We start from the raw sequence: 453099 nt of genomic DNA on the forward strand, positions 1-453099 counted from the left end.
GCGAAGGGTGGTCTTCCTAGCAGGCGTCGAAAACGAATTCCAGTCTTCCGACAGGCTTAATCGACGGCGGTCGAACCATCCGGGGAGCCGTCCGGGCGAGGCGTGATCGTCTCCCCGCCGGTCAGCTGGATAGCGGCGGTCTCGAGGTGATCCAGCAGGCGCTTGAACATCGCCACCTCGCTGGGGGCCAGGCCCGCCAGCAGGGTCGCCTCGTAGGCCAGGGCCAGCGGGGCGATCTCGGCGAACAGCCGGCGGCCGGCGGCCGTCAGCTCCAAGGTGTGCGAGCGGCGGTCCGAGCGGACCGTGGTGCGGGCCACCAGGCGACGCACCACCAGCTCCTGCGCCGCGCGGCTGACCCGGACCTTGTCCATCGCCGTGCGCGTGACGGCGGTGTGCTGGGTCAGGCCGCCCTCGGCCAGCACCGACATCAGCCGCCATTGCGGGATGGTCAGGCCGAAGCGGTCCTCGTAGGCGCGGGCGATCAGACGGCTGACCGCCGCCGAGGCCGTTGCCAGACGATAGGGAACGTAGTCGATCAGGCTGACGCCCGGTTCGGGCGCTTCGGACGCGCCAGGGGTAATCGGAGAGACCGTCGCGGTCATGTCCTTCCTTTCGTCCTCCCATGGCGTGACCGCCTTGAGAGGAGCGGCCTTCGCCAATCCGTTTCGCGTCGATAGACCCTTTGGCGTTCGGGTCACGCTTACTCTTGGTGTGAGCGCCCCCTATCCGAGGCTCAACGCCCCGAGGAGTTCACCCGAACGAAGGCGCAGTTTCGCACGCCGCTTGGGCAGCGAATAGTCGTCTCGCCTTCCTGAATGGCGTTCTCATGCCCCAGGAGCCCCTTGAGGACGTCAATCTCGCTCCGGGAAGCCCGCCGCCCGTCTCTGCGGCGTCCTGATCACCCGAATCACGCGCCCAGGGCTCAGGCGCGGGAAATGATGCGGGAGACGCGTTCGCCCGCGTCATAGCGCGACGGACCGCCGTAGACCGTCACCTCGCAGAGGATGTCGCCGCCCTCTTCGGAGGCCCAGATGTAGCTGCGCTCGACCTCGACATAGCGGCCGGCGGGCGAAACACCCTCGAAGGTGTCGCCCCAGGGCACGATCGCCTTCAGGTCCCGCCAACTCAGGGTCACGGCGCGCGAAAGCTCGTCGCGCGCCATGGCCGCCAGGTCGGGATCGCTCACCGGCTCGCTCGCCATGGGCTTCAGCCCTCGGCGGTGTCGCGGAAATAGGCCTCGACGTCGCCCTGCAGCTTGATCGTCATCGGGTTGCCCTTGCGATCCAGGGTCTTACCGGCCGCGACGCGCACCCACTTCTCGGAGACGCAGTACTCCTCGACATTGGTCTTCTCGACGCCCTTGAAGCGGATGCCGATGCCGCGTTCCAGCAGGTCGGCGTCGTAATACGGGCTGTCGGGATTTACGGAGAGGCGGTCGGGGGGCGTGTCGCTCATGGTCTTCAGGCTTTCGGTCTGGGCCGCGCGGCCCTGATGTCTTGGCCGGCGGTCATAGCCACGAAACGCCGAAAATCCAAATAGGTGATGCTTTTGACGACCAAAGCATCGCCTCCCGAGGCCTCGCGCCTGGGGTCCAGCGCACGGCTTTCAACGCGTTCGTCGAGCACTCCCCACATCGGCGGAGCCACCGTTCAAGGTTAGGTCCCGCTGCTCCCTGGGTCCTCGCCACAAGGGCGAGGAAAGCAAGAAGGGGAAGCCTTCAGGCCTCCCTCCCACCTATTCAGTCCTGCTGGTCTTCCTTGATCGGGTCGGCGGCCGAGACCGTCCCGTCGTTGTTGGTGTCGTGGTGGACGAACATCCGCCAGCCCGAATAATCGAACTCGGCGCGGGTGATGGCGCCGCTCTTGTCGCTGTCCAGGACATCGAAGCGGACGTCGGCCTGACGCATCTGGCGCACGCGCTCCTCTTCCTTCTTCTCGGCCGTCCGGTCGTCGGTGGCGAGCCGCTTTTCCAGGCGGGCCTTGAACTCTCCAACGTACTCGGTCCGCGACAGCGAGCCACTCTTGTCGGCATCGGTCTTGCCGAACTGGATGGCCCGGGTGGCGGCGAACTCGTCCTTGGAGACGACGCCGTCGCCGTTCTGGTCCTGCTCCTTGATGAAGGTGTCGCGGGCGTGCGAGGCGGCGTGGGCCGCGCCGGCGCTCAGCGAGGCGACGGCGAGAACGGCGAGGATGGTGCGGGTCTTCATGGCGGATCCTAACGGAGGGATTCGAAGGTCAGGGCGTAGGTAAAGCTGCGGCCCGGCTGGCCGGCGGCGGTCGGGGCGACGCGATAGCGGGTCTGGATCTGGTAGACGCCGGACTTGTCGACCTTGACGGCGAAGCGGCCCTTGGCGTCGCTGGTCACGGTCCTGGCGGCGGCCTTGGTGTCGGCGTAACGGTCGTCGGCGCCCTGCAGGGTGATCGCCTGGCCCGCCAGCGGCTTGCCGTCGAACAGCACCTCGAACACGGCGTCCTGGCCGGTGACGATCTTGCTGGGATGGGTGACGGCGTGGAACTCCAGCCCCTTGCCGATCGGGGCCAGGGCCGCGTCGCTGGGCGCGCCACGCGTCACATAGACCTCGGCCATGGTCAGGCTCTGCATGTCGATGGCGTCCGCCGGGGCCTTCTCGCCCTCGAAGAACTTCCATTCGCCGTTCACCAACGCCGCCTTGGCCGTGCGGCCGCCGCGCTGACCGGTGGTGATGCGGTAGGTGCCGGGCTTCTCGGTCACGGCCTCGACCAGCGCGACCTCGCGCAGATAGGTCGGGGCCAGCGGGACGCGGACGCCGTCGGGACCGATCACGGCATAGGCGTCGGACTTCATCACCACTTCGGGCGTGAAGAAGCTCTCGGTGAACGAGCCCGTGACGGTGACGATCTTGCGGTCGGAGGCATCGAATACGCTGGGCAGCAGATAAGGCGAATGAGCCCGCGCCGTGGGGACGGCCAGAGCCAGCATGAGCGCGCCGCCCAACAGGCCGGCGCGGAGAGAACGGATCATCGGAAGCACCCCAGGCGCCGCTCGGATCGCGGCGACCTCGGCATATTGCTATTAGTTCTGAGAATCAATTGCAAATAGCTTGACCGGATCGATGGCCCGCTTTAGGCCCTCACGACCAATTGCGAACAAGTCGCAACAATCATCGAGGGGATATCGATGTCTCGCCTGAAGCTGGCCGCGCTGGCCGCCACCTCAATCGCCGCCGTGCTGGCCAGCGGCGCCTACGCCGCCGAGGCCATCCCCGCCGTCGACGCCGTCGAACTCGACAAAGTCACCGTCACCGCCACGCGTTCGGAAAAGACCGTGTCCCAGGCGCCGGTGACCGTCAGTGTCATCTCCTCGGAAGAGATCGAGGACGGGCTGGTCCGCGACATCAAGGACCTGGTCCGCGACGAGCCGGGCGTGTCGGTGCGCAACGCCCCCGCCCGCTTCACCGCCGCCGGCGCCTCGACGGGCCGCGACGGCAATGCCGGATTCAACATCCGAGGCCTGGAAGGCAACCGCGTGCTGATCGTCGTCGACGGCGTGCGCGTGCCCGATGGTTTCGCCTTCGGCGCCCAGTCGACCGGTCGTGGCGACTATGTCGATCTCGACATCCTGAAGTCGGTCGAGATCGTGCGCGGTCCCGCCTCGGCCCTGTACGGCGCCGACGGCCTGGCCGGCTCGGTCACCTTCATCACCAAGGACCCGTCCGACATCCTCAAGGGCGACCAGAAATTCGCCGGCCGCACCCGCGTCGGCTACGCCTCGGCCGACGAAAGCTGGACGGAAAGCCTGGTGCTGGCCGGCAAGTCCGACCGCTGGGAAGCCCTGCTCGCCTATACCCGCCGCGACGGCGAGGGCCAGAAGACGGCCGGGACCAACGACTCGGCCAATACCGACCGCACTACCGCCAATCCCGAGGACAACCAGTCCAACTCGGTGCTGGGCAAGCTGATCTACAGCCCCAATGACAAGAACCGTTTCCGGCTGACCGTCGACCACATGGACCGCGACGTCGACTGGACCGTGCTGTCGGCCATCGCCAAGCCGCCCCTGGCCTCGACCAGCGTCATCGGCCTCACCGCCTTCGACAAGGTCAAGCGCGATCGGGTGAACCTGGACCACCGTTTCGACGGCGGCGAGGGCCTGATCAGCGCCGCCCGCACCTCGCTGTACTGGCAGAAGAGCACGACGCGCCAGTTCTCGGCCGAGGATCGCAACACCGCCGCAGACCGCACCCGCGACGCCACCTTCGACAACCGCGTGTTCGGCGCGGCCGTCGAGCTGCACAGCGTCTTCGACGCCGGAGCCCAGAAGCATGAGATCGTCTGGGGAGGCGACGCCTCGATCACCCGCCAGCGGGGCACGCGCGACGGCACGATCCCGCCGGCCGGCGAGACCTTCCCGGCCAAGGCCTTCCCGACCACGGACTTCACCCTGGCCGGCCTCTATGTGCAGGACGAGATCACGGCCGGTCCGGTGACGATCTATCCGGCCGTGCGCCTGGACTATTACAAGCTGGATCCGAAGGCCGACGCGCTGTTCACCACCGCGACCTCGGGCCAGAGCGACACCCACGTCTCCCCCAAGCTGGGCCTGGTCTGGGACGCCACCGACCTGGTCACGCTGTTCGCCAATGTGGCGGCGGGCTTCAAGGCCCCCTCCCCGTCGCAGGTCAACACCGGCTTCGCCAACCCGGTCTCGAACTACAGGTCGATCTCGAACCCGGACCTGAAGCCCGAAACGAGCAAGACCCTGGAGGCCGGTTTCCGGATGCATCGGGGCGGCTGGCGCGTGGCCGTCACCGGCTTTACCGGCGAGTACGACGACTTCATCGAGCAGGTTCAGGTCAGCGGTAACTTCACCGCCGCCAACCCGGCCGTCTATCAGTACATCAACCTGTCGGGCGTGAAGATCAGCGGGGCCGAGGCCAAGGGCGCGTTCGACCTGGGCGCCGGTTTCACCGCCCGCGCGGCGGTCTCCTACGCCCGCGGCGCGTCGCGCGCCAACAGGGTCAACACGCCCTTGGTCTCGATCGATCCGGTCAAGCTGACCGGCGGCGTGGCCTATCGCGCCCCGTCGGGCAGGTTCGGCGGCGACCTCAGCGTCGTCCATTCGGACCGCAAGTCGGCCGGCCGCGCCGGCGTGTCGTGCACGGGCGCGGTTCCCGGCAGCTCGCCCTCCAACTGCTTCACCCCGCCCTCGTTCACGGTCGGCGACCTGACGGCCTGGTGGGCGGTCACCGAAAACGTCACGGCCCGCGCCGGCGTCTTCAACCTGACCGACGAGAAGTACTGGTGGTGGAGCGACGCGCGCGGCTTGGCCGACAACTCGACCATCAAGGACGGCTACAGCCAGCCTGGCCGCAACTACAGCGTCTCCCTCGCGCTGAAGTTCTAGTCAGGCATGGCGGCGCGCGCGGGCCGGGAAGCCGCGCGCGCCGATCCTTGCGGACAAGCTCGTCCTCCCCTGATAGCTACGGGCTCTCACGTTCCTCGGAGTTCGCATGCTGCGCCGTATGTACGACTGGGTCATGAGCCTGGCCGCTTCCCGTCACGCTCCGCTGAGCCTGTTCGCCGTCTCGTTCGCCGAGAGCTCGTTCTTTCCCATTCCGCCGGACGTGATGCTGGCGCCCATGTGCCTGGCCAAGCCGGAAAAGGCCTGGCGCTACGCCCTGATCTGCACGATCGCCTCGGTGCTGGGTGGTTGCCTGGGCTACGCGATCGGCTACTTCCTACGCGACTTCGGCCTATGGATGATGGCCGCCACCGGCCACGCCGGCGGGCTGGCCGAGTTCCAGTGCTGGTACGCCAAATACGGCGTCTGGGTGATCCTGGCCAAGGGCCTGACCCCCATCCCCTACAAGCTGGTGACCATCGCCTCGGGTCTGGCGGCGTTCGCCTTCCCGATGTTCATCGCCGCCTCGGCCCTGACCCGCGGCGCGCGCTTCTTTCTGGTCGCCTTCATCATCAAGAAGTTCGGCCCGGCCCTGCTGCCGGTCGTCGAGCGCCGCCTCGCTTTGTTCGCCGGAATTTTGATCGCCCTCGTTGTCATCGGCCTCACGGCCAGCCATTTCATCGGTGGGGGCGGACACGGTGGAGCTTGCGCCGCATGACGACGACTGAACGATCGAACGGCTTCATCGGCCAGGTCTACGACCTGGTGACGCGCCACTGGCCGCTGATCGCCTTCCTGTCCAGCGCCCTGATGCTGGCCATCGCCCACGCTTTCGAGACGTTCGGCCACCTCGCCCCCTGCCACCTGTGCCTGAAGGCGCGCGAGGTCTACTGGGTCGCCGGGACCGTCGGCCTGGTGGGCGCCGTTTTGCAACGCACCCCGCTGTGGGCCCGCCTGCGCCAGCCCGTGAACCTGCTGCTGGCGGCGATCTTCCTGTACGGTACAGGCCTGGCGGTGTTCCACGCCGGCGTCGAATGGAAATGGTGGCCGGGTCCGACCACCTGCACGGGCGCCGGGGCGGTCAATGCGGCCGATCTTTCGGCCATGCTGAACGGGACCAAGAAACTCAAGGTCCCGATGTGCGACAAGGCCGCCTGGGTGTTCCTGGGCCTGTCGATGGCCGGCTGGAACGCGCTGGTCTCGCTGAAACTGACCGTCTGGTCGGTGCTGGCGGGCCTGCGCAAGACGGAGACCCTGTGATGAGCAAGCCGGTCCCGCCCCGTCCTGGCCGGGGCGCGCAACGCTCGCGCCTCGCCGAGATCCTGCGCGTCGACCAGGCCGGCGAACTGGCGGCCGTGCACATCTATCGCGGCCAGGCCGCGGTCATGCGCAACGCCCCCGGCCGCGAGCGCATCGCCGACCAGCTGAAGGAGATGGAGGGCCACGAACAGGTCCATCTCTCGCGCTTCAACGACCTGCTGACCGAGCGCAATGTGCGCCCGACCCTGATGTCGCCGGTCTGGCGCGCGGCCGCCTTCGCCCTGGGCGCCGGCACCGCCCTCCTGGGCGACAAGGCCGCCCACGCCTGCACCGAGGCGGTCGAGACAGTGATCGAGAAGCACTATGCCGGCCAGATCGAAGAGCTGAAGGACCGCGACTCAGCCCTGGCCGCTGAACTGACCCAGTTCCGCGACGACGAGCTGGCCCACCGTGACCTGGCCATCGAGGAAGGCGCACACGAGGCGACGGCCTATCCGCTGCTGACCGCCGTGATCCAGGCCGGCTGCCGCGCGGCCATCAAGATCAGCGAGAAGATCTGAGGCGCCCGCCCAGGCGGCGAGCGCTTTCAACGGCGACGCTCTTGGCGTCCGCGTCGCGCGGGCCTACCGATACGCCCCAATACGTCATCGCGTTGGGGAGTCGCCCACTTGTCCTTCCGTAACCTCGCCGCCTGCGCGGCGTCGCTGCTGGTTCTTTCGACCGCCGCCGCCCACGCGGCCGAGCCGCTCAAGACCAGCGCCCAGTCACTTGAGACCGGCGGCCCGATGCCCGCCGAGCAGCAGAAACTGGCCTTCGACCACGCCGACCTGAAGTTCAAGATCCTGCCCGACCAGAAGGCGATCGAGGGCGAGGCGATCCTGACCTTCACGGCCAAGGCCCCGCTCACCAAGCTGGTCGTCGACTTCGACCGCGTCTTCACGATCAGCAAGCTGGCGATCGACGGCAAGGCGCTGAAACCCTCGGCCTGGACCAATCCCGAAGGCCGGATGACCATCACCCTGCCGAAGACGGTGGCCAAGGGTAAGGCGGTCACCCTGGCCCTCACCTATGCCGGCGTCCCGCTGGAGGCCAAGCGCGCGCCCTGGGATGGCGGCTTCGTCTGGAGCAAGACCGAGAGCGGCGAACCGTGGATCGCCACCGCCGTGCAAGGCGACGGCTGCGACATCTTCTGGCCCTGCATCGACTACCCGACCGGCGAGCCCAAGCTGGTCGACCTGCACATCACCGTCCCCGCCCCGCTGGTCGCGCCGGCCAACGGCGTCTTCAAGGGCATGACCGAGAAGGACGGCTGGCGGACCTACAACTGGCAGGCCAAGAATCCGAACACCTACGCCATCGCCCTGGACGTCGGTCCCTACGAGGAGATTTCCGGGACGTACAAGAGCCGGTTCGGCGACACGATCCCGATGAACTACTGGTACCTCAAGGGCAACGCCGAGAAGGCCAAGGGCCTGTTCGCCGAGTTCACGCCGATGCTGGACTTCTACGAACAGATGATCGGCCCCTACCCGTTCCGCGACGAGAAGATGGGCGTGGTCGAGACCCCGCACCTGGGCATGGAGCACCAGACCATCAACGCCTACGGCAACAAGTACCGCAAGGACGCCTACGGCTTCGACTGGCTGCTGCAGCACGAGTTCGCGCACGAGTGGTTCGGCAACCAGCTGACCGACGTCGACAACGACGACATGTGGCTGCACGAGGGCTATGGCAGCTACATGCAGCCGCTGTTCTCGCAATGGCTGCACGGCGACATGGAGTACATGGCGCGCCTGAACCAGATGCGCGTCGACACCAAGAACAAGTATCCGATCGTCTCGGGCCGTCAGCTCAAGGAAGACGACGTCTATAACGGCGACCGCGGGCCGGGGAACGACATCTACTACAAGGCCGCCAACGTCCTTCACACGTTGCGGACGCTGATCGGCGACGAGGCCTTCTTCAAGATCACCCGCATCGCCGTCTACGGCACGCCGGATCCCAAGCCGGGCAACTTCAAGCCGCTGTATCTGGGCACCAAGGACTACATCAAGATCGTCAACCAGGTGACCGGCAAGGACTACGGCTGGTTCTTCGACGTCTATCTGTATGAGGCCGCGCCACCGGAACTGATCGAGACCCGCGAGGGCGGCGACCTGGTGCTGAAGTGGAAGACGCCCAAGGACAAGCCCTTCCCGATGCCGGTCGACGTCAAGGTCGGCGACAAGGTCGTCACCGTGGCGATGGCCGACGGGACGGGCCGGGTGGCGGTGGGCGACACCGTGCCGGTGATCGTCGACCCGGCCTCCAAGGTCCTGCGCCGCCAGCCCTATATCGAGCAGTTCCAGGCTTGGAAGAAGGTCCAGGACGACGCGGCCAAGGCCGCCGAGGAGGCCAAGAAGAAGGCTGAATCCGAGAAGAAATGAGCGGATCCGTTCCGCTCATCCCCGCGCAGGCGGGGATCCAATGACAAGACAGGGTTGGTGACTGCTCGCTAACCCTGTCCGTTCACCGAATGGCGCGATCTTCGCCGCTAGGACCAAGGCGTCCTCCCGGAGATCGCGTCCATGTTCAAGCCCGTCCACCTCGTCGCCGCCGCGCGCGTCACGCTGCTGCTGGGGGCCCTGACCGTGGCGGTGCTGACCTTGGGTCCGTTCCAAGGGGCGGAGCGGATTTTCGGCCTCAGCGACAAGGCCGCCCATGCCATCGCGTTCGGCGGCCTGCTGGCGGTGTCGTTCCTGGCCTTCCCGCGCATGCGCCGCAACGATCTGGCGCTGGCGGCCCTGGTGCTGGGGGGCGCCACCGAGATCGCGCAGATCATCGCTCATCGCGACGGCAACGTCCCCGACTGGCTGGCCGACGCCTTCGGGATCCTGGTGGTCCACGGCGCCAGCCTGATCGAGTCGGTTCGCAAGATGGCCCGTGAACAGGGCGACCTCACCTTCACTCAAATCGCGGCGATGGACCGGCGGCGGATCCGCCGGCGTCCGGTCGTGGCTTTTGAGCCGGGCGCGAGCGATCCTTCAGCGACTCAAGCGGGCGTCGCGCTCAGCTTCGCCAAACGCGCCGCCCGCCGGTTTCCGCAGCGCTAGCCTATCGGGCTAGCCCAACGCTGATCAGGTGATGCGCTTGACGCTGACCGGGTCGCTGCCCGGGAAGCTCTCTTCCAGACCCTCGTCCAGCAGGGCTTCCTGACGGCTCTCGGACGTCTTCACCTTTCCGGCCAGCTGGTCGTGCTTTTCGCCGTCGGCCAGAGGGCGCTTGGCCTCGCGGGCGTGCGGCGCGTCGATGTGTCGGTCTTCCGGACGGACCTTGCCTTCCGAGGCCGCGTCGGCCGTGGACGCGGCGGTCCCGTGGGTGAAGTGGCGCTTGTCGGCGTCTTCGGTGTTATGGCGGTTCATGGGTACCTCCCGTGGCTCTTGCCTCGGATAGGAAAACCCTCCGGTCGAGGTTCGGGTTGCATGGCCCGCCCCGCCGTCGGGACTTGAAACATTTTCGCCGAGCGCGCCGGAACCTTCGCCGTGAGGCCGCATTTAAGGTTCAGCTTGGCGGTCAGATCCCCTTCCGCCTCACAGCCACGGCCCGGGACAGCCATTCCTCAAATCGTTAGCCCGGGCCGTTTTGCTGTCTGGAGCCTCAGGCCTCCAGTTCGATATCCCAGTACAGATAGTCCAGCCAGCTGACGTGCAGCCTGCCCGGCGGGAACCGCCGTCCCCGCTCCTGCAGCTCGTGCATCGACGGCCGCCGGGCGTTGTGGAACGGCTGCATGCCCGCCTCGCGCGGCGTACGGCCGCCCTTGGACAGATTGCAGGGCGCGCAGGCGGTGACGATGTTCTCCCAGGTCGTGCGCCCGCCGCGCGAGCGCGGGATCACATGGTCGAACGTCAGGTCCTCCGGCGAACCGCAGTACTGGCAACTGAAGGCGTCACGCAGGAACAGGTTGAAGCGGGTGAAGGCCGGCGGTCGCTCCTGCGGGACGTACTGCTTCAGCGCCACGACGCTGGGCAGCTTCATCTCGAACGACGGCGAATGGACGACCTGGTCGTAGCTGGCCACGACGTCGACCCTGTCCAGGAACACCGCCTTGATCACCTCCTGCCAGGGCCAGAGGGACAGCGGATAGTAGCTGAGTGGCCGGAAGTCAGCGTTGAGCACCAGGGCCGGCATGCCCGACGGTGGACGCGTGAGGACCTGCATCAGAGCCCCCCTTCGGAGCACGCGTCGAAACGCTCTGGGCTCCGGCTGATGAAGTACGCGACAGGACTGAAGACGGGCCTCCTTCCTACGCAATTCTGGGAATCGCCATTCATCCCCGAACGCATGTGAAGGATGGGCCGAGTCAGCGACAGAACCAAGACATCTCGATGAGAGATCTAGAAAGGCGCGATCTCGCGTCGTTTGACGGCGCCGTAGCAGGCCCACAGCAAGTGGGCGGCGACGCCCCGATAGGGCCGCCACAGCTCGGCGCGCTGATAGGCCTGCTTCTCGGTCGGGCGGACCTGTGCCCGGTCAGCCCAGCGCATGGCCTCCTGCAGGGCCACGTCGCCGCCCGGGAACATGTCGAGGCGGCCCTGGGTGAACATCAGGTAGACCTCGGCAGTCCAGCGGCCGATGCCGGTGATGGCGGTCAGGGCGGCGATGGCCGCCTCGTCGGAGAGCCCCGGCAAGGCGTCGAAGTCGCACGCCCCGGTAACGTGCGCCTCGGCCAGCGCCCGGGCATAGCGGGCCTTGGGACGCGAAAGGCCCAGCGACAGCAGGTAGACGTCCTCGTGGGCCATCACGGCCTCGGGCGTCATTTCGGGAAGGCCCGCCTCGACCCGCGCCCAGATGGCGGCGGCCGAGGCCAGCGAGACCTGCTGCTGCACGACCATCTTCAGGAGTCCCGGAAAACCGCCCAGGCTGACGCGCCATTCGAACGGCGGGGTCACGGCCTCCAGGGCCGCCAGGGCCGGATCGGCGGTGGCCAGATGCTTGCGGGCGTCGAGAAGGGCTTGGGCGGTCGGCGGAACGAACATCGGCCGAAGGGAACCCGCCCCACGCGCGATGACAATCCGCTTCTTGCTGAACTATCCGATCGCGGTGATCTCGACCTCGCCGCCCGGCGCGGGCGAACTGTCGCCGATGGCCTTGCCCAGCAGGGCGCGGGCGATCGGGGCGACGTAGGAGACCGAGCCCTGGGCGGGATCGGCCTCGTCCTCGCCGACGATGCGGAAGGTCTGCACGCGACCGTCCTCGCGCTCGAAGGTCACCCGGTCGCCGAACTGCACGACGGTCTTGTCCGGGTCGCGCTCCAGCAACTGGGCCGTGGCCCGGCGCGCCGACCAATAGCGCAGGTCGCGGGTGGCGCGGGCCATGGCCGTGCGATCGCCATCTGCCGCGCCGCCGGCGCTCTGGGCCGACGAATAGGCCGCCCGCGCCGAAGCCAGCTCGGCCTCGATCTGGGCCAGGCCCTCGGTCGTGACGAGGTTGGGATGGGTGGAGATCGGGCGATCGGGCAGGTCGGCCGCGAAAGCCTCGCTGTCGCCTTCCTTGGTGAAGGCGACGCTCATCGGAAGAAGTCTTGGATCATGGAGAAAGCCTGCGACGCGGAGAAACACGGCGTCCGGAGGCCTAACGCGTCCCGGTCTGGTTAGCTCCGGTTCCGGAGCGGTTCAACCCGACCGAACGCGACGGCGGCGCGCCATTCCCAAAAGGGATCAGAAGCGCGGCCCGCCGGTCACGAGCGATCGAACTTACAGAGCCACGCCGACCAGAGCGGCCGCGACGCCGAGGGCGATCACGAGGAAGTAGCCGCCAGCCAGGCGGTCGAAGGCGGTTTCAAAGGCGTTGAACGTGCGCATGACGTCGGTTCTCACTTCAGTTCTTGTCCCCAACCCCCGATGGGTCACTGGCCGCCCCAGAGAATGAGCCGAACCAATCTGGACGATGCTTAGATAGCACCGATCTGAACGCCGTCAAGATGATCTTTACAGCGTTTGGATGAAATTTTAGAAAGGTGTGGTTAGAGTGAGAGCCGATGAGCACCGCGACCGCCGAATCCCGCCCCTATCACCATGGCGACCTGAGCCGCGCCCTGGTCGACGCCGCGCGCAAGATCCTCGAGACCGACGGCCCCGCCGCCCTCTCGCTGCGGGCCGTGGCGCGCGAGGCCGGGGTCAGTCCCGCCGCGCCCTACCACCATTTCAAGGACAAGGCCGAACTGCTGGAGGCCGTGGCCCATGAGGGCTGGCACGAGCTGGACCTGGCGCTCTCGACGGCCCGCGCCTCGACGCCCGACGCGCGCGCGCGGATGACCAACCTGGGCGTCGCCTATGTCTGCTTCGCCCGCGACAACCCCGCCCTCTACCGCGTGATGTATGACCGCTCACGCGACAAGGACGCCCTGCCCGACCAACTGAAGGACGACGGCGCCTATTGCCAGGTGCGCAACACGATCGACGAGAACGCCGGCGGCCACGTCAGCGACATCGACCTGGAACTGGCCACCATCGCCGCCTGGTGCGCCGGCCACGGCCTGGCCGAGATGATCGGCTTCAAGCAGTTCGCCTCCCTGAAGGCCCAGCTGGGCGGCGAGGAAGCCTTCCTGCGCGCCGTGTTCGAACACCTGGGTATGTTCGCGAAGTTCACCGAGAAGGCCTGAGGCCCAGCGTGACCTTCGTCACCCGGTTCGCCCCGTCACCGACGGGCTATCTGCATCGCGGCCACGCCTTCTCGGCGCTCACCGCGTTCCAAGCGGCGGGGGACGCCGGCGGCCGTTTCCTGCTTCGCGTCGAGGACATCGACGCCACCCGCTGCCGGCCGGAATACGACGCCGCGCTCTTCGAGGACCTGGCCTGGCTGGGGCTGGGCTGGGAAGAGCCGATCCGCCGCCAGTCCGAGCACCTGGCCGACTATCACGCGGCTATCGAGGCCTTGCGCGCGCGCGGCCTGGTCTATCGCTGCTTCAAGACTCGCAAGGAGATCGACATCGGCAGGGCGCCACACGAACCGGCGACGCCTTATGTCGGCGCGCCGCTGCCCGCCGCCGAGGAAGCCGAGCGCCTGGACCGGGGCGAGGCCTTCGCCTGGCGACTGTCGCTGGCGGCGGCGCGCGCGGCCCTGGGCGGGTTCGGGGGGCTGACCTTCGTCGAGACGGGCATGGGTCCCGACGGCGAGACGGGCGTCATCCAGGCCAGGCCCGAGACCGCCGGCGACATCGTCCTGGCCCGCAAGGACGTGGGCGTCGCCTATCACCTGGCGGTCGTCCACGATGACGCCCTGCAAGGCGTCACCCACGTGATCCGCGGCCAGGACCTGTTCGAGGCGGCCCATATCCAGCGCCTGCTGCAGGCCCTGCTGGACCTGCCGACGCCGACCTATCGCCATCACGGCCTGCTGGTCGGCCCGGATGGCAAGCGCTACGCCAAGCGGGACAAGGCCCAGACCCTGCGCGAACTGCGGGAGGCGGGCATGTCTCCGCAGGCGCTCCGGGCGGAACTTGGCTTCTAGGGTCCGCCGCCCGCCTGTTCCACCAGCTGCCCCATCGCCCGCAAATAGCCCGCGAAGGCCGCCCGGCCCGTCTCGGTCAGGCGCACGCGGGTCAGCGGCTTGCGGCCGACGAAGCTCTTGTCGATGGCGACATAGCCGGCCTCCTCCAGCTTGCGCAGGTGGACCGACAGATTGCCCTGGGTGACGTCCAGCAGGTCCTTCAGCTCGGTGAAGTCGGCGACCTCGGCGCTGGCCAGATAGGCGACGATCCCCAGCCGCACCCGGCCATGGATGACGTCGTCCAGCCCGCTGATGTCGAACTTGCCCGCCACGATCGCCTCAGGCGGCCGACCGCATGGCCTGGCGCATCATGTAGAACCCGGGAGCTCCCATCAACGCGAACAGGCCGAACGTCGAGATCAGCAGATAGAGGTCCGGGCGATGGATCAGCATCCCCATGGCCACGCCGGACACCAGCCAGCCGATGGAGACCAGCGCCATCCAGGCCCTCTTGCGCAGGACGAAGATCACGTACCAGACCGCGCCCTGCAGCACGAACACCACCGCCGGATGGAACAGCCAGTAGCGGAAGTCGTGGTTACGCGTCGCGGCGGAGGCGAAGATCAGGACCAGCGCCAGGTTGGCGATGCCGGTCCCCGAGAAGGCGGCGTTGACCGCGCGATTGGTGACCCCGCGTTGGGGGTTCTTGCGATCGACGATGATGACGATGGTCATCAGGATCAGGAAGATCACCGTCGGCGCCCAGGCCATCACCAGATTGGCCAGAGGCGGCAGATGCAGCAGCCCCCTCTCCTGGACGAAGTAGGTCAGGGTCTGGACGCCGTAGAGTACGCCGGCCGAGCCGTAGAGCGCCCCGCCAGCGACGCCCAGGCCGCCTCGCTCGCCGCCGCTTTCGGCCAGGCCGCGCAGAAAGGCCAGGTCATCCTGGACCGTCTTCAGCTTGTCGTTCATGGGCAAGGCCCCCTTCAGCGCGCCATCATGGATGGTCACAGGATTCGTCCCAACAGCGGCATGCGGCGCAGGACCATGGTCGTCAGCCAGCTGAGCGCCGTCGCGCCGGCTAAGACCGTCACCCCCTTGGCCAGCCCGCCCCAGTTCTGCGGCAGCAGCATCCAGGCCAGCCAGGACACGAAGACATAGTGGAGCAGATACATGCCGTAGGCGTTGGCCTGCAGGCTCGCGGAGACGCGGCCGGTCTCGCGGATGAAGCGCAGGAAGAAGGCCAGGGCCGCGAAGGACAGGGTCGCGCAGGCCAGGGCGAAGGCCGCGCCGCCGAACAGGTCCAGCGCCACGCGCGGCGGCGGGTTCGGCGAGAAGGCGATGATCATCGTCGCCACCGCGCCGACGATCGGCAGGACCGGCGCCAGTTGCCAGGCCCACCAGCGCTTGGCCAGCTTGCCCTGGGGATCGGTGAGCCCCTGGCCGACGCCGGCCGCGCCCACGGCGATCCCGGCCAGGAACCAGACGAAGTAGTGGCCGACGCGAGCGGTCTGGACCAGGAACGGCCCGACCATGGTCCAGTGGCCGAACGGCGTGGTCATGGCCAACGGCAGATAGGCCAGCAGGCTGGCGGCCACGAGCCCCCAGAAGAACCGCGCCGGCTTGCGCTCCGCCCCTTGGGCCAGGCGCCCCAGTTCCTCGATCACACCCGGGAACAGCGCGTGGACGGCCGTGACGACCGCGCCGAAGGCCAGCAACACCCATAGGAACCAAGCCGGACCGCTGGGCCAGAACGGCAGATGGGTCCAGGTCTGGGCGAAGGCCGCGAAGGACGGCGCGCCGCCCGACTGCAGCCAGGCCGGATAGTAGGCCAGCGGCGACAGCAGACCCGCGCCGATCGCGAACGGGATCCCCAGCCGCAGCGCCCTGCCCTTCAGGAACCCGCCCGCGCCCTTGGCGCGCAGGCCGTCGGCGACGAACAGTCCCGAGATGAAGAACATCAGCGACATGAAGAAGAGGTCGTTGATCAGGGTGAAGATCCCGAAGCCGCCGAACCGCTGCGGGTCCACGACCGGGAAGGCCGTCCACAGGATGGGCTGGGCGTCGAACGCCTTCGGGACCGGCGTGTACGGGTGGTAGGTCAGCACCGCGTGGTGAGCGATGACCAGCAGGGTGACGAAGGCGCGCAAGGCGCCGATCGGGGCATTGCGCTCGCCGTTCCGGGCGAGCGTCGAACGTTCGGTGGCGCTGAGCGGCGCGTGCATGGGCCAGTCCCTCCCTCAAGTGGCGGCACCATGGATCAACAAGTTTGTTTTGTAAACTAGTCTATAGAAAGTCGATCTTTAGGGACTTCCCTTTCGCACGTCATCCCGGCCGCGGCCACGCGGAGAGCGGCCCCCGGGACAACCGTGCCGCCGCGCGTTCCTGGGTCCCGAGATCGCTCAGGCGCGTCCGGGATGACACTGTTTAGAGATCTGAAATTGTTGAGATTTGGGGGCTCAGCGTGTCCAGTATCGATACCGGTACGCCGCCTCGAACCCCTCGTCGGCATAGAGGGCGATGGCCGGGGCGTTGTCGGCCTCGACCTGCAGCCAGGCGCGTTCGGCGCCCAGGCCTCGCGCCTCGGTCGACAGGGCGCGAAGCACCCGTCTCGCCAGGCCCTTGCGACGGTGATCCGGCGCGGTGCGCATGCCGAAGATCCCCGCGAAGCCGCCGCCGACGGCGCTGGCCCCGATCGCGGCCGGCGCACCGTCGACGTCCAGCCGCGCGAAGCGAGCCGGCGCGGGAATGCGCCCCAGGGCCTCCAGCCGCTCGCGGCCGTCCTCGGGATCGCCGGCCGTGGCGGTGAACACGGCTTCGAAGGTCGCGTCAGGCGCGGTCGAGAGGCGGACGGCCGGATCCCCTCCCCGCCCGCCAAGCCGTCCAGATGGCCGAGCATGACAAGGGTCTCCTTGCAGGGCGCATAGCCCCGCGCGGCCAGGCGCTGGGACAGGTCGGCCGGCGCGACCACGCCGTCGGTCAGCTTGAAGCGCGGCGGCAGGCCTCGGGCGGCGAACCAGGCCTCGACGGCGTCCAGCGCGGCCTCGGGATCACGGTCCGGCGTATCCAGCGGCCAGCAGGCGTTGATCCGCATGGAGTGACCGGACGAGGCGTTCAGTCGCCAGCCGCCCAGGCGTTCTCTTTCCCGGGCGGGCCAGGCGTCGTCGGCCAGCGGCTCCAGGCGCGCCGGGTCGATCACGTCTTTGCCCATCACTTCTCGGCCAGCAGTTTCTCGACGATGCCGCGCGCTTCCGGACCCGACCAGTCGGCCGGGCCGGCCATGCGGGCGCGCTCACGGCCCTGGCGATCGTAGATCACCGTCGTCGGATAACCAGCCGCGCGCGGGTCCATGGCGAACGACAGCTTGTAGCCGGGGTCGCGATAGGTCTTCAGCGGCGGATTGGCGGCCATCTCCTCATTGATCAGGTTCAGGTCGCTGTCGCGATCGACGCTGATCGGCAGCACGGTGAGCGGCTGGGTGGCGTAGGCGGCCTGCAGCTTGGCCAGGGTCGGCATCTCGGCCTTGCACGGCGCGCACCAGGTGGCCCACAGGTTCATGACCACCACACGGCCCTTGAAATCGGCCAGGGTCGCGGGTTTGCCATCCAACGACGTAAAGACCGTGGTCGGCGCGGCGCGCGGCGTGGCGGGCACGTCGAGCTTTTCCAGCGTCCCCTTCTTGAATTCTGTGAGGTCGGCGGGACCTGAGGGTTTGAACGAAGCCGTGGCGATGACGTATAGAACCGCCGCCACGCCGACGAGGATGACGCCGCCCAGCGCTATCCTCACAGGATTGCGCTTCTTGGCCGCCGCCTCCGATTGGACTTCGCTCATATGACCGACAACGCCTCCGATACGCCCAAGCCCAAGGGCCAGGGTCAAGCCATGTGGGGCGGTCGGTTCACGGCCAAGCCGGCGGAACTGATGCAGGCGATCAACGTCTCCATCGGCTTCGACAAGCGCCTCTGGGCGCAAGACCTGGCGGGTTCCCGCGCCCACGCGCGGATGTTGATGAACCAGGGCGTGATTTCAAGCAGCGATGGCGAGGAAATCCTCGGCGGCCTCGCCAAGATCGAGGACGAGATCGCCACCGGGACCTTCCCGTTCCGCGACGAATACGAAGACATCCACATGAATGTGGAGGCGCGGCTGCGCGAGCTGATCGGCGCGACCGCCGGCCGGCTGCATACCGCCCGCTCGCGCAACGACCAGGTGGCCGTCGACTTCCGCCTGTGGGTGCGCGACGCCACCGACCGTTCGGCCGCCCAGCTGGAAGCCCTCCAGAAAGCCCTGCTGGCCCAGGCCGAGGTTCATGCCGACGCCCTGATGCCGGGCTTCACCCACCTGCAGCCGGCCCAGCCGGTGACCTTCGGCCACCATCTGATGGCCTATGTCGAGATGTTCGGCCGCGACGCCAGCCGCTTCCGCGACGCCCGCGCCCGGATGAACGAGTGCCCGCTGGGGGCCGCGGCCCTGGCCGGCTCGCCCTTCCCGATCGACCGCCACCAGACGGCGGCGGCGCTGGGCTTCGACCGCCCGACCGCCAACTCGCTGGACAGCGTCTCGGCCCGCGACTTCGCCCTGGAAGCCCTGTCGGCCGCCTCGATCACCGCCACGCACCTGTCGCGCCTGGCCGAGGAGATCGTCCTGTGGACGACGCCGATGTTCGGCTTCATCAAGCTGACCGACGCCTTCACGACCGGCAGCTCGATCATGCCGCAGAAAAAGAATCCCGACGCGGCCGAGCTGATCCGCGCCAAGGTCGGCCGCATCCTGGGCTCGCTGACCACTCTGACCGTCGTCATGAAGGGCCTGCCGCTGGCCTATTCCAAGGACATGCAGGAGGACAAGGTCCCAACCTTCGAGGCCTTCGACGCGCTCGAACTCAGCCTGCTGGCCATGGCCGGCATGGTCGCCGACCTGACCCCGAACACCGAAACCATGGCCAAGGCCGCCGGCGCGGGCTTCTCGACCGCCACCGATCTGGCCGACTGGCTGGTGCGGACGCTGAACATGCCTTTCCGCGACGCCCACCACGTGACAGGCTCGGCCGTGAAGACCGCCGAGGGTCTTGGCGTCGATCTGGCCGATCTTACCTTGGAACAGTTCCAGGCGATCGAGCCCCGGATCACCCAGGACGTCTACGCCGTTCTGACTCCGGCCGCCTCGGCGGCCAGCCGCATGAGCTATGGCGGGACGGCCCCCGCCCAGGTCCGCGCCCAGATCGCGCGTTGGAAGGAACTGCTGGCATGACCCGCCCCGTCACGACGCGCAAAATCACGATCCTGGCCTTGGCCGCCCTGGCCGTCACGGCCGCCGCCTGCGGCAAGCAAGGCGCGCTGGAGCGTCCCGCCCCGCTGTGGGATCCGGTCAAGAAGGCCGCCTGGGAAGCCGAACGTCGCGCGGCGTCAGCCCAGGCCAACCAGCCGGCCCGCGCCGGCGGCGCCCAGGAGGTTCGCGATCCCGCCTCGACCTCCAGCAACCGCACGATCCGCGCCGCCCCCCTGCCGGGCACCAAGGATCCGTTCGGCGGCCCGTCGGCGGCCGGTTTCCCCGGCGCGACCCCGAATTAAGGCACGACGTTGAATCACTTCGAGTACGGCCCCGAGGGCCTGGCCTGCGAAGGCGCGCCCCTGGCCAAGATCGCGGCCGAGGTCGGCACGCCGGTCTACGTTTATAGCCGCGCCACCCTGGAGCGGCACTTCACCGTGTTCCGCGACGCCCTGGCGGCGGCCGGCGTCGTCGACCCGCTGGTCGCCTACGCGGTGAAGGCCAATTCCAACGTCGCGGTGCTGAAGGTGCTGGGCGACTTGGGCGCCGGGGCCGATACCGTCTCGGAGGGCGAGGTTCGTCGCGCCCTGGCCGCCGGCATCCCGCCCGAGCGCATCGTCTTCTCGGGCGTCGGCAAGGCCCGGCGTGAGATCGAATTCGCCCTAAGGACCGGCGTCGCCGAGATCAATGTCGAGTCCGAGCCGGAGATGAACCTGATCGCGCAGGTCGCGGCCGAGCTGGGCGTGCGCGCCAAGATCGCCTTCCGGGTCAATCCGGACGTCGCGGCCGGCGGCCACGCCAAGATCGCCACCGGCAAGTCCGAGAACAAGTTCGGCGTCTCGTTCGCCGAGGCCGCGCGCCTCTACGCCAACGCCAGCAACAACGCCAATCTCGAGCCGATCGGCGTGGCCTGCCACATCGGCAGCCAGATCACCGACCTAGCCCCTATGCGCGCCGCCTTCGGCAAGATGCGCGGCCTGGTCGAGCAGCTGCTGGGCGAGGGTCTGGCGGTCGAGCGCCTGGACCTGGGCGGCGGCCTGGGCGTGCCCTATTTCAACCACCCTGAGCCGCCCTCGCCAGCCGAGTTCGCCGCCATGGTCGGCGAGGTCACCAAGGGCCTGCCCGTGAAGCTGGCCTTCGAGCCGGGCCGGGTGATCGCCGCCAACGCCGGCGTGCTGGTGTCGGAAGTGATCCACGTCCACGAACGGCCCGAGGGCCGCAAGTTCCTGGTCATCGACGCGGCCATGAACGACCTGGTGCGCCCGGCCATGTACGACGCCTTCCACGACATCCGCCCCGTCATCCAGCGGGGCGGCGAGACCGTCTATGACGTGGTGGGTCCGGTCTGCGAGACGGGCGACACGTTCACCCGCGATCGCGCCTTGCCGCCGCTGGCGGCGGGCGAGCTGGTGGCCTTCATGTCGGCGGGCGCTTACGGCTCGGCCATGGCCAGCGAGTACAATACCCGGCCACTGGTCCCCGAGGTCCTGGTCGACGGCGACCGCTACGCGGTGATCCGCAAGCGTCCGACGTACGAGGAGATGCTGGCGCGGGATCTGGTGCCGGACTGGGTGTAGTTGAGAATTCCCCTCTCCCCTTGCGGGAGAGGGTGGCCCCGGCGAAGCCGGGGTCGGGTGAGGGGTCGCACGGCGAGGCCGAGAAACCCCTCATCCGTCGCCTAAGGCGACACCTTCTCCCGCAAGGGGAGAAGGAAGACAGACATCAATCCAGCGCGCCGATGTACGGCAGGCCGCGGCTCTTGCCCTCGTCGTCTAGGCCATAGCCGACCAGGTAGCGCGCGGGGGCTTCCCAGGCGACGAAGTCGGGCTCCATGCCGCGATCCTTGGGCCAGGGCTTGCGGGCGAAGACTGCGGTGAGCACTTCGCTGGCGCCGGCGTCCTTGACCAGGCGGGCGGCTTCCGACAGCGACAGGCCGGTGTCGAAGACGTCGTCGACGACCAGGGCGCGGCGGCCGATCAGCGGGCGCTGCAGGTCGGCGCGGACCTCGCAGCGGCCCGTGCTCTTGCGCTCGTCATGGTAGGAGGCCAGCCACAGGGCGTCGAACCGCACGTTGCGGCCGGCCTTGTAGAGGGCGCGGGTCAGGTCTGCGGCGAACCACAGGCCGCCGGTCAGCAGGCAGACCACGACGGTGTCGTCGTCGATGCGCGGCGCGATGGCCTCGGCCAGCTTCTGGACCCGTTCGGCGATCTCGGCTTCCGAGATCAGGACTTCGGGGTGGGTCTTGTCATTCATGGTGGCGCGGGTTCGTGAGAGTCCGGAGGGGAGGTTTGGTCCCCGCTCTCATGTCCCGGGGGTTCCTGTCCAGCCGCTTCGTGCTCGACGGGGGTGTCTTGAGCCCCGCGCAGCGACAAGTCCGGCTGGGCGCCGTGCTCGCCGGGCTTCTTCAGGGCTGTCTTCACCACCTTGGCCGCGCCCGGTTCGGTGGCGAAGCCGATCTGCAGATCCTTGGCCGTGCGGGGCGGGTTGAGGAAGGTGATCGAGAAGTGACGCACCTCGCCCGGCGGGATCTTGGCGTTGGCGGCGCCGGCCAGCTGGCCGGCCACGCGCTTCTCGTCCTTGTTGAGCAGTTCGACGCGCAACGGCGGGGCCGTCACCTCATGCTCGGTGATGTTGCGGATCGTGCCGGTCACCGTCACCACGGCGTGGCCATCCTGCATCGAGGGCTGGGCCTTGATGCTGTCGCGGTCGATCACCAGGCCGACGGTGTTCACCGGCAGGCCGACGGCGGCATAGGCGCCCGCCGCGCCCGGCAGGACGCGCACGACATCGATGCGGAAGATCAAGGCGGCCACGACGATCACCGCCATGGTGGCGGCCATGCCCGCCCAGATGACGCCCGTGGTGGTGGCCTCTCGCAGACGGCGCTCGGCGTTGGCGCGAGCCCGGAAGACCTTGGGAAGCTCCTCGCCCGGCAGCGCGCTGACCGGCGGCTCCTCGGCCTCAGCGCCAGCGGCGCCCGCCGCGGCGGCTTCAGCGCCCGGTTCGCCCCCTCGGCCTGGCCTCCCAGGGCCGACGCTTCGGGCGTCTCGAACAGGTCGACGGCTTCTTCGTTACGGGCGGTCCAGCGGTGACCACACGAGGCGCAACGCACGACTCGCCCCGCCGAACCGACCTTGGAGTCGTCGACGAAATAGCGGCTGGCGCACTCCGGACAGGTCAGTATCATGGCCGCGAATCGAACGCTCCCCACTCACCCAAATGGGGTCGCTGATTTTAACCCTGATGTCCAGAAACCCAAGTGACGCGCCTTGCGGATCGACACACAACAGGGCGATGACGCCCTACCGGTGGTCCGCTTCGAAGGCGTCTCGATGCGGTACGGGCGAGCACCCGAAACCCTGAGAGACATAAGCTTTTCCCTCGACCAGGGTTCGTTCCACTTTCTGACCGGCGCCTCGGGCGCGGGCAAGAGTTCGCTGCTCAAGCTGATCTACCTGGCCCATCGTGCGTCACGCGGTCGCGTCGAGTTGTTCGGACGCGATGTGAGCCTGACCCACACCTCGGACCTGCCGTTCCTGCGCCGCCGCATCGGGGTGGTGTTCCAGGAGTTCCGCCTGCTGGAGCACCTGTCGGTCTTCGACAACGCCGCCCTGCCCTTGCGCATCCTCAAGCGCAAGCCCGCGACCTACCGCGAGGACGTCGCCGAACTGCTCAGCTGGGTCGGCCTGGGCGACCGCATGCACGCCCTGCCGGCGACCCTGTCGGGCGGCGAGAAGCAGCGTCTGGCCATCGCCCGCGCCGTCGTCGACCGTCCTGACGTCCTCCTGGCCGACGAGCCGACCGGCAATGTCGATCCGGCGATGTCGCTGCGCCTGCTGCGGCTGTTCGTCGAGCTGAACCGCCTCGGCACCACCATCCTGATCGCCACCCACGACGAGGAGCTGGTCGCCCGCGCCGCCCGCCCGACGCTGCATCTGGAGCAAGGCCGTCTGGTCGACACGCCTGGCGGACTTGCGGGAGGCCGCGCATGAGCGAATTCTTCCAGGTCGCCCGCTGGAAACCCAGCCCCTTGCTGCCGCCGCGCGACAGCCGCGACGGGGCCTTGGTCTTCGTGGTGGCGGTGCTGTGTTTCCTGGCCTGCCTGACCGCCTTGGCCGCCCTGGCGGCCAACCGCGCCGCCCATGGCTGGACCGCCCAGCTGACCGGCTCGGCCACCGTGGTCGTCCGCGCCCGCGCCAACGAGACCCCCGACAGCGCCGCCGCCCGGGCCGCCGAGACCCTGGCCGGCGTCAGGGGCGTGATCGAGGCCCAGGCCCTGACCCGCGAGAAGGCCGAGGCCCTGCTGGAGCCGTGGATCGGCAAGGAGGCGCTGGTCGATGAGCTGCCCACGCCGCGCCTGGTGACCCTGGACCTGGATCCCAAGGCGCCGCCGACCGCCGCGATCCTCGACAAAGCCCTGAAATCCGCCGGCGTCGACGCCACGGTCGACGACCACAGCCGCTGGATCGCCGACATCGAACGCGCCGCCAACCTGGCGCGGCTGGCGGCCCTGGGCGTCTTCGCCCTGATCGCGGCGGCGACGGCGGCGGTGATCGCCTTCGCCACCCGCGCCGGGCTGGCCGCCCGTCGCGACGTCATCGAGGTGCTGCACTTCTCCGGAGCCGAACAGGGCTTCATCGCCGGCCTGTTCCAGAACCGCTTTGCGACCATGGGCGCCCTGGCGGGCTTGCTGGGCGGCGCGAGCGCGGCCATCATCGGCGCTGTCGCGCGCTATTTCGGCGGCGGCGCGGGGTTCGCGCCGTTGCTGCCGCTGGCCTGGATCGATCTGGCGGCCGCCTTGCCCGCGCCGGTGATCGCCGCTTTGATCGCCGGCCTCTCGGCCCGTCTGGCGGCGTCGCGCATCGTGGGGGAGATGCCGTGAAAAGTCTGGCGGCTCTGCTGATCGCGCTGATGATCTGGGGTCTTGGCCTGCTGGCCTTCACCGGCCGCGTGGACCAGTCGACCCCTGCCCCCGAACCGCCGGACGCCGACGGCGTCGTCGTGCTGACCGGCGCCTCGAACGTGCGCCTGGAGGCCGCCACCCGGCTGCTGGAGGAAGGCAAGGGCAAGCGCCTGCTGATCTCCGGCGTCAACCGCGAGGCCACCCGCGCCGACGTCCAGACCGTCACCCGGGCCGTGAAGCCGATCTATGACTGCTGCGTGGACCTGGGCTTCGCCGCCGCCAACACCGTCGGCAACGCCCTCGAGACGGCCGAGTGGGCCAAGTCCAAGGACTATAAGAGCCTGATCGTCGTCACGGCCGACTACCACATGCCGCGCTCGATGCTGGAGCTTTCCGCCGCCATGCCCGGCGTGAAGCTCTATTCGTATCCGGTGAAGACCGATCTGAACGCCCATCGCTGGTGGAAGACCACGCTCAGCGCCCGGCGGATGATCGTGGAATACTGCAAGTACCTGGCGATCCTGGGCCGCGAGGCGTTCCTGGGCCTGGGTCCAAAAGACAAAGACAAGGCCGCCCCGGCGGCGAAGGAAGCTCCTTGATCTATCTGCGCTCGTTCCTGTTCCAGCTGTTCTTCTGGCTGTGGTCGGCGGCCTGGGCGATCGGCATGATCGTCACCTTTCCCCTGCCCCGCCGGGCCAACACCTGGAGTCTGAAGACCTGGTCCTGGGGCCTGATCGTGGCCCTGCGCGTGCTGGTCGGCGTCAAGGTCGAGGTGCGCGGCGAACAATACCGCCCGACGGGCCCTGCGCTGGTCGCCGCCAAGCACCAGTCGATGTTCGACGTCTTCAGCCAGTTCGCCTTGCTGCCGGACGCCTGCTTCGTGATGAAGAAGGAGCTCTTGATGGTGCCGCTGTTCGGCTGGCACGGCCTGAAGGCGGGCATGATCGTCGTCGATCGCGGCGGCCACTCCACGGCGCTGAAGAAGCTGGTCCGCGACGCCGTCGAGCGCATGAAGGAGACCCGCCAGGTGGTGATCTTCCCGGAAGGCACCCGCGGCGACGTCGGCCAGCCCGGCGACTACAAGCCCGGCATCGCCGCGCTCTACCGCGAGCTGGACATGCCGGTGACCCCGCTGGCGCTGAACTGCGGCGTGCACTGGAACAAGGGCTTCCTGCGCAAGCCCGGCACGATCGTCTTCGAATATCTCGAGCCCATCCCCGCCGGCCTGAAGCGCGGCGAGTTCATGCGCGAGCTGCAGACGCGGATCGACACGGCGACCAAGGCGCTGGAGGACGAGGGCCTCTAAGGCGCCTCGATCGCCTCGACCATCTTCAGCAGCTTCTCCATCGCGTGGTCGCGCACCCCGTCCTCGCGCAGGTGCATGACCAGGTCGCGGAGATAGTCGATGTTAGGACCCGACAGGCCCGTCGCGCCGGCGATCAGCGCCGCCTGCTCGTCCAGGGTCAGGGCCCCCGCCCACTGGCTGTGCTTCATGTCGGAGAGGAAGACCAGGGCCGAGGCCCTTTGCCTGCCATCTGGGCCATTCCCGTCGATCTTCACCTCGCGCCAGGTTTCGAAATAGGTCTCGGTCGGTTGCTCGCGTTCGCGCAGATAGGCGTAGACCGCCTCCCACTCCGCCGCCGCCACACGATAGGCCATGCCACGCACCGCCCCGCCGGGGGCCAGGCCCAGCACCAGGCCGGGCCGTTCGTAGGTGCCGCGATGGTGCACCGAATAGATGCAGAAGGCCCGCCGCCGGCCGTGGAGCACGGCCGTTCTTCGGTCTATGAACGGGAACCCGGGCCGCCACATCAGCGATCCGTATCCGAATACCCAGCGATCCTCGCCGCCGCCCTCTAAGCTCATCACCGATCCCGACTGGACGCGCCAATTCATGACCCATAACGACGCCGCCCCGTCCCGCAAAGCCCCCCAGAAAGCCAGGCGCGGCCGTCTGTTCACGCCTTTCATCCTCGCCGCCCTCGTGGCGGGCGGTTGGAGCTATGGCTGGTTCTGGCTGCGCGGTCAGGCCGAGCAGCGGATGGACGAACAGGCGGCGGACCTGAAGTCGCGCGGCTACGACCTGTCCTGGAGCGACCGAACCTTTCACGGCTTCCCCTTCCGGATGAATGTCGACCTGACCGACGCCCGCGTCGCCGAGCCGACCGGCTGGGCCGTCCGCGCGCCGGTGCTGAAGGGCGAGGCCGAGATCTTCGACCTGACCCACTGGGTGCTGGTCGCCGAGCAGGGCGTGGTCCTGACCCGCCCCGAGGCCGGCGACGTGACGATCACCGGCCAGGCGCTGCGCGCCAGCATCTCGCACGTCTCGGAATATCCGCCGCGCGTCTCGGTCGAGGGCGCCAAGCTGACCTTCGTCCCCGCGGCGGGCGCCAAGCCGTTCGAGCTGCTCTCGGCCGAGGACATGCAGCTGCACCTGCGCGCCGGCCCCGACGACCAGGGCGCGATCTTCTTCAAAGCGGGCGGGGCCAAGACCGCCTTCACGGGCCTCTTGGGCCGCATCGCCCAGGACAAGACCGCCGCGATGATCCTGGAAACGCGCCTGTCGCACGTCTCGTATCTACGCGGCCGTAACTGGGAGGCCGCCGTGAAGCGCTGGAGCGAGGCCGGCGGCCAGATCACTCTGCAGCAAAGCCAGATCCTGGCCGGCGACGCGGTGGGCAAGGCCAAGTCGGGGGTGCTGTCCGTCGACGACAAGGGCCGCGTGACCGGATCCCTGAACGTGGTCATCAAGGAGCGTCCCGACCTTTCCAAGCCGATCCGGACACCCGAACAGGCCCCGGCGGCCGCCGCCCAGGCCCTGGGCCAGGACCCGGAGATCGAGGCCGACCTGAATTTCCGCAACGGCCGAACCCTGCTGGGGGCCTTCGACACGGGCCCCGCGCCGACGGTGTACTGAGCAGGCGGCCAAAACGGCCGGTGGTTCGGCGAGCGCCACGCCGCGACCACAGTGAGCGAGCAACGATCGTTCGAAACGCAATTTCCTTCCCCGCGAGGGCCGGCTATTGCGTGTTCGACGGCAAAGACTATGGTCCCGCCTCCAATTTCGGGGAAGAACATGGGCAGCGACGCGACGGCCGCCACGCCGTCTCTCGAAGAGGTTCGATGGCGGCTCGACGCCATCGACACGGAACTCCTGAAGCTGCTGGACGAGCGCGCCAGCCTGGCCGGCGCCGTCGCGGCCGCCAAGCGCGCCTCCGGCGACACGGGCTTTGGCCTGCGCCCCGGCCGTGAAGCCCACATCATCCGCAAGCTGCTGGCGACGCCGCGCAAGGCCGCTTCCGACACCCTGGTGATCCGCATCTGGCGCGAGATCATGGCCGACAACCTGGCGCGCCAGGGCCCCTATCATCTGGGCGTGTTCGGCGGTCGCGACGCCGCGCGGACGGTCGAACTGACCCGCCTGCGCTTCGGCACGGCCCCGCGCCTGTCGGTCGTGCCTTCCGCCCAGGACGCCCTGGCCATCGCCCGCTCGCCGTGGGGCGTGGCCGTGCTGCCGCTGGCCGCCGAGACGCCCTGGTGGGGCCGCCTGCTGGCCGAACCGAAACTGAAGGTCTTCGCCGCCCTGCCCTGTCTGGCCAGCTGGGGCCCTCAAGCCGCTCTGGCCGTGGCCGAGGTCGAGGTCGAGCCCACCGGCGGCGACCAGACCTTCTGGGTCACCGACTCCGCCAAGAGCCCGGCCGCCATCGTCGAGACCCTGAGCCAGACCGACATCGCCGCCGAACTGATCGCCGAAGCCGGCGGTCTGAAGCTGTTCTCTCTGTCGGGCTTCTTCCAGGCCGACGACCCGAGGCTGGCGCGCGCTCCGGGAGACCTTACGGGCGTCATCGGGGCTGCGCCCGAACAGTTCGACGTGTAAGAGACGCCCGTCCCCAACAGGACGTCCAAGAGCCCGAGTAGTTCGATGACCGCCGCCCCCACCGACCGCTTCGCCGCGCCCCGTCCCGTTCCCAAGCCCGGGATCATGGACATCCATGCCTATGTCGGCGGCAAGTCGAAGGTCGAGGGCATCGCCCATCCGGTGAAGCTGTCCAGCAACGAGAACATCCTGGGCAGCAGCGACAAGGCCAAGCAGGCCTATCGCGACGCCGTCGACCGGATGCACATCTATCCGGACGGCAAGGCCGGCATCCTGCGCGCCGCCGTGGCCGAACGCTTCAAGCTGGAGCCCGAGCGCCTGACCTTCGGCGACGGCAGCGACGAGATCTTCGCCCTGCTGTGCCAAGTCTATCTGGAGCCCGGCGACAACATCGTCCAGGGTGAGCACGGCTTCGCCGCCTACGCCATCGGGGCCCGCGCCTGCCAGGGCGAGGTGCGGATGGCCAAGGAGATCAATCACCGCATCGACGTCGACGAGGTGGTCAAGTGCGTCGACGAGCGCACGCGCCTGGTGTTCATCGCCAATCCCGCCAACCCGACCGGCACCTGGCTGACCGGCGAGGAGATCCGCGCCCTGCACGCGGCCTTGCCGCCATCGGTGATCCTGGTGCTGGACGGCGCCTATTCGGAGTTCTGCAGCGACCCGCGCTTCGAGGACGGCCTGGACCTGGCCCGCACCGTCGAGAACGTGATCGTCACCCGTACCTTCTCGAAGCTGCATGGCCTTGCCGCCCTGCGCGTGGGCTGGGGCTACGCCCCGACGCACATCATCGAGCCGCTGGAGCGCATCCGCCCGCCGTTCAACACCTCGATCCCCGGCCAGGAAGCCGCCGTCGCGGCCCTGTTCGACGACGACTTCCAGGCCCGCTCGCTGGCCCTGGTCGAGCAGTGGCGTCCGTGGATGGCCCAGCAGCTGGGCGGCCTGGGGCTGGAGGTGACGCCGTCGGCGGCCAACTTCGTCCTGGCCACCTTCCCGACCACGCCGGGCAAGACCGCCCGCGAAGCCGAGGCGTTCCTGGCCTCGCGCGGCTACCTGGTCCGCGCCGTGGCCAACTATGGCCTGCCCGACGGCATCCGGATCACCATCGGGCTGGAAGAGCAGAACCGCGCGGTCGTGGATCTCCTCGCCGAGTTCATGGGGCGCTAGATGTCGGCGCCTGGCCTCCTCTATCCCAAGATCACCGTCATCGGCTGCGGCCTGATCGGCGGCTCGGTGATCCGCGCGGCCCGTGAACACGGCGTCGTCGGCGAGGTCACCGTGGCTGACGCCAGCGAGGCCAACCGCGCCCGCGTCGTCGCGCTTGGCATCGCCGAGCATGTCACCGGCGACATCGCCGACGCGGTCAAGGACGCCGACCTGGTGGTCATCGCCACGCCGGTGCTATCGATCCCCGACCTGGCCGCGGTCGTGATCCCGGCCATGAAGGCCGGCGCCACCCTGACCGACGTCGGCTCGACCAAGGGCAATGTCGCCGAGGCGTTCCGCGCCCAGGACCTGTCGAAGATCTACGCCATTCCGGGCCACCCGATCGCCGGCACCGAGCAGTCGGGTCCGGACTCCGGCTTCGCCGAGCTGTTCGAGGGGCGCTGGACGATCCTGACGCCGTTCGACAGCGACGACGAGCACTACGCCAAGGCCGTCGCCCGGCTGTCGGCCTTCTGGCGCGCCTTCGGGGCCCAGGTCGAGCTGATGGACGACAAGCACCACGACCTCGTCCTGGCCGTCGTCAGCCACCTGCCCCACCTGATCGCCTACACGATCGTGGGCAGCGCGGCGGACCTGGAGAACGTCACCGAGAACGAGGTGATCAAGTACTCGGCCTCGGGCTTCCGCGACTTCACCCGCATCGCCGCCAGCGACCCGACCATGTGGCGCGACATCTTCGTGGCCAACAAGGACGCGGTGCTGGAGATGCTGGGCCGCTTCACCGAGGACCTGCAGGCCATGAGCCGCGCGATCCGCTGGGGCGACGCCGACACCCTGCACGCCCATTTCACCCGCACCCGCGCCATCCGCCGGGGCATCGTGGCGGCCGGCCAGGAAAGCGCCCTGCCGAACTTCGGGCGCGATCGCGGCAAGCACTGAACCGGACATGCGTTCCTGGCTTCACGCGGCTTGCCGCTGAAGGGATGGGGAGGCGACGGAGCGGCCGGGCGAACCCGGAGTACCGTGAGTGTTTGTTTGCGTTTCGGCTCGGACGTCCGCTCCGCCAGGCTGTTCTTGGCCGTGAGGATGGGGGGCGTGAGCGTTTTGAGCTCGGGACCCCATAGCCCCCGGACGGGCGCGGACCGAACCGAACGGCTTTTCCGTATCGGTCCCGACGATCCACGATAGGCGGCTTTCGCGATCACCGCCCTGTCGACCCGCTCCCGGCTTTTGCCCCGGGGAACCCGGTCACGGCCGTTCCCGTAGGAGACGACGCGCGCCGCATCTGACCCGGGAACCGAAAGCGGCCCCGCTCAACCTATCCCCGCCGCCGCTTTGGGCCGGATCCAAGCGCCCTCCCCCTGCGACGGGGACAGCGATCAGTATGGGGGCGGTTTTGAACGCGGATCATTCAGCGGCGTCTAGAAGTGAGAAGTGGTTGATTTCGCTGGATTCGACCTCGCGAACGCGGATCATTCGGCCCGCTCAATCCCCGTGAAATCCCCCTCCGAAGCGGGAAGGTTCGCGCGAAACGCGGGAGGCCGGGGAATGACACCGACCTTGATCGCACGGCGTCGTTCGGTGAGCATGCAATCCTTTTCAGGCCCGTCATCGCGCCGCCCAGGCAAACCGAGTCACCGATGTCCGATCAGCCCAACCACGCGCGCGCCGCCTCCCGCTACGCGGCGGACTACATTCTGCGCTGGGTCGAGATCGCCAACGAAGTTCATGGCTCGGACCTGCTGTACGCCCTGGTCTTCACCGCCCTGTGGTCCGGCAACTATTCGCACGTCCGCGACGACGCCGCCTCGGACCCCGAAGACCTCTCGCCGGACCACGAGCCCCGTCCGTTGACGGTGCGCCAGGTCGCCGACTCCCTCGCCCTGCCCTACGAGACCGTCCGTCGTCGTTTCATCGAGCTGCTCGAGAAGGGCGCGATCCAGAGGGTCGGCCGCAGGGGTTTCGTCGTCTCGCGATCGGTCCTGTCCAGTCCCGAAATCGCCCACGGCCAGAAGCGGACGCTCGCCAGCCTCGCTCGCTTCCTCAAGGAGCTGAAGTCGATCGGCGTCAAGGCGACCTGATCGTTCACCCCGGCCTTCCCGTCTCGGACGCCGTCCGGCCCCAAGGCCGGGCGGTTTTCGTGTTGGCCGCCTGCCCAACCCTTCCGCGAGCAATGTTGCCGGAACTTGCGACTCCGCAATTTGTCGGACATATAATATCTACGTTGTGAGATTTGATCCCGAAATATGGGACCTTCGCAACAAGGAGAGCTGAACCGGGAAAACCGGGAGCCTCGGGTTGGAAACATCGAGGGCGCGGCGGGGCCGGCCCTGTCAGGAGGGTCGCATGTCGTCGTCCAAGCACGGCTGGAATTCGGGTTGCTCGCTGCTGGCCCTGGCGTTTGTCGGGGCGATGGCCGCCACCGACGCACGGGCGCAAGCCCAGGCCGGGGCCGCGCCGGACAATACGGTCGAGGAAGTGGTCGTCACCGGCTTCCGCGAGAGCCTGAAGAGCGCCTTGAACATCAAGCGCCAGTCCTCGGGCGTGGTCGACGCCATCAAGGCCGAGGACATCGCCGACTTCCCGGACGCCAACCTGGCCGAGTCGATCCAGCGCGTGCCGGGCGTCTCGATCACCCGCGTCGCCGGCGAAGGCCGCACGATCACCGTGCGCGGCCTGCCGCCCGCCTTCACCCGCGTCCGCATCAATGGCATGGAAGCCCAGTCGACCAGCGGCGCCACCACCAGCGACCGCGGCGCCAACCTGGGTCGGGGCTTCGACTTCAACACCTTCGCCTCCGAGCTGTTCAGCGGCATCACGGTGCGCAAGACCGCCCAGGCCGAGGTGATCGAGGGCTCGCTGGGCGCGACCGTCGACCTGGAGACCGCCCGCCCGCTGGACCAGAAGGGCCTGACCTTCGTGCTGGGCGCCTCGGCCGGCTACAACGACCTTTCCAAGCACTCGGACCCCAAGGCCACTGTGGTGCTGGGCAACCGCTGGGACACGCCCTTTGGCGAGTTCGGAGCCCAGGCCTCGCTGGCCTGGAGCAAGCGCAAGTTCCTCGAGGACCAGTGGGGCTCGGGCGGCTGGAACCCGGCCACCGTCGATGGCGGCTTCTGTACGCCGGTCGGCCGTCCGGTGCAGAACCCCGTCGACAACGCCGCCAACGGCACCAACGCCCTGAACTGCGCCACGGGCGTGGCCCGGCCGGCCGCCAACGACACGGTCTTCGACCTGGCCAACCGCTCGACGGTGTTCTTCCCGCGCCTGCCGCGCTACGGCCGCTTCCATCATAATCAGGAGCGCACCGGCGCGACCCTGGCCCTGCAATGGAAGCCGACCTCGCGCACCTCGCTCAGCTTCGACGCCCTCTATTCGAACTACGACGTCAAGCGCGAGGAGAACTGGCTGGAGGGCTTCTCGTTCGCCCGCGCCATCAGCCAGAACGGCAAGCCGCAGACCGCCGTGCGCGAGCTGATCCTGCGCAACGCCGGGACCAGCCATACCGCCGGGACCAACTTCGGCCAGACCGTCTACGACGTCGACTTCGCCCGCTTCGACGGCGTCGACGTGCGCTCCGACACCCAGCACGACGAGTTCCAGAACGTCTTCCAGCAATACACCCTGGCGGGCACGCACGAGCTGACCGACAGGATCACGGTCAAGGGCCTGATCGGCTACTCGAAGTCGGACTACGACCAGCCGATGACGACGACGATCATGTTCCAGCGGCCCAACACCAGCATGACGATCGACTTCCGCAAGAACCGCGACCAGCCGACCATCACCCACGGCTTCGACGTCACCGACGCCAGCCTCTACAGCTTCGCCGCCCCCAACGCCGAGGTGCGGCTGTCGCAGATCTTCACGACCAACATCTACAAGACCGTCGACCTGAACCTGGCCTGGGCCGTCGACGACGCCCTGACCATCAAGGTCGGCGGCCACTATGACGAGTTCTCGTTCGACACCTCGGCCTTCCAGCGGCCGAACAACTTCCTGGTGCCCAGCTTCACCTCGGCGGAGCTCAAGAACCTCACCAAGGTGGTCAGCGGCTTCGGCGGCCATGGCCTGGACGCGGGTGTGTTTCCGACCAGCTGGGCGACGATCGACTACGACAAGTTCGTCGCCAACCAGAACCTGTACAGCCAGACCGGCCTCTACAACCTGGCCCCCAACTACGGCGGCATCCGGCGCGTGGACGAGAAGGTCAGCTCGGCCTACCTGCAGGCCGATCTGCGGACCGAGATCGCCGGCCTGCCCGTGCGCGGCGACGTCGGCTTCCGCTTCGCCAGGACCGAGCTGGAGTCGCGCGGCTATCAGATCGGCCTGACGCCCCAGCAGGTGACGGCCGATCACAGCTATCACGACGTTCTGCCGTCGCTGAACGTGTCGGTGGACGTCATGCCCGACCTGGTTCTGCGCTTCTCGGGCGCCAAGACGGTGTCGCGGCCCGACCTGGGCTTCCTGACCCCCGGCGGCAGCCTGAATCTGACCGGCACCCCGTCTATCACCTCGGGCAACCCGACCCTGGACCCGATCCGGGCCTGGACCGCCGACCTGGGCGCGGAGTGGTACTTCGCCCCCGGCGCGATCCTGGGCGTCGGCCTCTTCTACAAGGACATCGAGACCTACGTTCAGAACCAGTCCCAGCAGCTGACCTTCCGCCAGACCGGCCTGCCGATGGCGCTGCTGGGCTCGTCCGGTGTCGATCCCGACAACACCCCGATCACCGTCACTCGGCCGCTGAACACCCCAGGCGGGCCCCTGAAGGGCTTCGAGATCAACTATCAGCAGAGCTTCAGCTTCCTGCCGGGCTTCCTGCGCCATACCGGCGCGCTGGTGAACTACACCTATGTCGACAGCCAGATCGACTACTTCCTGGCCGCCGGCGGCATGACCACCAACGACCTGATCGGCCTGTCGAAGAACGCCTACAACGCCACCCTCTACTACGAGGACAGCAAGTTCAGCGCCCGCGTATCGGCCTCGTACCGCGACAAGTCGATCGTCGCCCTGCCGGCCAACAACCCGCTGCAGGACCTGGAGGGCTACTCGCCCAACCTGACCTTCGACATGGCCGCCTCGTACCAGATCAACGACCACTTCAAGCTGTCGCTGGAAGGCCTGAACATCTTCGACCGCTTCAACCGGCAGTACATCGACTCCGACCGGGACAGCACCTTCGTCTACACCCACACCGGGCGGCAGTTTAACCTAGGCCTGCAGTACAAGTTCTAGGCTGCACCTGGCGGGCGCGCTTCGGCGCGCCCGTCCTTTCCCGCCCTATTCGCGAAATAAGTCCGCAACATTCGAAGCTCATTCCAACGGCCCAGGGACATCACCCTGGAAGGAAACACCCTCTATGCGCCGCACGCTCATCGTCGCGCTCGCTTCGCTCACCACGGTCGCCGCCGGCGCGGCCTTCGCGCAGGAAGCCCCCCCTCCGGGTCCGCCGCGCCAGATGCCCAACCCGGAAGACATCTTCAAGCGCTGGGACACCAACAGCGACGGCGCCGTCGACAAGGCCGAGTGGGACGCCACGGGCCGCCCGGCCGATCGCTTCGCGATGCTAGACGCCAACAAGGACGGCAAGGTCACCCTCGACGAGATGAAGGCCGCCTTCGAGAAGATGCGCCAGCGCCGCGCCCAGCAAGGCGATGGCCCGCCTCCCGGTCCGCCGCCGGAAGGCCCGCCGCCGCAGAACTGAGCCGCTTCCGCGCGCTTTTTCGAACGCCGCCCGATCGTCTCGGGCGGCGTTTTCGTTTGCCCGAGGAGGGTGGCGACAAAGGCCGTGACAACGCTGTCGGCCGTCCGCTAGCTTCGGCCCGCGAGGCGCGCGTCGATGCCTTCACGGAGGAAACGTAGATGACCCGCCTGGCCGCCCTGTCGTTCATCGCGCTGCTGGCCGTCACCGGCGGCGCGCGCGCCGATGAAGCTCCTAGTCTCATCCGCCTGAACCAGACGGGCCTCGAAGCCGGCGGCCCCAAGCGCGCCATCCTGGCCGATCCCTCCAGGACGCCGCTGGACTGGACCCTGCTGGACGCCTCGGGCGCCCTGGCCGTCCAGGGCAAGACAAAGGTGTTCGGCGACGACTCCGCCTCGGGCGAGCACGTCCACCAGATCGACTTCTCGACCTTCCACAAGGCCGGTGACGGCTATCGCCTGAAGGTCGGCGCGGTCGAGAGCCGCCCGTTCGCCTTGCGCGCCAAGCCGGACGGCAGGCTGACCCGCGCGGCCCTGTCGTTCTTCTACCAGCAGCGCGCCAGCGTCCCGATCCTGGCCCGCTACGTCGAGCGCCCGGACCTGGCCCGCCGCGCCGGCCACGCGCCGGACAAGGCGACCTGCTTCGACCTCGCCGACGAGCGCGGCCAGGTATGGCCGGGCTGCGACTACACTCTGGACGCCAGCGGCGGCTGGTACGACGCCGGCGACCAGGGCAAGTACGTGGTCAACGGCGGCATCTCGGTCTGGACCCTGATCAACGCCTGGGAGCGGGCGGCCGTGCTCAAGCGCCCCCGCGCGCTGAAAGCCCTGGGCGACGGCGGGCTGGCCATTCCCGAAAACGCCAACCGCGTCCCCGACATCCTCGACGAGGCTCGCTTCGAGCTGACCTTCCTGCTGGCCATGCAGGTCCCCGACGGCAAGACCCTGCAGGTCCCGGTCGGCAGGCAGGCGCCGGTCGACGGCCGGTTGGCGCTGACCGCCATCGACGCCTCGGGCATGGCGCACCAGAAGATCGCCGACCGCTACTGGACCGCCGTGCCGACCGCGCCGGCCGACGACAAGCAGACGCGCTATCTCTACTACCCGACCACGGCCGCGACCCTGAACCTGGCCGCCGTGGCCGCCCAGGCGGCGCGGATCTGGAAAAGATCGATCCGGCCTTCTCGGCCCGGTGCCTGGACGCCGCCCGCCGCGCCTTCGCGGCCGCCCAGCGCAATCCCGAGATCTACCAGCTGGGCGCGTTCACCGGCAGCGGCGGCTATGGCGACGGCGACCTGACGGACGAGGCCTACTGGGCCGCGGCCGAGCTCTACGCCACGACCGGCGAGGCCGAGTACGAGAAGGCCCTGCGCGCCTCGCCGCTGTTCCTGGCCGCGCCTTCGGCGGGCCAGCGCCCGACCGGCGACCTCAGCTGGGGCTCGGTCGGCGCCCTGGGCACGATCACCCTGGCCCTCGCGCCCAATGGCCTGAAGTCCGCCGAGATCGCCCAGGCCCGCGCCAACCTGGTCGCCAGCGCCGGCGGCTATCTCTCCGAGGACCTCGGCCAGGGCTACGCCCTGCCCTACGCCACGCCGGGCTATCCCTGGGGTTCGAACAGCGCGGTGCTGAACCGCGCCGTGGTGTTGGGTCTGGCCTATGACTTCACGGGCGAGGTCGCCTATCGCTACGGCGCGGTCGACGCCATGGACTACGTGCTGGGCCGCAACCCGATGGACCGCTCGTACGTTAGCGGCTTCGGTTCGCGGCCGATGCACAATCCGCACCACCGCTTCTGGGCCCATCAGGCCGATCCGGCCTATCCCGCCCCGCCGGCGGGCGTGGTGTCGGGCGGCCCCAACTCGACCAGCATGGGCGATCCGGTCGCCGAGACCATGAAGGGCCAGTGCAAGCCGCAGACCTGCTGGACCGACGACTACCGCGCCTTCACCCAGAACGAGGTGGCGATCAACTGGAACGCCCCGCTGGCCTGGGCCTCGGCGTTCCTGGACGACACGGCGCGCTAGAGCCCGTTGACGCGCTCTAGAGCTGGACGAACGCCCGCGCGACGGTCGCCTGCGCGCAGCCCGGCGACGAGGGCGTGGGCGGCGCGTGCTGCTTGGTCGAGGGAAAGCCGCGTCCGCGAATGATCTGGACCTGGGGCCGGCAGTGTCCGTCGGCCATACGCTGCATGCGCGTCTTGCGGATCTCGAAGCCGTTCGGCTCGGCGCCTCGCACCCAGGCATAGGCGCCGACACCCCCGACCCCGCCGACCGCGATCGCCAGCACCGCGCCGGCCGCCACCCAGGCGGGGCCTTGCAGCCAGCGCAGGGTCGGCGGCAAGCGGCCCGGCGGCTCCTCGAAGATCCAGCGATAGCCCAGCTCCGGCACCGTCTCGATGAAGCGCGGCGCCCGCGCATCGTCACCCAGCGCGCGCCGCAGGTCGGCAACGGCCTGGCTCAGCGTCTCGTCCGCCCCGCGCACACCGGTCCACAACGTCTCGATCAGATAGTCGCGCGAGGCGGTCAGGCCGGGCCGCTCCGTCAAGGTCAGCAGCAGGTCGAAGGTGCGCGGCTCCAGGTGGCTGGCGCCGATCGGGGCCCGCACGCGGCGGCTCTCGACATCGATCGAGACATCGCCGAACGCCAAACGCGACGGGCTAGAGGGTTCCGTCCTAACTTCCACGCGACGATCGACTCCCATCCGTCTCGGCGCGCATGGAGCGGTTATTGTGCGGCGCAATTAGGTCCGAACGTCGCCGTGGGGACCGGTGACCTCACGCGGCCATGAACAGCCGCTTGAGTACGCGCGCGAGGCGGGCTAAACGGGGCGTCCCTTTGGCGGGCGTAGTTCAGAGGTAGAACGCAAGCTTCCCAAGCTTGATGTCGGGGGTTCGATTCCCCCCGCCCGCTCCAAGGTCTTTCCCTTCCATCGACGCCGCTTGATTGACGCTTGTCGCCTTCGAGCGCACGATCGCCTCAAACAGACGTTTGGGGAGAAGCGCCATGGCCGACGGCGAGGATCATCCGCGCGCCAAATTTCATGCGATGACCGACGGCACGCCCGAGGACTGGGGGATCATCGCCGGGGCGTCGGTCGAGTTCGGGCGCGAGCTACCCACCCGCCTGATCGCCCACCTGAACCTCTTGAAAGGCGACTGCGGCGGCTTCGCCATCGATCGGCTAGAGCACAGCCTGCAGACCGCCACCCGCGCCCACCAGGCCGGCGAGGACGAGGAATATGTCGTCTGCGCCCTGCTGCACGACATCGGCGACATCCTGGGGCCGCGCAATCACGCCGACATCGCCGCGGCGATCCTGCAGCCCTTCGTGTCCGAGCGGAACCACTGGATGGTGGCTCACCACGCGATCTTCCAGGGCTATTACTTCTTCCACCACCTGGGCCTGGACCGCGACATGCGCGACCAGTTCCGGGGCCATCCGGACTTCGAACACACGGCCAAGTTCTGCCACGTGTACGACCAGGAGGCCTTCGACCCGAACTTCAAGTCGATGCCCCTGGAGGCGTTCGAACCGATGCTGCAGCGGGTGATGAGCGTTCCCAAGCGCTCTATCTATCTTCGGGCGGCGGCGGAGTAGGCTTACGCCTACTCCACCCGTTCGGCCTTGATCCCCAGCTTGGCCAGCTGGGCCTGGACGCTGTCGGGGCCGACCAGGTGGCCCGAGCCGACGGCGACGAAGCTGACGCCCGAACCGGCCAGCTTGGTCTTCAACTGGCGCGCCCAGTCCTCGTTGCGCTTGACGATCAGGAGGTCGTAGAGCTCGGGATAGTCGCCCTTCATCTCCGAGATAAACTCGGCCTCAAGCTCCCGCACGTCGCCGGCGGCCCAGGCGGCGACCATCTTGTCGATCTTGCCCACGCCCTCGTCGACATCGTCCAGCGTCGCGCGCAGGAAGTCGGCCTCGGTCTTGACCGGCAGGTCGGCGAAGAAGCGGATCTGCTGCTCGGGCGTCTCGAAGGCGTTCTCGGGCTTGCCGGCGGCCTTGACCTCCTTGGCCAGCACCTGCTCGACGCCGCTCTTGGGGTCGTAGCCGGCCTTGATCACCGGCAGCATCGACAGCGACACGGCGGCCAGCCACGGGCGCATCATGTTCAAGGCCTGGGGCGGCACCCCGCCGGCCTGGGCCAGTTCGCTGGCGTGCTTGAACGTCTCGGCCGGGATCTTGCCCGACAGCGGATTGGAGGGATCCAGGCCATACTTCAGCACCAGGGGCTGCATCACCGCCGGATCGTCGGCGCCGACGATCTCCAGGGTCAGGTCGCCGCTGGTGGTCAGCGCCTTGTCGATCTTGGCCGAGCGCCATTGGGTGTCGGGCTTGAGGACGTGGATCGTACCGAACAGATAGATCGTCGAGTCGTGGTCCTTGATGGCCCACAGCGCGGGTTCGGCCAGGGCGGAGCCGGCGAAACCCAGGGCCAGGACCGAAGCCAGACCAGCCGCCGCGCGGCGCAATTGACGAAGCATGTAACCCCCGAAGGACTGTGGATCGAGACTTGGAACGGCCGGCGCGTGGGCGCAAGGCCGGCGTCAGTTCAGGAAGGCGGCGACCGCCTCGGCGAAGGCCTGGGGCTGGTCCAGCATGATGAAGTGGCGCGCGTCGTCGATCCGCTTCAGGGTCACGCCCGGCAGGGCCGCGTAGGCGTCGGCATAGGTCTTGTCGATCGCCGCGACCGGCGCGCCCATGGCCGGATCATAGGGATAGAGAAGCGTCACCGGCGTCTTGATCGCCGCCAGTTCGCCCCGCGCGTCGGTGGTCAGGAGGTCGTACATCGCGCGGCCGACCACCGACTGCGACGAGGCCTTCGACCAGTCGAGGACCCCCTTCTGGCCCTCGGGCGACTTGGAAAAGCGCGGCGCTGTCATGGCCTGCTGGCCGGCGAAGGCCTCGGGGCTCATGGCGATGACGCCGTCGCGCATGGCTGCGGCCTGCGGCTTGACGGTCTCGACCGTGGCGGCCGGCGAGAACATCACCGCGAAGAACGGCAGGCTGTCGACGATCATCAGCCGGCCGACATCCTCGGGATGACGCCGGGCCAGCAGCAGGCCGGTGAACCCGCCCATCGAGTGGCCGATCACGGCCGGCGACTTCAGGTGGTTGGCCTTGATGTAGTCGTCGACCGCCTCGACCAGCGGCTCGACCACCGGTCCCTCGGCATTGCCGGCCACCGGCGCGCCGGCGAAGCCCGCCACCTGGACCACGTGGACGCGGTGGGTGGCCGACAGCTGCTGGACGGTGGCGTCCCAGACCGCGCCGGACGAAGCCAGGCCCGGGATCAGCACCACGTCGGGGCCCTTGCCCGAGACGGTGACGGAGATCCGGTCGTCAGGCCCCATGGGCGCTGCATGGGCGTGATGCCCCCCGAACACGCCGGTCGCGGCCAGGATGGCCATGGCGATGACGAACAGGTGGAAGCGTTTGCGCATGAGATGTCCCCTCGGACGAAGGCGTGCTGAAGGCTTCGACACCGGCGGGCGTCGAGCGACGGATGGTCGGTCGGTGGAAGGCGAGGCTCTACCTACGCCTCGTCCTGGAAGATCGCTTCGATCGGCTGCTCGAACAGCCGGGCGATCTTGAAGGCCAGCGGCAGGCTAGGATCGTACTTGCCCGTCTCCAGAGCGTTGATGGTCTGGCGGGAAACCTGCAGCGCCTCGGCCAGGTCCGCCTGGCTCCAGTCGCGCTCGGCGCGCAGGACCTTGAGGCGGTTCTTCATTGGTAGCGCCTGCGGATGAGAGGCTGACTGACGCCCCAGCACAGGCAGAACAAGGGAAAGACCAGGAAGAGCGGCGGCGCTGGAATGACCCGGGCGTTGCTGAGGAAGCCCCAAACGGTGGTGACGGCAAGCACCGCGCCGAGCCCCCAGAGCATCGCCTCGACGTGAACCGCGCGCGCGAACTCGTCGGGCTCCTCCTTGAGATAGAGCCCCATCGTCACCAGTACCGCCAGGATCGGGATCGCCGGCGCGGCGGCCACGAGCCAAAGCAAAGGACCCGACATCTTGACGTCTTCAAGCAGGGACAGGGAGCCCATCAGAACCAGGAAATAGGCGATCATCGCCACAGCCATACGGCGACGATAACGCTTCATCACCGGTCCCAGCTCGCACGTCTTCAGACGCGAAGAGCCGACAAACACATAGGACATATAGACCAAGGCCCAGATCAGCATGGCGACCGTCAACGCCTGATGCTGCAGCACATGGGAAAAGGCCAGCCAGAACGGGATGATCGACAAGCCAGCCGCACCGGCGAAGAACAGCGCCCACCGGACCCAGGTCGGCTTCACATCATCGGTCATGACAAGCACCCCTATCGAATTGACAAGCAAACTTGTCACACATGGGCAGAACGTGTCAAGCTAGGTTGTCATTTAGTCGCGACCACACGACTAAATGACAGGTCTATTTGATGTTCTCGCAGGCGCGCCTAGGCGGCCTCGCGACCCAGGAATGGATCCGCGGACAGGGCGTCGCGGGTCAGGCCGCGCCAGTGGACGGCCTCCAGGCGCTTGAGGGCGCGGCCCAGCATGCCGGGACGCGGGCGGCTGACCACTTCCCAGCCGTAGCGCGAGAAACGGTCGCCGAAGTCGGACCAGCGGATCACCCGTCCCGCCGCGTCCTGGCGCCAGACGGCCTTGTCACAGCCGGGAATACGCGCGCACCGCTCCCAGGCCTCGACGCGGCCTTGCAGGATCAGGAACGGGTCATGTGCGATGCGGGCCAACAGGGCCTCCATGGACTTTCCGCCGTCCTCGGCGCCGGGCGAGACTGAGTCGCGCCCCACGAGGACAGGGACTAGAATTTGTGTAACAGCACGGACTGTCCACCAGATCTGGTGCGGCGCGTTGCCGCGCGACAGGCGCCGCGACAGGTCACTGGATCCTCCGGACGGCGTAGCCACGGGCCTTCATCAAGGCCGGCAAGCCTTCGTCGCCGGCCATGTGAAGCGCGCCGACGATCACCAGGTCGGTCCCCTTGCCTTGCCGCATCTCGGCGTCCAGGCGATCGGCCCAGGCCAGATTCCGCCGGCGCAGCAGGGCGTCGTAGAGCGCGGGACGGTCTGTGCGCATGCGATCGGCCAGACGGGCGCCCAGCCGCCCCGTGTCGCCCTTCAGCCAGGCCCGCTCCAGGGCGACGCCGTCGCGGGGCGGCGACAACTGCTCGCGAGCGACATCGTCCAGATAGTCCAGTTCGGCCTGCTCCGGCAGGTCGGCGAAGATGCGCAGCTGCTGCTCGAAAGTCTCGAAGGTCTCGATCGGCTTTTCCGCCGTGCGGGCGCGCCGGGTGGTGGCCGCGTCGACGCCGCTGGCGACCTCGCCGCCCTCGCGGGCCATCGGCGCGACCGACAGCATCATCGCCGCCGCCCAGGGCCGCAGGCGCTCGACGCGCTCCAGCGGCACGCCGTCGCGGTCCAGCACCGGGCGCAGAGTGGCCAGGCCGGTCGGGGAAAGCTTCTGGGTCAGGGAACGGTCGGGATCGACGCCATAGCGGTCGACCAACCCCTTCACCTGGTCCGGCGGCAGGTCGGCGCGGGTCTCGAACCACACCCGGCCGGCGGCGGCGTAGGCGCGATCGAAGGCCCGGGTGCGCCAGCGGACGTCGGGGCGCAGCACATGCATCGAGCCGAACAGATAGACGACGGAGTCCTTGTCGCGGACTTCCCACAAGGCCGGGGCGGCGCTGGCCGCGCCGGCGCCCGCCATCCACACGAGACCCGCCGCGATCGCCCCGCGCGACAGGCGCCTCACCACGCCACGAAACATCTCTTCAAGGCCCGACCGAAACGAGGCCTAGAGCTAAGCGCGAGTCCGCCCAATCGTCAGTGAACGACGACCGCGACCTAACGCCTCAGCGCCGCCCTGCTCAACGCCAGGGCTTGAAGTGCTTGGAAAGCTTCAATCCTTGGCGCTGGTAGTGCGACCCGCCCTCGCCATACAGCCGCACCGGCCGCGAGGTCAGGGGCTCGTAGACCAGCCGCGCCACGGTCTGGCCGTCCTCCAGCAGGAACGGCGTCTCGTGGCTGCGTACCTCCAAGACGCCCTTGGAGCCGACCGCCGCCGCTTCCTCGGTGCCGAAGCCTGGGTCGAAGAAGCCGGCATAGTGAACGCGGAACTCGCCGACCGACGGATCGATCGGGGTCATTTCGGCGGCTTCCAGCACCGGAATCTCGATGTCGTCCTTGGAGGCCAGGATGTAGAACTCGCCCGGGTCCAGCAGCAGCTCGCCGTGGCGCGCCTCCAGCGGCTCCCAGTAGTCGCGCGGGTCGTGGCCGTCCTCGTGGTCCAGGTCGACGACGCCGGCGTGGCGGCGACCGCGGAAGCCGACGACGCCGTTGTCGGACAGCAGGTCGACGCCGACGCTGCGGGTGGCCAGCTTGGCCGGCTCGCCGCGCTTGAGGCGCAGCTGGTTCAGGCGCGTGCCGGCGCGGACCAGCACCGAGAAGGTCTGCGGCGCGATCTCGATGTACAGCGGCCCCGTATAGCCGGCGTCGACGTCGTCGAAGGCGCGGCTATGGTCGGTCAGCAGGCGGACGAAGACGTCCACCCGGCCGGTCGAGCTCTTGGGATTGCCGCGCGCCGACACCGTCATCGGCAAGGCCAGGCGCTCCTGGATCTCGGCGATGTAGACGCAACCCTTCTCCAGCACCGCGCCCTTGGTCAGATCCAGCTCGTGCATGGCCACGTCGCGCAGGCGCTCGGGCACCTTGCGATGCAGGCCCGGCAGGAACGAAGCGCGGATGCGCCAGGCGCGCGCGCCCAGCCGCAGGTCCAGGCTGGCGGGCTGCACCTGGTCGACGTCGAACGGCGTGGCCGAGGTGATCGCCTCCTGGACGATCAGGTCTTCGATGTTCTGGCAGGGCAGAATCCCTGCGGCGTGGGCGTCGGTCATCGGCGCGACACTCGCGAAACCGGACCATAAAGGCAAGGCGGCAGGTCAATTCGCTCGCCCGTGACAATGTGATTTTCGCCCGTGACAATTCTCCCCTCACGGATGGGGCGTTCGCGCTTGACCAGGACCCCCTCGCCGCTCCTTATGCCGGCGGTTTTAAGCGTGAGGAAGGATAGGCCCGTGGCCGAGGATCCGAAGGACTGGGACGTCGCGACGAAGCTCATTCGTGGAGGCATCGCGCGCTCGCAGTTTATGGAAACCGCCGAGGCGCTCTATCTGACGCAAGGCTTCACCTACGACAGCGCCGAAGGGGCCGACCGCCGCTTCTCGGGCGAGGATCCCGGCTTCGTCTATTCGCGGTTCAACAACCCGACCGTGAAGATGTTCGAGGACCGCCTCGCCCTGCTCGAGGGCGCCGAGGTCTGCCGCGCCCAGGCCACCGGCATGGCCTCGATCCATGCCGCCCTGATGGGCCTGGTCCGCGCCGGCGACCATGTGGTGGCCGGCCGCGCCCTGTTCGGCTCGTGCCGCTGGATCGTCAGCGAGTGGCTGCCGCGCTTCGGCGTCGAGACCACGTTTGTCGACGCCACCGACATCCGGGAATGGGAAGCGGCCATCCGTCCCAACACCAAGGCGGTGCTGATCGAGACGCCCTCGAACCCGGTGCTGGAGATCACCGACATCCGCGCGGTGTCGGAACTGGCCCACGCGGTCGGGGCCAAGGTCATCGTCGACAACGTCTTCGCCACCCCGATCTTCCAGAAGCCGCTGGAACTGGGCGCGGACGTGGTCGTCTATTCGGCCACCAAGCACATCGACGGCCAGGGCCGCGTGCTGGGCGGGGCCATCCTGACCAGCGAGGCGATTAACGAGGAATTCTATCGCGACAGCCTGCGCCACACCGGCCCGTCGCTGTCGCCGTTCAACGCCTGGGTGATGCTGAAGGGCCTCGAGACCCTGGATCTGCGCGTGCGCCGCCAGACCGACAGCGCCTTCGCCCTGGCCAACACCATGGCCGAGCACAAGAAGGTGCAGAAGGTCCTCTACCCGTTCCGTTCGGACCATCCGGGCCACAACGTCGCCAAGTCGCAGATGAGCGGCGGCGGCACCGTGATCGCCCTGGACCTGGGCACGCGCGAGGCGGCCTTCAAGTTCCTGAACGCGCTGGAGATCGTCGACATCTCCAACAATCTGGGCGACGCCAAGTCGATGGCCACCCACCCGCCGACCACCACCCATCGCTCGGTGCCCGAAGAGCAGCGCCCGCTGCTGGGCGTGACCGAGGGCGGCGTGCGCCTGTCGGTCGGCCTGGAAAGCGTCGAAGACCTCAAGAGGGATGTGATCCGTGCGCTCGATCAGGCGTGAGACCTCGCCCTCGCTGCAACGGATGCGCCGGCGCCGCGGCCAGGACGGCGCGGCATACGAGGCGCGCACCCGCGATATCGTCGTGCGCGTCTTCCCCGCCTATGCGACCGAGGAGTCCTCGCCCGAGCAGGGTCTCTATCTGTGGTCCTACACGGTCGAGATCGAGAACCATGGCGTCGAGACGGTGACCCTGATCTCGCGTCGCTGGACGATCGTCGACGGCCTCAATCGCGTGAACGACGTGGAAGGCAGCGGCGTGGTCGGCGAGCAGCCGGAACTCAAGCCGCGCGAGGCGTTCCGCTATGTCTCCAACTGCCCCCTGCCCACGCCCTCGGGGGTGATGAAGGGCAGCTATTCGATGGTGACCGAAGAGGGGGAAGTCTTCGACGTCGAGATTCCGGAGTTCTCCCTGCACCTGCCGGGCGCGATGCTGAAGCTGAATTGATACCCGCCATGCGTGTTAGTGCTCAAATTTCATCATAGGTTGCAAATCGAGCCAACTTCGCGACTAATGCTCTGGCTTGGGAAGCAGGCGCGCGAAACGGCCGGCATCGGGGCCATCAATCCGCCGTTCGCGTTCGCCGCATGGTCACGGGAGCGAAACCGATGGCGACCTACACGATCCGCATCCGCACCCCGCTTCAGCTTGAGATGAGTTGCGCGGCCGACGGCCACCGCGCGCCCGACCATCTCATCCAGGGCGCGAACGGCGCCTTCGGCGTCACCGAAAGCTGATTTCAACGCCCGCCAGGCGCTGCCAAGGCGGACCGTCGGACCGGGCGCGCTGGCGGTGCTCCGATCGCGCAGACATCCGCGCGCGCCACGTCCGCGCGAGCGCGCCCGGCGATCCAGCCTTGAGGTCAGCCATCGGATGGGCGCTGCCCAGTACGGCCCCGCCCTTTGAGTGGACCGGGTGAATGGAGTCCAGGGGGGAACGGCTGAGCCGCGCCATCAAGGGACGCGGCATCTCCAAGATGATGGCCTTGGCGCTGGATCTCGACGTGCACGAGAGCGCCATCAGCCGCTGGCGCAAGGACGGCCCTATGTCGCTGGAGAACGCCGCGCGCATCTCTCAGGTGCTGGACATCTCGTTGGACTGGCTGGTCCTGGGCAGGGGCGAGATGGACGCCCATTCGGCCGAAAGCCTGGCCTCGGAAGAGTTCGAGCTCGTCCAGATCGCCCGCAAGCTGAGGCGTAACACGCTGCGACGCCTGCTGGCCCTACTGGACGACATGACCCAGCCGCCTTGAGCCCAGCGCAACACGGACCGGGTCGGCTTGAGCGCCCCTCAAGTTGCTTAATCTATAAATACAACCAAGATTAGAACATTATTAACCATCGGAGAGACCACGGGTTTTCAGGCCAACGACCGACGATCAGGCGGTCTCTCTCGATACCCGCGACACCTCACAGGGAGAGAGCAAATGGCTACCTACACCATCCGGATCTACAACCAGTCCCTCGTCGACAAGTCCTACGTCGTCTTCATGCAAGCGCCGATCGTGACCTCGAACGGCGGCACGACTCCGATCTTCACCAACGCCTGGGCCACCTTCGAGAACATCACCAACGGCGGCTGGGATCAGGTGGTCTACAATCAGACCACCTACGCCTACTGGTCGCAGCCGCCGGAGTCCCTGAGCCCCGGCGTGACCATCGACTCCGGCGGCGTCATGCCGGTCAACACTGCCACCAACGACACCGTGACCTTCACCAACACCGGCGTGACCGGCTTCAACAGCCTGACCAGCCCCGGCCAGGCCCAGAACGGCTCGTTCCAGATCGTCGGCGGCAGCGACTTCTCGCCGCTGAACAACTACGTCTTCGGCCTCGCCAGCGACAACGGCGGCGCCATTCCGTCGCCGGTCGCCAGCTTCTCGGCCACGCCGAACGAAACCTACAACGTCACGCCCGTGGTGCAGTTCTACGTCGCCGACGGCGCCTACACGGCCGGTCAGGTGATCGACGTGACCGCGGTTTCGACCCAGAACAAGCTGATCAACTTCACCGGCACCCCCTACACCAACGCCACGGTGGTCCAGGGCGCGAACGGGCTGTTCACGGTCGACTACGACTGATCCGAACGTCGTCGCGGTCACCGCCGCGATCGCGACGCCGGGCGCGGTCGCCCGCCCCACCACGGGCGGCCGCGCCATCCCTTTCCCAAGTTATCGAAAACGGGAGAACGCCATGTCCAGCGTGCTCAGCTTCACCACGCCCGCCGCCACACTCACCCCCGTCCTGGCCAGCGGGAATTTCACCGCCCAGTTCAACGCGACCGCGACCTTCGAGCCCGACACGCCAGGGGGAAGCTGCGCCGACCTCTTCTACCGGCAGTACCTGTTCGGGACCTACACCGTCGATGGCCTGGCCACTACTCACTATCTATGCCGGGCGACGAACGTCGTGATCAGCCCGTCGGTCCCTCGTGAGGATGGTTGCCCGCCGGTCGGGAGCAACTGCACCGGCGCGAGCGCCTACGGCTATCGCCAGTGCAACATGACCAACCAGTACTACAGCAACCCCGACCAGGCGACCGGCGCGAACTTCTGGATGTCCGACACGCCGGGCTTCTACAATGTTCAGCCCGGGCACACCTATGGGCTCAACTTGAACTTCAATGGCCAGATCCAGAATGCCGGGGGCGTCGTCACTCAGGCCAACTGGCAAGTCCTCGGCAGCGCCACGACGCCCGCGACGACGACAGCGCCCCTGACCGCCGGTAGTTGCAGCCACAACGAGACGCCGGTGGGCCTCAGCGTGGCCGATCACCCGGAAGGCGGACGAGTGGCCATCCTGAGCGTCGCTCGCGACGCGGGGGCTCCCGCGATGAACGCGGCCGCCGTCGACCTTCGCCTATGGGACAGGTTCGGGCGCGAGATCCAGACGGGGCCGGCGGTCGCGCATGAGATCGGCAACGCGCGCGCCGCCACCGCGCATCTGGTCTATCCGTTGCCGGCGGACGCCCAGCCCGTCAAAGGCCTGGTGGCGATGGATGGCGTTCCCTGGGGGGAACTGCCGGCGCTCTTCGTCTAGGCGCCGAGGCAGGAACCAGCCTCCCGCGACTGGGAGGCTGGTGTCCGCGCGTCAGGAGTCGGCCACTTCCGGCGCGTCCAGCTTGTAGACCCGCGAGCAGTACTCGCACGTCACGTGGATCTTGCCGTCGGGCTCGACCATGTCGGCCACTTCCTCGGCCGAGAACGAGTCCAGCACCACGCCGATCCGCTCTTCCGAGCAGCGGCAGAAGGCGCGCAGCGGCTTTTCGTCCAGCAAGCGCACGCCGTCCTCGTTGAACAGGCGCCACAGCAGGGTCGCGGTCGGGACCGTCGGGTCGATCAGCTCGTCCTCGCCGGTCGTCTCGAACAGGGCCTGCACATGGGTCCAGGCGTCCTGGGTGTCGCCGCGCGCCTGGTCGCCCGCGATGACCTGGATCAGGATACCGCCGGCCCGCCACTTGGGCCCCTCGCCCGTATCAACCTGACCGACGGCCAGGCGCACGCGGGTCGGGGTCTGTTCCGACTGCTGGAAATACTGCTCGGCGCACAGGGCCAGGGTCTCGCCCTCGATCGGCGTCACGCCCTGGTAGCGGTCCATGTCCGGCCCCTGGTCCAGGGTCATGATGAACACGCCGCCGCCCAGCAGGGTCTTGGCGCCCGGACGCGCGAAGCCTTCCGACACCTTGGCGACCTCTTCCGGATCGAACCGGCAATAGCCGCGCAAGCCGCCCGAGGTGTCGTAGTCGACCACGACGTAGCGCACCGGGCCGTCACCCTGGGCCTGGATAATCAGCCGGCCCTCGAACTTCAGGCTGGAGCCGACCAGAGCGGCCAGCGCGCAGGCCTCGCCCAGCAGGTTGGCGACCGGTTCGGGATAGTCGTGGCGCGTCAGCACCTCGTCGACGGCGGCGCCGAGGCGGACCACGCGGCCACGCACGGGCAGGCCTTCGATCTGAAACGCGGAAACGACGTCGTCGAGGACGCCGGGATTGGAAGCGATGTCGGTCATGGGGAGGCTAGATAGGACGTTCCGCCAAAAATGCGAGCCCTATAGATACTTGCCCCCTCCGGGCCTGAAGGCCCTCCTCCCCCGCAGGGGGAAGAAGGAACCCTCCGCCCCCTCCTGGGGGCGGACGGCCGCGAAACGGCCAGGTGGGGGCAAGTAGCAGCTACCCTATCGCCCCGAACGCCCAGGCCAGCACCGACTTCTGGGCGTGGATGCGGTTCTCGGCCTCGTCCCAGACCAGCGAGCGCGGGCCGTCCAGGACCGCGTCCGTGACTTCCTCGCCGCGGTGCGCGGGCAGGCAGTGCAGGAAGACGCCGTTGGCGGCGGCCAGGTCCATCAGGCGGTCGTCGACCTGATAGGGCTCAAGAGCGGCCAGGCGCTCGTCGTGGTCGGTGTCGCCCATCGAGACCCAGGTGTCAGCCACCACGACGTCGGCGCCGGCGACGGCGGCCTTGGCGTCCGTCGTCATGCTGACCCTGCCTTGCAGGCCCTCGGCGCGGGCCAGGTCGTGCAGATCGGCGTGATAGACGGCCGGACAGGCGATCTTCAGCTCGAAGCCCAGCAGCGGCGCGGCGTGGATGAAGCTGGAGCAGACATTGTTGCCGTCACCGACCCAGGCGATCGTCTTGCCAGCGATGGGGCCGCGATGCTCCTCGATGGTCAGGATGTCGGCCATGATCTGGCACGGATGGCTCTTGTCGGTCAGGCCGTTGATCACCGGCACGCTCGACACCTGGGCGAAGCGCTCGACGTCGGCGTGGCTGTTGGCGCGGATCATCACCGCGTCGACCATGCGCGACAGCACCTTGGCGGTGTCCTCGATGGTCTCGCCGCGCCCCAGTTGCATGTCGGACGAGGTCGAGATGATCGCCGCCCCGCCCAGCTGGCGCATGGCCGCGTCGAACGAGAAGCGGGTGCGGGTCGAGTTCTTCTGGAAGATCATCGACAGCACGCGGTCCTTGGCCGGCGCGTCGGCGTCGACCTTGCCCTGCGGCCAACCCTTGCGGGCGGCCTTGCGGGCGTGGGCGTCGTCCAGCATCAGGCGCAGGGTCGCGCCGTCCAGCTTCCACAGGTCGATGAAGTGGCGGGGTTGAGTCATCGGACTATCCCTAATTCCCGCCTCCCCGGCGAAAGCCGGGGCCCAGATGCATCCGGGAAATCAGCGGGCTTGATCTGGGTCCCGACTTTCGCCGGGAAGACGGTAATTGGAGACTAGGCGGACGCCTTGGCGCGGGCGGTTTCGCAAGCCTTCTCGAGCTTGGCGATCGCTTCGCTGGCTTCCTCGATGGTCAGGTTCAGCGGCGGCAGCAGGCGCACGCAGTTGTCGCCGCCGCCGGCGATCAGCAGGTGCTGGTCGCGGGCCATGACCATGAATTCGCGGTTGTTCGGCACGACCTTGATGCCGATCAGCAGACCCTTGCCGCGGATGTCGACGATGACGTCCGGGAAGCGGTCCTTCAGGCCGTTCAGCTGCTGGGTGAAGAAGCCGGCCACGGTCTTGACGTTGTCCAGCAGGTCTTCGCTGTTGATCGCGTCGAAGGCCGCCTTGCCGACCGCCATGGCCAGCGGGTTGCCGCCGTAGGTCGAGCCGTGCGTGCCCGGGGTCATGCCCTTGGCGCCCTCGTTCGAAGCCAGGCAGGCGCCGACCGGGAAGCCGCCGCCCAGGGCCTTGGCCACGCACATGATGTCCGGCTCGCTGCCCGGGGCCCACTCGTGGGCGAACAGCTTGCCGGTCCGGCCCATGCCGCTCTGCACTTCGTCGTAGATCAGCAGGACGCCAGCGTCGCGGGTGATCTGGCGCAGCTCCAGCAGTTGGGCCTCGGTCAGGGCGCGCGCCCCGCCCTCGCCCTGCACGGGCTCAATGATGACGCCCGCGGTCGTCGGGCCGATGGCGGCCTTCAGGGCCTCGAAGTCGCCGAACGGCAACTGGACGAAGCCCGGCAGGCGCGGGCCGAAGCCGTCCAGATAGCCGGCGTTGCCCGAGGCGTTCACCGCCGCGTACGAGCGGCCGTGGAACGAGCCGTCGAAGCCGATGATGTCGATGCGCTCGGGGTTACCGTTCACCGCGTGATAGCGGCGGGCGGCCTTCAGGGCGCACTCGATCGCCTCGGTGCCCGAGTTGGTGAAGAACACCACGTCGGCGAAGGTGGCGGCGCACAGCTTGTCGGCCAGCACTTCCTGCTCGGGGATCGTGTAGATGTTGGAGACGTGCCAGAGCTTTTCGCCCTGGGTCTTCAGCGCGTCGACCAGCACGGGATGGGCGTGGCCCAGGCCGCAGGTGGCGATGCCCGCCACGCAGTCCAGATACTCGCCGCCGTCCGTCGAGAACAGGCGCGCGCCTCGGCCTCGCTCGAACGCCAGCGGAGCGCGGTTGTAGACGCCCATGATGTGGTGCTGCGAGGAGTTGGACGACGTCGCGGTGCTCAAGACCGGCCTCCCTAAAAGGAAAGAAGCCCCCGCACTGTGAGCGCGGGGACCGGAAGGCCGCAGGTTGTCGCCGTGGAACGCCGTCGTGTCAATCAAGGGATTGTGAAAAAGCCCCTGAAAAACCGGCGAAAATCGCGGTTTCTTTCCTAGGGCCGCGGCGCGGTCACGCCTCGTCCGCGAGCGGCGCGGCGAACATCTTGCCGGCGACTTCGGGCGTGTAGAATGCATGGTACCGCTCGCTCCCCTTGGGCGGCAGGACTTCGACCAGGAAGCGGTTGTCGATCCACAGTTCGACGAGGTCGAAGGCCCCGCCCCGCTCGCAGTGCACCGCGCGCCAGCGCTTCTCGGCGCCGATGGCCACGATGTCATCGACCGAAAGCTTGCTGGTGATGGCGACGTGGAAGCCGCTGGCCGCCTGCGGCGCGCCGTCCTGGCGGATCTGGGTCTCCCACGGCATCACGAACGGACCGTCGGCGGCGCGGCCGTCCGGCTGCCCCTGGCCGGGGTGGTGGGCGCTGGCGTCGGGCACGACCTCCACGCCAAGGCCCGAGCCGTCGCGAGCGATGGCGACCCAGGCGTCCTGGACGACCGGGAACGGCGTGACCTCGCCGTCGATGATGCGACCGAAGACCTCGGCCGTGGCGCGCGGGTCGCGCGCCGGGATGGAGATGTGAGCGATCATGGAAGTCAGCTTTCTGGCTGGAACGTGCTTTGCGTGAACTGGGCGAAGGGATCGGGGGCAATGGACGCCGCGCCCCGGGACTTGAGATCGGCCAGCAGGACCTCGACGGCCCAGCCCAGGGCGTCGGCGGCGGGCTTGCCGGTCAGGGACCACTGCTCGCGCAGGGAAATCCAGCCATAGGCAGAATAGAGCAGTTGCAGCACGGCGGCGGCCTTGGTCTGCTCGCCCTCGGCCAGACCGGGCGCGGCCTGGGCGACCACCGCCTGGAAGGCCTCGCGGCGCTCGGGATCCAGACTGGAACGCGCCGCCCGGCCCTGCTGGGTGGTGATACGGCCGATGATCTGGGCCGGACTGGCGTCGAAGCTGGCCATCAGCGGACCGATCTTGGCCAGCAGGTCGGCGGGACTCTCGGGCATGCCGACGCGCACCCCGTCCTTGCGGTTCAGGTGCTCCCACAGGCCTTTCAGCAACAGCTCCCGGCTGGGGAAGTGGCGATAGACGGTGACCTCGGTGACCTGGGCGCGTTCGGCGACGGCGCGGTTGGTCGGCTCCTGGCCGCCGCCCTCCTCCACAAGCGCGGCCATGGCGGCCAGGATGCGTTCCCGTGTGGCCTCGGCCTGATCGCGCCGTAGCGCGGAGTTATAGGATCGAACAGATGACATGATGTAACCATGTATTACATCAATTATAGTTCCACAACATGAAAAAGCCCCGGGCCTTTCGGACCGGGGCTCTTCAAGCGCTAAGTCACTGTTCGGATTCAGCTCTTTAGGCGGTACCCGGTGACGAACAGGCGCCAGCACCACAGGAACATCGCCACCGTCAGCGCGCCGGTGCTGACCACGCCGATCGCGATCGAGCCGTCGGCATGGCCGATGAAGCCGTAACGGAAGCCGTCGATCAGGTAGAAGAACGGGTTGAAGTGGCTGGCCGAGCGGAACGGCTCCGGCAGCTTGTCGACCAGGTAGAAGGTGCCCGACAGGAAGGTCATCGGCATGATCAGGAAGTTGGTCACGGCGGCCAGCTGGTCGAACTTCTCGGCCCACAGGCCAGCCAGCACGCCGGCCAGACCCAGGATCAGCGAGGCGGCGACCGCGAAATAGACGATCGCCCACGGGTGGGCCAACTGCAGGCCCGCGCCCGGCAGCACGCCGATGACGATGGCGGTGACCGCCCCGACCACGATGCCGCGCGTCGCCGCGCCCAGGGTGAAACCCAGAACCTGCTCCAACGCCGACAGCGGCGGGGTCAGGAAGTCCGGGGTCAGGCCCATCATCTTGGCCTGGATCAGCGACGACGAGGAATTGGCGAAGGCGTTGTTCAGGATCGCCATCATGATCAGGCCGGGGGCCACGAAATGGCCGAAGGTGACACCGCCGACGGCCGGCCGGCTGGCCCCCACAGCGACCACGAAGACCAGCATGTAGAGCAGCGTGGTGACCACCGGCGCGGCCACCGTCTGAGTCCCGACCTTCCAGAACCGGCGGATTTCGCGCTGATACAGGGTGACGAACCCGGACCAGTTCCAGCCGTGATAGTCGCGCGGCTGCGGCGGAATGACGCTTTCGGCCATGTCTCTCATAGGCTCAACCCGTTGTTCTGCTTGGCCATGTGCGCTCTGAGGGCCCATTCCGCAAGCTTGGGGTTGCGTGAATCAACATCTTGTTTCTGTGGACAGAGTCGTTGGCGCCTATTGTGCGCCTTAACACATTCTTTACGATATCTAGTAGGACGACCGCCGGCGGGGCGGTCCGATCACCAGATATGGGGTGAAGGGCGTGGGGACGCCCCTCTCCCTATCGAACGGCGGAGACGGGTTATGAGCTGGACCGACGAACGGGTCTCGACCTTGAAGAAGCTCTGGCTGGACGGCCTGTCCGCCAGTCAGATCGCCAAGCAACTGGGCGGCGTCACGCGCAACGCCGTCATCGGCAAGGTGCACCGCCTGGGCCTCTCGGGCCGCGCGGCGCCCTCGCAACCGGCGCGTCCGGCATTCAAGGCCCCGCGTCCGGCGCGTCCGGCCGCCCAGGCCATGCCGTCGGCCCCGCGCCGCGTGACGCCGGTGGAAGCGCCGTCGTCGTCGGTCCCCGTGGCCGCCGCGCCCGCGCCGCTGCCGGCGTTCCGGCATGAGGAGCCAGGCTCGGCCACCGTGCTGACCCTGGGCGCGCACATGTGCAAGTGGCCGATCGGCGATCCGTCGTCGGAAGGTTTCACCTTCTGCGGCCGCCGCTCGTCGGAAGGCCCCTACTGCGTCGAGCACGCCCGCGTGGCGTACCAGCCGCAGCAGACCAAGAAGAAGGGCGGCGCCACCGAGCTCGCCCGCTCGCTTCGCCGCTACATCTAAGAAGAACAAAAGTCTCTCAGGCGGCGGATCCCGGATGGCCCAAAAGGCCGTCCGGGATTTTCCATTTGTGGAGGACCCCTCTAGATAGGGCCCATGACGGACCTCGCGCCGAACGATTCCAACGCCCCCCCCTATTCGGTCTCCGAGCTGGCCTTCGCCCTGAAGCGCACGCTGGAAGACCGCTACGGTTTCGTGCGGCTGCGCGGTGAGCTGAGTAAGGTCACGCATCACTCCAACGGCCACGTCTATCTGACCATCAAGGACGACAAGGCCGCCATCGACGGCGTCGTCTGGAAGGGCAATGTCCGCGGCCTGGGCGTGCGGCCCGAGCACGGACTCGAGGTCATCGTCACCGGCAAGATCACCACCTATCCGGCCGGTTCGCGTTACCAGATCGTCATCGACAGCATGGAGGCCGCCGGGGTCGGGGCGCTTCTGGCGCAACTCGAACGGCTGAAGGCCAAGCTGGCCGGCGAGGGCCTGTTCGACGCCCAGCGCAAGCGCCCCCTGCCCTCGATGCCCACCGTGGTCGGGGTGATCACCAGCCCGACCGGCGCGGTCATCCGCGACATCCTGCACCGCATCCGCGACCGCTGGCCCTGCCAGGTGCTGGTCTGGCCCGTGGTCGTGCAGGGCGACGCCGCCCCAGCCCAAGTTTGCGCGGCCATCAAGGGCTTCAACGCCCTGCAACCCGGCGGTCCGGTCCCGCGCCCCGACATCCTGATCGTCGCGCGCGGCGGCGGCTCGGTCGAGGACCTGTGGGCCTTCAACGACGAGACCCTGGCCCGGACCGTGGCCGAGGGAACCATCCCGCTGATCTCGGCCGTGGGTCACGAGACCGACACGACGCTGATCGACTTCGTCTCGGACCGCCGCGCCCCGACCCCTACGGCCGCCGCCGAGATGGCCACGCCCGTGCTGGCCGAGCTGCGCGCCCTGATCTCGGATTTCGACCGCCGCCTGAACCGCTGCGGGTCGCGCACGATCGAGGAGCGCCGCACGCGCCTGCTGGGCGCCGCGCGGGGCCTGCCGCGCCCCAACGACCTGCTGGCCCTGGCTCAGCAGCGCTTCGACATCGCCTCCGGTCGCCTGGACGCGGCCCTGCATCGCAACACCGCCGTCCACGCTCAAGACCTCTTGAAGGTCACCGCGCGCCTGACGCCGGACATCCTGACCCGCCAGCGGACCATCAAGGCCGACCGCCTAGCCGACCTGGGTCGCCGCCTGGACGCCTGCGGGACCCGCGCGCCGGACCGCGCCGCTGCCCACGCCCGACTGCCCGCCCTGTGGGATCGCCTTCAGGCCGCCGGCCGGCGCCGCCTGGTCCGCGCCGAAGACCAGTTGGCCAACCTGGACAAGCTACGCCAGTCGCTGAATCCCGAGCGACCGCTGGAGCTGGGCTTCGCCCTGGTCCGCAAGGGCGACGGGACCCTGGCCCGTTCGGCGGCCGACCTCGTCTCGGGCGAGCGCGTGAACCTGAAGTTCAAGAGCGGCGATCGCGACGCGGTGATCGATGGCGAAGGCGGTTTCGTCCCGCCGCCGGCGCCCGCCCCTGCTCCGGCGCCCAAGCCGCGCCCCAAGCCGGCGACGCCCGCGGCCGATCAGGGCGATCTGTTCTGAGACGTCGGGTTGGCGTAGAGTAAGAGCCATGAACGCTTTCGATCGAGATCTCGGCAAGTCCGACGGCCTGGCCGTCCTGCACTATGGCGACGGCGAGTACGCCGTGCTCAGCCCCGGCCGCTTCGTGCTGTGCGCGGTGACCAACAAGCAGATCCCGCTGGAGGCCCTGCGCTACTGGAGCCCCGAGCACCAGGAAGCCTATGCCGGCCCCGCCGAGGCGCTGAAGCGTTGGCAACAGGCCTGAGCCGACGCGTGGTCCTGGCCGCGCTTTCGCCCGCCTTCACCGGCCTTGTCCCTTCGGGCGGCGCGCGGGCCGCGACGCCGGCGCTCTCGCTGTCCGGCGCCTTCGTCCAGGGCGGCTACGCCGTGGGCCGCACCACGCCTCACGCCTTGATCGATGTCGACGCGCAGGTCCTGACCACCGCCTCGGCCAACGGCTGGTTCGTGGTCGGCTTCGACCGCGACGCGCCGTCCGCCAGCACCCTGACCGCGACCACCCTCGACGGCGCGGTCACGCGCGAGGCGACGATCGCGACGGGCGACTTCGACGTCCAGCGCATCGACGGCCTACCGCCCGAACAGGTGACGCCGACCGATCCGGCCCTGCTGGAGCGCATCGCCGCCGAAAACCTGCGCAAGCAGGCCGGCTTCGCAAGCCAGGCCGACGTCGAGGGATTCCGCCAGGGCTTCAGGCTTCCGGTAGTGGGCGCCCGGCGCTCGGCCCGGTTCGGCGGCCAGCGCGTCCTCAACGGCGAACCCAAGCGTCCTCATTTTGGGGTCGACCTCGCGACGCCCGTGGGTACGCCGGTGAGCGCTCCGGCCGACGGGCTGATCGCCTTCGCCGAGACCGGCTTGCACTACGAAGGCGGCCTCGTCCTGGTCGATCACGGCCAAGGTCTGATCACCGCCTATCTGCACCTGTCGAAAATCCTTGTTTCAGCAGGGACTTATGTTCGCCAAGGCCAGTTGATCGCGGAAACAGGTCAGGAAGGTCGGGCCACCGGTCCACATCTGTGCTGGCGAATGAAGTGGCGCGGCCGCAACCTCGACCCATCGTTGCTGGTCGGCGCCGGACCGTTTCAAAGCTGAAATTCCACGAATTCGCCCCTGGCGAGAATTACAATCATTCGCTAGCTATGCCTTCGATGTCGGAATGGGGACGTCGCAGGCGACGCTCGCGGTTCCGTTCTTCCCGCGAGATCCTTGAGGAGGCGGCTCCCGCATGTCGGCGGCGCTTGAAAAGCTGCGCTTTCTGCTGGTGGACGACAACCAGCACATCCGATCGATCGTCGCGACGATCCTGAAGGGTGTGGGCGTCAAGCACATCCGCGAAGCCATGGATGGCGCCGAAGCGCTGCAGGTCCTGCGCGACTGGCAGACCGACATCGCCATCGTCGACTTCAAGATGGCGCCGCTGGACGGGGTGCAGTTCACTCAGCTGGTCCGCAACTCGCCCGACAGCGTCGATCCGTTCCTGCCGATCATCATGCTGACCGGCTTCGCCGAACGTCACCGCGTGTTCGAGGCCCGCGACGCCGGCGTGACCGAGATCGTCGTCAAGCCGGTGACGGCTCGTTCGCTGCTGGATCGCATCAACACCGTCATCTACCACCCACGGCCGTTCATCCGGTCGCCGGACTATTTCGGCCCGTGCCGCCGGCGTCGGGTCGATCCGAACCACCTGGGCCCCTTCCGCCGCGCGGGCGAGAAGGACGAGCCGACCGACATGCTCGAGATCTAAGCTCTCTCGCCCGCCCCCGAGCGCTCGCGTTCGGCCAGCGCCGCGTAGACCTCGTTGGGCCAGCGGCGGTGAACCCAGAACCACTCGGCCGGCCGTTCGCGGATGCGCTCCTCCATGAAGGCGTTGATCATCCGCACGCCCGCCTCAATGTCGGCCGTGCGATCGCCGGTGCTGGGCGGGACGATCGGATCGTGCACCACCGCCCGGAAGCGCGCGCCCTTCAGCCGCTGCACCGACATCGGCTGCAGCACCGTGCCAAAACGGATCGCCAGGCGCGTGGGCCCCGGCGCGGTGCGCGAATCGTGGCCGAAAAACGGAGCCGCCACGCCGCTGTTGAACTTCTGGTCGTTCATCAGGGCGACGGACTTGCCCTCGTTCATGCCGCGCAGCAGCTCGCGCGATCCGTCGCCGCCCTTGGGCGCGAACAGGCGCACGCCATAGCGGAAGCGGCTGTCGCGGATGCGCTTGTCGACATAGGGGTTGTTGGCCGCGCGATAGGTCATCTCGCAGATCACGCCGCTGTCGACGATGGCCGCCGGCATGACCTCCCAGTTCGACAGGTGGCCCGAGACGAAGACCACCGGGATCTTGTTGGCGGCGATCTCGGCCAGGCGCTCGGCGTTGACCACCTCGACCCGTCCGGTCGACGGCAGGATCTTGTCCATCAACGGAAACTCGGCGAACGAGCGGCCCAGGCCCTCCCACTGCTCGTCCAGGATCCGCGCGTGCCAGGCGGCGTCCTTCTCTGGAAAGGCCAGCTTCAGGTTCCGGGCGGCGACCTTGTGCGCGCCGCTCACAGGCCCGAACGTGCGGCCCAGCCAGCCGCCGAAGTCGGAAGCGCGGTCCACGCCCATCAAGCGCACCGCGCCGATGAAGAGGTCGAAGCCTAAGGCTTCCAACCGCCACAGCAGATCCTGAACCCAAGGCTGACGCTTATCCGACATGCCTCTAAGTAGGCTGGCTCGCCCGTTTCGCGCAACGGCACGTGAATTGCGGCCCTGGGTTCAGGCCGCTCCGTTTCGGGACGGCCCGCGTCGCACTAGGGGGCACGGCTTCATGAGTAACAACATCGACGTCCATCTTGGTAAGCGTCTTCGCCGCCGCCGGCGTCTGCTGGGCCTGACCCAACAGCAACTGGCCGGTACGGTGGGCGTCCGGTTCCAGCAGATCCAGAAGTACGAGTGCGGCGCCAACCGCATCTCCGCCGCCCGCCTGTGGCAGCTGTCCGAGGCCCTGGAAGTGCCGGTCGGCTACTTCTATGACGGTCTGGCGGACGCGCGCCACGAGACGACCGAAGGCGGCGAGATGTTCGCCCGCAAGGAGACACTGGATCTGATCCGCGCCTACTACCTGCTGGGCGAGCGTCCGCGTCGCCGCCTGTTGGACCTGGCCAAGTCGCTGAACGGCGGCCCCGAGCACGCCGACGCCTGATCACGGTAGCGCGCCCGAGGCGGGGAGGCTAAACCCCGCCCATGACGCTTTCCGCTGACCGGCTCACGGCGCTCGACGCCTTCATCATCGACCTCAACCGGGCTTCGGCGGAGGTGATCCTGCCGCTCTTCCGGGCCGATCACGGCCTGGAGGACAAGGGGGCGGGCAAGAACCTGCCGCGGGACACCCACGCGGCGTTCGATCCGGTGACCGAGGCCGATCGCGGCGCCGAGGCGGCCATCCGCCGGCTGATCAGCGAGCGCTTCCCCGAACACGGGGTGATCGGCGAGGAATACGGCGAGGACCGCCCGGACGCCGAATTCGTCTGGGTGCTCGATCCCATCGACGGCACCCGCGCCTTCATCTCAGGCCTGCCGCTGTGGACCACCCTGATCGGCCTGCGCCACCAGGGGCGGCCGGTGCTGGGCTCCATCGGCCAGCCCTATGTCGGCGAGGTCTTCGTGGGCCACGCGGGCGGCTCGCGCCTGCTGTCGCGCGGCGGGGAAACGCCGATCCGCGTGCGCGCCTGCGCCAACCTCAACGACGCCGTCATCGCCACCACGGACGCGGACGCCTGCTTCGACGGGGCTGAGCGCGGCGCCTGGCTGCAGGTTCGCGCGGCCTCCAAGCTGGCGCGGATGGGCTGCGACGCCTACGCCTACGCCATGGTCGCCATGGGCAAGATGGACATGGTGATCGAAGCTGGCCTGAAGTCCTGGGACATCGAGGCCGCCATCCCCGTGGTCGAAGGGGCCGGCGGCCTGGTCACCAACTGGCGCGGCGAACCCATCGGCCCGAACGGCGGCCAGATGGTCATCTCTGGCGACCGCCGCCCGCTGGACGAGGCCCTGGTCAGTCTGAGGCGTTCGGCGAAATAAGCGGCTCCTTGGGCGCGACGGGGTCGACCGTCTCGTCGAAGGCCCGCCAGAAGATCGCCCGGCGCGGGTCTGTCTCGATCAGGATCTCGTGGAACGCGCCAGGGACCTCGACATAGCGCCCCTTGGGCATGCGGTCCGCGATCGCCTTCTGGTCGGGGTTGAGCACGCGATTGTCCAGCTCGGCGGCGACAATGGTCACCGGGACCCCGATCCGCTCCACGCCCTTGCTCCGGCGAAGCCAGGCGCAGGCCGAGATGGCGAAGTCGGCCCATCCCCACGTCATCCCGCCCAAGGCGATCTCTGGATCGGCCCGCAGCTGGGCCTGGTAGCGATCATAGCGCGCCTCGTCGTGGGTCAGGGCGTCGCCGACGAAGGTCTGGGCCAGCGGATCGTACTGGCCGCCCTGCACATATTCGCCCGCCATCCCGACGCGAGACACCGTCCAGGCCAGCGGCGTGGCGATCCAGGGCGGGATGCCGCCGCTGTTCAGGCCCAGCATCGGCGCGGACAGCACGGCGGCGGAGAAGCGCGTCTCGCCCTGGGCCAGGGCCAGCATGGTCAGACAGCCGCCCATCGAGTGGCTGAGCGCGATCCACGGCTTGGGCAGGCGCGCCTCGAACGTATCGAGCAGCGCCTTGTAGTCGGACAGGAAGGTCTTGAAGCCGCGGGCGTGGCCCTTCAGGCGATCGGGAAGGCCCCGGGCCGAAAGCCCCTGCCCTCGCCAATCATGCAGCAACACGGCGAAGCCGCGGCCCAGGAGGTCCTCGACGACCTCGAAATACTTCTCGATCGGCTCGCTGCGTCCGGGGCTGACCACCACCGAACCCCGCGCCTTTCCAGAATTGGTCGGGCCTTCCGGGAAAAACGTCGCGGCGCGGAGGGTCGCCCCATCCGCGCCGCGAAACCATTCGGCCTTGCCGTGATCGGGAACCAGCGCCTCGGGAATCGAGACCAGACGCGCCGATTCTCCCGTCATTCGGCTTAGCGCATCTTGGCGAACAGGGCGCCCATCTTGGGCTGCAGGGCCATGGCCGCGCCCATGTCCGACAGCTTCAGCTTGCCGGTCATCACGGCCATGGTCGGATCCAGCGAGCCGGCGCCGATGGCCAGCAGGTCGTCCAGGCTGAGCGTCATGGTCAGGTCGGCCGGCTTGTCTTCGTTCGTCACCGAGCCGCCGTCGATGTGGATGACGCCAGCGTCCTTCAGGTCGAACTTCAGGCTCTTGCCCAGACCGCTGTCTTCGCCGACGGCGGCTTTGATGCGATCGGTGACTTCCTGAATAGTGGCCATGAGCGCGATCTCCCTCTGCGCGATGTGGTGTTGCGGATAGCTAGACCGGGCCGCCCGGTTAAGTAAACAGCGTTCAGACGACCCAGGGTCTTATTTCTTCCCGTCATAGAAGGCCACCTTAGTCGGGCTTCTTGTCAACTTTACCCGTACGGCGCCCTGGTGGTCGGCCGGCCGGAAATAAGGGAATTCCTGGGCCTTCGGCAGCGGCGCGCTACGCCCATTGGCGAAGACGACCACCCCGCTCTCGGCCTTTGGAAAGACGACGCCGGTCATCTTCGGGGCCATGAAGGCCGCCACGCCCGCCGCCTTGCCGATGACGGTGTTGGCCTCGGCCACCGTCGCCGCCAGCTCGCGCGCGTCGTAGTCCTGCGCCGGCTTCAGCTGGGTGCCGAAGGTCATCATCGTGCCCATCTTCCAGCCCTCGGGCACGTCGAACACGATGGCCGGATCGCCCTCCAGCTGGGCCAGGGTCGGTAGGCGCTCGAAATAGCCCTCGCCGTCGACCGGAAGCGGCGTGCGCGCGCCGCCGCGCTCCACCAGCGCGGCCTTCAGGTTCGGCAGCATCTGGCCATCGTGACGGACCGCGTAGGCCAGCTTCAGGCGCGAGCGTTCGGCGGGCGGCACCTTCAGGAACTTGTCCAGGAACGGCAGGACCTTGGTCGCCTGGGCCGACTTCTCGGCGAAGGCCGGACCAGCGGTCGCGGCCAGGACGGCGCCGGCCAGGATCAGCGGAAGCGACCGCCTCATTTCGGCTTCACGAACTTGAGGGTCATGCGGTCGCTCTCTCCGATGGCGTCGTACTTGGCGTGGTCGAAGCCCGGCTCGGCCGGCTCGCCGCGCGGCGCCGACAGGCGCGTGGGCGGCAGGGTCCAGACGCCGAACGGATGGTCCTTGGTGTCCTTGGGATTGGCGTTGATCTCGCTGGTCCCGGCCAGGATGAACCCCGCCTCCTTGGCCATCTGGATCACATAGTCCTGCTGGACGTAGCCGTCGGCCGCCAGCACGTCCTGCACGCCGCCGGGTTCGCCGCGATGCTCCTCGACGCCGAGGACGCCCCCCGGCTTCAGGGCCGCCAGGGCGTCCTTGAACGCCTTCTCAGCGATGCCGCCGGCCATCCAGTTGTGCAGGTTGCGCAGGAAGAGGACCAGGTCCGCCGTCCCCGCCGGCGCGACCGGACCGCTGGTCGGCCCGAAGGCGGTGAAGGTCACCTCGCCATAGACCCTCTTCTTCTCGGTCAGCTTGCGTCGGAAACCCTCGACGATCTCGGCGGCGGCCGGATCGGACGGGTCGTTGGTCTGCAGCACGGCCTCGTAGAGCTTGCCCTTGGTGTCGGCCAGATAGGGCGCGAGGATGTCGGCGTACCAGCCCGCGCCAGGCCAGAACTCGACCACCGTCTGGCCCGGCGCCAGCCCCCAGAACTTCAGGCTCTCGACGGGATGACGCCAGATATCGCGCGCGCGATCGGCCGGCGACCGCCAGTCGCCGGCCACGGCGGCCTCGATCGTCCTGGATCCGGCCTTCTCGGCCGCCTTGGTCTCGGTCTTGGCGGGATCGTTCTTCTTGCCGCAGGCGGTAAGCCCGAGCGCGCCGGCGCCGGCCAGAAGCCCGCGCCGCGACCAATACTGAGCTGGAACCATCATCCCCCCGCTACGCCGACGCCAACTTGGCTTCCGACCTTGACCAAAGTCAGGCCGGCTTCCGGAAGCGCAGGGTCATGCGGTCGCTCTCGCCGATCGCGTCGTACTTGGCGCGGTCGAAATTGGGATCGGCCGGCTGGCCGCCCGGCGCGGTGCGCCTGACCGGCGGCAGGGTCCAGACACCGAACGGATGGTCCTTGGTGTCCTTGGGATTGGCGTTGATCTCGGACTTGGCGTCCAGCTTGAAGCCGGCTTTCTCGGCCAGGGCGATCACCGTGGCGGTGTTCAGATAGCCGTCGGCGCCGGCGTCCTTCTCCGAACGCGGATCGGCGCGATGGTCCTCGACCGCCAGGACGCCGCCGGGCTTCAGCACGGCGAAGAAGTCGGCGAACACCTTGTCGGCCATGCCTGGGACCTGGGTCCAGTTGTGGACGTTGCGGGCGGTCAAGACGAGGTCGGCCGAGCCCGGCGCGCCCAGCGGCCCCGACTGGGCGCCGAAGTTGACGAATTGCGGCTTGCCGTACTTGGCCGGATCTGCGAACCGGGCCTCGAAGTCGGCGCGGCCTTTCTTGGCGCCGTCCGACAGTTTGGGGTTCGACAGATCGGCGACGCCGGCGACGTAGGTCCCGCCGGTGGCCTTGGCGTACGGGGCCAGGATCTCGGTCCAGTAGCCGCCGCCGGGCGAGATCTCGATCACGGTCTGCTTGGGCTTCAGCCCCCAGAAGGTCAGGCTCTCGACGGGATGGCGCGCGCCGTCGCGGGCCACGTCGCCGGCGGGACGCGTCGGCGAGGCGACGGCGGCCTTCAGGGCCGGGTCGGTCGCGGCGAAGGCGGCGGGCGCGGAAAGGGTCAGGGCGGCGGCGAGCAGCAGAACGTGGCGGCGAAGCGGCATGGGGGACGTGTCCTTCGGCGTGACGGAGGCCGCGACCTTAGCCGCGCCGGAGAGAGCGTCAAACGATTCAGATTTTTCGGTTCGGCGGCCCTTGAACGCGAAAATCAGCTCACCAACTAGTTTCACGAAGGCGCTGGAAACCCGGGCCTTCCGGACCACCTGGCGACGCCGATTTCGGGTCGCCGACGGGACGAACATTCAAAGACCTTGCTTGATGAGAAGGATCTGACCCTATGCGTACGATCGACCTTTCGCCCCTGTACCGCTCGCTCGTCGGCTTCGACCGCCTCGCCGACCAGCTGGACGCCGCCGCCCGTAACGAAGCGGCCTCGGGCTATCCCCCCTACAACATCGAACGCACCGGCGAGAACGAATACCGCATCGAGATCGCGGTAGCCGGCTTCAAGCCGGAAGAGCTGAACGTCGAGGTGAAGGAAAACCTGCTGACCGTCACCGGCCGCAAGGCCGCCAATGACGAGGCCAAGCAGTACCTGCATCGCGGCCTGGCCGAACGTAACTTCGAGCGCAAATTCCAGCTGACCGACTACCTCATCGTGGTCGACGCCGATCTGTCGAACGGCCTGCTGTCGATCGCGCTGAAGCGTGAACTGCCGGAGGCCCTGAAGCCCCGGACCGTGGAGATCAAGTCGAGCGCTTCGCCGCTGATCGAAGGCGAAAAGGCCGCCTAAGCCGCGGTTCTGTTCTTAGTCTCCCCTAATCCCCTCTGAACTTGGGCGGCGCAGCGATGCGCCGCCTTTTTCGTGTCAGGGCATCGAGAGATCCAGGCCCTGGACCTGGTTCAGGTCGACCTCGCGGAAGCTGGCCTTGGCCACGCGCGCGCCGGTGAAGTCCGCGCCGCGCAGGTCCGCGCCGTCCAGCATCGCCTCGCTGAGGTCGGCCGTCTGGACCAGGGCGTAGCGCAGCCGCGCCGACTGGAGGCTGGCCCGCGTGCGGCGATCGGGTCCCAGCGGCAGCGGCGACAGGAGGGCCTGGCGGAGATCCGCCTTGGTCAGGTTGGCGCCGGTCAGCTTGGCGCCGCGCAGATCCGCGCCACGCAGATTGGCCGTGCGCAGGTCGGCGTCCTGCAGGTTCGCGCCTTGCAGTTGGGCGCCCGACAGGTCAAGGCCGACCATGCAGGCGCCCTTGGCGCTCATGGCCGTCAGGCGCAGACCCTTCAGCTTGTCGCCCAGCGGCCGCAGGTCTTCGCCGTCCAGGCGGGCGGCCGCCCCTTCCTTGCCGCCGGTCTGGCACCAGCGCTGATTGTCGAGGCAGCGTTGATAGAGGTCCCGCGCCTTGGCCTGAGCCTCGCGCGTCGAGGTCCTCAAAGCGCCGTCCAGGGTGGCCCCGCCAACGCGAGCGGTCGAGGTGTCGACATTGGCCATCACCGCGCCGGAGAGGTTCGCCCCCTCCAGGTTCGCCCCCTTGACGTCGGCCCCGTCGAGGATCGCCCCGACCAGATTGGCTTCCTTGAGATTGGCGCCCGACAGCTTGGCGCCGCGTAGCGAGCAGTCGCTGAAGTCAGCCTTGAAGGCCGAGACGCCCTCGAACTGCGAACCGTCCAGGGTGGCGCCCGAGAAGTTGACCTCGTCGACCTCGCCCTGGCGCGTCTCGTGGCGCAGGGTGTCGAGACCCTTGCGAGGATGCGGAATGGCGACCTGGCCTTCGCGGAAGTCGGCCTGGGTCAGATCCGCCTGGGCCAGGTTGGCGCCGCGCAGGCAGGCGCCGCGCAGGTCGGCGCGGACCAGGGAGGCCTGGCGCATGTCGCTCTTGCGCAGGTCGCTGCCGAACAGGTTGGCGCGATCCAGCTTGGTGCGGACCATGCGGCAGCCTTCCAGGATCGAGGCGGACAGGTCCGCGTCGGTCAGGTTCCGGAACGACAGATCAAGGCCCGACAGCTGCAAGAAGCGTAGAGACGCCCGCTTGCCGCCCTGCTTGCCGGTAACGAATTTCTCGTGCGCCGTTACGATCATGTCGAGCTCGGCTTGGCTCAGGCGACGACGCCCGGCCACGCTTTGCGCGGCGTTCATAACGCTGTTCCCCGTGGTGTTCTTTTATCAGTTGCGGGGATCGTAGCGGGGTAGGACGAGCGAACCGTTAAGCCTGCGTCCGTTTGTCGCGAAATTCTCAGATCACGTCTTCAAGGCCGCGCGCGCCCAGGCGGATCACGCCCGTCAGGTCGATGTCGCGCAGTTGGGCGCCGGTGAAGTTGGCGCGCGAGATGTCCGCCCCGGTCAGGCGGGCCTGGCGCAGGTCGGCGCGGGCCAGATCGGCGTTGGCCAGGATGGCCCCGGTCAGGTCGGCGGGCAGCACCCGGTCGGCGGCGATCAGCAACGGGCCCAGCTGGGCGTCGCGCAGATCCGAGCCCGCCAGCTTGGCGCCTTTCAGCCGCGCCCCGCGCAGGTCGGCGCGGCGCAGGTTGCACGCCCGCAGGTCCGCCCCCTCCAGCTGGGCGCCCTGCATCTGCACGCCTTCCATGTCGAGGCCGTAGAACACCGCTCCCTTAGCCGAGAGGGCCGTCAGGTTATAGCCGCGGATCGAGCGCAGGTTACGCAGGTCGGCCTTGTCGAACACCGACGGCTTGCCTTCGACCCCGCCCGTATCGATCCAGCGTGCGTGGTCGGCGATCATCTGCTCGTAGGGCAGGTCCGAGACGCTCTTGCCCGACGGCTTGTCGGTCAGGGCGCCTTCCATGTTGGTGTCGTTGATGTTCCACGACATGGTCTTGACGCCGACCAGAACGGTGTTGCGCAGATCAGCGCCCGTCAGGTTCGCACCAGACAGGTCGGCGCCGGCCAGGTTGGCGCCGTTGAAATTGGCCTGCTTGAGGTTCGCGCGCACCAGCTTGGCGTCCTTGAGGATCGCGTCGCTGAAGTCGGCCTTGGTGGCGACGATCCCCGACAGGCGCGAGCGCTCGAGATTGGCGCCCGAAAGGTTGGTGCTGGAAGCGTAGGCCTCGCGCTGGGTCAGCTCGATGACCTTGTAGCCTTCCTTGCGGTCGGCGGCGGCGATCGTGCCTTCGCGCAGGTCGGCCTCGAACATGTCGGCGCCGGTCAGGTTGGCGCCCCGCAGGCTGGAGCCGCGCAGGTCGGCGCGGCGCAAGCTGGCGTCCGTCAGGTCCGCCCCCTGCATGTCGGCGCCGTAGCAGTTGGCGTTGTCCAGCTTGGTCTTGCGCAGGTCGCAACCGACCAAGAGCGCGCCGGTGAAATCGGCGTCGCAGAGGTTCCGGCCGGTCAGCGACAGGCCGGAGATATCGCAGAAGGCGAAGACGGCGCGCGCGCCGCCCAACCGGGCCGACCACAGGCGATCGTGCTTGGCGCAGATGACGTCGACGTCCTGCTGCGTCAGACGCTTGTAGTCCTGTGACGTCGGCGCGGCGGCGCTCATGGTTCGCATGGAATCCCAGAGTGAGGGATCACCATGCACAGATCAAAATTAACGCCGTGTTTCCAACAGCTTCCGGTTAAGCTTGGAGGTTAACCGACTTCCGGTAGAGCCTCGGCCCGGCTTGCGTCTAGATAGCGCGCGCTGGTGGGCTTCAGATTGGCGTCCAGCTCGATGACCAGCGGGTTGCCCGTCGGAATCTCGACGCCGACGATCTTGTCGTCCGGCACGTTGAACAAGTGCTTGACGATGGCGCGCAGCGAGTTGCCGTGGGCCGCGATCAGCAGGGTCTCACCGGCCTTCAGATGGGGAGCGATGTCGCTTTCCCAGTACGGCAGCACGCGGACCAGGGTGGTGGCCAGGCTCTCGGTCGACGGCAGGCTCGCGCCCTTGTAGCGACGGTCCTTGCTGAAGTCGTACTCGCCGCCCGGGGCCAGTTCCGGCGGCGGGATGTCGTACGACCGGCGCCAGATGGTGACCTGCTCGACGCCGTGCTTCTCGGCGGTCTCGGCCTTGTTCAGACCCGTCAGGCCGCCGTAGTGGCGCTCGTTCAGGCGCCAGTCCTTGGTCACCGGCACGAAGCTCTGCTTGGCGGCGTCCAGGGCCAGGTTGCCCGTGCGGATGGCGCGGGTCTGGACCGAGGTGAACAGATGGTCGATCTGGATGCCGGCCGCCGCGATCAGCTCGCCGCCCTTCTTGGCCTGGGCTTCGCCCTCGGCGGTCAGGTCGACATCGACCCAGCCCGTGAAGCGATTTTCCAGGTTCCACTGGCTTTGGCCATGGCGGAGCAGGACGAGCGTCGGCATCGGGCTTCCTTCGTAGATCGGGCGAATGTCAGGCGCGGGCTAAGGCCAGGCGGCGGCAGCGTCAAGCACCGATGCCGCGATCGCCTCTCCCCCGCCTCAAAGGCCGTGCTATAGGCGGGCCATGCCTGATCGCATCTTCATGCCGCTGATGGGGCTGATCGCCCTGGCCCTGATCACCTTCTCGCTCGTCTGGCCGCAAGGTCAGGGCGACCGCTCCTGGGGACCGTTCGGCCACACGCCCGAGCAGCAGACCCCCGAGATGAAGGCCAGGATCCAGCGGGAGAAGGACGCGGCCACCCGTCGCGACGAGGCGGCCAAGAAGGCCGCCGACGCCTCGAACCAGCAATCCCAATGAGCGCTTTCGACGCCGTTGCCGTCGGCCGCCGCGTGCTGAGCATCGAGGCCGAGGCCCTGACCAGCCTCTCCGAGTCGCTGGGCAAGGCCTTCGTCCAGGCCGTCGAGACGATGTTCAACGCCAAGGGCCGGATCGTCTGCACCGGCATGGGCAAGTCCGGCCACGTGGCGCGCAAGATCGCCGCTACCCTGGCCTCGACCGGCGCCCAGGCCATGTTCGTCCATCCGGCCGAGGCCTCGCACGGCGACCTCGGCATGATCGGGCCGGACGATGTGATCCTGGCCCTGTCCAAGTCGGGCGAGGCGCGCGAGCTATCCGACGTCATCGCTTACGCCAAGCGGTTCTCGATCCCGCTGGTGGCCATGACCGCCTTCGAGGACAGTCAGCTGGGACGCGGCGGCGACATCGTGCTGCTGCTGCCCGACGCGCCGGAAGCCACGGCGGAAGTCAACGCGCCGACCACCTCGACCACCCTGCAGATCGCCCTGGGCGACGCCATCGCCGTGGCTTTGCTGGAGCGACGCGGCTTCACGGCCAGCGACTTCCGCGTCTTCCACCCTGGCGGCAAGCTGGGCGCGATGCTCCGCACGGTCGCCGATCTGATGCATGGCGAGGACGAGCTGCCGCTGATCGCCGCCGACGCGGCGATGCCCGCCGCCCTGCTCGTGATGAGCGAGAAGCGTTTCGGCGCGGTCGGCGTCGTCGACGCCGAAGGTCGTCTGGCCGGCCTGATCACCGACGGCGACCTGCGCCGGCACATGGACGGCCTGCTGACCCACACCGCCGGCCAGGTCATGACCCGTGGCCCGCTGACCATTGCCCCGAGTGCTTTGGCGGCCGAAGCCCTGAAGGTGATGAACGAGCGGCGCATCACGGTGCTGTTCGTGGTCGAGGCCGAGCGTCCGGTGGGCGTCCTGCATGTCCACGACCTGCTTCGCGCCGGCGTGATCTGAGACCTGGGCTTGATAGGCTCGGAACGGGCGGACGCACGCTTTTGCCTGCCGTGCTCTAAGTCACATTCGAATTTACCGAACTTTGTCATGTGATCGCGCTAGCCGTGCGGGCTTCGCGCGGCTAAAGCGACACCATCTCAACTGAAGCGAGCTTTCGATGTTCTCCGCGCCCCGCGCCGATCTCGTTGCGAATACCGCCGCGTATGAAAACGAACCGCTGGTCAAGTCGACCGGGTTCCGCGAGTACGACGCCCGCTGGCTGTTCGGCCCCGAGATCAACCTGCTGGGCGTCCAGGCCCTGGGCCTGGGTCTCGGGACCTATATCCACGAGCTGGGCCAATCGAAGATCGTCGTCGGCCATGACTTCCGCTCGTATTCCACCTCGATCAAGAACGCCCTGATCCTGGGCCTGATCGGCGCCGGCTGCGAGGTTCACGACATCGGCCTGGCCCTGTCGCCCACCGCCTATTTCGCCCAGTTCGACCTCGACATCCCCTGCGTGGCCATGGTCACCGCCAGCCACAACGAGAATGGCTGGACCGGCGTGAAGATGGGCGCCCAGAAGCCGCTGACCTTCGGTCCCGACGAGATGAGCCGCCTGAAGGCGATCGTCCTGGGCGCGCAGTTCGTCGAGCGCGACGGGGGTAAGCTGATCCGGGTGCAAGGCGAAGCCCAGCGCTACATCGATGACGTGGCCAAGCGCGCCAGCATCACTCGCCCCCTGAAGGTCATCGCCGCCTGCGGCAACGGCACGGCCGGCGCCTTCGTGGTCGAGGCGCTGGAGAAGATGGGCGTGGCCGAGGTCGTGCCGATGGACACCGACCTGGACTTCACCTTCCCCAAGTACAATCCCAACCCCGAAGACGCCGAAATGCTGCACGCCATGGCCCATGCCGTGCGTGAGACCAAGGCCGACTTGGCCTTCGGTTTCGACGGCGACGGCGACCGCTGCGGCGTCGTCGATGACGAGGGCGAGGAGATCTTCGCCGACAAGATCGGCCTGATGCTGGCCCGCGATCTGGCCCCGCTGCATCCCGGCGCGACCTTCGTCGTGGACGTCAAGTCGACCGGCCTTTACGCCACCGACCCGATCCTGCAGCAGCACGGCTGCAAGGTGATCTATTGGAAGACCGGCCACAGCTACATCAAGCGCAAGAGCGCCGAGCTGGGCGCCCTGGCCGGCTTCGAGAAGAGCGGCCACTTCTTCATGAACGGCGAGCTGGGCTACGGCTACGACTGCGGCCTGACCGCCGCGGCCGCCATCCTGGCCATGCTGGACCGCAATCCGGGCGTGAAGCTGTCGGACATGCGCAAGGCCCTGCCGGTGGCCTTCACCTCGCTGACCATGAGCCCGCACTGCGGTGACGAGGTGAAGTACGGCGTCGTCGCCGACGTGGTGAAGGAATACGAGGACCTGTTCGCCGCCGGCGGCGCGATCCTGGGCCGCAAGATCACCGAGGTGATCACCGTCAACGGCGTGCGCGTCCACCTGGAAGACGGCTCGTGGGTCCTGGTCCGCGCCTCGTCCAACAAGCCCGAGGTGGTGGTCGTGGTCGAGAGCACCCAGTCCGAGGACGACATGCGCGCCCTCTTCCGCCAGGAAGTGAAGCCGCGCCTGGGCGACCGCGTGGGCAAGTACAACCAGGAAATCTGAGCGGACGCGATCATCGATCAGCGGAAGGCCGGGGGCTCCCCCGGCCTTTTTCTTTGCGCCCCGATCCTCTACCGACACGGCATGATCAAGCTCCGCCCTTCCCGCCCGGACGACGGCCAGCGCGTCGTCCAGATCTGGGCGGCCGCCGTCGACGCCACCCATGACTTCCTGGCGCCCGAGGATCGCGCCGCGATCGGTCGCGAGGTCGAGGCCTTCCTGCCGAGCGCGCCGCTGATGCTGGCCGTCGACGACCGTGATCGGCCGCTGGGCTTCATGCTGATCAACAACGGCCACATGGAAGCGCTGTTCATCGATCCCGAGCATCGCGGCGCGGGCGTCGGCGCGATCCTGATCGACTATGCCCTGGCCGTTCACCCGGTCCTGACCACCGACGTCAACGCGCAGAACGACCAGGCCGTGGGCTTCTACGAGCACATGGGGTTCGAGCGGACGGGCTGGTCGGCGACCGACGGCCAGGGACGCCCCTACCCGCTAATCCACCTGCGCTTTGGCGTCTGAGGCGGTTTTCGGCTTAGCTGGCGGTGTTCCATCGCGAGTCACCACCATGCGCCGCCTGCTTGCCGCCCTCGCCCTGATCCTGACGCCCGGTCTGGCGGCGGCCGCCTCCCCGATCCTGCTCAAGCCCGACCGTGTGTGGACCGCCGAGAACGCCGGCCCGCCGCGCGAGGGCTGGGCGGTGCTGGTCAAGGACGGTAGGATCGCCGCCGTTGGCCCGGTGTCTCAGATCGATCCGACGGGCGCCGAGGTCGTCGACCTGCCCGGCGCCACCATGATCCCGGGCCTGATGGACCTGCACAGCCATCTCTTCCTGCATCCCTACAACGAGACCCTTTGGGATGATCAGGTGCTGAAGGAGACGCCGACCTACCGCACCCTGCGCGCGGCGGTGCAGGCCAAGGCGACGCTGGAGGCCGGCTTCACCACCCTGCGCGACCTGGGCACCGAGGGCGTCGGCGCGGCGGACGTCCCGCTGAAGAAGGCGATCAACGACGGCCTGATCCCGGGTCCGCGCCTGTTCGTGGCGACCAAGGCGATCGTGGCCACCGGCGCCTATGGCCCCGCCCGCCGGAACTACAATCCCGAGGCCGAGCTGCCGCAAGGCGCGCAGGAGGCCAGCGGCGTGCCCGAGGTGATCAAGGCCGTGCGCGAACAGGCCGGCGCCGGGGCCGACTGGATCAAGGTCTATGCCGACTACCGGGTTGGCCCCGATGGCTCCACGCAGCCCACTTTCTCGATCGAGGAACTGAAGGCGCTGGTCGACACCGCCCATTCCAGCGGCCGGCCGGTCTCGGCCCACGCTTCCAGCGACGAGGGCATGCGCCGGGCGGTGCTGGCCGGGGTCGACACCATCGAGCATGGCTATGGCGGCAGCGACGCGACCTTCAAGCTGATGGCCGACAAGGGCGTCGTGTTCTTCCCCACCCTGACGGCGGTCGAGAGCACGTCGACCTATTTCGGCGGCTATGTCGCCGGCAAGACGCCGCCGACGGCCGCGATGACCAACGCCGAGCGCGCCTTCAAGCTGGCGATGAAGAACAGCGTCACCATCGGCATGGGCAGCGACGTCGGCGTCTTCCGGCACGGCGACAACGCCCGAGAGCTGGTCTGGCTGGTCAAGGACGGCATGAGCCCAGCCCAGGCCCTGCTGGCCGCAACGGCCGTCGACGCCAAGGTGCTGGGCCGGTCGGGCGATCTTGGCCAGCTGAAGCCCGGCTACCTCGCCGACATCGTGGCCGTCAGGGGCGACCCCACCCGGGCGATCGAGGCGACGCGCGACATCATGTTCGTGATGAAGGGCGGTGAGATCGTCCGGCGGCCCTGAAGCCAGGGGACGAAGATCAAACCCCAGGCGAACGACGAAAACCCGCGCGTCCAGCCCGCATCGGCCTTGGGCGAGGACCCCGCCACGGCTAAGCAAGGGCCTCGCGCCAAGGAGTCGCCATGCGCCTGCCCACTTTCGTCCTGGCCCTGCTGTGCCTGATCGTTTCGCCGATCCTCGTTTCGCCGGCGTTGGCCCAGCGTCTGGACGAGACGCCGCGCGTCGCCGTCATCTCGGCCTTCCCGCCCGAAATCGTCGCCCTGAACGCGGCGACCAGCCAGCAGAAGACCTATGACGTCAACGGCGTGACCTTCATGACCGGCCAGCTGGAGGGCAAGCCGGTCGTGGTGTTCCTCAGCGGCGTCTCCATGGTCAACGCGGCCATGACCACCCAGATGGCGCTGGACCGGTTCAACATCACCCGCATCGTCTTTTCCGGCATCGCCGGCGGCGTCGACGAGCGCCTGGACATCGGCGACGTCGTCGTGGCCGACCAATGGGCCCAGAACCTGGAGAGCGCCTTCGCCCGCGAGACCGACAAGGGCTTCGACGTCGCCCCCAGCATCCGGACCACCGCTCTGGCCAACTACGGCATGATCTTCCCGCGTGGGATCCACATGCCAGGCGACCCGCTGGGCGCGCCGGCCCGCGTCTGGTTCCCGGCCGATCCGGCCCTGCTGGACACCGCCCGCAAGGTCGCCGCCGAGGTCGCCTTGCAGCGCTGCGCGGCCGACAAGTGCCTGGTCCATCCGCCCAAGGTGGTGGTCGGCGGCAACGGCGTCTCGGCGCCGGTGTTCCTGGACAACGCCGCCTACCGCAAATACCTGCGCGCCACCTTCGACGCCCGCGTGGTCGACATGGAAAGCGCCGCCGTCGCGCACGTGGCCCTGGTCGGCAAGACGCCCTTCATCGCTTTCCGCAGCCTCTCGGACCTGGCCGGCGGCGGCGCGGGCGCCAACGAGATGCACACCTTCATGGCCCTGGCCTCGGACAATTCCGCGACCGTGGTGAAGGCGTTCGTCAAGGCGCTGCCGAACTAGAGCCTGGCCAGCCGCTGCTCGTCGTCGATCAAGGTCAGACGCGACGGCGAGCCAGAGCCCCAGGCGAAGAGAACCAGGTTCATGTCGTCGACGCCGGCCCCTCGCGCGAAGCTTCGCACCAGCAGGCCCTGATAACCGGCCTCGGCCAGGCGCCGCGCGAAGGCCTGGGTCCTGGCCTCGCCCTTCGCCTTCATCTGATCGCGCCAGTCGGCGTCGCCCAAGGCGTCGCCATCCATGTCGTGCGCGGCCAAGGCGGTCGGGTCGCGGCTGTCGAACACCCGCTCGACCTCGGCGTCATAGGAAACCAGGGTCGTGGGCTGCAACGACCCGACCTGATTGGCTTCGCGCAGGGCCGTCATGACGGTCAGCGACGCATAGAGCGCCGGCGTTCCCTTGGGATTGAATCGGCCGCCATAGAGTTGCGCGCCGCGACCGGACAGCGGCTCGCGGGCATAGACCGGGTTCAGGGCGCGATACAGGAGGCCCCGATACATTCGGATCAGACGTGGACGCCGGCGTCGACGGCGTCGACATAGTCCAGCACCTCGTCGATGCGCCCCTCGCGAACCAACTGCATGGCCGTCTGGCCAGAGAAGCCCGGCAGCGGTTCGGAACGATACCATGCGTAGGCGATCAGTTCGGAGCCGAAGCGCGGCTCGACCTTGTTGATGACCTCGACCATCTCGCGGAGGCGGCGCTGGGTCTTGGCCGAGCGCGACCGCTCCTGGCGCTGGACAGCATCTCGGCCCAGGCCCGCCGTGCGGGCGACCTCCTCGCTGGTCGTGCGAAGAACGTCGGCGATCTTGCGCGGCGCGAAGAACCCGTCGTCGGCATATTTGGCCAAGCCCATGGCGATGCCCTCTCGTTCACTGCCACTCAGATTGACGAATATGGCGTCATTCCACGTGGCAATCAAGATGAGTACAGGATCGCCCTACCGCGTCCCGAACGTCCGGTCGCCCGCGTCGCCCAGGCCCGGCACGATGTAGCCTTGCGCGTTCAATTCCGCGTCGACCGCCGCCGTCCAGATCGGCACGTCTGGATGGGCTTCCCGCAACGCGTCAACGCCAGGCTGGGCGGCCAGCAGGCAGACGAACCGCAGATTGGTGACGCCGTAGTGCTTGAGACGCGAGATGGCGGCGATGGCCGAGTGGCCGGTGGCCAGCATCGGATCGACGACGATGACCAGGCGGCCGGCGATGTCCTCGGGCGCCTTGAAGTAGTATTCGACGGCTTCCAGCGTATCGTGGTCGCGATAGAGGCCGATGTGGGCCACGCGCGCCGACGGGACCAGGTCCAGCATGCCCTCGCACATGCCCAAGCCCGCCCGCAGGATCGGAGCGAACACCAGCTTCTTGCCGGCAATCTCGTAGGCCGTGGTCGGGGCGACGGGCGTCTCGATCTGCACCGCGTCCATCGGCAGGTCGCGGGTGATCTCGTAGCAGATCAGGGTCGCGACCTCGCGCATCAGGGCGCGGAAGGTCTTGGTCGAGGTTCGCTTGTCCCGCATCAGGGTCAGCTTGTGCTGGACAAGCGGATGGCTAACGACGGTGACCTGGGGCATGGGAGAGACCTGCTAAGAGCGTACCGTCACGCTCCTAGCATGCCCCCTCGAAATCAAGCCAGTTGGTCGCCGACCGGCAAGGATCGGATGCGCTTGCCCGTGGCGGCGAAGATGGCGTTGCACAGCGCCGCCGGTGCGGGCGGATAGGCCGGCTCGCCCAGGCCCGTCGGGTTGTTGTCCGACAGCTTGAAGCGGACCTCGACGTCGAAGGCGTCGGCCATGCGCAGCAGGGGGAAGTCGCCGAAGTTGCTCTGTTGCGTCGCCCCGCCCTCGAAGGTGATCTGCTGGTGCAGGGCCGCGCCGATCGCGTCCAGGACCGAACCCTGGACCTGCTGCTCGGCGCCCTTGGGGTTGATGATCTGGCGGCCGCAGTCGACGGCGGCCCAGGCCTTGTCGACCTTGATCGCGCCGTCCTTGACGGTCACCTGCACGACCACAGCCACATAGCCCATGTGGCTGTAGTGGCAAGCCACGCCCAGACCCGAGGCCTTGGGCAGCTCGCGGCCCCAGCCCGACGTCTCGGCGACCAGGTCCAGCACGCCCCGCATACGGCCGGTGTGGAAGCTGTCGCGCTCGGTCGCCGCGCCCAGCAGGCGCGGCTCGCCCAGCAGTTCGCGGCGGAAGGCGATCGGGTCCTTGCCGGCGGCGATGGCCACCTCGTCGGTGAAGCTCTGCAGCACGAAGCCGAAGGCGTTGTTGCCCGGCGCCCGCAACGGCCCGGTCGGCGCGCCCAACGGCATCACCGACACCTGGACGCGATAGTTGTCCAGCGCTCGGCACGGGAACTGGGTAGCGTTGAAGCCAGCGCTGGGGGCAAAGTTGGTCCCCTCGCCGAAGCTGACGAAGTGGTCGTTCCAGGCCGTGACCTTGCCCGAGGCGTCCAGGCCGGCGGTCAGGTTGTGCCAGCCGCCGGGCCGATAGAAGTCGTGCTGGATGTCGTCCTCGCGCGTCCAGATCAGCTGGACCGGCGCGCCCGCCTTGGCGGCGATGGCGGCGGCCTCGACCATGTAGTCGTTGTTCAGGCGTCGGCCGAAGCCGCCGCCGCCGCGGATCAGGTGGATGGTGATCGCCTCTTCCGGCACGTTCAGCGCGGCGGCGACCAGCCGGCGGCCGGGCTCGGGGTTCTGGGTCGGGGCCCAGATCTCGACCTTGCCGTCCTTGACCCACGCCGTGCAGTTCTGCGGCTCCAGAGGCGCGTGGGCGATGAAGGGGTAGCTGTAGGTCGCGCTGACGGTCTTGGCCGCGCTCTTCAGGGCGGCGTCGACGTCGCCATCGGCGCGATCCACGCGCTGCGGTGGGCCCTTGGCCAGTTCGGCGGCCTTGGCCTCGAAGGCGGCGCTGCTCTGGGCCGAGGTCGGATGGTCGGCCCACTTGATGTCCAGCGCCTCGCGGCCCTTGCGCGCCGCCCACCAGTTGGTGGCGACCACCGCCACGCCCGGCAGCAGCCCTTGAAGGTTGCTCCCGCCCTCGATCACGAAAGCGTCCCTGACGCCCTTGACCGCCTTGGCCGGGGCCAGATCGACCGAGGCGACCTTGGCCCCGAAAACCGGGGCCTTGGCGAAGGTGGCGAACAGCATGCCGGGCAGACGCGTGTCGATGCCGTACAGCGGCTGGCCCGTGGTGATGGCGTCGAGGTTCTGGCTCTTGTGGCTCTGGCCGATGATCCGGAAGGCCTTGGGGTCCTTCAGGGTCAGGGTCTTGGGATCGGGCGGCGTCAGCTTGGCCGCGTCCTCGGCCAGTTCGCCGTACGACGCGCGGCGGGCGCCGGAGATCACGACGCCCCGCTCGGTCGAGCAGCTGTCGGCCGGAACGCTCCAGCGCGCGGCGGCGGCCTGGATCAGCAGCGCCCGGACCGTGGCCCCGACGCGGCGCAGGCCGTCGTATTCCAGCGTCGTGGCCATGCTGCCGCCGGCCACCTGGCGACCATAGACCTTGGTGTCGGCGATGGCCTGCTCGACCGTCACGGCCGACCAGTCGACGTCCAGCTCCTCGGCGATCAGCATCGGCAGCGAGGTCTTGATCCCCTGCCCCACCTCCGGGACCTTCGAGGCGATCGTAACCTTGCCGTCCGGCGCGATGCGGACATAGGCGTTGACCTCGGTCGCGCCGGCAGCGGCGCCCTCGGCGGCCATGGTGAAGCTGAGCAGCAGACCGCCGCCGGTGGCCGCGCCGGTCTTCAGCAGGAAGCGGCGGGTCGGGTCGCGCAGGATCTCGCCGTCCATGATCAGACCTCCGCCTGGCCGGACGCGGCCTTGATGGCCTTCCGGATACGGATGTAGGTGGCGCAGCGGCACAGGTTGCCGTTCATCGCCGCGTCGATGTCCGCGTCGGTCGGCTTGGGCTTGGCGGTCAGCAGGGCCGTGGCCGACATGATCTGGCCAGCCTGGCAGTAGCCGCACTGAGGCACGTCGATGGCCTTCCACGCCTCCTGCACCTTGGCGCCGACCGGCGTCTTGCCGACGCCCTCGATAGTGGTGACCGCCTTCTTGCCCACCCGGCTGACCGGCGTGACGCAGGCGCGGACCGGCGCGCCGTCCAGATGCACCGTGCACGCCCCGCACAGGGCCGCGCCGCAGCCGAACTTGGCCCCCACCAGACCCAGCGTGTCGCGCAGGACCCACAGCAGCGGCGTGTCGCCGTCGACGTCCGCTGTCTTGGTCTCGCCGTTGACGGTCAGCGTGAAGGCCATGACGCCACTCCCAATCGCCCGAGCTTGCCCGGAGGTTGCGCCATCCTGCCCTAACGTCGCCGTTCGCGCGAGGCGGTGTCACATAACTTTCACAGATAGGATTTGACGGGCAAATCCTTCCGTGGTTCCGGTGCGCCGCGCGCGATCCGTTTACGGACGAACGCCATTTCGCAGCAAGGAAAGACGCTGATGCTGGGCTTGTTCAAGGCCGTCATGCCGAAGGAAGACAAGTTCTTCGACCTGTTTTCCGCCCATGCCCGCACGCTGGTCGCCGGGGCCGAGGCCCTGCACGACATGACCGCCGGCGGCGACGCCGTCGGGCCGGCTAGCGCCCGGGTCGACCAGCACGAGGACGAGGCCGACGAGGTCACGCGCCAGGTGATGGTCGCCGTACGCCGAAGCTTCATCACCCCGTTCGACCGCAGCGACATTCAGGACCTGACGACCTCGCTGGACGACGCCATCGACCAGATGCGCAAGACCGCCAAGGTCGTCACCCTGTTCGAGGTCAAGACCTTCGAACCGCAGATGCGCGAGATGACCCGCATCATCGTCGAGGCGGCCAAACTGACCCAGGAGGCGGTCGACCTGCTTCCGAAGATGCGCCTGAACGCCCAGAAGCTGTCGGACATCGCCGTGAAGATCACCCAGATCGAAGACCAGTCCGACCACATGTACGACCAGGGCCGCAAGGACCTGTTCCTGGCCAGCCGTAATGGCGATCCCATGGCCTTCATCGTCGGCGTCGACATCTACAGCCACCTGGAAAAGGTCATGGACCGCTTCGAGGACGTGGCCAACCGCATCAGCGGCATCGTCGTCGAGCAGGTCTGAGTCCCGTGGACGCCACGCTCCTGATCCTGGTCTTCCTGGTCGTCGTCGCCCTGGCGTTCGACTTCCTGAACGGCCTGCACGACGCCGCCAACTCGATCGCCACGATTGTCTCCACTCGGGTGCTGTCGGCCCGCTGGGCGGTGATCTGGGCGGCGTTCTTCAACTTCATCGCCTTCCTGTTCTTCGGCCTGCACGTGGCCAAGATGGTCGGCTCGGGCATCGTCGACCCGCACGTGATCAGCGATCGGCTGATCTTCGCGGCGCTGATGGGCGCGATCAGCTGGAATCTGCTGACCTGGTGGGCGGGCATTCCTTCGTCCAGCTCGCACGCCCTGATCGGCGGCCTGGTCGGCGCGGCCATCGCCAAGGTCGGCGGCCTGGGCGCGATCCAGTGGGCGGGCCTGGGCAAGACCGCGGCCGGCATCGTGGTCTCGCCGACCATGGGCTTCCTGCTGGCCCTCGTTCTGGTGCTGGTCGTGTCGTGGACCTTCGTGAAGAGCTCGCCGTTTTTCGCCGACCGGGTGTTCCGCAAGCTGCAGTTCGTCTCGGCGGCCCTCTATAGCCTGGGCCACGGCGGCAACGACGCGCAGAAGACCATGGGCATCATCGCCGCCCTGCTGTTCGCCCACGGCGCCACCGACGCGCCCGGCCACATCCCGTTCTGGGTGGTCCTGGCCTGCCAGACGGCGATGGGCTTAGGGACCCTGTTCGGCGGCTGGCGCATCGTCCACACCATGGGCAGCAAGATCACCCGCCTCACCCCGATGCAAGGCTTCTGCGCCGAGACCGGCGGCGCAATCACGTTGTTTTTGGCGACCCATGTCGGGGTTCCGGTCTCGACGACTCACACGATCACAGGCGCTATTGTGGGTGTCGGCGCCTCGCGCCGGGTCTCGGCCGTGCGCTGGGGCGTGGCCAAGGACATCGTCATCGCCTGGATCGTCACCCTGCCGGCGGCGGCCCTCACGGCGGCGTTGTTCTACTACCTGGGATTCTGGATGAAGTGACCGAGACGGGAGCAAAGCAGGAGGGACGCAAGTCAGGTGGCAAGCGCCGCCAGGTCGCCGCCCTGCCGTGGCGGGGCGAAGGCGAAAACCTGCGCTTCCTGCTGGTCTCCTCGCGCGAAACCCGCCGCTGGGTGATCCCCAAGGGCTGGCCTATGAAGGACAAGACCGACTTCGCCGCCGCCGCCCAGGAAGCCTACGAGGAAGCCGGCCTGGACGGCGTCATCGCCGAGACGCCGGTCGGCGACTACGAATACCTCAAGCGACTGAAGAGCGGCGCGGCCAAGCTGGTCAAGGTCGACGTCTATCCCCTGCGGGTCACGGGCGAGCACGCCACCTGGCCCGAGAAGGGCCAGCGCACCCTGGAGTGGATGGCCCCGGTCGAGGCCGCCTTGGCCGTCCAGGAGCCCGATCTGCGCGACCTGATCGCGCGCTTCGCCGAGATCGAACTGCCCGAGGAAGAACGCCCCTCGCCTCACGTGGCCCCCACGCCCGTGCGCGTGGCCTTCCAGCGCCTGCGCCGGCGGGTGACGGCGCTGTGGGGCCGCTACCGCCCCTGACTCCGAGCACGCCGAGACCTGTGGACAAGTCGTCGCCAGGCGCATAATGTTCCCATTATGTTCTTGCTTGATGGGCGCCCATGCAACTGTCCCTAGGTCTGGCCCGATCCCCGCTGGAAAGCGTGCGCGACGCCCTGCTCTGCGAATTCGGGCCTCAAAGGCCGGTGACGCGGATGGACCCGATCTCACAACTGGTGAAGTCGTCGATCAGGCCGCACCCAGGACGCCGTCTCGTGGGCCGCCTTCCTGCGGCTGCGCGCCGAGTTCAAGAGCTGGGAAGACCTGGCCAACGCCCCGGTCGCGGCGGTGGCGCGGCTCATCGACGAGGTCACCTTTCCCGGTGACAAGGCCCGTCACCTGACCACCGCCCTGAAGATGATCCAGGACAAGGTGGGCTGGCTGTCGCTGAACCACCTGAAGGGGCTGGAGGTCGACCAGGCGCGCTGGGAGTTGCAGGCCCTGCCCGGCGTCGGGGTCAAGGTCGCCGCCTGCGTGCTGAACTTCAGCGACCTGGCCATGCGGGCCCTGGTGGTCGACACCCACGTCTATCGCGTCGCCAAGCGGATCGGCCTGATCGGCGTGGGCGACACGACGCACGCCTATCACACCCTGATGGGTCTGGCGCCGGACACCTGGACGGCTGACGACCTGTTCGAACTGCACTGGCTGATGAAGCGCGGCCTGGGTCAGATGCTGTGCCCGCACGAGGGTCCCCGCTGCGGCGCCTGTCCGATCAAGACGATGTGCGCCAAGGCCGGCGTCGGTCACAGCGCCGACGTGCTGGCCTGGCGACCACGGGACTGAAGCAGCCGACTGAACCTGACACACATTCATGCGCTGATCCGAACATGGACATCCGCATCGGCACGGCCGGCTGGAGCTTCCCGCGCGACCTGGACTTCCCCGCCGAGGGCTCGGGGCTGGAGCGCTACGCGGCGCGGCTGGCTTGCGTCGAGATCAACTCGTCCTTCTACCGGCCGCACCAGCGCAAGACGTACGAACGCTGGGCGGCCAGCACGCCGCCCACCTTCCGGTTCGCGGTGAAGGTTCCGCAGACGATCACCCACGAGCGGCGGCTGGCCGCGATCGACGACCTGTTGGCGCGGTTCCTGGACGAGACAGATGGCCTGGGCGCCAAGCGCGGGCCGCTGCTGGTGCAGCTACCACCCAGTCTTCGGTTCGACGCCGAGCGGGTCGGCGCGTTCCTGGAAACCTGGCGTCGCCAGACGGACGCCCCGACCGTGCTGGAGCCGAGGCACGCCAGTTGGTTGGCGACCGAGCCGGAACGGATGCTGGCGGATTTCCGGATCGCGCGCGTCGCCGCCGATCCAGCGATCGTCCCCGAGGCGGCCGAGCCCGGCGGCTGGAGGGGCCTGACCTATCGCCGCTGGCACGGCTCGCCCGTGATCTACGAAAGCGCCTATCCGCCCGAGACGCTGGAGGCCCTGGCGGCGCGGCTGGCGGCCGAGGGCGAAACCTGGTGCATATTCGACAACACCAAGTTCGGCGCGGCGACGCGGGATGCGCTGATGGTTCTGGATTGTCTGACGGCTCGAATCCGCCCTCGCCCTTCGACAGGCTCAGGGTGAGGACTACTCTTGGCGTGGCGTTCGAGTAGAAACCTCACCCTGAGCCTGTCGAAGGGCGAGGTTTCGACGCACGGAGTTCTCAATGACCGACGCCTTCGATCCCGCCATGATGGACGGCCCCGAGGCCCTCGCCCGTTTCCTGGAGACCGGCGACGAACGCCTGTTGGACGGCGTGTTCTCGGAAGGCGACGTCGTGATCCTCGAGAACTTCCCGCCCCATGTGTTCCAGGGCCAGGATGGCCTGGCGCTGTGGCGCGCGACCATGGCCAAGCACGTGGGCGCCATCGGCGAGCTGCAGCACATCTTCGAGCGACCGCAGGACTTCGGCGTCACCGGCGACACGGTCCACTTCACCCTGCCCACCCGCTGGAGCGGCGTGCGCGACGGCGCGCCGTTCAAGGAGTTGGGCGGCTGGAGCTTCGTGCAGGTACGCGAGGGCGGCCGATGGCGAATCCGCTCATACGGCTGGGCCGTCGTCGCGTTCGCCTGGGAGGCCTAGCCGCCAGCCAGTTCCGTGAAGGTTCGGACGCCGATCGGATAGCGACGCCAGTCCTTGTAGTCGAAGTGCCACCACTCCTCGGGATAGATCTCGAAGCCTTCCGCCACCATCGCCTCGCGCAGGAGGGCGCGCAGGGCTCTCTGCTTGGTCACGCCGCCGATGAAATCGGCATAGGCGCGCAGCGAGAACTCGTCGTAACGACTGGGCATTTCGACGGCCTTGCCGGTCTTGAGGTCGTAGAGGGTCAGGTCGACGGCGCAGCCGCGGTTGTGGCGCGATCCCTTGGCCGGGTCGGCGACGAAGGCGTGATCCTCAGGCGGGGTCGCCTCCCAGAACATCCAGGTGACGAACCAAGGGCGGTACGCGTCGTGGATCAGCAGGCCGTAGCCCTTGTCGGCCAGCGCCTTCTGGGCGCGTCCCAGGGCCTCGGCGGCGGGTCGCTGCAGATACGCGCCGGCGCGCTCGTACAGCGCTATGCCCATGAAGTTGTTCGTCCCGGCGTAGCGGATATCCAGCTTGATACGCGGATCGATCGTCGTCAGGTCGACGAGGTCGGACGGTAGGCGCGGCTCGGTCTCGACCGGCGGCGAGGCGGCCAGGGCGCGTCGGCGCAGGGCGACCGGATCGGCCCGGACAGCCTTGCGGATCGCATCTTGAGTTTCGGCCCCGAAATCGTGAAAGGCCAGGGTCTTGCCATCCAGACGCACCGCGCCGTTCTCCAGCGTCAGCTCGCCCCCGCCCGCGATCGCGTAATGACCGCCGCCCGAAGGCGTCAGGCGGGCCGACCGGAAGCCCTGCCCGTCGATATGCAGCGCCCTCTCTTTCTCGAATACGGTGAGGGGCGCGGCCTTGTCGCCGTACTGGCCGATCGCGGCCCATTCCGTCCTGGTCAGGGCCAGTGCCGGCCGGGCCGCGAAGGCGGCGGCGAGCGCCAGGAACGATCTTCGGACCAGGCCTTTCATCGCGCTACTCCGCGTCGACATGCACCCGGCGGAAACGGCCCTGCAGATAGACCAGCGGCTCGTGGTCCGGATCATAGCGCAGCTTCACCACGCGCCCGACATAGACCCGGTGGTCGCCGGCGTCGAAGACGTGGTGCGTCTCGCACTCGAAATTGGCCATGCAGTTGGGAAGGATCGGCACGCCCGTGCGCCAGGTCTCGGTCTCGACGCCGGCGAAGCGATCGGTGTCCTTCTGCACGAACTGGCGGGCCAGGGCCTGGTGCTCGGCGTGCAGGACATTGACGGCGAAGCGCCCGGCGGCGTCCAGCCACGGCAGGCTGCTGGACTTCAGGTCCACGCAGATCAACGCCAAAGGCGGATCCAGCGACACCGAGGTGAACGAGTTCGCCGTCAGACCGACCTTGCGGCCGTCCGCGCAGACGGTCGTGACCACCGTCACCCCCGTCGTGAAACACCCGAACGCGTCGCGCAGGGCCCGGGCGTCATGCTCGGCGCCCTCCCCCAGTTCGATCGTAACCGCCTTACTCATTGTCTAAGCAGTGGGGTAAAGCCGGACGGTCGGCAAGGGCCAGGCTTGAGGTTGGTCAATCAAAACAACCGACCGGCGGGCGTGGCTCAAGCGAACGTCGCCGCGAGGATCTTTTCCAGCCACAGCTGATCGGTCTCGTCGAACGAGGCCGGCTGGTCGGAATCGACGTCGAACACCGCGATCAGCTGGCCATCGGGCCCGAACACGGGGACCACGATCTCGCTTTGCGAACGGCTGTCGCAGGCGATATGGCCCGGAAAGGCGTGGACATCCGGCACCAGCTGGGTCTGCCCCGTCGCCGCCGCCGTTCCGCAGACCCCGCGCCCATAGGCGATGCGCAGGCAACCCAGGGTGCCCTGATAGGGCCCGACCACCAACTCGCGGTCCTTGGCGGGATCGACGACGTAGAAGCCGGTCCAGAAATAGTGGTCGAAGCTGTTGGCCAGCATCGAAGCCACCGTCGCCATGCGGGCGGTGACGTTGCCCTCGCCCTCCAGCACGGACGCGATCTCGTCGGCGACCTCGGCATAGCGGGTCGCCTTGTCGGTGGAGAGGGTGAGGTCGTTGAACGCTTCGGCCATGGCTGCCGATATAGCGCGCCGCGCCGGGGATGCGAGGGGTTTCGCCCGCGCTGGTCGACAGATCCGTAGTGAACCTTATTGCAAATAATTCTTAATAATAGATAGGAGGGCGCAGTTTTCGAGTCGTCGGGGATTTTGGCATGTTCGATAAGCTTAAGAGTGTTCGTGGATTGGCCTTGGCTTCCAGCGCGTTGGCGCTGAGCCTGAGCGCGCTGGCCTCCTCGGCGCACGCCGCCGACAATGCGGACCAGCGCGACAGCGTCGCCCTCGACGCCGTGGTCGTCACCGCCGACCGCAAGGACAGCTTCGGCGCCGACTTCGTCCAGGCCGGGGCCTTTCGTGACGCGCGGGTTCGCGACACGCCGCTGACGGTCACCATCCTGCCGCGCGACCTCCTCGACGCTCAGCAGGCCCGCTCGGTGTTCGACGCGGTTCGCAACACCGCCGGTGTCAGCCAGGCCCAGATCAACACGGTGATCTACAGCAACCTCGCGATCCGGGGGATCCAGGTCGACAACGCCACCAACTTCCGGCTGAACGGCGTCCTGCCGATCTTCAACTTCGTGGACATGCCGCTGGAGGACAAGGATCGCGTCGAGGTCCTGAAGGGCGCGGGCGGCCTCTACTACGGCTTCGCGACGCCTTCGGGCATCGTCAACCTGGTGACCAAGCGGCCGACCGCCACGCCGCTGACGACGCTGGACCTGTTCGGCAACAGCCGGGGCGGCGTGGGCGGCGCGATCGACCTCAGCCGGCCGCTCGGCGACACGGTTGGCCTGCGGATCAATGCGGGCGGCTCCACGATCGAGACCGGCATCGACCGCACCAGCGGCCATCGCTACTTCGTCTCCACCGCCCTCGACTGGAGGCCGACCGCCAAGCTGACCGTCGAACTGGACGGCCAGTACATCTTCAAGACGGTCACCGAACCGACCGAGTTCGTCCTGCCCGCCGCCGTCGGCGGCGTGATCTCGGTTCCGCCGCTGCAGGCCTCGTCCAAGAACCTCGGCGCGGACTGGATGCAGGCCAAGGGCTGGGAAACCAACGTCCTGGCCAAGGCGCGCTACGACTTCTCCCCGGCCTGGAGCGCCTCGTTCAGCGTCGGCCAGTCGTACATGAAGCGCGACCGGGCCTATTCGTCGTTCAGCGGCTACAACCTGACCACCGGCGCGGGCACGCTGGGCGTGGCGATGACCCACGGCAACGACTATCGCAGCACGATCTACCGCGCCGACCTGGCCGGCGCCGTCCAGACCGGACCGATCGAGCACCAGCTGCTGATCGGCGTCTCCCAGAACATCCGCGACACCAACATTCCGACCGCCGTGCGCTACAGCTTCGCGCAGAACCTCTACGATCCGGTCGTGATCCCCGAGCGGCCGAATCCCGCGCGGATCATCGCCAATCCCTCCCGGGTGAAAGACACCGGCGCCTTCATCTATGATCGCGCCACCTATAACGGCTGGCTGCAGGCGACCATCGGCTACCGCAAGGCCGACTACAGCGATGTCAGCCGCACCAGCGCCTACAAGGCCAAGCCCGGCGCCTGGTCCTACGGCCTGATGATCAAGCCGGCCAAGTGGGCCAGCCTGTACGGCAACTACATCGAGGGCCTGGAATCGGGCGGCACCGCCCAGCAGATCGCGGTCAACGCCGGCCAGACCCTGCCGGCGGCGCTCAGCAAGCAGAAGGAGTTCGGGGTCAAGATCGAGCCGGTCGCCGGCTTCCTGCTGACCGCCGCCCACTTCGACATCGACCGCGCCTCGTCCTACATCAACAGCGCCAACTATTTCGTCCAGGACGGCCGGGCCAACTACAAGGGCTTCGAGTTCAGCGCCAGCGGCGAGGTCACCCGCGACCTGTCGGTCTCGCTGAGCGCGGTCTCCCTGGACGCCAAGCAGATCTCGGGCGCGGCCTCGGTGGTGGGCAAGCGGATCGAGAACACCGCCAAGACCTCGGGTTCGATCTTCGCGGAATACAAGATCCGGGCCGTGAAAGGTCTGAAGGTCTCGGGCGGCCTGTTCCACGTTGGCTCACGCGCGGTCAACGCCCTGAACCAGGCCTTCGTGCCCGGCTACACGACGCTGGACCTGGGGGCGAGCTACCAGGCCGCCATCGCCGGCCGGCCGACGACGTTCCGCGTCTATGGCGAGAACGTCACCGGCAAGCGCTATTGGGCGGCGACCGGCTCCAGCCTCGCGGCCCAGGGCGCTCCCAGCGCGGTGAAGCTCTCGGTCTCGACCGCCTTCTAGAATTCCTGCCACTCGCCCGGGCGCGATCCCGGCTGGACCTTCAGGGCGTTGCCGCCCTGGACATAGCGCTGGCGGAAGCTTTCCCGGGTCGGGGCCGCCGCCGGGCGAGGCGCGGGCGCCGCTGGTCGGCGCTCGGCCCGAGCGGGCATCTCGTGAACCACCGCCCCGACCTCGAAGCGGCCGATCAGCCGCTCCAGTTCGGCGGCCTCGGTGGAGAGGGCGTGGCTGGCGGCGGTCGACTGCTCGACCATGGCGGCGTTCTGCTGGGTGACCTGGTCCATCTGGTTCACCGCCTGGTTCACCTCGGCCAGGCCCACGGCCTGCTCCTTGGACGAGGCGGCGATCTCGGCGACCAGGTCGTTGATCTCGGCCACCTGGGTGAGGATCTGATCGAGGGTCTCGCCGGTCTCGCCGACCAGCCGCACGCCCTTGCCGACCTGCTCGGTCGAGGCGCTGATCAGACCCTTGATCTCCTTGGCGGCGTCGGCCGAACGCTGGGCCAGGGCCCGCACTTCCTGGGCCACCACCGCGAAGCCGCGACCGGCGTCGCCGGCCCGCGCCGCCTCGACCCCCGCATTCAGGGCCAGCAGGTTGGTCTGGAAGGCGATCTCGTCGATGACGCCGATGATCTGGGTGATCGACCGCGAGGACTTCTCGATGCCGCCCATGGCCTGGACGGCCTCCTTGACCACCGCGCCGCTGCGTTCGGCGGCGGCCTTGGCGCTGATCGTCACCTGACGGGCGCGCTCGGCGCCTTCCGAGCTGCGCGTCACCGTGGCGGTGAGCTGGTCGAGCGCGGCCGCGGTCTGCTCCAGGCCGGCGGCCTGGCGCTCCGTGCGTTGCGCGAGGTCATCGGCGGCGTTGCTGATCTCGGCGCAACCGCCGCGTATGCCGCGGGCGGCGGCCAGGATGCCGGCCATGGTCGCCTGCAGGCTCTCGACGGCGGCGTTGAAGTCGCGCGGCATCTTGGCCGCGTCGCCCTGGAAGTCGCCCTCGCGCATGCGCCAGATCAGGTCACCGTCGGCCAGGCGCTCCATGCCCTCGCCAAGGCTGGAGACGGCCTTGGCCTGAGCGGCGGCGAAGGCTCGCGCCTCCTGCTCGTGACGCTGGCGTTCGATCTCGGCGGCGGCGCGTTCGGCCTCCTGTTCGGCCCGGCGGCGCTGGCCGTCGGCCAGATCGTGGCGGAAGCCGTCGAGGGCCCGGGCGATGGCGCCGATCTCGTCGCCGCCCTCCACGCCGGGGACGGCGTCCTCGTAGCGGCCGGCCGAGAGCTTGTCGACGCTGCGGGTCAGCCCCGTCAGCGGCCGCTTCACCAGGGCGGCGCTGGCGAAGAACAGCGCGGCCAGCACGGCGGCGGTGATCACCAGGCCGCCGATGAACAGGATCCTGGCCAGCCGGTCGGCCGGACCGGTGATGGCGGCCACCGGCACGTCCATGACCAGGGCCCAGGTGGTGTTGAGCGCCGGCATCGGCACCGGGCGGATGATCCGGGCCATCGGCACGCCGTCGGCGACCACGCCCTTGACCTCGACGGCCTCGCCGCCGGCCAGCACGCCCTGCACCTGGTCGGCGCCGGCGTCGGCATAGGGCTGCATGCGCTTGGCCGCGTCGGGATGGGCGACCCATTTGCCGGTCGACGACAGCATCATCACCCGGCCGCCGCCCAGCGGCTTCAGAGCGCCCAGCGTTTTGGAAACGCTGTCCAGGGCCAAGTCGAGGCCGGCCACGCCGATGAAGCGCCCGTGCGAGGTCACCGGATAGACCACCGACGTCATCAGCACCGACTTGCCGGCCACGGTATAGGGGTAGGGCTCGACGATCGCCGCCTTGCCGGTCTTCTGCGGGATCGTGAAATAGGCCTCGGCGAAGTCGTCCACGCCGTTCAGCGGCTCGAAGATCACCTTGTCGCCATCGTGAACCCAGTAGGGGGTCAAGGCGCCGATCTTGTTGGATCCGGTCTCGGTCTTGCCAGCGAACTCGGCGTCCTTGCCGTCGAAGTCCTTGCCCATGAACCAGCTGCCCAGGACCATGTCCGAGGACTCGGCGTTGGGCTTGAGCATGCCGACCACCGTCGCCCGGTCGGTCATGCCCGCCTCGTGCGCGGCGCCGATCGAGACGGCCATGGCTCGCGCGGTCGACTGCACCTTGCCGATGTCGGCCTGCACGCTCTGGATTGCGTCATCGGCGACGGCGCCAGCGTAACGGTTGGTCAGACCCGAGACGATCGCGCTGGTGTGCGACGACACCGCCGCCGCCGCCGCGATCAACAGGACGCCGATCGCCAGGCCCGCCACCAGGATCAGTTTCCAGGCGATGGTCAAACGGCGGAACGCTGTCATCTCAAAGGTCTCCGGCCGCGAGGATGGCTGTTAACCATGTCTTCGCGGCCGAATCCTAAAGCGCTCGTTAACTATGCTTCGGGCGCGCCGAACTGCGACAATCCGCGCGCCTTGGGCACCAACCTTACCGCGAGAAACGGGCCTTCACGGGCGCATAGTTGTCCCAGACCTGGCCATCGCTGACCGAGCGCAGCAGCTTGACGTATTCGGCGTGGCTCCAGGCCAGGGGCGTGGCGCTGTCGGTGCCCTCGCCGCGCGCATAGCCGTGCGGACTTTCCGCGCCGACGCCGTCCCAGACCTGCTCGGGGATCAGCAGACCCTCGTTGGCGAACAGCTCCATGGCCCGGACATAGGTGTCGCGGATCTTCCTGACCGCCGCCGCGTCAGGCTTCCCACCGAGGCTGGCCAGGGCCAGTTCGTAGTGGCCGCGCTCGCCGGTGAAGATCGGCCAGACCCGGCCGCGCTGGCCGGGCCGCATCTGGTCGTCCTGGCCGTAGTTGGCGCCCGTCTTCACGTCCTCGCCATAGCCGTCGACGCCATAGCGCCGCCAGCCGGGGAAACGCCCCTCGACGCCCGGGAACGTGAAGTCGTAGCGGACCCTGTAGAGGTCCTCCATCGCCTGGTCGTCCAGCTTGGGCAGGCTGGCGACGATGGCCGGGTCGTCTGCGCGACGCACGCCGTAGCGGACCAGCTCCAGGAAGCCGGCGTCCAGCATCCTGTCCTCGGGGACCGCCGCCTGGCCGTTGCGTTCCTCGACCGGGCTCTTGTTGTCGGGATCCTGGTCGCTGTTGAGGCGCAGGTAGTAGTGGCCGTCGCCGAACGCGCCCTTGGTGGTGACCATGCGTGCCTCGACCTTGGCCGAATAGGCGTCGGCGGTCCTGCGATAGGTCTCGGCCGAGGCCTTGTCGCCGGCGGCCTCGGCGATGTCGCCGGCCACGACAAGGCCCGCGATCACCGCGGCGGTCGTCGAGGGCGAATAGCCCCCCTGCTCTTCCCAGCGCTCCTGCTGGGTGAACGGCGGGGTGATGGTCGCGTGGTTCCAGCCCAGGTCGACCTTGCCGCCCCTGACCAGGAAGTCGGCGGCCGGTTTCAGCATCTTGCCGTAGTAGGTCTTCAGCTCGGGTTCCGAAAGCCAGCCCAGCTTCCACAGCTTCCAGCCCAGCATGATCGGCATGGCGGTCTGGTCCAGCTGGACGCCGACCCATTCGGGCGTGCCGTCGACATGCGACTTCTGCAGGAACCAGCCGCCGTCGCCCTTATTGCCCGGCGTCCTGGGTCCGACCTGCACGGTGGGCAGGTAGTGGAACGCCGCCAGCGGGGTCTCCTTGTCGCCCAGGGCGGCCAGGGCCATGGCGCACTGGTAGAAATCGCGCGGCCAGACGGCCTTGTAGCCGGTCGAGGACTTGGTCGCGTCGACGGTATCGCCCCACGGGTTCGACAGCGAGGCGATCAGGGCACCGGCGTGCGTGCGGTCTTCCTGCACCTTCAGCATCAAAGCGCTGGCCTGCACCAGCTTGCCGCCGTCCTCGGACGCCTCGCGCAGGCGCGGCAACTCGGTCAGCGAGGCCAGGTAATCCTCCCAGCCCACACGCGCGCCCTCGCCGTTGAAGCGGGCCAGCACCTCGGGGTAGCCGGTCTTCAGCGTCGCGGCGGCGGTCGCGTCGGCGGCCTTGGCGTCCGGGCCGAAACCCATGGCGAAGTCGAAGGTCGACTCCTTGGCCACGGCGGGCAGCTGTCCGGTCAGGACGATCGCCCCCTTGGCAGAGGTCGTGGTCGCCTTCAGGCCCAGGACCGCGTCGCCATCCTTCAGCATGCTGGCCGAGGCCTTGGCGAAGGGCTTGGTCCCCTTGAAGCTGAGGAAGGCCTTGCCTTCGTAGGCGGTCAGGGCTGTCGTCGAGGCCGCGCCGGTGTCGCCGCCGCCCGTGTTGGCCATGTGCGGTTCCAGCACCAGGGTCGGGGTCACCGGGCCCTTTAGCGCCTTGACCGTGACGCGCACGAACAGGCTGTCGCGGTCGGGATCGGTGAAGATCCGCTTCTCGATGACGAAGCGCCCCTGCTTGTCGGTCGTGGTGATCTTGTAGGCCGGCGACAGCGGGCGGCCGGCGGCGTCGACGTGCAGATATTCGGTCTTGGAGGTTGTGTCCGCACCCTCGACGGCCAGGCCGGTCGCGGTCTGGACGGCGATCCGCATCTGCTTGATCTGGGCCTCGTGGATCAGGCCGTACATGGTCTCGGTCAGGACGCCGTCGGCGATCGAGAACCAGACCTTGGACACCGCCCCGGTCTTGCCGCCGGCCTTGTAGGCGCCGTCGACATAGGCCTCGTAGGACGCGCCGACGCCGGTCTTGGCGGAATAGGCCCAGGTCGTGGCCGGGGCGGCCTGCGCGGCGCCAGCGGTGAAGACGGCGGCCGAGGCCAGGGCGAGACGTTTCAGAGTGCGCATAGCGAGGGCCTCGTCAGGCTAAAAGGAACGAACGAAGGGTTTCAGGCCGCCTTGACGGCGCTGGAACGGGCTTGGGTGTCGGTGTCGCGGACGACGAAGGTCGCGGCGGCGGCGATGGCGAACGCGGCCGCGCCCAGGACCAGCGCCCAGATCGCCTGACCGCCGAAGAAGGCCTTGAGCAGCAGGCCCAGCACCGTCGCCGCCAGCAGCTGCGGGATGACGATGAAGAAATTGAAGATGCCCATGTAGACGCCCATCTTCCGCGCCGGCAGGGCTCCAGCCAGGATCGAGTACGGCGCCGACAGGATCGAGCTCCAGGCGAAGCCGACGCCGATCATGCCGATCCACAGCAGGCCAGGCTGACGGATCAGCTGGAACGACAGCAAGCCCAGCGCCCCGAGGCCCAGGCAGATCGCGTGGCTGACCCGCCGGTTGGTCGCTCGGACCATCAGCGGAATGACCAGCGCCGCCAGGGCCGCGACGCCATTGTAGACGGCGAACAGCACGCCCACCCAGTCCGCGCCTTCGTTGTAGGTCTTGGACGACGCGTCGACGGCGTGGAAGTGAACCGCCGCCACCGCGGGCGTCGTGTAGATCCACATGGCGAACAGGCCGAACCACGAGAAGAATTGCACCACCGCCAGCTGGCGCATGGTCTTGGGCATGCGGAACGCATCCGACAGCACCTCGGAAAAGCCGTTGTCCGTGCGGCCTAGGCGCTTGAACCGCGCGCCAGCGACCCCCGCGACGCCGAACACCAACAGCAGGCCGGCCAGGACGTAGAGCTCCTTCTCCAGCCGCGCGCCCCAGACGACCAGCGCCAGGGCCAGGCCCGACAGCACGCCGCCGACGCCCAGGGCAACATAGGCGTTGACCGAGGGCTCGGGCTCCTCGTGCGGGCCGAAGCCCAGCGCCTCGTGCTCGGCGATCTCGAAGCGGGCCAGCTGTTCGGGGCTGTATTCCTTGGTCGTGAACACCGTCCACATCACGGCCAGCAGCAGGCCCGCCCCGCCGGCGTAGAAGGCGATCCGCACCGCATCGGGGATCTGGCCGGCCGGCGCGGTGTTGGCGACGTGGAACCAGTTGGTCAGCATCCACGGCAGGGCCGAGGCCAGCACCGCGCCCAGGCCGATGAAGAAGCTCTGCATGGCGTAGCCGGTCGCCCGCTGCTCGTCGGGCAGGTTGTCGCCGACGAAGGCGCGGAACGGCTCCATGGTGATGTTGATCGAGGCGTCCATCAGCCACAGCGCCCCGGCCGCGACCCACAGGGCCGGCGAATTGGGCATGACGAACAAGGCCAGGGTGGTGAGGATCGCGCCCCAGAAGAAGTAAGGCCGTCGGCGCCCCAGCCGCCCCCAGGTCTTGTCGGAAAGGTGGCCGATGATGGGCTGGACCAGCAGGCCCGTGGCCGGCGCGGCGATCCACAGGATCGCCAGGTGGTTCACGTCGACGCCCAGCGTCTGGAAGATGCGGCTGGTGTTGGCGTTCTGCAGGCCGAAACCGATCTGGATTCCGAAGAAGCCAAAGCACATGTTCCAGATTTGCAGGAAACTGAGCCTCTGCCTGGCCATCGGTCCTCCGCCCGCTCCGACCGCCGGTTGCTCCAGCTGGTTCGCAATTTTTTTCATAGATCGTCGCGACCGGCATTTGCGCACGCGTCGCCAGTCCATGCAATGGAAAATCCATGTTTAATTGGGCCACTGGCCACAAGACGCGCGCCGATATCAACGCCATGACGGCGCGATCAAAGCCAGACTCACAAGGATATTTGCAGTAGTTTTCACAACCAGACCTCGACGGAACCGCCCTCGCCCGGCTTGCAAACCCGCCCGAACGGCGCCTTATGGGCGATGAAAATATTTGCAGAAATCTTTGCATCGGGGGCGGCGTTCAGTGACCAAGGGAGCGACTCGACTGGAGGACCTGGCCAAGCTGGCGGGGGTCTCGATCTCGACCGCATCCCGGGCCCTCAATGACAGCCCCGCCGTCAACAAGCGCACCAAGCAGCTGATCTGGAAGCTGGCGCGCGAGATGGACTATCCGTTCCGCCGCTACATGCCGGCCGGTCCGATCGGGGCCGAGGCGACGATCGCCATCGTCACCCCGCGTCCGCAGGGCCGCGACAGCGGCATGTCCGATCCGTTCTTCCTCGAACTGCTGGCCGGCGTCGGCGAGGCGGCGCGCGAACGCGGCTGCGATGTCATCCTCAGCCACATCGCCCCGGCCAATTTCGAGGACCTGTCGGCGGCCATGACCACCAGCCGGGCCGAGGGGGTGATCTTCCTGGGCCAAAGCTCGCTGCACGCGGCCTTCAACCGCCTGGCCGAGACCGAGACCCGCTTCGTCGTCTGGGGCGCGCAATTCCCCGACCAGAACTACTGCTCGGTCGGCTCCGACAACATCCAGGGCGGGCGGCGCGCGACGCTGCATCTGGCCCGCCTGGGCCGCAAGCGCATCGTCTTCCTGGGCGACACAGAGGCGCCGGAAGCCATGCACCGCCACCGGGGCTATCTGGAGGCGCTGGACCAGGCCAAGCTGGGCGTCGATCCCGACCTGATCGTGCCGGCCCACTTCGAGGTCGAGTCGGCCGAGGCCGCCGTCGACAGCCTGATCCACCACGGCATCAAGTTCGACGGCGTTGTCGCGGCCTCGGACCTGATCGCGCTGGGCGCCATCCGCGCGCTCAAGCACGCGGGCCTGACGGTTCCGAGCGATGTCTCGGTGATGGGCTTCGACAACGTCCCCTTCAGCCGCTACGCCAGCCCCGCCCTCTCGACCATCGCCCAGGACACCGCCAAGGCCGGCCGGCTGATGGTCTCCAAGCTGCTGGACAGCGGCGAGCGCGCCAGCCGTTCGGAGCGCGTGCCAACCGACCTGATCATTCGCGAAAGCTGCGGCGGCTGAGCGCATGACGCGCTAGTTTCAGTGTGGGGCCCGGCCAGCCGCAACGTCTAACGCCGGAACGGCCACCACGGAGACGGCGATGCGGAATGGCGATCTGGAAGAGGTGGCCAGCAAGGTTCCAGCCGTCACCCAGGGCTTCTGGATCATCAAGATCCTGGCCACGACCCTGGGCGAGACCGGCGGCGACACGCTGAGCATGACCCTGGACCTGGGCTATCTGGTCAGCTCGGCGATCTTCCTGGCCATCCTACTGGCCCTCGTGGCGGGACAGGTCACGGCGCGGCGGTTCCATCCGTTCCTGTACTGGGCGACGATCGTGGCCTCCACCACCGCCGGCACGACCATGGCCGACTTCGCCACCCGTTCGCTGGGCATCGGCTATGCCGGCGGCTCGCTGTTGTTGCTGGGCTGCGTGCTGGCCTCGCTGGCGGCCTGGCGCGTCGTGCTGGGCCGGATCGACGCCGACGACATCCACTCCCCCAAGGCCGAGCTGTTCTACTGGGTGACGATCACCTTTTCGCAGACCCTAGGCACGGCGCTGGGTGACTGGACGGCCGACACCGCCAGCCTGGGCTATATCGGCGCCGCGCTGATCTTCGCGGGACTGCTGGCCGTCGTCGCGATCCTGCATTTCCGCACTCGGGTCAGCAAGGTCGTGCTGTTCTGGGCCGCGTTCATCCTGACCAGACCGCTGGGCGCGGCGGTCGGCGACTTTCTGGACAAGCCGCTGGATCATGGCGGCCTGGCGCTGAGCCGTCCGCTCGCCTCGGCGGTGCTGGCGGCGGCGATCATCGCCCTAATCGTGGTGCTGCCCCAGCGAAGCGGCCGGCATCCGACCGCCGCCCCTTAAGACTCCCTAGGCCCTTCTAGCCTACCGCTGGAACGCCGTCCGTAGGCGTCGGCGCTTCCGAAGCTTCGGTGTCGCCCGGCTCGAGGGACGGCAGCGGCATCGGCTTCTCGATGCGGGCGCGGATCTCGGGATCCTTCAACAGCGCCACGCGCATCACCTCGCGCGCCCTCGGCGCGGCGGCGCTGGAGCCGAACATGCCGCCGTGCTCGACCAGCACCGACATCGCGTAGCGCGGATTGTCGTAGGGGGCGAAGGCGATGAACAGGTTGTGGTCCTTCAGCCGCCAGGGCACCCCCTGGTTGCTGCGCGATCCCGTCTGGGAATACTGGCGCACCTGGGCCGTGCCGGTCTTGCCCGCCATCAGCACGTCGCCAAGACCCAGCTGGCTCTGCTTGTAGGCCCCGCCGGTCGGATCGTTAGCCACCGCCGCCATGCCGGCCCGAACGATTTCGATATGCTCCTGGGGGAACGGCAGGTCCGCCACCGCGTCGCCGTGGGGCTGGTCGACATCGCCGATCGCCTTGACCAGCCGGGGGTTCAGCGCCCGCTTGCCATTGGCCAGGCGCGCGCACATGACCGCCAGCTGCAGCGCGTTGACGTTGATATAGCCCTGGCCGATCCCGTAGGGCACGGAGTCGCCGGGATGCCAGACCGGATCGCGCTTGAAGGCCTTCTTCTTCCAGTCGCGCGAGCCGACCAGGCCCTTGCGCTGGCCGGGGATGCCCAGGTCGAAGGCCTGGCCAAAGCCCAGGGCGGTGGCCGTGCTGTGGATCGGGTCGGGCCCGATGCGCAGCGCCATCTGATAGAAATAGACGTCGCAGGAGTTCTTGATGGCGTCGTGCATGTTCTGCACGCCGTGGCCGCCCTTCTTGTGGCAATGCCAGGTGCGGCCGCCGAAGTACCAGCCGCCGGTGCAGACCACACGCTCGGTCGGGTCGACACCCGCGCTCAGGGCCGCCAGGGCCACGGTCGGCTTGAAGGTCGAGCCCGGCGGGTAGACGCCGGTCATGGTCTTGTCCAGCAGCGGCTTGCGCTCGTATTCGGCCAGGGCCCGATACTCCGCCCCAGACAGGCCCTTGACCAGCCGGTTGGCGTCGAAGCTGGGGGCCGAGGCCATGCACAGCAAGTCACCGGTCTGGCAGTCGACCATCACGATCGCGCCGCTCTCCTCGCCCATCACCTCCAGGGCGCGGTTCTGGATGTCGGCGTCCAGGGTGAGGCGGATTTCCTTGCCCGCGGTCGCGGCGATGTCGCCGGCCGGGTCCAGCCGTACGACCCGCCCCTGGGCGTCGACCTCGGCCTTGGTGGCGCCGGCCTTGCCGCGAAGGTCCCGGTCGAAAGCCTTCTCGACACCCTGCTTGCCGATCCGGAAGCCCGGATTGTGCAGCAGCGCCTGATCCTGGCCAGGATCGCCCTCGGCCGCCTTCAGGTCGCGGTCGGAGGCCTTGGCGACATAGCCGATGACGTGGGCGAAGGCCCCGCCGAACGGATAGACCCGCACCTCGCCCATGTCGGCCGTGACATTGGGCAGCTCCGGTTCACGGATGTTGATCCGCGAGAACTCCTCCCACGACAAGTCCTCCATCACCACGACGGGAGCCTTGCGCGGGGCGCGGGCCAGGTCCTTGAGGACGCGGGCGCGGCGCGTCCCGTCGATCGGCACCAGCTTGGCTAGGTCGTCCATGACGGCCTCGGCGTCCAGGCCCTTGTCCTTGGTGATCATCAGCCGGAAGTTCGGCCGATTGGACGCCAGCGACACGCCGTTGCGGTCCAGGATCATACCGCGCGGCGGCGGCGCCAGGCGGTAGTTGAACTGGTTGCCGGCCGAGAGCTTCTGATAGCGCTGGGCCTCGACCAGCTGCAGCTGGGCCAGGCGTCCGCCCAGGGCCAGCAGACCCAGACCCGTGAAGCCGCCCAGCAGGAACGTGCGCCGGTGGAAGACCCCCTGGCGCTCGTTGACCTCGGAGAAGAAAATCGAAGGCTCACTCATCCCGACTCAACCATGCCTTGCCGGGACAACATCACGCCGCCGGCCCCCGTCAAGGCCCCTTTTCGCGACGCGTCAAAGGTTTTCGAACCGATCCTTGGAAAGCCGTCCGGAGCCGCGAGCCTAGGCCCGCCGCGCGACCAGCCCCGCGCAGGACGGCATCTGGCCCTCGCCGCCCAGATTGACGCCGTCGATCAGAGCCCAACCCTCGGGCAGCGACCAGTTCGCGGTCTCGTGGCCCAGGTTGAAGGCCAGCAGCAGCGCGCCTTCGCCCTCGCCACGCTGGAAGATCAACAGCGGGCTGTTGGTGTCGACGAAGCTGATCGCGCCGGTGCGCAGGGCGGCGTAGGCCCTCCGCAACCCGATCAGACGGCGAGCGACCTGCAGGGTCGAGGCCGGGTCGGCCTCCTGGGCGTCGACCGCCAGCGGCAGGTGTTCGGGATCGACTGGCAGCCAGGGCTCGACGGCCGAGAAGCCGGCGTTCAGGACGCCCGCTTGCCACGGCATCGGCGTGCGCGCGCCGTCGCGCCCCAGGGTCTGGGGCCAGTTGGCGATGGCTTCGGGATCCTGCAGCCGCTCGAACGGCACGTTGGCCTGGGGCAGGCCCAGCTCCTCGCCCTGATAGACGAAGACATTGCCGCGCAGCCCCATCAGCAGCAGCAGGCACATCTCGGCGAAGGCCTTGCGGTCGCGGCCTTCGGCCCAGCGCGACACCGCCCGCGGGGCGTCGTGGTTCGAGAAAGTCCAGGACGGCCACCCCTCCCCCGCATCGCCGGGCCACATGGCCGCGCCCTTGGGGATCATGTCACCGGTCAGCTTGTCGGCGTAGAGATAGAGGAAGCCATAGGCGCTGTTCAGGCGGTCGCCGCCGGCCGTGAACAGCTTCATCTCGCGGTCGGCGTGATCGCCCCCCACCTCGGCCACCGAGAAGCGCCCGCCATGCGCGTCCGTCAGCGCCCGCAGGCGGCTGAGGAACTTCGGGATGTCGGCGTGGCTCTGGTTGTAGATCTTGTCCTGGAAGTCGAACGGCCGCGTGCGCTTGCCGCCCGGCGGCAGCGGCGGATTGTCCGTGAACTTCGGGTCGTGCATCGAGAAGTTGATGGCGTCGAAGCGGAAGCCGTCCACGCCCTTGTCGATCCAGAACCGGGTGACGGCCAGCAGGGCTTCCTGAACCGCCGGATTGTGCAGGTTCAGCTGCGGCTGCGAGGCCAAGAAATTGTGCATGTAGTACTGACCGCGACGGGCGTCCCAGGTCCAGGCCGGGCCACCGAAGACGGACTGCCAGTTGCTGGGCGGGCTGCCGTCCGGCTTGGCGTCGGCCCAGACGAACCAGTCGGCCTTGGCGTTGGTCCGATCCTGGCGGCTTTCCGCGAACCAGGGGTGCTCGTCCGAGGTGTGCGAAAACACCAGGTCGATGATGATCTTCAGGTCCAGGTCGTGGGCCTTGGCGATCAGGGCGTCGAAGTCGGCGAGCGTGCCGAAGATCGGGTCCACGTCGCGATAGTCCGAGACGTCGTAGCCGAAGTCCTTCATCGGCGAGGTGAAGAACGGCGACAGCCACACGCCGTCGACGCCCAGCGAGGCGATGTGCTCCAGATGCGCGGTGATCCCCGGCAGGTCGCCGACGCCGTCGCCGTTCGAGTCGGCGAAGCTGCGTGGATAGACCTGATAGATGACCGCGCCACGCCACCATTCGGCGTTCATCGACGTCTCCGCACCGGGGCGAGCAAGAACCTGAACTGTCACTATCGTCCCTCGGAAACGCAAATCTTGTAGTCGAGCGGCTTGAGCTCGATCGAATAGCTGCCGGGCGCGACAGGGGTCGCCGCGCATGCGCCGGACAGGCTCCGCCAGGCGACGGAGTCGGCTTCGACCGACACATTGACCTTCAGCGGTTGGTCGCTGGTGTTGAACACCGCCAGCACCTCGGTCTTACCCAGGATACGGGAGAACGCCAGCAGACCGGGCTTGTCGCTGGCGGCGCGGACCACCTGTCGGCCGTCGCGCAAAGCGGGCGTGGCGACGCGCAGCTTCGAGAGCTGGGCGATGCGCTGGTAGAGCACGCTATTGGTTTTGAACGCCGACATTGGCCCCTTGGCGGTCGAGCCGACCAGGCGGTTGTCGTTGTAACTGGCGACCTGGCTCGCGAACATGTCCTCGCGGCTGTCGGCATAGTCGCCGTCGCCGGTGAAGCCCTGCTCGTCGCCGTAATAGATGGTCGGCACGCCCCGCGCGGTCAGCATCAGGGCGTTGGCCAGGGTCACGCGGGCCAGCAGTTCGTCGTCGGCGATCGCGGGCTTGGCCTTGATCATGAACCAGCCGATGCGGCCCATGTCGTGGTTGCCCAGGAAGGTCGGCAACTGGCGCGCGCCGGCCTCGCCGCCCTCGTAGGCCGGGTCGGCGGCGAAGACCCGGGCCAGGCGATCCGTCCCCGTCCGGCCGATGGCGACATCGGTCCCGGCCGACTGGAAGGCGAAGTCCAGCACCGCCGGCAGCTTGTCGACGCGGGTATGGCTGGCCAGGATCGCGACGTCGGGGTCGAAGACCTCGCCGAAGATGTGGAAGTTCGGGATCCCCCGGGCCTTGGCGCGGGCCAGCATGGCCGGGACGAAGGCCTGCCAGAACTCGGGGTTCACGTGGCGGGCCGTATCGATGCGGAAGCCGTCGACGCCGAAGTCGTCGATCCACCGTCCATAGATCTCGATGAAGCCCTGGATGACCCGAGGGTTCTCGGTGAACACATCGTCCAGGGTGGCGAAGTCGCCGGTCAGCGAGCTTTCGCCGGCGAACGTGCTGTCACCCCGATTGTGGTAGTAGATCGGATCGTTCAGCCAGTCGGGCGTCTTGGCGTGTTCCTGCCCCGCCGGGACGTAGGGCGTATAGGCCCAGTCGGTCCGCTTGAGCTTGCCGAAAGCCTTGCCGTCGAAGCCGTCGTTGATCGGCGCGCCGTCGACGCCGCCTTTCCGCGTGTACGGATAGTCGGCGACGCTTCGATAGGCGCAGCGGCCTTCCGGACATTCGCGGTACTGGATGACGTCCGCCGTGTGGTTCACGACGATGTCCATATAGACCTTCATGCCTCGGGCATGGGCCGCATCGACCAGGGCCTTGAAGTCGGCCTTGGTCCCCAGGTGCGGATCGACATCGGTGAAGTCGGTGATCCAGTAGCCGTGATGGGCGGCCGACTCGTGACCGGGCGGGCCCTGCACCGCGCGATTCCTGAAGATCGGCGCCAGCCACACCGCCGTTGCGCCCAGGCCCTGGATGTAGTCCAGCCGCCGGGTCACGCCCTTGAGGTCGCCGCCGTGGTAGAAGCCCGCCCGCGTCGGATCGAAGCCGTCGACCAGCGGGCCGCCCTTCATCCCGCCGTGGTCATTGGCCGGGTCGCCATTCTCGAAGCGATCGGGCAGGACGAAATAGATCACCTCGTCCTGCGGCTTGCGCAGCCGGTACGAGATCTGGGGCGTCGCCGTGGCCGCCGTCGCCAGCGCGCCCAAGTCAAGCGCACACAGGGCCGTCACGGCCAGCAGCGTCTTTCGCCAAGGCGCCAAGGCCGACATCGCTCCCCTCCCGTTATCGGCGATCTCGACTGGATCGCCATTGCAATTCTTTGCAAGAATTTGCAGAGCCAATCACACGCTGTCAATCCGCCTTCTTGAAGGGATTTGCGCCTCACCCACCACGAAGGACCGTACATAAGTGGCGCATAGAAACCACATACGGCGCGATTCCGACGAGAACCGCGAACCTCCAGCCGTGCGCTTGCAATTTTTTGGGTTGATTACAGCCCGTTAATTTGCAGTAGTTTTCAGCAACGGCCCGCGAACCGACCAAACCGCGCAGAGCCGGACCAGGGAGGGTGAGACTCATGACCACTGATTTCGCGCGTCGTCGCGCTTGGCTGATGACCGGTGGCGCCACCGGTCTGGCCCTGGCCTTCGCCCTCGGCGGCGCGGCCCATGCGCAAGACGCCGCCCCCGCAACCCAGGACGACAGCAAGGTCGAAGAGATCGTCGTCACCGGCATCCGCCGCGGCATCGAAGGCGCCATTTCGCTCAAGAAGAGCTCGACCTCGATCGTCGAAGCCGTCTCGGCCGAGGACATCGGCAAGCTGCCGGACGTCTCGATCGCCGAGTCGATCGCGCGTCTTCCCGGGTTGACCGCACAGCGTCTTGACGGTCGCGGCCAGGTCATCTCGATTCGCGGCCTGGCCCCCGACTTCACCACCGCCCTGCTGAACGGCCGCGAGCAGGTCTCGACCGGCGACAACCGCGGCGTCGAGTTCGACCAGTATCCGTCGGAACTGCTGAGCGCCGTCGTGGTCTACAAGACCCCGGACGCCGGCCTCATCGGCCAGGGCCTGGCCGGCACCGCCGACATGCGCACCGTGCGCCCGCTGGCCTATGGCAAGCGCGCCCTGGCGATCGGCGCCCGCTACGAGTGGAACGACATCGGCGCCCTGAACGCCGGCACCAAGGCCCACGGCAATCGCCTGTCGATCTCGTACATCGACCAGTTCATGGACGGTAAGCTGGGCCTGGCCCTGGGCTACGCCCACATGGAGTCGCCCTATCAGGCCGAGCGCTGGAACTCGTGGGGCTATCCCACCGACGCGGCCGGCAACCTGGTGATCGGCGGCGCCAAGCCGTACGTGCAGTCCAGCATGCTCAAGCGCGACGGCGTCATGGGCGTCCTGGAATTCAAGCCGACCGACAATTTCAGCTCGTCGCTGGACGTCTTCTATTCGAAGTTCAAGAACCACCAGATCCAGCGCGGCATCGAACTGCCGCTGGTCTGGGGCGGCGTGCCGCTGACCAACGCCCAGGCCGCGGGCGGCATGGTCACCAGCGGGACCTTCAACGGCGTCAAGGGCGTGGTCCGCAACGACGGCAACGATCGTGACTCCACGATCAAGTCGGTCGGCTGGAACAACAAGCTGGAAGTCGGCGACGGCTGGACCCTGGTCAGCGACCTCTCGTACTCCAAGGTCGAGCGCACCGACCAGATCCTCGAGACCTACGCCGGCACCGGCCGCTCGGGGACTGGCGCCACCGACAACATGACGTTCACGATGAACGGCGACGGCGTGGCGATCTTCAAGTCGACCCTGAATTACGCCGATCCCAACGTGATCAAGCTGACCAGCTCGCAGGGCTGGGGCAGCGACATCATCACCGGCGGCCAGGACGGCTATCTAAACAAGCCGACCATCGAGGACGAGTTGAAGGCGGCCCGCTTCTCGATCAACCGCGCCCTGGACGACGGCCTGTCCAGCGTCGAGCTGGGCTTCAACTACAGCGAACGCTCCAAGGGCCTGGTCAACGACGAGTGGTTCCTGCGCGTGAAGGGTTCGCCCGCCAGCGTCGCGATCCCGTCCTCGGCCCTGGTCGGCACGACCTCGCTGGCCTTCATCGGCATCCCGGGCATGGTCAGCTACGACCCGTTCGCCCTGGTCAGCGGCGGGACCTATGATCTGGTCCGCAACCCGAACTCGGACGTGCTGGTCAAGAGCTGGGACGTCGAGGAGAAGGTCGCGGTCGGCTACCTGAAGGCCAATATCGACGCCGCCATCGGCAGCGTGCCGGTCACCGGCAACTTCGGCTTCCAGATCGTCCACACCGATCAGGGCTCGACCGCCCTGGGCGCCAGCGGCACCGGCGCCGGCGTGACCCGCACCAACCTGTCGGGCGGCAAGAAGTACGTCGACTTCCTGCCCAGCATGAACCTGCAGTTCCAGCTGCCCAACGAGCAGAGCCTGCGCTTCGCCGTCGCCCGCACCCTGGCCCGTCCACGGATGGACCAGATGCGCGCCAGCAAGACCTTCAGCTTCGACCCCGCCAAGGGCGGCAACACCAACATCAACTTCTCGCCGTGGAGCGGTACGGGCGGCAATCCCGAGCTCGAGCCCTGGCGCGCCGACGCCTATGACGTGTCGTACGAGAAGTATTTTGGCCGCCAGGCCTACGTCTCGCTGGCCGCCTTCTACAAGGACCTGAAGACCTACGTGTACGACCAAAGCGTCGTGTTCGACTTCACCGGCTTCCCGACCGGCGGCAACCCGGAACCGGCCACGCGCCTGGGCCTGGTCACCACCCCGCAGAACGGCAAAGGCGGCGCGGTGAAAGGGGTCGAGTTCGCGGCCTCGATGCCGGGCGCGCTGCTGACCCCGATCCTGGACGGCTTCGGCGCGATGTTCAGCGCCTCATACACCGAGAGCACGATCCACCCGAACCCGGCGGACGAAGCGACCCCGATCCCCGGCCTGTCGAAGACCGTGGCCAACCTGACCGTCTACTACGAGAAGAACGGCTTCTCGTTCCGGGTCAGCGACCGCTACCGCTCCAAGTTCCTGGGCGAGGTCACCGGCTTCGGCAACGGCCGCAACTACCGGATGGTCAAGGGCGAGTCCGTGGTCGACAGCCAGATCGGCTACACGTTCAGCGACGGCCCGATGAATGGCCTGTCGCTGCTGGCCCAGGTCAACAACCTGACCAACGAGCCCTTCGTGACCTACCAGAACAACGACCCTCGCCAGGTCATCGACTACCAGAACTACGGCCGCACCTTCCTGGTGGGCCTGAATTACAAGTTCTAGCCGCCTCTCCTTCCCCAAGCCTGCAGCGCCCCTGTCGGATCCGTCCGACAGGGGTTCTTTTTTGGCCGTCAGGGCTTCGGGTCCGACGGCGTCGCCGGCGCGCAGGCGCGGGTGACCTTCAGCGAACCGCCGCCGGGCTGGCTCCTGTCCAGCGTCAGGTCGAACGTCCGCTCGCAGTCTTCGTCCAGGATCTTCATCGCTCGGGCCAGGGCCAACGGATCGGCGGCCAGGCCCGCGCAGCCCGACAGAGCGACGGACAGCCCGAGGGCCGCCACCGGGTGAATGACATGTTTCATCGAATGCGGACTGGGCATGGTGGAGTTCCTTTCGTGTCGGGATCAGGCGGTGGGCGCGCGGCGCTGGCCGCCCAGGTGCAGCAGCATCAGCACCGAGGCGACCGCTATGGCCGCCACGACGACGGCTTCACGCGGCGTCACCCCGCCGTGTCGCCAGACCTCGATCGCCTCGCCGGCCATGACGATCGACAAGGCGAGCACGATCAGCGAAGCGGCGCGGCTGGACGCCCAGGCGCGCGCTTCGGGCTTCAGCATGTTGCCCCGCAGCGCCAAGGCCAGGGCGGCGGCGATCGACGCGCCGCAGGTGAAAAGGTCGAGAACGCTGGTCACGGCGCGTCCCTCGTCATCCGCTCGATCCGGCCAGCGGCGCGATTGCGCAGGGCCTTGAAGATCAACGGCAGCAGCTCCCAGCCGAACGCTCCCACGCCGAAGCCGAAGGAATAGGCGTCCCGCAGGGGCGCGAACGGAATGAACGGCGCGGCGACCTTTACCAGGAAGGTCGCCATGATCACGCCGGCGGCGGTGGCGCAGGCCACGTTGAGGACCAGCGCCCGGTACTCCGCGCGCGTGACCGGATGGCCGCTCAGGGCCAGGGCGCCGAACTGGACGAGACCATAGATGGCCGCCCCGCCGAGCGCCCCGACCGCCGCCCGAAGGCGGTCGGGATCGATGGGCATGACTAAGCTCCTGAAAACAAAACAAAGTCGGCGCGGCGCTCCTTGACGTCATGCCTTTGGGCGGCTTCGCCTCAGTGCGCCGCCTGTGTCCGGGCGATCTGCTTGGCCAAGGCCACGGCGAGATCCAGAGCCTGGATCAAGACGTCGCGATTGCGCGCGAAGACACGGCCGGAGCCCCAGGCCGACAGGCTGGTCCCCTCGCCGGCCACCGCGCGCAGCAGGCGCAGCGCCATCGGCCTGTCGGCCAGCGCCAAGGCCACGGCGCGATCGGCGCGGGCCACGAAGTCCAGCATGCGGGCGCGCCGCAGCCGCGCGGCGACGAAGCGGTCGTTGTCGTGGCCGCCGCCTCCCAGGCGGCCGGGCTCCAGGCTGGCGGACTGCAGATCGCGGCCGCGAGCCTCGAAGCCGGCGCGATACAGCAGGCCGACCGCGTAGTGGGCTTCGGTGAGGTGGCCGCTCTGGCGCAAGCTGTGCAGGCCGTCTCGGCTGGAGACCCGCAAGGGCCCGCCCTTCGCCGCCTCGCGAACCTCAACGGTCTCGCCCCGCGCGCGGGCCAGGGCCACGGTCTCGACCAGGCCGGCGGCGATATCGGCCTGCTCCGTAAGGGCCAGCTGAGCGCCGGAAATCCGCGACATCGCTTCGCGCGCCGCCTGGCGAGCCGCAGGGCTGATGGCCATGGCCGCCGCGCGGTCGGCGCGGGCCAAATCCGCGCGCTCGACCATGGTCAGGCCCTCGGGCCGGATGACTTGGACGGACATGACGTGTCCCCTTCTCCTTCTGGGATGTGCTCAGCGCGCTCGGCGACCTCGTCTCGCGGACCGCTCACCCGCCCTGCGCCTCCAGGACGGCGCGACCGGCGGCGGTCAGGCTGATCCGGCACGGCCGGCCGCCCAGGCGTTCGACCAGGCCCATCAAACGCGCCGCCTGGGCGCGATCGCTGCCGGCCGACAGGCTGACGGCCATCTCGTCGGACAGGTCGGCCAGGGTCAGCGCCCCGTCGGCCAACGCCTCCAGCACGGCCAGCACCTTGGCCGGCGCGGCGGGTTCGTCCGGAATCGCGCCGCTCAGGCGCGCGCGGAGCGCTTCGGACAGCGTGTGGCGATCGGGACGCGGATCGCCCATCAACAGGGCCGTCAGGACGGCGCGCGGCGGCCGGCGATCGGCCTCGGTGCGGCGAGCCACATAGCCCGCACTCGGGGCGTGAACGGGCGCATGACCGGCCGGACCGGTCGCGTGGATCGGAATCATCTGGAGCTTCCTGCGGCTGAGCCGATGGATGGGATTTTGGGGGAGGACCCGCCCGGCTCGCGTCGCCAGGGCGGAATTCTCGGAATATCCAATTTGTACCAAATACAAATTTGCATGGCAAGCAAATTTTGTGTTTAATGCGCGGATATTCCCCCTTCCGCTTCCTCCGGGATTTGCATGACACCCGACCGACAGGCCAAGGCGAAGCGACGTGGCAAGACCTTCATCCGCGCCTGGCGCAAGCATCGCGACATGAACCTGGAACAGGCGGTCGAACGCCTGGAGCTCGAGGTGGGCTATCCGTATTCGGTCGCCCAGCTCTCACGCGTCGAGCGTGGCGAGACCGGCTATTCGCAGGACGTGCTGGAAGCCCTGGCGACCATCTATCGCTGCGAGCCGGCCGACCTGATCATGCGCGATCCACAGGCTTCGGAGGCGATCTGGTCGATCTGGGACCAGCTCCAGCCGGTTCAGCGGATCCAGCTGGTCGAGATCGGGCAAACCCTTAAGAAAACGGGGTAATTTCCGATCAGTCCAGCGCCAGGATCTCGCCCTGGCGCGCGATCAGCCGGGGCCTTCCCCACAGCCCCGACAGAGGCTCGCCGCGTACGCGGTACAGCGCCACGCCTGAGGATCGCCGCGCCAAGACCTTCATTTCGCGCCGCGCATCCTCCTCGAAATAGCACTCCCTGACCTCGGTCGGCATCAGCGTTCCGCCCCGCCTTCCGAAGGCCTGTACGCAGAAACGCGTCACCGCGAACACGACAACCTCCGCCTTCAACACACCCACTCTGCACGCCTCCTGCGCGCGAGTCGACCGGTCGCGGCGGCTCATGCGTCCGAGTCTGACGCACGTTAACTTTTTGCATGCAACGAGAAGCGAGCGCATCGGCTGAGTTTTGCGCGACATGCAAGATGCGATACGCACCATGCCTACCGGCGACGGAGCCGTGACGGAAAGAAAGGGAGTTGGTAGGCCCGGAGGGACTCGAACCCCCAACCAGACCGTTATGAGCGGTCGGCTCTAACCATTGAGCTACAGGCCCGCGCGGATACGTTTGAGCGTACGCGAGAGCGGCGGATTAGCATGAGCCGAACGCGGCTTAAAGCTCCGGTTCAGGTTGAGGCTGTCACCAAGGAACCATAGCGGTTCGGCGACGCTTCCTGCGCCAGACCGCCCTGGAGAAAAACGATGATCAAAACCGCTCGCCGTCCCGCCGCTCCCTTGGCCGCCATCGCCCTGCCGGCGCTGGTCGGCGCCCTGCTGCTGGGCGCGGCCGCGCCGGCCCTGGCCCAGACCGACGCGGCCTTCAAGGCCACGACCTTCAGCCTGTCGGCCTATGGCGAGACTCGCGTGGCCCCGGACATGGCCACCATCAATCTGGGCGTCCAGACCGACGCGCCGACCGCCGCCGAGGCCCTGAAGGCCAATGGGGCGCGCATGAACCAGGTGATGGCCGCGCTGAAGAAGGCCGGGATCGCCGAGCGCGACATCCAGACCTCGAACCTGAACCTGAACGCCCAGTACGCCTACGAGCAGAACCAGCCGCCGAAGCTGACGGGCTACCAGGCCTCGAACCAGGTGACGATCACGGTCCGCGACCTGGCCAAGCTGGGCGCGAGCGTCGACGCCACCGTCAATGCCGGCGCCAACACCGTCAACGGCATCAGCTTCGGCCTGGCCGACCCGCGGGCCGCCGAGGACGCCGCTCGCCTGGAGGCGGTGAAGGCTCTGCAGGCCAAGGCCGCGCTCTACGCCCGCGCCACCGGCTACAAGGACATGCGCCTGGTCAATCTGAACGAAGGTGGCGGCTATACCCCCGCTCCGCCGCCGGTCCCGATGATGGCCTTCGCCGCCAAGCGCGAGATGGCCGACTCGACCAGCGTCGCCGGCGGTGAGCTGAAGGTCCGGATCGACGTCAACGCCACGTACGAAATGACGAAGTAGCCCGAGCCGCGAGACATGAAAAAAGCCGCCGCCGGGACCCCGGCGGCGGCTTCGATGTTTCTGGCCCTAGAAGCCGGCCTTCTTGAAGGCCCGCTCGACCCGATCCTTGATCTCCAGCCCCGGCAAGGCGCGATCGCCCTCCATGACCGCGACATAGGTCAGGCCGCGCGACGGCCTGCCCTCGCCGGTCGGCACCGGACCGATGGTCCAACCCACCGTGGCGCCGGGAGCCGAGCCGCTGGGACAGCTCATGAAGCGCGCCGGCTTGCCGAGATTGGCCTTGAGCAGCGCCTCGGCCGTCGTCTGACCGCCCCCGCAGTCGGGCAGGTTGCGCGAGCAAGTGATGTAGCCGCCACCCCGCCAGATCAGCTTACCCTTGGCGTCGGCTATCACCACGCAGGTCGAGGGCGAGCCGATCGACTTGCCGACCGCCTGGGCCAGGGCGCTTTCGTCGACGCCGTCCGGCAGCTTGGGGGCGCACGCCGCCAGGCCGATGAGGACCGGAGCCGTGACGGCCAGGACCGCGAGCGCGCCCCGGCGCATCAGGCCGCCTTCTTGATGTGGTTGCCCTCTTCCAGCAGCACGACGGTGGGGGCGTAGTTGCGCGCCTCCTCGGCCGGCAGCTGGCAGTAGGTGACGACGATGACGAGGTCGTTCTTCTGCACCAGGCGGGCAGCGGCGCCGTTGACGCCGATCACCTTCGAGCCGCGCGGGGCCTCGATGGCGTAGGTGGTGAAGCGCGCGCCGTTGGTGATGTTCAGCACGTCGACCTGCTCGTTCGGCAGGATGCCCGAGGCGTCTAGCAGGTCGCGGTCGATGGCGATCGAGCCTTCATAGTCGAGATCGGCCTGGGTCACCGTGGCGCGGTGCAGCTTGGCCTTCAGCATGGTTAGCAGCATGGCTGGGACAACTATCCCTTTGAATGTGTTGGAGACTTCCGGGCCGCCACACACAAGGCCCGTCGATCAGGTCACGCCATATAACACGAACCCGGCCCCGTTCAATCGCACCGCAGCATAGGCCCACGCGAGCCCAGGCGGCTTCAGAGCTTGAAGACACCGTCCTCGATCTTGGCGTGCAGGCCCTTGGTGATCTTCACGTAGCCCTTGGCCGGATCACGGAAGTACAGCGGATCCTTGGTCTTGGTCGGATCGAAACCGTCGTTGACCAGGTCGATCTTGCGATACTTGAAGGTGCCGGTGGTCTCGATCGCCTGCTGCAGGCGCACGAAGATCGGACGGGCGTAGCTGGGCATGTGCTCGTCGACGTACTTGCTGAGGGCGGTGATGTCGAAGCCCTCGTCGGTGACCAGCGAGACCATGCCGGCCTTGCCGTCCAGGTCGCCGATCTTGACCCCGTAGACATTGACCTCCTGCACGCCCTCGAAGCCGGCGATGCGTTCGGCCACCTCGCTGGTGGCGACGTTCTCGCCCTTCCAGCGGAAGGTGTCGCCGATGCGGTCGACGAAATAGATGTAGCCGTCGCTATCGACCTTCATCAGGTCGCCAGTGCGGAACCAGGCGTCGCCCTTCTCGAAGACGTCGTGCAGCACCTTTTTCTCGGTCGCGGCCTTGTCGGCGTAGCCGGTGTAGTTCGAGCGGGCGTCGCTGCCGATATGGCCAATGCACTCGCCGACCTCGCCGGGCGCGGCCTCGATGCAGCAGCCGTTCACGCCCCGCACGGGCATCTCGGCCTCGACGTCGAACTTGACGATCCGGATGTTGAACTTCTTCTTCAGGTAGCCCGGAACCCGGCCGATCGCGCCGCGCTTGCCGTCGAAGTTGAACAGCGAAACGTTGCCCTCGGTCGCGCCGTAGAACTCCAGCACCTCGCCGACCTTGAAGCGGTCCAGCATGTCGTCCCAGACGTCCGGGCGCAGGCCGTTGCCGAAGATCATGCGGATCTTGTGGGCGCGCTCCAGCTCGTGTTCCGGCTGGTTGGCCAGATAGCGGCACAGCTCGCCGATATAGACGAACATCGTGCAGTTCTCGTTCACGACATCGGGCCAGAAATGGGTCGCCGAGAACTTCTTGCGCAGCACGATGGAGCCGCCGTTCAGCAGGGCCGCGCCCAAGGCGCAGAGGCCGCCGGTGGCGTGGTACAGCGGCAAGGTCACGTAGATGCGATCGTTCTGGTTGGCGCCGGTCGAGCCGGCGAAGCCGCGCATGTACAGCTGGGCGCGCATGTGGGTGATGCGCGCGGCCTTGGGCAGGCCCGTGGTGCCGCTGGTGAAGATGAACAGCGCCGTGTCGCGAGCGGTGATGCCGTTGCGGGCCGTCTGACGGTCCGGACGCAGCTGACTGCAGCTCTTCAGCGCCTTGACCAGGTCGCGCTGCTCGCCGTGGACGGGGCCCAGCACCCACTGGTGCATGTGGCGATCCAGCTGCCCCTTCACGTCCTCGAAGCAGGGCGAGGTCTCGGGATCGACGATGCAGTGCATCGCCTGGGAGATGTTCAGGCAGTGCGCCAGGGCCGCGCCGGTCAGCTGGTTGTTGATCAGGGCCGTGGCCACGCCGACCTTGGTCAAGCCGTACCAGATGGCCATGTATTCGAGGCGGTTGGGCATGAACAGCGCCACCGTCTGGCCGCGCGTCAGCCCTTGGCCCTTGGCCCAGTGGGCGTAGCGGTTGGCGATCGCGTCCAGCTCGGCATAGCTGATCGTCTTGCCTTCGAAGGTCATGGCCGGACGATCGCGCCACTTGTCGACCGCAGCCTCAAGGTCGTCGCAGATGAGGTTGGCGCTGTCGGGAGCGATGGACTTCACGCGCTTGAGCGTCCGGGACAGTCCCTTGAGGAACTTGATCTCTCGCCGGATTTTTTGACGCAAACGCATGTATGGCTCTCCCTTCAAACAACCATTGGAGAGCGCCGCGCGACCGGTCAAGCCGATGCGTGCTGCATCGCAAACCTTTCAACGTTATCGCGAAATAGGCGGCTCACCCGGGAACGCGGAAGCGCACCTCACCACGCTTGGAGTCGATCGCCACCGATTGGAATTTCCTGAGGATATCAATACCGACGACGATGGCGGGTTCGCTACCGAAGCCCCAGAAGTCGAAGGTGTGCACCTGGCCGATCAGCAGCGGAACATTCCGTAACGTCAGTTTTCCCAACATCAGGCGCGACACCACGGTCGCCCGCGCCGGCAGGACCTGACCGGTCACGCTGCGCAGTTGCGTGTCGGCAAGTTCGCCGACGATCGCCTTGGCTTCGCGCGCCGCCTCCAGCAGGGCCAGATTGCCAACAGAGGTGGTCGACCCAGTGTCGATGAAGGCGATCAGCCGCTCGCCAGGAATGAACGCGTCGATCAGCATCAGGCCGCTGCGGGCCAGCCGCGACTTCACGGCCACGGTCAGGTCGTCGGCCAGCGGCAGTCCCTCGCCCACCGTCATCTTTTGCCGCAGGAAATCGAGCAGCAGGCTGGCGCGACCCAGCCACTCCAAACCCAGCACGCCGTCCACGCGCAGCAGCGCGCGCGGCAGCACCGACACGGTCATGCCCGTGCGAGACCGCTTGCCGACCGCGAGACTGTCCACCCGGGCGGTCGAGACCGACTGGGCGCCAGCGATACTGTGCAGCTTGTTGGATCCGGTCAGAACCAGGCCGAGTTGGTCGGCCAGCTCGGTGGCGATCACCGAGCTGCTGGCGCCGGTGTCGACCAGGAAGTCGAATGGCCCCTGCCCGTTCACATGGGCCTTCACCGTCAGGCGCTGAGCGGTGTCGAGATATTTCAGCGGGTTGGCCGCGTCGACAGCCTGCCCTCGCGCTCCCACCGGCGTCAGCGCCCCGGCGGCGATCAGCCCCATCAGTGCGCGACGCTCTATGTCGTCCATACGCGTCCTCCCCACGGGAGGACGCTATAGGGCCGTGCGAGACGGCGCCAGAGAGCGCCGTCCACGGATCGACCAAACTAGCCGGCGGCGAGACGGCGCTGGTCGTCGCGGGCCGCCTTCAGCTTCTCGGCCACCAGGAACGCCAGTTCCAGCGCCTGCTCGCCGTTCAGGCGCGGGTCGCAGTGCGTGTGATAGCGATCGGCGAGGTCCGTCTCCGAGACCGCGCGCGCGCCGCCCAGGCATTCGGTGACGTTCTGGCCGGTCATCTCCAGGTGAACGCCGCCCGGATGGACGCCTTCGGCCTGGGCGATCTCCACGAAGCTCTTCACTTCGCTGAGGATGCGGTCGAACGGCCGGGTCTTGTAGCCCGTCGAGGCCTTCAGCGTGTTGCCGTGCATCGGGTCGGTGGCCCAGACCACCGAGCGGCCGGCGGACTTGGTCGCCTTCATCAGGCGCGGCAGGCGGTCGGCGATCTTGTCCGAGCCGAAGCGCCCGTACAGCGTCAGGCGGCCCGGCTCGTTGTTCGGGTTCAGGACGTCGATCAGGCGCAGCAGGTCGTCGCCTTCCATCGTCGGACCGCACTTCAGGCCGATCGGGTTCTTCACGCCCTTCATGAACTCGATGTGCGCGCCGTCCAGCTGACGGGTGCGCTCGCCGATCCACAGCAGGTGGGCGCTGGTGTCGTACCAGTCGCCCGAGGTGCTATCGACGCGGGTCATGGCTTCCTCAAAGCCCAGCAGCAGGGCTTCGTGGCTGGTGAAGAATTCCACACGCTTCAGGTCGGGCTGGGTGTCGGGCGTGACGCCGACGGCCGACATGAAGGTCAGGGCCTCGCTGATCTTCTCCGACAGCTCGCGATAGCGCGCGCCCTGCGGGCTGTCGCCCACGAAGCCCAGCGTCCAGCGGTGAATGTTGTAGAGGTCGGCGTAGCCGCCGCTGGCGAAGGCGCGCAGCAGGTTCAGGGTCGCGGCCGATTGGCCATAGGCCTTCAGCAGACGATCCGGGTCGGGCAGACGCTCGGCCTCGTTGAAGTCCATGCCGTTGATGATGTCGCCGCGATACGAAGGCAGCGTCACGCCGTCGACGGTTTCGATCGGCTCCGAGCGCGGCTTGGCGAACTGGCCGGCGATGCGGCCCACCTTCACCACCGGCTTACCGCCGGCGAAGGTCAACACCACCGCCATCTGCAGGATCAGGCGGAAGGTGTCGCGGATGTTGTCCGCGTGGAATTCCTTGAAGCTCTCGGCGCAGTCGCCGCCCTGCAGCAGGAACGCCCGCCCCTCGGCCACGTCGCCCAGCAGGCTCTTCAGGCGGCGCGCCTCGCCGGCGAAGACCAGCGGCGGCATCTGGCGAAGCGTCTGCTCGACCCGGTCCACAGCGCCCATGTCCGGATAGTCGGTGGGCATGTGCTTGGCGGGTTTGGCTCTCCAGGTCGCGGGGGTCCAGCGGGTGGTCATGACAGGCTCGATAACTGAAAGGGCGGCGTAGATACCGCGAATGGAACAAAAAGGCAAAATCGTGCGGCTGAACACCGCCAATCCGCCAAGACGGGAAAAGTCGTTGTCGCGCTAGCGGGCCGGCGCGCTCGATTTTTGCGCGATGCCGCAAGCAATGACGGCGATCGCGCCCAGGGCGAGCCACCACTCCTGCCAGACGCCGAAGCTCAGCGCGCCGATCACGACATAGGCGACCAGACTGCCGGTCGCCATGGCGCCGTCGCGGCGGTCGATCTCGGTCCAGCCCAGGATCCGGTACAGGATCCATGCGAAGAAGGCCGCCGCCATGGCCGCGCCCAGCGCGCCCAGCTCCAGCCACAGCTGCAGGGCGGCATTGTGGGTGTGCAGCGGAATGGCGTTACCGAACACGCGGGACGCATCGATCCCCCAGCCGCGCAGGGCGTGCTCGACGATCTGGTTGGCCGCGAACGCCCAGATGTCCAGCCGATGATCCCAGGAGGGCGGCAGCATGGCGTGCAGCCAGGCGAAGAGGCCCGATCGGACACCCCACAACACCACCATCGGCGCGAAGATGAACAGCGCCGAGATCAACGCGATCAGGACGCGGACGACCGGCTTGCCGAGGGTCCGGACGCCCAGCCACGCCAGCCCGCCCAGCAGCAGGGCCGCGACCGGGGCGTCGGCGCCGGTCAGATGCGCGGTGATCAGCGTCATCAGGGCCAGGGCCGTTATCGCCAGATAGCGGCTCCGCGCCCCCCAGCTGCCCATCAGGCGCGCGCAGGGCCAGAACAGCAGCGCCAGCGCATAGGTCCCCGCAGCGACCTTCACGATCGCCTGGTCGGGTCGGATGGTTTCGCCCGTGGCCCTGTGAAGAACCATGTAGATCGAGGCCTTCAGCATCGAGTCCAGACAGATGACGAAGGCCAGCAGCAACATGCCCGCGACCATCACCCGGCCAGCCAGCCGCGCCGAGCGTCGCGACATCTCGCCCAGGGCCACGACCGCCGAGCCGTACAGCCCCAGCTGCATCAGCAGCTTCAGGGCGGTGAACTTGTCGATGTTCTTCTTGAGATCGGCCAGATGCGGCGCCGCCGGGCTCCAGACCAGGCTGACCAGCGCCCACAGCACCAGGATCAGCAGGGCGAACATCGGCAGCAGCGGCGGCCGCGAACGGGCCAGAAGCGGCGCGGCCAGCAGGCCGACCAGGCTGACCAGCCCCGCGAACCACAGCGGGATCACGTAGCCGAACAGCGGGGTCAGCACCATCATGAAGACGGCGAGCCCGCCCAGCCAGCGCGTGCGCCGCTCCGAGGCCACCGGCGAGACGCCCACTCGCGTCATCCCACCCCGCCGACTTCGACCGGCACGTACTTTTCGCGCATCGTGACCAGTTCCTCGGCCAGGGTCGGGTGGACGGCGCAGGTCGAATCCCACTGCGGCTTGGTCACGCCCATCTTCACGGCGATGGCGGCCATCTGGATGATCTCGGGAGAGTCCGGTCCGACGACGTGAACGCCGACCACCTTCTGGTCGTCGGCCTTGACCACCAGCTTGATCAGGCACCGCTCCTGGCCGCCATAGAAGGTGATCTTCATCGGACGGAAGACGGAGCGGTAGACGTCGACCGTCCCGAACGCGTGACGCGCCTCGGCCTCGGTCATGCCCACCGCGCCGACCGGCGGCTGCGAGAACACCGCCGACGCGACCATGTCGTGATCGAAGGTGGTGGGGTTGTTGTAGAATTCGGTCTGCGAGAAGGCCGCGCCCTCGCGGATCGCCACCGGCGTCAGGTTGATGCGATCGGTGACGTCGCCGACGGCCCAGATGCTGGGGACGTTTGTCTTGGAGTATTCGTCGACCGCGATCGCGCCGCGCTCGTTCAGCTTGACGCCGACCTTTTCCAGGCCCAGCCCCTGCACGTAGGGCTCGCGTCCCGTGGCGAACATCACCGCCTCGGTCTCGAAGGTCAGGTCGCTGGTCAGGGTGCTGAGCAGTGTCCCGTCCTCCAGCTTCTCGATGCTGGTGTGCGAGCAGCCCAGCACGACCTTGATCCCCCGCTTGCCCAGTTCGTCGGCCAGGTGCGAACGGACGTCGTCGTCGAAACCGCGCAGGATGTTGGCGCCGCGATAGAGCAGCGTCGTCTGCACGCCCAGGCCCGCGAAAATGCCAGCGAACTCGACGGCGATGTAGCCGCCGCCGACGATCATGATGCTCTTGGGCAGCTTGGGCAGGTGGAACGCCTCGTCCGAGGTGATGCCCTGTTCCGCCCCGGGGAAGTCGGGACGCACCGGACGGCCGCCCGTGGCGATCAGGATCTTTTTCGCCGTGTAGGTCCCGGCATCCTGGCTGCCCTGCTTGGGCAGGACCTCGACGGTGTGGGCGTCGATGACTTGGGCGCGGCCATGCAGCAGGTTCGCGCCGGCCTTCTGCAGGTTGGTGACGTAGATCCCCGACAGCCGAGCGATCTCGACGTCCTTGTCGTGGATGAAGCCCTTCCAGTCGAACTTGGCCTCGCCGATCGTCCAGCCGTAGCCCTGGGCCGTCTTCAGCTGGCTGGTGACCTCGCTGGCATAGACCATGAACTTCTTGGGCACGCAGCCGCGGATCACGCAGGTGCCGCCGACCCGATATTCCTCGGCCACGCCGACCTTGGCGCCGCTCATCGCCGCCAGCCGCGCCGCCCGCACGCCGCCCGAGCCGGCGCCGATGACGAAGAGATCGAAGTCGTAGTCAGCCACGATGGCCTCCGGAACCTAAGCTTTGTGCGGCTCTATGTAGGACGTCAGGGAACCAGGCGCACCACACCCTGATCCGTGCCGATCAGGGCTTCGTCGGCCAGGTCCAGGAACAGGCCGTGGTCGACCACGCCGGTGATGCTCTTCAGCGCCGCGGCCAGGGCCGGTGGTTCGGCGATCGTCCCGGAGGCCATGTCGTAGATCAGGTTGCCGCCATCGGTGACCACCATGCCCCGATCGGCCTGGCGCAGGCGCGGCGGCGGCAGGTCGAACTCGGCGGCGATGTCGGCCAGGCGCCAGCTGGTGTGGACGTGACCGAAGCGGACAACCTCGATCGGCAGCGGGAACTTGCCCAGGACGTCGACCTTCTTGGCGGCGTCGGCGATGACGACGCAGCGACTGGAGGCCTCCCAGACCAGCTTCTCGCGCAGCAAGGCCGCGCCGCCGCCCTTGATCAGGGAGAGCCCAGGGCCAATCTCGTCGGCGCCGTCCACGGTCAGGTCGATGGTCTTGACGTCGTCCAGCGCCGCCAGCGGGATGCCCAGTTCACGCGCCAGGTTGGCCGTGGCCTCGGAGGTCGGCACGCCGCGGATGTCCTTCAGGCCGCGCGCCGCCAGCGCCTTGACGAACCAGGCGGCCGTCGAGCCGGTGCCCAGGCCGACCACCATGCCGGTCTCGACGAGCTCGGCGGCGGCTTCGCCCGAGATGCGCTTCTGGTCGTCGGCGCTCATGCCTTCTTGTCCTTCTTGGCTTGTTTCATGGCGCGGAACTTGGTCGCCCACCCGGCCTTGATCTTCTGTTCCGGACGCGACAGGGCCAGGGCTCCATCCTCGACGTCCTGGGTGATCACCGAGCCCGAGCCGGTCATGGCCCCGTCGCCCACCCGCACGGGCGCGACCAGGGCGCTGTTGGAGCCGATGAAGGCGCCCTTGCCGACATGGGTCTCGAACTTCTCGAAGCCGTCGTAATTGCAGAAGATCGTACCGGCCCCGATATTGGCCTTCTCGCCCACCGAGCCGTCGCCCAGATAGCTCAGGTGGTTGGCCTTGGCGCCCGCGCCGATCTTGACCTTCTTCACCTCCACGAAGTTGCCGATGTGGGCTTCGGGCCCGATCTCGGCGCCCGGCCTCAGGCGGGCATACGGGCCGATCAACGCCCCCTCGCCCACGACCGCGCCTTCCAGGTGGCTGAAGGCCTTGATCACCGCGCCGGACGCGACGCTGACCCCGGGACCGAACACGACGAACGGCTCGACGACCGCGCCACCGGCGACCTGGGTGTCCCACGACAGGTGAACGGTGTCGGGGGCGGTCATGGTGACGCCCTCGACCATCAGGGCGTTGCGGCGCGCCTTCTGCCAGACGGCCTCGGCGGCCGCGAGCTCGCCTTGCGAATTGACGCCCTGAACCGAGGGCTCCGGCGCGAAGGCCGCGCGGGTCGACAGCTTGCGGTCATGGGCCAGGCCGACGATGTCGGTCAGATAGTATTCGCCCTTGCTGTTGTCGTTGCGGACATCGGCCAGCAGGCTGAACAGCGTGGCGCGGTCGGCGGCCAGCACGCCGGAATTGCAGTGCTTGACCTGCTTGGTCGCCAGGTCCGCGTCCTTCTCCTCGACGATACGCAGCAGCACATGGCCCGGCGCCAGGATCAGGCGGCCGTAGCCGGTCGGATTGGCGGCCTCGAAGCCCAGCACCGCGACGTCGGCGCCATGGGCCCTCTGATCGAACAGCGGCGCGATCACCGACGCGGTGGTCAGCGGACAGTCGGCGTAGGTGACGACCACGTCGCCGTCGAAATCGGCCAGGGCGTCCTTGGCCGCCAGCACGGCGTGGCCGGTGCCCAGCGGCGGATCCTGGACGACCATCGCGTTCGGACCCAGGCGCTTGCGAGCGCTCTCGCCCACCTGAGGGCTGTGCGCCCCGACCACGACGATGATCCGCTCGCAGCCCAGCCCCTCGGCGGCGTCGATCGCGTGATCCAGCAGCGTGCGGCCGGCCAGCCTGTGCAGCACCTTGGGCGTCGGCGACTTCATCCGCGTGCCTTGACCGGCGGCCAGGATCACGGCGGCGCGGGGGCGGGTGAGGTTGGAGACGGAATCAGTCATGGCCGGGCGCGACTCCCTGAAGAGCGTTCAGCGTTGCATTAGCCGCCCAATTGGCGGAAAGGCCAGACCCATGAGCCAGCTTCATGACCTGAAAGAGGCCCTGTTTGGGGCGACGATCGCCTTCGACCTCGACGGCACCCTGGTCGACACCGCCCCCGACCTGGTGGGCGCGCTGAACACCATCCTGGCCCAGGAATCCCTGCCGCCCCTGCCGTTCGACGAGGTGCGGCTGATGGTCGGTCGCGGCGCCCGCGCCTTGTTGGAGCGCGGCTTCGCCGCCGCCGGTTCGCCGCTGGACGCCGAGAGCGCGCCTCCACTGGTCGAGCGCTTCATCGCCCACTACTTGACCCGCATCGCGCAGGAGAGCGCCCCTTTCCCTGGCGTGGTCCAGGTCCTGGCCGACCTAAAGGCGGCCGGCGCGCGGCTGGTGGTCTGCACCAACAAGCTGACCAATCTGTCGGACGCCCTGCTGGAGGCGGTCGGCCTGCTGCCGTTCTTCGACGCGGTGATCGGGGCCGACAGCGCCCCCGCCGCCAAGCCCGACGGCCGCCATGTCGCCGCCGCCATCGCGGCCGTGGGCGGCGACATCGGCCGCGCCGTGATGATCGGCGACAGCGTCAACGACGCTCTCGGCGCCCGCAACGCTGGCGTCCCCAGTGTGCTGGTCTCATTCGGCTACACCGAGGATCCGGTCGAAACGCTGGGGGCCGATCTGGTCATCCACAGCTTTTTGGACGTGCCCGAGGCCTGCATCTCGCTTTTGACCTCTTGCCCCGCGCCGAACACCGGGCTATAGGCCCCCTCCTCTCGCGGATCGGTCCCTCGCGGACCTCTCCACACCGGCGGATGCGTAGCTCAGCGGGAGAGCACCTCGTTCACACCGAGGGGGTCACAGGTTCAATCCCTGTCGCATCCACCATTCACTTCCTGAACGCTTTCAATTAGTTACGGGAAGCAAGGCAAGTCTGAAACCAGGTCTGTTGCAGTTCACTTGCCAGAAACTCCCCGGAAAAGCGGCCATTCGCGCCCCATAGCGCCCTCTTGCGCGGTTGAATTTTCGAGACCTCACCGGGAGGTGTCCGCGCACAGCAAGAGCTGCGAACCGTGCACCGGAACTCATCTGCGGTCCGCTGCCCCGACACCGCCTTGTTGAACGTCTCCGACGGCGCTGTGCTATGCGCGGCGGTTTTCAGAAAAACTTGGATGGCTGGCAAACCTGCTCAACCAACCAATGGTCAGCGGTCCACGCCAGCTCACCAACCTAACACCCGCGCCTCAAAGCGGAGCGGGCGCACGTCCGGGCCCATCACCACCTCCCCGAAACTTCTCTGGGCCGAATAGGACGCCCCGAGGACTTCGCGAGCGCCGCCGTCACAAGGACACCGGCTAAAGCCTTCGCCGCATGACGAGGGATGTTTCGATACCGCCCCGAGACGGACAGGCCGACATCCGCGAACTCACATGTCGTTATCGCAGCCCCGGTGAGAAGAACGATCACAGGAGTTGATCAAAGTCGCCGGGTTAGAATGATTTACGGACTTACGTAATAATTCATTTATTGTACGAGTATGCGTAAATTGAGACTCGACACCACCCCCGCCTACAGTTACGTATATGCGTAATTCCGAGGAGGATTTACGGAGTTCCGTATGCGTGACCCCATTCTCCCCCGACTGGGCGCGGCAATCCGCCGAGAACGCGATCGACGCGGCATGAACCAGACACAGCTGGCCGCACGGGTCGGCCGTCCCACGCCGCGGATTTCCGAGCTCGAGACCGATCTGTTGCGCGATAGGTCTGGCCACGGCCGGCTGGCCTTGCTGGCCGAGGTCTGCGACGCGCTCGATCTGGCGCTGGTGGCTGTGCCGCGCGAGATGCTCGAACGTGTCGAGACGCTGCTGCGAGCCACACCGTCTCGTCGCGGCCATCCCAATCAGGCCTCGCTGTTCGACGAGCTCTTCGTCGACCTGTCCGACGCTGGTCAAGCGCGAGCGGCTGAGCTCGATGAGGAGCCGCGATAATGGCCAAGGCCGCAGCCGTCCTGGGCGTCCATCTTTTCGATGGCGTTGGCGAGCCGGTGCGGGCCGGCGTTCTGACGCGCGACGCCAAGGGCGCGACTGCGTTCACGCCCGACGAGGCCTACCTGCGCGACGAGGCGCGCCCGATCCTCAGTCTGCGCTGGGTGCAGCCAGGCGACGTCGAGCGCACGCGCCAGCGCCTGGCCGCGCGCGACGACAAGATCGCGCTCTATGGCGGCCTGCCGCCCTGGTTCGAGGGCCTGCTGCCCGAGGGCGCGCTGCGCGATCTGGTCGCCACCGAGATGGGACCGGGCGATCATGGGCCGTTCGACCTGATCACCCGACTGGGCGGCGACCTGGCGGGCGCGGTGCTTGTTCTTCCGGAGAGCGCCGAAGCCTACGAGACCGCCGGGCCACTCGACCTTGGCCGTGTCGCCGGCTTCAAGGCGCCCGTGCCCAAGGGGTTCGTGAAGTTCTCGCTGGCCGGCGTGCAGCTGAAGTTCACCGCCACCTTGCGCAAGGACAAGTTCGCCGCCCCTGCTCGAGCGGGCGATGGCCGCTACATCGTCAAGCTCGATAACGAAAAGTATCCGTGCCTGCCGCAGGCCGAGTTCACCGGCATGTCCCTGGCCCGTCTGGCCGGCGTGCGCACCGCCCCCTTCGAGCTGATCTCCACCCAGGCCATCGCCGGCGTTCCAGATGACTTGATTGTGGGCGACCACGCCCTGGCGGTCGAACGCTTCGACCGGCCCGGCGAGGGGCGGCGCCGGCATATCGAGGACATGGCGCAAATCCTTGGAGCGGTCGGCGACCAGAAGTACGTCAAGGGCAACAGCGAGACGATCCTCAACATCATCGCCCGGTTCAGCACCGATTGGCGCGACGACGTGCTCGAAGCCCTGCGACGGCTCGTCGTCGACGTGCTGCTGGGCAATGGCGACAACCACCTAAAGAACTGGTCGTTCATCTTCCCCGAGCCCGGCGAGATCCGGCTGTCGCCGGCCTATGACATCGTCCCGACCGTGCTCTATGGCGACCGCACCCTAGCCCTGGAATTTTCGGGGATCCAAAAGTTCGAGAGCATCTCGCTTCACCAGTTCGACCGCGTCGCGAGTTTCCTACGGCTCGACCCAGCCTGGATCCGGCGGGAGGCGAAGGCCACGGTCGAGCGCGCGCTCGATACCTGGCCGGCGGCTTTGGCCGACCTGCCGCTCACCGATCAGCAGCGCTGGTTCCTCATCGGACGATGGGAAGACCTGACGCTGGTGGGGGAGACGCGCGGCTGAAACTCGCCAGCTTAGTAGGATCTCGACGGGCTCGTGGCCTGGCGCGCCGGGACCTTGGTGTTTCTGGCCAGCCATCCTGGAGGTCGTCGAATGGACCTTGTTCTACATATCTTCAAGGGCCAGTGGACCAACCACGCCGCCTGGATTGTCAACGGCGCCTACTTCTCGTTCCACCCGAGCAAGTCGCTGGTCGCGGACCTGGGCAGCCGGGAGCTGCCGCTTCCCGCTGGCGTGGCGCAGGGCCAGGTGCGAGCGTTCGAGCCGGAGTTCCGCTCGCCCGACGCCGACGAAGCGCTTTTTGGCGCGGCTGCGGAGACGATCGCGCTCGAAGGGTTGAAGGTGGCCCGCGCTGGCCAGATGGCAGACGATTTCTTCCAACTGAAGATGCCCTACATCCTCTGGGATCCTGGCCAGGTCGGCGTGATCAACTGCGTCACGTCCTCGATCCTGATCCTGAACGCGGCCCTGCCGTGCGATCTCCCAGTGGCCTGGAACGCCAAGTGGGGGGACATCTTCCGTCGCCTTCGCGTCAGCGCGGTCCAGGGCGGCAATTGGGCTCACGACGCGATCGTGCGGCCCGAACCCAATCTGATGCATGTACATCATCTGGCCGAACTGGCGCGCGACTGGGCCGATGAGGTGGCCCAAACAGAGGTCGATTGGGTCCGCGGCGCATTGCCCTCGCCAGGGCCCCTGGCCACGTCGCCGATCAACGACGATCCCGAAATCTGAAACAAGGGAGGCGGCCTCGCCAGCCTCGGCGGCGACACCAGGAGCTTGGCGTCGTGGGCGGCGAAGGCGCAGTGGCCAACCAGCGTCCGCACGCTGGGCGGATCGTCGGGATCGCCGAGGCGGAACACGCCGTGGGAAGCGGCCGGTCCCGTTCAAGGGAGCGACCGCTTCACCGGCCCTGGGTGATCCGAAGGTCTTGGTGTCGGCCGCGCGCCAGTTGCTGGCGGCGGCGACGTCCTTATCGCCGACGAAAGGGCCCTACCGGTGAATGAACGTGTGTGGGCGCGCCGTCTTGCGGCCGATCTGAAGGCAGGAAGATCTCGTTCAGGATCGACAGATCAAGGCCTCAGCATCGAGAAGCCGCCAAACACCTCGCGGCCTTGGAACAGGGTGAGCAGCACCTTGGCCTTGGAGATTTCGGTAGCGGGGATCGCGAAGATGTCGCGATCAAGCACGATCAGGTCGGCGCTCTTGCCGGCCAGGATCGAACCGGTCTGCTTGTCGAGATGGTTCACGTAGGCGACGTTGAGCGTATAGGCCTGCACCGCTTGGGCCAAGGTCACGCCTTCATCGGCCAGCAGCGGTTTAGCGTTGGCGTCGCCCGGCGCGATGCGCGTCAGGGCCACTTCGATACCTTCCAACGGGTTCGCCGAGGCCACCGACCAATCGGCGCCGTAGGCGAGCTTGCCGCCTGCCTTCAGGATGCTGTTGGCGGGATAGATGTAACCGGCGCGCTTGGGGCCGATGCGTTCGACAGTGAGGCGCATATAGGGCTCGTCGCAGGCCCAGAGCGGCTGGAAGATCGCCGTGACCCCAAGCTGGCCAAACCGGGGTTGATCGGCTGGATCCACGACATTGAGGTGAGAGATCATCGGCCGCGTGTCGGTCATGCCGTCGCGAGCGCGCGCACGCTGAACCGCGTCCAGCGCCTCGCGTACGCCCCCATCGCCGATCGCGTGAAAGTGCGCCTGTAAGCCCTTTGCGTCGAGCTGCGTCACGGCCTCGGCGAGCGTTTCCAACGGGATCTGCGACGCGCCCTTCTCCGTGGTCCCCTCATAGGGGGCGAGCATGGCGGCGGTCTGTTGGGGGATCACGCCGTCGATGAAGAATTTCACCCCTGTGGCGCGAAGGCCCATCGTATGGGCGCGGTCGGTGAGCTTGAGGATGTCCGGCAGCTGGTCGAGGCCTCGGCCATTGTTCCATTGAAGGTCAAGCGCGGTGTGGACGCTCAGTTCGCCGCGATCCTTCACGGCCTTGTAGGCGTCGAGCACGGCGCTAGCGCCGCTCGCGTCCCACTCGACCATGGCGTCATGCCAGGACGTGATGCCCAGGCTGTTGAACAGCTTTACCGTATAGCCAATGGCGGCTTCGCGGTCCTTGGCCGTGGGGGGCGGCGTCAACTTCTCCATCAACCCCATGGCGGCCTCTTCGAGCCCGCCGACAGGCTCGCCTGTCGCGGGATCGCGATCAATCTTGCCATTGGGTGGATCGGGCGTCTCACGGGTGATGTTCGCCAGCTCCAGCGCCTTGGAGTTGACCCAAAGGGTGTGACCATCCGACTCGAAGATAAGAGGGCGTGCGGTCGTCACCGCGTCGAGGATCTCCTTGCGCGGGACGCCATTGGGTGGAAACAGCGCCTGGTTCCACCCGGACCCGAACATCGTCCCCTGCCCGGGAGACTTGGCGACGCAGTCGGCGATGATCCGCTGATAGTCCTCCAGCGACTTGCCCTCGTGGAGCGAGCATCTCGAATAGCTCAGCCCGCCAAAGACGGGATGGGCGTGGGCGTCACCGAAGGCGGGCATGAGCAGTCGACCGCCCAGATCGACAACCTTGGTGTTGGACCTTTTCAGGCGCGCAATTTCGGCGACCGAGCCCACCTCGAGGATCTTGCCGTCCTTGATCGCTACGGCCTGGGCCCACGGCTTGGCAGCCTCCACCGTGTAAACTCGGCCGTTGGTGAGGATCAGGTCGGGACCTGCCGCCGGCGCCGCCTTGATCTCGCCGCCGAGACCGGCGAGCGCGATGCCGATCGCCAAGCCAAGGCCCAGCGACCGTCCTTTTCCAAGCCTTGATGAAACGGGGGCGAAAACTTTCGTGCGCGACATGAACGTTCCTGGATACGACTGAAATGGACGGCCCTGGCCGCCCGCCAACGAGCGATCAGAAGCGGCGGCGAAGCGTGGCTTGGATCGTACGATCCTTTCCAACCACGCAGATGCCGTCCGGCGGCGATGAGCTGGTGCAACTGGCGTAGTAGCGCGTGTTGAAGATGTTGCTTGCGCTGAGCGACAGGCTCCAGTCCTTGCGTTCGGCTTCGATCAGGGCGTCGACCAGCGTCGCCGATGGCGTGACGAACCGTTGGTAGGAGTCGATCTTGCTGCCGACATAGCGGACGCCGCCGCCAGCGCGCATCGTCACTTCGTCGGCGACCCGGAACGTCTTGGTCGCCCAGGCCGAGGCCAGATGCTTGGGCACGCCCTCGATCCGAGCGCCCACGCGGGTGGGATCGGTGTCAGTGAGCACCTTGGCCTTGGTGTAGCTATAAGACCCCATCAGCTCGATATCGCCCGGAATACGCAGCGTCCCTTCGACCTCGAACCCTTGCGAGCCAACCTGGCCAGTCTGAATGAAATTCTGAATGTTGTTGGGATCCTGCGTCACATAGTTCGACTCCTTGATGTCGAAATACGAAACCGTGACCAGCGCCTGGCTGCTTGGCGCCCATTTCACGCCGCCTTCGTACTGGCGGCCAGTGCGAGGCTTGAACGGATTGCCGTAGAAGTCGCCGCCAGCGACCGGAAGGAAGGATTCCGAGTAGCTGACATAGGGCGAAAACCCATAGCCCACTTCGGCGATGATCCCGGCGCGATAGCTCCAGTTGACGACGGGGTCTTCCTTGACGCCGTTCCGCTTCGAGGTCGCGCGGTCTCGACGCGCGCCCAGCACGATCGAGACGCGGTCGGCGAAGCGGATCTGGTCCTGCACATAGAGACCCGTTTGGCTGCTCCTATAGTCCAGGAAGTTCGTATAGCCCCAGGCGAAGGATGCCCCGTACTGCGGATCGTAGATGTTCAGAGACGGCGGGCTTGGCCCGTTGAAGCAGCCGAACTGACCCGCGAACCCGTCACAGGAAAAGCCCTCGTCCTTGTCCTGCTTGAATTTGAAATAGTCCACGCCCGCCAGCACGGTGTGTTGGAACGGCCCCGTATCGAACCGCGCCGCCAGACTGTTGTCGGTGTTGAAGCCCTTGGACTTCTCACGGTTCACGTAGAACTCGCGCTGCAGCAAGGTTTCGCCGACGTCGTCAAACGGGCTGACGTAGAAGGCTCCAAAGCCGTCCCCGTAGTCGCCATAGACCTCGCGATAGTCGGTGTTCATGCCGTAGACGCGGCTTCGGCTGCTGAACGACAAGACGCTGTTGAAGCGATGATTGACCAGAAGGGTGGCCGCCCAAAACTCCGTGTCGGCCCGATTGAAGTCCGGTTCGCCGGCGAAGAAATTGTAAGGCAGTCGCTCGGCGCCGTTCGCGGCGATGCTCTTTGAGATTGGCAGATAGGTCTGCGTACCCTGATTGTCCTTTTGATAGAGGCCAATCAAGGTGACGTCGGTGTGGTCCGTGGGCAACCATTTAAGGGACGGGTTGACCAGGACGCGGTCATCCGGCTGCCCCTTCCACTGCAACTCGCCATCACGGACCAGGCCCACGAAACGGCCCGAGACCGTGTCGCTTAGCGGGCCGGTGATGTCCAACTGCAACTGCTTGCGCTTGTCGGTGCCCAGCTGCGCGCCGATCTCGCCGCCGAATGCGGTTCTGGGCGTCTTGCTGACCGCATTGAGAAGGCCGCCCGCGCCGCCAGCGCCATAGAGCACCGCGGAGGGGCCACGCAGCACCTCGGCGCGCTCCAGGGAGAAGACCTCAAGACGCGCGCCATAGATGAAGTCGGGCATGCGTTTGAGGCCATCGAGATACTGCTCGGTCGGGAAGCCTCGCGCCGAAAAGAAATCACCCCGGGAATCGGCCCCGTTGAGCTCGGTGGCGACGCCGGCGCTATAGCGGAAGACGTCCTGGAAATTCACGACCGTGCGGTCGGCAATCTCGGCGGCCGTCACCACGCTGATCGACTGCGGGATTTCGACCAGCTTGGTGTCGGTCTTGGTGCCGGCCACCGCCCGGCTCGCCCGAACAACCACTTCGCTGAGCGGGTCACTGGCCTCTTGCGCAATGGCCACGCCCGACGCTGCGCCCGCGCAGCAGGCCGACAGCAACGCCAGCTTCAGCATCGGTCGCACCAAACCGCGCCTCCCGATCTGCTCCTTCATAAGTAACCCCCTTGCTAAGATGTCGCCGAGACCCCGCCCAGGTGTTGAGACACCCCGTGCTTGGCGCCGCCCGTCAGCATTCAACAGCAGCCCTCGCCAGGGGCCTTGTGATTTTCAGGGTAAGGAGGGAGTGACAACGGGTAAGCGCCTCGGTCCTCGCCCGCTGTTCGGCGCTAGAACGTGGACGGGCCTTCGACAGGGATCAGCAATCCGCGTTCACGCGATACGCGCACGGCGTCACGGCGAGTAGTCACGTCGATCTTTCGGAAGATAGACTTGAGGCGGTATTTGACCGTGTCTGGCGACATGCCGATCAATCGCGCGATTTCCTTATTGGAAATGCCCTGGCCCAGATGGCGAAGAATGGTGGCCTCAGCCTCGTTGAGGCCGTCCGGTTCGCCGGGCGCGGACCGAGTAGCGAGCGCCTTGGACAAGGCCTTGAGGAATCGCCCGCGGAACCGGTCGCCCGAAGCGGCCGCCTCACCGCCGCCGCTCAAGAACGGCTCGACGAAACCGCGCGCGTCAATGAAGGGACGCAGGAGGCCTTGGAACATGGCGATGCCCACGGCTTCGTCAAAGCAGGCTTGGCTCGCGGCGGTTTCGGATGAACAGCGCAAGCCGTAGGCCAGCAGAATGTTGACGTCGATCAAGAGCCGCCCGGCCCCATGCCGGCTGGCCCAACGCCGGAGCGCGCGCAGTTCGGCGATAGCCCCAGCGTGATCGCCGTCCAACAGCGACAACTTCACCCGGCAAAGAGCCGCCGCGCAGGCGACGGGCCGGTAAACCGGCGACTCCTGCGCCATATCGTCGGCCAGCGCCTCCAGACCAATCTCGGCGGCGTAGACGCGGTCGGCATTCGCCTCGGGGCCGTACTCGATGAGCAGGTCAAGCTGACAGAGATCAGCCAGCAGCGCCAATTGGCGCAAGCTGCGGTGATCGGCGACGCGTCGGGCCCGAGCCAGGGTCGCATAGGCCTCGTCCATCGCACCGTCAGCCGCCGCGGCGCGCGCAGCGGTGAAATAGGCCGCGGCATAGACGTCCACCCACCCGTCCGACTGCTCCATGTGCGGCAGCGCCCAATCGAGCAGGCTGCGGGCCTCGGCGCGGCGGTCCTGTTCGTAAAGCAACTCAGCCTCGAAAGCCGCGCAGTTGGCCGCCAGATCTGATCGCTCGCCAAAGCTACTCGTGATCTGCATCCGCGCGGCCGCCAGGATGGCGACGGCGTCCTCGTGCCGGCCCTGGGCGCGCCTGATGCGCGCCTCCAGAAAACGCGTGAACAGATCGCTGTAGAGCGATCCCAACGCCTGATAGTGGTCCCGGGCGGCGAGGGTTGGCTCCAGGGCGCGTTCGAGCCAGCCGCCCTCGAGATACTTCGCCCCCAGGGTCTCGGTGAAATTGGCCAACACGAGATGATCGTCGGCCGGCAGGGCGCGAAGCAGCGCCTCGCGGTCGAGCAGATCGTCCAGCGAGACAGGGACATTTTCATAGTCGGCCAGGGTGTCGCCGACGACGCGGATCTCAGTCCATAGATCCGCCGATAGGTCAACGCCGGCGGCCGCGACCAGGAAACGATCATAATCCGTCCGGGCCTTGGCCACCTCGCCCTGCTTGATGGCCAGATAGACCCGAGCCAGCAACAGACGCGGCCGCCCCACGATGATCGCCTCGCGCAGCTTTCTAAGTCCTCGCTCGAGGATCGGCTGCAGCCCTTGCGGGATCAGCCGCCAGCCGCCCGCCTCCTCGATGATATCCGTGAGGATCCCGTCGTCGTTGGCGAGAATGGCGTGATCAATCGCTTCGGCCACTTCCCCGCGTCCTGCAAACCACCGCGCCGCCCGTCGCTGGAGCGAACGGAACTGACCGATGTCGCCGCGCGCCAGGTGCTCGCGCAGATATTCGGCGAACAGCTGGTGGTAGCGATAGACTTTGCGATCCGACGACAGGGGCGTGAGAAACAGGCCTTGCTGCTCCAGCCGTTCCAGGATCAGCCATCCGTCATCGCGATCGCACAGAAGGTTCACCACCTCGCCATTCACCCGGTCAACCAAGGCGGTTCGGATCACGATCTCCCGCATCTCATCGGGGAGCGTCGCCAGCACCTGTTCGGACAGATAGCGGGCAAGCTCTGAGTTGGGACCGCTGAACCGCGACACCAGCTGCCTTTGGTCGGCCCCGCGCTTGAGCGACAGGGAGGCGAGCTGAAGGGCGATCGGCCAACCTTCCGTGCGCTCGACGATGCTTTGGACATCGTCGCCGCCGAACGTCCCGCCGGCCCGCGACAACATCGCCTCGGCCTCAGGGGCTGAAAACTTCAGGTCGTCAGCGACCAGCTCGAGCATCTGCTCGGCCGCCGCCAGGATCGATTGGCCAAGCCAGGGATAGTCTCGCGAGGCGACAACGAAATGGCAGTTGGCGGGCGCCAGACGGATCAGCGCGGTGAGAAATTCAGTCACCGCCGCGCCTTCAGCGCGATGGAGATCGTCCAGGATCAGCACCACAGGACGCGGCTCGCGAGCGAGCCGGTTGACGATGGCCGAAAGGGCCGCGCGAGACGGCAGATCCGAAGACATCCGCTCGCCGCCTTCGGCCAAGCCCTCCTGCGGGCTATGGACATGCTCAGCGCCGTCGATCGCGAGCGCGATATATTGAGCCAAGCGCGCGAGATCGGCGTCATCGCGCTCCAGGGTGAGCCAAGCCACCAGGACGGCTTGGCTTTCGAGGCGACTACGCCATTGGGCGAGCAGACTGGTTTTGCCATAGCCTGCGGGCGCATGAATGATGGTCAGTCGCCGGCTCAGGGCCTCGTCAAGACGGGCGAGCAATAGATCACGTCGGATCTGAGCGCCCACCCACGTTGGCGGCGCAACCCTAGTATGGATCAAATCATGCACCGACAAATCCCGCCGTTCACCGGATGCGCTTCGAACCAAGCCCCGCGGCTGGCCCGTCGAGCCTAGGAGATCACCACGAACCGCTCAAGCGCGTCCGACCGTTTACCCATCGTGCCGCGAGGCTTACCCGTTCGGCGCCTCCGGTCACCCGTTTGATGCGTTGCGCACCGCGACCAGCCCCCTACCCTGCCAGCCTTCTTAAGGACGGTGGCGGGGCGAGCTGGTGCGGATTGGTGTCGATGTCGGCGGTACGAACACCGACGCCGTGCTCATGCGCGACCGCGAGGTCGTCGCCTGGACCAAGCAACCAACCACCGCGGAGGTGAGTCTCGGCGTCGCCGCGGCGATCGGCGCGGTCCTGGCCCAGGCAGGCGTGAAGGCCGATGCGATCTCTTCGGTGATGATCGGCACGACCCACTTCGCCAACGCCCTGGTCGAACGCGACAGGCTGGACAAGGTGGGCGTCCTGCGATTGGCCAGTCCTTCCGGCGAGGCGCTGCCGCCGATGACCGGTTGGCCTGACGACCTCACCGCCTGCGTCGAGCGGCACGTCTATCTGCTGCGGGGCGGGTACGAGCTCGACGGTCGGGAGATATCGACGCTGGACGCGGACGCCGTACGCCAAGCCGCGCGCGATCTGCGGGGCCTGGGCGTCGACGCCGTCGCCATCTGCAGTGCGTTCGCGCCGATCAACGCCGAGATGGAGGAACGCGCGGCCGCGATCGTGCGGCAGGAGCATCCCCGAGCCTCCGTCAGCCTTTCCCACACCCTCGGCCGGCTCGGCTTCATCGAGCGTGAGAATGCGACGATCCTCAACGCCGCCCTGACCAGCCTGGCCGCCGCGGTGATCGTTTCCTTCGAGCATGCGCTACGCCAGATCGGCGTCGACGCACCGCTGTATATTTCCCAGAACGACGGCACCTTGATTTCGGCGACCCAGGCGGCCGCCGCGCCCGTGCTGACCATCGGGTCAGGCCCCACGAACAGTATGCGCGGCGCGGCCTTCCTGACCGGGGTGAAGGACGCCATCGTCATGGACGTGGGCGGCACCACGACCGACATTGGGGTGTTGAGCAACGGCTTTCCGCGAGAATCCTCCATCGCGGTGGACATCGGCGGCGTCCGGACCAACTTCCGGATGCCCGACATCCTCGCCATCGGCCTGGGCGGCGGCACACGCGTTCACCTCGCCCCCGAACTGTATAACGCCGAGACCCTTGCCGCGGACAGCTTCCGGGTCGGTCCCGACTCAGTCGGCTTCCGCATCACCCAGGAAGGCATGCTGTTCGGCGGCGCGACCTTGACGGCGAGCGACGTGGCGGCGGCGCAGGGCCGTGCACGGTTCGGTGACCCATCACGGCTTCCCAATCTCAGCCCGCAGGTGCGGACGGCGGTCTGGTCTCGCTTCCAGACCATCCTGGAGGATGGCGTGGACCGGATGAAGACAGCCCGCGGCGATGCGACGATCCTGGCGGTTGGTGGGGGCGCCTTCCTGATCCCCGACACGCTGAGGGGAGCCGCCCAGGTCATTCGCCCGCCGCATGCCGGCGTGGCCAACGCGGTCGGCGCGGCCATCGCACAGGTCGGCGCGCAGGTGGACCAGATCGTCGACTACGCCAAGGTCGCGCGCGCCGACGCCCTGCAGGCGATGCGAGACGAAGCGTGCGGCCGTGTCGTCGCCGCGGGCGGCGACGCCGCCAGCGCTCAAGTGGTGGAGGTGGATGAGGTGTATTTGAGTTATCTGCCCGGCCGAGCGGCGCAGGTCAGGATCAGGGCTGTCGGTGATTTGGTCGGCGGTCGGCCATCGAGTGCGACCGCCTCGGACGCCGGGAGCCGGACGCGCCATGCTTATTGATCGCACAGCCCTGGCCGACCTGGCGCTCGGCGCCGCCTTCCTTGGCTCGGGCGGCGGCGGCGACCCCTATTATGGGCAGCTGTTGGGTGAGGCCGAACTGGCGCGACGCGGCGCCGTCGAGTTGATCGCCCTGGACACCCTGGCGGATGACGCGCTGGTCGTTCCCTGCGGCTGGATCGGCGCGCCGACGGTTTCGGTCGAGAAGTTGCCCAGCGGACGCGAAGCCGTCGCTGGCTTGCGCAGGCTGGAGCAGATCTTCGGACGGCCAATCGATGCGGTGATGCCCATAGAGATCGGTGGCGGCAACGGTCTGGCTCCCTTGTTCGCCGCCGCGCAACTGGACGTGCCCGTGGTGGATTGCGACGGCATGGGACGGGCCTTCCCTGAGTCCCAGATGGCGATCTTCAACATCCGGGGACTGTCGTCCTGCCCCTCGGTCCTGACCGCCGCCTGCGGCGCGCTGACGGTGATCGAGACCGACGACAACTTGACCCACGAGCGGGTAGCGCGAGCGCTCTCGGTGGCCTTAGGCGGCATCGCCCACATGGTCGAATATCCGCTCACCGGTCGTCAGGCGAAGGACCACGCCATCGGCGGCAGCCTTTCGGCCGCCATCGCCATCGGGGCGGCCATCCGGGAGGCCCGCGAGCGTGGCGACGACCCGTTCGCTGCCCTGTGCTCGGCGCTGCGCCGGTCAGGCCTCTATCCCCATGCCGGCTTGCTCTTCGACGGCAAGATCGTCGATCTGGAGCGCGAGACACGCGGCGGCTTTTCGATCGGCCGGGTGGCGATCGAGAGCTTCAACGGCCAAAGCCGCATGGATCTAGAGTTCCAGAACGAAAATCTGATCGCGCGGCGCGACGGCGCGGTGGTGGCCCTGGTGCCCGATCTCATCACGGTCATGGACCGCGAGACCGCCGACAGCATCACCACCGAGCGGCTGAAATATGGGCAGCGGGTGAAGGTGGTGGGCTCGGCCGCCCCGCCCATGCTACGCGAGGCTCGCGCCCTGGCCTTCGTGGGTCCCGCGGCCTTCGGGTTCACCGAAACCTACCGCCCGATCGAGCAACTCAATGCGTGGGATGACCTGTGACGCCCCAGGTCAGCGACGACGCCCCGAACGCACCGGTTGCGGCCCACCTGACGATACCGGGGTGGCGCGTCGCCCTGATCGTGGCCAGCTTCTCCATCGGCCTGCCCGACTTTCTGAACGGCGCGAACATGAGCCTCGCGCTAGGGCTCGACAAGGCGGTGGCCGCGGCGTTCCTGGCCGGCCTGATCCTGTGCTTGGGCGGCTGCATGACCGCCTTGGTCAGCGTCCAAACGCGGCTTTCGACCTATGTTCTGGTCCAGCGGTCGTTCGGCCGGGGCGGCGCGGCGGTGATCAACACGGTCATCGCCCTGATCCATTTCTGCTGGTTCGGGGTGAACGCCGCCTTCTTCGGCGAGGCGATGATGATGGCCGCCCAGGCAAACGGTCTGGCGGGAAACTTCCCGCTGTTCGTTATCCTCGGCGGCCTGCTGATGACCGGCTCGACGATCATCGGCTTTCGCGCGCTCGACCGGCTGGCGCTGGTCTGCGTGCCGGTGCTCGCCGCGATCCTGATCGCGGTGGCGGTCCTGGCCGTGCGCCAGCACGGCTTGGTCGTGCGCCCCTCCGCCCATCCGCCCGAGCCGATGGAGTTCGGCGTCGCCGTGTCCGCCCTGATCGGGGCCTATATGCTGGCTGTGGCCACCATGCCAGACTTGGCGCGGTTCATCCGCACCCGAGCTGGCGCGGTGGCCGGCATGATCTTTTCCTACCCGATCGCCACGCCGCTGATGATGGTCGCCGCCGCCCTGCCGGCGCTGGCGACCCACCAGACCAGTTTCATGAAGCTGGTCGTAGCGCTGGGCCTGGGAACGCCGGTTCTGTTCCTGCTGGTTCTACCGACCTGGACCGTGAATTCGCTCAACCTCTATTCGGCCAGCCTGTCGCTGAGCACGACCTTTCCCGCCGTCCGCCAATGGGTGCTTATCCTCGCCGGCGGCGTGATCGGGACCGCGTTCGCGCTGATGGGCATCCTGGATCTCTTCGTTCCCTTCGTGCTGTTCCTCGGCCTAATCATTCCGCCGATCGCCGCCATCTACGTGATCGACGCCTTCACGACATATCGCGGCGCGGACACGACGGAGTCGATCCGCGTGCTGGCTCCGGTGCGCTGGGCCGCCCTGGGGACCTGGGCGGGATCGATCCTGGTGGCGGTGCTGGCCGTCTATAAGGGTTGGACCCTGACGACCGTGCCGGCGCTGGATGCGACCCTCGTCGCCAGCCTGGCCTATGGACTGATCCTGTGGCTGCGGGCCAGGCGCGGTCTTGCGATCACATGACGAGCCCCGTCGAGGCGCTCGACGACGAGGACGTCCGCGCACTGATCGCCGAATATCCCCTCGCCTGGGTCGTCGCGCGCGGGACCGACGACGGCGACCGCAGCCTGTTGCCGCTGGTAGGCGTCCACGACGCGGCCGGGTCGATATCGAAAACGCGCAGCTTGCGGATCCCGCAGAGGGCGTGGAACCCGAAGGCTTGGAATTCCGATTGCGCCCCCAGGCCGATCAAGGCCATGACCTCGGAGTCAGGGCGCGCCAGCCGTCGCGCCACGAGCGCGGAGGTCGCCTCGGTAGCGACTTGGCCAAGATACACCCAGAGGGCAAGGCATGGCTGCCTACGAGTTGGCCACCGAGATGTTTAGCGAAATCATCCACCTTTCCGAGAAGACGGGCGTGTAGGGTCCGTCTGGATCGAGCTTGCGTGAACCGCCGCGCTGAGCGAATGCCGACCACGCCGAAATCTCCGACGCTTCGATCCCGACCACCTCGGTCAGGATATAGCCGGCGCGCACCTTGGCGATCTTGCTTTCGATTTCGTCCACGGCCTCGACGATGGCGTTGAGATGGTCCCTGGCATGACGACGCCACACGGTCATGACGCTTGCCATGCCGCCGCAGAAATGCGGCTCGACCAGCATGGTGGCGAACGTGGCCCCAACGGTCGATACTCGAACCTGGTCGATCTCGACGACGGTAACGGGTCGAGAGACCTCGTGAACGGCTATTGTTCGTCGACGAAGCCGATCGCCGAAGACGATCCTCGGATATGCAGGGCCCGCGTCGCGTTCGCCGAGTGCGGCGTTCCCTGTTTGGCGTTCCCCCCACGCCTTTCGCGTCAGGGTCGACAGATGCAGTGGGACGTCCGGTCCTCTTCGCAGATCGTGAAGACGCATGGCGGATGCATGCGAGACGTAGCAAAACGGATCGACGAGCGTTGCGACTTGTTCAGCGGTTTCTCCGCCCTCTCTGTCGAGGAGGCGATAGACGCCGCGACCAAAGTCACGATCCCGCGTCAGCATCCCTTCTCTTATGAATCGGGAGAGAAGCGCCGAGGCCCGAGGTCCGTCCCAGGCCTTCGGCAGACGGCTGATCGGCTCGCCTCGCCAGCGCCCGCTCGCAAAAAGCTCCTGGGTGAGGCGATAGAAATCCGGTTCAGTGACGACTCCGCTGCCGCGCTCATAGAGCGCATCCTCGACAGCGCCGGAAAACGACATGACCTGCTCACTGCCCCGCTTTATGTCCTAAGGACATAAAGCGGGGCAGTGAGGCGCGTCAATGAAATCCTCTCGGAGGGATTTCGACTTGCCGTCTGCTGGGCTTGGCCTTATGTCCTCAGGACATAAGGCCAAGCCCAGCGAGCGAAACGCTCCACCACCTGCGGCTCAGACACGCCAAAGCCCGATTATAAGATCGGCAAAAAGATCGGCAAAAAGATCGGCAAACATGCCCTCCTCTGAGGAGTTTCCTTTTAAGGGTTATAGCCTTAATAGGAATGTTCGAACTCTAAAAGATCGGCAAAATGAACGCGATTATCGAAACGCCGGGTCGGCTCGAACCTATGCGTTTGGAAGACGCCTCCACCGGCGACATAAATGAGGTTCTGGCGGAGCTCGCTTTCAAAGCCGGTCGTCTGGACAATGCGCTACGCCCCCGCCTGCAAGCCGAGGCCGCCAACCTCGTGCGCATCATGAACTGCTACTATTCCAATCTGATCGAAGGTCACACGACACGCCCGCGCGACATCGCCGCCGCAGTCGAGGGCGATCTTTCCGAGGATCCGGCCAAGCGCGACCTCCAACTCGAAGCCCGAGCCCACGTGATCGTCCAAGGCGCGATCGATCGAGAATTTCACGAAGGCGCCCTCGCCGACCCGGCGGCGGCCAATTTCATCCGCCGGCTTCATCGTGACTTCTACGCTCAAGTCCCCGACGTGTTTCGAGAGATCAAAGGCAAAAACTTCAGCTTCATGATGGAGCCGGGCGTTTTCCGCCACGAGCCCGAACACGACGTCGAAGTCGGCCGTCACATCCCTCCATCCAGCGATCGCGTCGCGGACTTCATGGCTCGCTTTCACGCGGTTTATGGAGAACGTTCAGGTCGCTTGCGAGCAAGGCTGATCGACATACCCGCTGCTCATCACCGGTTCGCCTACATCCACCCCTTTCCGGATGGAAACGGACGCGTGGGCCGGCTTATGACCCACGCGATGTTCCTGAAGGCCGGAATGGGCGCCGGCGGCCTCTGGTCTATTTCGCGGGGCTTGGCGCGCGGCCTTCAAGACCGCGAAGAATACATGTCGATGCTGGCGATGGCCGACAGCCCCCGACAAGGCGATTTGGACGGCCGCGGCAACCTCTCGCTCAAGGCGCTTCAGTCGTTCACGCTGTGGTTTTTGCGCGTTGCGCTCGACCAAGTTGAATTCATGACCAGCCTGTTCGACCTCGACAATCTATCCACTCGCCTTCGACGCCTGGTCGAGACCGACGTCGAGCTCGATCCGCGCGGCGCGGCGCTTTTACAAGCCGCTCTGGCGCGGGACGAAATTCCGCGAGGAGAGGCCTCGGCGATTACCGGCATGAGCGACAGAAGCGCCAGATCGATTCTGGCGCAGCTTACTCAAAAGGGTTTGCTCGTCAGCGACACGCCCAAGACGCCTGTCCGCCTCGGCCTTCCAACCGACTACATCGACCAGCTCTTCCCAAGGCTGTTCTACGAGGTTTGACCGATCGGGTTTGGCGCCTATCCCGCAAGCGGCGGACATAGAGGCTGCACTAAACGCCCAAGACGCGCCTTTCGCGCTTACCCGAACCGATAGATCCTATGGACGTTCGCGCCGTCAGTCGCTAGCAGACCCGCGTCTCAACGGACTTCACGATGGCTACAAACCGGTCCGAGGCGCTCACCGGCGCCCGCAAACTCTGCCGCACGATGGCGAGCGCGCCGTTACCACAGGCCCGCGCGCGCGAACTCTTCCAAGTGCTCATACGGGCCAGGGGTTGGAGTTCCGCCGAAGAGGCAGCCATCGCCGAGCTGGGCGCCTGGCTAGACACCCGCCCGGCGCCAAGCGCGCTGAAGGATCGCTGCGAGAAACTGCTCGGCCGCCTCTAATCGGCGCCAAGCCTATGGATCGAGCATGACGTCGTGACTTCGATCGGCGATCTGTTCGCCCGCTCTTGGAGCGAGCTTACCGTGATAGGCAGGCGTCGCGATGAAGCCAGAACGCTCAGATGACAGTGAAGTCCGGCGTCGATGCGCCGCGCGCCGCGGCGGGCTGAAAGCGGGGCGAGGTCTCGCGCTCGCGCCCCTGCCGGAACTCGCGGGGCGACTGACCGTACTGCTCGCGGAAGGCGCGGCTGAAGTGGGCCGAGCCGTTGAAGCCCCAGCGGAAGCAGATCTCCGAGATCGACAGCCGCGCGTGCTGCGGGCTGGCCAGGTCGATACGGCAGCGCTCCAGCCGGCGCAGGCGCAGATAGTGGCTGAAGGTCTCGTTGGCCGAGGCGAAGAGCTTCTGGACGTAGCGCGGCGAGACCCCCTCCTCGTTGGCGACGCGGCGCAAGGAGAGTTCAGGGTCCGGTAGCAGGGTCTCGATCGTCTGGCACAGCCGCTGCAGGTGCGAGGTCGGCGTCGCCGCGTCCAGGGCGTCAGCATTGGCTGCGCCCTGCTCGATCAGGCACTGGGCCAGGAATTCGGTCAGGGCCAGGTCCACCGGCCGCAGTTGGTCGACGGAGAGGTTCTCCAGCTCCTCGGCCGTGCCGCGCAGCAGGTCCGACAGGATGCGCGGCACCCCCTTGGAACCCTCCAGCCAGCCGACCCGCAGGTTGAAGGGCTTGATCAGGCGATGGTCCAGGGCGACGCGCGGGGCGCGGACAAAGAGCAGGCGCGAGCGGGTGTCCAGCCGCAGGGCCGCCGCCTGGCCCGTTGGACCGAAGGCGATGTCGCCGGTCGAGACACCGACCGCCAGATCGTCGGTCACCAGGGTCGCCTCGCCGTGCAGCAGCACCGCCAGCCATACCGCCGCCGGCTGCCCCGACAGGCGGCCCGAGATGGTCTGGGCCCCGGCCTCGACCAGGGCGAACTCGATGCCGAGCGGCGAGGTCAGGCAGATGACCGAGGCCGCCGCCGGTTCGCCGTCCGACAGGCCCTCGATCGGCAGGCCCAGACGCCCCATCGCCTCGCGCCAGGCCTCGGCGCGTTCGGCGCGGGGGTGGCTTTCGGTGCTGAACGACCAGGCCTTCATCGTTCTATGCCTTGAGCTTGGGGAAGATGTCGCGCGGGATGCGGACGTGGCAGCCCTGGGTGCCATCGACCACCTGCGTGACGCCGAAGTCGGCCGCGACACTCATCAGCGAATAGGCGTCGTTCTTCGACAGCCCGACCTGATCGCTGAGCAGGCTCAGCATCTTGGTCGAGGCGTCGCGCATCGCCAGGTTCAGGTCCTCGTTGAAGCCGTGGACGATCCACCACTTGGGCGTCTCCAGCAGCGGCCCCGGGGTCTGGATGTCCTTGCGCAGCACGATCTGCATCAGAACGTTCAGCGAGCTCTCGATGGCCGTGCCCGACAACTCTCCATCGCCCTGGCTGACGTGCGGATCGCCGATCGAGAACAGGCCTCCGTCGACCTGCACGGTGTAGTACATCGTCGCCCCCGCCCCGATGCGCCAGTTGTCGATGTTGCCGCCGTGCTCGCCGGGCGGGATGGTGCTGACGCGCCCGTCGACGGCCGGGGCCACGCCGGCGGTGCCCAGGTGCGGACGCGCCGGAATCCGCACGCCCTTCAGGGCCGGCTGGCGGTCGCATTCGGGGCAGTGGGTGACCGTGCCCGGGATCAGGTACTTGCCCTCGAAGTCATAGGCGTAGAGGGCGCTGGCGGTGTTGGTGTTCGGGTCCAGCTCGTAGATGGTCACCCGCTCCTTCTCGCCGAACTCCTTGTAGAGATAGCCCCAGTTGGCCGCGAGGTTGGAGCCGTAGTTGTTGCGCGGGACCATGCGCAGGTAGCGCACCTCCAGCACGTCGCCCGGCTTGGCGCCTTCGACGTAGATGGGCCCCGTCATGATGTGGACGCCGGGGTTGCGGTCCTCCTCGGGGATCTCCTTGAAGATCCGGGTGACGCCCTCGTCCATCATCAGCTCGGGCGCGTCGCCGGCATGGTGGGTGATCGCCTCGGCCTGGATCAGGTCGCCGCTCTTGACCCTCAGGGCCGGCCGGGTCGACGGATCGAAATAGCCCCAGTGCACGGTTTGGGGCGTGGCCCTCAGGGTGTGCAGGGCGCCGGGAACGACGTCGGGGCGGGTCTGGCCGGGTTCGCAGATGAAGGGCATCGGGGTCCTCAGGCGCTGGCCGGATGGGGTGTGGAGAGCGTGACCGAGGTCATGCTCAGCGAGCCATGCTCGATGTGGTCGGGAGCGAAGGTCGGGACGTCGCCGGGCAGGCGCGCGCCCAGGACGTAGAGCAGCGGCCAATAGTGGTCGGGCGTCGGCACGGAACGCTGAGCGTCCTGGCCCTGGCTCTCGAAGCCCACCACCCGCTCGGGCGCATCCTCGACGATGGCGGTCTTGATGTAGTCGTTGAAGCGCTGTGACCAGTCATAGGGCGCGCAGTGGCGGTCGCCCCAGTCCATGGCCGGCAGGTTATGGACGATGTTGCCGGTGCCGACGATCAGCACGCCCTCGTCACGCAGGGGCGCCAGGCGCTGGCCGATCTCGTAGTGCCAGGCTGGCGGCTTGGCGGCGTCCATGCTGAGCTGGACCACCGGCACGTCGGCGTCCGGGAACGCCTTGCCCAGCACCGACCAGGTTCCGTGGTCCAGGCCCCAGCCGCCCTCGTCCAGCGCCACCGGCGTGGGGCTGAGGATCTCGCGCACCCGCGCGGCCAGCTCGGGCGAACCCGGCGCCGGGTACTGCTGGTCGAACAGCGCCTTGGGGAACGAGGCCCCGAAGTCGTGGATGGTGCGCGGCCGGGTCATGGCTGTCACCGCGACGCCGCGCGTCAGCCAGTGGGCCGAGACGCAGAGGATCGCCTTGGGCTTGCCGACGGCGTCGCCCATGGCCTTCCAGGTCCGGGTGGTGTCGTTGGTCTCCAGCGCGATCATCGGGCTGCCGTGACCGAAGAAGATGACGGGCAGGCGGCTCATGCGGCGGCCTCCGAATTGGCCGGCGCCGGCGCGTCGCCCGCTTTCAACGTCGCCCAGGCCTTCTGGTAGCGCGGCGCAAGCCAGCGGTTGAACTGCACCTGCGCCCCCTCCTGCCAGGAGTAGCGCCCCCGGATGGCGAAGCGCGAACGCAGGCCCTGCTGGACCAGTTCGTCGACGTGCATGTCCTGGGCGATGATCTTGCCGGCCGAGGTCATGATCATCTCGAGGCGCTCCTCGAAGCCCGGGCTCTCGGTCGCGCCGGGCGCCACCAAGATGCCGGTGTCCTGCTCCATGGTCTCTGGACCGGTGGGGCGCAGGATCAGGTAGATGACCATGTCGCTGGTCATCACCAGCGACAGCGTCGGCGGGATGTTGGCGAAGGTCGCGCGGTTGCGATCCTCCTCCGTCAGCTTCGGGAAGATCGGCAGCACCGCCTTCTGGGTCGGGTTGAAGCTGGCGTCGGCGTGCAGGGTGCCGTTGTAGCGCAGGAAACCGGCGTCGCCCGCCTCTGCCTCGGGGAAGCTGCACAGCTCGCTGGGAATGAAGTCGTGGAGCGGCCCGCGGTGCAGCTTGCTGGCGTGGTAGCCGTCATTGTTGTTCTCGAACATCACCTTCCAGTTCCAGGCGAACTGACCGGTCATCGGCGGGCTGAGGCCGTCGGCGCTTTCGAGGTCGTAGTTGGCCACGGCCGCCTCGACGGCGGTGAGGCGCGGCGCCAGGGGCGCGGCCTCGGCGTCGAAATTGATGAAGATGAAGCCCAGCCAGATCTCGACCTTGAAGGTCGGCAGCTTCACGGCCTTCTTGTCGAAGTCGCAGGTGCGCTCCATCGCCGGGGCGTTCACCAGGTCGCCGTTCAGCGAATAGACCCAGTGATGGTAGGGGCAAACGAACCCGCGCGTATTGCCCCTGCCCTCGGCCACCAGCATGGCGCGGTGCTGGCACACGGCCGACATCGCCTTGATCTGGTTGTCGCGGTTGCGGGTGACGATGATCGGCTCGCCGATGATCCGCGTCGTGAAGAAGTCGCCGGGCTCCTTCACCCAGTCCACGCGGCCGACGCACAGCCATTCGTGATTGAACAGCGCCTCCTTCTCGAACGCGTAGAAGTCGGGGTCGACATAGCAGGCGGGCGGCAGGGTCTCGGCGGCTCCCACGTCCTGCATGGAGCTGGAGAGGCCTTCGAAGAAGGCGTCGCTGAAGAAGCCGTTCGGCGGGCGCAGGCTCATCGTGAAGCGCTCTAAAGAAGTCGGAAGTCGACCATCACGCTAGGACCGCAGCGTGGGCCGGTCTTGCTCCAGCGCGCACGAAGAGTTGGTCATCGCGCGCCCCTGACGGCGCGACGCCACATTCGCGGGCGATCGGCGCCCGGATGCCGCCGCCGGCGCCCAAGAGCGGGTCAATCCTCGGGTGGACGAGAAAGCCGTCGTGCGCGCTGATGCAAGACCGCCATGACGCGGAGGCCTAGTTTCAACGACATCGCACCACGGAGGACGCCATGACGCTGACCGCCGACCTCGCCATCCAGGACCTGAAGCCGGGCTTCGGGGCCGAGATTTCCGGCATCGACCTGGCCTCCGCCTCGGACGCGGCCATCGACCAGGTGGTCGACACCTTCCACCGCCATGGCGCCATCGCCCTGCGCGACCAGAAGATGACGCCCGACGACCTGATGCGCTTCATCGGCCGGTTCGGCGATCCCGAGGACCACACCCAGACCCGCTTCACCCTGCCGGGCTATCCGAAGATCTTCATCCTCAGCAACCGGGTCGTGGATGGCCAGCCAATCGGCGCTCACAACGACGGGGTGGGCTGGCACACCGACTACAGCTACAAGCCCGAGCCGGTCATGCTGACCATGCTTTACGCGGTCGAGGTTCCGGACGAGGGCTCCGACACCCTGCTGGCCGACGGCTGCGCGGCCTGGAACGCCCTGCCCGCCGACAAGCAGGCGATGCTGGAAGGGCTGCGGCTGCACCACAGCTACAAGCACTTCATGGCCACCCGTCAGTTCGGCCAGCAGCAGAACCTCTCGCCCGAGCTGGAGGCGGCCAATCCCGACGTCGAGCACCCGCTGATCCGCACCCACCCGGCCGACGGCCGAAAAGCGCTGTGGCCTTCGACCGGCACGGTCACCGAGGTGATTGGCATGCCCGGCCCGGCGGGCCTGGCGCTGCTGGACGAGCTCGTCGAGTTCATGACCCAAGACCAGTTCGTCTATCGCCACCAGTGGCGGTTCGGCGACCTGCTGATGTGGGACAACCGCTGCACCCTGCACACCGGCACGCTGTACGACGACACCAAGTACATCCGGACCATGCACCGCTTGTGGGTCAAGGGCGACAAGCCCTACTGAGCCTCGCTCACGAGGAACTCCACATGACCAAGACCTGGATGATCACGGGCGTCTCCGGCGGCCTGGGGCGCGAGATCGCCCGGGCGGCCCTGGCGCGCGGCGACGTCGTCGTCGGCACGGTGCGCAAGCCCGAGGCCGCCGCCGCCTTCGAGGCTTTCGCGCCCGGCCGCGCCCACGGCGTGGTCATGGACGTGACCGACACGGCGGCCGCGACCGCCGCCGTCGCCAGGGCCGAGAGCGTGACCGGGACCATCGACGTCCTGGTCAACAACGCCGGCTACGGCCTGGTCGGCGCGGTCGAGGAAGCTTCTCTCGAGGAAGTTCGAGCCCAGTTCGAGACCAACGTCTTCGGCCCGCTGGCGGTGCTGAAGGCCGCCCTGCCCGCCATGCGCGCCCGCCGCGCCGGCCGGATCATCAACATCACCTCGGTCTCGGGGCTGGCCGTCTGGGCCGGCACCGGCGTCTACTGCGCCAGCAAGTGGGCGCTGGAAGGCCTGACCCAGACCCTGGCCCAGGAGGTCGCCGAGCTGGGGATCAAGGTCGTCAACGTCGCTCCCGGCGGGCTGCGCACCGACTTCGCCCAGGGCTCCAAGACCATCGTGGCCGAGAAGTTCGCCGACTATGACGGCCTGGCGCGCGACGCCGAGCGGATCATGGCCGACCACGCCGGCCAGGAGCCCGGCGATCCGACCAAGGCCGCCCTGGCCATCCTGACCATCGCCGACGCCGAGGACCCGCCGCTGCACCTGCTGCTGGGCGAGGACGCCCTGAAGTACGCCGGCTACGCCGCCCAGGGCCTGGCCGCCGACATCGACGCCTGGAAGGCCCTGACCCTGTCCATCGGCTTCAACGACTGACCCTAGACGCGAGCGAGCCTCAAGTGACCAACACCCTGATCTTCGTCGACCTGGCCTCCGAGGACCCGTCCAAGGCCGGCGACTTCTACGCCAAGGTCTTCGGCTGGCAGAACGACGCCCGCCCCGAGGGCGTCTATCACCGCATGGTGCCGGGCGGCTTCTTCAAGAAGTCCGACGGGACCGACAGCGAGATCGGCAACCTGCACCTGGGAATCTTCAAGGCCGCCAACGCCCGCCCCCATCCGGAGCCCGAGGGGGTCGAGCCCCGCGTCCTGAGCGCCGACGGCCGCAAGCCGCGCGTCTGGGTGCTGATCAGCGACGACGACAGCGCCGACCGCATCCTCGGTACCGCCGAGGACCTGGGCGCGACGATCCTCTGGCGGAACCACTATTGGAAGGAATTCAACGGCTACAACCACGCCTTCCGCGACCCTTGGGGCAACGAGATCGTCCTGTGGGGCAAGGCCGGTCAGGATCCGCAAATCCCGGCCGACTTCACGCGCGAATAGGCTAACCCACGCGCGAAGGGTCGCCGACGAAGTCCTTGGCGCAGTACCAGCCGCCCTGGAACGGGGCGGCGGCCGGATCCTCGGGCGGGCTGGAGGCCATGACCTCCCCCGCCCAGGCCTCGGCGTTGTCGCGCGGTTCGTAGCCCAGGAACGCCACGGCCGAATTGTCCCAGAAGTTCCGAGTGTTGGCCGAGACGCCGTAGACCGTGGCGTAGCCGAAGTCCGGCGCCTCGATCCCGCAGCGGACCAACTCGACCATGTCGCGCGGGCTGACCCAGACGGCCAGTTGGCGCGGGTCAGACGGCCGCTCGCGATAGGCGCCAATGCGAAGGCTTAAGACCTGCAGGCCGAACTTGTCGGCGTACATCCGACCCATCGCCTCGCCGAACACCTTGCTGACGCCGTAGTAGCTGTCGGGACGTGGGACCAGGGTCTCGACCGTCGCTGTTTCGCGCCGGTGGAAGCCGGCGGCGTGGTGCGACGAGGCGAACAGCACCCGCTTCACGCCGGCGATCCGCGCGGCCTCGAAGAGATTGTGCACGCCGACGATATTAGCCGGCAGCACCTGCTCCCAGGCGTTGGTCTCGGGCTCGACCGGCACGCCGGCCATGTGGACCACGCAGTCGATCCCGGCCATCGCCGCGACCAGGCCGTCGAGGTCGAGCAGGTCGACCTTCACGGTCTCCTCCCCCGGCCCCGCCGCGTCCAGCGGCGCGATGTCGGCCAGGCGCATCAGGGCATAGCGGCTGGCGAGGCCGGACCGGATCGCCGACCCGATGCCGCCGGCCGCGCCGAGCATGAGAACGTTCAAGCTCAGAACGGCTTATCGCCGGCCACCGTCACCCGGTAGCCCGTGCGAGTGTCGGGGAAATAGTCCCAGATCGCCTGGTGCCAGGTACAGCGGTTGTCCCAGAAGGCCACCGAGTTCTCCTTCCAGCGGAAGCGCACCTGGAAGTCTGGGTTGCTGGCGTGCTGGTAGAGGAACTCCAAGATCGCGCGGCTCTCGGCCTTGGACACTCCCGCGATATGGGTGGTGTAGGACGGATTGACGAACAGGCTCTTCCTGCCGCTGACCGGATGGGTCCGCACGATCGGATGGGTCGAGCAATTGTACTGGCGGTCGATGTCCGGGAAGATCGCCTTGTAGACCGGGTTGGCGTCATGGACGGCGTGCAGGCCCTCCAGATAGGTCTTCATCCGGTCCGACAGGGTGTCATAGGCCCAGTACATGCTGGCGAAGCAGGTGTCGCCGCCGTCGTCGGGCAGGACCTTCATGTAGAGGATGCTGCCCAGCGGCGGCTCGGGATCGCAAGTCAGGTCCGAGTGCCAGTTCTCGCCGGCCACGAACTTGGAATTGGCGTCGGCGTGAATGGCCACGATCTCCGGATGGTCCGGCAGGCCGGGCACGCCCGAGTGGATCGCCAGGTCGCCGAACTTGCGCCCGAAGTCCTTGTGGGCCTCGTGCGACATGTCCTGGTCGCGGAAGAAGATCACCTGGTGCTGGGTCAGGGCCTGGTGGATCTCCTCGAACTGTCGGTTCGAGAGGGGCTTGCCCAGGTCGACGCCGAAGATCTCCGCCCCGATGCGGCGGGTCATGGGCTTCACGTCGAGCACGTCGTAGCTCATCTGCCTTTGTCCCTAAGCGTTCAGGAAGCCGCCGCGCACATAGACGAGCGGCGTCTTGGTTTCGTCGGTCACGACGCGCAGCACGCGTCCGACCAGGATCTCGTGATCGCCGCCGTCATGGGCGGCGCGCACTTCGCACTCGACCGAGGTGACCGAGCCGGCCAGCAGCGGCGCGCCGCAGACCCCGGCCTCGACGGCGGTCAGGGCGAAGCGGTCGTCGGCCCCACTCTTGGCGAAGCGATAGGCCAGGTCGCCCTGGTCCTGGGCCAGGATGTTGACGCAGAAGGTCCGAGCCTGGCTCAGCGCCGCCAGGGTGCGGCTGTCGCGCTTGAGGCAGACCATGACCAGCGGCGGGTCCATCGACACCGAGCTGAAGGCGCTGACCGTCGTGCCGACCAGGCGTCCATCATGGCAGGCGGTGACCACGGTCACCCCGGCGGGGAAGCTGCCCATGGCCTTGCGGAAGTCCGCCGGCTCGGGCGCTGAGGGTTGGATCGCCGCGCTCATCACGCGTCCCCGAACGGGTTGTCGGGATAGACCGCCGAGGCGGGGCGCTTGGCGCTCTCGTCGGAGCTGGCTCGGCCGCAGACCGCCAGGGCGGTCAGGGCGTAGATCAGGGCGCTGTCGACCAGATCCTTGGGCGTCGGCCGCCAGCGGCGGAAGCCGGTCGTGATGGCCGGAATCCGCTGCATGTTGAAGACGTTGTGGTCGCGCCACATGCTGGAATAGACCGGATTGGCCAGGGCGACCGGATGGCCCAGGCCCAGCTGGGTGGCCACATCCACGGCGCCGACCAGCGGCGCGACCTCGGCGGCGTCGGCCTCGAAGCCATGGCGCACCACGACCGGCTCGATGTCGATGCGGCCTAGGCCTGCCTCGCGGACCATGGCCTCCAGCGAATGCTGGACGTCGGCCACGCGCTGCTTGGGCGTCAGGCCGACCTCCAGATAGAGGTTCACCAGTTCGGTCCCCGCCCCGAACGCGAACGGGATGCCGCCGCGCACCGAGCCGATCTGCGACTTGGGCTGGGCCACGCCGCCGGGGCTGTCATAGCGATTGTTCTTCTCATACGCGCCGCTCCAGGCGTGGATCGCCTCGGTCAGCTTGCCCAACTTGTAGATCGGGTTGGGATGCTGGGCCGCCGTCGCCGGATGCTCCAGCAACGGGGTGAAGACCCCCTCCCCCCACACCTGGAAGCGAAACACCGCATAGCCACAGCCCACCCAGGTCAGGCCGAAGTCGCAGCCCTCGGCGGCGATGGCGTAGTCGGGCGCGACGCCGCCGTGGTGGAACAGATAGTGGGCCCCGATGTCCTTACCCATATAGGCCACGCCCCGGTGCTCCTCGATCGGCTCGGGGCCGATCTCGCCGGGACAGGCGGTCAGGTACATCTTGCCGGCCAGCTCGTAGCCGGCCTTCTTCAGCGCCTTGGCCGCGATCAGGAAGCAGCTCATCGGCCCGCGGTCGTTGGCGATCGGATAGCCGTAGAGCTTGCCGTCCTCCAGCCAGCACTTCTCCCATTCGGGATTGGCCAGGGTCTCGGGGCTGTACTTGTAGGCGTCCAGATCCGGGTTCCAGGTCGGCGCCTCGGTGTCGAGGTGGGCAGTGAACAGCAGGTTCTTCCCGACCCCCTTGCCGCCGTGCGTGCCGATGACGTTCGGCCGCTCGGGCGTGGCCCCGACCTTGCGCGGCGAGAAGCCTTCACGCGCCATCCAGTCGTAGACGTAGTTGGCGACCTCCAACTCCTTGCCGGAGGGCGCGGGAATGTTGCCCAGGGTCAGGGCCAGCTCGACGATCTCGGCCTCGTCGATGGCGGCGGCGATCGCCGCGCGATCGGCCTCGGTGACCTTGTAGGGGGCGCTGGCGCCCAGGTTGGGAAATCCATCGGCCATGGTCAAACGCTCCAGGCGGCGGCGATCGCGGCCGTATCGGTCAGGATCGCGCTGTTCAGTTCCATCACCTTCAGCGAGGCCGCGTGGAGGTCGGCCTCGTAGGCGGCGCACGCATCGGCGGCGACGAACACATGGTAGTCCAGGCTGAAGGCGTCACGCACGGTGCTGTCGACGCAGCACTCGGTGGTCAGGCCCGCCACGACCAGGGTGTCGACGCCCAGGGCCTTCAGCCGCGCGTCGAGGTCCGTGCCGACGAAGCCGCTGTAGCGGGCCTTCTTCACCACCGCCTCGCCCGGCAAGGGTCGAGGGCCGTAGAAGGCCGAGCCCACATCGCCGTCCCGGCAGAGGGCGCTCTCGTCGTCGGGATTTCCGCCCCGGCGGCGCATGCGCTCCTTCCAGCTGGGCGAGTCGGTCTCCGGCGCGGTGAAGAGACCCACGAAGACCACGGGCGCTCCGGCGGCGCGCGCCGCGCCGACCAGCCGTTCGGCGGCGGCCACGGCGGGCTGGACCGCGGCCATGTCGACGTACTGGCTCAGCGCGCCCTTGGGCGAGGCGAAGTCCACCTGGATATCGATCACCACCACGGCCGTGCGTGACGGCGCGATCCAGGCGGCCAGACCCTCCCCAATCGAAGCTACCGAGGTCATCGTATTCACGAGAACACCGCCCGCAGACCGGGCAGAATCTCGGACCCGAACATGGTCAGCCCCTCGACATAGTCAGGAAAGATCATCATCAGGCCGTCCAGCTCGCAATAGCGCAGGTACTCCTCGATCTGCGCGCCGCAGGTCTTGGGCGAACCGACCACGGTGTGGGTCATGAACGCGCCCTGGGCCTTTGCCACCGTCGACAGCTTCTCGGCCGGCACGCCCCAGCTCTCTAGCATGGCGAGGATGGCGCCCATGTCGGCGCCGCCCTTGTAGTACTCGACCTTGGCCTCGGCGTCGGCGTCGGTGTCGCCATGGATCACCGTGCACATGGCGAAGGTCTTGATCGTCTTGCCCATCTCGCCGGCGACCTTCTTGGCCCGCAGCGACGCGTCACGGCGCTCGTCGGGCGTGCGACCGCCGATGAAGCAGATGTCGGCCTCGCGCACCGAGAACTGGAAGCCCCGGTCGCTCATGCCGGCGCAGACCAGGTCCGGACGTGGTTTGGACAACGGCTTGGGCTTGGACTGGCAGTCCTTCATCGTGAAGTACTTGCCGGCGAAGTCGACGCTGTCCTCGGACCAAAGGCGCTTGACGATCGTGGTCCACTCCTCGGTCAGGGCGTACCGGTCATCGTGAGACAGGTTGTCGTCCCACGCGCCCATCTGGTCGAACTCGCCCTTGTAGGCGCCGGCGACGATGTTCAGCCCCGCGCGGCCGCCGCTGATGTGGTCCAGGGTGGCGATCATCTTGGCCGCTACGGCCGGGTTCTGCAGCAGCGGGTGGATGGTCGCCCAGATCTTCACGGTCTTGGTGGCTTCGGCGATGCCGGCCATCATGGTGACGGACTCCAGGGCCGTGCCCCAGTGGTCGGTCTCGCCGCCGAAGCCGCGGAACTTGCCCATCGACATCACGAAGTCCATGCCGACCTCGTCGGCCTTCACGGCCGCCGCGCGGTTCGTCTCATAGAGACCGTCGAGAACCGGCGCGGTCTTGGAGATGATCCAGCCGCCGTTGGCGACCGGCAGGAACACCCCAAAATCCTTGTGCTGGGAAGGACGGTGGAACATGGCGTTACTCTCCTTGTTCTTTGATCTTGGTCCTCACGCGGCGTCGCGCAGCAGGACGGGGGTGGGCGCCGGGACCGGCGCGAGCGTGCTTTCCTCGACCGTCTTGCGCGGCGGACGCATGAACAGAGCGGCCACGAAGATGACCCCGATCACGGCGGCGAAGACCTGGAAGGTCGGCGCGAAGCCGCCCAGGCGATCGCGCATGACGCCGCCGATCACCGGCCCCAGGGCCGAGACGGCGCCGGCCAGACAGACCATCGAGAAGAGCTCGAGATTGTTCTTCCGGCCGTAGTAGTTGAGCAGCAGGATGCTGACGGCCAGGACGGTCATGCCGAAGCCGACGCCCACGCCGAGAGCGAAGATCACCATCATCGGCCAGGTCGTGGCGTGGGCCAGGACCAGCAAGCCGGCGGCCATCATGCCCTGGGCTCCGGCGAGCAGCCAGCGCGGATCGACGCGGTCGCCGAGCAGGCCGCCGCTCATCCGGGCGATGACCTGCATCAGCGATTCCAGGCTCAGCGCCGCGACGGCGACGGTCGAGATTACCCCCATCTCGCTAAAGTGGCTTGGGGCCAGGCTGACGGCGGTGACCCCGCCCAGCAGGTGGGCGAAATAGGCCGCGACGATGACGTAGAACTGCGGGGTGCGGAGGGCTTCCTTGACCGTCCAGTCGACCTGGGTGCGATAGACGCGGGCGTTGGCCGACTGGGCGGCGGCCTCCTCGGCCACGGCCTTGTCGGTCTCGATCGCCGCGCTCTCCAGCCAGGCCTTGCCGCCGACCAGGGCCGCAGCCAGGGCGCCGACCACCGCCGAGGCGATGGCCTGCCAGGCCCAGTACGGCCGCCAGGCGCCGCCGGCGACCTCCATGCCGACCAGGGCCATCCAGGGGCCCGCGACGCCGCCCAGCGAGCCGATCGTGAAATAGATTCCGAACGGCAGGGCGCGCTTCTTGAACAGCATCGACAGCAGGTGCGTGCCGGGGATCAGCGCCATCATCTGGTAGCCGACGCCCAGCAGGGCCGTGCCGAACAGATAGATCGGCAAGCCGCGCGCCATCGCCAGGCAGACGAAGCCGGCGATCATCACGGCCGAACCGACGATGATCGTCGCCCGCACGCCGATCTTGCGGATCAGCACGGCCGGCAACCACGACGAGCCGCCACAGAAGGCGCCCAGCAGGGTGAAGCCCAGGAAGGCCGAAGCGAAGCTCCACTGCTGGTCCTTGATCATGGCCGGCAGCACCACGCCCAGCGACGAGAACGTCGAGGCGGTGATCAGGAACAGCAAAAGGGAAAGAGCGCCCAGGAGGGTCCAGGAACGCCATTGGATCGTCGACATCGCCATCGAGCCTCCATGCAAGCTCGCGGCGCGTACCTCGGGGGGGCGCGCCGCGCGGGGAACTAGAACTTACGGGCCAGGGTCACGCGCCACTCGCGCCCCTTGCTGGGCAACGCGCCGAGGTTGGCGTAGCTGTCCGCGTCGGGGGTGAAGTAGAGCTTGTCGAACAGGTTATCGACATTGAGCGAGGCCGTGTACGGACCGTATTCGTAATAGACGCTGCCGCTGGCCACCCAATAGGCGGGATAGGTCACGGCGTTCTGGACGGTGCCCGAGGTCTTGGTCACGTGCGTCACGCCGAACGTGCCGCCGACCTTGCCCCAGTCGTGATCGTCGCTGGTGTAGGCGCCATAGAGGCTGACCACCGACTTCGGGATCAGGGTGTAGTCATAGTCGCCCGCGCGGCCCGGCAGGCTGTTGAACGCCCAGACCACATAGGTGCCGCCATAGGCCTGCGCGCCCGGCACGCCGGCGGTGTAGGCCGGAATGTACTGGAACGAGGTGTCCGGCCCCTTCACGGTCGTGTGCTGGGTGTTGCCCGAGAAGGTAAAGCTGAGGTTCTCGCTGGCCAGCCAGCGCACTTCCACCTCCACGCCCTTGGCGCGGGTGCCGGTCGGCGTGCCGGTAATGCCGGTCAGTTGGGTGCGGTTCTGGCGATAGCCCGCCAGCGAGCCGACCAGCGTGCCGCGCAACCACTGAAACTTGAAGCCGGCCTCGGCCAGGTCGCTGTTGGACAGCCACGCGTCGCTGGCGTCGGCCACCAAGCCCGGCGCGATGTCGCCTGCCTGGCTCATCTCCAGGGCCGAGGCCTTGGCGTAGGTGATGTAGGGCATGACGCCGGCCGGAGCCTTGTAGGTGGCGCTGGCGCTGTAGGTGAACTTGCCCTTGCTGGCCTTCTGCTTGCCGGCGATCTGATAGCTGAGGAAGCCGGTGTCCTGCGAGGTGACGTCGTAGTCGTCGTAGCGGCCGCCCAGCATCAGGTTGAGGCGCTCGCCCACCTTGATGTCGGTCATCGCGAAGACGCCGCCTTGCGTCCAGTCGCTCTTGTTGTCGTTCTCCCACTGCAGACCCTGCACGCCGGCGCCGGTCTCGGTCGAGAACGGGCTGTCGATGATGTCGGTCGGCGTCGGGCCGAAGCTGATGTCGCGACGATCCAGCGCGATCATGCCGCTGTTGTAGCTCTCGCGGCGACGGCCCTCGAAGCTGCGGTAGGACGCGCCGATGAACGACTTGGAGCTGATGATCCCCGTATCGTAGGCGAAGTTGTAGGTGAGGCGCGCCTCCCACACCGAGCTGTCGAACCAGGCCGGATAGCCGTACGAGACGAAGCGCTTGTTCTCCTGGTCGTCGTAGAACAGCTGCAGCTTGAGGGTGCTGTCGGGCGTCAGTTCCTTGGCCAGGTCGTAGTAGAGGGTGTTGGTGCGGGTCTTCGAGAAGTCGGCGCCGCTGATGTAGACCGTGCGCGGATCCAGCTTGGTCGTGCCGACCCCAACATCCAGGGTGTGGAGCGCGTTGCTGTCCGGATAGCCGTAGTAGGCCAGATAGGTGGCGCTGCCGTACGGATAGAACCCGACCTCGTTCGGCGTCAGGCGACCATTGCCGTCGGCGTCCTTCAGCGTGGTGTCGCGGCCGGTGATGTAGGTCCGGTTGTCGATCAGGGCCTGGGTCAGACGGTTCCAGCCGGGCGTCTGAACGTCGCCGTCCGAGTGGTAGTACATGCCGCCGAACGCGGTGGTCCAACCGTTGCCCAGGTCGAAGTCCGACGAGGCTTCCAGCGTTTGGCGACGTGGATAGATGCCCTTGTAGTAGCTGTGGCTGTCCTCGACCTCGCCATACAGATAGATGCCGCCGGTGACCGAACCGAAGTTGGCGGGCAGGCCGACCTGGGCCGTGGCGTTCTTCTTGTTGTACGAGCCGTAGGTCACGGTGACCTCGCCGGTCGGCTCGGTCAGGTAGCCGCCCTCGTTCTTTCCCGATTTCGGGATGAAGTTGAGCATGCCGCCCACCTTGCCCGAGCCATAGATCGGGGTGGGCGGACCGCGCACGATCTGGATCTGGTCGGCCGCGCCGATCGGGGTCGAATAGGTCCCCCGGTTCTCGATGCGCTTGAAGCCGCGGAAGTAGTTCTCGGCCAGGGTGCCGCGGATGTTCAGCGCGCCGGGCACGCCGTAGAAACTGGCCGTATAGGTGCCGGGCGAGACGGCGGTCAGACCGTCGATTGTCTCGATGCCATAGCGCTGCAACGTCACGTCGCTGACGAAGCTGGCCGAGCGCGGCGTCTCCAGCAGCGGCTTGTCGATGCCGAAGACGGTGTTGTTGGGCTGCTTCTCCAGCAGGCCGGCCTTGTCACGCGCCTTGACCACGACCTCGTCGACGGTGTCGGACGGCGCGGTGGTTTCGTCAGCGAATGCGGCCTGCGTGTGCGCCAGCAGGACTAGGGCGGAACAGCCCGCCATCAATAGCCGGTAATTCGACATGCGGTCCTCATGCGAGGCCGTCGCGCCCACCGCCTGCGGCGGTTATCCCCAAGGTCGACGCCTCGCACCAATCATCGGTCGGTCCGGCCCGGCGGCGAGGCGCCACACCTGACATTTCACTCAAAATGTCCCTGCCGCATGCATGTTGAGCCAATGGCGACCGCGAAAGCGGCGCGCTGATCACGAAACTTGCTTCAACGCGAACCAGAGACGGCCCAAACGCGTCCACGACCAAAGGCTGCGCGCGTCGGATTTGCCCCGCCAGGATGCGTCCACAGTCTTGTGCGAAACCCGCACACCCAAGGTTTGACCCGCGTCGCCGACCGCCCCAATGTCCGGCGGCATGCCCCAGCACGGCGAACAGATCGGACCGATACCGGACTGGCTTCCGCACGAGCGCCCGCTCCTGCCGGGATCGCCGTCGACACCGTATTTTCCGACCCGCTTCCGCGTCGTCCACGGCCTGATCAGCCTGCTGATCGGCATCACCAGTTCGCTGGGCGCGGCCCTGGTCCAGGTCAACCTGCCGGCCATCCAGGGATCGCTGGGCCTGACGCCCACCCAGGGCGCGTGGCTGACCACCATCTATGTGATGACCAACATCTCGATGAACCTGCTGCTGGTGAAGTATCGCCAGCAGTTCGGCATCCGCCGGTTCGCCCTGGTGTTCCTGTCGCTCTACACCGTGGCCGCCTTCGCCCACCTGGCGCTGGACAACTTCCCCATGGCCCTGGCCTTGCGGGCGATCAGCGGGGTCGGCGCGGCGGCGCTGACCGCCCTGGCCATGTTCTACATGCTGCAGGCTTTTCCAGCCTCGTTCCGGATGGGCGCCCTGGTGCTGGGCGTCGGCGTCTCGCAGCTGGGCGCGCCCCTGGCCCGGGTCATCTCGACCGGCTTGCTCGACGCAGCCTACTGGCATGGGCTCTACGCGCTGGAAGCCTGCCTGGCCGCCGTCAGCCTAGCGGCCGTCGCTCTGTTTCGCCTTCCTCAGGGCGTGCGCATCCACGTCTTCGAGGGCACGGACGCCGTGACCTTCGCCCTGCTGGGCGGCGGGCTTGGCCTGTTGGTCGCGGTGCTGGGCCTGGGCCGCATCGTCTGGTGGTTCGAGGCGCCCTGGTTGGGCTGGTGCCTGGCCGCCGCCGTCATTCTTCTGGCGGCCGGAGCGCTGGTGGAGCACCGTCGCGCCCATCCGCTGATCGACACGCGCTGGGTGGCCACGGGCGCCTTCCTGCGCTTCTGCCTGAATGTCGCGCTGGTGCGGATCATCCTGTCAGAACAGAGCGTCGGCGCCGCCGGCCTGATGTCGGCCCTGGGCCTGGCGCAGGAGCAGCAGCGGTTGCTCTACGCCATCGTGCTGGCCGCCACCGCCGCGGGCATCGTGATCAGCGCCATGACCCTGAACCAGAAGACCTTGGCCCCGCAGTTCCTGTTATCGGTTCTGCTGATCGCCGTCGGCTCGTTCCTCGACGCTCGCGCCACGCCCCAGATCGGCCCGGCCAATCTGTTCATCAGCCAAGCGCTGCTGGCCTTCGCCGCGGCGATGTTCCTGGGGCCGTCCTTCATGTTCGGCATCGGCCAGTTGCTGACCCGAGGCCTGGGTTCGATCATCACCTTCTCGGTGATGTTCGGCGTCGCCCAAAACCTGGGCGGCCTGTTTGGCGCGGCCATGCTGGGCACGTTCCAGACGGTGCGAGCCCAATCCCACGCCGTGGGTCTGGCCGAGCATCTGACCGGCGCCGATCCCACCGTCGCGGCCACGCTGCAGGGCTATGCCGGGGTCTACGCCTCGACCCAGGCCGACCCGGCCTTCCGCGCCGCCGACGCCAGCGCCCTTCTGACCCAGCAGCTGACCCAGCAGGCCAATGTGCTGGCCTTCAACGACGTCTTCCTGGTCGTGGGGGTCGTCGCCCTGTTGCAGTTCTTCTACGCCGGCTTCCTGTTCTTCCTCCTGGCCCGACGCATGAAGGCGGCCGCCGCGCCGCGCGCGACGACGCCGCCCCCTTCCCGCTCGAGAGACCGCATGACCGACGCGCCCTCGCCGCCGCCCTCGTCCCAACCCGCGTCCCAGCCGGAAGACCGCGCCGCCGCAGCCGCGCCGCCGCCCGCCCGGCCCGAGCCGCCGTCCGCGCGCGCCATCATCCTGACGATCGGGGGCGCGCTCGTCCTGGTGCTGCTGATCCTCTACTTCTGGAAGCTGCCGCCCTTCGCCGGCTCGGTGCAGCGGACGGACAACGCCTACGTCCGGGGCCAGGTGACGGTGATCGCGCCCCAGCTGAGCGGCTATGTCGTCAAGGTCATGGCCAGGGACTTCCAGACGGTCCGCGCCGGCCAGCCGCTGTTCGAGATCGACCAGCGGATCTACGCCCAGCGGCTGGACCAGGCCCGCGCCACCCTGGCCGCACGCGAGGCGGATCTGGCCAACTCCACTCAGGCCCGCGCCTCGCGAGAGGCCGCCCTGCTCAGCCGCCAGGCCGACATCGGCTCGGCCCAGGCCCAGGTCGAGCGGGCCCGCGCCGACATGGCCCGCGTCGCTGACCTGGCCACCGACGGCTCGGTGTCGCTACGCGAACGCGACCAGGCCCGCGCCGCCCTGCGCGCGGCCGAGGCGACCCTGACCTCGGCCCGGGCCGGCCAGGAGATCGCCCGCCAGGACGTCCGCTCGGTCGGTGTCTCGCGCCAAGGCCTGGAAGCCGCCGTCGCAGCGGCCAAGGCCGCCCTGCGCCTGGCCGAGATCGACATGACCAACACCCTCGTCGCCGCGCCGACCGACGGGCAGTTGGGCCAGGTGGGCGTGCGCCTGGGCCAATACGTCACCGCCGGCAGCCAGTTGGTCACCGTGGTACCGCCCCAGCGCTGGGTGATCGCCAATTTCAAGGAACGCCAGTCCGGTCGCATGCGGCCGGGACAGCGGGCGGTGATCACGGTCGACGCCCTGGGCGACCAGAAGTTCAACGGCCGGGTCGAGCAGGTCTCGCCGGCGACGGGTTCGGAGTTCAGCATTCTTCCGCCGCAGAACGCGACCGGCAACTTCACCAAGATCGCCCAGCGCCTGCCGGTGCGCATCGTGCTCGACGCCGACCAGCCCGACCTCGCCCGCCTGCGTCCAGGCATGTCGGTCGAGGCCGAGGTCGACGCGAAGGGCCGCCGCTGATGCGCCGCGCCCTGCTCGCCGTGGCGGGTCTCGGCGTCCTGGCTGGCTGCACGACGCCGGGCCCCAGGACCACGCCGCCCCCCGAGGCCATCGTGACGCCGCCCGCCGCCTGGCGCGCGCCAGCCGAGCCAAAGGACGTCGCCCTGGCCGCCGACTGGTGGAAGGCGTTCGGCGACCCGCGCCTCTCCGACCTGGTCGCCACCGCCCTGATCCGCAACGCCGACCTCGGCGTGGCCGAGGCGCGGGTGCGCGAGGCCGAGGCCCAGAGCCGCCAAGCCCGCGCCGCGCTGCTGCCGTCGCTGAACCTGACGGCTGGCGCGCAGAAGACCCGCGACCTCAACGCCTTCGGCGTTCCCACCATCACCACCGCCGCCGAGCCCGAGCTGCAGTTCGCCTACGAGGTCGATCTGTGGGGGCGCATCCGGCAAGCCGACGCCGCGGCCCGCGCCAGCCTGCAGGCGAGCGGCTACGCCCGCGACGCCGCGCGCCTGTCGGTGGCCGCCGCCGTCGCGCGATCCTATGTCGCCCTGGCCTCGTTGGACGCCCAATTGGCCACCGCCCACGCCACCCTGGGCTCGCGCCAGGAAGCCGTCGTCCGCGCGCGCCGTCGCGCCCGCGAGGGCGTGACCTCCGACCTGGAGCTGCGCCAGGCCGAGGGCGAACAGGAGGCCGCCGCCCAGCGCGTTCCGGCCCTGGAGCTGGCCATCCGCCGCCAGGAAAACGCCCTGACCCTGCTGGTCGGCGACGCCCCCGGCGCGGTGACGCGCGGCCCGCTGGACGCCCTGGCCATCCCGCAGCCGGCCGCCCCCTTGCCCTCGTCCCTGCTGGCGCGCCGCCCTGACATCGCCCAAGCCGAAGCCACCCTGGCCGCCGCCGACGCCAGTCTGGCGTCCGCCCGCGCCGCCTTCCTGCCCCAGGTGCGCCTGTCGGCCGCCGGTGGCGGACTGTTCGTCGAGCATCTGGATCCAGTCACGGTCTGGAGCCTTGGGACCAGCGTCCTGGCTCCGATCTTCGACGGCGGTCGCCTGCGCGCCCAGTCGGACGCGGCCGCCGCCCGCCGCGACCAGGCCGCCTTTGGCTATCGCAGGACCGCGCTGACCGCTTTCGGAGAGGTCGAGAACGCCTTGGAGGGGACCGGCCGCCTGGCCGAGCAGGAAGAGGCCGCCGTCCGCCAGCGCGCCGCCGCCGCCTCGGCCCTCGACCACGCCCGCAAGCGCTATCAGGCTGGCTACGTGGCCTATCTGGAGGAGCTGGACGCCCAGCGCGGCCTGCTGGCCACCGAGCTGGCGCTGTCTCAGGTCCGCGAAGCCCGACTACAGAACGCCATCGCGCTCTACCAGGCGCTGGGCGGCGGCTGGGCCACGGCTACGCCATAAAAAGCGGCCGGACGCGCTTGCTGCGTCCGGCCGAGCAAACCAGGCGCGCGATGGTCGCGCGCCTGGCCCGGGGGTCTTGGATCTACTCGGCCGCGACCGGGGTCGTGGCCTTCTTCGGGGCCGGGCGGCGAACGCCCAGCACCAGCTTGGCGGCGAACACCGCCAGGGTCAGCGCGCCGCCGGCGAAGACGACGTCGCCGGGCACCCGCATCCAGACCAGGGTCTGGACCAGCGGCGAGTGGATCACCGCCGGCGAGCGGGCGAACCACAGGCCGTGCTCGATGCTGGCGATCGCCTGGATGACGCCGACAGGCAGCAGCGACAGGAAGATCATCATCGCCAGGCCGCCGTTCAGCAGCCAGAACGTCGCGGCCAGCAGGCGGTCGTCCCAGGCCTCCCGACGCGCCAGGCCGCGGAAGCAGAACAGCAGCAGGCCGATCCCCAGCATGCCGTAGACCCCGAAGAGCGCGGCGTGGCCGTGGGTGGCCGTCGTGTTCAGGCCCTGGATGAAGTACAGGCTGACCGGCGGGTTGATCATGAAGCCGAAGACCCCCGCGCCCAGCAGGTTCCAGAACGAAACCGCGACGAAGAACAGGATCGGCCAGCGATAGGTCGCGACCCAGGGCACGGCCTTGGTGTGGCTGAAGGTCTCGAAGGCCTCGGCGCCGATCAGGGCCAACGGCACGACCTCGAGGGCCGAGAACACCGAACCGATGGCGATGACCGAAACCGGCGTGCCGGCGAAATACCAGTGGTGGGCCGTGCCCAGCACGCCGCCGAACAGGAACACGATGGTCCCGAACAGCACCGCGCCGTTGGCCGACTTGGCGCGGACCAGGCCCAGCTTGACCATCAGCAGGCTGATGACGGCCGTGGCGAACACCTCGAAGAAGCCTTCGACCCACAGGTGGACCACCCACCAGCGCCAGTACTCGACCATGCTGATGTGGGTGTGCTTACCCCACATGAAGCCCGCGCCGTAGAACAGGCCGATGGCGATCGTCGACAGGAACAGGATCCACAGAACCGGCTTGCTTTCCGACGGGGCCTTCAGGGCGGGCCACAGGGCGCGGCCAACCAGGACCAGCCACTTCATCAGGCCGACGAACAGCAGGATCTGCCAGAAGCGGCCCAGGTCGACATATTCCCAGCCCTGGTGGCCGAACCACCAGTTGGTGTTCAGGTCGAAGACCTGTTGGACGCCCAGCCACTCGCCGGCCATCGAACCCAGCACGACGACGACCAGGGCGACCCACAGCAGGTCCACGCCCAGCTTCTGCCCCTTGGGCTCGTGACCCGAGATCATCGGCGCGACATAGAGACCGGTGGCCAGCCAGGCCGTGGCGATCCAGAAGACGGCCAGCTGGGTGTGCCAGGTGCGCGTCACCGCGTACGGCAGGATGTCCGAGATAGGAACGCCGAAGAAGGCGTGACCCTCGACCGAATAGTGGGCGGTGACGGCGCCCAGGCCGACCTGCAGCAGGAAAAGGCCGATCACGGTCAGGAAGTACTTGCCCGTGGCCTTCATCGACGGCGTGGGCTTCAGGGCCGCCAGCGGATCCTGGGCCGGCGCGACCAGATGGTCCTCGCTCTTGGTCCGGGCGTGCCAGAAGGCCAGAGCGCCGACGGCGGCGATCAGCAGAATGACGCTGGCCACCGACCAGACGATCGTGGCGGTGGTCGGCCGGTTGCCGATCAGTTCCTCGTGCGGCCAGTTGGCGGTGTAGGTGATGTCCGAGCCGGGACGGTCGGTGCTGGCCGCCCAGCCGGTCCACCAGTAGAAGGCGGCGATGGCCGTGCGGCGGGCCGGATCCTTCACCGCGCCATTGGCGATGGCGTACTGCTCGCGCAGCTTCTCCAACGCCGGGTCCGAACCCAGCAGGGTCTCGTAGTGCGTCCGCACCTGGCGCATGGCCTGGGCGCGGTCGGCGCTGACCGTGATCGCGCCGCTCTTGGGATCGTAGGTGTTGGTCCGCACCTCGCGCTTTAGGCGTTCACGCAGGGCGGCCTGACGCTCGGGCGCCAGGGTGTCGTAAGGCGCCTTGAAGTCGCGCTGGGCCCACAGGTCCAGCAGCGCCACCGACTCGCGGTGGACCTGGTCGGCCGACCAGTCGGGCGCGACATAGCCGCCATGCCCCCAGATCGAACCGACCTGCTGGCCGCCCATCGATTGCCAGGCCAGTTGCCCGGTCTCGATATCGGCCTTGGTGATCAGGACCTGCCCGCTCGCATCGACCACGCGGGTCGGGATGGGCGGCGCCTGCCGGTGGATTTCACGTCCCATCAGCCCCAGGACGGTGAACGACACCGCCATGACCAGGGCGAGGACGAACCATAGTCTTCGCGTGTTCATCTCGCTTCCCCTCGCCGGTCGGGACTCTCCCATTCGGCGGTTTCGGGGATCACGATGCGCGCCGGCGCGCCCGGCGACGTTGTCGGGGCGCAACCTTCGCCGGTCAGACGGCCTTGGCGTGGCGCGTCGCGGCCTGCGGCAGGCGCGCGTCGAAGGCGGCCGCGACCACGCGCATCAGGCGGCGCGCGGGCTCGGGGATCGACACCACCGCGCCGTTCCGCTCGCACAGGCCGGCCAGTTGCAAGGCGTCTGTCGCCGCGAGGCTTTCCGCCAAATGGTTCTCGGCGAAGCCGTGGTCGCGGCAGATCGCCGCGACATCGACGCGCATGTCGCACATCAGGCGTTCGATCACGGCGGCGCGGACGCGGTCCTCGTCGTCGACGGCCAGGGCGCGGTTCAGCGGCAGCTCGCCACGGGCGACGGCGGCCGACCACTGGTCGGTCGGGACGTGGTTGCCCACGAAGCCCTCGCGGAACTGGCCGATCGACGAGGGTCCGATCGGGACCAGCACCGGGGCCGGATCGTCGGTATAGCCCTGGAAGTTCCGGCGCAGGCGTCCCTCGGCCAGCGCGCGGCTGATGGCGTCCTCCGGCAGGGCGTAGTGGTCGAGGCCGATACGAACATAGCCCGCCTCGACGAGAGCCGCGTCGGCCGCCTCGGCCTGAGCCCAGCGCCCGTCCAGATCGGCCAGGTCGGCCTCGCGGATCATCGTCTGGTGCTTCTTCATCCACGGCACATGGGCGTAGCCGAACACAGCCACCCGGTCGGGACGCAGTTGCACCGCCAGGCGCGCGGATTCGTAGACGTTCTCGGGGTTCTGGCCCGGCAGACCGTACATCAGGTCGAAGTTCAGCCCGGCCACGCCGACCTTGCGCAGGCGCTCGGTCGCGCGGGCCACATGGTCGTAGGGCTGGATACGATTGACCAGGGCCTGGACCGTCGGGTCGAAGGTCTGGACGCCCAGGCTGACCCGGTTGACGCCGACGTCGCCGGCCGCGTCGACGAAGGCCTCCGACAGCATGCCGGGATCCAGCTCGGCGGCGATCTCCGCGCCCGGACGCGGGCGGAAGGCCGCCTTCAGCTGAGTGACCAGGGCGGCGAAGTCCTCGGGGCTCAGCGCATTGGGGCTGCCGCCGCCGAAGTGCAGGTGCGCCAGGCCGTCGTGCTCGCCCAGCCGCGCGGCGACCAGGTCGACCTCGCGCGTCAGGGTCTCGAAGAAGGTCCCGACCCGCTCGTAGGTATGGGCGATCGAGGTGTGGCAACCGCAATACCAGCACAGCCGCCGGCAGAACGGCACGTGCACATAGACCGACAGCTTGTCCGCGGGGTTCGTGCCGGCGATCCAGGCGTGGGCCTCCGACGCCTGCTGGGCGTCGAAGGCCAGGGCCGTCGGATAGCTGGTGTAGCGCGGCAGATTACGTTCGGCATGGACACGTTGGGCGGGGGTCAGGGCCGAGGAAGTCATGCGCAAAGTCCTAGAAGCTGGTCCTGCCGGCGCAGGCGCACGCGACGCGAGGTGCGGGCGTCGATCAGGCCTTGGTCCTGAAGCTGGGACAGGGTCCGGGAAACGGTGTGGATGGTCAGGCCCAGATAGTCGGCGATGTCCTGGCGAGTCATCGGCAGGTCCAGCTCGTCGTCGGCGTCGAAGCGGCGAGCGAAGTCGACCAGGAAGGCCGCGACACGCTCGACCGCGCCCAGGCGGGCCAGCATCGAGGCATGGTTCTGGCTGCGCTGCATCCCGCCCGTGGCGATCGACAGCAACCGTTGCCCCAGGAGCGGATCTTCGGTCGTCAGGCGGCGCAGGGCCTTCAGCGGAATGGCGTGCAGGATGACGTCGGTCATGCCCTCGGCCGAGCAGCAGTATTCGTCGACCGCCTCCAGGCCCAGCAGGTCGCCGGGGGCGTGGAAGTCGCAGACGTGGCGGCGGCCGTCGCCCAGCAGGCGGTAGGTCCGCACGGTGCCCGACATCACTTGATAGACGGTGTCGACCGGCTCGCCCTCGGCGAAGATCTCTTCGCCCGGCGCCCGGCGGATGGTCACGCCGATGGGAACCAGCGTCGGCCCCAGCAACGTGGGCGGCGCAACAGGACAAGGCAGAGTGGCGAAAGCGAGGTTCATGATCGGCGCGGGCTCCCCGGGCTGGCGTCGACCATGGCTTAGCAACAGGTTCGGGCGCTCCGACATTCGGGAGTTCGCCCTAGGTAGAATACCGGGATTCAGCTGGACCGCCCACGCGCCTAGTCCTGATGGCCTGATTCCATCGAAGGCTCGCCCATGGCCACGACCGCCACGATAGACCCTCAAATTCTCCGCGGCGGGGACATGTTCCGCAGCCTCGACGCCCAAGCGCTCTCGGCCATTCTGGCCGCCGGAACCGTGCGCGGCCTGCCCGCGGGGCGGGTGATCTTCGCCCAGGGCGACGACGGTCTGACCTGTCATTCCCTGCTGGAAGGCCGGGTGAAAATCGTCCAGGCCCGTCCCGACGGCAACCAGTCGGTGATCCGTTTCATCGGCCCCGGCGAGATGTACGGCACGGTCGCCGCGCTGATGGGCAAGCCCTTCCCCGCCGACGCCGTCGCGGTGGTCGACAGTGTCGAGGTCTACTGGACCGTGGCGACCATGCGCCAACTGATGGCGCGCTATCCCGAGGTGGCGATGGGTTCGGCGGCCTCGGCCGGCGCCCGCCTGTTCGAGATGCAGGATCGGGTCGGCGAAATGGCCGGCGAGAAGGTCGAGCAGCGGATCGCGCGCACCCTGATGCGCCTGGTCCAGCAAGCCGGCCGCAAGACCCCGGACGGCATCGAGATCGACTTCCCGATCACCCGCCAGGAACTGGCGGAGATGGCGGGCTCGACCCTGCACACGGTCAGCCGCACCCTGGCGGCCTGGGACGACCGCGGGATCACCGGCAGCGCGCGCCGCCGGATCATCGTTCGCAAGCTGGATGCTCTGGTCGATCTGGCCGAACCCGCCTGACATCAAACTGAACTTCAAAAAGCCAAAAGCGCCGTCGTCCTCAGGACGACGGCGCTGGCGTTTCTGGACCTTCCGACTACTTCAGGGTGGCGAAGTCGGCCGTCAGGCGCTTCTTGGCGAGCGGCGGCGCCTTGGCGATGGCCGCCTCGGCGTCGGCGGCGTTCGGCTTGCCGTCGCCGACCTTGGCCACAAAGGTCATGCCCATGGTCCAGTGGGGCATGCACTTGAAGCCGTAGACGCCGGTCTTGGCGAACTTGACCACGACTTCCTTGCCCATCACGCCCTTCACCTCGGCGACGCCGGCCGGCCACATATCCTTGATGGTCTCGACGTTGTGGCCCGGATCGGTCGGGATGAAACGGACCGTGTCACCGGCCTTCAGCTTCGCCGTCGCCGGCTCGAAGACCATCATGCCCTGCGAGCCAGAATTCAGCATCTTGACCTGCAGTTCCGCCGCGCCAGCCGCGCCGGCGACGGCCAGCGCGCCCACGACGACACCGGCCAGTAGAACGGATTTAAACATCTTGGATCACCTTCATTTGCGGACGGAAGAACCCGCTCGCTTGCCCGTATCGATAGGCCGGCCAGGGTTGGCCGACGTTGCGCCAGCGCAAGCGGTCGCGAGATTCACGAGGGCCAGGCGGTCTTGGATCCTTGTCCTTCGACAATCTCGACCGCGGTCGAATCCGTCAGCCTCTCCTGCCCTTTGGTGACGGAGCAGGATCATGGCCTTCGACATTCCCCTCGCAGCGGAGATATGGGCCGCGAAATACCAGTTCACCCCAGGCGACGGCGGCGGCGACGCCGGTGTCGAGGACAGCTGGCGACGGGTCTCGGAGGCCATTGCCCTGGCCGAACCGGAAGAAACCCGCGAGCGCTGGCGCGAACGCTTCCTGGAGGCGTTGACCGACTTCCAGTTCCTGCCCGCCGGCCGAATCTTCGCCGGCGCCGGCACCGCCCGAGCCGTGACGCTGTTCAACTGCTTCGTCATGGGCGCGTTGCCCGACGACCTGCCGGGCATCTTCGAACACCTGCGCGAGGCGGCCATCACCCTGCAGCAGGGCGGCGGCGTGGGCATGGACTTCTCGACCATCCGTCCGTCCGGCGCGCCCGTGCGCGGCGTCGGCGCCGACGCCTCGGGCCCGCTCAGCTTCATGGACGTCTGGGACTCGATGTGCCGCACCATCCTGTCGGCCGGCCAGCGGCGCGGGGCGATGATGGGGTGCCTGCGCATCGACCACCCCGACATCGAGGCCTTCATCGACGCCAAGCGCGATCCGGTCCGCCTGCGGAACTTCAACCTGTCGGTGCTGGTCACCGACGCCTTCTTCGAAGCCCTGGCCGCCGACGCCGAATGGCCGCTGGTGTTCGGCGGCGAGGTGTTCCGGACCGTCCGCGCGGCCGATCTGTGGAACCGGCTGATGACGGCGACCTACGCCTATGCCGAACCGGGCGTGATCTTCGTCGACCGGGTCAACGCCCGCAACAACTTGGCCGCCTGCGAGACCATCAGCGCCTCCAACCCCTGTGGCGAGCAGATGCTGCCGCCCTATGGCGCGTGCCTGCTGGGCTCGATCAACCTGGCTCGCCTGGTGGCCACGCCCTTCGCGCCGGACGCGACCCTGGACGAGGAGCGGCTGGCCGAACTGACCCGTATCGCCATCCGCTTCCTCGACAACGTCATCGACGTCTCGCGCTTCCCGCTGGAGGCCCAGGCGAACGAGGCGCGCGCCAAGCGGCGGCTGGGCCTGGGCGTCACCGGCCTAGCCGACGCCCTGATCTTCTGCGGCCAACGCTATGGCTCCGAAAAGGCGGCCGAGACCACCAAGCGCTGGCTGGGAATCATCAAGCGCGAGGCCTATCGCGCCTCGGCGCTGCTGGCCGCCGAGAAGGGCCCCTACCCGGCCTATGACCCGGACGTGCTGGACCGCCCGAACCTGCTGGACCTCGACGAGGCGACCCGCGCCCTGATCGCCGAACACGGCCTGCGCAATGGCTGCCTGACCTCGATCGCCCCGACCGGCACCACGTCGCTGGTCGCCGGCAACGTCTCGTCGGGCATCGAGCCGGTCTTCGCCTACGCCTATAACCGCAAGGTCCGTCAGCCCGACGGCTCGACGCGCCAGGAGGCGGTCGAGGACTACGCCCTGACCGTCTGGAAGCGCCTGCACGGCGACGCCGAACCGCCCGAGGACGTCTTCGTCTCGGCACAGACCCTGTCGCCGGGCGAGCACCTGATCATGCAGGCCGCCGCCCAGTCGATGATCGACAGCTCGATCTCCAAGACCGTCAATTGCCCGGCCGACATTCCCTTCGACGCCTTCTGCGACGTCTATCTCGAAGGCTGGCGCACGGGCTGCAAGGGGCTGACGACCTATCGCCCCAACGCGGTGACGGGTTCGGTCCTATCGGTCGACGCGCCGCCGTCGCCCGCCGATGAGCCTGCCCCCGACCTGCCGCTGGCCGCGCGCGACGAGGCCCTGGCGGGCGTCACCTACAAGATCAAGTGGCCCCACAGCGCCCACGCGGTCTACGTGACCGTCAACGACGCCGAGATCGACGGCCAGCGCCGACCGTTCGAGATCTTCGTCAACTCCAAGAACATGGAGCATTACGCCTGGACCCTGGCCCTGACCCGGATGATCTCGGCGGTATTCCGGCGCGGCGGCGACGTCGGCTTCGTGGCCGATGAGCTGAAGGCGGTGTTCGATCCGCAGGGCGGCGCCTGGCTGTCCGGACGCTACGTGCCATCCCTGCCGGCGGCGATCGGCGGCGTGGTCGAGCGGCACTTGCGTCACGAGTTCGTCGCCGCGACACCTCGGGTCGCCGAGGCGGTCGAACCGGACAATCATCCTCATCACGCCGACGTCCCTCGCCCGGCCGTCTGCCCGCGCTGCGCCAGCACCGGCCTGATCCGCAAGGAAGGCTGCGACACCTGCACCGACTGCGGCTATTCCAAGTGCGGCTAATCCACCGCGTTACGGGATGACCGCACGAAAAAGGGCCCGCCTAGGTGGGCCCTTCCCTTTCGCGCCTCTCGGCTGGATCAGAGCTTGAAGTCGAGGCTGGCCCAGGCCCGCGTGGCGTCGGGATAGGTCTTGGACTGGGTCTCGAACCGAGCCACGCCCAACTCAAAGGTCCAGCCCTTGGCCAGCGGCGTCGACACCGTAGCGTCGATCTCGCGGCCCAGGTTCTGGCCGCCGACCGTGGTGTTAAAGTCGTGGGCTTCGCCGCCCAGCTTCAGCGGCTGCTTGGTCCCCACCGTCGTCGCGCCGCGCAGGAAGACGTCCCGCACGCCCTTGGCCGGCGTCGCGCCGATCACGTCCGAAAGGCCCTGGAAGGGATGCAGAGTGGCCAGCGGGGTCTGGAAGGCATGCACGCCGTCGCCTTCCAGTCGCTCCAGGTTCAGCGAAACGGCGGACTTTGCCGTCTTCAGCCCGGTCGAGACCAGGTCGTAGTCCACCGAATAGCGCTGTGGATTGTTGCCCCAATCCTTCTGGTTGGCATGCTCCAGCTCCCAGGTTCCGCTCAGGCCCGGGCGTAGCCCCCTCGCCCCGGCCAGGCGAACGCCGAAGGTCTTGGATGATTGGGTCGCGGCGTTGTCGAAGTCCAACAGGAAGGCGTAGGCGCTGGCCTTGCCGATCGCCCCCAGGTCGCTTTCGGCCTGGATCAGGTGCGCGTCGCCGCGCCAGACGCCCTGCGGCGACTTGTGGCCCAGCGACCGCCGGACCCGATCGACATAGGCGTAGGTCACCGTCACGGCCTTGGTCGGCTTGGCGGTCAGCTTGATCGCGTCGAAGGTCTGTTCGTTCTGGCGCCAGCCGCCGTTGCCGACGAAGCGGGCGTTGCCGAGGATGATCCGCTGGCGGCCCACGTCGAGGCCCAGCTTGGGGTTCGGGCGCCACTCGATCACCGCGCGGTTCAGCTCGACGCCTTCGGGATCCTGGATCACCGCCTTGCCCGGGCGGGCATGGACGCCGTCGGCATAGGCGTCCTCGAGCGCGCCGACGGCCTCCATCTCGATGAGGCCGGCCAGGGTCTTGGCGATCGGCTGTCGCCAGCCCAGGCGGATCCGGGTGGTGATCGCCTCGGCGTCCGCCCCGTCGGGATCGTAGAGTTCGTAGCGCGTTCGCGCCTCGAGCAGGAGCTGACCAGAATTGGTGGGGGCGTCGGCGGCGATCGCGGGCGCGCCGAAGGCGAGCGCGCTCGCGCCCGCGAGCGCCAGCAGGACATGCTGTCTCATGGGATAAACCTGACTAACTGTCGGAAAGAAAAGGGGCGGCGATCGCTCGCCGCCCCGGTAGGCGTGTCCGCTTAGTGACCGCCACCCTTGTGCGGGTTCGGCGGCGCGGTGAACACGTCGGGGTTGGCCGGGCCTTCGACAGTCAGGATGCCGGCGCCGCCGCGTTCCAGGCGGCTCAGCGCGTGGTCGACCATGATGTAGTTGCCCGGGACCTCGAGCTTGAAGTCGACGATGGTGGCGCCGCCAGGCGCGACCGTGACGGTCTGCACGTCCTTGATGGTCGGGCTGGTGACCGAACCGTAGGGATAGACGTGGTCGAAGATCTCGCCGATCACGTGGAAGCTCGAGGTCTTGTTGGGACCGCCGACCCCGAAGAAGATCCGCACGGTCTCGCCGACCTTGGCGTGCAGGGCCTTCTCGCCCGTCAGCGCTTTGAAGCCGCCGTTGAAGACGTAGTACTCGGGCTGTTCGTTGAGCAGCTTCTCGATGCTCTCGTTCAGCAGGCCCTTCGAGCCGATGGCCTCGTCGGTGTAGATCTCGCCCTGCACCACATAGAACTCGTGATCGACCTTGGGCAGGCCTTCCTCGGGCTCGACCAGGATGGCGCCGTACATGCCGTTGGCGATGTGCTGGGCGACCATCGGGGTGGCGCAGTGGTAGATGTAGAGGCCGGGTTGCAGGGCCTTGAAGGTGAAGGTCTTCGTCTCGCCGGGGTCGGCCATGGTGGCGACCGCGCCGCCGCCGGGACCGGTCACGGCGTGGAAATCGACATTGTGCATGTGTTCGCTGTCGGCGGCGTTCTTTAGCGTGACCTCGACCGTGTCACCGACCCGGACGCGGACCATCGGGCCGGGCACCTTGCCGTTGAAGGTCCAGAACTTGTAGCTCGCCCCGTCGGCCAGCTTGCCGACGATTTCCTGGGTGACGAGGTCGACCTTGACGGTCGCGGGCGCGCGGCGGGCGATCGGGCCCGGCAGGTCGGTGGCGGGCCGGACGATGTCGGCGACGGCGGGGGCCGGAGCGTCGGGCGTCGCGGCGACGGCGCCAGCAACCCCGGTCAGGGCGAGGGTCGCGGCGGTGGCGAAGAGAGCGAGGGCTTTCATTTTCCTATCCTCGGGCGCCCGAGCGGCGCCGATGGCCTGATGGGTAGACCTCCACTCGTCGCGTTCTTTGTGCATGCGCAAACTGCTCAGGACAGCTTGTCGCGGTCGCCTGTCATGAGGCGATCCTCGATTTCCACGCGACGGCGTACGTTGCGGTCCAAGGCTCGCCAAACCCCAGCCAGCACGGCTCCGGCGGCGCCCAGAGCGCCCAGAGAAGCCGGCGCGCCCAGCCAGTGGGCCATATGGTCGAGCTTTTCCTTAAGTAACCGGTGATCGTCGATCAGGCGGGCGATCAGGGCCGGATCGGGGTTCGAACCGGCCGTACGTTCGACGGCGTCGTGACGCGCGAAGGAGTCGGCCAGATCCTGCATGGCGCTGGCCAAGCCGTTGGGACAGCCAGGTCGGTGGGCGAAGCGCGCCTCCAGCCCTCGGGCCAACCTTACCCCCTCAGCGAAGAGCAGCCCTTGGGCCTCGGCCCACGCGTCGGGATCGCTCTCCTCGCCCTCGCCAGACAGCGCCCAGGCGTGGGTGTCCAGGCGCGTCAGCAAGGCCTCCAACGGGATGCGCCGGGCGCGCGCGGCCTCCGCCAGGCTCGGCTGGTCGCCGGCCTGGAAGTTGATGCCCGCCGCCCGCAGGATCGCCGAAGCGCCCGGCAGCGCGATGGCCAGTGTCACGACATCGATACGATCATCCATGCCGTCATCGAAAACGATGACCGCGCCGGACGTCATTGCGCACCGTCAAAACGTCGGCGGACTTGATCTGGCGCATGGCGCGACCCATCCGCGCACGCTGGAATGACGGCGAAAGGCGTCTTCGGCGTCACTTTCGGCGTCACTACGGAGATCTCGCCTTGCGCCTGACCGAACGCGCGCTTCTGGGATTGCGGATCGTCGCGCTGCTGGATGCGACGGAACATCCCCTGACGGTCGGCGCGATCGCCGAGAGAACGCGGTCGCCGCGTGATCACGTCAGCAAGGTCGTCCACACCCTGGCTTGCGAAGGGCTGATCGCCACGATCCGCGGTCGTCGCGGCGGCGTCCGCGCCCGCGATGGCCTTCCGGTCAAACCCTCCAGCGTGGTCGTGGTCCTGGAGGCCTGCCTGCCGCGCCTCGACTGCGCGCCCTGCCCGCTGGAGCCCGATTGCGCTTTGCCTGCCCTGCTGGGCCCGGCGACGGAAGCCTTTCTGGCGACGCTGGACGCCGGCGGCCTGAACCCCTTCCGCGAGGCCCCGCCGACGATGCTCAAAGCCTGCCGATGATCTCGGTCATCACCTCGGCGCCGATCTTGCGCACAACCGCTCTCGGATTCTCGAACGCGGCGCTGTTGGCGCCGTGCTCGTGGCAGGTCACCGACTCCACCCAGCAACGTCCCTGGGTGGCGGCCTCGATGATCAGCTGGGCGTGATCGAACACGAAGGCGGCCAAGCCCTCGCAGCTGACGCTGGGCGTCAGCCGCACCTGGGCCAGACCGAGGTCGGCCAGACGCTGAAACTCGATCAGCGCCGGATCGTCCTGCGCCACCAGCAGGGTGTGGTCGAACATCTCGTGCAGCCAGGTCCGGATCTTGCCGAAGCCGCCGGCGCCGAAATCGACCACCCAGCCCCGTGCGTCCAGCTGCTCGGCGGCGAAGGTGAAGGTGAAGCCCAGCGAATAGCCGTGTAGCAGCGCGCAATGGCTGGACGCGGCCCACTGCCGATAGGCGCAGGTCAGGCCGCGTTCGGGCCCGTAGGTCTTGATCGAGCGGTAGGCCATCAGAAGCGGTCCAACTCCGCCTGACCATAGCTCCGGCGTTCGCGATCCGCCCGCCCCGTGACCTGTTCGTCGCCCTCGGCGTGATCGTCGATCAAGGCGTCGGGCTTGGCCAGGCGGGCCAGCGCGGCGGGACGATTGATCGTCACATTGGCCCCGTCGACCTGGACGCCATGGCTGCCCAGGGTGGCGAAGGCGCGCGACAGGTTCTCCGGCGTCATGCCCAGCAGCGAGGCCAGGACCCGCTTCTGGCAAGGCAGGCGCAGGGTCGGTCCGCCGCCCTGCCGGCGCTGCTGCACCAAGAGATAGTTGGCCAGGCGCTCCAGCGCCCCGCGCAGCTTGTAGTTCTTGAGAACCCTGACGACGCCGCTGTAGCAACCCGACAGCTCCTCCGCGACGGCGAAGGACAGCGCCGCGTCCTCGCGCACCGCCTGTCGGAAGGTCTCGCCGGGGATCATCAGCACCTGGCTGCGCGCGATCGTGCGCGCGGTCATCAGGGCGGGCACGTCCAAAATCACCGAGGCCAGGACGAAGGTCGACAACGGCCGCAACAGGGCCAGCGTCGAATCTCGATCATTCCACGTGCCTTCCAGCTCGACCGCGCCTTCCATCAGCACGTAGAGGAAGTCGTTGACCTCGCCCTCGGCCGTCAGTTGGGCGTCGCGCGGAAAGCGCTGCAGGAACGCGCTGCGCGTGAGCCTCGTGAAGGTCTCGGCGGAAGCGCTCCGCAGCAACGGCAACTGCTGGATACGCAGGAGATCGGCGGGTTTGAGAGTCATGCGAAGGGCTTTCAACAAGGGCGCCGGTCCATCGCTATAGGCCCTTAGGGGCCCCTCGAACCTTGACCGTCGTCAATGTTCGAGCCGATTTCGGTCAAGACGCCAGTCGCGCTGGCGCGTAGCGACGAGGGTCGACACCGTGGGCGGTCAGCTCTGCCGGCGTTTCCTCGCCGAGGATCAGGCTCGCCGCCAGTTGGCTGACCGCGGGCGAGGTCTGGACGCCGAAGCCGCCCAGCCCCGCCAGCCAGAAGAAGCTCGGGGCGTCAGGCGCCCAGCCGATCACCGGCGCCCGATCGCGGGCGAAGGTCCGCAGGCCCGCCCAACTGCGCTCGACCCGCGCCACTCGGTGATCGCACATGGTCTCGAACCGCAGGATCGCTCGCGCGATGTCGACCTTCTCGGGCGCGGCGTCGCAAGGTCGCGAAGGCTGGGCGTCGGCCGGGGTGATCAGCAGGGCGCCGTGGTAGGGCCGGAAATAGAACCGTTCGCGCACGTCCTTGACGATCGGCCAGGCCGAGAACCCTTCGCGTGCGACCGGCGGAGCCAGGACGACGGTGCGGCGCAGCGGCGTCAGGCCGAGGGCGGCGACACCGGCCGCCTCGGCCAGGGCGTCGGCCCACGGGCCGGCCGCGTTGACCAGGATCCTCGCCTCCAGCGTCCCGTGCGCGCCTGCCAGCCGCCAGCCATCGCCGCGCCGCTCGATCCCGGGCTCGCCCGTGTCGACCATGAGATGAGCGCCGGCCTCGAGCGCCATGCGGCGAAACAGGTCCAGCAGGGCCGCGACGTCGATGTCACCGGCCTCGGCTTCCAGCCAGGCGCCGTCGATCACGTCCTCCCGCAGGATCGGGAACAGGTTCACGGCCTGGCGCGGTGACAGCGCCTCCAGGGGGACATCCGCGGCCTGGGTCAGGCCGAACGGCGCCAGGTGCGGCAGGCGGCCGACATGCAGCGCCTGGCGCGGCTGGAAGATCACGCCGATCGGGTCGAGCGCCGCCGTCAGGAACGCGCGGCTGGCGCGAGTCAGAGGGCCGACGTCGGGCCCGCCGTACGAGGGCAGGAACATCGCCGCCGACCGCGCGGTGGTCATGCTGCCCAGGGCGGGTTCGCGCTCGACTAGGGCCACCTTCAGATGAGGCGTCAGACGGGCGGCCAGGGCGACACCGGCGATCCCGCCGCCCACGATGGCGACATCGACCCGCACGTTACAGGACCTCCATCGACAGCATACCGGCCTCGCCGTGCAGATAGCCGTTGATCAGCGGTCCCGGCGGCCGCGTCGCCGCCACCGCCGCTCGCAGTCCGGCGCCGTCCAGCTCTCCGCGCACGAAGGCGCCGAACGCCGCCAGCACGGCCCGGACGTCGCCCGTGTGCGGGGAGATCCGCAGCGCCTTCACGCCCGCCGCCGCCAAGCGACCGACCTCGGCGTCGGCCAGGTGGACGCCGTGCGACATCGTCTGGATGCCGTTGACCGCCAGGAAGGGTTCGCCGTCGACAGTGCGCACGGTCATGCCGTCGGGATCGGTCTCGCAGACGAAGAGGCAGCCATCCTTATGCGTCTTGTGGGCCCGCGCGTGGTAGCAGCGCCCCGACAGCGCCAAGGGCAGCCGGCCATAGGCGAAGAGCTCGATCTCGACCTGCGGGCAAGCCTTGGCGATCGCGGCGACGGCGTCCAGCGACAGCTCGACATTGGCGCAGATCCGCTGACAGCCCCGCGCCACCAGGGCCGCCACCGCGCTTTCGTTGTAGAGGTTCAGCATCGGCCCGGCGACGAAGGCCGCGCCCTTCGGCAGACAGGCCAGGGCCGCGACGTCGTTGACCTCGAGCAGCGCGCTGGCCTCGGCCAGCTCGCGCACCGCCCGCGCCTCGCGCGGCGTTGCGGGTAGCGCCTGGCTGGCCCAGACCACCGACTTGCCCGCGCGGGTCAGAACCTCCTCGGCCAGCAGCAGCGATTCCACGGTCAACGGCGAGCGCTTGCCACAGACCACTTCGCCCAGATAGACGCGCGACACCTCCGGGGCGGCGGCGACCTGGGCGTAGTAGTCGGCGATACGTTCCGGCGACCACAGGAACATCAGCGGACCGACGGTCAGCTCCAGGTCGCTCATCGCCATTTCCTCTTGTAGGCGCCCTCGGTCTCGCGTCCGCCCTCGGCCAGGTCGGTCAGCATGCGGGCGAAAGGCTCGCAGTCGCGGCCGGCGTCCAAAGCGTCGATCGCGCCCCGGAAGGCCTCGGTCACCCGCCGGACATAGGTCTTGCCCCGTTGGCGGCCCTCGACCTTGATCGCCTTGACCCCGGCGGCGCGCAGATCGCGCAGCACCGTCATGGCGTTCAGGCTGACCGGATCCTCGAACAGGTATGAGGTGTCGCCCATAGCCTCGAAGCGTCCCTTGCACAGGGTCGGATAGCCGGCGGCCTCGTCCGCCGCGAAGCGGTCGATCGCCACCCCGGCCAGACGTGGCGTCAAACCGTTCGCGTCGGTCTCGAAACTGACCGCCTCGGGCGGCGAGCAGACGCCGGACAGGTTGGGCGAGCGGCCCGTGGCGTAGGACGACAGGGCGCAGCGCCCCTCGGCCATCACGCACAGGCCGCCAAACACGAAGGCCTCCAACTCGACGCTGGTCGCCTTGGCCAGGGTCGCGATCTCGGGCGCCGTCATCACGCGCGGCAGCACTACCCTGCGAACCCCGAAGGATTCGGCGTAGAAAGCGATCGCCTCGGCGGAGTTGGCGGCGGCCTGCACCGACAGGTGCAGGCGCAGGTCCGGATAGGCCTGGCGGGCGTAGGAGAGCACGCCAATGTCGGCGACGATCACCGCGTGCGCCCCAGCGGCGACCGCCGTATCGACCGATCGTCGCCAGGTCTCGTCGGCCCCGGCGCGGGCGAAGGTGTTGATGGCCACCAGCACCCTGGCGCCGTGGTCCCGGGCGAAGGTGACGGCCTCGTTCATCTCGGCGGGCGAGAAGTTCAGGCCCGGGAAGTTGCGGGCGTTCGTCTCGTCGCGCAGGCCGCAATAGACGCTGTCGGCGCCGGCTTCGACGGCGGCGCGCAGCATCGGCGGCGAGCCGGCGGGGCAGACCAGTTCGATCGACCCCACGCTCAAGCGCTCCGCCAGCGCTGGGTCGTCCAGCTCAGGCCGCGATTGACGAGATCGCGGGTCGGTCGCGGCGCGCCGATCAGGTCGGCCAAGGTCAGGTCGGCCGCCTCCAACGCATTGTGCAGGGCGACCAGCGCACTGGTGTCGCCCTCCACCTGAATCCGCCGCGAGAAGAAGGCGGCGTCGGCGTCCATCGTGCCGTCGAACAGCTGCAGGAGATCCAGCAAGGCGCCGCGAATCCGGACCGCCGCCTCCGGCGCGTCGCCGGCCGCAACCAACCGAATCGCCCCCTCGGTCCCGGCGGGGCGAAGACAGAAGGCCAATGGCAGGTCGGTCGGCGCGATCAGATAGATCCGTTGGGCATGCTCGCCCAGCCGGACGAAAGCCTCGGGATGGGCCCGCGCCAGACGACGCAGGCTGAGCGTCAGGAAAGCGCTGGGCGGCAGCAGCAACGGGCGCGCCAGCAGCGCCTCCCAGCGGCGCTTGGCGCCCTGTCGTCGAGATCCGGCCATGTCGCCTCCAAAGTTGGGGCCGCGACCCTAGGCTCGGTCGACGCGCGGGCAATGACGCCGTTCAAGGCCCGGCTTGACGCCCGTCAAGACCGCCGAAAGGCGCGTTTGAGCGTGCGCAACGTTCCGCGCCCGGGGAGACGCTAACCGTCCTCGGGCATGGAGGATGGATCATGAGTGATTGGGCCAAGGACGCGGTGGTGGCGCGCGCCAGGACGCGCGGCGTCTTCTACGTCAGCCAGATTCCGGGAACCTCGGGACTGCGCGCGCTGTGCGCCGAGCTGGTCCGCGAGGGCCTGCTGGCCCCGGCCGGCCGACGGGGCGCCATACAGGCCTACTATCCGACCGAAGGCGCGAACTTGGCGGCGCGCAACGTCCAGGATCGTCCGGCGCCGTAGTCGGAAGGCAGAGGAGATCAGCATGGACATCACCGCCGCCCTGCCCCTTCATCATCTGGCCGTTCGCGACATCGCGATCCGTCGGCCCGGAGCGACGGCCGTCTTCCGCCGCTTCAAGATCGACTATTGCTGCGGCGGCGGAGCGTCGCTGGCGGCGGCTGCGGAGAAACGCGGGGTCGAGGTCGACAAGCTGATCGCCGCGCTCGAGGCGGCGACGCCGACGGACGAACCCGCGCCCACCGAGACCACCGCGCTGATCGACCATCTGCTGGAGCGTTACCACGAGGTTCACCGCCGCCAGTTTCCGGAGGCGATCCGTCTGGCCGCCCGGGTGGAGGCCGTGCATCGCGACAACCCCGACTGCCCGGCCGGGCTCTCGCAGCACCTGGCCTTCATGTTCGACGACCTCGAGATGCATCACCAGAAGGAGGAGATGGGTCTCTTCCCGATGATGCGCCGGGGCGACGCCGACGCGGCCGGCCCGATCGCCTGCATGGAGGCCGAGCACGAGGACGTCATCGAGCAGCTGAAGGGCCTGGCTCGGCTGACGAACGACTTCGCGCCGCCGCCCGGGGCGTGCAACACCTGGCAGGCGCTGTACGCGCTGTGCCGCGAGATCGACGCCGACCTGCGCGATCACATGCACCTGGAGAACAACGTCCTGTTCCGCCGCTTTGGCGGCTAAAGCCCTTGGAGCGCGCCTGGGGCGGGCAACCGCTTTCGCTTAACTTGGCGCGCTCTAGCCCGGCTCGCGCACCGACAGCGCCATGCGCACGAGTTCGGAAAGGCTGCGCGCCTGCATCTTGGTCATCAGGTTGGCCCGGTAGATTTCCACCGTGCGCGGGCTGATGCCCAGGTCGTAGGCGATGACCTTGTTGGCCTTGCCTTCGACCAGGCCGCCCAGCACCTCGCCCTCGCGCGGGGACAGGGCGGCGATGCGCTTGCGGGTCTCCGACAGCGCGGCGTCCTGCTCGCTCTGGGCCTTGCCCTGCTGCAGCGCGGTCTGGATGGCGGAGAGCAGCAGCTCTTCGTCGAAGGGCTTCTCGATGAAGTCGACCACCCCGGCCTTCATCGCCTCGATGGCCAGCGGCACGTCGGCGTGGCCGGTCATGACGATCACCGGCGCGCGATAGCCCCGCTCCTTGAGCTGACGGACCATCTCGATGCCGTTCATCTCGGGCATGCGCACGTCGGTGAGAACGCAACCGCCGTCCTCGGGCAGGTCCTGCAGGAACGCCACGGCCGACTCGAACAGGCGATACGGGATGCGATTGACCTGCAGCAGGAAGCCCAGCGAGTCACGCATGGCCGCATCGTCGTCGATGATGTGAACGACACCCTCACTCAAGATCCAGGTCTCCTTCCACGGTCTTCAGGGTGAACTTGAAGGTCGCGCCGCCGCCCTCGGTGGGTTCGACCCATAGTCGGCCGCCGTGCGCCTCGATGATCGTCCGCGAGATCGACAACCCGACACCCATTCCGTTTCGCTTGGTGGTCATGAACGGCGAGAACAGATTGTCGGCGATTTCTGGGGCGATTCCAGGCCCCGTGTCGCTGACCGTGACGAGGGCTTCGTCGGCCAGGCGTCCGACGCTGATGTTCAGCTCGCGTCGCTCGCTGTCTTCCATGGCGTCGACGGCGTTGCGAACCAGGTTGACGATCACCTGCTGGACCTGAACCCGGTCGGCCAGCACCTGGTCGACCTGGTTGTCGTAGCCGAAGCGCACGCCGACGCCCAGTTCGCGCACACCGACCAGGGCCAGGGCCGCGGCCTCCTCGACCATGCGCTTGAGGCTTTCGATGTGCTTCTCGGTCTCGCCGCGCGCCACGAAGTCGCGCAGGCGACGGATGATGGCCCCCGCGCGCAAGGCCTGCTCGCCGGCCTTGTCCAGCGCGCCGCCCAACAGGACGCGGTCGATCTCGGGTTCTTCCAGCAGCCGACGCCCGCCCTTCAGATAGTTGGCCATGGCCGACAGCGGCTGATTGATCTCGTGCGCCAGGGCCGAGGCCATCTCGCCCATAGAGGTCAGGCGCGCGATGTGCACCAGCTCGCCCTGCAGCTCCTGCAACCGGGCCTGGGTGCGCTGGGTCTCGGTCAGGTCGCGTACGAAACCGGTGAAGAAGCGGCCTCGCCCGGTGCGGATCTCACCCACCGCCAGTTCCATGGGAAAGGTCGAGCCGTCCTTGCGCTCGCCGATGACCACGCGTCCCAGGCCGATGATCCGTCGCTCGCCCGTGGCGTAGTAGCGCTGCAGGTAGCCGTCGTGCGCCGAGCGGTAGGGCTCGGGCATCAGCCGGCTGACGTTCTGGCCGAACATCTCGGCGGCCGTCCAGCCAAACAGGCGCTCGGCGGTCGAGCTGAACGATCGCACCAGGCCCGCCTCGTCGATCAGCACCATGGCGTCGGGCACGGTGTCGAGGATCGAAGCCAGGTGAGCCTCGCGCAGCAGGAGGTCCTCGGTCACCCCATCCGCGCGCCGGCGCGCGATGCGGAAACGCTCGCCGCCAAAGCTGATGGCGCCGCTGACGGCCACGTATAGCCCCGCGCCGATCCAATCGCCCAGATCGAGGCCGTCGGTTCGGCTGCCCAGGGCCAACAGGGCCACAAGTCCCAGGAGGCTGGCCAGCAATCCGCCGGCCAACCCGCGATAGGCCGCCGCGGCGACCACCGCCGGAAAGAAGAAGAGATAAAGCCCGCGATCGCCCAGCAATGGCTCGAACAGCAGGCGCGTGGCCGCGCCCAGTACGACGAGCCCCACCGCGATGCCCGCGGCCATCGCCCATTCCCGCACCGGGTCCGGTCGCGATTTGAGGAATTCGTCGATGGTCATGCCTCCGCGCTAGGACCGGTCGAGGGGCCTGGCCACCCAGGGATTCCCCTTAGGGTCAGACCAGAATTTTTCGACCAGCCGCGCGGTCGTATCAAGCTTCCCATCGGGCGGCCAAGGGGCCGTCACTTGTAAAAGGGCAGCGGCCATGACTGGTCCCCAAATTAATCTGGACGTCCACCATCAGCCCAAGGGCGTTTCGGACGTCGTCGCCTTCGGTTTCGTCAAGGCCCTGCGCTTCTGCGCCGACACCTTCTTCGCCAAGCGCTACGGCCACCGCGCCGTGGTCCTGGAAACCGTCGCGGCGGTGCCAGGCATGGTCGGCGCCACGCTGAACCACCTGAAGTGCCTGCGCCGGATGGAAGGCGACAAGGGTTGGATCAAGACCCTGATGGACGAGGCCGAGAACGAGCGCATGCACCTGATGACCTTCATCGAGGTGGCCAAGCCGACCCTGTTCGAGCGCTTCGTGGTCGTCGCCGCCCAGTGGGTCTTCTACCTGTTCTTCTTCGGCCTCTACCTGGTCAGCTCGAAGACCGCCCACCGCGTGGTCGGCTATTTCGAGGAAGAGGCGGTGATCAGCTACACCCACTATCTGGCCGAGATCGACGAGGGCCGCAGCCCCAACGTCGCCGCGCCGCAGATCGCCCTCGACTACTGGAACCTGCCCGCCGGCAGCACCCTGCGTGACGTGGTCGAGGTCGTCCGCGCCGACGAGGCCCACCACCGTGACGTCAACCACGGCTTCGCCAACGAGCTGTGCGGCCTGCCCACGGGCGACGTGGCCCCCTGCCCGCCGCACGTGGTTCTGGAGCCGAACTGGAAGGCGGCCGCCTGATCTCCCTCCTGCTCCCCTAGGGCGGCAGCGTCGAAAGGCGCCGCCGCCCACGCCCGGAACCCGTCCCGTGTCCATCGCCCTCTCTCCCAACGCGCCCCGCATCCTGATCCTCGACCAGGACGCGGCGGTCCGTCAGGCGCTTTGCTTTTCGCTGGCCCTGGACGGTTACGCCGTCGAGCCCTTCGGCGATCCGCGCAGTTTCACCCAGCGCCTGGACACCGAGGTCGTCGACGCGGTCATCATCGGCCACGCGCCCCCCACGATCCGGGGGCCGCAACTGGTCGAGCAGGTCCGCGCGCGCAACGCCAGCACCGCCGTCTTGATGACCGCGACCAATCCGACCACCGAACTCAGCCGCGCCGCCCAGCGGGACCGGGTGTCGCTGATCGAGAAGCCTCTCCTGGGCGACGCCCTGCTTCAGGCTCTGGACGCCGCCCTCTCCCGCTAGAGCGGGTTTGTCGCCGCACAACGACGGCGCCCGTCCACCGCCGCAGAGTCGTTCCATGTCCACAGCACAGCAACGCCGCGCCTATGCCGGCCCCGCCCTGTTCAGCTACGGCTTCAGGCCCTTCTTCTTCTCGGGCGCGATCTGGGCGGCGCTGTCGGTGCCGCTGTGGATCTGGTCGCTGATGGGCGGACCGGCGATCGCCGGACACCGCGACTGGCACATCCACGAGATGCTCTTCGGCGTCCTGCCCGCGATCGTCGCTGGCTTCCTGACCACGGCCGTGCCCAACTGGACGGGTCGGATGCCCGTGATCGGCGGCAAGCTGGCGGCCCTGTGGTCCCTTTGGCTGGCCGGTCGCCTCGCGATGCTGACCGAAGTCTTCATCGGCCCCGTCGCCGTCTGGATCGACGCGGCCTTCACCATAGTCTTCGCCCTGGTGATCTGGCGCGAGGTGCTGTCGGGCAAGAACTGGCGCAACCTGCCGATCTGCCTGCTGACCAGCCTTCTGGCCGGCGCCAATATCGCCTTCCATCTGGACACGGCGCTTGGACTGCAAGGTCTGGGATGGCGCATGGCGTTGGCGGCGGCGACCGGCATGCTGGCCCTGATCGGCGGCCGCATCACGCCCAGCTTCACCACCAACTGGCTGCGCCAACGGAGCGTCACGCCCCTGCCCACGCCCTTCAACACTCTGGACAAGGTCGCGGTGGTCGGCGCGGCCGTGGCCGCCCTGGCCTGGACGGCGTTCCCCGACCAGCCCGTCGTCGGCCTCCTTCTGCTGGCGGCTGGCGTCGTCAACCTGGCCCGCATGAGCCGCTGGCGGGGCCAGAAGACCACGGCCGAACCGCTGCTGACGATCCTGCACATCAGCTATGCGTGGCTGGCCATAGGCCTGATCCTGCTGGGCGCCAGTGTCCTGACGCCCTTGGTTCCCCTGGCGGCGGGCGTGCACGCCCTATCGGCCGGCGCCATCGGCGTCACCTGCCTGGCGGTGATGTGCCGGGCCACGCGCGGCCACACGGGCCGTCCCCTGACCGCCGACAAGGCGACCATCGGGATCTTCGTGGCGATCAATCTGGCCGCCCTGCTCCGGGTCGCCGCGCCGTTCGCCGCGGAGTTCCAGCCCGGCCTTCTGGTCCTGGCCGCCCTTTGCTGGAGCCTGGCCTACGGCGGCTTCGCGATCGCCTACGGTCCGATGCTCACCCGCCCCCGCAAGTGATCCAGATCAAGGCGGGAGCGGTTCGAACCGCGCCTATTGGGCAAGATCGCAACGGAGCCGCCGCATGAAGATCGCCTTGATCCTGGCCCATCCCTCGTCCGCCAGCTATGGCGCGGCCCTGGCCAAGGTCTGCGTCCAGGCCCTCAGCGAGGCCGGCGCCGATGTCGTCGTTCGCAACCTCTACGCCATGGACTTCGATCCGCGCCTGACCGCCACCGAGCTGGCCGGCGGCGGTCAGCGCCCGGCCCCCGACGTCGTGGCCGAGCGTAGCCTGCTCGGCGCCGTCGATGGCCTGCTGCTGGTCTATCCGCTGTGGTTCAACGGCCCACCCGCGATCCTCAAGGGCTATGTAGACCGCGTCCTGAGCGCCGGCTTCGGCTACCAGCCCACCGCGCATGGCGCCGACCCATTGCTGGTGGGCAAGACGCTGATGAGCGTCACGACGTCGGGCGCGCCCGACGTCTGGGTCGAGAAGACCGGCGCCCTCAACACCCTGAACCGGCATTTCGACCTGCACCTCTCGGCCATGACCGGCCTGCGCGTGGTGGGCCACGAGCACCTGGGCGGCATCGGTCCCGACATGGGCCCGGACTTCGCGGAGCGCGGCTTCGACCAGGTGCGCGCTTCTGTCACGGCCGCGATCCTTGGAACCGAGCTCGGCTAAGTAGAACTCCCAATGGAGGCGCCCCCCTCGCCCCCCCTAGGCTCCACGCAGCTCTGGGGGACTCCATGCCGGTTCAATACTTCCAAGATCCTGGCGGCCCGGCCGCGACCCGACGCGCCGAAGCGGCCTTCGAGGCCCTCGCCCACGTCCAGCGCTTCGAGCCCGGCGAGGAGATCTACGGCCAGGAAGCGCCCACCGAGGCTTTCTACAAGGTGGTGAGCGGCGTCGTGCGCGGCGCCTGCCTGATCTCGGATGGCCGGCGGCAGGTCGCCGCGTTCTATTTTCCCGACGACATGTTCGGCCTCGAGATCGGCGTTAGCCATCGCCAGGCCGCCGAGGCCCTGACCCGCTGCGAGGTCCAGATCGTCAAGCGTCGCGCCCTGGCGGTGGTCGACGCCGGCGCCCAGATCGAGCGGATGATCTGGCGGGTGACCAGCCAGCAACTGGAACGCGCCCAGGAGCGCTCGATGCTGCTGGCCCGCCGCAACGCTTACGAGAAGGTCGCCTGCTTCCTGATCGAGATCGCGGAACGGGGCCCGGGTCCCTGGGCCAGCCTGCCCATGTGCCGCCAGGACATCGCCGACTATCTGGGCCTGACCATCGAGACGGTGTCGCGCATGCTGACCCAGCTGCAGCATGACGGCCTGATCTGCCTGGACGGCTCGCGCCGCTTCCAGATCGTCCGCCTCCGCCAGCTGGCCTCCAGCCTGGCCGCCTGACGCACCGTTCCCCACAAGAGAAAGCCCCCGTCGACTGGGCCAGTCGACGGGGGCTTACGGAAGAACGTCCGTGCATGGAGGAGGTCGGGGACGCTCTCGCCGATCTCTTAGAACTGGCGCGAGATGCCGATCGAGCTGACCAGCGGATCCAGGTTCACCTTGGCCTTCAGCGCACCGCCATTGATCTTGGCGTCGGTGTCGAAATAGACCTTCTTGATGTCGGCGTTGATCAGCCAGCTGTTCTTCAGCTTTATGTTGACGCCCGCCTGGATGGCGTAGCCGACGCCGTCGTCGACCTTCACGGTGAAGCCGTTCTTGTTCTTGTCGCTGTAGAACAGCATGTAGTTCAGGCCCGCGCCGACATAGGGGCTGACGCGCGCGTTGGGCAGCGGGTGGTACTGCAGGGTGACCACCGGCGGCAGAACCCAGGTCTTGTGAACCAGGACGTCGGTGCCCGGACCTTGCGCCCGGATGTCATGCTGGGTGGTGCCCAGAATGGCCTCGACGGCGACCTTGTCGGTCAGGAAGTAGGTGAAGCCCAGGGTCGGCTTCACGTCGTTCCCGACGTGGGCCTTCAGGCCGCTGGCCGCGCCGGCGGCGGTGACGATCGCGGCGTCCTTGTCCGGCGCCACTTGGGTCGCGCGAACGTGGACGATCAGGTCGCCCTTGGCGTTCGGCTTGAAATCTTGGGCATGAGCCGCGCCGGCGAACAGCAACGTGGTCGCGGCGGCCGAAATCAGGAGGCTCTTCATTCTCTATCCCCGTACATTTGGCGACATCAATTACGTCGCAGTACTGTTCTAGAGATTGCTCGAACTCGAAACCTTGATCTCAATCAGCTTTATATGCGCCCGTTCCTCAGGATGATTACGTAAGACCTGAGCGACTTTATCGATCGCTGTCCGGCCCTTCATCCAGATGATCATAGAGGATGCGTTCGGCGTCGCCCTTGGGATCCTCGTATTGACCGGAGCGCATGGTCCAGAAGAAGGCCAGCAGACCCAGCGCGCCCAAGCCCACCGAGGCCGGCGCCAGGAAAAGGATGATGTTCATCGGCGACTCCTCAGGGCAAGGCGCGGACGGGCGGCGTTCAGCAGCACCACCATCGACGAACCCGACATGGCCAGGGCCGCGATGAATGGGTTGACGAAGCCCAGCATGGCCGCCGGCGCGGCGACCAGATTATACAGCGCCGAGAAGCCGAAGTTCTCAAGGGCCCGGCGACGGGCTTCGCGGGCGGTCTCGATCGCCTCGATCACGACGCCCAAGCCTTCGCCCGTGAAGACGAGATCGGCGGCGTTCTGGGCGGCGTCGACCGCCGCGCCCGGCGCCATCGAGGCGTGCGCCTTGGCCAGGGCGGCGGCGTCATTCAGGCCGTCACCGACCATCAGCACCTTGCGGCCGTCGGCCTTCAGCGCGTCGACGATCGAGGCCTTCTCGAACGGCGTCAGGCCGGCGCGCCAGTCGGTGATGCCGGCCTCGCGACAGATATCCCGAACAGGACCGGCCAGATCGCCCGAGAGCACCTCGACGGACAAGCCGAGGCGGCGCAAGCGGGCGACCGTCTCGGCCGCGTCGGCGCGCAGCTGATCCTCGAACACGAAGCGGATTTTGACGTCGCCCTCGAACCCGAACCACAGCTCGGTCTCGCGGACGTCGCCGCCCTCGACCCCGACGAAGGCCGCGCGACCCAGGCGCGCGCGGCGGCCGTCGATCAGACCTTCCACGCCCTGCCCGGCCGTCTCGACGCAATCGCTCGCCACCAGACCGACGCCGGCCTCCAGCGCCAGGGCCTTGGCTAGCGGGTGACGCGAGGCTCGCGCCAGCGGCGCGGCCAGGGCGACCAGATGCGCGGGCGCGTCGATCAGACGAGGCCGGCCTTCGGTCAGCACGCCGGTCTTGTCGAACACGACATGATCCACTTCGGCCAAACGCTCGAGCGCCGCGCCGGACTTGACCAGCACGCCCTTGCGGAACAGTCGGCTGCTGGCGGCGATCTGCACGGCCGGCACGGCCAGACCCAGGGCGCAGGGACAGGTGACGATCAGCACTGCGGCGGCGCGCAGCAGCGCCTCGCGCGGACCCAGGCCCAGCGCCCAGCCGCCAACGAAGGTCAGGGCCGCGATCGTGTGGACCACCGGGACGTAGAGCGCGGCGGCCTTGTCGGCCAGGCGGACATAGGCCGAACGGGTCTGGGCGCCGGCCTCCATCAGCCGGGCGATCGCCGACAGCGTCGAGTCCTCGCTCCTGGCCGTGGCGGTCATGACCAGGCGGCCCGACAGGTTCAGCGCGCCGGCGTGCAGGCGCGCGCCGGCGCCGACCGGGGCCAGCGCCGTCTCGCCGGTGATCAGGGCGTTGTCCAGATCCGAGCGCCCGCTCTCGACCAGACCGTCGACCGGAACGCGCTCGCCCGGCGCGACGACCAGGCGATCACCGACCGCCACCTCGGCGACCGGCACGCCCTGCTCGACCTCGCCGTTGAGGCGCATGGCCACAGGTGTCTGCAGGGCCAGAAGATCGCGCGCGGCCGAGCGGGCGTTGGCGCGCAGGCGATGATCCAGATAGCGGCCGATCAGCAGCAGGAACAGCAGCGTCACCGCCGCATCGAAATAGGCGTGCTTGCCGTGGAGGATCGTCTCGGAGAAGCTGACGATCAGGGTCAGGATGACGCCGATCGAGATCGGCACGTCCATATTGGCCTTGCCGCGCTTCAGCGACGCCCAGGCCGAGCGGAAGAACGGCCGGCCAGCGAACAGGGCGCACGGCGTCGCGACGATCGCCGCCATCCAGTACATCAGGGTCAGGGTCGAGGCGTTCAGCTCCTGGCCGAACAGGCCCGCCCAGGCCGGCACCGTGAACATCATGACATTGCCGGCCCCGAAGCCGGCGACACCCAGGGCCAGGGCCAGTTCGCGGCCCTCGCGATCCTGGGCGGCCTTGGCCTCGGTCGGGTCGAACAGGCAGGCGCGATAGCCCAGGCCCTCGACCGTCTCGACCACGGCCTGCGGATCGGCCCTGCCTGGCTCCAGCTCGACCGCCAGCTTGCCGGTGGTGAGGTTCAGGCGCGCGGCGTCGACGCCGGGCATGCCGCGAACGGCCTTCTCGATCTTGCTGATGCAGCCGGCGCAACGCGCGCCGCTGACCAGCAACTCGACCCGCCCTCGCCCCGCCTCGTCGCGCTGGACGAAGGCCTCGAGGTCACGGTGTTGCGCGAGCCCCTGTGTCGCCGAGGCCTGGGTCATGGCGCCACCAACCGGGTTTCGATTTCGATCATGTCGCGGGAATTGCGGGCGACGCCCCGCAGGTCCCAGGCGCCGTCCAGGCGGGCCGACGCCGCGTAGCGACCCTGGCCCAGCGGCTTGAAGTTCAGAGTCTGACGACCGGTCTCGGTCGCCGGGCGCTCCAACACGCCGGTCACCGACAGGCCATCCAGCGGCTTGCCGGTGCGGTCCTCGATAAGGACGACGACCGACTTGCCATCCGGCGTCCGCACGCCGACCTCCCAGCCTAAGGCCGCCTCGCGACGTCGCTGGGCCAGGGTCTTGTTGAAGGCCAGGCCCGCCTCATACGGGTTGGACGCGACCTCGCCCGAGAAGCTGCGATAGGCCTTGACCATGAACAGCGTGTCGACGGCGATCACGATGCCGAAGAACAACACCATGGCGGTCAGCACGTGCCAGCCGGTGATGCGCCCCTTTTCGGAGACGGGCTTTTGGGGAACGGGCTTGTGGAGGGGATGGGCGGCGACGGTCATTGCGGGTTCGCGGCTCCAGAGAGGAAGACGGTCTTGGTCTCGGCCCGGATGTCGCCGGAGCGGATGACGAAGCGGCCGGGAACGCTGGCGGGCCTTTCGCCCTCCAGGTCCGGCGGCGCGGTGACGAAGACGCGCAGCGGCGAGACCTGGTCGGCGGGCACGACGATGCTGACCGTGCGGCCGGTCTGGCCGGGCTGGCTCAGATGCGCGCCGGGCACGCCCTCGAAGGTGATGTCGAAGGTGCGTGGCTCGAAGGTGCGGTTGCCGATCTTCAGCGTGTAGCCGTCACGCACAGCTCCGTCGTGCATGCGCACGAAGATCGGGTTGCGATCACGAATGACGCTGAGATCCGCCTTGGGGCGGGTGACCAGCGACCACAGCGTCAGGCCGCCGACGACGGTCATGGCCAGGGTGTAATAGATCGTCCGTGAACGGATCGGCTTGTAGACGGACTTCTCCCCCTTGGAGCGGGCCGCGACGGCATAGTCGGAGTCGTAGGCGATCAGGCCGGTCGGCCGACCAACCTTGACCATCATATCATCGCAGGCGTCGACGCAGAGGCCGCAGTTGATGCATTCCAGCTGCGCGCCGTCACGGATGTCGATGCCCATCGGACAGACCACGACGCACTGGTGGCAGTCGATGCAGTCGCCGCGGCCTTCCCAGCTCTGGCCCTTCTTGTGCGGGCCACGAGTCTCGCCGCGATAGGCCAGATAGGTGACCTGCAGCGAGTGGTCGTCGAGCATGGCGCCCTGGATGCGGGGCCACGGGCACATGTAGGTGCAGACCTGCTCGCGCATCCAGCCGGCGAAGATGTAGGTGGTGCAGGTCAGCAGGAAGCAGGAGGCGTAGGCCGTGATCGGCGCGTCGCCGGTCCAGAACGTGCGGATCAGGGTCGGCGCGTCATGGAAGTAGAAGATCCAGGCGCCGCCGGTGCCGAAGGCGATGCCCAGCCAGACCAGATGCTTGCCGGTCTTGCGCCAGATCTTGTTGAACGACAGCGGCGCGGCGTCCAGGCGCATGCGGGCGTTGCGGTCGCCCTCGAACAGGCGCTCGACCACGATGTAAAGGTCGGTCCAGACGGTCTGGGGACAGGCATAGCCGCACCACAGGCGGCCGAACAGCGCGGTGACCAGGAACAGCGCCAGGGCCGCCATGACCAGCAGCCCGGTGAAGATGTAGACCTCTTGGGGCCACAGCTGAATGTCGAAGAAGTAGAAGCGCCGCCCCGTGAAGTCGACCAGCGCCGCCTGTTGCGGGAAGCCCTCCGGCCGATGCCAGCGGATCCACGGCGTGACGTAGTAGACGGCCAGGGTGAAGATCAGCAGCGCCCACTTCACCGCCCGCCACTTGCCGTGCACGAGCTTGGGATAGATGGGCTGGCGCGGCTTGTAGAGCTGCCCCTCGGGCCCGCCTTTGCCCTTCGCCCGGGCGGCGGCCGAGACCGCCGACCGGGCGTCGGATTTTGGACGCGTATTGTCGATTAAGGTGGGCATAGCCCTTACTGACCGCCAGCGTTGGAGTGAATATAGACCGCCAGGGCCTTGATGGTCTCGGGGCTCAGACGACCCTGCCAGGTCGGCATGACCCCGCCGTTGCCGGCGAAGATCTGGCCACGGATAGCCGTGCGATCGGCGCCATACAGCCAGTCGGCGTCGGTCAGGTTCGGCGCGCCGAGCTCGACCATGCCCTTGCCCTCAGGCCCGTGACAGGCCGAGCACTGGGCTTCGAACAGCGGCTGGGCGCGAGCCACCGCGGCGGCGTCGGCCGGACGGCCCGACAGCTTGACCACGTATTCGGTCAGGTCGTCGATCTGGGCCGGCTGCAGCATCTCGTCGCGACCGAAGGCCGGCATTTGCGACATGCGCGCGCCTTCGGCGCCGGTCCGCACGCCGTGGGTGATGGTGTACTGGATGTCCTCCAGCTTGCCGCCCCACAGCCAGACGTCGTCGCGCAGGTTGGCGTAGCCCTTGCCGCCCGTGCCGCCGATGCCGTGGCAGGTGGCGCAGTTGTCGCCGAAGACCGACTGGCCGACTTGCTGGGCGTAGGCGTTGAGTTTCGGATCCTTTTCGATCTGCTCCAGGCTGGCGGTGCGCAGCTGCGCCGCGCCCTCCCCGCGCTTGACGTCCAGGGCGGTCAATTGCTTGCTGACCTCGACACGGTCGGACTGGTGCAGCAGGCCCTTGGTGTAGCCATGGATGCCAGGCCAGGCCGGCATCAGGATCCAGTAGCCGATCGACCAGGCGATCGATGCGTACCAGACCCACAGCCACCAGCGGGGCAACGGGTTATCCAGTTCCTTGATGCCGTCCCACTCGTGACCGGTGGTGTCGACGCCGGTGACCTCGTCGGTATCTCGTTCGTGAGCCATCAGACCAGCTCCTCGTCATCCAGCGGCATACGCGCGGCGTGTTGGAATTCAGCCTTCTTGGAAGGCCGCAAGGCGTAGACGACGCCCGCGAGGAAGATCAGGCCGAAATAGATCAGCCCGCCTTGCTGCGCGATGCGCGCCACGGTCTCGTAGGTCAGGCCGCTCATCGCTGGTTCTCCGGCGACTGGGCCTTGTAGGACTTGAAGTCCACCATGGTGCCCAGCATCTGCAGGTAGGCCACCAGGGCGTCCATCTCGGTGATCTTGTTCGGATCGCCGTCGAAGTCGCGATTGACGATCTTCTCGCCATAGCGGGCGCGCAGGCCCACCGCATCGGTCGAGAACGGATCGGCCTGGGCCTCGAGATCCTTCTTGGCGTTGGTGATCATGTCCGCGGTGTAGGGCACGCCGACGGTGTGCTGGGCCTTCATCCGGTCGACGATGTCGCTGTAGTCCAGCTCCTTCTCGGCCAGGAACTTGTAGGGCGGCATCACCGACTCGGGCACGACCGAGCGCGGATCGATCAGGTGGTCGCGGTGCCAGCTGTCGGAGTACTTGCCGCCCACGCGGGCCAGGTCCGGACCGGTGCGCTTGGACCCCCATTGGAACGGGTGGTCGTACATGCTCTCGGCGGCCAGGCTGTAGTGACCGTAGCGCTCGACCTCGTCACGCAGCGGGCGGACCATCTGCGAGTGGCAGAGGTAGCAGCCTTCACGGACATAGATGTCGCGGCCGGTCAGCTCGAGCGGGGTGTAGGGACGAACACCCTCCACCTTCTCGATCGTGCTCTGCAGCCAGAACAGCGGGGCGATTTCAACGAGGCCACCGATCGACACGACGACGACGATCCCGATGATGAGCAGCAGCGAGTGCCGCTCGAACTTGGCATGGTGTTTCCAGAGAGACATCGGAACCTCAGGCGATCGCGGTGGCGGCGGCGGTCGACGTATCGTCGGCCAGCTCGGCGTCAGCCGTTTCGGGATTGGGGGTCGCGATCGTCAGCCACATGTTGACGATCATGATCACGGCGCCGGCCAGGAACATCAGACCGCCGATGGTGCGGATGACGTTCTCGATATGCTTGGCGGAGACCGTTTCGATGAAGCTGTAGGCCAGGAAGCCTTGGGGCGTGTATTCGCGCCACATCAGGCCTTCCATGATGCCCGACACCCACATCGCGGCGATGTAGAGCAGGATGCCGGTGGTCGCGATCCAGAAGTGCCACTCGATCAGCTTGGTCGAGTACATTTCCTTCTTCTTCCACAGCCACGGCACCATGCAGTAGATCGCGCCGAAGGTGATGAAGCCGACCCAGCCCAAGGCGCCCGCGTGGACGTGGCCGATGGTCCAGTCGGTGTAGTGGCTCAGCGCGTTGACGGCGCGGATCGACATGACCGGACCTTCGAAGGTGGCCATGCCGTAGAAGGCCATGGCGACCACCATCATGCGGACGACGGGGTCGGTGCGCAGCTTGTCCCACGCGCCCGACAGGGTCATCAGGCCGTTGATCATGCCGCCCCACGACGGCATCCACAGCATGATCGAGAAGGTCATGCCCAGGGTCTGGGCCCACTGCGGCAGCGCCGTGTAGTGCAGGTGGTGCGGGCCGGCCCAGATGTAGATGAAGATCAGGGCCCAGAAGTGCACGATCGACAGGCGATAGCTGAAGACCGGGCGCTCAACGCGCTTGGGCACGAAGTAGTACATCATGGCCAGGAAGCCGGCGGTCAGGAAGAAGCCGACGGCGTTGTGGCCATACCACCACTGGGTCAGGGCGTCCTGGACGCCGGCCATCACGCCGTACGACAGGTGGTTCAGCGGGCCGACCGGAACGGCGGCGTTGTTGACCAGGTGCAGCAGGGCGATGGTGACGATGAAGGCCAGATAGAACCAGTTGGCCACATAGATGTGGGGTTCCTTGCGCTTCCAGATCGTGCCCAGGAAGACCATCAGGTAGGCGACCCACACGACCGTCAGCCAAATGTCGGTGTACCAGACCGGCTCGGCGTACTCCTTGCCCTGGGTCGCGCCCATCAGGTAGCCGGTGCCGGCCAGCACGATGAACAGCTGGTAGCCCCAGAACACGAACCACGGCGTGATGCCGCCGGCCAGGCGCGCCTTGCAGGTGCGCTGGACGACCCAGAACGACGTCGCGATCAGGGCGTTGCCCCCGAAGGCGAAGATCACCGCCGAGGTGTGCAGCGGCCGCAGGCGGCCGAAGTTCAGCCAGCCGGCTTCCGGGAAGTAGAAGATCCTCGGCCAGGACAGTTGGGCGGCGATGATCACGCCCACCAGCAGGCCGGCGGCGGCCCAGAACATCGTGGCGATGACGCCGGCCTTGATGACGTTGTCGGAATACTTGCCGGGATGGTCGAGCAGCTTGCCGCCCGACAGACCCGAAGCGAGCGCGAACGAGGCGAGCACCGCGCCGATGGCGGCGGTGCCGGCCTGCAGCCGGAAGATCGGATCGTGGGTCAAGCCCGCGCCGAGAATCGCCAGAAACGCTCCGACGACACTGATGATGAGTAGCGCGCCTGAGCCCGCGGGCGGGCTTGCGCTGCCTGGGCCCGCGGACGGGCTGGCGGCATTGAGAGTGGACGGGGCGGACATGCGGACTCCGTGCGGCGAACCTTGACCCCTCAGGTCTCACGCTCCCGCAAGTCGGGCTTTGATCCTTGTCAAAGCCGACCACGTCGGATCCGCCCATGGTGAAAGCGCACTGGGAGACCGCCATGCCAGCCACGTCCGAATACATCCGCCGTCGCGTTCCGCCGATCATCGGCGTGGCCGCCCTGTTCGGCTGGCTGATCGCCTATGCCGAGGCTATGCCGCGGCTGGCCGCCGGACCGCTGTGCAGTTCGCGCGACGATCTCTTCACCCTGGCCGGGCACTGCCCCGCCTGCGGTGTCGCGGCCTTTCTGAGCCTGGCGTTCGTCGCCAGCGCGGCCTTGATGCGTCGTCCGTCGCCGGCCGCCGCGCCCGTGCGCGCCATCGGCTGACGCGCCTTCGCGGCCGAGAGCTTCTCGCCCGACAACGACGACATTCCGGCCGTCTCCGGCGACGGCGCGATCGACTCCGCCGGGCTGGCGCGGCGCATAGCCGCATGCGCCGACGACGTCCCGGAGGGCGCGCCTGCGTCTGCTTCCGGGCGATCTAGTGGACTAGCGGGTTCTAGGCGACCAGCGCCGTATGGCCTGGCCGGGCGTCGGCCTCGATGCGGAATCGGCCGATGCGGCCGGCCAGGGCCTCCGCGTCCGAGGCCAGGGCATGGGCCGCGGCGGTGGTCTCCTCGACCATGGCCGCGTTCTGCTGGACCACGCGATCCATCTCGCTGACCGAGCCGTTGACCTCGCCGAGGTTCTGGGCCTGATCCTGAGCCGAACGCGCGATGGCGTCGACTTGGACGTCGATCTCGGCGACACGGGCGACGATACGCTGCAGGGCCTCGCGCGTACGGTCGACCCGCTCGACACCGGCCTGCACCTGGGCGCCCGACGCGGCCACCAGGGTCTTGATCTCGCTGGCGGCGTCCGCCGAGCGCTGGGCCAGGGCCCGAACCTCCTGAGCGACGACCGCGAAGCCCTTGCCCGCGTCACCCGCGCGGGCGGCCTCGACGCCGGCGTTCAGGGCCAACAGGTTGGTCTGGAAGGCGATCTCGTCGATGACGCCGATGATCTTGCCGATCTGGCCCGACGAGGTCTCGATCTGGGTCATGGCCTCGACCGCCTCGGTCACGACCGGGTCGGAGTGCTCGGCCTCGCGGCGGGCGGCGGCGGCGGCGGCGTTGGCCTGGCGCGCGTTCTTGGCCGTCTCGTTGACGGCGGCGGTGACCTGGCCCAAGGCCGTGGCGGTCTCGACCAGGCTGGCGGCCTGTTGCTCGGTGCGGCGAGACAGCTCGTCGGTGGCGCTGCTCATGTCGCCAACGCCGGCGCTCATGCTGCGGGCGTTGACCGTGATCTCGCCCATGGTCGCCTGCAGACGCTCGAATGCGCCGTTGAAGGTCTGGCGCAGGGCCTCGTAGCGCGGCGCGAACGTCCGGCGCAGGCGCCAGGTCAGGTCGCCGCCCGCCAGGCTCTCGATCGCCTTCTCCAGTTCGGCGACGACCAGGGACTGTTCGGCTTCCATCGCGGCCTTCTCGGCCGCCTTTTCGGCGTTCGAGGCGTCGCGCGCGGCGCGTTCGGCCGAGGCCGTGGCGTTGGCCGCCTCGGCGTCGTGGACAGCGGCCTCGGCGCGCTCCGTGCGCGCCGACACGGTGACGAACAGGCGTGAGACGCCGGCGGTCAGCCAGATCAGCGACCAGGCGGTGGCCAGGGTGACGCCGATCCCGAAGGCGATCGACCAAATGCTCGTGGTGGCAGACAGCTTGTGGGGCGCCAGGACCGGGGCCAGGACGTCGATGCCGATGATCGCGGCGGCGGCCGCCGCGACGATCCGCCATTCGCCGAACGCCACCAGCAGCGCCAGGCCAGCCAGATAGGCCATGCGGGCCTCGGCTTGCAGCGGGTGTCCCTGGAAGGCCAGGACGAAGAGCGTGATCTGCGCCACCAGCATCATCGCCGCGCCCAACCGCTGGCCGAAACGGTCGGTCCACAGCCGATAGGCCACCAGCGCCACGGCGGCCAGGCCGGCCGTCGCCAGGGTCGAAACCAGGTCGAAGCGGCCGCAGAAGGCCTGGGCGGCGGGGATAAGGCCGGCCATCGCCACTTGGCAGGCGACGATGAGCTTTCCGCCCGTACGGCGTTGAGCCTCGATACTGTCGAACTCGATCACGGAAATTTCTCCCAAGTCGGCCTAAATCTCGACGCGAGCCGTTAATTCGAGATGACCACAGGACGATATTGGGAAAAACAGGTCGCATACGTATCAGTACTTAAAAGATGCCCGCGACGAACATCATTCTTCGAGATAACGCCAATACTGGAACCGTGCCGGCTTTCGCCTCAGACCTGCCGCTGCTCTTTGAGCAGTCGCTCGACAAGGTCGCCCAACGCGGCCTCGATGAGTGGCTTGCGCAGCACACGGGCGTATCCGGCGGATCGGGCGGCGTCTTCCAGATCCCGCGTCGTCTCGGCGGTGAGCAGGATGGCCGCGCCCCGCCAGGCCTTGGCGCGCAGCGCGGTCAGCAGGCCAAGACCGTCGCCGTCGGGAAGCCTGTATTCCGAGACCAGCACCGCCGCCTCCCCGGCCGCGCCGTCGGCGAGCGCCGGCCGACAGGCGCCGAAGGCCCGCACGTCGAGGTGGCGCGCGCGCAGATGAAGCTGCAGAGACCGCCGGATGGCGGGATCGTCCTCGACCAGCAGGATCGATGTCCGGCTTTCGGAGGCGCTGGGCGACGAGGTCATCAGACACTAGGGCGGCGGGTCGAAACTGACGGCCTAAACCCTTGCCCGACCTGAAAGTCGCTGTCGTTACGTAGACCCCCTAGGTGATCGAGGCGTCCAGCCCCGCCGCGAACGCCAGCCGCAGGGCCTCCGAGAGGTTGCGCACGCCCAGCTTGGTCATCAGATTGGCGCGGTGCACCTCGACGGTCCGGGGCGATATGCCCAGGTCGAAGGCGATCGACTTGTTGGGCAGCCCCCGCACCATGCCCTTGAACACATCCAGTTCGCGGGGACTAAGGCCCGCCAGGATCGTGGCCGCCTCGTTGGCGCGCAGGACCTTGGTCTCGGCGACTTGTAGTCGCTCCAGGCCGCGCTCGATCGCGTCGATCAGGTCGGCCTGCTCGAACGGCTTTTCCAGGAAGTCGACGGCCCCCGCCTTCATGGCGCGCACCGCGACCGAGACATCCCCGTGGCCCGTGAGCACGACGACGGGCAAAGCCAATCCTCGGGCGATCATCTCGGCCTGCACCGCCAGTCCGTCCATGTCGGGCATGCGCACGTCCAGCAGCACGCAGCCGGGCTCCAGCCCCTTGGCCTCCTTCAGGAAGGCGACGCCGGAAGCGTGGGTGGTGACAGCGTAGCCGGCGGTGCGCAGCAGGAAGCTGGCCGAACGCCGGACGGCGTCCTCGTCGTCAACGATGTGGACTACGCTTTTGTCAGCCATCGACCTGCTCCGGCTCCGCCCGGACGAGCGTGAAATGGAATTGCGAACCGCCGCCCGGACGCGGTTCGAACCAGATCCGGCCGCCGTGCGCCTCGACGATCGTGCGGCAGATCGAAAGGCCCAGGCCCATGCCCTCGGACTTGGTGCTGACGAAGGCGCTGAACAGGCCTTCGATGACATCGTCAGGGATCCCTGGACCGGAATCCGCGACGGTCAGGCGTACCAGCCCATCCGCCTGGGCCTGGCTGCTGAACCAGAGACGGCGCTCGGGGGAGTCGGCCATCGCCTCGACCGCGTTGCGGGCCAGGTTCACCAGCACCTGCTGGATCTGGACCTTGTCGACCAGCACGCGGCCGGCGACCGGATCCAGACTCACCTCGGCTTCGACGCCGTGCACCCGCGCCCCGACCAAGCCCAGCGCCACCGACTCGCGAACCAGGGCCGAGAGATCCTGAACCGTCCGGTCGACCTCGCCGCGCGCCACGAATTCGCGCAGGCGGCGGACGATATGGCCGGCGCGCAGGGCTTCGCTGACGGCGTCGTCCAGCGCTTCCAGGATCATCGGCAGGTCGTCAGGCTCGGGCCGCGTCAGCAGGCCACGGACACCTTGCACGTAGTTGGCCACCGCCGTGATCGGCTGGTTCAGCTCGTGCGCCAGGGTCGAGGCCATGGCGCCCATGGCGCTGACTCGCGAGACATGGATCAATTCGGCCTGCAGGGTCTCAAGCTTGGCCTCGGTGCGATAGCGCTCGGTCAGGTCGCGAATGAAGCCGGTGAAGACCCGCTGCCCCTCTCCCTTGGCCTCGCCGACCGCCAGCTCCATCGGAAAGGTCGAGCCGTCACGCCTCTGGCCGGTGACCACGCGGCCAAGGCCGATGATCCGCCGCTCGCCGGTGTCGACATAACGTTGCAGGTAGCCGTCGTGCCGCTCGCGGTCCGGCGAGGGCATCAGCATGCGGACATTGCGCCCGACGACATCCGCCTCCGCGTAACCGAACAGCCGCTCGGCCGCCGCGCTGAAGGACAGGATCAGGCCGTGGTCGTCGATGACGATCATGGCGTCGGGCACCGTCGACAGGATCGATTGCAGGTGGTTGGCGCTGGCGCGCAGGGCTCGCTCGCTGGCGCGCTGGTCGGTGGCGTCGCGCACGACCACGCCATAGCCCTCGAGCTTACCGCCACCGTCGCGCAAGGTCGTGACCGAGACGTGAGCCAGGAACTCCGAGCCGTCCTTGCGGACCCGCCAGTCCTCTTCCTCGAACCGGCCCTGCTCGCGAGCGCGGGCCAGGTCGACCTCGGGCTTGTCGCGTTCCTTGGCGTCCTCGGGATAGAAGACGGCGGTGTTCTGACCCAGGATCTCGGCCTCGGCCCAACCCTTCAGACGCTCGGCGCCGGCGTTCCAGATCAGCACGTCGCCCTTGGGATCGAGCATGTAGATGGCGTACTCGGCCGCTCCGTCGATCAGCAGGTTCAGCTGGTGCGCGGCCGCGCCGGCCGGCGCGTCGTCGCGTCGTCGCCTCGCCCTCACGCCCAGGGCGATCGCCGCTGTCACGAAGCCCGCCAGGGCCAAGCCGTAGGCGATCAAGTGCTGAACGTCGGCCAGTCGCGACGCCTTGCCGATATCCATGCGGTCCGCCGAAAGTCCTTGTCATCCCGATGATGGCCTGCGTCGGATGACAGGATCAAGCGTCGGATGCCCGACCGAAGCTCCGTCCTCGCGCGGCGATCCGGGAAACTACGTCGGGGGTACTACCGAATGGCGCGGGCGCCGCCGTTCGCGCGAAAAGGGGGCGAAGGAGCCAGACCCAATGCCCCAGACCCTCATCAAGACCCTACCGTGCGATCTGACGGTCACCGCGCGCACCCAAGGCGGCCTGAACATCCGCATGCGTCCGGCGACGCCGGACGACCACGGCGCCCTCGCCGCCTTTTTCGCGGGCCTCAGCCCCGAGGACCTTCGCCACCGCTTCCTGGCCAGCCTCAAGGCGGTCGATGAGCGACAGCTGGCCCTGATGACCCGCAACCAGGTCGGAGGCGACGTCACCTTCGTGTCGTGCGACGCCGCCAACAGCGCGATCCTCGCCGTCGCGACCCTGGCGACTGGTCCTGGCGACGAGCGCGCCGAGGTTGCGGTGTCGGTCCGCTCCGACCTGAAGGGCCAGGGCCTGTCCTGGTCGTTGCTGGAACACACCCTGGCCTACGCCCGCGCCGTCGGCGTCAAGGTCGTGGAGTCGATCGAGACCGCCGACAACCATCCCGCCCTGGATCTGGAGCGCGAGATGGGCTTCACGGTCCGCCCGGTGTCCGACGACCACGGCCTGCGCCTGGCCGAACTCGCCGTCGCGGTGTAGCCGCGCCGCCCGTCATGGGCGGCGCCTTTCGGCTGAATTCCGAGTGCGGCTCGCCCATGTTGGCTTCGTATCGGCGGCGAGACACGCTGATACAAAGGCAATACGAAGCCGCCCGACTGCCCTCACAATCGGATCGTCTACTCCGTCGCCGCCTTCAAAGGGGGCGCTTCAGAGACACGAGACGTGAAAAGCGCCCGTCCAGACCCGCATCGTCGACCCGCGGCGGCTGCGTCCATGACCGCCGCGTGGACGGATCGCGCGCCATCGCCGCCAAGTCCGCCGACGGAACGGGCGCGACGTTCGGTCCCGCGTCGGACCGGAAACGATGTGCCCCCGTGCTCACGCTCGTGGTTTACTGTCGCGGCCATGAGTCCGAAGACCGAAACGTCTGCCGTCGCCGAAATATTGCTGGTCGAGGACGACCTCGAGCTGAGGCGCGAAATGACCGCTTACCTCAGCGAGAACGGCCACCTCGTGCATGAGGCGGGCGACGTGCCGACCGCGCGGAAGATCCTGGCGGAGCGCGCCATCCAGGTGGCCGTGCTGGACGTGAACCTGCCCGGCGAGGACGGCCTGTCCTTGTGCCGGACCCTGGCCGGCGGCGATGGCCCCGCCATCCTGATGCTGACGGCCCAGGGCGATCCCATCGACCGGATCCTGGGTCTGGAGCTGGGCGCCGACGACTACGTGGTCAAGCCGATCATGCCCCGTGAGCTGCTGGCCCGCGTGAAGGCGCTGCTGCGCCGCCGTCCCGCCGGCATGGCGGTTCGCAAGACCAGCATCTATCGGTTCGCCGACTTCCGCCTGGACCTCGCGGCCCGCCAACTGCGGGCGCCCAACGGGGCCATCCTGCTGCTGACCCGCAGCGAGCTGGCGATCCTGGGCGCCTTGCTGGATCGCGCCCGCCAGGTGGTGCCACGCGAGGACCTGATCGCCCTGCTGCGCTCCGACGAGGCCGATGAGATGGGCCGCGCGGTCGACCTGCACATCAGCCGCCTGCGCCGCAAGATCCAGGACCAGACGGACCGCGAACTGATCCGCACCTATCGCGGCGTCGGCTACATGCTGGACGCGGGAGTGATCGGCGAATGACCTGGCGCAGACGTCTCAGCCCGCCCCTGTGGGCCCGCATCCTGGCCATCGTCGTCGGCGCCCTGGCCGCCGCCCAGGTGGTGACCCTGGTCCTGACGGTGTTCTTTCCGCCGGCTCCGCCACAGCAATACAGCCTGGCCGACATCGGCGCGGCCCTGCGCGGCGGCGACACGCCGGAAGATCGCGACCGACCGCTGGTCCTGACCTTCGAGGACACCGCGCCCAGCCTGCAAAGCCCCGGCTGGGTGGTCTCGCCACCCGCCACGCGCGACCTCGCCAAGCTGATCGGCGCGGCCGAGACCGACGTGCGTCTGTTGTTCTACGCCCCGCCGCCGCTGGTGGGCGCGCCGCTGCCCCCGCCGCCGCCCAGGGCCGAGACGGCGCCATCGCGCTTCATGTCCGGGATCGTCCAGGTCGGCCAGGCCGGTCCCGCCGGCGGGCCCGGCGGTCCAGGAGGCCCTGGCGGACCTGGCGGTTCCCCGCCGATGGCGATGCCGCCGGGTGGCGCGCCCGGCATGCGCCCTGGCGTTTTTGGCCAGCCCAATGGCGTGTTCCCGCCCCAGCGCTTCCAGCGCCCCGCCACGCAGGCGTCGCGACCCAACCGCCCGTCGAGCGGCTCGCCCTTCCCGGGCGGCGGCGCAACCCCGTCCGGCGCGTCTTCGATACGCGGTCCGGGCGGCGCCCCGCAGGGCATGGCGGCGGCGATCGGTCAGGCCATGGCCGGACGCGCGTCCAGCATGCCCGACGCCCCGAATGGACCGCCGCGCGGCCCGATCATTCGCTCGCCCCTGGATGCCGCGGTCTTCGCGCGCCCCACGGCGCGTTTGGTGCTCACCAGCACCGCCACCAGCGAGACGCCCGCCCGCGCGCCGACCACCACCGCCTTGCCGGCGCCCGCCCCGGTCGTCGTGGCGCCGGCCGCCGCGCCGCCCGTCACCGCGCTCGAGCGGATCGAGCCGGCCCGGCCCGCCACCGAGCCCGCGATCGCGCGCATCCCGCCGACCCGGGTGGCGCAGCCGGCCGTGCCCGCCGTCGTGGCTGAACGCACCCTGCCGCCGCCCAGCGCCACCAGCGGCTTCCGCCTGGGCCGCGCGCCCTATGTCGAGGGCGAGTTCGTCGCGGCCATGCGCGTCGCCGACGGTCGCTGGGCCACCGTTCGTCCCCAGCCCGAGGGCTTTCCCAACAGTTGGCAGCGTCGCGTACTGCTGTGGTTCGGCCTCTCGGTGGCGCTGATCGCACCGGTGGCCTTCTATGTCGCCTGGCGACTGGCCGCGCCGCTGAAGGTGTTCGCCGAGTCGGCCGATCGCCTGGGCCGCGAACCATCCGCCGACCTGCCGCCGCTATCGGGCCCGGCCGAGATCGGCAAGGCCGCCGACGCCTTCAACCTGATGCAGCAGCGGCTGCGGCGCTATGTCGACGACCGCACCGGCATGATCCGCGCCATCTCGCACGACCTGCGCACGCCCCTGACCCGCATGCGCTTCAAGCTGGAGCGCGCCTCGCCCGCCCTGCGGTCAGCCATCGGTCGCGACATGGACCAGATGGAGGAGATGATCGCCTCGGTGTTGGCCTTCATGCGTGACGAGACCCATGTGGCGGCGCGTCAGATCGTCGACCTGCGCTCGCTGCTGGAAGTAGTGGTCGACGACGCCCAGGGGCCCGCCAAGCTGGAGCCCGGCCCGGCCGTCCTGGCCGAGATCGACGTGGTCGGCGTGCAGCGGGTCGTCGAGAACCTGATCGACAACGCGCTCAAGTACGGCGACCAGGCGACCGTCCGCCTGGACGTCCGCGACGGCGAGGCCTTCATCGAGGTCGCCGACAAGGGTCCCGGCCTGTCGCCCGACGACCTGGAGCGCGTCTTCCAGCCGTTCTATCGCAGCGAGGCGGCCCGCGCCTCGGGCAAGTCGGGCGTGGGCCTGGGCCTCTCGGTCTCGCGATCGACCATCCGGGCCCACGGCGGCGACCTGCGCCTGCGTTCGGGCGACGCCGGCCTGGTCGCCGAACTGCGCCTGCCGCAAGCCCGCGCTTCCGCCCAGAGGGCGGTGGCCGCCTAGGATGCGGGGACGCGCTCCACGGGGACGGTGAACAGGTAGCCCGCGTGGCGGACGGTCCGGATCAGCCGGGCCCCGCCCTCGGCGCGGGCCAGCTTGCGCCGCAAGCGGCTCATCGCGACGTTGATCTGGAAGTCGCGCGCCCGCGCCTCCTCGCCCGTCTCGGCCGGCGCCAGGTCACGGCGGGCCACCACCTCCTGAGCCTTGGACACCAGGACCTGCAGCAGCTTGAACTCGGTCGGCGAAAGATCGACGGACCGGTCGCGAGGATCGAACAACTGGTGGGTCGCGGTGTTCAGCCGCCAGCCGTCGAAGCGATAGCTTTCGGAACGGTCGTACGCGCTGGTCAGGTGAACCGTCTCCTGCCGACGGCGCAGCACCGCCCGCAAGCGCGCCAGCAGCTCCCGCGCGCGATAGGGCTTGGTCACGTAGTCGTCGGCGCCGATCTCGAGGCCGACCACGATGTCGGCTTCCTCGGCCGCGGCGCTGAGCACGATGACGCCCGGCGCCAGGGCCCGCCCGCGCAGGCGACTGCAGATCGCCAGGCCCGGCTCCCCTGGCCGCATCAGGTCCAGCACCACCGCGTCGACCTCGGCCTTGGCCAGGATGTCGTCCATCTCGCGCGACGACGACGCCTCGAGCACCTCATAGCCGTGCGAGGTCAGGAAGCCGCCAAGGGTCGACAGCGCGTCGCGGTCGGAGTCGAGAAGAAGGATCCTGTGCCGCACGATCGAAAACGCCCGCTACTTTTCGGATCGTTTCGACTTAGCCAGCGTCGAGGGCGAAAAGAGTGACCGTTTGTATTGCCAGGGCGCCGATTGCGGCGCGATTGCGGCGACCTAGAGGGCTGCGGCGGCTTCCAGGCAAAGCGAGAGCAACCAGCCATTCGGAGAGTCCGCTCCGTCGGTGGCGCGCAACACCGCCCCGAACGGCGTCGGCGACGGCGCGTTGGGCGGCTCGACCATCGCCACCTTGCCGCGCTCGGCGGCCATCTGGGCCAGGCGGCGGGGCAGAATGCAGACCATGTCCGAGCGGCTGATCATGTTCAGGGCGCTGAACGAGTCCTGCACCGAAATCGGCTGATAGGCGTTACCCGCGAGGTCGTAGCGCTCTCCCCACGAGGTGACGCGGCGCAGGCCCAAATGCCCGGCCGAGGTGCGATCCGGATCGTCGTTGCCGCCGGAGACGCCCAGTCGCGGCAGACGGGCCAGGGTCTCGTAGTCGATGCCAGCGATCACCGCCGGATGGTCACGTCGCAACACCCAGACGCCGCTCTCCTCGAAGAGCTGGGTATGGGTGAAGCGCCCCGGGATCGCCTCGAAGCAGCCGATCACCATGTCGAGGCTGCCGGTGTCGAGATCCTCGGTCATGCCGGCATAAAGGCTGCGGAAATGGATCTGGACGTTCGGCGCGCACCGCAGCACCCGCTCGGCGATCAGCGGCCCCAGGACGTACGAGATGTAGGTCCCGGCCGCGATGTTGAAGACATGCTGGTCCGTGCTCGGGTCGAACTTCTGGGCCGAGACGGCGGTCTCCAGCAGCTTCAGGGCGGTGCGGGCGGTGTCGGCGATTTCCAGGGCGCGCGGCGTCGGGCGCAGGCCCGTCTGGCCGCGAATGAACAGGTCGTCGCCGACCATCTCGCGCAGGCGACGCAGGGCGTGACTGACCGCCGACTGGGACAGGCCCAAGCGCTCGCCGGCGCGCGTGGCGTTCTTTTCTTCCAGCAGGGTGACGAACACCCGGAAGAGGTTGAGGTCGGCGGTTCTGAAATTCACGGCATTCATGGCTGTCGTGAAGAGATATCATTTCTCTCATGACAGGCGGAGTCCTATTTCGCCAGCCAGGGTTCGCGGACCGAACGAACCTCGAGGATTCCCCAAAACCTATCGAGACGTGGAGCAGCGCGTGAGCGACGCTGAAGGTTACGACGCCATCGCCGAGGCCGAGATGAACGCGGCTGGCGGGCGGCGGCAGAAGACCCTGGGCCAGCGGCTGCGCTGGCCGCTGATGGTCGGCGTCCCGCTGGTCATCCTGGCGGGGGTCGGCGTCGTGCTGCTGACCGGCGGCAAGTCCGAGACCACTGACAACGCCTACGTCCAGACCAGCCGCACGGCGATCAGCACCAGCATCGACGGCCGCGTCGTCGAGATCGACGTCAAGGAAAACCAGGGCGTAAAGAAGGGGCAGGTGCTGTTCCGCCTGGATCCGGCCGACTATCAGGTCGCGGTGTCCGAGGCCGAGGCCGCCCTCGCCCAGGCCCGGTTCGACGTCCAGGGCAAGCGCGCGATCTACGCCCAGCGCCTGGCCGACCTGGCCGCCATCCAGGAAACCGCCGCCTACGCCCAGCGCGAGGCCGTCCGTCAGCGCGACCTGGCCGCCGCCGGTGTCGCCACCAAGGCCCAGGCCGACGAGGCTCGCCACGCCGCCGACCAGGCCCAGCGCCAGATCGCGGTGGTCAAGCAGCAGGTCGCCACCGCCCTGGCCGACCTAGGCGGGACCGCCGACACGCCGACCGAGCGCCAGCCGGCCGTGCTGCAGGCCGTCGCCAAGCTGGAGCGCGCCAAGCTGGACCGCTCCTATTCCGCCGTGATCGCCCCCGCCGATGGCGTGGTGGCCAAGGTCGAGCAACTTCAGGTCGGCGCGCGCGTCACCGCCTCGCAGCCGGTGTTCTGGCTGATCTCGGGCAAGCCGTGGATCGAGGCCAACTTCAAGGAAGACCAGCTGGCCCACATGCGGGTCGGCCAGCCGGCGACGGTCAAGGTCGACGCCTATGACAAGCCGCTCAAGGCGCATGTCGAGAGCTTCAGCCCTGGGGCCGGATCGGCTTTCGCTTTGCTGCCGGCCGAGAACGCCACCGGCAACTGGGTCAAGGTCGTCCAGCGCCTGCCCGTGCGCCTGACGCTGGACCAGGCCGCACCGGCCAACCTGTCCGCCGGCCTCAGCGCCAAGGCGACGGTGGACGTGCGGTCGGGCCGTCACGGATGACCCCGAAGGCGCTCCTGGAGGGCCACGCGCGCGACGTCGCCAACCGGATTCCGATCACGGTCTCGGTGATGCTGGCGACGATCATGATCTCGCTGGACACCACGATCGCCAACGTCGCCCTGCCCCACATCCAGGGCAGCGTCTCGGCGTCGACGGACCAGATCACCTGGGTGCTGACCTCCTACATCGTGGCCTCGACGATCATGACGCCGCTGACCGGCTTCCTGACCGAGCGCATGGGCCGCAAGATGGTTCTGATCGTCTCGATCATCGGCTTCACGGCCGCCTCGATGCTGTGCGGCGTGGCCCAGAACCTGGTCGAGATCGTGCTCTTCCGCCTGCTGCAAGGTCTCTTTGGGGCGGCCCTGATCCCGCTGTCCCAGGCCGTGCTGCTGGACATCAACCCGCCCGAGCGCCACGGCCAGGCTATGGCCGTCTGGGGCGCCGGCGCGGTGCTGGGTCCCCTGCTCGGCCCCGGCCTAGGCGGCTGGCTGACCGACAATCTCGACTGGCGGTGGGTGTTCTTTATCAACCTGCCGATCGGCATCCTGGCCTTCTGCGGCGTGTTCTTCTTCCTGTCCGAGAAGAAGAGTAGCGAGAAGCGCAAGTTCGACACCCTCGGCTTCCTGGCCCTGGCGATCGCCATCGGCGCCTTCCAGCTGATGCTGGACCGCGGCCCCAGCCAGGACTGGTTCGGCTCGCGCGAGATCTGGATCGAGCTGATCGTGGCGATCATCGCCATCTGGGTGTTCGGCGTGCAGCTAGCCACGGCCGAAAAGCCGTTCGTGGCCCGCGAGCTGCTGGCCGACGGCAACTTCATCACCTGCTGCCTGTTCGGCTTCTTCATCGGCATCCTGCTCTACAGCACCCTCGCCTTGCTGCCGCCGCTGATGCAGACCCTGCTGGGCTATCCAGTCGCCTTCACCGGCCTGGTCTCGATGCCGCGCGGCCTGGGCTCGTTCATCGCCATGTTCGCGGTGGGCCAACTGATGGGGCGGATGAACATCAAGCTGCTGCTCAGCATCGGCCTGGCCATCAGCGCCCTCTCGCTCTGGCAGATGAGCCACTACAATCTTCAGATGGACACCACCCTGCTGGTGACCTCGGGTTTCCTGTCGGGAGTCGGCACGGGCCTGATCTTCGTGCCGCTCAGCACCATCGCCTTCGCCAAGGTGCTGCCCCAGCACCGGGCCGAGGGCGCGGGCCTGTTCACCCTGATCCGCAACATCGGCTCGGCCGCCGGCATCTCGATCATGCAGGCGCTGTTCGTCAGCGGCATCGAGGAGCATCACGCGGTGCTGGTCGAACACGCCCGCCCGGACAACACCCTGTACCAGGCCTACATGCCGAACCTGTTCTCCAGCGAGACCGCCTTGGCCACGTTCAACGGCATGGTCAGCCGGCAAGCGGCGATGCTGTCCTATCTCGACGACTTCCGGCTGATGCTGGTGATCACCATCGCCTGCGCGCCGCTCATCCTTCTCATGCGTACCCCCAAACCCGGGGCGAAGGCCGCCAATGTCTCCGACCACTAAGCTGATCACTGCCCTTCTGGCCGCCTCGTCGCTGAGCGCCTGCGCCACAGTGGGTCCGGACTTCAAGGCTCCGGACGCGCCGGCGACGGCTTCAGCCCTGGGCGCGGGCGAGACGGCCCCGACCGCCGCGCGACTGGATGCGTCCGCCGCCCATTCCGGCCCCTGGTGGACGGCCCTGAACTCGCCGGAGCTGGACGCCACCATCCGCCAGGCGCTGAAGGACAGCCCGACCCTGGCCGAGGCCGACGCCACCCTGGCCCAGGCCTCATCTGCCCTGGCCCAGGCGCGCGGCGTCGCGGGACCGCAGGTGACCGGCAACGCCGGGATCAATCGGGAGCGCGCCAACCTGCAGGCCTTCGGCTTCACGGGCTTCGGCGACATCAAGCTCAGCAACCCCACCTTCAGCCTCTATTCGGTCGGCGGCGCGATCAGCTACGACCTCGACCTGTGGGGCGGGAACAAGCGGCGCATCGAAAGCGCGGCGGCGCGCGCCGAGGCGCAGGGCCGCCGAGCCGAGGCGGCCTATCTGAGCCTGACCGCCAATGTCGCGATGCAGGCGGCCACCATCGCCACGCTGCGGTCGCAGATCGCCAGCGTCGAACGGATGATCGCCGACGATCAGGCCAATATCGATCTGGTCCACAAGGCCAACGCCCTGGGCGGCTCGACCAGCCTGGCCAAGGTCTCGGCCGCCAGCCAGCTGGAACAGGACCGCGCTCTGTTGCCGGCCCTGCAGGGTGAACTGGCCGCCGCCCGCCATGCCCTGGCCGTGCTGGTCGGCAAGGCCCCGGCCGATTGGGCCGCCCCGGCCTTCGACCTTTCGACCATGGCCTTGAACGCGCCGGTCCCGGTGGCCCTGCCCTCGCAGCTGGTCCGTCAGCGTCCGGACATCCTGGCCGCCGAGGCCGAGTTGCACGCCGCCACCGCCGACATCGGCGTGGCGACGGCCGACCTCTATCCGAACATCAAGCTCTCCGCGTCCCTGACCCAGGGATCGCTGAAGCCCGGCGATCTCTTCTCGTACGACGCCAGCGGCTGGGATGTCGGCGCGGGGCTCACCGCCCCGCTGTTCGACGGCGGCGCCCTGAAGGCGCGTCGGCAGCAGGCGCGCGAGGCTGCCCACGCGGCCTCGGCGCGCTATCAGCAGACCGTGCTGACCGCCTTCGGCCAGGTGGCGGACGCCCTCTCGGCCCTGGCGGCCGACGAGACGACCCTGGCCGCCTATGGTCGCACCGAGCAGCAGTCGACCGAACGGCTGCGCCTGGCCAAGGTGGCCTTCGACAAGGGCGGCGGCACGCTGCTGGAGGTAATCGACGCTCAGCGCACGCTGAACAGCGCCCGCTCGGCCCGCGCCCGGGCCGAGGGTCAGCGCCTGGTCGACGCCATCCGCCTGTTCGCGGCGACGGGCGCCGACTGGCGGACGGGCTGACTACTCTCCGGAGATTCCGGCGCGCAGGCGGGCGGCGACGTCGCCCAGGGTGATGGCGTTGAGGGAGTCGTTGACCTCCAGCACGCCCTGGCCGTGCTGCTGCGACAGGTTGCCGGTGAAGTCCGTCAGGGCCGTGATGTGCTGAGCCAGCAGGTCGACCGTGTGCAGTTCCTGCATAACCGACAGGCGATGCTCGTCCGGCACCACCTCGAGGATCTTGCCCAGCGCCACGTCCAGATGTCCGCACGCGACGGCCGCGAACGACATCTCCGCGGAGATCGCCTTCAGCACCGTCTCAACGCTCGCGGGCGGCAACTTGTCAGACATCACTTCCCCCTGATTCCTCGGAGGGAGGTCAACACGCGTCGCGCCGAAACCGCAAGGCCTTGATTTGTGCGGCGAATTATCGCGCCCGACCGAAAACCCCGGAAACAACGTCAGATGGCTGTACGGCGCAGCAATTCGTCGCGCCTTTCGGCCATCTCCTGGCGGGTCCGCTCCAGGGCGTCGCGCTCGGCCGTCGCCAGCAGGGCCTCGACCGTGCGGTTCAGGTGATCATGGATCACTCGCCGCGCCTCCTTGGGATCACGGTCGCGCAGGGTGGCGACGATCCGATGATGGTCCTCGGCGAAAGCCTCCGGCGCAGCCAGCCGCACCCGGCGTAGCTGGTGGCCGCATTCGGGAAATTGCCGGCGCAGCGTCCAGATCTCCTCGACCGCCGCGACGATGGCGGCGTTGCGCGTGGCGTGGGCCACGGCCAGATGGAAGTCATGCTCCAGCCGCTCGCCCTCGTCGGCGCCCGCCAGGCTGGCCAGTTCGCGGGCGATGCGCTCCAGGGCCATGACCTGCTCGTCGCTGACGGCGGCGGCGGCCAGGGCGCAGGCCTCGCCCTCGAACAGGCGACGGGCTTCGGTAAGCTCCAGGGCGCTGACCTCGGCCTCGGTCGCATCGGCCTCGGGCTTGCCTCGCGCGGTGACATAGACGCCCGAGCCCTGACGAGCCTCGACCAGCCCCTGGAACTCCAGGGCGATCATCGCGTCGCGGATGGTCGGCCGACTGACGCCGAACGAATCGGCCAGACCCCGCTCGGACGGCAGGCGGTCGCCGGGGCCATAGCGGCCCTCGGCGATCGAGGTCGCGATCGAACGGGCGACCTGCTGATAGAGCTTCTGGGGGTCGGGCGCGCCGCGCATCGAGCCTCGCTGTGGATTCTGACCCGCTATTCTACCGCTTGGCCTGACCTTGGGAAGACGAGGTCATTCGACCAAGGTTTCGCACCTCGCTGGCGGCCAGCAGGAAGGCGCCGACGCCGTACAGCTGGGTGTCGTGACGTCCGACCTGGTCCGGCGCCGCGCCGATGCGCTGCACCCAGCCCAGCCGACCATCCGGCTCGACGGCCGCGTCGAGAGCCTTCCAGCCCTTGTCGATCGCCGGACCGTACTTGGCGCGGGGCAACAGGCCGTGGTTCACGCCCCAGGCCAGGCCGTAGACGAAGAAGCCCGTGCCGCTGGTCTCGGGCGTCTTCTGCGGCTCCAGCAGCGAAACGGGCCAGTAGCCTTCCTCGCCCTGCAGCGTCACGATCCTGGCGGCCATCTGCTTGAAGACCTGCTCGTAGCGCGCGCGGCTGGGGTGATTGGCGGGCAGGTCCTGCAGGATGCGGGCGATGCCGGCGAAGGCCCAGCCGTTGCCGCGGCCCCAGAAGATCTTGTGCCCGTTTTCGCCGCGGCGGGTGATGAAGCGGCTGTCGCGGAAATAGAGGTGGTCGGCCTTGTCGAACAGATAGTCATGGGTGGCCCAGAACTCGCTGTCGGCATGGGCCAGATAGCGCTTGTCGCCCGTGGCCTTGCTCAGCGCCGTCCAGACCGGCGGGGCCATGAAGATCGCGTCGCTCCAGCACCAGCGGGCCTGGCAGTAGGGGTCGCCCTTCGCCGGCTTGGGCTCGAAGTCGAGGGACACCGTCGATGGATTGGCCAGCACGGCGTCGAAGCGTTCGCGCGTGGGGATCAGCTTGCTGGCGTCCTTGGTGCGCTGAGCGGCCCAGACCCAGACCGCGCCGGTCGCGTCGGCGTCGGCGTGACGGGGACGATGATCGTAACCCCACTGCTCGGCCTGGCCGTGCTGGAGAATGGCGTTCGTCAGATAGGGATCCTGCGTCGCGTCGGCGAAGGTGTAGAGGCCGACATAGAACGCCGCCTGCACCCAGTCGCGCGGCGCTTCGGTGTCCTTGCGGAACGACGTGACCGGCACATAGTCGAAGTTGTCCATATGGGCCAGCTGCCAGGCCGCGACCTTGCGGCCAGCGGCGTCGACGGTCGAGGCGGGAACGCTGACGACAGCGGACTTCTGGGCGGCGAAGGCGGGCGCAGCCGCGCCGGCCAGGATGGCGACGGCGACCGCGGCCTTCAGCAAGGTCTTGAAGGTCATCTGAGCGTTTCTCCCCGTTCTTTTTCTTGTCTTTGCTATACGCCCGGGCCCAGGTCGGAGACGGCCAGGACGTCCATGTCGTCGAACTCGAGGTTCTCTCCGCCCATGGACCAGATGAAACTGTAGCTGGCGGTGCCGACGCCGCTGTGGATCGACCAGCTGGGCGAGAACACCGCCTCCCCTTCGTCCATGAACACCGCGCGCGGCTCGGACGGCTCGCCCATCAGGTGCATGACCCGCCCGGCCCCGGCGTCGAAGTACATGTAGATCTCGCTGCGCCGGCGGTGGGTGTGCGGCGGCATGGTGTTCCAGACGTTGCCGGACTCCAGCTCGGTGAAGCCCATCACCAGCTGGCAGGTCTCGACCAGACCGGGGCGGATGCTCTGGCGGATCACGCGACGGTTCGCCGTCGACGCGTCGCCCGCCTGGATCGTGCGCGCCTCATCGCGCCGCACGCGCTTGCTGGGATGGGCGACGTGAGCCGGATAGCTGACGAAGTAGTACTTGGCCGGATCGGCCGCGTCGTCGCTCTCGAAGCTGACCGCCTCGACGCCCCGGCCGATATAGAGGCTGTCGCGGCGCGACATCTCGAAACGCTGGCCGTCCAGGGTGATCGCGCCCGGGCCGCCGATGTTGATCACGCCCACCTCCCGACGCTCACAGAAGAAGCGCGAAGCCAGCTCCCGGTGGGTCGGCAAGACCAGGGGCGTTTCAGTCGGCATGGCCGAGCCGACCACCGCCCGCTCGATCTCCAGGTAGCTCAGGCCCAGTTCGCCGCTACGGAACAGGCTGTCGATGACGAAGGTGTCGCGCAGTTCGCGCACCGTCATGCGGCTCATGCCCGCGCGGTCGGTGCTCTCGCGATAGTCCATCTGGACGCTCATCGGCCGTCGCCACGAGGCGATCGATCGCCGCCCGCCAAGCCCGTCGGCGGTCGCTTACCAGTGCGCATCCAGTCCCCATTCACGTGTGGTTGCTAAACCGACATTACCAATCCAGTCACGGCGTCGTAAAGGCCGAACCATGCCTATGCGAGGTGTCTAACGTTGTCACCGACGACCGCGGCCGGCCACGTCCGCCTGATAGGCCAATAAATTCAATTACCCAGGCCATTTTAGGGACAGATAACAGCGCTACTTGACAACTGGCCAGACCAAGAGTCATCAGTTGGATATACCAATTAACGCCAGCAACGAACTGGCGGACATAGCGCGGGAAACAAAAGGGATGACCAACATTCGATTCTGGCTGCTCGCCTCTTCGGCGGCGGCCGTGCTCGCGGCCGCGCCCGGCGCGGCCCTTGCCCAGAGCGGACCCAGCGCCTCCGCCCAGCTGGAGGAGATCATCGTCACCTCCACCAAGCGCGCCGAGCGCCTTCAGGACGTACCCGTGTCGGTGACCGCTGTCACCGCCGACGTATTGGAGCGCAACAACGTCCGCGAGCTGGGCGACCTGGTGAAGCTGTCGCCGGGCCTGGTGATCAACTACGGCAGTCAGCCGGGCAATTTCAGCATCAACATGCGTGGCATCGGCACCTTCTCGAACGGCATCGCCGTCGAGTCGGACGTCGCGGTGGTGATCGACGACGTGCCGGTCGGCTTCCAGGCGGCCGCCTTCAAGGACCTGATCGACGTCGAGCGCGTCGAGGTGCTTCGCGGCCCGCAGAGCACCCTGTTCGGCAAGAGCGCCATCGCCGGCGTGCTGAACATCGCCACCGCCGCCCCGACCAAGGACTTCTCGGGCAAGGCCATGATCCTGGTCACCGACGACGCCGAGAAGCGCATCGGCTTCACAGTCTCGGGCCCGATCAGGGATAGCCTGCTGATGCGACTGACGGTCGCCAAGAGCGACTATGACGGCAACGTCAAGAACCTGACGACCGGCAAGAACGTCAACGGCAGCTCGGGCTTCACCGCCACCGCCAAGCTGGTGTGGACGCCGACCGAGCACCTGACGCTCAGCGTCGCGCCGCGCTACAACCACAATGTCTCGACCTGCTGCGCCAGCCCGATCACCGAGCTGACGCCGGGCCTCAACTACCAGGGCGCGCCGGCCTTCCCCGCCACCCTGACCCTGCGCGGGATCACGATCGACAAGAACAACCACTTCGTCCGCGCCGACGATCGGATCGGCGGCGGCAATTCGGACGTCTTCGGCGCGACCGCGCGCATCGACTACGACTTCGGCGACGCTTCGATCCTGAAGGGCCACACCCTGTCGTCGATCACGGCGCACGACCGCTGGAAGATGGTCGACTTCCAGGACATCGACGGCACCGACCAGCCGTTCCTGCTGGGCTTCCCGGTCGCCAGCCCCTCGGGCGTCAACAGCGGCGCGCACATCGACGGCTATTTCCACGCCGACAGTTGGACCCAGGAATTCCGCCTCACCTCGCCCGGCGACACGCGACTGCGCTACGTGGCCGGCCTGTGGTACGCCAAGAACGATCTCGACCGCTATCTAAACCGCGGCCCGGTGCTGCAGCTGGCCCGCTACCTGGCCGAAAGCACCAACGAGAACTACTCGGCCTACGCCAACGCCACCTGGGACATCACCGACAAGCTCAGTCTGACCGGCGGCGGCCGCCTGAACCGGCAGAAGATCAGCTACCACTTCGACAAGACGATCTTCGCCAGCACCGCCCCGGGCGCGGCGACCACGCATCAGCTGTTCGGCAAGTCGGATCAGGACGACGCCTTCACCGGCAAGATCGGCGCCCAGTACAAGGTCACGCCGGACATCATGACGTTCGCGACCTTTTCGACGGGCTACAAGGGCCAGGCCTACGACCTTGTCAGCACGTTCGACGCCCGGATCGCGGCCCAGATGCCCGTGCCGCCCGAGACGGCCAAGAACTACGAACTGGGCTTCAAGAGCAGCCTGCTGAACCGCCGCGTCTATTTCAACGCCACCGTGTTCCGCGCCGACTACAAGGGCTTCCAGACCTCGGTCACCTCGTTCCTGCCCGACGGCACCTTCCTGACCTTCCTGAACAGCGTCGGCCAGCTGCGCACCCAGGGCGTCGAGCTGGACGCCGTGGCGCGGATCACCAGCAATCTCCGCCTGAACGGCGCCTTCGCCTATACCGACGCCAAGGTCGTCGACTTCCCGAACGGTCCTTGCAACAACAGCCAGCCCGCCACCGCCGACCTGCCGCTGCAGCCCGCCGGCTATGTCGGCAAGCCCGGCGAATGCTACCGCACCCCGACCACCAACGGCCGCGTGCAGAACCTGGCTGGCCGGCGTTTGAACAACACGCCGAAGTTCAAGTTCAACATCGGCGGCCAGTACGACATCGAGCTACCGGGCATGCCCTTCAAGGGCTTCGTCGGGGCGACCTATCGCTGGCAGGACGACGTCAACTTCTCGCTCAGCCAGGACCCGCGCACGGTCCAGAAAGCTTACGGCATCGTGGACCTGAAGGTCGGGATCAACGACCGCGAGGGCCGCTACACGGTCTCGGCCTTCGCCAACAACCTGCTGGACAAGCGCTACGCCCAGGGCCTGGGCAACGGAACGTCCGGTTACAGCAACCCGGCCATCCCGACCGCCCTTGGCCGCACCTGGCTGCCGGGCCGCGACGCCTTCCGCTACTTCGGGGCGCGCCTCGACGTGAACTTCTAGGGACCCTCTCCCTTCTACGAGCCCCTCCTGCACGGCCGGATCCTTCACGGGTCCGGCCTCTTTTTCGGGAAGAGCGTGAAGCGCCCTACTTCGCCGCGCTGGCCGCCCGAAGGGCGATTTCCTCGCGTTTGGCCGCCAGGCTTTCGCGGGTGCGCTCGATCGCCTCCAGTTCGGCGGTCAGCAGCAGGTTCTCGATCAGTCCGCCCAGGTGAGCCTGCATGGCGGCGCGCGCGGCCTTGGGATCGCGGGTGCGCAAGGCCTCGACGATTTCCTGGTGCTCGTCCTTCAGCGGGCGCTTGCGCACGTGCCGGGCCTTTTCCAGCATCTGCATGCACAGGCGCGAGCGGTAGCGCAGGTCCCAGGTGTTCTCGACGATCCGCGCCACGGCGACGTTGCGCGTGGCGGCCGCGATGGAGATGTGGAACTGGCGGTCAGCCAGCTCGGACTGCTCCTTGGTCGATTCCTCGCTGTTCATCTCGGTGACCAGGGTCTCGAGATAGGCCAGCTCCTCATCGGTGATCAGGGTGGCGGCCAGTGCGGCGGCCTCGCCCTCGAAAAGGCGGCGCGCTTCGGCCTGCTCGAAGGCGCCGATATCGAGATCCTTCACCGGCGGCGGGGGCTGGTCCAGGCGGACATAGACGCCCGAGCCCTGGCGGGCTTCCAGGAGGCCGCGCATCTCCAGGGCGATGACGGCGCGACGCACGGTGGGGCGACTGACGCCGAAGTCGTCGGCTAGGTCGCGCTCGGACGGCAGGCGCTGGCCAGGCTGGAAGGTTCCGCCGGCGATCGACGCGCTGATCGAGGCGGCTACCTGCTGGTAGAGCCTCGTGGAGTCCGTGGACGGGGTGCCCGAAGGGGTCGTCATCATGAGCGCCGTAGACGCGCGCCAACGCCGGCGCGTCCCACAGGACTAACGCCGGTTCGGTCGCCTCACAAGCGTCCGCGAGCAAGTGGCCTTACCATGTACGCCCCGGGAACGGCGAGCGGCCGGAGGGTAAGGACTCCGGCCGCCATCGTCGTCCGCTCCGGGAGGAGGTTGGCGCAAGATACGCAGCGCCTGGTCGACGAGCGCCCGACCCCACGGCGTTTGAGCGCCGCACGGCCGGACGTTCGCACCTTAGCGAAACCGGCCGAGCGCGCAATGAAAAATGGCCTGACCAATTATTTCAATTTGTACGACCAGTTTGGAAGCGCTCTCAACCTAGGCCGCCTGGCGCAGGCCCCACGGATGGGCCGGATAGAACTGCGCCATCATCCGGCTGACATAGTCGACCAGACGCGGATAGCGCTCGGCCTCGCGCCGCAGCGGCGAGTCGAAAAAGGGCGTCATGATCGCCGCCAGCGTGGCGAAGGCCGTGGCGTCGACACCGACGGGATGGCTGTCGCGCATCAGGTAGGCCTTGTCCTCCAGAAGCTCGTCCAGCGCCCGCAGCGACAAGGCTCCTAGCCAGACCACCTCCTCGCGCAGGTGCCGACCGACACCGACCGCGCGCATATTGGCGGCCACGGCCTCCTGCAGCCCCCGGCGCAGATCCTCGCGAACGGCCTCGGGCGCCTGATCGAACCAGCGCCCCGGTCCCTTGGCGAAGTTGGCCGGCTCCAGGAACCGGAAATAGCTGGACACCCAGCCCAGCTGGTTCTCGATCATGCGCTCGATCGCCCAGGCCTGGGCGCGCTCCTTGCCGGTCAGACCGATGTCGAGGTCGATATCGTACTTCTGCTCGATATGGGCGCGAATGAAGGTGGAGTCGCCGATCGCCTGGGCGGCGTCCTCGATCCAGGGCAACTGGCCCTTGGGCGCGGTCTCGCGGCTGCCCTTGGTCTTCTTGTAGTCAAGGCCGGCCATCATCAACTGGACCTCGGTCTTGGTCACATAGGGGCTGATCTCGGGCAGCCCGAACCCGGCTCCGGTGGCGAACAGCGTGATCATCGTCCCTCTCCGATCTCGAATGTCGTGGTGACCACTTGCTACCGCCACGCTACTGCCAGCATGCTGTCAGTAGCGATCGCCGATATGTGAAGCCATGAGACGCGCCGAACGCCTTTTCCAGATCATCCAGATCCTGCGCCGCAGCCGCGCGCCGGTGACCGCCGACGCCATCGCCGCCGAGTTGGAGACGTCCAAGCGCAGCGTCTATCGCGACATCGCCGCCCTGGTCGGCCAGCGCGCGCCGATCCGCGGCGAGGCCGGCGTCGGCTATGTGCTGGAGGCGGGCTTCGACATGCCGCCCCTGATGCTGACGCCCGACGAGATCGAGGCGGCGGTGCTGGGCGCGCAGTGGGTGGCCGGGCGCGGCGATCCCGTGCTGGCCAAGGCGGCCAGCGACCTGATCAGCAAGATCGCCGCCGCCGTCCCCGACCGCCTTCGGCCCTATGTGCTGGAACCGGCCATCGGCGCCTCGCCGGCCTGGAAGCCCGAGACCGACCGCATCGACGTCGCCCAGGTTCGCGCCTGGATCCACGCCGGCCGCAAGATCCGCCTGGACTACAGCGACGGTGCCGGGGCGGTCAGCGCCCGGGTGATCTGGCCGGTCACGGTCGGCTATCGCGAGACCATCCGCATGATCATCGCCTGGTGCGAGCTGCGCGAGGCCTTCCGCACCTTCCGCACCGACCGCGTGGTCGGCGCCGAGTTCCTGGAAGAGCGCCACGGCAAGCGCCCGGCCGTCCTACGTGGCGAATGGGTCAAGTTCCGCGACGCCGAGATCGCCGCCTGGAAGCTGCGGGAGAAGGCCGACTGTTGAGAGGCCTTACAGACCGTGGCGCTTGGCGAAGGCCACGAATAGGCCGGGCCAGGCCGACACCGGCTTGTCCGACGTGAAACGCAGGCCAAAGCCATGGCCGCCTTCCTCGAAGACATGCATCTCGGTCGGGACGGCCTTGGCCTTCAGCGCCGTGAACATGGCGATCGTGTTCTCGACCGGCACGGTCTTGTCATCGACCGCATGCAGCAGGAAAACCGGCGACAGTCCTTCCCTCACCTGCTTTTCGGGCGAAAGCTCCAGGGCCCGCTCGGGCGAGGCGTCCTTGACCAGCAGTTGCTTGCGCGAACCGGCATGGGCGATGGCCTGGTCGGTGCTGATCACAGGATACACCAGGGCCGACAGGTTCGGCTTGGCCGGCAGTTGGTCGGCGGCGTCGATCGGCGCATAGGTCGGCGCGTCGAAGCGAACGGTCAGGTTGGCGGCCAGGTGACCGCCGGCCGAAAAGCCCATGATCGCCACGCGGTCGGGCGAAAAGCCCATCGCCTTGGCCTTGGACCGGATCAGGCGGACGCCGCGCTGGGCGTCCTGCAGCGGCGCGTCACCGCCCGCCGCCCAGCCATCGCCCGGCATGCGATAGAACAGGACGAAGCAGGTGTAGCCGCTCTCGTTCAGCCGACGGGCGGTCTCGTAGCCTTCCTTGTCCAGCACCACGCGCTCGTAACCGCCGCCCGGGATCAGCATCACGGCCGCCCCGTTGGGCGTCTTGGGGCGGAAGACGACCAAGGTCGGCTTGCGGGTGTGAACCTGGGCTCGGTCGCGCGGGCCACCCGGCGCGGTGCGATCGACGATCGCCTCCTCGGCCGTGACGCCCTCGCCGCCCGGCGCGCCGTTCGGCCACAGGACGATGACTTCGGTAGGATCGGCCGGAGGGGTCTTTGACTGTTCCATGGTCGCCGCCCCAGCCTTGCTCCCCGCCAGGGACCCCAGGACGCCGGTGACGAAGGCCGCAAGGGCGCCGCGACGGTTCAGCATGGGATCAAGGCCTTCTGACGGGTTGTTGTCGGGCGCGACCCTAAAGCGACTTCGGGCGATTTGGAAACCGGTTTCCTAGCCGTGTGCGAAGCGCAGGTGATGGAGGACGATCCCGCTGGTGGTGGCGACGTTCAACGAGTCGAAACCGTTGGCCATCGGGATGCCGATGGTCCGCGCTCGCGCCATCACCTCCGGCGTCAAGCCCGGCCCTTCCGCGCCCAGCAGCACGGCGGTGCGCGGCGCCGGCTTCAGGTGGGCCAGGATCTCAGGCGCCGAAGGGCTGAGCGCCAGACCTTCGAAGCCGGTCGCCGCCAGCAGGTCGGCGATGTCCGCGCCGCGCTCAAGCCGCGCCGTCGGGACGGACAGCACCGCTCCGACCGACACGCGGATCGCCTTGCGATACAACGGATCGCAGCAGTCGGCGTCCAGGACCACCGCGTCGGCGCCGAAAGCGGCGGCGTTGCGATAGATGCCGCCGATGTTGTCGTGATTGGCGATGCCGCACAGCACCAGCACCACGGCGCGCGCCGGAAGGTCGGCCAGCAGGTCCCGCGCCCCGACCGGCTCGGGCTTGCGGCCCACCGCCAGCACCCCGCGATGCAGGTGGAAGCCGGCGATGGCGTCCAGCACGGCCTGGTCGGCGAGATAAACCGGCGTCTCGTCCGGCAGGCCGGCGAACACCTCGGAGAGCTTGTCCCGGCGCTTCGGATCGATCAGCAGCGACACCACCCGCTGCGGCGCGTCGCGAACGAAGGCCCGCAGCACCGTCTCGCCCTCGGCGATGAACAGTCCCTCGCGCCCGACCAGATCGCGCTCCTTGATCGCTCGGAATGGGGCGACGGCGGGATCGTCGGGATCGGTGACGACGCGAAACTGCGGCAAGGGAAGCTCCGAGGGGCCTTAACGCACCCCTCGTATCGGCAGGATCGCCAGACCGCCAGCCAGGGCCAGCCCGGCGGCCATCAGGAAGAAGACATGGAAGTTCTCGTGGCTGGGCCCCAGGCTCCACACCGCCAAGGCCGGCGCCAAGGCTTGCGGCAGGGTGTTGGCCAGGTTGATCACCCCCAGATCCTTACCCGCGTCGCGTTGCGAGGGCAGCACCTGGGTCACCAGGGCGATATCGACGGCGCAAAAGCACCCCGCCCCGCAGCCGAACACCACGTAAGCCGCCACGAGGACCGGCCAGCTAGGCGACAGCGAGAACACCACCATCGACGACGCCAGGACCACGGCCGCCCCGAAGGCGAACAGCTTTCGCCGTCGCAGCCGGTCCGACAGCATCCCGCCCAGCATCGCCAGCGTGACGTTGGAGAGGGTCGAGACGGTCGTCAGAAACGCCAGCCCCTCCTCGGCGCGGCGGCCGGGGAACAGCTTCGGGTAGTCCATCACGTCCTGCAGGAAGTAGAGCATGTAGCACTGCACCAGACTCAGAGCGACCAGCACCATGAACCGCCCCAGCCACGCCAGGGCGAAGTCGGGGTGCTTGCGCGGGCTGACCCACAGGCCCGAGACGAAGGCCTTCAGATTGAACGGCGGCAAGTCCGCCTTGGCCAGCGGCGGGTCACGCAGCCGCAGGACGAATGGCGCCAGGCCCAAGAGCAGGGCCGCCGAGATCATGGCGTAGCGCTGCCACTCCACGACCAGCAGGCCGCCGATCACCACCGCGCCCACGGCCGTGCCGATCGGATTGCCCAGGCTGAGGAAGGCCGCGACCATGCCCTTCTGAGTGTCGGGAACCCGATCGGGCATCACCGCCACCAGGGCCGAGAAGCACAGGTTGAAAGTCAGCTGGAACAGGATCACGCCGCCGATCAAGGCCAGCGGCGTCTTGGCGTTCATGATCGCCAGATAGGCCAGCGAGGCGCCGATCGCGCCCACCACCATCCAGGGCCGCCGACGGCCAAAGCGCGAGGTTGTCCGGTCGCTGATGGCGCCGGCCAGCAGGTTGGCGACGCTGGCGACGATGGCGCCCCAGAAGGCCACTTGGCTCAACACCACCGCCTTCGACCCAGGGTCGATCGACGCGGCCTTCAGAGGCAGCAGAACCTGCAGCAGGGGCTGGAAGGAGACGAAGGCCCCGATCTGGGCGAGCGTGTAGGCGGCGATGAAATTCGCGCGAACCGGCTCCTTGGGCCGCGTCCCCTCGTCAAACGCCATCTCACCTCCCGAAAGCACGGCCTCGCCGTGCTCCGACCTTTTTGACCAGAACCTGTTCGTCCGTTGCCGACGGGACATCGAAACACAAAGGCTCTGAGCGGTCTTGCGCCGCGTCGCGAGCACACTGACTGTCCATCCCTTGCCGCACAAGGGGTCCCGTACGGTAAAGCAGGGTGTTTCCCTCCGGGGCCGAGAGGCCCTAGTCTGAGGATATGGGGATGAGTCTCAAGGAAGTCGGGGCGGACTGATGGCTTCGGTGACGATCTATGACGTCGCCGCGAAAGCGGGCGTCTCCATCAAGACCGTGTCGCGGGTGATGAACAAGGAGCCGAACGTTCGGCCCGCCATGCGCGACCGCGTTCTGGAGGCGGCCGGCGAGCTCGGCTACAGCCCCAATCTGTCCGCGCGCAGCCTGGCCGGATCGCGCTCGTTCGTGGTCGCCGTCTTCGTCGACGCGGCCCTGACCATCGACCACTGGCAGAGCGAGCGCGGCGCGGACTATCTGAGCCGCATCCAGCTCGGCGCGACCCTGGTCTGCCGAGAGGCCGGCTATCACCTGCTAATCGAACTGATCGACAACGATGGTCCGAAGGTCCGCCAGGACGTGGCCGCCTTCCTGGCCGCCCTGAAGCCGGACGGCGTGATCCTGACCCCGCCCTCCTCCGACAATCCCGGCGTGCTGGAGACGCTGGACAAGGCCGGCACGCCCTATGTTCGCGTCGGCCCCGAGCGCGCCGAGGGCCTGGGCCCGCGCGTGCACATGGACGACGTCGCCGCCGCGCGAGAGATGACCCAGCACCTTGCCGATCTCGGCCACAAGCGCATTGGCTTCATCGTCGGCGAACCGCGCTACGGCGCCAGCCAGGCGCGGCGCGAGGGTTATCTGGAGGCCATGAAGGCGCGCGGTCTGGCCGTGGCCGACGGCTGGGTGCGCCAGGGCGACTTCACCTTCCAGTCAGGGCTGGAGCAGGCCAAGGCCTTGCTGGCCCTGCCCGATCGGCCGACGGCGATCTTCGCCTCCAACGACGACATGGCCCTGGGCTGCATCGCCGCGATCGCCGAGGCGGGTCTGATGACGCCGGGCGACGTGTCGGTGGCGGGGTTCGATGACAGCCCCAGCGCGCGCTTCAGCCGGCCGCAGTTGACCACCGTGCGCCAGCCGGTGGCGGAAATGTCCTCGGCGGCGGCCAAGCTATTGATCGCCCAGTCCAGGAGCAGCGACCCGCCCGAACGGCCGGTCGACATGCTCCTGCCCTTCGAATTGATCCACCGCGCCTCGACGGCGCCGCCGCCGAAGTAGGGCGTCTAGCGGCCCGGACGGGCGAAGGCGGCGACCCGCGCGCGGGCGGCGTGCACCGGGTTCTCGACTGGACGCTCTTGATAGGTCGACTGATACGTCGAGACGACCTGCGGTCGCCCACCCAGGCGGAACGCGCCGACGCGGTTCGACAGGTCCGCGGCCTCGATACGCAGGGCGTGGGTGGCCTCGGTCGATTGCGAGACCATGGCGGCGTTGCGCTGGGTCACCTGGTCCAGCTGGTTCACGGCAGAATTGACCTGGTTCAGGGCCGTGGCCTGCTCGCTGGCCGAGGCGGCGATGGCGTTGACCAGCTCGTCAATGCCGCCGACCTTGGTCACGATGCCGCGCAGGGCCTCGCCGGTCTGGCCGACCAACTCGACGCCCTCGCCGACCTGGCGGCTGGATTCGGTGATCAGCGACTTGATCTCCTTGGCCGCATCGGCCGAGCGCTGAGCCAGGGCCCGCACCTCCTGGGCGACGACCGCGAAGCCCTTGCCCGCGTCGCCCGCCCGCGCGGCCTCGACACCGGCGTTCAGGGCCAGAAGGTTGGTCTGGAAGGCGATCTCGTCGATCATGCCCAGGATCTGGTTCACCTGCTGCGACTGGGCCTCGATCTTGGTCATGGCCTCGGCGGCGCGGGTGACGATCTGGCCCGAACGCTCGGCTTCGGCGCTGGCTTCGCCGACCCGCGAGGACACCTCGCGGGCGCTCTTGGCGGTCCGGCCGACGGCGCTGGTCAGTTCCTCGACGGCGGCGGCCGTCTCTTCCAGCGTGGCGGCCTGCTGCTCGGTGCGTTCCGACAGGTCCACGGCGCTGCGCGCGATCTCGTCGGCGCTGGTGCGGATGTCGCCGGCCGAATGCTCGACGGCGCGCATGGCGTCGGCCAGAGCCCCGGCGGCCTGCTCGAAGTCGGCTCTCAGGCCGTTGAATTCAGGCGCCAGGTCGCCTTCGACACGCGCCGAAAGGTCACCGGCGGCCAGACGCGACAGGGCCGAGCCAATGGCCTTCACCGCCTCGGCCTGGCGACGCTCGGCCGCTTCGCGTTCGGCCTCCAGCGCCTCGCGCTCTTCTTCCAGCAGGTTGAGATAGGTCGAAATGGCCAGTTCCATGTCCAGGAACACAGCCTTGGTCAGGGCCGAGAGGCCGTCGGCCAGCTCGGCGTCGGACTTGGCGCCGTTGAACAGGCCCTTGGCGCGCTTGGCGATCACCGCCCGGATCAGCTCCTCGGCCACCAGCGCGTAGCCGCCGATGTACCATTGCGGGGCCAAGTCGGCCTCGACGTGGGCGCGCCCGATCCGTTCGACGTCCCGGACATAGGTCTCCCCGTAGTCGGCCTGGGCGATCCGACGCCAATGCGCGGCCTGGGCGCGCTCGGCCCCGGCCATGTGGGCCTCGTCGCGGAACTTGCCGCGGGTCTCGGGGAAGACGCGCACCTGGCTGTAGAAGCGCCCCAGCGCGGTCGAAATCTCGGCGTCGATCACCGGCCGGATCGCGCGCAGGGCCGAACGCGAACGCTCGTCGAAACGCATGAAGGCCATGCGCTGATCCAACTTGGCGTGCGCGGTCATGCGTTGGGTACTCCGACTCGGACGGCAAGGGTGAGCTGGCGATGTTCGTGACCGGAATCTGTTAACCAAGATTGAAGTCCGGCGCGATGCGCTCCGTGGACGCACCGATTGCGCGATCAGGCGGAACACCCCTTCATTCGCGGGCGTTCGGCCACGCTCTCGCCTAGAATAGAACCAAGCTGCGCCTTGGCGCGTTTTGGGCTTGTCAGGTCCATAGCGGGGCTTGGATATAACCAGGAAAAGACCCTCAAGGACTTCATGGCGCTTCCGGCGGACTTCACCTTGACCGAACAGGACGGCCGGCTCGCGGTGGTCCTGTCGGGGGATTGGACCGCCCGAGGGCTGTTCGACGCCGGCCTGCGGCTGAGCGACGCGTTGTCCGCGCCGCGCGAGCTTGAGCTGGACCTGACGGGGGTCAATCGCTGCGACACCGCCGGCGCCTACGCGATCCTGCGCTCGGCTGGCGACCGGCTGAAGCCGGAGAACGTCAAGGCCCGCCGCGAGGTCGTGCGGCTGCTGGAGCTGGTCGCCGCCGCGATTCAGGTCGAACCCGAACCCACCGTTCGGCCCGGCGGCTTCCATGCCCTGCTGGAGCGGATCGGTCGTGGGGTCTTCGGCCTGCTCTCCGACGGCTACAACACGATGGTGTTCCTGGGACACCTGCTGGTCGCCCTGGGTCGTTGCATCGCCGACCCACGCCGCATCCGCTGGGCGCCCGTGGTGGCGCTGTGCGAGCGCGCCGGCCTGGACGCCATGCCGATCGTGGCCACGACGACCTTCTTCATCGGCGCCGTGGTGGCCCTGCTGGGCGCCAACATGCTCACCGACTTCGGCGCCCAGGTCTATTCGGTCGAGCTGATCGGCATCTCGGTCATGCGCGAGTTCAACATCCTGATCACCGCCATCCTGCTGGCCGGCCGATCGGCCTCCAGCTTCGCGGCCGAGATCGGTTCGATGAAGATGAACCAGGAGATCGACGCCATGCAGGTGATGGGCGTCGACCCGTACGAAGCATTGGTGCTGCCACGCTTCGCCGCCCTGCTGCTGACCATCCCGCTTCTGACCTTCGTGGCCACGGTCGCCGGCCTGGCGGGCGGCATGCTGGTCGTCTGGGTCGTGCTGGACCTGTCGCCAACCTTCTTCCTGCAGCGGATCGTCGACTATGTCGGCGCCACCCACTTCTGGATCGGCCTGTCGAAGGCGCCGGTGATGGCGGCGGTGGTCGCCGCGATCGGCTGCCGGCAGGGCATGGAGGTCGGCAACGATGTCGAATCCCTGGGTCGGCGCGTGACGGCGGCGGTGGTCCACGCCATCTTCGCCATCATCCTGATCGATGCGGCCTTCGCCCTGGTCTACATGGAGCTGGACATATGACCGGCCCCGCCGCCATCGCCCAGACTCCCGAGCAGGACCGCGACTCGGAGACCTATCCGATCCAGGTGCAGGGCCTGGTTTCGTGCTTCGGCGACAACGTCGTGCACGACGGGTTGGACCTCAAGGTCGAGCGCGGCGAGGTGCTGGGCGTGGTCGGTGGCTCGGGCACCGGCAAGTCGGTGCTGCTGAACACCATTATCGGCCTGAAGGCTCCGGACGGCGGCGCGGTGCGCCTGTTCGGCGGCGATATGCGAACGGCCTCGCGCCGGCGCTGGTCGTCGGTCGAGCGACGCTGGGGCGTGCTGTTCCAGCAAGGGGCTCTGTTCTCGAACTTGACCGTGCGCGAGAACGTCGCCGCGCCGCTGTACGAGCACACCCGCCTGCCCAAGCGCGAGATCGAGGAGATCGCCGATCTCAAGATCGCCATGGTCGGCCTTCCCGCCCGCGCCGCCCTGCTCAAGCCCGCCGAACTGTCGGGCGGCATGCGCAAGCGCGCCGGCCTGGCCCGGGCCCTGGCCATGGACCCCGAGCTGCTGTTCCTGGACGAACCGACCGCCGGTCTCGACCCGATCGCGGCCGAGGCCTTCGACGAACTGATCAAGGACCTGTCCGACAGCCTGGATCTGACCGTCTTCATGATCACCCACGATCTGGACAGCCTCTACGCCATCACCGACCGCGTCGCCGTCCTGGCCGACAAGAAGGTCGTGGCCGTGGCGCCCGTGCGCGAGCTCGAGCGTTCGGATCATCCCTGGATCAAACAGTACTTCCTGGGCCCACGAGGACGCGCCGCCGCGACCTCCGAGGATCCGCCTTAGCTATTTTTCCTTTGAAAGGAAAATAGCTAAATCAAATAGTTAGAGCATGACTTATGCCGAAACCGGTTTCCACTTTCGGCGTCATGCTCTCGGCGAGGAACGACGACTGATGGAAAGAAACGCCAACTACGCCCTGGTCGGCGCGATCACCCTGGCCCTGTTCATGGGGTTGATCATCTTCGCCGTCTGGCTGGCCAAGATCAGCTTCACCCGCGACTACGACCTCTACGACATCCTGTTCATCGGTCCCGTGCGGGGCCTGTCGCAGGGTGGCGAGGTGCACTTCAACGGCATCAAGGTCGGCGAGGTCAGCCGCATCGAGCTGGACAAGAGCGACCCCAACCGTGTCATCGCCCGGGTGCGCGTCACCTCGGACGTGCCGATCAAGGTCGACAGCTACGCCACGCTGGAGCCGCAGGGCATCACCGGCGTCAACTACGTCCAGATCACCGCCGGTTCGCCGAACAAGGAGCTGCTCAAGGACACCGTCAAGAACGGCAAGGTGCCGGTCCTGCGCAGCCAGCGCAGCGCCCTCTCCGACCTGCTGGAAGGCGGCGGCACCGTGCTGACCCGCACGATCGAGGCCCTGGACCGGGTCAACCGCGTGCTGTCCGACAAGAACATCAAGACCTTCAGCGCCTCGCTCACCGACGTCCAGGCGGTCACCGCCGAGTTGCGCGAGCGCAAGGAGATCATCGCCGACGCCCAGAAGGCGCTGCAGAGCATCGACCAGACCGCCCAGTCGATCACCCAGCTCTCCAACAGCGCCAATGGCCTGGTCGACGGCGACGCCAAGCGCACGCTGAAGGAACTGGGCGACGCCGCCGCCGAGCTGAAATCCGCCGCCAAGGACGCGCGCGGCATGGTCTCCAAGCTGGAAGGCCCGACCACGGACTTCGCCAGCACCGGCCTGCCGCAACTGTCGTCGGCCATCGTCACCCTGCAGTCGGCCGCCGAGTCCCTGGACCGCCTGGTCGCCGACGTCGAACAGAACCCTCGAGGCTTGGTCGGCAAGGCGCCCGCCAAGGAAGTGGAGGTCAAGCCGTGAGCCCGATGATCCGAAACACCGCCAAGGTCTTGGCCGTCGCGGCCCTGGCCGCCAGCCTCTCGGCCTGCATCAGCGTCTTTCCGAAGACCAAGGCCGCCAGCCTCTACCGCTTCGGCGAGGCCGAGGTCAGCGTGCCCAAGGGGCCGCCCGGCGCCATGTTCGGCGTGTTGAAGACGCCGTCGGCCTTCACCCGCGCCGCCGCTGGCGACCGCATCCTGACCAGCACAAACGGCGAGGTGGCTTACATCGCCGGGGCGCGCTGGGTCTCGCCGGCTTTCGTGCTGTTCGAGGAAGCCACCGCCCGCGCCTTCGAGAACGATCCGGGCCGCGCGCGCCTGATCGGTCGCGGCGAGGTGGCCAAGGCCGACATGATGCTGCGCCTGGAGGTGCGGACCTTCGAGGCCGACTATGTCGACGGCCCCAAGGCCGCCCCCGAGATCGTCGTGCGGGTCCGGGCGGTGCTGAACCGCAGCCAGGACCGCGCCCTGGTCGGCGATCAGGTCTTCGAGGCCAAGGTCAAGGCGGCCGACAATCGCGTCGGCGCGATCGTGCCCGCCTTCGACCAGGCCACCGCCAAGGTGCTGGGCGACATCGTCGCCTGGACCAACGCCGCCGGTCCGGGCCTGAAGAACTAGAGCGCGTCCAGGGGCTCGGTCACCGGGCCGTAGCCCGCGTTCTCCTGGATCCGCAGCACGAGGCCGTCGACCCAAGGCTCGACGGTCACCAGTTCGCGCGCCGCCGCGCGGGCCACGGCGTCGACGGGATCGGCGCTCTCGGCCAGCAGTTGCAGGTTCATGCGCGTGGGGAAGATCACCTTGCGCTCGCCCGAAGCCGCCAGGTCCAGCGCCCTGCCCGGCGCGATCCATTCGGCGTCGACCGCCTCGTGACCGTCGCAAATGGCCTGCTGGGCCAGCGGCGCGTGGGCGACGTAGAACCAGGTGTCGAACCGCTTGGGCATCAGCCGGGGCGTGATCCAGCGGGCGAAGACGGTCAGGGCGGAAAGGTCCAACTTCAGCCCCAGGTCCTCGACCACCTCGATGAAGGCGACCTTGTCCTCGGCCACCGCCGCCCGGACGTCCTTGGCCGCCTCGCCAGCGTAGAAGGCGCCGTCGCGGTCGCGGGCCAGCAGCACCCCGGCCTCCTCATAGGCCTCGCGGATGGCCGCGATGCGCAGGGCCATGTCGTCCTGGCCGGTCTCGCCGAAGCCCAACGCCAACTCCCGCCAGCGCGGATCGCTGTCGCCTTGGTGGCTCTTGCCGCCCGGGAACACCAGGGCGCCAGCCGCGAAGTCGATCTGGTGATGCCGCTTGACCATCAACACCTCGAACGAGGGCGCGTCCCGAAGCAGCAGTATGGTGGCGGCGAGGCGGGCCCCACCCGGCGTTGAGTCAGACATGCCGCAAGTCTGGCGCCGCTCCGCGCGCTTGCACAGACATCTTTCGAACGAGCGTTTTGTCCCGGCGTCTAGGCCGCGCCCTGCCCCTTGCGATCGCCACGGCGCTTGTTGGCGCTGCGGTCCATGCGCTCCAGCAGATACTCGTTGTCTTCGCGAGAGACGGCGTGCGACGAGGTCAGGAAGCGCTGGATCATGCGCTCCTGGAAGCGTTCGCGATCGTGGACGCCACCGTCGAACTCCAACCCGTGGAAGGCGTCCACGCCCGCGCGGAAGGCCGAGTGCAGGCGCGGCGGCAGACCGGCGCGCTCGCAGATCGCCTTCAGGCCCAGGGGGCCGGCGTCGTGGATCATCAGCCAGGTGCGATGGTGCGGCACGCCCGCCAGTTCGGCCACGGCCCACTCGAAGAAGCTCATATGGCCATGGGCCAGGGCCCGCAGGACCAGCGAGGGCGACAGCCGGCCTGCCTGGCGCAGATGCGCGACGAAGGCCCGGGGATCGGCGGCGCGGCCGGCCTGGTCCACCAGGTCGATCGTGGCCCGCTCCTTGGCGCCGACGATCAGTTCCAGGGTGGTTTCAGCCGACAGGTTGTGATGGGCCAGGATGTGGTCGCGCAGCTGGTCGCCGACCATCTCGATCAGGCGCTCGCTGACGGCCATCGGCAGCACCGCGCGATAGGCGACGGCCTGCAGCACCCGCTCCGACTTGGAGAAGCGGTCCAAGGCCTTCTGCAGCGACACTTCCGAAAAGCGGGCGTTGTCGTTGGCGCAGGCCGTGGCGACCACGTCCTCGCCGCCCTGCTCGACCAGCATCGAGGTGACGCGGGTCGACAGCTTCGGACGTTTGGCCACCGCCATCTGGCGCACCCGACCGCCGACGCGGACGATCTCGATCAGGTCGTTGTCGCTGAACACCGGCGAAAAGCTGATGACCGGCAGGCTGACGCTCTCGACGTCGCGCGCCAGGCGGTTGGCGACGTCGGCCGGCAGGGCCATCGAGTTCTTCAGCGTCACCGCCAGGGCGCGGCGCACCAGCTCGGCGGCGTCGGCGGCCATCACCCGCAGGATGTCGTGAGCGACCTGACGCTCTTCCTCGCTGAGGGCGGCGCGATCGATGTTCCGGCAAAGCTTGTGGGCGGCCAGCGCGCGCTCGTCGGGCGTCGCGCCCTTCACGAGCATGCGGATGTCGGATTCGGTCAGTGCAGCGCGTGTGGTGGCCATGGTTCGCCCGCCCGAAGCTATGCGTGGAGTCGCATGGTCGGCCGTTAGGCTTAATGATTGTTTGCGCCAGGAAGCTGTGGATTAACGATAGGCCGTAACCGGGTTCCAACCACGCTCCCGTAAGGTGCGCGCTCAATCGAAAGGAGCGCGACCTTGCTCGCCGAGCGCCGCCTGAAAGCAAGCCCAACGGACGGCCCTCAACTCGCCAAGGCGCTGGACGCCCAAACAGCGCTTTTGCCTTATGCGCTGGGGGTTTTCGCGGTCAGCCTGCCGCTTTTCGTGTGGGTCGGATCGTTCGCGACGAACCGCCTTTGGATGAGCGCCAGCTTCGCGATCTTCGCCATCAACTGGGGCGCCTTCTACGCCGTGGTGAACTGGCTGCGCGACGAAGCGTCGCAAGAGCTTAACCGTCGGGCCCGGATCCAGGTGCTGGGCGGCCTGATGTGGGCGATGAGCGTCGTCCAGATCTCGATCCTGGCCCAGGGCGCCGGACCCGCGCGCGAGACCCTGCTGATGCTGGCCACGGCGGGCGCGGTGGTCTGCGCCTTTTTCGCCGCGCCCTACCTGCCGGCCCTGCTGACCATCGCCCCTTTGGCGGCGGCTGGCCCGGTGATCGCCCAGTTCTCGCATCCGCAAGGCCGTCAGGCCGGCGTGATGACCTGGGGCGCCTCGGCCCTGGCCCTGACCCTGGGCATGATCCTCAACCGCATGTTCCGCCGTCAGCATGGCCTGGCCGTCGCCCACGAGCGCCTGGTCGAGGAACGCCTGGGCGTGTTGGAGGCGGCTGAGCGCACCGCGCGCTCGAAGTCCGATATCGTCGCCACCCTGAGCCATGAGATCCGCAACGGCCTGACCGGCGTCACCCACGTGCTGGCGGCCGCCGCCGGCCGGGGCGGCCGCGCCGCGCCCTCGCGCGAACAGCTTAACGCCGCGCTCGACGCCGCCCAGGACCTGATGTCTGTGCTGAACGCCACGCTCGACTCCGAGACCGCCGAATCCGGTCGGCTGCGGGTCGAAGCCCGGCCGTTCGACTCCGTCCGCCTGGTCCAGGATCTGGTTCTGCTGGACAAGCCGCATGCGGGGACCAAGGGGCTGGAGCTGGCGATCCATGTCGATCCCCTGCTGCGGCGACGCGATAAGGGCGCAACGGTCGCCGACGCCCTGCGCACGCGCCAGATCATCACCAACTTGTTGGGCAACGCGATCAAGTACACCGTGCGCGGCCGTGTCGAGGTGCGCCTGGAACTACGCGACGATCAGGTCGCCATCGAGGTCGCCGACACCGGCCCCGGCCTCTCGGCCGAGGAGATGGAGCAGGCCTTCGAGCCCTTCCGCCGCGTCGAGCGCACCGGCGCGGGCGTCAACGGGGCGGGCCTAGGCCTGTCGCTGTCGCGTCAGCTGGCCCGCCTGATGGGCGGCGCGCTGGACGCCCGCAGCGCCGTGGGCGTCGGCAGCTGTTTCACCCTATCCCTGCCCTTCGACGCCGACGCCGAGTGCGACCTCACCGAAGAGCTGGATAACGGGACCGTCGACATGTCGGGCGCGCCGCGCGCCCTGCGCATCCTGATCGCCGAGGACGACGCCCTGAACGCGGCCATGCTGCGCGCCATCCTGGAACAGCTGGGCCATCAGGTCGTCCACGCCCAGAATGGTCGTCGCGCCGCCGACCTGGCCAAGATCGCCGAGTTCGACCTCCTGATGCTGGACCACCGCATGCCGGTGCTGGACGGCCCCGGCGCCACCGCCTCGTTGCGCGAGGCCGAGGGCCCCAACCGCGCCGCGCCCATCGTGGCCATCATCGACGGCGATGGCGAGGAAGCCTCCGAATTCCTGAGCGCCGGCGCCGACATCGTCCTGCGCAAACCGGTCAGCGTGGCCGCCGTCGCCCGCGCCCTGGCCGACGCCGCCGCCCTGGATCGCGGCGAGACCAAGTCCGAAGCGGCCTGAACCGCGCCCTCCGGTTTGACAACAAGAGCCGGGGGTGGAGAATGGCGCATGTTCTCGCGCCCGACCTTCCGGCGTTTTCGCCATCACGGCGGTAGCCTGCTCGCAGGCTCCTAGCCCCGAACCTCCGCGCCTGCGTCGCGGCCGTTCGGGGCGAACATCAACCTGCCGCCAATCGACGGTCCGCCGAGCGCGCCGTCGCGCCTGAACACATCAAATCTGGAGCTTCTCATGCTCGCGCAAGCGGACGTCGTCGTGCGTCCCCGTATCATCATGGCTGAGACCGAGGTCGAAGCCCTAACCACCCTGGCCCTGCAGATGGAGCCAGCCGCGCCACTGGCCGCCGACATGCTGCTGGCCGAGATCGACCGCGCCGAGGTCCGCCCGGACGCCGACATGCCCGATCACGTCGTCCGCATGCGCTCGACCGTCCGCTTCGAGGACGACGCCAACGGCATGGCCCGCTCGGTCCTGCTGGTCTACCCCAAGGAGGCCGACATCGCGGCTGGCAAGATTTCGGTCCTTTCCCTCGTGGGCGCCGGCCTGATCGGACTCTCCGTCGGCCAGACGATCCGGTGGCCCGATCGGGACGGTCACGAGCGGCTGCTGCGTATTCTCAAGGTCGAGCCGCCCGCCCCGCCCCTCTTTTGAACGGAGGGCTTGCCGCTGGGTAAGCCTTTCCATTCCCCGTCCTGATCCGCACACTCGCCGCAACGAGAAAAGACGGGAGGATGCGATGCTGGAGGGACTGCGCGTCATCGAGCTGGCGACCTATATCGCCGCTCCCGGCGCGGCCGGGATCATGGCGGACTGGGGCGCCGACGTGATCAAGGTCGAGTCGCCCGAGGGCGACCCCATGCGGCGCTTCTTCGACACCATCGGCTCGGACCAGGACGCCAACCCGATCTTCGAGCTGGACAACCGGGGCAAGCGGGCGGTCGTCCTCGACATCCGCAGCGACCTGGGCCGCGAGGCGCTGAAGGCTCTGGCGGCGACCGCCGACATCTTCCTAACCAATGTCCGCCCCGCCGCCCTGGCCCGCGCCGGCCTCGACTTCGAGACGCTGAAGGCGGTCAATCCGCGCCTGATCTATTGCAGCCTGACGGGCTATGGCCTGACCGGTCCCGACCGCGACAAGCCCGGCATGGACGTGGCGGCCTTCTGGTCACGGGCCGGCGTCGGATCGATCACCGCGCCGAAGGGCGCCGAACCCTTCCCGATCCGCACGGGCATGGGCGACCACGTCACGTCGCTCGCAACGGTGTCCGCGATCCTCGCGGCGGTCCACGAGCGCACGCGGACGGGCCAAGGTCGGCTGGTCGAGACCTCGCTGCTGCGCACCGGCGTCTACGCCATCGGTTCGGACATGGCGATCCAGTTGCGCTTCGGGAAGCTGGCCTCGACGCGCGGCCGGCGTGAGTCGGTGCAGCCCCTGGCCAATTTCTACAGGACCGCTGACGGCCGCTGGATCTGCCTGCTGCCGCGCCAGGGCAGCGTCGACTGGCCACGCATCGCCGCGGCCGCCGGCCGTCCCGAGCTGGTCGACGATCCACGCTTCGCCTCGGCCAAGGCCCGCCGGGAGCACGGCCAGACCCTGGTCGACATCCTGGACGAGGCCTTCGGGGCTATGACCTATGAAGACGCCGCCGCCGCGCTGGACGCCGGCGACATCACCTGGGCGCCCTACCAGACCCCGCGCGAGTTGGCGGCCGATGAACAGGCGGAGGCCGCCGGCTGCTTCGTCGACACGCCGGACGGTCAGGGTGGGACCTTCAAGGCGCCCGCGGCTCCCGCCCGTTTTCCGGGTTCGGAGGACGGCCCGCGCGGCCCCGCCCCGAAGCTGGGCGCGGACACGGCGGCGGTGTTCAGGGAGCTGGGTTGGGACGAGGCGCGCGTGGCGGCCCTGAAGGCCGTCAGCGATTGATCTTGTCGTTGGCGTCGGCCAGCACGCGCAGCATCTCGGCCGAGAACATCGAGCTGGCCAGACGCTGACCCCCGCCCATGCTGGCGGTGTCGGACCCGCCGAACGGATTGCCGGCGTCCTGCGAGCCGCGCAGGATCAGGTCGACCATCGCCTCCTGCTGGCGGATGTGCTCCAGGCGCCGGCCGCTGGCGTACTGCAGGAAGCCCTGGTCAGGCTCGACAACCGGCGCCGACGGGCCCGGATCGACGCGGGTGGCGCCACCGGTCTTGGTCAGGTTGGCGTAGACCTCGCCGACCGTGGCGGCGCGGCCGTCCTTGTAGAAGATCGAGCGGTTGGCCTGGGCGGCGTCAGGGAACATGGCCGCGGCGTTGGCGCCGGGCGAGGCGGTCGCCGCCTCGATCAGACGGGCCGAACCCGACGGGCCCAGGAAGTGGGCGGCGTAGAGCTCGCCGGCCGTGGGCGAGCGCCCCACCCGGCCCCGCAGGTAGGACGCGTGGTCCGAGGCGAGCTCGCCAGCCATCAAGGCGGCGGCGTGCGGGTCGGTCTTCAGGCTCAGCACGGCCTTGCGAGCCTCGTCGCCGTCGACCCGATAGCGCCCGTCAGACCCTTGCGAGATCAGGTCGGCGTAGCGGGCGTAGCCGTACTTGGAGCCATGCTTCTTCAGCGTCGAGAGCCAGGTCTGGTCGACGAACTGAAACAAGCCCGAGGCCGACGACGTCCTGGCCTTGGCGATCGGGTTGAAGCCGCTCTCGCGCTTGGCGGTCCCCATCAGGAACGTGAAGTCGACTCCGGTCGCGCTGGAAGCGCGCTGGATCGCCGACTCGACGACGCTGCGGATGGAACTGACGGCGGGCATGGGCCTCAGGAGTCGGCGATCATGGTTAATAGCGAATTAACCACGTTCACACCGCGCCGCGCGGAGACGAGATGCCGCACCCTATCTTACAGGCGTAAGAAAAATCAGCGATAAGATTACGATTGTCAATTTACACCACCGAGCATCCATGCTGACCTGATTTCACAGATGTAGTTTCATCTAGGAGGTCGACATGGCCCTGGCTCTCAACCCCAACGGCTCCGGCATTCCCGGCCTGGACGCTCCGCCGCGCAAGCCTTCGAAGGCGCTGCTGATCGGCCTGGGCGTCTCGGGTGCGCTGCATATCGGTCTGATCGGCTATCTGGCCTATCAGAAGTACGTCGCGCCGCTGCCGCCGATGGTCGAGGACACCACCCTGGTGCTCCAGCCGATCTACACGCCGCCCAAGCCGCCGCCCCCTCCCCCGCCGACCGATCAGCCGCCGCCTCAGGCCGCCGCGCCCAAGCTCCACGCGCCGCTGCAGACGCCGTTCGAGCCGCCGCCGCCGCTGGTCGCCGATCCGACGATCAGGACGGAAGGCCCGCCGGCGACGGGTCCCATCACGACCCTGACGCCGACGCCACCCGCGCCCCCGGCCCCTCCGGCGCCGCAGCCCAAGGTCATCACCCGGGCCAACTGGCTGAAGCTGCCCTCGGCGGATGAGATCGCCCGCTACTATCCGGACAGCGCCGTGCGGCGTGGCGTTTCAGGCGCGGCGACCTTGAACTGCGTGGTGGCGGTGAACGGCGCGGTGCACGACTGCACAGTGCTGTCGGAAACCCCGGCGGACGAAGGCTTTGGCGCCGCCGCCCTGAAGGTCTCGCGCTTCTTCAAGATGAAGCCGCAGACGGAGAATGGCGAGGCCGTCGACGGCGCGACCGTGCGCATCCCGATCCGGTTCAACGCGGGCGCTTAAGCCCTCCTCCGACGTTGAAACGGCGGCCGGGTCGCGCCTTCCGCGACCCGGCCTTTCCCCTTGGATTAGTAGCTCTTGGGCAGGCCCAGCACGCGTTCGGCGATGAAGTTCAGGATCATCTCGCGACTGACCGGGGCGATCCGGGCGATCATCGCCTCGCGGAAGTAGCGTTCGACGTCGTACTCCTTGGCGTAGCCCATGCCGCCATGCGCCAGCACCGAATTCTCGCAGGCGTGGAAGCCGGCCTCGGCGCCCAGGTACTTCGCGGCATTGGCCTCGGCCCCGCAGTCCTTGCCCTGGTCGTAGAGGGCGGCGGCCTTGAAGGCCAGCAGGTTGGCCGCTTCGAGCTCGGCCCACGACTTGGCCAGCGGATGGGCCACGCCCTGGTTCTTGCCGATCGGTCGGCCGAACACGATGCGTTCGTTAGCGTAGGTGGTCGCCTTGGCCAGCGCCGCGCGGCCCAGGCCGATGGCCTCGACGGCGAACAGTACGCGCTCGGGATTGAGGCCATGCAGCAGGTATTGGAAGCCCTTGCCCTCCTCGCCGACCAGATCCTGGGCCGGCACGAACAGGTCCTCGATGAAGAGCATGTTACACTCGACGGCCTTGCGGCCCATCTTCGGGATCGGCTTGGCCTCGATCTTCTCGCGGTCGGTGTAGAAAAGGCTCAGCCCTTGCGTCGGCTTGGCGCATTGATCCTTGGGCGTGGTGCGAGCGATGATCAGGATCTTGTTGGCGCGCTGGGCGCCGGTGGTCCAGATCTTGCGGCCGTTCAGGCGATAGCCGCCGTCGACCTTCTCGGCTCGCGTCTCCAGACTGGAGGTGTCGAGGCCCGAGTTCGGCTCGGTGACGGCGAAGCACATCTTGTCCTCGCCCGAGATGATCCGAGGCAGCAGGCGCTCGCGCTGCTCGTCCGATCCGAACTTCACCAGCGGCATCGGGCCGAAGATGTTCAGGTGGATCGCGCTGGCGCCCGAGAAGCCCGCGCCCGACTGGGCCACGGTCTGCATCATCACGGCCGCTTCCGTCAGCCCTAGGCCCGCCCCGCCGACGCTCTCGGGCATGGCCACGCCCAGCCATCCCCCTTCGGCGATGGCGGCGACAAATTCCTCGGGGAAGTTTCCGGTCTCGTCGGTGCGCCGCCAGTACTCGTCGTCGAAGGCCGCGCACACCTTGGCCACGCCCTCGCGAATGGCTTCCTGCTCTTCGGTCAACCACAATCCGGACATCCGGCCCTACTCCCCTGCGCGCCTTGGTTCTCTTAGGTCTCGGGCTCCTCGAAGCGACGCGCGTCCATGGCGTCGGCGTCGGGGCCCGGGTTATCACCATTCAGATACGCCGCGACCATGTCTGCCACAAGCGGCGCGAGTAGCCAGCCGTTGCGCCGCGCGCCCACGGCCAGCAGCACGCCGGGCGCCGCGCTCCAACCCACCAGAGGCAGGCCGTCGGGCGTGGTGACGCGCACGCCCACCTCGACCTCGGCCTGGCCCAGATCCAGGTCCGGGCGCAAGGCCCAGGCCGCCGCCCGCAGGGCCTGGGTCGCCGAGGCGTCGGGCGAGAGATCGTCGCGACCGACCTCCATGGTGGCGCCGACCGCCAGCGTCTCGCCGGGCGCCAGATAAACGCCCTCGCCGCGCACCACCGCCGGATCGTCCGTCGCCGCGTCCGTTCGCAGGATCTGGCCCTTGATCGGGGCCAGGGCGGCGGTCTCGGGCGCCAGGCGTCCGGCGCGGACGCCGGGACCGGTGGCCAGCACCAGCACGTCAAAGGCCTCCACGCCGCCACCGCTCAGGCGCAGGACGCCCGGCGCGAACGACTCGACCAAGCGCGCCTCGAAGCGGGCGCCGGCGGCCTCGGCGGCGGCGCGCAACGTTCGCAGCGCCGGCCGCGCTTCGATGCGCCAGTCCTCGGCAATGGTCGCCGCCGAGGGCAGGCCCAGGTCGCGCAGGCGTCGATCGACCTGACCCCGCCAGGATTCGGAGCCCTCGATTCGAACCCCCGCTCGGACGATCTCGAGTCCCAGGTCCTCGGCGAAGGCCGGCCACAGGTCGCGGGCGCGGCGCATCAGGTCCAGGTGATCGCGCGAGACCGGATCGAACAGGGCCTCGCTGACCGGCGCCAGCATGCCGGCCGCCACGCCCGAGGCGTTTTCGCCCGAGGGGGCCGAGTCGAAGACGGTGACGGAAAAGCCCGCCCGCGCCAGGCGCAGCGCCACGGCTGATCCCAAAGCCCCGGCCCCAGCCACGGCGATACGCGCCCCAGTTTGAACGTTCATGGCGCGCAAACACCTTCCGGGAAGACGGACGTCAAGTCCGGAACGACCACGTCAGGCGCGGCTTAATCATCGTTAACGGTAGTGAATCGAGCGCGACACTTTGGCGCGAAGACCCGTTCCGTGCACGCCCGGACGTGACGACGCGGCCAAGCTCGGTCTATATCCGTTAATATTGGCACGAGGCCGCCATGCGGCGTTGGAGGGAATTGAGGCGGATGAACGATCGACCCGCAGCCGAACCGGCCCACCCCGTTGATCTGTATGTGGGCGCTCGGCTGAGAATTCGCCGTAAGATGATGGGCCTGAGCCAGACCCAGGTCGCCGACGCCCTCGGCATCACCTTCCAGCAGATCCAGAAGTACGAGCGCGGCGCCAATCGCATCAGCGCCAGCAAGCTGTACGACGCGGCCAAGCTACTACAGGCCCCGGTGTCCTACTTCTTCGAAGGCCTCGATGAGACCGACGGCGGCATCGACGACGGCTTCGCCCAGCGCATGACCGAGTTCGTCTCCACGCCCGAGGGTCTGGAGCTGGCCAGCCTGTTCCCGCGCCTGGCCGATCGCCGCCTGCGCCGCCGGGTCGTCGACCTGGTCCGCGCCATGGTGGACGACGAGGCGCCGTAGTCGCCAAATTCGCCCGCGCAAGCCGGCCTGAAAGAGCCCGCGCACTCTGCCGGTGACGCGGGTTTTCTTTTGGCCGAAACGACCCCGCGACTCAGTTCGACGGTCCGCACACGAAGTAAATTCTTACTTGGTGGTCGCTGCCGGTCGCGTCGCCCGCCTAGCGAACGACCGTTCATCGGCGAACGCCGTCCAATTCGCAGGCAAGGCGTCCGCGGACGCCCCTCGACGCGCCGGCTCCTGTCTGTGTCGATGTGAAAAATCACCATGATGTTTTCCAGCGGTTTCGTGACCGCAACGAGGGGATTCACATGGTTTCGATGAAGCGATTGGCGGCGGGGGCCGCCCTTGGCGCTATGGCGCTGGCGATGGGGAGCGCAGTCTATGCTCAGGAGACCACCGCCGCCCTGCACGGGCAGGTAAACAACAACGGGGTGGCCGTCGCGAACGCCAGCGTCACCGTGCTGCACACGCCTTCGGGCACGCGCAGCGCGACCATGACCGGAGCCAGCGGCGCGTTCGACGCGCGCGGCCTGCGGGTGGGCGGTCCCTATACGGTGACGGTCACCACGCCCGACGGCGGGGCCAAGACCTATACCGACCTCTTCCTCAGCCTGGGCAAGACCACCGACCTGGCCGTCGAGCTGGGCGACAACGCGGAGGTCGAGGCCGTGGTCGTCTCGGCCGCCAGCCGGGGCAACAATGATCAGGGCCCCAAGACGGTCCTGAACCGCGACGATCTGAACTCGGTCGTGACCGTGACCCGCGACCCGCGTGACTTCGCCCGTCGCGACATCCTGGTGGCCCAGGACCTGTCGGGCGCCCGTGGCGGCACCAATGGCGGCGGCATCTCGATCGCCGGCTCGAACCCGCGCTTCAATCGCCTGACCGTCGACGGCGTCTCGGCCCAGGACAACTTCGGCCTGGCCCAGGGTGGCATGAGTACGGCGCGTGGCCCGGTCACCCTAGACGCGGTCGAGCAGTTCGCGATCGCGGCCGTGCCGACCGACGTCGAGAATGGCGACTTCGTCGGCGGCGCTCTGAACCTAGTGCTGCGTTCGGGCGGCAACAGCTTCCACGGTGTCGGCTTCGTGAACTACCTGAACGAGGGCATGGTCGGCCGTCACTACAGCGACACCCGCGTGCCGCAGACCATCAGCCAGAAGAACTACGGCGGGTTCCTGTCGGGCCCGATCATCAAGGACAAGCTGTTCTTCGCGGTCAGCTACGAGACCTACAAGACCCTGGACACCACCCAGTTCGGCGCGCCAGGCTCGGGCGCGGTCAACACCTTCTCGAATGGCCTGACCCAGGCGACGTTCGACTCGATCGTCAGCACCTACAACAACAATTACGCCAGCGACTACAGCCTGGGCGGCATCCCACTGACCGCGCCGGTCACCGACAAGAAGTACTCGGCCAAGATCGACTGGAACATCAGCGACAAGCACCGCGCCAGCCTGACCTACCGCTACGCCGAGAGCAGCTCGTTCCAGCGCACCGACCTGGCCGCCGGCGTCGCCTCCCTGTTCTCTCACTGGTACCAGCAGGCCAACAGCGACGAGGCCACGACGCTGGAGATCCACTCCAACTGGACCGACAACCTGTCGACCACGCTGAAAGCGACCTATCGCGACTACCGCAACGGCCAGAACCCGCCCGGCGGCCAGAACTTCTCGGACGTGCGCATCTGCGCCGCCCCGACCTCGGACGCCACCCTGACCAGCTGCGCGGCCGGCTTCTCGCAGGTCTTTTTCGGCCCCGACCAGTTCCGCCACGCCAACGCCCTGGACGAGCAGGAGACCCGCTATCAGGCGACGGCCGAGTACAGCTGGCGCGAGAACCGCTTCAAGTTCGGCGCCCAGGCCCGCAAGGCCGACGTGTTCGACGTCTTCGTGCCTAATGCGCGCGGCCAGTACTATTTCGACTCCATCGCCGACTATCAGGCCGGCCGCGCCAGCCAGCTGATCTACGCCAACTCCGTGACGGGCAATCCGAACGCCGCGGCCTTCGACAGCACCTACTGGACCTATTCGGGCTTCGCCCAGGACACCCTGGACATCACCGACAACCTGCAGGTCTCGGCGGGCGTCCGCTTCGACTGGTACGACGAGCCGGACCGTCCGATCCTGAACCCGAACTTCACCAGCCGGAACGGCTTTTCCAACCAGAAGACCATCGACGGCCTGCACGTCTTCATGCCGCGCGTCTCGGCCGACTGGAAGGCGACCGACAACCTGCGCTTCACCGGGGGCTTCGGCCTGTTCGCGGGCGGCTCGCCCGACGTGCTGACCGGCATCTCGTTCTACAATACCGGCTATGCGACCAGCCAGGTCACCATCCAGCGCAACAGCAACGGCACCTTCACCGAGACCGGCGGCACGCCCGGCTTCACCCAGGCCATTGGCTCGACGGCGCTAGACGGGCTGAACACCGACAGCAAGTTCGGCCTGGCCGTCCCGTCGGTCGTCCAGCAACTGCAGCAAGGCACCCTGAGCGGATCGCCGACCATCCCACCGCTCAGCGAGGTGATCGCCCTGTCGCCCAGCTTCGAGATGCCGGGTCAGTGGAAGCTCTATCTGTCCGGCGAGTGGCGCGGGTCGGGCAAGTGGACCGAGGGCTGGACCGCCACGGTCAACTACATCGCCACCCAGGCCCAAAACGAGATCACCTATTACGACAGCCGCGCCCAGCCGCTGGTGATCGACGGCGTGCAGAAGTTCCTGCCGGACGGCCGCATCCGTTATGACGGCCTGGCCGCCACGACGCCCGGCAAATGGTCGACCAACCTCGGCTCGAACCGCGACGTCATCGTCACCAACGCCGACAAGGGCGAGAGCTGGACCGCCTCGGCCCAGATCTCCAAGCGCTTCGACTGGGGCGGCGACGTCTCGCTGGGCTATGCACGCCAGAACATGAACGACATCAACGCCGGCCTGTTCTTCGGCACCACGGCCGGCTCGCTGTACGGCGGCGTCGCCGCCGGCATGGACCCCAACCGCGATTACCTGGGCCGCTCGGTCTACGAGATCAAGAACCGCTATAAGGCCGAGTTCAGCTATCGCAAGAAGTTCTTCGGCGACAACGAGACCCGCGTGACGCTCTTCGCCGAGCGCCAGGACGGCCGGCCGTTCGGCTTCTACATGCAGGACCGCCAGTCGGGCCGCAGCCAGGTGTTCGGCGTCAACCGCACCGCCCAGATGCTGTATGTGCCGGACCTCAGCGGCAACGGCGGCGCCAGCGGCCTGGACTTCGGCATCGTCCGGTTCGCCACGGCGAACGACCTGGCGCTGTTCAGGAAGTACGTCACCCAGTTCAACCTGCCGACCGGCTTGGTGGAGAAGAACTCCAACACCAACGCGCCGGTCAACCGCCTGGACGCCCAGTTCAGCCAGGAACTGCCGACCCTGATCAACGGCCACAAGCTGAAGGTCCAGGTCGATGTGCGCAACCTGCTGAACCTGATCAACCGCGACTGGGGTCTGGTGTCGGAATACAATGACATCAACACCCTGGCCCGCGTCGACTGCGCCGACGCGAACGGCGCCGCCGTCGGGACCAACAGCGCCACCTGCGATCGCTACCGCTATTCCAGCGTCCCGACCACGGTAACCAAGACCCGCAATACGGGCCTGTCGCTGTGGTACATGCAGGTCTCGCTACGCTACGAGTTCTAGTCCTAGCCCAGCGGCGAAATCCCAGGCTCGCGGCGTTCGCGTCGCGAGCCTTTTTCGTGGCCGGAACCACGCCCTCCCCGCCCCGTTGATCCGGCGACGGAGCGGTGACGAAGGGCTGGCCAAATGCCGCGCGACACGATCGATTTCCCGCCGGTCTCGACCGGCCTTCTCTACGTCAATGACGACGATCCCGGCCTGCGCCGGGTCAAGGCCGGCGACGGCTTCGACTATCGCGATCCCGAAGGTGACCGCGTGAGCGACGCCGCCACGCTGGAGCGCATCCGGCTGCTGGCCATTCCGCCGGCCTGGACCGACGTCTGGATCTGTCCCTCGCCGCGCGGCCACATCCAGGCGACCGGCCGCGACCAGAAGGGCCGCAAGCAGTACCGCTATCACGACGCCTGGCGGCGCGACCGCGACGGGCTGAAGTTCGGGCGGATGATCGCCTTCGGCCGCGCTCTGCCCAGGCTGCGGGCCCGCGTCGAGAAGGACCTCGCCCGGCGAGGCCTGCCGCGCGACAAGGTCATCGCCGCCGTCGTCCGCCTGATGGAGCTGACCCTGATCCGGGTCGGCAATGAGGAATACGCCCAGGCCAACAAGAGCTTCGGCCTGACGACGCTACGCGACCGCCACGCCAAATTGTCCAGTGTCGGGGGTACGTTCCAGTTCAAGGGCAAGAGCGGCAAGGTCCACGTGACCGGCTTCCGCGACCGCCGCCTGGCCCGCATCGTCAAGGCCTGTCAGGACGTGCCCGGCCAGCGGCTGTTTCAGTACCTGGACGACGACGTCCAACGCCGCTCGGTCGAGAGCGCCGACGTCAACGCCTATATCCGCGCCACGATCGGCGAGGATTTCTCGGCCAAGGACTTCCGCACCTGGGCCGGCACCTTGGCCGCCGCCCGCGCCCTATGCCTGGTCCCCAAGGCCGGCAGCGCCACCGAGGCCAAGCGCAACGTCAACACCTGCGTGAAAGCGGTGGCAGGCCTCCTGGGCAACACGGCCGCCGTCTGCCGGGGCTCGTACATCCACCCGCTGGTGCTGGAGGCCTACCAGCAGGGCGTGCTGCCGCTGAAGGCGGGGCGCTCCGAGCGCGCCTTCGAACTGGCCGTGATCCGCTTCCTCGAGGCCGCCCAGGCCTCGTACGCCGAAGCCTGACCGAGGAGAAACGCCCATGGCCGCCGGCCGTCCCACCTGGCAGGGCCACCTGCGTCTGTCGCTCGTGACCTGTCCCGTCGCGATGTACACCGCCACCGACACGGGCGGCGACGTGCGCTTCAACATGCTGCACAAGAAGACGCACAACCGGATCCGGATGATCCCGACCGACCCGGACCTGGGCCCCATCGAGCGCTCGGACATCGTCAAGGGCTACGAGTACGAGAAGGGTGAGTACATCGTCGTCACCCAGGACGAGATCGACAGCGTTCGCCTGGAGAGCACGCGCACGATCGACATCGAGCGCTTCGTGCCCGCCGCCGAGATCGACCGCCTGTACTGGGACAACCCGTACTTCCTGGTCCCCGACGGCAAGCTGGCGGCCGAGGCCTATGGCGTGATCCAAGAGGCCATGACCAAGGAAGGCCAGGTCGCCCTGGGCCGCGTGGTCATGCACCAGCGCGAGCGGCTGTTGGCCATCGAGCCGCGTGACAACGGCATGGTCGCCTGGAGCCTGCGCAGCCACGACGAGGTTCGCGACGCGGCCGCCTTCTTCGACGCCATTCCAGACCAAAAGCCCGACGCGGCGATGATCCAGATCGCCCAGAAGATCATCGAGCAGAAGGAAGGCCCGTTCGATCCGGAGCAGTTCAACGACCGCTACGAGGACGCCCTGCGCGCCCTGATCAAGGAAAAGCGCAAGGGCAAGGGCCGCAAGGTGGTGGTCGAGGAGCCGGCGGACACCAATGTCGTCGACCTGATGGAAGCGTTGCGCGCCAGCCTGGGCAAGGCCCCGGCCAAGGCCAAGCCAACGGCGAAGAAGGCCGCGACCAAGGCGCCGGCGCACAAGGCCGCGCCGAGGAAGAAGGCGAGCTGATCCCTCCAATCCGCTTCCCCGGCGAAAGCCGGGGCCCAGATCGAACCCAGGGCGTCGGAGGTCTTGGCGCGGTTGTCGGCGCGACCAACCGGTGCGCTCAGGATGAATCTGAGTCCCGGCTTTCGCCGGGAATACGGGTATTTGGGCGATCCCTACCGCGAGCCCTTCGTCCCCAGCTTCTTGATCGCCGCCGCCAAGTCGCGCTCGCTGTCGGCATAGGCGTCCCAGGCGTCGAGATCCTTCAGCAGCCCCGGCGCGGTGCGAATGTTGAACCGCGACGGTTCCAGCCCCTTCCTCACCTGGGTCCAGGCCACCGGCCACGAGACCGGCGCCCCGGGCCGACCGCGTGGCGACAGCGGCGCGACCGCGGTGCTCATGCGGTCGTTGCGCAGATAGTCCAGGAAGATCCGCCCGCCCCGCTCCTTCTTGGCCATGGTGATCAGGTACTGCTCGGGACTGTCGGCGGCCATGCGGGCGCAGACCTCGCGGGCGAAGGCCTTGGCGGCGTCCCAGTCCACCTTGCTCCCCTTCAGGGGCGTCACCACGTGCAGCCCTTTGCCGCCGGTGGTCTTGCAGAACGGGACCAGCCCCAGCGCCTCCAGCCGGTCGCGGATCTCCCGCGCCCCCTCGACCACGGCGTCGAACGGCACGTCCGGCGCGGGATCCAGGTCGAAGACCAGCCGTCCCGGAACCTCGGGCTCGCCGGGTTGGCAATTCCAGGGATGCAGCTCGGTCGCCCCCCACTGCGCCGCCGCGACCAGGCTCTCGACCGTGTTGAACATCAGGTAAGGCTTGCGGTCGCCGCTGACCGTGACCTCGTCGATCAGGGCCGAGACACCCTTGCCCGAATGGCGCTGGAAGAACGTTTCGCCCTTGATGCCGTCGGGCATGCGGATCACCGAGCAGGGCCGGCCCTTGACGTGCTCCAGCATCCAGGGCCCGACCGCCTCGAAATACGCCGCCAGGTCCAGCTTGGTCCCCGGCGTCCCGTCGGAGGCGTCGGGCCACAGCGGCTTGTCGGGATTGGAGATCGCCACGCCCAGCACCTGGGCCTTGCCGCCAGCGCGTCTTGGCGTGGCCGTCGTCACCTTAGGCTGGGCCAGCTCGACGTCCTCGACCGGCGCTGGCGTCTCGGCCTCGACCGCCTTGGCGGGCTTGTCCTCGCGGAGTCCCTTGAACGACGCCTGGCGCACCGAGCCGTCTCCCGTGAAGCCGGCGAACTCTATCTCGGCGACCAGCTCCGGATCCACCCAGTGGATGTTGGCCCCGCCGCGTGGCGCCCCCCCCTTGGACGCCCCTTGGCCGCCGAACGGCGAAGTCTTGCGCGCCAGTTTCTTGAGCGCCGGCAGCAGCTTGGCGACCTTGTCGCGGCTAAAGCCCGTGCCGACCCGGCCGACATGGGCCAGCTGGCCCTCGTCATTGTAGATGCCGACGATCAGCGAGCGGAAGGCCTCGCCCGTGGTGGTCCAGCCGCCGATCACCACCTCGTGGCCGGCGCGACACTTGGCCTTGGTCCAGGTCCCCGGCTTGCCCGAGCGGTACGGCGCGTCCAGCTTCTTGGAGACCACGCCCTCGAGCGACATCTTGCAGGCCGACTGCAACACCGCCTCGCCGCCGCTCTGGAAGTGCTCGACATAGCGGATGCGCTCGCCCCCTTTTTGCCCGGAGGCCGGCAGCAGGGCCTTCAGACGCGCCTTGCGCTCCGAAAGCGGGCGGTCCGTAAGATCCTCGCCGCGCTCGTGCAGCAGGTCGAAGGCGAAGAAGATCAGCTCTTCGGTCTTCTCCTCCGACAGCGCCGCCTGCAGGCCCGAGAAGGTCGGCGAGCCGGACTCGTCGAGCGCGACGACTTCGCCGTCGATCAGGCTGTCGGGCAAATCCTCAGCCTCGGAGACCAGGTCGGGGAACCGCTTGCTCCAGTCCAGGCCGGTGCGGGTGCGCAGCGTCACCTTGCCGCCCTCGATGCGCAACTGCATGCGATAGCCGTCGAACTTGATCTCGTGGACCCAGTCCCCGCCGCCCGGTGGGCGGTCCACCAGCTTGCACAGCTGCGGCGGCACGAAGTCCGGCATGGGGGCCTTCTTCGTCGCCTTTGGAGCCGCCCTAGAAGACGCTTTAGCGGCGGGCGCCGGCGACTTGGCCTCGCGGCCCCTGGGCGCGCCGGTCTCTTCCGCCGCCCGCTCGGCGCTGGCCTCGGGCGAACGATTGCTGTTCCACACTGCGTCCGACGCGGCGGCCTTGGCGGTCATGAACGGCGTCGGGGCCTTGCCCTTGCCCGCCGCGATCTGTTCCATCGTCCGACCAGAGGCGATCGAGAAGGACGTGTCGTTCAGAAAGTCGAGGTCACCCTCGATGGCGAACTCATCGCGGTGCTTGATCAGCAGCCAGTTCTCGCGCTTGCCGCTCGATCCGCCCTTGGCGAACTTGTCGTTGTTGATGCGAACGAGGACATAGCCGCCCTTCATCCGCTCGCCGGCGAAGACCAGCTTGATCTCGCCCTTCTTCAGGCCCTTCTCCAGGTCGAAGCCCGGCTCGGGCGCCCACCAGCCGCGATCCCACAGCATCACCGTGCCGCCGCCGTACTGGCCCGCGGGGATCGTGCCCTCGAAGTCGCCATAGGCCAGGGGGTGGTCCTCGACATGGACGGCCAGGCGCTTGTCGTGCGGATCGCGCGACGGGCCCTTGGTTACCGCCCACGACAGGAAGACGCCCTCGTGCTCCAGCCGCAGGTCATAGTGCAGCCGGGTGGCGTCGTGTTTCTGGATGACGAAGCGCGCCCGCTCGGACGCGGCGACCTCGACCTCGCCCGAGGGTTCGGCCGTGAGCTTGAAGTCGCGCTTGGCCTGGTAGGCCGCGAGCTTGCGCGCCGCCATCGTGCGCCCCCTATTCGCCGTCGAAGACCTCGGGCCGCTCGTCGTCGGGATCGCCGGCTTCGTCTTCCTCCAGCGCGATGATCTCGTCGTCGTCCAGCTCCTCGCCGATCAGGGCGTCATCGTCGTCCTCGTCGCCCTCGGCCTGGGTGACATCCAGCACGTCGGGCAGTTCCTCGAAGGTGCGGAATTCGCCGTCCTTGCCGATGACGTCGTCATCCATCGCCTCGGCGCCGTCCTGCTCGTCCCATCCGTTGTCGACATCGGTCATGAAAGGTCTCCTCGCGGGGTTCGAAAGGAGGAATGACTGGGCGCGGGCGGCGTTCCGGTCTTGTCGAATTGATCGCGACACAGGGCCGCCGCTCCGAGTATCCCCCTCGGACCTGTCCCCGCTCGATCGCGCCCCGCCGCCACGATGGTCGCTGGCCACGCGCCCTTTTCTCGCGACGAAGTGAAGACAGCATACGGCAGCTTTTCAGGGGGACGCAGAGCAGTGAATGCTCGTCGAACGCTCCTTCTCCCCTTGCGGGAGAAGGACGAATGCGCGTGCTTCGAAGGGCGTTAAGCCACTCCGCGAACGCGATTCCCGCTCAGAATCACCCATGCCGCGAGTCGCCCGATGGTCCACCTTTGAGACCATCATTAACGCTTTTGCCCCGAACTTGGCCGTTCCAGAGACGACGATTCCGAAAAAATCCCCGCCCCACGGGCGTTTTGCCCCCATGAATCGGCGTTTTAACCTTCCCTAACGGGTGACAAACGCGAAACGCCTCGGCAGGCTCGCATTTCCCTGATTCACAGGACATGAGCTTAGAGATGACGAACGTTTCCGACCTGGTCGACGCCGCTGTCGCCGCTGACGACAAGCTGACCAAGACCCAAGCCAAGGCCATCATCGACGGCGTCTTCAAGTCGATCTCCGACGCCGCCGTGAAGGGCGAAGAAGTCTCGATCCCGGGCTTCGGCAAGTTCAAGGTCCAGGCCAAGCCGGCCCGCACCGGCCGCAACCCGGCCACGGGCGCGACCATCGAGATCGCCGCCAGCAAGAAGGTCGCCTTCACGCCGGCCAAGCAACTGAAGGACGCCGTCAACGGCTAAGCCTTTTCGGCGAGAAGCGGGCGCTACAAGTGTTCGCTTCTCGACGTTGCTATTCACGCGCGACATTGTGCTCCGCGCCCTTGTCGCGCGTGAAGACTTTCCAGAACAAATCAAGAACGATAACGTGCCGCGCATGGCCGTTCTCGATCTCAGGCGCAAGCTCGCCATCCTCTCCGACGCCGCCAAGTACGATGCGTCCTGCGCGTCCTCCGGGGCAGAGAAACGAACGTCCGTCGGCGGTCAGGGCATGGGCTCCACCGAGGGCATGGGCATCTGCCACGCCTACGCCCCCGACGGCCGCTGCATCAGCCTGCTGAAGATCCTGCTGACCAACTTCTGCATCTACGACTGCGCCTACTGCATCAACCGCGTGTCCTCGAACACGCCCCGGGCGCGGTTCAGCGTGAAGGAGGTCGTCGACCTCACCCTGAACTTCTACAAGCGCAACTATATCGAGGGCCTGTTCCTGTCCTCCGGCGTGATCCGCACGGGCGACTACACGATGGAGGAGATGGTCCGGGTGGCGAAGTCGCTGCGGCTGGACCATGACTTTCGCGGCTACATCCACTTGAAGCTGATCCCCGAGGCTTCGCCCGAGTTGGCGGCGGAGGCCGGGCTCTACGCCGACCGGGTGTCGATCAATATCGAGCTGCCGCGCGACGACAGCCTGGCCGCTCTGGCGCCCGAGAAAAGCCCGACCGACATCAAGCGCGCCATGGGCCGCATGCGCCTGGCCATCGACGACCACGCCGAGCCCGCGCGCAGGGCCGGCAGGCGGTCGTTCGCCCGCAGCCAGTCGACCCAGCTGATCGTCGGGGCCGACGCGGCCAAGGACGGCGACATCCTGGCCCGCAGCGCCAACCTCTACGGGGCTTATCGCCTGGGGCGGGTCTACTACTCCGCCTTCAGCCCGATCCCGGACGCCAGCCACCGCCTGCCTCTGGCGCGGCCGCCGCTGCTGCGCGAGCACCGCCTGTACCAGGCCGACTGGCTGATGCGGTTCTACGGCTTCACGCGGCCCGAGATCGTGGCCGAGGGCGAGGACCTGGACCTGTCGGTCGACCCCAAGACCGGCTGGGCGCTGAAGAACCGCGCCAGCTTCCCGGTCGACGTCCAGACCGCCGACAAGGAAACCCTGCTGCGCGTGCCGGGCCTGGGCGCAAAGGCCGTGGAACGCATCCTGGCGGCCCGAAAGGTCACGCGCCTGACCCTGGACGACCTCAAGCGGGTCGGGGCCGTCCTGAAGCGCGCCAGGGCCTTCGTGGTCACCGCCGACTGGACCCCGGGCGCCCTGGCCGACCGGGACAGCCTCAGGGCCGCGCTGGTCCAGCCCCAACAGCTGAGCCTGTTCTGATGCGGGTCGCGCGTCTGGCCTCGGAGATCGACTTCACCAGCTGGCGCGCGGCCGCCCGGACGCTGCGGGCGGAAGGCGTGGCGCCCCAGGCGGTGGTGTGGACGGTGGAGCGGGAGCTGTTCGATCTGGCGCCGCCCTCCCCCACGCCGGCGCCCGCGTCGGCCCATTTCACGGTCCCGGCCGCCTTCGTCGAGTTGGCCGAGCAGGTCATCCTTCACCGCGCCCCCGATCGCCTCGCCTTGCTCTACCGCATCCTGTGGCGGCTGGAGCGCGAGCCCCGGCTGATCGACAATCCGGCCGATCCCGATATGGCCAGGGCGCGCGACATGGCCAAGGCCGTCAGCCGCGCGTCGCACAAGATGAAGGCCTTCGTCCGCTTTCGCCTGATCGAAGGCGCGGTGGGAAGCCGCTCCGCGGAAACCTACGCCGCCTGGTTCGAGCCCGCCCATCGGGTCACCGAAGCCACGGCCCCGTTCTTCGTGCGCCGTTTCACCAACCTGGACTGGACGATCCTGACACCGGACGCGTGCGTGGCCTGGGACCGCGAGCGTTTGACGGTGTCCGAAGGCGCCGATCCGGCCGACGCGCCGTCCGAGGACGCCCAGGAAGAGCTCTGGCGCACCTACTACGCCTCAATCTTCAATCCCGCGCGCCTGAACCCTAGGCAGATGCGCCAGGAGATGCCCAAGCGCTACTGGCGGAACCTGCCGGAGGCGGCGCTCATTCCGGATCTGATCGAAACCGCCCAGGAGCGCGCCGCCGCCATGGTCGCCGCCCGTCCGTCCAAGCCGCCCGAACGCAAGCTGAAGGCGGCCCTGCGCCATGCCCGAGACGCTTCTTATGACGGGTCGCTGCCGACCTCGCTGGACGACGTGGCGGCCGGGGTCGAAGTCTGCCGTCGCTGCGACCTCTGGCGCGACGCCACACAAGGCGTGCCGGGCGAAGGCGCGCCGAAGGCGGCGCTGATGTTCGTCGGCGAGCAGCCGGGCGACCAGGAGGACTTGGCCGGGCGTCCCTTCGTCGGCCCGGCGGGTCAGATGTTCGACAGAGCCTTGGCCGAGGCGGGCGTGCCGCGCGACCGGACATTCGTCACCAACGCCGTGAAGCACTTCAAGCACGAGCCACGCGGCAAGCGACGCCTTCACAGGACCCCGGACCGGGGCGAGGTCACCGCCTGCCGCTGGTGGCTGGACGCCGAGCGACGACTGGTGAAGCCCCGCGTGATCGTGATGCTGGGCGCAACGGCGGCGCTGGGCGTGATGGGCAAGCCGACCCCGATCGGGGCCAATCGCGGCAAGGCGCTGCAGCTGTCCGGCCAGGCGCGGGGCGTGGTGACCTATCACCCCGCGTTCCTGCTGCGCGTCCCGGACGAGGAGGCCAGGGCGCGAGCCTACGCCGAGTTCGTGCAGGACCTGAGGCTGGCGGGGGAACTGGCGGGGGTGTGAGGTTGGAAATCCGCTCCCCGTTTGGGGGAGCTGTCTCGGAGTGACTGAGCAACCATGTTGTTCAGGGTGCGACAGACCTCCAGGGGAGTTGCCTCGCGAGCACGAGGTTTGCGGCTTCGATGAGCTTTCGCATGACGGCGACGATGGCGACCTTGGGAGGTTTTCCGGCGTCGCGCAGGCGCTGGGCGAAGGCTTTGAAGCCAGGGTCGAAGCGCTTGGCGGCGATGGCGGCCAGGTAGAGCATGTGGCGCGGGCGAGCCCGTCCGCCGCCGATGAAGGCCTGGCCCTTCCATTGTCCCGACTGTCGATCGAAGGGCGCTACGCCGAGCAAGGCGGCGGCCTGCCCGCGCCGGAGGTTTCCCAGTTCGGGCATGCGGATCAGCAGGCTGGCGGCCACGATCGGTCCCACGCCGGGCAGCGACATCAAGAGGCGGTGACGCGTCAGAAGGTCTGGACAGGCCTTGATCTGCTCCAGGATCTGATCGGCCAGCCTGGCCTTCAGGTCCGACAGGCTCTGGATCTGCTCGTCCAGGGTCTGGATCAGGTCGGGCAGGTCGACGTGCTCCATGAAGGTCTTCATGGCCGCCGCCTGATCCGTGATCTGTTCGTAGGCCGTCAGGCGCTGGGCCAGTTCAACCAGGCGCGGGTCCTGGGCGGCGCGGACCGTGTCGACCTGGGCCGTCGCCGCCGCGATCAAAGCCGCATCCAGCGCATCGGTCTTGGCCTTCCAGCGCTTGAGCCGGGCGAACAGCCGAACCTCCAGCGGCTGATGGACCACGACCTCAAGGCCCACCGCTTCAAGCCGGGTCCGGATCTGGCGCTCGTAGCCCGCCGTCGCCTCCAGCCCCGCCCGAACGACGCCTTGCTCGGTCAACCAGCCGATCAGCGCCTCATGGCCCGTCTCGTCGTTGCCGAACCGGCGCGTCTCGCCCTGACCATGGACGGCGACGTCCAGCCAGCGCTTGCCTACGTCGATCCCGGCGATTTTCGTGTTACGCTCCACCCGTTCCATCGACCCATCCTTGTGGCTTCGGACCCATCCGTCCCTGCAACCATCCGGGTCATGAAACGTCGGCGGCGGCCCTGCTCAGTCCCAGCACTCAAACGCTCGGGGGCAAACGGCCCCTCCGCCGACAGCTCGCTTGGCGTTCCTCCGCCAAGCGAGCGTCCCGGAAGACCCCGTCACAATGCCACCAAATCAACAGACAAGGGGGCGTCGCCGGCCTATGCCGAGCTGCCTGCCCCCTCCGGCCCTCCGGGCCACCTCCCCCGCATCGCGGGGGAGGTGAAGCCAGACGGCTAGTTCGCCTTCTTGCCGCCCAGCTGGGCCATCAGTTCTTCCTTGCGGGCCTTCATGCGCTCGCCCATGGCTTCCAGGTCCTCGTCGCCCTTCTTGGCCTGGGCGAAGAAGCCGCCGGGCTGTTCCTCTTCCTTGACGTGATGCTTGATGTACTCGCCCAGCACCTTGACCTTGGCATCGTAGAACTCTTGGCCCGGCTTCATCGCCTCGATCTCGGCGATCAGCTTCTTGGCGCCGTCGTGCTCGACATAGGCCTCGTCGATCAGGTCGTCCTCGACCTCGCCACGGCTCTCCGGATAGAGGACCTCCTCCTCGATCTGGGTGTGGACCTTCAGGGCCAGGGCGATCTTGTTGAACAGGGCCAGCTTCTCGGCGTCGCTCTCGAGTTGCTCGTACTCGTCGAACATCGCGTCGACCTCGCGGTGATCCTGCTTCAGCAGGCGGATGGCCAGCGGGTCACGACGGCCCGTGCGACGGGTGGTCTTGCGCGGCTTGGCGGACTTGGTGGCGGTCTTGGTAGCGGCAGCCATGGAAATCTCCCTCAATGTCCCCGACCGCCAACCAACACCCTCGCCGCGCAAGGCGTTCCAAACTCCGTAAACACCCAGGATCAAAAGAGATTTTGAGAGACGTTCGCAGTGTCGAGCAAACGAACTTTCCCGAGGCGGGCCTAGCGCTAGCCGGCCCGCGCCGGACCCGAGAGGGCCGTGTCCAGCTCGGCGGCCAGGGCCTCGATGCGGTAGGGCTTGATCAGAACCCGCCGGCCCTCGTTGGTCGCCGCCGCCGCCGCCGCGCTGTAGCCGGTGGTCAGGATCACCGGCAGGGTCGGCCGCAGGCGCGAGATGTCCCTGGCCAGGTCCAGGCCGCCGAGGTCGCCGGGCATCACCATGTCGCTGAACACCAGGTCGAACGCGCCGTCGCGCCGCAAGACGTCCAGGGCGGCCAAGGCGTCGGCCGTCCGCGCCACGTCGTAGCCCAGTTCGCGCAGCATCTCCTCGACCAGCTGAGCAACGCTGTCGTCGTCCTCGACCAGCAGGACACGGTGGCGGCCGGCTGGCTCCAGCTTGCGGGGTGCGATCACGATCGGCTCGGCGACCAGGGCCTTGGTCGAGCGCGGAATACGCAGCCAGACCGTGGTGCCCTCGCCCAGCTTGCTGTCGACACCTGCCTCGCCGCCCGAAGCCCGGGCGAAGCCATAGACCTGCGATAGGCCCAAGCCCGTGCCCTTGCCCACAGCCTTGGTGGTGAAGAACGGTTCGAACAATCGGGTCAGCATTTCGGGCGCGACGCCGACGCCGGTGTCGCGGATCGCCAGGCGCACGATGTCACCCTGCCCGTCCGGACGGCCCGACGGCTCGTTGCGAGCTTCGATGGTGATCGTCCCGCCGTCAGGCATGGCGTCGCGGGCGTTGATGGCGATGTTCAGCACCGCCACCTCCAGCTGCGAGGCGTCGACCTCGACCCGCCACAGGTCGGGCGGCAGCGCGATCTCGACCTTGACGTCCTCGCGCAGCGAGCGGTCCAGCAGGGCGTGCATGCCGGCCAGCCGCGCGGCGATGTCGACGACCTCGGGCTTCAACGGCGTGCGGCGCGAGAAGGCCAGCAGCTGCTGGGTCAGGCTGGCGCCGCGGTCGATGGCCTGGCGCACGCCCTGGCGCAGACGCTCGCGTCGCGCGGGATCGGTGGTGCGGTCCAGCAGGTCGATGCCGCTGGACGCGACCATCAGCAGGTTATTGAAATCGTGCGCCACGCCGCCGGTCAGCTGGCCCATGGCCTCCATCTTCTGCGACTGGCGAAGGGCTTCTTCCGCCTTCTCGCGCTCGCGGATCTCCGCCCGCAGCTTGCGATAGGCCTCGGCCTCGCGCGCGTTGGCCGCGCCCAGCACGGCCACCAGCAAAGCCGCCATCACGATCAGCAACGCGAAGCCGGCGTAGCGCATGGCCCGCCGCGCCGGCGATTCCAGCACGGTGCGCAAATAGACCGAGCCCAGCACCGTGTCGCCTTCGGTCACCCGCGAGGTGAGCACCAGCCGGGGCCCTTCCACGCGCGGCGGCCCCGGGACGTTGCGGACCGGTGGCGGCGGCGCGCCCGCGCGGACGTAGCTAGCCGCTAGCCCGCCCCCCATGTCGTAGGCGGCGACCGCCTCGACGTCCGGATTGGAGCTCTGGGCCCCGACATATTCCCGCGCGGCGGAGCGATCGTCGAAGGCCAGCGGCGCGGCCATGCTGCCGGCCAGGATGCGCAACTGCACCTCGGCCTGGCGGAAACGCTCCTGCTGGCTCAGGTGCTCGTTATAGGCGGCCATGGCGAAAGCGGCCGCGACGATGGCGACGGCCACGCCGATCGCCATCGACACCGTGAAGGCGGGTCGCCAGCGGGATCGCGACGCCGGTGGGATCATCTGCCGCCATCCCGCGGTTGGGCCGACAGCGCCAGCAACTTGGAACTCAAGGTCAGGCCGGCCGACTGAGCCATCTCCGCGCGGATCGTGAAGCGCAGCCGGCTCTCCAGCGTGACGAACTGGACCACGGCGCCGGGCGCATCCAGCGTCTCATCGGCGACGGTCAGGACGGGCCGCCCGGCGACGGCGGCCAGCATCTGCTGAGGCGTCTGCCGGCGCGAGGCGCTCAGGAACAGCAGGTGGCAATCCGCGCCCTTGGCGACGGGCGACAGGCGGATCACCACCACCGGGTGGTCGCCGACGCGCAGCCCCCCGGCCACCCGGTCGATGGCCACGCCGAACGGATCATGGCCGCCGATACACAGGTGGAACGGACTGGTGGGGCCTTCGAAGGCCGCATCGGGCCAGTCGACGAACGGGGTGAACTTGGCCAGGTAGCCGGCTTTCAGGGCGTAGCCTGGTTCTTGCTCGCCGGCCTGGGCCGCGCCGGTCAGCGCGCACGCCGTCAGGACCGTCGCGACAGACCGCGACAGCCACTTACGCCAACTGGGCCTAGACCCCAGGGCGCTCGGCGGGAAACCCAAAACCATACGCCTGTCCCCATCGGAGTTCTCAACGCGAAGCAGAGCTGTTCGATCCCACACCAATGACATTTTGGAGGCAAGGGTCGAGAAGACGACGGAAAAGCAAAAAGCCCGGGGCAGGCCCCGGGCTTTTCAAAGTCTTGCGATGGTACCAGCTCTCGGGCTCGAACCGAGGACCTCTAGATCCACAATCTAGCGCTCTAACCAACTGAGCTAAGCCGGCTCATCGCGAGGCGTCGTCTTTAGTCGGATCGGCCCCTGGGATCAAGCGCCGATCCGGCCGATTTTAACAGGAAAACGCCCCCCGGTCAGAAAACGCTTCCGGAACAGAAAAACGCCCCGGAGCCGAAACTCCGGGGCGCTTCTGGTATTCGCCTTGATCCAGGCCCTATTGCGGGACTTGGAACACCAGCGGGACGGTCACCTGACCACCGTCGACGGGCGCGCCGTCGAGGGTCTTAGGCTTCATCCGGAACAGGCGCGACAGACGCAGGGCAGCGTCGCCGAAGCCCATGTCCGCAGGGTTCTCGGAAACCACGGAGCAGCTTTCCAGAGTCCCCTTGGCCGTCACGGTGCACGAGATCGTCGCGCGCCCCGAGACTTCCATCCGCTGAGCACGGTCCGGATAGTACCGGGCCATGTCGTCGCCGGAGGGCTTACGGGCCCAGTCCGGACGGGTGATCACCGACGCCCGGGCCGGCGGGTTCGTGGGAACCGGCGGCACGGAGGAGATCACCGGCGGAGCCGTCGTCTCGACCCGCTTTTCAACGGGCGGGATCGGCAGCGGCGGCGGCGGCGTCACATCCGGGGGCGGAGCCACCGGAGGACGGGGCTGCACCACGGCCGGAGGCGGCGGCGGCTCGTTGGTCGGCGGCGGCGGCGGCGGCGGAGGCGGAGGCGGCGGAGGAGGCGGAGGCAGCTCCACATCCACGGCGTCGTCCGAGTACTGCTGCATCACCGCTTCGAATTTCTGCTTCGCCAGATAGGCGAAGAGCAATCCGTGCAGACCCAGAACCACCGCCAGGGCGATGGTGAAGGGTCCAGCGCCTTTTTTGCGCCGGGGACCATCCGAAGTGAGCGGATCGTAGTGGCGATGCTCGGGCGTTTGTTGTTCAGCCATGCAGCACCCCTACTTAGCTATCATCCCGTCCAACGAGAGCCACGCTGTAGAAGCCGTTATCCTGGAGAGTGTTCATCACCTCCATGAAAGCCCCGTAGCGAACCTTTTCGTCGGCCCGGATGAAAATGCGCTCTTTGGTCGGGTCGCGACGGCCCATGTTCTTCACAAGGTCCTGTCCCAACTCGTCCACGGAGGTCTCGTTATCACCGATATAGACCTGTCCCGACTGTTTGATCGAGATGTAGACCGGCTTCGGCGGGTTGGGAGTTGCTTTCGCCACCGCCGCGGGCAGGTTCACTTCGACCGACACGGAGGCGAGCGGAGCCGCCACCATGAAGATGATCAGGAGGACCAGCATGACGTCCACGAAGGGCGTGACGTTGATCTCACTGTTCTGTTCGACGTTGAACCTGTCGCCCCCACCGCCTGAGAGTTTGGCGGCCATGGGTGTTACGCCCCCTTGTCGAGCTGACGCGAGATGGCGTTCATCAGTTCAGCGACGAAACCTTCCGAGCGAGTGCCGTAACCCGAGATGCGGGTCTGGAAGTAGTTGTAGAAGATAACGGCCGGGATAGCGGCGAAGAGGCCGATACCGGTAGCCAGCAGGGCTTCGGCGATACCCGGCGCGACGACGGCCAGGTTGGTCGTGTTGGTGTTCGCGATGCCGATGAACGACGTCATGATGCCGTACACCGTACCGAACAGACCGATGAACGGACCGGCCGAACCGACCGAGGCCAGGAACACCATGCCGCCCGACAGGCGCTTGGCCAGCGAGGCTTGCACCGCGTTGATGGCGTAGGTGGCGCGAGCCAGCGTCGAGTCACGGTGCTCGCCGGCGACTTGCAGGCCAGCTTGACGCGACAGTTCGACTTCCTGCGAGGCGGCGGCGGCCATGTCGGCCATCGGGTTGCCTTCGAATTCTTCCGACGAGCTGATGCGCGCGATGTCGGCGATCGAGCGAGCGCCGCGGAAGGCTTCCAGGAACTTGTCCGATTGCTTGTTCAGGCCAGCGAACTCGAAAATCTTGGTGAGCAGCAGCACCCACGAGAAGACCGAAGCCAGCAGCAGGCCGATCATGACGACCTTAACGACGGCGCCGGCGGCGAGGAACATGCCGACCGGGGTCAGCGAGTGGCCGCCCTTCTTTTCGCCTTCAGCTTCGGCGGCGTCGGCCGGCGGAGCTTCCGGAGCCGGGGTCGCGGCCGGAGCGGCGGCGTCGGCGGGAGCGGCTTGCGTGGAGGAGGCGGCGGCCGGGGCCGAGGCGTCCTGGGCAAAAGCCGGAGCGCTCGCCATCAGCGCCATGGCGCCGACGAGAGCGATGAGGGGGGTCTTCCGTTTAATGTCGAGCATCTGTCGCCAGTTCCTGATTGGTCTAGCACGTTTGGACCGAGGGTCGTCGCGCGAGAGCGTCTCCACCCTAACTCTGAATAGCCCACCTGGAGGTCGATTGCTCTTCCAAACCTGGCGGACCCGCTTCGCTGCGCTCGACCCGTTACGCCCCTCACGAGGACTGGCCTCCAGAAGGATCGTTTCGAAGCGCGTGCGACCGAGGCCCTGTGAGGGGCTCCGGTCTTACCGCAATGTTAGAATTGCGGCTGTGGTCCTTTGGCAACCCCTTTTCGCACCGTCAAGGGGATCATTTGGGCACAAAATCGTCGTAGATGGCCCGGCGCACCGGGCCTTACCGCGCTGCACAAAAGGGTTTTCGGGAAAAAGGGGCGGTTTTGCCCCGAATAACGGGATCAGCGATGCTGCACTGCAGCAAGGCAACAAAACATCGGTCGATGAAAAAGGCGCCCGTCCGCTCGGCAGATGGGCGCCCGAGCCTGGCGGATCAACAGCCTGGATGACGGAAAAGCGACAGCCCGGACGACACCGTCTTCGGGGCGCCCGTCGGAGAGTGTCGGAACTTTGCGCCGGAGAGGGAGAAGATGGTGCCTGGGGCCGGAATCGAACCAGCGACACGCGGATTTTCAATCCGCTGCTCTACCAACTGAGCTACCCAGGCATCTTCGGCTTTGGCGGTGGAAACCGCCTCGGCGACCCGCCGTGAAGCGAGGAGCCGGGTCTATAAGTGAGGCCGAACGGGAAGTCCAGCGCCCTTTTTCATTCTCTGTGGATGTCTTCCGAGAGGGGATTTTCGTCGTCGTCATCGCCCCCTTCGACGACATAGCGACCGCTCAGCCAGCGCTGCAGGTCGACGTCCGCGCAGCGCTTCGAGCAGAAGGGACGGAAAGCCGTTTCGACCGGCTTGCCGCAGATGGGGCAACCCGTGCTCATGTGGCGGACACCTCGATATGATCGACCGGCAGGTCCGATCGGGATTCGACGACGAAGCGGCGGCCCAGGCGCTCGGCGACGCCGGCGTCCAGCTCGGCCGCGAAGGCCTCGGCGACAGCGGGCGCGCAGCGGACCGTCAGGCGGCCGCCGGGGTCAGCCCGCCCTTCCCGCTCCAAGGCCCGGGCCAGCCGCCGCGCGACGTGGCGGGGATTCGGCGCCCCGCGTTCGCTCAACAGCCGGTCCAGAACCGGCGGCGCGCGGCGCGGCACGATCATCTCCAGCGTGCCGAACTTGCTGATCGCCCCGATTCCCACACCGGGGTTATCCGGCGCGAAGGCGTTGCGGGCGGCCGTGGTCAGGGCCTGGCCGTCGTGGCCGCGACCAACCAGGTCGAAGACGATGATTCCGCCCAGACCCTTCAGGCGCAGGACCCGCGCGGCGACGCTCAGGGCCGCCATGTTGGCCTGGCGCGCGGCGCGCTTCGAATCGCTGGATCTCGCGCGCGCCCAGGTCGACGTCGACGGCGGTCAGGGCTCGGGTGGTCTCCACGGCGATGTCGCCACCGCCCGGCAGGGCGAAGAGGGTGGCCAGGGCGTCGGCCTCGGCCTCCTCGACGGCCGCCAGCGCCTTGTCGCCGGTCGTGGGCGATCCGGCCTTCACATGATGGCGTAGCCGCTCCTCGATCGTCGGGGCCAAGGTCAGCACGCGCGGCTCGCCCTGCCCTTCCCCGACGAAACGGGCCACGGCGGCCTTGCCGGCCCGCGAGGCGGTCTTGATCTCGATCTCGACCAGCCCCCCCTCGATCAGCGCGGGCATGTCGGGCTTCAGCGGCAGGATCACGTCCTGGCCGCCAGGCAGCTGGACGAAGGCCGAGGCGAAGGCCTTCTCGATCTTCCTGACGCGGGCGACGCCGCGCACGCCCTCGGCGTCCAGCGGATCGTCCGAGGGCCACTCGACGAACAGCCGCTCGGGCCGGCCGTCCAGGGTCACGACGCCGACGGTCTCGCCGACGCCCTTGTAGAGGTATGCGCGGCGCTCGCTCATGGCTGTTCGCTCTTGCCGCGGTAGCCTAGTCCCGTGAGCAGGTTCAGGGTCTCGTACAACGGCAGGCCCACGACGCTGGGATACGAGCCCTGCAGGTCGGTGATGAAGCCACCCGCCAAGCCCTGGACGCCATAGCCGCCGGCCTTACCCCGCCACTGGCCGCTGGCGACATAGCCGTCGCGCTCGGCGTCCGAGAGGCGCTTGAAGCCGACCTTGGTCTCGACCAGGCGCGAAGCTTCGCGGCCGTCCGGGGCGACCAGGGCGACACCTGTCAGCACCTTGTGGTTCCGACCCGACAGCAGCTTCAGGCAGTAGAGGACATCGGCCTCAGTCTCGGCCTTGGGCAGGATGCGCCGGCCGACGGCGACCACCGTGTCGGCGGCCAGCACGAAGTCGCCCGGCGCGCGGGCCGCGACCACGCGCGCCTTCTCCAGCGCCAGGCGCAGGGCATGGCGGCGCGGAGTCTCGTCGCGCAAGGGAGATCTCGTCGATGTCGGCGGGGTCGACCCGGTCGGGCGTAACGCCGACCTGGGCCAGCAGGTCGAGGCGCCGGGGGCTCGCGCTGGCCAGCACCAGCGCCGGCCCGGCGGCCGCTTGGGCGGCCGTCTCGGGAGCCATCGGCGTCCTACTTGAAGCGGTAGGTGATACGGCCCTTGGTCAGGTCGTAGGGGGTCATCTCGACCAGGACCTTGTCGCCGGCCAGCACGCGGATGCGGTTCTTGCGCATCTTGCCGGCGGTGTGGGCGATGATCTCGTGATCGTTTTCCAGCTTCACGCGAAACGTGGCGTTCGGCAGCAATTCGCTGACCGTACCGGGAAACTCGAGCAGTTCTTCCTTAGCCATCAGGCCTCTCAAAGGGACGAATCGGACAGCCGCGAGCCCCCGCCTGACATCGAGTCAGAACGAGGCCTTTCGCGGCGAGGCGCCTCTATAGCGCATTCACCCCCCAAACGTCGATGGCGCCCCGAAACGTTGCTTGATCTGTGCGGCCAGGGCGTCGCGCACCTCGCGATAGGCTTCCAGCCGCGCCTCGCGCGAGCCGTCGACCAGGGTCGGATCGTGGGTCGGCCAGTACTCGATGGCGACGGAGCGATCCCGCGACAGCTCCACCGCGCGGTGCTGGGCCTCTGGGGTCAGGGATACGACGACGTCGAAGCTGTCGTCCTCCAGCTCGGCGAAGGTCTTGGGCTTGTGGTCGGAGACGTCCAGGCCCAGCTCATCCATCACCACCACGACGAAGGGGTCGATCCCCTCCCCCGCCGGATCCGGCTTCAGGCCACACGAGTCGACGAACGCCTGCTTGCCGTAGAAGCGCTTGAACAGCCCTTCGGCCATGGGCGAGCGCACACGGTTGTAGTTACAGCTGAACAGTACGGCGTCCGGCAGCTCCCCCACGAGCTCAGCCTCGCCAGTGCAGCGCGCAGATCAGGGTGAACAGGCGGCGGGCGGTGTCGAGATCGGTCTTGACCTTGCCGTCCAGCCGCTCGCGCAGCAGGTTCGAACCCTCGTTGTGCAGGCCGCGCCGGCCCATGTCCAAGGCCTCGATCTGTTGAGGGGTCGAGTTCCGGATCGCCGAGTAGTAGCTGTCGCAGATCATGAAATAGTCCCTGATCACGCTCCGGAACGGTGACAGCGACAACAGATGACGGCGCTCCCACCCTTCGTTCTCAGGGCCCTGCCCGCGGATGTCGAAGGCCAGTCGATTCTCGATCAGCGACAGGCGGATGTCATAGGGACCGCCCGGCGCGTCGGCCGGCTCGAAGTAATTGCCTTCCAGCAGGTCGAAGATCGCGACCTGGCGCTCCTGCTCCTGGTCGCGCGAGGCGGCCGCGAGGCTGTCTTCGTCGATCTCGATCGACTTGATCTTGTGGCTGGCGCGGTCGTCGGTGCTCATCTGACGCGGGAGGTTCGCGCGTCAGTCGCCAGAAGGCAACCGCACGGATGCGGAGAGGGCGTGGGCGGGCAGCCCTTCGGCCTTGGCCAGGGCCACCGTGTGCGGTCCTAGGATCCCGAACGACGCCGTGTCGCACTTCACGATCGAGGTGCGCTTGATGAAGTCGTAGATCGACAGGCCCGACTGGAAGCGCGCAGCGCGGCTGGTCGGCAGCACGTGGTTCGAGCCGGCCACGTAGTCGCCGATCGCCTCGGGCGTCACCCGGCCCAGGAAGATCGCGCCGGCGTGGCGGACGCGGTCCGACAGCCGCTCGGGATCGTCCATCGCGAACTCGACGTGCTCGGGGGCGATGGCGTCGACCAGGGCCGGGCTCTCGTCCAGCGGGGCGATGATCACCGCGCCGTGGTCGCGCCACGAGGCGGCGGCGTCCTCGCCGGTGGCTAGGGTCTTGAGGCGCTCGGTCACGGCCTGCTCGACGGCGGCGGCGAAGGCCGGATCGTCGGTGATCAGGATCGACTGGGCGGCCGGGTCGTGTTCGGCCTGGCTCAGGAGGTCGGCGGCGATCCAGTCGGGATTGTTCTTGTTGTCAGCGACCACGACGATCTCGGAGGGACCGGCCAGGGCGTCAATGCCGACGACACCATAGAGGCGGCGCTTGGCGGCGGTGACATAGGCGTTGCCGGGGCCGACGATCTTGTCGACCGGCTGAATGGGTCCGGCTCCATAGGCCAGGGCGGCGACGGCCTGGGCCCCGCCCACGCGCCAGATCTCGGTGACGCCGGCTTCCTTGGCGGCGGCCAGCACGGCGGGTTGCAGCTTGCCGGGCGGGGTGACCATGGCGATGCGGTCGACGCCGGCGACCTGGGCGGGCACGGCGTTCATCAGCACGGTGGAGGGATAGGCCGCCCGGCCGCCGGGGACATAGACGCCCACCGCTTCCAGTGGCGTCCAGCGCCAGCCCAGTGCGACGCCGGCCTCGTCGGTCCAGGCCTGGTCGACCGGCCGCTGGCGGCTGTGATAGGCGCGGATGCGAGCGGCGGCGAAGGCGATGGCCTCGCGCACGTCGGCGGGCGTGTCGGCCCAGCCCTGCTCGATCTCCTCCGGCGTGACGCGGATCGTCTGAGCGGTCAGCTCGACCTTGTCGAACTTGCGGCTGTAGTCGAGCACCGCCTCGAGGCCATGGGTCTTCACCGCGTCCAGCACCGTCGCGGCGGCGGCATCGACATCGGCCGGCGAGCCGCGACGCTCGTCGAGGAAGGCCTTGAAGGTGGCATGGAAGTCGGGGTCGGTGAAGGAGAAGCGGCGCATTGGGTCTAAATGCGGTAATTTTACCGGCAAGCAAGTGAGAAAGCCTGGAAACGGGCAATCCCTTTCGTGTCATCCCGGCTGCAGCGAAGCGGAGAGTCGGGACCCAGGGGCGATCGCGGTGCGGCGGCCCCTGGGTCCCGGATAGCCTCTGCGAGGCTTCCGGGATGACACGCATTGGATTGGCGGAAAGCCTATGCCTTGGAGCTCCGCATCATCACCCCGTACACCGTCGCCGCGATCGCCAGGCCCACGAACCAGGCGTAGGTGTAGAGCCCCATCCAGAACGCCCCCACGCCGCCGAACAGGTGCGGCGCGGCGGCCGCCAGGAAGCCCGGCAGGTTGGGCAGCACGCCCAGAACCAGGGCCGTGACCGCCGCCGGATTCCAGCCGCCCCGGTACGCATAGTCGCCATCCTTGGCGTAGAGGTCGTCCACCGCCAGCCGGGCCTTCCGCACGATCCAGTAGTCGACGATCAGGATCCCGGCGATCGGCCCCAGCAGCGCGCCATAGCCGACCAGCCACGTGAAGATGTAGCCCTGGGTGGTCTCCAGGAGCTTCCAGGGCATGATCAGCACGCCGATCCCGGCCGTGATCCAGCCGCCGGTGCGATAGCTGATCTTGCTGGGCCACAGGGCCGAGAAGTCGTAGGCCGGCCCGACCAGGTTGGCGGCGATGTTGCAGCACACCGTGTCGAGACTGATGATCAGCAGGCCCACGACCACCGCGATCCCGCCGATGTCGCCGGCCAGTTGCACCGGGTCCCAGATCGCCTTGCCGAACACGATCGTCGTGGCCGAGGTCGTCACCACGCTGACCAGGGCCAGCAGGCCCATCGGCGCCGGCAGCCCCACGGCCTGGCCGATGATCTGATCGGACTGCTGGCGCGCGAACCGCGTGAAGTCGGGGATGTTCAGGGCCAGGGTCGCCCAGAAGCCGACCATGGCCGTCAAGGCCGGGGCGAAGGCGCTCCAGAACTGGCCGGCCTTGGGCCCGCCTTCGACGAAGGCCGAAGGCTGGTGCAAGATCGGCCCCAGGCCGCCGGCCTTGCTGACCGCCCACCAGACCATCAGGCCGCAGATCAAGATTTTGATCGGCGCGGTCCAGGTCTCCAGCTTGCGCACCGCCGTCAGCCCCTTGGTGACGAACAGGAGCTGGACGCCCCAGAAGGCGAAGAAGGACAGCAGTTGGCCCAGGCCAATGCCCAGTAGCGATAGCGGCGCGCCCTCCAGCTTGCGGCCGACGATGACGCCCAGCAGGGTGAGCAGAGCCCCGCCGCCGATCCAGGTCTGGATGCCGTACCAGCCGCAGGCGACGATCGCTCTTGCAACAGCCGGGACCCGAGCGCCCTTCCAGCCGAACGAGGCCCGGGCCAGAACCGCATAGGGCACGCCCCAGCGCGCGCCGGCGTGGCCGATCAGCAGCATCGGGACCAGCACGACCAGATTGCCCAGCAGCACGGTCGCCACCGCCTGCCCCGCCGACATCCCCTGCTCGATCAGCCCCGAGGCCAGCATGTAGGCCGGCACGCAGATGACCATGCCCAGCCACAGCGCCGCGAAGTGCCGCCAGCGCCAGGTGCGCTGCTCCTGGCTGGTCGGGGCCAGATCCTCGTTCCACAGATCGCTGTCGGGGGCGCGCATGCGGCGAAGCTTAGGAGGGGTTCGCCCTTCCTGGCAATCGACGGAACGCCGTTCGGTGGCTTCAGCCCAGCGCCGCGGAGGTGATCGCCACCACCCCGGCCCAGAACATCAGGCACAGCGCCACCGCCGTGACCCGCGCCCAGTCGAAGCGGAGCCCGCCCCGCGACACCGGCATGTCCGGCCTGGCGATGTCGCATGAAGCGAAAACGGTCGAGTAGGCTGACCTTCTGGCCATCGAGGCGTCCCTAACGAGCGCGCTTCTGTCGGGCGCGTGACGTTAACTTAACAGCACTCGCGCCGCAGGCGAATTGGCCGGCCGATCACTAGAGCGTGGGACAAAACCGCGGCATTCGCTCTGCCTACGGAAAGATCAGAAGAAAGACGCCGCTCAACCTCTGAGCAGGCGCCCAATTCTTAGTCCGCGTGTCCCGGCGTCCGAGGCGTGGCCCAAGGGTCGGAGACGTCGGCCAGGGCCACGTCCAGGCACTCGACCGACACCCGCATGTCGCCGCCGCCCGCGAAGGTCAGGGTGACGACGCCCGCCGGCGCCTCCTCGGCCGGCTCGAAGCCGATCGACAGCAACTCGACGATCGCGCCCTTGGCGTCGCGGCGCAGGTTGCGCGCCTGGACGCCCGAGACGTCGCCGAACTGCAGGGCCGAACGCACGCGCTCGCCCGTCCGCCCCTCGCCTTCCCAGCGGAAGCGGTTGCAGGCGATCGTCAGGGTGCGGCTCTGCGCGTCCCAGCGGATGTCGCCGATCTTGGCGACGGCGTCCTGCAGGGCGGCCGACAGCACGGAGAGGTCGTCGGCGTCCTGGGCCAGCAGGCGCAGTGGCTTGCTCGGTTTCGCCATGGCCTAGAGCTCCGGCTCGCCGTCGCCGACGATGCGGCGGACCTGGGCCCCGCAGGCGCCCAGCTTCTCTTCCAGGCGCTCGAAGCCGCGATCCAGGTGATAGATGCGGCTGACCGTGGTCTCGCCGCGGGCGACCAGGCCGGCGATCACAAGGCTGACCGAGGCGCGCAGGTCGGTGGCCATGACCTCGGCGCCTTCCAGCTGGGCGACGCCGCGCACGCGGGCCTCGCCGCCCGAGACCGAGATGTCCGCGCCCAGGCGCATCAGCTCGGGGGCGTGCATGAAGCGGTTCTCGAAGATGGTCTCGCGGATGCGGCTCTCGCCGTTCGCGGTCGTCATCAGCGCCATGAACTGCGCCTGCAGGTCGGTGGCGAAGCCCGGGAACGGCGCGGTCTCGATGTCGACGGCATTCAGGCGCTCGCCGTTGCGGCGGATGATGCAGCCATCGGCGGTCTCCTCGACGCCAGCGCCGGCTTCCTTCAGCTTTTCCAGCAGGGCGTCGATCAGGCCCGGACGGGCGTTGGTCAGGCGGACCTCGCCGCCGGCCATGGCGGCCGCGACGGCGTAGGTGCCCATCTCGATCCGGTCGGGGATCACCGCGTGGCTGGCCCCCTTCAGGCGGGGCACGCCGGTGATGGTCACGGTCGGCGTGCCGGCGCCCTGGACCTTGGCGCCCATGGCGTTCAGGCATTCCTGCAGGTCGACCAGCTCGGGCTCGCAGGCGGCGTTGTGGATGACGGTCGTTCCGTCAGCCAGGACGGCGGCCAGCATGGCGTGCTCGGTCGCGCCCACCGACACGAACGGGAAGGTGATTTCCGCGCCCTTCAGGCCGCGCGGGGCCTGGGCGTAGACGTAGCCCTCATGCAGGTCGATCTTGGCCCCCAGCGCCTCCAGCGCCTGCAGGTGCAGGTCCACGGGGCGCGCGCCGATGGTGCAGCCGCCGGGCAGCGAGACCTTGGCCTGGCCCGAACGGGCGACCAGCGGGCCCAGCACGTTGAACGAGGCGCGCATCTGGCGCACCAGGTCGTAGGGCGCGAAGCCGCTGGTGATCTCCGGCGCGTGCAGGATGGTCTGCTGGCCGTCGGGACCGTCGCTCTCGGTGACACTGACGCCCAGGCGCGTCAGCAGCTTGCCCAGGAACCGGGTGTCGGCCAGGCGCGGCATGTTCGTCAGGCGCAGCGGCTCGTCGGTGAGCAAGCTGGCCGCCATCAACTTGATGGCCGAGTTCTTGGCGCCGCTGATCGGGATCGATCCGTTCAGCCGCGCGCCGCCGGTGATGGCGATGCGATCCATTAAGGTCCCTCGAACGCGCGGGGGTGGGGGCGCCGCGCGGCTCACATGTGAGGGGGGCGTTCTATCCGTTGCAAGAGGGGTTGCAAGGGCTCGCCCCATATTTGGCCCCACTAAATCGGCCCCTCAGAGGGGCGCGGACAGATCGTAGGAGCGCTCGTCGCCGGGCCAGCGCAGATCGTGGGTCGTGCTGGCCAGGTCCAGGGCCACCTGCGCCAGGTCGAGCGCCTTGCGCGTCGCCGCCAGGCCGTCGCGGCCGAAGGCGGCCTTGCCATGCTCGGTGTCGAACTGGCCGCCGTCGCCGGTCAGCCGCACGGCGACCGCCCAGTCCACGCCGTCCGGATTCGGGAAAGGCGCGGAAAGCTCGAGCACCAGCGCGACCCGGCTTCCGTCGCGGTGACTTATCCCCAGCAAGTTTCGAACGGCGCTATACGGCGTCGGCGCCGCGCGCGCCGCCGCGCTGGCCGGGTCGGATTCGCCAGAAGTTCCGCGCGCCGCGGCTTTTCGCTTGCGCAGGTTGGTTCTGAGGGCCTCGGCCAGCTTGGCCTCGCGCGTAGATTTGTCGTCGCTGATCGGCATGCGCCGGGGGTGCGGCGACAAAGTTGTCCGGTCAAGGCGATTTTGGGCTTGGCGTTCGCGATTCTCCTCGCTATACGCCCCCTCCTCGTCGCCGCCGTAGCTCAGTGGTAGAGCGCATCCTTGGTAAGGCTGAGGTCGGCAGTTCAATCCTGCCCGGCGGCACCATGGGGGTCCAAGCACAGCTTGGACCCCCGCCAATACGACGAGAACCCCGCTTCCTGAAAATACGCGCATGCGAAAACGGACGCCCGTCTGGACGTCCGTTCGCGACTTCGCGGCGCTACAGATCACGGCGCGCGCGAAAGGAGGACGTCGTTTCCGACGCCCTCCTCCCACGCGATGGGCGGAAATCCGCCTGGCTCGTCCCTACTGGCGGACGAACGTCTCCTGGTAGGCCTTGGAGCGGCCCTCGGGCGACTTGCCCACGCCGCGACGCACCAGCGTCTTGCCGTCGGGCCGGAAGGTCCAGAATTCGCCGACGATCACGTCGCCGTCCTTCATCTTCAGGATCTGGAACTCGTCCGGCCCCAGTTGCTTGACCGACACCTGGTTGAAGCGCGCCTGGTCGTTGAAGATGGCGGGCGTACCGTCCAGGCTGGTCAGATAGTCGGTCTTGAACTCGCGGCCGCCGGTGGTGTTGACCGAGTGGTACTCCAGCTTGTTGTCGCCGAACTTCAGATTGATGGTCAGCTTGAAGCCCTTGGGCAGGTTACCGTCGCTCCAGTAGGACTTCTCCTCGACCGAGACCCAGGCCCCGTCGTGCGGGTTGGCGGCCAGAGCCTGGCCGGCGGTCATCAGCAGGGTCGCGCCCAGGACGGCGGGCAGCAGGGATCGTTTCAGCATCTTGGCGTCTCCGAAGGTCTAGAAGGGTGTGCGGGCTTCAAGGTTCTTTTCGACCTCGGCCCGGGTGGTCCACAGGGTGCGCAGGGTGTTTTCCGAGAGGTGCTTGAGCTGATCGGCGCGGTGCTTGGAGCCAGGCTGGCTGGCGTTGCCGTAGCTCATCAGGCCGACGGCCTTGATGGGGGTGGAGAACTCGACCATCGACACCCAGGTCTCGCCGTGCTGCGGCAGGCGCCGGCCGTCCTTAAGCGGTCCCCAGGTGATGGTGCGGAACAGGCCCGTGTTGCCGAAGCCGCCGTTGCCCGGCAGGTCGACATCGTCGATGGCGAAGCGCGAGACCTCGCCGAACGGGCGGTCGATGGCCCCGTACTTGGCCTTGGCCTCGGCGATGGCCGCCTTCAGGAACTCGACTGCCTTGGCTGGATCGGCGACGCCGTTGGGCGTCGAGATCGGATCGGCCGGCGACCATTTGACCTTGTAGTTGGCCTGGACCAGGAAGTTGTTGGGCGAGAACTTGGCCGCCCAGGTCTCAAACAGCAGGGCCGCGCGGCTGTCGCCGGTGGTCTGGCGGTCCCAGCCCTTCAGCAGCGCCACGGCGGCCTGCACCTCCGGATCCGGATCGCCCTGCGCCGCCGCGATCAGGTCGGGCAGCACGCGGTCAGCCATCAGGGTGTGGTGCGAGTGCTTGCGGGCGACGAAGTCCTCGAACGACAGCTTGGCCTTGTCGGCCAGCAGGTGCGTGGACTGCTGGGCCCGTAGCGACATGGGCCCGTTCGGCGCCACATAGGGCGGGAAATCCTCGTAGCGGATCGCCTGCGGCCAGGTCGACACCCAGGGCGGGTCGTTGGCGTTCTGGACGAAGCCACTGGCCGGGTCGGTGACCTTGGGCAGGTCGTCATAGGACAGGATGTCGGTCCACAGCGTGGCCGAGGTGTCGCCCGGCACGAAGCCGTTCCAATAGGCCAGATCGCCCTTGTCGTGCTTGGGCAGGATGCCGTTGTCCAGGAACTGGATGTGGCCTTCCTTGTCGGCGTAGACGATGTTGAACTTGGCTACCTGCAGTTTGCGCAGCGCCTTCTCGAATTGGGCGAAGCTCTTGGAGAGGCCCATCTCCCAGTATTGGGAAAGGCCGCCGGGACGATCCAGGCCGGCGACCCGCAGGGCCACCGTCTTGCCGTCGGGGCGCTCGAACACCGGCCCATGGACCGACGAGCGGATGGTCAGGGTCTCGGTCCGCAGGGCCCCGTCGGCGCCCTTGATCTTGAAGCTGGCTTGGCGGGTCTGGAACGGCAGCACCTTGCCGTCGAACACGTAGCCGCCGTCGGCCAGCTTCAGCTCGTAGTTGGTCGAGCCCAGCAGGGTGTTGACCGTGTTGGTGAAGCCCATCCGCTGGTTGAAGGCGAAGCGCAGCACCGGCAGGCCAACTTGGGTGGCGCCGTAGATCTGGTAGCCCGGCCCGTTCAGGTCGGCCTCGAAATAGGTGAAGTAGCTGGTCGGCCAGGGCAGGTGCGGATTGGCCAGCAGCATGGCATTGCCGCTGGTCGACTTCGACGGGGCCACGGCCCAGGCGTTGGAGCCGGCGTTGGCGGCGGGATTGGACCCGCCCAGCGTCTTCTCGCGGGGGGCGATGTAGATGTACTGCATCAGCCGGTGAGCGTGGGCCATGACGTCCTCGCCGGTGACCGGCAGCACGACCTTCACCGCCGGATCGATCTTGTCCGGATGGGCCTTGGCGTAGGCGTTGATCCCTTCGGCGAAGGCGTCGAGATTGGCCCGGAACGCCGCGCTCTCGGCCCGGTACCAGGACGCCGCCCGGCGGGGAACGTCGTTGGCCAGCATCCAGCGATCGGAGTCCGCGAAGCTCTCGCCCCAGTACTCGGCCGCCCTGCCCCGCGCCTCGCCGTACAGGTGGATGACCACGTCACCGTGGTTCTGGGCCTGGGCCCAGCCGAAGCCGTAGAACACGGCCGCGTCGTCCTTGCCGTAGATGTGCGGGACGCCATAGCGGTCCCACAGGATCTCGCCCCGGCCCGCGAAGCTTTTCGGGGCGGCTTGCGAAAGGCCCGCCGTCAGGCTGCCGACGCCCAGCCCCAGCGACAGGCCCAGAAAGGTGCGCTTGCGCATGCTCAGAAGTCCCACTGCAGACGGGCGTAGTACGATCCGCCGGTGAAGCCGAACGGCGAGGTGCCGGGATACTGGCCCGACCCGATCGTGGCGTTGAACACGCCGTTGGCCGACGGGTAGATGTTGAACAGGTTGTTGGCCCCGACCGTCGCCGTCACGGTCTTGGTGACCTGGTAGCTGGCTTCCAGATCGGTGATCCACTTGGCGCCGTAGCTACGGTCGTTGGCGACCGTGTTCTGTTCGATCCTGTAGCCGCCGAACCGCGTCTCGCGCAGGTTCACGTTCAGCCTGTTCCACGACCAGTTGGCCCCCAGCGAGACCTTGTCCTTCGGGAAGGCCTTGGTCAGGTAGCTCTGGCTGAGACGGTCGAACAGCACGTAGTTCGCGCCCAACGCCGCCAGCTCCGGCGGATTGTCGATGATGTGGGTGATCTTCGTCTCATTGTGATTGTAGCCGAGGTTCACCCGCAGCGCGCCGAACGAACCCAGGTCCTGGCGCCAGCTGGCCACCACGTCGACGCCCTTGGTGCGGGTGTCGATGGCGTTGGTGTAGTACTGGGCGCTCAGCGAGCCCGGCAGGCCGTTGGCGATCAGGATGTTGCTGACCGCCGCCCCCGTCAGGGTGCTGGTGATGGCAATGCGGTCGTCGACGTCGATCTGGTAGGCGTCGATGGTCACGCTGAGACGCGGCAGCGGCTCCAGCGTCACGCCCAGGCTGTAGTTCTTGGATGTCTCGGGCGTCAGAGGCTTGGCGCCCAGGGCGACAGCCTCCTTGGAGCCGACCGGCAGGGTCTTGATCTGCAGAAGGTCCAGGACGCCGTTCACCAGGCGGAACTGGCTGGAGCTGGCGGCATAGTTCTCCTGGGCCAGGCCCGGAGCGCGGAACCCGGTGCTGGCCGCGCCGCGCACGGCCAGCCAGTCGGTCAGCTCGTAGCGGCCATTGACCTTGCCCACCACGGTGTCGCCCGAGGCGTCGTCATAGTTCTCGTAGCGGACGGCCGCGCCCAGGAAGAGCTTGCCCTGGGTGTAGCCGACCTCGCCATAGGCCGCGTAGTTGTTGCGCTTGGACTTGCTGGCGTCGCTGGGCTGGAAGCCCGGCGCGGCCTGGGCCCCGGTCGCCGGGCGTTGGCCGGCGAATGGCTGGCCGGCCGGGATCACGTAGGTCCCCGCGGCGTAGCTGAGCGGCTCGCCCGCGCCGACCTGATAGGTCTCGTGACGATACTGGCCGCCGAACGAGACCTGGACATCACCGCCGTTGGCCAGGCCGAATCCGCGCGTCACGTCGATCGAATTGACCCACTCCGACGACACCAGCTTGCCGACATAGAAGCTGGTCGGGCTGCTCGGGCCGAGGCTGGCGTTGAGGCTCTCGGAGACCCGCTCCTTGGCCAGGTCCTTGCCGAAGGTCGACGAGACGTCCCACGACCAGCCGTGGAAGGTTCCGCGCGCGCCGACGGCGAGGTCGAAGTCCTGCTCCCGGATCACCAGGTTCGGGCGGAAACCCTCCGGATAGAGCTGCGGCAGGGCATTGACGCTGTTGGGGGCGCGGAAGGTGAACGGCAGGTCCGAGACCCGCTTGCTGAGCGTGCCGAACGAATAGACCTCGACCTCGCCCACCTCGTAGTGGCCGTTGTAACCCAGGTTCACGCCCCACTGCGGCAGGACGCCGTAGTTGCGGGTGACCAGGCGGTCGACCGTCGCCTCGCGCGGGTCGGCGGCCGTGCCGATCTTCGGATAGATCTGAATCGTCGAGGCGACCGGGATGGCGCGGTTGGACAGGGCCTGATCCTTGGTCGCCACCGACAGGTTCAGGAAGCCCTTGTCACCCAGGTTGAAGCCGTAGTTGCCGACCACTTGGGTAAACTTGCCGTCGTTGCGATCGAAGTTCTCGCCGTGGGTGACGCTGACCGAGCCGCCGGGCGTCTCCTTCAGGATGATGTTGATGACGCCGGCGATGGCGTCCGAGCCGTACTGGGCGGCGGCGCCGTCGCGCAGCACCTCGATGCGGCCGATCGACGAGGTCGGCACCAGGTCCAGGTCGGCCGGCACCGAGCCGTTGTACAACGACGAGACCGAGTTGATCAGCGCGGTCTTGTGGCGGCGTTTGCCGTTGACCAGCACCAGGGTCTGGTCGGGGTTGAGGCCGCGCAGGCCGCCCGTCGAGATCACCGTCGAGGTGCCGCCGCCGGCGCGGGCCGGCAGATTGAACGACGGCACCAGCGTCTGCATGGCCTGGAAGACGCCGGCGCGGCCGGTGCGCTCCAATTCGGCCGAGCCGATCACGTCGATCGGCGTGGCGCTCTTGATCACCGTACGGGCCGCACCCCGGGCGCCGGTGACCACCAGTTCCTCGACCTCCTGCGGAGCCTCGGCGGCGGCGGGCGCGACCGGATCGGCCTGGATCGCCTCGGCCACCGAGACCGCGCCGGGCGCGCTGGTGCGGATCAAGCCCGGCGCCGGGGTCGCGGTCAGGGCGATCAGGCCGTCCTGCATGATCGCCACCCGCAGCGACGAGCGCTCGATGATCTTCTGCAGCGCCTCGCGCGTCGACATCCGGCCGGTCACCGCCGGCGAGCGCAGGCCCGCGACCTGGTCGTACGGATACAGCAACCGCACGCCCGACTGCTGCGAGAGGGCGTTCAGCGCGTTCTGCATCGGCTGGGCGGCGATGTGGAAGTCGGTAGCCTTCTCGGCGGCCGCGGCCGGCAGCGCGACCATGGCCACGGTGGCGATCAGCCCGCCGCGATACCAGAAACTGGACTTAGACATAAACGACGCCCCCAAGCGCGGTTGAACCGTGTCAACCAGTCGAACGGGCGGCCGGGGCGAGAACCGCCATCCGGGAAATGAAAATTTTTAGGAGCGCATCACCAGCAGGATGCTTCCGTCGTTGGCGGTGATCGCCTGGACCGGGAAACTGCCCTCGACGGCGGTCAGGAACTTGGCGGCCTCGTCGACCTCGAAGCGGCCGCCGACGCGCAGGTTGGCCAGGCGCGGGTCGCCGACGATGATCGGCCGGTCACGGTAGCGGTTGAACTCGTCCACGGCCTGGGACAGCGTCTCGCCGTCCAGTTCTATAACCCCGTCCTGCCAGGCCACGCGCTGGCGCAGCAGGTTCGGGTTCAGCACGGTGGGCGCCACCGCGCCGCCGCGGATCACCGCCCCGTCGCCGGCCGCCACGTGACGGGCGTCGACACTTCGGACCGCCGCGACGTTCTCGGCCACGGCCACCACGCCCTCGGTCACGGTCAACTCGACCACCGCCTCGCGGATGCGGACGTTGAAGGCAGTGCCGACCGCGCGCAGCTTGGCGGCCCCCGCGTCCACCAGGAACGGCCGGCTGGGGTCATGGGCCACCTCGAACAGGGCCTCGCCCTTGACCAGGCGCACGCGTCGGCTGTCCTCGCGCAGCGAGACCTCGACCGTCGAGGCGGTGTTCAGGTGGATGCGCGAGCCGTCGGCCAGGCGCACCTCGCGTCGCTCACCCAGGCGGGTGCGATAGAGCTCGACGTCCTGGGCGTAGCGCCAGATCGCCATGCCGACCGTCGCCACCAGGGTGGCGGCCGCCGAACCGACCAAGATGTTTCGTCGGGACAGAAAGGGACGCGGCGCTTCGGCCGCCTCGGATTCGGGCGCGCTCTCGACCGACGGCGGGCAGGCCCGCAGGCGCTCGCCCGCTTCCCAGGCCGCCTCCATGCGCGCGAAGGCCACGGCGTGATGGGGATCGGCCTCGATCCAGTCGTGGATGGCGCGCCGCTCGCGCGCGCCGACGTCGCCTTGCAGCCTAACGACGAACTCCGACGCCTGCGCCTCGATCGCCTGCCGTCTTTCCGGACCTGCGGGTGATGCGGTCAAAACTGCCTTCCTCGCGCTCGGACATCGCCTTGGCCACGAGCATCACAGCTCTAGCAAGATGCTTCTCGACTGTCGAAACGGATAGCGACATGCGATCCGCTATCTCCTGGAAAGAAACTTCGTGCACCCGCCGCAGAATGAACACTTGGCGACACTGCGGCGGCAGGGTCTCGATGATCGCCTGCAATTTGCGCAGCTCGTCGCGCGCGGTCAGCGAGGCTTCGAACGTGTCGTCGACTCGCAGCGTGTCGAGGTCGGCCATAAAGTCCAGCGACACCACCGTGTCTTTGCGGATCGCGTCGATCAGCAGGTTTCGGGCGATGGTGTGCAGATAGCCACGCCCGGCCGCGCCGATGCGGCCGATGTCCTTGGCCGCGTAGGCGCGGGCCAGGCTCTCGGCGACAAGATTGTCGACGTCGAAGCCCGGCGGGCACAGCCGGCGCAGGCGCGCGCGCAGTCCCGCCTCGTGCGGCAGGATCACGCTCTTGAACCAGTCCAGGCGCTCGGTCAGACCGTCCATGCGGGGGCCCCTTCGGCTCGAGGGCGCGCGGCGGCGCCCCGTTCAGAAAAACTCCGTTCACCGACCGTGTCGACGACGAAAAGATTTTTGGAGGCGGCCGGCGCGCCAATGACCGGCGCGCGGCGCTTTGGCCGATCCAGCGCGAGCTTTCTGGGCGCCGGGCCGCCCCCGCGCGGTCGAATTTTCGAAGACATGGCGGAAATCCGCGCGCGATCCGTTTGACCCGGATAAGGGCCGGAGCGCGACAGGCTCCCGCCGAGGGCGGCGGACGCCGGGAGGAAACCATCTTGAGTGAAGCTTCGGATCGTCGTCGACGGATCAAGTCGATCATCGGCGGCTCGGCCGGCAATCTGGTCGAGTGGTACGACTGGTACGTCTACTCGGCCTTCACCCTCTATTTCGCGCCCAGCTTCTTCCCGTCCGATGACCCGACCGCCCAGCTGCTGAGCGCGGCGGCGATCTTCGCGGTCGGCTTCGTCATGCGCCCGGTCGGCGCGTGGATCATGGGCATCTACGCCGACCGCAAGGGCCGCAAGGCGGGGCTGACCTTCTCGGTGACCCTGATGTGCGCCGGCTCGCTGCTGATCGCGGTGACGCCCGGCTATGACCGCATCGGCATCGCCGCCCCGATCATCCTGCTGGTCGCTCGCCTGCTGCAGGGGCTGTCGGTCGGCGGCGAGTATGGGGCCTCGGCCACCTATCTGTCCGAAATGGCCGGCAAGGAGAACCGCGGCTTCTTCTCCAGCTTCCAGTACGTGACCCTGATCTCGGGCCAGTTGATCGCGCTGTGCGTGCTGCTGGGCCTGCAGGCCGTCCTGACGCCGAAGGATTTGGAGGCCTGGGGCTGGCGCATCCCGTTCGCGGCCGGCGGCGTCCTGGCCGTGGCCGTCTACTACATCCGCCGGGGCCTGGCCGAGACCGAGAGCTTCGCCAAGGCTCAAAGCGCCGCCAAACGCGGCGCCATGGCTGTCTCCAGCGGCTGGGCCCTGTTCCGTCACCACCCGCGCCAGGCGCTGACCGTGGTCCTGCTGACCGCCGGCGGCACCTTGGCCTTCTACGCCTACTCGACCTACATGCAGAAGTTCCTGGTCAACACCTCGGGCTTCAGCCGCGAGGCGGCCACCGAGATCACCGCCGCGGCGCTCTTCATCTACATGCTGCTGCAACCGCTGGCCGGGGCGCTGTCCGACCGCGTCGGGCGCAAGCCGCTGATGGTCGGCTTCGGCGTGGCCGGGGTGGCGTTCACCTGGCTGATCTTCCGCACGCTGGAGACCACGACCAGCTCGTTCGTCGCCTTTTTGCTGGTGCTGGCCGCCCTGGTGATCGTCACCGGCTACACGGCCATCAACGCGGTAGTGAAGGCCGAGCTGTTCCCCGCCCACATCCGCGCCCTGGGCGTGGCCCTGCCCTACGCCCTGGCCAATACCGTGTTCGGCGGCACGGCCGAATACGTGGCGCTGTGGTTCAAGAGCCAGCACCTGGAGCGCGGCTTCTATATCTACGTCACCGCGATGATCGCCGTGTCGCTGGTGGTCTATCTGCGCATGCCCGACACCAAGCATAGCAGCCTCATCGAGGAGGACTGACGCGACGGCGAGGGAGAACGGTCGCTTCCGGAGGCGCATCGAAGGTCACGGGCTGGCGGCCGCCGAGCCCCTCCCGGCGACACCGTGACCATGGACCCGATACGCCTCAGGCCTAAATCAGATCGATTTAGTAGGCTTTAAGTTCCACTGATGCCTCGGGCCCGTCCGGGCCGGCCTCACGCCTTGCCATCCCCGGCGCGGCCCTGCTGGCAGATGGCGTGGAAGCCGGCGGCCATGAACGTCGCCATGTGCCGGCGGATCGACTCGAAGTCGTTGGACGAGCAAAGGCCGTGCGACAGCTCGTCCAGCCGCCCGGTGCGCGCCATGTTGTGGGTCATGGCCCCCGAGACGAAGTGATAGCCCCAGAAGATCGTCGCCTCGTCGCAGTCGGGCATCGCCTTCTTCAACAGGTCGATCAGGGCCAGGACCACCGGGTTGAAGTACTTGGTCATCTTCTCGGCGCCCCAGCCGGCGGCGCTGTTGGCCTGGGCGCTGATCTTGCCGAAGGCCAGCCACTGGTCGGTGTCGTGCAGCTGGACGTTCAGGTCGGTGTCGATCCAAGCGTGCAGCGCGCCCTCGACCGTGACCTTGTCACCCACCGCCTCGGCATAGCGGCGCATCGCCTCCAGGCGGTTGCGCGCCGAGATCGGCGCCTTGCGGGCCCAGACGGCCTCGTAGAGGCTTTCCTTTCCGGCGAAGTGGTAGTGGATCAGCGTCGAGCTGACCCCGACGCGCGCGGCGACATCCTTCAGCGTGACGCCGTGATAGCCGAACTCGGCGAACAGTTGCTCGGCGGCGTCCAGGATCCGCTCGATCGTCTGCTCGCGCACGCGCGCCTTGTGGTTGCCCGCGCGGGGCGCCTTGGGGGCTTGGGTCTGATCGATGCTCATCGCGCCTCTGGTTGCCGCTTCGCGTCGGGGGCGTCAACGGACGGCACCGGAAAGGCCGAGAAGCCGATGTCGAGCCGCCAGGCGCGGCCGTGCGCCCGCCGCTCGGCGACCAGGGCGTCGGCCCAGCCGAAGGCGGCGGGATGCAGGTCGCGCGCGGCGACTGGCCGGACGTCGATGTCGAGGTAGCTGCGCTCCCGGGCCGTGAAGCGCGGCCACGCCGTCTCGCCCGACGCCGTCGGAACGCCGGTGCGAACGAACGAGACCCAGTAGGCCATCATGGCGTCCGACAGCGCCGTCTCCTCGGCGGTCAGCGGCGGGCGTGGCCAGTTCGGTCCCAGCTTCGCGCCCTCCCCGACCTGGCCGAAGACGTAGGGCAGCTCGCTGGCATGAAAGGCCTTCAGGTCGCGCGCCGCCTGGGCGGGCGTGCCGTGGCGGAAATAGTAGAGATAGGCCGGCTGCCCCACCGCCGCCTGCTGGCGCGCCAGGTTCTGGGCCGCGAAGCCATAGAGGCCGTCGCGGATCGAGGCCATGACGTCGGCCTTCGGATCCACGCCAGGATAGACGGCGAGATAGGCCTTGGCCCTGTCGCCGAACCGCTTCTCGACGTCGGCGACATAGGCGGCCGAGGTAGCCGGCGCCGGCGGCATCAGGAACGGCAGCGAGCGGATCTCGCCCTCGTTGAAACCGGCCAGGACCGGGACCTTGGCCTGCTCGCCGCGCGCGAAGGCCTCGACCAGCTGGCGCGGCAGCACGACACCGTCGATCACCGGCTCGGGCTGCCAGCCCGTGGCCAGTCCCGCCTTGAACAGGGTGACGAGGTCGGCGGCTCGCAATTGCTCGGCGGTGCTGGCGCCGGCCATCTTGCCCAGCGCCGCGCCGCCGGCCTCGGCCGAGGGCAAGCCCAGGGCTTCGTCATGCAGAGCGTGATAGGTCGGCATGTAGCCGCTCTGGACGATGGCCTTCTGGAACAGGCCCTTCGCTTGAGGACTGGCCATCAGGGCGATGACGCTGAGCCCCCCGGCGGACTCGCCCGCGATCGTCACCTGCCCCGGATCGCCGCCGAACGCGGCGATGTTGTCGCGCACCCAGCGCAGCGCAGCGATCTGGTCCAGCAGGCCGTAGTTGCCCGACAGATGCTGGGGCGACTCCGCGCTGAGCGCCGGGTGGGCCAGGTAGCCCAACAGGCCCAGCCGGTAGTTGATCGACACCAGGACGATCCCCTGCTTGGCCAGCTTGGCGCCGTCATAGAGCGGCTCGGAACTGCTGCCCCCCACCAGCGCGCCGCCGTGGATCCAGACCATCACCGGCGCCTTCTTCGCACCGATGGGCGTCCAGACATTCAGGCTCAGGCAGTCCTCGCTCATCGGGGCCATGCCGCCCGAATAGAGGCCGGTCGGCGACTGCGGGGGCTGCAGGCAGGCGCTGCCGAACGCCGAGGCGTCGCGCACGTCTGACCAGCCGGCCGCCGGCGCAGGCGGCCGCCAGCGCAGCGGGCCAACCGGCGGCTGGGCGTAGGGCACGCCCTTATAGGCCGTCATGCCTTGCGTCTGGACGCCTTGCAGGACGCCCTGGCGGATCGACACCCGGGGCCGCGCCTCGTCCGCCCGGACCGGCGCGGCGGCCAGCAGCGCGGCGATCAGGCCCAGGCAGGCCCAGATCCGGCTCACAGGTTGTAGCCCAGGCGGATGCCGAAGGTGCGTGGCCGCAGGATGGCGTAGCGGCTGGAGACGAAGGCCTCTGGGTGGATGTAGACCGTCGCCCCGCTGTTGCCGAGGTTCTCGCCATAGAGGGTGGCGGTGATCCGGCCCGAACCGCGCTCCGGTCTGCAGGTTCAGATAGGTATAGCGGTCGGTGTGGCCGTAGAGCGGGCTGACCACCCCGGCCTTGCCCGGCGTGTTCGGGAAGCCGTTCGGGAACGCGCCGACATGCTGGATCTGGAAGCTGGTGAAGCCCTGGGTCTGGCCGTTCAGCGCGTAGGTGAATGTCCCGAAGAACGAGCCCTGCACGTGCGGCGAGGCCAGTCGCGCGCCGTCCACCGCGCCGGAGATGGTCGCCTCCTGGGTAGTCAGTTCGGTGACCTTGGCCTGGTTAAGCGAGCCGTTGACGCCCAGCAGAACGCCCTTGGTCGGGGCGAAGGTGACCTCGGCCTCCAGCCCCTTGCTGGCCGCGCGACCGACATTGGTCGCGAACTGGATCGAGTCCGACTGACGGTTGGCCTGCACCTGGATGTTCTTCCAGTCGATGTAGTAGGCCGCCAGGGCCGCGCTCATCCGGCCGTCAAGGAAGCGGCCCTTCAGGCCGACCTCGTAGTTGGTCAGGTTGTCCGAACCCGCGCCCGCCGGGATGACCAGATCGCTGGGGTTGACTGTGCTGACACTGCCGGCGCGGGCGTTGTAGACAGGCGTACGGTAGCCGGTGGAGACGGTGGCGTAGGTCGTCAGGTCTCGCGAAGGCTTGTAGGTCAGGCTGGCCTTCCACGACGCCTTCTTGGCCGAGGGGTACTTGGTCGTCGCCGCCGCGTTCGGAACCAGGGCCAGCGGCCCGGACAGGCCCACCAGCGCGTAGGTGAAATAGGCCGAGTTGAAGCCCGCGTGGGTGTCGACCGTGCCGCCGTACTTGCCGTAGCGCAGCCCGCCGGTGGCCGAGAGCTTGTCATTCAGGTGGTAGGTCAGCTCGCCGAAGCCAGCCAACTCATAGGTGCGGGTCTCGCTGCCGAACTTGGCGAAGACCGCGCCCGGCAGGCCGGTGATGCCGCGCGCGGCCAGGAAGGCCGGGGCCGTGCGGTCCTCGCCTTCAAGGTCCAGTTCGCGATGCAGGTAGAAGCCGCCGGCCACCCAATCTAAGCGGCCGCCCGGATCCGAGACCAGGCGCGCCTCTTGGACGAAGGTCTTCGTGGTCGCGGTGTCGAACAGGTAGAACGGCACCGCCAGGTTGAAGGTCCCGCCCAGATCGACGTTGAACAGCCCGTCGGCGTTCGAGAAGGTCGACGAGCTGGTCAGCCGCGCGCCGTCGAACTGGTAGTCCAGCGTGCCGTTCAGGATGCTGGTCTTCGTCGTATATTGGTCGGGAACGGTGCTGTAGCGCTTGCGCTCGCCCAGCGACGGCGTGGTCAGCGACGAGTCCTTGGGATCGCTGTCCTCGTAGGAGGCCAGCAGGCGGAGGCTGAGGCGCTCGTTCGGCTGCATCAGCAGTATGGCCCGGCCGCCCCAGTCCTTCAGCTTGTTGGCGTTCTTGACGCCGGTGCCCAGGTTGTCGACGTAGCCGTCCTCGTCCCGATAGAAGCCGACCAGGCGCAGGGCCATGGCGTCCTTGACGATGGGCAGGTTGACCATGGCGTTGTAGCGCTGGCGCACGCCCTCGCCGTCCGGCGTGTAGCCCAGGTCGGCCAGGGCCGAGGAGTCATAGGACGAAAGGTTCGGGCTCTTGGTCAGGATCCGCAAGGCGCCCGACAGCGAGCCGGAGCCGAACAGCGTGCCCTGCGGCCCGCGCAGGAACTCGACGCGCTCGACGTCGTAGAGGTTGGGATCCAGCGTCACGGTGTTGCCGATCGTGGTCAGCGGCAGCTCGTCGACATAGATGGTCGTGGTGGTCTGCAGGCCCGCGCCCCAGCCGTTGGTCGAGATCCCCCGCACCGTGAAGCGGACGTTGTTGTCGCTGGCCTTGTTCAGCACGACGCCGGGCGTCTCGCGGGCGATGCCGTCGTAGTTGACGATGCCCTTCTTGGTCAGCTCGGTCTGCGAGAAGGCGGTGACGCTGAGCGGCACGTCCTGCAGGCGCTCGCTGCGGCGGGTGGCGGTGACGACCACCTCCTCGACCTGCTCGACAGGCTTGGCGTCCGCCGGAGCCGGCCTGGAAGTGGCCCGGGCAGAAGTGGTCTGGGCAGAAGTGGTCTGGGCGATGGCGGGCGCGGCGATCGTCAGCGCCAGCGCAGACGCGTATAGGCGATGCGTTTCATGGTTCCCTCCCTGTCGCCGGCCACGCCTTTCTCGGCGTTGTTCCGCGAACGACGTTCACCTTGGCGCCACGCTGACGCATGTGTCAATATTGACTTACTCGTCAGTCAGTATTGACACACGGATGGCGACGAACGTCCTGGCCGGGCGGGCGACGCGGATCGAGAGCCGGTCATGATCGCCGGCTGGACGAGACAGAGACTCCAGACGGCCCACAGCCGCGCCAATCGGCGCACCAGAAGGCTCTAGAGACTTGAATTTCTTGATTATCTTGGAGGCAAACGCGGGTCCGCCCAGGCGCGTCAGACCGCGCAGAACTCCAGCCAGACCTGGTGCAGATCGCTGCCGTTATCACTGGCCAGCGCGGCGCGGCCATTGACGACCACGTACGGCTGGAATTCGCCGGTGGCGCCCACCTGGACCTCGCCGCAGACGGCGACGCGACCTTGGCGGTGTTCGATATGTTCGTTGCGGAAGCTGATGTTGTCCCACACTTCCAAGTGGCGCTTCACGGTCCATTGCGCGCCGCCAAGCTCCATCTGGCGGATCCGCGGCAAGGCCAGCGGGGTCTCGATCTGGGCGGACTTGGCGCTGGGATGATAGCCGACGGCCATCATGCCCACGATCGCGAGCAGGATCAGATAAGGCGTGCTCGAGCGATGGGCGGGCGACGATGTCGCCGGTCCTCGCGCCACATTTCCGACCATGGAAATCTCCGCCTCTCGCCAGGCCCTAGTCAAGCCGAGGGCAACTCACGTTGAATGTACTTAACACAGCTTTACCAAGATAACCACCTCGGCCCTCCCCAAATCTAGGAAAGTCCGGGCGATCGCACACTTATGAAGCATTAACCAAAATCACTCTCGCGGCTAAGGCGAGCACTCAATCAAACTGTATTTTCCAGACCACCGTTCTCCGTATGGTCAAGATCCGTGTATCAACACGCTTCCCACCCTCGGAGCGCGAAGTCAGGGCTTGCGCGCCGATGCGGGCCGCTCGCGTCGTTCCTGGGCCGCGATCTGGGTCAGGATCAGCAACGACGATGAATAGTAGTCCTCGTTGTCGATCGACGCCGTCGCCGCGCGGCCCGTCAGCACCAAGTCGGCGACGCTGGCCATGCCGACCGAGGCCGCGAACGGGGCCACCTCGCCCGTGCGCACGTCGATCCAGGCCGGCGCCGGCTTGCCCGTCGGACGGAAGGACGACCACCAGCGCTTGACGGGGTCCAGCGCGGCGTCGCCGCCGCGGCCCGACCAGTAGAGATAGAGTGGCACCCGGACCGCGTCGAAGCCGAAGCGCGGCGGACGGTCGGGGTCGGTCCACATGCCGCCCGCGCTGTCCACCCGCACCCAGTCGACGGGCAGGTCCACCGTCCCGAAACGCGCGTCGCGCAGGGCCCGCAGCGTCTGGTCGCGAACGCCCAGCCACGGCGAGCGGGGCTCGCGCGCGGCGAAGGCGTCAAGGGCCGGCATGACGGCGTAGGACGGATTGAAGATCATGCCGTCGGGACGGACGAAGCCGTCGATTCCTGGCGCTAACAGGGTGCGGTCGCCCTGGCGGACCAGCAGCTTGGCCAGGATCGCCTTGCGGATCTCGGCGCTGGCCTGGACGTATTCGGGTCGCCCCCAACGCTCGCCGCCGCGCAGCAGGGCCCAGGCGATCAGCATGTCGCCGTCCAGCGCGTTGTTGGGGTCGGGAATGTGCAGGTCGCCGGTCGGAACATAGCGCCAGCGGAACAGCCGCGTGTCCGGGCGCGACAGGGTCTTGTCGGTCCAGGACCAGAGCTTTTTGAAGGTGTCGGGGTCGTCGTAGGCGGTCGCCATGATCATGGCGAACCCCTGGCCCTCGGAATGGCTGACATTGCCGTTGCCGGTGTCCACGACCCGCCCCTCGGGCAGGACGAAGCGCGACTTGTACGCCGTCCAGTTCTTGGGCGACGAGGGGGCGGCGCACGCGCTCATGGTCACCGCCTGAAAACCCAGGGCGGCGATCAGCAGCAGGGCTGACCGCCTAGAGGCCATAGGAGAAGTCCAGCGCATCGTCGCCACCGGTGTCGCGGTAGGTGGCCTTCATGTCCGCGCGCCCGCCCTGGCCTTGCAGCCAGATCGTGTAGACGCCTTCCAGCAGAGCGGCGAAGGCCCGGCGCCAGTGGCCGCTCGGGTCTTCCACGCGCTGACCCGGATAGGCGCGGTGACGGATCGAGATCGCGCTGTGGTCCAGCGACAGGGACACGAAGCCCCAGTCCAGCACGGCCAGCGCCGAGTTCAGCGACCCTTCCAGCTCCTCAAGCGTCTTGACCGTCGGCAAGGCGACCTCGCCGGAGACGCGCAGGCCGATCTGGCGGTAGAAGCCCCAGGCCTCTTCCGCGCTGAAGTTCTCGAACAGTTCGTCGGCCATGGTCATCAGAACGGTCCGCCATTGCGGGCTGAACTGACGGTCGGCCAGATAGCGCAGCTCCGCCGTGTCGGTCTTCGGCGCCTCGGGCGGCGCTCCCCGGGACGAGAGGCTCTTCAACATCGGATATTCCTATTGGCTTGCCAGGATCCGCCGCAGATAGAAGCGGAACTTGTATTCGTTGTAGATCCCGAAGGTGTCCGCCGAGATCTCGCCGCCGGCGGCGGTGCCGGCCGACAGCTTGTATTCACCCGAGAACAGGCCGGTCAGACCGATGCCCGTCTTGCTGGCCGAGTCGTAGCGGGCCAGGATCGTGGAGTCCCCGGACGCGTAGGATTCCAGCGCCTGCTGAGCCGCCGGATTGTTCGGGAACACCGGAGCGCTGTCCTCGCTGTAGGCCTGGACGCCGATGCTGAAGCCGGCCTTCACCTGCCAGCGCTCGCGTTCCATCGAGTACGTCACCGGCAGGGCGACGCTGACGAACTGCTGCGGGCTGAAGTAGCCCCCATGGCCGAAGCTGAAGAAGCGCAGGTTCTTGTCGTAGGCCTGCATGTTGGCGTTGAGGCCGATCTGCAGCTGGTTGCCGTCGCTGTCGATCGGGCGGAAATAGGCGCCGGCATTGACCTCGAAGCCCGTATTGCTGGCGACGTTGCGACCGTTCAGGCGCCGATAGGCGACATCCGCATAGGCGCCGCCCGAGCCGAAGTTGGCCGAGCCGCCCAGGCTGACGTTGCGACGGACCACGCCGCCCCACTCCACGCCGGTCAGAGGATCGCGATCGCCCGAATAGGCCAGGACGCTGTCGGTGATCGGGCGCTGCTCGGCCGTCACACGGATCTGCCCCTCGCCCAGGCTCAGCCGCGCGGTGGCGCCGCCGGTGAAGGTGGGCCGCATGAAGCCTAGCGGCGTGACCCCCGCGTCCAGCGAGATCGGACCCGAGTCATAGAACATCGACACGCCGGCGCCGCTTTGGCTGCGGCTGTCCAGGCTGGGCAGGACGATGACGTTGCCCGCGGCCGTCGCCTCGGCGACGACCAGCGGGTTGGTCCCGAGCTTTTCGGCGGTGACGTCCTTCGGCGCGCCGGCGCTGATGACCACCGGATTGATCGCCACGCCCAGGCGGCCGACGCCGAACGGCGAGACCGAGGCGGCGATGCGGGTGCTGGCCTCGAACAGGCGGCTGGCGCCCTCCTCGCCGCTGCGCGCGCGCAGGGTGGCCGCGCCCTCGAACTGCGGCGCGGTCGACTGACGGAGCGCGGCGATGTCGCGGTTGACCTTCGTCGGCAGCGGCAGGGCGCTGTCGGGAACCGACGGCGCGGGTACAGGGCTTCTCATCACCTGTGCGCCCGAGGACGCATAGGCGCGCGGCGGCGCGTAGGCCGGGCTGGGCGTCGGCAGCGGCGCCAGCGTAGCCGGGGCGTAGGCCTGCGCCGGAGCATAGGTGGGCGCTGGCGTGTAGGCCGGCGGCGCATAGGTCGGCGCCGCGTTGGCGCTGCCGTAGATAGCGGCGGGCGGCGCCAGAGAGTTCGAGTTGGCGGGCAGGCTGGCGCCACCGCCGTAGTCGCCCGACGCGCCTTGCGGAGAATTGATCAGACCGCCGCCGTAGTTGGCGCTCGGCGCGGGCGCGGGCGTGTAGGCGGCATAGGCCGAAGGCTGGCTTGCGGCGGGGGACGGCAGCTGCGGCAGGGCCGGAGCCGCGCCATAGGCCGCGGGCGAGACCGCCGCCGGCGCGCCGTAGGTCGGGGCGTCGACCGCCTGGGCGATCGCGCGGGCGGCGAACGGATTGGGTCCCAGCGCGCCGCCCATGCCGGCCGGCGAGCCGGGCTGTCCGCCCTGCCCTCGCGCCAGCATGGCCTGGGCGCGCTCGAACATCTTGAGGGCCGCGCGCTCGCGGCCGCGCGCCTGCTCCATTTGACCCATCTGGTAGTACAGTTCGGGGTCGTTCGGCTTCAGCGCGATCGCGCGTCGCAGCAGGCTTTCGGCGCGGCCGTAGTCCTCGGCCCGCACGGCCACGCGCGCCGAACCGGCCAGGGCGTCCTGGTCGTTCGGATTGATCGTCAGCAGGACGTCGTAGGTCTGGGCGGCCTGCTGGGCGAGGTCGCCCGAGTCATAGAGACGCGCCAGGGCCGCCAGCAGCGTCGGATCGCGCGGCGCGACCATGAAGCCCTGCGAGAGGGTGTCGAACGCGCCGGCGTAGTCGCCCGCCAGCCTTTGCCGGTCGGCGCGACGGCCGCTGTAGAGGGCGGCCAGTGTGCGGTACTCGCTCTGCGGCGCCTGCTGGGCGGCGGCGTTGAGCAGGCTGATGGCGGCCGCGTCCTGCCCCGTCTGGGCCAGGACCGCCAGGTAGCCAGAGGCCTCGGACGGCTTGAAGCTGGCCGGCGGCTGGCGCGAGGCTTCCAGGGCCAGCGCCGTGGCCTGGTAGGCGTCGCCGAGATCCAGCAGGGTCTCGGCGATGCGGCCGCGAACGGCGAAGCTGGGTGACGTACGCGACATGTAGCCGCGAAGCAGGGTGACCCCGTCGACGTTGCGCCCTTGGGCGCCCCAGCGCTTGGCCTGCTCGATGGCGCTCAGGGCCTCGACACGCGCGACCAGGTCACGAACGGCGCGATTGCGGCTGGCTTCCGGAACGCGACGCAGAAGGCCCACGGCCTCCTCGTTGCGGCCCTGCGATTCCGAGAACAGCGCCGCGGCCTGCAAGGCCTCGGGATCGCTGGACTGGTACAGCGGCGTCATCAGCGACTGCGCCTCGGCGCCCTGCCCCTGCTCGGCCAGGAAACGGGAGTAGTCGTAGCGCGACCACGGGTTCGACGGGTTGGCCGTCAGCGCTGCCGACAGGGCCGCGCCAGCGCCGAAGATGTCGCCGCGCTTTTCCAGTTCGGTGGCGCGCGCGCGCTCGATCGCCGCGCGGGTCTGGCCAGCCGTCGGGCCGGTGAGGCTGGCGGCGACCTGGCTGGCTTCGTCGTAACGCGCCTGGTCGGCCAAGGCCTGGGCGAGGCCGGCGATGGCCTCGGGGCGTTGCGGCGAGACGCTCAGCACCGCGCGGAAAGCCGTCTCGGCCTCGGCGGATCGGCCTTGCGCGGCCACGCTCTGGCCCAGCAGCACCTGGGCTTCCACCCGGTCCTGGTTCTGGCCGGCGGCCAGGGGCCTCAGCATCTGTTCGGCCTGGGCGTAGCGGCCACCCTCATAAGCCGAGCGCGCCCGCGACAGCGTACCGAAGAACTGGGCCGATCGCAGGGCTTCGCCCCACCGCTGCTCGCCGCCTGCCGCTCGGCTGGCGCGCTGCAGAAGCTCCTCGGCGTCGGCGAAGCGCCCTTGCTGCAGGCGGATGATCCCCAGGCCGCCGGCGGCGTCCAGATCGTTCGACCGCTCGCGCAGCGCCTGATTGAAGAGCCGCTCGGCCCCGGCGAGGTCCTTGCGCTCCAGCGCCTCGAAACCGGCGGCGCGCGAGACGCCGCTGGGGTCGATCGGCGGAGCCGGCTTGGCGGGGGTTTCCTGCTTGCCCTGTCGGACGTCGGCGAACGGCGGAACCGCCGGCTCGGCCGGCGCGGCGGCCGTGGCGCGGGACTTCAGGTCCTTGGTGAGGGCGACGACGCGCGCGTCGCTGTCGCCGACCACCGCGCGCAACTGGCGCGTCCAACGCTCGCCGCCGGTGAAATCGCCATCCTCGAGCGCATAGGCCGCCAGGCGCTGCAGCACCTGCGGATTGTTAGGGCTTTCCCGCAGGGCGCGCTGCAGGGCCTGGGCCCCGAGATCCTTGCGGCCACGCTTACGCTGGGCGGCCGCCTGGTTCAGCAGCGCCTGGACCGCCCCGCCTTGAACGGCGGGGGCCTTCTCGACCTGCGGCGTCGGCGCCTTGGTCGTCGGGACGAGCGGTCGGGCGGCCGGCTTTTCGGTCGGCAGACGGGGCTGGACCTGCGCCATGGCCGTGGAGGCCATCAGCGTCGAGACCAGGGAGATGCAGACGGAGGTCTTCACCGCTGGCCCCCCTCGCTGTCGAACATACGCTTGCGTTCATGAGCGGCCAGGACCACCCAGAAGCCCAGACCGATCACCATCGACGCGCCGATCACGGCCAGGCCGAGGATCAGCGGGTTACGGCTGCACCACCACATGATGGCCACCCACCAGGGCAGATGACCAGACCAGAAGCCGGGCGACACCTGGAAGCTATTGAAGCTCTTGTTGGTGGAAATGGCCAGATCGCCCTGCATGGCGGCATTGGCCTCCGGCTTGGCCATCGCGTTGACGATCTCGGGCAGACGTGACGGCGAACCGGCCAGCACGGCGACCACGACGCGACTCCTGTCGAACGGCGAGCGCCAGCTGGAGACGCCGGCGAAGTCGCTGATCGTCACCAGGGCCGCGTCGGCGGCGGCGGGGTTGCGCTGGTCGACGTTCGAGCCGAACCGCGAGAACAGCCGGTCGATCGGCGAGTTCGAGGCCACGCGAAGCTGGCTGCCATCGACCCGCACGGGGGCGTTCTGGAACAGCTCGGACGCCTGAGCCGCCAGCGACAGCGGACCCACGACCAGGATGTCGCGGCCACGCAGGCTCGGGGCGTCGCCCGGACGCGCGATCGTGACGGCCACGGCCGGCGCGCCGGTCGAGTCGCCGATACGGCCGATCATCGTGAACAACGCTTCCAGCGTTTCCGGCTGGGGCTGCTGCGGGATCAGGACCACGGTCTCCGACAGGTCGGCGACGCGACTGAACGGGAAACCGGAGCTGGCGAAGAAGGCCAGGTCGGGCATGCGCGAGAAGTGGTGGGCCCCCGACAGGTCCAGCGTCGAGTCGGCGTCGATGCCGACCCGGATGCCGGTGGGCAGCTCGCCCTGGCAGGCGCCCTTACGGTTGCTGTGCAGGTCGTAATAGAACTGCAGCTGGTTCTGGCCGAAGATGTTGTAGCCGGGAATGTCGACCGACGCCCTCTGCTGGATGGCCGAGGCGCCGATGAAGTCGCGCACCTTGTCGGCCGCCTTTTCGGGGCGCAGCTGGATCGAGCGGATGTACTTGTCGTTGGCCAGCACATCCAGGCGCGAGATCGAATAGTCCAGCCAGGACCCGGCCGGATAGCGATAGCCAAAGGTCAGCTTGGCGCCGGCGCGAGGCCAGAAGAACAGGTCGGGCGCGGTGCGGAACTCGGCCGTCAGCAGGCCAGGCCGCATGCCCGCGCCTTCCAGGTACGACTGGCCGACGAGGTCGCCCAGGCGGACCGGACGCCGCGTGTCGACCCAGCGCGGCGCGTCGTACGGCTGGCGGCGCGTGATGCCTTGCGGCGTGATCTGGGCGGTCTGGCCCGAGAGGCTCTTGGGCGAGGTGGCCAGCACCCGCGCGGCGGCCAGGACGTCCTGGTCGGAGCCGCCGGTGATGACTAGCAAGGTGGCGTAGGGGTTGCGCGGATTGCGGATCAGGCTGATGGCGGGACCGCTGGCTTCGGGGACGACCCAGCCGCCGATCTGGCTGCCGGCGCGCGCCAGGACGACGGCGTCGCCGTTGGGCAGGTCGTTGTAGAGCACCGGGAAGGAGAAGCCCCGGAAGCTGGCGTTCATGCCGAAATACGACGACGCCGCCGCGCCGGCGGTGATCAGGTCGTTGGACGGCGAACCGGCGAACACGAACGGCAGCCGCAGCGATCGGCCTTCCGTAGCGTCGAAGAACGGCGCGGGCAGTCGCGACAGGGTGTCGCCAGTCGACAGCTGCTGCAGCGTCAGCACCAGGCGGCTGCGGGTGTTGCTGATGTTCGCCCACAGGGTCGAGTGCAGCGGGTCTTCGCAGTTGCGGGTGTAGTGGCTGATGAAGCGGAACCCGAGGCGGTTCTCGCTGGTGAACAGGCCCGGATCGATCGGCAGGGTGACGATCACGCCGCCGGCGCCGTCGGGCGTCAGGGGCACCGTGCCGACGACCTCGTCGTTGAGCAGCACCGTCAGGTGGCTGAGATCCGAAAGCAGCTGCGGCGAATAGGCGAAGTTGAGCGTCAGCTGGGCCTGGGTGACCACCTCGTCCTGGCGGAGATTGACCGGAATGCCGGCCTCGCCCGACGAGCCAATGAGCCGCAGCGGGCGGCTGACATTGAGGTCCTCGAGCGACATCGCCACCGTACGGACGCCGCCGGTGCTGGCGGCGGTGGCCTTGGCCGGCTCGGCGGTCGCCGTCGCCGCGGCGGCGGCGCGAGCGCGCGCGGGTTGGGCATGGCCCTGGTCGGCGCCGAGGAGGCCGAAGCCCAGCGCCAGGGCGAGGATCGCCGCGCCCGACGACGCGCCGGCCCGCCTGAAGGCCACCGAGGCGCGCGGCGTGTCGCGATAACGCCACCAGAGAAGGATCGAGATACTCGCGCGCATCAGGTCCATGAACGACTGCCAGGCCGACCAGGACACCTGATCATCGACCAACGGCCAGGCGTCGGCGCGCCCCATGACAACGCGCACCAGCTGGCGTCGCGACTCCAGCGTCATGTCCGTGAACATAAACCTCAGCCCGCCCTTCCCGCTCCCCATCATCTTGACCGGGAATCCAAATGCCTTTTCCGCCGCGAAGATTTCCACATGGGTCACCTCGCGCCCCTCGATGACCTCGTCTTCCGGCATCGGAACCGCCATGCCGCCCATGGAGACGTTCATGGTCGTGGTCGACATCACGTGGCCGTCGTCGAAATACAGCCGCGTCGGCAGCTCCACCAGCAGGTGCTCGTGCTTGCGGACTTGGCGCGTCTCGCGTCCGACCGCGATCGCCGTGATCAGGATCAGCAGGCTGAAGCTGGACCAGCCGACATTCAGCATGACGGTCGAGAGCTGGGCGTCGAAATACTGCGGCAGCAGAAGCTTGACGATCCCGGAGCCGATGCCCCCGAACAGCACGCCGGTGGTGACCAGCAGCGGAAGCAGGACCTTGAAATCGAAATAGCCTTCCTCGAGAAGGCCGCCCTTGTCGGTGACGTTGAACTTGCCGCGCTTGGGATCGAGGAGCGGCAGGACGGCGGGGCCCACCAAGTGGAACGAGATCAGCGTCTCGTAGACCTCGCCCCAGAAGGCCCGGCGATAGCGCCCCTGGATCCGCTCATTGACCAGAACGGCCAGCAGCAGGTGCGGCAGCGCATAGGTGACGATCGTGAAGGCGGCCGCGGCGATGATGTTCTGGCCGAAGATCAGATAGGCGATCGGCGAGGTCAGGAACACGATGCGCGGCAGCGGGAACTGGAAGTGCAGCATCGCATTCAGGTAGCAGAGCCGCTGACCGATGCTCAGGCCGCGCCCGAACAGCGGATTGTCGATGCGGAAGATCTGCGTCATGCCGCGCGCCCAGCGGGCCCGCTGGCCGATGTGCAGCGCCAGGCGCTCGGTGGCCAGGCCGGCCGACAGACGGGTGTTCAGATAAGCTGTGTTCCAGCCCATGCGCTGCAGCTTGAGCGCGGTGTGCGCGTCCTCGGTGACCGTTTCGCCGGCGAAGCCGTTGGTGCTTTCCAGCGCTTCACGCCGGATGACCGCGCACGACCCGCAGAAGAAGGTCGCGTTCCAGAAGTCGTTACCCTTTTGGACGACGCCATAGAACAGGTCGCCCTCGCCCGGGATGTCCTTGACGGCCCGGATGTTCCGCTGAACCGGATCGGGCGAATAGAAGTAGTGCGGCGTCTGCAGCAGGGCCAGTCGGGGATCGGCCTGGAACCAGCCGACCGTCAGCTGCAGGAACGCCCGCGTCGCCACGTGGTCGGCGTCGAAGATGCACAGCAGCTCGCCCGTCGTCTGCGGGATCGCGTTGTTCAGATTGCCGGCCTTGGCGTGCTTGTTGTTGTCGCGGGTGATGTATCCGCAGCCCGCCGCGCGCGCGAAAGCCTCGAACTCGGGCCGGCGGCCGTCGTCGAGGATGTAGACCTTGAAGCGATCGGACGGATAATCCTGATCCATCGCCGCGAACACCGTGTCCTGCACGATCTCGAGGCTCTCGTTGTAGGTCGGTATGTAGATGTCCACCGTGGGCCAGGTTTCCGGCGGACCGCTGATCTCCCGGACCTTGCGGTCCAGCGGCCAGACGCACTGCATGTAGCCCAGAACCAGAACCAGCCAGGCATAGAGCTCGGCCATGTAGAGGCCCGTCCCCAGGAACCCGGCCAGGGGGTTGTCGAAATGCAGGGTCTGGGTCGTGCGCCACCACATGTAGCGCGTCGACAGCGCCGTGGAGATCACCACCAGGCCGATGGTCATCCGCCGCCCTTGGCTGAGTTGGCCGATGGCGGCGGAGGCGGCGAAGACGCCCAGGCCGAAGATCAACTGCCCGCTGGTGTCCAGGGGCACCGTCACCGCCAGGAAGACCACGGCCGCCGCCAGGGCGAAGATCACGTAACGCGCGGGCGCGGACGCCACGACGCGGCCGAAGAGGCCGTCGTCTAGTCCCGGTATTCCGGTGAAGTTCATGATGCGACGGGCTCTCGCGACGTGAGGCGGTCCAGACGACCGGCGATGGCCTCGATGTCCCCGGCCGAAAGACCTTGGGGCGCGGCCTCGACGATGGACTCGCCGCGCGCGGCCGCTTCGGCCAGCGCCTCGTCATAGTGGACGATTCCGATGAACCGGTCGGCCGCGTGGGTGGCGATGAACTCCGAGATGTCGCGGCTGAGCCTGCGGCGCGGGTCCACCTGATTGAGCACGCCGAACGTGGTCGGATTTTCGGTGATGGGTCTCAGCAGGAGGCCATCGCGATAGGCCGGCGCCAGGGCCATGGAGCCCGCGTCGGCCAGCAGAACGATCAGCTTCAGATCAGCCAGGGATTCCAGGCGCTGCTGGATGCGCCCCTCGCCCGGCGTGGTGTCGGCGATGATGATCTCGTCGTCGGACCGCATCAGGCTGGACAACGCTTCCGACAGCGCGTCCTCCTCCAGCAGGTCCTTCATGCGCAGGCGCTCGGGCGTCGTGGCCTCGCCGTACGGCGCCACGCGGACACCGCCCCGGCCGGCGACGACCGCCGAGGTCCACGGCAGGCCGCGCGCCGTGCAGCGCGCGATGCCGAAGTCGTCTTCGTGTTCCGGCGCGAGCAGGAAACGCAGGGCGTTCTGGGAATCGAAATCGACGGCGGTGACTTGGCGTCCGCGTCGACGCAGGGCCACGGCTAGGTTGGCGACAAGAGTCGTCTTCCCCACCCCGCCCTTCGGCGACGACACAACGACCAGGACCATTTAGCGGGCCTTTCGTCCGATCCGCTCGAAGATCGCCGACAGGGCCTGCGGCGCATCGTCAACAGTCTTGGCGGTGGCGTACCGCGAGAAGCGGGCGCTGGTGTGCGCTTCGACTTCCCCAGTCTCGATCCGCGGACGCCCTTCGGCGTGCAGGCGGTCAAAGAGCGAGCTTTCGGCGATCCGGGGCGCAGCGGCCTCAGGCGGCGCGACGACCGGAGCGACGATCGGGGCCAGGGCGACCGGGGTCGCCTTCTCGCCCGAGGCGATGGCGCTTTTCGCGCGGGCCATCTTCTCGATCACGGGCCACGTGTGGGCGTCCGCCGGACGCGGCGCGTCGAACTGCTTGTAGCTGATGGTGGATTTCAACTTATCCATGAGGGCGCTCACGTCACTCACCGGTCTGTTTCCTTACATTCCACACGGCGCGAACAATTGCTAGTCAGCAGTGAATTCGCAGCCACAAATTTAGACCATCGAAGACGTAAAGAAATATTCGCTATTTTGTCGCAGCCCACCCGATTTTTCGGATAAAACGCCGCACTCAAAACAGTTTTCGCCTAACGCCACTAGTTATTTCAGCTTACCGCAACCAAAATTATACTTTCATTCGGCAACTTCGACAAAAGTCGCCCGAACTTCATTTGCGGTTTTTTTGCCAGACCACAAGGTAGACCGATCTACACTAACGAACCCCGTTCAGGTCAAGGCTTCACGACCTGATAGATCTCTAAAAAAACCCAAAACGGGGAACGCTCAAGAGGGTGGCAATCATTGTCTCTACCCTATTCATGCTCGCTCAAACGACGGCCGTGATCTGCCTCAAGTTCTTTACTTCGGCTCGCCGCATTCCAACGTTCGGTGAGCTTGGATAGCTCCGCTTCACTAATACGGAATCGTCCTCGCCGAACCTCCAAAACAGCGGGCGCGTACTTATGTCGCACACGATACAGTCCCGCGCGGCCATAACTCGGCGACCGCTCGAGCAGCCCGCCTAGATGATGCCCGTCAAGGGATCGAACGCCGAAACATCACGCAGCACGACCGCCAAACCGACCTCGTGCGTGGCCAGGCTGTCGACGAATACATAGAAGTCGTCGCCGACCTGGACGCCGACATAGATGAGCGCCGCCTTGGCGGTGAAGGCGGCGTTGGCCGCGGCCAGGGCGCCGTCGTACGTCGCCGCGTTCGTCAGGTGCTGATAGTTCAGGGAGGTGGCCGGGCCCAGGCCCGTGAAGTCCAGCGAGTCCTCGCCGTCGAAGTCGAGGATCTGGTCGGGCGCCGACGGCAGCGAATCCGAGGCGCCGAACACGAACACGTCGGCGCCGGTTCCGCCGGTCAGGGTGTCGGTTCCCGTGCCGCCGTTCAGCGTGTCGTCGCCGGAGCCGCCGACCAGGATGTCGGCGCCCGCGCCGCCCTGCAGGATGTCGGCGCCGTCGCCGCCGTTCAGGGTGTCGTTGCCGCGACCACCGATCAGCGTATCCGCGCCGGCTCCGCCGTTCAGGATGTCGTTGCCCGAACCGCCGTCCAGAATGTCATTGCCGGCGCCGCCGTTCAGGATGTCATGACCGGAGCCGCCCAGCAGAGTGTCGTTGCCGGCGCCGCCGTTCAGCGTGTCGTCACCATCGCCGCCGCTCAGGGAGTCGTCGCCGTTGCCGCCGTCGAGGAGGTCGTTTCCGCCGCCGCCGTCGAGCGTGTCCTTGCCGTCACCGCCGACCAGCCGGTCGTTCGCGTCGCCGCCGAACAGCGTGTCGTCGCCCGCGCCGCCGAAAGCCGCGATCACGTGGGAGGCCGCCGTGGCGGACGGTTCGTAGAAGTCGTCACCGGCTCCGCCGATGACCAGGTGCGAGCCGTCCGAGAAGAGAATCCGGTCGGCCGTCGCCGCGGCGGGAAGGCCGAAATTCACGCCAGCCTGCGGGAAGATCACCGTCCGCGTCCCCAGCGTCAGCTGATACGAGCCATAGCCGTTGGTCTGCGGGAAGAACGCGATCTCGACATCGGCCGCCGAGCCCGTGGTGAACACCAGGGTGTCGTAGCTCAGTATGTTGAAGCGCTTTGCCTCAGCGGCGGTGATCTTGGAAAAAGAATACGTCGCCATGCCCACACCGCCGAGTTCGAAAACTTGAATAAAGAAAGAGGCTCATGCCCCTAGAGCGCAAAGTGTCGTTATTACCCTAGGTCATCCTCGTCGAGCCTTGATGCTTAACAACCCTTTACAAGGCCAACCCCTTCGCCGGACGCCGCCCGAAAATCGCCCCAAATTGGGTTTCCACGCCGGCGCGGCGCCGATGCATAAAGGGATTACCACGCTCTAGGTTCCATCCTCTGTGGCAAAGCGTCGCCGTTCGTCGAACGCGGTTCGCGCCACCTCCCCTGATCGACGGGGGTTGTCATGACAGCGCTGCCTTCTAGGGTGACGTCAAGCCCGACATAGGGCGCGGGAGGACGCATGTTCAAGACCCTGGCCTTCACCCTGACCCTGACGCTCGCCGCGCCCGCCGTCGCGCAGCCCCGTCTGGCGCTGACGGATGTCCCCAAAGCCGCCGGCCCGTCTGTGTCGCTGTTCAATGGCCAGGACCTGAAGGATTGGGACGCCTGGCTGGGGTATGCCGACCCCGCCGTGACCTACAAGCGCCCGCCGATCGCCCCGATCGGCGCGACGGCCCGGAGCGCCGAGATCTTCAAGGTGGTGGCCGAGGACGGTCGCCCCGCCCTCTACGTCAACGGCAGGATCTGGGGCAGCTTGGTCCACAAGGGCGACTTCAAGAACTATCACCTGCGCCTGCAGTACAAGTGGGGCAAGGGCCGGTGGGCGCCGCGCGAGACCCAGGCGCCCAACAACGGCCTGCTCTACCACTCGCACGGCGCGCCCGGCGTGGTCTGGGGCACCTGGAGCCAAGCGGTCGAGTTCGAGATCATGACCGGCTCGATCGGTATGGTCGTGCCGGTCGGCGAAGCCATCTCGGCGACCGCCAACGCCGTCGACGATCCCGGCATCATCAAGCCGAACCTGCGCTACTCGCCCACCGGCCGCGTCGTCACCGCCAAGGGCGGCGCGGCCGACTGGAACATCGAGGCCTATAGCGACGCCGAGAAGCCGGCCGGCCAATGGAACACCCTGGATCTCTACGTCCTCGGCGATCGCGCGGTCCATGTGGTCAACGGCGTTCCGGTGATGGAGGTCCGCGACCTGAGAACCGACGGCCAGCCGCTGACCCACGGCGCCATCCAACTGCAGTCGGAGGGCGCCGAGACCTTCTTCCGCGATATCGTCCTAGAGCCGATTACCGCCCTGCCCAGGGTGGTGGCGAAGTAGTCAGCTGATCCGCCGCTTCTCCAGCTTTCGCGCCAGGGTGCGGCGGTGCATGCCCAGGCGCCGGGCCGTCTCGGAGATGTTGAAGTCGCTCTCGACCAGGGTCTGGTGGATGCGCTCCCATTCCAGGTCCTTGATCGAGGTGGCGCGTTCGACGATCGCCGCGTCGACATCGCCCTCGCCCTTGTGGAAGGCCGCCTCGATGTCGTCGGTGTTGGAGGGCTTGGCCAGGTAGTGGCGGGCACCCAGCTTGATGGCCTCGACCGCCGTGGCGATGCTGGCGAAGCCGGTCAGCACCACGATCAGCATCGCCGGGTCGCGCTCGCTGAGCGCCCGCACGCAAGCCAGGCCCGACTCGCCGGCCAGTTTCAGGTCAACCACGGCATAGGTCGGCGCGAAGGTTTCCAGCGCCGCCATCGCCTCGTCCAGGCCGTGGGCATGGACCACCTGATAGTCGCGCCGCTCGAATGAGCGCTTGAGGGTGGCGGCGAACTTCTCGTCGTCCTCAACGATGATCAGCTTGCGTTCAGCCACGGGGCGCTCCGATCTCCAGCGAGGACAGCGGCAGGTCCAGCACCACGCGCGCGCCGCCCTCGGCCAGGTTCTCGGCGCTGGCCCGGCCGCCCAGCTTGCGCAGCACGTTGACCACCAGGAAGAGGCCGAGACCCCCGCCGGCCCGGCCCTTGGTCGAGTTGTACGGCTTGCCGAAGTTCTCCAGCGTCTCGTCGGTGAAGCCGGGACCGTCGTCCTCGACCTCGATCAACAGCCGATTCTCGCGCACGCCGGCCCACAGCCGCGCGCCGCCCGAACCCGCTTGGCGCGACGCGTCCAGGGCGTTGTCGAGGACGTTGTGGATCACCTGCTTCAGGGTCGATTCCGCGACGATCGGCGTCGGCGCGATCAGATCGGTCTCGTACGTCAGAGCCTCGCCGCCGCGGGTCGCGCGCCAGTCGGCCACGACCTCGTCCAGGAAGGCGCGCAGGGTGCTGGCCCGCACCTCGCCGCCGCGCGCCTCGCCAGCCGATTGCAGGACTCCGGTGACGATCGTCTTGCAGCGCTGGACCTCGCCGCGCATGTCCTCCAGCTCCTGGAGCAGGTCAGGTTGGTCGGCGAAGATCGGCATGCGCCGCCAGTCGCCCAGGATCACGTCCAGCGTCGCCAGCGGCGTGCCCAGCTCGTGCGCGGCGCCCGAGGCCAGCAGGCCCATTCGGACGATGTGTGTCTCCTCGGCCGCCCGCTGGCGCAGTTCGGCCAGGCGGGCGTCGTGGCGGCGCAGATTGGCGTTGATGCGGTCGACGAAGGTCACCAGCAGCACCGCGTCCAGCACGATGCCAACCAGCATGCCCATCAGGAACATGTCGAAGAAGGCCTGGTCGCTCAGCCCGGTGGCGACGATCGGCCGGTTGAAGGCCACCAACAGGATGAAACAGAAGCTGGTCAGGGCCACGATCGCCCAGGTCGCCCAGGCCTCCAGTAGCACCGCCCCCAGGATCACGTGCAGCAGGTATAGGGTCGTGAACGGATTGGTCGCCCCGCCGCTGAGATAGAGCTGGGCGGTGAGGGCCAGAGTGTCCAGCGCCAGGGCCAGACACAGGTCGTAGCGGCCCAGCGGCGTGGCGCGCTTCAGGCGCAACAGGCTGCACAGGTTCAGCACCACCAGCCCGATCAGCACCAGCATCATCGGCGCCAGCGGCAGCTTGAAGCCCAGGCTGAAATGCACCGCCAGGATGGTGAGCACCTGGCCCAACACCGCGATCCAGCGCAGGTGGATCAGCTGCAGCATGTTCTGGCGCGCGATGGCGTCGGCCGGTCCGCTGGCGTTGTCCGCCGCCCGCGCGCCTGACAGCCAGCCCGCCACGCCGGAGAACACGATGCTGGCGGTCGGCGTCATGAACCCTCTTGGCTGTGGTTCCGCCGCGCGTCGCGCGCGACGTACAGGCCAGCGCCGCTCGTCAGCAGGGCCAGGCCGAACCAGGTCAGGGCATAGATTAGATGACTGTTGGGGAAACGCACGACCGTAAGCCCCCCTAGCGGCCAGCCGCCTGGATTGGGCGACGCGTCGGCGTCCACGAAGTACGGCGCGACCGTGGACAGATGATGAGCGGCGGCGATGGCCTGGACGTCGCGGGAGTACCACCGCCCCTGCCCCGGCTGGTTCTGGCGGAGAAAGCCGCCGTGGGGTTCGGTGACGCGCAGCAGGCCGACCACCGTGACCGGCCCGGCGACATCGCCGGCGCTTCGCGTGGCTGCCGCTTTGCGCTCGGTCGGCACGAAGCCGCGATTGACCAGCACGGTGAAGCCGCGATCGGTCTTCAGCGGCGTCAGGACCCAGAAACCAGGACCCTTGTCGGTCACCGCCTGGACCAGGGTTTCGGCGTCATGGTCGAAGACGCCGGTGAGGCGAACGCGGCGATAGGCGTCGTCGCGGGAGATGGCGGGCCAGGCGTCCGGGCCAGGCGTGGGCGTTGGCGCGGCGTGGAGGCGCTGCTCGACCCGAACAATCAAGTCGAGCTTCCACGCCCGGCGCTGGACCTGCCAGGCGCCCAGCAGGACGAAGACCACGGTGAAGGCGGCGCACAGTCCGATCAGGACGATGGAGCGCGCCCGCCTTCCCCGCGCCGTCGTCACGGCATCTGCTTCATGTCGTGCGCGTCGAGCGGCATCATATGGGTGTTCAGGTTGTGCATCACCCACAGCGAGCCGCTCAGCGTGATCACCACCAGGATCAGGGTGAACATCAGGGCCAGCAGGGTCCATCCGCCTTCCGAACGCGAGTTCATGTGCAGGAAGTAGACCATGTGCACCAGGACCTGGATCACCGCCAGCCCCATCACCGCCACGGCGGTCATCTGGGGCGTGGGCAGGACGTGGCCCATGACCAGCCAGAACGGGATGGCGGTCAGGATCACCGCCAGCACGAAGCCGATCACATAGTCCTTCAGCGAGCCGTGCCCGGCGTCGTGGCCGTGGCCCTCGTGGGCGCCGGGGGCGTGGTGCGTGTCGTGCGCGGTCATCACAGCACTCCCAGCAGATAGACGAACGAGAAGACGCCGATCCAGACGACGTCCAGGAAGTGCCAGAACATCGACAGGCACATCAGGCGGCGCTTCATCGCGTCATCAAGGCCGCGCCGGGCGACCTGCGTCATCAGCGTGATCAGCCAGATGATGCCGAAGGTCACGTGCAGGCCGTGGGTGCCGACCAGGGTGAAGAACGACGACAGGAAGGCGCTGCGCTGCGGGCCCGCGCCCTCGTGGATCAGGTGGGCGAACTCGTAGAGCTCCAGCGACAGGAAGCCGGCGCCGAAGAGGCCGGTGATCGCCAGCCAGACGAGGGTCGGCGACTTGCGGCCGGCCTGGGCCGACAGCATGGCGAAGCCGTAGGTGATCGACGAGAACAGCAGGAGGCCCGTGTTCACCGCCACCAGCGGCAGGTCGAACAGGTCCGCCCCCGACGGGCCGGCCGCATAGTTGCGACCCAGCACGGCATAGGTCGCGAACAGCACCGCGAAGATCAGGCAGTCGCTCATCAGGTAGATCCAGAACCCCAGCAGGGTCCCGTTCTCCGGATGGTGCTCCTCGGTCATGTGGAAGCGGTTGGCGTCCGCTTCCGTCAAGGCATGGGCTTTAGAGGCCATGGTCAGGTCAGGCTCCGCAGGGCTTCGGTGCGCGCGTCCTCGACGCGGACGACCTCCTCGGCCGGGATGTAGTAGTCACGCTTGAAGTTGAAGGTGTGGGCGATCGCCGTGGCCACCAGGGCGACGAACGAGACGATCGCCAGCCACCAGATGTGCCAGATGAGCGCAAAGCCCAGCACGGTGCTGATCCCGGCCAGGATCACCCCGGCGCCGGTGTTGGCCGGCATGTGGATCGGGATGAAGCCGGTGGTCGGGCGCTCGTAGCCGCGCGCCTTCATGTCCCACCAGGCGTCCAGCTGGTGGATCACCGGGGTGAAGGCGAAGTTGTAGGCCGGCGGCGGCGACGAGGTCGACCACTCCAGCGTCCGGCCGCCCCAAGGATCGCCGGTCTCGTCGCGCAAGGCCTCGCGGTTGCGGATGCTGACGACGATCTGGACGATGAAGGCCAGGATGCCGCACAGGATGATCACCGCGCCGATCGCCGCGATCACGAACCAGATCTGCAAGGACGGGTCCTCGAAGTGGTTCATGCGGCGGGTCACACCCATCAGGCCCAGCACGTACAGCGGGGTGAAGGCGACCCAGAAGCCGACCAGCCAGCACCAGAACGAGACCTTGCCCCAGAACGGATCCAGCTTGAAGCCGAAGGCCTTGGGGAACCAGTAGGTGATGCCGGCGAACATGCCGAACACCACGCCGCCGATGATCACGTTGTGGAAGTGGGCGATCAGGAACAGGCTGTTGTGCAGCACGAAGTCGGCGGGCGGGACGGCCAGCAGCACGCCGGTCATGCCGCCGATCACGAAGGTGACCATGAAGCCTACGGTCCACAGCATCGGCACCTCGAAGCGGATGCGGCCGCGGTACATCGTGAACAGCCAGTTGAAGATCTTGGCCCCGGTTGGGATCGAGATGATCATCGTCGTGATCCCGAAGAACGAGTTCACGCTGGCGCCCGAGCCCATGGTGAAGAAGTGGTGCAGCCAGACGATGTACGACAGGATCGTGATGACGACGGTGGCGTAGACCATCGAGCTGTAGCCGAACAGGCGCTTGCCGCAGAAGGTCGAGACCACTTCCGAGAACACGCCGAAGGCCGGCAGGATCAGGATGTAGACCTCGGGGTGGCCCCAGATCCAGATCAGGTTCACGTACATCATCGGGTTGCCCCCGAAGTCGTTCGTGAAGAAGTTCGTATAGAGGTATCGGTCGGCGGTCAGTAGGGCCAGGGTGGCGGTCAGGATCGGGAAGGTCGCCACGATCAGGACGTTGGTGCACAGCGAGGTCCAGGTGAAGACCGGCATCTTCATCAGGCTCATGCCCGGGGCGCGCATCTTGATGATAGTCACGACCAGGTTGATGCCCGAGAGCGTGGTCCCCACCCCGGCGATCTGCAGCGCCCAGATGTAGTAATCGACCCCGACATCCGGACTGTAGGCCAGGTTCGACAGCGGCGGATAGGCCAGCCAGCCGGTGCGGGCGAACTCGCCGACGAACAGCGACAGCATCACCGTCACCGCGCCGCCGACCGTCATCCAGAAGCTGAAGTTGTTCAGGAAGGGGAACGCCACGTCGCGCGCGCCGATCTGCAACGGCACGGCCAGGTTCATCAGGCCGGTGACCAGCGGCATCGCCACGAAGAAGATCATGATCACGCCGTGGGCGGTGAAGATCTGGTCGTAGTGGTGGGCGGGCAGATAGCCGGCTTGGTCGCCGAAAGCGATGGCCTGCTGAGCGCGCATCATCAGGGCGTCGGCGAAGCCGCGCAGCAGCATGATGATGGCCAGGATGATGTACATCACCCCGATCTTCTTGTGGTCGACGCTGGTCAGCCACTCACGCCACAGGTAGCCCCATAGCTTGTAGCGGGTCAGCAGGGCCAGGGTGGCGAGGCCGCCCAAGGCGACCATGGCGAAGGTCACGAGCAGGATCGGCTCGTGCAGCGGAATGGCGTCCCAGGTGAGACGGCCGAAGATGAGTTTTGCGAGGTCCGCGGACATGTTGGGTCTCTATCCTGGGATCAGCGCTGGGCGGTCTTTGGGGCGCAAAGCGCGGCGACAAACGCGTGCAGACCGCCTTCCTGACCGCGCCGGACGCGCTTGTCGTATTCGAGGGTGGTGACGTTGTAGACGCCGGCCATGCCGAGGCCGCCTTGAGCGTCGATGCGCATCATGTCGTGCTGGCACATCTTGCCCGGCTCGACGCAGCGGTTGACCGCCTTGTCGAACAGGCCCGCGTCGACCGTGGCGAAGCGCTGGACCGGGGCCTTCTCGCTGGGCTTCTCCAGCACCAGGTAGCGCGGGCCGTCCAGGCGGTCGCTCCCCTTGCGGACCTCGGCGGTCCAGCGGTCGAAGTCCGCCCGGCTCATGCCGTGGAACTTGAAGCGCATGTGCGAGAAGCCCGCGCCGCTGTAGTTGGCCGAGAAGCCGTCGAAGGTTCCGGGCTTGTTGATCACCGCGTGCAGCTGGGTGGTCATGCCGGGCATGGCGTAGATCTGGCCGGCCAGGGCGGGCACGTAGAACGAGTTCATCACCGACGAGCTGGTCAGCTGAAAGTCGATCGGGGTGTCGATCGGTGCGGCCAGCTCATTGACCGTGGCGACGCCCAGTTCGGGATAGATGAACAGCCACTTCCAATCGAGGGCCACGACCTGGACCTTCAGCGGCTTGACGTGCTGGGCGCTGCGGCCTGGCGCTAGGCGATCCAGCGGCCGGTAGGGATCCAGCAGGTGGGTGCTGGTCCAGGTCACCGCGCCCAGGATGGTGATGATCACCAGCGGCGCGGCCCAGATGACGATCTCCAGACGCGTGGAATGGTGCCAGTCGGGGTCGTACCTGGCCGCCTCGTTCGAGCGCCGGTACTTCCAGGCGAAGAACAAGGTCAGGGCGATCACCGGCACGATGATCAACAGCATCAGCACGGTCGCGACGATGATCAGGTCGCGTTGCTGCACGGCGATATCGCCGGACGGATTCATCACCACCCAGTCGCAGCCGCCGAGGGCGAGCAGCAGGGGCAGCAGGGCCAGCTTGCCCAGCAAGCCTGGCGAAGGACGGGGTGTGAGCCTGGAGGTCGGACGCATGTGGCGCCCGATAGGCCGTTCTGCTGCGGTGCGACATTGGACCGTTTGTCCTAGGTCAAGCCGCCGCTTGCCAACGGTCAAGCTCTCGTGAACGGAGCCGAAGCGCCACGAAGGCGTTTGCCAGATCGTGTTCGTTGGCCCCATGCTCCCCTCCAGACCGCCGCGAAGGCGGCGCGAAATGCGGAACTAGGGACGGTAACGAGGAATAGGCGCGTCAGTTCATGGCTCAAGAGTTCACAATCCCCACATCGTCAGGTCTGGAACGCGACGCGCGCAGGATGCACGCCGACGCGCACGGCGTCCGACCGGGCGAGATCGCGCTGGGCGTGGTCATCGGCCGCACCTCGGAATTCTTCGACTTCTTCGTCTACGCCATCGCCTCGGTGCTGGTGTTCCCGCAGCTGTTCTTCCCGTTCGTCGATCGCCTGACGGGCGTGATGTTGTCGTTCGCGGTCTTTGCCCTGGCCTTTGTCGCCCGCCCGTTCGGCTCGGCGATCTTCGGCGCGATCGACCGCCGCTTCGGCCGCGGGGCCAAGCTGACGGTGGCGCTGTTCCTGCTGGGCGGCTCGACCGCCTTCATCAGCTTCCTACCTGGCTACGCGACCGTCGGCCCGCTGGCCATCTGGGCGCTGGCGGCCTGCCGCATCGGTCAGGGCCTGGCCCTGGCCGGGGCCTGGGACGGCCTGGCCTCGCTGCTGGCGCTGAACGCGCCCGAGAAGAAGCGCGGCTGGTACGCGATGATCCCGCAACTGGGCGCGCCGTTCGGCTTCATGCTGGCCAGCGGCCTCTTCGCCTATTTCGTCAGCAGCCTGGGCGGGGCTGACTTCCTGGACTGGGGTTGGCGCTATCCGTTCTTCGCCGCCTTCGCGATCAACGTCGTGGCCCTGTTCGCTCGCCTGCGCATCGTCGCCACCGAGGACTACGGCGCCCTGTTCGAGAAGCGCGAGCTGCGCCCCACTCCCGTCGCCTCGCTGCTGCGGGCCGAGGGCGGCAACGTGCTGATCGGAGCCTTCGCCCCGCTGGCCACCTTCGCCATGTTCCATCTGGTCACTGTCTTCCCGCTGTCGTGGGTGATCCTGCATGACCCCGACCAGGCCCTGACCTTCCTGCGCATCGAACTCTTCGGCGCCTTGGTTGGCGTCGGCGGCATCCTGGCCTCGGGCTGGATCGCCGACCGCATCAACCGCCAGAACCAGCTGGCCCTGTCGGCCCTGCTGATCGGCGGCTTCAGCCTGCTGGCTCCGCGCCTGCTGGACGGCGGCTCCCTGGGCCAGACCCTGTACGTCGTGCTGGGCTTCGCGATCCTGGGCCTGTCGTTCGGCCAGGCGGCCGGCACGGTCAGCTCGCGCTTCTCCAAGCGCTATCGCTACACCGGCGCGGCGGTAACCTCGGACCTCTCGTGGCTGATCGGCGCGGGCTTCGCCCCGCTGGCCGCCCTGGGCCTGGCCACCCTGTGGGGCCTGCCCGCCATCGGCCTCTATCTGGCCTCCGGCGCGATCGCGACGCTGGTCGCCCTGACCATCGACCGCAATCGCCGGCTGGCGCTGAAGTAGCGCTGGCCACGTCTCGGCGCTCCCAGGCGGAGCGCCGGGCGCGTCTTCCCACTCCCGTCCTCGACGCCGCAGACGCCCGGCGCGACGGCCCGCGCCGTTACGCGAGAATATTTGCGAGATTTTCTTATAGGTTGTATTCTCGGCGCGAACGAGGGGAAGCGCCATGGCGTTGACGCGACGGGCTTTTTCCGCGAGCGCGGTCGCGGTCGGCGGCGCTTCCGGTCTCCTCGCCACGCCGCCGCAAGACCCCTTCATCCTGCGCTACATGCAGCTGTGCCGCGTCTCGCAGGGGCCGCTGGACCGCATCGCGCCCGAGCTCGTCGATCCGCGCTTCGTGGGCGTGGGCGAGGGCGGCGTCTGGCGCGTCGAGTGGGGGCCAGCCTGGGACAAGCTGCAGGCCAACCTGGCGCTCGTGGCCGGCTATCGTCTGCCTGGCCAGAGCGCACCCGAGAAGCTGGTCCTGGTCGTGCGCGGCACCGACGTCACGCACGACGCCTGGGGTGACATCAAGGAGGCTTTCGAGGATCTGCTGGTCCTCAAGCAGAAGCCCCTGCCCTGGGATCCCGGCTCGCCGGCGCGCGTGGCCGGCGGCGCGCTGCTCGGCTTGCGCGTTCTCGACGACCTGAGCAGCGGCGGCGTGGGCCTGCGGGCCTTCCTGCGCCAACGTCTGGCCGATCCGGCCGCCCGCCCCAAGGAGCTGGTGATCACCGGCCACAGCCTGGGCGGATGCCTGGCCACGGTGGTGGCCGTATGGCTGGCCGACGACTTCGCGCGCACCGGCGTCGACACGCCCATCCGACTGGTCACCTTCGCCGCGCCGACCGCGGGCAACGCCGCCTTCGCGAACCGGGTGGCCCAGCGCTTCCCCGACAGCCAGCAGTACTACAACACCCTGGACGTCGTGCCGAACGGCTGGTCGAACCTCGTGGCGGTCAAGACCCTCTACCGGCCCCACGGCCAGCAGACGCCCACCGGGGCCAGCCTGATCATCGACCTGTTCGCCGGTGCCCTGGGCGCGGCGGGCATGGCCTATGCGCAGCCCCCGGCCAACCGGCTGGCCTTGGCGGGTACGCACCAGGCCGGTCTCGGCTGGTACCAGCAGGTGGGCGCCCAGCATCACGCCCAGGCCTATCTGCGCCTACTGGGAGACACCTCGGCGGTCATTCCACCGCTGCGGATCCGAGGGCGTCACGAAGACGCGACGGCCTAGGAGCCTGATCGTGAAGAAGCAGCCGCGCGAGATCGGCGTTCATCGCCTCGAAGCCGAGACGGGTCACCGCCAGCCGCAGGCGCCGGTGCAACGGCGTGATCAGACCCGAGAACTCCTCGCGGTGGATCAGTCGCGTTCCCGCCGGCGTCGCATCCAGCTCGAAGATGTGCTCGCCGGCGAAGATCGCCGCCGTCCCGATCACCGCGCGCCACGCGAACGTCTTCTCCGGCGCCAGCCGGGTGACGACGGGATGGAAGGTCCGCGGCGGACCGCCGGGCGGCGCGACGGTGACGGTCAGGCGCCCGCCCAGTTCGGCCGTTCCCTCGATGCGCCGCACGTAGCCGTTCCACGCGCCATAGGCCGGGAAGTCCATCAGGGCCCGCCACACCGTCGACGGCGGCGCGGCCAACTCCTGTTCGGTGAGAAGCTCGATCATCGCCGCCCCCTCGCGTCCGCCCATCCCAGCTCGTTCGATTGACGCCCATGAAACATACCCAGGAAGCGCGTCTGCGTCGCCGGTCGTTCGCCAGCTGGTCCAAGGTCCTGCCGGGCGACAGCCTGTGCGTCCCCGATGGCCAGGGATGGCTGGAAGGCTGCGCGCGGGGGCTGTCCCTGGCGCCCCGTGGGGCGGGCCGCAGCTTCGGCGACGCGGCCTTCGGCGTGCCCGAGGGCCTGACCTGCCAAGCTCCCCGAGGCGCCGCGTTCGACCTCGACATCCTCGGCCACCTGCTCTGGCTAGACGCCGGCGACAGTGTCGGCGCGGCGCACCGTTGGCTGGAAGGCACGGCGTTCGAGTTTCCGATCTACGGCGGCACCCAATGGGCCAGCGTGGGCGGCGCGACGGCCGGCGATATCCACGGCAAGAACCATCCCGGCGAGGGCTCGTTCGGCCGTCACGTCGCGGCGCTCGACATCGTGTTGGCCTCGGGCGAGACGCTGCGCTGCTCGCGGACCGCGCACGAGGATCTCTTCCACGCCACCCTCGGCGGCATGGGCCTGACCGGTCTGATCACCCGCGTCGCCCTGAGGGTCCGCCCGCGCGCCAGCCCGACCCTGAGGGTGCGCCGCCGCCAGGTCGCGGGCCTCGATGCGCTGTGGCCCCTGCTTTGGCCCGACACCCCGCCCGACTACGCCTTCGCGACCGTCTTCGACTTGGCCCAGCACCGGCCGCGCGGGCTGGTGTTCCAGGCCGATCGCACCTCGGCCGCCACGCCGCCGCCGCGTATCGCCCGACGGATCGACCTGCCCCGCCTGCCGGTGATCACGCCCGGCGCGGTGCGGGCCGTCGGTCAGCTCGTCCTGAACGCGACCCGAGACCCGGCCGAGACGCTCGTCCATCGCCGCGACTTCAACTATTCGGGCCTGCACGAGCATCTTTATGGCTGGAACCAGCTGTACGGCCTGCGGGGTATGATCGAATACCAGTTCGCCGCCTCGCAGGGGGCGTTCCCGGCGCTGGTCGAGCGCTTCGTGAACCTGGCCCGCGCTCATGACGCGCCCATGCTGGCGGCGGTGATCAAGCCGATGGGGCCGCTGGCGTCAGGCGGTCTGCTGTCGTTCCCCATGGCGGGCGCGACCATCAATTTCCAGGTCCCCTGGTCGCCCCGCGCCCTGGCCTGGCTGGACCTAGGCAGCGAGGCGGTGATCGCCGCCGGCGGCCGGGTCAACCTGACCAAGGACTGTTGCCTGCGCCCCGACCAGATGGCCCGGATGTATCCCGATCTCGACCGCTGGCGGGAGACGGTCAGGACCTACGACCCGCGAGGCCGCGTGCTCTCGGCCCTCGCGCGCCGGCTCGACCTGAAGCCCTGGGCGACCGCGCCCGCTTCGTAGGATCGTCGACCCGCTCCAGCCAGTCGACCGCGCGCAGGACGCGCTGGATCAACGACGCCCAGATCAGCGCCGCCAGCAGGGCCAGCGCCCAGTCCAGCAGGTCCAGCCCCGCCACCGACCAGTTGGGAAACAGGCCATAGGCGAAGGCCGAGACCAGCAGGACCGTGCAGCGCTCGGTGCGCTCCATCAGGTCTGGCCAGGCCTCGTTGCCGATCGGCGCCTCCATCTCGGCCCGCGCCTTGGCGTAGCTGAACAGGCCCGCCCCCAGCGCGACCACGAAATAGAGCTTCCAATGGCCGGTCGCCGCCGCCAGCGCCAGGCACAGCGCGCCGTCGGACACCCGGTCGCACAAGGCGTCCAGATAGGCGCCGGTCTTGCTGACCTTGCCGCTCAGTCGCGCCACCGGCCCATCCAGGGCGTCCAGCAGCAGCGACAGCGCCAGCAGCGGGACCAGCACCAGGATGGCCTTGGTCCAAGCCAGCAGGCCGCAGAGCGCCAGAGAGATCACCATCGCGCCCAGGGTCACGGCGTTGGGCGTCAGGCCCAGCCGGATGAGGCCGCGCGCTGGAGCGGCCACCACGGGGGCGAAGACGGACTTGATCCGGGTCAGCATGGCGCGGTCTCCGTGACGACGGGGTGGGCGCGCCACGCATAGCGCTCCATCGCCCGGATGATCCGATCCAGCCGACGCCCCGTCAGCTGCGGATAGCTGGGCAGGCGAACCAGATGGTCGCTGGCCAGCCGGGCGCGCGGACAGGTCGCGGCGAACGCGGCGAATTGCGGCAGGCTGGCGCAGTCATAGAACTCATGCGGCTCGACCTCGACGCCCGCCTCGAGCATGGCGCGCGTGAAGCCTTCGGAATCGTCGACCAGGACCCCGAAATACGAGCCGTTGGCGCGGCCGAACCGGTCCTCGTCGAGGAACTCGTAGGAGCCCAGATGCGCGGTGGCGGCCTTGATCCGCGCCACCACCGCTCGCCGCGCCGCGATATTGTCGTCCAGCCGTCCCAGCTGGCGTTCGCAGAGGAAGGGCATGAACGGCGCGAAGGGCGGCCGCGAGGCCGGGTCGAAGCGATAGCCCGCCAGATCCTTGGATGGCGAGGCCAGGTCGCGCAGCCAGGGCAGACCGCGCGCGGCCAGGAAGCGCCCCAGGGTGATCAGCGGCCTCAGCGTCCAGCGGTAGACGCTCGGGACCATGCAGGCCGACAGCAGCGCCTTGGCCGGCGTCGAGGCGGCCACGGCCCAGGAGACCTTGGGCGGCGGCGGCGGGGTCCAGCCCTCGGCCAGGGACTCGTCCAGCGCCAGCATCCCGCCGCCGAAGCAGTTGACCAGCTTCTGGGGCCCGAAGCTGAACAGCGCGCCGTCGCCGCGCGCCCCAAGTTGGCCGTGGCGATCGCGGCTGCCGGCCGCGTGGGCGCAGTCCTCGAACACCTTGATCCCTAGGGGTCGGCAGATCGCCAGGATGGCGTCGATGTCGGCCGGTGCGCCAAACATGTGCGTGACCAGCACCAGCCGCGTGCTGGTGTTCACGGCCTTGGCCACCTCGGCCGCGTCCAGGCTCAGCGTCGCCAAGTCGATGTCGACGAAGACCGGCCGCAGCCCCCACTGAACCAGAAGGCGGACGATCACATAGTAGTTGTAGCCGGCGACGATCACCTCACCCTCGTGCGGGATCTTGGCGGCGTCCAGGAACGCCCACAGCGCGTGACGCCCGGCGGGCATGCCGAACACCCGCTTGCCCGGCAGTCGGTCGCGCCAAAGCGCCTGCAGGTGCGCGTCGGGATCGCGGGCGCGCCGCGCCGCCTGAGCGAAGTCCAGCGGCCCCAGGGCCGGCGAGTGCTTGGGCAACAGGGTCAGGGGCGGCGGGGTCAGGGACATGCGACGCGTCTCAACGGTCATAGGCGTAGCCCGCCAGATGTGGATGGCGGCCTGCGCGCTGCTCGACGTCGCGAACCAGGGCGCCGGACCAGGATCGGCTGGCGCGCGACTGGCTGGCGGCCGGATAGACCAGGCCGGCACAGGCTTCGAGATACGGCTCATCGACCGTCAGTCCCAGGAATTCGCCCAGGCGGCGGATCTGGGCGCGCGGCGCCGCGACGAGCTCCTCGTGGCGGATGTCCAGCACCTGCTCCGGATAGCGGGCCTTCACCCGCTCGACGCCAGCGCACAGCTGGAAATAGGTCTCCATGGCCGACTCCAGCGCGCTCTGGGTCCGGTTGGCCAGGGTGGCGATGTTGTCGAACGGGTTGCGCACCACGTGGATGAAGGCCAGGCGGGGCGCGTGGCGGAACCGGGCGCGGGCCAGCAGCTCGGGGTCGCGGCTCAGGCGCAGCGTCGCCCACTTGGCCTCTTGGTCGCCGATCACGGTCGGCCGACCGCCGCGCCCCTGGTGCTGGCCGGGGACGGGATAGGCGTAGGCGGTCAGCTTGCGACCGTCGCGCGCGAACCGCTCGGCGTTGCGGGCGATCATGTGGAACACCGCCTCCGGCGCGACACCAGCCTTCAGATGACCCAGGGCGTCCAGCCGATGCGAGAACACCGCCGCCTGGTGCGCGTCGAGGATCGAGCTGACCACGCTGTGGCCGCTGCGCGGATAGCCGATGAAGTTGCAGAACACCTTCACCTCGGCGAAGCGGTCCGGGTCGCGGGCCAGCGCGCCCCGCGCCTGGCGCGCGTCCCACCAGGCCTGGGCGCCCACGCGCCCCCAGAGCCAGACGTTGTTGTCGACGAAACCGAGGCGCTCGCGCAGGTCCATGTCAGCTCGCCATCGCCGGGGCCCGGGCGGGCGCGGGTTGATAGGGCTCCAGCCAGGACGCCGGCGCGCCGGCGGCGTCGGTGACCAGGATGGGATCGAAGTACAGCGCGCGGTCTTCCGGCGTGATGTCCGGCGGGCCGTGGTCGTAATGGCCGTCCAGCGGCTGCTCGCCGGCCATGTAGTTGAGCGTCAGCCCGCCCTTGCGCCCCTTGGCCAGGTTGAACAGCCGGAAGTGAGCCCGGAAGTGGACCACGTGGGCCAGCGGCGAGGCGCGGCGCAGGGTCCAGGCGCGACGCAGGAAATCCAGCAGGTGCCGGGGCCGATTGACCAGGGTGTCGGGCCGACGGAACAGCTGAGTCAGGAAGGCCGTCAGACGCTCGTCCGGGTCCTGACAGTCGCGATAGACCACGGTCTGTCCGTCGATGTCGCGCAGGCGCAGGTTCGGCCGCAGCTGGCCCGCGCTGGCCGCCTGCCAGAACAGCTTGGTGCCCACCAGCGGGGAGACGATGGCGATGAAGCTGGGAAACAGCAGCGCCCGATGGGACAGGATGGTGTCCAGTTGGGCGCGCATGGCCTGGACCGAGGTGATCCTGGGATCGAACAGATAGCCGTAGATCACCACGATCCCCCGGCTCTGGGCGTAGGCGATGTCGTCGACGAAGTTGGTGGTCTTGGAGAGGTTCTGCACCTTGTCGTGGCGGTGCAGGAAGTCGAGATCCAGCGACTCCAGGCCGGTGAACAGCACCGCGCAGCCGCTTTGCGCCATCAGGTCGATGATCTTGCGGTTCTTCAGGATGTCCTGGGTGACCAGCGCGCCCCAGCCCTTGAGTCGTCGGTCCTTGGCCAGTTCGGCGCACAGCTCGCGCAGATAGCGCAGGTCGTTGCCGAAGTTGTTGTCGATGAACCAGACCGTCGGAAGCCAGCGACGCAGGGACCAGAAGGGACTGGCGGCGACGGCGTCGTCGATCGCCTGGGTCACGCGCTGGACCCCATACTTGGTGTGACGCGCGCCCTCGGCTGGGATGACGCAGAAGTCGCACTTGAAATTGCAGCCGCGCGAGGCTTCGACCAGATGCGAGGCCGGATGCAGGTCGTTGTCGACCAGCATGTCGTAGCGGATCCGGTAGTCGCTCAGCACGGTCTGGGGCGAGCGGTAGATCGGCTTCAGCGCCCCGGCTTCGAGATCGGCCATTACGTCGCGCACGGAGTCGACACCGCCGGCGCAGATCGCGTCGAAGAACCGGGCGGCGAACTCGGGAAACATCGTGCAGAAGTAGCCGCCGGCGATCACCTTGGCGCCGCGCCGGCGGTAGACGTACGACAGCTGGCGCTGGCGATCGAAGTCCTTGGCCAGGCCGCTCAGGAAGACGATGTCGGCCGGCGGCAGACGATCTGGCGTCAGCGAGCCGTGCCACATCTCCTGATAGATCTGGATCTCGTAGCGCTCAGGATCGATCAGCGAACCGATCTGCAGGCCGGCCTGCGGCTGCAGCAACGAGAGGTCGCGCTTGAAGCTGCGGTCGCCATGGAAGTGGGCGCAGATGATCAGCACGCGAGGACGGACGGTCATGCGACGGCTCTCCGCTTCAGGTCCGCCGGCGAGCGCTCGGCCAGGGTCCAGCGACCGAGGGCTTCCTCGGTGAAGCCGCGTCCATCCCAGTAGCGGGCGGCGATCTCGACACGCGCGCCCTCCAGCCTGAGCAGGTTGTAGCCATTGGGCCGATCGCGCAGATGCGGCGAGACCGCCGTCGGCGCCTGGACGATCAGCAGCGGTCGATCCAGCCCCAGCGCGCCGGCGACGTCGACGGCATAGGCGCGGTGGATATGGCCGCCCAGCACCATGTCGACCCCGGCGGCCGAAAGCTGTCGCAGCCCCGCCTCCCAACCATCGACCAACCGATAGCGCGGATCGTCCGGCGGCGGCTGGAAGGGATGGTGAGCGATCACGATGCGGCGCGCCCCTTGCGGCGCGCCCCGCGCCAGAGCGTCGACCTCATCCAGCAGATCCGGCTGGATCGCGCCGTCCTTCCAGGTCTTGCCGTGGGCGGTGCAGAGGCCGGCCACCCAGGCCTCGCCCGCCTGGCGCACCGGGACGCGGCTGGGATCGATGTGTTGGGCGAAGCGCGCGGTCGGACGGCCCAGGCGCTCGAACAGCGGCAGGAGCGGCACGTCATGATTGCCCGGCGTGGCGATCCACGGCGCCGGCAAGCGGCCCAGGAAACGGCGCGCCCGGCGGAACTGCCAGTGGAAAGCCCGCTCGGTCAGGTCGCCGCTGACGATGATCAGGTCGGGGCGAAGCACGCGGAGGTCGGCCAGCAGGCCCTCGACCACGACGGCGCGCTCACGTCCGAAATGCAGGTCCGAGAGGTGCGCCACCAGGGTCATCGCGCCGGCTCACACGGTCTCGGCCTGGCGCTGGGCCTGGCGGATGAATTCGGCGGTCAGGCTTCGGGCCGTCTCGTCGTTCATCTGCTGCGGCGGATGCTTCATGTAGTAGGCGCACGGCGCCTCGATCGGGCCGCCCAGGCCCTGATCGCGGGCGACGCGGGCCAGGCGGATAAGGTCGATCACCACGCCAGCGCTGTTGGGCGAGTCCTGGACCGACAGCTTCAGATCCATCTCCAGCGGCACGTCGCCAAACCCGCGTCCCTCGATGCGGATGAAGCAGATCTTGTTGTCCTTCTGCCAGGGCACGTAGTCCGACGGCCCGATGTGGACGTTGTCGGCGGCGATGTCCTGGGCGATTTGCGAGGTCACCGCGCGGGTCTTGGAGATCTTCTTGGACCTCAGACGCTCGCGGGCCAGCATGTTGAGGAAGTCGGTGTTGCCGCCGGTGTTCAGCTGGTAGGTCCGGTCGATCACCACGCCGCGCTCACCGAACAGGCGCGAGAGCATGCGGTGGACGATGGTCGCGCCCAACTGGCTCTTGATGTCGTCGCCCAGGATCGGCAGTCCCGCCGCCTTGAACCGCGCCGCCCAGGCCGGATCGGAGGCAATGAACACGGGCGCGCAGTTGATGAAGGCCACGCCCGCGTCGAGGCAGGCCTGGGCGTAGTGGCGCGCGGCGGCCTCGGACCCGACGGGCAGATAGCTGAGCAGCACCTGGGCTCCAGAGGCCTTCAGCACCGCGGCCACGTCGACCGGCGGCTCGGCCGAGGGTCGGAAGGCCTGGTGGTCGGGATAATCGGCCATGTGCTCGGCCACCCCGTCCAGCAGCGGCGCCATGCTGACCTTGACCGAGGCGCGCGGCAGGTCGGGACAAAACACCAGGGCGCAGTTGGGCGGCGCGAACACCGCCTCGCGCAGCGGTCGGCCGACCTTGCGAACGTCGATGTCGAACGCGGCCACGATGTCGATGTCGCTGGGCCGCCAGCCGCCGATGTCGGCGTGCATCAAGCCGGCGCAATCGGGCGCGGCGTCACCGCCGTAGTAGTGCAAGCCCTGGATCAGCGCGCTGGCGCAATTGCCCACCCCCGCGATGGCGATCTTGATCATCAGCCCCTCCCCGCGTCTGGCGTCGCGGCGTTTCGCCACGCTTCGTCAGGGTAGAGAAGATCAGCTTAATACAACCGTCAATTGGATTCTTGAAAAACTCTCTAATAGTTTGTATCGCGGATCGATCCGGCGCGTGCGCACGCCGGACCGATCCCGCGCGCCACTATTCGGCGCCTTCCCGCCCCCGCGCGCCACCGCGCCGGGCCAGCCAGACGAAGAAGGTCGGCAGCACCAGCAGGGTCAGCACGGTCGAGGTCAGCAGGCCGCCGACCACCACCGTGGCCAGCGGCTTCTGGACCTCGGCCCCAGCTCCGATCGCCAGGGCCATCGGGATGAAGCCCAGGATCGCCACCAGCGCCGTCGTCAGCACCGCCCGCAACCGGCCCACGGTCCCGTCGATCACGGCGGCGGCCACATCGGCTTCGCCGACGATCCGCTGCTTGATGCTCTGCATCAGCACGAGGCCGTTCAGCGTGGCGACGCCCGACACAGCGATGAAGCCGACCGCCGCCGAGATCGAGAATGGCATCCCCCTCAGCAACAGCGCCAGCGCCCCGCCGACCAGGGCCAGGGGAACGCAGGCGAAGACCAGCGCCGCCTCCGTCACCGAACCCAGGGCCATGAACAGCAGAACGACGATGACCAGGAACACTACCGGCACGATCAGCGCCAGGCGGGCGCTGGCCCGCTCCAGGTTCTTGAACTGGCCGCCCCACTCCAGCCACGACCCCGGCGCCGGCTGAACCTCGCGCGCCACGGCGGCCTGAGCGTCCGTGACGAAGCCGCCGAGGTCGCGACCTCGGACATTGGCTTGGACCACGATCCGCCGCTTGCCGTTCTCACGGCTGACCTGGTTGGGCCCCTCGGCGGTGTCGAAGCGGGCGATGCTAGACAGCGGGATGGCCGTCGACGCGCCACCGTCCGCGCTCTCCGAGACGACCGGCAGCTGGCCCATGGCCGCCGGATCGGCGCGCGAGGCGTCGTCCAGGCGCACGACCACGTCGAAACGGCGGTCGCCTTCCAGGATATGGCCGGCCTCGCGCCCGCCCAGCCCGATCTCCAGGGCGTCGGCCGCGTCGCTGGCGTGGACGCCCAAGGCGGCGGCGGCCGTGCGGTCGACGCTGGCGGTGATCGTCGGCTGGCCCGAGATCTGCTCGACCTTGACGTCGGCGGCGCCCGGCACCTTGCGCAGCGTGGCGGCGATCTGATCGGCGGTCTTGCTCATCACCGCGAAGTCGTCGCCATAGACCTTGACCGCCACGTCCGAGCGTACGCCCGCGATCAGCTCGTTGAAGCGCATCTGGATCGGCTGGGTGAACTCGTAGGCGTTGCCGATCAGCTTCCCAAGGTCGCCTTCCATCCGTTCGACCAGCCTGTCCTTGGACAGGCCGGGATCGGGCCAGTCCTTGCGCGGCTTCAGGATGACAAAGGTGTCCGAGGCGCTGGGCGGCATCGGGTCCGAGGCGATCTCGGCCGTGCCGGTGCGGGTGAAGACCAGGGCCACCTCGGGCTGGGCCGAGAGCACCTTCTCGACCTCGAACTGCATGGCCTGGCTCTCTTCCAGCGAGATCGAGGGCACGCGGCTGGCCTGGACCAGCAGGTCGCCTTCGTCCAGCGTCGGGGCGAACTCGCGGCCCAGGGCGAAGAAGGCGACGACGCCCAGCACCAAGGCTAGGCCCGCGCCGAGGGCCACCGCCTTGGGCCGCGCGACGGCGGCCCGCAGCAGCGGCTCGAACCGGGTGCGGACGGCGGCCATGGCCCGGGTCTCGCCATGCCCTTTCGGCTCGCGCACCACCAGGGCGGTAAAGGCCGGGACCAGGGTCAGAGACAGGACGAACGCCCCGGCCAGGGCGAACATCACCGTGGCGGCCATCGGCGTGAACATCTTGCCCTCGACGCCCTCGAAGGCCAGCAGCGGGGCATAGACCAGCAGGATGATCGCCTGGCCGAAGGCGGCCGGACGAGCCATTTCCTTGGCGGCCTCGGCAGCAATCGACAGACGTTCGCCAGCCGTCAGGTCGCGGCCCTCCTTCTGGCGACGAAGCGCCAGGCGGCCCAAGGTGTTCTCGATCACCACCACGGCGCCGTCGACGATCAGGCCGAAGTCCAGCGCGCCCAAGCTCATCAGATTGCCGCTGATCCCGAACCGTCGCATGGCGATGGCGGCGATCAGGAACGACAGCGGGATAACCAGCGCCGTGATCAGGGCGGCGCGGAAGTTCCCCAGGGCGAAGAACAGCACCACGATGACCAGCAGGGCGCCGACCGCCAGGTTATGCTCGACCGTGCGGATCGTCGCGTCGACCAGGCGGGTGCGGTCCAGCACCGGCTTGACGATCACATCCGGCGGCAGGCTGGCGGCGATGGTTTTCAGGCGCGCATCGACGCGGGCGGCGACGGTGCGGCTGTTCTCGCCGACCAGCATCAGGGCCGTGCCGATCACCACCTCGCGGCCGTTCTCGCTGGCCGAGCCCAGGCGGGGGGCATGGCCGATCGCGACCGTGGCCACGTCCGAGACCTTGACGACCGCCCCGCCCCGGCGACCGATTGGGGTGTCGGCCAGCTCGGAGAGGCTCTTCACCCGCGCGTCGGTGCGGACGATATAGGCCTCGCCGCCGCGCTGGACGTAGCCCGCCCCGGCGATGCGGTTGGAATGCTCCAGGGCCTCGACCAGCTGCGGCAGGCTGATGCCGCGCGCGGCCAGCTTGGCCGGGTCCGGATGGACGGCGTATTCCTTGACGTAGCCGCCCAGCACGTCGACGCCGGCGACGCCATCGACCGTCTTCAGCTGGGGCGCGACGATCCAGTCCTGGACCGTGCGCAGATAGGTGGCCTTCTCGATGTCGGTCCGCAGGGTCTCGCCTTCCGGCGTGACATAGACCGCGCCGGGACGGGCGGCCGCGCCCTTGAACTCGACGGTCCAGATATAGACCTCGCCCAGGCCGGTGACCGGCGGCCCCATGCTGGGCTCCAGTCCGTCCGGCAGCTTGGCGCGCGCGGCCTGCAACCGTTCGTTGATCAGGGCCCGGGCGAAGTAGAGATCGGTCTTGTCGGTGAACACGGCGGTGATCTGCGAGAAGCCGTGCCGCGACAGCGAGCGCGTCTCCACCAGGCCCGGTGCGCCGGCCAGGGCCGTCTCCAGCGGGAAGGTGACCTGCCGCTCGACCTCCTCGGGGCCAAGGGCCGGGGCGATGGTGTTGATCTGCACCTGGCGGTTGGTGATGTCGGGCGTGACGTCGATCGGCAGGCGCGACAGTTGCAGCAGGCCGAACGCGAAAAGCGCCACGGCCAGCAGGACGACGATCCAGCGGAAGCGGACCGAAAGGTCGATGAGACGGTTCAGCATGGATCAGTCCTCGTGCCCCGCTTCGCCCTTGCCGAGCTCGGCTTTCAGGCGGAAGGCGCCCTTGCCGGCGATGGTCTCGCCGCCGGACAGGCCCTTGAGGATCTCGACGGATCCGGCGGCGGTGCGGCCGGTCACCACCGGCCTGGCGCGGAAGCCCTTGGGCTCGGCGACAAACACCACCGAGCGCCCCTCGAGGCTCTGGACGGCCTCTGACGGAACGGTCGGACCGCCCTGCCCCCTGGCCAAGACCACGCGGGCCGAGACGATCGCGCCGATCTGCGGCGCGGGCGCGATGGGCTTGGCGCGGACGACAGCCGCGCCGGCGCCGAGGGCGCTGGGCGCGACGGCGACGATCCGCGCGCCGGCCTGGCCGCCATCGGGCCGCTGGACCGCGATCGTGTCGCCGAGATGGATGGCGTCGGCCGAGGCTGGCGGCGCGTCGAAGACGTACTCGACCCGGCCCTGGTCGGCGATCTCGGCGACGAGACCGCCCTGGGTCAGGAAGCCGCCGACCCGCGCGTCGATGCGGGTGACGACCCCGCCGATCGGCGCGCGCAGCACCGCCACGCCGCCGGCGCTGGGCGCGCCCTGGGCGGCGGCCTGGGCGCGGGCGGCGCGCAGCTCGGCCTGGGCCTTTTCGGCGGCGGCCTGGCTGGCTTCCCAGTCCTGACGGGCGACGACGCCGGCGTCGAACAGGCGGCGGTCGCGGGCGGCGGCGGCCTGGGCGGCGCGCGCGCCGGCCTCGGCGGCGTCGACACCCGCCCGCGCTTCGGCGCCCTCGGCACTGCGCAGGGTGGCGATCGGGCCGCCAGCAGCCACGCGGTCGCCGGCGGCGACATGCACCCGCTCGACCGTTCCTGACACCGGCGCGCCGAGGGCGGCGGCGGCGTTGGCGGCAAGGGCGACGCGGCCGGGCAGAACGAGTTCCGAGCCACCGCCGCGTCCGACCGGGACGGTCAGCACACCGGCCTTGGCCGCGTCGGCGGCCGAGAGCGCGATGAAGCCGTTTTCGTGCGGCGCTTCCTCACCGTCCTCGTGGGCGGGCGCTTCGGCCGGCGCCTTGTCGGTCAAGCGGCCGGCGCCATAGCCCAGGCCCAGGGCCGCCGCGATCGCGGTCGCCGCGCCGGCCATCATCCATCTGCGGCCATTTCCTGTAGGGGCGATCATCGGGCGTCTCCGAAAGCGATCTGTCCATTAGCCTGGGCGAGGTCCGCCGAGGCCTTGGCGCGCGCCAGGCGCGCCTCGATGTGACGTTGCCGTGCGGCGACCAGGTCGCAGCGCGCGGAGAGGAGTTCGATCAGCGGCAGCTTGCCGGCCTCGTAGCCCAGGCGGGCCAGGCGATAGGCCTCACGCGCGGCGCCCTCGCCCTCGTGAGCGGCGGCGGCGGAGCGGTCGGCGGCGCGCGCCTCGCCCTCGGCGCTGCGACGGTCGGCGGTCGCGTCGGCCTGGGCCATCAGCAGGCGGGCCCGGGCGGCGTCGGCCTCGGCCCGCGCCGATGCGACCGCGCCCCGATTGCGATCGAACAGCGGCAAGGGCAGCGAGACCCCCGCCACGGCGGCTGTGGCGTCATCGCCGGCCAACCGGCGCAGGCCGAAGCTGACCGTGACGTCGGGCGTGGCCCGGCGGCGCTCCAGGTCCAGCTTGCGGGCGGCGACCTGCTGCTCGGCCTGAGCGACGGCGACCGTCGGGGCCTCAGCCGTTGCCACCGACGCGCTCCACGCGCGGTCCAGCACGCCCGGCGTCACGGCGGTGAAGGTGCGCTCGCCGCCGGTCAGGGCCGCCAGCCGGGCCAGGGCCGCGCCCTGCTCGGCCTCGGCGCGCGACACCTCGGCCTGGGCCGCCGACGCCGCCGCCTTGGCCTGCAAGGCGCGCAGCTCGGCTTCCTTGCCGTTGTCGACCAGCAGCCGCGCCGCGCGGGCGTCGGTTTCGGCCAGGTCGACGCCGTCCTTGGCGATGTTCAGCCGCTCGCCGGCCGCCTCGGCGGTCGCATAGGCCACGACCAGGTCGCGGGCGAAGGCGACCCGCCCCAGGCCGGCGCGGGATCTGGCGGTGTCGACCTCGGCCCGCGCCGTGGCGATCCGCGCGCCGCGCTTGCCGCCCAGCTCCAGGGTCTGGCCGACCGACAGGGTGGTCTCGGCGCTTTGGAAGTCACGATAGGGCCCCTCGCCCCCGACGTTCTCGACCTGCAGATCGAGGGTCGGGTTGGGCCGGGCGCGGGCCTGGAGAGCGCGGCCCTCGGCGGCGCGCGTCTCGGCCTCGCCGACCATCAGGCGCGGGGCGGAGGCCTCGCGGAGCAGGGTTTCCAGCGGCGGCGCGGTCTGGGCCGCGGCCGCGCCGTAGAGCGCGCCGCAGGCGGCGGACGCCAAGGCCGCGCGCAGCGGCCATCGGTTCGATGACATGAAGATTCCTCGCGATGATGAGACGACGGCGCGCCAAGGGCGCGCGAGCCGTCAGGCGCGAGGCGGTCGGTCGAGGGCGGGAGGCGCGCGCGAGGCCAGGACGCAGGTCGGCGCGATGACGTGCTTGGCGACGATGGGCGCCGGGGCGGTGATCGTCAGGACCGGAGCATCGAGCAGCGAGCCGGTATGGTGGCAGTGACCGCCCAGGCAGCAGGCCGCCTTGCACGGCGCGCCGTCTTCGTGGCGCTCAGGCTGGATCGTCTGGACGGCGCTGATCTGGCTGACAGCGGCGTCCTCGGCGCACAGGCAGGCGGCCAGGCTGGTCGTGGGCGCGACGACGAGCAGCGTCAGGACGCAGGCGGCCAGAAGGCCTCCCAGGTTCCGCCACCATGTCGTCATCCGTTGCATGACGCCCTCATAGCCGCGCGGCGGCCAGTTGAGAACGCGTTACATAATCACAGCAGGGCTTAGCGGACGCTGAACACCATCACGCGCGCGGCCTCGGTCGGGTTGAAGTTATCGTCGGAGAACAGCACCAGCGTCCGGCGTCCGGCCAGGTCGCGCCCCCAGGCCATGGCCTCGAGATTGGCCCCAGCGCCAGGCAGGCGATCGAAATTGACCAGCAGTCGCTTGGCCATCACGCGAGGCGCGGCCCCCTCGCTCAGGCTGGCGCGGGTGACGACGTCCTCGCCGCTCCGCGCGTCGACCAGATAGAGCCGGCAGTGGTAGGTGAAGCGCCCCTGCCTGTCCTCGACGCCCGAACGCTCCAGCACCAGGAGCTGGCGATCGTCGACCGCGAGGATCTCGCTGACGCCGTTGTCGCCTCGCCGCGTCGGCGCGGCCTGGATCGGGTCCAGACGATAGGCGTATTGCGCGCTGATCCGCCCTTCGCGATCCAGCCGTGTCATCCGCGTCAGCCCACCTTGGGCGACGGTGCTGACCGGCCCGTCTCGAACCAGCGGCGCCTCCATGGCCAGCCACAGCCAGCGGCCGTCTGGCGAGAAGCTCAGCCCCTCGAAGGTCAGGTTCGGCCGCGCGCCCGTCGGCGTGAAGCGGAAGGCCGGCGGCGTCGGGATCGTCCCCCTGGCCGTTCCGTCGCGGCCCATGCGGCGCACGGCCGGATCGAAGCCACGCGGGGCGTCGCCCTCGGTCGCCCAGACCAGATCGCCGGTCCGAGGGTCGATGCGCAGAGCCTCCGCATCGGGGCGCTCCCCTTGCGCCGCGGAGAAGGTCGCGTCGTCCGCGCGGCGCAGGGGGACCTGCCGCGTCAGCCGCAGCCTCTTCACGCCGCCGGCGTCATAGTCCAGCCGTCCGACGAAGAACCGGGCCGGCGCCTTTTCGGAGCGGTCGTCGGAGATCATCAGCCAGTCGCCGGTGCGGCTGTCGTAGTCGGCGCCCGAGATCCCGCCGAACGGCGCGCCGTCGACGTTCAGGTCGCGGGGCAGATCCAGCGTCCCGACCAGCTTCAGGGCCAGCGCGAGGCCGAGAGCCGCGCCGAGATTCACTTGAGGACGCGCACGGACTCGCGCTCGACCAGTTCGACGTTGAACACCACCCGGCGGCGCGGCTCGGCGCGTGCGCCCATGCGGCGGATCAGGGTCTCGACGGCGGCGGCGGCCATGTCCTCGACCGGCATGTCGATGGTGGTCAGGGCGGGCGTGTGCAGCTGGGCCCAGGGGATGTCGTCGAAGCCGACCACCGAGACGTCGCCGGGCACCGACAGGCCCATCGACCGGATGTGGCGCATGGCGCCGATGGCGATAAGGTCGGCGCCGGCGATTACCGCCGTGGCGCTCCGGCGCTCGAGGGCCTCGGCGACGGCCGGCTCGAGATCGAGCGAGAAGGCGTTGTGGACGTGCCAGGTCAGGTTGGCGCGCTCGCGGATCGCGGCGATCGCCCCCTCGGCGCGCTGGCGGGCGCTGGACGCCGCGTGCGGGCCGGAGATCACCCCGATGTTGACGTGGCCCGCCGCGATCAGGTGCTCGGCCGCCAGACGCCCGCCCTCGGCGTAGTCGGCCTGGATGACGTCATAGCCCGGAAGGTTGCGGTCCAGCACCACGGTCGGCACGCCCTCGATCAGCTTGCCCACCGGACCGTCGTCGGCGATCGGGAACCAGATCACCCCGTCAACGCCATGGTCGACCAGCAGGCTGACCGCCCGCTGTTCGGCCTCGGCCGAGCCTTCGGTGTCGGTCAGGAAGACGCTGTAGCCGTGGGCCCGCGCGGCCTGGATCACCACCTGGGCCAAACTGGGAAAGAAGGGGTTGGTCAGGTCCGGCAGGATCAGGCCGATGGCGCCCGTCTTGCCGGTCTTCATCGCCTTGGCGCTCTGGTTGGGCCGGTAGCCCAGTTCGGCGGCGACCTTGAGGATATGCTCGCGCGTGGCCTCGCCCACCGAGCCGGCGCCATTGATCGCGTAGGAGGCGCTGGCCAACGACACGCCGGCGGCCTTGGCGACCTCCTTGAGCGTGGCCCTGCGGGGGGGATCGATCGACGGCGGGTCGGACTTGGCCATGCGGGATTTCCGTTGCTCGTCCTGGAGGTGAAAGCTTTCAGGGCCAGCGTCAAGAAAGGATCGGGGCGGATCCGAAGACCCGCCCCTCGAAGGACGCCGAACAAGGGGTGACGGCGCCCCGCGTCCGGATCAGAAGCGTGCGCGCACCGAGACCGTGTAGGTGCGCGGCATGCCCACGAAGTAGCGGTCCAAGGTGCGGTTGTTCGGCGATGCGGCGGTGTAGCCGAACTCCGGCTGGGTGGCGGTCGAGCCGCTGACCGCGCCGATGTATTCTTCGTCGAACAGGTTATCGACGTTGAACTGGAACCGCAGGTCTGGGACGCCGGCGCGCTTCAGGTCATAGGTCGCGGTCAGCCCGACCAGCGTGTAGCCGTCGATCATCTCGACGCCGATCTCCTGGAAGGTGGTCGGGGCCACGATGTGGCCGCCGACCCGGTCGCCGACATAGCGGACGTTGGCGTCGAGCTTCAGCCCCGCCAGCGGCTTCCAGCCGACCTGGGCGAAGACGCTGTTCTTGGGAATGTCGCGCACGCCCGCCCCGCCGATCACGGCGACGGAGGCCAGGGCCTTGCGCGCATCGCCGCCGACCGCCGGGTTGTCGTGCTTGGCGTCCTGGCGCGAGTACGAGCCGTAGAGGTCGATCGAGCCGAAATCGTAGTAGCCGGTCAGCTCCACGCCCTTGGTCTTGATGCCGGCGATGTTGACCGCCTTGGTCGCGACGTTGCCGCGGACAATCTCCTCTGGGTCCAGGACGGCCGTCGGGTCACGGGTGACGATGCCGACGTTGTTCTTCAGGTCGACGTCATAGGCCTGGATCGAGAAGGCCATGTTCGGCTTCACGTAGCGCAGGCCCAGGTCCAGGTTCTCGGTCTCGACCGGATCCAGATCCTTGGGGTTGATCACCGCCGTCGAGCCCAGGAAGGCGTCTTCGGGGATGCCGGCGAAGTTCTTGGCGTAGCCGCCGAACAGCTCCCAGGCGTCGGTCAGCTGATACGTCGCGCCGATCTTCGGATTGATGTCCGAGTGCTGCGAGAACTTGACGTTGGCCTTGTATTCCAGCGGCGACTTGGCGTCATACTTCACGTCGTACCAGGTCAGGCCCAGATCGACCTTCAGCTTGTCGTTCAGGGCCCGGAACTCGTCCTGAGCGTACAGCATGGTGGTCTCGACCGAGGCCGAGCGCTCGTACTCGACATAGTTCAGCTTGGAACGGTCGTAGGCGATGCTCTGGGCCGAGTTGAGGATCGGGTAGAAGTTGCGCTTCTCCGTGGAGTCGCCGCCCTCCCACCAGCCGCCGAAGCGCAGGGCATGGCCGCCGAAGCGGGCCTTGAACTCGCCGGTCACGCCGTAACGATCGCGGTCACGCGGCGTGACGCGCATGTCAGCGGGACCGCCGACCACGTTGCTGTTGCGCAGGGTGGTCAGGGTCGGACGCACGGCGCCGCCATTGGCGTTATAGCTGGTCACCGCGCGCGGATTTCCGCCGGTCAGGATGCGCTGGCGATCCTGGTAGCGGAACGACTCGCCTTCCAGGTTCTGGTAGTATGGATTGACGTCGAAGCTGAGCGTGTCGCTGAGCACGAAATGACTGTTGGCGTAGGCCAGCCAGTCCTTGCGCCAGCCGCCCAGGGCCCCGCCGAAGTCGATGTCCTTGGCCGGGATCCCGGTGATGGCGTCCAGGGCCCGGTCGCTGCGCGGCGACGCCTCGAACTCGCCCTTGGTGACGATGTTGAAGTCGTTGTCGGTCTGGTCATTGTACGAGACTCGCGCCTTGACGAACGAGCCGTTGTCGAAGGCCTTCACGACCTTCAGCTCATAGTGGTCGCGCTCGCTGCCCCGGCTCTTGCGGCCCGCCCAGATGTCGTTCTCCTGGTGCGAATAGGTCAGATAGCCCGACAGACCCGGCGCGATCTCGCCGCTGTCGATCCGGCCGTAGATCCGGCGGAAGTCGAACGAGCCGACGCCCGCCTCGACCGTGGCGCCGAAGTCCTTTCGCGGGGCGTCGGTGACGAAGTCGATGAAGCCGCCCAGGGCGAAGCGCGACGGCGCGCCGATGTCGCCCGCGCTCTGCGAGACGGTGATCTTGCCGATATTGCTGCTCTCGATGAACCGCTGCGGCGGCGAGCCGCCGTTGAAGCGGCTGTCGCCGGTCGGGATGCCGTCCAGGGTCAGGCCGATCTGCTCGTCGCCCAGGCCGCGCATATAGATCTCGAACGAGAAGCTGCCGCCCCGCGCGTCGCCGGTCGAGACCTGGACGCCGGGCACCTTGACCAGGGCCTGGGTGATCTCCGCGCCCAGCGGACGCTCCTGGATGTCCTCGGCGCCGATCGTGAAGGTCGCGCGGGCCAGGCCCGAGCCGAAGCGCTCGGCGGTGACCACCACCTCGTCGATGGTGTCCGCGGCCGGAGCGGCCGGCGCCGCGGCCTGTTGCGCCATGGCGGGCGCGGCCATGACCAGGCACAACGCGCTCGAAGCCAGCCAGATGGACGTCTTCATGTTCAAAGCCCCCTCAGGTCCGCCTCGGCGGATGTCGGTACTATTTAGTGAAACGTTTCATATTCGAATTCAATGACAATTTCATCACAGGCGGTCACGCCGGCCACGGCGCCCCATCGTGCGTCACCCTTTGCTATTTCGCGGGTTTTCCGGGCATTTTCCTCAATGCACGCCATCAGAGGCCTCGATCCACCGATGACGTTCGCCTTCGGATTGCACGCTATTTCCTTGAAACGTTTCACTCTATAGACTCGTCGAACGCTTGGTCGGAGGGGACATGCCGGACAACGAAACCGCGCGGGCGCTGCTGGGCGTCGTCGTGTTCCTGGCCCTGGGCTGGCTGCTGTCGGAGAACCGGCGCGCCCTGCCCTGGCGGCCTGTGCTGATCGGTCTGGCCTGCCAGGTCGCCCTGGCCCTGCTGCTGACCAAGGTCCCGGCGATCACCGCCGCCTTCGCCGCCGCCACCCACGCGGTCGACGCCCTTCAGGCCGCGTCGAGAGCCGGCTCCAGCTTCATGTTCGGCTATCTGGGCGGCGGCCGCGCGCCGTTCAGCGTCGAGGATCCCGGCGCGGCCTTCATCTTCGCCTTCCAGGCCCTGCCGGCCATCCTGCTGGTCGGGGCGCTGTCGGCCCTGCTGTGGCATTGGAAGGTGCTGATCTGGATCGTCCGGGCGGCGGCCTGGGCGTTCGGCAAGCTATTCGGGGTCAGCGGCCCCGTCGGGGTCTCGACCTCGGCCTGCGTGTTCCTGGGGATGGTCGAGGCGCCGCTGCTGATCAAGCCGTTCCTGCCGCGCCTGACCCGGGCCGAGATCTTCATCATCATGGTCGACGGCCTGTCGGTGATCGGCGGCTCGATGATGATCGTGCTGGGCTCGCTGATCTCGGCCAAGGTGCCCAATGCGTTCAGTCACCTGCTGATCGCCTCGCTGATCAGCACGCCCATGGCGATCGGCATGGCTCGGCTGATCATCCCTGGCGAAAGCAGCGCCGCCCACGAGCCGATCGTGCTGGCCAGCCCCTATCGCAGCAGCCTCGAGGCCCTGACCTTCGGCACGCTGGACGCGGTGAAGATGGTGCTGAACATCGCCGGCCTGCTGATCGTCTTCGTCGGCCTGATCGCCCTGATCAACATGGGTTTGGGCGCCATTCCTCACGCTGGAGCGCCGCTGACGCTCGGCGCGATCCTGGGCTGGCTGCTGACGCCGATCGTCTGGCTGACCGGCGCGCCGCTGTCGGACCTGCAGACCGTCGGCGCCATTCTAGGCACCAAGGTCGCCGCCAACGAAGTGGTGGCCTACAGCGACATGATGGCCCTGCCGCCAGGCGCCCTCACACCCAAGAGCCTGTTGATCCTCACCTACGCCCTGGGCAGCTTCGGCAATGTCGGCAGCGTGGCGATCCTGATCGGCAGCCTGTCGTCGATGGCTCCCGACAAGGTCGGCGAGGTCGTCGAGCTCGGCTTCAAGGCCCTGGCGGCGGCGTTCCTGACCATCTGCATGACGGCGACGATCATGGGACTGATTGGGGGCTGATCGGGGTCGAGGTCGGCCGCATACTGCTCCGCCCAATAGGACGCGGGCGCGTGGTCGATGCTGAACGTCCGCGCCATGCGCCATTGGCCGTCATCGCCAAGCTTCCACAGGATCGAGAACCGCGCCAACTAGCCGGCGTCGTATCGGACGCGGGCGCCTTTGATGTTCTCCTGGTTGTTGTTCGCCCACGTCACCAGCGCCATGACGGGCGCGAGAAGCGTCCGCCCTACATCCGTCAGCTCGTAGTCGACGCGCGGCGGAATAGTGGGAAACAAGGTGCGCTTCACCAGCCCGTCGCGTTCCAGTCCGCGCAGGTTAATCGTCAGCATCCGTTGTGAAATGCCGTCGATCCGACGCCGCAGTTCATTGAACCGCACGGGCCCGTCCTTGAGCGTCGCGATGATGTACAGGGTCCACTTGTCGCCGATGAGATCAAGGATTTCCCGAACCACCCGGCAGTCGTCACCTTCGCCGGGGGTAGGAAAATCAATGTCACTAAGGGTCATCGGAGTGCCTTCTTGCGAGCGACTGGGCAGTCACTTTAATAGCGCTGGTAACAAGAATTTACCGCCCTGTTCCCATCGGAGCAATCATGACCAGCATCCTCCTCGTGACGTCCAGCCCGCGTGGCGCAGAAAGCCTGTCCACCCGTTTCGCGACCGAGATCGCCGAAGGCCTCAAGGCTCGCTTGGACGCCGCCCTTGTGACCCGCGATCTCGCGGCCAACCCGCCGCCGCATATCGCGCAGGCCTACATTCACGGCCGCGTCACGCCCCCCGAGGCGCGCACGCCCGAGCAGGTCAAGGCGGTCGCCCTCGCCCAGGAGCTCGTCGATGAGGTGAAGGCCGCCGACGTGATCGTCTTGGGTTCGGGCATGATCAATTTCGGCCTGTCCTCGCAGCTCAAGGCCTGGTTCGATCATATCACCTGGCCGGGAGTGACCTTCGGTTATGGCGAAGCCGGCGGGCCGCAGGGGTCGCTGACCGGCAAGAAGGTCTATCTCGTCACCGCTGCGGGCGGGGTCTTTTCGGAGGGCGACTGGGCGCCCTTTGATTTCCAGACCGGCAATCTACGCCACCTCTTGGGCTTCATCGGCCTGACGGACGTCGAAATCATCCGCGTGGAAGGCACCGTCTTCGGGCCCGAGGCAGCCAAGGCCGCTATCGCCGCCACCGAAGCCCAGGTTCGCTCGGTCCTGGAAAAGGCCGCCTAACGGCGGGCGAAGCAGAGCAATCAGATCATGCTGCGGATCGATCTTTACACCGAGATCACCTGTCCCTGGTGCATCATTGGGCATCACCGTCTCGACAGGGTCCTGGCGGAACGCTTCCCTGATCTGGACGTGGATATCCGCCAACATCCAGTGCTTCTGCTCCCCGATGCGCCAGCGGAAGGCCTCTACATTCCCGACCTTCTCCGCGCGCGCTACGGCGTGACGGATCCGAAGGCGTCGTTCGCCCGGCCCGAGGCGGAAGCAAGGGCGTCCGGCCTTGACCTCGACCTTAGCCGCCAGCCCTGGACCTACAGGACGCAGGCGGCGCACGGGCTCATCCTCGCGGCGCGAGCACGCGGTACGCAGCACCGGCTGGCGGTCGCGATCACCGACGCCCATTTTCTGGAAGCCAGGAACATCTCGGACGCCGATGTGCTCGCGGACATCGCCATGGCCCATGGGTTCGAACGCGAAGAAGCCCGCGCCATAGCGCTCGATCCCGAACAATACCGACGCGTCGAGCAGGAGGCCGTCCGATCGACGGCGGCCGGGGTCAGGTCCGTTCCTCACTTCGTCTTCGGCGGACGCATCGCCATCAACGGGGGACGCAGCGAAGACGAAATCGCGTCGGCGATCCGCGAGGCCGCCGGCGCCGCCGCGTCCGCCTGACAGCGATCTGGCCAGGCCCGGCAGGCGGCGAGCAGGCGCATGCAACGTCCGTGAGCCGCCGGTCGGTCATCGCCTCCCCGCCAGCAGCGCGCCCGCCGCCGCGATGCCGGCCTGCGCCGCCGCGCGGGACGAGCCGCCACCGACCAGCACCGCCAGAGCCGCGCCCGCGAAGGTGTCGCCCGCGCCGGTGGCGTCGTCGACGGTAAGGGTGGCGACCGGCAGCGCGAACGCCTCTCCCGCCGCCTCGACCCGCACGCCCTCCGCGCCGCGTGTCTCGAACAGCAACTGACCGGCCGAGGCGGGGTCCTCGCGTCCGGCCTCCAGCCAAGCGCGTTCGCCGGCGTTGCAGAACACCACGTCCGCTCGCCGCGCCAGCCGCGCCACGAGGTCCGGCGGAAAACAGGCCGGGTCATCCTTGGCGATCCAGGCCAGGCGAGTGGCGGGCGAGACCGTGTCCAACAGGCGGCTCAGGATCCCAGGCGGACCGGCGGCGATCGCAAGCCAGGACGCCTTCGCCGCCAAGCGCTTCTGGCCTTCGGTCAGCGCGACGGGTCCGGGCCGCAGCAGGCAGCCATAGGTTCCGTCCGCGTTGTAGATCAGCAGGCAGCGGGTCGAGGGCGCATCGGGCATGGTCGCCACGCCTTCCAGCGAGACCCCCACCTGGCGGCAGGCGTCGCGATAGGCTTCGCCGTCCCCGTCGTCGCCGATCCAGGTCAGGGGCGCGGCGCCGACGCCAGCGCCCGCCAGGGCCGCGCCGGCGAACAGCGCCGCGCCGCCGGCCCGGGGCCAAGCGTCCGCCGCGCCCTGGCGCATCAAGAGCGTGCCGCGCCCCGTGAAGTCACCCTCGACCCGCGCCACGTAGTCGAGCGTCGCGAAGCCCGCGACTACCACCGCCACCATGCGAAGACCTCCTTGCCTACCTCACTTGACTGAAACGTTTCACTTGCTAGTTTGCAAGGAGATTTCTTTATCGGATCGCGCCATGCAGCCCCCCTGTTTCATCGCCTTCACCGGCGTCGATCGTCTCGACCTGCTGCCCGGCATGCAAAGGCTTTCGGACCGTTATCCGATCGAGTGGGGCGTGCTGGTCGACCCGGCGCAGGAGGACAAGGCGTTGTTCCCGGATGCCCCGACCCGCGCCGCCCTGCTAGCCTCGCGCGAGCTGCGCTGGGCCGCCCATGTCTGCGGCGCGGCGGCCCGGACGATCGTCGCCGACCCGATGACCGCGCCCCTTGCCCCCGCCGGCGTCCAGCGCGTGCAGGTCAATCACGGCTTCCAGGGCAGCGACGCCGCCCAGGTGGCCGCCACGCGCGCCTATGGCCGCCGCCTGGGCGTGCGCACGGTGCTGCAAAGCCAGGGCGACTTCCCGGCCGAGGCCGGCGTAGACTGGCTGTTCGACGTCTCGTTCGGAACCGGCGTCCGCCCGGATCGCTGGCCCGCGCCGCCCGCCGCCGACGGCCCGTTCGGCGGCTACTCCGGCGGCATCGCCCCCGACACGGTCGGCGACATCCTGGCCCGTATCGCCGCGCCAGCGGGCGCGCTCTACTGGATCGACATGGAGTCGGGCGTACGCACCGATGGCGTCTTCGACCTGGCCAAGTGCGAAGCCGTCTGCCGCGCGGTCTACGGATGAGCGTTGCGCCCCGGCTGGTGATCCTGGACACCGATCCCGGCGTCGACGACGCCCTGGCCCTGCTCTATCTGCGCGCCCGCCTCGACCTGAAGCTGCTGGCGATCACCACGGTGTTTGGCAACGCCGACGTCGAGACCACCACCCGCAACGCCCTGTGGCTGCGCGCGCGGCTGGGGCTGTCGGCGCCCGTCCACCCGGGCGCGGCGGCGCCGCTGAGCCGCCCCCGGGGTCGCGCGCCGGTGCATGTGCACGGCGAGAACGGCCTGGGCGACATCGACCTTTCCGGCCGCGACCTACCGCCGCCAGACGCGGGCGCGGCCCACGACCGGATCGTCGAGCTGGTCCGCGCCTATCCCGGCGCCGTGACCCTGGTGGCGATCGGCCCGCTGAGCAACCTGGCCCTGGCCCTGCGCGCAGCCCCGGACATCGCCGGCCTGGTCGCCGGGGTGACGATCATGGGCGGCGCCTTCGGGCGCGGGAACGTCACGCCCTACGCAGAGGCCAACATCCACAACGATCCCGAGGCCGCCGCCGAGGTGCTGGCCGCGTCCTGGCCGGTCACCCTGGTTCCGCTGGACGCCACCATGGCCTGCGTGCTGACCGACACGGCGGCCCACGACCTAGCCCGGGACGGCGGCGACGCGGGACGCTTCGCCCTGGAGGTCACGCGCGGCTACGCGGCCGCCTATGCGCGTCACGAGGGCCTGGACGGCTGCGTGCTGCACGACGTCGCCGCTCTGGTCAGCCTGACCGCGCCCGAGCTGTTCTCGCCCCGCTTCGCCCCGGTAGCGGTGACTACGGAAGGCGAACGGGCGGGCCAGACCGCCTGGGCCGCCGGAGACTCGCCGACGCGGGTCCTGCTAGGCGTCGACGGCCCGCGCCTAGCCGAGCATTTCGGCCAGGCGATCGCCTCCGCCGACTAGACCCGCAGACTGAAGGTCGAGCCGAGGCCGCACGCGCCGTCGCAGCACGAGGCGCGGGCGTCGGCCAGGAAGTCGGGCTCGTGCCACCAGTATTCGGCCGAGGCCTCGCAGACGAAGCGCCGTTGACTCCCCACGGTCGCGTGCTGGGCGTGATCCGCGAAGGGCCCGATCAGGTCGTCGACGCTGTAGACCTCGCCATGCTTGACGACCGTCACGACCTTGGCGGCGTCCTCGACGCGGGCCAGAGGATCGCCGTCGACCCACACCAAGTCGGCGTAGTTGCCCGTCGCGATCGAACCCAACGGCTCGTCCAAGTACTCGGCCGAGGCGCTAGTGGCGGTGACCAGGGCCTCGTAAGGCGTCATGCCATATCGGGTCATGGCCCGCAGGTTCATGTGCAGGCTGACGGCGTTGAAGTCGATGGGCGAGTCCGTGCCCGTGGTGATGCGGCCGCCCGCCCGGACGGTGCGCGCCACCTCGGCGACGTTGCGCGACAGCGAGGCCAGGATCGTGGTGCGGTCCATGCCGGCCATCTGCTTGGCCCGCTCCAGCAGGCGCGCATATTCCCACGGCGGATACAGCGCCTTGATCCGGACGTCGTCGACCAGCGAACGGTCGTCGCCCAGCAGGGCCGTGGAGGTAAACAGGGTCGGCGTCCGCGCGGCCTTGCTGGTCACGAAGGCGGCGTTGACGTCCTGGTAGATGTTCCCCAGGGCGCTGACCGTGCGCGAATAGCCCGTGCGACTGGTCGCCCCCAGGTGCTCCATGCCGTCCATGCCCAGGCCCAGGGCCGGATAGTGATAGTGCGAGGTCAGCGGCAGCCCCTTGGCGTGGGCCCAGGCGATGACTTCTTTCTGGCGCTCGCCCGACAGCCGGACGTAGGTCTTGATCAGGTCGTAGGACAGCGCCTCGGCCCGCCGCAGCTCCAGCGCCATCTGGCCCGGTTCGGTGACCGGCCGCATGAAGTTATAGAAGATCCGCGAGCCGTCGATCGCCTCGCCGGTAGCGTAGTAGCGCGGGCCAACCCGCTTGCCGGACTCGATCGCCTCCTGGTCCTCGACCGTATGATAGGCCGGGCCGCCGGGCGAGCGGGTGGTGGTCACACCCAGCGACAGCCAGAGCCGCCCTTCCCGGTCGCCGTAGCCGTAACCCTGCATCTGGCGGTGGGTGTGCATGTCGATCAGGCCGGGCATCACCGTGCCGGTCGGCGCGTCGATCACCTTGACGTCGGCCGCCACCGCGCCGCGCGGGGCGACGCCGGCGATGCGGCCGTCGGAGATCATCACGTCGACGTTCTTGCGGAGTTCCGGCGACTTGCCGTCCCAGAGACTGGCCGCGCGAACCACCATCCGCCCCTTGGGCCGGACATTGGCCCAGGTCAGGCCGTGCGGCACGGTCCTGGGCGCCCCGCCGGACGCGGCGATCAGCTTCAGCTGACCGGCCGAAACATAGATCAGGCTCTTGCCGTCGCCGCTCCAACTGACGGCGTCGGTGACCTCGTCGTTCAGCGCGTTGGGCGGGCCCAGGAGCTTGCCGGTCTCGTCCACCGGCGACAGGTGCAGGCGGCTGGCGAAAACATAGGCCAGGCTCTTGCCGTCCGGCGACCAGGCCGGTCCGTCGTCGCCACGCGTGCCCAGCGAACGATCGGGCAGGATCGGGGCGTAGGTCCCCTTCCCGCTCGCGAGGTCGACGGTCAGGATCTCGCTGAGCCCCTCACGGAAGCGGGCCGAGTAGGGTTTGAAGGCGGCGTAGGCGATGGTCTTGTCGCCCGGCCCCCAGGTCGGCTTGCCCGGTTCCCAAAGGTCGCCATAGACGCGGCGGGTCTCGCCGGTCGCGGCGTCGGCCACGAACAGCCCGCCGTTCTGGCTGAGGAAGGCGATCGACTTGCCGTCGCGCGACCAGGCGCTGGACACCGCCGCGCCGTCGAAATGCGTGAGCTGGCGGCCGACGCCGGTGGCCATGTCGCGCAGCCAGATGTCCAGCGCGCCGCCCTTGTCGGTCGAATAGGCCAGGGTCTTGCCGTCCGGCGACCAGGCCGGGTCGACCTTGCTGAAGCCGTCCTTGATCAGCGGTTTGGCGGGACCACCGCCGATGTCGAGCAGATAGAGGTCGTTCAGCGCCCGGAACACCACTTGGCGACCGTCCGGCGACAGGGCCGGGCTGCCGATGCCGACCACCGGTCGGGTCTTGGCCGACAGGAAGTCGCGGCTCTTCTTGACGTACCGCGGCGACAGCACTGGAACGGTCGCGGTGAAGGCCACCACCTTGGCCTCGCCGCCCGGCCCACGCAGCTTGATCTTGCCGTCGGCCGTATAGGCGAACGCGCCCGAGGCCAGCCACGAGACGCGGAACGGGAAGACGTCCTCGCCCCCGACCGCCACGCCGGCGGCGTTGCGCAGCTCGGCCTTGCCGTTCTCGATGGCGGTGAAGATCACGTCGCGGCCGTCCGGCGTGAAGGCCGGGCTGGCCAGCGAGGCGGCGTTGAAGCGGTCGGCCGAGGCCTTGACCTGGGCCACGGTCCGGCGCGCGCCATCCAGGCCCTGGATCTCGATCCGGACCTTGTCGACGGTGAAGACGATGCTCTTGCCGTCGGGCGCCCACGACGGCTCGAACTCGTCGCCGGGGCCTGCGCTGAAGGCGGTGATCCCGCCGCTGGCGACGTCCAGCAGATGCACCGCGTAGCGACCGCCGCGATCGGACGAAAAGGCGATCGTGTTGCCATCCGGCGACCAGCGCGGCTCGCGGCAGTCGAACGGACCCTTCGTCAGTTGCTTCAGCCCTTTGCCGTCCGCGCCGATCGTCCAGACGTGGAAGTTGCCGTCGCGGTAGGACTGGAAGGCGATGGTCTTGCCGTCCGGCGACCAGTCGGGCTGGGCGATCTCGAAGATCTCGTCCGTCAGCCGCCGCGCCGGCCCGCCCTCGATTGGGACCAGCCACAGCATGGCGTAGACGTCGAACGCCACGGTCTTCCCATCGGGAGAAACCGTGGCGCAGATGTTGGTGCCTTCGCTGGCCGTGACGTTGCGGGCGTCATTGGCCAACGGCTGGTCGGCCTTGGCCCCGGGCGGCGTCAGGGCCGCGACGCCCGAGGCGGCGATCGCCCCGCCGCCGATCGAGAACAGACGGCGACGGCTGACGCCGCGCTTGGAGCTCTTGGTCATCGTCAACTCGCAAAAAGGGCCGGTCCGGGGGCTGCCGGACCGGCCAGGGCCATCCTAGAACTTCGCCGCGACGCGGGCGTAGTAGAAGCCGCCGCTGATCCCGTACGGCGCGTACTGATTGTAGTAGGCGAAGGCGGGCGTGCCGCGGTTGGCGGCGCGAACGCTGTCGGGATAGGCGTCCAGCAGATTGTTGGCCCCGACGCTGACCGTGAGGTTGTCGGTCGCCGCGTAGCTGAGGTCGAGATCGACGATCAGCTTCGGCGAGACGGTCTCGTCGTTGGCCGCCAGCGCGGTGCGCTGGATGACCTCGCCATAGCGGGTCAGGCGCAGGTTGGTGTCGAACTTCCCGAGCGTCCAGTCGGCCCCCAGGATGTACTTCTCCTTCGGCGTGCCGACGGTCAGGTCGCCGATCTTCACGCGGTCGATATAGACGATGCCCGCCGCCGCCAGGGCCGCCGGCGGCTGCACGACGCGGGTGAACTTGTTCTTGGTGTGGTTGGCCGAGAACGTCCACCGCACCGAGCCGAAGTCGCCGAAGTCGGTCCGATAGTCGGCCACGAAGTCGATGCCCTGGGTCTTCGTGTCGGCGAAGTTGCCGTAGTAGAAGGCCGCCTGCTGCGGGTTCAGGCCCTGGCTGGCCAGGGCGGTGCTGACCGCCGTGTTGGGGCCCAGCGTGCCGCTCTGCAGGATGCGGTTGTCGATCTTGATCTGATAGACGTCCAGGGTGACGTGCAGGCGCGGCAGCGGCTCGGCAACGACGCCGACCGAATAGTTGACCGACTTCTCCGGACGCAGCGGCTTGGCGCCCAGAGCGATGGCGGCCGGATTGTCCGGCGGCAGCAGTTGCACCGGATAGAGCTGGGTCGTGGTGGCCGGCGGCACGATCACGCCGATGGTGCTGGACGAGGCGTAATGCTGCTGCTGCAGCGACGGCGCGCGGAAGCCGGTGCTGGCCGTGCCGCGGATCGCCAGCTTGGGCGTGATCGCGTAGCGGCTGGACAGCTTGAAGGTCTTGGCGTCGCCGAAGTCCGAATAGTGCTCGAAGCGACCGGCGGCGGCGACTTCCCAGGCCTGCGTCAGCTTCTGCTCGACGTTCACATAGGCCGAGATGTTGTCGCGCGAGAACGACCCGGCCGAGAACGGCGGAAAGCCGGTCACGCCCTGCGAGCCGCCAGCGAAGACGACGCCGGCCTGCGGGCTGCCGGCCGGGGCGACATAGCCGCCGTTGATGTACGATGCCGGCTCGCCCGCCACGATCTCGAACTTGTCGTCGCGGTACTCAGCGCCCAGCGCCACGAACAGCGGATCGGCGAAGACGCCGGTCGCGACCTCGCGCGTCAGGTCCAGGTTCGACGTCCATTCCTGGAACTTCAGCGTGCCCAGGTAGAAGTAGCTGGGGCTGGACGGGCCCATCGAGGCGTTCAGCGAGTTCTCGTAGTAGTCGACGTCGTCGCGGCTGAAGCTGCTCGACAGGTCCCAGTCGAAGCCCAGCAGTTCCGTCCCCTTGGCGCCGAACGAGACCTGGAAGTCGCGGTCCTTGAGGAACAGGCGCGGGGTATAGCCATCAGGATAGACCGCCGTGATGTTGTTGCTGGCGTTCGGGTTGCGGAAGGTCAGCCAGGCGGCGGTGTTGCGGCTGGAGAAGGTGCCGAACGAATAGAGGTCGATGGTGTCGCCCAGCGGCGAGCCGGCGCTGTAGCCCAGCGAGAACAGCTGCACCTGCGGCGAGCCCGGGTGGCTGGTGTGGCGGTTGGCGGTGGCCTCGCGCGGGTCCAGGGTCGCGCCCGCCGTGCCCACCCGGACCGGCTGACCAGCGGCGTTCAGCGGGAAGTACATCTGGGTGGTGTTCAGCGTCTTGTCGCCCCGATCGGTCGGATCGGTGATCCGCACGTCGGCGGTCAGGTTCAGATAGCCGGCCTCGCCCAGCTTCATGCCCAGATTACCCGCGAACTGGCCGGTCTCGCCGTCGCCCTCGGCGGTCTTGCCGTAGAGCGCGGTCATCGAGCCGCCTTCCGGGCTCTTCTTCAGGATGACGTTGATCACGCCGGCCAGGGCGTCCGAACCGTACTGGGCCGAGGCGCCGTCGCGCAGCACCTCGATGCGCTCGATGGCGCTGGACGGAATCAGGTCCAGGTCGGGCGGCGACTGGCCGTTCTGGGTCGTACCGTTGACGAACAGGATGGCGGTGTTGTGCCGGCGCTTGCCGTTGACCAGCACCAGGGTCTGGTCGGCCGACAGCCCGCGCAGCGACACCGTCTTGATCGCGAAGCTGGCGCCCGCGCCGCTGTTGGAGGTGTTGGCCGACGGCACCAGGGTCGAGATCAGGTCGCGCGTCGATTGCTTGCCGCTCTTGGTCAGTTCGGCCGCCGAGATGACGTCGATCGGCGCCATGCTCTCGGTCACCGTGCGTGAGGTCGAGCGCGTGCCGGTGACGATCACTTCCTCGATGATGCTGGTCTCGGGCTCGGGCGGCGGGGCCGGCTCCGGAGCCGGGGCAGAGACCGCGCTGGCCGCGCCGGACCAGCCGGTGCGGATCAGGCCGGTGCGCGGCGGGGCCAGGATGATCGTCTTGCCGTCGTTGGAGACCACCGTCAGGCCGGTGCCGCTCAGCAACTGCTGCAGGGCGCGGTCGACCGGCAGGGCGCCGCGCACGGGCGCGGTGCGCTTACCTTCGGCCGCCTCGGACTGCACCAGAATCTGCACCCCCGCCTGGCGCGCGAACTGGCGAATGCCCGCCGCCGCCGGCTGGGCCTCGATCTTGAACGTCGCCTGGGCCAGGGCCGCGCCGGCGCCCAGCGCCCATGCGGCCGAGGCGGCCAGCAGCATCCCCCGCCTTGCGAAACGGTTCGTCCCCTCACGCATCGACAATCCCCCATCGTTCCGAGGCCAGCCAAACGTGGCCTCCTGACAGCACGAAGGGTGGGCGCTGATTTTCCGGGGGCTGGGGGCGTCCTTGATCCGATCACGGCTCAACACGCCCGCTTTTGCGCCAGCTTCGACATCGGGCGCCCGTTTCGCATGCGCGCACGCCCTATCGGACGTCTCGACAAAAGATGTCGCCGCTCAAAGCCGCCGCTCTAGAAAATTCAAAAACGGCGACAGATCAAAAATCGGAGGAACTGACTGAGCTGGGAACGTCATAGCCCGGTCGATAGGCAGGTCCGGAGCCGCACATTTACTCACGATCCCGCGCTGAGCAGGATTCATTCAATGAAGTTTCAGCCTACTCTCGGCGCAAATGCTCAAGAGGCATGAGCGCGAGCAATCCGAATGGTGCGCGCGTCACCATCGATGGCGGCGCCCAGGGTCGCCGCCACGGCGGCTGCGAAACTTTCAGGCTCGTTCGTCTGGAACAGGCCAACGAACCGCTCCCGCGCGAGGGCTTCATCCTCGATCACGATCTGGCGGCTGTTGTAGCGATTGAACAGCTTGGCGGCCTGTTCCAGGCTTTCGCCGTCCAGGGCGATCTCGCCATTGCGCCAAGCCAGGCTGCGCTCGATCTCGGACGGCGACTCCGCCACCGTGGGCGCGGCCGTGCTGGCCAGGATCACCCGCTCGCCGGCCGCCAGTCGACGCCGCGAGGTCGGATCGCCCTCGATCCAGGTCTCGACCACGCCCTCGGTGACCATCACGTCGACACCGGTCCCTACCTCGTCGCCCCGGCGGACCGAGAAGGCGGTGCCCACGGCGCGCACCCGCACCGGACCAGCGGCCACCGTGAACGGCCGTCGTGGATCCTTGGCGACCTGGAACCAAGCCTCGCCCTCCTGCAGGACGATGCGCCGCGACTTGGGCTTCATCGTCACGTCCAGGGCGGTCTTGGTGTTGATCGCCACCAGCGAGCCGTCGGCCAGCGGCACCCGGCGGATCTCGCCCAGGCGGGTGTCGAGACGCTGGGGCCGCAGGCTCCAGGCGCCGAACCCGCCGATCAGCGCGGCCGCCACCGCGCCGCCCGTCCCCGCGATCAGAGCGCGGCGGCTGGGACGCTTGGCGGCGGCGACGTCGACGGGCGGGGCGGCGCTGGCCAGGGCGCGGCCCCGATCCAGGAAGCTGATCGCGGCCTGGGCCCGCAGGAAGGCCCCCGCCCGACGCGCGTCGCCGCTCAGCCAGGCCTGCAGATCGGGATCGTGCTCGACATCCAGCCCGTGCGCGTCGACGCGGGCGGCCCAGTCGGCCGCCTCCTCGTCAATCTCGCTTGCGGACGGAATGGAGCTCATGGGCCTCGCCGACTGCCGGATGATCTTGCGTCGTCGCTTCCGATAAGGCCCGCAGGATTAAACGCAAGCCCCGGGCCGACTGCATCTCCACCACATTCTCGGTGACCCCCAGCCGCGCGGCGGTCTCCTTCTGCGACAGGCCGTGGATCCGGCGCAGGGTGAAGATCTGTCGGCACCGCTCGGGAAGTCCCTCGATCAGCTGCTGCACCCTCCCCAACTCGCGGCGGCCGGCGACCACGCGTTCGGGAGAGGGTCCCTCATCTACGACGTTCAGGGCGTCGATTTCCGTGACGCAATCGATACGAACGACGCGGGCGCGACGAATTTTCTCGATCGCGATGTTGCGGGCCGTCCGGAAGAAGTAGGCCCGCCCGTTGGCGATGTGGGCGATGCTCTCCAGCGCGGCCAGCCGGCAATAGGTCTCCTGGACCACGTCGTCGATGTCGGCGGGCGGACTGCCGGAGCGGCGCAGCCAGGCGCGGACGTCGGCTTCGTGCGGAAGGATCTGGCCGCCGACGAAGGCGACGATCTCGGCGCGGTTCTGCTTCAACGGGCCCTCGCGGATGGCGAATTCTGGCGAGCGGAACGTTCGGGCCGGTTCGCGCGGCCACGCAACATGTCGGGGCGTTTCCCGCCCCAGGAGCCGCTCGGCGCCGCCACACGGGGCAGTTCATGCCTCTTGGCGCCCTACACGTATCGCCCAACATGGCTCAGCCATGGCTCCGTCTATCGGAGCGATAGGAACAATCAATTTTACCAACACCCCGTCGGGCGCGCTCATGGGCGCCGTCGGGGGTCGGCGCTGGGTGGAAAGCCAAAGCGGAGGAAGACGACGATGGATGCGAAAGTCGAAGACGGCGTTCAGGGCCAATGCCCGATGGGGCGCGGTCGCGGCGGCAGAAGCAACCGGGACTGGTGGCCGGAGAATCTGCGCCTCGAAGGGCTCAATCAGCACTCGCCGCGTTCCAATCCCATGGGCGAGGCGTTCGACTATGCCGAGGAATTCAAGACCCTCGACCTGAATGCGGTGGTCGCCGACCTGCACGCCCTGATGACGGACTCGCAGGACTGGTGGCCGGCCGACTTCGGCCACTACGGCGGCCTGTTCATCCGCCTGGCCTGGCACAGCGCCGGCACCTATCGCACCAGCGATGGTCGCGGCGGCGCGGGCGGCGGGCAGCAACGCTTCGCCCCGCTCAACAGCTGGCCGGACAACGCCAACCTGGACAAGGCCCGCCGGCTGCTGTGGCCGATCAAGCAGAAGTACGGGCGCAAGATCTCCTGGGCCGACCTCTATGTGCTGGTCGGCAACGTCGCCCTGGAGTCGATGGGCTTCAAGACCTTCGGCTTCGGCGGCGGCCGCGCCGACCAGTGGGAACCTGAAGAGCTGTACTGGGGCCCCGAGGGCTCGTGGCTGGGCGACGAGCGCTACAGCGGCGAGCGGCAACTGCATCCCGCCCTGGGCGCGGTGCAGATGGGCCTGATCTACGTCAATCCGGAGGGCCCGAACGGCAATCCCGATCCCAAGGCGGCGGCGCACGACATCCGCAGCACCTTCGCCCGGATGGCGATGAACGACGAGGAAACCGTCGCCCTGATCGCCGGCGGCCACACCTTCGGCAAGACCCACGGCGCGGGTGACCCCTCGTTCGTCGGCCCCGAGCCCGAGGGCGGCCAGATCGAGGCCGGCGGCCTGGGCTGGGCCAGCAAGCACGGCACGGGCCTGGGCGCCGACGCCATCACGTCGGGGCTGGAGGTCACCTGGACCCAGACGCCGACCCGTTGGAGCAACCACTTCTTCGACAACCTCTTCAAGTTCGAGTGGGAGCTGACCAAGAGCCCCGGCGGCGCCCATCAGTGGGAGGCCAAGAACGCCGAGGCCGACGTCCCGAACGCCTTTGATCCGTCGAAGAAGCAGCGCCCGCGCATGCTGACCACGGACCTGGCCCTGCGGTTCGACCCCGACTACGAGAAGATCTCGCGGCGCTTCCTCGAGAACCCGGACCAGTTCGCCGACGCCTTCGCCCACGCCTGGTTCAAGCTGACCCACCGCGACATGGGCGACAAGCGCCGCTACCTGGGTCCGCTGGTCCCGCAAGAGACGCTGATCTGGCAGGACCCGGTCCCGGCCGTGGACCACCCGCTAGTCGACGCTACCGACGTCAAGGCGCTGAAGGACAAGATCCTGGCGTCGGGCCTGTCGGTCTCGGAACTGGTGTCGACGGCCTGGGCCTCGGCCTCGACCTGGCGCAAGTCGGACAAGCGCGGCGGCGCCAATGGCGCGCGCGTCCGCCTGGCCCCACAGAAGGACTGGGCGGTCAATGACCCGCCGGTCCTGGCCAAGGTGCTGTCGACGCTGGAAGGGATCCAGAAGGACTTCAACGGCGCGGCCTCGGGCGGCAAGAAGGTCTCTCTGGCCGACCTGATCGTGCTGGCGGGCTCGGCCGCGGTCGAGAAGGCCGCCAAGGACGCCGGTACGCCTGTCGAGGTCCCATTCTCGCCGGGCCGCACGGACGCCTCGGCCGAGCAGACCGACGCGGACTCGTTCGCGCCGCTGGAGCCGTTGTCCGACGGTTTCCGCAACTATCGCCGCGAGGGGACCCAGTTCATGGCCCCCGAGGAAGCCCTGATCGACCGAGCCCAGCTGCTGGGCCTGTCGGCGCCGGAACTGACGGTGCTGGTCGGCGGCCTGCGGGTGCTGGGCGCCAACACCGGCGGCTCCAAGGCCGGCGTGCTCACCGACCGTCCGGGCGTGCTGACCACAGACTTCTTCGTAAATCTGCTCAGCATGGGCACGACCTGGAGCCCAACGGCGGTCAACGCCTTCGCGGGCCATGACCGCAAGAGCAGCCAGCCGCGCTGGACGGCCTCGCGCGTCGACCTGATCTTCGGCTCGCACGCCGAACTTCGGGCCTTCGCCGAGGTCTATGGCTGCGCGGACTCGCAAGGCAAGTTCGTGAAGGACTTCGTGGCGGCCTGGACCAAAGTCATGAACGCCGATCGGGTGGACCTGCACTGATCCCCAAGGGGCGATCGCCTCGGCGGTCGCCCCACAGGGCCTACATCCGTTCCAGCTCGACCAGCACGATGTCGTTGGCCCGCATGGGCAAATCGACAACGGCCTCGCCGCTCACCTTGATGATCTTCTCGATTTCCGGCCGGTCGAGGGTCAGGCCTTGCAAGCTGGCCAATTGAGCCGGCGTCAGCGTCTTGGGCAGGCCCATGTCGATATAGGCGCTGTAGGCGTCGTTGGCCCGATAGCCAGTGCGGCGCGCCCGCAGCCGGTACGACCCAGGCTTCAGGCCCGCCACCTTCAGCTTCAGCGGCTCGACATCGAAGGTCGGATGTGGGCTCTGATAGTAGGGCCGGTTGCTGACCTTCTGGCCCGGCTGGCGCCAGGCATAGGCCAGCACCGCCACCCGATCGCCGTCGCGCGCGGCGAAGACCTGGCCGTCGCTCGTCGCCAGCGCATGCCCCTTGAGGGCGTTCAGGTACTTGTAGGCGAACCAGGCGGGCTTCCTGATCCCTTGCGGGTTCATCAGGCCGAAGCCCCCCTCGAACGGCTTGGTCGGCGGGCCGGGCTCTTCGAAGAGGTCGGTATACGTCCAGTAGCTCATGCCCTGGACCAGGCCCTGGGTGCGCCTCAGCTTCTCGACGATGTAGGCGGCGCTGACATAGCTGTCGTGCACGCTGTCGCGCGGCGTGTAGCTAGTGCTCCACTCGGTGAAGTACAGCGGCAGGCCGGGGAAGGCCGAGGCCTGGATCTGCTCGCGCACCCGCCGCACGTCGCCGACGATGGCGTCGGGAGACGCCGACAGCTTGGTGTCCTGCTGGCCCTTCTCGTCCAGGAAGCCGCCCTCGACGCCATAGGTGTGGGTGGTGACGAAGTCGACAGGCGCACCGCTCTGTTTCACATGGGCCAGGAACTCCGGGACCCAAGCCGCGCCCGCCGTGGAAGGGCCGCCGACGCGCAAGGTCGGGTCGATCGCCTTGATGGCCCGGGCGGTGACGTCATAGAGCTCGAAATAGGCGGCTTGGTCGGCCTTCTCCCAGAAGCCGTCGAGGTTGGGTTCATTCCAGACCTCGAAGAACCAGGTCCGCACCTCCTGCTCGCCATAGCGCTGGCGGACGTGGCGGACGAAGGCGTCGATCAGGTCGCGCCAGGGCCCCAGCTTCGGATGGCTGGTGTTGCCCTTCCAGTAGAAGATCGTCAGATCCGAAGTCTTCATCGCCTCGGGCGTGAAGCCCAACTCGACGAACGGCCTGATCCCCTTGGCCAGCAAGGCGTCATACAGTTGATCCAGCTTGGTCCAGTCGTAGACGATCTTGCCGTCCTGGACCTTCACCGTGCCCAGCACGTCGTGGAACACCGCGTGGAAGCGGATGTAGCGGAAGCCCAGCTCGTCCACGGTCGTCTTCAGCTGGGCCTGGCTGTCGTCGCGGATCAGGGTGCCGGGATAGTCAGAGCCGACCGACAGATCGAAGAAGCGGTCGACGGGGCCGGTGGTCTTTCGCGCGTCGAGGGCGATCACGCGCTGTGCCGACGCGGCGTGAGCGAACGCGGGCAGGCTCGAAATGCCAGCCAGCAAGGCGCGACGCGACAGACGCATGATGGTCCCCTTCCCTCTTCGTTGAGAGCAGGGCTACACGGCCATGATAGCGCTATCAATGCCGTTTATCAGACAATTCGTCAGCGGCGCAGGGCGAACCCGACATAGACCGTGCGCGGCGCGGAATAGCTCGTGACCCCGTCGGCGGTCTGGCCGACCGCGAGGTTAGCGTCGAAGGCGTTGTCGGCGGCCAGATAGACCTCGGACGTCGGCGACAGCGCCCAGCCGGCGCGCAGGTCGACACCCGTTCCCGCCTTCAGTACCCGCACGTTCAAATCGTCCTCGTAACGCTTGCTCTCGTAGCGTAGGTCGGCGTCGAGACTCAGGCGATCGATCGGCTTCCAACGGACGCCGGCCGTCGCGGTCAGGGCCGGCGCCTGGGCGGGACGCTTGCCGGTCAGTTGGGCCGCCTCTCCGCCACCGTCGACGCGCGCATGGGTCGCCGAAAAGGCCGCGCGCGCGGTCAAGGCCGGCGACAGATCGGCGGCGACGTCACCCTCCAGGCCGTAGGCGTTGATCTCGCCCACGTTCTGGCGCTGACGCAGCACCCCGCCAGCCGGAATGAAGCCGGCGATCGGGAAGGTCCCGGGGCCAATGCCGATCGTGACGTTGGTGATCGGGTCGCGGACCTGGTTGTAAAAGGCGCCGAGGTTCCAGCGCACGACTCCCTCCCCCGCCAGACCCGTCTCGACGCCGTACAGGGTCTCGGGCTTGAGGGCGGCATTGGCCTCGGTCACGTCGTTGCCGACCCGGAACGGCCGGTGCAGCTCGTTCAGCGTCGGAGGCCGAAAGCCGGCATAGACCGCCGCCCTTACCCAGGTCTCGCCGGTCAAGCGCTGGCGGACGCCGATCCGCCCCGTCGGGGTCGCGCCCGAGGCGTTGGTCGGCGGGGCGTCCAGGGTCGGGACGCCGGTCGACGCCTCTCGTTCGCGCCGAACGCCGTCGTACGAGCGCCAGCCGTCCAACCGCGCGCCGGCGACCAGGATGAAGTCGGGCCGGCTCCAGGCCGTCTCGGCATAGACGCCGCCCACCAAGGTTCGGCCGCCCGCCGTGCGCTGGCGGGTGAAGGCGCCGTTCATGTAGCGGAAGCGCTCGTGGGTCCGCCCTTCGGTCGCCCGCACGTCGCCGCCCAGTTCCCAGGTCCAGTCGGCCAGCGCGCCCTGCCAGGCGGCGTTGAGACCGTAGCCGCTGGACGGGGTCGAGTACTGGTCGTTGGCCGGAGTCGTGCCGACACGGCCGGCTGCCACGGCGACGGAGGTGTTCTCCAGGTCGCTGCTACGCGCCCAAGCCTGCAGTCGCCAAGTCTCGGTCGCCAGCGTGACGGCCAGCGAACTGCCCGTGGCGTTGGACTTGGCTCCGAACAGGCCCGCGCCGCGCTTTTCCTGGAAGGTCGCCACGCGCGCCGCCCAGCGAACCGAGCCGACCTCGCCCTGGACGCGGGCCGCGATCGAGCCGTCCTCCAGTGTGGTCGGCACGTCGGCCGCGCCCGCCGCCGAACCGCGCACCGGGCGATAGCCGTCGGTGCGCGAGCCGCTGGCGGTCAGCAGCAGATGATCGGTCCCGAAGGTCCCGGCCGCGCGCCAGCCATCCCGCGCCCTCGCCTCGGCCGTGAAGCTGGTCAGGCCGCCGCCGGTATTCCGTTCCCACAGGGCCACGACGCCAGTCAGGGCGCCGGCGCCATAGGGGCCCGCCCCTGCGCCGCGCACGACGGTCGCGCCGGACAGACCTTCGCCAGGCAATCCGGTCCAGATGACCCAGCCGCCGAACGGATCGTTCTGCGGGACGCCATCCAGAGTGACCAAGGCCCGGCCCGCGCCGGATGGCGCGACAGCCCGCAGGGAAAGCCCCTGGATCGTCGGATTGGCCGCGTCGCTGCCAGTGCGGCGGAACAGGGAGACGCCCGGCGTGGTCTTCAGCACGTCGTCCAGCCGCGCCTGGGCGGACACCTGGGCGGCGTCGTAGGTCGCGATGGAGAAGACATCCTGCCCGGCCAGGGGAAGCAGACGGGGCGCCTCGACGACGACGGTGGAGACCGGGGGCGGAGGGGCTTCAAGGGGCACGGACGACCTCTACGCGGCGGACGGCCACCGTGTAGCTGAGCGCGGACGGTGTCGCTATCGTTCCCAGCCGCCGCCCAGGGCCAGGAACAGGTTGACCTGGTCAGCCGCGACCTGGCTGTCCGAGGCCGCCAGCGCCGCCTCGGCCCCGGCCAGGGTGCGTTGGGCGTCGAGACCAGCCAGGTAAGGGCTGCGACCCGCGCGGTAGAGCCGCTGGGCCTGGTCCTCGGCCAACGCGGCCTGGTCGCGGGCGGCCTTCAGCGCCGCCTGGCGCTGCAGGTCGTGGGCATAAGCGTCCAGGCTGGTCTCGGTCTCGCGCAGGGCGGTCAGCACCACGCCGTCGAACCGGGCCAGGGCCCCGTCAGCGCCAGCCTCGGCCTGGCGAATGCGGGCTCGCTCGCCCTCGCCCGGCAGGGTCCAGGTGATCAGCGAGCTCAGGCCCCACCGGTTGGCCGGCGCCTGGCCGATGTCGGCCAGCAGGCCCGTCGAGCCCGCGCCGAAGCCCAGGGTGATGTTCGGATAGAGAGCGGCGGTGGCGACGCCGATCCGCGCGGTCGCGCCGGCCAAGGTCCGCTCGGCCTGGCGGACATCCGGGCGACGCTTCAGCAGGGCCGCGCCGTCGCCGACGGGGATCGCCTGGGTCAGAGTCGGCGGATGGACACAGGCCTCCACCGCCTTGGGGAACTCGGCGGGAGGCTTGCCGGTAAGCGTGGCCAGCTTGTAGAGCGCCGCGCGGCGGCGGCTCTGGAAGGTCGGCAGGCTGGCCCGCGACAGATCCAGCTGAGCCTGGGCGCGGGTGACGTCGACCGCCGTGCCGCGCCCCGCGTTCACCAGCCTGCGCGTGACGTCCAGGCCGCGGCTCTGGAGGTCGACGGTATGCTGGGCGACGGCCAGCTCGTGACCATTGGCGCAGGCCTCGACATAGGCGCGCGCGACGTCGGCGGCGACGCTGACACGGGCCAGGTCCAGGGCCGCCTGACTGGCCTCGGCGTCGGCGTGAGCGGCTTCGGCCGCGCGCCGGATCCGACCCACCAGGTCGACCTGGTACGAGACCTTCAACCCGACATCGGCCAGGTTCTCGACCGGCAGCGGTTCGGCCAGCAGGAACTGCTCACCGGACTCGCGGGAATGCATGGCGGCGGCCGAGGCGTCGACCTTGAAGCCGCCGGCGTCGTCGGCCTCACCGGCGATGGCTCGCGCCCGGGCCAGATTGGCGGCGGCGACGCGCAGGTCGGTATTGGCCTTCAGCGCCTCCTCGACCAGACCGTTCAGCACCGGGTCGTCATAGAGCTTCCACCAACCTGCCGGGACCGGGTCCTGGCTGACGGCCTTCGAGGCCGCGCCCATGAACGGTCCTTGCGCCGTCGCGGCGTTGATCTTGGCCTCTTCCGGCAGCTTGTAGTTCGGGCCGACGGCCGCGCAGGCGGTCAGGGCCAGCAGCGAGCCGGCGACCGCCAGCGCTCTGAGCGGGCTCATCGGCCGGCTCCGACCACCGCGACCGTGGCGGTGCGGCCGGCGATCAGGCGCAGGTCGCGCGGCGTCTGGTCCAGGGCCACGCGAACCGGCACCCTCTGGGCCAGGCGCACCCAGCTGAAGGTCGGGTTGACGTTCGGCAGCAGGTTGCCGCTGGCGGCGCGGTCGCGGTCCTCGATGCCAGCGGCTATCGACTGGATGTGGCCCTTCAAGGGTTTGTCCTCGCCCATCACCTTGACGCTGACCGGCTGACCGATGCGCAAGCCCGACAGCTTGGTCTCCTCGAAATAGCCCTCGACCCGGTACGAGCGGCTGTCGATCAGCGCCAGCACCGGCTTGCCGGCCGTGACGTAGTCGCCGGTGCGCAGGGTCAGGTCAGACAGGAAGCCGTCGGTCGGCGCGACGACGACCGTCCGCTCGAGGTTCAGGGCGGCGACGTCGCGGGCGGCCAGGGCCTGGGACAGCGCCGCTTGGCTGAGTTCGACCTTGGACTGGCTCTGCTCGGTGATCTCGCCGGCGACCAGGTCGCCCAGGGCGCGGTTGCGCGACAACTCGCGGCGAGCCTGGGCCAGGGCGGCGCGCTGGGCCTCGACGGCCGCGTCGGCCTGACGCAAGGCCAGGGCGTAGCGTTCGCGGTCGACATGGAACAGCGGCTGGCCGGCCTTGACCGTCTGGTCGTTGGCGGCGTCAACGCGAGTGACCAGACCCGACACGTCGGGGGCCACCTGCACGATGTCGGCGCGGACACGGCCGTCTCGGGTCCAGGGATCGACCTGATAGTGGGTCCAGAGCGCCTTGCCGCCAACCAGGGCGGCGATCACCACGGCGCCAGTGACGGCGACGCGGGCGGTGGTCATCAGAACGGATTTCAGCGGGGGCATGGCTAGAACTTCAGCGGGCTAGGGACCGCCACGACGGCGGCCCAGAGGATGACGAACAGGGCGGTGTCGAACAGGGCCGGGTGCCAGACGAAACGGTAGGCGCCGACCTTCGACAGCGCGCGGCGCAGCAGGAACGAGGCGGCCAAGGCGATCAGGGCCGAGACCAAGACGGACGACAGGAAGACGCCATCGATGTCGAGTTCACCGGTCATTGGGCGACCTCCGGAACGAAGGCCGGGGCCTCCGGGAACAGGTTGCGGCGCAGGCCCACCAGGCCCGAGACGCCTTGCACGGCGGAGGCGGCCGAAGCGACGGACAGACCGCGCAGGGCCGTGTCGATGCGGGCCAGCAGGTCCTCGCCAGGCTTGCGCTTCTCGCCAGCGGCCAGGGCGGCAAAGTGGTCCCCGACGCCATGGAGCGCCGCGTCCAGCTGGGCCTTGCCCTCTGGGGACAGGTCCGGCCGGGCGGTCTGGACGGCGACCAGGTTCATGCCGACCCGCAGGTCGCGCAGGGCGTCGACACCGACGAAGTCGTGACCCCGGCCGGCCTGAGCCAGCTTGGGCGTCAGCATGCCCAGGCGGTCGACCAGGGTGGCGGCGAAGGCGGCGGGTTCGGGCGCCTGGCGGGCGCGGGACAGGCGCGCCAGGCCCTTCCAGGTGCGAACCAGCAGGCGCCGGGCGCTGGCGTCCACGCCCATCGACCGCAAACCGGCCGTGACCATGATCGCGAACAGCAGCCCGACGAACTGGCCCAGATTGCCGTTCAGGAATCCGGCGAAGTCGGCGCTGAACGTCTCCTGCAGAGCCATGGCGTTGCAGAAGCCCATCAGCACGGCCAAGGCCGAGCCCATGGTCGCGGGGTTGGGGATGTAGAGACCCAGCAGCAGCAGCGGCGGGGCCATGGCCAGGACCAGCATCGGAAAGCCGTCGATCGCCGGCAGAATGGCGAACATGTAGACCGCCGCCAGCGGCAGCGAGAGCAGCGAGTAGAGGCCGAAGTTCTTGATGGCCGGGACGGGATCGTCCATCGCCGCGAAGAAGCAGCAGAAGACGGCGGCCATCACCGGAGCGACCGCGCCGTCGCCCCAGCCGGCCAGGATCCACGTGGCGCAGGACAGCAGGATGGCGATCGCCGCCGCCCCACCCGACAGCAGGGCTAGCGGCAGGTCGGCGTGCATCGGACGCTGGCTCCCGGCGCGGGCGGCGGCGTCCAGTTCCGGTGACAGCGGCGCGTCGGGGTCGGCGAGACGGCTCATCAGGGCGTGAGCCTCGCCCAACGCCCGGACGGCTTCCGATAGGCGAACCAGCAAGCTCTCGATCAAAAGGCTGGACCAGGACGCACCGCGCCGATGAGCGGCCAGAGCCTCCAACCGGCCGATCAAGTCCAAGGCCTCGTCACGCGGCGCGCCGGCCTCGATCCAGGCGGCCACGGCGTTGAGGGCGGCGCGAACGCGGTTGTCGCGAACCTCGCGCAAGGCCTCCATACGGTCGGCCAGGCCCGACAGCAGCGGGACCAGCAGCAGCATGCGCTCGTGCAGGGCGCTGACCACGCCGGTGGTCTCGCGCAGGCGAGAGGTATCGAACGGCAGGTGGGTCGCCAGCATCTGGATCTCGCTGGCGGCCGCCGCCAGGTGGCGTCGGTCGCGGGCGATCGCCGCGGCGTCCTCGCCGCGCAGCACGTCCAGCGCCCAGTGGTCGGCTTCGCCCAACCAGCTCTTCAGGCGATGGCGCAGCACCGCGCCGACGGGGCGGGGGAAGACCAGGCTGTGGACCAGGGTGGCGCACAGAATGCCCAGACCGATCTCGATCACGCGCGAGACGGCGACGTCGAAGATCGCGCCGGGCTGGCCGACGCTGGGAAAGCCGATGATCGCGGCCGTGTAGCCAGCCAGCATCAGCACATAGCTGCGCGGCGTGCGGTCCAGCAGCGAGATCGTCAGACAGCCCCCGACCCACAGCGACAGGGCCGCCGACAGCAGCCACGGCGCATTGACCAGGTTCGGGACCAGGGCGACGGCGGCCATGGCCCCCAGGATCGTGCCCAACACGCGATAGACGGCCTTGGAGCGTACCGCCCCCGCCAGCGGCTGGCTGACGATGTAGGCGGTGGTCATCGCCCAGTAGGGGCGCGGCAGGCCCAGGGCGAAACCGATATAGAGGGCGAGCATCGCCGCCGCGAAGCTGTTCGCCGAGAACAGCAGCGTGTGCCGATCGAACTTGGGAAACATGGGGCTTAGCGCTCAGCCCCCTGCCCGGCCGCCGCGTCCAGGGCCGCCTCGAAGGCGGCAAAGGTGCGAACGGCGGCCGCCAGGTCGGCGTCGCCGACGTCGGCCAGCAGTTGGGCTCGAACGATCTGGACCGCGTCCTCCACCACGGCGGCCAGGGCCTGGCCCTCGACCGTCAGGTGCAGGGTCTTGGCCCGCTTGTCGGAAGGATCGTCTCGGCGCTCGACCAGGTTGGCCTGGCACAACTGGTCGAGGATGCGGACCAGCGACGGCCCCTCCACTCCGATCTCCTCGGCCAACATCCCCTGGCGCATGCCGCCGCCGGCGCGGGCGATGTGCAGCACCGGCAGGGCCTTGGCGTCCGAGATGCCGTGAGCGGCCAAGGCGCGATTGACTTCCTTCCGGTACACCCGCGCCAGGCGCAGCAGACCTTGGGCGAAAGCGCGTTCATCAAGAGTGCGGACAGAGGTCATGGAACGACGATCTTTTTAATAGGTAGCTTCCTATCTAATTTAGATAGCATCCTACCTATTGAAGCGCAAGGGCGAGGAAGGGTGGAAGCCGACACCCCAAAATCCCTCTCTCCGTGAGAGAGGGATTCAGGTGGGAGTCTGCAAAGGGTCGAAAGCCCTGTCGCCCCCTACCCCAGCGCCTTCTTGTACAGCGCCAGCAGGTTGCTCCAGGCCCGCTCGGCCCCTGTTTCGTTGTAGACTTGGCTGCCCTTGACGGTCCAACCGTGGTTGCAGCCGGCGAAGACTTCGACCTGGGCCAGGCGCTTGGCCTCGGCGAAGGCGGCCTTCAGCTTGTCCTTGGTGTCCGGTTCCTTCTGATCGTCGTTGTCGGCGATCTCGATCAGGTAGTCCGCGTGGGTCTTGGGGATCAGCAGATGCGGACTGTCGGCGTCGGCCGTGACCAGGCCGCCGCCGTGGAAGGTGGCCACCGCGCCGATTCGGCCCGGAACCGCGCCGGCTGTGTAGAAGGCCAGCGGGCCGCCCATGCAGTAGCCTTGGGTCCCGACCTTCTTGCTCTTGTCGGTCTTTGGCTGGGCGTCCAGGAAGGCGATATAGGCCTGCGCGTCCTTGACCGTACCAGCCGGCGTCACCGACGGCCGCAGCGTCATCAGCTTGGCGCGATCATCGGGATTGGCGAAGTTGAACGTTCCCTCGATCACCGGCGCCTTCCTGACCCGGTAGTAGAGGTTGGGGACCAGCACGACATAGCCCGCCGCCGCCAGGCGCCGACCCATGTCGCGGAACACCGGCCGCAGGCTCATGATGTCCGGCCAGACCAGCACCGCCGGATACTTGCCCTTGGCCTTCGGATAGAAGAGCGCGGCGTCGGCGACGCCGTCGGGCGTCTTCACCTCGACGTCCTTCTCCTCGACGGTGTCATCGGCATGGGCGACGGTGACGACGCCGGTCAGGGCCGCCGCCATCAGTCCGAACGTCCGACGCGAGACGCTGGGGTCGTGCACGAGGCCTTGGTGGATGTCGTCATCGCACATGGCGGTCTCCTCCTGAGATCTTTGAACGGCACGCTATAACCGCGTTATCCGTCCGCCCATCCCTTTTAAGCCGTGACCTGATAAGTCGCCTTGCCGGGCAGCAGCAGGTCCTGCTTCTTCCCATCGCACAGGGCGTAGCTGAAGCCGCTCTGGATCGCCCAGGCCCCGACCTCGCCGGCCTTGTTGATCGCCAGGAAGCCGACCTGGATGTCCTTGGCCTGGGGCTTCTTCTTCAGGATCCGCTCGACGGCCTCGCGGCAGGCCGCCTCTGGCGAGCGGCCCTGGCGCATCAGCTCGACGACCAGGAAGCTGCCGACATTGCGGATCACCTCCTCGCCGACGCCGGTCGAGGTGGCGCCGCCAACCTCGTTGTCGACATAGAGGCCCGCGCCGATGATCGGACTGTCACCGACCCGGCCGCGCATCTTCCAGGCCATGCCGCTGGTGGTGCAGGCGCCGGCGATGTTCCCCTTGGCGTCGATGGCCAGCATGCCGATGGTGTCGTGGTTGTTGGCCCCGCCCGGCGTGCCCAGCTGGCCGGTGGTCTTGCCGTAGTCGCCGACCTCGCTGTTAGCCTTGGGCTGATACTTGGCGTCCTTCTTCCAAGCTTCCCAGGCGGCCTTCGACTCCGGCGTCAGCAGTTCCTCGTATTTGAAGCCCTGCTCCAACGCGAACTGCAGGGCGCCGGCCCCGACCAGCATCACGTGCGGGGTCTTCTCCATGACCTTGCGGGCCACCGAGATCGGATGGTCGATGTGCTCCAGGGCGGCCACCGCGCCGCAGTTACCCAGCTCGTCCATGATGCAGGCGTCCAGCGAGACGTGGCCGTCGCGGTCGGGATAGCCGGCCCGGCCGACGCTGTGGTTCTTCAGGTCCTGCTCGGGCACGCGGGCCCCGGCCTCGACCGCGTCGAGGGCGCGGCCGCCCTGGGACAGCACCGCCCAGGCGGCCTGGTTGGCGGCGACGCCGAAGTCCCAGGTGGAGATCACGCACGGGCCTTGCAGCTTGGTGATGGTCTCGGCAGCTGACGCTCTGCCGCTCAACAGCGCCGATCCAGCCAGGGACGCGCCGATCAGGCCTCTACGATTCAACATCCGTGTGCTCCAAGAAGACCGCGCCGATTCCCTAGCATGACCTGGAACACACGATGGCCGCCGACCGCATTCTCCTGGAAGTCTGTGTCGATACGCCCGCCGGATTGGCGGCGGCGATCGCCGGCGGTGCGGATCGGATCGAACTTTGCGCGGCCCTGGGCCTGCAGGGCCTGACCCCCGCCCCCGGCCTGATGGCCCTGGCGGCCAGCGCGCCGATCCCGGTCTATCCGATGATCCGGCCGCGCACCGGCGACTTCTGCTTCGACGCCCGTGACCTGGACGCCATGCGCCGCGACATCGACGCCGTGCGCGGCTACGGCCTGGCCGGGGTGACGATCGGCGCCAACCGGCCCGACGGCGAGCTGGATCTGGACGTGCTGGATAAACTGGTCGAGCACAGCGCGGGTCTGGGCATGACCCTGCACCGGTCCTTCGACTTCGTCGCGGATCAGCCGGCGGCGCTGGAGGCGGCCATTCAACTGGGGTTCGAGCGGGTGCTGACCTCGGGCGGCGCCCTGACGGCCTTGGCCGGCGCCGAGCGGATCGCCGCCCTGGTCGCCCAGGCCGACGGCCGCATCAGCATCCTGGCCGGGGCGGGCGTACGCGCCTCCAACGTCGTCGAACTGGTCGCGCGGACCGGCGTGCGCGAGGTGCACGGCTCGTTTGGCGACCCGATCCCCGGGCCAGATCCGGTCTCGAGGCTGGTGACGATGGGTTTCGTGCCCGCCGAGATGCGCGACACCGACCAGCACGCGGTGGCCGAGGTCGCGCGGATCCTGCGCGACCTCTAGCAGATCCCTATGTCTCCGGGTGGCGCTTGGCCCAGCCGGTTTCGTAGAGCCTGATGATCTTGGACGGCTGGGAGCCGTACCAGGAATAGCCGTCTCGGCGTTCCCGCGACAGCTCGTTGGCGTTGTCGCGCAGGGTCTTGTCGCGCTCGCCGAAAACCGGCCGCCCGTCGACGCTGTAGTAGCGCGACCATATCGGCCCCGCGCCGGGCTTCTCGATCAGATGGCGGCCGTCGGGATCGCCCTTGCCCGTCCATTCCCAGCCCATGATCGCCGCGCGCTTCATCCAGGCGACGCCGGCGTGGACGGCGGCGACTTCGGCCGGCGTCGGATCAGGCAGTTGCATCAGGTAGAACAGCAGGTCCGCGCTCTCGCCCGTCGACAGGGCCGCCGGCTCGAAATTGCGGCCGGCGACCGGGGCCAGGGTGAAGGGGTCGGCCTGCTGGCCCCAGATGGTCGGCTTGCCGTTCACGCGGATCTGCGACGCGACGATGACCTCGCGCCCCTTCCTCGCCGCCGCGCCGGCCTTGGCCCGCACATCAGCCGGCACGAAGGCGAAGTCGGGCTTGGCCTCCGACACTTCGGTGAGCAGGTAGGCGGCCTCGGAGACGGCGTTGTCGTTATAGGTGATGGCGTCGTGATAGCCCCCTTGCAGCGGCCAGACCTGGGGCCAGCCGCCGTTGGGGAACTGCGCGTCAAGCAGGTAGCGCACGCCCTTCAGGAAGCTCTGGCGATAGACATCGCCGTCCTGGCCGGGCGTTTGGCGCGAGACCTTCGCCAGGAAGCGCATCTCGGTGATGGTGGCGTTGTTGTCCAGGGTGCCGACATAGCCCCACTTGGGGTCGCGGGCGGCGTCGAAGTCGGCTTCGCTGAGATGCTTGGAATTGTTGTCGGAGGCCCAGGGCTGACCCGGCAAGCGCGGAGCCCCGGTGCGATCCTGGTTCTTGCTCCAGCCGCCGGCGGGCGTCTGGAAGCTGACGATGACGTCGGCGACGTGGCGCGCCTCGGGCGAGCCGTACCAGGCCGCGTCCTTATCCAGCGGCATGCCGCCGTCACCATGGCCGGTCGGGGGCGGTGGCGGGGCGACCTCGCCCGGCTTCAGTTCGGCGGCCAGGGCGGCGCGATCGGCCTTCCCCTGGGCGATCGAGCGCTCCAGATAGGCCTTCCACGCCGGTTGCTGGGCGGCTGGCAGTTGGGCGATCCGCTCGGCGGTGATCGGCTGGGCCGGAACGTTGGTTCCGATCACGCCGGCGAAGGCCGGCGCGGCCAGCAGGCTGGCGGCCAGGGCCAGGCCGATGGCGGTGGTGCGGCAGGTCATCCGGACGTCTCTCCCCAAGGCGCCATTGTTGTTGGCCGCCTTTGTGTCATGGGAATGATACCGGTTTCCTACTGGGTTGAAACAGAGCCCCTTTTCCGCTTTCGCCTGGAAGTTGGGCTGGGGCTACCCCTCGATGATGTGGGGCACGAACCGCGAGCGGTCGCGGGTGACGCGGCCCCGGTCCTCGCGCACGCCGATCCCGGCCGGCTGGTCGCCGATGACCCAAGACCCCACCACGGGATAGTTGACGCCGAACTTGGGCGGCGGCTTCAGCTCCTGGCGGATCCAGCCTTCCTCGCCATAGCCTTGGTCCAGCACCTTGCCCCTCCGGCCATCCTTCCAGAGTTCGACATTGGCGCCCTCGCGGCTGAACAGCGGCTTGCGGGCGTAGCTCGAACCCAACCGATCGATCTTGGGATCGTCGTCGAAATAGGTCTCCAGCAGGTTCGGATGGCCCGGATGGCGCTCCCACAAGAGTGGCAGCAGCGCCTTGTTCGACAGCACCGCCTTCCACGGCGGCTCCAGGAACAGGGTCTTGGACGCGGCGATATTGGCCGCATAGGGCTCGCGCAGCATCTCTTCCCAGGGATGCAGCTTGAAGATCGCGCCGATGATGTAGTTGTCCTGGTCGACGAAGCGGCCGTCGGCGTCGAGGCCGATCCGCTGGATCGGCACGAACTTGGGCTCCAGCCCCGCCAGGGTCGCCATGTCCTCCAGGAACCGCACGGTCTGGCGATCCTCGACGAAGTCGGGATCGCTGGCGAAGTGGACGAAGCCGCCGTTCGGGAAGATCGCTTTGAACCGCTCGGCCAGCTGGTCGTGCAGACTGTTGAACTGGTCGGTGCTCTCCGGCAGTCGCCCCTGCTGGATCAGGTCCTCCAGCCACAGCCACTGGAACACGCCCGCCTCGTAGATGCTTGTCGGGGTGTCGGCGTTGTATTCGTACAGCTTGGGCGGACCTTCACCGTCGTAGAAGAAGTCGAAGCGGCCGTAGAGCGAGGGATCGCGCGCCTTCCATGAGGCGGCGACCACGTCGCGCGAGGCTTCGGGGATCTGCAGCCGCGCCATCAGGGCGTCGCTATTCACCGCGTCCTCGACGAGGTCGAGACACAGCTTGTGCAGCACCTCGGTCGCGGGCTCGATGTGGCCCTCGATCTGCTCGAGCGTGAAGGCGTACGCCGCCCGCTCGTCCCAGTAGCGGCGGCCGTCGGCATGATGCCAGGTGAAGCCGACCGCCTCGGCCTTGGACTTCCAGTCCGGCCGAGGCGTCAGGGTGAGACGGCGCATCAGGCGTCCGAGCCGTCCTTGGAAACCTTGACCTTGTCCTCGATGGCCAGCATCGGGGCGGGCAGAGCCTCGTCCTTCGGAGCCATCAGGCGGGCCAATACGTCCTCGGCGCCGCCACCGCCCGGCAGGATGCCGGCGGCCGCCAGCTTCGCGTCGAGATCGGCGCCGGTCTTGCGGTCCTCGGCCTCGCTGTGCAGGCGGAACTGCTCCTCACGAACCGACTGGCGCTCCTTGATGCGCTTCAAGCTATCAGCGGCCGAGCCGACCACGCCGCTGGCCGAGCCCGAGCGCGAGATCACGGCGGCCTGGGCCTTCTGGACGCTCTCGTTGACCTTCACGATCTCGATTTCGCGGCGCAGCGCTTCGACCTTGGTGTCGGTCTGGGCGATGATCGTGCGCAGCTTTTCCTCGGCCGCGCGCAGCTCGGTCATCTGGGTCGACTTCTGACCCGCGTCCTTCTCGAGGTCGGCGATGCGCTGGGCCACTTCCAGGGCCAGGGTCTGGTCGCCCTTGTTCATCGCCGCGCGAGCCGAGGACTCGTACTTGCGCGACTGGTCGGTCAGCTGAACGACCTCGGTCTCCAGGGCGCGGCGCCGGGCGACCAGCTTTGCCAGCTCGTCGCGAGCCTTGCCCTGGGCGTTGTCGGCGTCGCGGATTTCCTGGTCCAGGATCCGCAGGGCGTTGGCGTCCACCACCGTCTGCGCCCCGTCATGGACACCGCCGCGGAAGAGAGCGGAGAGCTTGCTCCAGATCGACATGTCAGTTTTCCCGGTCTCTTAAGCGGCCGCCACGCGGCTCTTCTCGAAGGAATCGCGCAGGTCGCTGGCGGCGGCGATGGCGTTGTCGGCCAGGGTCCGCAGCTCGATGACCAGCGTCTGCAAAGTGGTCTTGGATGAGATCTCGCCCATCAGCTCGTAATAGTCACGGCCGTCGACGGAGGTGATGCCGAAATTCGACAGCGGCACGATCTTCTGGGCCTTGAGCAGGAACTCGTTGAAGGCCGCGCGGTCGTTCTGTTCGTCGCAGGCCCAGAGAAGGGTCGAGACGACCAGCTGCAGCGCGCCGCCGCTGACATAGACCGGCAGGTCGCCGAACTCGTGCATCGTGACCAGCAGCACCGGCTCGACGCCCTCGATCACGGTGGCGGTCATCTCGTCCTCGCGGACCAGGGCGCTTTCCACCAGCGCGTCACGCAGCGTGTGGACCGTCCAGGCGGTGTCGATAACGGAGTCCATATGGTTGAAGCCCTTGGGGGGATGGGGGTTGGTCTTCAAGGTCGGGCCGCGCACCGACTCCACGACGATCGACTGGACGGCCGAAAGGATGTCGGGCTTGCACGCCGCGGGCGCCCAGACCTCGATCTTCACGAAGCCCGCGTTCCGACGGGCCTCGCGCCATGCGCGGGTCCTTTCAGCGGCTTGAGCGCTTCTCGTCGGTTTGACGGCCATACGTTACATGTACGCATAACATGTACGCTTGACAAGACACGGTTCGACGTCATCCTGCGACCGTCTTAACCCGAGGGCAAGCGTGCGCTCGGGGCTTATTGCGTCCGACTACAGATAGGCGACGCAAACAGGTTTTTTGAGGGCTCGCGGACCGCGATGTTCGGAAAGCTTTTCGGCAGGAAGGACGCCTCGCGCCCCGCCCTGCCCGTCATCCGCAACGTGACGATCGGCCGGACGGTGGTGCTGGACCCGCTGACGTGGCGACGCTTCGGCGCAGAGACCAAGTTCGCGCTCGACCGCGACACGCTGGAGATCACCGCCCAGGGCCTGATCCAGCTGAACGACGGCGCGTTCGTGCACCGGTTCTATACGGACGACGAGATCCTGTTCCAGGTCGTTTCGGACGACCGCGAGGGTCAGCGCGCCAACGACTTCACCGTCTTCGTCCCGTGGGCCAGCGACTATCCGGCCGATCGCGCCGATCGCGACCTGTGGAGCCAGCGCCTGAGCGCCCGCACCTTCCGGGCCGAGGGCTTGCCCGAATATCGCCGCCTGTGGTTCGGCGAGGAGGCCGCGCAGCAGGATCCGGTGACGCTGTGGGAAGACGTCTTCTACGACCGCGAGGCCGACAGACCCGACCGGCGCCTTTTCCAGACGACCATGCTGTTTTATCGCGACCTCGCCGGCGGCGATGGGCGCGAGCTGCTGCTGGCCCTGACGCTGGAGCCGGAGGATAGCAAGGACGTCTCCCACGAGACGATGATCGGCCTGCCGCTGTCGGTGGGTGAATTCAGGGCTTGATAAGGGGCGAGAGCGAGATGTTCGACTTCACCGCATTCCAGGACGGCGCGACGGCCTTCATGCTGGCCTTCGTCGTGGCCGGCCTGTTCACCATCGCCTTCAAGTACATCTACCAGTGGGTGACGCCCTACAATGAGAAGGCGCTGATCCGGGCGGGCAACGTCTCGGCGGCCGTCGCTCTGGCGGGCGCCCTGATCGGCTACGCACTGCCTCTAGCCTCGGCGCTCAGCCACACGGTCAGCCTCCCGGAATTCGCCGCCTGGGCCACCGTGGCCGGCGTCGTCCAGATCGCCGTCTTTTGCGGCGTGCGCTTCCTGGCGCTGCGGGATATCAAGGCGCGGGTCGAGGCCAACGAGATCTCCATCGGCGTCTATCTGGCCGGCATCTCGATCGCGGTCGGCCTGCTGAACGCCGCCTGCATGACCTCGTGAGGACCAGAGCCATGCGCAAGCGCTCGAGTTCACTGAAGCTCACCACCATGCTGGCCGGCGCCACGGCGTTGACTCTGTCCGGCTGCGACGATCCCGGTCCCCAGGCCAGCTGGGACCCCAATCGCGGCGAGCAGGTCCAGGCCTTCAGCTACAAGTCGCTGGAAGAGTGCAAGGCGGCCAACGAGGTCTCCGACGCTCAATGCGACACCTCCTACGCGGCCGCCCAGAAGGACGACCAGAAGAATGCTCCGCGCTATGAGGCCCGCGCCTCGTGCGAGGACGTCTATGGCGCCGGCAACTGCGTGCCGCGCAGCGAGGCCAACGGTGGCGGCAGCTTCTTCACGCCCCTGCTGGCCGGCTTCGTGATCGGCCAGATGCTGGACGGCGGCGGTTATCGCGGCACCGGGCTCTATCGCCGCAACGACGAGTACGGCGGCGGCTACTACTCGACCTACGGCGGGCGCCTGGGCCGCGACTACGGCACCGGGCGCACGACGATCAGCAAGTCGAGCATCGATCCGCCCGACGCCATCCGTCAGGCCCCGCCCAAGATCCAGACCCGCACCTCGGTGGTCTCGCGTGGCGGCTTCGGCGGCGGTCGCAGCTATGCCAGCAGCGGTAGCTATCGGGGCGGCTTCGGCGGCTAAACCGCGCCGATATTTTTGCGATTGACTCGCAAGTTTCCTTCGCGTTTAGTTGCGAAGTGTTCGCAAGAACGCGTCGGGCCGCTCACCGAAGTCGGTTCGCCACGGCGGGTGTCGGCCCCCTGCTTGGCGAGGAGATTTCCGGCGTGCGGCCCGACCATTTCCCCGACCCCTTCGCCGACGCTCAACTCGACCATTGCGGCCCCGTCGGCCTGGCCGAGGGCGAGCGGATCCTTCTCTGGATGCTGCGACAATGGGTGACGGCCAGGGTGCTGGGCGAAGAGCCTGGCGCGCGGCTGTCGAATAAGGCTGGCAGCCTGGTCTCCCCCCGCGTCGCCGCCGCCTTCATCCTGATGATGACGTCCATCGAGCGGCAGGTCCGGCGCCCGCTTTGCGTCTCCGCGCCCTACTGCACGGGCTATGCCGACGATGAGCAGCGCCTGATCACCGCCTGCGGCGTCTGCCCCGCCTCGCCCGAGATCGCCGGTCGCCTGATCGAGGGCCTGGTGGTCACGCCCGAGACCGTGACGGTCATGGCGCGCTTCCTAAACACCGCGCTCGCCCATGACGGCAAGGCCCTGCCGATGCGCTTCGACGAGCCGGAGCCACCGGTCCAGTCGGCGCGGCGACCAACCTTCCACTAGCCTCGCTAGCCCCGCCGGCCTTCCTTGGCCAGCCGGCCGGCCAGCGCTTGCGCGCCCATCACGACGTCGCGCCAGGCCGCGTCGAAATCACTGGCGTCGCCATAGTAGGGATCGGGCACCGCCCGCCCCTCCTGACCAGGAACCAGGTCCAGCAGCAACCCCAGCTCCGCCGTCGCATCGCGGGGCGCCATGGCCTGCAGGCCCGTGAGGTTGGCGTGATCCAGAGCGTAGATGTGGGTGAAGGTGCGGAAGTCGTCCTTCGTCACCTTGCGGGCGCGCTGGCGAGTGATGTCGACGCCGTTGCGCGCCGCCACGGCGATGGAGCGGGGATCGGGCCGCTCCCCCACGTGCCAGCCTCCCGTACCGGCGGAATCGACCACGACGTCCAGGCGCATCATCTTGGCCTCGGCCCGGAACGCGCCCTCGGCCAGCGGCGAGCGACAGATGTTGCCCATGCAGACGAATAGAACCGAAGCCGTGGGCATCAAGCCTTCCCCCAACCGCCGCCGCCCGGCGTCTCGATAACTATGGCGTCGCCCGCGCCGACCTCGACGAGATCGGTGGCGGCCATCGGCGAAACGCTACCATCGGCGCGCTCGATATGCGCTGCGCCCAATGCGCCCGGTCGCCCGCCCTCCAGTCCGAAGGGGGGAACGCGCCGGCGATTGGACAGCAAGGTCGCGGTCATCGGCTCGCGAAAGCCGATCTTGCGCACGACGCCGTCGCCGCCGGGATGCGCGCCCGCCCCGCCGGAGCCGCGCCGGATCGAGAAGGCCTCGACCAGCACCGGATAACGGACCTCCAGCACCTCGGGATCGGTTAGGCGGCTGTTGGTCATGTGGGTCTGGACCGCGTCGGTCCCGGCGAAGTCCGGCCCAGCGCCCGAGCCGCCGCAGATGGTCTCGTAGTACTGGCGCCGGTCGTCGCCGAAGGTGAAGTTGTTCATCGTCCCCTGGGCCGCGGCCATCACGCCAAGGGCGCCATAGAGCGCGTCGACCACAACCTGGCTGGTCTCGACATTGCCGGCCACCACCGCCGCCGGATAGCGCGGCCGCAGCATCGAGCCCTCGGGGATCACCAGTTCGACCGGCCGCAGGCAGCCGTCGTTCATCGGGATCTCGTCGTCGACGAGCGTGCGGAAGACATACAGCGCCGCCGCGCGACAGATCGAGGCCGGAGCGTTGAAGTTGGTTGGGACCTGATCGCTCGTGCCGGTGAAGTCGACGCGAGCGGTCCGGGCCTTCTGATCGACCTTGATGGACACGCGAACCACCGCCCCGTCGTCCAGTTCGTAGGCGAACGATCCGCTCCTCATTGTCGCCAGCACGCGACGGACGGCTTCCTCGGCGTTGTCCTGGACGTGGGCCATATAGGCCTCGACGACCGCCTGGCCGAATTCGGCGACCATGCCGGTCAGCGCCTCGGCTCCGCGCGCGCAGGCGGCGATCTGGGCCTTGAGGTCGCCGATGTTCTGGTCGGGATTGCGCGCCGGCCACTTGCCCGAGGCCAGCAGGGCGCGGGTCTCGGCTTCCCGGAACCGGCCGCCCTCGACCAGCAGGAAGTTCTCGATCAGGACGCCCTCCTCCTCCACAGTCCGACTGGTCGGCGGCATCGAACCCGGCGTGATGCCGCCGATGTCGCCTTGGTGCCCGCGCGCGGCGACGTAGAACAGCAAGGCTCCAGCAACGTCAAAGACCGGCATGACCACCGTCACGTCCGGCAGGTGGGTGCCGCCGTTGTAGGGCGCGTTCAGCATGTAGACGTCGCCGGGCTTCATGCCGCGGCCATCGCCTCCACGGGCGTCGCGGATGGCCCGCACGCTGTCGCCCATCGAGCCCAGGTGCACCGGCATGTGCGGGGCATTGGCGATCAGATTGCCCTCGCGATCGAACAGCGCGCAGGAGAAATCGAGCCGCTCCTTGATGTTGACCGAATAGGCGGTGTTCTGCAGCGCGAAGCCCATCTCCTCGGCCACGGCCATGAAGAGGTTGTTGAACACCTCCAGCATGACCGGATCGGCCTGCGTTCCGATCGCCTTGCGGGCCGGCAGGGCGACGACGCGGTCGAGGATCAGGTTCAGGTGCGGATCGACGGCGGCCCGCCAGCCGGGCTCGACGATGGTCGTGCCGGTGGTCTCGCGGATGATGGCCGGGCCGAGGATCTCGGCGCCGACGGCCAGGGCTTCGCGGTCGAAGACGGGGGTCGCGTGGATGGCGCCAGCCATGCGGGTTTCGACGGTGGCCAGCGGCTCCGCGCCACTAGACAGGCCGGACTCAAAATCCGGTTCAGAACCGGCGTCCGAATGTCCGATAGCTTCGACCGACAGCGTCTCGACGACCAACGGCGTCGTCGGCGAGGTGAAGCCGAAGCGGCGCTGATGCAGGTCCTCGAACGCTTCCCGGATACGATCATCGAACGGCACGACCAGCGGCGTGTCCGTGCCGGCGTACTTCACCCGCAGGCTGGCGACCGTCTCGACCGAGGCCATCGGGACGTCCTGCGCGCGCAGGGCCGCTTCCGCCTCGGCGGCCAACACCTTCGCGCGGTCTGCCAGGCCGCCCGCCGCATCCAGCGGCCGTTCGACCGTCTCCTCGCGGATCAGGCGCAGGTCGGCCAAGCCCATGCCATAGGCGCTGAGCACCCCGGCGAACGGATGGATCATGACCTTGGTCATGCCCAGGGCATCGGCCACCAGGCAAGCGTGCTGCCCACCCGCGCCGCCGAAGCACGCCAGCACATAACGCGTGACGTCGTAGCCGCGCTGGATCGAGATCTGCCGAACGGCCTTGGCCATGTTCTCGACGGCGATGGTGACGAAGCCCTCGGCGACCTCATGCGGGGTCATGGCCTTGCCGGTCGCGGCGGCGATCTCACTGGCCACGGCCTCGAAGCCACGCGTCACGGCCTCGGCGTCTAGCGGCTGGTCGGCGTTGGCGCCGAACACCTTGGGGAAGAACTCCGGCCGCAGCTTGCCCAGCATGACGTTGCAGTCGGTGACCGTCAGCGGCCCGCCCCGGCGATAGGCCGCCGGTCCAGGAACCGCGCCGGCCGAGGCTGGCCCCACCCGCAGTCGCGCCCCGTCGAAGCTGCAGATCGAGCCGCCGCCCGCCGCCACGGTGTGAATGTTCATCATCGGCGCGCGCATCCGCACGCCCGCCACCACCGTCTCGAACGCCCGCTCGTACTGACCGGCATAGTGGCAGACGTCGGTCGAGGTGCCGCCCATGTCGAAGCCGATGACGCGCTCGAAGCCCGCCTCCCCCGCCGTCCGCGCCATGCCGACCACGCCGCCGGCCGGGCCGGACAGAATGGCGTCCTTGCCCCGGAAGGCCCGCGCATCGGTCAGGCCGCCGTTCGATTGCATGAAGAGGAGCCGGGTGTCGTGGCCCAGCGCGCCGGCCACCTGATCGACGTAGCGGCGCAGGATCGGCGACAGGTAGGCGTCGACCACCGTCGTGTCGCCCCGCCCGACCAGCTTCATCAGCGGGCTGACCTCGTGGCTGGCCGAGACCTGGGTAAAGCCGATCTCGCGAGCGATGTGGGCGACCCGCGCCTCGTGGTCGGTGAAGCGGAAGCCATGCAGCAGCACGATGGCGATGGCCCGAAAGCCGGCGTCATAGACGGCTTGCAGACCAGCTCGCGCGGCGGTCTCGTCCAGCGGCCGCAGCACGCCTCCCTCGACGCTCATCCGCTCGTCGATCTCGACGACGCGGTCGTAAAGAGCCTCGGGCTTGACGACGTGGCGCTCGAACAGCTTGGGCCGCGCCTGGTAGCCGATCCGCAGGGCGTCGGCGTGTCCTTGGGTGATGGCCAGGACCGTGGGCTCGCCCTTGCGCTCGAGCAGCGCGTTGGTGGCCACCGTGGTGCCCATCTTCACCGCGTCGATGGTTGCGCCCTCGGGCAGCAGGGTCCGGACGCCCGCGACGGCGGCGTCGGCATAGTGCTCGGGATTTTCCGACAGCAGCTTGTGGGTGACCAGCGAACCGTCAGGCCGCCGCGCGACGATATCGGTGAACGTGCCGCCCCGGTCGATCCAGAACTCCCAGCCGCGCGGGCGGACGGTATCGGTGATGGTTGCGGTCGTTTCCGAGTCCATTCTCCGTCCATACCCTCTCCCACCTTCCCGGCGAAAGCCGGGACCCAGATTCATCCTGAGCGATCGGGGTATCCGCGCCATCGGCATCGGCATGGCCCATGATACTCGGGGTTCGACCTGGGCCCCGGCTTTCACCGGGGAGATCGGAATATGGACGGCTACTTCAGAATTCCCACCAGTTCCGCCACCTGCCACAGGCCCAACAGCAGGAAGATCACCGCCGCGCCGATCCGCACGTACTTCAGCGGCACGACCTTGGTGGCGGCCTCGCCCAGATACACGGCAGGGACGTTGGCCAGCATCATGCCCAGGGTGGTGCCGGCGGCGACCCAGCCGATCGAATGGAACTTGGCGCCCAGGGCGACGGTGGCGATCTGGGTCTTGTCGCCCATCTCGACCAGGAAGAAGGCAATGGCCGTGGTCATGAACACGCCGTAGCGCCGCGCGCTGGGCGCGTCCTCGTCATCGGCCTTGTCGGGAATCAGAGCCCAGGCGGCCATGGCGATGAACGAGATGGCGATCGCCCATTTGAACCAGGCGCCGCTCAGAAGGTCCGACACCCAATAGCCGGCCGTGGCGGCCAGGGCGTGGTTAGCGAGGGTGGCGACCAGTATGCCCAGGATGATCGGCACGGGCTTCTTGAAGCGCGTGGCCAGGATGATGGCCAGGAGCTGGGTCTTGTCGCCGATCTCGGCGATGGCCACGACCAGGGTCGAGACGAGCAGGCTTTCCACTGAGATAGTCCTCCGGGCCGGGCGCATGCCAATAGCGTCGACGTCCACCCGGCCCGGATGGAAATCGGCGCCATTGGTCTCGCCAAGGAAGCTCCAGTCGCTTCCCTTCCCCGCGCCATGCTCCCTTTCTCGAAAGAAAGAGAAGCAAGTGTGTTGACGGCGGGGCCCGCTGATCGGCGCGGGCGGCTACTCCCCAAAGGTGAGGCGGCGTTTAGACGCTCGAGCCGCCCGCGTCAACGCGTCAAGCTACCGCGGCAGGGGCGTCGAAACGCAGCAGGTGGATCGCCACCCGCACCTTGCCGGCCGTGAAGTTGGCCCCGACGGCGGTCAGCAGCACCGGCGTGTCGGCGTAGTAGGCGGTCGGACCGATGACCCCGATGTTGCTGGAATTCTTGGCCACGCCCAGCGAACCGCCGAACTTGCTGGCGTCACCGGAGACGCCGCAGTTGTACGCGGTCGCCCCCGTCACGGCGACGGTGGTGCGGGTCGAGACGGCCAGCACGATGGCGCGGTTCGGGATGGCGATGCCAGTCGCGGTCGAGGCCCCCGACAACGTCACCTCCTGTTCCAGGATCTCCAGCCGGGTGTTGGCGAGGTTGGGCGTCTGCGCCGCCGTCAGGCTGCGGAAGGTCGCCGACAGCGGGACCCAGGCCGCGCCGTCGAACGCGACCATCTGGTTCTCGTCCTTGAGCCAGGCCAGCACGCCCTCGGCCGGAACCAGCGGCTCCCAGGCGCCCGCCTCGAAGCGCATCAGGGTTCCAGCCGCCTGCCCCGTCCAGGCCGCGCCCGTCGCGCCGCCCGGAAGGATCCACACGCCGCCGGCGACGGGGCTGACCGGCTGGGCCGAGACCACACGGCTCTCGACGGCCAGTTGCACCAGGCCATCCAGCCTGGCGAGACTTTCGTTGATCGGAATGTGCTTCTGGGCCTGGGCGGCGACCACATAGGGCAGGCCAAGGCGGGGCGTGACGTCGTCGAAGAAAGGATCGGGCATCAGGCGGCTCCGGGAGCGGTTGAAGTCGCTCCCAGCATCCAGCCGCTCCGACGACCGGGGACAGACACGCGCCTGTCCCCGTGCTCCACCCGTTTATTCGGCGGCGAAAGCCAAATGATTTCCGGACGTAAGCGCCGTCTTGGCCGCAAGTTCAGCCTTGGCTTGCTCGTACTCGTCGGCGAACTTGGCGATGAGTTCGGCGGCCGGCAGCACTTCCTTGATGGCGCCGATACCTTGGCCCGAGCCCCAGATGTCGCGCCAGGCCTTGGCTTCCTGGTTGCCGCCCGAGCCGAAGCTCATCTTGGACGGATCGCTGACCGGCAGGTTGTCCGGGTCCAGGCCGGCATTGACGATCGACGAGCGCAGGTAGTTGCCGTGCACGCCGGTGAACAGGTTCGAATAGACGATGCCGTCGGCCTGGCCTTCGACGATCGCCCGCTTGTAGCCTTCGATGGCGTTGGCTTCCTCGGTCGCGATGAAGGCCGAGCCGATATAGGCCAGATCCGCGCCCATGGCCTGGGCGGCCAGAATCGAGCGGCCCGAGGCGATCGAGCCCGACAGCGCCACCGGCCCGTCGAACCACTGGCGGATCTCCTGGATCAAGGCGAATGGCGACAGGGTCCCGGCATGGCCGCCCGCGCCGGCCGCGACCGGGATCAGGCCGTCGGCGCCCTTCTCGATGGCCTTGCGGGCGAAGCGGTCGGTGATGACGTCGTGCAGGGTGATACCGCCGTACGAGTGGATCGCCTGGTTCAGGTCCTCGCGCGCGCCCAACGAGGTGATGACCACCGGCACCTTGTATTTGACGCACATCGCGATGTCGTCTTCGAGGCGGTTGTTGGTCTTGTGGACGATCTGGTTGACCGCGAACGGCGCGCTCGGCGCTTCCGGATGAGCCCTGTCGTAGGCCGCCAGCTCCTCGGTGATTCGGGCCAGCCACTCGTCCAGCTGCGACAGGGGACGGGCGTTCAACGACGGGAACGAACCGACAATCCCGGCCTTGCACTGGGCGATCACCAGGTCGGGATTGCTGATGATGAACAGCGGCGAGGCGATGACCGGCAGGCGCAGACGGTCACGCAGGATGGGCGGCAAGGCCATGGAAAGGCTCCCCTTTGGAGGTCGGCTTGAGACGCCGAATATGTGATCACCGATCAGATTAAACGCCTGTTTGGTTCCCGCGCAAGGCTTGACGGCCCTAACGGCAGGGGCGCATCTCGTTCGAAAAGCAAAAAATGCTGCACCGCAGGAGAGAGACGCTTTGATCGTGGCGACGACGCCCCTGGCCGAGGATTTTGGCGCCCAAGGCGACGACGCGACGCGCGCGCGCTGGATGACGCTGGTCGAGAAGACCCTGAAAGGCCAAAGCTTCGACGAGGCCCTCACCGTCAAGACGCCCGACGGCCTGACGATCCAGCCCCTGTACACCGCCAAAGATGGCGTGGCCGTCGCTCGTGACCTGCGCCTCCGTGATCCCGAGCGCCCCTGGGACCTGCGTGTCCGCGCCGCCCACCCCGATCCGCTCCATGCGGCCAAGGACATCCTGAGCGACCTGGAGAACGGCGCGGCCTCGGTGCTGTTGCAATTGGATCCGACCGGCGCGAACGGCGTCGCGATCGGCTCGACCGAAGACCTGGCCAAGGCGCTTTCGGGGGTGCTGCTGGACCTGGCTCCCGTCGCCGTGGACGCCGGCTTCATGGGCGCCAAGGCCGCCGACTGGCTGGGCGCCCTGACCAAGGCCGCGCCAAACGCGCCGCTGGCCTTCCACCTGGACCCCCTGACCGCCTTCGCCCAGGCCGGCGCCAGTCCCGGCCCGATCGAAAGTCACGTTTTCAACGCCGCCACGGTCGCCTCGCGCCTCTCCGCCACCTACGCCAAGGCCAGACTGTTCCTGGCCACCGGCCGCGCCGCCCACGAGGCCGGCGGCTCGAACACCGAGGAACTGGCGATGATGACCGCCAGCGCACTGGCCTACGCCAAGGCCCTGGTGCGCTCGGGCCTTTCGATGGACGAGGCCTTCGGCCGCATCGTTCTGGGCGTCAGCCTGGATGGCGAATACTTCACCGGCGTCGCCAAGGTCCGCGCGGCCAAGGCGATGTGGGCTCGGCTCACCGAAGCCTGCGGGGTCGCCGTCGCGCCGAGGATCGAAGCCCGCTCCTCGCGCCGGATGCTGGCCAAGGCTGACGCCTGGACGAACCTCCTGCGCCTGACCTCGGCCGGTTTCGCCGGCGCGGTCGGCGGGGCGGACGCCATCGTGCTGGACGCCTTCACCGACGCCATCGGCCTGCCCACCGCCTTCGCCCGCCGCCAGGCCCGCAACACCCAGCTCGTCTTGATGGAAGAGAGCAACCTGGGCCGCGTCGCCGATCCTGCGGGCGGGGCCTGGTACCTGGACAGCTTGACCGACCAGTTGGCCCGCGCGGCCTGGAGCGGCTTCCAGGCCATCGAAGCCGCCGGCGGGATCGTCAAGGCTCTGGAGAGCGGCCTGGTCGCCGACGCCATCGCCAAGACCCGCGCGGCGCAGGAAGCCGCCTTCGCCGACAAGAGCCGCAAGATCCTGGGGGTCACCGTCTTCCCCAACGCCGACGACAAGACACCGGAAGTGGAAACGCCGAACGCGGCCGACTTCGCCGTCGCGGGCCCGGACATTCGCCTCCCCGGCCCCGACAGCCATTGCCCGGCCCTGGCGCCGGTCCGCTTCGCCGCCGCCTTCGAGGGAGCCTGAGCCCATGAGCAAGTTCCCCGACTTCAGCCAGATCGACTTCGCGGAAGTCGTCTCCGCGCCGGCGGCCGACGGCGAGGCCTGGAACACGCCCGAGGGCGTCGCCGTCGCCCCGGCCTATGACGCCGACGACGCGGCAGGTCTGGACTTCACCGGCGGCTTCCCGGGCGTCGCGCCGTTCGTGCGCGGCCCCTATCCGACCATGTACGTGACCAACCCGTGGACGGTGCGCCAATACGCGGGCTTCTCGACCGCCGAGGACAGCAACGCCTTCTACCGCCGCAACCTGGCGGCCGGTCAGATGGGCCTGTCGGTGGCCTTCGACCTGGCCACCCACCGCGGCTATGACAGCGACCACGAGCGGGTGAAGGGCGACGTCGGCATGGCGGGCGTGGCCATCGACTCGATCCTGGACATGCGCACGCTGTTCTCGGGCATCCCGCTCGACAAGATGAGCGTGTCGATGACCATGAACGGCGCGGTGCTGCCAATCCTGGCGCTCTACATCGTGGCGGCCGAAGAACAGGGCGTCAGCCCCGACAAGCTGTCGGGGACGATCCAGAACGACATCCTCAAAGAGTTCATGGTGCGGAACACCTACATCTATCCGCCCGCGCCCTCGATGCGGATCATCTCGGACATCTTCGCCTTCACCTCGGCGAACATGCCCAAGTTCAACTCGATCTCGATCAGCGGCTACCACATGCAGGAGGCCGGGGCGACGGCCGACCTGGAGCTGGCCTACACTCTGGCCGACGGCGTTGAATACGCCCGGGCCGGCGTCGCCGCGGGCATGAGCATCGACACCTTCGCGCCGCGTCTGAGCTTCTTCTGGGCGATCGGCATGAACTACTTCATGGAAGTGGCCAAGATGCGGGCCGCGCGCCTGCTGTGGGCCCGCCTGATGAAGCGCGAGTTCGAGCCCAAGGACGACCGTTCGCTTTCGCTCCGTACGCACAGCCAGACCTCCGGCTGGTCACTTGCGGCGCAGGACGTGTTCAACAACGTCTCGCGAACCTGCGTCGAGGCCATGGCGGCCGTGAATGGCCAGACCCAGAGCCTGCACACCAACGCCCTCGACGAGGCCCTGGCGCTGCCGACCGACTTCTCGGCCCGTATCGCCCGCAACACCCAGCTGTTCCTGCAGATGGAGAGCGGCACCACCCGCGTCGCCGACCCGTGGGGCGGCAGCTACTACGTCGAGCGCCTGACCTACGAGTTGGCCCAGAAGGCCCTGGCGCATATCGAGGAGGTCGAGGCCGCCGGCGGCATGGCCAAGGCCATCGAACAGGGCATTCCCAAGCTACGCATCGAGGAAGCGGCCGCCAAGACCCAGGCCCGCATCGACGCCAATCGCCAGAGCGTGGTCGGCGTCAACCGCTACAAGCCCGCTGTCGCCGACGACATCCCGATGCTGAAGGTCGACAACGGCGCCGTCCGCGCCCAGCAGCTGGACAAGCTGGCCCGCCTGAAGGCCGAGCGCGATCCGGCCGCCACTGAAGCCGCCCTGAAGGCGCTGGAGGACGGCGCGCGCGGGACCGGCAACCTGCTGGCCCTGGCCGTCGACGCCGGCCGCGCCAAGGCCACGGTCGGCGAGATCAGCATGGCCATGGAAAAGGTCTTCGGCCGCCACCGCGCCGAGATCAAATCCATCCAGGGGGTCTATATGAAGGAGGCCGGCAGCGATCCGACCACCGCCCGCGCCAAGGCCATGGTCGAGGCGTTCGAGCAGGCCGACGGCCGCCGGCCGCGCATCCTGATCGCCAAGATGGGCCAGGACGGCCACGATCGGGGCCAGAAGGTCATCGCCACGGCCTTCGCCGACCTGGGCTTCGACGTCGATATCGGCCCGCTGTTCCAGACCCCGGCCGAGGCCGCCCGCCAGGCCGTGGAGAACGACGTCCACGTGGTGGGCGCCAGCTCGCTGGCCGCCGGCCACCTGACCCTGGCGCCGGAGCTGAAGGCGGAGCTGGCCAAGCAGGGTCGCGACGACATCCTGATGGTCGTCGGCGGCGTGATCCCGCCGCAGGACTTCCAAGCCTTGCGCGACGCTGGCGCCGTGGCGATCTTCCCGCCCGGCACGGTCATCGCCGAGGCGGCGATCGAACTGCTGGACCAACTGAACCGCCAGCTGGGCTACACGCAGGAAGCAGCCTAATCGCGCTTTCGGCGGAACAGACCGCGCTTTTTCCGGGCTCGCTCCTGCGCCACCTCTTCGGGCAGGCCGTGGCGGGCCTCGATGTCCTTCTGGAGAGCCTTGGCCGCCATCAGGTGGCCTGGGAACACCGTGTCGATGGCCCAGCCCAGAACGGGCACCGTGTCGGACAGGTTGTCGGCGGCGAGATAGGCCGCCATCCGGCCGACCGTGGCGGGCGCGGCCCTGGCGTGAATGGCATGGAACAGCAGCAATCCGCCGGCGCCGAGGCCGTAGGCGAGACCGACTCCGGGAACCCACGCCAGGACGCCGTCCAGGCCGATGCCCACCGGACCCACGCCGATCAGGCGGTCGGACAGTCGCTTGATGGTCTCGGCGGCGCGCCAGGCCCGATGCGCCTTGAACCGCGCGTCATCCACGGGGCCCGCATTGGGGCCGGCATAGGCGGAGGCCATGGAGAAGTCGTCGGTCATGATCCCAGAACGTTCCGCGTGGTCTCTCGTTGCGTCGCTCTGAGATCGTGGCCGACGCCCAGAGCCGCAAGGTCATTCGCTCTGCCCATTGATCGTTTTCGTTCCCCGGTCGCCAGCCGTCCATTAAGCGAGATCCCGTGAGCCCCGCCCTCGACATCGACTCGCTGGAGCAGCGCCTGGTCGCCGGCGACCGCGCCGCCCTGGCGCGCGCCATCACCCTGGTCGAGAGCCGCCGAGTCGACCACCAGGCGGCGGCGCGGACCTTGCTGTCGCGCCTGATGCCGCGGACCGGACGCGCCCAGCGCATCGGGATCACCGGCGTGCCCGGCGCGGGCAAGTCGACGACGATCGAGCGCTTCGGTTGCGACCTGACCGAGGCGGGTCACCGCGTGGCGGTGCTGGCCGTGGATCCTTCGTCCGGCCGGCACGGCGGTTCGATCCTGGGCGACAAGACCCGGATGGAGCGGCTCAGCGTCCAGCCCAACGCCTATATCCGCCCCTCGCCATCGGGCGGCGCCCTGGGCGGAGTGGCGCGCAAGACCCGCGAGGCCATGCTGCTGTGCGAGGCGGCCGGCTTCGACGTGGTCATCGTCGAGACCGTCGGCGTCGGCCAGTCCGAGACGGTGGTGGCCGACATGGTCGACATCTTCCTGGCCCTGCTGATCCCCGGCGGCGGGGACGAACTTCAAGGCATCAAGAAAGGCCTGATCGAGCTGGCCGACCTGCTGGTCATCAACAAGGCCGACGCCGATCCCCAGAAGGCGGAGCGCTCCGCGCGCGATTACCGCAACGCCTTGCACATCCTCACACCCGCCAGCCCGGACTGGACGCCGCCCGTGCTGACCGCCTCCGGCCTCACGGGCCAGGGCCTAGACGTGCTGTGGACCCAGATCCGGCGTCACCGCGAGGTGATGACCGCCAACGGCGCCCGCGCCGGCCGCCGCGCCGACCAGGACGCCCGCTGGATGTGGGCCATGGTCCGCGACCGGCTGGAGGACGCCTTCAAGACCGCGCCGGCCGTGGCGGCCCTGGTCCCCGAGCTGGAGACGGCGGTGCGAGGGGGCGAACTCCCGGCTTCGGCCGCGGCGGACCAGTTGCTTCAGGCGTTCGGGCTCTAGTCCCGGTAACCCAGCAACGCCCGCAGGCCTGGCGCGTGGAAATCCACCACCCGCCTGTGGGTGTCCGACAGCACCTTGGGCACATCCACCGTGACCTGCAGGTTTTCGCGGGCGGTGCGGCTTTCGCGGGGGTCGGCGCCGGCCTCGACGCGCTCGCGCCAGTCGGCGGGCAGATCCAGGCCGCAATCGGCAAGCAGCTGGCGGAAGAAGGCCTCGGCGCGCTTGGAGCCCAGGTCCTTGAGGTTGGCGACGATGTCCTCGTAGCGGACGATCACGGCCCGCGAGCCTAGCCAGGCCACCGCGTTCATGGCGAAGACGTCCTTCAGGTCGGGCACGCGGCTGTGCGCGCCCAGGATCATCATCATGATGACGTCCTCGACCGAGGCGCCGCCGTCCTTGATGTGGTTCAGGTTTCCCTGGAACTCGTCGGACAGATAGAAGCGGGCGCGCGCCAGCACCCAGTCATAGGGGTCGCGCACCAGCACGATGTGGCGCACGTCGCGCAGGGCCACCGCCGACTCGTCCGAGAACAGCATGTGGCCCCAGCTGATCATCGGCGCCTTGGGATCGAAGGCGTCGCGGCTGCGCGACAGCAGGGCGTGCTGGATGTACTCGCGCCGCCAGTGCTGCTCGGGCGCGACGAACATCCGCATGATGTTGCGGATCAGATGGGTGCCGGCCTTGGGCACGCTGTTTAGGAACACCGACTGGGTCAGCCGCGCGCGCTCGAAGCGTTCGCCGATGGCGTCGAGATTGTCGGGCTTGCCCCGGATGATGGCGTTCACGCTGTGGAGCCTCGGACAGAAAAACGGCGGCGGATCGCTCCGCCGCCGCCATCTTAGGGGAGATCAAGCCGCGCTTAGAAGTGCGCCTTGATGTTCAGGAAGGCGCGACGGCCCAGATAGTCGTATTGCGACGACAGCACCGAGCCGCCGACCGTGCTGTATTGGCCCTGCAGATAGCTGACCGCGGGGGGATGCTCGTCGAACAGGTTCGAAACGCCGCCGGTGATCGACCAGCCCTCGAACTGCCGCCGCAGCGAGACATTGTGATAGGCGGTGAATTCGGTGTGGATCTTGTAGAACAGGGTCCCCGCCGCGTTGGTGTCGGCTTCCGTCTCGGCGTCGGAAGCCTTGCCGACCATGTCGATACCCCAGAAGCCGGTCCAATCGCCCTTCTGGAAGCTCAGGTTCAGCTGGCCGGTCCAGTCGGGATCGCCAACCAAGCCGTTGAGGTCCTTTACGGTGTCGGCGAACTTGGCCTCGGTGTCCTTCAGCTGCCAGGTGGACTGCAGCTCGGTCGTCATGCGGATGTCCCACGGCAGCTGGACCCCGTAGCGAACGGTGAGGTCGATGCCGCGGTTAATCTGCTCGGCGATGTTGATGTAGTTGTCGGTGATGTCGGTGACCAAGTGCGATCCCGGATCCCGCTTGAACAGGCTGCAGAGCTTGTCGGTCGGGAAGTTCAGCGACTTGTAGCACTCCTTGACGATGACGTCGGAGCCCAGCTGCGTGACCTCGTTCTTCACGTTGATGTCGAAGTAGTCGACGGCGACCTGCAGGTCGGCGAACTTCGGCGTCCAGATGACGCCGTAGGTCTTGGCCAGCGAGGTTTCGGCCTCGAGGTTCCCCTTGCCGCCGGACGAGGTGGTGGTCGCCTGGGCGCCCTGGCCGGTATAGGCGTCCGGGATGCCGTCGGCGCGGCAGTTGTCGGCCACGCGCTGGGTGATGTTGCCCTGCGCCAGGTTCTGGCCCCAGCGGATGCAGGGGTCGACCAGCCGTTGGCTGACGAAGTCGGTCTGGGCGTTCTTGTACAACTCGAACAGCGCCGGGGCGCGGAACGAGGTGCCGCGGGTCGCTCGCAAGCGCAGGGACGGGATGATCTGCCAGTTCAGGCCGATCTTGTAGGTGTCGTCCTCGCCGTACGAATTGACCTTAGTGTGACGGCCCGACAGCGACAGGTCCAGGCGCTCGGCCAGGAACATGTCCTTCAGCAGCGGAACGCTCAGCTCGCCATAGACTTCGCGCGCCAGGTCGTCGCCCTTAGTGACGCCAGCGGCCGAGAGGCCCCAGGAGTTGCCGGCCAGGGTGATCGCGCCCGGCGTGTCGTTGATGGAGTCCTTGCGGTAGTGGAAGCCCAGGGCGACGCCGACATCGCCGGCTGGGAGCTTGAACAGATTGCCCGAGACCGAACCTTCGAACACCAGCTGCTTGTAGATCGTCTTGCCGGTCTCGGTGTCGAACAGGAACGCCTCTTCCGCTGGCGTGTACTTGCCGGCCAGGAAGTCCGGCGAAACCCAGGAGACGTCGACGCACTGCCGCTTGCTGATCGGCGTGACATAGCCGGCGCAAGAGGCGGTCGGGCGGATGATGGAATTGCCGCGCGCGCCCAGGCCTCTCGCCCAGGTGCTGGGATCGGCGGGATTCCCGTCACGACGACCGTCGGCGCTGTCGACCGCGTCCTGCAGGATCACGTCCTGCGAATACAGGCCCTTGCTGTGGCTGTACTGGGTGAAGATGTCCCAGTCCCAGCCTTTCAGGAAATCGATACCGCCGAAGTCGCCGCGCAGGCCGCCGACATAGCGCTGGTAGTCGACGCGCTGGCCGGCCCGGGACCGGTTGGTGACCGGCGTCGGCGACAGAATGTAGTCACCGGTGAAACCGGCCGAGAACGGATCGTAGTCGCCGGTGTACTGATAGCTCCAGAACTGGCGGTAGCCGTTGGTCTTGGTGGCGCGCCTGTTGAGCAGGATTTCGCCATAGGCCTCGACGCTGCTGGTGATGTCGAAGGCCCCTTGGGCGAAGATCGTGTTGCGCTCGGTGCGCGGCGTCAGCGACGCGGCCAGATTGAACGGGCTGTTGTAGTCCAGCACGCCGATGTCGGCGGCTTGCGGATCATCGCTGTAGCCAACGACGTAGAAGCCCGCCGGCGCGCCGGGATAGCCGCCGCCCGCCGGAACCCGCGGGATCAAGCCGCCGATCTTGCCGGTGTAGTCATACTGCAGCTTCCCAGCCAGGCCCGAGAAGTTGAAGTCGTAAAGCCAGATCTGATCGTACAGTCGGTCGCGGCATTGGACCTGGCCGGTTCGCGGGTCGATCGTGTCCTTCCGCTTGCCGCTCGAGTCGGTGATGTACGAGCGGCCGCAGTCTGTATAGCTGCGCTGCCCGTTCGATTGCTCCGCCTTCTTGAAGTACTCATACGAGAGGCTGAAGAAGCCACGATCGAAGGTCTTGGCGAAGCTGGCGCTGGCCGAGTACTGCTCGCCGCCGTGCTTCTGCGGCTGGCTGTAGAACATCTCGGCGTCGATGCCGTCGGTGTCGCGCTTGGTGATGATGTTCACCACGCCCGCCACGGCGTCCGAGCCGTAGATCGACGAGGCGCCATCCTTCAGGATGTCGACGTGGTCGATGACCGCCAGCGGCAGCACGTTCAGGTCGAAGGCCGAAACGCCGCCACGGGTGCCCGCCGGGCCGGCGCGCCGGCCGTTCAGCAGCACCAGGGTGCGGTTGGGGCCCAAGCCTCGCAGCGAGACCGTCTCCGAGCCGGGGCCCCCGTCGGTCACCAGGGCGCTGGAGATGGCCGAAGTCACCTGCGGCGAGCCCGAGGCGATCGTCGACGACTGCAGCAGGCCGGTGGCGGTGGCGATGCCGCGCAGCTGGCCTTGTTCGGCGGAAATGACCTGGATCGGATCGGGACTGTTGAAGGCCGAGCGCTTGATGCGCGAGCCGGTGACCACGACGGCCTCGACCTCGGCGTTGTCCGAGGCCTTGGCGGCGTCTTGGGTGGTCTGCAGTGGCGCGGCGGTCTGAGCCATGGCCGGCAGAGCCGCGCCGACCGCCAGCCCCGCGATGATCGTCGAGGCTAGAAGATGTCTACGGTGGATGAGCATTGGAGGATTTTCGCCTTGGATTGCGGATGCGCGGCACGCCTCCCCACCAAGCCCCCTTGGCACGCGACGAATGACCGCTAACGCCAACCAAGCTGCTTCGCTGCGCCGCCGCAATCTTGGCGTCGTTTATTTGTCGCATTTCGAACGAAGTGTGGCCTTGGGCACGCACTTGTAGCGTTCTCGCGCGTATTCCGAAGCTTTTGAAAGCATTACGTACGGGGAAGCACATCCGCGAGGGCCACGAGCGCGCACGAAAAAGGCCGCCGGGACGAGCGGCGGCCTCTCATTGTTTGCGAGAATTTAGGCTTCGGCGGGTGTAGCAACCAGCCGCTTGGCCTGAGCGATCCAGGCGTCGCGCTCGGCGCGCCCCTTCAGGCTCAGCAATTGGTCGAACGAGGCCAGCTCATCCGGCGTCCAGGCGGCGATCTGGCTGAAGGTGGTCACGCCCAGCTCGGCCAGGGAGGCGGCCAGCTTGGGACCAACCCCGACCAGACGGGTCAGATCGTCGCCGACGGCCTGGGCGGTCTCGGCGGCGGCCTCGATCACCGGAGCCGCGGCCTCCGCCACTTCGACCGGCGCGTCGGCGACAGCTTCGAAAGCCTGCGTGACGACGGGCTCGGCCTCGACGGCGGGAGCGACGACCGCCTCGACGATATCCTCGTTAGCGGCGATCACCGTCTCGACCAGTGGTTCGGCGGCGGCCTCCACGACGTCCTGGGTCGCGTCCAGCACCGCCTCGGTGGTCTCGGCGACCAGGGCGACGGCTTCGATGACCGGCTCGGCCTCGACGACCGGCTCGGGCGCGGCTTCAAGGACAGCGACGCTTTCGACCGGCGGCGCCACCGGCTCGGGCGCCAGGGCCATCAGCGACTCAAGGTTCACCGCCTCGCGCCAGCGGTTGGCCCACCACCAGTAGGTGGCGCCAGCGGCGGCCGCGCCGCCGAACATCAGCCACAGCGGCGAGGCCGCGCCGATCGCCACGCGGGGCGCGATCTCGGGCTCGACCTTGTCGGCCTGGAACTCGGGAAGAAAGGTGAAGATCGAAACCATGGGGAATTGCTCCCGGAGCCAGAGGGGCGTCAGCGATCTATTGCGGTGCAACATAACACGGAAAACGCGTTCGCAACCGCAAAAATGCTTCCTCGGGTCAACTCAATCCCATCGCCTTCAGCAGAACGCTCGCGCCCACCAACACGGCGATCGTCGCCAGCATCGGCAGGCGCGTGGCGAAGGTCAGCATCAGCGCCAGCACGGTCAGGCCCAGGGCCGCGTAGTCCAGGCTGGCCAGGTCCGGCAGCATCACCCGAAGAACGCCGGCGACCTCCATGGTCTGGCCGCTACGGAACAGGAGATGGATGGCGAACCACAGGGCCAGTTGGCCGATCACCCCGACCGAAGCGGCCGAGATCAGGGCCAGCGCGCGCGACGGGCGTGGGCGTCGTCCCCAGCGCTCGAACAACGGCCCGCCGGCGAAGATCCAGAGAAACGACGGGGCGAAGGTCACCCACGCCGCCATCAGCCCTCCCAGCAGGCCCAGGACCCAGGCCCATTCCGGCGCGGCGGTCTGGAAGGCGCCGACGAAGCCCACGAAGACGAAGACCAGGATCAGCGGCCCCGGCGTGGTCTCGGCCAGGCCCAAACCATCCAGCATCTGGGTCGCCGACAGCCAGCCGAACGCCGAGGCCGCCTGGCCGATATAGGCCAGGGCCGCATAGGCGCCGCCGAAGCTGATCGCGGCCAGGCCGCCGAACGACAGCCCCATCCAGGCCAGGGTCGAGCCCGGCGCGACGATCCAGGCCAGGGCGACCGGCGCCAGCCACAAGGCCAGGCAGGCCAGGGCGATCTTCTTCTCCCCTTTCGGCGGCGCGGCGGGCGAGACCGGTTCGCCGCCGCCCTTCGCCGTGATCCAGCCCAGCCCTCCAGCGGCGAGGATCACGAGCGGGAACGGCGCGGTGGTGAAGGCCAGCAGGGCGAAAGCCACGCCGCACACGAAGGCGGCCAGCCGGTCCTTGATCGCTCGTCGGCCGATCTTCAGCAGGGCCTGCAGCACCAGGGCCACCACCGCGGCCTTCAGCCCCAGCAGCACCAGCCCCGCCCAGTCGGATCGACCGTGGGCGACATAGAGAGCGGAGAGGCCCAACATCACCGCCAAGCCCGGCAGCACGAACAGCAGGCCGGCCGCGACGCCGCCCCGGATCCCGTGCAGCCGCCAGCCTAGCCACGTCGCCAGTTGCTGGGCCTCGGGCCCGGGCAGCAGCATGCAGAAGCTCAAGGCGCGGGCGAATTCGTCGTCGTCGATCCAGTCGCGTCGCTCGACCACCTCGCGGTGCAACAGGGCGATCTGTCCGGCCGGACCGCCGAAGCCCAGCACGCCGATCTTCAGCCAGACCGGCAGGGCCTGCGCGAGGCTGGGGGCGGCCTTGAGCTTCAAGTCACGTCCGCCAGACGCGAGAGCGGCCGCCGGCCTCGCCCAGGCGCGCGGCGATCCAGTCGCCGGCCTCCGCGGCCGCGCCGTCGACGGCGGCCGGCGCTCCGATCATCACCATCGCGCAGCCGTTCATCTTCATGGGATCCGTCAGGGGACGGAGACGAAGCTCGGCGACTAGCAGGTCGTTGGTGACAGTTTCCATCGTCCGCAGGAAGGCGTCGAAGGTCTCTAGATCCTTGATCGGCAGCCAGACAGCCAGGGCGGCGGTCTTGGCGCGCGCCAGGACCGCCTTCGTCGTTTCCGCGATTCGTTGGTAGTCGTCAGGCCGCTCGAACGGCGGATCGATGACCACGAAGGCGCGAGCGCCCCTGCCCGCCTGCTGGACGGCGGTCGCGAAGCCATCGGCCTGCAGCGCCTGGGCGTTGGCGTAGGGCGCCAGGGTCTTGCGTAGCAGTTGGGCGTCGTCGGGCCGCAGCTCGCAACCGGCATAACGGTCGGTCTTGCGCAAGGCCCGCGCCATCAGCAGCGGCGAACCGGGATAGAGATCCCCCGCTTTTCCGCCGTTCATGTCGGCCACCGCCTTCAGCAGCGGCGCGAACACCGGCGGCGCGTCGGCCGCCGACTTTAGCCGGAAGATCCCCGCCTGGGCTTCGCCCGAGCGGCGGGCCATGTCGCCGGAAAGATCGTAGCCGCCCGCCCCCGCGTGGGTGTCGATCACCGATACGGCCTCGCTCTGGCCCTGCAGGGCCGACAGCATGGCCAGCAGGATCGCGTGCTTATGCAGGTCGGCGAAGTTGCCGGCGTGAAAGGCGTGACGGTAGTTCATGCGTTCGCTCTACCACGCTCCATGGGCGCGGCCAGCCTCGCGCAGTTCCTGGACCATCATGTCCTTCAGAACCTGGGGCGCGACGATCTCGATATCACCGCCCCAGGTGAAGAGGTGCCAGGACAGCTCGCGCATGCCGCCGGCGCGGAAGGTGACCGTCACCGAACCGTCCGCTTCCTGGGCCACCTTCTGCGTTGCGTGGAAACGCCAGCGCAGGGCGTCCTCGGCGCGACTGGGCTTGATCCGGAGGACCACGTCCTGGATCTCGTCGTGATAGATGCCGAAGCTCTCGTCGGCGAAGGCCTGCAGCGAGAAATCCTCGGGAGGCGGCGCTGGCTTTTCGAGCACCTTCAGATCGCTCATTCGGTCCAGGCGCCACGACCGCGGCTTGCCGCCCCTGCCCTCCAGCGCCACGAGGTAGTTGCTACGGCCGAAGAGGACGCCCAGCGGCGTGACCTCGCGCGTTCGGCCCGGCGTGCTGCCGCCCTCGTACCGGAACGACAAGGCCGACAGCCCCTTGATGGCCGTGCGGATGGCGGTCAACAGCGCCTGATCCTCGAACGGACGCGGGCCGGCGTGGACGGCGATAGTCTCGGCCTGGACCAGGGCCTCGACGTCGGGGGCCACGCGCCGGCGGGCCGCGCCTCGCAAGGCCGACAGCAATTTGCCCTCCAGAGCGTAGAGCGAGGCGGCGCGCGCCTCGGCGCCTGACGCCCGATAGGAATCCGCCGCCGTGCGCAGCGCCGCCAGTTCCTCGGCGGTCGGTGTCTGGAAGACTCCGTCCAGCCCCGACGGGATGCGGAAGCGCTTGGTCGGCGGATCGTCGATCGCCTCCATCTGCGGGAAGGCCGCCCACACGGCGTCGCGCATCCGCTCGGCGGTGCGGCGGCCGACGTCCAGATTGCGGGCCATCTCGTCCAGGGTCAGCCCCTCGGCGGATCCGGCCAGCATGCGGGCGAGATCCAGCAGGCGCGTAGCTTTCTCGTGTCTCATGCGTTTCCCAGGTGGAAGGACAGCTTACGACCGTTTCTGTCGCAATGCTCGCACATTCTGCGGATGTCGAGACTGGAGAGCCCCCAAAGGAGTCCTGGATGTCGCACTTCACCTGCTCCCCCTGGGCCGTCGCCCCCGTCAACCAGGCCCTGATCTCGGCCGTGCTGGACTTCGCCGACATCCACCGGGACCTGGGCGGCGGGCGCACGTTGCGCCGCATCAGCCATGAGCGCGCGGCCAAGGCCGACATGTTCCTGTTGCTGGGCCGCGACGTGGAGCGGGTGACCGACATCGGTCTGGTCTGGAACGATCGCGAGGATCAGATCGTCCGTGTCACCGATGACGCCGAATTGCGCGATTCCCGCCTGGAGATCTGGGAAGAGGCGTTCGACCTGTTCGAAACCGAAGACACCGACGAAATGGCCCCGCCGATGCGCCTCTGCGCGTGAAACTTGGCCCCGCACGCGCCCCTCGCGTGCGCTAGCGCCCTACGCAACTGCCTAAAATCCGAGATCGTCCGCCGCGCAAAACGGCGCCCATCGGGCGCTGGCGCGGTTGTGGCGTTTTCCCGACAGCCTTCCATTGCCGAACGCAGAAACCTGCCCTCCCCATGAATTCGTCGGGAGAGTATCCGATAGCTTTTAGTACCCGCGTCAAAAAATATAATCGTGGGGAGAAGAACGTCGCGGAGAAGGGAATCGTCATGCGTCAATAAATACAATGAGGGGGTTACTAATGAATCGACGTTTTAAACCTGCCCTACTGGCGGGTATTTCCGTGCTATCCATTACTTTTGGTTACTCTGCACAAGCCTTCGCCGCAGCGCCCGATGCGCCGGCCGATCAAACCGAGGTTGACGTCGTCATCGTCACCGGCACGCGCCAGACGGGCCTGCGTGTCATCGACAGCCCCGCCCCCGTCCAAGTGGTCGACACCAGCACGCTGGAACGCACCGGCGCGGTCGATCTGCGCCTGGGTCTCGCCAACCTGGTGCCGTCGTTCAACGCCCAGGCCTTCGGCGGCGACACCGCCAACCTGACCCTGTCGGCGCGCCTGCGCGGCCTGTCGCCCAACCAGGCCCTGGTGCTGGTCAACGGCAAGCGCCGCCACACCACCGGCAACCTGGCCGTTCTGTCGGGCGTCTATCAAGGCGCCGCCGCAGCCGACCTCGGCTTCATCCCGATGGCCGGCATCGGCCGCATCGAGGTGCTGACCGACGGCGCCGCGGCCCAGTACGGCACCGACGCCATCGCCGGCGTCGTCAACATCATCCTGAAGAAGAACCCTTCGGGCGGCTCGATCTCGGCCACGGGCGGCGAATATTTCGACGGCGGCGGCAAGACGGCCGGCGGCTCGGTCAACATCGGCATGGCGCCGACCGAGACCAGCTATCTGAACATCACCGTCGAGAGCAAATACCACGGCTTCAGCAACCGCGGCCTGCCCGACCAGCGGGTCTTCAACCCCGCCAGCCCCAGCTATTCGGCGGCCAACAACGCCGTCGAGAGCCTGATCCCAGGCTATCCGAACCTGAACCTGATCTCGGGCGACGCCGAGTACCGCCTGAACAACCTGGCCTTCAACGCCGGCGTCGAGCTGCCGGCCGACTTCGAGGTCTATTCGTTCGGCACCCTGGGCCACAAGGACGCCTCGGCCTACGAGAACTACCGCCGCTACAACCGCATCCAGGGCAAGATGGGCGCGGCTGACCGGCCCTTCCCGCTGGGCTTCTCGCCCCGCGAGCGCATCATCGAGGACGACTACGCCCTGACCCTCGGCGTCTCGGGCAAGATCGCCGGCTGGGACATGGACCTGTCGTCGACCTACGGCAAGGACGACATCGAGGTCCGCGTCGAGGACTCGGCCAACGCCAGCCTCTACACCGACACCTCGACCACCACGACCAAGGGCTTCACCCCGACCTCGTTCCACGCCGGCAGCTGGCGCACGACCCAGTGGACCAACAACCTGGATCTGCGTCGCGGCTTCGATGTCGGCTTCTCGGCCCCGCTGGATGTCGCCGTCGGCTACGAGCAGCGCCGCGACACCTACCGCATCGGCCAAGGCGACGCGGCCTCGACCTACAAGGAAGGCTCGCAGTCGTATCCGGGCTTCCAGAAGACCGACGCCGGCGGCCACTCGCGCACCAGCTGGGCCCTGTACGGCGACGTCGCCGCCACCCCGGTCGAGGCCTGGAAGATCGACGCGGCCGTCCGCTACGAGAAGTTCAGCGACTTCGGCGACACCACCGTCGCCAAGCTGACCAGCCGCTATGACTTCAGCGAGATGTTCGCTATTCGCGGCACGGTCTCGACGGGCTTCCGCGCTCCGACCCTGGCGGAGTCGTTCTACTCGGCCACCAACGTCTCGCCGACCAGCGCCTTCGTGCAACTGGCGCCGAACTCGCCGGCGGCCCGCCTTCTGGGCATCGACGCGCTGAAGCCCGAGAAGTCGAAGAACTACAGCCTGGGCATCGTGGCCCACCCGATCGAGAAGATGACGGCGACGATCGACGTCTACCAGATCAACCTGAAGGACCGGATCTTCGGTTCCAGCTCGGTCTACGGCCTGCGCAACGGCGTCGTCGTCAACAGCAACGTCAACGCCGCGATCGCCGCCAACGGCAACGTGCTGGACAGCACCGTGGCCAGCACCGGCATCAACATCTTCTCGAACGGCCTGGACACTCGCACGCGGGGCCTGGACTTCGTGGTCTCGTACCCGACGGACCTGGGCGACTACGGCCGCATCGACTGGACGTTGAGCGGCAACGTCAACAAGACCAAGATCACCAAGGTGAAGGCGGCCCCGACGGCCCTGGCCACGACCAGCACGGCCTTCCCGAGCGGTCAGGTCCTGTTCGCCGGCAACGCCGCCTCGCTGCTGGAGAAGGCCGCGCCGAAGTACAAGGTCGGCCTCAACGGCCTCTACACCTTCGGCAAGCTGTCGCTGAGCCTGACCGAGACCTTCTACGGCAAGGCCTCGGCCCTGTCGGATCCCGGCACCGGCCCGCTGCTGAACACCGTGGCCAGCGCCGCGGCGATCACCGACGTCGAGCTCTCGTACAAGTTCCCGAAGGGCGTCACCGCCGCGATCGGGGCCAACAATGCGTTCAACAAGTATCCGGACAAGTTCACGTCCGCCTTCCAGACCGCCTGTATCGCTTCCGGCGGCGGCTGCGTGACCCAGTACCCCTCGTTCTCGCCCTACGGCATCAACGGCGGCTACTACTACGGCCGACTGAGCTACGCCTTCTAAGGCCAGGGCTCAGGGTAGACAGCGAAGGGGCGGGCCGCCGGGTCCGCCCCTTTTTGCATCTCGGGAACACTTCGCCCGCTGCCGCTCTCTACCCAAGCGTTAGCGCGCGAACAGCGACCGAAAGGCGATCGCCCATGCCGAAGGCCAAGAAGAAGCTTCTCCCCAAGGATTTCGACGCGCTTCTGAGAACCGGTGACCTCGGCACCCTCAAGGCGGTGTTCGACGCCTGCGAACTCGATGCGCGCGGCGGCTACGGCAAGCAGTCGGCGCTGGCGTTTCGCGACTGTCCCGACGAGTTGGCCCGCTGGCTTGTGGCTCAGGGTGCAGATCTCGAGGCCCGCGACACCTACGGCCGCACGCCACTGCATGCCCACGCCGGCAACTGGCAGGGCCGAATCGACACCCTGCTCGACCTTGGCGCCGACATCCAAGCGACCGACAAGGACGCCGACACCCCGCTGCACAAGGCGGCCAAGTCCGCCAATCCCGAGGCGGTGAAGGCCCTGCTAGCTCGCGGCGCCAAGGTCGGCGCGCTCAACACCGCGGGCCTGACACCCCTCGCGGCGGGTCTGCAGTACTGCAGCAACGCCCAGATCGAAACCATGGCGGAAGTATCGGAGCTGCTTCTGGCGGCGGATCCCCCGCGCAAGTCGGGCCTCGGCGACCTGGTCAAGCGCGCCTTCGCCGGCGGGCGGCCCGCCCCCGGACCGGTCACGCCGCAGATGCGGGCGTTCGTGCAGCGTATAGGCGAGAACTTCGAGTTCCATCGCGCAGGGTTCAACCCCGACTCTGTAGAGGCGACCAGCGCCGGGCTGGACCGCCTCTACGTCCTGTTCGACGCTCCACCGGTCCCGCGCCGCGTGATGCACGACGGCCGCGCCCCGATCGTCGCCAAGGCGGCGCGCTGGCAGGACCAACAGCAGGAGCTGTGGGCCATGCTCGTGCCCTCTCGAGGCCCCGCCGCCACCGTGCAGGGTGAGGTCATCCGCATCGCCGGCCGTGTCGCCGACGAGGTCGACCGCAACGGCGCGGCCAATTGGGACGCGGACTACGGCAAGATGACCCGCGCCTTCCTGGCCCATCTCGGCTCGGGCGCGCCCCTGCCTGACAGTGAGCGCGAGAGGGCGGCGCGTGTCGTCGCCGAGGTGCGCGAGCGCGACGGCGCGGGCGGCGAGCTCTGCGAACTGGCCGTGAGCTGGGTCAAGCTGAACCCCACCCCGATGCCTCTAGGCCCGCCGGGGTATGAACGATGATCGTGGGGTCCGCCTAGACGGTCAGCGCCTTGCCCATCCGGATCAGCGGGACGCGATAGCCGGTCGAGGTCACCGCCTCGAACGGCTCGATGTCGTGATAGCCACAGGCCCGGTACAGCGGAACGCCGCCCAGGGTCGCGGCCATCTCGACGCGGCTGAAGCCCTCGGCGCGCGCGGCGGCCTCGCAGGCGTCGAGGACGATCCTGCCGACGCCTTTGCGGGTGTGATCGGGGTGGGTGTACATGGCCCGCACCCGCGCGGCGTCCGTCCTGGGATCCAGCAGCGCCGCGTCGCGTCCGGCCGAGTGGTCGCCGCCGAATAGCGTGGCGCGCCGGCTCCAACCACCGCAGCCGGCGATCGCGCTCCCTCCAGAAGACAAATCCTCGACCACGAAATAGGTGCCGTCGTCGATCAGCTGGGTGTCCAGGCCCATGATCTCGAACGAGGCCTTCACCCCCTCGGGCGGCAGGAACGCCTGAAGCAACTCGCCAATCGCGCGGTCCATCAGGGCAGACAGCACGGGCATGTCATCTGGACGGGCGAGACGCAGGCGAAGGACGGGGACGGACGAGTTCATCGGACTTCCATGACGATGTCGCTGAAGGGCAGAAAAACAGAGATTCGGCGAGTCCGCGGCGATCTTTCGACCTCGCCCATCGATCGCTCAAAGACCGCGCCAGGCGCCCAATGGTCAGGCGTCGGACGGGTCGCTGGCGATCTTGACCGAAAGTGGATTGCGCGGCGAAGGTCGCGATTTCGAGATGTCCACGTTCCGGCGCGGCGTCGCCGCCCGGGGCGGAGCCGGACGTCCGATCGACACCGGCCAACAACAACGGGCGGGGATGTTATGAGTGGATTGGACGCTGTAACGGCGGGTGGCGTACTCACACGTCGACGGTTCTTCGAAAGTCTGGCCGCCGTCGGCGGCATGTCGCTGGTGCTGTCGGGCATGGAGGCCCTGGGCTTCTCCCAGGCCTCGGCCACCGAGCTGCCCCCCACGCTGACCGGCGGGGCCAAAAACACCAAGGTCGTCATCCTGGGCGCGGGCCTGGCGGGCATGACCGCCGCCTATGAGCTCAGCAAGGCCGGCTATCAGGTGCAGGTCCTGGAGGCCCGCTCGTTCGCCGGCGGCCGCTGCCAGACGGCGCGCAAGGGCTTCAAGCACACCGACCTGATCGGCAACACCCAGACCTGCGAGTTCGACGAGGGCCACTACATCAACCACGGCCCGTGGCGGATCCCGTACCACCACCGCTCGACCCTGCACTACACCAAGCTGTTCGGCGTGCCGCTGGAGAGCTTCGTCAACGACAACGACGCCTCCTACGTCTATTTCGAGAAGGGCGCGGGGGCGCTGGCCGGCAAGCCGGTCCGCAAGGGCGAGATCGCCGCCGACATTCGCGGCTACACCGCCGAACTGGTCGCCAAGGCCGCCAGCCAGGGCCAGCTCGACGCCCCGTTGTCGGGTCTCGACCGCGAGAAGTTCATCGCCTACGTCGTCAATGAAGGCCGCCTGACCAAGGACCTGGCCTACAAGGGCACCGAGGGTCGCGGCTTCTCGATCCATCCGGGCGCGGGCGTCGATCCCGGCCCCGGCAAGGAGCTGCCGCCGTTCGCCTTCAAGGACGTGCTGGACAGCAATGCCTGGCGGGTTCTCAGCTCGGTCACCGGCTACGAGCAGCAGCGCACCATGCTGCAGCCGATCGGCGGCATGGACCAGATCGCCAAGGGCTTCGAGAAGCACGTCGGACCGATGATCCGCTACTCGACGGTCGTCGAGAAGATCAAGCAGTCGCCCACCGGCGTCACGGTCTCGTTCAAGGGCGCCGACGGCAAGAAGGGCGAGGTCACCGCGGACTACTGCGTCTGCACCATCCCGCTCAGCGTACTGAAGCAGATCGACCTCGACGCCTCGGCCCCGTTCAAGGCGGCGATGGAGGGCGTCTCGTACGCGCCGGTCAACAAGATCGGCCTGCAGATGAAGACGCGCTTCTGGGAAGAGAAGCACCACATCTACGGCGGCCACGTCTATACCGACATACCGGGGATCAACTCGATCACCCTGCCCTCCTACGGCTGGCAGGGGCAGAAGGGCGTCCTGCTGGGCTACTACATGTTCGGTGGCGAGGCCGCCCGGATCAGCGCCAAGAGCCCGGCCGACCGCGCGGCCTACGCCGTCGCCGCCGGCCAGAAGGTCTTCCCGGAATACGCCGAGAACTACGAGAACGCCTTCTCGTTCTGCTGGCACCTGGCCGAGCACAATCTGGGCGGCTGGGCCGAGTGGGGCGAAGCGGGTCGCAAGGAGGCCTATCCGGTCCTCTGCCAACCCGATGGCCGCCTCTATCTGGCCGGCGAACACCTCAGCTACCTTGGCGGCTGGCAGGCCGGCGCCATCGAGTCGGCCTGGCAGCAGATCGCCAGGATCCACGCCCGCGTGCAGCAGGCCTAGAAGACATCAGGACTCCGAGGAAACGAATGACCTTCGCCTATCGTCTCGCCGCCCTGGCCTTGGCCGCCGGCGTCGCCGCCCCGGCCATCGCCCTGGCCGACGGCAAGTCTCAGTTCAACGACAACTGCTCGGCCTGCCACCAGGTCACCGGCAAGGGCGTCAAGGGCGCCTTTCCGGCCCTGGCCGGCTCGCCGCTGGTCCAGGGCGATCCGCAGCTGCTGACCACCACGGTGCTGAACGGCCGCGCTGGCATGCCGGCCTTCAAGGACGACCTTTCCGACACCGACCTCTCGGCCATCCTGACCTATGTCCGCTCGTCCTGGGGCAACAAGGCGCCGCCGGTGAAACCCGCCGACGTCGCCAAGGCCCGCGTCGCGGCCAAGGCCGGCGCCAAGGCGCGCGGCCTCCAGGCCCACTAACCTTTCCAATGCTCACAGGGAGAAGATCATGAAACGCCTTATCGCCCTCGCCGCCGGCGTCGCCGCCCTCGCCGGCGCCGCCTCGGCCGCCCAAGCCCAGGAGATCGTCCGCGGTGGCGATCCCAAGTCGCCGATCGCCAGCGTCGTCACCGTGCCGGCCGGCTACGACACCATCTATGTCTCGGGCATGACCCCGCCGGTGATCGACGAGAAGGCCACGGGCGTGGCCAAGTTCGGCGACACCAAGACCCAGACCCTGGGCGTGCTGGGCCGCATCGAGGCGGCCCTGAAGAGCCAGGGCGCGACCATGGCCGACGTCGTCATGATGCGCGTCCTGCTGGTCGGCGACCCGGCCAAGGAGGGCAAGATGGACTTCATGGGCATGATGGAAGGCTACAAGACCTACTTCGGCACCGCCGCTCAGCCCAACAAGCCGGCGCGCATCACCAGCCAGATCACCTCGCTCGTCCAGGACGGCATGCTGGTCGAGATCGAGGTCCAGGCCGCGAAGAAGAAGTAAGGCCTTAAGGCGCAACGAATTTCATCGTTCCGCGAAATTATTTTCGTGACAACGTTGTCAGATCGAATTCAAACGGCTATATGGAATTCAGCCCTTTCGGGCGTTTCCTCCCAATGACTCGGCCGCCTTCTTCTCCTGGAAGGCGGCCGTTCTTTTGTCTGGCGCGCGGTGCTACGCGTTGGCCATGACCCTTTCGCCCAGCTTCTGGTCCGCCGTGCGCCTGGTCGCCCTGCTGAACCTCGCCTACTTCGCTGTCGAGATGACGGTGGCGCTGCGCATCGGCTCGGTGTCGCTGTTGGCCGACAGCGCCGACTTCTTCGAGGACGCGGCGGTCAACTTCCTGATCCTGGCGGCTCTGGGCTGGAGTGCGACACGCCGCGCGAAGGTCGGCCATGCGCTGGCCGCGATCCTGCTGGCGCCGGCGGTCGCCTTCCTCTGGACGCTGTGGCGCAAGATCGGCGATCCGACCCCGCCGGAGGCGCTGTCACTGAGCGTCACCGGGCTAGGCGCCATGGCGATCAATCTGTTCTGCGCCTTCACCCTGGTTCGCCATCGCGGCGCGGCAGGCAGCCTGTCCAAGGCCGCTTTCCTGTCGGCCCGCAACGACGTCCTGGCCAATATCGGGATCGTCGGGGCGGGACTGCTGACCGCCGCCACCCGGTCCGTCTGGCCCGACATCGTCGTCGGCCTGGCCATCGCGGTCATGAACCTCGACGCCGCCCGCGAAGTCTGGGACGCCGCGCGCGAGGAGGCCAAGGACGCGCACAGCTAGGCGGTGAACACTCGCCCCTCGCGCGCCACGACCGGCCAGGGCGCCAGCCGCGCGCCAACGCAGGGTCCGCCCACGCAAGCGCCCTCCTCCACCGTGAACACCGCGCCATGCCACGAGCAGGCGATCAGATCGCCGTCCGGGGTCAGGTACTGGTCCAGGACCTGCGCGAGCGGAAAGCCCTGGTGCGGGCAACGGTCGACATAGCCGAACACCGCCTCGCCCCGGCGCACCACGAAGCCGTGAAAGCGCTTGTCGCCGATCTGCAGGACATAGCCTCGCGCGCCGCCGTCGGCGATCAGGTCCAGCGGGCCCAGGTTGATCCCGGCGCGCGTTTCCCAGATCCGGCCGACAACGGCGGCGTCTTCCGGTCTCTCTGAACTCAAACCCGCTCGACCGTCTGCTCAATGGCGCCGAAGATCGAGTGGCCCTTGGCGTCCTTCATCTCGATGCGGACGGTGTCGTCGCCCAGCAGGAACGGCGTCTTGGGCGCGCCGGTCAGGAGGGTCTCGACGGTGCGTAGCTCGGCCAGGCACGAATAGCCCAGACCGCCCTCGCTGATCGGCTTGCCGGGCCCGCCGTCGGCGCCCCGGTTTGACACCGTGCCCGAGCCGACGATGGTGCCGGCGCACAGCGCGCGGGTCTTGGCGGCATGGGCGACCAGGGTCCCGAAATCGAAGGTCATGTCGACGCCGGCGTCGGCCTTGCCGAAGTCCTTGCCGTCCAGCTCGACCAGCAGGGCGCCGTGCAGCTTGCCATCCTTCCAGGCGTCACCCAGCGCGTCGGTCGACACCGCCACCGGCGAGAAGGCGCTGGCCGGCTTGGACTGAACGAAGCCAAAGCCCTTGGCCAGTTCGGTCGGGATCAGGTTGCGCAAGCTGACGTCGTTGCAGAGCATGACCAGGCGGATGGCGGCCAGGGCCTCCTCGCGGCTGGCGCCCAGCGGCACGTCGTCGACGATCACCGCGACCTCGCCCTCCAGGTCGCAGCCCCAGCTGGCGTCGGCCAGCGGGATCGGATCGCGCGGGGCCAGGAAGCCGTCCGACGCGCCCTGATACATCAGGGGATCGGTCCAGAAGCTCTCGGGCATCTCGGCGCCGCGCGCCTGGCGCACCAGCTGCACGTGATTGACATAGGCCGAACCGTCCAACCACTGGAAGGCGCGCGGCAACGGGCTCAGGGCGTCATGCTCGTGGAAGCGCTCCCGCGGCACCGCGCCGTGCTCGAGGCTTTCGGCCAGCCCCGCCAGCATCAGCCCACAGCGCGACCAGTCGTCCAGCGCGGCCTGCAGGGTCGGCGCGATCGTCCCGGCGTCGGTGAACCAGGCCAGGTCGTTGGAGACCACCACCAGCCGGCCGTCACGACCGCCCTTGAGAGACGCGAGCTTCATAGGCGCTTCCTCTTGTTTCTTATGCTTACGGCAGACGCGCCTTGGGGAAGCCCGTCCAGCAGGCGTCATAGTCACCCTGAAGCGCGGAAGTCTCCAGCGCGAACTTGGTCGGACGGATCACCCAGCGGCTCTCGAACATGAAGGCGATGGTCCCGTCGATCTTGTGCGGGGCGAGCTCGGCCTCGGTGGCCTTGCGATGGCTGGCGACATCGGGGCCGTGGTCGCTCATGCAGTTGTGCAGGGACGCCCCGCCAGGCGTGAAGCCGCCCTCCTTGGCGTCGTAGGCGCCATGGATCAGGCCCATGAACTCGCTCATCACGTTGCGGTGGAACCAGGGCGGGCGGAACGTGTGCTCGGCCACCATCCAGCGCGGCGGAAAGATCACGAAGTCGCAGTTGGCCGTCCCTGGCGTGTCGCTGGGCGAGGTCAGGACCGTGAAGATCGACGGATCGGGATGGTCGAAGCTGACCGTGTTTATCGTGTTGAACCGCGAGAGATCGTAGCGGTACGGCGCCAGGTTGCCGTGCCAGGCCACGACGTCCAGCGGGCTGTGGTCCCACTCGGAGGCCCACAGCGATCCCTGGAACTTCTGGATCACGAGCGTGGGCTCATCCACGTCCTCGAACGCCGCGACAGGGGTCTCGAAGTCCCTGATATTGGCCAGGCCGTTGGAGCCGATCGGCCCCAGTTCCGGCAGGCGGAAGGCCGCGCCGTAGTTCTCGCAGACATAGCCGCGCGAGGGGCCGGCGACCTCGACCCGGAAGCGCACGCCGCGCGGGATAACCGCGATGTGGCCAGGCCCGGCCTTCAGCACGCCCAGCTCGGTGACCAGGGTCAGCACGCCTTGCTGCGGCACGATCAGCAGTTCGCCGTCGGCGTCGTAGAATACTCGGTTCTTCATCGAGGCGTTGGCGAGGTAGACGTGGACGCCGATGCCGCTGAGCGTCGCGGCGTCTGCGTTGCCGGCCAAGGTGACCATGCCGTCGACGAAGTCGGTCGGCTCAGACGGGATCTCCAGCGGGTCCCAGCGCAGGCGGTTGGGCGTCACCGGGCCAGGGAAAGACGAGACCAGCCTGTCCTGGGCGTAGAGCTGGTACGGCCCATGCCCGGCGCTTGGCCGAAGGCGGTAGAGCCAGCTTCGCTTGTTCTCGTGGCGCGGGGCGGTGAAGGCCGAACCCGACAGTTGCTCGGCATAGAGGCCGAACGGAACCCGCTGCGGCGAGTTCTGCCCCACCGGCAGCGCGCCGGCCACGGCCTCGGTGGCGAAGTGGGCGCCGAAGCCGGTTTGGTATTTGAGCGCGTCGGTCATGCTGTCGGACTCTTTTCGCTTCTCCCCACGCCGCTTTCCCGGCGAAAGCCGGGGCCCAGATTCATCCTGAGCGGCTCGTGGGCTTCACCTGGGTCCCCGCTTTCGCCGGGAAGATGGAGGAAGGTAAGCACCCTCCCTCACCGATCAAAAGGCCCTACCCCTCGACCGTGATCACCCCACGGCGGATCTGGTCCAGCTCGATGCTCTCGAACAGCGCCTGGAAGTTGCCGTTGCCGAAGCCCTGGTTGCCCTTGCGCTGGATGATCTCGAAGAAGATCGGCCCGAACAGGTTCTCGGTGAAGATCTGCAGCAGCAGGCCTTCCTCGCCGACATTGCCGTCCAGCAGGATGCGGTTCTTCTTCAGGCGTTCCAGGTCCTCGCCATGGCCGGGCACGCGCTTGTCGACCAGTTCGTAATAGGTCTCGATGGTGTCCTGCAACTTGACGCCCCGGGCGCGCAGCTTCTCGACGGTCTCGTAGATGTCGTCGGTGGTCAGAGCCAGGTGCTGGATGCCCTCGCCATTGTACTGGCGGATGAACTCCTCGATCTGGCTCTTGTCGTCCTGGCTCTCGTTCAGCGGGATGCGGATGGCCTTGTCGGGCGCGATCATCGCCTGGCTGAACAGGCCCGTCGCCTGGCCCTTGATGTCGAAATACTTCTGCTCCTCGAAGCCGAAGACCTGGTTGTAGAAGGTCGACCAGGTGCGCATCTGGCCGCGTTTGACGTTGTGGGTCAGGTGGTCCAGCAGGTCGAGGCCGACATTGTTCTTGGCCTCGGCCAGAGCCGCACCGGGGATCTGCTCCCAGCCGTCATAGATGGTGCCGGCGTCGCCATAGCGGTCGACCAGATAGAGCAGAGAACCGCCGATGCCTTCCAGCACCTTGGCCCCCTCGCCCAGCAGCGAGCGCGAGGCGTCGGCGGCCTTGGCGCCACGCGCCAGGGCGTCGGCATAGGCCTGTTCGACGTTCTCGACGCGGAAGGCCATGCCATTGGCCGACGGGCCGTGCTCGGCGCGGAAGTCGGCGACCTGGCCGGTCGTCTCCTCGTTGACGATCAGGTTGATGCGGCCCTGCTTGTAGCGGATCGCGGCCTTGGTCGGATGCTTGCTGGCCGGCACGAAGCCCAGTTGCTCGATCAGAACCTTCATGGCCGCCGGATCGGGGCTGGTGAACTCGACGAACTCGAAGCCGTCGAGGCCCAGCGGGTTCTGTTCGGTGACGAGCGTGGTCATGCGGGTTCTCCCTGCAGGCAGGCCTCGAAGGCCCGCGCGAACGTGTCGATGTTGGTAACGGTCAGACCGGCCAGATTGATGCGGCCCGAGCCCGCCATGTAGATTCCGTGATCCTCGCGCAGCGTGGCGACCTGGGCCGGCGACAGCGGCAGGAGCGCGAAGAGGCCGTGCTGCCCGGCCAGCGGCGCCAGGGCCGGGACCGCCTTGGCCAGACGCTGGCGCAGGTCGGCGACGCGGACGCGCATGGCCTCCAGCTCGGCGCGCCATTGGGTCGTCAGCGTTTCGGACTCAAGGATGACACGGACGACGGCCGCGCCGTGGTCGGGCGGCATCGACCAGTTGGTGCGGGCCAGGGCCCGGATGTTGCTGGCGGCGAGGTCCAGAGTGTCGGCGTCGCGCGACAGAGCGTAGAGCGCCCCGACCCGCTCGCGATAGAGGCCGAAGTTCTTGTCGCAGGAATAGGCCAAGAGGCCGTCCTCGGCGGCCGCCAGGACCAGGCGCATGCCGGCCGCGTCTTCCTCGAGGCCCAGGCCCAGGCCCTGATAGGCCAGGTCGATCAGGGGGATGAGGCCCTTGCGCGCCACAAGCGCGGCGATCGCCGCCCATTGCTCCAGGCTGTAGTCGGCGCCCGAGGGGTTGTGGCAGCAGCCGTGCAACAGGACCGCGTCCCCGGCCCGCGCCGTCTCCAGCGCCGCCATCATCTCGTCGAAGCCCAGGCGCTGGGCGCGCTGGTCGTAGTGGCGGAACGCGACCGTCTCGATACCCAGCTGATCCAGGATCTGGGTGTGGTTGGGCCAGGTCGGCGCGCCGACGATCATGCGGATGTCGGGCCTGGCGGCCTTCAGGAGCTCACAGGCCAGGCGGATCGCGCCGGTGCCGCCCGGCGTTTGCACGCCGAACACCTCGTGACTGACCGCATCGCCGAAGATGATCGGCTTCAGAAGATCCAGATAGCCGATGTCGCCTTCCGGGCCGAGATAGGCCTTGGTCGGCTGGCCGTTCAGCAGGATCTGCTCGGCGGCCTTCACGCACGCCATCACCGGCGTCGCGCCATCGTCATCGCGGAACACGCCGACGCCCAGGTCGATCTTCCCGGGGCGGGAATCGCGACGATAGGCGCCGATCAGCGACAGCAGGGAGTCCGGCGCCTGGGGCGACAGGCCGGCGAACACGGAGGATGACGTCATGGCGCTTTCCGGTAACGGGACGGAAGGCAGCCTATCGCGGAGCGGAAGTCAGAACGTGGCGATGATGACCGATCAGAACGGCATAATGGTCACATCATGCCAATGATCCGGATCAATTCCGGCGAGATGTGATCAGTCCAGATAGTCCAGCGGCAGGGCCGTGGAATCCTTGACCGTCTCCAGTACGAACGACGAGCGCACGTCCTTGACCGCAGGCATCTTCAGCAGGCGCTTCATGGTGAAATCGGCATAGGCGTCCAGGCTCGGGACCACTACCCGCAGCAGATAGTCGTAGCCGCCCGTCATGACGTAGCAGCCGACCACTTCGGGCTCGCGGATCACGGCTTGCTTGAACGCCTCGGCCGCCGCCTCGGTGTGACGGTCGACCTGAACCTCGACATAGGCCAGCACATCCAGCCTGGCCTTGCGTCGATCCAGCAGGGCGACATAGCCGCTGATCAGGCCGGCGGCTTCCAGCTGCTTGACCCGCCGCAGGCACGGGCTGGGCGACAGGCCCACGCGCTCGGCCAGGTCGACGTTCGAGATCTTGCCGTCCTCCTGCAGGATCTGGAGGATCTTCCGATCGGCGCGGGTGAGCTTCATCGTGACCGGTCTCATCGACATCCTGGCAGGAAATGCCAAGCTAGCCTGTATTCCGGTTCACGACGACGGCTACTTCGCCGTTTCGGTGTCGGCTCCGAGCCAGGCCTTGCGGAAGACCAACTGGGCGTCGGTCGGCTTCAGGTCGGCCTTCTCGAAGCGAACGACCTCCAGGGTCGGGTCGGCGGCGATCTTCAGCGGAACCTCGCGGACCTGGCCGCGCTGGACGAACTTCACGCTCGTCGCCTCGTCAGGCTTGAGGCGGTCCAGGGCGTCGGTCCAGTCTGCCTCATTGGCGAACTCGAAGCGGCCGATCGAAACGATGCGATCCCCGGTCTCGACGCCCGCCGCATAGAGCGGGCTGCCGGGCGCGGGCGGCTGGTCCAAGATTACCTCCGCGCCGTTGATCCGGACCCGCGCCGCGCCCAGCCAGGCCTTCTTCGGCGACTTCTGGCGCAGCTTCAGACCGGCCCGCTCCAGCAGCGGGCCGAAGTCCGGCAGGGCCGAGCCCTCGATGCTGGCCTTGAAGAAACCGTCGGCGAACGCCGCGTCGCCGGTCGTCCGGGCCAGGGCCGCGCGCGCGTCCGTCGGCGTGTAGGGCTTCTCCGGCGCTCCGTGCGTGCGCCACATCTGGCGCATGAAATCGTCCAGGGTCAGCGGCTTCTCACGCCCGCGCAGCTGCAAGTCCAGCGCCAGGCCGATGATCGCGCCGTACGGATAGTACGAGGTGAAGATGTTCGGATTGGTCGGATCCAGGGCCGCGGCCGCGTCGACGAATGGCGCGCGCAGGCTCATCTCCTGAGGGGAGCCATACTGGCGACCCGGGCCGTTGACGACGCCGTTCAGCGTGCTCGACAGGCCGGTCAGGAACTCGTCCACCGTCGACTGCCCGGCGCGACGGATCAGCAGCGGACCGTAGTATTGGGTGAAGCCCTCGGCCAGCCACAGGGACGGAGTCGGATTGGCCTTGGTGAAGTCGAACGGCTCCAGCTCGGCCGGGCGGATCCGCTCGACGTTCCAGGCGTGGAAGAACTCGTGGCTGGCGGTGTTTAGCTGGCTGAAGTTGCCGCGGAACAGCGAGCGCGGCTGGCTGATGAAGGTCGAGTTGCGATGCTCCATGCCGTCGCCGGTGATCTGGGGCATGTAGTCGGCGATGAAGGTGTACTCGCCGTGATCGAATTTCGGCAGCTCGCCGAACACCTTGATGTGCTCGGGCACGATGGCCTTCAGCTTCGCCGCAAACTTGTCGGCGTCCTCGTCCGTGCCGGGGTTATGCAGGGCCAGGCGGAAGGTGTAGGCGCGACCGTTGTCGGTGACCTGCCATTCACGCACGGTGAAGGCGCTGATCTCGGTCGGGCTGTCCATGAAGTACTGCAGGTTCGGGGCCCAGTAGGTGTCGGCCTCCCCGCTCGCGGCCGGCAGCTGGGTGGCGATCTTCCAGCTGGGATCGGCGCGCTTGAATGTCACCCGGATCGGCCTGTCGTCATAGCCAACGGCCCACAGGAAGGTCGCGGGCATGTTCAGGTGGGCGTGGGTCGCGTCGACCTGCGAATAGGTGCCGTCGCCGCGGTCGGCGTAGAGGGTGTAGGTCACCTTCACCGTCCCGTCGTGGCCGGCGACGGTCCAGCCGTAGGGATCGGTCCGCTCGACCTTCAGCGGCCGGCCCGCGCCGTCGACGGCGCTGACCCGGTAGACGTTCTTGGCGAACTCGTGGATCGCGTAGCGGCCGGGCGACGAGCGCGACGTGTTCAGCCGCAGCGGCCCCTTGGGCGCATCACGATAGGTCGCGACGATCTGGGCCTCGTGGTGGCCAGCGTTCTCGAACGACACCTCGTACTGGACCGGCGCGTTCCTGCCCGGATCACCGGTAGGCCGAGGCGCTGCCAGGGCGGTGGTCGCGAACAAAGCCAGGCCTACCAGGCCGTACAAAGACGTCCGCATCAACATTCCCCCAGGTCACGCCAGCCCGCGCGCACCGTCGCGATCGAGGGCGGCACTCTGACCAAGCGGGATGGGAGTCGCCAAACGAAAAACGCCTCGGAGTTTCCTCCGGGGCGCTTCTGATCACTTGGATCCCCTACCTGGAACCTTTGGGCGGCCCCTTGCCGGGGTCGCCCTTTCAGTTGGCCAGGCGGCGCAGGAAGGACGGGATTTCGAGGTCTTCGCCGTCGTCGGTCTGCGGCGTCTCGATCGGCTGCAGTTGCGGACGCGCGCTGTGGGTCGAACGGGCTTGCGGCTGCGGAGCCGAAGACTGCTGCTCGTAGCGCTGGCGACCGCCGCCGAACATCGAGAAGAAGCCACCGCCCTGCTTCTGGGGACGACGCTCTTCGTAATAGTTGTTCTCGGGGAACAGCGGCTCTTCGGCGGCCGCGCCGTCATCGACCAGCGGGTCGACGATGCGGGTCACCTGCCGGGCGGCCGGCTGGGTGATGCGCGGCTCTTCAGCGACGGTAGGCTCGTCGTAGTAGAGTTCGGCTTCCGGCTCCGGTTGGGGAGCCGACATGACGATCTCGGGTTCCGGCGCCGGCTCGGGAGCCGGGGCGAAGGCCCCCATGCGCTCGGACGAGGGACGCTCGGCCGGACGCGCGGCTTCGTAGCGCGCGGTCGGACGGGCCGGTTCCGGCTGCGGGGCCGGAGCGCGCGTGGTGTCGGCGATCAGCGGCTGGGTAGTGGTGTTGCGGGTGACCGGCTTGGGCTCGATCTGGGCGATCGAGGCGCCGTCCATGCCGGTGGCGACCACCGACACGCGGATCACGCCTTCCAGCGACGGATCGAAGGCCGCGCCGAAGATGATGTTGGCTTCCGGATCGACCTGGTCCGAGATCGCGTTGGCGGCCTCGTCGACTTCCAGCAGGGTCATGTCCATGCCGCCGGTCACGTTGACCAGCACGGCCTTGGCGCCCTTCAGCGAGACTTCGTCCAGCAGCGGGTTGGCGATAGCGTTCTGGGCGGCCATCAGCGCGCGGTCTTCGCCCGCGCCTTCGCCGGTGCCCATCATCGCCTTGCCCATCTCGGTCATGACCGTGCGGACGTCGGCGAAGTCGAGGTTGATCAGGCCCGGCAGAACCATCAGGTCGGTGATCGAGCGAACGCCCGAGTGGAGGACCTGGTCGGCCATGCCGAACGCCTCGGCGAAGGTCGTGCGTTCGTTGGCGACGCGGAACAGGTTCTGGTTCGGAATGACGATCAGGGTGTCGACGTAGCGCTGCAGCTCACCGATGCCGGCGTCGGCCAGACGCATGCGGTGGCGGCCTTCGAAGTGGAAAGGCTTGGTGACCACGCCGACCGTCAGAATGCCGCGCTCACGCGCGCACTTGGCGATGATCGGGGCCGCGCCGGTGCCGGTGCCGCCGCCCATGCCGGCGGTGATGAAGACCATGTGCGCGCCGTCGAGGTGCTCGCCGATCTCCGGGAAGGACTCTTCGGCCGCGCTCATGCCCACTTCCGGGTGCGCGCCGGCGCCCAGGCCCTGAGTAACCTGCACGCCCAGCTGGATGCGTCGGTCCGTCTTGGCGAACTGCAGCTGTTGCGCGTCGGTGTTGGCCACCACGAACTCAACACCCTCGAGGCCCGCCTCGATCATGTTGTTCACGGCGTTGCCGCCAGCGCCGCCGACACCGAACACCACGATACGCGGCTTCAGCTCGGTCGTACGCGGCGCGGAAAGAGAAATAGCCATGGGACCCTCGCGTCCTTACGCCGAAATCGTCAAACTAGACCTCGGCGACACCCAATCGCCGGGGATGCCTCGACGATCGTGTTAACAGAACAACCACCATCGTTAATCGGCAGTTAACTGCATAATCTGAGTCGTGGTCTGGTCGAGCGCGGCCGTGGGATAAATTGTGGTCTATCAACAGAAACTCCAGACGAACCAAGGGCTCCGGAGCTGTCCACAGGCGCGTGCGACCGAACGACGCTGACATCGAATTCTGACGAATATCGGCTGTTTCGAGCAGCAAAAAGGCCCGGCGAGAAGCTCGGCCGGGCCTTCAAGGTTAAACAGTAGAGTTAATCACGCTTAAATATTGAAGCGCGGGAACAGCTACGCTTAGAGGTTGTCCCTCAACCATGCGGCAGCCTTGGCCATCGGGCTGGCGTTGGGATCGAGCGGACGTTTGCGGACCGGACCACCGGCCAGGGCCTTCGACGAGACGGCCTCGCGCGGGCCGAAGGCCGTGCGGTGCAGGGTGCCGGCGGCGGCGCAGAAGGCCGGGCCCGAGGCGGCGTCGGCCAGATGCGGCACCCGGCGTGGGCGCCCCAGGCGGACCGGGCGGTCGAAGACGCGAACGGCGACTTCACGCACGCCCGCCAGCTGGCTGGCGCCGCCGGTCAGGACGATGCCCGCGCCCGGCTCGACCGGCGCGCCCGAGGCCTTCAGGCGCTCGCGCAGCAGTTCCAGGGTCTCCTCGACGCGCGGCTGGATGATGCCCTTCAGCAGGCTGCGGGGCGCGATGACCGGACCGGCGCCCGGATCGTCGCCGCGCGGCGGCGCCTCGATCATCTCACGGTCCTCGTTGGCCGAGGCGATGGCGCTGCCATGCAGGGTCTTGATGCGCTCGGCGCCGACCACCGAGGTCTGCAAGCCGCGCGCGATGTCCTGGGTGACGTGACCGCCGCCGACGGCCAGGCTGTCGACGTGGCAAAGGGCGCCGTTGTTGAACACGGCCACCGAGGTCGAGCCGCCGCCCATGTCGATGCAGACCGCGCCCAGGTCCATCTCGTCCTCTTCCAGGGCGGCGAGGGCCGAGGCGAACGGGGCGGCGACGATGCCTTCGAACGACAGGTGGGCGCGCTCGACGCAGTGGGCCAGCGTATGGAAGATGTTCTCGTTGACCGAGACCACCAGTAGCTCCAGGCCCAGCGAGCGGCCGAACATGGCGCGCGGGTCGCGGATGCCACGCTGGCCGTCGACCGACCAGGCGATCGGCAGCAGGTGGATCGGCTTGCGGCCCGGGATGCGGACCTGGGCCAGGGCCGAGGCTATGGCGCGCGACAGGTCGCCGTCGCCGATCGGACGGGCGCCGAGCGAGACCTGGGTGTGGACGCGGTTGCTGGCCAGCTGGCCGCCGGCCGTGCAGACACTGACGCCCTGGACGTTGACGCCGGCCACGGTCTCGGCCCGCTCGACGGCCTGGGCGATGGCCTGGGCCGCCTCGTCCAGATTGACGATGGCGCCGCCGCGCACGCCGCGCGACTGGACATAGCCCACGCCCGCCGTCGTCAGGGTGCGGTTGTCACGGTGCACGCCGTCGGCCTTCATGATGAAGCACGTCACCTTGGACGCGCCCAGGTCGACGGCCGCGATGGCGGGCTGGCGCACGAGCGTGGCCTTCAGGCCCTCGCGAGCTTGCTTCCGTTCCTCCATTCGCGACATCGCTATCGTCACCTCATCATGTCCACTACGCCCCGCCCGCGGCCGGCTGCCCAGGCAGCGCCGCGTCGCGAGGTCTGACAGCCACCATTTCGGGGTCGCGCAGATCGATCCGCGCAAAACCCATGTCCAGGATTCGCTGTCGTTGGTCGAGCTGATCCAATTGAATCAGCGCGGATTCTTCGTCAATGGCCGGAAGCTGGATCAGCGACCCATCTTTCAGCCGCAGGTCCCAGCGGCGGTCGTCCACCCGCACCAGCGCTTCCAGACGGTCGCGCAGACGAGGACGCGAGGCGACGGCCGGCAGGATCAGGCCCGCGGCCTGGTCCGCCCCCTGCCCCACCACCAGCGGAAGCTGGGGGAAACGCGCCGGATCGGCCTCGCTGATCACCCGGCCTTCGCTGTCGATCACCTTCATGCGGCCCTGGTTCTGCCAGACCGCCAGCGCCGGCCGCTCTTCCACCGCGATCAGCACGGTGTCGGGCAGCATGCGCACGACCTTGGCGTCCTTGACCCAGCCCACGCCCTGCACCCGGGCGCGGACGCCGTTCAGGTCCATGCCCAGGGTCGGCTGGTCCAGGTACAGGCCCGAGGCCTTCAGGATGTCGGCCTGGGCGGTCGAGGACGCGCCCCGGATATGCACCGTCTTCAGCTTGAAGCCGGCCGAGGCGAAACTGTTGTCGACGCCATGAACCATGGACATGCCGATACGCTCGGCGCGATGGCCGGTCGCCAGCATCACCACGAGACCGAGCCCCAAGGCCGCGCCCGCCACGGTCAGGGCGACGGCGGGCGACAGGCCCACGCCCTTGGCGGCGTGCAGCTTCGCGGCCGGCCGCGCGCCTCGCGGCGCCGGCCTGCCCTTGCTCGGACTTGCGGGCGCTTCGGCCCGGGGTCGCCTAGGCTTAGGCGGTCCCCCCCGCGTTGCGGCGGGCATGAACGTCCTCCACGATCCACAAAACTAACTGGTCAAACGGGATCCCGACGTGGGCCGCCTGCTCGGGTGCGAGCGAGGTCGGCGTCATGCCGGGCTGCGTGTTGACCTCTAGAAGGACCAGAATGTCGTTAATGTCGTCATAACGGAGATCGGATCGGGTCACACCTTGGCAACCAAGAGCCGAGTGCGCCAATTCGGCCATCCGCATCGCTCTATCCCTTACACCATCAGGGATTGGGGCCGGCAGGACGTGGATCGAACCGCCTTCGGAGTACTTGGCCTCGTAGTCATAAAAACCTGTGGATGCACGAATATCGGTTACCGCCAGGGCCCTGGGACCATTTGGCTCACCCATGACCGCGACCGCCAGCTCCAGCCCTCGGATGTAAGGCTCGACCATCACCTCTTCGCCATAGGTCCAGGCGGGAGAGGCCAGCTCCTCGGGCGGGCGGTTGGCGCCCTCGAACACCAGGAACACGCCGACCGAGGATCCCTCGGCGTTGGGCTTCACGACATAGGGGGGCGGCAGCACATGGTCGCGCGCGACATCGTGCCGGTTGTAGAGGCCGCCGCCCGGGACGATCACGCCGGCCGCCGCCAGCACGGCCTTAGCCTTGGCCTTGTCCATGGCCAGCGCCGAAGGCAGGACACCCGAGTGGGTGTAGGGCAGCTTCAGGGTTTCCAGGACGCCCTGGACACAGCCGTCCTCGCCCCATTCGCCGTGCAGGGCGTTGAACACCAGGTCCGGCTTGGTCGCCGTCAGCACCTGGGCGACGTCCTTGCCCGGATCGATCCGCGAGACCTTGGCGCCCAGCCGCTCCAGAGCGTCGGCGCAGGCCGAACCCGAGACCAGGCTGACCTTGCGTTCCGACGAAGGGCCGCCGAGCAGGACGGCGATATGGCGGCCGGCCAAGGGGGCGTTCTGGGGCTTGTCGGTCATTTGGCGCTCTGGTGAGCCTCCCCCTCGATGGGGAGGGTTGGGTGGGGGTGCCGCGCCGCATCGGACGCGTGAAACCCTTCCTAGAGACGCGGAAAGGCCGTGCCAACACCCCCATCCCTACCCTTCCCCCATCAAGGGGGAAGGGAGAGCCAAAGTCGTGGGTTTAGTGCGAGGTCGCCGCCGGCGCCGCCGCCTTCAGCGCGCGGAAGTCGATGTCGCTGTCGGCCACCAGGTAGATGAAGCTGGCCCAGGCGGCGACGTTCTGCGCCAGTTCGTCCGGACGCACCTTGTTCAGGGTGTCGTCGGCGGTGTGGTGGTAGTCGAAGTAGCGCGAAGCGTCCTGCTCCAGCTCGATCGACGGCACCCCGGCCTCCTCCAGACCCTCGATGTCGGCGCCGCCGTGGCCCGTGGGGGCGCGGTTCACATAGATCTTCAGCGGGGCCAGCACGTTGGCAGCGGTCGTCGCCAGCGGATTGGCCGTCCCGCCGACCGGGAGGCGCAGCGAGAAGATGCGGTCCGCGCCGGTGTCGCTCTCGCCCGCCAGGACGATCTTGGGAACCTCGTCCTTGTGGGCGGCGATATAGGCTTCCGACGAACCGCCGCTCTCTTCCGAGCCCCACATCACCACGCGGATGGTGCGCTTGGGATGCTTGGGCAGGTCGCCGATCAGCTTGGCTGCCGCGGTGGTGATGGCGACGCCCGTGGCGTCGTCGAGGGCGCCGGTGCCGACGTCCCAGCTGTCAAGGTGGCCGCCGATGACGATCACCTCGTCCGGCTTCTCCGAGCCCTTGATCTCGCCCGAGATGTTCCAGGCGACATCGTTGGGATCGACGGTCGAGGCCAGCTTCAGCTTGATGCGCAGCGGGCCCTTCTTGGCCAGGCGCTCCAGTTGCTCGGCCTCGGGCACGCCCATGGCGGCGGCGGGGATGGTGACCACGTCAGGACCAAAGCCGGTCACGCCCGTGTGCGGCACGGTCGAGTCCGAGGTCGAGACCGAGCGGATCAGCAGCGCCACGGCGCCGCGCTTGGCGGCCTCGACCGGGCCCGAGCGGCGCGAAATGCCCGCGACACCGTAGCCCGAGCCGTCCTGGGCCTTGACCATCGGCTGGGTGATGACGGCGATCTTGCCCTTCAGCGCGCCTTCGGGGGCGGCGATCATCTCGGCATAGGTGCGAAACAGGGCGACGTCGGCCTCGATGCCGCCCGCCGGCGTCGGGATGGTGCGGCCCAAGCCGACGATGCCGAGCTTCATCGGATAGGGACCGACCAGTTCGGCGCTCTCCTCGCCGCGCGTCCACGACGGCTTGGCGAACTGCTCGACCTTGATGTTGGTGAAGCCCAGCGCCTTGAACTTGGCCGCGCCCCAGTCCTTGGCGCGCTCCATGGCGGGCGAACCGACCAGGCGCGGACCGATGGTGGTGGTCAGGTCCTCGGTGATGTCCCAGGCGGTGCGATCCAGCAGCGCCTTGTCGCGCAGGGCTTCGGCGGTGCGGACGTCCTGAGCATGGGCGACGCCCGAAATCAGCGCGAGGGCGGCCGAGGCGGCCAACAGACGACGGTACATGAGCAAGGATTCTCCCCAATGGCGCGGGAGTCATAGCACCGGTCCGCGCCAGGGGGAGTCAGCAATGGCGTGAAGCGTGGCGGGCGCCTCTAAGCGGGGCGCCCGATCCGCTTGATCTCCCAGTCCAGCTGCACACCGGTCTTGTCCTTGACGTCGGCGCGGACCGCCTCGCCCAGGCCTTCCAGATCGGCGGCCGTCGCGTCGCCGGTGTTGATCAGGAAGTTGCTGTGCAGCGGTGAGAACATCGCCCCGCCGCTCTTTCCATCCACGCTAAAGGGCTTGCCGCGCCAGCCGGCCTCATCGACCAACTTCCAGGACGAGTGACCCGGCGGGTTCTTGAACGTCGAGCCGCCGGTCTTCTCACGGATCGGCTGGGTGGTCTCCCGGCGGCTGGTGATCTCGGCCATGCGGGCCTTGATCGCCTCGGGCGCGTCGGCGGTCCCTTCGAACACGGCGTCCAGCACGAAGACCGTGTCCCCGTCCTGCAAGGCGCTGTGACGATAGGTGTAGTGCAGGTCCTCGACGGACAGCTCCCGCACTTGGCCGGCGCGGTCCATCACCCGGACGGACTTCACGACATTGACGGTCTCGGAGCCGTAGCAGCCGGCGTTCATGATCACCGCGCCGCCGATGGTGCCGGGAATGCCGGCGTAAAACTCCAGGCCGGCGATGCAGGCTTCGGCCGCCTTGCGGGCCAGGATGGCGTCCGGCACGGCGCTGCCGGCCTTGATGCGGTTGTCGCCCAGAGCCTCGACGGTGTTGAAGCCCTTGCCCAGCCGGATGACCACGCCCTCGACGCCGCCGTCGCGGACCAGCAGGTTCGAGCCGACGCCGATGGCCAGCACAGGCACGCTCGGATCCAGGGCCTTCAGGAAGTCCGAAAGGTCCTGTTCGTCGGCCGGCAGGAACACCACGTCGGCCGGACCGCCGACCCGAAACCAGGTGAACGGCGCCAGGGCCTCGTCGATCAGCAGCTTGCCCCTGACGGCGGGGAGCGAGGTCTTCCAGCTCATTTAGCCAGCGCTTCCAGCTGGCCCGGCAGGGCGTAGGACCACTGGGTGATGTCGCCGGCGCCCAGCAGGACGACCAGGTCGCCCGCCTTGGCCTCCTCGGCGATCAGGGCCGGCAAGGCCGCCGGGCTTTCCAGCGGCAAGGCGCGGCGGTGGCCGAACTTCTTGAGGCCCTCGACCAGATGGTCGCGGTCGACGCCCTCGATCGGCTGCTCGCCGGCCGTGTAGACGTCGGCGACGATCACCGTGTCGGCGTCGTTGAAGCAGCTACTGAACTCGGTCATCAGATCGCGCAGGCGGGTGTAGCGGTGTGGCTGGACCACGGCGATGACCTTGCCCGTCGACACCGCGCGGGCGGCCTTCAGCACGGCGGCGATCTCGACCGGATGGTGGCCATAGTCGTCGATGACGCGGACGCCGTTGGCGACACCCGTGGTGGTGAAGCGACGCTTGACCCCGCCGAAGCCGGCCAGGCCCTTGCGGATCGATTCCGCGTCGACGCTCAGCTCGCGCGCCACGGCCACGGCGGCGGTGGCGTTCAGCACGTTGTGGTGACCGGCCATCGGCATCTTCAGGCCGTCGTAGCGGACGACCTCGCCGTCGCGCGGCGACACCACGATGTCGAACTTGGCGCCGTCCGGCCCCATCTCGATGTTCGAGACGCGGACTTCGGCCTGAGGGTTGGTCCCATAGGTCACCAGGCGGCGGTTCTGGATCCGCGAGGTCAGGGCCTGGACTTCCGGGTGATCGGTGCAGACCGCCGCGAAGCCGTAGAACGGGATGTTCTCGATGAAGTCCTGGAAGCCCTTCTTCACCGCGTCGAAGTCGCCCCAGTGATCCAGGTGCTCGGCGTCGATATTGGTGACGATGGCCACGGTCGACTTCAGCTTCAGGAACGAGCCGTCGCTCTCGTCGGCTTCGACGACGATCCAATCGCCCTCGCCGACCTTGGCGTTGGTGCCGTAGGCGTTGATGATGCCGCCGTTGACCACGGTCGGGTCCAGGGCGCCGGCGTCCAGCAGGGCCGCGACCATCGAGGTCGTGGTCGTCTTGCCGTGCGTGCCGCCCACGGCCACGGAGAACTGCAAGCGCATCAGCTCGGCCAGCATCTCGGCGCGACGGACCAGCGGCAGGCGCTTGTCACGGCCGGCGACCATTTCCGGATTGTCGGCCTTCACGGCCGTCGAATAGACGATGGCCGAGGCGCCCTCGACGTGGGCGGCGTCATGGCCGATGAAGATCCGCGCGCCCAGCTTCTCCAGCCGCTCGGTGTTGGCGCTGACCTTGGCGTCGCTGCCTTGGACGGTGTAGCCGATACGCAGCATGATCTCGGCGATACCGGACATGCCAATGCCGCCGATGCCGATGAAGTGCACGGGGCCGAGTTCGAAGGGGACGGGGCGTCTACGCTGGATCATGAAAAGCCGATTAGACCAATTCCGCGCGCCGCGAAACGCCCTCCTGGCCCTGGCCGTGAGCGCATCCCCAGCTTGGGCGCAGACGCCCGCTCTGGCTACCTCGCCGGCTCCGCTTGAATTGCGCCTAGCGGATGTGGGGCGGTTCGCCAGCTTCGTGGATCTGACGAGCCGCGCGCACGAGGGCTCGACCGTGCGGGTTCGCGTGCTCCAGGTGGCCGAGGCCGACTTCGAAGTCGCCGGCGAAGCCTATTGGGGCGGCTGGCGCCACGAGGTCGTCGACTGCAAGGCCCATACCCTGGCCCATGTCGGCTTTTCCAGCCTGCGCGCCACTGGCCGCGAAGGCCCGGTGATGGGCGACCGCCGCCCGGCCGTCGTCCCCGCTGCGGGCGGTACGGACGAGGCGGTGCTTAAGGTCGTGTGCGACGGCTGGAAGCCGTTCGCGAAGGTTCCGGTGGCGGCGAGCGTCGAGGACGCAGTGAGGCTCGGCCGGCCGCTGATCGAGACGGGGGCGGAGCCCTAGCCGCAACCTGGGCCCGGCGTGGCTTCAGCTTCGACGGCAGGGCCACCTGATTGAGAAGTTCGTGCGGGCAGATACCGCAGCTTCCTGCGGCAACTGGGGGTGGAGGGACGTTGATCGAGACAGGAGGCGAGCCCTGGACGACGCTCAGCGATCGCGCCTCGCGCTGGACGCCTCAATCAGGAAGCGGATCATCTGACTCACGCCAAACACCACTGCGGGGAATGCGTAGCAGAGGACCGGCGGCAAGCCATTCGAGACTCCGTTGGCCCGGCTGGTGAGCAGAAAGAATGTCCCCGGAGAGAAAGCCGAGAATCGTGGTCACCAGAAGCCATAGACCGACGAAAAAAAACGGAAAGAACGCCAGAAAGTTCGCGCCGGTCTGACCCATGAGCCCACCCGTAAACCACGCGGTCAAGCTAACGCTTGCGTGCTTGGACTTCCATCCGCTACCGCGCCGTCTTCTCCACTAGGTCCGCCAGCGCTTCGGCCGCGTCAGGCGTCGCCACCGACCGCGCGCCCGCCGCCATCCGGCCCAGACGCTCAGGATCCTTCAGCAGCGCGTTCAGCGCCCCGGCCATGGCGTCCACGGTCAGCTCGTCCTCAAGGCACACGGCCGCGCCGCCCGCCTCTTCCAGGAGCCTGGCGTTGAAGCGCTGGTGATCGTCGGCGGCGATCTTTAGCGGCACCAGGATCGAAGGCCGGCCGGCAACGGCCAGTTCGGTGCAGGTCGAGGCGCCCGAGCGGCCGATCACCAGATGCGACTGGCGCAGATAGCCGGCCATGTCGCGGAAGAACGGCGCGACCTCGCAGTCGACCATGGCGTTGCGATAGGTCTTGCGGGCCTGCTCCATGCTCTCGGCGCGGGCCTGCTGGAACACCTTCAAGCGGCTGCGGAGGTCCTCGGGCAGCTTGGCCACGGCCTCGGGGATCAACTCGGACAGCAGGCGCGCGCCCTGGCTGCCGCCGGTGACCAGCACCCGCAGCTGCACCTCGGGCGGCAGATAGGGCGTGTCGTAGAGCGCGCGCACCGGCGGGCGCACGGGATTGCCGACGATATGCGCGCGGGCCTTCACCTTGGGCGTGGCCATCTGCAGGGTCGGGAACGCGCAGGCGACCGCGTCGACACCCGGCGCCAGGAAGCGGTTCACGCGGCCCAGAACCGCGTTCTGCTCGTGGATCACCGTCGGGCGGTTCTGGCTGAGCGCGCCCAGCAGCGCCGGCAGCGCGGGATAGCCGCCGAAGCCGACGACCACGGCGGGGTCCAGGCGCTTAAAGGCCGCGCGGGCCTCCAGCACGCCCTGCATCACCACGAAGCCGGCCTTGATCATGCCGAGCGGATCGTTGGCCTTGGCGGTGGCGGCCGACAGCGCCAGGCGCTCCTGCGCGGGGAACTTGTCGGCGTACAGCGCGCCGCGGTCGTCCGTGGCCAGCACGACGCGCCAGCCGCGCGCGGCCAGGACCTCGGCGAGGGCCTGGGCGGGGAACATGTGACCGCCGGTGCCCCCGGCGGCGACGATAGCCAGCTTGCTCATCTTACGCGAAAGCGCCGCCGAGGCTGAACTCGCCCGTCGCCCCGTAGGCGCCGGGGCGCTTGCGCACCAAGGCCAGGGCCATGCCCAAAGTCAAACCCATCGCGAGCATCGAAGAGCCCCCGTAACTGATGAACGGTAGCGTCATGCCCTTGGTCGGGATCATGTTCAAGTTTACCGCGATGTTGATGATAGCTTGTTGCCCCACCAGGACGAACAGGCCCGCCGCCGCGACCTGCTCGAATGGCTCGTTCAGCTTCATGGCCTTGTACAGCCCGCGCACCACGACGAAGGCGAACAGCGCGATCAGGGCCCACGAGAAGATCAGGCCGTATTCCTCGGCCGCCACCGAATAGATGAAGTCGGTGTGCAGGTCGGGCACATGGCGCTTCATGACGCCCTCGCCCGGGCCGCGCCCGAACAGGCCACCGGCGCGAATGGCCTCGGCGGCGCGGGTGACCTGGTGGGTGTCGGCCTGGTCGGGGCTGAGGAACTTCTGCACACGGGCGTGCACGTGGTCGAACAGGAAGTAGGTCGAGCCCAGGCCGGCCAGGGCGACCGCGCCCAGGCCCATGATCCACGAGATCGGCACGCCGGCCATCCAGAAAGCCGCCCCGAAGGCGATGGTGATCAGCACGGTCTGACCGACGTCCGGCTGGATCAGCAGCAGGGCCACGGCGATGAAATAGAGCAGGAAGGCGATCGAGACACCGGGCACGCCCTCGCCCTTCTGGCCCTCGGCGAACATCCACGAGACCAGCACGATCAGGGCCGGCTTCATGAACTCGGACGGCTGCAGGGTGAAGCCCCCGAACTGCAGCCAGCGCGTGGCCCCCTTGGCGTTGTGGCCGATGAACGGCAGGGCGATCATCACCGCGATCGCCGCGATGTAGATGAAGAAGGCGGCCCGCCGGATCCCCTTCGGCGACAGCATCGACACGGCCAGCATCAGCACCGACGAGGCGCTGGCGAAGAAGCACATGCGGATGGCGAAGTGGAACTGGTCGTCGATGCCGATCCTCTGGGCCGCCGCCGGGCTGGAGGCGAACGACAGCAGCATGCCCAGGGTCACCAGCAGCGCCGTCGCGCCCAGCAGCCAGCGATCCGTCGTCCACCACCACAGGCCGATCGCGGTGCGGTCGGTGCGAGCGAAGGCGTGGGTGGGGTTGGAGGCCATGGCCGCAGATTCGGACCGCAGGGTTAATCAAATCTTGCTGTGCCGTTCTACGCCGGTGGACAGGCGTCGAAAAGCGCGGATCGACGCGTTCAGCCCAGCGCGCGGCGCGTCCAGTCGACGATCTGGCTCGCGCTCATGGCCCCGGCCTGGCGCGCGACCGGCTGGCCGTCGCGAAACAGGATCAGGGTCGGGATGCTGCTGACGTTCAGCGCGCCGGCGGCGGCCTGCTCGGCGTCGGAGTCCAGCTTCAGGAGACGCGCGGCCGGCTCCAGCTGGCGGGCGGCGGCCTCGAAGTTCGGCGCCATGGTCCGGCACGGTCCGCACCACGGCGCCCAGACGTCCAGCAGCAGGGCCACGCCCTTGGTGAGTCGGCGATGGCGGTCCAGGTCGGCGCCGGTCACCGCCGTCGGCGCGCCGGTGAACAGGTCCGCCTTGCAGCGGCCGCACTTGGCCGTCAGTGGATCGCGATCCTGCGGCAGCCTGTTGCCGGCGCCGCACTTGACGCAAACGACCTGGGACACGGATCGGCCTCCTTCACCGCGAAATTCCGAAGGGCGAACACGCGCCACCATCGCGCCGTTCCCCGAAACACGAATGGCACAGCTTGAATTCGCGAACCAAGCAGTCAAGCAGTGAACATGAACCCAGGGTGGCAGGGGCGTATGGTGGCCGACGAGGACTCTGACAAGACGGTTCTGGAAGGCGCCGGGGTCTATTTCCTCAGCGTGGTCGAGGCCAGCCAGGACTGCATCCGGGTGATCAGCCCCGACGGCGCGGTCGAATACATGAACGCCCAGGGCAAGTCGCTGTTCGAGATCGACGACTTCGATGGCCGCAACCGCCGCCGCTACTGGCCCGACATGTGGCCGTCGGAGAGCCGCGACGCGGTCGAGCAGGCGCTGTGCTCGGCCCGGGCCGGCCACGCCGTCGCCTTCCGCGCCTACTGCCCGACCGCCAGGGGCGCGCCGCGTTGGTGGGACACCACCGTCTCGCCGATTCTGGAGAACGGCCAGGTCACCCGCGTCCTGGCCACTTCGCGCGACGTGACGGGCGAACGCATGGCCGAGACCCATCGCCAGATGCTGGTCAACGAGCTGAACCACCGGGTGAAGAACACGCTGGCCACGGTGCAGTCGATCGCCAAGCAGTCCCTGCGCAACGCCGGAGTCGAACCCTCGGTGCGCGACGCCCTGGAAGGCCGCCTGATGGCCATCGCCGCCACGCACAACGTCCTGACCGACCACAACTGGTCGGCGGCCAGCCTGCGCGAGATCGTCGACGGCTCAGTGACACCCTACAGCGCCAATCGAGGCCAGCTGACCATCAGCGGCGAGGATCTGCGGATCTCGCCCAAGCCCGCCGTGGTCATGGCCCTGGCCTTCCACGAGCTGGCGATCAACGCCCTGAAGTTCGGCGCCCTCTCCGCGCCCGACGGCCACGTGGACATCCGCTGGTCCGTCGAGCCCGGCGACCAGCTCTATATCGAATGGGCCGAGCGCGGCGGCCCGGCCGTGCGCCCGCCCGAGAAGCGCGGCTTCGGCTCGCGGATCGTCGAGACCGCCCTGCCCAGCGAACTGGGCGGCGCGGTGGCGCTGGACTATCGCGAGGAAGGCCTGCGGTGCTCGATCCGCTCGCCGCTGGCGGCGCTGGACAAGGTCGACGCCTTCATGCCGCTGGGCTAGCCGACCTCGCCGGTCAGCTCCCGACGCGCCTTTTCCAGCTCCTCGGCATAGCGGCGGGTGACGTGCGCTTCGGTGATTAGGCCGATCACCTCCCCGCCCCCATCGACCACGGCCAGCTCGTCGGCGCCGGTCTCGTCGAAGGCGGTCATGATCGCCTTGATCGACATCTCGGGCGCCAGGGCGACCTTGGCGTGGACGGCCAGCGCCGAGAGCGGCGCGTCACGCTCGGGCGGCTCGGCATAGACGGCGGCGGTCGGGGCGATGCCGGCATAGCGGCCGGTCTCGTCGGTCAGCACCGCGCGCTTGGTCGAGCCCAGCGGAAAACGGCGGCGAAACTCCGCCAGGCTGGTGGCGGCCGGCACGGTCTTGACGTCGCGCCGCATCATCTTACCAGCCGTGAGGTTGCGCATCCACGACACGTCGTGGGCGCTGCGGATCGTCTCACCCCGCAGGTGCAGCCGCCAGGTCGAGAACGAATAGCCGAAGGTCTCGCGCACCACGGCGCTGGCGATCAACGACGCGGCCAGGGTGGCGGCGGTGATGGTAAAGTCGCCCGTGGCCTCCAGCACCAGGAACGACATGGTGAAGGGCCCGCCGACGATGGCCACGCCCAGCGCGCCCATGCCCACCAGCGAGGCGGCGATCGGATCCAGACGCCCGGCCCCCGCCACCAGGTTCACGACGTCCGAGAACGACTGCCCCATCAGCGCCCCCAGGAACAGGGCCGCGAAGAACAGGCCGCCCCGGAAGCCGAAGCTCAGCGAAATGATTGAGGCCGCCGACTTCATCAGGATCAGCATCAGCAGCAGCTTGAGCGGCAGGTCGCCGTTGAGGTCCAGGTGCAGCGCCCCATGGCCGCCCGACAGGGTCTGGGGCGTGATCATGGCCAGCACCGCCAGCGCCAGGCCGCCGATGGCCGGACGCGACCAGCGCGGCAGCGGCGCCTTGGCGGTCCAGCGGTCGGCGACCGCCACCGCCCGCATCAGCGCCACGCCGAACAGGGCCGACACCAGGCCCAGCAGGCCATAGAGCAGGTAGTCGCTCCAGGACGAGATGGCGACGACCGAGGTCTTGATCAGGTACGGGGTCGAGCCCAGCCCCTTGGCCACCAGCACCGCGGCCAGGGCGGCCGCCGCCACCGGCGCGATGTTGGCCACCGTATAGGCGCCAATGACGATCTCGAACGCGTAGAAGGCCCCCGTCAGCGGCGCGCCGAAGGCCGCGGCGATCGCCGCCCCCGCCCCGGCCCCGACCAGGATCCGCAGGTCCCCGCGACGCAGGTTCAACCTCTGCCCCACCCAGGAAGCCGCGGCCCCGCCGGCCTGGGCGTAGGCCGCCTCCAGCCCGACCGAGGCGCCGCAACCGTTCGAGATCAGGGTCTGGCCGCAGATGAAGGCGCTGTCGCGCACCGACAGCCGCCCGCCGTGCAGGGCGTTGGCCTCCACCGGATCGACGGCATGGTTGGGGCGCAGGCGCAGGACCACCGCGGTGAACAGACCCAGCAACAATCCGCCCAGGGGGATCGCCAGCAGACGCCACGGCGCGACCACGGCCTGGGCCGACAGGCGCTCATCCGGATCGAAGCCGAACAGCCGCACCTGGGTCCCGTGGGCGATCTTGGCCTGCAGCACCGCCAGGGCGCCGGCGGCCAGGCCGACCACCGTGGCCACGGCGATCACCGCCAGTTCGGAAGAGCGTGTCCGACGTCGCAGCCAGGCCAGCCATGGCAGGGCCGAGCGACCGGCTTCGCGGAAAGCGGCGCGTTCGGTCAGAGCGGTGCGCAGCACATGACGCCAGGGACGGGACGCGGCGGGATCCGTCTGGGGCTCCATCTGGGGCTCCGGCCGGTCCATCGGGCGGCTAGGCCACCGCCGCCTTGCCGCCGCCGACCAGGCCACCGACCGCAGCGCGGAACGCCTCGCCCCGAGCCTCGAAGTCGCTGAACTGGTCGAACGAGGCGCAGGCGGGCGACAGCAGGACGATGGCGTCCTCGCCGCTGGCGGCGGCGTCGGCATAGGCCTGCTGGACGGCCTTTTCCAGCGTGCCGCTCAGCACGACGTCGGCCTTGCCGGCCAGGGTCCAGGAGAACGGCTGGGCCGCCTCGCCGATCAGATAGGCCTTGGCGATGCGCGGGAAGAGGTCCTTCAGGTCCTCGATGCCCCCGGCCTTGGCCACGCCGCCGGCGATCCAGTAAAATTTGGGATAGCTCGACATGGCCTGGCGGGCGGCGTCGGCGTTGGTGGCCTTGCTGTCGTTGACGAAGCGGACCTTGCCGATCCGGCCGACCGTCTCCATCCGATGGGCCAGGCCCGGAAAGCTCATCAGGCCATCGACAGCGTCGTGCATCGGGATGCCGATGGCGCGCGCGGCGGCGTAGGCGGCGGCGGCGTTCTGCCAGTTGTGGCGGCCGGGCAGGCTGCGGGCGCGCAGCAGGTCGGCGACCTCCACCACCCGTTCGCCGGTGGCGTCATAGAGCACGCCCTGCAGGGCGTAGACGCCTCTGCCCATGGCCTTGCCGGCGCTGATCGGCCAGATGGTCCGTCGGTTGGCGGCGGTGATCTCGGTGCAGATCTGCTGGCACCAGGGATCGTCAACGCCGATGATCGCCGTGTCGCCCTTGCCCTGGTTCAGGAAGATCCGGCGCTTGGCGGCGATGTAGCCGTCCATGCCGCCGTGGCGGTCCAGGTGGTCGGGCGAGATGTTCAGCAGCACCACCGCGTCGGGGTGCAGGCTGGAGGTCAGGTCCAGCTGGTAGGACGACAGCTCCAGCACGTAGACCGCACCGCCGTGCATGTCCTCGAGACCCAGAACGCCCAGGCCGATATTGCCGCCGATGCGGGTGTCGCGGCCGGCCGAGGCGCACAGGTGGCCGATCAGGGCGGTCGTGGTCGACTTGCCGTTGGTGCCGGTGATCGCGATGATCTTCGGACGCTTGTGGGCCGGGGCGGCGTTGACCGTGCGGGCGAACAGCTCGACGTCGCCCAGGATCTCGACGCCGGCGGCCTTGGCCTTCTCGACGGTCCAGTGCGGCTTCGGATGCGTCAGCGGCACGCCGGGCGACAGCATCAGCGCAGCGAACTGGCTCCAGTCGGCGGCTTCCAGGTCAACGACCGGGAAGCCCTCGGCGGCGGCCGCCTCGCGGCTGGCCGGCTTTTCGTCCCACAGGGCGACCTTCGCCCCTCCCGCGATCAAGGCGCGCGCCGCCGTAAGCCCGGTGCGGCCCAGGCCGAACACCGCGACGGTCTTGTCCTCGAAACCGCGGACCGGGATCATGCTACTCGCCTCTCCTAGCGCAGCTTCAGGGTGGCGAGGCCGACGAAGGACAGCATCATCGCCACGATCCAGAACCGGATCACGACGGTGGATTCAGCCCAGCCCAGCTTCTCGAAATGGTGGTGGATCGGCGCCATCAGGAAGACCCGCTTGCCGGTCTTCTTGAAGTAGGCGACCTGGATCATGACGCTCAGCGCCTCGGCCACGAACAGGCCGCCGACGATGCCCAGGACCAGCTCGTGCTTGGCGCAGACGGCGATCGCGCCCAGCGCGCCGCCCAGGGCCAGCGACCCGGTGTCGCCCATGAAGATCTTGGCCGGCGGGGCGTTGTACCAGAGGAAGCCCATGCCCCCGCCGATGATCGCGCCGCACAGCACCGCCAGCTCGCCGACGCCGGGCGCGAAGTGCAGGTTGAGGTAGTCGGCGAACTTGTAGTTGCCGACCAGGTAGGCGATCAGGCCGAAGGTCGAGGCGGCGAACATCACCGGCACGATGGCCAGGCCGTCCAGCCCGTCGGTCAGGTTCACGGCGTTCGAGAAGCCGGCGATCGTGACCGCCGCGAACACCACGTAGAACCAGCCCAGATTGATCACCAGCGCCTTGAAGATCGGGAAGACCACGCTGGTCTCCATCCCCGGCGTCATCGGCGACTTGGGCGCGAACAGGATCAGGATGACCGTGGCGATGATCGCCACCGCGAACTGGGCGACCAGCTTCTGGACGCTGGAGAGGCCGGCCGTGGTCTGCTTGGTGACCTTGGCGTAGTCGTCCATGAAGCCCAGCACGCCATAGCTGCCGGTGATCAGCAGCACGACCCAGACGTGGATGTTGCGCAGGTCGGCCCACAGCAGGGCGCCGACGAACAGGCCGGCCAGGATCATGAAGCCGCCCATGGTGGGCGTGCCGGCCTTCTCGGTGACGTGACGGGCGATGCCGTCGGTGCGGATCGGCTGGCCCTTACCCTGCTTGGCCTTCATCCAGCGGATGAAGCGCGAGCCCATGGCCACCGCGACGATATAGGCGGTCAGCATGGCCATGCCCGACCGGAAGGTCAGGTATTTCAAGAGGTTCAGCGCCGGGACGTGCTCTTGCGTGCGCGCCAGCCATTCGTACAGGAAGTACAGCATCAGCCCTGTTCCCCAAGGTCGAGCGCGGCCAGGGCTCCGGCGAGAACGCCAGCCCTGGAGCCATTCGACCCCTTCACCATCACCACGTCGCCGGGTCGGATCGCCTCCGCCAGCTGCGTCGTTAACTTTTCAGTAACTTCCGCGTAACCGCCCCGCCGAGTCGGCGGAAGCGCCTCCCACAGCGATTTCATGTGGACGCCCGCGAGAAAAACCACGTCAACGTTTGCACGCGCGATCGGGCCTGCAAGCTCGGCGTGAAACGCGTCGCTGCTCTCGCCCAGTTCGAGCATGTCGGTCAGCGCCACGACGCGCCGTCCGGCGACCTCGCGCGCGCCCAGGGTCTTCAGCGCGGCCTGCATCGAGACCGGGTTGGCGTTGTAGCTCTCGTCGACCAGGGTGAAGGCGCCGCCGTCGATGCGGATGGTCTTCTCGGCCCCGCGCCCCTCGATCGGGGCGAACGCCGCCAGCGCCGCCAAGGCCGTCTCGCGCGGCACGTCCAGGGCTTCCAGCATCAGCAGAACGCACAGGCTGTTGGGACCCCAGTGGACGCCGGTCTGACGGATCGGGAAGCGCAGCGCCTCGCCGCGCAGTTCGACCGACACGGTCGCCCCCTCGCCTTCCACCGAAAAGCCGGTCAGACGCGCGGTCGCGCCCTCGGCTTCACCGAAGCTCCAGACCAGCGCGCCGACCTTGGCGGCCTCGGCGCTCAGCAGCTCGAACCACGGATTGTCGGCGTTCAGCACGGCGATCCCGCCGGGCTCCAGACCCGCGAAGATCTCGGCCTTGGCGCGGGCGACACCCTCTTCGTTCTCGAAGTTCTCCAGGTGGACCGGGCCGACCGTGGTGATGGCCACCGCGTGCGGACGGACGAACTGGCTGAGCGGCGTGATCTCGTCGGCGTGGTTCATGCCGACCTCGAACACGGCGCGCTCGGTGTCGCGCGGCATCCGGGCCAGGGTCAGGGGCACGCCGATATGGTTGTTGTAGCTCTTCACCGAGGCGTGGGCCTTGCCGGCCAGGCGCAGGCCGGCCTCGACGGCGCGGGTGACGCTGGTCTTGCCGACCGAGCCGGTCACCGCCCCGCGCTTGCATTGCGGCGCGCGCTCGCGGGCGGCCACGCCCAGGGCCTCCAGGGCCTTGAAGGTGTCCTCGACCATGACCGCCGGGACGCCGACAGGCTTGGCGGCCAGGACGCCGGTCGCGCCACTGGCCACCGCCTGCCAGACGAAATCATGACCATCGCGTGCGCCGACCAACGGCACGAATAGATCGCCCGGCTCGACCGTGCGGGTGTCGATCGAGATCCCCGTGACGCTGAAGTCGCCGGCGACCTGGCCGCCGGTGGCGTCAGCGATTTCCTGGGCGGTCCAGAGGGCTTCAGGCATGCACGCCCTCCAGCGCTTCCAGGGTCTCGGCCACGTCGTCGAACGGATGGACGACGCCGGCGACGATCTGGCCCTGCTCGTGGCCCTTGCCGGCGATGACCAGCACGTCGCCCTCGCCCATCAGCTGGACGGCGGCGCGGATCGCGGCGCGGCGATCACCGATCTCCCGAGCCCCGGGGGCGGCCTCCAGGATGGCGGCGCGGATCGAAGAAGGTTCCTCGGAACGAGGATTGTCGTCGGTGACGATGGCGATGTCCGCCAGGCGCGCGGCGATCGCTCCCATCAGCGGACGCTTGCCCCGATCGCGGTCGCCGCCGGCGCCGAACACGGCGATCAACTTGCCGCGCGTGTGCGGGCGCAGGGCCTCCAGCACTGTCTGCAGGCCATCCGGCGTGTGGGCGTAGTCGACATAGGCCTCACCACCGCGCGGACCACGGCCGACGCGCTGCAGGCGACCGGCGGCGCCCTCCAGCGTCTCCAGCGCCTTCAGCACCTTGGCGGCGTCCTCGCCCGCGGCGATGCACAGACCGGCGGCGACCAGCACGTTCGAGGCCTGGAAGGCGCCGGCCAGCGGCAGCTGGATGTGATGCACGGCGCCGTCGATCTCGACGACCATGTCCTGGCCCGCCGGAGTCGGGACGCGCGAGACCAGGCGCAGGCCCTGTCCGTCCTCGCCGACCGAGAACACGCTCTGGCCCGAGGTGACGGCGGCGGCGGCGAAGTTCGGGAAGGCCTCGCTGTCGGCGTTCAGCACCGCCATCGCCCCGTTCGGCGTCAGGGTGTCGAACAGGCGCAGCTTGGCCGCCCGGTACTCTTCCATCGAGCCGTGATAGTCGAGGTGGTCCTGGGTGAAGTTGGTAAAGCCGGCGGCGCGCAGCTTGACGCCATCGACGCGGCGCTGGTCGACGCCGTGCGAGCTGGCTTCCAGGGCCAGGTGGGTGACGCCCATGTCGGCCAGGCGCGCGACCATCTCGGCGACGTCGCCGGCGTCCGGCGTGGTCAGGCCCGGCGGGGTCAGCTGCTGATCCGGCTTGCCGGCTTCGCTCACCACGACGCCCAGGGTGCCCATGCTGGCGGCCTTGTGGCCCAGCTTGGCGAAGATCTGGCGAGCGAAGCCGGCGACCGAGGTCTTGCCGTTGGTGCCGGTGACGGCCACGCACATGGCCGGCTGCTTGCCCCAGAAGGCGGCCGAGGCCAGGGCGTAGGCGCGGCGGGCGTCTTCCGAACGGACAACCGGCACGCCCAGACCTTCCAGCCCACCCTCGGGGGCCAGAACGGCGGCGGCGCCCTTGGCCACCGCGCCCGGCGCGAAGTCGCGACCGTCGACCTTGGTCCCCGGCAGGGCGGCGAACAGCCAGCCGGCGGTGACCTTGCGGCTGTCGGCGGTGACGCCGGCGATCACCGGGTCGTTGGCGAAGGGACGTTTGAACAGGTCCGACAGATGTCTGGTCATAGTCCCGCCTCCGGTACGGCGTTCTGCGGCTGGCCGGCGATGATCACCGGCTCGATCTTGCGTTGCACGCCCAGGAACGGGGCGATGCGTTCGATCACCTTGCCCGCCGGCGGCGCGCCGACCCAGCCGCCGGTCGAGAAACCAGCCGACTTGGCCGTGCCGTGCGGCTCGTCCATCAGGATCAGGACGAAATAGCGATCGGCCTCCAGCGGGGCCTCGGTCGGGAACACCGCCGCGAACGACGACACCTGGCGCTGGTGATTATAGCCCCGGATCGACGGATCGTACTTCTCGCCGGTGCCGGTCTTGCCGCCGACCGACAGGCCAGGCACGTCGGCCTTGCCGCCGCTGCCGCCCTGGCCGGGGATCACGTTGGCGCGCATGATCTTCAGCATCTCGGCCGAGGTGTTCTCGGACACCACCCGCACGCCCTCAGGTCGCACGCCATCCGGCATCTTCCTGATGGTCAGCGGCAGCATCTCGCCGCCGTTCAGCAAAGCGCCCATCGCCTGAGCCAGGGCCAGCGGGCTGACATTGATGCCGTGACCGAACGAGGTGGAGGCCACAGCGTCCATGTCCCACTTGCGCGGCGTCAGCGGGCGCGCCGACTCCATCAGCTCGACCTTGGCCGGCTTGGTCAGGCCCAGGGCCGCGAAGTACTTCGACAGGCGCTCGCCGCCGATCCGCTCGGCCAGCATGGCCGTGCCGATGTTCGACGAGTGCTGGAACACCTGGATCAGGTTCAGGATGGCCTTGGCGGCGTGATAGTCGTGGATCGTGCGGTAGCCCAGCTTGTAGGGCTCGCGGGCGTCGAAGGTCGAGGCCGGGGTGGCCACGCCCGTGTCCAGACCGATCGCCACGGTGAAGGTCTTGAAGGTCGAGCCCATCTCGTAGACCGAGGCGGCGGCGCGGTTCAGGCGCTGATCGTCGGTGGCCTCGCCCGCCTTGTTGGCGTCGTAGTCGGGCAGGCTGGCCAGGCCCAGGATCTCGCCGGTGTGGACGTTGGTGACCAGACCGACCGCGCCCTTGGGCGTGAAGTCGGCGGCGGCCTTGCGCAGCTCGTCCTCGAGGGCGGCCTGGATGCGAACGTCGATCGACAGCTGGGTCGGGCCGCCCTCGCCGCCTGCGGCCTTGCGGATCGGATCGTCCAAGGCGCGCTCGGCTCCGGCCAGGCCCTTGCCGCCGCTGTCGACGAAACCGACCAGGTGCGCGGCTGTCGGGCCCAGCGGATACATCCGCCGCTCCTGCTCCTCGAACGAGATGCCGGGCAGACCGAGGTTGAAGATGCCGTCCTTCTCGTCGGGCGTCAGGCCGCCCAGCACGAAGGCGCGGTGATCGCCGAACACGGCCTTATCCAGGCGCTTGGCCGGAACCTGAGGCAAAGCCTTGCCGAGCGCGCGACGCACTTCCTTGGCGTCCCAGACCTCGCGCGGGTCGACGTACAGCGCGTAGTGGGCCAGGTCGACGGCCAGCAGCTTGCCGTTGCGGTCGACGATGTCGCCGCGCGCGCCCTCCGCGCCCTGAGCGTAGCCGTTGCCGCGCCCGGCGTTCGAGAACAGCGCCGCCCAGCCCGCGCCCAGGCCCACGCCCACGAAGCACAGGCTGAAGAAGGCCATGACCAGGAAGATGCGGATGCGGGTGTCGTCTTCGGGCCTGGCCGCCGCGCGCGAACGCTCGAAGGCGTGTTCCAGACGCCAGACGCGCTCGATCAGCCACCGCCAGGCGGCGGGCTGGAAACCGTTTGGGCCCAGATTCGAAAGGCTCATCGCTGGGCCTCCGGAGGCGGCGGAGCCGAGGCGTCGTCCGGCAGCGCCTCGGGGCCATCGGCGGCCAGGGCCTCGGGCGAGATCGGGGCGGCGACGACCGGCGCGCGCGGCAGTTCGCGGCGGCGCGCCACGTCGATCAGAGCGTCCTCGGTGATCTCATGGTCCGGCGCGATCGGCTGCAGCTGCATCATCTGCGCCAGTTGCTCGATGCGGCGCGGCTGCTCCAGGTGGGCGACCTCGGCCTCCAGCAGGCGCTTGCGCATGCCTTCGTCCTGGATCTCCTGCTGCATGCGGGCGATCTGCTGGCGCTCGCTGCCGGCGAAGGTCTTGGCCAGATAGACGCTGGTGACCAGGGTCAGCAGGATGCCCAGGCCGACCACCTCGACGACACGGAAGCCGCGGACGCGGCGATTGAAGACGCCGGCGACGCTCATGCCGCGCCCTCCCAGACCGGCGCGGAAGTGCGGACGGCGGCGCGCAGCTTCGACGACCGCGCGCGGGGATTGACGGCCAGTTCGGCTTCGCCGGGAGCGATGGCCTTGTTCGAGATCAACTGGAAGCTGGGCGCCGCGCCGGCCGCGACCGGGGAGCGTGGCGCGAACCGCCAGGCGTCCGACCCGCGCGCTCGGTCAGGAACGCCTTGACGATGCGGTCTTCCAGCGAGTGGAAGGTGACGACCACCAGCCGACCGCCCGGCTTCAGCACGCGCTCGGCGGCGTCAAGACCGGCTTCCAGCTCGCCCAACTCGTCATTGACCGCGATGCGCAGACCCTGGAACGAGCGGGTGGCGGGATGGACCTTGGCGCCCTTGCGGCCGCCAACGGCGCGCTCGATCACCTCGGCCAGGTCCAAGGTGCGCTCGAACGGGCGCTCCTCGCGGCGGCGGACGATGAAGCTGGCGATGCGGCGCGAGGCGTGCTCCTCGCCATAGACATAAAGGATGCGGGCCAGCTCGACCTGGTCCAGCGTGTTGACGAGGTCGGCGGCGGTCGGGCCGCTGTCGCCCATCCGCATGTCCAGCGGACCGTCGCGCATGAAGGAAAAGCCGCGCTCGGCCTGATCCAGCTGCATCGACGAGACGCCCAGGTCCAGCATCACACCGTCGACGCTCGACGGGCTCAGTTCGTCGAGCATCTCTGAGAAGCGGGCCTGGACTAGGCGGAAGCGGTCGGCCGGAAGCCCCTCGGCGAACGCCTGGACGGTCGGGTCGCGATCGAAGGCCACGATGCTGGCGCCGGTCGGCAGCACCGCGCGAGTGTAGCCGCCCGCGCCGAAGGTGCCGTCGACCACGATATCGCCCGGCTTGGCGTCCAGCGCCTCGACCACTTCGTCCAGCAGGACCGAGATGTGCGGGGCGTCGCTCACGAGGCGCTCCCCAGCTTGGCCTGGCGCTGCTGGGCGCGCAGGGCCGCCAGCCCTTCCCGGGCCAGATCGCGCTGGGCCGCGCGATGAGCCTGGAAGGCCTCGCGGGACCAGATCTGAAAACGCTCACCCATACCGACGACGGCCACCCAATCCGTGAGACCGCACATTTCGCACAGGTGGTCGGGAAGCGTAATGCGACCAGCTGTATCAAACGACAGCTTGGCCATGCCACCCAGGACGCTGGTCTCGAGGGCCGAGCGGATCGGATCGCCGAACGGCAGTTCCTCGATCACGCCGGTATAGCGGTCGAACAGGGCCTTACCGCCCGCTTCCAGGCAATCGGCCTCGATGGAGGGGAAGCAGAAGATTCCGTCGAACATGCCGGAAACGGCCGCGCGGAATTCCTGCGGCACGACGATGCGCCGCTTGCTGTCGAGCTGTTTCTCGAATGTCGAGAGAAACACGAAAGCTGAACCCCACCAAACCCACATCGGTCGGCGACCCAACGCATCGCCCCGACGCGAATTGGGTTAACATGGGATGAATTGGGAAACAATGACACCAAACCCCTTTCATCGAGATTTCAAAGGCGTCTCACCTGTTGTTCACGAGGTGAGATCGTTAATCCACAGAACATACACAGAACTCACCAAGTAGACGTGGTGCCCGGTGTCATCCGGACCCAACGAAGGTCAGTTTTCAGGACGGAAACGCGCGGCCGCGCCCCATCCCGCCGAACGAGGGATGGGGACCAGATGATCTATAAGCCGGGTTCTGTTCCGCCTCCCCCGATCCGAAGATGGGCGAGGCGGCGACGATCATTCCTCTAGGCCGGCCATTGCTGGACGGCTCTCGCGACCTACCCGGACCCTCTCAGCCAGTGACGGCCTATCCGACGCGAGGCCGGCGCGGGGTCCCTATTCGGTCTTGCTCCAGGCGGGGCTTGCCATGCCGTCCCTGTCGCCAGGTCCGCGGTGGGCTCTTACCCCACCCTTTCACCCTTCCCGCCCCGTAAGGAGGAGGTTTGCTTTCTGTGGCGCTATCCCTGGGATCGCTCCCGGTGGGCGTTACCCACCGCCTTGTCACCGTGGAGCCCGGACTTTCCTCGGCGTCCGAAGACGACGCGACCGCCCGACCATCTGGTCCGGGACGGTGTTTGACGGCGCGACATGGAAACGTCAACAAACATCCGATTCCCCCGGCGAAAGCCGGGGAAATCGGGATTAGAGGATATTGCGCATAAGCTGCGCGATCGGATGGTCCTTGAGACCCGCCGCCGCGCCCAGGCGATCGGCTTCAACCCGGTTCTGCGACAGCTTGAACGTCCCCTCCAGCCGCTCGACGAACAGCCGACCGCCCTGGATGCCGCGCAGCAGGCTCTCGAACTTGCCGGCCTTCATCTTGTCGCGGGTCCAGGGCTTTTTCGGAAGAAGCCGCGCCTCCTCCTGGGCCGAGAGGTCGTCCAGCAGGGCGATCAACTCGGCCTCGTCCAGCGGCGCGACCGAGCCCTCGGCCTCGACGGACTGGTAGTTCCAGGTCGGCACCTGATCGGCGCTCGCGTACCAGTCGGGGCTGACATAGGCGTCGAGGCCGGTCGCCAGGGCCACCGCGCGGAAGCCCTGCGTCAGGTGCGGGGTCAGCCCGTTGCCGCGCGACAGATGGAAATCCAGCGCGACCTCGCCGTCCAGGTCGCGGACCACGACCGGCGTCTGGGCCACGAACGGCCGCCCGCCGACCGAAGCGGCGATGGTCACGAACGGATGGGCCCGCAGGAAGTCGAGCAGGATCACACGATCCTCGACGCGGAAGGCCGGCGCCGGATGCATCAGTCGGCCGCCGCGCGCAGCAGGCCGACCAGACGCGCCCGCGTCTCGCCGTCCGCGATTCCGTCGAAGCGGCTCTGCAGCCAGTGACGCTGGAAGGCCGAGACCACCGTCGTGGTCCACTCGTCGTACTTGCCGGTGGGGGCGCAGTCGAAGCCCAGGCGGGTAAGGCCGGCTTGCAGCGCGAAGACGCCGGTCCCCTCCTCGCCCTGGCCCAGCGGCGCGCCGGGCGATGGCGCCGGCTCGATCCACAAACCATGGCCGCTATCGGCCAGACGCTTCCAGGGGAAGAGCTCGCCAGGGTCGACCTTGCGAGCGGGCGCGATGTCGGAGTGGCCCAGGATTCGGCTGTCGGGGATCATCCAACGCGAGCGCACGTCGGCCAGCAGGTTGATCACCGCGGCGATCTGGGCCTCGGGAAACGGGCGATAGCCGAACTCGTGGCCGGGATTGACGATCTCGATGCCGATCGAGGCCGAGTTGATGTCCTTGACGCCCTTCCAGAAGGCCGCGCCCGCATGCCAGGCGCGGCGCTCCTCGGGGACCAGGCGGAAGACGCGGCCGTCTTCCTCGACGCAGTAGTGGGCCGAGACCTTGGCCTCGGGATCGCGCAGGCGCGCGATCGCCGCCTCGCCCGTTTCCATGCCGGTGTAGTGCAGCACGATCGTGTCGGGCACGGCCTTGCGGGCGTCGAAGTTCGGCGACGGGGCCTCGATGACGTTAAGGCTCATGGGGAAGGCTCATTGGGCGCGGTTTCGGAGCGACATCAGCAAGGGCATGACCTGATTCCGCCGAAGCGCGATGATCAGAACACCCAGCAGCGCCAAGGCCGCGCCGATCCCCATCCGCAGGTCGAAGTGGTCGTAGGTGACCACGACGCCCATGCCGATGGTGAACAGCGGCGTCATCAGGGTGAGCGGAGCGATCAGGTTGGCCTCGTAGCGCTGGATCAGCCCGTAATAGGCCGTATGGGCCACGACCGAAACCACCAGGGCCGAGAACGCCACCGCCCCGACGAATGGCCACCCGGCGTGGAAGCCCGCCGCGACCTGGCCAGGCTCCATGACCGCGCTCATCGCCGCCAGCGGCCAGAAGGACGAAAAGCCCACCCAGGCCTGGAACTGCAGTGGCTTCACCCCCTCGACCTGCTTCATCATCACCGCGCCCAGCGAACCAGTGAACGCGGCCGCGACGATCAGCCAGAGGCCCGCAGACAGCTCCAGGCCATGCGGGCTCCACATGACGACCACCGCGCCCGCCAACGTCAGGGCGATGCCCACGCCGCGCCGCCAGCGGATCTTCTCGCCCAGGATCAGCACCGACAGCAGGGTGGTGAACGGCACCCCGACCTGGATCACCACCGAGGCCGCCGATGGCGAGGCCGTCTTGAAGCCCATGAACAGCAGGGCGAAATTGCCGCCGCCCATCAGGAGGCCCACCAGCACCATCCGCCAGGTCGGCCGAGGCGCGGGCAGCAGCCACGGCAGGGTCAGCAGCGCCACCACCGCGAAGCGCACGGCCGCGTAGTACAGCGGCGGCACGCCCCAGTGGGCGACCACCAGCTTGGAGATGATGTTGCTGCTGGCCCAGACCAGGCAGACGAGGACCAGGACGCCGAAGTCGCGAAGGGACATGAAGTGATCCGATAAGCCCCGGTTGACGTTCGGTCAAAACGGTCGTTTGTTGGTGAACACTGTTTACATAGGTTCACGGCGGGTCAACCACCGGACTTGAGGCAGGGGCGGAAACGGATGGCCATGGAACATGTCGACGTACTGATCGTGGGCGCGGGCTTGTCGGGGATCGGCGCGGCCTATCACCTGAAGAAGCACTGCCCCGGCAAGACGTACGCGATCCTGGAAGGCCGCGAGGCGATCGGCGGCACTTGGGACCTGTTCCGCTATCCCGGCATCCGCTCCGACAGCGACATGTACACCCTGGGCTACAGCTTCAAGCCGTGGAAAGCCGCCAAGGCGATCGCCGACGGCCCCTCTATCCTGAGCTATGTGCGCGAGACCGCGCGCGAACACGACGTCGACCGCCACATCCGTTTCCGCCACCTGGTCAAGCGCGCCAGCTGGTCCAGCGAGACCGCCACCTGGACGGTGGAGGCCGAGCACGACGGCCTGACCGTCAAGTTCACCTGCGGCTTCCTCTACATGTGCTCGGGCTACTATCGCTATTCGGCCGGCTATACGCCCGACTTCCCGGGCGCCGAGCGCTTCCAGGGCCGCATCGTCCATCCGCAGCACTGGCCCGAGGATCTGGACTACGCGGGCAAGAAGGTCGTGGTGATCGGCAGCGGCGCCACCGCCGTGACCCTGGTGCCCGAGATGGCCAAGACCGCCGCTCACGTCGTCATGCTGCAGCGCTCGCCGACCTACGTGGTCTCGCGCCCGGCCGAGGATGGGGTGGCCAACTGGCTGCGGACCAAGCTGCCGGCCATGACCGCCTATGGCGTCACCCGCTGGAAGAACGTCCTCTTCCAGATGCTGTTCTTCAACATGGCCCGCAAGAAGCCCGAGAAGGTCAAGGAACGCCTGCTGGGCATGGTGCGCGAGCATCTGGGGCCGGACTACGATGTCGCCACCCACTTCACGCCCCGCTACAATCCGTGGGACCAGCGCCTGTGCCTGGTGCCGGACGCTGACCTGTTCGACTCGATCAAGGCCGGGACCAGTTCGGTGGTCACCGACCACATCGAGACCTTCACCGAGACGGGCATCCAGCTGAAATCCGGCAAGGTCCTGGACGCCGACGTCATCGTCACCGCCACCGGCCTGCAGATGCAGCTGCTCAGCGGCATGGAGGTCGTGGTCGACGGCAAGGTCGCCAACCTGGCCCAATCGATGAGCTACAAGGGCATGATGTTCAGCGACGTGCCCAACCTGGCCTCGGCGTTCGGCTACACCAACGCCAGTTGGACCCTGAAGGCGGATCTGACCAGCGAGTATGTCTGCCGCCTGATCAACCAGATGGACCGCACCGGCGCCGACTACTGCGTGGCGCGCCAGGACGGCGACATCGAGGTCGCGCCGTGGCTGGACTTCACCTCGGGCTACGTCACTCGCGCCATGAACCAGTTCCCCAAGCAGGGCCTGCGCAAGCCGTGGAAGGTGCATCAGAACTATGCCCTGGACCTGGTCGCCCTGCGCTTCGGCAAGGTCGACGACGGGGTGATGACCTTCGGGCGGAAAACGGGGGCGAAGGCGACGCCGGTGACCGCCAAGGCCGCCTAGCTTCCCTATCGGATTTGATAGGTTGTCGCTGACGGCGCGGGCTCCGACCTTTCCAGGAAAGGAAATCCGCATGGCCGAACCGTCATCGTACCTGGGCTGGAAGATCGACTACGCCAACCCGCCCGGCGAGCCCGCCTATCTGGATCCGGGCTCGGTGCATTGGCGGGTCTACAAGAACCCGATCGCCCTGGCGGTCGGCGGCGTCGCGGCCGTGCTGCTGGAGTTCGCCGACGCGCGGATCCGCTCGGGCGTCTGGGACCACTCGACCTACAAGGCCGACCCGATCGGACGCTCCAAGCGCACGGGGATCGCGGCCATGGTCGGGGTCTATGGACCTCAGGCCGCCGCGCGGCGCGTGATCCAGGGCGTCACCAACATGCATACGCGCGTCACGGGCGAGACGCCAAAGGGCGAGGCCTACAAGGCGCTGGATCCCGAGCTGCTGGACTGGGTCAGCGCCACGGCCGGCTACGGCTTCCTCAACGCCTATGACCGCTTCGTCGCGCCGCTGAGCGACGCCGAGAAGACCCGCTTCTACGGCGAGGCCGGCCCAATCGCGCGACTGTACGGCGTGAAGCACTCGCCGGCCAACCAGGCCGAGTTCATGGCGATGATGGACAGGCTGGCCTCGCGCTTTGAGCCACATCCAATCGTCCATGAGTTCCTGGACATCATCCAGTCGGGCAAGGCCGCGCCGAACGCGCCGAAGTTCCTGCACAAGGCCCTGGCCCGCGCGGCGGTGTCGCTGCTGCCGCCGATCGTGCGCCAGAGGCTGGCCCTGGGCCGCGAATGGGACCTGACCGCCTTCCATCGTCTGGCGCTGCAAGCCGCCGGCAAGCTGGCCGACAGGATTCCGGTGAAGAGCTCTCCGCCCTGCCAAGCCAGCGTGCGGCTGGGACTGCCGGCGGATTTTCTCTATCGGAGCCGAGCTGAGCAGAAGCGGCTGCTGGAGACGCGAACGAGCGGTGCACCTCAGACCGCTGCGACCTAAATTCCCGTGTCATCCCGGCCGCAGCGAAGCGGAGAGCCGGGACCCAGGGGTCGGCGCAACGCGCTTGGCCCCTGGGTCCCGGATAGCCTCTGCGAGGCTTCCGGGATGACACAAATTGGCGAGACTCAATCCTCGTCGTCGAACGGCGCATCGTCCGTTTCCGGCGCCGGCTTGGCGACCGCCTTCGGCGCCTTGCGCTTCACGAACCGCAGCGCCGTGTGGCTGGACGAGAACGCACACACCTTCGTGTCCACGAAGCCCAGCCCGCGCACGGCCTCCAGGATCTCGGCGTCCTTCAGCGGCGCGCCCTTGCCCTTCTGGGCCACGATCCACACCGCGCCCTTGGGAGCCAGCGCGCCTTGCCAGTCCTCCAGCCGATCGAAGTCGGCCAGGTCCTCGGCGGCCAGGAACAGCAGGTCGATCCCCTCCTCGGCCTCGCCAAGCTCGACGCGGGTCTCCAGCTCGGCGATGAACGCCTCGTCCTCGACGCCGTCGACCACCACGGTCATGCCGGGCTTCACGCCCAGCTTGTCCAGGCGCGAGGGCGGGTTCTGGATGGCGTGCAGCCACTTGTCGGCTTGGCCGGCCTCCAAGGTGAAGCGCGTGCCGTCGCTGAGAACGAGATCATCGCCCTCGACACGCAGGTTGCGCAGGGCGTGCCCTTGATAGATGCCGCGCACCGCGCCGCGGAAGATCAGCTTGGGCGGCTCCCACAGCAGCTTGCCCTCGCTCTCACCATCCGACAGCTGGCCCCAGACGCCGCTCGCTTCCTTGCCCATGATCTCAGGCGCCCTTGAACGTCGGCTGACGCTTCTCGAGGATCGCGTCGACGCCTTCCATGTGGTCCTCGGTGTGGTGGGCGATGGCCTGGGCGGCCGCGCTCATCTCCATCAGGGTGTCGTAGCTGGCGGTCTGGCCGTGCTTGAGCAGGCTCTTGGCCATGCGCAGAGCGTGCGGCGGCTGGGCCGCGATCCGGGTCGCCAGGGCCATGGCCTCGTCCATCAGCATCTCGGCCGGCACGGCCTTGCTGATCAAGCCCCATTCGGCCGCCTTGGCCGCGTCGATGACGTCGCCGGTGAACAGCAGCTCGGCCGCGCGGCTCATGCCGATGGTGCGCGGCATCAGCCAGGCGCCGCCGTCGCCGGGGATCAGGCCAAGCTTCAGGAAGGTGACGCCGAACCTGGCGGTGTCGGCGGCGATACGGATGTCGGTCATGCAGGCCACGTCGCAGCCCAGGCCGATCGCCGCCCCGTTGACCGCCGCGATCGATGGAACCTCCAGGCCGTAGATGGCCCGGACGATGCGGTGGATGTTCTTGCGATAGCCGTCGCGCACGGCCACGCCATTGCCGCCGAACGCGCCCTCGCGGGCCTTCATCGCCTTGACGTCGCCGCCGGCCGAGAAGGCCTTTCCCGCGCCGGTCAGGATCACGCAGCGGATGTCCTGGTCGTCGTTGATCGCCTCGCAGGCGGCCGCCACCTGGTCGCCATCGCCCGGCGCGCCCAGGGCGTTCATCGCCTCCGGCCGGTTCAGGGTGAGGATGGCGACATGGCCGCGCTTCTCGGTGAGGATCAGGGACTGGGACATAGGACTGGGGACGCTCCTGCCGTTTCCTTGGTTTTGTCCCTGCATAGCCTGCTTTCCCGCATCGTGCAGCCGAGCCGGTCGATACAACCGGTGCGGTCGCACCGATCACGAAAACGCGACTGGCGCGCGAGCGCGGCGCGCCGTTGAAATAAGTCCTGGGACGACACAGAAAGCTACGGCGAATGACCGAGCACGCGAAGGCCCGACACGTGTTGATTATCGAGGATGAAATCCTCGTCGCGTTCGAGGTCGAGGCCCTTCTGGCGGAGATGGGCTTCACCAGTTTCGATATCGCCGACAGCGCGGCCGACGCGCTGACCCTGGCCATCGCCAATCCCCCCGACCTGATAACCGCCGACTACCGCATCGTGGGCGGCACCGGCGTCGAGGCCGTCGAGGCGATCCAGCGCCGCCTGGGCCGGATCCCCGTCGTCTACGTCACCGGCAACGCCGACCAACTTCAGGGTCGCTTCACCCCGATCGTCGACAAGCCGATCTCGGCCCGCATCCTGGCCGAGGCCTGCGCCCGCGCGGCGACGCCCTGACGTTGTTCTCCGCCCGGCCCGCCGCTACAAGCCACGGACGGGAGGACGCGATGCACGAGATCACCACCCTCGAGACCCTGGAGGCGCTGTACCAGCCCCAGCCCGTCGCCGCCTCGACCGTCAAGGTCACCGACCACATCACCCCGCACTACGCCGCGCTGATCCAGGCCTCGCCGTTCGTGGCGCTGGCCACCGTGGGTCCGGAGGGCTTGGACTGCAGCCCGCGCGGCGACCTGCCCGGCTTCGTCCGCATCGCCGATCCCCGCACGCTGATGCTGCCCGACCGGCGCGGCAACAACCGCATCGATTCCCTGCGCAACATCGTCCGCGATCCACGCGTGGCCCTGCTGTTCCTGATCCCCGGCTCCGGCACCACGTTCCGGGTCAACGGCCGCGCGGTGCTGAGCGCCGATCCCGCGCTGCTGGCCAGCTTCGCCGTCGACGACAAGCCGCCGCGCACGGTGACGGTCGTGACCGTCGAGGAAGCCTATTTCCAGTGCGCCCGCGCCATCGTCCGCTCGGGGCTCTGGAAACCCGAGAGCCACGTCGATCCCAAGGCCCTGCCGACGCCCGGCGCCATGCTGGCGGCGGTCACGGCCGGCGCGGTCGGTGGCGAGGCCTACGACACGGCATGGCCCGAGCGCGCGGCGAAAACGATGTGGTGAGCGCGGTCAGCTCTCCTCGATCTGCCGCTCGTCCTCGCGGCTGATCGAGACCTCCTCGAAGTCCAGCTCCTCCTGCAGGATCAGGAAGGCGTCGGCGCCCACGCCGCCCGAGACGCGTAACTCTTCCAGCCTCAGGCGTTGGCGGCGAATAGCCTTGAGGCCGATGGCCCGCCGCGCTTCCAGGGGTCCGGTCGCGGGCGGGACGCCGGTCGGAACCGCGGCGAAGCGATAGCGCCAGTGGTCGACGGCCTCGCCCGCCTTGCCGTCCAGCGCCGCCAGGGCCGCGCCCGCCAGGTCGGCCCGCAGACGCACCAGTTCGTCGCCCAGTGCGTCCTCACGATCCAGGCCCAGAAGGCGGACCAACGGCGCCAGGGTCAGCCCCTGCACCACCAGGGTCGCCAGCACGACCGCGAAGGCGGTCAACACCACCAGGTCGCGCTGCGGGAAGTTCCCCGGCAGGGCGAAGGCGGTGGCCAGGGTGACCAGGCCTCGCATGCCGCACCAGCCGACCAGCACTCCGTTGCGCAGGCTGATCGCCGGATAGCCGCCGCGCAGGCTGGCGAACCGCCGGGCCAAGATCAGATAGAGCTGCACCCAAACCATGCGCACGATGATCAGGCAGACCACCACGACAGCGGCGAAGCCCATAGCCTGCATCAGTCGTTCGCGGTCCATGCCGGCGACGATGGTCCGCGCCTGCAGCCCCATCAGCAGGAAGGCCACGACGTTCAGAAGGAACACCGCCGAGGTCCAGACCGCGAAGCTGTGGATCCGCACCCGCGGCGGGGTACGCAGGGCCGCCGTGCGGGCGAAGGTCATGGCGAAGGCCACCAAGCACAGCACCGGCGACACGCCCAGCCGCTCGGCGATCATCCACGAGCCGAAGGCGGTGACGAACTCGAACACGTTGCCGCCCAGCGTGCCGCTGACCATCGGGCTGATGGCGCGCAGCACATAGGCGATGACGATCCCCAGAATGATCCCGCCCGGCGCCGCCAGGCCCAGCTTGATCGCCAGTCCTTGGTCGATCTGGCCCTGGGCCTGGAAGGCCAGGGCGGCCGAGAACAACAGCAGGGCAGAGGCGTCGTTCAGCAGGCTCTCGCCCTTCAGCACCGCGATCGAGCCACGCGGCATGCGCACGCTGCTGAGCACGGCCGTGGCGGCGGCGGCGTCCGGTGGGGCGACGATGGCCCCCAGCGCCAGGGCCGCGGCGATCGGCAGGCCGGCCATGGCCACGCCCAGCCAGGCGACCGCGCCGGCGCTCAGCAGCACCGCCACGACCACCAGGGCGAACAGCGGCCGCCACAGCCGACGAACATCGCTGACCGGAAAGTCGAAGGCCGCGTCGACCAGGGCCGGGGCCAGGAACAGGGCCAGGGCGGTGTGGGGTTCGATCGAGATCGCGGGCGCGCCGGGGACCAGCGCCAGACAGACGCCGGCCGCCGCCAGCATCGTCGGGTACGGCGCCTTGATGCGGCGCGACACCTGCAGCAGCAGCACCGCGGCCGCCACCAGGACGAGAAGGCTCTCGAAGAAGCTCACAGGTCCTCCCTGGCGATGCGCGACCTTAGGATGCAACGCCTTAGATGACAGAGTTCTCCGACGTCGGAAACAAAAGCGGCCCCGGGGTCGCCCCCGAGGCCGCTCGAAAACACATCAGTCCCCCTGCGGAGCTTCGCTTAGTCGTCGCGGTGGACGCGTTCGCGGCGCTCGTGCCGTTCCTGGGCCTCGACACTCATGGTCGCCGTAGGGCGAGCATCCAGTCGAGCCAGGCCGATCGGCTCGCCCGTCTCCTCGCAATAGCCGTAGGAGCCGTCCTCGACTCGGCGCAGGGCCTGGTCGATCTTGGAAATCAGCTTTCGTTGGCGGTCACGAGTGCGGAGCTCAAGAGCCCGGTCGGTCTCCGAGGACGCGCGATCGGCGAGATCGGCGTGGTTCTCGGTTTCTTTCTGGAGATGGGAAACCGTCTCGCGAGATTCGCGAAGGATCTCTTCTTTCCAGGCCAGCAGCTTTTGCTTGAAGTACTCAAGCTGCCGTTCGTTCATAAAAGGCTCGTCCTCGGAAGGACGATAATCGGATTTCTCTACTAGAACAGTGGCCGTTTGCATCAACGCCTCACGCCCCAATGAACTCAGCCCTTAAGGGCCGGGTGCTTATACCAAAAGGTGAGCCGCGTTCAATGAACCTCGCGTGAGGGGCGCGTTCATGTCGCGCTCCCGGTCCGCGAGGGCCACTTCCACGGCGTGGACAGGTGTAAAACGCACGAGTGGGCCAAGCGTGGCAGGACGAAACGATGTTCTTGTCGCCAGTCCCTTGGTCGCCCGCCCAGGCCATGTCAGCCGCCCCGCGCCTGCAGCTTGGCCAGCTCGACGGCGGCCCGTGTCTCGATCTCGTTGAGAACCCCTTCCAGCTTGGGGTCGTCGGTGTTCTCGCGCTGCTCGCGAATGGCGCGCGTCAGGCGGTCCAGCGTGGCGTGCGAGATGTCGCCGTCGATCAGCGCGATCCGAACTTCGCCCAGGATGTCCAGGATGTGGTCCGCGCGACGGACGGCGCGCTTGCGGCGCTCCAGGGGGCTGCCGACGGCGCCTGTCTCCTGCAACGCCAGCAAGGCGTCGACCGAGCCGACGCCGGTCAGGCCGCCAACCGAAGCCGTGCTCGCCGCGCCGCTGGCGGTGTTCACCGACGGCAGGCTGAAGCTCGACGAACCGCCGGTCGGCCTGGCCCGCGACGCGCCAGTCGCCCCCACGCCCCCCGTGCTGGAAACCTTCATCCGACAGCTCCAAAAAGCTTAAGCGTGCGAGTCACTTATCCCACGACCTGATCATAATCGGAACGCGCGCTTGAAGTATGGTTAATGCCGGGCAGATTCTGCCGCGAGGCGCCGGACGGACCACCGCCGAAATCAGAATCCCTTGAGTCACAAGGCCCTAGGCTGGGCCGGAAAACTGGCCCGCTTCTGGCATGGGGCGGACCGGGGACGTCTCCCCGCCACGGGACTGCCATGCCGCGTTCATTCTTTCGCACCGTTCTGACCGCCCTCGCCGCTGCTTCGGCCCTCATCGCCGCGCCGGCGTTCGCCAAGTCGCGGATCAAGGACATCGTCGCCTTCGAGGGCGTTCGCGAGAACCAGCTGATCGGCTACGGCGTCGTCGTCGGCCTGAACGGCACGGGCGACAGCCTGCGCAACGCCCCGATGACCAAGCAGAGCCTGGAGGCGATGCTGGAACGCCAGGGCGTCAATGTGCGCGACGCCAACCTCAACACCAAGAACACCGCCACGGTCATGGTCACGGCCAACCTGCCGCCGTTCTCGGCCGCCGGCTCGAAGCTGGACGTGACCGTCTCGGCGCTGGGCGACGCCAAGAGTCTGCTGGGCGGTACCCTGCTGGTCACCAGCCTGCAAGGCGCGGACGGCCAGACCTACGCCGTCGCCCAGGGCACCGTGCAGACCGGTTCGGTCTCGGCCGGCGGCGCCTCGGGCAGCTCGGTGACCAAGGGCGTGCCGACCGCCGGCCGCATCTCGTCGGGCGGCATCATCGAGCGCGAGACCGGCTTCCAGATGGTCAGCATGGACATCCTGCGCATGACCCTGCGCAATCCGGACTTCACGACCTCGCGCCGCATCGCCGACGCCATCAACGCCAAATTCCCCAACTGCGCCCAGGCCCAGAACCCGACCATCGTCGCCGTGCGCGCGCCAGCCGGCATGGACATGATCAGCTTCGTCACCAACATCGAGAACCTGGAAGTCGAGCCCGACAGCCCGGCCAAGGTGGTGATCGACGAGGTGGCCGGCGTCATCGTCATGGGCGACGACGTCCGCATCAGCCAGGTGGCGATCGCCCAGGGCAACCTGACCATCACTGTCCAGGAAACCCCCGCCGTCAGCCAGCCCGGCCCCTTCAGCCAGGGCCAAACCGCCGTCGTTCCGCAGTCGACCGTCAATATCGACGAGGAGAAGGGCAAGAAGCTGATCACCCTGGGCGGCTCGCCCTCGCTGAAGAGCCTGGTCGGCGGCCTGAACGCCCTGGGCGTCACGCCTCGCGACATGATCTCGATCCTGCAGGCCGTGAAGGCCTCGGGCGCCCTGCAAGCCGACATCGAGGTGATGTGATGAGCGCCCTGTCCACGATCTCCACCTTCGTTCCGCAGGTCGGCGCCGCCACGGCCGCGATCAAGACGGCGGCCAAGGCGGTGAAGAGCGCCGCGGCTTCGGTCGAAGACACCGCCCACGACGCGGTCCAAGACGCGACGAAGCGCGCCAAGATCGCCGAAACGGCCAAGACGTTCGAGAGCTCGTTCCTGTCGGTGATGATGCAGCAGATGTTCGAGGGCGTGAAAACCTCCGAACCGTTCGGCGGCGGCAACGGCGAGGAGATGTTCAAGTCGATGCTGACGGACGCGATGTCCAAGCAGGTGACCAAGGCCGGCGGCATCGGCCTGGCGCCGACCATCCAGCGCGAAATGCTGAAGATGCAAGGTCTGAAGGAGTAACACGCCATGGCCATCGCCGCCGTCGACGCCGACGATCGCGTCCACCAGCTGACCCTGCTGACCGAGCGCCTGACCGACCTGATCGCCAAGGAAGCCCTGGCCTTCGAGACCCACCGCCCGCACGAGGCGGCGCAGTACGTCGAGGAGACGGCCAAGCTGGCCAATGTCTACCGGCACGAGTCCATGCGGGTGCGCGCCAATGTCGCCCTGGTCGAAGCGGCCCGGCCGGAACTACGCCAGCGCCTGCTGCGCGCCACCGAGGCCTTCGACGCCGTCCTGGCCCGTCAGGCGCGCGCCGTCAGCGCCGCCAAGACCGTGACCGAGGGCCTGGTCCACGCGGTCGCCCAGGAGATCGCCAGCCAGCGCGCCGCCCCGGCCACGACCTATGGCGCCGGCGGCATGGTCAACGACCGCCCCTCGATGGGCGCGGCGATCACCCTGAACCGCAAGGCCTAGCCTTCCAGTTCGAAAACCGCCGCCGCCCGGGTTGCGCCGTTCGGATCGCCGAAGTCGGCGACCGGATACTCGGCCACGACCCGCAGCCGATCCGCCGGCAGCGGCGCGCGCCAGGGGTCGCCGATCAGCACCGCGATTCCGGCGGCCAGACAGCGGCGCAGGAAGAGCTCGACCCGCGCGGCAAGGGCTGGGTCGTAAAAGAGATCGCCGACCAGCATCAGCTCGGCGTCCGGCGGATCACCATCGAGCAGGTCGGTCTGCGCCACCTCCATTGTCACGCCGTTGGCGGCGGCGTTCAGGCGCGCGGCGGCGACCGCGTAAGAGTCGACGTCGACCGCCCTCACCTCACCCGCCCCGGCCAGGGCGGCGGCGATGGCCACCAGGCCCGAGCCCGCGCCGAGATCCAGCACGCGCTTGCCGGCGACGACGTCCGGACGGTCCAGGACATACCGCGCCAGGGCCAGACCCCCACCCCAGGGCCGCGCCCAATAGGGCGAGCCGAAGTCCGGATCCGCCTCGGCCAGCCGCATCAGTCCGCTGCGCGGTCCCGCGCGATGCAGGCGGACTTCGGGAACGCCCGGGACGGGTTCCAGCGTCAGGCGCGCCTGGATGAAGGCTTCAAGGGTCACCGGCGGACTTAAGCGCCTAGTGCGCCTCGTCGATCAACCGCTTCTTGCGCCGATGCAGGCTGGCGGCAACGGCGATCAGAACCAGCGGCACCAGGCCCGACATCAGATGCTCGGCCACGCCGTGCAGCCAGGGCTTGAGCAGATAACCCAGCAGGCCCAGCACGTAGTAACCCACCGCGAAGATCGATAGCCCCTCGACCAGTCCCTGCAGCTTGGTCTGCAGTTGCAGGCTGGCGTCCATGCCGCGAAGGGTCTCCTGGTTCTGGCGGTCCTGGGCCAGGCCCAGCGTGGTGCGCAGCAGGTCGCCGCTGCGGGCGATGCGCAGGGAAAGGTCGTCAAGGCGGCGGTCGGAGGCCTGGCGGGTGCGCATGGCCGGCAGGAGGCGCCGGGCGATGAACTCGCTCATCGTTGAATGGCCGGGGATCCGCCGCTCGCGCAGGGCTTCCAGCCGATCCAGGGTCAGGCGGTGATAGGACTCGGTCGCCCCGCGGCGGAAGCGGCTGCTGGCCGCGCGCAACTCGACCTCGGCCGACAAAGCTAGCAGGCGATCCAGCACCGCCTGGCTGTCCTCGCCGGCAGCCAGACCGCTGGTGATCGCCGCCAGCCGCGCCTCGGCTCCGTCCAGCCAGGCCAGCATTTCGCGCGCCGGTGGGAAGCCGATCAGCGCCAGCTTCCGATAGTTGCCGATCTCCAGCAGCGTCTGAACCAGGCGTGAAACCTCGTCATTGGCCAGGGAGAGGTTGTGGACGTGAATGCGCCCCGCGCCGCCCTCGCGCAGGCGGAAGTCGGTCCAGATCCGCGCCGCGCCGTCGAAGGCCTCGCACGAGACGCAGCGCTGCAGGTCGATATGCCGACCCAGGTCCGCGTCGGTCGGGGCCGCGGCGCCCGGCGCCGAGACCGAGATCTCGACGCCCCGGAACACCTGGCCCGGCGCGCCGTCCAGCCAGAAGAAGCTTGCCTCCGGCTGGGGCTGGAAGCCGAGCTCGCGTCCCAGCGGTCCGTAGGCGAACCAGGTCCAGGTCGAGAACTCCTGGTGACGCTCCCACAGCCAGCCACCGTCCTCGTCCGCGACGACGACGCGGCCCAACGCGGGATCCTGCCCCGGCGCGAACAGAGCGACGAAGGCAGCCTCCGACGTCCGCGCGTCCGGCTCGACCAGGAACACCCACTGGCGCAGGCGGAGCGGGACCCGGTCCAGCGGCAGCGCCCGCAGGTGCATCAGTTCGCTCAACGTCACTCGAAGCGGGTGGTCCCGGCCGCCGTCCATCTCGTCTTGCCTGCGTTCCTGAGCCCTGCGATGCCGGGTCATCGGGTCGCGCCCAAATGTTACCGGTCACATAGACTTATCCGAGGGCGATCTTCCGTTCAATGCCGATGGCCTCGAGAAAATCGGCGTCGTGGCTGACCACCAGCAATGCGCCATCATAGCCGGACAGCGCCGCCTCGACGGCCTCGATCGAGGCGATGTCCAAATGGTTGGTCGGCTCGTCCAGGATCAGCAGCTGCGGCGGCGCGGCCGCGCTCAGCACGCAGGCCAGGGCCGCCCGCAGGCGCTCGCCGCCGCTCAGCGTCCCGGCCAACTGGTGGGCGGCGGTGTTGCGGAACAGGAAGCGCGCCAAGGCCGCATGGGCGTCGTTCTGGCTGGCGGCCGGGTTCAGCCTGCGGAAGTTCTCCAGGATGGTCTCGCCATCGTTCAACAGCCCCGCCCGCTGGTCCAGCAGAGCGACGGGAACCGACAGCTTGACCACACCCGCCAAGGGCGCGAGGTCACCGGTCGCCAGCCGGATCAGCGTCGTCTTGCCCGTCCCATTCGGACCCGAGACCGCCACGCGCTCGGGCCCCGCGATGCGGAACGACAAGCCTTTGATCACCGGCGCCTCATCTGGCCAGGCGAAGGCGACATCGTCGAAGCTCAACACCGTCCGCCCCTCGGGCAGGCCGGACGACGGCAGATCAAACCCCAGGGTCCGGACCCGCTCGACGCGGGCGTCGGCGCTGACCTTGGCCTGGGCCGCCTCGGCCACCAGCTTGTCGGCCAGCCGCCCCTCGCGCGCACCGCTGTTCTCGGCCCGCTCGGCCATCATGCCCAGGACGATCTTGGGCGTTCCGCCCCTGTCGGCGAACTTGCGGCCGGCCGCGTCGCGGCGATCCTTGCGCTCGCGAGCGACCTGGGCCTCGCGGGCGACGCGGCGGACCGCCTGCTCGGCGTGGTCCAGGCCGCGCTGCGCGGCCTCAGCTTCCTCGGCCCGGCGCGCGGCATAGAGGTCCCAGCCGCCACCGTACGACCGCGCGCCCAGCGATGAGAGCTCGACGATACGGTCCATGCCGCGCAGCAGGCTTCGATCGTGGCTGACCACCACCGCCCCGCCGCGCCAACGAGCCAGCACCCTGGCCACGATCCCTCGCGCCTCGGCGTCCAGGTTGTTGGTCGGCTCGTCCAGCAGCAGCACGTCGGGCCGAGCGACCAGCAGACGCGCCAGCCCCGCCCGCGTCGCCTGGCCGCCCGACAGCGCCGCCGCCGGCCGCTCGGGTTCGAGACCCGGCAAGCCGACATCGGCCAGGGCCTGGTCCAGCCGCGCCGGCAGGTCCCAGTCGGCGTCGGAGAGGTCGGTCTCATCGCCCTCCCCGCGCTCGATGCGCGACAGGCGATCCCAACCCCCGCCGACACCCAGCAGGTCGACTAGCCGCGCGCCCTCCGAAACGTCGGGCGTCTGATCCAGGGTCGCGACCGTCCCGGTCCGGGTGATGGTCCCGGCTAAAGGGGCACGCGCGCCGGCGATCAGCGCCAGCAAGGTGCTCTTGCCCGCGCCGTTGCGCCCGACGAGACCGATGCGTTCGGCCCCGATGACGAGGTTCAGGTTTTCGAAGAGAGGCCGGCCGTCAGGGGTGGCGGCGGAAACGGAATCCAGGGTGACGAAGGACATGCGAACCCACGGTCAGGGAAACGGGAAGGACGAAACGGTCTTCCGTCTTGCTGATCATGAGTGCCTCCATCGGATGGGAAGGCGGGTTTTAAGCGCGCGCGTCGAACGCGGCAAGCTTGGCCGGCGCTAGGTCGGCGACATCGCGTGCAGCACCCAGACCAACGACCCGACTCCACCGCAGAACACCAGGGTGTCGATCACGATCGAGCGCGGCTTGGGCGCCTTCAAGGCGTCGAACGCCTGCTGCTTGGCGCCCTGCTTGGCGCTTTCGGGGTCCTTCTTGGCCACGACCGTTCTTTCCCGGTGTCAAGGTCGAGCTTCTGCCCGATCGTGGCGCTTAGATCATGCGTGGACTGAAGAACCCGCTTCCAAACAGGGTTTAGGAAGTCCGAATAATGAAGCCGGAACAATACGCCGCCCGGTCAGAAGCAGCCGCGCTCGCGCAGGGTCGGCGGCGGCTTGCCTGTCGAAGCCAGGTTTCGCTCGCTGAAGCCGGGCGTGCGGCCGCGCCGGTAGTCGCGACAATGCTGGCCGCGCGCCGCGTCCTTGTCGTAGGTCGACGCCGTCTTCGGGGCAGGCGGGTGCTCCTGCCACTTCGTCTCGTCGATCGGCCCCACGAAGCCGGGCGAAGGGCGCTTGTCTCGAGTCCCACCGCCCCAGGCCCCATAGCACCGCTCCTTCTCGTCCGGCGTCATGTGCTCGCTACTCAGGCCCTTGCACGCCCGATAGTACCGCCCCCATCCCCATTCAGGCACGCCTTCGGTGATGCGCCAGCTGTCGATCGTCTTTCGGTCGATGCGCCAGGCGGGATCGATCGCGGGCGAGGTCGGCTCGCCGGGCGCGGGCTGGACCGCTCCGGCTTCCCCGGACGCTGTCGAGGCCGGTTCGGGCGAAGCCGTGGGAGACGGCCGCGAGGCGGCGGCTTTCGGAGCGGCCTGGCGGCGCTCGGGCGTTCGCGAACGTTCCGGTGGCGTCAGATCCAGCAGCAGCACTGGCGTTTCTTCGACCGACGGCGGCTGTTCCTCGATCAGCACCAGCGCGCCAAGGATCAGGCCATTGGCCAGCACCCCACCCGACACGGCGAGCCATCGCCTGGTCCACGCGCCCAGCCTCATCCACGCCACCTCTGGTTAAGCTGAAAAGGGAGGACGCGCGCGAATGGCGCCGCTTTCGAGGCCGTCGAATGACCAAGCGGCGCCCTATCCAAGGCGCCGCTGCTGACACTGGCTGTCAGCAGAACCGCGCCCCACACGCGCGACATTTGTTCGCATCTTGTTCTTGTGTTAATTCGCCGCTTGAGCCCTACATATAGCCGCTGCGCTGCCACCATTCTGGCGGCCCAACGTTCCGGAAAACATGGCTGAGCAACTGAACTTCATCCGCGTTCGCGGCGCCCGTGAGCACAATCTCAAGGACGTCAGCGTCGACATCCCGCGTGGCGAGCTGGTCGTGCTGACCGGCCTGTCGGGCTCGGGCAAGTCGTCGCTGGCCTTCGACACGATCTACGCCGAGGGCCAGCGCCGTTACGTGGAAAGCCTGTCGGCCTATGCCCGTCAGTTCCTGGAGCTGATGAGCAAGCCCGACGTCGACCTGATCGAGGGGCTGTCGCCCGCGATCTCGATCGAGCAGAAGACGACGTCGCGCAACCCGCGCTCGACCGTCGGCACGGTGACCGAGATCCACGACTACATGCGCCTGCTGTGGGCGCGGGTCGGGGTTCCCTACTCGCCCGCCACCGGCCTGCCGATCGAGAGCCAGACCATCAGCCAGATGGTCGACAAGATCACCGCCCTCCCGGAAGGCACGCGTCTCTATCTGCTGGCCCCCGTCGTTCGCGATCGCAAGGGCGAGTACAAGAAGGAGATCGCCGAGTGGCAGAAGGCCGGCTTCCAGCGGCTGAAGATCGACGGCGAATACTACCCGATCGAGGATGCTCCGGCGCTCGACAAGAAGTTCAAGCACGACATCGACGTGGTCGTGGACCGCGTGGTGACCAAGCCCGAGATGGAGCAGCGCCTGGCTGACTCCATCGAGCAGGCCCTGCGCCTGGCCGACGGCCTGGCCGTGGCCGAGTTCGCCAATATCGAAGAGGGCGAGAAGGAGCCGAAGCGCATCCTGTTCTCGGAACGCTTCGCCTGCCCGGTCAGCGGCTTCACCATCGCCGAGATCGAGCCGCGCCTGTTCTCGTTCAACAATCCGGCGGGCGCCTGCCCGGTCTGCGACGGCCTGGGCGCCAAGCTGGCCTTCGACGCCGACCTGGTCATCCCCGACAAGGACAAGAGCCTGCACAAGGGTGCGGTCGCGCCTTGGGCGAAAGGACCTTCTCCGCTCTATACCCAGACCCTGCAGGCCCTGGCGCGCCACTACGGCTTCTCGATGGACGAGCCCTGGTACAAGCTGTCGCCGGACGCCCGCGAGGTGGTGCTGCAAGGCTCCAAGGGAACCAAGATCAAGTTCACCTACGACGACAACGCGCGGAAGTACGAGGTCGAGAAGCCCTTCGAGGGCGTGCTGCCGAACCTGGAGCGCCGCTGGCGTGAGACGGACTCATCGTGGGTCCGTGAGGAGCTCGGCCGCTACCAGTCCGACACCCCGTGCGAGACCTGCCACGGCAAGCGCCTGAAGCCAGAAGCCCTGGCCGTCAAGATCGACGCCATGGACATCGCCGAGGTCTCGATGCTGGCCATCCGTCCGGCGCGCGACTGGTTCGCCGGCCTGGAAGGCAAGCTGACCGACAAGCAGATGGAGATCGCCCGGCGGATCCTGAAGGAGATCAACGATCGCCTTCGGTTCCTGGTCGATGTCGGCCTGGACTATCTGAACCTGTCGCGCGGCTCGGGCACCCTGTCGGGCGGCGAGAGCCAGCGGATCCGCCTGGCCAGCCAGATCGGCTCGGGCCTGACGGGCGTGCTCTACGTGCTGGACGAGCCGTCGATCGGCCTGCACCAGCGCGACAACACCCGCCTGCTGACCTCGCTGCAGGGCCTGCGGGACCTGGGCAATTCGGTGCTGGTCGTCGAGCACGACGAGGAGGCCATCCTCACCGCCGACTATGTGATCGACATGGGTCCGGCCGCCGGCGTGCATGGCGGCCAGATCATCGCCGAGGGCAAGCCCCAGGAGATCATGGACAACCCCGCAAGCATCACCGGCCAGTACCTGACCGGCGCGCGCGAGATCGAAGTGCCCGAACAGCGCCGGCCGATCAGCAAGAAGAAGGTGCTGCGCGTCGTCGGTGCCACCGGCAACAACCTGAAGAACGTCACGGCCGAAATCCCGGTCGGGACCTTCACCTGCATCACCGGCGTGTCGGGCGGCGGCAAGTCGACCTTCACGATCGAGACCCTGTACAAGGCCGCCGCGCGCCGCCTGAACAACGCCAGCGACGCCCCCGCCCCGCACGAGCGGATCGAGGGGCTGGAGCAGTTCGACAAGGTCATCGACATCGACCAGTCGCCGATCGGCCGCACCCCGCGCTCGAACCCGGCGACCTACACCGGCGCCTTCGGTCCGATCCGCGACTGGTTCGCCGGCCTGCCGGAGAGCAAGGCGCGCGGCTACGGTCCGGGTCGCTTCAGCTTCAACGTCAAGGGCGGCCGCTGCGAGGCCTGCCAGGGCGACGGCGTCATCAAGATCGAGATGCACTTCCTGCCCGACGTCTACGTCACCTGCGATATCTGCAAGGGCAAGCGCTACAACCGCGAGACCCTGGACGTGCTGTTCAAGGGCAAGACGATCGCCGACGTCCTGGACATGACCGTCGAGGAGGCCGCCGACTTCTTCAAGGCCGTGCCGCCGATCCGCGACAAGATGGAGACCCTCAAGCGCGTGGGCCTCAGCTACATCAAGGTCGGCCAGCAGGCCACGACCCTGTCGGGCGGCGAGGCCCAGCGGGTGAAGCTCTCTAAGGAGCTGTCGCGCCGGGCCACCGGCCGGACGCTGTACATCCTGGACGAGCCGACCACCGGCCTGCACTTCGAGGACACCAAGAAGCTGCTCGAGGTGCTGCACGAGCTGGCCGACCAGGGCAACACCGTGGTGGTCATCGAGCATAACCTGGACGTGGTGAAGACCGCCGACTGGCTGATCGACTTCGGTCCCGAAGGTGGCGACGGCGGCGGCCAGCTCGTCGCCACCGGCTCGCCGCAGGACGTGGCCAAGGTCGAGGCCAGCTGGACCGGCCGCTACCTGAAAGAGCTGCTGGACCGCCACGAGGAACGCCGCAAGGCGCGGGTGGCGGAACTGAAGAAAGCCAAGCGCGCCTGACTGTCTGGCGCCTTGCTGAAATGAAAAACGCCCCGGAGATTGCTCTCCGGGGCGTTCGTCTTTCCAGTCGGCTCGCCCTACCAGCCGCCGTTGCCCTCGGCGCTGGCCTCGCTCTCGCGCAGGGTTTTGTAGATGGTCGGCGCGGGGGCGAAGATGATCAGCGTCGTCAGCACCGACATCAGGCCCGAGAACATTGTCTGGGCGATGCCCATCGGCGTGAAGAACGCCTTCAGCGAGCTGCTGTCGGCCTGCATCAGCTTCCCCGCGGCGCCGATGTCGCCGGAAATGAGGGTGGCGACCGCCGAGATGATCGTGAACAGCAGCAGGAAGACGATCACGCACATGACGACGGCCAGGAAATAGGCGCCTAGCAGCCGCCAGAACTGGCCCTTGGTCAGCGGCATCGAGCGGAAGAACACCACCTTGCCGGCGTCGAAGGTCGCCGCCGAGGACAGGGACAACCGGATCGCCAGATAGACGACACCGCCCAGCGTGCCGACGAAGGCCAGCAGCGCCAGCAGCGCGCCGACCGCGTCCTTCATGATGGCGAAGAATTCGGTCAGCACGCTGCCGATCAGGAAAGCGCCGAACAGGGTCGCATTGAACAGCAGCCACACCGCGGCCTGGCGCAGCTCGTCGCCGCCGAGACGCAGTCGCAGCAGCCCACCCTCGTGGGGGCGGAGGATCAGGCGGTTCACGCCGGCGAAGGTCACCGCGTTCACCAGCGCCAGATATGGCACGGAGAGCATGGTGACCGGCACGATCTTGGCGAACGCGGCCGCCATTTCATTGGGGTCCGGCTCGCTTCCGGCCGACTGCATGTAGGTCGACAACCCGTTCAGCTCGTCGCCGAAGAAGTGGATCATCACCACGCTGTAGGCGATGGACACCACCGTCATGATCAGCGCCCAGAGGGCTACCGTCTTCAGGTTCTCCCGCACGAGGCGGAAGCCGGAGAAGGCCGCGTCGGAGGGCGAGAACTTGGACATGGCGGGCTCGGGAAAAGGCGATCGGGCGGATGCCGAACAAGCCGTAGCCCTAACAAGGTTCGCGCCGCTTCGACAGTGTCGAAGGCGGCTTTTTCGTCCGGGGTTGCGGCAAGCGCGATGGCGCCTCTAACATCCGTTTGAAAGGCGGCCGCCAGCGTCGCCGCGACCGGGAGGATGCGATGAAGCTCTATGGCGAGGCCATGCCCGCGCCCAATCCGCGCCGCGTGCGGATCTTCCTGGCCGAGAAGGGCCTGGAGGTTCCCGAAATCCCGATCGGTCTGCGCCAGGGCGGCCACCGGTCGCCCGAGCACCTGGCGCGCAACAGCCTGGGCCAAGTGCCGGTTCTGGAACTGGACGACGGGACGAGCATCAGCGAGACGGTCGCCATCTGTCGCTATTTCGAGGCCCTGCACCCCGATCCACCGCTGTTCGGCGTCTCGGCGCTGGAACAGGCCCAGGTCGAGATGTGGACGCGCCGGATCGAGTTCCGGGTGATGGTCCCGGTCGGCATGTTCTGGCGTCACGCTCATCCGCTGACCGCGCGGCTTCTGAAACAGAACGTCGAATTCGGCGAGTCGAACCGCGAGGTGGTCGACAAGGCCCAGGCCTGGCTGGACCGCGAACTGGCGGATGGTCGCCCCTATCTGACGGGCGAGGTCTATACGGTCGCCGACATCGTCGCCCAGACCACGCTGGACTTCGCCGACTTCGTGGGCCTGGCGACGCCGGTCGAGGCCAGGAACGTCCTCGCCTGGCGCGAACGGATGGCGGCGAGGCCCAGCGCGGCGGCCTGAGCCGCGCTAGTCGTGCAGGCCCGCGTCGATCTCGTCCTGGTTCAACTGGGCGAAGGCCTTGGCCGGGGCGGCGACCAGGATCACGGTCTGCAGGGTCAGGAAGATCGGCGCCAGCAGCAGGTTGGCCAGCAACACCAGGATCAGGCGCGGGTGGCTGGCGACCACGTCGCCGCCACTCGTCGGGTCGACGCCGCCGCCGACCACGTTGCCGATGACGCTGGAGATCGTCGTCCCGATCAGCGAGACCAGAGCCGCCAGGATGATGGACAGCACGTACATCCCCAGCAGGCGGAAAAACTGGCCGTGGGTCTGGATCCAGGCCTCGCGCAGGTCGATATGATGATGCGAGAAGGCGTGCGGCCCCAGCAGCGACAGGCGCACGGCCACCCATAGCGACAGGCCGATCACCGCCAGGGCGCCCAGGGTGGCGAACCAGCCGGCCGCGGCCCCCGACAGCAGCGATGCGCCCAGCACCACCGCGCCGGACGGGATCACCGTCACGCCCAGAGCCGCGGCCCAGGTGATCAGCGACACGATCAGCAGCTGCAGTTCTTCCTTGCCCAGACGCAGATAGGCGAAGCGGTCGTTCTTGGGCTCGATGACCGAACGGATGATCGCCGCCTGCAGCACCGAAGCTAGAAACAGGGCTACAGCGATCAGCAGCACCATCACCCCGCCCAGGTGGGTGATTAGGTCGAGGATCTCGCGCGGATCGGCCGAACCCATGCGCCCGGCCAGGGCCGCCCGGCCCTCATCGCCCAGAACGATCTTGGCGAACAGGCCCAGGATCGGCAGCATGACCAGCGAGAAGGTCGCCCAGGCCAGCACCGGCAGCGGCTTGCGCCGCATGATCCGCAGGCCTTGGAGAGCGGCGTCGACGGGGCGAACAGACATCTAGGCGTCCTGCGAGACCGCGCTGTGGCGGTAAAGGTGAACCAGCGCTCCGGCCCAGGCCGGCGCCAGCAACAGATAGGCGAAGATGGCGCTGGCCGCCGTCACGCCGGGTCCGCGCGCAGGGGTCAGGCCCAGCAGCCCCGCCAGCAGCAGGGGCGCGGCCAGCACTAGCGAGATGGCCAGCAGCTTCGGAACCTTGCCCCTGGTCAGCGGGAAGGCGCTCAGCACCCGTACGCCGGACTGCTCGACCGTGGCCGGGGCCGTGAACGACAGGCGTAGGCCCAGCCAGACCAGGATCGCCAGACCCGCCAGCGGCGCCAGTCCCGCGACGAAACCGCCCGGACCGGCGTTGGCCAGGGCGGTCTTCCAGGCCTCGGCTGAGCCGACATCCAGGTTAGGCGCACTGGCGCGGGCGACGCCCAGGGCGATGGCGCCGATCACCACCAGCAGGATCGAACCGATCAGCAGGAACAGGCCCAGCACCAGCAGATGCCCGCCGAGCAGCCGCCATTCGTCGCGGCCCCAGCGCAGACCCTTCAGCCCCGGGGCGCGTCCGAACGCGCGGCGGAACAGCGCCCCCTGGGCGATGACTCCGGCGGTCAGCACGGCCAGCAGGCGCACGCCGGGCGGCAGATAGCCAGCGACCACGGTCAGGACGACGGCGGCCAGCAGCGCCGCCCAGCAGGCGTTGATCGACGCGCCCAGGTCGGACACGCCCGCGCGCAACGCGCCGCCGACGCTGGCCGATCCGTCCGTCATCCGATCAATCCCCTTACAGAAGGTCCGCCGACGAGTCGTCGTCGGCCGCGCAATCTATGGCCTCGCCACGGTTCTGACGATGGCGTCGCGCGGATGCAATCGGATTTCGAATGGCCGTAGCGCCGCCGCTACGCTCGCGCCGGATCTTCGTTCAGCAACGCTCGGTAGGACGCGGCCCACGGCGCGCAGAACACGGTGGTGATGACGGTGGAGAACACGACCAGCAGCACGCCGGCGACGCTGATGGCCGGGCCCAGCTTGCGGACGATCTCCATGGGCGGCTCGCGCAGCAGCGCCTGCACGGCGCCAGGCTCGAACAGCCAGCTCATCGCGCCGCCCAAGGCGAAGACGCCAACCAGCATCAGGGCGCCGAACAAGATCTCGATGCCGATCAGGATGATCACCAGCAGCACGGTCACGCCCAGCAGCTTGCCCAGCCGTCCCTTGGTGAAGGTCCAAGATTCGAAGAGCCGGAATTGCCGGTCGACGAAGGTCATCGGCGCGGCCATCGACAGCTTCAGCGCCAGCCACAGGAACAGGGCTAGCGCGGCCAGGCCGATCGCCACCGCCGTCGCGACCGCCGCCACCTTGGACTGCTCGCCGGCGCCCATCGCGACGACCGCCACGACCACGACGCCGAACAGGGCCAGGATGAAGCAGGCGATATAGGCCAGCACGTACTCGACCAGGAACAGCAGGGTCAGCCACCCCTCGCGCGCGCCCAGCCGCAGATAGGCGAAGCGCGACTCCTGCGGCTCCAGCACGGCCCGGAACACGGCCGAGCAGATCACCGCCTTCACGCCGGTGGCCCACAGCCAGAACACCAGCTGGAACAGCATCATGCCGGACTGCATACGCAGCAGCCGCTCGACCATCTCGGGATCGTTGGCGGGTCCCGGCTGCTGCCCTATTTGCATCAGCATCGCGAAGTCGGGCCGCATCGTCCACAGCAGCAGATACATCGGCGCCGCCGTCGCGACCAGGATCACCAGCCCCCAGGCCAGGACGGCCAAGGGCTTGCGCCCGATCACGCCAAAGCCGGCGGTCGCCGCCTCGGCCACGGAAAACCTCGCCATGTCCCCTCCCATGCTCGCCAGGCGCGCAGGACCCGGTCCTTGCGTGAGCCTACACGCAGGTTTCGCCGAGCGACAGCCGGGGGTATAGGGCGCGCCATGACCACGAATTCGACCTATCCGCCCGTTCACGTCATCGGCGGGGGCCTGGCCGGCTCCGAAGCCGCCTGGCAGATCGCCCAGAGCGGCGTGCCCGTCATCCTGCACGAGATGCGTCGGGAGGGCGTGACCACCGACGCCCACCACACCGACGGCCTGGCCGAGATGGTCTGCTCCAACTCGTTCCGCTCGGACGACTGGCAGTTCAACGCCGTGGGCCTGCTGCACGCCGAGATGCGCAAGCTGGACAGCCTGATCATGGCCTGCGCCGACCAGCACCAGGTGCCGGCCGGCGGCGCCCTGGCCGTCGACCGCGACGGCTTTTCAGGCGAGGTCACCCGTCGCCTGGAAGCCCACCCGCTGGTCACCATCATCCGCGAGGAGATCGCCGGCCTGCCGCCGCAGGACTGGGACAACGTCATCGTCGCCACCGGCCCCCTCACCTCGCCCGCGCTCGCCCAGGCGATCCTGGACATGACCGGCGAGGGCCAGCTGTCGTTCTTCGACGCCATCGCCCCGATCATCCACTTCGACTCCATCGACATGGACAAGGCCTGGCGCCAGTCGCGCTACGACAAGGAAGGCCCCGGCGGCGACGCGGCCGCCTACATCAACTGCCCCATGAACAAGGAGCAGTACGAAGCCTTCATCGACGCCCTGCTCGACGGTCCGAAGTCGGAATTCAAGGAGTGGGAGAACGTCCCCTATTTCGACGGCTGCCTGCCGATCGAGGTGATGGCCGAACGCGGCCGCGAGACCCTGCGCCATGGCCCGATGAAGCCGGTCGGCCTGACCAACCCGCGCGATCCGACCGTGAAGTCCTACGCCATCGTCCAGCTGCGCCAGGACAACGCCCTGGGCACTCTGTGGAACATGGTCGGCTTCCAGACCAAGCTGAAGCATGGCGTCCAGGCCGAGACCTTCCGGATGATCCCGGGCCTGGAGAACGCCCAGTTCGCCCGCCTGGGCGGCCTGCATCGCAACACCTTCATCAATTCGCCCAAGCTGCTGGACCGATCGCTGCGCATGAAGGTCCAGCCGCGCCTGCGCTTCGCCGGCCAGGTCACGGGCGTCGAGGGCTATGTCGAGAGCGCGGCCATGGGCCTCTTGACCGGCCGCTTCGCCGCCGCCGACCGCAAGGGCGCGCCGATCGACGCCCCGCCGCCGACCACCGCCCTGGGCGCTCTGGTCGAGCACATCACCGGCGGGCACCTTGAGGCTGGCAATGGCCCGGGCAGCTTCCAGCCGATGAACATCAACTATGGCCTGCTGCCGCCGCTGGAGGCCCCCAAGGTCGACGAGGACGGCAAGAAGATTCCGCTGAAGGAGCGCGGCCGGGCCAAGAAACGGCTGATGAGCCTGCGGGCGCTTAAGGATCTGGAGACGTGGGCGGGGCTGTAGCCCCCACCGAGTAGGGCGTGGCCGCGTCACCGGCGCGCCTCCTTCCTTTTGGCCGGAGCCTTACGACCCGCGAGGCGTTCGGGCGGTCATGGAAAACCTGCAGACGTGGTTCGCCGACACCGCCCGCCTTCTGGGCTGGGCGCCGCCATGGCTGGTCAGCACCGTGCTGATCGCCCTGGCCGTCGTGGTCGCCCTGGCGGTCCATGCCGTGGTCGTCCAGGTCGTGCGGCGCGCGGTCTCCCGCCATAGCGCCTTCTGGCAGCCGCTGATCGCCCGGACCCGCCGGCCCACGCGCATGGCCTTCATCGTCGCGGCCCTGGGCCCGGCGGTCTCGGCCGCCCCGCTGACGGCCGGCCAGGCCGCGGGCGCCAAGCACGTGCTGATCGTGCTGTTCATCCTGCTGCTGGGCTGGATGGCCATGACGGCGCTGGATATCGGCGCGGCCCTCTACCTGCGCGGCTTCAAGGTCGACGTCGAGGACAACCTGCTGGCCCGCAAGCACGTGACCCAGGTGCGGATCCTGCGGCGGGCCGTGGCCATCCTCGCCGGTATCGTCACCCTGGCCCTGGCGCTGATGACCATTCCCGGCGTGCGCCAATGGGGGGTCAGTCTGCTGGCGGCCGGCGGCGCGGCGTCGCTGATCGTCGGCCTGGCGCTGCAGCCCCTGCTGACCAACCTGATCGCCGGCATCCAGATCGCCGTCACCCAGCCGATCCGCATCGACGACGCGGTGATCGTCGAGAAGGAATGGGGAAACATCGAGGAGATCAACGCGACCTATGTCGTCGTCCGCCTGTGGGACTGGCGGCGCATGGTGCTGCCGCTCAGCTACTTCATCCAGACGCCCTTTCAGAACTGGACCCGCGAGAGCGCCGCCCTGATCGGCACGGCCATGCTGTATGTCGATCCCGCCGCGCCCGTCGACCGCCTGCGCGCCAAGCTGGAGGAGATCGCCAAGGCCTCGCCGCTCTGGGACGGCAAGGTCGTCAACCTGGCCGTCACTGACCTGACCGCCGAGGTCATGGAGGTGCGCTGCCTAGTCAGCGCCCGCAACGCGCCCAGAACCTTCGACCTGCGCTGCGAGGTCCGCGAGAAGATGATGGCCTTCCTGCGCGAGGAGCTGCCCGAAGCCTTCCCAAGGCGGCGACTGGCCCTGGCGGCGGGCGAGGCTTGAGGCTCGCCCCTTCCGTAAGTAAGCAAATTATGACTTAACAGGAGGCGCCGCCGCCGCGAGATGGCGCGTGGGTGGGCGCCGGGACGTGAACCCGCGCCTGAAACCCTTGTCGGGGAAGAGCGGCGGGCGCAGCCTGCTAGGGTCGGGGAATGGAAGCGGACGTGACCGAGGGTTTCGACATCGCCGCCCAACCTTGGGGCGCCAGAGCCAAGGCGCGCTGCGACCTGCTGGGCCTTCCGCCCTATAGCGAAGTCGAAGGGCAGCTGACCCGTCGTTTCCTGACGCCCGCCCATGCCGCCGCCCTGGACGCCCTGACACGCTGGATGGCCGAGGCCGGCATGAGCGTGCGCCGCGACGCCGCCGCCAATCTGATCGGCCGCTACGAAGGCGAGACACCGGACGCCAAGGCGCTGATCATCGGCTCGCACATCGACAGCGTCCGCAATGGCGGGCGCTATGACGGCCCCCTAGGGATCATGCTGGGAATCGACGTCGTCGAGGCGCTGCATCGCGCCGGCCGGCGCCTGCCGTTCGCGATCGAGGTCGTGGCGTTCGGCGACGAGGAGGGCTCGCGCTTTCCGGCCTCAATGAGCTGCAGCCGCGCCATCGCCGGGACGCTGGACGCCATGGCCCTGGAGATGAAGGACGCCGAGGGCGTTTCCGTCGCCGAGGCCTTGACCGCATTCGGCGGCGATCCGGACGACATCGCCAGCGCGGCGCGCGATCCGCGGGACGTCCTGGCCTTCCTGGAGGCGCATATCGAGCAGGGCCCGGTGCTGGAGGCCGAGGGCCTGGCCCTGGGCGTCGTCACCGCCATCGCCGCCCAGAAGCGGCTGATGGTCAAGATCATCGGGACCGCTGGCCACGCCGGCACCACGCCGATGAACCTGCGCAAGGACCCTGGTCCGGCCGCCGCCGAGTGCATATTGGCCCTTGAGCGAATCTGCCGGGCGGGGACCGACGGCCTGGTCGGCACGGTCGGCCGCATGACCGCCCTGCCCGGCGCATTCAACGTGATCCCCGGCGCGATCGAGTTCTCGATGGACATCCGGGCGGAGACCTCGGCGGCGCGCGACGAGGCCGTCATCACCATCAGCGCCGAGATCCACGCCATCGCCGCCAAGCGCGGCCTGCGGGCCGAGGTCCACCTGATGCAGGCCCTGGCCGAAAGCCCCTGCGATCCGTCGCTGATGGGGCTGCTGGAAGAGGCGCTCGCCGACCTGTCCCACCCTGCTCGCCGCCTGCCCTCCGGCGCGGGTCACGACGCCATGGTGATGGCCGACCTCTGCCCCGTCGCCATGCTGTTCATCCGCTGCGAGGGCGGCGTCAGCCACAACCCGGCCGAGGCCGTCACCGAGGCCGACTGCGCCCTGGCGGCCCAAGCCATGCTCCATTTCATCGACAAGCTAGAACGACGCGAACGCGCATGACCCAAGACGCCATTGGCACTTTCAAAGAACTCGACCACCCCGCCCGCCTGCTGATGGGTCCAGGCCCCATCAACGTGCACCCGCGCGTGCTGCGGGCCATGTCGGTGCAGTTGCTGGGCCAGTTCGATCCGGAATTCACCGGCTACATGAACGAGGTCATGGCGCTGTATCGCGGCGTGTTCCAGACGCAGAACCGCTGGACCTTCCTGGTCGACGGCACCTCGCGCGCGGGCATCGAGGCGGCGCTGGTCTCGACGCTGTCGCCGGGCGACGACGTGGTGGTGGTCAACGCCGGGCGCTTTGGCCTTCTGCTGGCCGAGATCGCCGAGCGCTGCGACGCCAAGGTCACCTTCGTCGAGGGCGAATGGGGCAAGGTCGTCGACCCGCAGGCGGTCGAGGACGCGGTCGCCCGCGTCAAGCCGCGCCTGGTGGCCTGCGTCCACGGCGACACCTCGACGACCATGGCCCAACCGATCGAGGCCATCGGCGAGATCTGCCAGCGCCACGACGCCCTGCTCTATGTCGACGCCACCGCCACCCTGGGCGGTATGAGCGTGCCTGTGGATAACTGGCGAGCCGACATCGTCACCGCGGGTCTGCAGAAGTGCATGGGTGGCCCCTCGGGCTCGGCCCCGATCACGATCAGCGACCGCGCCGCCGACCGCATCTTCGGCCGCCGCCATGTCGAGAAGGGCCTGGCCGGTCCCGGCGCCACCGGCGCTGGCCGGCGGATCGCCTCCAACTACTTCGACCTGGCCATGATCATGGACTACTGGTCCGACAAGCGCCTGAACCACCACACCGAGGCGGCCAGCATGCTGTTCGCGTCGCGTGAATGCGCCAGGATCGTGCTGGAGGAAGGCCTCGAGGCCCGCTTCGCGCGCCATGCTCAGGCCGGCGCGGCCATGGTCGCGGGGATCGAGGCGCTGGGCCTGACGGTCTATGGCGACCAGGCCCACAAGATGACCAACGTCACCGGCGTGATCGCCCCCGCCGGCGTCGACTACGACCGGGTGAAGGCGAGCATGCGCACCGAATTCGAGATCGAGATCGGTTCGGCCTTCGGGCCTCTGGCCGGCAAGATCTGGCGCATCGGGACGATGGGCGTGAACGCCCGCAAGCACGCGGTCCTCCAGACCCTGGCGGCGCTGGAGGCGGTGCTGCGCTGGGAGGGCTTCAAGGCTCCGGCCGGCGCTGGCGTCGACGCGGCGGCCAAGGTGTTCGGATGAGTTATCCGAGAGACCTGATCGGCTACGGCGAGCACCCGCCGCAAGCCCAGTGGCCGGGCGGCGCCCGCGTCGCCGTACAGTTCGTGCTGAACTACGAGGAAGGCGCCGAGCGGTCGATCCTGCACGGCGACCCGGTCAGCGAGTTCTTCCTGTCGGAGATGGTCGGCGCCCAGCCCATCCAGGGCATGCGGCACATGTCGATGGAAAGCCTGTACGAATACGGCTCGCGCGCCGGCTTCTGGCGTATCCGGCGGCTCTTCGACGAATTCCAGCTGCCGCTGACCGTGTTCGGCGTCGCCCAGGCCATGGAGCGCCACCCCGACGCCGTCGAGGCGATGATGAAATCGGGCTGGGAGATCGCCAGCCACGGCTATCGCTGGATCGACTATCAGCACTTCACGCCCGACCAGGAACTGGAACATATCCAGCAGGCCATCGAGATCCAGAAACGCCTGACCGGCGAGCGTCCGCTGGGCTGGTACCAGGGCCGCACCAGCCCCAACACCGCCCGCCTGGTCGCGCGAGAAGGCGGCTTCGTCTACGACGCCGACAGCTATGCCGACGACCTTCCGTACTGGGACGACCAGCACGGCCGCGCCCAGCTGATCGTGCCCTACACCCTGGAAGCCAACGACATGCGCTTCACGGCGGCCCAGGGCTTCAACACCGGCGAACAGTTCTTCACCTATCTGCGCGACGCCTTCGACGCCCTCTATCTGGAGGGCGAGACCGCGCCGAAGATGATGAGCGTCGGCCTGCATTGCCGCGTGGTCGGCAAGCCCGGCCGCATCGGCGCCCTGCGGCGGTTCCTCGACTACATCACCCATCACGAACGCGTCTGGGTGGCCAAGCGGATCGACATCGCCCGCCGTTGGATCGCGACCCATCCCTACGAGGTGACGGCATGAGCGGCGCCCCGCCCCTGACCCTGGCTCGCCTCAACAGCATGAACCAGACGGGCTTCGCCACCGCCCTGGGCTTCGCCTTCGAGCTGTCGCCCTGGGTCGTCGAGCGCGCCTGGACCGAGCGGCCATTCGCCAGCGTCGAGGCGATGCACGCGGCGATGATGGCCGTGCTGGACGCGGCCTCGACCGCTGACAAGCTGGCCCTGATTCGCGCTCACCCCGAGCTGGCCGGCAAGGCGGCGATCGCCAAGGCCCTGACCGCCGAGAGCAACGCCGAACAGGCCAGCGCCGGGCTCGACAAGCTGACTCCGGAAGAGTTCGCGCGCTTCCATCAGCTGAACGCCGCCTACACCGCGCGCTTCGGCTTTCCCTTCATCATCGCCGTGCGCCTGAACGACAAGGCCTCGATCCTGCGGGCCATGGCGGCGCGCGCGGCCAACGACGAGGAGGCCGAGATCGCCGAGGCGATCCAGCAGATCGGCCTGATCTCCAAGCTTCGACTGCTCGACGCGGTGACCGCCTGATGGACTATGACTTCGCCGCCTGGGCCGGCATGGCGCTGCGCTGGCTGCACGTGATCGCGGGCGTGGCCTGGATTGGGGCGTCCTTCTACTTCGTCTGGCTGGACAACAATCTGCGCGATCCAGATCCGCCGAAGGAGGGGGTGAAGGGCGAGCTGTGGGCCGTGCACGGCGGCGGTTTCTACCACTCGCAGAAGTACATGGTGGCGCCGGCGCACATGCCCGACCACCTGCACTGGTTCAAATGGGAGGCCTACACCACCTGGTTGTCGGGCTTCGCCCTGCTGACGGTGCTCTACTATGTGGGCGCGCCGCTCTACCTGATCGACCCGGCCAAGCACGCCTTCACCCAGCCCCAGGCCATCGGCGTGGGCCTGGCCTTCATCTTCGGCGGCCTCTTGGTCTACGAGGCCCTGTGCCGCTCGCCGCTGGGCAAGAACGGCAAGTTGTTTGGCGTGGTGTGGTTCGCGACCCTGACGGCGGCGACCTGGGCGCTGACCCACCTCTTCTCCGATCGCGGCGCCTTCATCCACGTCGGCGCGATCATCGGCACCTGCATGGTCGGCAACGTCTTCCTGATCATCATTCCCAACCAACGCCGGATCGTCGCCGACATGCTGGCCGGCCGCCCCGTCGATCCGCGCCTGGGCCTGATGGGCAAGCAGCGCTCGGTGCACAACACCCACATGACCCTGCCGGTCATCTTCATCATGATCAGCAACCACTATCCGGCGATCTCGGGACACCCGAAGGCCTGGCTGCTGCTGGCCCTGATCAGCGCCGGCGCGATCTCGATCCGCTACTTCTTCATCCAGCGCCATTTCGGCCGCATCCGGCACGAGTTCCTGTTCTACGGCGCCATGCTGATCTTCGGCGCCACGGCGATCGCCTCGATGAAGCCCAAGGACAGGGTCGAGGTCTCCAGCCCGGTGCCCTTCACCACCGCCCAGGCGATCATCCAGAAGCACTGCGTGATGTGCCACAGCGCAGCCCCGACTCACCCGGGCTTCGCGGCGCCGCCCTTGGGCGCGACCTTCGACACCCCTGCGCACATCCAGACCTACGCGCCGAAAATCAACGAGCGCGCGGTCGCTTCGACCAGCATGCCCCTTGGCAACGAGACCGGCATGACCCAAGAGGAGCGAGCCCAGCTGGGCGCCTGGATCAAACAGGGAGCCAAGATCCCGTGACCGACGCCGTCCTGGACGCGACCGCCAAGAGCGAAGCCGAAAATACGCCGCGCAAGCGCAACGCCGAACGGACGCGTAAGGCGATCCTCGCCGCGGCCCTGAAGGAGTTCGCTCAGGCGGGTTTCGCGGGGGCCCGGATCGAGAAGATCGTCAAGGCCGCCAAGTGCAACATCCGGATGCTGTATCACTACTTCGGGGACAAGAAGGGCCTGTACATGGCCGTCCTCGAAAGCGCCTACATGGACCTGCGGGCCCGTGAGGCCGAGTTGAAGATCGACTTCGACAAGCCGCTGGACGGCTTCCTCGAACTGCAGCGCTTCACCTTCGACTATTTCGAGAAGAACCCCCGCTTCGAGGGTCTGCTCCGCAACGAGAACCTGCAGCACGGCAAGTTCGCCGCCCAGTCGCGGGTGGTGACCGAGACGGCCTTCCCGCTGCGGCGGACGATCGAGCGGCTGATCGAGAGCGGTCAGGCCAAGGGCGTCTTCGGGCCGGACCTGGATCCGGTGCAGATATATGTGACCATCGCGGCCATGAGCCGCTTCCACCTGGCCAACGGCTATTCGCTGTCGGCGACGCTGGACACCGATATGAGCGCCCCCGAGTGGCGCAAGGCGCGGCTGGACCACGCCCTGGCCTTGCTCGAGGGCTATCTGACGCGCGGCGCGCGCTAGGGCTTGGCGGCCGGCGCGGCCGGCGCCGTCGCCAGCGGCGGACCGCTGAACTCGGCCTCGATCGCCACCTGGACCTCGTCGCTGACGCCCATGGTCGAGCCGGGGGCGGGCACGCCGTAGGCGATCCCGAAGTCCGACCGCTTGAATGTCCCCTTGGCCGAGAAGCCGATACGGGCGTGCGGGTCCATAGGATGGCCGACGTAGCCGCCGTTGTAGGTGACGTCCAGCGTCACCGGCCTGGTGACGCCATGCAGGGTCAGGTCGCCGGTCACCTTGCCGGTGTTGGGACCCGTCGTCTCGATCTTGGTCGACTTGAAGGTGATCGACGGATAGCTCGCCGTGTTCAGCCACTGGGGCCCGGTCAGCTCGGCCAGGAAGCCCTCCGGCGGGGCCGGGAGGGTCAGCGACATCGGGTTGATCGTCGCCTCCAGCGCGCTGGCGCCGGCGTTGTTCTGGTCGAAGCGAAGCTTGGCGTCGAAGTCGGCGAAAGCGGCCGTGTAGTTCGAGAAGCCCAGGTGGCTGACCCGGAACACTAGGGTCGCGTGCGACTTGTCCAGGGTGTAGTCGCCGGCCGGGATGTCGGCCTTGGGCGGCTTGGGCGCGGTCGTCGTCGGGGCCGCGGCGGCGGGCGCCTCGGCCTTCTTGTCGGGCGGCTGGGGCGAACAGGCGGCCAGCGCCAACAGCGCGACGACGGGCAGGATCGATCTCATACGCTTCCCTCCGATGGCTCCGGACTTGCCTTCAAAAGGGCGCCGGACGTCGTGCGGGAGCAGTGCGCCCCTACGCCGACCTTGGGTCAACGTAGGGATGCAGCGGAGGTTGCGAAAGGACCGGCGGCGCGCTGTCTCGCGACATCGCGCCGCCGTGTCCCTGGCGCCTCAGAGACCCAGGATCGAGCCGGCGTCGATGCCCATCACGTGGGAGCCCGCCAGAATGATCAGCTGATCATAGCTGGTCCCCTCGTCTCCGAGGTCGGCGTACAGGTAGACGCTGTTTCCCATCTGGACCGCGACGTAGCGCACGCCCTCGCCGGCGAAGAGCGCATCCGCCGCCATCGGGTCTGGCCCCTCCAGTTCGACATAGTTGCTCGCCGAACCGGCGGGGCCGTCGAGGAACTGGATGCGGTCCTCGCCGCCGAAGAACCGGATGCTGTCGGCCGCGGCGACGTCGCTGTCGCCCGACTGGAAGATAAAGGTGTCGGCGCCGGCTTCTCCGTCCAGCAGATCCTGGCCCGCACCGCCCTGGATCGTGTCGGCCCCGTTCCCGCCCCGGATGAAATTGCTGTTGGCGTCGCCGATGATCACGTCGGCGCCGTTCGAGCCTATGACGTTCTCGATGCCTGACAGGGCGTCTTCATAGGTGGCGGCGCCATCGGTGACGAACGTCGCCGCGCCGGTCGCCAGATTGACCGTGACCGTCTCGATCAAGCCGTAGGCGGAGGTAGCGTAGGTAACCGTGTCGACCCCTGCCCCACCGTCGATGACGTTGTTTCCGAATCCGCCTTCCAGGATGTCGTTTCCGTCGCCGCCTTGCAGCGTGTCGTCGCCGTTCCCGCCTCGCAGCAGATTGGCGTTCGCGTCACCGATCAAGGTGTCGTTCCCAGCCGAGCCGTAGACGTTCTCGACACCCGAGACCGTCACGACGACGCCCGTCGCCACGGTCTGGGCGGTCGTCTGGCTCAGGTCGAAGACGACGCCGCCCGCGAAGGCGATACCGCCGGCGCCGAATCCCAGGGCGTCGGTCCCGGTCCCACCATCGACGATACGCATCGTCGCGTAGTCCTGGACCTCGAGATAGTCGTCCCCGGCGCCGCCCAGCATCGTGTCGTTCGAATTGCCGCTCTGGATCGAGTCATTGCCGTCACCGCCGAGCATCAGCGACCCCGGCGCGGCCGCGCCGAAGATGCCGCCCGTCACGATCAGGTCGTTGCCGTCTCCGCCATCCAGGACATCGGCGCCGCCCTTGCCCTCGATGGTGTCGTTACCCGCCCCGCCGTAGAGTTTGTTGTCGCCATTGGAGCCGACCAGCCAGTCCGAGCCCGACGAACCGATCGCATTCTCGATCGAGGTCAGCGTGTCCGACTCGAAGCCCGTCGGCCCCATGATCGTCGTGACTTGGGCGCTGAGGTTGATCAGCAGCATGCCAGCGCCGACCACGTCGGCGTAGCTGACCGTGTCGCTGCCCGCCCCGCCGTCCAGCTTGTCGTTGCCCGCCCCGCCGATCAGCAGGTCGTCGCCATTTCCGCCACTCAGCAGGTTGATGCCCGCGTCGCCGATCAGGGTGTCGCCGGCGTTCGAGCCGGTCAGGTTCTCGATACCGGTGATCGTCACCGCCACGCCCGAAGCGACGGTCTGGC

The 453099-nt window shown here is 68.2% G+C and carries 410 protein-coding genes, 6 tRNA genes, 1 other RNA gene and 10 pseudogenes (1 of these 427 running past the window's edge); 153 read left to right on the forward strand and 274 right to left on the reverse strand.

What is annotated here, in order from left to right; all coding sequences use genetic code 11:
• Window positions 1-56 precede the first annotated feature (56 nt).
• The 5 genes from MZV50_RS17090 to MZV50_RS17110 all read right to left on the reverse strand — a co-directional run bounded on the left by MZV50_RS17090 (window position 57) and on the right by MZV50_RS17110 (window position 3000).
• A complete protein-coding gene (locus tag MZV50_RS17090) occupies window positions 57-602 on the reverse strand; it encodes a MarR family winged helix-turn-helix transcriptional regulator (protein ID WP_252630499.1) in 546 nt (181 codons plus the stop codon).
• Between the two features lie 320 nt (window positions 603-922).
• Window positions 923-1162, reverse strand: a complete 240-nt coding sequence (locus tag MZV50_RS17095; RefSeq protein WP_252635266.1) for a hypothetical protein — start codon at window positions 1160-1162, stop codon at window positions 923-925.
• Window positions 1163-1206: 44 nt separating this feature from the next.
• Window positions 1207-1455, reverse strand: a complete 249-nt coding sequence (locus MZV50_RS17100; protein WP_252630500.1) for a DUF3297 family protein — start codon at window positions 1453-1455, stop codon at window positions 1207-1209.
• Window positions 1456-1738: 283 nt separating this feature from the next.
• Window positions 1739-2206, reverse strand: coding sequence for an EF-hand domain-containing protein (locus MZV50_RS17105; RefSeq protein WP_252630501.1), 468 nt, complete (start codon window positions 2204-2206; stop codon window positions 1739-1741).
• A gap of 8 nt (window positions 2207-2214) precedes the next feature.
• Window positions 2215-3000: a DUF4198 domain-containing protein gene (locus MZV50_RS17110; protein WP_252630502.1), complete on the reverse strand. Its 786-nt coding sequence runs from the start codon at window positions 2998-3000 to the stop codon at window positions 2215-2217.
• Between the two features lie 156 nt (window positions 3001-3156).
• On the opposite strand from MZV50_RS17110, the gene MZV50_RS17115 reads away from it, so the two are divergent.
• The 6 genes from MZV50_RS17115 (at window position 3157) to MZV50_RS17140 (ending at window position 9731) form a co-directional block, all read left to right on the forward strand.
• Entirely contained in the window at window positions 3157-5382 is a 2226-nt protein-coding gene (locus MZV50_RS17115) for a TonB-dependent hemoglobin/transferrin/lactoferrin family receptor (RefSeq protein ID WP_252630504.1), read from the forward strand.
• Between the two features lie 106 nt (window positions 5383-5488).
• The gene (locus tag MZV50_RS17120; RefSeq protein ID WP_252630505.1) at window positions 5489-6097 is read left to right on the forward strand and encodes a YqaA family protein; all 609 of its coding nucleotides are present in this window, start codon (window positions 5489-5491) and stop codon (window positions 6095-6097) included.
• Window positions 6094-6639 (forward strand): disulfide bond formation protein B, encoded by a 546-nt coding sequence (locus MZV50_RS17125; RefSeq protein WP_354668903.1) that lies wholly within the window; start codon window positions 6094-6096, stop codon window positions 6637-6639. The genes MZV50_RS17120 and MZV50_RS17125 overlap by 4 nt, the downstream gene beginning before the upstream one ends.
• Window positions 6639-7199 (forward strand): demethoxyubiquinone hydroxylase family protein, encoded by a 561-nt coding sequence (locus MZV50_RS17130; protein ID WP_252630507.1) that lies wholly within the window; start codon window positions 6639-6641, stop codon window positions 7197-7199. The genes MZV50_RS17125 and MZV50_RS17130 overlap by 1 nt, the downstream gene beginning before the upstream one ends.
• A 108-nt stretch (window positions 7200-7307) precedes the next feature.
• Complete coding sequence (locus MZV50_RS17135) at window positions 7308-9065, forward strand: M1 family metallopeptidase (protein ID WP_252630509.1); 1758 nt, start codon at window positions 7308-7310, stop codon at window positions 9063-9065.
• Between the two features lie 141 nt (window positions 9066-9206).
• The gene (locus MZV50_RS17140) at window positions 9207-9731 is read left to right on the forward strand and encodes a VanZ family protein (RefSeq protein WP_252630510.1); all 525 of its coding nucleotides are present in this window, start codon (window positions 9207-9209) and stop codon (window positions 9729-9731) included.
• Window positions 9732-9755: 24 nt separating this feature from the next.
• Here the strand turns inward: MZV50_RS17140 and MZV50_RS17145 are convergent, their stop codons facing one another.
• The 5 genes from MZV50_RS17145 to MZV50_RS17165 form a co-directional block, all read right to left on the reverse strand.
• Window positions 9756-10040: a hypothetical protein gene (locus MZV50_RS17145; protein WP_252630511.1), complete on the reverse strand. Its 285-nt coding sequence runs from the start codon at window positions 10038-10040 to the stop codon at window positions 9756-9758.
• 235 nt (window positions 10041-10275) lie between these two features.
• Window positions 10276-10839, reverse strand: coding sequence for an HNH endonuclease (locus MZV50_RS17150; RefSeq protein ID WP_252635267.1), 564 nt, complete (start codon window positions 10837-10839; stop codon window positions 10276-10278).
• Window positions 10840-11012: 173 nt separating this feature from the next.
• Window positions 11013-11654 (reverse strand): DNA-3-methyladenine glycosylase family protein, encoded by a 642-nt coding sequence (locus MZV50_RS17155; protein WP_252630512.1) that lies wholly within the window; start codon window positions 11652-11654, stop codon window positions 11013-11015.
• 51 nt (window positions 11655-11705) lie between these two features.
• Window positions 11706-12188 carry a transcription elongation factor GreA gene (gene greA, locus MZV50_RS17160; RefSeq protein ID WP_252630513.1) on the reverse strand — a complete coding sequence of 161 codons (483 nt, stop codon included), beginning with the start codon at window positions 12186-12188 and terminating at the stop codon, window positions 11706-11708.
• A gap of 183 nt (window positions 12189-12371) precedes the next feature.
• A complete protein-coding gene (locus MZV50_RS17165) occupies window positions 12372-12479 on the reverse strand; it encodes a hypothetical protein (protein WP_252635268.1) in 108 nt (35 codons plus the stop codon).
• 176 nt (window positions 12480-12655) lie between these two features.
• Here MZV50_RS17165 and MZV50_RS17170 point away from each other — a divergent pair, with 176 nt between their 5' ends.
• Window positions 12656-13279 (forward strand): TetR/AcrR family transcriptional regulator, encoded by a 624-nt coding sequence (locus tag MZV50_RS17170; protein WP_252630514.1) that lies wholly within the window; start codon window positions 12656-12658, stop codon window positions 13277-13279.
• An 8-nt stretch (window positions 13280-13287) separates the two neighbouring features.
• Window positions 13288-14127 carry a tRNA glutamyl-Q(34) synthetase GluQRS gene (gluQRS, locus tag MZV50_RS17175; protein WP_252630515.1) on the forward strand — a complete coding sequence of 280 codons (840 nt, stop codon included), beginning with the start codon at window positions 13288-13290 and terminating at the stop codon, window positions 14125-14127.
• Here the strand turns inward: gluQRS and MZV50_RS17180 are convergent.
• From MZV50_RS17180 to MZV50_RS17200, 5 genes and pseudogenes are all read right to left on the reverse strand, one after another.
• The gene (locus MZV50_RS17180; protein ID WP_252630516.1) at window positions 14124-14438 is read right to left on the reverse strand and encodes a winged helix-turn-helix domain-containing protein; all 315 of its coding nucleotides are present in this window, start codon (window positions 14436-14438) and stop codon (window positions 14124-14126) included. The two genes, gluQRS and MZV50_RS17180, sit on opposite strands and share 4 nt — an antisense overlap.
• 7 nt (window positions 14439-14445) lie before the next feature.
• A complete protein-coding gene (locus MZV50_RS17185; protein ID WP_436792229.1) occupies window positions 14446-15078 on the reverse strand; it encodes a hypothetical protein in 633 nt (210 codons plus the stop codon).
• A gap of 35 nt (window positions 15079-15113) precedes the next feature.
• Entirely contained in the window at window positions 15114-16331 is a 1218-nt protein-coding gene (locus tag MZV50_RS17190) for an acyltransferase family protein (RefSeq protein ID WP_252630517.1), read from the reverse strand.
• A 234-nt stretch (window positions 16332-16565) separates the two neighbouring features.
• Window positions 16566-17305, reverse strand: a pseudogene (locus MZV50_RS17195) (GNAT family N-acetyltransferase).
• An 11-nt stretch (window positions 17306-17316) separates the two neighbouring features.
• Entirely contained in the window at window positions 17317-17940 is a 624-nt protein-coding gene (locus MZV50_RS17200) for a TlpA family protein disulfide reductase (RefSeq protein WP_252630518.1), read from the reverse strand.
• On the opposite strand from MZV50_RS17200, the gene argH reads away from it, so the two are divergent.
• From argH to lysA, 3 genes are read left to right on the forward strand one after another with little or no spacing between them, the layout of a single operon-like run.
• Window positions 17941-19359, forward strand: coding sequence for an argininosuccinate lyase (gene argH / locus MZV50_RS17205; RefSeq protein WP_252630520.1), 1419 nt, complete (start codon window positions 17941-17943; stop codon window positions 19357-19359). It abuts the gene before it with no gap.
• The gene (locus MZV50_RS17210; RefSeq protein ID WP_252630521.1) at window positions 19338-19679 is read left to right on the forward strand and encodes a hypothetical protein; all 342 of its coding nucleotides are present in this window, start codon (window positions 19338-19340) and stop codon (window positions 19677-19679) included. The genes argH and MZV50_RS17210 overlap by 22 nt, the downstream gene beginning before the upstream one ends.
• Before the next feature lie 9 nt (window positions 19680-19688).
• Entirely contained in the window at window positions 19689-20954 is a 1266-nt protein-coding gene (lysA, locus tag MZV50_RS17215; protein ID WP_252630523.1) for a diaminopimelate decarboxylase, read from the forward strand.
• Window positions 20955-21099: 145 nt separating this feature from the next.
• On the opposite strand, the pseudogene MZV50_RS17220 reads toward lysA, so the two are convergent.
• A pseudogene (locus MZV50_RS17220) lies at window positions 21100-21682 on the reverse strand (phosphoribosyltransferase).
• Window positions 21683-21814: 132 nt separating this feature from the next.
• Window positions 21815-22574 (reverse strand): annotated as a pseudogene (locus MZV50_RS26745) (MJ0042-type zinc finger domain-containing protein); the annotation flags it as partial.
• A 72-nt stretch (window positions 22575-22646) separates the two neighbouring features.
• Here MZV50_RS26745 and ftsE point away from each other — a divergent pair.
• The 4 genes from ftsE to MZV50_RS17250 are packed head-to-tail and all read left to right on the forward strand — an operon-like array spanning window position 22647 to window position 25586.
• Window positions 22647-23369 carry a cell division ATP-binding protein FtsE gene (ftsE, locus tag MZV50_RS17235; RefSeq protein ID WP_252630526.1) on the forward strand — a complete coding sequence of 241 codons (723 nt, stop codon included), beginning with the start codon at window positions 22647-22649 and terminating at the stop codon, window positions 23367-23369.
• The gene (locus MZV50_RS17240; RefSeq protein ID WP_252630528.1) at window positions 23366-24259 is read left to right on the forward strand and encodes a cell division protein FtsX; all 894 of its coding nucleotides are present in this window, start codon (window positions 23366-23368) and stop codon (window positions 24257-24259) included. Before ftsE ends, MZV50_RS17240 begins: the two co-directional genes overlap by 4 nt.
• Window positions 24256-24879: a YdcF family protein gene (locus MZV50_RS17245; protein ID WP_252630529.1), complete on the forward strand. Its 624-nt coding sequence runs from the start codon at window positions 24256-24258 to the stop codon at window positions 24877-24879. Before MZV50_RS17240 ends, MZV50_RS17245 begins: the two co-directional genes overlap by 4 nt.
• Entirely contained in the window at window positions 24876-25586 is a 711-nt protein-coding gene (locus MZV50_RS17250; protein ID WP_252630530.1) for a lysophospholipid acyltransferase family protein, read from the forward strand. Before MZV50_RS17245 ends, MZV50_RS17250 begins: the two co-directional genes overlap by 4 nt.
• Here MZV50_RS17250 and MZV50_RS17255 read toward each other — a convergent pair.
• On the reverse strand, window positions 25583-26146 hold the full coding sequence (locus MZV50_RS17255; RefSeq protein WP_252630531.1) for a gamma-glutamylcyclotransferase: 564 nt from the start codon (window positions 26144-26146) through the stop codon (window positions 25583-25585). The two genes, MZV50_RS17250 and MZV50_RS17255, sit on opposite strands and share 4 nt — an antisense overlap.
• Window positions 26147-26174: 28 nt before the next feature.
• Between MZV50_RS17255 and MZV50_RS17260 the strand changes: the two genes are divergently transcribed.
• The 8 genes and pseudogenes from MZV50_RS17260 (at window position 26175) to MZV50_RS17295 (ending at window position 37054) form a co-directional block, all read left to right on the forward strand.
• Window positions 26175-27197: a DUF2125 domain-containing protein gene (locus MZV50_RS17260; RefSeq protein ID WP_252630533.1), complete on the forward strand. Its 1023-nt coding sequence runs from the start codon at window positions 26175-26177 to the stop codon at window positions 27195-27197.
• 159 nt (window positions 27198-27356) lie between these two features.
• Window positions 27357-28157, forward strand: coding sequence for a chorismate mutase (locus tag MZV50_RS17265; RefSeq protein WP_252630534.1), 801 nt, complete (start codon window positions 27357-27359; stop codon window positions 28155-28157).
• A 45-nt stretch (window positions 28158-28202) separates the two neighbouring features.
• Entirely contained in the window at window positions 28203-29324 is a 1122-nt protein-coding gene (hisC, locus tag MZV50_RS17270) for a histidinol-phosphate transaminase (protein WP_252630535.1), read from the forward strand.
• A complete protein-coding gene (locus MZV50_RS17275; protein WP_252630536.1) occupies window positions 29325-30263 on the forward strand; it encodes a prephenate/arogenate dehydrogenase family protein in 939 nt (312 codons plus the stop codon). It abuts the gene before it with no gap.
• Between the two features lie 701 nt (window positions 30264-30964).
• Entirely contained in the window at window positions 30965-31405 is a 441-nt protein-coding gene (locus tag MZV50_RS17280; RefSeq protein ID WP_252630537.1) for a hypothetical protein, read from the forward strand.
• 265 nt (window positions 31406-31670) lie between these two features.
• Window positions 31671-34565 (forward strand): TonB-dependent receptor, encoded by a 2895-nt coding sequence (locus tag MZV50_RS17285; RefSeq protein WP_252630538.1) that lies wholly within the window; start codon window positions 31671-31673, stop codon window positions 34563-34565.
• A 124-nt stretch (window positions 34566-34689) separates the two neighbouring features.
• A complete protein-coding gene (locus tag MZV50_RS17290) occupies window positions 34690-35034 on the forward strand; it encodes an EF-hand domain-containing protein (protein ID WP_252630539.1) in 345 nt (114 codons plus the stop codon).
• A 158-nt stretch (window positions 35035-35192) separates the two neighbouring features.
• Window positions 35193-37054: pseudogene (locus tag MZV50_RS17295) on the forward strand (glycoside hydrolase family 9 protein).
• 16 nt (window positions 37055-37070) lie between these two features.
• Here the strand turns inward: MZV50_RS17295 and MZV50_RS17300 are convergent.
• Complete coding sequence (locus MZV50_RS17300) at window positions 37071-37676, reverse strand: winged helix-turn-helix domain-containing protein (RefSeq protein ID WP_252630540.1); 606 nt, start codon at window positions 37674-37676, stop codon at window positions 37071-37073.
• Between the two features lie 191 nt (window positions 37677-37867).
• Between MZV50_RS17300 and MZV50_RS17305 the strand changes: the two genes are divergently transcribed.
• Both MZV50_RS17305 and MZV50_RS17310 read left to right on the forward strand, forming a co-directional pair.
• Window positions 37868-37942 (forward strand) — tRNA-Gly (locus MZV50_RS17305).
• Between the two features lie 90 nt (window positions 37943-38032).
• On the forward strand, window positions 38033-38626 hold the full coding sequence (locus MZV50_RS17310) for an HD domain-containing protein (protein ID WP_252630541.1): 594 nt from the start codon (window positions 38033-38035) through the stop codon (window positions 38624-38626).
• An 8-nt stretch (window positions 38627-38634) separates the two neighbouring features.
• Here MZV50_RS17310 and MZV50_RS17315 read toward each other — a convergent pair whose 3' ends face one another.
• The 7 genes from MZV50_RS17315 to MZV50_RS17345 all read right to left on the reverse strand — a co-directional run bounded on the left by MZV50_RS17315 (window position 38635) and on the right by MZV50_RS17345 (window position 43934).
• Window positions 38635-39513, reverse strand: a complete 879-nt coding sequence (locus MZV50_RS17315) for a TraB/GumN family protein (protein ID WP_252630542.1) — start codon at window positions 39511-39513, stop codon at window positions 38635-38637.
• A 63-nt stretch (window positions 39514-39576) separates the two neighbouring features.
• On the reverse strand, window positions 39577-40473 hold the full coding sequence (locus tag MZV50_RS17320) for an alpha/beta fold hydrolase (protein ID WP_252630543.1): 897 nt from the start codon (window positions 40471-40473) through the stop codon (window positions 39577-39579).
• Window positions 40474-40565: 92 nt separating this feature from the next.
• Complete coding sequence (locus MZV50_RS17325) at window positions 40566-40760, reverse strand: helix-turn-helix transcriptional regulator (protein ID WP_252630544.1); 195 nt, start codon at window positions 40758-40760, stop codon at window positions 40566-40568.
• The gene (locus MZV50_RS17330) at window positions 40757-41344 is read right to left on the reverse strand and encodes a hypothetical protein (protein WP_252630545.1); all 588 of its coding nucleotides are present in this window, start codon (window positions 41342-41344) and stop codon (window positions 40757-40759) included. The genes MZV50_RS17325 and MZV50_RS17330 overlap by 4 nt, the downstream gene beginning before the upstream one ends.
• 128 nt (window positions 41345-41472) lie before the next feature.
• The gene (locus tag MZV50_RS17335) at window positions 41473-41769 is read right to left on the reverse strand and encodes a hypothetical protein (RefSeq protein WP_252630546.1); all 297 of its coding nucleotides are present in this window, start codon (window positions 41767-41769) and stop codon (window positions 41473-41475) included.
• 148 nt (window positions 41770-41917) lie between these two features.
• Window positions 41918-42793, reverse strand: coding sequence for a TraB/GumN family protein (locus tag MZV50_RS17340; protein ID WP_252630547.1), 876 nt, complete (start codon window positions 42791-42793; stop codon window positions 41918-41920).
• A 115-nt stretch (window positions 42794-42908) separates the two neighbouring features.
• Entirely contained in the window at window positions 42909-43934 is a 1026-nt protein-coding gene (locus MZV50_RS17345) for a 2'-deoxycytidine 5'-triphosphate deaminase (RefSeq protein ID WP_252630548.1), read from the reverse strand.
• A gap of 180 nt (window positions 43935-44114) precedes the next feature.
• On the opposite strand from MZV50_RS17345, the gene metZ reads away from it, so the two are divergent.
• From metZ to MZV50_RS17370, 6 genes are all read left to right on the forward strand, one after another.
• Window positions 44115-45299: an O-succinylhomoserine sulfhydrylase gene (metZ, locus tag MZV50_RS17350; protein ID WP_252630549.1), complete on the forward strand. Its 1185-nt coding sequence runs from the start codon at window positions 44115-44117 to the stop codon at window positions 45297-45299.
• On the forward strand, window positions 45280-45744 hold the full coding sequence (gene apaG / locus MZV50_RS17355; RefSeq protein ID WP_252630550.1) for a Co2+/Mg2+ efflux protein ApaG: 465 nt from the start codon (window positions 45280-45282) through the stop codon (window positions 45742-45744). The genes metZ and apaG overlap by 20 nt, the downstream gene beginning before the upstream one ends.
• 161 nt (window positions 45745-45905) lie before the next feature.
• Window positions 45906-46034 carry a hypothetical protein gene (locus tag MZV50_RS26510; protein ID WP_289781875.1) on the forward strand — a complete coding sequence of 43 codons (129 nt, stop codon included), beginning with the start codon at window positions 45906-45908 and terminating at the stop codon, window positions 46032-46034.
• Between the two features lie 182 nt (window positions 46035-46216).
• A complete protein-coding gene (locus tag MZV50_RS17360) occupies window positions 46217-46549 on the forward strand; it encodes a helix-turn-helix domain-containing protein (protein ID WP_252630551.1) in 333 nt (110 codons plus the stop codon).
• 174 nt (window positions 46550-46723) lie between these two features.
• A complete protein-coding gene (locus tag MZV50_RS17365; RefSeq protein WP_252630552.1) occupies window positions 46724-47377 on the forward strand; it encodes a hypothetical protein in 654 nt (217 codons plus the stop codon).
• Window positions 47378-47489: 112 nt separating this feature from the next.
• Window positions 47490-48335 (forward strand): hypothetical protein, encoded by an 846-nt coding sequence (locus MZV50_RS17370; RefSeq protein WP_252630553.1) that lies wholly within the window; start codon window positions 47490-47492, stop codon window positions 48333-48335.
• Window positions 48336-48386: 51 nt separating this feature from the next.
• Here MZV50_RS17370 and MZV50_RS17375 read toward each other — a convergent pair whose 3' ends face one another.
• The 6 genes from MZV50_RS17375 to MZV50_RS17400 all read right to left on the reverse strand — a co-directional run bounded on the left by MZV50_RS17375 (window position 48387) and on the right by MZV50_RS17400 (window position 53992).
• Window positions 48387-49304 (reverse strand): Hsp33 family molecular chaperone, encoded by a 918-nt coding sequence (locus MZV50_RS17375; RefSeq protein ID WP_252630554.1) that lies wholly within the window; start codon window positions 49302-49304, stop codon window positions 48387-48389.
• 160 nt (window positions 49305-49464) lie between these two features.
• Window positions 49465-50400 carry an ornithine carbamoyltransferase gene (gene argF, locus MZV50_RS17380; RefSeq protein WP_252630555.1) on the reverse strand — a complete coding sequence of 312 codons (936 nt, stop codon included), beginning with the start codon at window positions 50398-50400 and terminating at the stop codon, window positions 49465-49467.
• A gap of 113 nt (window positions 50401-50513) precedes the next feature.
• Window positions 50514-51728, reverse strand: a complete 1215-nt coding sequence (locus MZV50_RS17385; RefSeq protein WP_252630556.1) for an aspartate aminotransferase family protein — start codon at window positions 51726-51728, stop codon at window positions 50514-50516.
• Between the two features lie 163 nt (window positions 51729-51891).
• On the reverse strand, window positions 51892-52410 hold the full coding sequence (locus MZV50_RS17390; protein ID WP_252630557.1) for a hypothetical protein: 519 nt from the start codon (window positions 52408-52410) through the stop codon (window positions 51892-51894).
• A 5-nt stretch (window positions 52411-52415) separates the two neighbouring features.
• The gene (locus tag MZV50_RS17395) at window positions 52416-52994 is read right to left on the reverse strand and encodes a TetR/AcrR family transcriptional regulator (protein ID WP_252630558.1); all 579 of its coding nucleotides are present in this window, start codon (window positions 52992-52994) and stop codon (window positions 52416-52418) included.
• Between the two features lie 176 nt (window positions 52995-53170).
• Window positions 53171-53992 (reverse strand): ABC transporter permease, encoded by an 822-nt coding sequence (locus MZV50_RS17400; protein WP_252630559.1) that lies wholly within the window; start codon window positions 53990-53992, stop codon window positions 53171-53173.
• 237 nt (window positions 53993-54229) lie between these two features.
• Here MZV50_RS17400 and gcrA point away from each other — a divergent pair, with 237 nt between their 5' ends.
• The 5 genes from gcrA to MZV50_RS17425 all read left to right on the forward strand — a co-directional run bounded on the left by gcrA (window position 54230) and on the right by MZV50_RS17425 (window position 58115).
• Complete coding sequence (gcrA, locus tag MZV50_RS17405) at window positions 54230-54754, forward strand: cell cycle sigma 70 cofactor GcrA (protein ID WP_252630560.1); 525 nt, start codon at window positions 54230-54232, stop codon at window positions 54752-54754.
• Window positions 54755-54847: 93 nt separating this feature from the next.
• Window positions 54848-56374, forward strand: coding sequence for an exodeoxyribonuclease VII large subunit (gene xseA, locus MZV50_RS17410; protein ID WP_252630561.1), 1527 nt, complete (start codon window positions 54848-54850; stop codon window positions 56372-56374).
• 28 nt (window positions 56375-56402) lie between these two features.
• Window positions 56403-56618, forward strand: coding sequence for a DUF2093 domain-containing protein (locus MZV50_RS17415; RefSeq protein ID WP_223390746.1), 216 nt, complete (start codon window positions 56403-56405; stop codon window positions 56616-56618).
• Entirely contained in the window at window positions 56603-57463 is an 861-nt protein-coding gene (locus tag MZV50_RS17420) for a M23 family metallopeptidase (protein WP_252630562.1), read from the forward strand. The genes MZV50_RS17415 and MZV50_RS17420 overlap by 16 nt, the downstream gene beginning before the upstream one ends.
• Before the next feature lie 133 nt (window positions 57464-57596).
• Complete coding sequence (locus MZV50_RS17425) at window positions 57597-58115, forward strand: response regulator (protein WP_252630563.1); 519 nt, start codon at window positions 57597-57599, stop codon at window positions 58113-58115.
• Here MZV50_RS17425 and MZV50_RS17430 read toward each other — a convergent pair.
• The gene (locus tag MZV50_RS17430; protein ID WP_252630564.1) at window positions 58112-59059 is read right to left on the reverse strand and encodes a lysophospholipid acyltransferase family protein; all 948 of its coding nucleotides are present in this window, start codon (window positions 59057-59059) and stop codon (window positions 58112-58114) included. The genes MZV50_RS17425 and MZV50_RS17430 overlap by 4 nt on opposite strands.
• Before the next feature lie 112 nt (window positions 59060-59171).
• Between MZV50_RS17430 and MZV50_RS17435 the strand changes: the two genes are divergently transcribed.
• A complete protein-coding gene (locus MZV50_RS17435; protein WP_252630565.1) occupies window positions 59172-59546 on the forward strand; it encodes a helix-turn-helix domain-containing protein in 375 nt (124 codons plus the stop codon).
• A gap of 41 nt (window positions 59547-59587) precedes the next feature.
• Window positions 59588-60424, forward strand: a complete 837-nt coding sequence (gene hisN, locus MZV50_RS17440; RefSeq protein ID WP_252630566.1) for a histidinol-phosphatase — start codon at window positions 59588-59590, stop codon at window positions 60422-60424.
• On the opposite strand, the gene MZV50_RS17445 is transcribed toward hisN, so the two are convergent.
• The 5 genes from MZV50_RS17445 to MZV50_RS17465 all read right to left on the reverse strand — a co-directional run bounded on the left by MZV50_RS17445 (window position 60399) and on the right by MZV50_RS17465 (window position 64243).
• Window positions 60399-61400 carry an alpha/beta fold hydrolase gene (locus tag MZV50_RS17445; RefSeq protein WP_252630567.1) on the reverse strand — a complete coding sequence of 334 codons (1002 nt, stop codon included), beginning with the start codon at window positions 61398-61400 and terminating at the stop codon, window positions 60399-60401. The genes hisN and MZV50_RS17445 overlap by 26 nt on opposite strands.
• Before the next feature lie 5 nt (window positions 61401-61405).
• Window positions 61406-61714, reverse strand: a complete 309-nt coding sequence (locus MZV50_RS17450) for an SCP2 sterol-binding domain-containing protein (RefSeq protein ID WP_252630568.1) — start codon at window positions 61712-61714, stop codon at window positions 61406-61408.
• Between the two features lie 90 nt (window positions 61715-61804).
• Complete coding sequence (locus MZV50_RS17455; RefSeq protein WP_252630569.1) at window positions 61805-62461, reverse strand: DUF2987 domain-containing protein; 657 nt, start codon at window positions 62459-62461, stop codon at window positions 61805-61807.
• The gene (locus MZV50_RS17460) at window positions 62458-63354 is read right to left on the reverse strand and encodes a class I SAM-dependent methyltransferase (protein WP_252630570.1); all 897 of its coding nucleotides are present in this window, start codon (window positions 63352-63354) and stop codon (window positions 62458-62460) included. Before MZV50_RS17460 ends, MZV50_RS17455 begins: the two co-directional genes overlap by 4 nt.
• A gap of 46 nt (window positions 63355-63400) precedes the next feature.
• Window positions 63401-64243, reverse strand: coding sequence for a class I SAM-dependent methyltransferase (locus MZV50_RS17465; protein WP_252630571.1), 843 nt, complete (start codon window positions 64241-64243; stop codon window positions 63401-63403).
• A gap of 233 nt (window positions 64244-64476) precedes the next feature.
• Between MZV50_RS17465 and MZV50_RS17470 the strand changes: the two genes are divergently transcribed.
• Window positions 64477-64932, forward strand: a complete 456-nt coding sequence (locus MZV50_RS17470; RefSeq protein WP_252630572.1) for an Hsp20 family protein — start codon at window positions 64477-64479, stop codon at window positions 64930-64932.
• Window positions 64933-65007: 75 nt separating this feature from the next.
• Here MZV50_RS17470 and MZV50_RS17475 read toward each other — a convergent pair whose 3' ends face one another.
• From MZV50_RS17475 to gpmA, 3 genes are all read right to left on the reverse strand, one after another.
• On the reverse strand, window positions 65008-66270 hold the full coding sequence (locus tag MZV50_RS17475; RefSeq protein ID WP_252630573.1) for a pentapeptide repeat-containing protein: 1263 nt from the start codon (window positions 66268-66270) through the stop codon (window positions 65008-65010).
• 97 nt (window positions 66271-66367) lie between these two features.
• Window positions 66368-67627, reverse strand: coding sequence for a pentapeptide repeat-containing protein (locus MZV50_RS17480; RefSeq protein WP_252630574.1), 1260 nt, complete (start codon window positions 67625-67627; stop codon window positions 66368-66370).
• Window positions 67628-67716: 89 nt separating this feature from the next.
• Window positions 67717-68430, reverse strand: coding sequence for a 2,3-diphosphoglycerate-dependent phosphoglycerate mutase (gpmA, locus tag MZV50_RS17485; RefSeq protein WP_252630575.1), 714 nt, complete (start codon window positions 68428-68430; stop codon window positions 67717-67719).
• Between the two features lie 139 nt (window positions 68431-68569).
• Between gpmA and MZV50_RS17490 the strand changes: the two genes are divergently transcribed.
• The 6 genes from MZV50_RS17490 (at window position 68570) to MZV50_RS17515 (ending at window position 74272) form a co-directional block, all read left to right on the forward strand.
• Entirely contained in the window at window positions 68570-68785 is a 216-nt protein-coding gene (locus MZV50_RS17490) for a hypothetical protein (protein ID WP_252635270.1), read from the forward strand.
• Complete coding sequence (locus MZV50_RS17495; RefSeq protein WP_252630576.1) at window positions 68782-69738, forward strand: KpsF/GutQ family sugar-phosphate isomerase; 957 nt, start codon at window positions 68782-68784, stop codon at window positions 69736-69738. The genes MZV50_RS17490 and MZV50_RS17495 overlap by 4 nt, the downstream gene beginning before the upstream one ends.
• A 157-nt stretch (window positions 69739-69895) precedes the next feature.
• Window positions 69896-71392, forward strand: coding sequence for a phosphomannomutase/phosphoglucomutase (locus tag MZV50_RS17500; RefSeq protein WP_252630577.1), 1497 nt, complete (start codon window positions 69896-69898; stop codon window positions 71390-71392).
• An 81-nt stretch (window positions 71393-71473) separates the two neighbouring features.
• Entirely contained in the window at window positions 71474-71911 is a 438-nt protein-coding gene (locus MZV50_RS17505; RefSeq protein WP_252630578.1) for an acetyltransferase, read from the forward strand.
• 46 nt (window positions 71912-71957) lie between these two features.
• Window positions 71958-73235: a metal-dependent hydrolase family protein gene (locus MZV50_RS17510; RefSeq protein ID WP_252630579.1), complete on the forward strand. Its 1278-nt coding sequence runs from the start codon at window positions 71958-71960 to the stop codon at window positions 73233-73235.
• A gap of 119 nt (window positions 73236-73354) precedes the next feature.
• Complete coding sequence (locus tag MZV50_RS17515; RefSeq protein ID WP_252630580.1) at window positions 73355-74272, forward strand: 5'-methylthioadenosine/S-adenosylhomocysteine nucleosidase; 918 nt, start codon at window positions 73355-73357, stop codon at window positions 74270-74272.
• Here the strand turns inward: MZV50_RS17515 and MZV50_RS17520 are convergent.
• The 5 genes from MZV50_RS17520 to MZV50_RS17540 form a co-directional block, all read right to left on the reverse strand.
• Window positions 74269-74766, reverse strand: a complete 498-nt coding sequence (locus MZV50_RS17520) for an RES family NAD+ phosphorylase (RefSeq protein WP_252630581.1) — start codon at window positions 74764-74766, stop codon at window positions 74269-74271. The two genes, MZV50_RS17515 and MZV50_RS17520, sit on opposite strands and share 4 nt — an antisense overlap.
• Window positions 74767-74771: 5 nt before the next feature.
• Window positions 74772-75122: an MbcA/ParS/Xre antitoxin family protein gene (locus tag MZV50_RS17525; protein WP_252630582.1), complete on the reverse strand. Its 351-nt coding sequence runs from the start codon at window positions 75120-75122 to the stop codon at window positions 74772-74774.
• 84 nt (window positions 75123-75206) lie between these two features.
• Window positions 75207-75836, reverse strand: a complete 630-nt coding sequence (gene upp, locus MZV50_RS17530; RefSeq protein ID WP_252630583.1) for a uracil phosphoribosyltransferase — start codon at window positions 75834-75836, stop codon at window positions 75207-75209.
• A 53-nt stretch (window positions 75837-75889) separates the two neighbouring features.
• Window positions 75890-78058 carry a xanthine dehydrogenase family protein molybdopterin-binding subunit gene (locus MZV50_RS17535; protein ID WP_252630584.1) on the reverse strand — a complete coding sequence of 723 codons (2169 nt, stop codon included), beginning with the start codon at window positions 78056-78058 and terminating at the stop codon, window positions 75890-75892.
• 2 nt (window positions 78059-78060) lie between these two features.
• Window positions 78061-78525: a (2Fe-2S)-binding protein gene (locus MZV50_RS17540; protein ID WP_252630585.1), complete on the reverse strand. Its 465-nt coding sequence runs from the start codon at window positions 78523-78525 to the stop codon at window positions 78061-78063.
• Window positions 78526-78714: 189 nt separating this feature from the next.
• On the opposite strand from MZV50_RS17540, the gene MZV50_RS17545 reads away from it, so the two are divergent.
• The 6 genes and pseudogenes from MZV50_RS17545 to MZV50_RS17570 all read left to right on the forward strand — a co-directional run bounded on the left by MZV50_RS17545 (window position 78715) and on the right by MZV50_RS17570 (window position 83011).
• Window positions 78715-79359 carry a DUF47 domain-containing protein gene (locus tag MZV50_RS17545; protein WP_252630586.1) on the forward strand — a complete coding sequence of 215 codons (645 nt, stop codon included), beginning with the start codon at window positions 78715-78717 and terminating at the stop codon, window positions 79357-79359.
• A 5-nt stretch (window positions 79360-79364) separates the two neighbouring features.
• The gene (locus tag MZV50_RS17550) at window positions 79365-80366 is read left to right on the forward strand and encodes an inorganic phosphate transporter (protein ID WP_252630587.1); all 1002 of its coding nucleotides are present in this window, start codon (window positions 79365-79367) and stop codon (window positions 80364-80366) included.
• Window positions 80354-80923 carry an NUDIX hydrolase gene (locus MZV50_RS17555; RefSeq protein WP_436792230.1) on the forward strand — a complete coding sequence of 190 codons (570 nt, stop codon included), beginning with the start codon at window positions 80354-80356 and terminating at the stop codon, window positions 80921-80923. Before MZV50_RS17550 ends, MZV50_RS17555 begins: the two co-directional genes overlap by 13 nt.
• Window positions 80924-81003: 80 nt before the next feature.
• Window positions 81004-81727, forward strand: a pseudogene (locus MZV50_RS17560) (endonuclease III domain-containing protein).
• A 44-nt stretch (window positions 81728-81771) separates the two neighbouring features.
• The gene (locus MZV50_RS17565) at window positions 81772-82512 is read left to right on the forward strand and encodes a DUF72 domain-containing protein (RefSeq protein WP_252630589.1); all 741 of its coding nucleotides are present in this window, start codon (window positions 81772-81774) and stop codon (window positions 82510-82512) included.
• A gap of 82 nt (window positions 82513-82594) precedes the next feature.
• Window positions 82595-83011: a hypothetical protein gene (locus tag MZV50_RS17570; protein WP_252630590.1), complete on the forward strand. Its 417-nt coding sequence runs from the start codon at window positions 82595-82597 to the stop codon at window positions 83009-83011.
• Here the strand turns inward: MZV50_RS17570 and MZV50_RS17575 are convergent.
• The 3 genes from MZV50_RS17575 to MZV50_RS17585 all read right to left on the reverse strand — a co-directional run bounded on the left by MZV50_RS17575 (window position 83008) and on the right by MZV50_RS17585 (window position 85083).
• Window positions 83008-83973, reverse strand: coding sequence for a M15 family metallopeptidase (locus MZV50_RS17575; RefSeq protein ID WP_252630591.1), 966 nt, complete (start codon window positions 83971-83973; stop codon window positions 83008-83010). The two genes, MZV50_RS17570 and MZV50_RS17575, sit on opposite strands and share 4 nt — an antisense overlap.
• Before the next feature lie 4 nt (window positions 83974-83977).
• Entirely contained in the window at window positions 83978-84502 is a 525-nt protein-coding gene (locus MZV50_RS17580) for a flavin reductase family protein (protein WP_252630592.1), read from the reverse strand.
• A gap of 86 nt (window positions 84503-84588) precedes the next feature.
• Window positions 84589-85083 carry a GAF domain-containing protein gene (locus MZV50_RS17585; protein WP_252630593.1) on the reverse strand — a complete coding sequence of 165 codons (495 nt, stop codon included), beginning with the start codon at window positions 85081-85083 and terminating at the stop codon, window positions 84589-84591.
• Between the two features lie 140 nt (window positions 85084-85223).
• Between MZV50_RS17585 and MZV50_RS17590 the strand changes: the two genes are divergently transcribed.
• Complete coding sequence (locus MZV50_RS17590; RefSeq protein WP_252630594.1) at window positions 85224-87335, forward strand: TonB-dependent siderophore receptor; 2112 nt, start codon at window positions 85224-85226, stop codon at window positions 87333-87335.
• On the opposite strand, the gene MZV50_RS17595 is transcribed toward MZV50_RS17590, so the two are convergent.
• The 3 genes from MZV50_RS17595 to MZV50_RS17605 all read right to left on the reverse strand — a co-directional run bounded on the left by MZV50_RS17595 (window position 87332) and on the right by MZV50_RS17605 (window position 93688).
• The gene (locus MZV50_RS17595) at window positions 87332-89674 is read right to left on the reverse strand and encodes a methyl-accepting chemotaxis protein (protein ID WP_252630595.1); all 2343 of its coding nucleotides are present in this window, start codon (window positions 89672-89674) and stop codon (window positions 87332-87334) included. The genes MZV50_RS17590 and MZV50_RS17595 overlap by 4 nt on opposite strands.
• A gap of 124 nt (window positions 89675-89798) precedes the next feature.
• Window positions 89799-92117: a glucan 1,4-alpha-glucosidase gene (locus MZV50_RS17600; protein WP_252630596.1), complete on the reverse strand. Its 2319-nt coding sequence runs from the start codon at window positions 92115-92117 to the stop codon at window positions 89799-89801.
• Window positions 92118-92158: 41 nt separating this feature from the next.
• Window positions 92159-93688 carry an MFS transporter gene (locus MZV50_RS17605; RefSeq protein ID WP_252630597.1) on the reverse strand — a complete coding sequence of 510 codons (1530 nt, stop codon included), beginning with the start codon at window positions 93686-93688 and terminating at the stop codon, window positions 92159-92161.
• Window positions 93689-93934: 246 nt separating this feature from the next.
• On the opposite strand from MZV50_RS17605, the pseudogene MZV50_RS17610 reads away from it, so the two are divergent.
• Window positions 93935-95021, forward strand: a pseudogene (locus MZV50_RS17610) (LacI family DNA-binding transcriptional regulator).
• A gap of 79 nt (window positions 95022-95100) precedes the next feature.
• Window positions 95101-95871, forward strand: a complete 771-nt coding sequence (locus tag MZV50_RS17615; protein ID WP_252630598.1) for a COG4705 family protein — start codon at window positions 95101-95103, stop codon at window positions 95869-95871.
• 16 nt (window positions 95872-95887) lie between these two features.
• Here MZV50_RS17615 and mrdA read toward each other — a convergent pair whose 3' ends face one another.
• The 3 genes from mrdA to MZV50_RS17630 form a co-directional block, all read right to left on the reverse strand.
• Window positions 95888-97861 carry a penicillin-binding protein 2 gene (mrdA, locus tag MZV50_RS17620; protein WP_252630599.1) on the reverse strand — a complete coding sequence of 658 codons (1974 nt, stop codon included), beginning with the start codon at window positions 97859-97861 and terminating at the stop codon, window positions 95888-95890.
• 120 nt (window positions 97862-97981) lie between these two features.
• Complete coding sequence (locus tag MZV50_RS17625; RefSeq protein WP_252630600.1) at window positions 97982-99625, reverse strand: alpha-glucosidase; 1644 nt, start codon at window positions 99623-99625, stop codon at window positions 97982-97984.
• Window positions 99604-101418: an alpha-amylase family glycosyl hydrolase gene (locus tag MZV50_RS17630; RefSeq protein WP_252630601.1), complete on the reverse strand. Its 1815-nt coding sequence runs from the start codon at window positions 101416-101418 to the stop codon at window positions 99604-99606. The genes MZV50_RS17625 and MZV50_RS17630 overlap by 22 nt, the downstream gene beginning before the upstream one ends.
• A gap of 308 nt (window positions 101419-101726) precedes the next feature.
• Between MZV50_RS17630 and MZV50_RS17635 the strand changes: the two genes are divergently transcribed.
• Window positions 101727-104453 (forward strand): TonB-dependent receptor, encoded by a 2727-nt coding sequence (locus tag MZV50_RS17635; protein WP_252630602.1) that lies wholly within the window; start codon window positions 101727-101729, stop codon window positions 104451-104453.
• Window positions 104454-104521: 68 nt separating this feature from the next.
• Here MZV50_RS17635 and MZV50_RS17640 read toward each other — a convergent pair whose 3' ends face one another.
• The 5 genes from MZV50_RS17640 to MZV50_RS17660 all read right to left on the reverse strand — a co-directional run bounded on the left by MZV50_RS17640 (window position 104522) and on the right by MZV50_RS17660 (window position 106674).
• Complete coding sequence (locus MZV50_RS17640) at window positions 104522-104767, reverse strand: hypothetical protein (protein WP_252630603.1); 246 nt, start codon at window positions 104765-104767, stop codon at window positions 104522-104524.
• A gap of 24 nt (window positions 104768-104791) precedes the next feature.
• Window positions 104792-105079 (reverse strand): hypothetical protein, encoded by a 288-nt coding sequence (locus tag MZV50_RS17645; protein WP_252630604.1) that lies wholly within the window; start codon window positions 105077-105079, stop codon window positions 104792-104794.
• Window positions 105076-105426, reverse strand: coding sequence for a hypothetical protein (locus MZV50_RS17650; protein WP_252630605.1), 351 nt, complete (start codon window positions 105424-105426; stop codon window positions 105076-105078). Before MZV50_RS17650 ends, MZV50_RS17645 begins: the two co-directional genes overlap by 4 nt.
• A 71-nt stretch (window positions 105427-105497) precedes the next feature.
• On the reverse strand, window positions 105498-106184 hold the full coding sequence (locus MZV50_RS17655; RefSeq protein WP_252630606.1) for a hypothetical protein: 687 nt from the start codon (window positions 106182-106184) through the stop codon (window positions 105498-105500).
• Window positions 106185-106248: 64 nt separating this feature from the next.
• The gene (locus MZV50_RS17660; RefSeq protein WP_252630607.1) at window positions 106249-106674 is read right to left on the reverse strand and encodes a hypothetical protein; all 426 of its coding nucleotides are present in this window, start codon (window positions 106672-106674) and stop codon (window positions 106249-106251) included.
• Between the two features lie 177 nt (window positions 106675-106851).
• On the opposite strand from MZV50_RS17660, the gene MZV50_RS17665 reads away from it, so the two are divergent.
• Window positions 106852-107196, forward strand: a complete 345-nt coding sequence (locus MZV50_RS17665; protein WP_252630608.1) for a helix-turn-helix domain-containing protein — start codon at window positions 106852-106854, stop codon at window positions 107194-107196.
• 7 nt (window positions 107197-107203) lie between these two features.
• Here MZV50_RS17665 and MZV50_RS17670 read toward each other — a convergent pair whose 3' ends face one another.
• Together MZV50_RS17670 and MZV50_RS17675 are read right to left on the reverse strand one after the other, a co-directional pair.
• Window positions 107204-107464 (reverse strand): hypothetical protein, encoded by a 261-nt coding sequence (locus MZV50_RS17670; protein WP_252630609.1) that lies wholly within the window; start codon window positions 107462-107464, stop codon window positions 107204-107206.
• 180 nt (window positions 107465-107644) lie between these two features.
• A tRNA-Ile gene (locus MZV50_RS17675) sits at window positions 107645-107720 on the reverse strand.
• A gap of 146 nt (window positions 107721-107866) precedes the next feature.
• Here MZV50_RS17675 and MZV50_RS17680 point away from each other — a divergent pair.
• Window positions 107867-108622: an SIMPL domain-containing protein gene (locus MZV50_RS17680; RefSeq protein WP_252630610.1), complete on the forward strand. Its 756-nt coding sequence runs from the start codon at window positions 107867-107869 to the stop codon at window positions 108620-108622.
• Window positions 108623-108688: 66 nt separating this feature from the next.
• On the opposite strand, the gene MZV50_RS17685 is transcribed toward MZV50_RS17680, so the two are convergent.
• The 9 genes from MZV50_RS17685 to glmU form a co-directional block, all read right to left on the reverse strand.
• Window positions 108689-109165 (reverse strand): hypothetical protein, encoded by a 477-nt coding sequence (locus MZV50_RS17685; protein WP_252630611.1) that lies wholly within the window; start codon window positions 109163-109165, stop codon window positions 108689-108691.
• Window positions 109165-109521 (reverse strand): aspartate 1-decarboxylase, encoded by a 357-nt coding sequence (gene panD, locus MZV50_RS17690; RefSeq protein WP_223390820.1) that lies wholly within the window; start codon window positions 109519-109521, stop codon window positions 109165-109167. Before panD ends, MZV50_RS17685 begins: the two co-directional genes overlap by 1 nt.
• Window positions 109522-109664: 143 nt before the next feature.
• Entirely contained in the window at window positions 109665-111455 is a 1791-nt protein-coding gene (locus MZV50_RS17695) for a long-chain-acyl-CoA synthetase (RefSeq protein ID WP_252630612.1), read from the reverse strand.
• A gap of 103 nt (window positions 111456-111558) precedes the next feature.
• Window positions 111559-112455 (reverse strand): retropepsin-like aspartic protease, encoded by an 897-nt coding sequence (locus MZV50_RS17700; protein ID WP_252630613.1) that lies wholly within the window; start codon window positions 112453-112455, stop codon window positions 111559-111561.
• A 77-nt stretch (window positions 112456-112532) separates the two neighbouring features.
• Window positions 112533-113912 carry a class II 3-deoxy-7-phosphoheptulonate synthase gene (locus MZV50_RS17705; protein WP_252630614.1) on the reverse strand — a complete coding sequence of 460 codons (1380 nt, stop codon included), beginning with the start codon at window positions 113910-113912 and terminating at the stop codon, window positions 112533-112535.
• A 111-nt stretch (window positions 113913-114023) separates the two neighbouring features.
• Window positions 114024-115253 carry an O-antigen ligase family protein gene (locus MZV50_RS17710; RefSeq protein ID WP_252630615.1) on the reverse strand — a complete coding sequence of 410 codons (1230 nt, stop codon included), beginning with the start codon at window positions 115251-115253 and terminating at the stop codon, window positions 114024-114026.
• Window positions 115250-116650: a glutathione-disulfide reductase gene (gene gor, locus MZV50_RS17715; protein ID WP_252630616.1), complete on the reverse strand. Its 1401-nt coding sequence runs from the start codon at window positions 116648-116650 to the stop codon at window positions 115250-115252. The genes MZV50_RS17710 and gor overlap by 4 nt, the downstream gene beginning before the upstream one ends.
• A gap of 44 nt (window positions 116651-116694) precedes the next feature.
• Window positions 116695-117378: a ribose-5-phosphate isomerase RpiA gene (gene rpiA, locus MZV50_RS17720; RefSeq protein ID WP_252630617.1), complete on the reverse strand. Its 684-nt coding sequence runs from the start codon at window positions 117376-117378 to the stop codon at window positions 116695-116697.
• Window positions 117375-118751 carry a bifunctional UDP-N-acetylglucosamine diphosphorylase/glucosamine-1-phosphate N-acetyltransferase GlmU gene (gene glmU, locus MZV50_RS17725; RefSeq protein ID WP_252630618.1) on the reverse strand — a complete coding sequence of 459 codons (1377 nt, stop codon included), beginning with the start codon at window positions 118749-118751 and terminating at the stop codon, window positions 117375-117377. The genes rpiA and glmU overlap by 4 nt, the downstream gene beginning before the upstream one ends.
• A gap of 70 nt (window positions 118752-118821) precedes the next feature.
• Here glmU and MZV50_RS17730 point away from each other — a divergent pair, with 70 nt between their 5' ends.
• From MZV50_RS17730 to MZV50_RS17750, 5 genes are all read left to right on the forward strand, one after another.
• Window positions 118822-119547 (forward strand): phosphoglycolate phosphatase, encoded by a 726-nt coding sequence (locus tag MZV50_RS17730; RefSeq protein WP_252630619.1) that lies wholly within the window; start codon window positions 118822-118824, stop codon window positions 119545-119547.
• A 48-nt stretch (window positions 119548-119595) separates the two neighbouring features.
• Window positions 119596-119670 (forward strand) — tRNA-Val (locus tag MZV50_RS17735).
• A gap of 730 nt (window positions 119671-120400) precedes the next feature.
• Window positions 120401-120772, forward strand: coding sequence for a helix-turn-helix domain-containing protein (locus tag MZV50_RS17740; protein WP_252630620.1), 372 nt, complete (start codon window positions 120401-120403; stop codon window positions 120770-120772).
• On the forward strand, window positions 120772-122055 hold the full coding sequence (locus MZV50_RS17745) for a type II toxin-antitoxin system HipA family toxin (RefSeq protein WP_252630621.1): 1284 nt from the start codon (window positions 120772-120774) through the stop codon (window positions 122053-122055). The genes MZV50_RS17740 and MZV50_RS17745 overlap by 1 nt, the downstream gene beginning before the upstream one ends.
• 33 nt (window positions 122056-122088) lie before the next feature.
• Window positions 122089-122787 carry a hypothetical protein gene (locus tag MZV50_RS17750; protein WP_252630622.1) on the forward strand — a complete coding sequence of 233 codons (699 nt, stop codon included), beginning with the start codon at window positions 122089-122091 and terminating at the stop codon, window positions 122785-122787.
• A 338-nt stretch (window positions 122788-123125) separates the two neighbouring features.
• Here MZV50_RS17750 and MZV50_RS17755 read toward each other — a convergent pair whose 3' ends face one another.
• The 3 genes from MZV50_RS17755 to MZV50_RS17765 all read right to left on the reverse strand — a co-directional run bounded on the left by MZV50_RS17755 (window position 123126) and on the right by MZV50_RS17765 (window position 129932).
• A complete protein-coding gene (locus MZV50_RS17755; RefSeq protein WP_252630623.1) occupies window positions 123126-124895 on the reverse strand; it encodes an amidohydrolase in 1770 nt (589 codons plus the stop codon).
• 55 nt (window positions 124896-124950) lie between these two features.
• Entirely contained in the window at window positions 124951-127194 is a 2244-nt protein-coding gene (locus tag MZV50_RS17760; protein WP_252630624.1) for a TonB-dependent siderophore receptor, read from the reverse strand.
• Window positions 127195-127283: 89 nt separating this feature from the next.
• A complete protein-coding gene (locus tag MZV50_RS17765; RefSeq protein ID WP_252630625.1) occupies window positions 127284-129932 on the reverse strand; it encodes an AAA family ATPase in 2649 nt (882 codons plus the stop codon).
• A gap of 292 nt (window positions 129933-130224) precedes the next feature.
• Between MZV50_RS17765 and MZV50_RS17770 the strand changes: the two genes are divergently transcribed.
• Genes MZV50_RS17770 through MZV50_RS17780 form a run of 3 tightly spaced genes read left to right on the forward strand, consistent with a single transcriptional unit; the run spans window position 130225 to window position 134226 of the window.
• Window positions 130225-131856 (forward strand): hydantoinase/oxoprolinase family protein, encoded by a 1632-nt coding sequence (locus tag MZV50_RS17770; RefSeq protein ID WP_252630626.1) that lies wholly within the window; start codon window positions 130225-130227, stop codon window positions 131854-131856.
• Window positions 131846-132949, forward strand: coding sequence for a DUF917 domain-containing protein (locus MZV50_RS17775; protein ID WP_252630627.1), 1104 nt, complete (start codon window positions 131846-131848; stop codon window positions 132947-132949). Before MZV50_RS17770 ends, MZV50_RS17775 begins: the two co-directional genes overlap by 11 nt.
• Window positions 132946-134226, forward strand: a complete 1281-nt coding sequence (locus MZV50_RS17780; RefSeq protein ID WP_252630628.1) for a purine-cytosine permease family protein — start codon at window positions 132946-132948, stop codon at window positions 134224-134226. The genes MZV50_RS17775 and MZV50_RS17780 overlap by 4 nt, the downstream gene beginning before the upstream one ends.
• Here the strand turns inward: MZV50_RS17780 and MZV50_RS26515 are convergent.
• Together MZV50_RS26515 and MZV50_RS17790 are read right to left on the reverse strand one after the other, a co-directional pair.
• Complete coding sequence (locus tag MZV50_RS26515; RefSeq protein ID WP_289781876.1) at window positions 134219-134539, reverse strand: hypothetical protein; 321 nt, start codon at window positions 134537-134539, stop codon at window positions 134219-134221. The genes MZV50_RS17780 and MZV50_RS26515 overlap by 8 nt on opposite strands.
• Before the next feature lie 22 nt (window positions 134540-134561).
• A complete protein-coding gene (locus MZV50_RS17790; RefSeq protein ID WP_252630629.1) occupies window positions 134562-135440 on the reverse strand; it encodes a type IV toxin-antitoxin system AbiEi family antitoxin domain-containing protein in 879 nt (292 codons plus the stop codon).
• Window positions 135441-135745: 305 nt separating this feature from the next.
• Here MZV50_RS17790 and MZV50_RS17795 point away from each other — a divergent pair, with 305 nt between their 5' ends.
• Window positions 135746-136948, forward strand: a complete 1203-nt coding sequence (locus tag MZV50_RS17795) for a Fic family protein (protein WP_252630630.1) — start codon at window positions 135746-135748, stop codon at window positions 136946-136948.
• 501 nt (window positions 136949-137449) lie between these two features.
• Here MZV50_RS17795 and MZV50_RS17800 read toward each other — a convergent pair.
• Genes MZV50_RS17800 through MZV50_RS17815 form a run of 4 tightly spaced genes read right to left on the reverse strand, consistent with a single transcriptional unit; the run spans window position 137450 to window position 141582 of the window.
• Window positions 137450-138463 carry an AraC family transcriptional regulator gene (locus MZV50_RS17800; RefSeq protein ID WP_252630631.1) on the reverse strand — a complete coding sequence of 338 codons (1014 nt, stop codon included), beginning with the start codon at window positions 138461-138463 and terminating at the stop codon, window positions 137450-137452.
• A 4-nt stretch (window positions 138464-138467) separates the two neighbouring features.
• Window positions 138468-139544 (reverse strand): acetamidase/formamidase family protein, encoded by a 1077-nt coding sequence (locus MZV50_RS17805; protein ID WP_252630632.1) that lies wholly within the window; start codon window positions 139542-139544, stop codon window positions 138468-138470.
• Between the two features lie 8 nt (window positions 139545-139552).
• Complete coding sequence (gene ygiD / locus MZV50_RS17810; protein ID WP_252630633.1) at window positions 139553-140356, reverse strand: 4,5-DOPA dioxygenase extradiol; 804 nt, start codon at window positions 140354-140356, stop codon at window positions 139553-139555.
• The gene (locus MZV50_RS17815) at window positions 140353-141582 is read right to left on the reverse strand and encodes an aromatic ring-hydroxylating oxygenase subunit alpha (RefSeq protein WP_252630634.1); all 1230 of its coding nucleotides are present in this window, start codon (window positions 141580-141582) and stop codon (window positions 140353-140355) included. Before MZV50_RS17815 ends, ygiD begins: the two co-directional genes overlap by 4 nt.
• Before the next feature lie 269 nt (window positions 141583-141851).
• Here MZV50_RS17815 and MZV50_RS17820 point away from each other — a divergent pair, with 269 nt between their 5' ends.
• From MZV50_RS17820 to MZV50_RS17830, 3 genes are read left to right on the forward strand one after another with little or no spacing between them, the layout of a single operon-like run.
• Window positions 141852-142709: a TauD/TfdA dioxygenase family protein gene (locus MZV50_RS17820; RefSeq protein ID WP_252630635.1), complete on the forward strand. Its 858-nt coding sequence runs from the start codon at window positions 141852-141854 to the stop codon at window positions 142707-142709.
• A gap of 23 nt (window positions 142710-142732) precedes the next feature.
• On the forward strand, window positions 142733-143566 hold the full coding sequence (locus tag MZV50_RS17825; protein ID WP_252630636.1) for an oxidoreductase: 834 nt from the start codon (window positions 142733-142735) through the stop codon (window positions 143564-143566).
• 23 nt (window positions 143567-143589) lie between these two features.
• A complete protein-coding gene (locus tag MZV50_RS17830; RefSeq protein WP_252630637.1) occupies window positions 143590-144075 on the forward strand; it encodes a VOC family protein in 486 nt (161 codons plus the stop codon).
• A gap of 1 nt (window position 144076) precedes the next feature.
• On the opposite strand, the gene MZV50_RS17835 is transcribed toward MZV50_RS17830, so the two are convergent.
• The 8 genes from MZV50_RS17835 to MZV50_RS17870 form a co-directional block, all read right to left on the reverse strand.
• Window positions 144077-144886 (reverse strand): NAD-dependent epimerase/dehydratase family protein, encoded by an 810-nt coding sequence (locus MZV50_RS17835; RefSeq protein WP_252630638.1) that lies wholly within the window; start codon window positions 144884-144886, stop codon window positions 144077-144079.
• Window positions 144887-144888: 2 nt separating this feature from the next.
• A complete protein-coding gene (locus tag MZV50_RS17840) occupies window positions 144889-145701 on the reverse strand; it encodes a TauD/TfdA dioxygenase family protein (RefSeq protein WP_252630639.1) in 813 nt (270 codons plus the stop codon).
• 12 nt (window positions 145702-145713) lie between these two features.
• The gene (locus tag MZV50_RS17845) at window positions 145714-146208 is read right to left on the reverse strand and encodes a flavin reductase family protein (RefSeq protein ID WP_252630640.1); all 495 of its coding nucleotides are present in this window, start codon (window positions 146206-146208) and stop codon (window positions 145714-145716) included.
• The gene (locus MZV50_RS17850) at window positions 146208-147593 is read right to left on the reverse strand and encodes a peptidase M20 (RefSeq protein WP_252630641.1); all 1386 of its coding nucleotides are present in this window, start codon (window positions 147591-147593) and stop codon (window positions 146208-146210) included. The genes MZV50_RS17845 and MZV50_RS17850 overlap by 1 nt, the downstream gene beginning before the upstream one ends.
• 2 nt (window positions 147594-147595) lie before the next feature.
• Window positions 147596-148240: a cysteine hydrolase gene (locus MZV50_RS17855; protein ID WP_252630642.1), complete on the reverse strand. Its 645-nt coding sequence runs from the start codon at window positions 148238-148240 to the stop codon at window positions 147596-147598.
• Window positions 148241-148245: 5 nt separating this feature from the next.
• The gene (locus MZV50_RS17860) at window positions 148246-149310 is read right to left on the reverse strand and encodes an LLM class flavin-dependent oxidoreductase (RefSeq protein WP_252630643.1); all 1065 of its coding nucleotides are present in this window, start codon (window positions 149308-149310) and stop codon (window positions 148246-148248) included.
• A gap of 33 nt (window positions 149311-149343) precedes the next feature.
• Window positions 149344-150648, reverse strand: coding sequence for an MFS transporter (locus MZV50_RS17865; protein WP_252630644.1), 1305 nt, complete (start codon window positions 150646-150648; stop codon window positions 149344-149346).
• 62 nt (window positions 150649-150710) lie between these two features.
• Entirely contained in the window at window positions 150711-153125 is a 2415-nt protein-coding gene (locus tag MZV50_RS17870) for a TonB-dependent siderophore receptor (protein WP_252630645.1), read from the reverse strand.
• A 331-nt stretch (window positions 153126-153456) separates the two neighbouring features.
• On the opposite strand from MZV50_RS17870, the gene MZV50_RS17875 reads away from it, so the two are divergent.
• Together MZV50_RS17875 and MZV50_RS17880 are read left to right on the forward strand one after the other, a co-directional pair.
• Window positions 153457-156276: an MFS transporter gene (locus tag MZV50_RS17875; RefSeq protein WP_354668904.1), complete on the forward strand. Its 2820-nt coding sequence runs from the start codon at window positions 153457-153459 to the stop codon at window positions 156274-156276.
• Window positions 156276-157652 (forward strand): efflux transporter outer membrane subunit, encoded by a 1377-nt coding sequence (locus tag MZV50_RS17880; protein ID WP_252630646.1) that lies wholly within the window; start codon window positions 156276-156278, stop codon window positions 157650-157652. Before MZV50_RS17875 ends, MZV50_RS17880 begins: the two co-directional genes overlap by 1 nt.
• An 82-nt stretch (window positions 157653-157734) precedes the next feature.
• Here the strand turns inward: MZV50_RS17880 and MZV50_RS17885 are convergent, their stop codons facing one another.
• The 3 genes from MZV50_RS17885 to MZV50_RS17895 form a co-directional block, all read right to left on the reverse strand.
• Window positions 157735-160005, reverse strand: coding sequence for a nitric-oxide reductase large subunit (locus MZV50_RS17885; protein WP_252630647.1), 2271 nt, complete (start codon window positions 160003-160005; stop codon window positions 157735-157737).
• 103 nt (window positions 160006-160108) lie between these two features.
• Window positions 160109-161470 (reverse strand): oxygen-independent coproporphyrinogen III oxidase, encoded by a 1362-nt coding sequence (gene hemN, locus MZV50_RS17890; RefSeq protein WP_252630648.1) that lies wholly within the window; start codon window positions 161468-161470, stop codon window positions 160109-160111.
• Complete coding sequence (locus tag MZV50_RS17895) at window positions 161467-162123, reverse strand: helix-turn-helix domain-containing protein (protein ID WP_252630649.1); 657 nt, start codon at window positions 162121-162123, stop codon at window positions 161467-161469. Before MZV50_RS17895 ends, hemN begins: the two co-directional genes overlap by 4 nt.
• 204 nt (window positions 162124-162327) lie before the next feature.
• Between MZV50_RS17895 and MZV50_RS17900 the strand changes: the two genes are divergently transcribed.
• Window positions 162328-162981: a Crp/Fnr family transcriptional regulator gene (locus tag MZV50_RS17900; RefSeq protein ID WP_252630650.1), complete on the forward strand. Its 654-nt coding sequence runs from the start codon at window positions 162328-162330 to the stop codon at window positions 162979-162981.
• A gap of 76 nt (window positions 162982-163057) precedes the next feature.
• On the opposite strand, the gene MZV50_RS17905 is transcribed toward MZV50_RS17900, so the two are convergent.
• A complete protein-coding gene (locus MZV50_RS17905) occupies window positions 163058-163504 on the reverse strand; it encodes a pseudoazurin (protein WP_252630651.1) in 447 nt (148 codons plus the stop codon).
• A 202-nt stretch (window positions 163505-163706) separates the two neighbouring features.
• Here MZV50_RS17905 and MZV50_RS17910 point away from each other — a divergent pair, with 202 nt between their 5' ends.
• The gene (locus tag MZV50_RS17910) at window positions 163707-165950 is read left to right on the forward strand and encodes an adenosylcobalamin-dependent ribonucleoside-diphosphate reductase (RefSeq protein ID WP_252630652.1); all 2244 of its coding nucleotides are present in this window, start codon (window positions 163707-163709) and stop codon (window positions 165948-165950) included.
• Between the two features lie 77 nt (window positions 165951-166027).
• Here the strand turns inward: MZV50_RS17910 and MZV50_RS17915 are convergent, their stop codons facing one another.
• The 3 genes from MZV50_RS17915 to MZV50_RS17925 form a co-directional block, all read right to left on the reverse strand.
• Window positions 166028-167224 (reverse strand): hypothetical protein, encoded by a 1197-nt coding sequence (locus tag MZV50_RS17915; protein WP_252630653.1) that lies wholly within the window; start codon window positions 167222-167224, stop codon window positions 166028-166030.
• A gap of 71 nt (window positions 167225-167295) precedes the next feature.
• The gene (nirK, locus tag MZV50_RS17920; protein ID WP_252630654.1) at window positions 167296-168327 is read right to left on the reverse strand and encodes a copper-containing nitrite reductase; all 1032 of its coding nucleotides are present in this window, start codon (window positions 168325-168327) and stop codon (window positions 167296-167298) included.
• Between the two features lie 86 nt (window positions 168328-168413).
• Window positions 168414-169022, reverse strand: a complete 609-nt coding sequence (locus MZV50_RS17925; protein ID WP_252630655.1) for a hypothetical protein — start codon at window positions 169020-169022, stop codon at window positions 168414-168416.
• Between the two features lie 158 nt (window positions 169023-169180).
• On the opposite strand from MZV50_RS17925, the gene MZV50_RS17930 reads away from it, so the two are divergent.
• Complete coding sequence (locus MZV50_RS17930) at window positions 169181-169588, forward strand: Rrf2 family transcriptional regulator (protein WP_252630656.1); 408 nt, start codon at window positions 169181-169183, stop codon at window positions 169586-169588.
• On the opposite strand, the gene MZV50_RS17935 is transcribed toward MZV50_RS17930, so the two are convergent.
• The 6 genes from MZV50_RS17935 to ubiT all read right to left on the reverse strand — a co-directional run bounded on the left by MZV50_RS17935 (window position 169572) and on the right by ubiT (window position 174463).
• On the reverse strand, window positions 169572-170081 hold the full coding sequence (locus tag MZV50_RS17935) for a 6-pyruvoyl trahydropterin synthase family protein (RefSeq protein ID WP_252630657.1): 510 nt from the start codon (window positions 170079-170081) through the stop codon (window positions 169572-169574). The two genes, MZV50_RS17930 and MZV50_RS17935, sit on opposite strands and share 17 nt — an antisense overlap.
• Entirely contained in the window at window positions 170081-170857 is a 777-nt protein-coding gene (gene ftrB, locus MZV50_RS17940; RefSeq protein WP_252630658.1) for a transcriptional activator FtrB, read from the reverse strand. Before ftrB ends, MZV50_RS17935 begins: the two co-directional genes overlap by 1 nt.
• A gap of 94 nt (window positions 170858-170951) precedes the next feature.
• Window positions 170952-172058, reverse strand: a complete 1107-nt coding sequence (locus MZV50_RS17945; protein ID WP_252630659.1) for an NAD(P)/FAD-dependent oxidoreductase — start codon at window positions 172056-172058, stop codon at window positions 170952-170954.
• A 1-nt stretch (window position 172059) separates the two neighbouring features.
• A complete protein-coding gene (gene ubiV, locus MZV50_RS17950; RefSeq protein ID WP_252630660.1) occupies window positions 172060-172962 on the reverse strand; it encodes a ubiquinone anaerobic biosynthesis protein UbiV in 903 nt (300 codons plus the stop codon).
• Window positions 172959-173951: a ubiquinone anaerobic biosynthesis protein UbiU gene (gene ubiU / locus MZV50_RS17955; protein ID WP_252630661.1), complete on the reverse strand. Its 993-nt coding sequence runs from the start codon at window positions 173949-173951 to the stop codon at window positions 172959-172961. The genes ubiV and ubiU overlap by 4 nt, the downstream gene beginning before the upstream one ends.
• A 2-nt stretch (window positions 173952-173953) precedes the next feature.
• Window positions 173954-174463, reverse strand: coding sequence for a ubiquinone anaerobic biosynthesis accessory factor UbiT (ubiT, locus tag MZV50_RS17960; RefSeq protein WP_252630662.1), 510 nt, complete (start codon window positions 174461-174463; stop codon window positions 173954-173956).
• Window positions 174464-174633: 170 nt separating this feature from the next.
• Between ubiT and MZV50_RS17965 the strand changes: the two genes are divergently transcribed.
• Together MZV50_RS17965 and ric are read left to right on the forward strand one after the other, a co-directional pair.
• Complete coding sequence (locus MZV50_RS17965; RefSeq protein WP_252630663.1) at window positions 174634-174858, forward strand: hypothetical protein; 225 nt, start codon at window positions 174634-174636, stop codon at window positions 174856-174858.
• Window positions 174859-174880: 22 nt separating this feature from the next.
• Window positions 174881-175543 carry an iron-sulfur cluster repair di-iron protein gene (gene ric / locus MZV50_RS17970; protein WP_252630664.1) on the forward strand — a complete coding sequence of 221 codons (663 nt, stop codon included), beginning with the start codon at window positions 174881-174883 and terminating at the stop codon, window positions 175541-175543.
• 54 nt (window positions 175544-175597) lie between these two features.
• Here the strand turns inward: ric and fixJ are convergent, their stop codons facing one another.
• Both fixJ and MZV50_RS17980 read right to left on the reverse strand, forming a co-directional pair.
• On the reverse strand, window positions 175598-176206 hold the full coding sequence (gene fixJ, locus MZV50_RS17975; protein WP_252630665.1) for a response regulator FixJ: 609 nt from the start codon (window positions 176204-176206) through the stop codon (window positions 175598-175600).
• Complete coding sequence (locus MZV50_RS17980; RefSeq protein WP_252630666.1) at window positions 176199-177689, reverse strand: sensor histidine kinase; 1491 nt, start codon at window positions 177687-177689, stop codon at window positions 176199-176201. The genes fixJ and MZV50_RS17980 overlap by 8 nt, the downstream gene beginning before the upstream one ends.
• Before the next feature lie 145 nt (window positions 177690-177834).
• Here MZV50_RS17980 and MZV50_RS17985 point away from each other — a divergent pair, with 145 nt between their 5' ends.
• The 5 genes from MZV50_RS17985 (at window position 177835) to MZV50_RS18005 (ending at window position 181574) form a co-directional block, all read left to right on the forward strand.
• Complete coding sequence (locus MZV50_RS17985; protein ID WP_252630667.1) at window positions 177835-178524, forward strand: alternative oxidase; 690 nt, start codon at window positions 177835-177837, stop codon at window positions 178522-178524.
• Window positions 178525-178591: 67 nt separating this feature from the next.
• Window positions 178592-178972 carry a response regulator gene (locus MZV50_RS17990; RefSeq protein ID WP_252630668.1) on the forward strand — a complete coding sequence of 127 codons (381 nt, stop codon included), beginning with the start codon at window positions 178592-178594 and terminating at the stop codon, window positions 178970-178972.
• 55 nt (window positions 178973-179027) lie between these two features.
• The gene (locus tag MZV50_RS17995; RefSeq protein WP_252630669.1) at window positions 179028-180191 is read left to right on the forward strand and encodes an NnrS family protein; all 1164 of its coding nucleotides are present in this window, start codon (window positions 179028-179030) and stop codon (window positions 180189-180191) included.
• A 64-nt stretch (window positions 180192-180255) separates the two neighbouring features.
• Entirely contained in the window at window positions 180256-180855 is a 600-nt protein-coding gene (locus MZV50_RS18000; protein ID WP_252630670.1) for an NAD(P)H-dependent oxidoreductase, read from the forward strand.
• Between the two features lie 65 nt (window positions 180856-180920).
• On the forward strand, window positions 180921-181574 hold the full coding sequence (locus tag MZV50_RS18005) for a helix-turn-helix domain-containing protein (RefSeq protein WP_252630671.1): 654 nt from the start codon (window positions 180921-180923) through the stop codon (window positions 181572-181574).
• 107 nt (window positions 181575-181681) lie between these two features.
• Here MZV50_RS18005 and MZV50_RS18010 read toward each other — a convergent pair whose 3' ends face one another.
• The 9 genes from MZV50_RS18010 to ccoN all read right to left on the reverse strand — a co-directional run bounded on the left by MZV50_RS18010 (window position 181682) and on the right by ccoN (window position 190308).
• Window positions 181682-182326, reverse strand: a complete 645-nt coding sequence (locus tag MZV50_RS18010) for an OmpW family outer membrane protein (protein ID WP_252630672.1) — start codon at window positions 182324-182326, stop codon at window positions 181682-181684.
• 136 nt (window positions 182327-182462) lie between these two features.
• Window positions 182463-182627, reverse strand: coding sequence for a cbb3-type cytochrome oxidase assembly protein CcoS (gene ccoS / locus MZV50_RS18015; protein ID WP_252630673.1), 165 nt, complete (start codon window positions 182625-182627; stop codon window positions 182463-182465).
• Complete coding sequence (locus MZV50_RS18020; RefSeq protein WP_252630674.1) at window positions 182624-184816, reverse strand: heavy metal translocating P-type ATPase; 2193 nt, start codon at window positions 184814-184816, stop codon at window positions 182624-182626. Before MZV50_RS18020 ends, ccoS begins: the two co-directional genes overlap by 4 nt.
• Entirely contained in the window at window positions 184813-185328 is a 516-nt protein-coding gene (locus MZV50_RS18025; RefSeq protein ID WP_252630675.1) for a FixH family protein, read from the reverse strand. Before MZV50_RS18025 ends, MZV50_RS18020 begins: the two co-directional genes overlap by 4 nt.
• Window positions 185325-186824, reverse strand: a complete 1500-nt coding sequence (ccoG, locus tag MZV50_RS18030; RefSeq protein ID WP_252630676.1) for a cytochrome c oxidase accessory protein CcoG — start codon at window positions 186822-186824, stop codon at window positions 185325-185327. Before ccoG ends, MZV50_RS18025 begins: the two co-directional genes overlap by 4 nt.
• 5 nt (window positions 186825-186829) lie before the next feature.
• On the reverse strand, window positions 186830-187699 hold the full coding sequence (gene ccoP, locus MZV50_RS18035; RefSeq protein WP_252630677.1) for a cytochrome-c oxidase, cbb3-type subunit III: 870 nt from the start codon (window positions 187697-187699) through the stop codon (window positions 186830-186832).
• On the reverse strand, window positions 187699-187866 hold the full coding sequence (locus MZV50_RS18040) for a cbb3-type cytochrome c oxidase subunit 3 (protein WP_223390897.1): 168 nt from the start codon (window positions 187864-187866) through the stop codon (window positions 187699-187701). Before MZV50_RS18040 ends, ccoP begins: the two co-directional genes overlap by 1 nt.
• The gene (ccoO, locus tag MZV50_RS18045) at window positions 187863-188606 is read right to left on the reverse strand and encodes a cytochrome-c oxidase, cbb3-type subunit II (RefSeq protein WP_252630678.1); all 744 of its coding nucleotides are present in this window, start codon (window positions 188604-188606) and stop codon (window positions 187863-187865) included. The genes MZV50_RS18040 and ccoO overlap by 4 nt, the downstream gene beginning before the upstream one ends.
• Before the next feature lie 7 nt (window positions 188607-188613).
• Window positions 188614-190308, reverse strand: coding sequence for a cytochrome-c oxidase, cbb3-type subunit I (gene ccoN, locus MZV50_RS18050; RefSeq protein ID WP_252630679.1), 1695 nt, complete (start codon window positions 190306-190308; stop codon window positions 188614-188616).
• 122 nt (window positions 190309-190430) lie between these two features.
• On the opposite strand from ccoN, the gene MZV50_RS18055 reads away from it, so the two are divergent.
• A complete protein-coding gene (locus MZV50_RS18055) occupies window positions 190431-190697 on the forward strand; it encodes a hypothetical protein (RefSeq protein WP_252630680.1) in 267 nt (88 codons plus the stop codon).
• A 172-nt stretch (window positions 190698-190869) separates the two neighbouring features.
• On the opposite strand, the gene MZV50_RS18060 is transcribed toward MZV50_RS18055, so the two are convergent.
• From MZV50_RS18060 to MZV50_RS18075, 4 genes are all read right to left on the reverse strand, one after another.
• Entirely contained in the window at window positions 190870-192468 is a 1599-nt protein-coding gene (locus MZV50_RS18060; protein WP_252630681.1) for a methyl-accepting chemotaxis protein, read from the reverse strand.
• Between the two features lie 170 nt (window positions 192469-192638).
• Window positions 192639-193040, reverse strand: coding sequence for a response regulator (locus MZV50_RS18065; RefSeq protein WP_252630682.1), 402 nt, complete (start codon window positions 193038-193040; stop codon window positions 192639-192641).
• Window positions 193041-193119: 79 nt separating this feature from the next.
• Complete coding sequence (locus MZV50_RS18070) at window positions 193120-193743, reverse strand: response regulator transcription factor (RefSeq protein ID WP_252630683.1); 624 nt, start codon at window positions 193741-193743, stop codon at window positions 193120-193122.
• A complete protein-coding gene (locus tag MZV50_RS18075; protein WP_252630684.1) occupies window positions 193736-195370 on the reverse strand; it encodes a PAS domain-containing sensor histidine kinase in 1635 nt (544 codons plus the stop codon). The genes MZV50_RS18070 and MZV50_RS18075 overlap by 8 nt, the downstream gene beginning before the upstream one ends.
• A gap of 181 nt (window positions 195371-195551) precedes the next feature.
• Between MZV50_RS18075 and MZV50_RS18080 the strand changes: the two genes are divergently transcribed.
• The 3 genes from MZV50_RS18080 to MZV50_RS18090 all read left to right on the forward strand — a co-directional run bounded on the left by MZV50_RS18080 (window position 195552) and on the right by MZV50_RS18090 (window position 199240).
• Window positions 195552-196094 carry a GNAT family N-acetyltransferase gene (locus MZV50_RS18080; protein WP_252630685.1) on the forward strand — a complete coding sequence of 181 codons (543 nt, stop codon included), beginning with the start codon at window positions 195552-195554 and terminating at the stop codon, window positions 196092-196094.
• Window positions 196095-196460: 366 nt separating this feature from the next.
• Window positions 196461-197186: a response regulator gene (locus MZV50_RS18085; protein ID WP_289781877.1), complete on the forward strand. Its 726-nt coding sequence runs from the start codon at window positions 196461-196463 to the stop codon at window positions 197184-197186.
• Window positions 197183-199240, forward strand: coding sequence for an ATP-binding protein (locus tag MZV50_RS18090; RefSeq protein ID WP_252630687.1), 2058 nt, complete (start codon window positions 197183-197185; stop codon window positions 199238-199240). The genes MZV50_RS18085 and MZV50_RS18090 overlap by 4 nt, the downstream gene beginning before the upstream one ends.
• Here the strand turns inward: MZV50_RS18090 and MZV50_RS18095 are convergent.
• Together MZV50_RS18095 and MZV50_RS18100 are read right to left on the reverse strand one after the other, a co-directional pair.
• Window positions 199237-199965, reverse strand: coding sequence for a response regulator (locus tag MZV50_RS18095; protein WP_252630688.1), 729 nt, complete (start codon window positions 199963-199965; stop codon window positions 199237-199239). The two genes, MZV50_RS18090 and MZV50_RS18095, sit on opposite strands and share 4 nt — an antisense overlap.
• A 111-nt stretch (window positions 199966-200076) precedes the next feature.
• Window positions 200077-201021 (reverse strand): LysR family transcriptional regulator, encoded by a 945-nt coding sequence (locus tag MZV50_RS18100; RefSeq protein ID WP_436792183.1) that lies wholly within the window; start codon window positions 201019-201021, stop codon window positions 200077-200079.
• 121 nt (window positions 201022-201142) lie between these two features.
• Here MZV50_RS18100 and MZV50_RS18105 point away from each other — a divergent pair, with 121 nt between their 5' ends.
• The 3 genes from MZV50_RS18105 to MZV50_RS18115 are packed head-to-tail and all read left to right on the forward strand — an operon-like array spanning window position 201143 to window position 205186.
• Window positions 201143-202222 carry an HlyD family secretion protein gene (locus MZV50_RS18105; protein WP_252630690.1) on the forward strand — a complete coding sequence of 360 codons (1080 nt, stop codon included), beginning with the start codon at window positions 201143-201145 and terminating at the stop codon, window positions 202220-202222.
• On the forward strand, window positions 202219-203757 hold the full coding sequence (locus MZV50_RS18110; RefSeq protein ID WP_252630691.1) for a DHA2 family efflux MFS transporter permease subunit: 1539 nt from the start codon (window positions 202219-202221) through the stop codon (window positions 203755-203757). The genes MZV50_RS18105 and MZV50_RS18110 overlap by 4 nt, the downstream gene beginning before the upstream one ends.
• Complete coding sequence (locus MZV50_RS18115) at window positions 203741-205186, forward strand: efflux transporter outer membrane subunit (RefSeq protein WP_252630692.1); 1446 nt, start codon at window positions 203741-203743, stop codon at window positions 205184-205186. The genes MZV50_RS18110 and MZV50_RS18115 overlap by 17 nt, the downstream gene beginning before the upstream one ends.
• On the opposite strand, the gene MZV50_RS18120 is transcribed toward MZV50_RS18115, so the two are convergent.
• From MZV50_RS18120 to kduI, 4 genes are all read right to left on the reverse strand, one after another.
• Window positions 205187-205513, reverse strand: coding sequence for a hypothetical protein (locus MZV50_RS18120; RefSeq protein WP_252630693.1), 327 nt, complete (start codon window positions 205511-205513; stop codon window positions 205187-205189).
• Between the two features lie 110 nt (window positions 205514-205623).
• A complete protein-coding gene (locus MZV50_RS18125; protein WP_252630694.1) occupies window positions 205624-206379 on the reverse strand; it encodes a FadR/GntR family transcriptional regulator in 756 nt (251 codons plus the stop codon).
• A gap of 31 nt (window positions 206380-206410) precedes the next feature.
• The gene (locus tag MZV50_RS18130) at window positions 206411-207610 is read right to left on the reverse strand and encodes a glycoside hydrolase family 88/105 protein (protein WP_252630695.1); all 1200 of its coding nucleotides are present in this window, start codon (window positions 207608-207610) and stop codon (window positions 206411-206413) included.
• A gap of 35 nt (window positions 207611-207645) precedes the next feature.
• Window positions 207646-208494 carry a 5-dehydro-4-deoxy-D-glucuronate isomerase gene (gene kduI, locus MZV50_RS18135; protein WP_252630696.1) on the reverse strand — a complete coding sequence of 283 codons (849 nt, stop codon included), beginning with the start codon at window positions 208492-208494 and terminating at the stop codon, window positions 207646-207648.
• Window positions 208495-208837: 343 nt separating this feature from the next.
• Here kduI and MZV50_RS18140 point away from each other — a divergent pair, with 343 nt between their 5' ends.
• On the forward strand, window positions 208838-211234 hold the full coding sequence (locus tag MZV50_RS18140) for a TonB-dependent receptor (protein ID WP_252630697.1): 2397 nt from the start codon (window positions 208838-208840) through the stop codon (window positions 211232-211234).
• Between the two features lie 85 nt (window positions 211235-211319).
• Here MZV50_RS18140 and MZV50_RS18145 read toward each other — a convergent pair whose 3' ends face one another.
• Together MZV50_RS18145 and MZV50_RS18150 are read right to left on the reverse strand one after the other, a co-directional pair.
• Window positions 211320-212099 (reverse strand): FadR/GntR family transcriptional regulator, encoded by a 780-nt coding sequence (locus tag MZV50_RS18145; protein WP_252630698.1) that lies wholly within the window; start codon window positions 212097-212099, stop codon window positions 211320-211322.
• Window positions 212100-212435: 336 nt separating this feature from the next.
• Window positions 212436-213164, reverse strand: coding sequence for a glutathione S-transferase family protein (locus tag MZV50_RS18150; RefSeq protein WP_252630699.1), 729 nt, complete (start codon window positions 213162-213164; stop codon window positions 212436-212438).
• Between the two features lie 94 nt (window positions 213165-213258).
• Here MZV50_RS18150 and MZV50_RS18155 point away from each other — a divergent pair, with 94 nt between their 5' ends.
• Complete coding sequence (locus MZV50_RS18155; protein ID WP_252630700.1) at window positions 213259-213978, forward strand: helix-turn-helix transcriptional regulator; 720 nt, start codon at window positions 213259-213261, stop codon at window positions 213976-213978.
• 6 nt (window positions 213979-213984) lie between these two features.
• On the opposite strand, the gene MZV50_RS18160 is transcribed toward MZV50_RS18155, so the two are convergent.
• The 3 genes from MZV50_RS18160 to MZV50_RS18170 all read right to left on the reverse strand — a co-directional run bounded on the left by MZV50_RS18160 (window position 213985) and on the right by MZV50_RS18170 (window position 217128).
• Complete coding sequence (locus MZV50_RS18160; RefSeq protein ID WP_252630701.1) at window positions 213985-214971, reverse strand: alpha/beta hydrolase; 987 nt, start codon at window positions 214969-214971, stop codon at window positions 213985-213987.
• A 75-nt stretch (window positions 214972-215046) separates the two neighbouring features.
• On the reverse strand, window positions 215047-215853 hold the full coding sequence (locus tag MZV50_RS18165) for a TrmH family RNA methyltransferase (protein WP_252630702.1): 807 nt from the start codon (window positions 215851-215853) through the stop codon (window positions 215047-215049).
• 18 nt (window positions 215854-215871) lie between these two features.
• Window positions 215872-217128 (reverse strand): MFS transporter, encoded by a 1257-nt coding sequence (locus tag MZV50_RS18170; protein ID WP_252630703.1) that lies wholly within the window; start codon window positions 217126-217128, stop codon window positions 215872-215874.
• Window positions 217129-217375: 247 nt separating this feature from the next.
• Between MZV50_RS18170 and MZV50_RS18175 the strand changes: the two genes are divergently transcribed.
• A complete protein-coding gene (locus tag MZV50_RS18175) occupies window positions 217376-218428 on the forward strand; it encodes a LacI family DNA-binding transcriptional regulator (RefSeq protein ID WP_252630704.1) in 1053 nt (350 codons plus the stop codon).
• Between the two features lie 5 nt (window positions 218429-218433).
• Here MZV50_RS18175 and MZV50_RS18180 read toward each other — a convergent pair whose 3' ends face one another.
• A complete protein-coding gene (locus tag MZV50_RS18180; protein WP_252630705.1) occupies window positions 218434-219996 on the reverse strand; it encodes a methyl-accepting chemotaxis protein in 1563 nt (520 codons plus the stop codon).
• A gap of 258 nt (window positions 219997-220254) precedes the next feature.
• Here MZV50_RS18180 and MZV50_RS18185 point away from each other — a divergent pair, with 258 nt between their 5' ends.
• From MZV50_RS18185 to MZV50_RS18200, 4 genes are all read left to right on the forward strand, one after another.
• The gene (locus MZV50_RS18185; RefSeq protein WP_252630706.1) at window positions 220255-221370 is read left to right on the forward strand and encodes an ABC transporter permease; all 1116 of its coding nucleotides are present in this window, start codon (window positions 220255-220257) and stop codon (window positions 221368-221370) included.
• Window positions 221367-222188 (forward strand): ABC transporter ATP-binding protein, encoded by an 822-nt coding sequence (locus MZV50_RS18190; protein WP_252630707.1) that lies wholly within the window; start codon window positions 221367-221369, stop codon window positions 222186-222188. The genes MZV50_RS18185 and MZV50_RS18190 overlap by 4 nt, the downstream gene beginning before the upstream one ends.
• 109 nt (window positions 222189-222297) lie before the next feature.
• On the forward strand, window positions 222298-223236 hold the full coding sequence (locus MZV50_RS18195; RefSeq protein WP_252630708.1) for an MlaD family protein: 939 nt from the start codon (window positions 222298-222300) through the stop codon (window positions 223234-223236).
• A 5-nt stretch (window positions 223237-223241) separates the two neighbouring features.
• A complete protein-coding gene (locus tag MZV50_RS18200; protein WP_252635272.1) occupies window positions 223242-223871 on the forward strand; it encodes an ABC-type transport auxiliary lipoprotein family protein in 630 nt (209 codons plus the stop codon).
• On the opposite strand, the gene MZV50_RS18205 is transcribed toward MZV50_RS18200, so the two are convergent.
• Both MZV50_RS18205 and spbR read right to left on the reverse strand, forming a co-directional pair.
• Window positions 223868-224632 carry an NUDIX hydrolase gene (locus MZV50_RS18205; protein WP_252630709.1) on the reverse strand — a complete coding sequence of 255 codons (765 nt, stop codon included), beginning with the start codon at window positions 224630-224632 and terminating at the stop codon, window positions 223868-223870. The genes MZV50_RS18200 and MZV50_RS18205 overlap by 4 nt on opposite strands.
• Window positions 224633-224700: 68 nt before the next feature.
• The gene (gene spbR / locus MZV50_RS18210) at window positions 224701-225849 is read right to left on the reverse strand and encodes a pole-localized protein SpbR (protein ID WP_252630710.1); all 1149 of its coding nucleotides are present in this window, start codon (window positions 225847-225849) and stop codon (window positions 224701-224703) included.
• A gap of 153 nt (window positions 225850-226002) precedes the next feature.
• Here spbR and MZV50_RS18215 point away from each other — a divergent pair, with 153 nt between their 5' ends.
• From MZV50_RS18215 to MZV50_RS18225, 3 genes are all read left to right on the forward strand, one after another.
• Window positions 226003-227796 carry a hybrid sensor histidine kinase/response regulator gene (locus tag MZV50_RS18215; RefSeq protein WP_252630711.1) on the forward strand — a complete coding sequence of 598 codons (1794 nt, stop codon included), beginning with the start codon at window positions 226003-226005 and terminating at the stop codon, window positions 227794-227796.
• 228 nt (window positions 227797-228024) lie between these two features.
• Entirely contained in the window at window positions 228025-228444 is a 420-nt protein-coding gene (gene rnk, locus MZV50_RS18220; protein WP_252630712.1) for a nucleoside diphosphate kinase regulator, read from the forward strand.
• Between the two features lie 85 nt (window positions 228445-228529).
• Entirely contained in the window at window positions 228530-229717 is a 1188-nt protein-coding gene (locus MZV50_RS18225; protein ID WP_252630713.1) for a CaiB/BaiF CoA transferase family protein, read from the forward strand.
• On the opposite strand, the gene MZV50_RS18230 is transcribed toward MZV50_RS18225, so the two are convergent.
• Window positions 229707-230573: a lytic transglycosylase domain-containing protein gene (locus MZV50_RS18230; protein WP_252630714.1), complete on the reverse strand. Its 867-nt coding sequence runs from the start codon at window positions 230571-230573 to the stop codon at window positions 229707-229709. The two genes, MZV50_RS18225 and MZV50_RS18230, sit on opposite strands and share 11 nt — an antisense overlap.
• Before the next feature lie 193 nt (window positions 230574-230766).
• On the opposite strand from MZV50_RS18230, the gene MZV50_RS18235 reads away from it, so the two are divergent.
• Window positions 230767-231489, forward strand: coding sequence for an energy transducer TonB (locus MZV50_RS18235; protein WP_252630715.1), 723 nt, complete (start codon window positions 230767-230769; stop codon window positions 231487-231489).
• Window positions 231490-231554: 65 nt separating this feature from the next.
• Here the strand turns inward: MZV50_RS18235 and MZV50_RS18240 are convergent, their stop codons facing one another.
• On the reverse strand, window positions 231555-232718 hold the full coding sequence (locus MZV50_RS18240) for an acyl-CoA dehydrogenase family protein (RefSeq protein WP_252630716.1): 1164 nt from the start codon (window positions 232716-232718) through the stop codon (window positions 231555-231557).
• A 32-nt stretch (window positions 232719-232750) separates the two neighbouring features.
• Complete coding sequence (locus MZV50_RS18245; protein ID WP_252630717.1) at window positions 232751-233764, reverse strand: NAD(P)/FAD-dependent oxidoreductase; 1014 nt, start codon at window positions 233762-233764, stop codon at window positions 232751-232753.
• A 215-nt stretch (window positions 233765-233979) separates the two neighbouring features.
• Here MZV50_RS18245 and MZV50_RS18250 point away from each other — a divergent pair, with 215 nt between their 5' ends.
• The 4 genes from MZV50_RS18250 to ku all read left to right on the forward strand — a co-directional run bounded on the left by MZV50_RS18250 (window position 233980) and on the right by ku (window position 240093).
• Window positions 233980-234387 carry a helix-turn-helix domain-containing protein gene (locus MZV50_RS18250; RefSeq protein ID WP_223390965.1) on the forward strand — a complete coding sequence of 136 codons (408 nt, stop codon included), beginning with the start codon at window positions 233980-233982 and terminating at the stop codon, window positions 234385-234387.
• 308 nt (window positions 234388-234695) lie between these two features.
• Window positions 234696-238061, forward strand: a complete 3366-nt coding sequence (locus MZV50_RS18255) for a TonB-dependent receptor (RefSeq protein ID WP_252630718.1) — start codon at window positions 234696-234698, stop codon at window positions 238059-238061.
• Window positions 238062-238184: 123 nt separating this feature from the next.
• Window positions 238185-239216: a DNA topoisomerase IB gene (locus MZV50_RS18260; RefSeq protein ID WP_252630719.1), complete on the forward strand. Its 1032-nt coding sequence runs from the start codon at window positions 238185-238187 to the stop codon at window positions 239214-239216.
• A gap of 16 nt (window positions 239217-239232) precedes the next feature.
• Window positions 239233-240093 carry a non-homologous end joining protein Ku gene (ku, locus tag MZV50_RS18265; protein WP_252630720.1) on the forward strand — a complete coding sequence of 287 codons (861 nt, stop codon included), beginning with the start codon at window positions 239233-239235 and terminating at the stop codon, window positions 240091-240093.
• A gap of 152 nt (window positions 240094-240245) precedes the next feature.
• Here ku and ligD read toward each other — a convergent pair whose 3' ends face one another.
• Together ligD and MZV50_RS18275 are read right to left on the reverse strand one after the other, a co-directional pair.
• Window positions 240246-242963, reverse strand: coding sequence for a DNA ligase D (ligD, locus tag MZV50_RS18270; RefSeq protein ID WP_252630721.1), 2718 nt, complete (start codon window positions 242961-242963; stop codon window positions 240246-240248).
• 10 nt (window positions 242964-242973) lie between these two features.
• Window positions 242974-243231 (reverse strand): hypothetical protein, encoded by a 258-nt coding sequence (locus MZV50_RS18275; RefSeq protein WP_252630722.1) that lies wholly within the window; start codon window positions 243229-243231, stop codon window positions 242974-242976.
• A 93-nt stretch (window positions 243232-243324) separates the two neighbouring features.
• On the opposite strand from MZV50_RS18275, the pseudogene MZV50_RS18280 reads away from it, so the two are divergent.
• From MZV50_RS18280 to MZV50_RS18295, 4 genes and pseudogenes are all read left to right on the forward strand, one after another.
• A pseudogene (locus MZV50_RS18280) lies at window positions 243325-243410 on the forward strand (hypothetical protein); the annotation flags it as partial.
• Window positions 243411-243776: 366 nt separating this feature from the next.
• Window positions 243777-244058 (forward strand): HU family DNA-binding protein, encoded by a 282-nt coding sequence (locus MZV50_RS18285; RefSeq protein WP_066682603.1) that lies wholly within the window; start codon window positions 243777-243779, stop codon window positions 244056-244058.
• A gap of 133 nt (window positions 244059-244191) precedes the next feature.
• Window positions 244192-245412, forward strand: a complete 1221-nt coding sequence (locus MZV50_RS18290; RefSeq protein ID WP_436792184.1) for a putative DNA modification/repair radical SAM protein — start codon at window positions 244192-244194, stop codon at window positions 245410-245412.
• Entirely contained in the window at window positions 245412-246857 is a 1446-nt protein-coding gene (locus MZV50_RS18295) for a UdgX family uracil-DNA binding protein (protein WP_252630724.1), read from the forward strand. The genes MZV50_RS18290 and MZV50_RS18295 overlap by 1 nt, the downstream gene beginning before the upstream one ends.
• 61 nt (window positions 246858-246918) lie before the next feature.
• On the opposite strand, the gene MZV50_RS18300 is transcribed toward MZV50_RS18295, so the two are convergent.
• The 21 genes and pseudogenes from MZV50_RS18300 to MZV50_RS18405 all read right to left on the reverse strand — a co-directional run bounded on the left by MZV50_RS18300 (window position 246919) and on the right by MZV50_RS18405 (window position 263153).
• Window positions 246919-247869 (reverse strand): IS110 family transposase, encoded by a 951-nt coding sequence (locus MZV50_RS18300; RefSeq protein WP_252630725.1) that lies wholly within the window; start codon window positions 247867-247869, stop codon window positions 246919-246921.
• Window positions 247870-248156: 287 nt separating this feature from the next.
• Window positions 248157-248687, reverse strand: a complete 531-nt coding sequence (locus MZV50_RS18305; RefSeq protein WP_252630726.1) for a hemerythrin domain-containing protein — start codon at window positions 248685-248687, stop codon at window positions 248157-248159.
• A 146-nt stretch (window positions 248688-248833) separates the two neighbouring features.
• On the reverse strand, window positions 248834-250558 hold the full coding sequence (locus tag MZV50_RS18310; protein ID WP_252630727.1) for an ATP-binding protein: 1725 nt from the start codon (window positions 250556-250558) through the stop codon (window positions 248834-248836).
• Entirely contained in the window at window positions 250555-251148 is a 594-nt protein-coding gene (locus tag MZV50_RS18315; protein ID WP_252630728.1) for a YfiR family protein, read from the reverse strand. The genes MZV50_RS18310 and MZV50_RS18315 overlap by 4 nt, the downstream gene beginning before the upstream one ends.
• A gap of 140 nt (window positions 251149-251288) precedes the next feature.
• Window positions 251289-251365: transfer RNA gene (locus MZV50_RS18320), tRNA-His, on the reverse strand.
• Window positions 251366-251530: 165 nt separating this feature from the next.
• Complete coding sequence (locus MZV50_RS18325) at window positions 251531-252262, reverse strand: energy transducer TonB (protein WP_252630729.1); 732 nt, start codon at window positions 252260-252262, stop codon at window positions 251531-251533.
• A gap of 13 nt (window positions 252263-252275) precedes the next feature.
• Window positions 252276-252707 (reverse strand): biopolymer transporter ExbD, encoded by a 432-nt coding sequence (locus tag MZV50_RS18330; protein WP_223390990.1) that lies wholly within the window; start codon window positions 252705-252707, stop codon window positions 252276-252278.
• A 5-nt stretch (window positions 252708-252712) separates the two neighbouring features.
• Complete coding sequence (locus MZV50_RS18335; RefSeq protein ID WP_252635273.1) at window positions 252713-253615, reverse strand: MotA/TolQ/ExbB proton channel family protein; 903 nt, start codon at window positions 253613-253615, stop codon at window positions 252713-252715.
• Between the two features lie 582 nt (window positions 253616-254197).
• A tRNA-Phe gene (locus MZV50_RS18340) sits at window positions 254198-254273 on the reverse strand.
• 98 nt (window positions 254274-254371) lie between these two features.
• On the reverse strand, window positions 254372-254545 hold the full coding sequence (locus tag MZV50_RS18345) for a DNA gyrase inhibitor YacG (protein WP_252630730.1): 174 nt from the start codon (window positions 254543-254545) through the stop codon (window positions 254372-254374).
• A pseudogene (locus MZV50_RS18350) lies at window positions 254542-255589 on the reverse strand (ribonuclease E/G). Before MZV50_RS18350 ends, MZV50_RS18345 begins: the two are co-directional and overlap by 4 nt.
• Window positions 255586-256207: pseudogene (locus MZV50_RS18355) on the reverse strand (Maf family protein). The pseudogenes MZV50_RS18350 and MZV50_RS18355 overlap by 4 nt, the downstream one beginning before the upstream one ends.
• A gap of 7 nt (window positions 256208-256214) precedes the next feature.
• A complete protein-coding gene (gene infA / locus MZV50_RS18360) occupies window positions 256215-256433 on the reverse strand; it encodes a translation initiation factor IF-1 (RefSeq protein ID WP_004617696.1) in 219 nt (72 codons plus the stop codon).
• A gap of 96 nt (window positions 256434-256529) precedes the next feature.
• A complete protein-coding gene (locus MZV50_RS18365; RefSeq protein WP_252630731.1) occupies window positions 256530-256985 on the reverse strand; it encodes a low molecular weight phosphatase family protein in 456 nt (151 codons plus the stop codon).
• Between the two features lie 4 nt (window positions 256986-256989).
• Window positions 256990-257484, reverse strand: a complete 495-nt coding sequence (locus MZV50_RS18370) for a UPF0262 family protein (RefSeq protein WP_252630732.1) — start codon at window positions 257482-257484, stop codon at window positions 256990-256992.
• A 21-nt stretch (window positions 257485-257505) separates the two neighbouring features.
• The gene (gene hisD, locus MZV50_RS18375; protein ID WP_252630733.1) at window positions 257506-258792 is read right to left on the reverse strand and encodes a histidinol dehydrogenase; all 1287 of its coding nucleotides are present in this window, start codon (window positions 258790-258792) and stop codon (window positions 257506-257508) included.
• Between the two features lie 191 nt (window positions 258793-258983).
• On the reverse strand, window positions 258984-260432 hold the full coding sequence (locus MZV50_RS18385; RefSeq protein ID WP_252630734.1) for an NCS1 family nucleobase:cation symporter-1: 1449 nt from the start codon (window positions 260430-260432) through the stop codon (window positions 258984-258986).
• Between the two features lie 61 nt (window positions 260433-260493).
• Window positions 260494-260667, reverse strand: a complete 174-nt coding sequence (locus MZV50_RS18390) for a hypothetical protein (RefSeq protein ID WP_252630735.1) — start codon at window positions 260665-260667, stop codon at window positions 260494-260496.
• A gap of 179 nt (window positions 260668-260846) precedes the next feature.
• Complete coding sequence (locus MZV50_RS18395; RefSeq protein WP_252630736.1) at window positions 260847-261284, reverse strand: DUF2948 family protein; 438 nt, start codon at window positions 261282-261284, stop codon at window positions 260847-260849.
• Window positions 261285-261287: 3 nt separating this feature from the next.
• On the reverse strand, window positions 261288-262577 hold the full coding sequence (murA, locus tag MZV50_RS18400) for a UDP-N-acetylglucosamine 1-carboxyvinyltransferase (protein WP_252630737.1): 1290 nt from the start codon (window positions 262575-262577) through the stop codon (window positions 261288-261290).
• 123 nt (window positions 262578-262700) lie between these two features.
• The gene (locus MZV50_RS18405) at window positions 262701-263153 is read right to left on the reverse strand and encodes a hypothetical protein (RefSeq protein ID WP_252630738.1); all 453 of its coding nucleotides are present in this window, start codon (window positions 263151-263153) and stop codon (window positions 262701-262703) included.
• 90 nt (window positions 263154-263243) lie between these two features.
• Here MZV50_RS18405 and MZV50_RS18410 point away from each other — a divergent pair.
• Window positions 263244-263318 (forward strand) — tRNA-Thr (locus tag MZV50_RS18410).
• Window positions 263319-263519: 201 nt separating this feature from the next.
• Here MZV50_RS18410 and MZV50_RS18415 read toward each other — a convergent pair.
• The 5 genes from MZV50_RS18415 to MZV50_RS18435 form a co-directional block, all read right to left on the reverse strand.
• A complete protein-coding gene (locus MZV50_RS18415) occupies window positions 263520-263996 on the reverse strand; it encodes a hypothetical protein (protein WP_252630739.1) in 477 nt (158 codons plus the stop codon).
• Window positions 263997-264014: 18 nt separating this feature from the next.
• Window positions 264015-266117 carry a penicillin acylase family protein gene (locus tag MZV50_RS18420; RefSeq protein WP_252630740.1) on the reverse strand — a complete coding sequence of 701 codons (2103 nt, stop codon included), beginning with the start codon at window positions 266115-266117 and terminating at the stop codon, window positions 264015-264017.
• Window positions 266118-266119: 2 nt separating this feature from the next.
• Window positions 266120-268885, reverse strand: coding sequence for a TonB-dependent receptor plug domain-containing protein (locus MZV50_RS18425; protein ID WP_252630741.1), 2766 nt, complete (start codon window positions 268883-268885; stop codon window positions 266120-266122).
• Between the two features lie 87 nt (window positions 268886-268972).
• Window positions 268973-269971: a FecR family protein gene (locus MZV50_RS18430; protein WP_252630742.1), complete on the reverse strand. Its 999-nt coding sequence runs from the start codon at window positions 269969-269971 to the stop codon at window positions 268973-268975.
• The gene (locus MZV50_RS18435) at window positions 269901-270491 is read right to left on the reverse strand and encodes an RNA polymerase sigma factor (RefSeq protein ID WP_252630743.1); all 591 of its coding nucleotides are present in this window, start codon (window positions 270489-270491) and stop codon (window positions 269901-269903) included. Before MZV50_RS18435 ends, MZV50_RS18430 begins: the two co-directional genes overlap by 71 nt.
• A gap of 287 nt (window positions 270492-270778) precedes the next feature.
• Here MZV50_RS18435 and MZV50_RS18440 point away from each other — a divergent pair, with 287 nt between their 5' ends.
• Entirely contained in the window at window positions 270779-272077 is a 1299-nt protein-coding gene (locus MZV50_RS18440; protein WP_252630744.1) for an MFS transporter, read from the forward strand.
• Window positions 272078-272253: 176 nt separating this feature from the next.
• Here MZV50_RS18440 and MZV50_RS18445 read toward each other — a convergent pair whose 3' ends face one another.
• The 10 genes from MZV50_RS18445 to MZV50_RS26520 all read right to left on the reverse strand — a co-directional run bounded on the left by MZV50_RS18445 (window position 272254) and on the right by MZV50_RS26520 (window position 290572).
• Window positions 272254-272967, reverse strand: coding sequence for a TetR/AcrR family transcriptional regulator (locus tag MZV50_RS18445; RefSeq protein WP_252630745.1), 714 nt, complete (start codon window positions 272965-272967; stop codon window positions 272254-272256).
• The gene (locus MZV50_RS18450; protein ID WP_252630746.1) at window positions 272964-276773 is read right to left on the reverse strand and encodes a TonB-dependent receptor domain-containing protein; all 3810 of its coding nucleotides are present in this window, start codon (window positions 276771-276773) and stop codon (window positions 272964-272966) included. Before MZV50_RS18450 ends, MZV50_RS18445 begins: the two co-directional genes overlap by 4 nt.
• 449 nt (window positions 276774-277222) lie before the next feature.
• Window positions 277223-277627, reverse strand: coding sequence for a hypothetical protein (locus tag MZV50_RS18455; RefSeq protein ID WP_252630747.1), 405 nt, complete (start codon window positions 277625-277627; stop codon window positions 277223-277225).
• A gap of 261 nt (window positions 277628-277888) precedes the next feature.
• Entirely contained in the window at window positions 277889-278941 is a 1053-nt protein-coding gene (locus MZV50_RS18460; RefSeq protein ID WP_252630748.1) for a glycosyl hydrolase family 8, read from the reverse strand.
• On the reverse strand, window positions 278931-279437 hold the full coding sequence (gene bcsD, locus MZV50_RS18465; protein WP_252630749.1) for a cellulose biosynthesis protein BcsD: 507 nt from the start codon (window positions 279435-279437) through the stop codon (window positions 278931-278933). Before bcsD ends, MZV50_RS18460 begins: the two co-directional genes overlap by 11 nt.
• A 9-nt stretch (window positions 279438-279446) precedes the next feature.
• On the reverse strand, window positions 279447-283289 hold the full coding sequence (locus MZV50_RS18470; protein WP_252630750.1) for a cellulose biosynthesis protein BcsC: 3843 nt from the start codon (window positions 283287-283289) through the stop codon (window positions 279447-279449).
• A complete protein-coding gene (gene bcsA, locus MZV50_RS18475; RefSeq protein WP_252630751.1) occupies window positions 283286-287719 on the reverse strand; it encodes a UDP-forming cellulose synthase catalytic subunit in 4434 nt (1477 codons plus the stop codon). Before bcsA ends, MZV50_RS18470 begins: the two co-directional genes overlap by 4 nt.
• The gene (locus tag MZV50_RS18480) at window positions 287716-288477 is read right to left on the reverse strand and encodes a cellulose synthase operon protein YhjQ/BcsQ (protein ID WP_252630752.1); all 762 of its coding nucleotides are present in this window, start codon (window positions 288475-288477) and stop codon (window positions 287716-287718) included. The genes bcsA and MZV50_RS18480 overlap by 4 nt, the downstream gene beginning before the upstream one ends.
• Window positions 288478-288852 carry a hypothetical protein gene (locus tag MZV50_RS18485; protein ID WP_252630753.1) on the reverse strand — a complete coding sequence of 125 codons (375 nt, stop codon included), beginning with the start codon at window positions 288850-288852 and terminating at the stop codon, window positions 288478-288480.
• A gap of 616 nt (window positions 288853-289468) precedes the next feature.
• Window positions 289469-290572, reverse strand: coding sequence for a calcium-binding protein (locus MZV50_RS26520; protein WP_289781878.1), 1104 nt, complete (start codon window positions 290570-290572; stop codon window positions 289469-289471).
• A 351-nt stretch (window positions 290573-290923) separates the two neighbouring features.
• Here MZV50_RS26520 and MZV50_RS18500 point away from each other — a divergent pair, with 351 nt between their 5' ends.
• A complete protein-coding gene (locus MZV50_RS18500) occupies window positions 290924-291790 on the forward strand; it encodes a 3-keto-disaccharide hydrolase (protein WP_252630754.1) in 867 nt (288 codons plus the stop codon).
• On the opposite strand, the gene MZV50_RS18505 is transcribed toward MZV50_RS18500, so the two are convergent.
• From MZV50_RS18505 to cyoA, 7 genes are read right to left on the reverse strand one after another with little or no spacing between them, the layout of a single operon-like run.
• Entirely contained in the window at window positions 291791-292321 is a 531-nt protein-coding gene (locus tag MZV50_RS18505; protein WP_252630755.1) for a response regulator transcription factor, read from the reverse strand.
• Complete coding sequence (locus MZV50_RS18510; protein ID WP_252630756.1) at window positions 292314-293678, reverse strand: ATP-binding protein; 1365 nt, start codon at window positions 293676-293678, stop codon at window positions 292314-292316. The genes MZV50_RS18505 and MZV50_RS18510 overlap by 8 nt, the downstream gene beginning before the upstream one ends.
• Window positions 293675-294415, reverse strand: a complete 741-nt coding sequence (locus tag MZV50_RS18515) for an SURF1 family protein (protein ID WP_252630757.1) — start codon at window positions 294413-294415, stop codon at window positions 293675-293677. Before MZV50_RS18515 ends, MZV50_RS18510 begins: the two co-directional genes overlap by 4 nt.
• Window positions 294412-294801 carry a cytochrome o ubiquinol oxidase subunit IV gene (gene cyoD, locus MZV50_RS18520; RefSeq protein ID WP_252630758.1) on the reverse strand — a complete coding sequence of 130 codons (390 nt, stop codon included), beginning with the start codon at window positions 294799-294801 and terminating at the stop codon, window positions 294412-294414. The genes MZV50_RS18515 and cyoD overlap by 4 nt, the downstream gene beginning before the upstream one ends.
• A complete protein-coding gene (gene cyoC, locus MZV50_RS18525; RefSeq protein WP_252630759.1) occupies window positions 294801-295424 on the reverse strand; it encodes a cytochrome o ubiquinol oxidase subunit III in 624 nt (207 codons plus the stop codon). Before cyoC ends, cyoD begins: the two co-directional genes overlap by 1 nt.
• Before the next feature lie 2 nt (window positions 295425-295426).
• Window positions 295427-297424: a cytochrome o ubiquinol oxidase subunit I gene (gene cyoB / locus MZV50_RS18530; protein ID WP_252630760.1), complete on the reverse strand. Its 1998-nt coding sequence runs from the start codon at window positions 297422-297424 to the stop codon at window positions 295427-295429.
• 20 nt (window positions 297425-297444) lie between these two features.
• The gene (gene cyoA / locus MZV50_RS18535; RefSeq protein ID WP_289781879.1) at window positions 297445-298506 is read right to left on the reverse strand and encodes a ubiquinol oxidase subunit II; all 1062 of its coding nucleotides are present in this window, start codon (window positions 298504-298506) and stop codon (window positions 297445-297447) included.
• 221 nt (window positions 298507-298727) lie between these two features.
• On the opposite strand from cyoA, the gene MZV50_RS18540 reads away from it, so the two are divergent.
• Together MZV50_RS18540 and MZV50_RS18545 are read left to right on the forward strand one after the other, a co-directional pair.
• Entirely contained in the window at window positions 298728-300059 is a 1332-nt protein-coding gene (locus MZV50_RS18540; RefSeq protein ID WP_252630761.1) for an MFS transporter, read from the forward strand.
• A 163-nt stretch (window positions 300060-300222) separates the two neighbouring features.
• Window positions 300223-301269, forward strand: coding sequence for a lipase family protein (locus MZV50_RS18545; RefSeq protein WP_252630762.1), 1047 nt, complete (start codon window positions 300223-300225; stop codon window positions 301267-301269).
• Here the strand turns inward: MZV50_RS18545 and MZV50_RS18550 are convergent.
• Window positions 301220-301729 carry an SRPBCC domain-containing protein gene (locus tag MZV50_RS18550; RefSeq protein ID WP_252630763.1) on the reverse strand — a complete coding sequence of 170 codons (510 nt, stop codon included), beginning with the start codon at window positions 301727-301729 and terminating at the stop codon, window positions 301220-301222. The genes MZV50_RS18545 and MZV50_RS18550 overlap by 50 nt on opposite strands.
• A gap of 23 nt (window positions 301730-301752) precedes the next feature.
• On the opposite strand from MZV50_RS18550, the gene MZV50_RS18555 reads away from it, so the two are divergent.
• Window positions 301753-303102 carry an FAD-binding oxidoreductase gene (locus MZV50_RS18555; protein WP_252630764.1) on the forward strand — a complete coding sequence of 450 codons (1350 nt, stop codon included), beginning with the start codon at window positions 301753-301755 and terminating at the stop codon, window positions 303100-303102.
• Here the strand turns inward: MZV50_RS18555 and MZV50_RS18560 are convergent.
• The 14 genes from MZV50_RS18560 to MZV50_RS18625 all read right to left on the reverse strand — a co-directional run bounded on the left by MZV50_RS18560 (window position 303014) and on the right by MZV50_RS18625 (window position 320350).
• Window positions 303014-303715, reverse strand: coding sequence for a CDP-alcohol phosphatidyltransferase family protein (locus tag MZV50_RS18560; RefSeq protein ID WP_252630765.1), 702 nt, complete (start codon window positions 303713-303715; stop codon window positions 303014-303016). The genes MZV50_RS18555 and MZV50_RS18560 overlap by 89 nt on opposite strands.
• A complete protein-coding gene (locus tag MZV50_RS18565) occupies window positions 303709-304980 on the reverse strand; it encodes a DegT/DnrJ/EryC1/StrS family aminotransferase (RefSeq protein WP_252630766.1) in 1272 nt (423 codons plus the stop codon). Before MZV50_RS18565 ends, MZV50_RS18560 begins: the two co-directional genes overlap by 7 nt.
• 10 nt (window positions 304981-304990) lie before the next feature.
• Window positions 304991-305857 (reverse strand): sulfotransferase family protein, encoded by an 867-nt coding sequence (locus MZV50_RS18570; protein WP_252630767.1) that lies wholly within the window; start codon window positions 305855-305857, stop codon window positions 304991-304993.
• Window position 305858: 1 nt separating this feature from the next.
• Window positions 305859-307427 (reverse strand): B12-binding domain-containing radical SAM protein, encoded by a 1569-nt coding sequence (locus MZV50_RS18575; RefSeq protein WP_252630768.1) that lies wholly within the window; start codon window positions 307425-307427, stop codon window positions 305859-305861.
• Window positions 307424-308242: a metallophosphoesterase family protein gene (locus MZV50_RS18580; RefSeq protein ID WP_252630769.1), complete on the reverse strand. Its 819-nt coding sequence runs from the start codon at window positions 308240-308242 to the stop codon at window positions 307424-307426. Before MZV50_RS18580 ends, MZV50_RS18575 begins: the two co-directional genes overlap by 4 nt.
• Before the next feature lie 9 nt (window positions 308243-308251).
• Window positions 308252-309352 carry an inositol-3-phosphate synthase gene (locus tag MZV50_RS18585; RefSeq protein ID WP_252630770.1) on the reverse strand — a complete coding sequence of 367 codons (1101 nt, stop codon included), beginning with the start codon at window positions 309350-309352 and terminating at the stop codon, window positions 308252-308254.
• 163 nt (window positions 309353-309515) lie between these two features.
• A complete protein-coding gene (locus tag MZV50_RS18590; protein WP_252630771.1) occupies window positions 309516-312698 on the reverse strand; it encodes an efflux RND transporter permease subunit in 3183 nt (1060 codons plus the stop codon).
• A gap of 3 nt (window positions 312699-312701) precedes the next feature.
• Window positions 312702-313865, reverse strand: a complete 1164-nt coding sequence (locus tag MZV50_RS18595; protein ID WP_252630772.1) for an efflux RND transporter periplasmic adaptor subunit — start codon at window positions 313863-313865, stop codon at window positions 312702-312704.
• Entirely contained in the window at window positions 313862-315097 is a 1236-nt protein-coding gene (locus MZV50_RS18600) for a TolC family protein (RefSeq protein WP_252630773.1), read from the reverse strand. Before MZV50_RS18600 ends, MZV50_RS18595 begins: the two co-directional genes overlap by 4 nt.
• 51 nt (window positions 315098-315148) lie before the next feature.
• Complete coding sequence (locus MZV50_RS18605) at window positions 315149-315505, reverse strand: hypothetical protein (protein WP_252630774.1); 357 nt, start codon at window positions 315503-315505, stop codon at window positions 315149-315151.
• Window positions 315506-315564: 59 nt separating this feature from the next.
• Window positions 315565-316602 (reverse strand): esterase-like activity of phytase family protein, encoded by a 1038-nt coding sequence (locus MZV50_RS18610; protein WP_252630775.1) that lies wholly within the window; start codon window positions 316600-316602, stop codon window positions 315565-315567.
• On the reverse strand, window positions 316599-317612 hold the full coding sequence (locus tag MZV50_RS18615; RefSeq protein WP_252630776.1) for a LacI family DNA-binding transcriptional regulator: 1014 nt from the start codon (window positions 317610-317612) through the stop codon (window positions 316599-316601). Before MZV50_RS18615 ends, MZV50_RS18610 begins: the two co-directional genes overlap by 4 nt.
• Window positions 317613-317741: 129 nt before the next feature.
• Entirely contained in the window at window positions 317742-320108 is a 2367-nt protein-coding gene (locus MZV50_RS18620) for a TonB-dependent receptor (RefSeq protein WP_252630777.1), read from the reverse strand.
• Window positions 320109-320152: 44 nt separating this feature from the next.
• Window positions 320153-320350 carry a hypothetical protein gene (locus MZV50_RS18625; protein ID WP_252630778.1) on the reverse strand — a complete coding sequence of 66 codons (198 nt, stop codon included), beginning with the start codon at window positions 320348-320350 and terminating at the stop codon, window positions 320153-320155.
• A gap of 35 nt (window positions 320351-320385) precedes the next feature.
• Between MZV50_RS18625 and MZV50_RS18630 the strand changes: the two genes are divergently transcribed.
• The gene (locus tag MZV50_RS18630; RefSeq protein WP_252630779.1) at window positions 320386-321639 is read left to right on the forward strand and encodes a NupC/NupG family nucleoside CNT transporter; all 1254 of its coding nucleotides are present in this window, start codon (window positions 320386-320388) and stop codon (window positions 321637-321639) included.
• Window positions 321640-321767: 128 nt separating this feature from the next.
• Here MZV50_RS18630 and MZV50_RS18635 read toward each other — a convergent pair whose 3' ends face one another.
• On the reverse strand, window positions 321768-322145 hold the full coding sequence (locus tag MZV50_RS18635; protein ID WP_252630780.1) for a winged helix-turn-helix transcriptional regulator: 378 nt from the start codon (window positions 322143-322145) through the stop codon (window positions 321768-321770).
• Window positions 322146-322231: 86 nt separating this feature from the next.
• Here MZV50_RS18635 and MZV50_RS18640 point away from each other — a divergent pair, with 86 nt between their 5' ends.
• On the forward strand, window positions 322232-322852 hold the full coding sequence (locus MZV50_RS18640; RefSeq protein WP_252630781.1) for an FMN-dependent NADH-azoreductase: 621 nt from the start codon (window positions 322232-322234) through the stop codon (window positions 322850-322852).
• A gap of 27 nt (window positions 322853-322879) precedes the next feature.
• Window positions 322880-323521 (forward strand): DsbA family oxidoreductase, encoded by a 642-nt coding sequence (locus MZV50_RS18645; protein WP_252630782.1) that lies wholly within the window; start codon window positions 322880-322882, stop codon window positions 323519-323521.
• Window positions 323522-323587: 66 nt separating this feature from the next.
• Here the strand turns inward: MZV50_RS18645 and MZV50_RS18650 are convergent, their stop codons facing one another.
• A complete protein-coding gene (locus MZV50_RS18650) occupies window positions 323588-324421 on the reverse strand; it encodes a carbohydrate kinase family protein (RefSeq protein ID WP_252630783.1) in 834 nt (277 codons plus the stop codon).
• 82 nt (window positions 324422-324503) lie between these two features.
• On the opposite strand from MZV50_RS18650, the gene MZV50_RS18655 reads away from it, so the two are divergent.
• Together MZV50_RS18655 and MZV50_RS18660 are read left to right on the forward strand one after the other, a co-directional pair.
• A complete protein-coding gene (locus MZV50_RS18655; RefSeq protein ID WP_252630784.1) occupies window positions 324504-325154 on the forward strand; it encodes a phosphoribosylanthranilate isomerase in 651 nt (216 codons plus the stop codon).
• Window positions 325151-326077, forward strand: coding sequence for a nucleoside hydrolase (locus tag MZV50_RS18660; protein ID WP_252630785.1), 927 nt, complete (start codon window positions 325151-325153; stop codon window positions 326075-326077). The genes MZV50_RS18655 and MZV50_RS18660 overlap by 4 nt, the downstream gene beginning before the upstream one ends.
• Here MZV50_RS18660 and MZV50_RS18665 read toward each other — a convergent pair.
• The 4 genes from MZV50_RS18665 to MZV50_RS18680 form a co-directional block, all read right to left on the reverse strand.
• Window positions 326074-329238: an amidohydrolase family protein gene (locus tag MZV50_RS18665; RefSeq protein WP_252630786.1), complete on the reverse strand. Its 3165-nt coding sequence runs from the start codon at window positions 329236-329238 to the stop codon at window positions 326074-326076. The genes MZV50_RS18660 and MZV50_RS18665 overlap by 4 nt on opposite strands.
• A 54-nt stretch (window positions 329239-329292) precedes the next feature.
• A complete protein-coding gene (locus MZV50_RS18670) occupies window positions 329293-332064 on the reverse strand; it encodes a TonB-dependent receptor (protein WP_252630787.1) in 2772 nt (923 codons plus the stop codon).
• 416 nt (window positions 332065-332480) lie between these two features.
• Window positions 332481-333455: a FecR family protein gene (locus MZV50_RS18675; RefSeq protein WP_252630788.1), complete on the reverse strand. Its 975-nt coding sequence runs from the start codon at window positions 333453-333455 to the stop codon at window positions 332481-332483.
• On the reverse strand, window positions 333424-334005 hold the full coding sequence (locus MZV50_RS18680) for an RNA polymerase sigma factor (protein ID WP_252630789.1): 582 nt from the start codon (window positions 334003-334005) through the stop codon (window positions 333424-333426). Before MZV50_RS18680 ends, MZV50_RS18675 begins: the two co-directional genes overlap by 32 nt.
• A 285-nt stretch (window positions 334006-334290) precedes the next feature.
• Between MZV50_RS18680 and katG the strand changes: the two genes are divergently transcribed.
• Entirely contained in the window at window positions 334291-336474 is a 2184-nt protein-coding gene (gene katG, locus MZV50_RS18685) for a catalase/peroxidase HPI (RefSeq protein WP_436792185.1), read from the forward strand.
• Window positions 336475-336514: 40 nt separating this feature from the next.
• Here katG and MZV50_RS18690 read toward each other — a convergent pair whose 3' ends face one another.
• The 9 genes from MZV50_RS18690 to MZV50_RS18730 form a co-directional block, all read right to left on the reverse strand.
• The gene (locus tag MZV50_RS18690; protein WP_252630790.1) at window positions 336515-338065 is read right to left on the reverse strand and encodes a GH39 family glycosyl hydrolase; all 1551 of its coding nucleotides are present in this window, start codon (window positions 338063-338065) and stop codon (window positions 336515-336517) included.
• 80 nt (window positions 338066-338145) lie between these two features.
• Window positions 338146-340125 carry a TonB-dependent receptor gene (locus tag MZV50_RS18695; protein ID WP_252630791.1) on the reverse strand — a complete coding sequence of 660 codons (1980 nt, stop codon included), beginning with the start codon at window positions 340123-340125 and terminating at the stop codon, window positions 338146-338148.
• A 54-nt stretch (window positions 340126-340179) separates the two neighbouring features.
• Window positions 340180-341598 (reverse strand): efflux transporter outer membrane subunit, encoded by a 1419-nt coding sequence (locus MZV50_RS18700; RefSeq protein ID WP_252630792.1) that lies wholly within the window; start codon window positions 341596-341598, stop codon window positions 340180-340182.
• Entirely contained in the window at window positions 341595-342452 is an 858-nt protein-coding gene (locus MZV50_RS18705; RefSeq protein WP_252630793.1) for an efflux RND transporter periplasmic adaptor subunit, read from the reverse strand. The genes MZV50_RS18700 and MZV50_RS18705 overlap by 4 nt, the downstream gene beginning before the upstream one ends.
• Window positions 342453-342478: 26 nt before the next feature.
• Window positions 342479-342688 (reverse strand): DUF1656 domain-containing protein, encoded by a 210-nt coding sequence (locus MZV50_RS18710; protein ID WP_252630794.1) that lies wholly within the window; start codon window positions 342686-342688, stop codon window positions 342479-342481.
• On the reverse strand, window positions 342685-344703 hold the full coding sequence (locus tag MZV50_RS18715) for an FUSC family protein (RefSeq protein ID WP_252630795.1): 2019 nt from the start codon (window positions 344701-344703) through the stop codon (window positions 342685-342687). Before MZV50_RS18715 ends, MZV50_RS18710 begins: the two co-directional genes overlap by 4 nt.
• A 5-nt stretch (window positions 344704-344708) precedes the next feature.
• On the reverse strand, window positions 344709-345173 hold the full coding sequence (locus MZV50_RS18720) for a MarR family winged helix-turn-helix transcriptional regulator (RefSeq protein ID WP_252630796.1): 465 nt from the start codon (window positions 345171-345173) through the stop codon (window positions 344709-344711).
• Between the two features lie 167 nt (window positions 345174-345340).
• A complete protein-coding gene (locus MZV50_RS18725) occupies window positions 345341-346204 on the reverse strand; it encodes a dienelactone hydrolase family protein (protein ID WP_252630797.1) in 864 nt (287 codons plus the stop codon).
• Window positions 346205-346269: 65 nt separating this feature from the next.
• Entirely contained in the window at window positions 346270-347298 is a 1029-nt protein-coding gene (locus MZV50_RS18730; protein ID WP_252630798.1) for a N(4)-(beta-N-acetylglucosaminyl)-L-asparaginase, read from the reverse strand.
• A 53-nt stretch (window positions 347299-347351) separates the two neighbouring features.
• Between MZV50_RS18730 and MZV50_RS18735 the strand changes: the two genes are divergently transcribed.
• Window positions 347352-348089 carry a copper homeostasis protein CutC gene (locus tag MZV50_RS18735; protein WP_252630799.1) on the forward strand — a complete coding sequence of 246 codons (738 nt, stop codon included), beginning with the start codon at window positions 347352-347354 and terminating at the stop codon, window positions 348087-348089.
• A 7-nt stretch (window positions 348090-348096) separates the two neighbouring features.
• Here the strand turns inward: MZV50_RS18735 and pelA are convergent, their stop codons facing one another.
• The 4 genes from pelA to MZV50_RS18755 all read right to left on the reverse strand — a co-directional run bounded on the left by pelA (window position 348097) and on the right by MZV50_RS18755 (window position 352139).
• Window positions 348097-349404 (reverse strand): pectate lyase, encoded by a 1308-nt coding sequence (gene pelA, locus MZV50_RS18740; RefSeq protein WP_252630800.1) that lies wholly within the window; start codon window positions 349402-349404, stop codon window positions 348097-348099.
• Window positions 349405-349527: 123 nt separating this feature from the next.
• Complete coding sequence (locus tag MZV50_RS18745; RefSeq protein ID WP_252630801.1) at window positions 349528-350691, reverse strand: glutathionylspermidine synthase family protein; 1164 nt, start codon at window positions 350689-350691, stop codon at window positions 349528-349530.
• A complete protein-coding gene (locus MZV50_RS18750; protein WP_252630802.1) occupies window positions 350691-351449 on the reverse strand; it encodes a PspA/IM30 family protein in 759 nt (252 codons plus the stop codon). The genes MZV50_RS18745 and MZV50_RS18750 overlap by 1 nt, the downstream gene beginning before the upstream one ends.
• A gap of 18 nt (window positions 351450-351467) precedes the next feature.
• A complete protein-coding gene (locus MZV50_RS18755; protein WP_252630803.1) occupies window positions 351468-352139 on the reverse strand; it encodes a YjfI family protein in 672 nt (223 codons plus the stop codon).
• A 156-nt stretch (window positions 352140-352295) separates the two neighbouring features.
• On the opposite strand from MZV50_RS18755, the gene MZV50_RS18760 reads away from it, so the two are divergent.
• The 4 genes from MZV50_RS18760 (at window position 352296) to MZV50_RS18775 (ending at window position 354659) form a co-directional block, all read left to right on the forward strand.
• Window positions 352296-352940 carry a YjfK family protein gene (locus tag MZV50_RS18760; protein ID WP_252630804.1) on the forward strand — a complete coding sequence of 215 codons (645 nt, stop codon included), beginning with the start codon at window positions 352296-352298 and terminating at the stop codon, window positions 352938-352940.
• Window positions 352940-353371, forward strand: a complete 432-nt coding sequence (locus MZV50_RS18765; RefSeq protein ID WP_252635277.1) for a DUF350 domain-containing protein — start codon at window positions 352940-352942, stop codon at window positions 353369-353371. The genes MZV50_RS18760 and MZV50_RS18765 overlap by 1 nt, the downstream gene beginning before the upstream one ends.
• 11 nt (window positions 353372-353382) lie before the next feature.
• On the forward strand, window positions 353383-354018 hold the full coding sequence (locus tag MZV50_RS18770; protein ID WP_252630805.1) for a DUF1190 domain-containing protein: 636 nt from the start codon (window positions 353383-353385) through the stop codon (window positions 354016-354018).
• Window positions 354019-354161: 143 nt separating this feature from the next.
• A complete protein-coding gene (locus MZV50_RS18775) occupies window positions 354162-354659 on the forward strand; it encodes a hypothetical protein (RefSeq protein ID WP_252630806.1) in 498 nt (165 codons plus the stop codon).
• 5 nt (window positions 354660-354664) lie between these two features.
• On the opposite strand, the gene MZV50_RS18780 is transcribed toward MZV50_RS18775, so the two are convergent.
• From MZV50_RS18780 to MZV50_RS18800, 5 genes are all read right to left on the reverse strand, one after another.
• Window positions 354665-355144 carry a low molecular weight protein-tyrosine-phosphatase gene (locus MZV50_RS18780; protein WP_252630807.1) on the reverse strand — a complete coding sequence of 160 codons (480 nt, stop codon included), beginning with the start codon at window positions 355142-355144 and terminating at the stop codon, window positions 354665-354667.
• A complete protein-coding gene (locus MZV50_RS18785) occupies window positions 355144-358755 on the reverse strand; it encodes a hydantoinase B/oxoprolinase family protein (RefSeq protein WP_252630808.1) in 3612 nt (1203 codons plus the stop codon). The genes MZV50_RS18780 and MZV50_RS18785 overlap by 1 nt, the downstream gene beginning before the upstream one ends.
• A gap of 158 nt (window positions 358756-358913) precedes the next feature.
• Window positions 358914-359489 carry a TMEM165/GDT1 family protein gene (locus MZV50_RS18790; protein WP_252630809.1) on the reverse strand — a complete coding sequence of 192 codons (576 nt, stop codon included), beginning with the start codon at window positions 359487-359489 and terminating at the stop codon, window positions 358914-358916.
• A gap of 241 nt (window positions 359490-359730) precedes the next feature.
• Window positions 359731-360483 (reverse strand): DUF2793 domain-containing protein, encoded by a 753-nt coding sequence (locus MZV50_RS18795; protein WP_252630810.1) that lies wholly within the window; start codon window positions 360481-360483, stop codon window positions 359731-359733.
• A gap of 93 nt (window positions 360484-360576) precedes the next feature.
• Window positions 360577-361584, reverse strand: coding sequence for an NAD(P)H-dependent flavin oxidoreductase (locus MZV50_RS18800; RefSeq protein WP_252630811.1), 1008 nt, complete (start codon window positions 361582-361584; stop codon window positions 360577-360579).
• 232 nt (window positions 361585-361816) lie between these two features.
• On the opposite strand from MZV50_RS18800, the gene MZV50_RS18805 reads away from it, so the two are divergent.
• On the forward strand, window positions 361817-363208 hold the full coding sequence (locus MZV50_RS18805; protein WP_252635278.1) for a methylmalonyl-CoA mutase subunit beta: 1392 nt from the start codon (window positions 361817-361819) through the stop codon (window positions 363206-363208).
• A 4-nt stretch (window positions 363209-363212) separates the two neighbouring features.
• The gene (gene scpA, locus MZV50_RS18810) at window positions 363213-365363 is read left to right on the forward strand and encodes a methylmalonyl-CoA mutase (RefSeq protein ID WP_252630812.1); all 2151 of its coding nucleotides are present in this window, start codon (window positions 363213-363215) and stop codon (window positions 365361-365363) included.
• On the opposite strand, the gene MZV50_RS18815 is transcribed toward scpA, so the two are convergent.
• A complete protein-coding gene (locus tag MZV50_RS18815; protein ID WP_252630813.1) occupies window positions 365360-365833 on the reverse strand; it encodes a DUF4112 domain-containing protein in 474 nt (157 codons plus the stop codon). The genes scpA and MZV50_RS18815 overlap by 4 nt on opposite strands.
• A 137-nt stretch (window positions 365834-365970) precedes the next feature.
• Between MZV50_RS18815 and meaB the strand changes: the two genes are divergently transcribed.
• Window positions 365971-366951 (forward strand): methylmalonyl Co-A mutase-associated GTPase MeaB, encoded by a 981-nt coding sequence (gene meaB, locus MZV50_RS18820; RefSeq protein ID WP_252630814.1) that lies wholly within the window; start codon window positions 365971-365973, stop codon window positions 366949-366951.
• On the opposite strand, the gene MZV50_RS18825 is transcribed toward meaB, so the two are convergent.
• From MZV50_RS18825 to MZV50_RS18850, 6 genes are all read right to left on the reverse strand, one after another.
• Complete coding sequence (locus MZV50_RS18825; RefSeq protein ID WP_252630815.1) at window positions 366948-367736, reverse strand: sulfotransferase family protein; 789 nt, start codon at window positions 367734-367736, stop codon at window positions 366948-366950. The two genes, meaB and MZV50_RS18825, sit on opposite strands and share 4 nt — an antisense overlap.
• A 74-nt stretch (window positions 367737-367810) precedes the next feature.
• Window positions 367811-370840 carry a TonB-dependent receptor plug domain-containing protein gene (locus MZV50_RS18830; protein ID WP_252630816.1) on the reverse strand — a complete coding sequence of 1010 codons (3030 nt, stop codon included), beginning with the start codon at window positions 370838-370840 and terminating at the stop codon, window positions 367811-367813.
• Between the two features lie 300 nt (window positions 370841-371140).
• The gene (gene phaH / locus MZV50_RS18835) at window positions 371141-371890 is read right to left on the reverse strand and encodes a phasin PhaH (protein WP_252630817.1); all 750 of its coding nucleotides are present in this window, start codon (window positions 371888-371890) and stop codon (window positions 371141-371143) included.
• Window positions 371891-371987: 97 nt separating this feature from the next.
• Window positions 371988-373271 (reverse strand): chromate efflux transporter, encoded by a 1284-nt coding sequence (gene chrA, locus MZV50_RS18840; protein ID WP_252630818.1) that lies wholly within the window; start codon window positions 373269-373271, stop codon window positions 371988-371990.
• 1 nt (window position 373272) lies between these two features.
• Window positions 373273-374094 carry a 23S rRNA (adenine(2030)-N(6))-methyltransferase RlmJ gene (rlmJ, locus tag MZV50_RS18845; protein ID WP_252630819.1) on the reverse strand — a complete coding sequence of 274 codons (822 nt, stop codon included), beginning with the start codon at window positions 374092-374094 and terminating at the stop codon, window positions 373273-373275.
• A gap of 9 nt (window positions 374095-374103) precedes the next feature.
• On the reverse strand, window positions 374104-375087 hold the full coding sequence (locus tag MZV50_RS18850) for a helix-turn-helix transcriptional regulator (RefSeq protein ID WP_252630820.1): 984 nt from the start codon (window positions 375085-375087) through the stop codon (window positions 374104-374106).
• Between the two features lie 98 nt (window positions 375088-375185).
• Here MZV50_RS18850 and MZV50_RS18855 point away from each other — a divergent pair, with 98 nt between their 5' ends.
• The 3 genes from MZV50_RS18855 to MZV50_RS18865 all read left to right on the forward strand — a co-directional run bounded on the left by MZV50_RS18855 (window position 375186) and on the right by MZV50_RS18865 (window position 379598).
• A complete protein-coding gene (locus MZV50_RS18855) occupies window positions 375186-375536 on the forward strand; it encodes a hypothetical protein (protein WP_252630821.1) in 351 nt (116 codons plus the stop codon).
• Window positions 375537-375864: 328 nt separating this feature from the next.
• Window positions 375865-378345 carry a TonB-dependent receptor plug domain-containing protein gene (locus MZV50_RS18860; RefSeq protein WP_252630822.1) on the forward strand — a complete coding sequence of 827 codons (2481 nt, stop codon included), beginning with the start codon at window positions 375865-375867 and terminating at the stop codon, window positions 378343-378345.
• Between the two features lie 134 nt (window positions 378346-378479).
• Complete coding sequence (locus tag MZV50_RS18865; RefSeq protein ID WP_252630823.1) at window positions 378480-379598, forward strand: ankyrin repeat domain-containing protein; 1119 nt, start codon at window positions 378480-378482, stop codon at window positions 379596-379598.
• 13 nt (window positions 379599-379611) lie between these two features.
• On the opposite strand, the gene MZV50_RS18870 is transcribed toward MZV50_RS18865, so the two are convergent.
• Window positions 379612-380175 (reverse strand): GNAT family N-acetyltransferase, encoded by a 564-nt coding sequence (locus MZV50_RS18870; protein ID WP_252630824.1) that lies wholly within the window; start codon window positions 380173-380175, stop codon window positions 379612-379614.
• A gap of 270 nt (window positions 380176-380445) precedes the next feature.
• On the opposite strand from MZV50_RS18870, the gene MZV50_RS18875 reads away from it, so the two are divergent.
• The 4 genes from MZV50_RS18875 (at window position 380446) to MZV50_RS18890 (ending at window position 383758) form a co-directional block, all read left to right on the forward strand.
• Window positions 380446-382047 carry a flavin monoamine oxidase family protein gene (locus MZV50_RS18875; protein WP_252630825.1) on the forward strand — a complete coding sequence of 534 codons (1602 nt, stop codon included), beginning with the start codon at window positions 380446-380448 and terminating at the stop codon, window positions 382045-382047.
• A 26-nt stretch (window positions 382048-382073) separates the two neighbouring features.
• On the forward strand, window positions 382074-382466 hold the full coding sequence (locus MZV50_RS18880; RefSeq protein ID WP_252630826.1) for a c-type cytochrome: 393 nt from the start codon (window positions 382074-382076) through the stop codon (window positions 382464-382466).
• A gap of 28 nt (window positions 382467-382494) precedes the next feature.
• Entirely contained in the window at window positions 382495-382986 is a 492-nt protein-coding gene (locus tag MZV50_RS18885) for a RidA family protein (protein WP_252630827.1), read from the forward strand.
• Between the two features lie 184 nt (window positions 382987-383170).
• A complete protein-coding gene (locus tag MZV50_RS18890; RefSeq protein WP_252630828.1) occupies window positions 383171-383758 on the forward strand; it encodes a cation transporter in 588 nt (195 codons plus the stop codon).
• On the opposite strand, the gene MZV50_RS18895 is transcribed toward MZV50_RS18890, so the two are convergent.
• From MZV50_RS18895 to murC, 15 genes are all read right to left on the reverse strand, one after another.
• Window positions 383755-384141: a Rieske (2Fe-2S) protein gene (locus tag MZV50_RS18895; protein ID WP_252630829.1), complete on the reverse strand. Its 387-nt coding sequence runs from the start codon at window positions 384139-384141 to the stop codon at window positions 383755-383757. The genes MZV50_RS18890 and MZV50_RS18895 overlap by 4 nt on opposite strands.
• Window positions 384138-385145: a fumarylacetoacetate hydrolase family protein gene (locus tag MZV50_RS18900; protein ID WP_252630830.1), complete on the reverse strand. Its 1008-nt coding sequence runs from the start codon at window positions 385143-385145 to the stop codon at window positions 384138-384140. The genes MZV50_RS18895 and MZV50_RS18900 overlap by 4 nt, the downstream gene beginning before the upstream one ends.
• Before the next feature lie 25 nt (window positions 385146-385170).
• The gene (gene hmgA / locus MZV50_RS18905) at window positions 385171-386454 is read right to left on the reverse strand and encodes a homogentisate 1,2-dioxygenase (RefSeq protein ID WP_252630831.1); all 1284 of its coding nucleotides are present in this window, start codon (window positions 386452-386454) and stop codon (window positions 385171-385173) included.
• A gap of 154 nt (window positions 386455-386608) precedes the next feature.
• Window positions 386609-387685, reverse strand: a complete 1077-nt coding sequence (gene hppD / locus MZV50_RS18910; protein ID WP_252630832.1) for a 4-hydroxyphenylpyruvate dioxygenase — start codon at window positions 387683-387685, stop codon at window positions 386609-386611.
• Entirely contained in the window at window positions 387682-388872 is a 1191-nt protein-coding gene (locus MZV50_RS18915) for an amino acid aminotransferase (protein ID WP_252630833.1), read from the reverse strand. The genes hppD and MZV50_RS18915 overlap by 4 nt, the downstream gene beginning before the upstream one ends.
• Window positions 388873-389004: 132 nt before the next feature.
• Complete coding sequence (locus MZV50_RS18920; RefSeq protein ID WP_223391182.1) at window positions 389005-389475, reverse strand: Lrp/AsnC family transcriptional regulator; 471 nt, start codon at window positions 389473-389475, stop codon at window positions 389005-389007.
• A 69-nt stretch (window positions 389476-389544) separates the two neighbouring features.
• Entirely contained in the window at window positions 389545-391413 is a 1869-nt protein-coding gene (locus tag MZV50_RS18925; protein WP_436792186.1) for a M61 family metallopeptidase, read from the reverse strand.
• Between the two features lie 178 nt (window positions 391414-391591).
• Window positions 391592-393151: a cell division protein FtsZ gene (ftsZ, locus tag MZV50_RS18930; protein ID WP_252630834.1), complete on the reverse strand. Its 1560-nt coding sequence runs from the start codon at window positions 393149-393151 to the stop codon at window positions 391592-391594.
• A gap of 34 nt (window positions 393152-393185) precedes the next feature.
• Entirely contained in the window at window positions 393186-393251 is a 66-nt protein-coding gene (locus MZV50_RS18935; protein ID WP_024265820.1) for a hypothetical protein, read from the reverse strand.
• A gap of 272 nt (window positions 393252-393523) precedes the next feature.
• Window positions 393524-394849 (reverse strand): cell division protein FtsA, encoded by a 1326-nt coding sequence (gene ftsA, locus MZV50_RS18940; protein WP_252630835.1) that lies wholly within the window; start codon window positions 394847-394849, stop codon window positions 393524-393526.
• 25 nt (window positions 394850-394874) lie between these two features.
• Window positions 394875-395783 (reverse strand): cell division protein FtsQ, encoded by a 909-nt coding sequence (ftsQ, locus tag MZV50_RS18945; RefSeq protein WP_252630836.1) that lies wholly within the window; start codon window positions 395781-395783, stop codon window positions 394875-394877.
• Window positions 395752-396723 (reverse strand): D-alanine--D-alanine ligase, encoded by a 972-nt coding sequence (locus tag MZV50_RS18950; RefSeq protein WP_252630837.1) that lies wholly within the window; start codon window positions 396721-396723, stop codon window positions 395752-395754. Before MZV50_RS18950 ends, ftsQ begins: the two co-directional genes overlap by 32 nt.
• 163 nt (window positions 396724-396886) lie before the next feature.
• The gene (locus MZV50_RS18955; RefSeq protein WP_252630838.1) at window positions 396887-398293 is read right to left on the reverse strand and encodes a M20/M25/M40 family metallo-hydrolase; all 1407 of its coding nucleotides are present in this window, start codon (window positions 398291-398293) and stop codon (window positions 396887-396889) included.
• Between the two features lie 83 nt (window positions 398294-398376).
• Complete coding sequence (gene murB, locus MZV50_RS18960; protein ID WP_252630839.1) at window positions 398377-399300, reverse strand: UDP-N-acetylmuramate dehydrogenase; 924 nt, start codon at window positions 399298-399300, stop codon at window positions 398377-398379.
• Window positions 399297-400715 carry a UDP-N-acetylmuramate--L-alanine ligase gene (gene murC / locus MZV50_RS18965; protein WP_252630840.1) on the reverse strand — a complete coding sequence of 473 codons (1419 nt, stop codon included), beginning with the start codon at window positions 400713-400715 and terminating at the stop codon, window positions 399297-399299. The genes murB and murC overlap by 4 nt, the downstream gene beginning before the upstream one ends.
• Before the next feature lie 154 nt (window positions 400716-400869).
• On the opposite strand from murC, the gene MZV50_RS18970 reads away from it, so the two are divergent.
• Window positions 400870-401235 carry a hypothetical protein gene (locus MZV50_RS18970; RefSeq protein WP_252630841.1) on the forward strand — a complete coding sequence of 122 codons (366 nt, stop codon included), beginning with the start codon at window positions 400870-400872 and terminating at the stop codon, window positions 401233-401235.
• A 172-nt stretch (window positions 401236-401407) separates the two neighbouring features.
• On the opposite strand, the gene MZV50_RS18975 is transcribed toward MZV50_RS18970, so the two are convergent.
• From MZV50_RS18975 to MZV50_RS18990, 4 genes are all read right to left on the reverse strand, one after another.
• Window positions 401408-401623 (reverse strand): hypothetical protein, encoded by a 216-nt coding sequence (locus tag MZV50_RS18975; RefSeq protein WP_252630842.1) that lies wholly within the window; start codon window positions 401621-401623, stop codon window positions 401408-401410.
• Between the two features lie 58 nt (window positions 401624-401681).
• Window positions 401682-402767, reverse strand: coding sequence for an undecaprenyldiphospho-muramoylpentapeptide beta-N-acetylglucosaminyltransferase (gene murG, locus MZV50_RS18980; RefSeq protein ID WP_252630843.1), 1086 nt, complete (start codon window positions 402765-402767; stop codon window positions 401682-401684).
• Between the two features lies 1 nt (window position 402768).
• Window positions 402769-403941, reverse strand: coding sequence for a putative lipid II flippase FtsW (gene ftsW, locus MZV50_RS18985; protein WP_252630844.1), 1173 nt, complete (start codon window positions 403939-403941; stop codon window positions 402769-402771).
• 89 nt (window positions 403942-404030) lie between these two features.
• Entirely contained in the window at window positions 404031-404462 is a 432-nt protein-coding gene (locus MZV50_RS18990) for a thioredoxin family protein (RefSeq protein WP_252630845.1), read from the reverse strand.
• Window positions 404463-404606: 144 nt separating this feature from the next.
• Between MZV50_RS18990 and MZV50_RS18995 the strand changes: the two genes are divergently transcribed.
• On the forward strand, window positions 404607-405623 hold the full coding sequence (locus MZV50_RS18995; protein ID WP_252630846.1) for a sensor histidine kinase: 1017 nt from the start codon (window positions 404607-404609) through the stop codon (window positions 405621-405623).
• Here the strand turns inward: MZV50_RS18995 and MZV50_RS19000 are convergent.
• The 13 genes and pseudogenes from MZV50_RS19000 to MZV50_RS19060 form a co-directional block, all read right to left on the reverse strand.
• Entirely contained in the window at window positions 405620-407455 is a 1836-nt protein-coding gene (locus tag MZV50_RS19000) for a chloride channel protein (protein ID WP_252630847.1), read from the reverse strand. The genes MZV50_RS18995 and MZV50_RS19000 overlap by 4 nt on opposite strands.
• 28 nt (window positions 407456-407483) lie before the next feature.
• Window positions 407484-408896 (reverse strand): UDP-N-acetylmuramoyl-L-alanine--D-glutamate ligase, encoded by a 1413-nt coding sequence (murD, locus tag MZV50_RS19005; protein WP_252630848.1) that lies wholly within the window; start codon window positions 408894-408896, stop codon window positions 407484-407486.
• Window positions 408897-408910: 14 nt separating this feature from the next.
• The gene (gene mraY, locus MZV50_RS19010; RefSeq protein WP_252630849.1) at window positions 408911-410023 is read right to left on the reverse strand and encodes a phospho-N-acetylmuramoyl-pentapeptide-transferase; all 1113 of its coding nucleotides are present in this window, start codon (window positions 410021-410023) and stop codon (window positions 408911-408913) included.
• Complete coding sequence (locus MZV50_RS19015; RefSeq protein ID WP_252630850.1) at window positions 410023-411408, reverse strand: UDP-N-acetylmuramoyl-tripeptide--D-alanyl-D-alanine ligase; 1386 nt, start codon at window positions 411406-411408, stop codon at window positions 410023-410025. Before MZV50_RS19015 ends, mraY begins: the two co-directional genes overlap by 1 nt.
• Complete coding sequence (locus MZV50_RS19020; protein WP_252630851.1) at window positions 411401-412861, reverse strand: UDP-N-acetylmuramoyl-L-alanyl-D-glutamate--2,6-diaminopimelate ligase; 1461 nt, start codon at window positions 412859-412861, stop codon at window positions 411401-411403. The genes MZV50_RS19015 and MZV50_RS19020 overlap by 8 nt, the downstream gene beginning before the upstream one ends.
• Entirely contained in the window at window positions 412858-414627 is a 1770-nt protein-coding gene (locus MZV50_RS19025; protein ID WP_252630852.1) for a peptidoglycan D,D-transpeptidase FtsI family protein, read from the reverse strand. Before MZV50_RS19025 ends, MZV50_RS19020 begins: the two co-directional genes overlap by 4 nt.
• Window positions 414624-415061, reverse strand: a complete 438-nt coding sequence (gene ftsL / locus MZV50_RS19030) for a cell division protein FtsL (RefSeq protein WP_252630853.1) — start codon at window positions 415059-415061, stop codon at window positions 414624-414626. Before ftsL ends, MZV50_RS19025 begins: the two co-directional genes overlap by 4 nt.
• A pseudogene (gene rsmH / locus MZV50_RS19035) lies at window positions 415058-415992 on the reverse strand (16S rRNA (cytosine(1402)-N(4))-methyltransferase RsmH). The gene ftsL and the pseudogene rsmH overlap by 4 nt, the downstream one beginning before the upstream one ends.
• On the reverse strand, window positions 415989-416456 hold the full coding sequence (locus MZV50_RS19040) for a division/cell wall cluster transcriptional repressor MraZ (RefSeq protein WP_252630854.1): 468 nt from the start codon (window positions 416454-416456) through the stop codon (window positions 415989-415991). Before MZV50_RS19040 ends, rsmH begins: the two are co-directional and overlap by 4 nt.
• 283 nt (window positions 416457-416739) lie before the next feature.
• Window positions 416740-417135, reverse strand: an RNA gene (gene rnpB / locus MZV50_RS19045) — RNase P RNA component class A.
• Between the two features lie 80 nt (window positions 417136-417215).
• The gene (locus MZV50_RS19050; protein ID WP_252630855.1) at window positions 417216-417818 is read right to left on the reverse strand and encodes an FMN-binding negative transcriptional regulator; all 603 of its coding nucleotides are present in this window, start codon (window positions 417816-417818) and stop codon (window positions 417216-417218) included.
• On the reverse strand, window positions 417818-418546 hold the full coding sequence (locus MZV50_RS19055; RefSeq protein ID WP_252630856.1) for an N-acetylmuramoyl-L-alanine amidase: 729 nt from the start codon (window positions 418544-418546) through the stop codon (window positions 417818-417820). Before MZV50_RS19055 ends, MZV50_RS19050 begins: the two co-directional genes overlap by 1 nt.
• Window positions 418547-418555: 9 nt before the next feature.
• Complete coding sequence (locus MZV50_RS19060; protein WP_252630857.1) at window positions 418556-419449, reverse strand: DMT family transporter; 894 nt, start codon at window positions 419447-419449, stop codon at window positions 418556-418558.
• Between the two features lie 117 nt (window positions 419450-419566).
• Between MZV50_RS19060 and MZV50_RS19065 the strand changes: the two genes are divergently transcribed.
• A complete protein-coding gene (locus MZV50_RS19065) occupies window positions 419567-421054 on the forward strand; it encodes a flavin-containing monooxygenase (RefSeq protein WP_252630858.1) in 1488 nt (495 codons plus the stop codon).
• 70 nt (window positions 421055-421124) lie between these two features.
• A complete protein-coding gene (locus MZV50_RS19070) occupies window positions 421125-422045 on the forward strand; it encodes an oxygenase MpaB family protein (protein ID WP_252630859.1) in 921 nt (306 codons plus the stop codon).
• A gap of 125 nt (window positions 422046-422170) precedes the next feature.
• Here MZV50_RS19070 and MZV50_RS19080 read toward each other — a convergent pair whose 3' ends face one another.
• Together MZV50_RS19080 and MZV50_RS19085 are read right to left on the reverse strand one after the other, a co-directional pair.
• Window positions 422171-422824, reverse strand: a complete 654-nt coding sequence (locus MZV50_RS19080; RefSeq protein ID WP_252630860.1) for a DUF3052 domain-containing protein — start codon at window positions 422822-422824, stop codon at window positions 422171-422173.
• A 4-nt stretch (window positions 422825-422828) separates the two neighbouring features.
• On the reverse strand, window positions 422829-423632 hold the full coding sequence (locus tag MZV50_RS19085) for a crotonase/enoyl-CoA hydratase family protein (RefSeq protein WP_252630861.1): 804 nt from the start codon (window positions 423630-423632) through the stop codon (window positions 422829-422831).
• A 182-nt stretch (window positions 423633-423814) separates the two neighbouring features.
• On the opposite strand from MZV50_RS19085, the gene MZV50_RS19090 reads away from it, so the two are divergent.
• Window positions 423815-424177, forward strand: coding sequence for a response regulator (locus MZV50_RS19090; RefSeq protein WP_252630862.1), 363 nt, complete (start codon window positions 423815-423817; stop codon window positions 424175-424177).
• 50 nt (window positions 424178-424227) lie between these two features.
• Window positions 424228-424842 carry a pyridoxamine 5'-phosphate oxidase family protein gene (locus MZV50_RS19095; protein ID WP_252630863.1) on the forward strand — a complete coding sequence of 205 codons (615 nt, stop codon included), beginning with the start codon at window positions 424228-424230 and terminating at the stop codon, window positions 424840-424842.
• A gap of 6 nt (window positions 424843-424848) precedes the next feature.
• Here the strand turns inward: MZV50_RS19095 and MZV50_RS19100 are convergent, their stop codons facing one another.
• From MZV50_RS19100 to fliX, 3 genes are all read right to left on the reverse strand, one after another.
• A complete protein-coding gene (locus tag MZV50_RS19100; protein WP_252630864.1) occupies window positions 424849-426384 on the reverse strand; it encodes a cation:proton antiporter in 1536 nt (511 codons plus the stop codon).
• Between the two features lie 137 nt (window positions 426385-426521).
• On the reverse strand, window positions 426522-426950 hold the full coding sequence (dksA, locus tag MZV50_RS19105; RefSeq protein ID WP_252630865.1) for an RNA polymerase-binding protein DksA: 429 nt from the start codon (window positions 426948-426950) through the stop codon (window positions 426522-426524).
• Between the two features lie 227 nt (window positions 426951-427177).
• Window positions 427178-427612, reverse strand: coding sequence for a flagellar assembly regulator FliX (gene fliX, locus MZV50_RS19110; protein WP_252630866.1), 435 nt, complete (start codon window positions 427610-427612; stop codon window positions 427178-427180).
• 231 nt (window positions 427613-427843) lie between these two features.
• Here fliX and MZV50_RS19115 point away from each other — a divergent pair, with 231 nt between their 5' ends.
• Genes MZV50_RS19115 through MZV50_RS19125 form a run of 3 tightly spaced genes read left to right on the forward strand, consistent with a single transcriptional unit; the run spans window position 427844 to window position 429792 of the window.
• On the forward strand, window positions 427844-428956 hold the full coding sequence (locus tag MZV50_RS19115; protein ID WP_252630867.1) for a flagellar basal body P-ring protein FlgI: 1113 nt from the start codon (window positions 427844-427846) through the stop codon (window positions 428954-428956).
• On the forward strand, window positions 428956-429336 hold the full coding sequence (locus MZV50_RS19120) for a rod-binding protein (RefSeq protein ID WP_252630868.1): 381 nt from the start codon (window positions 428956-428958) through the stop codon (window positions 429334-429336). The genes MZV50_RS19115 and MZV50_RS19120 overlap by 1 nt, the downstream gene beginning before the upstream one ends.
• A gap of 6 nt (window positions 429337-429342) precedes the next feature.
• Window positions 429343-429792, forward strand: a complete 450-nt coding sequence (locus MZV50_RS19125; RefSeq protein WP_252630869.1) for a flagellar basal body protein — start codon at window positions 429343-429345, stop codon at window positions 429790-429792.
• On the opposite strand, the gene MZV50_RS19130 is transcribed toward MZV50_RS19125, so the two are convergent.
• The 6 genes from MZV50_RS19130 to MZV50_RS19155 all read right to left on the reverse strand — a co-directional run bounded on the left by MZV50_RS19130 (window position 429789) and on the right by MZV50_RS19155 (window position 434460).
• Complete coding sequence (locus tag MZV50_RS19130; RefSeq protein WP_252630870.1) at window positions 429789-430421, reverse strand: class I SAM-dependent methyltransferase; 633 nt, start codon at window positions 430419-430421, stop codon at window positions 429789-429791. The two genes, MZV50_RS19125 and MZV50_RS19130, sit on opposite strands and share 4 nt — an antisense overlap.
• Before the next feature lie 16 nt (window positions 430422-430437).
• On the reverse strand, window positions 430438-431730 hold the full coding sequence (locus MZV50_RS19135; protein WP_252630871.1) for a DUF3422 domain-containing protein: 1293 nt from the start codon (window positions 431728-431730) through the stop codon (window positions 430438-430440).
• A gap of 34 nt (window positions 431731-431764) precedes the next feature.
• Window positions 431765-433345 carry an ABC-F family ATP-binding cassette domain-containing protein gene (locus MZV50_RS19140; protein ID WP_252630872.1) on the reverse strand — a complete coding sequence of 527 codons (1581 nt, stop codon included), beginning with the start codon at window positions 433343-433345 and terminating at the stop codon, window positions 431765-431767.
• A complete protein-coding gene (locus MZV50_RS19145) occupies window positions 433302-433415 on the reverse strand; it encodes a hypothetical protein (protein ID WP_252630873.1) in 114 nt (37 codons plus the stop codon). The genes MZV50_RS19140 and MZV50_RS19145 overlap by 44 nt, the downstream gene beginning before the upstream one ends.
• 56 nt (window positions 433416-433471) lie before the next feature.
• A complete protein-coding gene (locus tag MZV50_RS19150; protein WP_252630874.1) occupies window positions 433472-433633 on the reverse strand; it encodes a hypothetical protein in 162 nt (53 codons plus the stop codon).
• Window positions 433634-433767: 134 nt separating this feature from the next.
• Window positions 433768-434460: a hypothetical protein gene (locus tag MZV50_RS19155; protein WP_252630875.1), complete on the reverse strand. Its 693-nt coding sequence runs from the start codon at window positions 434458-434460 to the stop codon at window positions 433768-433770.
• Window positions 434461-434701: 241 nt separating this feature from the next.
• On the opposite strand from MZV50_RS19155, the gene uvrA reads away from it, so the two are divergent.
• Window positions 434702-437611 (forward strand): excinuclease ABC subunit UvrA, encoded by a 2910-nt coding sequence (uvrA, locus tag MZV50_RS19160; protein WP_252630876.1) that lies wholly within the window; start codon window positions 434702-434704, stop codon window positions 437609-437611.
• A gap of 77 nt (window positions 437612-437688) precedes the next feature.
• On the opposite strand, the gene MZV50_RS19165 is transcribed toward uvrA, so the two are convergent.
• Window positions 437689-438600, reverse strand: a complete 912-nt coding sequence (locus MZV50_RS19165; RefSeq protein ID WP_252630877.1) for a hypothetical protein — start codon at window positions 438598-438600, stop codon at window positions 437689-437691.
• Window positions 438601-438779: 179 nt separating this feature from the next.
• On the opposite strand from MZV50_RS19165, the gene MZV50_RS19170 reads away from it, so the two are divergent.
• Entirely contained in the window at window positions 438780-439394 is a 615-nt protein-coding gene (locus MZV50_RS19170) for a glutathione S-transferase family protein (protein WP_252630878.1), read from the forward strand.
• 6 nt (window positions 439395-439400) lie between these two features.
• Here the strand turns inward: MZV50_RS19170 and MZV50_RS19175 are convergent, their stop codons facing one another.
• From MZV50_RS19175 to MZV50_RS19185, 3 genes are all read right to left on the reverse strand, one after another.
• A complete protein-coding gene (locus tag MZV50_RS19175; RefSeq protein WP_252630879.1) occupies window positions 439401-440288 on the reverse strand; it encodes a hypothetical protein in 888 nt (295 codons plus the stop codon).
• Window positions 440289-441047: a hypothetical protein gene (locus MZV50_RS19180; protein ID WP_252630880.1), complete on the reverse strand. Its 759-nt coding sequence runs from the start codon at window positions 441045-441047 to the stop codon at window positions 440289-440291.
• A 128-nt stretch (window positions 441048-441175) separates the two neighbouring features.
• On the reverse strand, window positions 441176-442123 hold the full coding sequence (locus MZV50_RS19185; protein ID WP_252630881.1) for a hypothetical protein: 948 nt from the start codon (window positions 442121-442123) through the stop codon (window positions 441176-441178).
• A 96-nt stretch (window positions 442124-442219) separates the two neighbouring features.
• Here MZV50_RS19185 and trmFO point away from each other — a divergent pair, with 96 nt between their 5' ends.
• The 8 genes from trmFO to MZV50_RS19225 all read left to right on the forward strand — a co-directional run bounded on the left by trmFO (window position 442220) and on the right by MZV50_RS19225 (window position 450743).
• A complete protein-coding gene (trmFO, locus tag MZV50_RS19190) occupies window positions 442220-443620 on the forward strand; it encodes a methylenetetrahydrofolate--tRNA-(uracil(54)-C(5))-methyltransferase (FADH(2)-oxidizing) TrmFO (RefSeq protein WP_252630882.1) in 1401 nt (466 codons plus the stop codon).
• A gap of 88 nt (window positions 443621-443708) precedes the next feature.
• The gene (locus MZV50_RS19195) at window positions 443709-444794 is read left to right on the forward strand and encodes a mechanosensitive ion channel family protein (protein ID WP_252630883.1); all 1086 of its coding nucleotides are present in this window, start codon (window positions 443709-443711) and stop codon (window positions 444792-444794) included.
• Window positions 444795-444955: 161 nt separating this feature from the next.
• Window positions 444956-446224 carry an allantoate amidohydrolase gene (locus MZV50_RS19200; protein WP_436792187.1) on the forward strand — a complete coding sequence of 423 codons (1269 nt, stop codon included), beginning with the start codon at window positions 444956-444958 and terminating at the stop codon, window positions 446222-446224.
• Window positions 446221-447453 carry a pyridoxal-phosphate-dependent aminotransferase family protein gene (locus MZV50_RS19205; RefSeq protein WP_252630885.1) on the forward strand — a complete coding sequence of 411 codons (1233 nt, stop codon included), beginning with the start codon at window positions 446221-446223 and terminating at the stop codon, window positions 447451-447453. Before MZV50_RS19200 ends, MZV50_RS19205 begins: the two co-directional genes overlap by 4 nt.
• Window positions 447450-448361, forward strand: a complete 912-nt coding sequence (puuE, locus tag MZV50_RS19210) for an allantoinase PuuE (RefSeq protein WP_252630886.1) — start codon at window positions 447450-447452, stop codon at window positions 448359-448361. Before MZV50_RS19205 ends, puuE begins: the two co-directional genes overlap by 4 nt.
• A complete protein-coding gene (gene uraD / locus MZV50_RS19215) occupies window positions 448358-448882 on the forward strand; it encodes a 2-oxo-4-hydroxy-4-carboxy-5-ureidoimidazoline decarboxylase (protein ID WP_252630887.1) in 525 nt (174 codons plus the stop codon). Before puuE ends, uraD begins: the two co-directional genes overlap by 4 nt.
• Window positions 448882-450069, forward strand: a complete 1188-nt coding sequence (locus MZV50_RS19220; protein ID WP_252630888.1) for a urate hydroxylase PuuD — start codon at window positions 448882-448884, stop codon at window positions 450067-450069. Before uraD ends, MZV50_RS19220 begins: the two co-directional genes overlap by 1 nt.
• On the forward strand, window positions 450066-450743 hold the full coding sequence (locus tag MZV50_RS19225) for a TetR/AcrR family transcriptional regulator (RefSeq protein ID WP_252630889.1): 678 nt from the start codon (window positions 450066-450068) through the stop codon (window positions 450741-450743). The genes MZV50_RS19220 and MZV50_RS19225 overlap by 4 nt, the downstream gene beginning before the upstream one ends.
• Here the strand turns inward: MZV50_RS19225 and MZV50_RS19230 are convergent.
• Complete coding sequence (locus MZV50_RS19230) at window positions 450740-451453, reverse strand: YceI family protein (protein WP_252630890.1); 714 nt, start codon at window positions 451451-451453, stop codon at window positions 450740-450742. The genes MZV50_RS19225 and MZV50_RS19230 overlap by 4 nt on opposite strands.
• Window positions 451454-451621: 168 nt before the next feature.
• Window positions 451622-453099: the 3' portion of a calcium-binding protein gene (locus tag MZV50_RS19235; protein WP_252630891.1), read on the reverse strand. 685 nt of this gene lie beyond the right edge of the window; the window shows 1478 of its 2163 coding nt (coding positions 686-2163); the start codon falls outside the window, past its right edge; the stop codon is at window positions 451622-451624.

The sequence above is a fragment of the Caulobacter segnis genome, assembly GCF_023935105.1.
GTDB lineage: Bacteria > Pseudomonadota > Alphaproteobacteria > Caulobacterales > Caulobacteraceae > Caulobacter > Caulobacter segnis_B.

Bases quoted from the DNA above. Each gene is read 5' to 3' on its own strand.
- MZV50_RS17090 (WP_252630499.1), bottom strand. From the start codon at position 602: ATGACCGCGACGGTCTCTCCGATTACCCCTGGCGCGTCCGAAGCGCCC.
- MZV50_RS17095 (WP_252635266.1), bottom strand. From the start codon at position 1,162: ATGGCGCGCGACGAGCTTTCGCGCGCCGTGACCCTGAGTTGGCGGGAC.
- MZV50_RS17100 (WP_252630500.1), bottom strand. From the start codon at position 1,455: ATGAGCGACACGCCCCCCGACCGCCTCTCCGTAAATCCCGACAGCCCG.
- MZV50_RS17105 (WP_252630501.1), bottom strand. From the start codon at position 2,206: ATGAAGACCCGCACCATCCTCGCCGTTCTCGCCGTCGCCTCGCTGAGC.
- MZV50_RS17110 (WP_252630502.1), bottom strand. From the start codon at position 3,000: ATGATCCGTTCTCTCCGCGCCGGCCTGTTGGGCGGCGCGCTCATGCTG.
- MZV50_RS17115 (WP_252630504.1), top strand. From the start codon at position 3,157: ATGTCTCGCCTGAAGCTGGCCGCGCTGGCCGCCACCTCAATCGCCGCC.
- MZV50_RS17120 (WP_252630505.1), top strand. From the start codon at position 5,489: ATGCTGCGCCGTATGTACGACTGGGTCATGAGCCTGGCCGCTTCCCGT.
- MZV50_RS17125 (WP_354668903.1), top strand. From the start codon at position 6,094: ATGACGACGACTGAACGATCGAACGGCTTCATCGGCCAGGTCTACGAC.
- MZV50_RS17130 (WP_252630507.1), top strand. From the start codon at position 6,639: ATGAGCAAGCCGGTCCCGCCCCGTCCTGGCCGGGGCGCGCAACGCTCG.
- MZV50_RS17140 (WP_252630510.1), top strand. From the start codon at position 9,207: ATGTTCAAGCCCGTCCACCTCGTCGCCGCCGCGCGCGTCACGCTGCTG.
- MZV50_RS17145 (WP_252630511.1), bottom strand. From the start codon at position 10,040: ATGAACCGCCATAACACCGAAGACGCCGACAAGCGCCACTTCACCCAC.
- MZV50_RS17155 (WP_252630512.1), bottom strand. From the start codon at position 11,654: ATGTTCGTTCCGCCGACCGCCCAAGCCCTTCTCGACGCCCGCAAGCAT.
- greA (WP_252630513.1), bottom strand. From the start codon at position 12,188: ATGAGCGTCGCCTTCACCAAGGAAGGCGACAGCGAGGCTTTCGCGGCC.
- MZV50_RS17165 (WP_252635268.1), bottom strand. From the start codon at position 12,479: ATGCGCACGTTCAACGCCTTTGAAACCGCCTTCGACCGCCTGGCTGGC.
- MZV50_RS17170 (WP_252630514.1), top strand. From the start codon at position 12,656: ATGAGCACCGCGACCGCCGAATCCCGCCCCTATCACCATGGCGACCTG.
- MZV50_RS17185 (WP_436792229.1), bottom strand. From the start codon at position 15,078: ATGAACGACAAGCTGAAGACGGTCCAGGATGACCTGGCCTTTCTGCGC.
- MZV50_RS17190 (WP_252630517.1), bottom strand. From the start codon at position 16,331: ATGCACGCGCCGCTCAGCGCCACCGAACGTTCGACGCTCGCCCGGAAC.
- MZV50_RS17200 (WP_252630518.1), bottom strand. From the start codon at position 17,940: ATGAGCGAAGTCCAATCGGAGGCGGCGGCCAAGAAGCGCAATCCTGTG.
- argH (WP_252630520.1), top strand. From the start codon at position 17,941: ATGACCGACAACGCCTCCGATACGCCCAAGCCCAAGGGCCAGGGTCAA.
- MZV50_RS17240 (WP_252630528.1), top strand. From the start codon at position 23,366: ATGAGCGAATTCTTCCAGGTCGCCCGCTGGAAACCCAGCCCCTTGCTG.
- MZV50_RS17255 (WP_252630531.1), bottom strand. From the start codon at position 26,146: ATGAGCTTAGAGGGCGGCGGCGAGGATCGCTGGGTATTCGGATACGGA.
- MZV50_RS17260 (WP_252630533.1), top strand. From the start codon at position 26,175: ATGACCCATAACGACGCCGCCCCGTCCCGCAAAGCCCCCCAGAAAGCC.
- MZV50_RS17265 (WP_252630534.1), top strand. From the start codon at position 27,357: ATGGGCAGCGACGCGACGGCCGCCACGCCGTCTCTCGAAGAGGTTCGA.
- hisC (WP_252630535.1), top strand. From the start codon at position 28,203: ATGACCGCCGCCCCCACCGACCGCTTCGCCGCGCCCCGTCCCGTTCCC.
- MZV50_RS17275 (WP_252630536.1), top strand. From the start codon at position 29,325: ATGTCGGCGCCTGGCCTCCTCTATCCCAAGATCACCGTCATCGGCTGC.
- MZV50_RS17280 (WP_252630537.1), top strand. From the start codon at position 30,965: ATGTCCGATCAGCCCAACCACGCGCGCGCCGCCTCCCGCTACGCGGCG.
- MZV50_RS17285 (WP_252630538.1), top strand. From the start codon at position 31,671: ATGTCGTCGTCCAAGCACGGCTGGAATTCGGGTTGCTCGCTGCTGGCC.
- MZV50_RS17290 (WP_252630539.1), top strand. From the start codon at position 34,690: ATGCGCCGCACGCTCATCGTCGCGCTCGCTTCGCTCACCACGGTCGCC.
- MZV50_RS17310 (WP_252630541.1), top strand. From the start codon at position 38,033: ATGGCCGACGGCGAGGATCATCCGCGCGCCAAATTTCATGCGATGACC.
- MZV50_RS17315 (WP_252630542.1), bottom strand. From the start codon at position 39,513: ATGCTTCGTCAATTGCGCCGCGCGGCGGCTGGTCTGGCTTCGGTCCTG.
- MZV50_RS17320 (WP_252630543.1), bottom strand. From the start codon at position 40,473: ATGCGCAAACGCTTCCACCTGTTCGTCATCGCCATGGCCATCCTGGCC.
- MZV50_RS17325 (WP_252630544.1), bottom strand. From the start codon at position 40,760: ATGAAGAACCGCCTCAAGGTCCTGCGCGCCGAGCGCGACTGGAGCCAG.
- MZV50_RS17330 (WP_252630545.1), bottom strand. From the start codon at position 41,344: ATGACCGATGATGTGAAGCCGACCTGGGTCCGGTGGGCGCTGTTCTTC.
- MZV50_RS17345 (WP_252630548.1), bottom strand. From the start codon at position 43,934: ATGACCGACGCCCACGCCGCAGGGATTCTGCCCTGCCAGAACATCGAA.
- MZV50_RS26510 (WP_289781875.1), top strand. From the start codon at position 45,906: ATGGCGACCTACACGATCCGCATCCGCACCCCGCTTCAGCTTGAGATG.
- MZV50_RS17360 (WP_252630551.1), top strand. From the start codon at position 46,217: ATGGAGTCCAGGGGGGAACGGCTGAGCCGCGCCATCAAGGGACGCGGC.
- MZV50_RS17365 (WP_252630552.1), top strand. From the start codon at position 46,724: ATGGCTACCTACACCATCCGGATCTACAACCAGTCCCTCGTCGACAAG.
- MZV50_RS17370 (WP_252630553.1), top strand. From the start codon at position 47,490: ATGTCCAGCGTGCTCAGCTTCACCACGCCCGCCGCCACACTCACCCCC.
- MZV50_RS17375 (WP_252630554.1), bottom strand. From the start codon at position 49,304: ATGACCGACATCGCTTCCAATCCCGGCGTCCTCGACGACGTCGTTTCC.
- argF (WP_252630555.1), bottom strand. From the start codon at position 50,400: ATGACTCAACCCCGCCACTTCATCGACCTGTGGAAGCTGGACGGCGCG.
- MZV50_RS17390 (WP_252630557.1), bottom strand. From the start codon at position 52,410: ATGATCGCTCACATCTCCATCCCGGCGCGCGACCCGCGCGCCACGGCC.
- MZV50_RS17395 (WP_252630558.1), bottom strand. From the start codon at position 52,994: ATGGCCGCGCTTGTGGAGGAGGGCGGCGGCCAGGAGCCGACCAACCGC.
- MZV50_RS17400 (WP_252630559.1), bottom strand. From the start codon at position 53,992: ATGAGAGACATGGCCGAAAGCGTCATTCCGCCGCAGCCGCGCGACTAT.
- gcrA (WP_252630560.1), top strand. From the start codon at position 54,230: ATGAGCTGGACCGACGAACGGGTCTCGACCTTGAAGAAGCTCTGGCTG.
- xseA (WP_252630561.1), top strand. From the start codon at position 54,848: ATGACGGACCTCGCGCCGAACGATTCCAACGCCCCCCCCTATTCGGTC.
- MZV50_RS17415 (WP_223390746.1), top strand. From the start codon at position 56,403: ATGAACGCTTTCGATCGAGATCTCGGCAAGTCCGACGGCCTGGCCGTC.
- MZV50_RS17425 (WP_252630563.1), top strand. From the start codon at position 57,597: ATGTCGGCGGCGCTTGAAAAGCTGCGCTTTCTGCTGGTGGACGACAAC.
- MZV50_RS17430 (WP_252630564.1), bottom strand. From the start codon at position 59,059: ATGTCGGATAAGCGTCAGCCTTGGGTTCAGGATCTGCTGTGGCGGTTG.
- MZV50_RS17435 (WP_252630565.1), top strand. From the start codon at position 59,172: ATGAGTAACAACATCGACGTCCATCTTGGTAAGCGTCTTCGCCGCCGC.
- hisN (WP_252630566.1), top strand. From the start codon at position 59,588: ATGACGCTTTCCGCTGACCGGCTCACGGCGCTCGACGCCTTCATCATC.
- MZV50_RS17445 (WP_252630567.1), bottom strand. From the start codon at position 61,400: ATGACGGGAGAATCGGCGCGTCTGGTCTCGATTCCCGAGGCGCTGGTT.
- MZV50_RS17450 (WP_252630568.1), bottom strand. From the start codon at position 61,714: ATGGCCACTATTCAGGAAGTCACCGATCGCATCAAAGCCGCCGTCGGC.
- MZV50_RS17455 (WP_252630569.1), bottom strand. From the start codon at position 62,461: ATGAGGCGGTCGCTTCCGCTGATCCTGGCCGGCGCCGTCCTGGCCGCG.
- MZV50_RS17460 (WP_252630570.1), bottom strand. From the start codon at position 63,354: ATGATGGTTCCAGCTCAGTATTGGTCGCGGCGCGGGCTTCTGGCCGGC.
- MZV50_RS17465 (WP_252630571.1), bottom strand. From the start codon at position 64,243: ATGCCGCTTCGCCGCCACGTTCTGCTGCTCGCCGCCGCCCTGACCCTT.
- MZV50_RS17470 (WP_252630572.1), top strand. From the start codon at position 64,477: ATGCGTACGATCGACCTTTCGCCCCTGTACCGCTCGCTCGTCGGCTTC.
- MZV50_RS17475 (WP_252630573.1), bottom strand. From the start codon at position 66,270: ATGAACGCCGCGCAAAGCGTGGCCGGGCGTCGTCGCCTGAGCCAAGCC.
- MZV50_RS17480 (WP_252630574.1), bottom strand. From the start codon at position 67,627: ATGAGCGCCGCCGCGCCGACGTCACAGGACTACAAGCGTCTGACGCAG.
- gpmA (WP_252630575.1), bottom strand. From the start codon at position 68,430: ATGCCGACGCTCGTCCTGCTCCGCCATGGCCAAAGCCAGTGGAACCTG.
- MZV50_RS17490 (WP_252635270.1), top strand. From the start codon at position 68,570: ATGCCGCTGATGGGGCTGATCGCCCTGGCCCTGATCACCTTCTCGCTC.
- MZV50_RS17495 (WP_252630576.1), top strand. From the start codon at position 68,782: ATGAGCGCTTTCGACGCCGTTGCCGTCGGCCGCCGCGTGCTGAGCATC.
- MZV50_RS17500 (WP_252630577.1), top strand. From the start codon at position 69,896: ATGTTCTCCGCGCCCCGCGCCGATCTCGTTGCGAATACCGCCGCGTAT.
- MZV50_RS17505 (WP_252630578.1), top strand. From the start codon at position 71,474: ATGATCAAGCTCCGCCCTTCCCGCCCGGACGACGGCCAGCGCGTCGTC.
- MZV50_RS17510 (WP_252630579.1), top strand. From the start codon at position 71,958: ATGCGCCGCCTGCTTGCCGCCCTCGCCCTGATCCTGACGCCCGGTCTG.
- MZV50_RS17515 (WP_252630580.1), top strand. From the start codon at position 73,355: ATGCGCCTGCCCACTTTCGTCCTGGCCCTGCTGTGCCTGATCGTTTCG.
- MZV50_RS17520 (WP_252630581.1), bottom strand. From the start codon at position 74,766: ATGTATCGGGGCCTCCTGTATCGCGCCCTGAACCCGGTCTATGCCCGC.
- MZV50_RS17525 (WP_252630582.1), bottom strand. From the start codon at position 75,122: ATGGGCTTGGCCAAATATGCCGACGACGGGTTCTTCGCGCCGCGCAAG.
- upp (WP_252630583.1), bottom strand. From the start codon at position 75,836: ATGCCCCAGGTCACCGTCGTTAGCCATCCGCTTGTCCAGCACAAGCTG.
- MZV50_RS17535 (WP_252630584.1), bottom strand. From the start codon at position 78,058: ATGGACGGCGAGATCCTGCGCGACCCGACCCGCCGCTTCCTGCTGAAG.
- MZV50_RS17540 (WP_252630585.1), bottom strand. From the start codon at position 78,525: ATGGCCTTCACGCTGACCGTCAACGGCGAGACCAAGACAGCGGACGTC.
- MZV50_RS17545 (WP_252630586.1), top strand. From the start codon at position 78,715: ATGCTGGGCTTGTTCAAGGCCGTCATGCCGAAGGAAGACAAGTTCTTC.
- MZV50_RS17565 (WP_252630589.1), top strand. From the start codon at position 81,772: ATGGACATCCGCATCGGCACGGCCGGCTGGAGCTTCCCGCGCGACCTG.
- MZV50_RS17570 (WP_252630590.1), top strand. From the start codon at position 82,595: ATGACCGACGCCTTCGATCCCGCCATGATGGACGGCCCCGAGGCCCTC.
- MZV50_RS17575 (WP_252630591.1), bottom strand. From the start codon at position 83,973: ATGAAAGGCCTGGTCCGAAGATCGTTCCTGGCGCTCGCCGCCGCCTTC.
- MZV50_RS17580 (WP_252630592.1), bottom strand. From the start codon at position 84,502: ATGAGTAAGGCGGTTACGATCGAACTGGGGGAGGGCGCCGAGCATGAC.
- MZV50_RS17585 (WP_252630593.1), bottom strand. From the start codon at position 85,083: ATGGCCGAAGCGTTCAACGACCTCACCCTCTCCACCGACAAGGCGACC.
- MZV50_RS17590 (WP_252630594.1), top strand. From the start codon at position 85,224: ATGTTCGATAAGCTTAAGAGTGTTCGTGGATTGGCCTTGGCTTCCAGC.
- MZV50_RS17595 (WP_252630595.1), bottom strand. From the start codon at position 89,674: ATGACAGCGTTCCGCCGTTTGACCATCGCCTGGAAACTGATCCTGGTG.
- MZV50_RS17600 (WP_252630596.1), bottom strand. From the start codon at position 92,117: ATGCGCACTCTGAAACGTCTCGCCCTGGCCTCGGCCGCCGTCTTCACC.
- MZV50_RS17605 (WP_252630597.1), bottom strand. From the start codon at position 93,688: ATGGCCAGGCAGAGGCTCAGTTTCCTGCAAATCTGGAACATGTGCTTT.
- MZV50_RS17615 (WP_252630598.1), top strand. From the start codon at position 95,101: ATGCGGAATGGCGATCTGGAAGAGGTGGCCAGCAAGGTTCCAGCCGTC.
- mrdA (WP_252630599.1), bottom strand. From the start codon at position 97,861: ATGAGTGAGCCTTCGATTTTCTTCTCCGAGGTCAACGAGCGCCAGGGG.
- MZV50_RS17630 (WP_252630601.1), bottom strand. From the start codon at position 101,418: ATGTCGGCCTTGGCGCCTTGGCGAAAGACGCTGCTGGCCGTGACGGCC.
- MZV50_RS17635 (WP_252630602.1), top strand. From the start codon at position 101,727: ATGACCACTGATTTCGCGCGTCGTCGCGCTTGGCTGATGACCGGTGGC.
- MZV50_RS17640 (WP_252630603.1), bottom strand. From the start codon at position 104,767: ATGCCCAGTCCGCATTCGATGAAACATGTCATTCACCCGGTGGCGGCC.
- MZV50_RS17650 (WP_252630605.1), bottom strand. From the start codon at position 105,426: ATGCCCATCGATCCCGACCGCCTTCGGGCGGCGGTCGGGGCGCTCGGC.
- MZV50_RS17655 (WP_252630606.1), bottom strand. From the start codon at position 106,184: ATGTCCGTCCAAGTCATCCGGCCCGAGGGCCTGACCATGGTCGAGCGC.
- MZV50_RS17660 (WP_252630607.1), bottom strand. From the start codon at position 106,674: ATGATTCCGATCCACGCGACCGGTCCGGCCGGTCATGCGCCCGTTCAC.
- MZV50_RS17665 (WP_252630608.1), top strand. From the start codon at position 106,852: ATGACACCCGACCGACAGGCCAAGGCGAAGCGACGTGGCAAGACCTTC.
- MZV50_RS17680 (WP_252630610.1), top strand. From the start codon at position 107,867: ATGATCAAAACCGCTCGCCGTCCCGCCGCTCCCTTGGCCGCCATCGCC.
- MZV50_RS17685 (WP_252630611.1), bottom strand. From the start codon at position 109,165: ATGCGCCGGGGCGCGCTCGCGGTCCTGGCCGTCACGGCTCCGGTCCTC.
- panD (WP_223390820.1), bottom strand. From the start codon at position 109,521: ATGCTGCTAACCATGCTGAAGGCCAAGCTGCACCGCGCCACGGTGACC.
- MZV50_RS17695 (WP_252630612.1), bottom strand. From the start codon at position 111,455: ATGCGTTTGCGTCAAAAAATCCGGCGAGAGATCAAGTTCCTCAAGGGA.
- MZV50_RS17700 (WP_252630613.1), bottom strand. From the start codon at position 112,455: ATGGACGACATAGAGCGTCGCGCACTGATGGGGCTGATCGCCGCCGGG.
- MZV50_RS17705 (WP_252630614.1), bottom strand. From the start codon at position 113,912: ATGACCACCCGCTGGACCCCCGCGACCTGGAGAGCCAAACCCGCCAAG.
- MZV50_RS17710 (WP_252630615.1), bottom strand. From the start codon at position 115,253: ATGACGCGAGTGGGCGTCTCGCCGGTGGCCTCGGAGCGGCGCACGCGC.
- rpiA (WP_252630617.1), bottom strand. From the start codon at position 117,378: ATGAGCGCCGACGACCAGAAGCGCATCTCGGGCGAAGCCGCCGCCGAG.
- glmU (WP_252630618.1), bottom strand. From the start codon at position 118,751: ATGACTGATTCCGTCTCCAACCTCACCCGCCCCCGCGCCGCCGTGATC.
- MZV50_RS17730 (WP_252630619.1), top strand. From the start codon at position 118,822: ATGAGCCAGCTTCATGACCTGAAAGAGGCCCTGTTTGGGGCGACGATC.
- MZV50_RS17740 (WP_252630620.1), top strand. From the start codon at position 120,401: ATGCGTGACCCCATTCTCCCCCGACTGGGCGCGGCAATCCGCCGAGAA.
- MZV50_RS17745 (WP_252630621.1), top strand. From the start codon at position 120,772: ATGGCCAAGGCCGCAGCCGTCCTGGGCGTCCATCTTTTCGATGGCGTT.
- MZV50_RS17755 (WP_252630623.1), bottom strand. From the start codon at position 124,895: ATGTCGCGCACGAAAGTTTTCGCCCCCGTTTCATCAAGGCTTGGAAAA.
- MZV50_RS17775 (WP_252630627.1), top strand. From the start codon at position 131,846: ATGCTTATTGATCGCACAGCCCTGGCCGACCTGGCGCTCGGCGCCGCC.
- MZV50_RS17790 (WP_252630629.1), bottom strand. From the start codon at position 135,440: ATGTCGTTTTCCGGCGCTGTCGAGGATGCGCTCTATGAGCGCGGCAGC.
- MZV50_RS17795 (WP_252630630.1), top strand. From the start codon at position 135,746: ATGAACGCGATTATCGAAACGCCGGGTCGGCTCGAACCTATGCGTTTG.
- MZV50_RS17800 (WP_252630631.1), bottom strand. From the start codon at position 138,463: ATGAAGGCCTGGTCGTTCAGCACCGAAAGCCACCCCCGCGCCGAACGC.
- MZV50_RS17805 (WP_252630632.1), bottom strand. From the start codon at position 139,544: ATGCCCTTCATCTGCGAACCCGGCCAGACCCGCCCCGACGTCGTTCCC.
- ygiD (WP_252630633.1), bottom strand. From the start codon at position 140,356: ATGAGCCGCCTGCCCGTCATCTTCTTCGGTCACGGCAGCCCGATGATC.
- MZV50_RS17815 (WP_252630634.1), bottom strand. From the start codon at position 141,582: ATGAGCCTGCGCCCGCCGAACGGCTTCTTCAGCGACGCCTTCTTCGAA.
- MZV50_RS17820 (WP_252630635.1), top strand. From the start codon at position 141,852: ATGACGCTGACCGCCGACCTCGCCATCCAGGACCTGAAGCCGGGCTTC.
- MZV50_RS17825 (WP_252630636.1), top strand. From the start codon at position 142,733: ATGACCAAGACCTGGATGATCACGGGCGTCTCCGGCGGCCTGGGGCGC.
- MZV50_RS17840 (WP_252630639.1), bottom strand. From the start codon at position 145,701: ATGAGCTACGACGTGCTCGACGTGAAGCCCATGACCCGCCGCATCGGG.
- MZV50_RS17845 (WP_252630640.1), bottom strand. From the start codon at position 146,208: ATGAGCGCGGCGATCCAACCCTCAGCGCCCGAGCCGGCGGACTTCCGC.
- MZV50_RS17850 (WP_252630641.1), bottom strand. From the start codon at position 147,593: ATGGCCGATGGATTTCCCAACCTGGGCGCCAGCGCCCCCTACAAGGTC.
- MZV50_RS17855 (WP_252630642.1), bottom strand. From the start codon at position 148,240: ATGACCTCGGTAGCTTCGATTGGGGAGGGTCTGGCCGCCTGGATCGCG.
- MZV50_RS17860 (WP_252630643.1), bottom strand. From the start codon at position 149,310: ATGTTCCACCGTCCTTCCCAGCACAAGGATTTTGGGGTGTTCCTGCCG.
- MZV50_RS17865 (WP_252630644.1), bottom strand. From the start codon at position 150,648: ATGTCGACGATCCAATGGCGTTCCTGGACCCTCCTGGGCGCTCTTTCC.
- MZV50_RS17870 (WP_252630645.1), bottom strand. From the start codon at position 153,125: ATGTCGAATTACCGGCTATTGATGGCGGGCTGTTCCGCCCTAGTCCTG.
- MZV50_RS17875 (WP_354668904.1), top strand. From the start codon at position 153,457: ATGTCCGGCGGCATGCCCCAGCACGGCGAACAGATCGGACCGATACCG.
- MZV50_RS17880 (WP_252630646.1), top strand. From the start codon at position 156,276: ATGCGCCGCGCCCTGCTCGCCGTGGCGGGTCTCGGCGTCCTGGCTGGC.
- MZV50_RS17885 (WP_252630647.1), bottom strand. From the start codon at position 160,005: ATGAACACGCGAAGACTATGGTTCGTCCTCGCCCTGGTCATGGCGGTG.
- hemN (WP_252630648.1), bottom strand. From the start codon at position 161,470: ATGACTTCCTCGGCCCTGACCCCCGCCCAACGTGTCCATGCCGAACGT.
- MZV50_RS17895 (WP_252630649.1), bottom strand. From the start codon at position 162,123: ATGAACCTCGCTTTCGCCACTCTGCCTTGTCCTGTTGCGCCGCCCACG.
- MZV50_RS17900 (WP_252630650.1), top strand. From the start codon at position 162,328: ATGTTCCGCAGCCTCGACGCCCAAGCGCTCTCGGCCATTCTGGCCGCC.
- MZV50_RS17905 (WP_252630651.1), bottom strand. From the start codon at position 163,504: ATGTTTAAATCCGTTCTACTGGCCGGTGTCGTCGTGGGCGCGCTGGCC.
- MZV50_RS17910 (WP_252630652.1), top strand. From the start codon at position 163,707: ATGGCCTTCGACATTCCCCTCGCAGCGGAGATATGGGCCGCGAAATAC.
- MZV50_RS17915 (WP_252630653.1), bottom strand. From the start codon at position 167,224: ATGAGACAGCATGTCCTGCTGGCGCTCGCGGGCGCGAGCGCGCTCGCC.
- nirK (WP_252630654.1), bottom strand. From the start codon at position 168,327: ATGAAAGCCCTCGCTCTCTTCGCCACCGCCGCGACCCTCGCCCTGACC.
- MZV50_RS17925 (WP_252630655.1), bottom strand. From the start codon at position 169,022: ATGGATGATCGTATCGATGTCGTGACACTGGCCATCGCGCTGCCGGGC.
- MZV50_RS17935 (WP_252630657.1), bottom strand. From the start codon at position 170,081: ATGGCCTACCGCTCGATCAAGACCTACGGGCCCGAACGCGGCCTGACC.
- ftrB (WP_252630658.1), bottom strand. From the start codon at position 170,857: ATGACTCTCAAACCCGCCGATCTCCTGCGTATCCAGCAGTTGCCGTTG.
- ubiV (WP_252630660.1), bottom strand. From the start codon at position 172,962: ATGAGCGACCTGGAGCTGACCGTCGGTCCGCTGATGTTCCTGTGGTCG.
- ubiT (WP_252630662.1), bottom strand. From the start codon at position 174,463: ATGGCCGGATCTCGACGACAGGGCGCCAAGCGCCGCTGGGAGGCGCTG.
- MZV50_RS17965 (WP_252630663.1), top strand. From the start codon at position 174,634: ATGAGTGATTGGGCCAAGGACGCGGTGGTGGCGCGCGCCAGGACGCGC.
- ric (WP_252630664.1), top strand. From the start codon at position 174,881: ATGGACATCACCGCCGCCCTGCCCCTTCATCATCTGGCCGTTCGCGAC.
- MZV50_RS17980 (WP_252630666.1), bottom strand. From the start codon at position 177,689: ATGACCATCGACGAATTCCTCAAATCGCGACCGGACCCGGTGCGGGAA.
- MZV50_RS17985 (WP_252630667.1), top strand. From the start codon at position 177,835: ATGACTGGTCCCCAAATTAATCTGGACGTCCACCATCAGCCCAAGGGC.
- MZV50_RS17995 (WP_252630669.1), top strand. From the start codon at position 179,028: ATGTCCACAGCACAGCAACGCCGCGCCTATGCCGGCCCCGCCCTGTTC.
- MZV50_RS18000 (WP_252630670.1), top strand. From the start codon at position 180,256: ATGAAGATCGCCTTGATCCTGGCCCATCCCTCGTCCGCCAGCTATGGC.
- MZV50_RS18005 (WP_252630671.1), top strand. From the start codon at position 180,921: ATGCCGGTTCAATACTTCCAAGATCCTGGCGGCCCGGCCGCGACCCGA.
- MZV50_RS18010 (WP_252630672.1), bottom strand. From the start codon at position 182,326: ATGAAGAGCCTCCTGATTTCGGCCGCCGCGACCACGTTGCTGTTCGCC.
- ccoS (WP_252630673.1), bottom strand. From the start codon at position 182,627: ATGAACATCATCCTTTTCCTGGCGCCGGCCTCGGTGGGCTTGGGCGCG.
- MZV50_RS18020 (WP_252630674.1), bottom strand. From the start codon at position 184,816: ATGACCCAGGCCTCGGCGACACAGGGGCTCGCGCAACACCGTGACCTC.
- MZV50_RS18025 (WP_252630675.1), bottom strand. From the start codon at position 185,328: ATGACCGTCGCCGCCCATCCCCTCCACAAGCCCGTTCCCCAAAAGCCC.
- ccoG (WP_252630676.1), bottom strand. From the start codon at position 186,824: ATGCCCACCTTAATCGACAATACGCGTCCAAAATCCGACGCCCGGTCG.
- ccoP (WP_252630677.1), bottom strand. From the start codon at position 187,699: ATGGCTCACGAACGAGATACCGACGAGGTCACCGGCGTCGACACCACC.
- MZV50_RS18040 (WP_223390897.1), bottom strand. From the start codon at position 187,866: ATGAGCGGCCTGACCTACGAGACCGTGGCGCGCATCGCGCAGCAAGGC.
- ccoO (WP_252630678.1), bottom strand. From the start codon at position 188,606: ATGTCTCTCTGGAAACACCATGCCAAGTTCGAGCGGCACTCGCTGCTG.
- ccoN (WP_252630679.1), bottom strand. From the start codon at position 190,308: ATGTCCGCCCCGTCCACTCTCAATGCCGCCAGCCCGTCCGCGGGCCCA.
- MZV50_RS18055 (WP_252630680.1), top strand. From the start codon at position 190,431: ATGCCAGCCACGTCCGAATACATCCGCCGTCGCGTTCCGCCGATCATC.
- MZV50_RS18065 (WP_252630682.1), bottom strand. From the start codon at position 193,040: ATGACCTCGTCGCCCAGCGCCTCCGAAAGCCGGACATCGATCCTGCTG.
- MZV50_RS18070 (WP_252630683.1), bottom strand. From the start codon at position 193,743: ATGGCTGACAAAAGCGTAGTCCACATCGTTGACGACGAGGACGCCGTC.
- MZV50_RS18075 (WP_252630684.1), bottom strand. From the start codon at position 195,370: ATGGATATCGGCAAGGCGTCGCGACTGGCCGACGTTCAGCACTTGATC.
- MZV50_RS18080 (WP_252630685.1), top strand. From the start codon at position 195,552: ATGCCCCAGACCCTCATCAAGACCCTACCGTGCGATCTGACGGTCACC.
- MZV50_RS18085 (WP_289781877.1), top strand. From the start codon at position 196,461: ATGAGTCCGAAGACCGAAACGTCTGCCGTCGCCGAAATATTGCTGGTC.
- MZV50_RS18090 (WP_252630687.1), top strand. From the start codon at position 197,183: ATGACCTGGCGCAGACGTCTCAGCCCGCCCCTGTGGGCCCGCATCCTG.
- MZV50_RS18100 (WP_436792183.1), bottom strand. From the start codon at position 201,021: ATGAATGCCGTGAATTTCAGAACCGCCGACCTCAACCTCTTCCGGGTG.
- MZV50_RS18110 (WP_252630691.1), top strand. From the start codon at position 202,219: ATGACCCCGAAGGCGCTCCTGGAGGGCCACGCGCGCGACGTCGCCAAC.
- MZV50_RS18115 (WP_252630692.1), top strand. From the start codon at position 203,741: ATGTCTCCGACCACTAAGCTGATCACTGCCCTTCTGGCCGCCTCGTCG.
- MZV50_RS18120 (WP_252630693.1), bottom strand. From the start codon at position 205,513: ATGTCTGACAAGTTGCCGCCCGCGAGCGTTGAGACGGTGCTGAAGGCG.
- MZV50_RS18125 (WP_252630694.1), bottom strand. From the start codon at position 206,379: ATGCGCGGCGCGCCCGACCCCCAGAAGCTCTATCAGCAGGTCGCCCGT.
- MZV50_RS18130 (WP_252630695.1), bottom strand. From the start codon at position 207,610: ATGACCTTCAAGACCTTGCTGAAGGCCGCGGTCGCCGTCGCCATCCTG.
- kduI (WP_252630696.1), bottom strand. From the start codon at position 208,494: ATGAGCGTCCAGATGGACTATCGCGAGAGCACCGACCGCGCGGGCATG.
- MZV50_RS18140 (WP_252630697.1), top strand. From the start codon at position 208,838: ATGACCAACATTCGATTCTGGCTGCTCGCCTCTTCGGCGGCGGCCGTG.
- MZV50_RS18145 (WP_252630698.1), bottom strand. From the start codon at position 212,099: ATGACGACCCCTTCGGGCACCCCGTCCACGGACTCCACGAGGCTCTAC.
- MZV50_RS18150 (WP_252630699.1), bottom strand. From the start codon at position 213,164: ATGATCACGCTGTTCGCCACCGGAGCCGGGTTCGGGCTGCCCGAGATC.
- MZV50_RS18155 (WP_252630700.1), top strand. From the start codon at position 213,259: ATGAGACGCGCCGAACGCCTTTTCCAGATCATCCAGATCCTGCGCCGC.
- MZV50_RS18160 (WP_252630701.1), bottom strand. From the start codon at position 214,971: ATGCTGAACCGTCGCGGCGCCCTTGCGGCCTTCGTCACCGGCGTCCTG.
- MZV50_RS18170 (WP_252630703.1), bottom strand. From the start codon at position 217,128: ATGGCGTTTGACGAGGGGACGCGGCCCAAGGAGCCGGTTCGCGCGAAT.
- MZV50_RS18175 (WP_252630704.1), top strand. From the start codon at position 217,376: ATGGCTTCGGTGACGATCTATGACGTCGCCGCGAAAGCGGGCGTCTCC.
- MZV50_RS18180 (WP_252630705.1), bottom strand. From the start codon at position 219,996: ATGACCGCGCACGCCAAGTTGGATCAGCGCATGGCCTTCATGCGTTTC.
- MZV50_RS18185 (WP_252630706.1), top strand. From the start codon at position 220,255: ATGGCGCTTCCGGCGGACTTCACCTTGACCGAACAGGACGGCCGGCTC.
- MZV50_RS18190 (WP_252630707.1), top strand. From the start codon at position 221,367: ATGACCGGCCCCGCCGCCATCGCCCAGACTCCCGAGCAGGACCGCGAC.
- MZV50_RS18195 (WP_252630708.1), top strand. From the start codon at position 222,298: ATGGAAAGAAACGCCAACTACGCCCTGGTCGGCGCGATCACCCTGGCC.
- MZV50_RS18200 (WP_252635272.1), top strand. From the start codon at position 223,242: ATGATCCGAAACACCGCCAAGGTCTTGGCCGTCGCGGCCCTGGCCGCC.
- MZV50_RS18205 (WP_252630709.1), bottom strand. From the start codon at position 224,632: ATGTCTGACTCAACGCCGGGTGGGGCCCGCCTCGCCGCCACCATACTG.
- spbR (WP_252630710.1), bottom strand. From the start codon at position 225,849: ATGGCCACCACACGCGCTGCACTGACCGAATCCGACATCCGCATGCTC.
- rnk (WP_252630712.1), top strand. From the start codon at position 228,025: ATGCTCGCGCAAGCGGACGTCGTCGTGCGTCCCCGTATCATCATGGCT.
- MZV50_RS18225 (WP_252630713.1), top strand. From the start codon at position 228,530: ATGCTGGAGGGACTGCGCGTCATCGAGCTGGCGACCTATATCGCCGCT.
- MZV50_RS18230 (WP_252630714.1), bottom strand. From the start codon at position 230,573: ATGCCCGCCGTCAGTTCCATCCGCAGCGTCGTCGAGTCGGCGATCCAG.
- MZV50_RS18235 (WP_252630715.1), top strand. From the start codon at position 230,767: ATGGCCCTGGCTCTCAACCCCAACGGCTCCGGCATTCCCGGCCTGGAC.
- MZV50_RS18240 (WP_252630716.1), bottom strand. From the start codon at position 232,718: ATGTCCGGATTGTGGTTGACCGAAGAGCAGGAAGCCATTCGCGAGGGC.
- MZV50_RS18245 (WP_252630717.1), bottom strand. From the start codon at position 233,764: ATGAACGTTCAAACTGGGGCGCGTATCGCCGTGGCTGGGGCCGGGGCT.
- MZV50_RS18250 (WP_223390965.1), top strand. From the start codon at position 233,980: ATGAACGATCGACCCGCAGCCGAACCGGCCCACCCCGTTGATCTGTAT.
- MZV50_RS18255 (WP_252630718.1), top strand. From the start codon at position 234,696: ATGGTTTCGATGAAGCGATTGGCGGCGGGGGCCGCCCTTGGCGCTATG.
- MZV50_RS18260 (WP_252630719.1), top strand. From the start codon at position 238,185: ATGCCGCGCGACACGATCGATTTCCCGCCGGTCTCGACCGGCCTTCTC.
- ku (WP_252630720.1), top strand. From the start codon at position 239,233: ATGGCCGCCGGCCGTCCCACCTGGCAGGGCCACCTGCGTCTGTCGCTC.
- ligD (WP_252630721.1), bottom strand. From the start codon at position 242,963: ATGGCGGCGCGCAAGCTCGCGGCCTACCAGGCCAAGCGCGACTTCAAG.
- MZV50_RS18275 (WP_252630722.1), bottom strand. From the start codon at position 243,231: ATGACCGATGTCGACAACGGATGGGACGAGCAGGACGGCGCCGAGGCG.
- MZV50_RS18285 (WP_066682603.1), top strand. From the start codon at position 243,777: ATGACGAACGTTTCCGACCTGGTCGACGCCGCTGTCGCCGCTGACGAC.
- MZV50_RS18290 (WP_436792184.1), top strand. From the start codon at position 244,192: ATGGCCGTTCTCGATCTCAGGCGCAAGCTCGCCATCCTCTCCGACGCC.
- MZV50_RS18295 (WP_252630724.1), top strand. From the start codon at position 245,412: ATGCGGGTCGCGCGTCTGGCCTCGGAGATCGACTTCACCAGCTGGCGC.
- MZV50_RS18300 (WP_252630725.1), bottom strand. From the start codon at position 247,869: ATGGAACGGGTGGAGCGTAACACGAAAATCGCCGGGATCGACGTAGGC.
- MZV50_RS18305 (WP_252630726.1), bottom strand. From the start codon at position 248,687: ATGGCTGCCGCTACCAAGACCGCCACCAAGTCCGCCAAGCCGCGCAAG.
- MZV50_RS18310 (WP_252630727.1), bottom strand. From the start codon at position 250,558: ATGATCCCACCGGCGTCGCGATCCCGCTGGCGACCCGCCTTCACGGTG.
- MZV50_RS18315 (WP_252630728.1), bottom strand. From the start codon at position 251,148: ATGGTTTTGGGTTTCCCGCCGAGCGCCCTGGGGTCTAGGCCCAGTTGG.
- MZV50_RS18325 (WP_252630729.1), bottom strand. From the start codon at position 252,262: ATGGCTGAACAACAAACGCCCGAGCATCGCCACTACGATCCGCTCACT.
- MZV50_RS18330 (WP_223390990.1), bottom strand. From the start codon at position 252,707: ATGGCCGCCAAACTCTCAGGCGGTGGGGGCGACAGGTTCAACGTCGAA.
- MZV50_RS18335 (WP_252635273.1), bottom strand. From the start codon at position 253,615: ATGCTCGACATTAAACGGAAGACCCCCCTCATCGCTCTCGTCGGCGCC.
- MZV50_RS18345 (WP_252630730.1), bottom strand. From the start codon at position 254,545: ATGAGCACGGGTTGCCCCATCTGCGGCAAGCCGGTCGAAACGGCTTTC.
- infA (WP_004617696.1), bottom strand. From the start codon at position 256,433: ATGGCTAAGGAAGAACTGCTCGAGTTTCCCGGTACGGTCAGCGAATTG.
- MZV50_RS18370 (WP_252630732.1), bottom strand. From the start codon at position 257,484: ATGAGCACCGACGACCGCGCCAGCCACAAGATCAAGTCGATCGAGATC.
- hisD (WP_252630733.1), bottom strand. From the start codon at position 258,792: ATGCGCCGCTTCTCCTTCACCGACCCCGACTTCCATGCCACCTTCAAG.
- MZV50_RS18385 (WP_252630734.1), bottom strand. From the start codon at position 260,432: ATGCGCGCCCCCGACAGCGATCTGTGGAACGAGGATCTGGCCCCGACC.
- MZV50_RS18390 (WP_252630735.1), bottom strand. From the start codon at position 260,667: ATGGCCAGAAGGTCAGCCTACTCGACCGTTTTCGCTTCATGCGACATC.
- MZV50_RS18395 (WP_252630736.1), bottom strand. From the start codon at position 261,284: ATGGCGAAACCGAGCAAGCCACTGCGCCTGCTGGCCCAGGACGCCGAC.
- murA (WP_252630737.1), bottom strand. From the start codon at position 262,577: ATGGATCGCATCGCCATCACCGGCGGCGCGCGGCTGAACGGATCGATC.
- MZV50_RS18405 (WP_252630738.1), bottom strand. From the start codon at position 263,153: ATGCCGATCAGCGACGACAAATCTACGCGCGAGGCCAAGCTGGCCGAG.
- MZV50_RS18415 (WP_252630739.1), bottom strand. From the start codon at position 263,996: ATGCTGAAACGATCCCTGCTGCCCGCCGTCCTGGGCGCGACCCTGCTG.
- MZV50_RS18420 (WP_252630740.1), bottom strand. From the start codon at position 266,117: ATGCGCAAGCGCACCTTTCTGGGCCTGTCGCTGGGGCTGGGCGTCGGC.
- MZV50_RS18425 (WP_252630741.1), bottom strand. From the start codon at position 268,885: ATGTCTAAGTCCAGTTTCTGGTATCGCGGCGGGCTGATCGCCACCGTG.
- MZV50_RS18435 (WP_252630743.1), bottom strand. From the start codon at position 270,491: ATGGACGGTCTGACCGAGCGCCTGGACTGGTTCAAGAGCGTGATCCTG.
- MZV50_RS18445 (WP_252630745.1), bottom strand. From the start codon at position 272,967: ATGAGCATCGATCAGACCCAAGCCCCCAAGGCGCCCCGCGCGGGCAAC.
- MZV50_RS18455 (WP_252630747.1), bottom strand. From the start codon at position 277,627: ATGGTCGGAAATGTGGCGCGAGGACCGGCGACATCGTCGCCCGCCCAT.
- MZV50_RS18460 (WP_252630748.1), bottom strand. From the start codon at position 278,941: ATGGCCTCTAGGCGGTCAGCCCTGCTGCTGATCGCCGCCCTGGGTTTT.
- bcsD (WP_252630749.1), bottom strand. From the start codon at position 279,437: ATGTTGAAGAGCCTCTCGTCCCGGGGAGCGCCGCCCGAGGCGCCGAAG.
- bcsA (WP_252630751.1), bottom strand. From the start codon at position 287,719: ATGAACTTCACCGGAATACCGGGACTAGACGACGGCCTCTTCGGCCGC.
- MZV50_RS18480 (WP_252630752.1), bottom strand. From the start codon at position 288,477: ATGGTCCTGGTCGTTGTGTCGTCGCCGAAGGGCGGGGTGGGGAAGACG.
- MZV50_RS18485 (WP_252630753.1), bottom strand. From the start codon at position 288,852: ATGGATAAGTTGAAATCCACCATCAGCTACAAGCAGTTCGACGCGCCG.
- MZV50_RS26520 (WP_289781878.1), bottom strand. From the start codon at position 290,572: ATGGCGACGTATTCTTTTTCCAAGATCACCGCCGCTGAGGCAAAGCGC.
- MZV50_RS18500 (WP_252630754.1), top strand. From the start codon at position 290,924: ATGTTCAAGACCCTGGCCTTCACCCTGACCCTGACGCTCGCCGCGCCC.
- MZV50_RS18510 (WP_252630756.1), bottom strand. From the start codon at position 293,678: ATGACGCCGACCGCCAGCATCGTGTTCTCCGGCGTGGCGGGCTGGCTG.
- cyoD (WP_252630758.1), bottom strand. From the start codon at position 294,801: ATGACCGCGCACGACACGCACCACGCCCCCGGCGCCCACGAGGGCCAC.
- cyoC (WP_252630759.1), bottom strand. From the start codon at position 295,424: ATGGCCTCTAAAGCCCATGCCTTGACGGAAGCGGACGCCAACCGCTTC.
- cyoB (WP_252630760.1), bottom strand. From the start codon at position 297,424: ATGTCCGCGGACCTCGCAAAACTCATCTTCGGCCGTCTCACCTGGGAC.
- cyoA (WP_289781879.1), bottom strand. From the start codon at position 298,506: ATGCGTCCGACCTCCAGGCTCACACCCCGTCCTTCGCCAGGCTTGCTG.
- MZV50_RS18540 (WP_252630761.1), top strand. From the start codon at position 298,728: ATGGCTCAAGAGTTCACAATCCCCACATCGTCAGGTCTGGAACGCGAC.
- MZV50_RS18545 (WP_252630762.1), top strand. From the start codon at position 300,223: ATGGCGTTGACGCGACGGGCTTTTTCCGCGAGCGCGGTCGCGGTCGGC.
- MZV50_RS18550 (WP_252630763.1), bottom strand. From the start codon at position 301,729: ATGGGCGGACGCGAGGGGGCGGCGATGATCGAGCTTCTCACCGAACAG.
- MZV50_RS18555 (WP_252630764.1), top strand. From the start codon at position 301,753: ATGAAACATACCCAGGAAGCGCGTCTGCGTCGCCGGTCGTTCGCCAGC.
- MZV50_RS18560 (WP_252630765.1), bottom strand. From the start codon at position 303,715: ATGCTGACCCGGATCAAGTCCGTCTTCGCCCCCGTGGTGGCCGCTCCA.
- MZV50_RS18565 (WP_252630766.1), bottom strand. From the start codon at position 304,980: ATGTCCCTGACCCCGCCGCCCCTGACCCTGTTGCCCAAGCACTCGCCG.
- MZV50_RS18570 (WP_252630767.1), bottom strand. From the start codon at position 305,857: ATGGACCTGCGCGAGCGCCTCGGTTTCGTCGACAACAACGTCTGGCTC.
- MZV50_RS18575 (WP_252630768.1), bottom strand. From the start codon at position 307,427: ATGACCGTCCGTCCTCGCGTGCTGATCATCTGCGCCCACTTCCATGGC.
- MZV50_RS18580 (WP_252630769.1), bottom strand. From the start codon at position 308,242: ATGACCCTGGTGGCGCACCTCTCGGACCTGCATTTCGGACGTGAGCGC.
- MZV50_RS18585 (WP_252630770.1), bottom strand. From the start codon at position 309,352: ATGATCAAGATCGCCATCGCGGGGGTGGGCAATTGCGCCAGCGCGCTG.
- MZV50_RS18590 (WP_252630771.1), bottom strand. From the start codon at position 312,698: ATGCTGAACCGTCTCATCGACCTTTCGGTCCGCTTCCGCTGGATCGTC.
- MZV50_RS18595 (WP_252630772.1), bottom strand. From the start codon at position 313,865: ATGATCGCCCCTACAGGAAATGGCCGCAGATGGATGATGGCCGGCGCG.
- MZV50_RS18600 (WP_252630773.1), bottom strand. From the start codon at position 315,097: ATGTCATCGAACCGATGGCCGCTGCGCGCGGCCTTGGCGTCCGCCGCC.
- MZV50_RS18605 (WP_252630774.1), bottom strand. From the start codon at position 315,505: ATGCAACGGATGACGACATGGTGGCGGAACCTGGGAGGCCTTCTGGCC.
- MZV50_RS18615 (WP_252630776.1), bottom strand. From the start codon at position 317,612: ATGGCCAAGTCCGACCCGCCGTCGATCGATCCCCCCCGCAGGGCCACG.
- MZV50_RS18620 (WP_252630777.1), bottom strand. From the start codon at position 320,108: ATGAAGACGTCCATCTGGCTGGCTTCGAGCGCGTTGTGCCTGGTCATG.
- MZV50_RS18630 (WP_252630779.1), top strand. From the start codon at position 320,386: ATGCCGGACAACGAAACCGCGCGGGCGCTGCTGGGCGTCGTCGTGTTC.
- MZV50_RS18635 (WP_252630780.1), bottom strand. From the start codon at position 322,145: ATGACCCTTAGTGACATTGATTTTCCTACCCCCGGCGAAGGTGACGAC.
- MZV50_RS18640 (WP_252630781.1), top strand. From the start codon at position 322,232: ATGACCAGCATCCTCCTCGTGACGTCCAGCCCGCGTGGCGCAGAAAGC.
- MZV50_RS18645 (WP_252630782.1), top strand. From the start codon at position 322,880: ATGCTGCGGATCGATCTTTACACCGAGATCACCTGTCCCTGGTGCATC.
- MZV50_RS18650 (WP_252630783.1), bottom strand. From the start codon at position 324,421: ATGGTGGCGGTGGTAGTCGCGGGCTTCGCGACGCTCGACTACGTGGCG.
- MZV50_RS18655 (WP_252630784.1), top strand. From the start codon at position 324,504: ATGCAGCCCCCCTGTTTCATCGCCTTCACCGGCGTCGATCGTCTCGAC.
- MZV50_RS18660 (WP_252630785.1), top strand. From the start codon at position 325,151: ATGAGCGTTGCGCCCCGGCTGGTGATCCTGGACACCGATCCCGGCGTC.
- MZV50_RS18665 (WP_252630786.1), bottom strand. From the start codon at position 329,238: ATGACCAAGAGCTCCAAGCGCGGCGTCAGCCGTCGCCGTCTGTTCTCG.
- MZV50_RS18670 (WP_252630787.1), bottom strand. From the start codon at position 332,064: ATGCTGCTGGCCGCCTCGGCCGCATGGGCGCTGGGCGCCGGCGCGGCC.
- MZV50_RS18675 (WP_252630788.1), bottom strand. From the start codon at position 333,455: ATGAGCTCCATTCCGTCCGCAAGCGAGATTGACGAGGAGGCGGCCGAC.
- katG (WP_436792185.1), top strand. From the start codon at position 334,291: ATGGATGCGAAAGTCGAAGACGGCGTTCAGGGCCAATGCCCGATGGGG.
- MZV50_RS18690 (WP_252630790.1), bottom strand. From the start codon at position 338,065: ATGCGTCTGTCGCGTCGCGCCTTGCTGGCTGGCATTTCGAGCCTGCCC.
- MZV50_RS18700 (WP_252630792.1), bottom strand. From the start codon at position 341,598: ATGAGCCCGCTCAGAGCGCTGGCGGTCGCCGGCTCGCTGCTGGCCCTG.
- MZV50_RS18705 (WP_252630793.1), bottom strand. From the start codon at position 342,452: ATGACCACCGCCCGCGTCGCCGTCACTGGCGCCGTGGTGATCGCCGCC.
- MZV50_RS18710 (WP_252630794.1), bottom strand. From the start codon at position 342,688: ATGACCGGTGAACTCGACATCGATGGCGTCTTCCTGTCGTCCGTCTTG.
- MZV50_RS18715 (WP_252630795.1), bottom strand. From the start codon at position 344,703: ATGTTTCCCAAGTTCGATCGGCACACGCTGCTGTTCTCGGCGAACAGC.
- MZV50_RS18720 (WP_252630796.1), bottom strand. From the start codon at position 345,173: ATGACCTCTGTCCGCACTCTTGATGAACGCGCTTTCGCCCAAGGTCTG.
- MZV50_RS18725 (WP_252630797.1), bottom strand. From the start codon at position 346,204: ATGTGCGATGACGACATCCACCAAGGCCTCGTGCACGACCCCAGCGTC.
- MZV50_RS18730 (WP_252630798.1), bottom strand. From the start codon at position 347,298: ATGTTGAATCGTAGAGGCCTGATCGGCGCGTCCCTGGCTGGATCGGCG.
- MZV50_RS18735 (WP_252630799.1), top strand. From the start codon at position 347,352: ATGGCCGCCGACCGCATTCTCCTGGAAGTCTGTGTCGATACGCCCGCC.
- pelA (WP_252630800.1), bottom strand. From the start codon at position 349,404: ATGACCTGCCGCACCACCGCCATCGGCCTGGCCCTGGCCGCCAGCCTG.
- MZV50_RS18745 (WP_252630801.1), bottom strand. From the start codon at position 350,691: ATGCGCCGTCTCACCCTGACGCCTCGGCCGGACTGGAAGTCCAAGGCC.
- MZV50_RS18750 (WP_252630802.1), bottom strand. From the start codon at position 351,449: ATGTCGATCTGGAGCAAGCTCTCCGCTCTCTTCCGCGGCGGTGTCCAT.
- MZV50_RS18755 (WP_252630803.1), bottom strand. From the start codon at position 352,139: ATGGCCGTCAAACCGACGAGAAGCGCTCAAGCCGCTGAAAGGACCCGC.
- MZV50_RS18760 (WP_252630804.1), top strand. From the start codon at position 352,296: ATGTTCGGAAAGCTTTTCGGCAGGAAGGACGCCTCGCGCCCCGCCCTG.
- MZV50_RS18770 (WP_252630805.1), top strand. From the start codon at position 353,383: ATGCGCAAGCGCTCGAGTTCACTGAAGCTCACCACCATGCTGGCCGGC.
- MZV50_RS18780 (WP_252630807.1), bottom strand. From the start codon at position 355,144: ATGCCCACGGCTTCGGTTCTATTCGTCTGCATGGGCAACATCTGTCGC.
- MZV50_RS18785 (WP_252630808.1), bottom strand. From the start codon at position 358,755: ATGGACTCGGAAACGACCGCAACCATCACCGATACCGTCCGCCCGCGC.
- MZV50_RS18795 (WP_252630810.1), bottom strand. From the start codon at position 360,483: ATGCCCGATCCTTTCTTCGACGACGTCACGCCCCGCCTTGGCCTGCCC.
- MZV50_RS18800 (WP_252630811.1), bottom strand. From the start codon at position 361,584: ATGGCCTTGCCGCCCATCCTGCGTGACCGTCTGCGCCTGCCGGTCATC.
- MZV50_RS18805 (WP_252635278.1), top strand. From the start codon at position 361,817: ATGACGCTGGTCGAGAAGACCCTGAAAGGCCAAAGCTTCGACGAGGCC.
- scpA (WP_252630812.1), top strand. From the start codon at position 363,213: ATGAGCAAGTTCCCCGACTTCAGCCAGATCGACTTCGCGGAAGTCGTC.
- MZV50_RS18815 (WP_252630813.1), bottom strand. From the start codon at position 365,833: ATGACCGACGACTTCTCCATGGCCTCCGCCTATGCCGGCCCCAATGCG.
- MZV50_RS18830 (WP_252630816.1), bottom strand. From the start codon at position 370,840: ATGCTCATCCACCGTAGACATCTTCTAGCCTCGACGATCATCGCGGGG.
- phaH (WP_252630817.1), bottom strand. From the start codon at position 371,890: ATGGTTTCGATCTTCACCTTTCTTCCCGAGTTCCAGGCCGACAAGGTC.
- rlmJ (WP_252630819.1), bottom strand. From the start codon at position 374,094: ATGAACTACCGTCACGCCTTTCACGCCGGCAACTTCGCCGACCTGCAT.
- MZV50_RS18850 (WP_252630820.1), bottom strand. From the start codon at position 375,087: ATGAGACACGAGAAAGCTACGCGCCTGCTGGATCTCGCCCGCATGCTG.
- MZV50_RS18855 (WP_252630821.1), top strand. From the start codon at position 375,186: ATGTCGCACTTCACCTGCTCCCCCTGGGCCGTCGCCCCCGTCAACCAG.
- MZV50_RS18865 (WP_252630823.1), top strand. From the start codon at position 378,480: ATGCCGAAGGCCAAGAAGAAGCTTCTCCCCAAGGATTTCGACGCGCTT.
- MZV50_RS18870 (WP_252630824.1), bottom strand. From the start codon at position 380,175: ATGAACTCGTCCGTCCCCGTCCTTCGCCTGCGTCTCGCCCGTCCAGAT.
- MZV50_RS18875 (WP_252630825.1), top strand. From the start codon at position 380,446: ATGAGTGGATTGGACGCTGTAACGGCGGGTGGCGTACTCACACGTCGA.
- MZV50_RS18880 (WP_252630826.1), top strand. From the start codon at position 382,074: ATGACCTTCGCCTATCGTCTCGCCGCCCTGGCCTTGGCCGCCGGCGTC.
- MZV50_RS18885 (WP_252630827.1), top strand. From the start codon at position 382,495: ATGAAACGCCTTATCGCCCTCGCCGCCGGCGTCGCCGCCCTCGCCGGC.
- MZV50_RS18890 (WP_252630828.1), top strand. From the start codon at position 383,171: ATGACCCTTTCGCCCAGCTTCTGGTCCGCCGTGCGCCTGGTCGCCCTG.
- MZV50_RS18900 (WP_252630830.1), bottom strand. From the start codon at position 385,145: ATGAAGCTCGCGTCTCTCAAGGGCGGTCGTGACGGCCGGCTGGTGGTG.
- hmgA (WP_252630831.1), bottom strand. From the start codon at position 386,454: ATGACCGACGCGCTCAAATACCAAACCGGCTTCGGCGCCCACTTCGCC.
- hppD (WP_252630832.1), bottom strand. From the start codon at position 387,685: ATGACCACGCTCGTCACCGAACAGAACCCGCTGGGCCTCGACGGCTTC.
- MZV50_RS18915 (WP_252630833.1), bottom strand. From the start codon at position 388,872: ATGACGTCATCCTCCGTGTTCGCCGGCCTGTCGCCCCAGGCGCCGGAC.
- MZV50_RS18920 (WP_223391182.1), bottom strand. From the start codon at position 389,475: ATGAAGCTCACCCGCGCCGATCGGAAGATCCTCCAGATCCTGCAGGAG.
- MZV50_RS18925 (WP_436792186.1), bottom strand. From the start codon at position 391,413: ATGCGGACGTCTTTGTACGGCCTGGTAGGCCTGGCTTTGTTCGCGACC.
- ftsZ (WP_252630834.1), bottom strand. From the start codon at position 393,151: ATGGCTATTTCTCTTTCCGCGCCGCGTACGACCGAGCTGAAGCCGCGT.
- ftsA (WP_252630835.1), bottom strand. From the start codon at position 394,849: ATGTCGCGAATGGAGGAACGGAAGCAAGCTCGCGAGGGCCTGAAGGCC.
- ftsQ (WP_252630836.1), bottom strand. From the start codon at position 395,783: ATGCCCGCCGCAACGCGGGGGGGACCGCCTAAGCCTAGGCGACCCCGG.
- MZV50_RS18950 (WP_252630837.1), bottom strand. From the start codon at position 396,723: ATGACCGACAAGCCCCAGAACGCCCCCTTGGCCGGCCGCCATATCGCC.
- murB (WP_252630839.1), bottom strand. From the start codon at position 399,300: ATGAGCTGGAAGACCTCGCTCCCCGCCGTCAGGGGCAAGCTGCTGATC.
- murC (WP_252630840.1), bottom strand. From the start codon at position 400,715: ATGATCCAGCGTAGACGCCCCGTCCCCTTCGAACTCGGCCCCGTGCAC.
- MZV50_RS18975 (WP_252630842.1), bottom strand. From the start codon at position 401,623: ATGGGTCAGACCGGCGCGAACTTTCTGGCGTTCTTTCCGTTTTTTTTC.
- murG (WP_252630843.1), bottom strand. From the start codon at position 402,767: ATGAGCAAGCTGGCTATCGTCGCCGCCGGGGGCACCGGCGGTCACATG.
- ftsW (WP_252630844.1), bottom strand. From the start codon at position 403,941: ATGGCCTCCAACCCCACCCACGCCTTCGCTCGCACCGACCGCACCGCG.
- MZV50_RS19000 (WP_252630847.1), bottom strand. From the start codon at position 407,455: ATGGAGCCCCAGACGGATCCCGCCGCGTCCCGTCCCTGGCGTCATGTG.
- murD (WP_252630848.1), bottom strand. From the start codon at position 408,896: ATGATCCCGGTCCGCGGTTTCGAGGACAAGACCGTCGCGGTGTTCGGC.
- mraY (WP_252630849.1), bottom strand. From the start codon at position 410,023: ATGCTGTACTTCCTGTACGAATGGCTGGCGCGCACGCAAGAGCACGTC.
- MZV50_RS19015 (WP_252630850.1), bottom strand. From the start codon at position 411,408: ATGCCTGAAGCCCTCTGGACCGCCCAGGAAATCGCTGACGCCACCGGC.
- MZV50_RS19020 (WP_252630851.1), bottom strand. From the start codon at position 412,861: ATGACCAGACATCTGTCGGACCTGTTCAAACGTCCCTTCGCCAACGAC.
- MZV50_RS19025 (WP_252630852.1), bottom strand. From the start codon at position 414,627: ATGAGCCTTTCGAATCTGGGCCCAAACGGTTTCCAGCCCGCCGCCTGG.
- ftsL (WP_252630853.1), bottom strand. From the start codon at position 415,061: ATGAGCGTCGCCGGCGTCTTCAATCGCCGCGTCCGCGGCTTCCGTGTC.
- MZV50_RS19050 (WP_252630855.1), bottom strand. From the start codon at position 417,818: ATGCATCCGGCGCCGGCCTTCCGCGTCGAGGATCGTGTGATCCTGCTC.
- MZV50_RS19055 (WP_252630856.1), bottom strand. From the start codon at position 418,546: ATGAGCCTTAACGTCATCGAGGCCCCGTCGCCGAACTTCGACGCCCGC.
- MZV50_RS19060 (WP_252630857.1), bottom strand. From the start codon at position 419,449: ATGTCCCTTCGCGACTTCGGCGTCCTGGTCCTCGTCTGCCTGGTCTGG.
- MZV50_RS19065 (WP_252630858.1), top strand. From the start codon at position 419,567: ATGGCCATGGAACATGTCGACGTACTGATCGTGGGCGCGGGCTTGTCG.
- MZV50_RS19070 (WP_252630859.1), top strand. From the start codon at position 421,125: ATGGCCGAACCGTCATCGTACCTGGGCTGGAAGATCGACTACGCCAAC.
- MZV50_RS19080 (WP_252630860.1), bottom strand. From the start codon at position 422,824: ATGGGCAAGGAAGCGAGCGGCGTCTGGGGCCAGCTGTCGGATGGTGAG.
- MZV50_RS19085 (WP_252630861.1), bottom strand. From the start codon at position 423,632: ATGTCCCAGTCCCTGATCCTCACCGAGAAGCGCGGCCATGTCGCCATC.
- MZV50_RS19090 (WP_252630862.1), top strand. From the start codon at position 423,815: ATGACCGAGCACGCGAAGGCCCGACACGTGTTGATTATCGAGGATGAA.
- MZV50_RS19095 (WP_252630863.1), top strand. From the start codon at position 424,228: ATGCACGAGATCACCACCCTCGAGACCCTGGAGGCGCTGTACCAGCCC.
- dksA (WP_252630865.1), bottom strand. From the start codon at position 426,950: ATGCAAACGGCCACTGTTCTAGTAGAGAAATCCGATTATCGTCCTTCC.
- fliX (WP_252630866.1), bottom strand. From the start codon at position 427,612: ATGAAGGTTTCCAGCACGGGGGGCGTGGGGGCGACTGGCGCGTCGCGG.
- MZV50_RS19115 (WP_252630867.1), top strand. From the start codon at position 427,844: ATGCCGCGTTCATTCTTTCGCACCGTTCTGACCGCCCTCGCCGCTGCT.
- MZV50_RS19120 (WP_252630868.1), top strand. From the start codon at position 428,956: ATGAGCGCCCTGTCCACGATCTCCACCTTCGTTCCGCAGGTCGGCGCC.
- MZV50_RS19125 (WP_252630869.1), top strand. From the start codon at position 429,343: ATGGCCATCGCCGCCGTCGACGCCGACGATCGCGTCCACCAGCTGACC.
- MZV50_RS19135 (WP_252630871.1), bottom strand. From the start codon at position 431,730: ATGACCCGGCATCGCAGGGCTCAGGAACGCAGGCAAGACGAGATGGAC.
- MZV50_RS19140 (WP_252630872.1), bottom strand. From the start codon at position 433,345: ATGTCCTTCGTCACCCTGGATTCCGTTTCCGCCGCCACCCCTGACGGC.
- MZV50_RS19145 (WP_252630873.1), bottom strand. From the start codon at position 433,415: ATGGAGGCACTCATGATCAGCAAGACGGAAGACCGTTTCGTCCTTCCC.
- MZV50_RS19155 (WP_252630875.1), bottom strand. From the start codon at position 434,460: ATGAGGCTGGGCGCGTGGACCAGGCGATGGCTCGCCGTGTCGGGTGGG.
- uvrA (WP_252630876.1), top strand. From the start codon at position 434,702: ATGGCTGAGCAACTGAACTTCATCCGCGTTCGCGGCGCCCGTGAGCAC.
- MZV50_RS19165 (WP_252630877.1), bottom strand. From the start codon at position 438,600: ATGTCCAAGTTCTCGCCCTCCGACGCGGCCTTCTCCGGCTTCCGCCTC.
- MZV50_RS19170 (WP_252630878.1), top strand. From the start codon at position 438,780: ATGAAGCTCTATGGCGAGGCCATGCCCGCGCCCAATCCGCGCCGCGTG.
- MZV50_RS19175 (WP_252630879.1), bottom strand. From the start codon at position 440,288: ATGTCTGTTCGCCCCGTCGACGCCGCTCTCCAAGGCCTGCGGATCATG.
- MZV50_RS19180 (WP_252630880.1), bottom strand. From the start codon at position 441,047: ATGACGGACGGATCGGCCAGCGTCGGCGGCGCGTTGCGCGCGGGCGTG.
- MZV50_RS19185 (WP_252630881.1), bottom strand. From the start codon at position 442,123: ATGGCGAGGTTTTCCGTGGCCGAGGCGGCGACCGCCGGCTTTGGCGTG.
- trmFO (WP_252630882.1), top strand. From the start codon at position 442,220: ATGACCACGAATTCGACCTATCCGCCCGTTCACGTCATCGGCGGGGGC.
- MZV50_RS19195 (WP_252630883.1), top strand. From the start codon at position 443,709: ATGGAAAACCTGCAGACGTGGTTCGCCGACACCGCCCGCCTTCTGGGC.
- MZV50_RS19205 (WP_252630885.1), top strand. From the start codon at position 446,221: ATGACCCAAGACGCCATTGGCACTTTCAAAGAACTCGACCACCCCGCC.
- puuE (WP_252630886.1), top strand. From the start codon at position 447,450: ATGAGTTATCCGAGAGACCTGATCGGCTACGGCGAGCACCCGCCGCAA.
- uraD (WP_252630887.1), top strand. From the start codon at position 448,358: ATGAGCGGCGCCCCGCCCCTGACCCTGGCTCGCCTCAACAGCATGAAC.
- MZV50_RS19220 (WP_252630888.1), top strand. From the start codon at position 448,882: ATGGACTATGACTTCGCCGCCTGGGCCGGCATGGCGCTGCGCTGGCTG.
- MZV50_RS19230 (WP_252630890.1), bottom strand. From the start codon at position 451,453: ATGAGATCGATCCTGCCCGTCGTCGCGCTGTTGGCGCTGGCCGCCTGT.